438 protein-coding genes, 8 tRNA genes and 24 pseudogenes (2 of these 470 cut by a window edge) are annotated in these 451,886 nt (G+C 66.9%); 257 read left to right on the top strand and 213 right to left on the bottom strand.

Going from position 1 to position 451,886, the window contains the following annotated elements; all coding sequences use genetic code 11:
- Positions 1-288: the 3' end of a LysR family transcriptional regulator gene (locus D3874_RS12045; protein ID WP_119778303.1), read on the top strand. It extends 624 nt beyond the left edge of the window; only the last 288 of its 912 coding nucleotides appear in the window; its start codon lies off the left edge, out of view; it ends in the stop codon at positions 286-288.
- A 156-nt stretch (positions 289-444) separates the two neighbouring features.
- On the opposite strand, the gene D3874_RS28535 is transcribed toward D3874_RS12045, so the two are convergent.
- From D3874_RS28535 to erpA, 5 genes are all read right to left on the bottom strand, one after another.
- On the bottom strand, positions 445-885 hold the full coding sequence (locus D3874_RS28535) for a GFA family protein (protein WP_158595953.1): 441 nt from the start codon (positions 883-885) through the stop codon (positions 445-447).
- 61 nt (positions 886-946) lie between these two features.
- Positions 947-1,822 (bottom strand): metal-dependent hydrolase, encoded by an 876-nt coding sequence (locus tag D3874_RS12035; RefSeq protein ID WP_119778301.1) that lies wholly within the window; start codon positions 1,820-1,822, stop codon positions 947-949.
- A gap of 94 nt (positions 1,823-1,916) precedes the next feature.
- Positions 1,917-2,906 carry an AraC family transcriptional regulator gene (locus D3874_RS12030; protein WP_158595952.1) on the bottom strand — a complete coding sequence of 330 codons (990 nt, stop codon included), beginning with the start codon at positions 2,904-2,906 and terminating at the stop codon, positions 1,917-1,919.
- A gap of 55 nt (positions 2,907-2,961) precedes the next feature.
- Positions 2,962-3,729 carry an exodeoxyribonuclease III gene (gene xth / locus D3874_RS12025; protein ID WP_119778299.1) on the bottom strand — a complete coding sequence of 256 codons (768 nt, stop codon included), beginning with the start codon at positions 3,727-3,729 and terminating at the stop codon, positions 2,962-2,964.
- Positions 3,730-3,737: 8 nt separating this feature from the next.
- Complete coding sequence (erpA, locus tag D3874_RS12020) at positions 3,738-4,130, bottom strand: iron-sulfur cluster insertion protein ErpA (protein ID WP_119778298.1); 393 nt, start codon at positions 4,128-4,130, stop codon at positions 3,738-3,740.
- A gap of 322 nt (positions 4,131-4,452) precedes the next feature.
- Here erpA and D3874_RS12015 point away from each other — a divergent pair, with 322 nt between their 5' ends.
- The 8 genes from D3874_RS12015 (at position 4,453) to scpB (ending at position 12,151) form a co-directional block, all read left to right on the top strand.
- The gene (locus D3874_RS12015; RefSeq protein WP_119778297.1) at positions 4,453-4,884 is read left to right on the top strand and encodes a DUF3995 domain-containing protein; all 432 of its coding nucleotides are present in this window, start codon (positions 4,453-4,455) and stop codon (positions 4,882-4,884) included.
- A 43-nt stretch (positions 4,885-4,927) separates the two neighbouring features.
- Positions 4,928-6,109, top strand: coding sequence for a deoxyguanosinetriphosphate triphosphohydrolase (locus D3874_RS12010; protein WP_119778296.1), 1,182 nt, complete (start codon positions 4,928-4,930; stop codon positions 6,107-6,109).
- On the top strand, positions 6,109-7,866 hold the full coding sequence (argS, locus tag D3874_RS12005) for an arginine--tRNA ligase (RefSeq protein ID WP_119778295.1): 1,758 nt from the start codon (positions 6,109-6,111) through the stop codon (positions 7,864-7,866). Before D3874_RS12010 ends, argS begins: the two co-directional genes overlap by 1 nt.
- Positions 7,866-8,780: an SPOR domain-containing protein gene (locus D3874_RS31165; RefSeq protein ID WP_119778294.1), complete on the top strand. Its 915-nt coding sequence runs from the start codon at positions 7,866-7,868 to the stop codon at positions 8,778-8,780. Before argS ends, D3874_RS31165 begins: the two co-directional genes overlap by 1 nt.
- Positions 8,781-8,957: 177 nt before the next feature.
- Positions 8,958-9,971 (top strand): beta-N-acetylhexosaminidase, encoded by a 1,014-nt coding sequence (nagZ, locus tag D3874_RS11995; RefSeq protein ID WP_119778293.1) that lies wholly within the window; start codon positions 8,958-8,960, stop codon positions 9,969-9,971.
- Positions 9,968-10,654 carry a site-2 protease family protein gene (locus D3874_RS11990; protein ID WP_119778292.1) on the top strand — a complete coding sequence of 229 codons (687 nt, stop codon included), beginning with the start codon at positions 9,968-9,970 and terminating at the stop codon, positions 10,652-10,654. Before nagZ ends, D3874_RS11990 begins: the two co-directional genes overlap by 4 nt.
- A 13-nt stretch (positions 10,655-10,667) precedes the next feature.
- Positions 10,668-11,459, top strand: a complete 792-nt coding sequence (locus D3874_RS11985) for a segregation and condensation protein A (protein WP_119778291.1) — start codon at positions 10,668-10,670, stop codon at positions 11,457-11,459.
- Entirely contained in the window at positions 11,456-12,151 is a 696-nt protein-coding gene (scpB, locus tag D3874_RS11980) for an SMC-Scp complex subunit ScpB (protein WP_408899965.1), read from the top strand. Before D3874_RS11985 ends, scpB begins: the two co-directional genes overlap by 4 nt.
- Before the next feature lie 132 nt (positions 12,152-12,283).
- On the opposite strand, the gene D3874_RS11975 is transcribed toward scpB, so the two are convergent.
- Entirely contained in the window at positions 12,284-12,913 is a 630-nt protein-coding gene (locus tag D3874_RS11975; RefSeq protein WP_119778289.1) for a TetR/AcrR family transcriptional regulator, read from the bottom strand.
- 89 nt (positions 12,914-13,002) lie between these two features.
- Here D3874_RS11975 and D3874_RS11970 point away from each other — a divergent pair, with 89 nt between their 5' ends.
- Genes D3874_RS11970 through D3874_RS11960 form a run of 3 tightly spaced genes read left to right on the top strand, consistent with a single transcriptional unit; the run spans position 13,003 to position 16,088 of the window.
- Positions 13,003-14,334 (top strand): flavin-containing monooxygenase, encoded by a 1,332-nt coding sequence (locus tag D3874_RS11970; RefSeq protein WP_119778288.1) that lies wholly within the window; start codon positions 13,003-13,005, stop codon positions 14,332-14,334.
- Positions 14,334-15,149 (top strand): SDR family NAD(P)-dependent oxidoreductase, encoded by an 816-nt coding sequence (locus tag D3874_RS11965; protein WP_199699031.1) that lies wholly within the window; start codon positions 14,334-14,336, stop codon positions 15,147-15,149. Before D3874_RS11970 ends, D3874_RS11965 begins: the two co-directional genes overlap by 1 nt.
- Positions 15,150-15,188: 39 nt before the next feature.
- Entirely contained in the window at positions 15,189-16,088 is a 900-nt protein-coding gene (locus D3874_RS11960; protein WP_119778286.1) for a DUF2272 domain-containing protein, read from the top strand.
- Here the strand turns inward: D3874_RS11960 and D3874_RS11955 are convergent.
- Positions 16,079-16,396 (bottom strand): chaperone modulator CbpM, encoded by a 318-nt coding sequence (locus D3874_RS11955; protein ID WP_119778285.1) that lies wholly within the window; start codon positions 16,394-16,396, stop codon positions 16,079-16,081. The two genes, D3874_RS11960 and D3874_RS11955, sit on opposite strands and share 10 nt — an antisense overlap.
- Positions 16,397-16,398: 2 nt before the next feature.
- Positions 16,399-17,337, bottom strand: a complete 939-nt coding sequence (locus D3874_RS11950) for a DnaJ C-terminal domain-containing protein (RefSeq protein ID WP_119778284.1) — start codon at positions 17,335-17,337, stop codon at positions 16,399-16,401.
- Positions 17,338-17,527: 190 nt separating this feature from the next.
- Between D3874_RS11950 and D3874_RS11945 the strand changes: the two genes are divergently transcribed.
- Together D3874_RS11945 and D3874_RS27975 are read left to right on the top strand one after the other, a co-directional pair.
- Positions 17,528-17,932 carry a hypothetical protein gene (locus D3874_RS11945; RefSeq protein WP_119778283.1) on the top strand — a complete coding sequence of 135 codons (405 nt, stop codon included), beginning with the start codon at positions 17,528-17,530 and terminating at the stop codon, positions 17,930-17,932.
- 107 nt (positions 17,933-18,039) lie between these two features.
- Positions 18,040-18,495 (top strand): hypothetical protein, encoded by a 456-nt coding sequence (locus D3874_RS27975; protein WP_147385630.1) that lies wholly within the window; start codon positions 18,040-18,042, stop codon positions 18,493-18,495.
- A gap of 18 nt (positions 18,496-18,513) precedes the next feature.
- On the opposite strand, the gene D3874_RS11935 is transcribed toward D3874_RS27975, so the two are convergent.
- A complete protein-coding gene (locus tag D3874_RS11935; RefSeq protein ID WP_119778281.1) occupies positions 18,514-19,767 on the bottom strand; it encodes a threonine ammonia-lyase in 1,254 nt (417 codons plus the stop codon).
- A gap of 774 nt (positions 19,768-20,541) precedes the next feature.
- Between D3874_RS11935 and D3874_RS11930 the strand changes: the two genes are divergently transcribed.
- A complete protein-coding gene (locus tag D3874_RS11930) occupies positions 20,542-21,501 on the top strand; it encodes a hypothetical protein (protein ID WP_119778280.1) in 960 nt (319 codons plus the stop codon).
- 154 nt (positions 21,502-21,655) lie between these two features.
- On the opposite strand, the gene D3874_RS11925 is transcribed toward D3874_RS11930, so the two are convergent.
- On the bottom strand, positions 21,656-22,549 hold the full coding sequence (locus D3874_RS11925; RefSeq protein WP_119778279.1) for an oxidoreductase: 894 nt from the start codon (positions 22,547-22,549) through the stop codon (positions 21,656-21,658).
- Between D3874_RS11925 and D3874_RS31970 the strand changes: the two are divergent.
- Positions 22,543-22,914: pseudogene (locus D3874_RS31970) on the top strand (hypothetical protein); the annotation flags it as partial. The gene D3874_RS11925 and the pseudogene D3874_RS31970 overlap by 7 nt on opposite strands.
- Positions 22,915-22,954: 40 nt before the next feature.
- The gene (locus D3874_RS31155; protein ID WP_338016752.1) at positions 22,955-23,863 is read left to right on the top strand and encodes a type III PLP-dependent enzyme domain-containing protein; all 909 of its coding nucleotides are present in this window, start codon (positions 22,955-22,957) and stop codon (positions 23,861-23,863) included.
- A 105-nt stretch (positions 23,864-23,968) separates the two neighbouring features.
- On the opposite strand, the gene hemB is transcribed toward D3874_RS31155, so the two are convergent.
- Positions 23,969-24,979 (bottom strand): porphobilinogen synthase, encoded by a 1,011-nt coding sequence (gene hemB / locus D3874_RS11910; protein WP_119778276.1) that lies wholly within the window; start codon positions 24,977-24,979, stop codon positions 23,969-23,971.
- A gap of 146 nt (positions 24,980-25,125) precedes the next feature.
- Here hemB and D3874_RS11905 point away from each other — a divergent pair, with 146 nt between their 5' ends.
- The 4 genes and pseudogenes from D3874_RS11905 (at position 25,126) to D3874_RS32415 (ending at position 28,224) form a co-directional block, all read left to right on the top strand.
- Entirely contained in the window at positions 25,126-26,268 is a 1,143-nt protein-coding gene (locus D3874_RS11905; protein WP_119778275.1) for an isobutyryl-CoA dehydrogenase, read from the top strand.
- A 5-nt stretch (positions 26,269-26,273) separates the two neighbouring features.
- Positions 26,274-27,311 carry an enoyl-CoA hydratase/isomerase family protein gene (locus D3874_RS11900; RefSeq protein WP_119778274.1) on the top strand — a complete coding sequence of 346 codons (1,038 nt, stop codon included), beginning with the start codon at positions 26,274-26,276 and terminating at the stop codon, positions 27,309-27,311.
- A gap of 23 nt (positions 27,312-27,334) precedes the next feature.
- Positions 27,335-27,759 (top strand): annotated as a pseudogene (locus D3874_RS32420) (NAD(P)-binding domain-containing protein); the annotation flags it as partial.
- Complete coding sequence (locus tag D3874_RS32415; RefSeq protein WP_456306445.1) at positions 27,739-28,224, top strand: NAD-binding protein; 486 nt, start codon at positions 27,739-27,741, stop codon at positions 28,222-28,224. The pseudogene D3874_RS32420 and the gene D3874_RS32415, both read left to right, overlap by 21 nt.
- Positions 28,225-28,351: 127 nt before the next feature.
- On the opposite strand, the gene D3874_RS11890 is transcribed toward D3874_RS32415, so the two are convergent.
- Positions 28,352-29,527, bottom strand: a complete 1,176-nt coding sequence (locus D3874_RS11890) for a saccharopine dehydrogenase family protein (RefSeq protein WP_119782264.1) — start codon at positions 29,525-29,527, stop codon at positions 28,352-28,354.
- 145 nt (positions 29,528-29,672) lie between these two features.
- On the opposite strand from D3874_RS11890, the gene D3874_RS28525 reads away from it, so the two are divergent.
- Both D3874_RS28525 and hemA read left to right on the top strand, forming a co-directional pair.
- Positions 29,673-29,834, top strand: coding sequence for a hypothetical protein (locus D3874_RS28525; RefSeq protein WP_158595951.1), 162 nt, complete (start codon positions 29,673-29,675; stop codon positions 29,832-29,834).
- A 355-nt stretch (positions 29,835-30,189) separates the two neighbouring features.
- On the top strand, positions 30,190-31,401 hold the full coding sequence (gene hemA, locus D3874_RS11885; protein ID WP_119778273.1) for a 5-aminolevulinate synthase: 1,212 nt from the start codon (positions 30,190-30,192) through the stop codon (positions 31,399-31,401).
- Here the strand turns inward: hemA and D3874_RS11880 are convergent.
- The gene (locus D3874_RS11880; protein WP_119778272.1) at positions 31,398-31,907 is read right to left on the bottom strand and encodes a DUF2937 family protein; all 510 of its coding nucleotides are present in this window, start codon (positions 31,905-31,907) and stop codon (positions 31,398-31,400) included. The genes hemA and D3874_RS11880 overlap by 4 nt on opposite strands.
- 148 nt (positions 31,908-32,055) lie before the next feature.
- On the opposite strand from D3874_RS11880, the pseudogene D3874_RS11875 reads away from it, so the two are divergent.
- From D3874_RS11875 to D3874_RS11845, 7 genes and pseudogenes are all read left to right on the top strand, one after another.
- Positions 32,056-33,995, top strand: a pseudogene (locus D3874_RS11875) (putative bifunctional diguanylate cyclase/phosphodiesterase).
- Positions 33,996-34,121: 126 nt separating this feature from the next.
- Positions 34,122-34,742, top strand: a complete 621-nt coding sequence (locus tag D3874_RS11865; protein ID WP_119778269.1) for a TetR/AcrR family transcriptional regulator — start codon at positions 34,122-34,124, stop codon at positions 34,740-34,742.
- Positions 34,743-34,977: 235 nt separating this feature from the next.
- Positions 34,978-35,439, top strand: coding sequence for a (2Fe-2S)-binding protein (locus tag D3874_RS11860; protein ID WP_119778268.1), 462 nt, complete (start codon positions 34,978-34,980; stop codon positions 35,437-35,439).
- Between the two features lie 4 nt (positions 35,440-35,443).
- The gene (locus D3874_RS30255) at positions 35,444-36,412 is read left to right on the top strand and encodes a molybdopterin cofactor-binding domain-containing protein (RefSeq protein ID WP_233559923.1); all 969 of its coding nucleotides are present in this window, start codon (positions 35,444-35,446) and stop codon (positions 36,410-36,412) included.
- Positions 36,409-37,587 carry a xanthine dehydrogenase family protein molybdopterin-binding subunit gene (locus D3874_RS30250; protein ID WP_233559922.1) on the top strand — a complete coding sequence of 393 codons (1,179 nt, stop codon included), beginning with the start codon at positions 36,409-36,411 and terminating at the stop codon, positions 37,585-37,587. The genes D3874_RS30255 and D3874_RS30250 overlap by 4 nt, the downstream gene beginning before the upstream one ends.
- Before the next feature lie 70 nt (positions 37,588-37,657).
- On the top strand, positions 37,658-37,972 hold the full coding sequence (locus D3874_RS11850) for a hypothetical protein (protein WP_119778267.1): 315 nt from the start codon (positions 37,658-37,660) through the stop codon (positions 37,970-37,972).
- Positions 37,973-38,075: 103 nt separating this feature from the next.
- Positions 38,076-38,525, top strand: a complete 450-nt coding sequence (locus D3874_RS11845) for a type II toxin-antitoxin system VapC family toxin (RefSeq protein ID WP_158595950.1) — start codon at positions 38,076-38,078, stop codon at positions 38,523-38,525.
- 146 nt (positions 38,526-38,671) lie between these two features.
- Here D3874_RS11845 and D3874_RS11840 read toward each other — a convergent pair whose 3' ends face one another.
- From D3874_RS11840 to D3874_RS11835, 3 genes are all read right to left on the bottom strand, one after another.
- A complete protein-coding gene (locus D3874_RS11840) occupies positions 38,672-39,106 on the bottom strand; it encodes a hypothetical protein (RefSeq protein ID WP_147385629.1) in 435 nt (144 codons plus the stop codon).
- Positions 39,107-39,157: 51 nt separating this feature from the next.
- A complete protein-coding gene (locus tag D3874_RS27970; RefSeq protein ID WP_147385628.1) occupies positions 39,158-39,493 on the bottom strand; it encodes a hypothetical protein in 336 nt (111 codons plus the stop codon).
- Between the two features lie 159 nt (positions 39,494-39,652).
- Entirely contained in the window at positions 39,653-43,390 is a 3,738-nt protein-coding gene (locus D3874_RS11835) for a vitamin B12-dependent ribonucleotide reductase (protein ID WP_119778264.1), read from the bottom strand.
- A 314-nt stretch (positions 43,391-43,704) separates the two neighbouring features.
- On the opposite strand from D3874_RS11835, the gene recJ reads away from it, so the two are divergent.
- The 5 genes from recJ to D3874_RS11815 all read left to right on the top strand — a co-directional run bounded on the left by recJ (position 43,705) and on the right by D3874_RS11815 (position 46,618).
- On the top strand, positions 43,705-45,177 hold the full coding sequence (gene recJ / locus D3874_RS11830) for a single-stranded-DNA-specific exonuclease RecJ (protein ID WP_338016711.1): 1,473 nt from the start codon (positions 43,705-43,707) through the stop codon (positions 45,175-45,177).
- Positions 45,178-45,191: 14 nt separating this feature from the next.
- Positions 45,192-45,539 carry a hypothetical protein gene (locus D3874_RS31585; RefSeq protein ID WP_338016710.1) on the top strand — a complete coding sequence of 116 codons (348 nt, stop codon included), beginning with the start codon at positions 45,192-45,194 and terminating at the stop codon, positions 45,537-45,539.
- A gap of 10 nt (positions 45,540-45,549) precedes the next feature.
- Positions 45,550-45,873 (top strand): chorismate mutase, encoded by a 324-nt coding sequence (locus D3874_RS11825; protein WP_233559921.1) that lies wholly within the window; start codon positions 45,550-45,552, stop codon positions 45,871-45,873.
- Positions 45,874-45,937: 64 nt separating this feature from the next.
- A tRNA-Glu gene (locus D3874_RS11820) sits at positions 45,938-46,013 on the top strand.
- Positions 46,014-46,228: 215 nt separating this feature from the next.
- Complete coding sequence (locus D3874_RS11815; protein WP_199699028.1) at positions 46,229-46,618, top strand: group II truncated hemoglobin; 390 nt, start codon at positions 46,229-46,231, stop codon at positions 46,616-46,618.
- A gap of 114 nt (positions 46,619-46,732) precedes the next feature.
- Here D3874_RS11815 and D3874_RS11810 read toward each other — a convergent pair whose 3' ends face one another.
- Both D3874_RS11810 and D3874_RS11805 read right to left on the bottom strand, forming a co-directional pair.
- A complete protein-coding gene (locus D3874_RS11810; protein ID WP_233559920.1) occupies positions 46,733-47,095 on the bottom strand; it encodes a helix-turn-helix domain-containing protein in 363 nt (120 codons plus the stop codon).
- Positions 47,061-47,339, bottom strand: coding sequence for a BrnT family toxin (locus D3874_RS11805; RefSeq protein ID WP_119778262.1), 279 nt, complete (start codon positions 47,337-47,339; stop codon positions 47,061-47,063). Before D3874_RS11805 ends, D3874_RS11810 begins: the two co-directional genes overlap by 35 nt.
- Before the next feature lie 160 nt (positions 47,340-47,499).
- Here D3874_RS11805 and D3874_RS11800 point away from each other — a divergent pair, with 160 nt between their 5' ends.
- Positions 47,500-47,889, top strand: coding sequence for a group II truncated hemoglobin (locus tag D3874_RS11800; protein ID WP_199699027.1), 390 nt, complete (start codon positions 47,500-47,502; stop codon positions 47,887-47,889).
- A 33-nt stretch (positions 47,890-47,922) separates the two neighbouring features.
- On the opposite strand, the gene D3874_RS11795 is transcribed toward D3874_RS11800, so the two are convergent.
- On the bottom strand, positions 47,923-48,405 hold the full coding sequence (locus D3874_RS11795; RefSeq protein WP_158595949.1) for an OmpA family protein: 483 nt from the start codon (positions 48,403-48,405) through the stop codon (positions 47,923-47,925).
- A 111-nt stretch (positions 48,406-48,516) separates the two neighbouring features.
- Here D3874_RS11795 and D3874_RS27965 point away from each other — a divergent pair, with 111 nt between their 5' ends.
- Entirely contained in the window at positions 48,517-49,038 is a 522-nt protein-coding gene (locus D3874_RS27965; protein ID WP_147385626.1) for an SMI1/KNR4 family protein, read from the top strand.
- Positions 49,039-49,135: 97 nt separating this feature from the next.
- On the opposite strand, the gene D3874_RS11785 is transcribed toward D3874_RS27965, so the two are convergent.
- Positions 49,136-49,582 carry an OmpA family protein gene (locus D3874_RS11785; protein WP_119778258.1) on the bottom strand — a complete coding sequence of 149 codons (447 nt, stop codon included), beginning with the start codon at positions 49,580-49,582 and terminating at the stop codon, positions 49,136-49,138.
- Positions 49,583-49,886: 304 nt separating this feature from the next.
- Complete coding sequence (locus D3874_RS11780; protein ID WP_158595948.1) at positions 49,887-50,798, bottom strand: alpha/beta hydrolase; 912 nt, start codon at positions 50,796-50,798, stop codon at positions 49,887-49,889.
- A gap of 97 nt (positions 50,799-50,895) precedes the next feature.
- Between D3874_RS11780 and D3874_RS11775 the strand changes: the two genes are divergently transcribed.
- Positions 50,896-51,939, top strand: coding sequence for an AraC family transcriptional regulator (locus D3874_RS11775; protein WP_119778257.1), 1,044 nt, complete (start codon positions 50,896-50,898; stop codon positions 51,937-51,939).
- 116 nt (positions 51,940-52,055) lie between these two features.
- Positions 52,056-52,958: an IS3 family transposase gene (locus D3874_RS11770; protein WP_119777099.1), complete on the top strand. Its 903-nt coding sequence runs from the start codon at positions 52,056-52,058 to the stop codon at positions 52,956-52,958.
- Between the two features lie 173 nt (positions 52,959-53,131).
- On the opposite strand, the gene D3874_RS11765 is transcribed toward D3874_RS11770, so the two are convergent.
- Positions 53,132-53,671 carry a DUF1097 domain-containing protein gene (locus D3874_RS11765; protein ID WP_119778256.1) on the bottom strand — a complete coding sequence of 180 codons (540 nt, stop codon included), beginning with the start codon at positions 53,669-53,671 and terminating at the stop codon, positions 53,132-53,134.
- 343 nt (positions 53,672-54,014) lie between these two features.
- Between D3874_RS11765 and D3874_RS11760 the strand changes: the two genes are divergently transcribed.
- Positions 54,015-54,650 carry a macro domain-containing protein gene (locus D3874_RS11760; RefSeq protein WP_119778255.1) on the top strand — a complete coding sequence of 212 codons (636 nt, stop codon included), beginning with the start codon at positions 54,015-54,017 and terminating at the stop codon, positions 54,648-54,650.
- A 12-nt stretch (positions 54,651-54,662) separates the two neighbouring features.
- On the opposite strand, the gene D3874_RS11755 is transcribed toward D3874_RS11760, so the two are convergent.
- Together D3874_RS11755 and D3874_RS11750 are read right to left on the bottom strand one after the other, a co-directional pair.
- Positions 54,663-54,842 carry a hypothetical protein gene (locus D3874_RS11755; protein WP_119778254.1) on the bottom strand — a complete coding sequence of 60 codons (180 nt, stop codon included), beginning with the start codon at positions 54,840-54,842 and terminating at the stop codon, positions 54,663-54,665.
- A gap of 31 nt (positions 54,843-54,873) precedes the next feature.
- Complete coding sequence (locus D3874_RS11750) at positions 54,874-55,377, bottom strand: hypothetical protein (RefSeq protein WP_119778253.1); 504 nt, start codon at positions 55,375-55,377, stop codon at positions 54,874-54,876.
- Positions 55,378-55,559: 182 nt separating this feature from the next.
- Between D3874_RS11750 and D3874_RS11745 the strand changes: the two genes are divergently transcribed.
- Entirely contained in the window at positions 55,560-55,853 is a 294-nt protein-coding gene (locus tag D3874_RS11745; protein ID WP_199699026.1) for a HigA family addiction module antitoxin, read from the top strand.
- A 215-nt stretch (positions 55,854-56,068) separates the two neighbouring features.
- Here D3874_RS11745 and D3874_RS11740 read toward each other — a convergent pair whose 3' ends face one another.
- The 4 genes from D3874_RS11740 to D3874_RS11725 all read right to left on the bottom strand — a co-directional run bounded on the left by D3874_RS11740 (position 56,069) and on the right by D3874_RS11725 (position 59,666).
- Positions 56,069-57,949, bottom strand: coding sequence for an ABC transporter ATP-binding protein (locus tag D3874_RS11740; RefSeq protein ID WP_119778252.1), 1,881 nt, complete (start codon positions 57,947-57,949; stop codon positions 56,069-56,071).
- 80 nt (positions 57,950-58,029) lie between these two features.
- Positions 58,030-58,839, bottom strand: coding sequence for an alpha/beta hydrolase (locus D3874_RS11735; RefSeq protein ID WP_119778251.1), 810 nt, complete (start codon positions 58,837-58,839; stop codon positions 58,030-58,032).
- Positions 58,840-58,864: 25 nt separating this feature from the next.
- On the bottom strand, positions 58,865-59,329 hold the full coding sequence (locus D3874_RS11730; RefSeq protein ID WP_119778250.1) for a DUF2569 domain-containing protein: 465 nt from the start codon (positions 59,327-59,329) through the stop codon (positions 58,865-58,867).
- Between the two features lie 91 nt (positions 59,330-59,420).
- Entirely contained in the window at positions 59,421-59,666 is a 246-nt protein-coding gene (locus tag D3874_RS11725) for a hypothetical protein (protein ID WP_119778249.1), read from the bottom strand.
- 147 nt (positions 59,667-59,813) lie between these two features.
- On the opposite strand from D3874_RS11725, the gene D3874_RS28520 reads away from it, so the two are divergent.
- A complete protein-coding gene (locus D3874_RS28520) occupies positions 59,814-59,978 on the top strand; it encodes a hypothetical protein (protein WP_158595947.1) in 165 nt (54 codons plus the stop codon).
- 23 nt (positions 59,979-60,001) lie between these two features.
- Here D3874_RS28520 and D3874_RS27960 read toward each other — a convergent pair whose 3' ends face one another.
- The 3 genes and pseudogenes from D3874_RS27960 to D3874_RS30240 form a co-directional block, all read right to left on the bottom strand.
- Positions 60,002-60,196 carry a hypothetical protein gene (locus D3874_RS27960; protein WP_147385624.1) on the bottom strand — a complete coding sequence of 65 codons (195 nt, stop codon included), beginning with the start codon at positions 60,194-60,196 and terminating at the stop codon, positions 60,002-60,004.
- Between the two features lie 151 nt (positions 60,197-60,347).
- A complete protein-coding gene (locus D3874_RS30245) occupies positions 60,348-60,659 on the bottom strand; it encodes a Rossmann-fold NAD(P)-binding domain-containing protein (protein ID WP_233560317.1) in 312 nt (103 codons plus the stop codon).
- A 15-nt stretch (positions 60,660-60,674) separates the two neighbouring features.
- A pseudogene (locus D3874_RS30240) lies at positions 60,675-61,174 on the bottom strand (SDR family NAD(P)-dependent oxidoreductase); the annotation flags it as partial.
- 126 nt (positions 61,175-61,300) lie between these two features.
- Here D3874_RS30240 and D3874_RS11715 point away from each other — a divergent pair.
- The 4 genes from D3874_RS11715 to D3874_RS27955 all read left to right on the top strand — a co-directional run bounded on the left by D3874_RS11715 (position 61,301) and on the right by D3874_RS27955 (position 64,923).
- Positions 61,301-62,197, top strand: coding sequence for a LysR family transcriptional regulator (locus tag D3874_RS11715; RefSeq protein ID WP_119778248.1), 897 nt, complete (start codon positions 61,301-61,303; stop codon positions 62,195-62,197).
- A gap of 66 nt (positions 62,198-62,263) precedes the next feature.
- Positions 62,264-62,902, top strand: coding sequence for a DUF1007 family protein (locus D3874_RS11710; RefSeq protein ID WP_119778247.1), 639 nt, complete (start codon positions 62,264-62,266; stop codon positions 62,900-62,902).
- Complete coding sequence (locus D3874_RS11705) at positions 62,893-63,864, top strand: nickel/cobalt transporter (protein ID WP_158595946.1); 972 nt, start codon at positions 62,893-62,895, stop codon at positions 63,862-63,864. The genes D3874_RS11710 and D3874_RS11705 overlap by 10 nt, the downstream gene beginning before the upstream one ends.
- A 210-nt stretch (positions 63,865-64,074) precedes the next feature.
- On the top strand, positions 64,075-64,923 hold the full coding sequence (locus tag D3874_RS27955) for a hypothetical protein (protein ID WP_147385623.1): 849 nt from the start codon (positions 64,075-64,077) through the stop codon (positions 64,921-64,923).
- Here D3874_RS27955 and D3874_RS11700 read toward each other — a convergent pair.
- A complete protein-coding gene (locus D3874_RS11700; RefSeq protein WP_119778245.1) occupies positions 64,920-65,249 on the bottom strand; it encodes a (2Fe-2S) ferredoxin domain-containing protein in 330 nt (109 codons plus the stop codon). The two genes, D3874_RS27955 and D3874_RS11700, sit on opposite strands and share 4 nt — an antisense overlap.
- 88 nt (positions 65,250-65,337) lie before the next feature.
- Between D3874_RS11700 and D3874_RS11695 the strand changes: the two genes are divergently transcribed.
- From D3874_RS11695 to D3874_RS11670, 7 genes are all read left to right on the top strand, one after another.
- The gene (locus tag D3874_RS11695; RefSeq protein WP_119778244.1) at positions 65,338-65,874 is read left to right on the top strand and encodes a cytochrome b; all 537 of its coding nucleotides are present in this window, start codon (positions 65,338-65,340) and stop codon (positions 65,872-65,874) included.
- A 1-nt stretch (position 65,875) separates the two neighbouring features.
- Complete coding sequence (locus D3874_RS30235) at positions 65,876-66,397, top strand: MDR/zinc-dependent alcohol dehydrogenase-like family protein (RefSeq protein ID WP_233559919.1); 522 nt, start codon at positions 65,876-65,878, stop codon at positions 66,395-66,397.
- Positions 66,398-66,485: 88 nt separating this feature from the next.
- The gene (locus D3874_RS30230; RefSeq protein ID WP_233559918.1) at positions 66,486-66,848 is read left to right on the top strand and encodes an MDR/zinc-dependent alcohol dehydrogenase-like family protein; all 363 of its coding nucleotides are present in this window, start codon (positions 66,486-66,488) and stop codon (positions 66,846-66,848) included.
- Positions 66,845-67,576, top strand: coding sequence for a CDP-alcohol phosphatidyltransferase family protein (locus tag D3874_RS11685; protein ID WP_119778243.1), 732 nt, complete (start codon positions 66,845-66,847; stop codon positions 67,574-67,576). The genes D3874_RS30230 and D3874_RS11685 overlap by 4 nt, the downstream gene beginning before the upstream one ends.
- Positions 67,569-68,312, top strand: a complete 744-nt coding sequence (locus D3874_RS11680; RefSeq protein WP_119778242.1) for an FkbM family methyltransferase — start codon at positions 67,569-67,571, stop codon at positions 68,310-68,312. The genes D3874_RS11685 and D3874_RS11680 overlap by 8 nt, the downstream gene beginning before the upstream one ends.
- Positions 68,309-69,922 carry an alkaline phosphatase family protein gene (locus D3874_RS11675; RefSeq protein WP_119778241.1) on the top strand — a complete coding sequence of 538 codons (1,614 nt, stop codon included), beginning with the start codon at positions 68,309-68,311 and terminating at the stop codon, positions 69,920-69,922. The genes D3874_RS11680 and D3874_RS11675 overlap by 4 nt, the downstream gene beginning before the upstream one ends.
- A gap of 103 nt (positions 69,923-70,025) precedes the next feature.
- The gene (locus D3874_RS11670; protein WP_233559917.1) at positions 70,026-70,757 is read left to right on the top strand and encodes a RibD family protein; all 732 of its coding nucleotides are present in this window, start codon (positions 70,026-70,028) and stop codon (positions 70,755-70,757) included.
- Here D3874_RS11670 and D3874_RS11665 read toward each other — a convergent pair.
- The 12 genes from D3874_RS11665 to D3874_RS11610 form a co-directional block, all read right to left on the bottom strand.
- The gene (locus D3874_RS11665; RefSeq protein WP_119778239.1) at positions 70,736-71,521 is read right to left on the bottom strand and encodes a class I SAM-dependent methyltransferase; all 786 of its coding nucleotides are present in this window, start codon (positions 71,519-71,521) and stop codon (positions 70,736-70,738) included. The genes D3874_RS11670 and D3874_RS11665 overlap by 22 nt on opposite strands.
- Positions 71,518-72,564, bottom strand: coding sequence for a glycosyltransferase family 4 protein (locus D3874_RS11660; RefSeq protein ID WP_199699025.1), 1,047 nt, complete (start codon positions 72,562-72,564; stop codon positions 71,518-71,520). Before D3874_RS11660 ends, D3874_RS11665 begins: the two co-directional genes overlap by 4 nt.
- Positions 72,561-72,959 (bottom strand): 6-pyruvoyl trahydropterin synthase family protein, encoded by a 399-nt coding sequence (locus D3874_RS11655; protein ID WP_119778238.1) that lies wholly within the window; start codon positions 72,957-72,959, stop codon positions 72,561-72,563. The genes D3874_RS11660 and D3874_RS11655 overlap by 4 nt, the downstream gene beginning before the upstream one ends.
- A gap of 176 nt (positions 72,960-73,135) precedes the next feature.
- On the bottom strand, positions 73,136-74,575 hold the full coding sequence (locus D3874_RS11650) for an FGGY family carbohydrate kinase (protein ID WP_119778237.1): 1,440 nt from the start codon (positions 74,573-74,575) through the stop codon (positions 73,136-73,138).
- The gene (locus tag D3874_RS11645; RefSeq protein ID WP_119778236.1) at positions 74,572-75,798 is read right to left on the bottom strand and encodes an FAD-dependent oxidoreductase; all 1,227 of its coding nucleotides are present in this window, start codon (positions 75,796-75,798) and stop codon (positions 74,572-74,574) included. The genes D3874_RS11650 and D3874_RS11645 overlap by 4 nt, the downstream gene beginning before the upstream one ends.
- Positions 75,791-77,197 (bottom strand): NAD(P)/FAD-dependent oxidoreductase, encoded by a 1,407-nt coding sequence (locus D3874_RS11640; RefSeq protein WP_119778235.1) that lies wholly within the window; start codon positions 77,195-77,197, stop codon positions 75,791-75,793. The genes D3874_RS11645 and D3874_RS11640 overlap by 8 nt, the downstream gene beginning before the upstream one ends.
- Before the next feature lie 73 nt (positions 77,198-77,270).
- Positions 77,271-78,032, bottom strand: coding sequence for an SDR family NAD(P)-dependent oxidoreductase (locus D3874_RS11635; RefSeq protein ID WP_119778234.1), 762 nt, complete (start codon positions 78,030-78,032; stop codon positions 77,271-77,273).
- 19 nt (positions 78,033-78,051) lie between these two features.
- A complete protein-coding gene (locus D3874_RS11630; protein ID WP_119778233.1) occupies positions 78,052-78,633 on the bottom strand; it encodes a TetR/AcrR family transcriptional regulator in 582 nt (193 codons plus the stop codon).
- A gap of 10 nt (positions 78,634-78,643) precedes the next feature.
- Positions 78,644-79,660: an alcohol dehydrogenase catalytic domain-containing protein gene (locus D3874_RS11625; protein ID WP_119778232.1), complete on the bottom strand. Its 1,017-nt coding sequence runs from the start codon at positions 79,658-79,660 to the stop codon at positions 78,644-78,646.
- A gap of 2 nt (positions 79,661-79,662) precedes the next feature.
- Positions 79,663-80,097: a PaaI family thioesterase gene (locus tag D3874_RS11620; RefSeq protein WP_119778231.1), complete on the bottom strand. Its 435-nt coding sequence runs from the start codon at positions 80,095-80,097 to the stop codon at positions 79,663-79,665.
- Positions 80,098-80,177: 80 nt separating this feature from the next.
- On the bottom strand, positions 80,178-80,582 hold the full coding sequence (locus D3874_RS11615; protein WP_119778230.1) for a hypothetical protein: 405 nt from the start codon (positions 80,580-80,582) through the stop codon (positions 80,178-80,180).
- Between the two features lie 19 nt (positions 80,583-80,601).
- Positions 80,602-80,754 carry an entericidin A/B family lipoprotein gene (locus D3874_RS11610; protein WP_119778229.1) on the bottom strand — a complete coding sequence of 51 codons (153 nt, stop codon included), beginning with the start codon at positions 80,752-80,754 and terminating at the stop codon, positions 80,602-80,604.
- 189 nt (positions 80,755-80,943) lie between these two features.
- On the opposite strand from D3874_RS11610, the gene D3874_RS11605 reads away from it, so the two are divergent.
- Entirely contained in the window at positions 80,944-81,225 is a 282-nt protein-coding gene (locus D3874_RS11605) for a hypothetical protein (protein WP_119778228.1), read from the top strand.
- 162 nt (positions 81,226-81,387) lie between these two features.
- Here the strand turns inward: D3874_RS11605 and mobA are convergent, their stop codons facing one another.
- The 8 genes from mobA to D3874_RS11570 form a co-directional block, all read right to left on the bottom strand.
- Entirely contained in the window at positions 81,388-81,990 is a 603-nt protein-coding gene (gene mobA, locus D3874_RS11600) for a molybdenum cofactor guanylyltransferase MobA (protein ID WP_199699024.1), read from the bottom strand.
- Positions 81,987-83,189 carry a molybdopterin molybdotransferase MoeA gene (locus D3874_RS11595; protein ID WP_158595945.1) on the bottom strand — a complete coding sequence of 401 codons (1,203 nt, stop codon included), beginning with the start codon at positions 83,187-83,189 and terminating at the stop codon, positions 81,987-81,989. The genes mobA and D3874_RS11595 overlap by 4 nt, the downstream gene beginning before the upstream one ends.
- Positions 83,190-83,199: 10 nt before the next feature.
- Positions 83,200-83,694, bottom strand: a complete 495-nt coding sequence (gene mobB, locus D3874_RS11590; RefSeq protein ID WP_119778225.1) for a molybdopterin-guanine dinucleotide biosynthesis protein B — start codon at positions 83,692-83,694, stop codon at positions 83,200-83,202.
- A 7-nt stretch (positions 83,695-83,701) separates the two neighbouring features.
- On the bottom strand, positions 83,702-84,556 hold the full coding sequence (fdhD, locus tag D3874_RS11585; protein WP_119778224.1) for a formate dehydrogenase accessory sulfurtransferase FdhD: 855 nt from the start codon (positions 84,554-84,556) through the stop codon (positions 83,702-83,704).
- Between the two features lie 100 nt (positions 84,557-84,656).
- Positions 84,657-85,106, bottom strand: coding sequence for a molybdopterin cofactor-binding domain-containing protein (locus D3874_RS30225; protein ID WP_233559916.1), 450 nt, complete (start codon positions 85,104-85,106; stop codon positions 84,657-84,659).
- Entirely contained in the window at positions 85,073-86,824 is a 1,752-nt protein-coding gene (locus D3874_RS11580; RefSeq protein ID WP_233559915.1) for a xanthine dehydrogenase family protein molybdopterin-binding subunit, read from the bottom strand. Before D3874_RS11580 ends, D3874_RS30225 begins: the two co-directional genes overlap by 34 nt.
- Positions 86,825-86,826: 2 nt before the next feature.
- The gene (locus tag D3874_RS11575; protein WP_119778223.1) at positions 86,827-87,288 is read right to left on the bottom strand and encodes a (2Fe-2S)-binding protein; all 462 of its coding nucleotides are present in this window, start codon (positions 87,286-87,288) and stop codon (positions 86,827-86,829) included.
- Positions 87,289-87,292: 4 nt separating this feature from the next.
- Positions 87,293-88,462, bottom strand: coding sequence for an NADH-dependent flavin oxidoreductase (locus D3874_RS11570; protein ID WP_119778222.1), 1,170 nt, complete (start codon positions 88,460-88,462; stop codon positions 87,293-87,295).
- Positions 88,463-88,598: 136 nt separating this feature from the next.
- Here D3874_RS11570 and D3874_RS11565 point away from each other — a divergent pair, with 136 nt between their 5' ends.
- Positions 88,599-89,492, top strand: coding sequence for a LysR family transcriptional regulator (locus D3874_RS11565; RefSeq protein WP_119778221.1), 894 nt, complete (start codon positions 88,599-88,601; stop codon positions 89,490-89,492).
- On the opposite strand, the gene D3874_RS11560 is transcribed toward D3874_RS11565, so the two are convergent.
- From D3874_RS11560 to D3874_RS11545, 4 genes are read right to left on the bottom strand one after another with little or no spacing between them, the layout of a single operon-like run.
- On the bottom strand, positions 89,489-89,887 hold the full coding sequence (locus D3874_RS11560; protein WP_119778220.1) for a DUF1801 domain-containing protein: 399 nt from the start codon (positions 89,885-89,887) through the stop codon (positions 89,489-89,491). The genes D3874_RS11565 and D3874_RS11560 overlap by 4 nt on opposite strands.
- A gap of 38 nt (positions 89,888-89,925) precedes the next feature.
- The gene (locus tag D3874_RS11555; protein WP_119778219.1) at positions 89,926-90,348 is read right to left on the bottom strand and encodes a DUF1801 domain-containing protein; all 423 of its coding nucleotides are present in this window, start codon (positions 90,346-90,348) and stop codon (positions 89,926-89,928) included.
- Positions 90,349-90,366: 18 nt separating this feature from the next.
- Complete coding sequence (locus D3874_RS11550; protein WP_119778218.1) at positions 90,367-90,780, bottom strand: SRPBCC family protein; 414 nt, start codon at positions 90,778-90,780, stop codon at positions 90,367-90,369.
- Positions 90,777-91,100: an ArsR/SmtB family transcription factor gene (locus D3874_RS11545; RefSeq protein ID WP_119778217.1), complete on the bottom strand. Its 324-nt coding sequence runs from the start codon at positions 91,098-91,100 to the stop codon at positions 90,777-90,779. The genes D3874_RS11550 and D3874_RS11545 overlap by 4 nt, the downstream gene beginning before the upstream one ends.
- A gap of 174 nt (positions 91,101-91,274) precedes the next feature.
- On the opposite strand from D3874_RS11545, the gene D3874_RS11540 reads away from it, so the two are divergent.
- Genes D3874_RS11540 through D3874_RS11520 form a run of 5 tightly spaced genes read left to right on the top strand, consistent with a single transcriptional unit; the run spans position 91,275 to position 98,558 of the window.
- The gene (locus D3874_RS11540) at positions 91,275-92,660 is read left to right on the top strand and encodes an SWIM zinc finger family protein (protein ID WP_119778216.1); all 1,386 of its coding nucleotides are present in this window, start codon (positions 91,275-91,277) and stop codon (positions 92,658-92,660) included.
- Positions 92,653-94,074, top strand: coding sequence for a DUF5691 domain-containing protein (locus tag D3874_RS11535; RefSeq protein WP_119778215.1), 1,422 nt, complete (start codon positions 92,653-92,655; stop codon positions 94,072-94,074). The genes D3874_RS11540 and D3874_RS11535 overlap by 8 nt, the downstream gene beginning before the upstream one ends.
- Positions 94,071-95,150, top strand: coding sequence for an ATP-binding protein (locus tag D3874_RS11530; protein WP_119778214.1), 1,080 nt, complete (start codon positions 94,071-94,073; stop codon positions 95,148-95,150). The genes D3874_RS11535 and D3874_RS11530 overlap by 4 nt, the downstream gene beginning before the upstream one ends.
- A 4-nt stretch (positions 95,151-95,154) precedes the next feature.
- The gene (locus tag D3874_RS11525; protein ID WP_119778213.1) at positions 95,155-97,383 is read left to right on the top strand and encodes a DUF5682 family protein; all 2,229 of its coding nucleotides are present in this window, start codon (positions 95,155-95,157) and stop codon (positions 97,381-97,383) included.
- On the top strand, positions 97,380-98,558 hold the full coding sequence (locus D3874_RS11520; protein ID WP_119778212.1) for a VWA domain-containing protein: 1,179 nt from the start codon (positions 97,380-97,382) through the stop codon (positions 98,556-98,558). Before D3874_RS11525 ends, D3874_RS11520 begins: the two co-directional genes overlap by 4 nt.
- A 53-nt stretch (positions 98,559-98,611) precedes the next feature.
- Here the strand turns inward: D3874_RS11520 and D3874_RS11515 are convergent, their stop codons facing one another.
- Positions 98,612-99,340, bottom strand: coding sequence for a class I SAM-dependent DNA methyltransferase (locus tag D3874_RS11515; protein ID WP_119778211.1), 729 nt, complete (start codon positions 99,338-99,340; stop codon positions 98,612-98,614).
- Positions 99,341-99,541: 201 nt separating this feature from the next.
- On the opposite strand from D3874_RS11515, the gene D3874_RS11510 reads away from it, so the two are divergent.
- The 10 genes from D3874_RS11510 (at position 99,542) to D3874_RS11465 (ending at position 109,295) form a co-directional block, all read left to right on the top strand.
- Positions 99,542-101,611 (top strand): calcium-binding protein, encoded by a 2,070-nt coding sequence (locus D3874_RS11510; protein WP_119778210.1) that lies wholly within the window; start codon positions 99,542-99,544, stop codon positions 101,609-101,611.
- Positions 101,612-101,686: 75 nt separating this feature from the next.
- A complete protein-coding gene (locus D3874_RS11505; protein ID WP_119778209.1) occupies positions 101,687-102,265 on the top strand; it encodes a DUF1214 domain-containing protein in 579 nt (192 codons plus the stop codon).
- Entirely contained in the window at positions 102,262-102,792 is a 531-nt protein-coding gene (locus D3874_RS11500) for a DUF1254 domain-containing protein (RefSeq protein ID WP_119778208.1), read from the top strand. Before D3874_RS11505 ends, D3874_RS11500 begins: the two co-directional genes overlap by 4 nt.
- 147 nt (positions 102,793-102,939) lie before the next feature.
- Positions 102,940-103,980 carry a rod shape-determining protein gene (locus tag D3874_RS11495; RefSeq protein ID WP_119778207.1) on the top strand — a complete coding sequence of 347 codons (1,041 nt, stop codon included), beginning with the start codon at positions 102,940-102,942 and terminating at the stop codon, positions 103,978-103,980.
- 174 nt (positions 103,981-104,154) lie between these two features.
- Positions 104,155-104,964, top strand: coding sequence for a rod shape-determining protein MreC (gene mreC / locus D3874_RS11490; RefSeq protein ID WP_119778206.1), 810 nt, complete (start codon positions 104,155-104,157; stop codon positions 104,962-104,964).
- A 37-nt stretch (positions 104,965-105,001) separates the two neighbouring features.
- Entirely contained in the window at positions 105,002-105,526 is a 525-nt protein-coding gene (mreD, locus tag D3874_RS11485; protein ID WP_158595944.1) for a rod shape-determining protein MreD, read from the top strand.
- Positions 105,523-107,397 carry a penicillin-binding protein 2 gene (gene mrdA, locus D3874_RS11480; protein WP_119778204.1) on the top strand — a complete coding sequence of 625 codons (1,875 nt, stop codon included), beginning with the start codon at positions 105,523-105,525 and terminating at the stop codon, positions 107,395-107,397. The genes mreD and mrdA overlap by 4 nt, the downstream gene beginning before the upstream one ends.
- Positions 107,398-107,475: 78 nt before the next feature.
- Positions 107,476-107,551: transfer RNA gene (locus tag D3874_RS11475), tRNA-Lys, on the top strand.
- A 140-nt stretch (positions 107,552-107,691) separates the two neighbouring features.
- Complete coding sequence (locus D3874_RS11470; RefSeq protein ID WP_199699023.1) at positions 107,692-108,837, top strand: iron-containing alcohol dehydrogenase; 1,146 nt, start codon at positions 107,692-107,694, stop codon at positions 108,835-108,837.
- A 2-nt stretch (positions 108,838-108,839) separates the two neighbouring features.
- Positions 108,840-109,295, top strand: coding sequence for an acyl-CoA thioesterase (locus D3874_RS11465; RefSeq protein ID WP_119778203.1), 456 nt, complete (start codon positions 108,840-108,842; stop codon positions 109,293-109,295).
- On the opposite strand, the gene D3874_RS11460 is transcribed toward D3874_RS11465, so the two are convergent.
- The 4 genes from D3874_RS11460 to D3874_RS11445 all read right to left on the bottom strand — a co-directional run bounded on the left by D3874_RS11460 (position 109,279) and on the right by D3874_RS11445 (position 111,540).
- On the bottom strand, positions 109,279-109,578 hold the full coding sequence (locus D3874_RS11460) for a hypothetical protein (RefSeq protein WP_119778202.1): 300 nt from the start codon (positions 109,576-109,578) through the stop codon (positions 109,279-109,281). The two genes, D3874_RS11465 and D3874_RS11460, sit on opposite strands and share 17 nt — an antisense overlap.
- A 123-nt stretch (positions 109,579-109,701) precedes the next feature.
- Entirely contained in the window at positions 109,702-110,643 is a 942-nt protein-coding gene (locus tag D3874_RS11455; RefSeq protein WP_119778201.1) for a hypothetical protein, read from the bottom strand.
- 30 nt (positions 110,644-110,673) lie between these two features.
- Positions 110,674-111,159, bottom strand: coding sequence for a bacterioferritin (gene bfr, locus D3874_RS11450; RefSeq protein WP_119778200.1), 486 nt, complete (start codon positions 111,157-111,159; stop codon positions 110,674-110,676).
- 126 nt (positions 111,160-111,285) lie between these two features.
- Entirely contained in the window at positions 111,286-111,540 is a 255-nt protein-coding gene (locus D3874_RS11445) for a (2Fe-2S)-binding protein (RefSeq protein WP_119778199.1), read from the bottom strand.
- Positions 111,541-112,181: 641 nt separating this feature from the next.
- On the opposite strand from D3874_RS11445, the gene D3874_RS11440 reads away from it, so the two are divergent.
- The 8 genes and pseudogenes from D3874_RS11440 to D3874_RS11405 all read left to right on the top strand — a co-directional run bounded on the left by D3874_RS11440 (position 112,182) and on the right by D3874_RS11405 (position 120,522).
- Positions 112,182-112,628: an RrF2 family transcriptional regulator gene (locus D3874_RS11440; protein WP_119778198.1), complete on the top strand. Its 447-nt coding sequence runs from the start codon at positions 112,182-112,184 to the stop codon at positions 112,626-112,628.
- Between the two features lie 85 nt (positions 112,629-112,713).
- Entirely contained in the window at positions 112,714-113,763 is a 1,050-nt protein-coding gene (locus tag D3874_RS11435) for a sulfate ABC transporter substrate-binding protein (RefSeq protein ID WP_408899964.1), read from the top strand.
- An 18-nt stretch (positions 113,764-113,781) separates the two neighbouring features.
- Positions 113,782-114,653 (top strand): annotated as a pseudogene (gene cysT / locus D3874_RS11430) (sulfate ABC transporter permease subunit CysT).
- 19 nt (positions 114,654-114,672) lie between these two features.
- Positions 114,673-115,530 (top strand): sulfate ABC transporter permease subunit CysW, encoded by an 858-nt coding sequence (gene cysW / locus D3874_RS11425; RefSeq protein WP_119778196.1) that lies wholly within the window; start codon positions 114,673-114,675, stop codon positions 115,528-115,530.
- A 12-nt stretch (positions 115,531-115,542) separates the two neighbouring features.
- Positions 115,543-116,703, top strand: coding sequence for a sulfate/molybdate ABC transporter ATP-binding protein (locus tag D3874_RS31965; protein WP_119778195.1), 1,161 nt, complete (start codon positions 115,543-115,545; stop codon positions 116,701-116,703).
- Positions 116,639-117,532, top strand: a complete 894-nt coding sequence (locus D3874_RS11415) for a heme-dependent oxidative N-demethylase family protein (protein WP_233559913.1) — start codon at positions 116,639-116,641, stop codon at positions 117,530-117,532. Before D3874_RS31965 ends, D3874_RS11415 begins: the two co-directional genes overlap by 65 nt.
- A 217-nt stretch (positions 117,533-117,749) precedes the next feature.
- Positions 117,750-119,570, top strand: coding sequence for a L,D-transpeptidase family protein (locus D3874_RS11410; RefSeq protein WP_158595943.1), 1,821 nt, complete (start codon positions 117,750-117,752; stop codon positions 119,568-119,570).
- 307 nt (positions 119,571-119,877) lie between these two features.
- Positions 119,878-120,522 carry a DUF882 domain-containing protein gene (locus D3874_RS11405; RefSeq protein ID WP_119778192.1) on the top strand — a complete coding sequence of 215 codons (645 nt, stop codon included), beginning with the start codon at positions 119,878-119,880 and terminating at the stop codon, positions 120,520-120,522.
- A gap of 144 nt (positions 120,523-120,666) precedes the next feature.
- Here the strand turns inward: D3874_RS11405 and D3874_RS11400 are convergent, their stop codons facing one another.
- Positions 120,667-121,431, bottom strand: a complete 765-nt coding sequence (locus D3874_RS11400; protein ID WP_119778191.1) for a hypothetical protein — start codon at positions 121,429-121,431, stop codon at positions 120,667-120,669.
- Between the two features lie 297 nt (positions 121,432-121,728).
- Here D3874_RS11400 and D3874_RS11395 point away from each other — a divergent pair, with 297 nt between their 5' ends.
- The 3 genes from D3874_RS11395 (at position 121,729) to D3874_RS11385 (ending at position 128,624) form a co-directional block, all read left to right on the top strand.
- Entirely contained in the window at positions 121,729-123,903 is a 2,175-nt protein-coding gene (locus D3874_RS11395; protein WP_119782257.1) for a phosphocholine-specific phospholipase C, read from the top strand.
- A 133-nt stretch (positions 123,904-124,036) separates the two neighbouring features.
- Positions 124,037-126,214, top strand: a complete 2,178-nt coding sequence (locus D3874_RS11390; protein ID WP_119778190.1) for a phosphocholine-specific phospholipase C — start codon at positions 124,037-124,039, stop codon at positions 126,212-126,214.
- Between the two features lie 229 nt (positions 126,215-126,443).
- Complete coding sequence (locus D3874_RS11385; protein ID WP_119778189.1) at positions 126,444-128,624, top strand: phosphocholine-specific phospholipase C; 2,181 nt, start codon at positions 126,444-126,446, stop codon at positions 128,622-128,624.
- 53 nt (positions 128,625-128,677) lie between these two features.
- Here the strand turns inward: D3874_RS11385 and mepA are convergent, their stop codons facing one another.
- From mepA to D3874_RS11370, 3 genes are all read right to left on the bottom strand, one after another.
- Positions 128,678-129,430: a penicillin-insensitive murein endopeptidase gene (gene mepA, locus D3874_RS11380; protein ID WP_158595942.1), complete on the bottom strand. Its 753-nt coding sequence runs from the start codon at positions 129,428-129,430 to the stop codon at positions 128,678-128,680.
- A gap of 265 nt (positions 129,431-129,695) precedes the next feature.
- Entirely contained in the window at positions 129,696-131,165 is a 1,470-nt protein-coding gene (locus D3874_RS11375; RefSeq protein WP_119778187.1) for a RimK family protein, read from the bottom strand.
- Positions 131,166-131,183: 18 nt separating this feature from the next.
- Entirely contained in the window at positions 131,184-132,275 is a 1,092-nt protein-coding gene (locus tag D3874_RS11370) for a peptidase C39 family protein (RefSeq protein WP_119778186.1), read from the bottom strand.
- A gap of 306 nt (positions 132,276-132,581) precedes the next feature.
- On the opposite strand from D3874_RS11370, the gene D3874_RS11365 reads away from it, so the two are divergent.
- Both D3874_RS11365 and D3874_RS11360 read left to right on the top strand, forming a co-directional pair.
- Positions 132,582-133,838, top strand: coding sequence for an MFS transporter (locus tag D3874_RS11365; RefSeq protein ID WP_119778185.1), 1,257 nt, complete (start codon positions 132,582-132,584; stop codon positions 133,836-133,838).
- 58 nt (positions 133,839-133,896) lie between these two features.
- Entirely contained in the window at positions 133,897-135,411 is a 1,515-nt protein-coding gene (locus D3874_RS11360) for a WS/DGAT/MGAT family O-acyltransferase (protein ID WP_119778184.1), read from the top strand.
- 157 nt (positions 135,412-135,568) lie between these two features.
- On the opposite strand, the gene D3874_RS11355 is transcribed toward D3874_RS11360, so the two are convergent.
- Complete coding sequence (locus tag D3874_RS11355; RefSeq protein ID WP_119778183.1) at positions 135,569-135,937, bottom strand: DUF1304 domain-containing protein; 369 nt, start codon at positions 135,935-135,937, stop codon at positions 135,569-135,571.
- Positions 135,938-135,974: 37 nt separating this feature from the next.
- Entirely contained in the window at positions 135,975-136,508 is a 534-nt protein-coding gene (locus D3874_RS11350; RefSeq protein WP_119778182.1) for a carboxymuconolactone decarboxylase family protein, read from the bottom strand.
- Positions 136,509-136,686: 178 nt separating this feature from the next.
- Here D3874_RS11350 and D3874_RS11345 point away from each other — a divergent pair, with 178 nt between their 5' ends.
- From D3874_RS11345 to D3874_RS11330, 4 genes are all read left to right on the top strand, one after another.
- Positions 136,687-137,871, top strand: a complete 1,185-nt coding sequence (locus D3874_RS11345) for an acyl-CoA dehydrogenase family protein (protein WP_119778181.1) — start codon at positions 136,687-136,689, stop codon at positions 137,869-137,871.
- 51 nt (positions 137,872-137,922) lie between these two features.
- Positions 137,923-138,834: an SDR family NAD(P)-dependent oxidoreductase gene (locus D3874_RS11340; RefSeq protein ID WP_119778180.1), complete on the top strand. Its 912-nt coding sequence runs from the start codon at positions 137,923-137,925 to the stop codon at positions 138,832-138,834.
- Positions 138,835-138,836: 2 nt separating this feature from the next.
- Complete coding sequence (locus D3874_RS11335; protein ID WP_119778179.1) at positions 138,837-140,045, top strand: DUF3047 domain-containing protein; 1,209 nt, start codon at positions 138,837-138,839, stop codon at positions 140,043-140,045.
- 174 nt (positions 140,046-140,219) lie between these two features.
- Positions 140,220-141,092, top strand: coding sequence for a MaoC/PaaZ C-terminal domain-containing protein (locus D3874_RS11330; protein ID WP_119778178.1), 873 nt, complete (start codon positions 140,220-140,222; stop codon positions 141,090-141,092).
- 7 nt (positions 141,093-141,099) lie between these two features.
- On the opposite strand, the gene D3874_RS11325 is transcribed toward D3874_RS11330, so the two are convergent.
- The 6 genes from D3874_RS11325 to D3874_RS11300 form a co-directional block, all read right to left on the bottom strand.
- A complete protein-coding gene (locus D3874_RS11325) occupies positions 141,100-142,296 on the bottom strand; it encodes an EAL domain-containing protein (RefSeq protein WP_119778177.1) in 1,197 nt (398 codons plus the stop codon).
- Between the two features lie 196 nt (positions 142,297-142,492).
- Positions 142,493-143,899: a chromate efflux transporter gene (gene chrA / locus D3874_RS11320; protein WP_119778176.1), complete on the bottom strand. Its 1,407-nt coding sequence runs from the start codon at positions 143,897-143,899 to the stop codon at positions 142,493-142,495.
- Between the two features lie 11 nt (positions 143,900-143,910).
- Positions 143,911-144,720, bottom strand: a complete 810-nt coding sequence (locus D3874_RS11315) for a chromate resistance protein ChrB domain-containing protein (protein ID WP_119778175.1) — start codon at positions 144,718-144,720, stop codon at positions 143,911-143,913.
- A 193-nt stretch (positions 144,721-144,913) separates the two neighbouring features.
- A complete protein-coding gene (locus D3874_RS11310) occupies positions 144,914-145,549 on the bottom strand; it encodes an OmpA family protein (protein WP_119778174.1) in 636 nt (211 codons plus the stop codon).
- A gap of 97 nt (positions 145,550-145,646) precedes the next feature.
- Positions 145,647-146,609, bottom strand: coding sequence for an alpha/beta fold hydrolase (locus D3874_RS11305; RefSeq protein WP_119778173.1), 963 nt, complete (start codon positions 146,607-146,609; stop codon positions 145,647-145,649).
- A 72-nt stretch (positions 146,610-146,681) separates the two neighbouring features.
- Complete coding sequence (locus tag D3874_RS11300; RefSeq protein ID WP_119782256.1) at positions 146,682-146,996, bottom strand: SCP2 sterol-binding domain-containing protein; 315 nt, start codon at positions 146,994-146,996, stop codon at positions 146,682-146,684.
- 329 nt (positions 146,997-147,325) lie between these two features.
- On the opposite strand from D3874_RS11300, the gene D3874_RS11295 reads away from it, so the two are divergent.
- Both D3874_RS11295 and D3874_RS11290 read left to right on the top strand, forming a co-directional pair.
- A complete protein-coding gene (locus D3874_RS11295) occupies positions 147,326-147,715 on the top strand; it encodes a Zn-ribbon domain-containing OB-fold protein (protein WP_119778172.1) in 390 nt (129 codons plus the stop codon).
- Positions 147,715-148,869: a thiolase gene (locus tag D3874_RS11290; protein ID WP_199699022.1), complete on the top strand. Its 1,155-nt coding sequence runs from the start codon at positions 147,715-147,717 to the stop codon at positions 148,867-148,869. The genes D3874_RS11295 and D3874_RS11290 overlap by 1 nt, the downstream gene beginning before the upstream one ends.
- A gap of 141 nt (positions 148,870-149,010) precedes the next feature.
- Here the strand turns inward: D3874_RS11290 and D3874_RS11285 are convergent, their stop codons facing one another.
- Together D3874_RS11285 and D3874_RS11280 are read right to left on the bottom strand one after the other, a co-directional pair.
- Positions 149,011-149,832, bottom strand: coding sequence for an SDR family oxidoreductase (locus D3874_RS11285; protein WP_119778171.1), 822 nt, complete (start codon positions 149,830-149,832; stop codon positions 149,011-149,013).
- A gap of 72 nt (positions 149,833-149,904) precedes the next feature.
- On the bottom strand, positions 149,905-150,636 hold the full coding sequence (locus D3874_RS11280; RefSeq protein ID WP_158595941.1) for a YopT-type cysteine protease domain-containing protein: 732 nt from the start codon (positions 150,634-150,636) through the stop codon (positions 149,905-149,907).
- A gap of 136 nt (positions 150,637-150,772) precedes the next feature.
- Here D3874_RS11280 and D3874_RS11275 point away from each other — a divergent pair, with 136 nt between their 5' ends.
- The 5 genes from D3874_RS11275 (at position 150,773) to D3874_RS11260 (ending at position 155,244) form a co-directional block, all read left to right on the top strand.
- On the top strand, positions 150,773-152,164 hold the full coding sequence (locus D3874_RS11275) for a bifunctional enoyl-CoA hydratase/phosphate acetyltransferase (RefSeq protein WP_119778169.1): 1,392 nt from the start codon (positions 150,773-150,775) through the stop codon (positions 152,162-152,164).
- A gap of 4 nt (positions 152,165-152,168) precedes the next feature.
- A complete protein-coding gene (locus D3874_RS31575; protein ID WP_338016709.1) occupies positions 152,169-152,687 on the top strand; it encodes a hypothetical protein in 519 nt (172 codons plus the stop codon).
- A gap of 14 nt (positions 152,688-152,701) precedes the next feature.
- Positions 152,702-153,355 carry an acetate/propionate family kinase gene (locus D3874_RS31570; RefSeq protein ID WP_338016708.1) on the top strand — a complete coding sequence of 218 codons (654 nt, stop codon included), beginning with the start codon at positions 152,702-152,704 and terminating at the stop codon, positions 153,353-153,355.
- 225 nt (positions 153,356-153,580) lie between these two features.
- Positions 153,581-154,123 carry a GNAT family N-acetyltransferase gene (locus D3874_RS11265; protein ID WP_199699021.1) on the top strand — a complete coding sequence of 181 codons (543 nt, stop codon included), beginning with the start codon at positions 153,581-153,583 and terminating at the stop codon, positions 154,121-154,123.
- Entirely contained in the window at positions 154,120-155,244 is a 1,125-nt protein-coding gene (locus D3874_RS11260) for a DSD1 family PLP-dependent enzyme (protein WP_119778167.1), read from the top strand. Before D3874_RS11265 ends, D3874_RS11260 begins: the two co-directional genes overlap by 4 nt.
- Positions 155,245-155,331: 87 nt before the next feature.
- Here the strand turns inward: D3874_RS11260 and D3874_RS11255 are convergent, their stop codons facing one another.
- The 8 genes from D3874_RS11255 to nadA form a co-directional block, all read right to left on the bottom strand.
- The gene (locus tag D3874_RS11255) at positions 155,332-155,799 is read right to left on the bottom strand and encodes an SRPBCC family protein (RefSeq protein WP_119778166.1); all 468 of its coding nucleotides are present in this window, start codon (positions 155,797-155,799) and stop codon (positions 155,332-155,334) included.
- The gene (locus D3874_RS11250; RefSeq protein ID WP_119778165.1) at positions 155,796-156,128 is read right to left on the bottom strand and encodes an ArsR/SmtB family transcription factor; all 333 of its coding nucleotides are present in this window, start codon (positions 156,126-156,128) and stop codon (positions 155,796-155,798) included. The genes D3874_RS11255 and D3874_RS11250 overlap by 4 nt, the downstream gene beginning before the upstream one ends.
- Positions 156,125-156,586 carry a VOC family protein gene (locus D3874_RS11245; RefSeq protein WP_119778164.1) on the bottom strand — a complete coding sequence of 154 codons (462 nt, stop codon included), beginning with the start codon at positions 156,584-156,586 and terminating at the stop codon, positions 156,125-156,127. The genes D3874_RS11250 and D3874_RS11245 overlap by 4 nt, the downstream gene beginning before the upstream one ends.
- A gap of 103 nt (positions 156,587-156,689) precedes the next feature.
- A complete protein-coding gene (locus tag D3874_RS11240; protein ID WP_119778163.1) occupies positions 156,690-157,388 on the bottom strand; it encodes a virulence factor family protein in 699 nt (232 codons plus the stop codon).
- Entirely contained in the window at positions 157,385-159,979 is a 2,595-nt protein-coding gene (gene mprF / locus D3874_RS11235) for a bifunctional lysylphosphatidylglycerol flippase/synthetase MprF (protein ID WP_119778162.1), read from the bottom strand. The genes D3874_RS11240 and mprF overlap by 4 nt, the downstream gene beginning before the upstream one ends.
- Positions 159,980-160,250: 271 nt before the next feature.
- Positions 160,251-161,108 carry a carboxylating nicotinate-nucleotide diphosphorylase gene (nadC, locus tag D3874_RS11230; RefSeq protein ID WP_119778161.1) on the bottom strand — a complete coding sequence of 286 codons (858 nt, stop codon included), beginning with the start codon at positions 161,106-161,108 and terminating at the stop codon, positions 160,251-160,253.
- Between the two features lie 174 nt (positions 161,109-161,282).
- A complete protein-coding gene (locus D3874_RS11225) occupies positions 161,283-162,914 on the bottom strand; it encodes an L-aspartate oxidase (protein WP_119782254.1) in 1,632 nt (543 codons plus the stop codon).
- Between the two features lie 28 nt (positions 162,915-162,942).
- Positions 162,943-163,977: a quinolinate synthase NadA gene (gene nadA / locus D3874_RS11220; RefSeq protein ID WP_119778160.1), complete on the bottom strand. Its 1,035-nt coding sequence runs from the start codon at positions 163,975-163,977 to the stop codon at positions 162,943-162,945.
- A 386-nt stretch (positions 163,978-164,363) separates the two neighbouring features.
- Between nadA and D3874_RS11210 the strand changes: the two genes are divergently transcribed.
- Entirely contained in the window at positions 164,364-165,029 is a 666-nt protein-coding gene (locus tag D3874_RS11210) for an O-methyltransferase (protein WP_119778158.1), read from the top strand.
- A gap of 4 nt (positions 165,030-165,033) precedes the next feature.
- On the opposite strand, the gene D3874_RS11205 is transcribed toward D3874_RS11210, so the two are convergent.
- Both D3874_RS11205 and D3874_RS11200 read right to left on the bottom strand, forming a co-directional pair.
- The gene (locus tag D3874_RS11205) at positions 165,034-165,417 is read right to left on the bottom strand and encodes a type II toxin-antitoxin system VapC family toxin (RefSeq protein WP_119778157.1); all 384 of its coding nucleotides are present in this window, start codon (positions 165,415-165,417) and stop codon (positions 165,034-165,036) included.
- Positions 165,414-165,647 carry a type II toxin-antitoxin system Phd/YefM family antitoxin gene (locus D3874_RS11200; protein WP_119778156.1) on the bottom strand — a complete coding sequence of 78 codons (234 nt, stop codon included), beginning with the start codon at positions 165,645-165,647 and terminating at the stop codon, positions 165,414-165,416. The genes D3874_RS11205 and D3874_RS11200 overlap by 4 nt, the downstream gene beginning before the upstream one ends.
- 138 nt (positions 165,648-165,785) lie before the next feature.
- Between D3874_RS11200 and D3874_RS11195 the strand changes: the two genes are divergently transcribed.
- Positions 165,786-166,571 (top strand): alpha/beta fold hydrolase, encoded by a 786-nt coding sequence (locus D3874_RS11195; protein ID WP_119778155.1) that lies wholly within the window; start codon positions 165,786-165,788, stop codon positions 166,569-166,571.
- Positions 166,572-166,585: 14 nt separating this feature from the next.
- Here D3874_RS11195 and D3874_RS11190 read toward each other — a convergent pair whose 3' ends face one another.
- Positions 166,586-167,671: an NUDIX hydrolase gene (locus D3874_RS11190; protein ID WP_119778154.1), complete on the bottom strand. Its 1,086-nt coding sequence runs from the start codon at positions 167,669-167,671 to the stop codon at positions 166,586-166,588.
- Between the two features lie 214 nt (positions 167,672-167,885).
- Here D3874_RS11190 and D3874_RS11185 point away from each other — a divergent pair, with 214 nt between their 5' ends.
- The 3 genes from D3874_RS11185 to D3874_RS11175 are packed head-to-tail and all read left to right on the top strand — an operon-like array spanning position 167,886 to position 170,944.
- Positions 167,886-170,243, top strand: coding sequence for a cellulase family glycosylhydrolase (locus D3874_RS11185; RefSeq protein ID WP_158595940.1), 2,358 nt, complete (start codon positions 167,886-167,888; stop codon positions 170,241-170,243).
- A gap of 36 nt (positions 170,244-170,279) precedes the next feature.
- Positions 170,280-170,537, top strand: coding sequence for a type II toxin-antitoxin system Phd/YefM family antitoxin (locus D3874_RS11180; RefSeq protein WP_119778152.1), 258 nt, complete (start codon positions 170,280-170,282; stop codon positions 170,535-170,537).
- A complete protein-coding gene (locus tag D3874_RS11175) occupies positions 170,537-170,944 on the top strand; it encodes a type II toxin-antitoxin system VapC family toxin (RefSeq protein ID WP_119778151.1) in 408 nt (135 codons plus the stop codon). The genes D3874_RS11180 and D3874_RS11175 overlap by 1 nt, the downstream gene beginning before the upstream one ends.
- Positions 170,945-171,107: 163 nt before the next feature.
- On the opposite strand, the gene tyrS is transcribed toward D3874_RS11175, so the two are convergent.
- Positions 171,108-172,358: a tyrosine--tRNA ligase gene (gene tyrS / locus D3874_RS11170; protein WP_119778150.1), complete on the bottom strand. Its 1,251-nt coding sequence runs from the start codon at positions 172,356-172,358 to the stop codon at positions 171,108-171,110.
- A 209-nt stretch (positions 172,359-172,567) separates the two neighbouring features.
- Here tyrS and D3874_RS11165 point away from each other — a divergent pair, with 209 nt between their 5' ends.
- Positions 172,568-173,686 carry an anhydro-N-acetylmuramic acid kinase gene (locus D3874_RS11165; protein ID WP_119782253.1) on the top strand — a complete coding sequence of 373 codons (1,119 nt, stop codon included), beginning with the start codon at positions 172,568-172,570 and terminating at the stop codon, positions 173,684-173,686.
- On the opposite strand, the gene D3874_RS11160 is transcribed toward D3874_RS11165, so the two are convergent.
- Positions 173,653-174,297: an alpha/beta hydrolase gene (locus D3874_RS11160; protein WP_119778149.1), complete on the bottom strand. Its 645-nt coding sequence runs from the start codon at positions 174,295-174,297 to the stop codon at positions 173,653-173,655. The two genes, D3874_RS11165 and D3874_RS11160, sit on opposite strands and share 34 nt — an antisense overlap.
- A gap of 278 nt (positions 174,298-174,575) precedes the next feature.
- Here D3874_RS11160 and cysE point away from each other — a divergent pair, with 278 nt between their 5' ends.
- The 13 genes from cysE to D3874_RS11100 all read left to right on the top strand — a co-directional run bounded on the left by cysE (position 174,576) and on the right by D3874_RS11100 (position 183,233).
- The gene (cysE, locus tag D3874_RS11155; RefSeq protein ID WP_119778148.1) at positions 174,576-175,322 is read left to right on the top strand and encodes a serine O-acetyltransferase; all 747 of its coding nucleotides are present in this window, start codon (positions 174,576-174,578) and stop codon (positions 175,320-175,322) included.
- Positions 175,323-175,335: 13 nt separating this feature from the next.
- Positions 175,336-175,797, top strand: a complete 462-nt coding sequence (locus tag D3874_RS11150; RefSeq protein ID WP_119778147.1) for an Rrf2 family transcriptional regulator — start codon at positions 175,336-175,338, stop codon at positions 175,795-175,797.
- A 16-nt stretch (positions 175,798-175,813) separates the two neighbouring features.
- Positions 175,814-176,983 (top strand): cysteine desulfurase family protein, encoded by a 1,170-nt coding sequence (locus D3874_RS11145; protein WP_119778146.1) that lies wholly within the window; start codon positions 175,814-175,816, stop codon positions 176,981-176,983.
- Positions 176,976-178,238: an IscS subfamily cysteine desulfurase gene (locus tag D3874_RS11140; protein ID WP_119778145.1), complete on the top strand. Its 1,263-nt coding sequence runs from the start codon at positions 176,976-176,978 to the stop codon at positions 178,236-178,238. Before D3874_RS11145 ends, D3874_RS11140 begins: the two co-directional genes overlap by 8 nt.
- 27 nt (positions 178,239-178,265) lie before the next feature.
- Complete coding sequence (gene iscU, locus D3874_RS11135; protein WP_119778144.1) at positions 178,266-178,652, top strand: Fe-S cluster assembly scaffold IscU; 387 nt, start codon at positions 178,266-178,268, stop codon at positions 178,650-178,652.
- 11 nt (positions 178,653-178,663) lie between these two features.
- Positions 178,664-179,008 (top strand): HesB/IscA family protein, encoded by a 345-nt coding sequence (locus tag D3874_RS11130; protein ID WP_119778143.1) that lies wholly within the window; start codon positions 178,664-178,666, stop codon positions 179,006-179,008.
- 164 nt (positions 179,009-179,172) lie between these two features.
- Complete coding sequence (locus tag D3874_RS27950) at positions 179,173-179,415, top strand: J domain-containing protein (RefSeq protein WP_147385621.1); 243 nt, start codon at positions 179,173-179,175, stop codon at positions 179,413-179,415.
- Entirely contained in the window at positions 179,391-179,759 is a 369-nt protein-coding gene (gene hscB, locus D3874_RS11125) for a Fe-S protein assembly co-chaperone HscB (protein ID WP_119778142.1), read from the top strand. The genes D3874_RS27950 and hscB overlap by 25 nt, the downstream gene beginning before the upstream one ends.
- On the top strand, positions 179,756-181,642 hold the full coding sequence (gene hscA, locus D3874_RS11120) for a Fe-S protein assembly chaperone HscA (RefSeq protein WP_119778141.1): 1,887 nt from the start codon (positions 179,756-179,758) through the stop codon (positions 181,640-181,642). Before hscB ends, hscA begins: the two co-directional genes overlap by 4 nt.
- Before the next feature lie 29 nt (positions 181,643-181,671).
- The gene (locus tag D3874_RS11115; protein WP_119778140.1) at positions 181,672-182,010 is read left to right on the top strand and encodes a ferredoxin family 2Fe-2S iron-sulfur cluster binding protein; all 339 of its coding nucleotides are present in this window, start codon (positions 181,672-181,674) and stop codon (positions 182,008-182,010) included.
- A 1-nt stretch (position 182,011) separates the two neighbouring features.
- A complete protein-coding gene (gene iscX / locus D3874_RS11110; RefSeq protein ID WP_199699338.1) occupies positions 182,012-182,215 on the top strand; it encodes a Fe-S cluster assembly protein IscX in 204 nt (67 codons plus the stop codon).
- The gene (tenA, locus tag D3874_RS11105; protein WP_233559911.1) at positions 182,212-182,880 is read left to right on the top strand and encodes a thiaminase II; all 669 of its coding nucleotides are present in this window, start codon (positions 182,212-182,214) and stop codon (positions 182,878-182,880) included. The genes iscX and tenA overlap by 4 nt, the downstream gene beginning before the upstream one ends.
- Positions 182,877-183,233, top strand: a complete 357-nt coding sequence (locus D3874_RS11100; RefSeq protein WP_158595939.1) for a TfoX/Sxy family protein — start codon at positions 182,877-182,879, stop codon at positions 183,231-183,233. The genes tenA and D3874_RS11100 overlap by 4 nt, the downstream gene beginning before the upstream one ends.
- 113 nt (positions 183,234-183,346) lie before the next feature.
- On the opposite strand, the gene D3874_RS11095 is transcribed toward D3874_RS11100, so the two are convergent.
- From D3874_RS11095 to phaP, 4 genes are all read right to left on the bottom strand, one after another.
- The gene (locus D3874_RS11095) at positions 183,347-184,147 is read right to left on the bottom strand and encodes an enoyl-CoA hydratase/isomerase (protein ID WP_119778137.1); all 801 of its coding nucleotides are present in this window, start codon (positions 184,145-184,147) and stop codon (positions 183,347-183,349) included.
- 4 nt (positions 184,148-184,151) lie between these two features.
- The gene (locus D3874_RS11090; RefSeq protein ID WP_119778136.1) at positions 184,152-184,952 is read right to left on the bottom strand and encodes an enoyl-CoA hydratase-related protein; all 801 of its coding nucleotides are present in this window, start codon (positions 184,950-184,952) and stop codon (positions 184,152-184,154) included.
- Positions 184,953-185,073: 121 nt separating this feature from the next.
- Complete coding sequence (locus D3874_RS11085; protein ID WP_119778135.1) at positions 185,074-185,862, bottom strand: proteasome-type protease; 789 nt, start codon at positions 185,860-185,862, stop codon at positions 185,074-185,076.
- An 89-nt stretch (positions 185,863-185,951) separates the two neighbouring features.
- Positions 185,952-186,593 carry a TIGR01841 family phasin gene (phaP, locus tag D3874_RS11080; RefSeq protein WP_119778134.1) on the bottom strand — a complete coding sequence of 214 codons (642 nt, stop codon included), beginning with the start codon at positions 186,591-186,593 and terminating at the stop codon, positions 185,952-185,954.
- A gap of 258 nt (positions 186,594-186,851) precedes the next feature.
- Here phaP and D3874_RS11075 point away from each other — a divergent pair, with 258 nt between their 5' ends.
- Positions 186,852-188,303 (top strand): coniferyl aldehyde dehydrogenase, encoded by a 1,452-nt coding sequence (locus tag D3874_RS11075; protein WP_119778133.1) that lies wholly within the window; start codon positions 186,852-186,854, stop codon positions 188,301-188,303.
- Between the two features lie 181 nt (positions 188,304-188,484).
- Here D3874_RS11075 and D3874_RS11070 read toward each other — a convergent pair whose 3' ends face one another.
- From D3874_RS11070 to parE, 3 genes are all read right to left on the bottom strand, one after another.
- Positions 188,485-190,023 carry a DEAD/DEAH box helicase gene (locus D3874_RS11070; protein ID WP_119778132.1) on the bottom strand — a complete coding sequence of 513 codons (1,539 nt, stop codon included), beginning with the start codon at positions 190,021-190,023 and terminating at the stop codon, positions 188,485-188,487.
- Between the two features lie 163 nt (positions 190,024-190,186).
- The gene (locus tag D3874_RS11065) at positions 190,187-190,741 is read right to left on the bottom strand and encodes a hypothetical protein (protein WP_119778131.1); all 555 of its coding nucleotides are present in this window, start codon (positions 190,739-190,741) and stop codon (positions 190,187-190,189) included.
- Positions 190,742-190,794: 53 nt separating this feature from the next.
- The gene (gene parE, locus D3874_RS11060; RefSeq protein WP_456306444.1) at positions 190,795-192,777 is read right to left on the bottom strand and encodes a DNA topoisomerase IV subunit B; all 1,983 of its coding nucleotides are present in this window, start codon (positions 192,775-192,777) and stop codon (positions 190,795-190,797) included.
- Between the two features lie 73 nt (positions 192,778-192,850).
- On the opposite strand from parE, the gene D3874_RS11055 reads away from it, so the two are divergent.
- From D3874_RS11055 to D3874_RS11045, 3 genes are all read left to right on the top strand, one after another.
- Positions 192,851-193,285, top strand: a complete 435-nt coding sequence (locus D3874_RS11055; RefSeq protein ID WP_119778129.1) for an acyl-CoA thioesterase — start codon at positions 192,851-192,853, stop codon at positions 193,283-193,285.
- Positions 193,286-193,659: 374 nt separating this feature from the next.
- Positions 193,660-195,597: a hypothetical protein gene (locus D3874_RS11050; protein WP_119778128.1), complete on the top strand. Its 1,938-nt coding sequence runs from the start codon at positions 193,660-193,662 to the stop codon at positions 195,595-195,597.
- A complete protein-coding gene (locus tag D3874_RS11045) occupies positions 195,594-197,183 on the top strand; it encodes a PEP/pyruvate-binding domain-containing protein (RefSeq protein ID WP_119778127.1) in 1,590 nt (529 codons plus the stop codon). Before D3874_RS11050 ends, D3874_RS11045 begins: the two co-directional genes overlap by 4 nt.
- Positions 197,184-197,232: 49 nt before the next feature.
- On the opposite strand, the gene D3874_RS11040 is transcribed toward D3874_RS11045, so the two are convergent.
- The 7 genes from D3874_RS11040 to D3874_RS11010 all read right to left on the bottom strand — a co-directional run bounded on the left by D3874_RS11040 (position 197,233) and on the right by D3874_RS11010 (position 203,564).
- Positions 197,233-199,407 carry a copper-transporting P-type ATPase gene (locus tag D3874_RS11040; protein WP_119778126.1) on the bottom strand — a complete coding sequence of 725 codons (2,175 nt, stop codon included), beginning with the start codon at positions 199,405-199,407 and terminating at the stop codon, positions 197,233-197,235.
- Positions 199,404-200,024: a methyltransferase family protein gene (locus D3874_RS11035; RefSeq protein WP_233559910.1), complete on the bottom strand. Its 621-nt coding sequence runs from the start codon at positions 200,022-200,024 to the stop codon at positions 199,404-199,406. The genes D3874_RS11040 and D3874_RS11035 overlap by 4 nt, the downstream gene beginning before the upstream one ends.
- 45 nt (positions 200,025-200,069) lie before the next feature.
- On the bottom strand, positions 200,070-200,297 hold the full coding sequence (locus D3874_RS11030) for a DUF2933 domain-containing protein (protein WP_233559909.1): 228 nt from the start codon (positions 200,295-200,297) through the stop codon (positions 200,070-200,072).
- 159 nt (positions 200,298-200,456) lie between these two features.
- Complete coding sequence (locus D3874_RS11025; protein WP_119778123.1) at positions 200,457-200,990, bottom strand: Spy/CpxP family protein refolding chaperone; 534 nt, start codon at positions 200,988-200,990, stop codon at positions 200,457-200,459.
- 213 nt (positions 200,991-201,203) lie between these two features.
- Positions 201,204-201,554 carry a hypothetical protein gene (locus D3874_RS11020; RefSeq protein WP_119778122.1) on the bottom strand — a complete coding sequence of 117 codons (351 nt, stop codon included), beginning with the start codon at positions 201,552-201,554 and terminating at the stop codon, positions 201,204-201,206.
- A 210-nt stretch (positions 201,555-201,764) separates the two neighbouring features.
- Positions 201,765-203,174, bottom strand: coding sequence for a type I glutamate--ammonia ligase (glnA, locus tag D3874_RS11015; RefSeq protein ID WP_119778121.1), 1,410 nt, complete (start codon positions 203,172-203,174; stop codon positions 201,765-201,767).
- A 51-nt stretch (positions 203,175-203,225) separates the two neighbouring features.
- A complete protein-coding gene (locus D3874_RS11010; protein ID WP_109902171.1) occupies positions 203,226-203,564 on the bottom strand; it encodes a P-II family nitrogen regulator in 339 nt (112 codons plus the stop codon).
- A 250-nt stretch (positions 203,565-203,814) separates the two neighbouring features.
- Here D3874_RS11010 and D3874_RS11005 point away from each other — a divergent pair, with 250 nt between their 5' ends.
- Together D3874_RS11005 and D3874_RS11000 are read left to right on the top strand one after the other, a co-directional pair.
- Positions 203,815-204,984 carry an aminotransferase gene (locus D3874_RS11005; RefSeq protein WP_119778120.1) on the top strand — a complete coding sequence of 390 codons (1,170 nt, stop codon included), beginning with the start codon at positions 203,815-203,817 and terminating at the stop codon, positions 204,982-204,984.
- A 39-nt stretch (positions 204,985-205,023) separates the two neighbouring features.
- Positions 205,024-205,100: transfer RNA gene (locus D3874_RS11000), tRNA-His, on the top strand.
- A 65-nt stretch (positions 205,101-205,165) separates the two neighbouring features.
- Here D3874_RS11000 and D3874_RS10995 read toward each other — a convergent pair.
- The 7 genes from D3874_RS10995 to D3874_RS28505 form a co-directional block, all read right to left on the bottom strand.
- On the bottom strand, positions 205,166-205,495 hold the full coding sequence (locus D3874_RS10995) for a type II toxin-antitoxin system RelE/ParE family toxin (RefSeq protein WP_119778119.1): 330 nt from the start codon (positions 205,493-205,495) through the stop codon (positions 205,166-205,168).
- Between the two features lie 18 nt (positions 205,496-205,513).
- Entirely contained in the window at positions 205,514-205,741 is a 228-nt protein-coding gene (locus D3874_RS10990) for a hypothetical protein (protein WP_119778118.1), read from the bottom strand.
- A 190-nt stretch (positions 205,742-205,931) separates the two neighbouring features.
- Positions 205,932-206,234 carry a type II toxin-antitoxin system RelE/ParE family toxin gene (locus D3874_RS28515; RefSeq protein ID WP_158595938.1) on the bottom strand — a complete coding sequence of 101 codons (303 nt, stop codon included), beginning with the start codon at positions 206,232-206,234 and terminating at the stop codon, positions 205,932-205,934.
- Positions 206,235-206,254: 20 nt separating this feature from the next.
- Positions 206,255-206,527 carry a hypothetical protein gene (locus D3874_RS28510; RefSeq protein WP_158595937.1) on the bottom strand — a complete coding sequence of 91 codons (273 nt, stop codon included), beginning with the start codon at positions 206,525-206,527 and terminating at the stop codon, positions 206,255-206,257.
- 128 nt (positions 206,528-206,655) lie between these two features.
- Positions 206,656-206,964, bottom strand: coding sequence for a type II toxin-antitoxin system RelE/ParE family toxin (locus tag D3874_RS10980; RefSeq protein WP_119778116.1), 309 nt, complete (start codon positions 206,962-206,964; stop codon positions 206,656-206,658).
- Positions 206,965-206,979: 15 nt separating this feature from the next.
- The gene (locus D3874_RS10975) at positions 206,980-207,204 is read right to left on the bottom strand and encodes a hypothetical protein (protein WP_119778115.1); all 225 of its coding nucleotides are present in this window, start codon (positions 207,202-207,204) and stop codon (positions 206,980-206,982) included.
- 62 nt (positions 207,205-207,266) lie between these two features.
- Positions 207,267-207,428, bottom strand: coding sequence for a hypothetical protein (locus tag D3874_RS28505; RefSeq protein ID WP_158595936.1), 162 nt, complete (start codon positions 207,426-207,428; stop codon positions 207,267-207,269).
- Between the two features lie 120 nt (positions 207,429-207,548).
- Between D3874_RS28505 and D3874_RS10970 the strand changes: the two genes are divergently transcribed.
- From D3874_RS10970 to D3874_RS10925, 11 genes and pseudogenes are all read left to right on the top strand, one after another.
- Positions 207,549-208,562, top strand: coding sequence for a CorA family divalent cation transporter (locus D3874_RS10970; RefSeq protein ID WP_119778114.1), 1,014 nt, complete (start codon positions 207,549-207,551; stop codon positions 208,560-208,562).
- 9 nt (positions 208,563-208,571) lie between these two features.
- Positions 208,572-209,126 (top strand): histidine phosphatase family protein, encoded by a 555-nt coding sequence (locus D3874_RS10965; RefSeq protein ID WP_119778113.1) that lies wholly within the window; start codon positions 208,572-208,574, stop codon positions 209,124-209,126.
- Positions 209,123-209,362 carry a hypothetical protein gene (locus tag D3874_RS31565; protein WP_338016707.1) on the top strand — a complete coding sequence of 80 codons (240 nt, stop codon included), beginning with the start codon at positions 209,123-209,125 and terminating at the stop codon, positions 209,360-209,362. The genes D3874_RS10965 and D3874_RS31565 overlap by 4 nt, the downstream gene beginning before the upstream one ends.
- Complete coding sequence (locus D3874_RS10960; RefSeq protein WP_338016706.1) at positions 209,323-210,621, top strand: NAD(P)H-hydrate dehydratase; 1,299 nt, start codon at positions 209,323-209,325, stop codon at positions 210,619-210,621. Before D3874_RS31565 ends, D3874_RS10960 begins: the two co-directional genes overlap by 40 nt.
- 54 nt (positions 210,622-210,675) lie before the next feature.
- Positions 210,676-210,760 (top strand) — tRNA-Leu (locus D3874_RS10955).
- Between the two features lie 23 nt (positions 210,761-210,783).
- Entirely contained in the window at positions 210,784-212,103 is a 1,320-nt protein-coding gene (gene tig / locus D3874_RS10950) for a trigger factor (RefSeq protein WP_119778112.1), read from the top strand.
- A 125-nt stretch (positions 212,104-212,228) separates the two neighbouring features.
- On the top strand, positions 212,229-212,870 hold the full coding sequence (clpP, locus tag D3874_RS10945; protein ID WP_119778111.1) for an ATP-dependent Clp endopeptidase proteolytic subunit ClpP: 642 nt from the start codon (positions 212,229-212,231) through the stop codon (positions 212,868-212,870).
- Between the two features lie 287 nt (positions 212,871-213,157).
- Positions 213,158-214,422, top strand: a pseudogene (gene clpX / locus D3874_RS10940) (ATP-dependent Clp protease ATP-binding subunit ClpX).
- 188 nt (positions 214,423-214,610) lie between these two features.
- Positions 214,611-217,025 carry an endopeptidase La gene (lon, locus tag D3874_RS10935; RefSeq protein ID WP_119778110.1) on the top strand — a complete coding sequence of 805 codons (2,415 nt, stop codon included), beginning with the start codon at positions 214,611-214,613 and terminating at the stop codon, positions 217,023-217,025.
- A gap of 182 nt (positions 217,026-217,207) precedes the next feature.
- Positions 217,208-217,480, top strand: a complete 273-nt coding sequence (locus D3874_RS10930; protein ID WP_119778109.1) for an HU family DNA-binding protein — start codon at positions 217,208-217,210, stop codon at positions 217,478-217,480.
- Positions 217,481-217,592: 112 nt separating this feature from the next.
- Positions 217,593-217,667, top strand: a tRNA-Val gene (locus tag D3874_RS10925).
- A gap of 8 nt (positions 217,668-217,675) precedes the next feature.
- Here the strand turns inward: D3874_RS10925 and D3874_RS10920 are convergent.
- Positions 217,676-218,317, bottom strand: a complete 642-nt coding sequence (locus D3874_RS10920; protein WP_158595935.1) for a YopT-type cysteine protease domain-containing protein — start codon at positions 218,315-218,317, stop codon at positions 217,676-217,678.
- Between the two features lie 159 nt (positions 218,318-218,476).
- On the opposite strand from D3874_RS10920, the gene D3874_RS10915 reads away from it, so the two are divergent.
- From D3874_RS10915 to D3874_RS10830, 19 genes and pseudogenes are all read left to right on the top strand, one after another.
- Positions 218,477-218,553 (top strand) — tRNA-Asp (locus tag D3874_RS10915).
- A gap of 298 nt (positions 218,554-218,851) precedes the next feature.
- Positions 218,852-219,217 (top strand): NADH-quinone oxidoreductase subunit A, encoded by a 366-nt coding sequence (locus tag D3874_RS10910; protein ID WP_119778107.1) that lies wholly within the window; start codon positions 218,852-218,854, stop codon positions 219,215-219,217.
- A 65-nt stretch (positions 219,218-219,282) separates the two neighbouring features.
- Positions 219,283-219,750: pseudogene (locus tag D3874_RS10905) on the top strand (NuoB/complex I 20 kDa subunit family protein); the annotation flags it as partial.
- A gap of 9 nt (positions 219,751-219,759) precedes the next feature.
- Positions 219,760-220,413, top strand: coding sequence for an NADH-quinone oxidoreductase subunit C (locus D3874_RS10900; RefSeq protein ID WP_119778105.1), 654 nt, complete (start codon positions 219,760-219,762; stop codon positions 220,411-220,413).
- Positions 220,414-220,420: 7 nt separating this feature from the next.
- The gene (locus D3874_RS10895) at positions 220,421-221,599 is read left to right on the top strand and encodes an NADH-quinone oxidoreductase subunit D (RefSeq protein ID WP_119778104.1); all 1,179 of its coding nucleotides are present in this window, start codon (positions 220,421-220,423) and stop codon (positions 221,597-221,599) included.
- Positions 221,596-222,213, top strand: a complete 618-nt coding sequence (gene nuoE, locus D3874_RS10890; protein WP_119778103.1) for an NADH-quinone oxidoreductase subunit NuoE — start codon at positions 221,596-221,598, stop codon at positions 222,211-222,213. Before D3874_RS10895 ends, nuoE begins: the two co-directional genes overlap by 4 nt.
- 5 nt (positions 222,214-222,218) lie before the next feature.
- Positions 222,219-223,517, top strand: a complete 1,299-nt coding sequence (gene nuoF, locus D3874_RS10885) for an NADH-quinone oxidoreductase subunit NuoF (RefSeq protein WP_119778102.1) — start codon at positions 222,219-222,221, stop codon at positions 223,515-223,517.
- A 12-nt stretch (positions 223,518-223,529) separates the two neighbouring features.
- Positions 223,530-225,592: pseudogene (gene nuoG / locus D3874_RS10880) on the top strand (NADH-quinone oxidoreductase subunit NuoG).
- On the top strand, positions 225,585-225,740 hold the full coding sequence (locus D3874_RS28500; RefSeq protein WP_158595934.1) for a hypothetical protein: 156 nt from the start codon (positions 225,585-225,587) through the stop codon (positions 225,738-225,740). Before nuoG ends, D3874_RS28500 begins: the two are co-directional and overlap by 8 nt.
- A gap of 33 nt (positions 225,741-225,773) precedes the next feature.
- Positions 225,774-226,778: an NADH-quinone oxidoreductase subunit NuoH gene (gene nuoH, locus D3874_RS10875; protein WP_119778101.1), complete on the top strand. Its 1,005-nt coding sequence runs from the start codon at positions 225,774-225,776 to the stop codon at positions 226,776-226,778.
- Between the two features lie 11 nt (positions 226,779-226,789).
- Positions 226,790-227,278, top strand: coding sequence for an NADH-quinone oxidoreductase subunit NuoI (gene nuoI, locus D3874_RS10870; protein ID WP_119778100.1), 489 nt, complete (start codon positions 226,790-226,792; stop codon positions 227,276-227,278).
- A 12-nt stretch (positions 227,279-227,290) separates the two neighbouring features.
- On the top strand, positions 227,291-227,905 hold the full coding sequence (locus tag D3874_RS10865) for an NADH-quinone oxidoreductase subunit J (RefSeq protein WP_119778099.1): 615 nt from the start codon (positions 227,291-227,293) through the stop codon (positions 227,903-227,905).
- A gap of 2 nt (positions 227,906-227,907) precedes the next feature.
- A complete protein-coding gene (gene nuoK / locus D3874_RS10860; RefSeq protein ID WP_119778098.1) occupies positions 227,908-228,216 on the top strand; it encodes an NADH-quinone oxidoreductase subunit NuoK in 309 nt (102 codons plus the stop codon).
- Between the two features lie 4 nt (positions 228,217-228,220).
- Entirely contained in the window at positions 228,221-230,200 is a 1,980-nt protein-coding gene (nuoL, locus tag D3874_RS10855; protein ID WP_119778097.1) for an NADH-quinone oxidoreductase subunit L, read from the top strand.
- Complete coding sequence (locus tag D3874_RS10850) at positions 230,197-231,759, top strand: NADH-quinone oxidoreductase subunit M (RefSeq protein WP_119778096.1); 1,563 nt, start codon at positions 230,197-230,199, stop codon at positions 231,757-231,759. The genes nuoL and D3874_RS10850 overlap by 4 nt, the downstream gene beginning before the upstream one ends.
- On the top strand, positions 231,756-233,210 hold the full coding sequence (gene nuoN / locus D3874_RS10845) for an NADH-quinone oxidoreductase subunit NuoN (protein ID WP_119778095.1): 1,455 nt from the start codon (positions 231,756-231,758) through the stop codon (positions 233,208-233,210). Before D3874_RS10850 ends, nuoN begins: the two co-directional genes overlap by 4 nt.
- Positions 233,211-233,213: 3 nt before the next feature.
- Positions 233,214-233,993, top strand: coding sequence for a biotin--[acetyl-CoA-carboxylase] ligase (locus tag D3874_RS10840; RefSeq protein ID WP_119778094.1), 780 nt, complete (start codon positions 233,214-233,216; stop codon positions 233,991-233,993).
- The gene (locus D3874_RS10835) at positions 233,990-235,681 is read left to right on the top strand and encodes a ribonuclease J (protein ID WP_119778093.1); all 1,692 of its coding nucleotides are present in this window, start codon (positions 233,990-233,992) and stop codon (positions 235,679-235,681) included. Before D3874_RS10840 ends, D3874_RS10835 begins: the two co-directional genes overlap by 4 nt.
- Before the next feature lie 176 nt (positions 235,682-235,857).
- Positions 235,858-236,118 carry a DUF1467 family protein gene (locus D3874_RS10830; protein WP_119778092.1) on the top strand — a complete coding sequence of 87 codons (261 nt, stop codon included), beginning with the start codon at positions 235,858-235,860 and terminating at the stop codon, positions 236,116-236,118.
- Positions 236,119-236,163: 45 nt separating this feature from the next.
- On the opposite strand, the gene D3874_RS10825 is transcribed toward D3874_RS10830, so the two are convergent.
- Positions 236,164-236,460 (bottom strand): hypothetical protein, encoded by a 297-nt coding sequence (locus D3874_RS10825; protein ID WP_119782251.1) that lies wholly within the window; start codon positions 236,458-236,460, stop codon positions 236,164-236,166.
- Between the two features lie 623 nt (positions 236,461-237,083).
- Here D3874_RS10825 and proS point away from each other — a divergent pair.
- From proS to D3874_RS27945, 5 genes and pseudogenes are all read left to right on the top strand, one after another.
- Positions 237,084-238,406, top strand: coding sequence for a proline--tRNA ligase (proS, locus tag D3874_RS10820; protein ID WP_119778091.1), 1,323 nt, complete (start codon positions 237,084-237,086; stop codon positions 238,404-238,406).
- A gap of 17 nt (positions 238,407-238,423) precedes the next feature.
- Positions 238,424-239,674, top strand: a complete 1,251-nt coding sequence (locus tag D3874_RS10815) for a lipoprotein-releasing ABC transporter permease subunit (protein ID WP_119778090.1) — start codon at positions 238,424-238,426, stop codon at positions 239,672-239,674.
- Positions 239,667-240,347 carry an ABC transporter ATP-binding protein gene (locus D3874_RS10810; protein WP_119778089.1) on the top strand — a complete coding sequence of 227 codons (681 nt, stop codon included), beginning with the start codon at positions 239,667-239,669 and terminating at the stop codon, positions 240,345-240,347. The genes D3874_RS10815 and D3874_RS10810 overlap by 8 nt, the downstream gene beginning before the upstream one ends.
- Positions 240,348-240,483: 136 nt before the next feature.
- Positions 240,484-243,995: pseudogene (dnaE, locus tag D3874_RS10805) on the top strand (DNA polymerase III subunit alpha).
- 139 nt (positions 243,996-244,134) lie between these two features.
- The gene (locus D3874_RS27945) at positions 244,135-244,380 is read left to right on the top strand and encodes a hypothetical protein (protein ID WP_147385620.1); all 246 of its coding nucleotides are present in this window, start codon (positions 244,135-244,137) and stop codon (positions 244,378-244,380) included.
- 42 nt (positions 244,381-244,422) lie between these two features.
- On the opposite strand, the gene D3874_RS10800 is transcribed toward D3874_RS27945, so the two are convergent.
- Together D3874_RS10800 and D3874_RS10795 are read right to left on the bottom strand one after the other, a co-directional pair.
- The gene (locus tag D3874_RS10800) at positions 244,423-244,842 is read right to left on the bottom strand and encodes a putative toxin-antitoxin system toxin component, PIN family (RefSeq protein WP_119778088.1); all 420 of its coding nucleotides are present in this window, start codon (positions 244,840-244,842) and stop codon (positions 244,423-244,425) included.
- Between the two features lie 2 nt (positions 244,843-244,844).
- A complete protein-coding gene (locus D3874_RS10795; RefSeq protein ID WP_119778087.1) occupies positions 244,845-245,093 on the bottom strand; it encodes a ribbon-helix-helix domain-containing protein in 249 nt (82 codons plus the stop codon).
- A 212-nt stretch (positions 245,094-245,305) separates the two neighbouring features.
- Here D3874_RS10795 and D3874_RS10790 point away from each other — a divergent pair, with 212 nt between their 5' ends.
- Both D3874_RS10790 and D3874_RS10785 read left to right on the top strand, forming a co-directional pair.
- Positions 245,306-245,581 (top strand): ribbon-helix-helix domain-containing protein, encoded by a 276-nt coding sequence (locus D3874_RS10790; protein ID WP_119778086.1) that lies wholly within the window; start codon positions 245,306-245,308, stop codon positions 245,579-245,581.
- The gene (locus D3874_RS10785) at positions 245,565-245,912 is read left to right on the top strand and encodes a type II toxin-antitoxin system RelE/ParE family toxin (RefSeq protein WP_119778085.1); all 348 of its coding nucleotides are present in this window, start codon (positions 245,565-245,567) and stop codon (positions 245,910-245,912) included. Before D3874_RS10790 ends, D3874_RS10785 begins: the two co-directional genes overlap by 17 nt.
- An 8-nt stretch (positions 245,913-245,920) precedes the next feature.
- Here D3874_RS10785 and D3874_RS10780 read toward each other — a convergent pair whose 3' ends face one another.
- Both D3874_RS10780 and D3874_RS10775 read right to left on the bottom strand, forming a co-directional pair.
- Positions 245,921-246,307, bottom strand: a complete 387-nt coding sequence (locus D3874_RS10780; protein WP_119778084.1) for a hypothetical protein — start codon at positions 246,305-246,307, stop codon at positions 245,921-245,923.
- Between the two features lie 12 nt (positions 246,308-246,319).
- Positions 246,320-246,724: a GFA family protein gene (locus D3874_RS10775; RefSeq protein WP_119778083.1), complete on the bottom strand. Its 405-nt coding sequence runs from the start codon at positions 246,722-246,724 to the stop codon at positions 246,320-246,322.
- Positions 246,725-246,873: 149 nt separating this feature from the next.
- Between D3874_RS10775 and D3874_RS10770 the strand changes: the two genes are divergently transcribed.
- The 19 genes and pseudogenes from D3874_RS10770 to D3874_RS10685 all read left to right on the top strand — a co-directional run bounded on the left by D3874_RS10770 (position 246,874) and on the right by D3874_RS10685 (position 263,509).
- A complete protein-coding gene (locus tag D3874_RS10770; RefSeq protein WP_199699019.1) occupies positions 246,874-247,167 on the top strand; it encodes a type II toxin-antitoxin system TacA family antitoxin in 294 nt (97 codons plus the stop codon).
- Positions 247,164-247,661: a GNAT family N-acetyltransferase gene (locus D3874_RS10765; protein ID WP_119778082.1), complete on the top strand. Its 498-nt coding sequence runs from the start codon at positions 247,164-247,166 to the stop codon at positions 247,659-247,661. The genes D3874_RS10770 and D3874_RS10765 overlap by 4 nt, the downstream gene beginning before the upstream one ends.
- Positions 247,662-247,907: 246 nt before the next feature.
- Positions 247,908-248,711: a 30S ribosomal protein S2 gene (gene rpsB / locus D3874_RS10760; protein WP_119778081.1), complete on the top strand. Its 804-nt coding sequence runs from the start codon at positions 247,908-247,910 to the stop codon at positions 248,709-248,711.
- A 73-nt stretch (positions 248,712-248,784) separates the two neighbouring features.
- Positions 248,785-249,711, top strand: coding sequence for a translation elongation factor Ts (tsf, locus tag D3874_RS10755; RefSeq protein WP_119778080.1), 927 nt, complete (start codon positions 248,785-248,787; stop codon positions 249,709-249,711).
- 154 nt (positions 249,712-249,865) lie between these two features.
- Positions 249,866-250,588 carry a UMP kinase gene (gene pyrH / locus D3874_RS10750; RefSeq protein WP_119778079.1) on the top strand — a complete coding sequence of 241 codons (723 nt, stop codon included), beginning with the start codon at positions 249,866-249,868 and terminating at the stop codon, positions 250,586-250,588.
- A gap of 44 nt (positions 250,589-250,632) precedes the next feature.
- A complete protein-coding gene (gene frr, locus D3874_RS10745) occupies positions 250,633-251,154 on the top strand; it encodes a ribosome recycling factor (RefSeq protein ID WP_199699283.1) in 522 nt (173 codons plus the stop codon).
- 31 nt (positions 251,155-251,185) lie between these two features.
- Positions 251,186-251,917, top strand: a complete 732-nt coding sequence (locus D3874_RS10740) for an isoprenyl transferase (RefSeq protein ID WP_119778077.1) — start codon at positions 251,186-251,188, stop codon at positions 251,915-251,917.
- 94 nt (positions 251,918-252,011) lie between these two features.
- Complete coding sequence (locus D3874_RS10735; RefSeq protein ID WP_233559908.1) at positions 252,012-252,749, top strand: phosphatidate cytidylyltransferase; 738 nt, start codon at positions 252,012-252,014, stop codon at positions 252,747-252,749.
- A pseudogene (locus tag D3874_RS10730) lies at positions 252,749-253,920 on the top strand (1-deoxy-D-xylulose-5-phosphate reductoisomerase). Before D3874_RS10735 ends, D3874_RS10730 begins: the two are co-directional and overlap by 1 nt.
- Before the next feature lie 86 nt (positions 253,921-254,006).
- The gene (gene rseP, locus D3874_RS10725; protein WP_233559907.1) at positions 254,007-255,152 is read left to right on the top strand and encodes an RIP metalloprotease RseP; all 1,146 of its coding nucleotides are present in this window, start codon (positions 254,007-254,009) and stop codon (positions 255,150-255,152) included.
- A gap of 35 nt (positions 255,153-255,187) precedes the next feature.
- On the top strand, positions 255,188-255,877 hold the full coding sequence (locus D3874_RS30215) for a POTRA domain-containing protein (protein WP_233559906.1): 690 nt from the start codon (positions 255,188-255,190) through the stop codon (positions 255,875-255,877).
- Positions 255,796-257,508 (top strand): outer membrane protein assembly factor BamA, encoded by a 1,713-nt coding sequence (gene bamA, locus D3874_RS10720; RefSeq protein WP_233560192.1) that lies wholly within the window; start codon positions 255,796-255,798, stop codon positions 257,506-257,508. Before D3874_RS30215 ends, bamA begins: the two co-directional genes overlap by 82 nt.
- A complete protein-coding gene (locus tag D3874_RS10715) occupies positions 257,508-258,080 on the top strand; it encodes an OmpH family outer membrane protein (protein WP_119778075.1) in 573 nt (190 codons plus the stop codon). The genes bamA and D3874_RS10715 overlap by 1 nt, the downstream gene beginning before the upstream one ends.
- Positions 258,034-259,116 (top strand): UDP-3-O-(3-hydroxymyristoyl)glucosamine N-acyltransferase, encoded by a 1,083-nt coding sequence (lpxD, locus tag D3874_RS10710; protein ID WP_119778074.1) that lies wholly within the window; start codon positions 258,034-258,036, stop codon positions 259,114-259,116. Before D3874_RS10715 ends, lpxD begins: the two co-directional genes overlap by 47 nt.
- Complete coding sequence (fabZ, locus tag D3874_RS10705; RefSeq protein WP_119778073.1) at positions 259,109-259,588, top strand: 3-hydroxyacyl-ACP dehydratase FabZ; 480 nt, start codon at positions 259,109-259,111, stop codon at positions 259,586-259,588. The genes lpxD and fabZ overlap by 8 nt, the downstream gene beginning before the upstream one ends.
- Before the next feature lie 11 nt (positions 259,589-259,599).
- Positions 259,600-260,403 (top strand): acyl-ACP--UDP-N-acetylglucosamine O-acyltransferase, encoded by an 804-nt coding sequence (gene lpxA / locus D3874_RS10700; protein WP_119778072.1) that lies wholly within the window; start codon positions 259,600-259,602, stop codon positions 260,401-260,403.
- Positions 260,396-261,244: an LpxI family protein gene (locus tag D3874_RS10695; protein WP_199699018.1), complete on the top strand. Its 849-nt coding sequence runs from the start codon at positions 260,396-260,398 to the stop codon at positions 261,242-261,244. The genes lpxA and D3874_RS10695 overlap by 8 nt, the downstream gene beginning before the upstream one ends.
- A complete protein-coding gene (gene lpxB, locus D3874_RS10690) occupies positions 261,241-262,407 on the top strand; it encodes a lipid-A-disaccharide synthase (protein ID WP_119778071.1) in 1,167 nt (388 codons plus the stop codon). The genes D3874_RS10695 and lpxB overlap by 4 nt, the downstream gene beginning before the upstream one ends.
- A gap of 79 nt (positions 262,408-262,486) precedes the next feature.
- Entirely contained in the window at positions 262,487-263,509 is a 1,023-nt protein-coding gene (locus D3874_RS10685) for an AraC family transcriptional regulator (protein ID WP_119778070.1), read from the top strand.
- Here the strand turns inward: D3874_RS10685 and D3874_RS10680 are convergent.
- The 4 genes from D3874_RS10680 to gltX form a co-directional block, all read right to left on the bottom strand.
- Positions 263,463-264,413: a sterol desaturase family protein gene (locus tag D3874_RS10680; protein WP_119778069.1), complete on the bottom strand. Its 951-nt coding sequence runs from the start codon at positions 264,411-264,413 to the stop codon at positions 263,463-263,465. The genes D3874_RS10685 and D3874_RS10680 overlap by 47 nt on opposite strands.
- Before the next feature lie 118 nt (positions 264,414-264,531).
- The gene (locus D3874_RS10675; RefSeq protein WP_147385619.1) at positions 264,532-264,744 is read right to left on the bottom strand and encodes a hypothetical protein; all 213 of its coding nucleotides are present in this window, start codon (positions 264,742-264,744) and stop codon (positions 264,532-264,534) included.
- A 16-nt stretch (positions 264,745-264,760) separates the two neighbouring features.
- Positions 264,761-266,056, bottom strand: a complete 1,296-nt coding sequence (gene gltA / locus D3874_RS10670) for a citrate synthase (RefSeq protein WP_119778067.1) — start codon at positions 266,054-266,056, stop codon at positions 264,761-264,763.
- A gap of 161 nt (positions 266,057-266,217) precedes the next feature.
- Positions 266,218-267,636 carry a glutamate--tRNA ligase gene (gene gltX, locus D3874_RS10665; protein ID WP_119778066.1) on the bottom strand — a complete coding sequence of 473 codons (1,419 nt, stop codon included), beginning with the start codon at positions 267,634-267,636 and terminating at the stop codon, positions 266,218-266,220.
- A 118-nt stretch (positions 267,637-267,754) separates the two neighbouring features.
- On the opposite strand from gltX, the gene D3874_RS10660 reads away from it, so the two are divergent.
- Positions 267,755-269,833, top strand: a complete 2,079-nt coding sequence (locus D3874_RS10660) for a ComEC/Rec2 family competence protein (protein WP_147385618.1) — start codon at positions 267,755-267,757, stop codon at positions 269,831-269,833.
- A gap of 222 nt (positions 269,834-270,055) precedes the next feature.
- Here the strand turns inward: D3874_RS10660 and lexA are convergent, their stop codons facing one another.
- The 7 genes and pseudogenes from lexA to D3874_RS30205 all read right to left on the bottom strand — a co-directional run.
- Positions 270,056-270,760, bottom strand: a complete 705-nt coding sequence (gene lexA / locus D3874_RS10655; protein WP_119778064.1) for a transcriptional repressor LexA — start codon at positions 270,758-270,760, stop codon at positions 270,056-270,058.
- A 90-nt stretch (positions 270,761-270,850) separates the two neighbouring features.
- Positions 270,851-271,800: pseudogene (pip, locus tag D3874_RS10650) on the bottom strand (prolyl aminopeptidase).
- 10 nt (positions 271,801-271,810) lie between these two features.
- Positions 271,811-272,947 carry a molybdopterin molybdotransferase MoeA gene (locus D3874_RS10645; protein ID WP_338016705.1) on the bottom strand — a complete coding sequence of 379 codons (1,137 nt, stop codon included), beginning with the start codon at positions 272,945-272,947 and terminating at the stop codon, positions 271,811-271,813.
- A 61-nt stretch (positions 272,948-273,008) separates the two neighbouring features.
- Positions 273,009-273,485 carry a cyclic pyranopterin monophosphate synthase MoaC gene (moaC, locus tag D3874_RS10640; protein WP_119778063.1) on the bottom strand — a complete coding sequence of 159 codons (477 nt, stop codon included), beginning with the start codon at positions 273,483-273,485 and terminating at the stop codon, positions 273,009-273,011.
- A complete protein-coding gene (gene trpC, locus D3874_RS10635; protein ID WP_119778062.1) occupies positions 273,482-274,279 on the bottom strand; it encodes an indole-3-glycerol phosphate synthase TrpC in 798 nt (265 codons plus the stop codon). Before trpC ends, moaC begins: the two co-directional genes overlap by 4 nt.
- Positions 274,276-275,309: pseudogene (gene trpD, locus D3874_RS30210) on the bottom strand (anthranilate phosphoribosyltransferase). The gene trpC and the pseudogene trpD overlap by 4 nt, the downstream one beginning before the upstream one ends.
- A gap of 21 nt (positions 275,310-275,330) precedes the next feature.
- Positions 275,331-275,900: pseudogene (locus D3874_RS30205) on the bottom strand (anthranilate synthase component II); the annotation flags it as partial.
- A 177-nt stretch (positions 275,901-276,077) separates the two neighbouring features.
- On the opposite strand from D3874_RS30205, the gene D3874_RS10625 reads away from it, so the two are divergent.
- Entirely contained in the window at positions 276,078-277,238 is a 1,161-nt protein-coding gene (locus tag D3874_RS10625) for a divergent polysaccharide deacetylase family protein (RefSeq protein ID WP_158595933.1), read from the top strand.
- Here D3874_RS10625 and trpE read toward each other — a convergent pair.
- Both trpE and D3874_RS10615 read right to left on the bottom strand, forming a co-directional pair.
- Positions 277,183-278,696, bottom strand: a pseudogene (gene trpE, locus D3874_RS10620) (anthranilate synthase component I). The gene D3874_RS10625 and the pseudogene trpE overlap by 56 nt on opposite strands.
- Complete coding sequence (locus tag D3874_RS10615; RefSeq protein ID WP_119778060.1) at positions 278,693-280,609, bottom strand: SurA N-terminal domain-containing protein; 1,917 nt, start codon at positions 280,607-280,609, stop codon at positions 278,693-278,695. The pseudogene trpE and the gene D3874_RS10615 overlap by 4 nt, the downstream one beginning before the upstream one ends.
- A 210-nt stretch (positions 280,610-280,819) precedes the next feature.
- On the opposite strand from D3874_RS10615, the gene D3874_RS10610 reads away from it, so the two are divergent.
- The 6 genes from D3874_RS10610 to eno all read left to right on the top strand — a co-directional run bounded on the left by D3874_RS10610 (position 280,820) and on the right by eno (position 287,755).
- Positions 280,820-282,136, top strand: a complete 1,317-nt coding sequence (locus tag D3874_RS10610) for a nucleotide sugar dehydrogenase (protein WP_119778059.1) — start codon at positions 280,820-280,822, stop codon at positions 282,134-282,136.
- 16 nt (positions 282,137-282,152) lie between these two features.
- A complete protein-coding gene (locus D3874_RS10605; protein WP_119778058.1) occupies positions 282,153-283,157 on the top strand; it encodes an NAD-dependent epimerase/dehydratase family protein in 1,005 nt (334 codons plus the stop codon).
- Between the two features lie 97 nt (positions 283,158-283,254).
- Positions 283,255-284,007, top strand: coding sequence for a triose-phosphate isomerase (tpiA, locus tag D3874_RS10600; protein WP_119778057.1), 753 nt, complete (start codon positions 283,255-283,257; stop codon positions 284,005-284,007).
- A gap of 142 nt (positions 284,008-284,149) precedes the next feature.
- Positions 284,150-284,542 carry a preprotein translocase subunit SecG gene (secG, locus tag D3874_RS10595; RefSeq protein ID WP_119778056.1) on the top strand — a complete coding sequence of 131 codons (393 nt, stop codon included), beginning with the start codon at positions 284,150-284,152 and terminating at the stop codon, positions 284,540-284,542.
- Between the two features lie 66 nt (positions 284,543-284,608).
- Positions 284,609-286,234: a CTP synthase gene (locus D3874_RS10590; protein ID WP_119778055.1), complete on the top strand. Its 1,626-nt coding sequence runs from the start codon at positions 284,609-284,611 to the stop codon at positions 286,232-286,234.
- A gap of 246 nt (positions 286,235-286,480) precedes the next feature.
- On the top strand, positions 286,481-287,755 hold the full coding sequence (eno, locus tag D3874_RS10585) for a phosphopyruvate hydratase (protein WP_119778054.1): 1,275 nt from the start codon (positions 286,481-286,483) through the stop codon (positions 287,753-287,755).
- Between the two features lie 169 nt (positions 287,756-287,924).
- Here eno and D3874_RS10580 read toward each other — a convergent pair whose 3' ends face one another.
- The 3 genes from D3874_RS10580 to D3874_RS10570 are packed head-to-tail and all read right to left on the bottom strand — an operon-like array spanning position 287,925 to position 290,698.
- A complete protein-coding gene (locus D3874_RS10580; RefSeq protein WP_199699017.1) occupies positions 287,925-288,779 on the bottom strand; it encodes a glycine betaine ABC transporter substrate-binding protein in 855 nt (284 codons plus the stop codon).
- Positions 288,780-288,805: 26 nt separating this feature from the next.
- On the bottom strand, positions 288,806-289,666 hold the full coding sequence (locus D3874_RS10575; RefSeq protein WP_119782247.1) for an ABC transporter permease: 861 nt from the start codon (positions 289,664-289,666) through the stop codon (positions 288,806-288,808).
- A gap of 9 nt (positions 289,667-289,675) precedes the next feature.
- Complete coding sequence (locus tag D3874_RS10570; RefSeq protein WP_119778052.1) at positions 289,676-290,698, bottom strand: quaternary amine ABC transporter ATP-binding protein; 1,023 nt, start codon at positions 290,696-290,698, stop codon at positions 289,676-289,678.
- Between the two features lie 285 nt (positions 290,699-290,983).
- Here D3874_RS10570 and D3874_RS27940 point away from each other — a divergent pair, with 285 nt between their 5' ends.
- A complete protein-coding gene (locus D3874_RS27940; protein WP_147385617.1) occupies positions 290,984-291,889 on the top strand; it encodes a hypothetical protein in 906 nt (301 codons plus the stop codon).
- Positions 291,886-292,200, top strand: a complete 315-nt coding sequence (locus D3874_RS10565) for an FtsB family cell division protein (protein WP_119778051.1) — start codon at positions 291,886-291,888, stop codon at positions 292,198-292,200. Before D3874_RS27940 ends, D3874_RS10565 begins: the two co-directional genes overlap by 4 nt.
- A gap of 94 nt (positions 292,201-292,294) precedes the next feature.
- Here the strand turns inward: D3874_RS10565 and D3874_RS10560 are convergent, their stop codons facing one another.
- Positions 292,295-293,440, bottom strand: a complete 1,146-nt coding sequence (locus D3874_RS10560; RefSeq protein ID WP_119775687.1) for an IS4 family transposase — start codon at positions 293,438-293,440, stop codon at positions 292,295-292,297.
- Positions 293,441-293,855: 415 nt separating this feature from the next.
- Here D3874_RS10560 and pdhA point away from each other — a divergent pair, with 415 nt between their 5' ends.
- From pdhA to D3874_RS10525, 7 genes and pseudogenes are all read left to right on the top strand, one after another.
- Entirely contained in the window at positions 293,856-294,860 is a 1,005-nt protein-coding gene (pdhA, locus tag D3874_RS10555) for a pyruvate dehydrogenase (acetyl-transferring) E1 component subunit alpha (RefSeq protein WP_119778050.1), read from the top strand.
- Positions 294,861-294,880: 20 nt separating this feature from the next.
- On the top strand, positions 294,881-296,245 hold the full coding sequence (locus tag D3874_RS10550) for a pyruvate dehydrogenase complex E1 component subunit beta (protein WP_119778049.1): 1,365 nt from the start codon (positions 294,881-294,883) through the stop codon (positions 296,243-296,245).
- A 15-nt stretch (positions 296,246-296,260) separates the two neighbouring features.
- Positions 296,261-297,537 (top strand): annotated as a pseudogene (locus tag D3874_RS10545) (pyruvate dehydrogenase complex dihydrolipoamide acetyltransferase).
- Positions 297,538-297,650: 113 nt separating this feature from the next.
- Positions 297,651-299,048, top strand: a complete 1,398-nt coding sequence (gene lpdA / locus D3874_RS10540; protein ID WP_119778048.1) for a dihydrolipoyl dehydrogenase — start codon at positions 297,651-297,653, stop codon at positions 299,046-299,048.
- Between the two features lie 72 nt (positions 299,049-299,120).
- Positions 299,121-300,008: pseudogene (gene lipA, locus D3874_RS10535) on the top strand (lipoyl synthase); the annotation flags it as partial.
- Positions 299,992-300,447 (top strand): type II toxin-antitoxin system RatA family toxin, encoded by a 456-nt coding sequence (locus D3874_RS10530; RefSeq protein ID WP_119778047.1) that lies wholly within the window; start codon positions 299,992-299,994, stop codon positions 300,445-300,447. The pseudogene lipA and the gene D3874_RS10530, both read left to right, overlap by 17 nt.
- Positions 300,447-300,965, top strand: a complete 519-nt coding sequence (locus D3874_RS10525) for an O-acetyl-ADP-ribose deacetylase (RefSeq protein ID WP_233559904.1) — start codon at positions 300,447-300,449, stop codon at positions 300,963-300,965. Before D3874_RS10530 ends, D3874_RS10525 begins: the two co-directional genes overlap by 1 nt.
- A gap of 127 nt (positions 300,966-301,092) precedes the next feature.
- On the opposite strand, the gene D3874_RS10520 is transcribed toward D3874_RS10525, so the two are convergent.
- From D3874_RS10520 to D3874_RS10510, 3 genes are read right to left on the bottom strand one after another with little or no spacing between them, the layout of a single operon-like run.
- A complete protein-coding gene (locus D3874_RS10520) occupies positions 301,093-301,611 on the bottom strand; it encodes a CinA family protein (protein WP_119778046.1) in 519 nt (172 codons plus the stop codon).
- On the bottom strand, positions 301,605-302,066 hold the full coding sequence (locus D3874_RS10515) for a phosphatidylglycerophosphatase A family protein (RefSeq protein WP_119778045.1): 462 nt from the start codon (positions 302,064-302,066) through the stop codon (positions 301,605-301,607). Before D3874_RS10515 ends, D3874_RS10520 begins: the two co-directional genes overlap by 7 nt.
- Complete coding sequence (locus D3874_RS10510) at positions 302,066-303,241, bottom strand: bifunctional 2-C-methyl-D-erythritol 4-phosphate cytidylyltransferase/2-C-methyl-D-erythritol 2,4-cyclodiphosphate synthase (RefSeq protein ID WP_119778044.1); 1,176 nt, start codon at positions 303,239-303,241, stop codon at positions 302,066-302,068. The genes D3874_RS10515 and D3874_RS10510 overlap by 1 nt, the downstream gene beginning before the upstream one ends.
- A 210-nt stretch (positions 303,242-303,451) precedes the next feature.
- Between D3874_RS10510 and dusB the strand changes: the two genes are divergently transcribed.
- The 10 genes and pseudogenes from dusB (at position 303,452) to hflX (ending at position 314,911) form a co-directional block, all read left to right on the top strand.
- Entirely contained in the window at positions 303,452-304,402 is a 951-nt protein-coding gene (gene dusB / locus D3874_RS10505; protein WP_456306409.1) for a tRNA dihydrouridine synthase DusB, read from the top strand.
- Positions 304,402-305,519 (top strand): annotated as a pseudogene (locus tag D3874_RS10500) (two-component system sensor histidine kinase NtrB). The gene dusB and the pseudogene D3874_RS10500 overlap by 1 nt, the downstream one beginning before the upstream one ends.
- Before the next feature lie 15 nt (positions 305,520-305,534).
- Positions 305,535-307,004 (top strand): nitrogen regulation protein NR(I), encoded by a 1,470-nt coding sequence (ntrC, locus tag D3874_RS10495; RefSeq protein ID WP_119778042.1) that lies wholly within the window; start codon positions 305,535-305,537, stop codon positions 307,002-307,004.
- A 109-nt stretch (positions 307,005-307,113) separates the two neighbouring features.
- Positions 307,114-309,372 carry a sensor histidine kinase NtrY-like gene (locus D3874_RS10490; RefSeq protein WP_119778041.1) on the top strand — a complete coding sequence of 753 codons (2,259 nt, stop codon included), beginning with the start codon at positions 307,114-307,116 and terminating at the stop codon, positions 309,370-309,372.
- Positions 309,362-310,762, top strand: coding sequence for a nitrogen assimilation response regulator NtrX (gene ntrX / locus D3874_RS10485; RefSeq protein ID WP_119778040.1), 1,401 nt, complete (start codon positions 309,362-309,364; stop codon positions 310,760-310,762). Before D3874_RS10490 ends, ntrX begins: the two co-directional genes overlap by 11 nt.
- Positions 310,763-310,766: 4 nt before the next feature.
- Complete coding sequence (locus D3874_RS10480; protein WP_119778039.1) at positions 310,767-311,624, top strand: D-amino-acid transaminase; 858 nt, start codon at positions 310,767-310,769, stop codon at positions 311,622-311,624.
- A 104-nt stretch (positions 311,625-311,728) separates the two neighbouring features.
- Positions 311,729-312,889 carry a PepSY-associated TM helix domain-containing protein gene (locus tag D3874_RS10475; RefSeq protein WP_119778038.1) on the top strand — a complete coding sequence of 387 codons (1,161 nt, stop codon included), beginning with the start codon at positions 311,729-311,731 and terminating at the stop codon, positions 312,887-312,889.
- On the top strand, positions 312,886-313,044 hold the full coding sequence (locus tag D3874_RS29235) for a hypothetical protein (protein WP_199699337.1): 159 nt from the start codon (positions 312,886-312,888) through the stop codon (positions 313,042-313,044). Before D3874_RS10475 ends, D3874_RS29235 begins: the two co-directional genes overlap by 4 nt.
- A 260-nt stretch (positions 313,045-313,304) precedes the next feature.
- A complete protein-coding gene (hfq, locus tag D3874_RS10465) occupies positions 313,305-313,565 on the top strand; it encodes an RNA chaperone Hfq (protein WP_119778036.1) in 261 nt (86 codons plus the stop codon).
- Positions 313,566-313,630: 65 nt separating this feature from the next.
- The gene (gene hflX / locus D3874_RS10460; RefSeq protein WP_456306443.1) at positions 313,631-314,911 is read left to right on the top strand and encodes a GTPase HflX; all 1,281 of its coding nucleotides are present in this window, start codon (positions 313,631-313,633) and stop codon (positions 314,909-314,911) included.
- Here hflX and D3874_RS10455 read toward each other — a convergent pair whose 3' ends face one another.
- Positions 314,912-315,778: an alpha/beta fold hydrolase gene (locus tag D3874_RS10455; protein WP_233559903.1), complete on the bottom strand. Its 867-nt coding sequence runs from the start codon at positions 315,776-315,778 to the stop codon at positions 314,912-314,914.
- A gap of 34 nt (positions 315,779-315,812) precedes the next feature.
- Positions 315,813-316,415, bottom strand: coding sequence for a glutathione S-transferase family protein (locus D3874_RS10450; RefSeq protein ID WP_119778033.1), 603 nt, complete (start codon positions 316,413-316,415; stop codon positions 315,813-315,815).
- Between the two features lie 162 nt (positions 316,416-316,577).
- On the opposite strand from D3874_RS10450, the gene D3874_RS10445 reads away from it, so the two are divergent.
- On the top strand, positions 316,578-318,386 hold the full coding sequence (locus D3874_RS10445) for a calcium-binding protein (RefSeq protein ID WP_119778032.1): 1,809 nt from the start codon (positions 316,578-316,580) through the stop codon (positions 318,384-318,386).
- Between the two features lie 5 nt (positions 318,387-318,391).
- Here D3874_RS10445 and mazG read toward each other — a convergent pair whose 3' ends face one another.
- Both mazG and D3874_RS10435 read right to left on the bottom strand, forming a co-directional pair.
- Entirely contained in the window at positions 318,392-319,189 is a 798-nt protein-coding gene (gene mazG / locus D3874_RS10440; protein ID WP_119778031.1) for a nucleoside triphosphate pyrophosphohydrolase, read from the bottom strand.
- A gap of 31 nt (positions 319,190-319,220) precedes the next feature.
- Entirely contained in the window at positions 319,221-319,601 is a 381-nt protein-coding gene (locus D3874_RS10435; RefSeq protein ID WP_119778030.1) for a VOC family protein, read from the bottom strand.
- A 75-nt stretch (positions 319,602-319,676) separates the two neighbouring features.
- On the opposite strand from D3874_RS10435, the gene D3874_RS10430 reads away from it, so the two are divergent.
- Positions 319,677-320,483: a class I SAM-dependent methyltransferase gene (locus D3874_RS10430; protein ID WP_119778029.1), complete on the top strand. Its 807-nt coding sequence runs from the start codon at positions 319,677-319,679 to the stop codon at positions 320,481-320,483.
- Positions 320,484-320,490: 7 nt separating this feature from the next.
- On the opposite strand, the gene D3874_RS10425 is transcribed toward D3874_RS10430, so the two are convergent.
- The 9 genes from D3874_RS10425 to D3874_RS10385 form a co-directional block, all read right to left on the bottom strand.
- On the bottom strand, positions 320,491-321,495 hold the full coding sequence (locus D3874_RS10425; RefSeq protein WP_119778028.1) for a DUF1513 domain-containing protein: 1,005 nt from the start codon (positions 321,493-321,495) through the stop codon (positions 320,491-320,493).
- A 287-nt stretch (positions 321,496-321,782) separates the two neighbouring features.
- Positions 321,783-322,415 (bottom strand): hypothetical protein, encoded by a 633-nt coding sequence (locus D3874_RS28495; protein WP_158595932.1) that lies wholly within the window; start codon positions 322,413-322,415, stop codon positions 321,783-321,785.
- A gap of 11 nt (positions 322,416-322,426) precedes the next feature.
- Positions 322,427-322,801, bottom strand: coding sequence for a hypothetical protein (locus D3874_RS10415; protein ID WP_147385616.1), 375 nt, complete (start codon positions 322,799-322,801; stop codon positions 322,427-322,429).
- 211 nt (positions 322,802-323,012) lie between these two features.
- Positions 323,013-325,670, bottom strand: a complete 2,658-nt coding sequence (locus D3874_RS10410; RefSeq protein WP_119778025.1) for a calcium-binding protein — start codon at positions 325,668-325,670, stop codon at positions 323,013-323,015.
- 168 nt (positions 325,671-325,838) lie between these two features.
- A complete protein-coding gene (locus D3874_RS10405; RefSeq protein WP_119782244.1) occupies positions 325,839-326,450 on the bottom strand; it encodes a TetR/AcrR family transcriptional regulator in 612 nt (203 codons plus the stop codon).
- Positions 326,451-326,573: 123 nt separating this feature from the next.
- A complete protein-coding gene (locus D3874_RS10400; protein ID WP_119778024.1) occupies positions 326,574-327,170 on the bottom strand; it encodes a cation transporter in 597 nt (198 codons plus the stop codon).
- Between the two features lie 13 nt (positions 327,171-327,183).
- Positions 327,184-328,095, bottom strand: a complete 912-nt coding sequence (locus D3874_RS10395; RefSeq protein WP_119778023.1) for an agmatinase — start codon at positions 328,093-328,095, stop codon at positions 327,184-327,186.
- A 46-nt stretch (positions 328,096-328,141) separates the two neighbouring features.
- Positions 328,142-329,254, bottom strand: a complete 1,113-nt coding sequence (locus D3874_RS10390; RefSeq protein ID WP_119778022.1) for an alpha/beta fold hydrolase — start codon at positions 329,252-329,254, stop codon at positions 328,142-328,144.
- Positions 329,255-329,314: 60 nt separating this feature from the next.
- Entirely contained in the window at positions 329,315-330,334 is a 1,020-nt protein-coding gene (locus tag D3874_RS10385; protein ID WP_119778021.1) for an SMP-30/gluconolactonase/LRE family protein, read from the bottom strand.
- A gap of 137 nt (positions 330,335-330,471) precedes the next feature.
- On the opposite strand from D3874_RS10385, the gene D3874_RS10380 reads away from it, so the two are divergent.
- The 8 genes and pseudogenes from D3874_RS10380 to D3874_RS10345 all read left to right on the top strand — a co-directional run bounded on the left by D3874_RS10380 (position 330,472) and on the right by D3874_RS10345 (position 341,532).
- Complete coding sequence (locus D3874_RS10380) at positions 330,472-331,095, top strand: TetR/AcrR family transcriptional regulator (RefSeq protein ID WP_158595931.1); 624 nt, start codon at positions 330,472-330,474, stop codon at positions 331,093-331,095.
- A 378-nt stretch (positions 331,096-331,473) separates the two neighbouring features.
- The gene (locus tag D3874_RS10375) at positions 331,474-333,141 is read left to right on the top strand and encodes an AMP-binding protein (protein ID WP_158595930.1); all 1,668 of its coding nucleotides are present in this window, start codon (positions 331,474-331,476) and stop codon (positions 333,139-333,141) included.
- Positions 333,138-333,380 (top strand): acyl carrier protein, encoded by a 243-nt coding sequence (locus D3874_RS10370; RefSeq protein WP_119778018.1) that lies wholly within the window; start codon positions 333,138-333,140, stop codon positions 333,378-333,380. The genes D3874_RS10375 and D3874_RS10370 overlap by 4 nt, the downstream gene beginning before the upstream one ends.
- On the top strand, positions 333,377-334,840 hold the full coding sequence (locus tag D3874_RS10365) for a tetratricopeptide repeat protein (protein WP_119778017.1): 1,464 nt from the start codon (positions 333,377-333,379) through the stop codon (positions 334,838-334,840). Before D3874_RS10370 ends, D3874_RS10365 begins: the two co-directional genes overlap by 4 nt.
- Before the next feature lie 35 nt (positions 334,841-334,875).
- Positions 334,876-335,747, top strand: a pseudogene (locus D3874_RS31960) (SDR family NAD(P)-dependent oxidoreductase).
- A gap of 392 nt (positions 335,748-336,139) precedes the next feature.
- Positions 336,140-336,535 (top strand): hypothetical protein, encoded by a 396-nt coding sequence (locus D3874_RS10355; protein ID WP_119778016.1) that lies wholly within the window; start codon positions 336,140-336,142, stop codon positions 336,533-336,535.
- Positions 336,536-336,598: 63 nt separating this feature from the next.
- Positions 336,599-338,149, top strand: coding sequence for a Y-family DNA polymerase (locus tag D3874_RS10350; RefSeq protein WP_119778015.1), 1,551 nt, complete (start codon positions 336,599-336,601; stop codon positions 338,147-338,149).
- Complete coding sequence (locus D3874_RS10345; protein ID WP_233559902.1) at positions 338,146-341,532, top strand: error-prone DNA polymerase; 3,387 nt, start codon at positions 338,146-338,148, stop codon at positions 341,530-341,532. The genes D3874_RS10350 and D3874_RS10345 overlap by 4 nt, the downstream gene beginning before the upstream one ends.
- 14 nt (positions 341,533-341,546) lie before the next feature.
- Here the strand turns inward: D3874_RS10345 and D3874_RS10340 are convergent, their stop codons facing one another.
- Complete coding sequence (locus tag D3874_RS10340) at positions 341,547-341,798, bottom strand: hypothetical protein (protein WP_119778014.1); 252 nt, start codon at positions 341,796-341,798, stop codon at positions 341,547-341,549.
- A 106-nt stretch (positions 341,799-341,904) separates the two neighbouring features.
- Positions 341,905-343,323: a hypothetical protein gene (locus tag D3874_RS10335; RefSeq protein ID WP_119778013.1), complete on the bottom strand. Its 1,419-nt coding sequence runs from the start codon at positions 343,321-343,323 to the stop codon at positions 341,905-341,907.
- A 154-nt stretch (positions 343,324-343,477) separates the two neighbouring features.
- On the opposite strand from D3874_RS10335, the pseudogene D3874_RS10330 reads away from it, so the two are divergent.
- Both D3874_RS10330 and D3874_RS30200 read left to right on the top strand, forming a co-directional pair.
- Positions 343,478-344,623: pseudogene (locus D3874_RS10330) on the top strand (cation:proton antiporter domain-containing protein); the annotation flags it as partial.
- Positions 344,624-344,715: 92 nt separating this feature from the next.
- On the top strand, positions 344,716-345,246 hold the full coding sequence (locus tag D3874_RS30200) for an NAD(P)-binding protein (RefSeq protein ID WP_338016702.1): 531 nt from the start codon (positions 344,716-344,718) through the stop codon (positions 345,244-345,246).
- 144 nt (positions 345,247-345,390) lie between these two features.
- Here D3874_RS30200 and D3874_RS10320 read toward each other — a convergent pair whose 3' ends face one another.
- The 8 genes from D3874_RS10320 to D3874_RS10285 all read right to left on the bottom strand — a co-directional run bounded on the left by D3874_RS10320 (position 345,391) and on the right by D3874_RS10285 (position 353,607).
- The gene (locus D3874_RS10320; RefSeq protein ID WP_338016701.1) at positions 345,391-346,107 is read right to left on the bottom strand and encodes an MBL fold metallo-hydrolase; all 717 of its coding nucleotides are present in this window, start codon (positions 346,105-346,107) and stop codon (positions 345,391-345,393) included.
- An 8-nt stretch (positions 346,108-346,115) separates the two neighbouring features.
- Entirely contained in the window at positions 346,116-346,907 is a 792-nt protein-coding gene (locus D3874_RS10315; protein WP_119778011.1) for a TatD family hydrolase, read from the bottom strand.
- 12 nt (positions 346,908-346,919) lie between these two features.
- Positions 346,920-348,470: a methionine--tRNA ligase gene (gene metG, locus D3874_RS10310; protein ID WP_119778010.1), complete on the bottom strand. Its 1,551-nt coding sequence runs from the start codon at positions 348,468-348,470 to the stop codon at positions 346,920-346,922.
- Positions 348,391-349,614, bottom strand: a complete 1,224-nt coding sequence (locus tag D3874_RS10305; protein WP_233559901.1) for a DNA polymerase III subunit delta' — start codon at positions 349,612-349,614, stop codon at positions 348,391-348,393. Before D3874_RS10305 ends, metG begins: the two co-directional genes overlap by 80 nt.
- Positions 349,601-350,257, bottom strand: coding sequence for a dTMP kinase (gene tmk, locus D3874_RS10300; protein WP_233559900.1), 657 nt, complete (start codon positions 350,255-350,257; stop codon positions 349,601-349,603). The genes D3874_RS10305 and tmk overlap by 14 nt, the downstream gene beginning before the upstream one ends.
- A gap of 5 nt (positions 350,258-350,262) precedes the next feature.
- Positions 350,263-351,417 (bottom strand): D-alanyl-D-alanine carboxypeptidase family protein, encoded by a 1,155-nt coding sequence (locus D3874_RS10295; protein ID WP_119778009.1) that lies wholly within the window; start codon positions 351,415-351,417, stop codon positions 350,263-350,265.
- A 74-nt stretch (positions 351,418-351,491) separates the two neighbouring features.
- Positions 351,492-352,442, bottom strand: coding sequence for a septal ring lytic transglycosylase RlpA family protein (locus D3874_RS10290; RefSeq protein ID WP_233559899.1), 951 nt, complete (start codon positions 352,440-352,442; stop codon positions 351,492-351,494).
- 109 nt (positions 352,443-352,551) lie between these two features.
- Positions 352,552-353,607, bottom strand: coding sequence for a lytic murein transglycosylase (locus tag D3874_RS10285; RefSeq protein WP_119778007.1), 1,056 nt, complete (start codon positions 353,605-353,607; stop codon positions 352,552-352,554).
- Between the two features lie 85 nt (positions 353,608-353,692).
- Between D3874_RS10285 and D3874_RS10280 the strand changes: the two genes are divergently transcribed.
- The gene (locus tag D3874_RS10280) at positions 353,693-354,994 is read left to right on the top strand and encodes an MmgE/PrpD family protein (protein WP_119778006.1); all 1,302 of its coding nucleotides are present in this window, start codon (positions 353,693-353,695) and stop codon (positions 354,992-354,994) included.
- 61 nt (positions 354,995-355,055) lie between these two features.
- Complete coding sequence (locus tag D3874_RS10275; protein WP_119778005.1) at positions 355,056-355,880, top strand: sulfotransferase domain-containing protein; 825 nt, start codon at positions 355,056-355,058, stop codon at positions 355,878-355,880.
- Between the two features lie 126 nt (positions 355,881-356,006).
- Here D3874_RS10275 and D3874_RS10270 read toward each other — a convergent pair whose 3' ends face one another.
- The gene (locus D3874_RS10270; RefSeq protein ID WP_119778004.1) at positions 356,007-356,327 is read right to left on the bottom strand and encodes a hypothetical protein; all 321 of its coding nucleotides are present in this window, start codon (positions 356,325-356,327) and stop codon (positions 356,007-356,009) included.
- 438 nt (positions 356,328-356,765) lie between these two features.
- Between D3874_RS10270 and D3874_RS10265 the strand changes: the two genes are divergently transcribed.
- From D3874_RS10265 to D3874_RS27930, 3 genes are all read left to right on the top strand, one after another.
- The gene (locus tag D3874_RS10265) at positions 356,766-358,238 is read left to right on the top strand and encodes a calcium-binding protein (protein ID WP_119778003.1); all 1,473 of its coding nucleotides are present in this window, start codon (positions 356,766-356,768) and stop codon (positions 358,236-358,238) included.
- A gap of 93 nt (positions 358,239-358,331) precedes the next feature.
- Positions 358,332-358,419 (top strand) — tRNA-Ser (locus D3874_RS10260).
- Positions 358,420-359,015: 596 nt separating this feature from the next.
- A complete protein-coding gene (locus D3874_RS27930; protein ID WP_147385615.1) occupies positions 359,016-359,717 on the top strand; it encodes a hypothetical protein in 702 nt (233 codons plus the stop codon).
- A gap of 62 nt (positions 359,718-359,779) precedes the next feature.
- Here the strand turns inward: D3874_RS27930 and D3874_RS10255 are convergent, their stop codons facing one another.
- A complete protein-coding gene (locus D3874_RS10255) occupies positions 359,780-360,067 on the bottom strand; it encodes an addiction module antidote protein (protein ID WP_119782240.1) in 288 nt (95 codons plus the stop codon).
- 209 nt (positions 360,068-360,276) lie between these two features.
- On the opposite strand from D3874_RS10255, the gene D3874_RS10250 reads away from it, so the two are divergent.
- Positions 360,277-361,383, top strand: a complete 1,107-nt coding sequence (locus D3874_RS10250; RefSeq protein ID WP_147385614.1) for a hypothetical protein — start codon at positions 360,277-360,279, stop codon at positions 361,381-361,383.
- A 29-nt stretch (positions 361,384-361,412) separates the two neighbouring features.
- Here the strand turns inward: D3874_RS10250 and D3874_RS10245 are convergent, their stop codons facing one another.
- Positions 361,413-362,015: a hypothetical protein gene (locus D3874_RS10245; RefSeq protein ID WP_119778001.1), complete on the bottom strand. Its 603-nt coding sequence runs from the start codon at positions 362,013-362,015 to the stop codon at positions 361,413-361,415.
- 92 nt (positions 362,016-362,107) lie between these two features.
- Between D3874_RS10245 and D3874_RS10240 the strand changes: the two genes are divergently transcribed.
- The 3 genes from D3874_RS10240 to D3874_RS28490 are packed head-to-tail and all read left to right on the top strand — an operon-like array spanning position 362,108 to position 364,905.
- Positions 362,108-362,986, top strand: a complete 879-nt coding sequence (locus D3874_RS10240; RefSeq protein ID WP_119778000.1) for a ferritin-like domain-containing protein — start codon at positions 362,108-362,110, stop codon at positions 362,984-362,986.
- 33 nt (positions 362,987-363,019) lie between these two features.
- Positions 363,020-364,762 carry a multicopper oxidase family protein gene (locus tag D3874_RS10235; RefSeq protein WP_119777999.1) on the top strand — a complete coding sequence of 581 codons (1,743 nt, stop codon included), beginning with the start codon at positions 363,020-363,022 and terminating at the stop codon, positions 364,760-364,762.
- Positions 364,759-364,905, top strand: coding sequence for a multicopper oxidase domain-containing protein (locus D3874_RS28490; RefSeq protein WP_158595928.1), 147 nt, complete (start codon positions 364,759-364,761; stop codon positions 364,903-364,905). Before D3874_RS10235 ends, D3874_RS28490 begins: the two co-directional genes overlap by 4 nt.
- 60 nt (positions 364,906-364,965) lie before the next feature.
- Here the strand turns inward: D3874_RS28490 and D3874_RS10230 are convergent, their stop codons facing one another.
- The gene (locus D3874_RS10230) at positions 364,966-365,508 is read right to left on the bottom strand and encodes a GFA family protein (protein ID WP_199699013.1); all 543 of its coding nucleotides are present in this window, start codon (positions 365,506-365,508) and stop codon (positions 364,966-364,968) included.
- 76 nt (positions 365,509-365,584) lie between these two features.
- Between D3874_RS10230 and D3874_RS10225 the strand changes: the two genes are divergently transcribed.
- The gene (locus D3874_RS10225; RefSeq protein ID WP_119777998.1) at positions 365,585-366,229 is read left to right on the top strand and encodes a TetR/AcrR family transcriptional regulator; all 645 of its coding nucleotides are present in this window, start codon (positions 365,585-365,587) and stop codon (positions 366,227-366,229) included.
- 87 nt (positions 366,230-366,316) lie between these two features.
- Positions 366,317-368,044, top strand: coding sequence for a calcium-binding protein (locus D3874_RS31150; RefSeq protein ID WP_119777997.1), 1,728 nt, complete (start codon positions 366,317-366,319; stop codon positions 368,042-368,044).
- Between the two features lie 19 nt (positions 368,045-368,063).
- On the opposite strand, the gene D3874_RS10215 is transcribed toward D3874_RS31150, so the two are convergent.
- Both D3874_RS10215 and D3874_RS10210 read right to left on the bottom strand, forming a co-directional pair.
- A complete protein-coding gene (locus D3874_RS10215) occupies positions 368,064-368,585 on the bottom strand; it encodes a hypothetical protein (protein ID WP_119777996.1) in 522 nt (173 codons plus the stop codon).
- A 220-nt stretch (positions 368,586-368,805) separates the two neighbouring features.
- Positions 368,806-369,705 (bottom strand): LysR family transcriptional regulator, encoded by a 900-nt coding sequence (locus D3874_RS10210; RefSeq protein ID WP_119777995.1) that lies wholly within the window; start codon positions 369,703-369,705, stop codon positions 368,806-368,808.
- Positions 369,706-369,804: 99 nt separating this feature from the next.
- On the opposite strand from D3874_RS10210, the gene D3874_RS10205 reads away from it, so the two are divergent.
- Positions 369,805-370,788 (top strand): pyridoxamine 5'-phosphate oxidase family protein, encoded by a 984-nt coding sequence (locus D3874_RS10205; protein ID WP_199699012.1) that lies wholly within the window; start codon positions 369,805-369,807, stop codon positions 370,786-370,788.
- A 4-nt stretch (positions 370,789-370,792) separates the two neighbouring features.
- On the opposite strand, the gene D3874_RS10200 is transcribed toward D3874_RS10205, so the two are convergent.
- The gene (locus D3874_RS10200) at positions 370,793-371,614 is read right to left on the bottom strand and encodes a M48 family metallopeptidase (protein ID WP_119777994.1); all 822 of its coding nucleotides are present in this window, start codon (positions 371,612-371,614) and stop codon (positions 370,793-370,795) included.
- Between the two features lie 183 nt (positions 371,615-371,797).
- Here D3874_RS10200 and D3874_RS10195 point away from each other — a divergent pair, with 183 nt between their 5' ends.
- Complete coding sequence (locus tag D3874_RS10195; RefSeq protein WP_158595927.1) at positions 371,798-373,723, top strand: calcium-binding protein; 1,926 nt, start codon at positions 371,798-371,800, stop codon at positions 373,721-373,723.
- Positions 373,724-373,736: 13 nt separating this feature from the next.
- Here D3874_RS10195 and D3874_RS10190 read toward each other — a convergent pair whose 3' ends face one another.
- Positions 373,737-374,669 (bottom strand): DNA-binding protein, encoded by a 933-nt coding sequence (locus D3874_RS10190; protein ID WP_119777992.1) that lies wholly within the window; start codon positions 374,667-374,669, stop codon positions 373,737-373,739.
- Positions 374,670-374,833: 164 nt separating this feature from the next.
- On the opposite strand from D3874_RS10190, the gene D3874_RS29215 reads away from it, so the two are divergent.
- The gene (locus D3874_RS29215) at positions 374,834-376,069 is read left to right on the top strand and encodes a hypothetical protein (RefSeq protein ID WP_199699011.1); all 1,236 of its coding nucleotides are present in this window, start codon (positions 374,834-374,836) and stop codon (positions 376,067-376,069) included.
- Between the two features lie 25 nt (positions 376,070-376,094).
- Here the strand turns inward: D3874_RS29215 and D3874_RS10180 are convergent, their stop codons facing one another.
- Positions 376,095-376,469 (bottom strand): DNA-binding protein, encoded by a 375-nt coding sequence (locus D3874_RS10180; protein ID WP_119777990.1) that lies wholly within the window; start codon positions 376,467-376,469, stop codon positions 376,095-376,097.
- A gap of 7 nt (positions 376,470-376,476) precedes the next feature.
- Complete coding sequence (locus tag D3874_RS10175; RefSeq protein WP_119777989.1) at positions 376,477-377,610, bottom strand: CaiB/BaiF CoA transferase family protein; 1,134 nt, start codon at positions 377,608-377,610, stop codon at positions 376,477-376,479.
- 109 nt (positions 377,611-377,719) lie between these two features.
- Here D3874_RS10175 and D3874_RS10170 point away from each other — a divergent pair, with 109 nt between their 5' ends.
- The gene (locus D3874_RS10170; protein ID WP_119777988.1) at positions 377,720-378,286 is read left to right on the top strand and encodes a phosphonate degradation HD-domain oxygenase; all 567 of its coding nucleotides are present in this window, start codon (positions 377,720-377,722) and stop codon (positions 378,284-378,286) included.
- 5 nt (positions 378,287-378,291) lie between these two features.
- On the top strand, positions 378,292-379,785 hold the full coding sequence (locus tag D3874_RS10165) for an acyl-CoA synthetase (RefSeq protein WP_119777987.1): 1,494 nt from the start codon (positions 378,292-378,294) through the stop codon (positions 379,783-379,785).
- Between the two features lie 2 nt (positions 379,786-379,787).
- Here D3874_RS10165 and D3874_RS29210 read toward each other — a convergent pair whose 3' ends face one another.
- The 3 genes from D3874_RS29210 to D3874_RS10150 all read right to left on the bottom strand — a co-directional run bounded on the left by D3874_RS29210 (position 379,788) and on the right by D3874_RS10150 (position 383,115).
- A complete protein-coding gene (locus tag D3874_RS29210) occupies positions 379,788-381,674 on the bottom strand; it encodes a VIT domain-containing protein (RefSeq protein ID WP_199699280.1) in 1,887 nt (628 codons plus the stop codon).
- A gap of 57 nt (positions 381,675-381,731) precedes the next feature.
- The gene (locus D3874_RS10155) at positions 381,732-382,118 is read right to left on the bottom strand and encodes a helix-turn-helix domain-containing protein (protein ID WP_147385612.1); all 387 of its coding nucleotides are present in this window, start codon (positions 382,116-382,118) and stop codon (positions 381,732-381,734) included.
- 88 nt (positions 382,119-382,206) lie between these two features.
- Complete coding sequence (locus tag D3874_RS10150) at positions 382,207-383,115, bottom strand: DMT family transporter (protein ID WP_119782237.1); 909 nt, start codon at positions 383,113-383,115, stop codon at positions 382,207-382,209.
- 64 nt (positions 383,116-383,179) lie between these two features.
- On the opposite strand from D3874_RS10150, the gene D3874_RS10145 reads away from it, so the two are divergent.
- On the top strand, positions 383,180-383,722 hold the full coding sequence (locus D3874_RS10145; protein ID WP_119777984.1) for a helix-turn-helix domain-containing protein: 543 nt from the start codon (positions 383,180-383,182) through the stop codon (positions 383,720-383,722).
- A gap of 2 nt (positions 383,723-383,724) precedes the next feature.
- Positions 383,725-384,507, top strand: coding sequence for a uracil-DNA glycosylase family protein (locus tag D3874_RS10140; protein ID WP_119777983.1), 783 nt, complete (start codon positions 383,725-383,727; stop codon positions 384,505-384,507).
- 56 nt (positions 384,508-384,563) lie between these two features.
- Here the strand turns inward: D3874_RS10140 and D3874_RS10135 are convergent, their stop codons facing one another.
- Both D3874_RS10135 and D3874_RS29205 read right to left on the bottom strand, forming a co-directional pair.
- Positions 384,564-385,199 carry an SDR family oxidoreductase gene (locus tag D3874_RS10135; protein ID WP_199699010.1) on the bottom strand — a complete coding sequence of 212 codons (636 nt, stop codon included), beginning with the start codon at positions 385,197-385,199 and terminating at the stop codon, positions 384,564-384,566.
- Positions 385,187-385,339: a hypothetical protein gene (locus tag D3874_RS29205; protein WP_199699009.1), complete on the bottom strand. Its 153-nt coding sequence runs from the start codon at positions 385,337-385,339 to the stop codon at positions 385,187-385,189. The genes D3874_RS10135 and D3874_RS29205 overlap by 13 nt, the downstream gene beginning before the upstream one ends.
- Between D3874_RS29205 and D3874_RS31955 the strand changes: the two are divergent.
- Positions 385,284-386,332 (top strand): annotated as a pseudogene (locus D3874_RS31955) (alpha/beta hydrolase). The gene D3874_RS29205 and the pseudogene D3874_RS31955 overlap by 56 nt on opposite strands.
- On the top strand, positions 386,329-386,982 hold the full coding sequence (locus D3874_RS10125; protein WP_119777981.1) for a DsbA family oxidoreductase: 654 nt from the start codon (positions 386,329-386,331) through the stop codon (positions 386,980-386,982). Before D3874_RS31955 ends, D3874_RS10125 begins: the two are co-directional and overlap by 4 nt.
- Positions 386,983-387,002: 20 nt before the next feature.
- On the opposite strand, the gene D3874_RS10120 is transcribed toward D3874_RS10125, so the two are convergent.
- The 3 genes from D3874_RS10120 to D3874_RS10110 all read right to left on the bottom strand — a co-directional run bounded on the left by D3874_RS10120 (position 387,003) and on the right by D3874_RS10110 (position 388,298).
- Positions 387,003-387,542 carry a GNAT family N-acetyltransferase gene (locus D3874_RS10120; protein WP_119777980.1) on the bottom strand — a complete coding sequence of 180 codons (540 nt, stop codon included), beginning with the start codon at positions 387,540-387,542 and terminating at the stop codon, positions 387,003-387,005.
- A complete protein-coding gene (locus D3874_RS10115) occupies positions 387,539-387,817 on the bottom strand; it encodes a type II toxin-antitoxin system TacA family antitoxin (protein ID WP_119777979.1) in 279 nt (92 codons plus the stop codon). Before D3874_RS10115 ends, D3874_RS10120 begins: the two co-directional genes overlap by 4 nt.
- Before the next feature lie 103 nt (positions 387,818-387,920).
- Positions 387,921-388,298: a DUF6429 family protein gene (locus tag D3874_RS10110; RefSeq protein WP_199699008.1), complete on the bottom strand. Its 378-nt coding sequence runs from the start codon at positions 388,296-388,298 to the stop codon at positions 387,921-387,923.
- Between the two features lie 142 nt (positions 388,299-388,440).
- Between D3874_RS10110 and D3874_RS27925 the strand changes: the two genes are divergently transcribed.
- The gene (locus tag D3874_RS27925) at positions 388,441-388,863 is read left to right on the top strand and encodes a hypothetical protein (protein ID WP_147385611.1); all 423 of its coding nucleotides are present in this window, start codon (positions 388,441-388,443) and stop codon (positions 388,861-388,863) included.
- Positions 388,864-388,952: 89 nt separating this feature from the next.
- Here the strand turns inward: D3874_RS27925 and D3874_RS10105 are convergent, their stop codons facing one another.
- The 7 genes and pseudogenes from D3874_RS10105 to D3874_RS10075 all read right to left on the bottom strand — a co-directional run bounded on the left by D3874_RS10105 (position 388,953) and on the right by D3874_RS10075 (position 397,751).
- Entirely contained in the window at positions 388,953-389,246 is a 294-nt protein-coding gene (locus D3874_RS10105) for a helix-turn-helix domain-containing protein (RefSeq protein ID WP_119777978.1), read from the bottom strand.
- On the bottom strand, positions 389,246-389,599 hold the full coding sequence (locus D3874_RS10100; RefSeq protein ID WP_119777977.1) for a type II toxin-antitoxin system RelE/ParE family toxin: 354 nt from the start codon (positions 389,597-389,599) through the stop codon (positions 389,246-389,248). Before D3874_RS10100 ends, D3874_RS10105 begins: the two co-directional genes overlap by 1 nt.
- A 67-nt stretch (positions 389,600-389,666) precedes the next feature.
- Positions 389,667-392,782: pseudogene (gene mfd / locus D3874_RS10095) on the bottom strand (transcription-repair coupling factor).
- Positions 392,783-393,210: 428 nt separating this feature from the next.
- Complete coding sequence (locus D3874_RS10090; RefSeq protein ID WP_119777976.1) at positions 393,211-393,480, bottom strand: FAD assembly factor SdhE; 270 nt, start codon at positions 393,478-393,480, stop codon at positions 393,211-393,213.
- 51 nt (positions 393,481-393,531) lie between these two features.
- Positions 393,532-395,508, bottom strand: a complete 1,977-nt coding sequence (locus tag D3874_RS10085) for an ABC transporter permease (RefSeq protein WP_119777975.1) — start codon at positions 395,506-395,508, stop codon at positions 393,532-393,534.
- A gap of 7 nt (positions 395,509-395,515) precedes the next feature.
- Entirely contained in the window at positions 395,516-396,595 is a 1,080-nt protein-coding gene (locus D3874_RS10080; protein WP_199699007.1) for a quaternary amine ABC transporter ATP-binding protein, read from the bottom strand.
- A 208-nt stretch (positions 396,596-396,803) separates the two neighbouring features.
- Positions 396,804-397,751 carry an ABC transporter substrate-binding protein gene (locus D3874_RS10075; protein ID WP_119777974.1) on the bottom strand — a complete coding sequence of 316 codons (948 nt, stop codon included), beginning with the start codon at positions 397,749-397,751 and terminating at the stop codon, positions 396,804-396,806.
- 188 nt (positions 397,752-397,939) lie between these two features.
- Between D3874_RS10075 and recG the strand changes: the two genes are divergently transcribed.
- Both recG and D3874_RS10065 read left to right on the top strand, forming a co-directional pair.
- A complete protein-coding gene (recG, locus tag D3874_RS10070; RefSeq protein ID WP_119777973.1) occupies positions 397,940-400,033 on the top strand; it encodes an ATP-dependent DNA helicase RecG in 2,094 nt (697 codons plus the stop codon).
- A gap of 38 nt (positions 400,034-400,071) precedes the next feature.
- Positions 400,072-400,869 (top strand): enoyl-CoA hydratase/isomerase family protein, encoded by a 798-nt coding sequence (locus tag D3874_RS10065; RefSeq protein WP_119777972.1) that lies wholly within the window; start codon positions 400,072-400,074, stop codon positions 400,867-400,869.
- A gap of 14 nt (positions 400,870-400,883) precedes the next feature.
- On the opposite strand, the gene rarD is transcribed toward D3874_RS10065, so the two are convergent.
- From rarD to D3874_RS10050, 3 genes are read right to left on the bottom strand one after another with little or no spacing between them, the layout of a single operon-like run.
- Entirely contained in the window at positions 400,884-401,798 is a 915-nt protein-coding gene (gene rarD / locus D3874_RS10060; protein WP_119777971.1) for an EamA family transporter RarD, read from the bottom strand.
- Between the two features lie 22 nt (positions 401,799-401,820).
- Positions 401,821-402,126, bottom strand: a complete 306-nt coding sequence (locus tag D3874_RS10055; protein ID WP_119777970.1) for a hypothetical protein — start codon at positions 402,124-402,126, stop codon at positions 401,821-401,823.
- Positions 402,123-402,617 carry a tetratricopeptide repeat protein gene (locus D3874_RS10050; protein WP_119777969.1) on the bottom strand — a complete coding sequence of 165 codons (495 nt, stop codon included), beginning with the start codon at positions 402,615-402,617 and terminating at the stop codon, positions 402,123-402,125. The genes D3874_RS10055 and D3874_RS10050 overlap by 4 nt, the downstream gene beginning before the upstream one ends.
- 143 nt (positions 402,618-402,760) lie before the next feature.
- Between D3874_RS10050 and D3874_RS10045 the strand changes: the two genes are divergently transcribed.
- The 5 genes from D3874_RS10045 to D3874_RS10025 all read left to right on the top strand — a co-directional run bounded on the left by D3874_RS10045 (position 402,761) and on the right by D3874_RS10025 (position 408,210).
- Entirely contained in the window at positions 402,761-403,690 is a 930-nt protein-coding gene (locus tag D3874_RS10045) for a glutathione S-transferase family protein (RefSeq protein ID WP_158595925.1), read from the top strand.
- A gap of 15 nt (positions 403,691-403,705) precedes the next feature.
- Complete coding sequence (locus D3874_RS10040; RefSeq protein ID WP_147385610.1) at positions 403,706-404,122, top strand: hypothetical protein; 417 nt, start codon at positions 403,706-403,708, stop codon at positions 404,120-404,122.
- Between the two features lie 633 nt (positions 404,123-404,755).
- The gene (locus D3874_RS10035; RefSeq protein WP_119777966.1) at positions 404,756-405,748 is read left to right on the top strand and encodes an OmpA family protein; all 993 of its coding nucleotides are present in this window, start codon (positions 404,756-404,758) and stop codon (positions 405,746-405,748) included.
- A gap of 123 nt (positions 405,749-405,871) precedes the next feature.
- The gene (locus tag D3874_RS10030; protein WP_158595924.1) at positions 405,872-406,894 is read left to right on the top strand and encodes an OmpA family protein; all 1,023 of its coding nucleotides are present in this window, start codon (positions 405,872-405,874) and stop codon (positions 406,892-406,894) included.
- Between the two features lie 299 nt (positions 406,895-407,193).
- Positions 407,194-408,210 carry an OmpA family protein gene (locus D3874_RS10025; RefSeq protein ID WP_119777964.1) on the top strand — a complete coding sequence of 339 codons (1,017 nt, stop codon included), beginning with the start codon at positions 407,194-407,196 and terminating at the stop codon, positions 408,208-408,210.
- 234 nt (positions 408,211-408,444) lie between these two features.
- On the opposite strand, the gene D3874_RS10020 is transcribed toward D3874_RS10025, so the two are convergent.
- The 7 genes and pseudogenes from D3874_RS10020 to gyrA form a co-directional block, all read right to left on the bottom strand.
- Positions 408,445-408,987, bottom strand: a complete 543-nt coding sequence (locus tag D3874_RS10020) for a hypothetical protein (RefSeq protein WP_119777963.1) — start codon at positions 408,985-408,987, stop codon at positions 408,445-408,447.
- 320 nt (positions 408,988-409,307) lie between these two features.
- A tRNA-Lys gene (locus tag D3874_RS10015) sits at positions 409,308-409,383 on the bottom strand.
- 103 nt (positions 409,384-409,486) lie between these two features.
- A complete protein-coding gene (gene tgt / locus D3874_RS10010) occupies positions 409,487-410,614 on the bottom strand; it encodes a tRNA guanosine(34) transglycosylase Tgt (RefSeq protein WP_119777962.1) in 1,128 nt (375 codons plus the stop codon).
- Positions 410,611-411,651 carry a tRNA preQ1(34) S-adenosylmethionine ribosyltransferase-isomerase QueA gene (gene queA / locus D3874_RS10005; protein ID WP_119777961.1) on the bottom strand — a complete coding sequence of 347 codons (1,041 nt, stop codon included), beginning with the start codon at positions 411,649-411,651 and terminating at the stop codon, positions 410,611-410,613. Before queA ends, tgt begins: the two co-directional genes overlap by 4 nt.
- Before the next feature lie 160 nt (positions 411,652-411,811).
- The gene (locus D3874_RS10000; RefSeq protein WP_199699006.1) at positions 411,812-412,312 is read right to left on the bottom strand and encodes a peptidylprolyl isomerase; all 501 of its coding nucleotides are present in this window, start codon (positions 412,310-412,312) and stop codon (positions 411,812-411,814) included.
- An 82-nt stretch (positions 412,313-412,394) separates the two neighbouring features.
- Positions 412,395-412,811 carry a pantetheine-phosphate adenylyltransferase gene (gene coaD, locus D3874_RS09995; protein WP_338016700.1) on the bottom strand — a complete coding sequence of 139 codons (417 nt, stop codon included), beginning with the start codon at positions 412,809-412,811 and terminating at the stop codon, positions 412,395-412,397.
- A 91-nt stretch (positions 412,812-412,902) separates the two neighbouring features.
- Positions 412,903-415,598, bottom strand: a pseudogene (gene gyrA, locus D3874_RS09990) (DNA gyrase subunit A).
- A gap of 485 nt (positions 415,599-416,083) precedes the next feature.
- On the opposite strand from gyrA, the gene D3874_RS09985 reads away from it, so the two are divergent.
- Positions 416,084-416,995: a DUF2167 domain-containing protein gene (locus tag D3874_RS09985; RefSeq protein ID WP_158595923.1), complete on the top strand. Its 912-nt coding sequence runs from the start codon at positions 416,084-416,086 to the stop codon at positions 416,993-416,995.
- Positions 416,996-417,038: 43 nt separating this feature from the next.
- Here the strand turns inward: D3874_RS09985 and msrA are convergent, their stop codons facing one another.
- The 5 genes from msrA to ssb all read right to left on the bottom strand — a co-directional run bounded on the left by msrA (position 417,039) and on the right by ssb (position 421,123).
- Positions 417,039-417,758, bottom strand: a complete 720-nt coding sequence (gene msrA, locus D3874_RS09980; protein WP_119777958.1) for a peptide-methionine (S)-S-oxide reductase MsrA — start codon at positions 417,756-417,758, stop codon at positions 417,039-417,041.
- Positions 417,759-417,844: 86 nt separating this feature from the next.
- The gene (locus tag D3874_RS09975; RefSeq protein WP_119777957.1) at positions 417,845-418,912 is read right to left on the bottom strand and encodes a hypothetical protein; all 1,068 of its coding nucleotides are present in this window, start codon (positions 418,910-418,912) and stop codon (positions 417,845-417,847) included.
- Positions 418,913-418,932: 20 nt separating this feature from the next.
- Positions 418,933-419,766 carry a pilus assembly protein TadG-related protein gene (locus tag D3874_RS09970; RefSeq protein ID WP_119777956.1) on the bottom strand — a complete coding sequence of 278 codons (834 nt, stop codon included), beginning with the start codon at positions 419,764-419,766 and terminating at the stop codon, positions 418,933-418,935.
- Positions 419,767-420,099: 333 nt separating this feature from the next.
- Complete coding sequence (locus D3874_RS09965) at positions 420,100-420,522, bottom strand: hypothetical protein (protein WP_147385608.1); 423 nt, start codon at positions 420,520-420,522, stop codon at positions 420,100-420,102.
- Positions 420,523-420,598: 76 nt separating this feature from the next.
- On the bottom strand, positions 420,599-421,123 hold the full coding sequence (gene ssb / locus D3874_RS09960; RefSeq protein WP_119777954.1) for a single-stranded DNA-binding protein: 525 nt from the start codon (positions 421,121-421,123) through the stop codon (positions 420,599-420,601).
- A gap of 187 nt (positions 421,124-421,310) precedes the next feature.
- Between ssb and uvrA the strand changes: the two genes are divergently transcribed.
- Positions 421,311-424,184 (top strand): excinuclease ABC subunit UvrA, encoded by a 2,874-nt coding sequence (uvrA, locus tag D3874_RS09955; protein ID WP_119777953.1) that lies wholly within the window; start codon positions 421,311-421,313, stop codon positions 424,182-424,184.
- Between the two features lie 5 nt (positions 424,185-424,189).
- On the top strand, positions 424,190-424,639 hold the full coding sequence (locus D3874_RS09950) for a hypothetical protein (RefSeq protein ID WP_147385607.1): 450 nt from the start codon (positions 424,190-424,192) through the stop codon (positions 424,637-424,639).
- 205 nt (positions 424,640-424,844) lie between these two features.
- Here the strand turns inward: D3874_RS09950 and D3874_RS09945 are convergent, their stop codons facing one another.
- Complete coding sequence (locus D3874_RS09945; RefSeq protein WP_147385606.1) at positions 424,845-425,408, bottom strand: hypothetical protein; 564 nt, start codon at positions 425,406-425,408, stop codon at positions 424,845-424,847.
- Between the two features lie 172 nt (positions 425,409-425,580).
- Here D3874_RS09945 and D3874_RS09940 point away from each other — a divergent pair, with 172 nt between their 5' ends.
- Positions 425,581-425,970 carry an SRPBCC family protein gene (locus D3874_RS09940; protein WP_119777950.1) on the top strand — a complete coding sequence of 130 codons (390 nt, stop codon included), beginning with the start codon at positions 425,581-425,583 and terminating at the stop codon, positions 425,968-425,970.
- 147 nt (positions 425,971-426,117) lie between these two features.
- Here the strand turns inward: D3874_RS09940 and D3874_RS09935 are convergent, their stop codons facing one another.
- Positions 426,118-426,681, bottom strand: coding sequence for a TetR/AcrR family transcriptional regulator (locus D3874_RS09935; RefSeq protein WP_147385605.1), 564 nt, complete (start codon positions 426,679-426,681; stop codon positions 426,118-426,120).
- Positions 426,682-426,841: 160 nt separating this feature from the next.
- Between D3874_RS09935 and D3874_RS09930 the strand changes: the two genes are divergently transcribed.
- Together D3874_RS09930 and trmFO are read left to right on the top strand one after the other, a co-directional pair.
- Positions 426,842-428,269, top strand: coding sequence for an amidase (locus D3874_RS09930; RefSeq protein WP_119777948.1), 1,428 nt, complete (start codon positions 426,842-426,844; stop codon positions 428,267-428,269).
- Between the two features lie 32 nt (positions 428,270-428,301).
- Positions 428,302-429,651, top strand: coding sequence for a methylenetetrahydrofolate--tRNA-(uracil(54)-C(5))-methyltransferase (FADH(2)-oxidizing) TrmFO (gene trmFO, locus D3874_RS09925; protein ID WP_119777947.1), 1,350 nt, complete (start codon positions 428,302-428,304; stop codon positions 429,649-429,651).
- Here the strand turns inward: trmFO and D3874_RS09920 are convergent.
- On the bottom strand, positions 429,602-430,483 hold the full coding sequence (locus D3874_RS09920) for an alpha/beta fold hydrolase (RefSeq protein WP_158595922.1): 882 nt from the start codon (positions 430,481-430,483) through the stop codon (positions 429,602-429,604). The genes trmFO and D3874_RS09920 overlap by 50 nt on opposite strands.
- Positions 430,484-430,655: 172 nt before the next feature.
- Between D3874_RS09920 and D3874_RS09915 the strand changes: the two genes are divergently transcribed.
- Entirely contained in the window at positions 430,656-431,633 is a 978-nt protein-coding gene (locus D3874_RS09915) for an NAD(P)H-dependent flavin oxidoreductase (RefSeq protein ID WP_119777946.1), read from the top strand.
- A 76-nt stretch (positions 431,634-431,709) separates the two neighbouring features.
- Positions 431,710-432,708 (top strand): NADPH:quinone oxidoreductase family protein, encoded by a 999-nt coding sequence (locus D3874_RS09910; RefSeq protein ID WP_233559897.1) that lies wholly within the window; start codon positions 431,710-431,712, stop codon positions 432,706-432,708.
- A gap of 103 nt (positions 432,709-432,811) precedes the next feature.
- Here D3874_RS09910 and D3874_RS09905 read toward each other — a convergent pair.
- The 4 genes and pseudogenes from D3874_RS09905 to yajC all read right to left on the bottom strand — a co-directional run bounded on the left by D3874_RS09905 (position 432,812) and on the right by yajC (position 437,096).
- Positions 432,812-433,617 (bottom strand): annotated as a pseudogene (locus D3874_RS09905) (phytoene/squalene synthase family protein).
- 26 nt (positions 433,618-433,643) lie between these two features.
- Positions 433,644-434,021, bottom strand: a complete 378-nt coding sequence (locus D3874_RS09900; RefSeq protein ID WP_119777944.1) for an Mth938-like domain-containing protein — start codon at positions 434,019-434,021, stop codon at positions 433,644-433,646.
- A gap of 12 nt (positions 434,022-434,033) precedes the next feature.
- The gene (gene secD, locus D3874_RS09895; protein WP_119777943.1) at positions 434,034-436,613 is read right to left on the bottom strand and encodes a protein translocase subunit SecD; all 2,580 of its coding nucleotides are present in this window, start codon (positions 436,611-436,613) and stop codon (positions 434,034-434,036) included.
- Between the two features lie 138 nt (positions 436,614-436,751).
- Entirely contained in the window at positions 436,752-437,096 is a 345-nt protein-coding gene (yajC, locus tag D3874_RS09890; protein WP_119777942.1) for a preprotein translocase subunit YajC, read from the bottom strand.
- Positions 437,097-437,206: 110 nt separating this feature from the next.
- Here yajC and D3874_RS09885 point away from each other — a divergent pair, with 110 nt between their 5' ends.
- The 6 genes from D3874_RS09885 (at position 437,207) to D3874_RS09860 (ending at position 443,618) form a co-directional block, all read left to right on the top strand.
- Complete coding sequence (locus tag D3874_RS09885; protein ID WP_119777941.1) at positions 437,207-438,067, top strand: ATP-binding protein; 861 nt, start codon at positions 437,207-437,209, stop codon at positions 438,065-438,067.
- 127 nt (positions 438,068-438,194) lie between these two features.
- Entirely contained in the window at positions 438,195-439,388 is a 1,194-nt protein-coding gene (locus D3874_RS09880) for a BMP family ABC transporter substrate-binding protein (protein WP_233559896.1), read from the top strand.
- 8 nt (positions 439,389-439,396) lie between these two features.
- Entirely contained in the window at positions 439,397-440,443 is a 1,047-nt protein-coding gene (locus tag D3874_RS09875) for an ABC transporter permease (protein WP_233559895.1), read from the top strand.
- Entirely contained in the window at positions 440,440-441,363 is a 924-nt protein-coding gene (locus tag D3874_RS09870) for an ABC transporter permease (RefSeq protein WP_119777940.1), read from the top strand. The genes D3874_RS09875 and D3874_RS09870 overlap by 4 nt, the downstream gene beginning before the upstream one ends.
- Positions 441,364-441,378: 15 nt before the next feature.
- A complete protein-coding gene (biuH, locus tag D3874_RS09865; RefSeq protein ID WP_119777939.1) occupies positions 441,379-442,083 on the top strand; it encodes a biuret amidohydrolase in 705 nt (234 codons plus the stop codon).
- The gene (locus D3874_RS09860) at positions 442,083-443,618 is read left to right on the top strand and encodes an ABC transporter ATP-binding protein (protein WP_119777938.1); all 1,536 of its coding nucleotides are present in this window, start codon (positions 442,083-442,085) and stop codon (positions 443,616-443,618) included. Before biuH ends, D3874_RS09860 begins: the two co-directional genes overlap by 1 nt.
- On the opposite strand, the gene D3874_RS09855 is transcribed toward D3874_RS09860, so the two are convergent.
- Both D3874_RS09855 and D3874_RS09850 read right to left on the bottom strand, forming a co-directional pair.
- Positions 443,612-444,676: an NAD(P)H-dependent flavin oxidoreductase gene (locus tag D3874_RS09855; RefSeq protein ID WP_119777937.1), complete on the bottom strand. Its 1,065-nt coding sequence runs from the start codon at positions 444,674-444,676 to the stop codon at positions 443,612-443,614. The two genes, D3874_RS09860 and D3874_RS09855, sit on opposite strands and share 7 nt — an antisense overlap.
- Before the next feature lie 2 nt (positions 444,677-444,678).
- The gene (locus tag D3874_RS09850) at positions 444,679-445,902 is read right to left on the bottom strand and encodes a YbfB/YjiJ family MFS transporter (protein WP_119777936.1); all 1,224 of its coding nucleotides are present in this window, start codon (positions 445,900-445,902) and stop codon (positions 444,679-444,681) included.
- A 117-nt stretch (positions 445,903-446,019) separates the two neighbouring features.
- Here D3874_RS09850 and D3874_RS09845 point away from each other — a divergent pair, with 117 nt between their 5' ends.
- Positions 446,020-446,880, top strand: coding sequence for a LysR family transcriptional regulator (locus tag D3874_RS09845; protein WP_233559894.1), 861 nt, complete (start codon positions 446,020-446,022; stop codon positions 446,878-446,880).
- Positions 446,881-447,030: 150 nt separating this feature from the next.
- Here D3874_RS09845 and D3874_RS09840 read toward each other — a convergent pair whose 3' ends face one another.
- The 6 genes and pseudogenes from D3874_RS09840 to tatC all read right to left on the bottom strand — a co-directional run.
- Positions 447,031-447,975 (bottom strand): LysM peptidoglycan-binding domain-containing M23 family metallopeptidase, encoded by a 945-nt coding sequence (locus D3874_RS09840; protein WP_119777935.1) that lies wholly within the window; start codon positions 447,973-447,975, stop codon positions 447,031-447,033.
- On the bottom strand, positions 447,951-448,292 hold the full coding sequence (locus D3874_RS27920) for a hypothetical protein (protein WP_147385604.1): 342 nt from the start codon (positions 448,290-448,292) through the stop codon (positions 447,951-447,953). The genes D3874_RS09840 and D3874_RS27920 overlap by 25 nt, the downstream gene beginning before the upstream one ends.
- Before the next feature lie 31 nt (positions 448,293-448,323).
- Positions 448,324-448,965 carry a protein-L-isoaspartate(D-aspartate) O-methyltransferase gene (locus D3874_RS09835; protein ID WP_119777934.1) on the bottom strand — a complete coding sequence of 214 codons (642 nt, stop codon included), beginning with the start codon at positions 448,963-448,965 and terminating at the stop codon, positions 448,324-448,326.
- A gap of 3 nt (positions 448,966-448,968) precedes the next feature.
- On the bottom strand, positions 448,969-449,769 hold the full coding sequence (gene surE, locus D3874_RS30180) for a 5'/3'-nucleotidase SurE (protein ID WP_233560185.1): 801 nt from the start codon (positions 449,767-449,769) through the stop codon (positions 448,969-448,971).
- Positions 449,770-449,775: 6 nt separating this feature from the next.
- Positions 449,776-451,029: pseudogene (serS, locus tag D3874_RS30175) on the bottom strand (serine--tRNA ligase); the annotation flags it as partial.
- A 72-nt stretch (positions 451,030-451,101) separates the two neighbouring features.
- Positions 451,102-451,886, bottom strand: partial view of a twin-arginine translocase subunit TatC gene (gene tatC, locus D3874_RS09825; RefSeq protein ID WP_119777932.1) — the 3' portion only. 49 nt of this gene lie beyond the right edge of the window; the window shows 785 of its 834 coding nt (coding positions 50-834); its start codon lies beyond the right edge, outside the window — the gene reads right to left on this strand; the stop codon is at positions 451,102-451,104.

Genomic DNA, 451,886 nt, shown 5'->3' with positions numbered 1-451,886 from the left:
GTCGACCATGCGGTCAAGGTCAACTATGTGATGCTGACCAACAACGGCGACACCGCACGGGCGGCGGCGATCGCCGGGCGCGGCATCATCTGGCAGCCCACCTTCCTGATCGGGGAGGATCTGCGCCAGGGCCGCCTGGTGCCGCTGCTGCCGGGCTTCCGCATGCCCGACATCGACGTGCAGGCAATCTTCCCCAGCCGCCGCCACCTGAGCGCCAAAGTGCGCGTGATGATCGATTTCCTGGCCGAAGCCTTCGCCGGCGTGCCGCCATGGGACCGGCCTGGGTAATGCCACCGGTTTCCCTCGCCCCGCTTGCGGGGAGAGGGCAGGGTGAGGGGCTGCCAGGGGCTGGCCGTGCCCGATCCGGTCAGGACAAGGTGTGGCCCCGCGACCCCTCACCCCAGCCCTCTCCCCGCACGCGGGGCGAGGGAGTGCGCAGGAGGCTCACACCCCGTCGGGCACCGTGTCGCTGCCCCATTCGTCGTGATGGGGGATGCCGTCGTTGCCCAGCACGATCCAGGGCAGCTTGTTGGCGACCCAGGTGTGATACTCGGGCGTAACCCGATCGGGCTCGTCCAGCGTGGCGCAGGTGATGTCAATTTCGTCGGCCAGCTCGACGAAGCGGAAGGTGAGCTGGCTGCCGCAATCGGGGCAGAACTGGCGCACCGCCCGCGGCGACCAGGCGTAGTCCTTCGGGCTGTCCTGGTTGAACGAGAAGGCCGCGCGCGGCACCGTCGACCAGGTGACGAAGCCGGCGGCATTCGCCCGGCGGCACAAGGTGCAATGGCAATGGCTGGTCGAGAGCGGCGGGGCGATGACGCGGTAGCGCAAGCGCCCGCACAGGCAGCCGCCGGTCAACGGGTCGTCGGCCGTGATCGGGCGCATGGTGTCCTCCCTGGTTCTGCCGGCAGCATGCCACCGCGGGCGCCGGCAGAGTAGGGAAGGATCAGGACGCGCCTGGCAGCACGGCGTTGCCGGCGGCAATCGCATTGCCGCCGCTGTCCTTGAAGGCCGTCGTCCAGGTCTCGTGAATGCCCATGTCGCCGTGCTTCCAGGGATGGAAGCCGGGAAGGTAGTAGGCAAAGTAATGCGGCAGCAGGCGGGGATAGAGGCCGCCCCAGCCATAGAGCCACCACAACCCGCGCAGCCACATGGCGAGCGGCTTTTCGGGCCGGTCGACCTTGAACATGCGGTGCATGATGACGAAGACGTGGAGCGGGAAGCCCAGCGAGGCCATCAGCATGGCCGAGATCCGGGTGAGGTAGCTGCCGCGGGCGACCTTCTTGAAGACGTCGAAGGCGACCGCCTTGTGCTCGATCTCCTCGATGGCGTGCCAGGCGTACATGGCGCGGATGCGCGGGTCGGCCTTCTGCATCATGTCGGTCGCGAAGAAGCCGTGGGCCATCAGGGCCGTGAGGTGTTCCGAGGCCGCCGTCTGGGCCAGCGTGAAAACCTTGGGGAAGCGCTTGCGGAAGGTCTCGTTCAGCAGTTGCTTCTGTTCTTCCAGCTCCCGGTCGACATCGATGCCTTGCGCCTTCAGCCGGTCGTTGAAGCGCGTATGCACCATGCCGTGCTGGCCTTCCTGATAGACGAAGCCGCGCACCTGTTCCGCCAGGGCCGGGTCGTCGATCTTGTCGTGATAGTCGCGCACGCAGGCGATGAAGAATTTCTCGCCCTCGGGAAACAGCAGGGACATGGCATCGAAGAACCGGGTCTTGAACGGGTCGCCGCCCATCCAATAGCGGGGAATGTCGCCGTCCAGGCCGAAATCCGGGCCCTTGCGGGGGATGATGGCGGCGTCGGTCTGGTGCTGCTGGTCCATGGGGTCGCCTTCTCTAAGCCCTGCCCAATCTAGGGGCGGGTTGTCGCCGGCGATATGACCGCAGCCCCAAAAGGGAACATTTGGTGCCAATGGCTCAGCGTTCGGTGCGCCCCTTGGCCCGGAAGGCGCGGGGTGTTTGCCCGGTCCAGCGGACGAAGGCGCGGGTGAAGCTGCGCCGGTCGGAAAAGCCCAGGTAGTCGCTCAAGGCTTCGATATCGCCGCGGTCGTCGTCCAGATAGGCCATGGCCAGTTGCTGGCGGACCCGGGCCTGGAGTGCGGCAAAGTTCTCGCCTTCCTCGGCCAGGCGGCGTTGCAGGCTGCGGCTGGGCCAGGCCATGGCCTGGGCCGTCGCGGCCAGCCCGCCGCCCAGCAGCGCCGGCTTGGCTCGCAAGGTCGCCTCGACGGCGGCGGTGACCCCGCTATAGCGCGGGCGATGGGCCATCCGGCGCTCGATACGGTACTCCGCCTGGCGATGCAGCACGGGGACGCCGCCCCGCAGCGGCCGGTCCAGCAGGTCGCGGTCGAACTCGATCGCGTTCTCGCGCTGCTCGAAGGCGACCGGCAGCTTGAAGAAGGCCCGGTACTTCGCCGCATGGGCCGGGGCGGGATAGGTCAGGCAAAGGCGGTGGAACGGGTGTTGCTGGTCCAGCAGCCGGCGGGCGAACTTCAGGATCGCGGCGAACAGCGATTCGGCGAAATAGGGTGTCGCCTCGGTCGGGTGATCGCTGCGCAGGATCAGCCTCGCCACCGCGCCGTCCTCGCGCAGGTCGACCGCCAGCATGGGGTTGATGAAGGCCCGCACCAGGTCGAACACCGGCAGGGCCTGGCGCAGGGTCGGGCTGGTGGTCACGAAGACCTCGATATCGGGCATGTATTCGAAGGCGAAGGTCTCGCCCAGCGCGAAGGGGAAGTGGCCCCGCTTGGCCAGGGCCACGGCCGCGGTCATCACCTGGATGATCTGCGACGGCCGCACGGTGGCGCTTTCCAGGTGGATCAGGTCGATGTCGATGCCGGCCTGGGCGAACAGAGGCGTAACGTCAAAGCCACACAGCGCTGCCGCCTTCAGCCAGTTGGGCAAGGTCATGAACGGGATGGGGGGTCGAACGGGGGGCAGGCTCCATCGGCGCCCCCACCGGCCCTCAGATATCCAGCTTGCACCACACCGGGGTGTGGTCGGACGGGCGTTCGCGCTCACGCGGGGCCTTGTCGACCCCGGCATCCAGCAGGCGGTCGGCGGCCTGGGGCGAAAGCAGCAGGTGGTCGATGCGCAGGCCGTTGTTACGCTGCAGCGCGCCACCCTGATAGTCCCAATAGGTGTAGCGCCTGGGCCCGGGATCGATCGCCATCAGGGCATCGGTATAGCCCAGATTGACGATCCGCCGCAGCGCCGCGCGGGATTGCGGCTGGCACAGGGCATCGTCGCGGAAGGCGAAAGGATCGTAGACGTCGCCGTCGGTCGGGCAGACGTTGTAGTCGCCCGCCAGCACGGTGGGTTCCTCCAGCGCCAGCAGGCCGGCGGCGTGGTCGCGCAGGCGCGCCATCCAGCCCAGCTTATAGGAAAACTTGTCGGTATCGATCGGGTTGCCGTTGGGCAGGTAGATCGAGGCGACGCGCAGGCGCCCGCCGATCAGGGCCTGGACGTAGCGGGCCTGTTCATCGGCCTCGTCGCCGGGCAGGCGGCGCTCCTCGACCTCGATGCTCTCCTTGGCCAGGATCGCGACGCCGTTGTAGGTCTTCTGGCCCACGGCGACGATGTTGTAGCCGGCATCACCGATTTCCGGCAGGTCGACGTCGATCGTCTTCAGTTCCTGCAGGCAGACGACATCGGGCTGCGCCTCGCGCAGCCAATCGGTGAGGTTGGTCAGGCGTGCCTTGACCGAATTGACGTTGAAGCTGGCGACCCGCATCGGGCGGGTCAGACCGCGAAGGACGAGCCGCAGCCGCAGGACGAGGAGGCGTTCGGGTTCTTCACCTGGAACGACGCCCCCATCATGTCCTCGACATAATCGATGACCGAACCGGCCAGCAGGTCGAGCGAGACCGAATCGATGCGCACCGTGGCGCCGCCTTTCTCGATCAGCAGGTCGTCGTCCATCACCTGGTCGTCGAAGGCAAAGCCGTACTGGAAGCCCGAACAGCCGCCGCCCGAAACCGACACCCGCAGGAACACGTCGGCCCCGCCGTCTTCTTCCCTCAAGAGGAAGGCGACGCGCGCGGCAGCGCTGTCGGTCAGGCCGACAGTACGGCCGTCGCCGGGGGGCGGAAGCAGGGCGCCATCAGCGCCCGAGGCAGCTTGCGTCGCGGTCATGGAATACCCCTGGCCGGACAGCCGGCCGCGGACAAAGGTTAACGTCGTTGCTTAAACATAGGATTGTGGCGCCGGATGTCAATTTGTCGCCCGCGCGGTGCAGTCCTGCGGATGGCGGGGAGCAGTGTCCGGGCGTAGCGTAGATTGAAGATTGTATTGGATTCGTGGGGTGCGTCCTTCGAGACGCCACGCTTAGCATGGCTCCTCAGGATGAGGTAAGCCTTTGTGCCATAAAGATTTTCCTCATCCTGAGGAGGGTGCGAAGCACCCGTCTCGAAGGACGCAGGCTGGATTTGCAGGTAACTGCTGCGGAGGCCCTCAAATGCCGATCACCCTGCTGGCGCTGGCGGTCAGCGTCATTTTCGCCGTGCTCGGCCTGATCCACGCCTATTGGGCCATTCGTGGTGATATCGGCAGCCTGTCGGCCGGCGTGCCCTATGTCGATGGCAAGCCGGCCTTCAACCCGGGCCGCGGCTTGACCTTGCTCGTGGCGGCGGCGCTGCTGGGCTGCGCACTGCTGGTCGCTGCGGTGGGCGGCCTGGTCGATCTGCCCTTGGCCCACTGGCTGCTGGTCTGGGCCGCGTTCGCCCTTGCCCTGGTCCTGTTCGCGCGGTCGATCGGCGATTTCCGCCTGGTCGGCTTCTTCAAGAAGATCCGCAACAGCCGCTTCGCCCGCCTCGACACCCGCTATTACTCGCCCCTGTGCCTGGGCTTGGCGGCGGGTGTCTTTGCGGTTGCCTGTGCCGCGGCCTAAGAGCCGTTTGCGACCGGGCGCCGACCCTAGTAGTTTCGCGGCCATGACCGCCGCCCCCTATGCGAGCGACCCGCGCCGCAGCCGGGGCCGCCGCCATCCCGAACCCGAAAGCCCGACCCGCAGCGTCTTCCAGCGCGACCGGGACCGGATCATCCATTCGGGTGCCTTCCGGCGGCTTCAGTACAAGACCCAGGTCTTCGTCTATCACGAGGGCGATCACTACCGCACCAGGCTGACCCACAGCCTGGAAGTGGCGCAGATCGCCCGCTCGATCTGCCGCGTCCTGGGCCTGGACGAGGATCTGGCCGAGGCGCTGGCGCTCGCCCACGACCTGGGCCACACCTGCTTTGGCCATGCCGGCGAGGATGCCCTGCACGAGCGCATGGCGCCCTTCGGCGGCTTCGACCACAATGCCCAGACCTTGCGGATTCTCACCCGGCTGGAGAAGCGCTACGCCGATTTCGACGGCTTGAACCTGACCTGGGAAACCCTGGAAGGGGTGGTCAAGCACAACGGCCCGCTGGTCGACGCCCAGGGCAAGCGCCGGCGCGGCGCGGGGCCGCTGCCGGTTGCCATCCTCGACTACATGGGCGAGCAGGACCTGGAACTGGCCACCCATGCCGGGCCCGAGGCCCAGGTGGCGGCCCTGGCCGACGATATCGCCTATAACAATCACGACATCGATGACGGGTTGCGCGCCGGCCTGTTCCAGCTTGCCGACCTGCGCGACCTGCCCCTGGTGGGCGACGTGGTCGCGGCGGTGGAGCGGCAGTATCCCGAGCTGGAACGCCAGCGCATGGCCCATGAGGTGGTGCGGCGCCTGATCAACCGCATGGTCGAGGATGTCCTGGGCGAAACGGCGCGGCGGCTGGCGGCCCTGAAACCGGGCCTGGTCGAAGACATTCGCCACCACGGCGCACCCGTCGTCGCATTTTCGCCCGAGATGCAGGCGCAGGATCGGGCATTGAAGGAGTTCCTGAAGGCCCGTATGTATCGCCACGACCGGGTGAACCGCATGACCTCCAAGGCCAGGCGGACCGTCCGTGAACTGTTCGACCTCTTCCTGGCCGAACCCGATTGCCTGCCGGCCGACTGGGCCCGGCGGGCCGAAGGGTCCGGCACGCCCAGAACCGCCCGGCTTGTGGCCGATTTCATTGCCGGCATGACCGACCGCTTCGCGATCGAGGAACACGCCCGCCTTTTCGATGTCAGCGTCCATACATGATGAACTTCTTCGATAGTCTTGGCCTTGACCTCAAGGCCCGCCTCCTGTCCCTGTCTGCCGCCGGCACCATCCCTGCGTTGCCGCAGGACCTGTCGGCCGTCCGATTGGAGCCGACCAAGGATGCCGCCCACGGCGATGTCGCGACCAATGCGGCGCTCGCCCTGTCCAAGCTCCTGGGCGTGAAACCCCAGGTCCTGGGCCAGCACATCGCCGAGGCCATGCGCGATCATCCGGCGGTGACGGAAGCGAGCGTGGCCGGCCCCGGCTTCGTCAACCTGCGCCTGTCGGATGATTTCTGGCGCGCGCGCCTGGGCGAGATCCTGGCCGCCGGCCCGGCTTACGGCGCCTCGGCGCTGGGTGCCGGCATCAGGACCAATGTCGAATATGTCTCGGCCAATCCCACCGGGCCGCTGCATGTCGGCCATTGCCGCGGCGCCGTCTTCGGCGACGCGCTGGCCGCCTTGCTCGAGAAGGTCGGCTACGACGTCACCCGCGAATATTACATCAACGATGCCGGCGGCCAGGTCGACACCCTGGCCCGTTCCGCGCACCTGCGCTACCGCGAGGCCCTGGGCGAGGCGATCGGCGAGATCCCCGAGGGGCTCTATCCCGGCGACTATCTGATTCCGGTGGGGCAGGGGCTGAAGACCAAGTTTGGCGACCGCTACCTGAACCAGCCGGAGGAAATCTGGCTGGTGCCGGTGAAGGAATTCGCCATCGCCGCGATGATGGTGATGATCCGCGAGGATCTGGCTGCCCTCAACATCAAGCAGGACGTCTTCTTCTCGGAGGCCAGCCTGCACAAGTCCGGCCGCATCGACCAGGCGCTGGCGACCCTGACCGAGCGGGGCCTGATCTATGAAGGCGTGCTGGAAGCCCCCAAGGGCAAGCAGCCCGAGGATTGGGAGCCGCGGCCCCAGACCCTGTTCAAGGCCAGCGAATTCGGCGACGACACCGACCGGCCGCTGAAGAAATCGTCCGGCGCCTGGACCTATTTCGCCGCCGATATCGCCTATCACTTCGACAAGTTCACGCGCGGCTTCACCAACCAGATCGACGTCTGGGGCGCCGACCACGGCGGTTACATCAAGCGCATGCGCGCGGCGGTGACCGCGATTTCGGGCGGTGCCGCCGAGCTCGACGTGAAGATCTGCCAGCTCGTCAAGCTCACCCGCGGCGGCGAGCCGGTGAAGATGTCCAAGCGCTCGGGCAGCTTCATCACCCTGCGCGAGGTCGTCGACGAGGTCGGCCGCGACGTGGTGCGTTTCATGATGCTGATGCGCAAGAACGATGCGCCGATCGACTTCGACTTCGAGAAGGTGACGGAACAGTCCAAGGACAACCCGATCTTCTACGTCCAGTACGCCCATGCCCGGGCGCGCTCGGTGCTGCGCAACGCCAAGGCGGAACTGCCGGATCTCGACACCGATCGCGCGGTACTGGCGGCAGCGCCGCTCGACCGCATCGTGACGATCGACGAACTGGCCCTGGTGAAGCAGATGGCGGCCTTTCCGCGCCTGCTGGAATCGGCCGCGGAGGCGCACGAGCCGCACCGCGTGGCCTTTGCCCTGTATGATCTGGCCGCGAGCTTCCACGGGCTGTGGAACAAGGGCAAGGAAGACCCGTCCTTGCGCTTCATCCACGTCAATGACCCCGGCCTGACGCGCGCCCGGCTCAGCCTGCTGCAAGCCGTGTGCGATGTCATCGCGTCGGGTCTTGGTATCCTTGGGGTGACGCCGGCCGAGGAGATGCGCTGATGTCGAATCAGGACCCGAATCAAGATCCCTACACCCCTGACCCTTATGGCCAAGGGCCCTATCGGCCCGGCCCGGCGGGCGAGCGGATGGTGCCGCCGCCGACCGACGGCGGGGGCGGTGGCATGCGCATCGGGCGCCTGGTCGTCATCGGCCTGGCCGGCGGCGCCGTGCTTTATCTGCTCCTGTCGCTGATTGCCGGCGGCGATGACCGTTCCCAGGTGGCGGATGCCACCAGCGTGCCACTGATCCGGGCCAATCCCGAACCGTCCAAGGTGCCGCCTGAATCGCCGGGCGGCATGGAAGTGCCCGACCAGGACAAGCTGATCTTCGACCGCATCGGCGGCAGCAATGCCGATTCCAGCCTGCCCGAACAGCTTCTGCCCCCGCCGGACGAGCCGATGGCCAGGCCCACCCCGCCGCCACCGCCGCCGCTGACCGAGGTGCCGCCGCCCTCGCCGCCGACGGCGGAGGAGGGTGGGGCGCCCACGCCGCTGACCCCGCCCGCCATGGCGACGCCCGCACCGGCGACGCCCACGCCGGCACCCGCCAAGCCGCCCGCGACTGCCGCGGCACCAACGCCTGCACCGGCCCCGGCCACCCCGCCCAAGCCGCCGGCCACCGCCGCCGTGCCGGCCCCGGCGGCGCCTGCTACACCGGCGCCGTCGGCGAGCGGTGCGGCAGTGATCCAGCTCGCGGCCCTGAAGGACGAGGCGACCGCCAAACAGGCCTGGGCGCGCATCGCCAAGGCCAATTCCGATCTGCTGGCGGGCCTCAAGCCGATCATCGTGCCGGTCCAGGTGAACGGCGCCACGCTTTACCGCCTGCGCGCCGGCCCCTTCGCCACCAAGGACGCTGCCGCCCAGGTCTGCGCCAAGCTCAAGCAGCGCAACCAGGACTGCAATGTCGTTCACTGATCGCTGCTCCGCTGCCCCCTCTCCGCCGCAGGCGGGGGAGAGGGAAGGGGCCCGCCGCGCAGCGGTGGGAAGCAAGGGTGAGGTGGTGTGCGGGCAGGATCGCGCCCTACGCCATCAACCCACCTCTCCCAACCCTCTCCCCCTGAAGGGCGGAGAGGGCTACCTAGGGAAGCCGTCATGACTGATCCCCGCGCCATCGTCGTCGGAGTCAGCGGACCCGTGCTGACCGCGGCCGAACGGGCGCTGTTTGCGGCCGCCCCGCCGCTGGGCTTCATCCTGTTCGCGCGCAATATCGAAACGCCGGACCAGGTCAGGACATTGGTCGCCGATTGCCGGAGCGCCGTCGGCCGGCCCGATGCCACGGTCTGGATCGACCAGGAGGGCGGCCGGGTGGCGCGCCTGCGGCCGCCGCACTGGCCGCGCTACTTCCCGGCCCGCCGCATCGGCGCCCTGGCCCCGCGCGAGGCCGCGCGTGCCGCCTATCTCCAGGCCCGGCTGATCGCGGCCGACCTGCACGACCTGGGCATCGATGTCGACTGCCACCCGTGTATCGACATCTCGATTCCCGGTGCCCATGACGTGATCGGCGACCGCGCCTTCAGCGCCGACCCGCAGGTGGTCGCGGCACTGGGCCGGGTCGCCTGCGACGGCCTGCTCGACGGCGGTGTCCTGCCGGTGATCAAGCACCTGCCGGGCCACGGCCGGGCCATGGCCGACAGCCATGTTTCGCTGCCGGTGGTGGACGAGCCGCTGGATGGCCTGACGGCCACGGATTTCGTGCCCTTCAAGGCGCTGGCCGACATGCCCATCGCCATGACCGCCCACGTCGTCTATGGCGCGATCGATCCGGCGGCACCCCTGACCCAATCGGCCGCGGGCATTGCCGGGGTGGTGCGCGGGCTGCTCGGCTTCGACCATGTGCTGGTCTCGGATGACATCAACATGCAGGCGCTGTCCGGCGACCTGGCCGATCGGGCGGCGTGGGCCTTGAGCGCCGGCTGCGACATCGCCCTCCATTGCAGTGGCAGGCTGGACGAGATGGCCACCCTGCTGCCCGCGGTGCCGGTGCTGGCCGGGCCGGCGCTGGCCCGCTGGCAAGCGGCCAGCGCGCGCCGACAGCCGCCCAAGCCATTCGATCGCACCGCCGGCCGTGCCGAGCTGGAAGCCCTGCTGGCGGAGGCCGTGGCATGATGGATTTTCCTGGTTTCGTGCATGAGGTCTCGGTCTGGGCCCTGCCGATCATCTTCGCCATCACCCTGCACGAGGCCGCCCACGGCTGGATGGCCGACAAGCTGGGTGATCCCACGGCGCGCATGCTGGGGCGCATTTCGGCCAATCCGGTCCGCCATATCGACCCGTTGGGCACGATCATCCTGCCCGGCCTGTTGCTGCTGACGGCGGGCTTTGCCTTCGGCTATGCCAAGCCGGTGCCGGTCAATTTCCGCAAGCTGCGCAACCCGCGCCGCGACATGGTCCTGGTCGCCGCGGCGGGGCCGGGCGCCAACCTGCTGATGGCGCTGGTCGCGGCGCTGTTGCTGCACCTGGTGCCGCTGCTGCCGGACCAGGCCGGGCAATGGCTGGGCGAGAACTGCGTCAACGCGATCCTGGTCAATGCCGTGCTGGGGGTCTTCAACATGATCCCGCTGCCGCCCCTGGACGGCGGCCGTGTCGCCGTGGGCGTCCTGCCGCGCGCCCTGGCCTATCCCCTGTCGCGGGTCGAGCCCTACGGCATGCTGATCGTCTTCGGGGCGGTCTTCCTGCTGCCGCTGATCGCGCAGCAATTGGGCTTCGCCTTCAACCCGGTGTTCGACCTGATCGCGCCGATCATCAACGGCGTCGTGCGGCTTTTGCTCTCGCTCACCGGGCTTGCCTGAGTAATATCGCGCCATGAGCGACAAGCCGACCCTGCCCTTTGAAGACCAGGCCGCCGCCATCATCGGCGAAGACGGCGAGGTTCTGAAGGTCGACGTCGAGGGCTTCGAGGGGCCGCTCGACGTGCTGCTGGCCCTGGCCAAGACCCAGAAGGTCGACCTGCGCAAGATCTCGATCCTGAAACTGGTCGATCAGTACCTGGTCTTCATCGGCGAGGCGCGGCGCCTGCGCCTGGAACTGGCCGCCGACTACCTGGTCATGGCCGCCTGGCTCGCCTATCTCAAGTCGCGCCTGCTGGTGCCCGAGGCGCCCTCGGGCGAGGAACCGTCGGGCGAGGAGCTGGCCGCGCGCATGGCCCTGCAGCTCGAGCGGCTGGAGGCGATCCGCGCCGCGGCGGCCAAGCTCATGTCGCGCCACCAACTGGGCCGCGACGTCTTCTCCCGCGGCGATCCCGAAGGCGTCACCGTGGTGCGCAAGTCGAACTGGGACCTGAGCCTCTACGACCTCATCCGGTCCTATGCCGACTGGGCCGCCCGCAAGACCGGCGGCCACATGACCGTGAAGCTGCCGCCGGTGTTCACCATGGAGGCGGCGATCCATCGCCTCTCGCGCATGCTGGGGATCGAGCTCGACTGGGCGCGGCTGGAAAGCTTCATGCCCGACGAATTCGCCGATCCGCTGGGCCGCCGCTCGGCCCTGGCCGGGACCTTTGCGGCCAGCCTCGAGCTGGTTCGCCAGGGCAAGATCCAGCTCCGCCAGAGCGAGCCCTTCGCCCCCATTTTCATCAGGAAGGCGCGTGACGAATGAGCGAGACCCCCGCTCAAGACCCTGAGATGTTCGAGGAAGACGAGCCCAAGGGCCCGCCGCCCCCCGACGAGGCCGATCTGCTGCACTACACCCGCATGATCGAAGCCCTGCTTTTCGCCGCGGCCGAACCGCTGGACGAGGCCACCCTGGCCCTGCGCCTGCCGCCCGGTGTCGCCGTGCGGCCGCTGATCGACGGCTTGATTGACTTCTATCGCGGCCGGGGCGTGAACCTGATCGAGGTCGGCGGCCGCTGGACCTTCCGCACCGCGCCGGACCTGGCCTTCCTGCTGCGCCGGGACACGGAAGAAACCCGCCGCCTGTCGCGCGCGGCGATCGAGACCCTGGCAATCGTCGCCTATCACCAGCCGGTGACCCGGTCGGAGGTCGAGGCGATCCGCGGCGTCGCGGTCAGCCGCGGCACCCTGGACGTGCTGCTGGAAACCGGCTGGGTGAAGCCCGCCGGCCGGCGCAAGACCCCGGGCAAGCCGCTGACCTTCAAGACCACCGACGTCTTCCTCGATCACTTCAGCCTGGCCCAGATCGGCGACCTGCCGGGGATCGAGGACCTGAAGGCGGCCGGCCTGGTCGATCCGCGCCAGGCCCTGCCGGTGATCGGCCGTGACGAGGACCTGGAACCGCTGGAAGAGGGCGACCAGGGTTACGAACCGCTGGATGCGGGCGAGGGGCCATAGGGGATCGGCAGCGTGCGTCCTTCGAGACGCCACGCTTCGCATGGCTCCTCAGGATGAGGAAAGTCTTTTTGCCACAAAGATTCTCCTCATCCTGAGGAGGCCCGCAGGGCCGTCTCGAAGGACGCACCCCGCCTATGCCGGCCCCTTCAGGAACGCGCCCAGTTCCCGCACCATCAGCGCCTTGTATTCCTCGACCAGGCGCTTGCCCTCCTTGCGCTCCACGGCGATGGCCATGCGCACCGCGGCGCCGGTCAGGTGCAGCACCAGGAAGCAGGCCGTCTTGAAGCGCGGCCGGTCTGGCACGCCAACGAAACGCTTCAGGGTATCGAACACGGCCTGGCCGTTCTCGCGGCTGTCGGCGATGTCGAGGTCCTGGATCAGCTTGTCGCCCTGGGTGCCGCCCCAGATGTCGCGCAGCACCGGCTCCGACAGGAACAGGGCGTAATAGTCGTCGAACAGTGACCCGATCCGCTCGAGTGCCTCGGCGGGCGAGGCGATGTCGGCCAGGCCGGCGACCAGGCCTGCACGGATCCGGGCCATGTAGACCTCGGCCAGGGTGCGGATGATCGCCGTCTTGTCGGGGAAGAATTGATAGACCGAGCCGATGGGCACCTCGGCCCGCTCGGCAATCTCGGACATTTTCACCTGCTCGCTGCCCTTTTGGGCAATCAGGGCCGCGGCCTCGTCGAGGATGCGCTGCATCCGCGCCTGGGCACGGGCCTGCTGCGGCCGTCGCCTGATCCCCTGTCCGCTGTCCGCCATGCCCGCACCTGAAAAGAATCTGCTTGCAATAAATATGAGGAGTCATCAGATTTAGCAAATCTGAGGATTGCTCAGTTTATGAGGATGGCATGATCGAGATGGCACCGGTTTGCGTGGTGGGTGGCGGTCCGGCGGGGTTGAGCCTGGCGCGCACTTTCAAGGCCCAGGGCATTCCCTTCGTGGTCTACGAGCGTCACGGCGATGTCGGCGGCCTGTGGGACCCGGCCAACGAAGGCTCGCCGATCTACCAGTCGGCGCACTTCATCTCGTCGCGGACCCAGTCGCACTACCACGACTTCCCCATGCCGGACGATTACCCGGACTATCCCTCGAACCGGCAGATCCTGGCCTATATGCGGTCCTTCGCCCGCCGCTTCGACCTCTACCCGCACATCCGCTTCAACACGCAGGTGAGCGAGGCCAGGCTGGCCGACGGGCACTGGCAGGTCACGCTCTCGACCGGCGAGACGGTCGAGCACAGCGCGGTGGTCTGCGCCAACGGCACCAACTGGCACCCCAGCACGGCGCAGTATCCCGGCCATTTCACCGGCGAGCTGCGCCATTCGGTGACCTACAAGTCGATCGACGAGTTCAGGGGCAAGCGCGTGCTGGTCATCGGGGCCGGCAATTCCGGCTGCGACATCGCCTGCGATGCCGCCAAGATGGCTGACGCGGCCTTCATCAGCCTGCGCCGCGGCTATCACTTCGTCCCGAAACACATCTTCGGCATCCCCGCCGATGCCTTTGCCGCCGCGGGCCCGCAACTGCCCATGTGGCTGGAGCAGCGGGTGTTCGGGGGCATGCTGCGCCTGCTCAACGGCGACCTGACCCGCCTGGGCCTGCAGAAGCCCGATCACCGCATTTTCGAGACCCACCCGATCCTGAACACCCAGTTGCTGCACTACCTCGCCCACGGCGACATCGCGGCCAAGCCGGATGTCGCGCGCTTCGAGGGCAAGACCGTGCACTTCAAGGACGGCACGGCGCAGGAGATCGACCTGATCATCGCCGCCACCGGCTATCAGTGGAAAATTCCCTATCTGGACCCGGCCTTGTTCCAGTGGAAGGACGGGCGGCCCAAGCTCTACATGAACCTGTTCAGCCGCGAGGTGCCCTCGCTCTATGCCCTGGGCTTCATGGAGACCAATGGCGGCGCCTACAAGCTGTTCGACCAGATGGCCGACCTGATCGCCCGCACGATCGCGGCGCGGGCCCGGGGCGGGGCAGGGGCCGACGCGATCAATGCCCTGATCGCGACCGATGCGCCCGATCTCAGCGGCGGCATCCACTTCGCCGGTTCCAGCCGCCACGCCGCCTATGTCGAGATCGCCGCCTACCGCAAGCATATGCGCAAGATCCGCCGGCGCCTGGGCTGGCCCGACCTGGAACCGGGCCGCTACGCCGAAAGCCAAGCCGCGTGATGCCGGCGGGCAAGGTCCTGATCACCGGCGGCGGCGGTGCCATTGCCGGCGAGATGGCGCAGCGGCTGGAGGCGCGCGGGCACACCCTGGTCCTCGCCGACATCGACCGCAGCCGGATGGAGGCGAACGCCAAGGCCCTGAAGACGGTACCGATCATGATCGACGCCGACCTGTCCACCATCGAGGGCATTGCGGCGCTGGCGGCGGCGATCGAGCGCGACCATGCCGATCTGGATATCCTGGTCAACAATGCCGGTTACATCGAACCGGGCGATGCCCACGACCTGGCGCCGGCCGTCCTCGACCGCCACCTGGCGATCAACCTGGCGGCACCGATGCAGCTTGCCCGCGCCGCGGCACGGGTCATGTTACCGCGCCGGCGTGGCCACATTCTCTCGATCGTGTCGATGGGCGGCATCGTGGCGATGCGCGGCAGTGCCGCCTATGCGGCGGCAAAATTCGGCCTGCGCGGCTTCCAGACCTCGATCCGGGCCGAACTCAAGCCTCACGGCATCGGCGTCTCGGGCGTCTTCCCCAGCGGGGTCGACACGCCGATGCTGCGCTATGAGGCGACCCACGGTGGTTCGCCGCTCAATTTCGTCGGCCGGGTCCTGACCGCGGCCGAGGTGGCGCAGGCGGCGATGCGGGCCCTGGACAGCGGCCGGCTGGAAACCTACGTCCCTTACGGCGACAGCCTGACCTCGCGCCTGGTCGGGGCCTTCCCCTGGTTGATCGAGCGCCTGCTGCCGGTGTTCGAGGCCAAGGGTGAGGCGGGGCGGCGGCGTTTCCTCGCACAGCGCGGCCTCGACAGGTAAGATAACACCCGTTTTGGATACATCGACTCGGGTGGTGACATGAACAAGGCCGGCGCCATCCTCCTGATTCTGGGCTTGAGCCTGGCCGCCTGCGCCAAGCCCCCGGGGGCCAGCACCCAGGCGGTGCCGGAACCTGCCGCCTGCGCCGGGGCCCAGCCCGCGGCGCCGGCCGACGGCACCGCCGCGGCCATGGTGCGCATCGCGCGCGGCGAATGGGCCAAATGGGGCGAGCGGGTGGTGGAGCTTCAGCCCGGGCGCGCCGTGGTCATCCTGCCCAACAGCCACCCGGCGATGTGGGAGCAGGAGCGTGACGCCTTCCCCTCGCTGGCCGACTACTGGTGCGCCACCCCACCCCACCGCAACCACTGGGAACTGACCGCCCAGGCGGCCGGCTACACCAACGTCCAGAACCCCGACGGCAGCGTGGAGAAGACCGCCTTCCGCCGCACGCCGATCGGCTCGAGCCCCTTCGACGAGCCCTGGTCGGCCGCCTTCACCTCCTGGGTGATCTGGATGGCCGGCGTGCCCGAGGGCCGCTTCCTCTACAGCGATACCCATTGGGATTACATCAACGACCTCATGACGGCGCCGCCCGGCAGCCGCGCCTTCCGCGCCCGGCCGATCGCGTCCGGGCCGCCCCTGGCCGGCGACCTGGTCTGCGCCACCCGCAGCGGCGCCCCCCCGGCCGACTGGCGCGAACTGACCCTGGGCACCCGGCCCATGCACTGCGACATCGTCGTGGGCTTTAGCGCCTGCGATTTCAGCCCGTCGGGCCGCTGCATCGAGGCGATCGGCGGCAACGTCATGCAATCGGTCTCCCTGACCCGGGCGCCGGTCGATGCCGCCGGCAACCTGGTGGCCGGCGGCGCCACCGGCCGGGATTGGATCGTGGTGCTGGAGAATGCGGCGCGGTTCCCGGCGCTGGTGTCTCAGCGATGACGCAGCAGGGCCAGTTGCGCCCGCAGCCGGTCGTTTTCGTCCATCAGGTCCAGGATCAGGGCCAGGGCGCCGGGGCTGATTTCAAGGTCCCGTTGCAGGCGCAGCGCCTTGGTCGCGCGCCGCAGGCTGTCGCCGCCGAAGCGCCAGTCGTCGGCCTGCGCCCCCACGGGTTCCAGCACGCCTTCCTCGACCAGGATGACGATTTCCTCCCGCCGCACCGCGCAGAAGGTCGAGACCTCGTCGAGGCTCAGCTCGACCTGCTCGTCGATGATCGTGCCGCTCAGGATGTAACCGGGTTGCTCTGCCATGATCACACTCCCAGCCTGGTCCGGGGATTGAACGCCAGCGTCGCAGCCATCTCGCTGTACAGCCTCTGGGCTTCCTCGCTGGCGGCCGGCGGCAGGGCGATCTGCAGCACGGCATAGAGATCGCCCGGCGGGGTGCCGGGCAGGCCGCGGCCCTTCAGGCGCAGCTTGGTGCCGGCCTGCGAGCCGGCGGCGATGGTCAGGGTGACCGGTCCGGCCGGCGTGGGCGCCTTGACCTTGGCGCCCAGCGCCGCCTCCCACGGCGTCACCGGCAGGTCGAAATAGACATCCCTGTCCTCGACCCGGTAGAGCGGGTGGGCCTTGAACTCGACCTCGAGGTAAAGGTCGCCCGCCGGCCCGCCGCCAAGGCCCGGACCACCCTGGCCGTTCAGGCGGATATGCTGGCCCGGCCGCACGCCCTTGGGGATCTGGACGTTCAGGCTGCGCTCGCGCAGATGCGCCCGGCCATCCTCGCCCAGTTCCGCCGCCCGCAGCGAGATCGTCCGCGCGGCACCCTGGTAGGCGTCCTCGAGCTCGATCTGCACCTTGGCGTGATGGTCCTCGCCCCGGGCCTGGAACGTGCCGCGCCCGGCGGATTGGCGATGGCCGCGGCCGAACAGGGTCTCGAAGAATTCGCTGAAGTCGGGCGCGTCGAATGGCGATCCCGCACCCGCATGCTCGAAGCCCGTATCCCAGCCGGGTGGCGGCTGGAATTCCTGCCCGGCGTCGAAGCCCTGCCCGAGCGAGTCATAGGCCGCCCGTTTCTCGGGATCCTTCAGCGCCTCATAGGCCTCGCCGATTTCCTTGAAACGGGCCTCGGCACCAGGCTCCTTGTTCAGGTCGGGGTGATACTGCCGCGCCAGCTTGCGGTAAGCCCGCTTGATCTCGTCGAGCGGCGCCTCCCGCGCGACCCCCAGGGCCTTGTAGTAATCCTTGAATTCCATCGCGCGTTTTCCGGGGCCGAGCGAGCCGCTTGGAGCAGATTAGCGCCGCCGGGGGTCGAAGTCGCTTGATTCAGGCCGCGGACCTGTTCCTGGCCAACTTTGTCTCGCCGGCACCGCCCCGCATTGCGCGAGATCAAGTCGGCGGTCATCCTGCCATACGACCGGAGGCTTTATCGCCATGGAAGGTGCAATGACAGACGACCAGCGAATTTTGGCAGGGGAAGGGGACATTGAGGTCTGGCGGGAGCCGACCGGCGCCATCTGCCTGAAATCGTTGAATCCCTTCGACGACCCAACCGATTTGGGCGAGGAAGCGATCGTCGAACTGGCTGAAATACTGCTGCGGCTGGCTACCCGACCGGGAGAGGGCGATGTTGGTCTTGGGGCTCAGACCAAGGCGAAGGCTACTATTGGCGCAACAGGCCAATCCCTTTGGACCTATGAGGCGGCCGACGGCCGGGTCGATGTCTGGTTGGATAGTGCCATCTGCCTGAAAATCAGGAAGCCCCTGGGCGTCCACATCGAGCTTTCCAACGCAGAGGCGTTGGCGGTCGCCGGCATGTTGATGCGGGCCGCCGAAGTGTCTCGCGGGTGATCGGCAATGTCCGCAGGATGGCAATTCCCTCTTGGCGAAGCGCAGGTGGCGATCAAGAATGGCAAGATTAGACGCCTCTCGTTGGGTGACACGGGCAAACGAGTTGCGTGGTTCGACAGGCTCACCATGAGGACAAGTCTTTTTGCCACAAAGATTCCCCTCATCCTGAGCTTGTCGAAGGACGCAATGCGTCTCCGCAAGGCACAACTTTTGAAACAGTCTCCCAGATGTCTTTAAACGTCCTCACACACAGCGAACAGGAAGTCGTCCGTCGCACGATGGAAGGCGCTTTCAAATATTTCGATTTTGACTTCGACACACGCCTCGGCGTTTCTGAAGACGAAATGCGAGGGCTGCTGAGTCAATGGCCAAATGTCGACGACAGAGACGATGACGGTTGTGCGTGTGTTGCAATCAACAACACATTGAACGATCTGCTCCACGGCGTGGGCATTAGCGATGCTGAGGCGATGCAATTGACCGGGGTGAACAGGGCAGAGATGTACCGCATCTACAAGAAGTGGGCATCTGCAAGGGGATGGTCGTCGACAGGTATTCGCTGAGGGCGGTGCACACACATTTTACCCTGCCGCATCGGTCGAGCGCAGCCGGCGCACCGGATAGCCGGCGGTGGTGATGCTGGCGATGATTTCGTCCAGGTGGGCGGCGTCGCGGGTTTCCACCACCAGGTCGAGGTCGGCGTTCTTCACCGGCACGTCGAGGAACAGGCGCTGGTGCGAGACTTCCAGGATATTGCCACCGCCTTCGCCGATCAGGCTGGCGATCTTGGCGAGCGTGCCGGGGCTGTCGGAGATCATCACGCGCAGGCCGGCGATGCGGCCCTCGCGCACCAGGTTGCGGCGGATCACCTCGCCCAGCAGGCGCGGGTCGATATTGCCGCCGGTCAGCACCAGGCCGACGCGCTTGCCCGAAAAACGCTGCGGATTGGCGAGCAGGGCGGCCAGGCCGGCGGCGCCCGCACCTTCGACCACGGTCTTCTCGATCGCCAGGAGGAGGCCGATCGCCCGCTCCAGGTCGGCATCGGAGACCAGCATGATCTCGGCCACCAGTTCGCGGCAGATCGCCAGGGTGATCTGCCCGGCATCCTTGACCGCGATGCCCTCGGCAATGGTGGCGCCGCCGCATTGGGCCGGCTCGCCCCGCATCGCATGATACATCGACGGGTACAGCGCGGTTTCGACGCCGATGATCTCGATGCCCGGGTTGTGCGCCTTGGCGGCGATGGCGACGCCGGCGATCAGGCCGCCGCCGCCGATCGGCACCACCAGGCAGTCGAGATCGGGAAATTCGGCCAGCATTTCGAGGGCCACGGTACCCTGGCCGGCGATGATGCGAGTGTCGTCGAAGGGATGGATCAGCATCAGGCCTTCGGCAGCACCAATGCGCTTGGCCGCGGCGAAGGATTCCGACAGGATCTCGCCCTCCAGCACCACGCGGGCGCCGTGCTCGCGGGTCTGGCGCACTTTCACGAAGGGCGTGTTCCTGGGCATCACGATGGTGGCGGGTATTCCCAGCCGCGCGGCGTGATAGGCGACGCCCTGGGCATGGTTGCCGGCTGACACGGCGATGACGCCGGCCCGACGCTCGGCCTCGCTCAGGCTTTGCAGTTTGTAGCAGGCGCCGCGGTCCTTGAAGGAAGCGGTGAACTGCTGGTTCTCGAATTTCAGGTGTACCCGGGCGCCGGTGACCTGGCTCAGCGTCCGGGAGAAGGCGGTGGGCGTCTCGACGATCTGGCCGCGCAGGTTGGCGGCGGCCTGGCGAACGTCGTCGATGGTGACGGGCAGGGGGGCGGGGATCGGGGCAAGGCTTGTCATGCCCCGACTTGAGCATGACTTGGGGCCAGATGAAGTAGCTAACGCCGAATGGGATGGCGGCTCCCGCGCTCAGGGCCGACCGGGCGCCCACTCGGGATAGGCGTGCATAACACACAGCGCCATGCCATTGAGCGCGCGGTTCGTGCATCCCAACCACTGGCATTGATCCGCGCTCCGGCCTCCGTGAAGGCGCTCCATGAACTTCAATCTATGTGGGCGGTCGTCGAATTCCTCCCATTGGGATGGGTCTGTCACCTTTATGGCCTGCGGCCCTCTCATCATGTGGTCGACTTGCCAGTGGCAACCGCAGTCAGGACATGAGTACAGGCGGGCATCAGGCTTTTCGCTCATAAGGAAAAGCTTGCGAGGACGCACGAACTCTTCCTGTTCGTTATCGCCGCAATTAACGATGTCTTCCAACTCTGCGCAGTTACACATGGTGATCAGCCCGAGTAGCCGTTTGTTTGCTTTGCTGGAAGCTTATGTCCTGGGTAGGGACCGGCCCATTAAGCGATGCCATAGTCGCTCAATCGGGTCGCGCCGGCATCGGTGATGATGCCGTTGTCGGCATCAGGCAGGGGTAGGGGGCGGGGCAAGGCTTGTCATGTCCCGACTTGAACATGAGTTGGGGGCCAGATGAAGCCTTCTGGTTATGGTCCGCCCTACCTGAATCAGGCAAGGTCGCGCCCGCCCGCTTCAACTTCCCCGACGCGTTGCGCCTGCAAAGGCCCACGTGCATGATTCGCCCCGGCCCATGCGCCGGAGGGATGTTCGATGCAGCTTATTCATCCAGGCCCCGAGGAAGCGCTCCTGGGCCTGCGTGCGATGCGTATGGTGGCACAGGCGGATGGCGAGATCGGGCCTGCGGCAGGCGCCATGATCGCGGCCGCCCAGGATTTCCTGCTCGATCTCCACGTCCCGCTCGACGAACTCGAGCCGATAGCGCCGGCCGAACTGGCGGCGGGCCTGTCGGCCCCCGTGGCACAGCAACTGGTCCAGGGCATGATCGTGGTGAGCCTGGCCGACGGGCCGGCTTCGCCTGCCGCCTGGGGCCGGATCACCGAATTCGCCAAGGCGTTGCAGGTCGACCTGCCGGCGCTGCGCACCATGCAGAAGATGATGGAACATCACATGCTGCTGTTCCGCCTCGACTTCCTGCGCCATTCCCATATCGGCGGGCTGCTGAAGGACCAGTACCTGCACCATGGCGGCATCCGCGGCGTGGCCGAAGCGGTCCTGGGCCTGCGTGGCCTGCACGAGGATCCGGCGCTCGCGGCGCGCTTCACCGCTTTCGCCGACCTGGATGCGGAGTCGCTGGGCGGCCGTTTCTTCCGCCACTACCGCGACAACAGCTTTGGTTTTCCCGGCGAGAAATTCGGCTTTCCCCTGGCGGGCGTCTATCACGATTTCTCCCATGTGCTGGGCGGCTACGGCGTCACGCCGGCGGAGGAGACGCTGGTCGCCGCCCTCATGGCCGGCTTCCGCCGGCAGAACCCGTTCTACGTCATTCTCTTCGCGCAACTGACCTTCGGCGCGGGGCTCAACGTGACCCCGGTGAAACAGCCCACCGTGAAGAGCATCATGGCCGAGCCGGGCCTCGCCCCGCGTTTCTTTCGCGCTATCGAACGCGGTGGCGCGATGACTACCGACCTGTCGGACAATTGGGATTTCTGGCCCCTGGTCGCCCTGCCCATCGACGAGGTGCGCGCACGCATCGGCCTCGCCCCGGAATAGGCGCCGCACCTGGCAGAGACGTTGTGCGTCCTTCGAGACGGCCCTTCGGGCCTCCTCAGGATGAGGAAAATTGTTGTGGCATAAAGATTCTCCTCATCCTGAGGAGCCACTCGAAGAGTGGCGTCTCGAAGGACGCACAACGCGCCTGACAGCCTCAGACCGCAACCCCGGTCAGCCCGGATGAGACCTGCCACAGGCGCAGGGCGAGTGCTGGATCGGGTGCGATCTTCTTGTCGGCCTTGGCGGGCGCGCCGCGCATGCCGCCCATCCTGGTCGGGCCATAGAGATCGCCGCCACGGGCTTGCGCGTCGGTTGCCGCCATCAGGCTGGGCTGGGCGCCCATGGCCGGGCTCTGCGCCATCAGCAGGTTGCCCAGGATCAGCATGATCACCTCACCGAAATTGGGTTTCATCGAGCGGCCGCCGAACGGGCTGTTGGTCGCGGCATAGCCGGGGTGGGCCAGCACGCTGGTGGCCTTGAAGCCGGCGGCGTCGAAGCGGCGCTGCAATTCCTCGGCGAACAGCAGGTTGGCGAGCTTTGAATCGGCATAGGCCTGCCATTTGGAATAGGGCCGCTTTTGCCATCCGAGGTCATCGAAATCGATCTTGGCCCGGCGGTACATGGCGCTGGTGACCGTCACCACCCGCGCCGTTGCCAGCAGGGGCCACAGCTTGAGGGTCAAGGCAAAATGGCCCAGGTGGTTGGTGCCGAAGTGATATTCGAATCCCTGCTTGGTCTTGGTGAAATCGACGCCGAACAGGCCGGCATTGTTGACCACGATATCCAGGTGATCGGTCCGGCGGGCGATCTCGGCGGCGCCCGCCTCGATCGAGGCGAGGTCGTCGAGGGCGATGGTCACGACCTCGACCTTGCCGCCCATCCTGGCGGCGGCCTCCGAGCCCAGGATCAGGTCGCGGCAGACGATGATCACCCGGGCCCCCCGGCCGGCCAGCGCCTTGGCGGTCTCGAAGCCCAGGCCCCGGTTGGCGCCGGTGACGAGGGCGACCTTGCCGTTGAGGTCGGGCATGTCGGCGGGTGTCCATGGCATTTCTAAGTCCTCCCACGGCACCATGGCGCGGGCGGCGGCACGGCGGATCGTCCGTTTGTGGGGGACGACATCTTCCCGACACGGGGCAAGGCCATCATGCTGGGTCAGGCGATTCGAGCGGCACCCCGGAGGGCGGCATGAAATACAGGCGATTTTCGACGGTCGATCAGGTCGTCGACGTGCTCGACCCCAGCTACCCAGTGCTGTGCGTCCATCCTGATCGCCTGGAACGCAGTGCCGAGACCTTCCTCAAAGGCTTTCCCGGCCGGGTGCTCTATGCGGTGAAATGCAATCCCCATCCGCTGGTTTTGACCTCCCTGTGGAAGGCCGGCATCCGCCACTACGACACGGCGTCGCTGGTCGAGATCGCCCAGGTCCAGGAACTGCTGCCCGACGCCCAATGCTATTTCAACCACCCGGTCAAGGGCCGCGGCGATCGAGGCGGCCGACAAGATCTATGGCCTGGAGGCCTGGGTGGTCGATTCCGTCGACGAGTTGGACAAAATCGAGGAGGAGGTGGGCAAGCACCCCGACGTGATCCAGGTGCGCCTGCAGACGGCGTCCGGCTATGCCGCCTTCGACCTGTCGCTGAAATTCGGCGCGACCAAGGACGAGGCGGTGCGCCTGCTCCAGGATGTCGCCCGCCGCGGCTATATCCCGGCGATCAGCTTCCACGTCGGCAGCCAGTGCCGGACGCCGGAAGCCTATTCCAAGGCGATCGCCGATGCCGGCGAGGTGATGCGCCTGGCCGGCGTGCCGCTGCGCTACCTCAATGTCGGCGGCGGTTTCCCGGCGCACTATCGCGGCACCCAGATCGCGCCGCTCGACGTGTTCTTCAAGACCATCAAGGACGCGGTCGCCAAGCTGGATCTGCCGCCGGGGTGTGACGTGCTGTGCGAGCCGGGCCGCGCCCTGGTGGTGGAGGGTTGCACCCTGCTGGTGCAGGTGCACCTGCGCAAGGGCTCCAGCCTCTACATTAACGACGGTATCTACGGCTCCCTGTCGGAACTCAACATCAGCAAGCTGACCCCGCCGGTGCGCCTGATCCGCAAGGGCGGCGCGCCGATGTCGCGCGAATTCGCCCCGTTCCGCATCTTCGGGCCGACCTGCGACAGCCTGGACGTGATGCCCGAGCCCTTCGTCCTGCCCGACGACGTCACCGACGGCGACTGGATCGAAATCGCCCAGGTCGGCGCCTATTCCAACGCGCTCGCCAGCAATTTCAACGGCTTCTACACCGACACGGTGGTCGAGATCGGCGACGCGGTGGACCCCGAAGGCCCCAACCGCCTGGTAACCAGCCGGGATACTTAAACGCCTCCCGCCGTCATTCCGGCGAAGGCCGGAATCCATAGAGACGTCGCGCGCTGCCCCAGAATGGATTCCGGCCTTCGCCGGAATGACGGGTGGGGTAAGTCTTCAGCGCCCCAGCAACCGTGCGACCATCGGGGCGAAGTAGGTGAGGACGGCGTCCGCGCCGGCGCGCTTGAAGGCGAGGAGGGATTCGACCATGGCCTTGTCGCCGTCGATCCAGCCGTTGAGCGCGGCGGCCCTGATCATCGCGTATTCGCCCGAGACCTGGTAGGCGAAGGTCGGCGCGCCGAATTCCTGTTTCACCGCGGCGATGATGTCGAGGTAGGGCAGGCCCGGTTTCACCATCACCATGTCGGCGCCCTCGGCCAGGTCGAGGGCCACTTCGCGCAGGGCCTCGTCGCGGTTGCCGGGGTTCATCTGGTAGGTGCGCTTGTCGCCCTGGCCCAGGTTCGCGGCCGAACCCACCGCGTCGCGGAAGGGGCCATAGAAGGCGGAGGCATATTTGGCGGCATAGGCGCAGATCATCACGTCCTGCCGCCCGGCATTGTCCAGGGCGTGGCGGATCGCCCCCACGCGGCCGTCCATCATGTCGGAGGGCGCGACGACATCGGCCCCCGCCTCGGCCAGGACCAGGGCCTGCGAGACCAGCAGCGCCACGGACTCGTCGTTGAGGATGCAGCCGTTCTCGAGCACGCCGTCATGGCCGTGGCTGGTGTAGGGGTCGAGCGCCACGTCGCAGACCAGGCCGACCTTGGCGCCTGAATCCTTGATCGCCCGCACGGCCCGGCACACCAGGTTCTCGGGGTCGAGGGCGTAGCTGCCTTGCGGGTCTTTCAGGCCCGGGTCGGTCTGCGGGAACAGGGCCAGGGCGGGAATCCCCAGGCTCGCCGCTTCCTCGGCCGCCTCGACTGCGCCGGCCACGTCGCGGCGGATCACGCCGGGCATGGACGAGACTTCCGCCCCCGCATCGGGGCCGTCGGTGACGAAGATCGGCCAGATCAGGTCGTCGACCGACAGCCGGCTTTCGCCCACCAGGCGGCGCGACCAGTCATGGGCGCGGGGCCGCCGCAGGCGGGTGGTGGGGAAGCAGGGACCGGAGGACGGGGTAAAGGCCATGACATCTCGCTCGCGTCGTCTGCTTGTGCAGTAATCCCTTGGGCCACCGGGTGCAAGGGTCGCACCGCCGCACAATGGTTCTGCGGGGGGCGCAGTTGACAAGGGGGGAGGCGGCCATACAGTCGGCCCCGATTGAGGGAGCATCCATGAATTTCGAGCTGACCGAAGACCAGCGCGCTTTTCGCGATACCGCGCGCGCCTTCGCGCAAGAACGCATGGCGCCCTTTGCCGCGGATTGGGACGAGCGCAAGGAACTGCCGGTCGACACGCTCCGGGCCGCTGCGGCGCTTGGTTTCGGCGGCATCTATGTCCAGGACGATGTCGGCGGCTCGGGCCTGCAGCGCATCGATTCGGCGCTGATCTTCGAGGAACTGGCGGCGGCCTGCCCCTCCACCGCGGCCTTCATCTCGATCCACAACATGGCCTCCTGGATGATCGACCGCTTCGGCGCCGACGATCTGCGCCAGCGCTTCCTGCCGAAACTCACCACCATGGACTGGCTGGCGTCCTACTGCCTGACCGAGCCGGGGGCAGGATCGGATGCCGCCGCACTCAAGACCCGCGCGGTGTTGGACGGCGACACTTACGTGCTGAATGGCACCAAGGCGTTCATTTCGGGCGGCGGCGTGTCGGACGTCTATGTCTGCATGGTGCGCACCGGCGGGCCGGGGGCCTCGGGCATCACCTGCATCGTGGTCGAGAAGGGCACGCCGGGCCTCTCCTTCGGGGCACAGGAACGCAAGCTGGGCTGGAACTCCCAGCCCACCGCCCAGGTGATCTTCGAGGATTGCCGGGTGCCGGTGGCCAACCGTGTCGGCAACGAGGGCGACGGTTTCAAGATCGCCATGATGGGCCTGGATGGCGGCCGCCTGAACATCGCCGCCTGCTCCCTGGGCGGCGCCCGGCGCTCGCTGGAACTCGCCATCGACTACGCCCGCGACCGCCAGCAGTTCGGCAAGCCCCTGGCCACGCTCCAGGCGATCCAGTTCAAGCTGGCCGACATGGCGACGGAACTCGATGCGGCACGGCTGATGGTCCACCGCGGCGCCTGCCTGCTCGATGCCAAGGATGCCAACGCCACCCAGGCCTGCGCCATGGCCAAGCGCTTTGCCACCGACGCCAGCTTCAACGTCGTCAACGACGCGCTGCAGATCCACGGCGGTTACGGCTACCTGAAGGATTTCCCCATCGAGCGCTTCCTGCGTGACCTGCGGGTGCACCAGATCCTCGAAGGCACCAACGAGATCATGCGCGTGATCGTGGCGCGCAAACTCATCGAGGGGCGGTAAGGTCCATGGAAGCGGAAGTTTTGTTCGAGCAGCGTGGTGCCATCGGCCTGATCACCCTGAACCGGCCCAAGGCGCTGAACGCCCTGACCTTGGGCATGTGCCTGGCCATGCGCGATGCGCTGAAGGCCTGGGCGGTCGATCCGGCGGTCACCGCCGTGGTGGTGCGCGGGGCGGGGGAAAAGGCCTTCTGCGCCGGCGGCGACATCCGCTTCCTGCATGATTCCGGCAAGGCCGGCGATGGCGGCGCCCTGCAGTTCTGGGCCGACGAATACCGCCTGAATACGCTGATCAAACGCTATCCCAAGCCCTACATCGCGCTGGTCGACGGCATCGTCATGGGCGGCGGCGTCGGCGTCTCGGCCCACGGCAGTCATTGGGTGGCGACCGAGAAGACCCTGTTCGCCATGCCCGAGACCGGCATCGGCCTGTTCCCGGACGTGGGCGGCACCTATTTCCTGCCGCGCCTGCCCGGCAAGGTCGGCATCTATCTGGGGCTGACCGGCGCGCGCCTGAAGGCGGCCGATTGCGTCCACGCCGGCATCGCCAGCCACTTCGTGCCCTCGGCCGCCCTGGACGGCCTGGTCGAGCGGCTGGCGGCGGGCGAGGCGGTCGATGCCGCCCTGGCCGCGGTCGCCACCGACGCCGGCCCGGCGCCGATCGATGCCAACCGCGCCGCGATCGATCGCCTGTTCGCCGGCGACAGTGTCGAGGCCATCCTCGCCGCTCTCGATGCGGATGGCTCGGATTTTGGCAAGGCGCAAGCTGCGACCCTGCGCACCAAGTCGCCCACCAGCATGAAGTTCACCCTGCGCCAGTTGCAGGAAGGCGCCCGCCTCGATTTCGAGGATTGCATGCGCCTGGAATACCGCCTGACCCAGGCGATCGTCACCGGCCACGACTTCTATGAAGGCGTGCGCGCCGTGATCATCGACAAGGACCAGGCGCCCAGGTGGCAGCCCGCCGCGCTGGAAGAGGTTACCCCGGCCATCGTCAATGCCGCCTTTGCGACGCCGCCCCAGGGCGACCTCGACCTGGCCGCCTAAGTTTACGAAAGAGGAAACATCCCATGGCACGCATCGCCTTCATCGGTCTCGGCAACATGGGCGGTCCCATGGCGCGCAACCTGGTCAAGGCCGGCCACGCCCTGACCGTGTTCGACCTGTCCAAATCCGCCGTCGACGGCCTGATCGCCGCCGGCGCCACCTCGGCCGCCAGCCCGGGTGCCGCGGCCGCGGGGGCCGAGGTGGTGGTCACCATGCTGCCGGCCGGCGCCCATGTGAAATCGGTCTACACGGGCGAGGGCGGGGTGATCGCCTCGGTCGCCAAGGGCACCCTGCTGATCGATTGCTCGACCATCGACGTCGCCACCGCGCGCGAGGTGATCGCGGCGGCCGAGACGGCCGGCCATGCCATGGTCGATGCCCCGGTGTCGGGCGGCGTCGGCGGGCCGAGGCCGGCACCCTGACCTTCATGGTCGGCGGCCAGGACGCGGCTTTCGAGAAAGCCAAGCCGGTGCTGGAGGCCATGGGCAAGGCGATCATCCACGCGGGCGGCCCGGGCAACGGCCAGGCCGCCAAGATCTGCAACAACATGATCTTGGGCATTTCCATGATCGCGACCTGCGAGGCTTTTGCGCTCGCCGAGAAGCTGGGCCTCGATCACCAGAAACTGTTCGACATCTCGTCCAAGGCCTCGGGCCAGAGCTGGTCGCTGACCTCCTATTGCCCGGTCCCCGGCCCGGTGCCGACCAGCCCGGCCAACCGCGACTACAAGCCCGGTTTCGCCGTCTCGATGATGCTGAAGGACCTGAAGCTGGCCCAGGAAGCGGCAGCCAAGGCCGGCGCCTCGGTACCCCTGGGCGCCCATGCCGAGAGCCTCTACTCGCTCTATGAAGCGGCCGGCCACGGCGGCACCGACTTCTCCGGCATCATCAACCTGCTGCGCGGGAAGCTGTAAGCCAAGTCACGTAACCACTATCGTCATCCCGGCGAAGGCCGGGATCCACAGCGGTGGCAATACGGGTCTGCCCCAGTGTTCCACGACAGTGGATCCCGGCCTTCGCCGGGATGACGAATGAGTGGGGTTACTCCACGGTGAACGTCAGCCCGGCATTGGCGGCCAGCCGGTCGATGAGCTTCCCGCCCATCGCGGCACCCGGCACCCAGACGCCGCCGGGCGTGTCGGCGCAGTCCTTGACCAGGCAGATCGCCGCCTCGCTGATGATCTTGCAGGTCGAGCCGTAGCCGGGATCCCTGTCGCCCTTCACGCTGACGCGGACCTGTTGACCGTCCGGGCCAAAGCCGATGAACAGCACGTCGTAGAAGCCGGTTTCGCGCTCCTCCTTGCTGGGGCCTTCACCCGGCTTGGGCGGGTTCGCGCCCAGGCCTAAGCCGGCGCCGGCGATGGCCTTCGCGGTCGCCTCGCCCTGTGGGCCGGGGCCGGCGATCATCATCTCGTCATAGACGAAATCCAGGCCCCAGGCGTGGCCCTGCAAGGCGTTGGAACGGTGGATATTGCGCGAATTGATGGTCGCCATGATGAAGGGGGCGACCCAGCTTTCGACGTCCTGATCGAACTCGGGCGCCATGCCGTGGGGCTGCGCCGGCCCTTCGAAGCCCGGCACCAGCGAGAAGGGATTCATGAGCTGGGCCATCACATCCGGGTCCTTGGCCGCCAAGGCCATGGTCGCAGCGCCGCTGGCCGCCGTGCCGCCCGAGAATGTGCCTTTCAGGCCGCGAACCCGGCCCTTGGCGCGGGCGACCGGCGCGCCGAGCTTCGCCCGGGCGGTTTCCTGGAGGAAGAACACGCCCAGTTCGAAGGGGATCGAGTCGAAGCCGCAGGACAGGGTGATGCGGGCGCCCGTGCGCTTGGCCGTGGCGTCGTGGGCAAGGATCACCTTGCGCATCCACGGGGTCTCGCCGCACAGGTCGAGATAGTCGGTGCCGCCCTCCGCGCAGGCGGCGACCAGCGCGTCGCCGTAAAGCTGATAGGGGCCGACCGTGGTCAGCACCGCCCTGGTGCGGGCGACCATGGCGGCCAGCGAGGCGGGGTTGTCCGCGTCGGCGATCACCAGCGGGGTGTTCGCCGGGGCGCCGATCTCGTCGCGCACCTGGGCCAATTTCGCCGCGCTGCGCCCGGCCATGGCCCAGTTGACGTCACCGCCCACGCCATGGCGCTGGGCGAGATATTCGGCGACCAGGCGACCGGTGTAGCCGGTCGCGCCGTAGACGATGATGTCGAATTCCGCCGTCTTCTTCATGGGCGTTTCCTCCTCGATGGAGCGGGAGCCATAGCACATTCGCTATTGCCTCAAAGCCTCGACTTGGGGGGTGACGTCGATCACTGACAGCCGTCGAGACAGGCGTATCCTGAGGCTCGAGCGTTCGCGAGAGGAAACCCGCCCGATGCTTGCCCGCCGTCTTTTGCCGTTTCTGATCCTGCTTGCCGCCGTCGCCGGCCCGGCCCGGGCGGACGAGGCCGACCCGGGGCCGCCCCACGAGAATCCGCCGGTCACCGAGAGCCCCAGCGGTCCCGGTTGCGCGGTACAAGAACCGCTGGTGGTCTAGCCGCCTTAAAAGCGACCGGGTGTGCCGCCGGTCACAGCGCAAACCCGAGTGGTGCAGCACTATATGCCCGTGCCGCCGGTCCGCCGGCGGCGGTCGCCCGATCGGGGGATTGGCGGCGACCGGGCGGTGATGCGCCGGGGGGCGCATCACCGTCCAACCCCAGCCGCGGCGCGAAAATGACCTATGTCATGGTCGCCCCGCCAAAACCCGAGCAGCCTAGTCCCAATGATCAGTTTGCACCGGTGGGGTGCGCCGATTAGAATTTGTGAACCAAGCCCTGCGATGATGCGACAACGTGTCGGGGTGTGATCACAAACCGGTGCGCCCAAGGTTCACGGCAACTGGGATAGGGCGAATGACCTACGACGATAAATTTGCTGCCGCCATTGCCGACCTCAAGCGGGAAGGCCGCTACCGGGTCTTCGCCGACCTGAAGCGCCATTGCGGCCAGTTTCCCCGCGCCACTTGGCATGGGCCGGATGGCCAGCGCGATATCGTCGTGTGGTGCTCGAACGATTATCTGGGGCAGGGCCAGAACAGCACGGTGCTCTCGGCGATGCATCAGGCGCTGGATACCTATGGTGCCGGCGCCGGCGGCACCCGCAACATTTCCGGCACCACCCATGCCCATGTGCTGCTGGAGCAGGAACTGGCCAGTCTCCACGGCAAGGAAGCGGCGTTGCTGTTCTCCTCGGGCTATGTCTCGAACGAGGCGGCGCTCTCGGCCCTGTCCCGGGTGCTGAAGGGCGTCACCGTCTATTCCGACGAGTTGAACCATGCCTCGATGATCGAAGGCATCCGCAACGGCGGCGCGCCCAAGCGCATCTTCCGTCACAACGACGTCTCGCATCTTGTTGAATTGCTTGAGAAATCAGACCCCAAGGCACCCAAGATCATTGCCTTCGAGAGCGTCTATTCGATGGATGGGGATATCGCCCCCCTGGCCGATTTCGTCGACGTCGCCCGCCGCTTCGGCGCGCTGACCTATCTCGACGAGGTCCATGCCGTCGGCCTCTACGGGCCGGAAGGTGCCGGCGTCGCCCAGGCCCATGGCGTGATGGGTGATATCGATATCATCGAGGGCACCCTGGGCAAGGCGTTCGGCGCCATGGGCGGCTATATCACCGGTTCGTCGGTGATGGTCGACTGCGTGCGGTCCTATGCGCCCGGCTTCATCTTCACCACCTCGCTGGCGCCGGTGATCGCCGCCGGTGCCCTGGCCTCGATCCAGCACCTGCGCGCTCACCCCGAACTGCGCACCCGGCACCAGGAACGGGCGGCGACCTTGAAGCGCAAGCTGGCCGCCGCCGGGCTGCCGGTGATGCAGACGCCGTCGCACATCGTGCCGGTGATGGTGGGCGATCCGGTGCGCTGCAAGGCGATCTCGGACGAGTTGCTGGCCAAGGACGGCATCTATGTCCAGCCGATCAACTACCCGACGGTGCCGCGCGGCACCGAACGGCTGCGCTTCACACCGTCGCCGTTCCACGACGACGACATGATGGACCGGCTGGTGGTGGCGCTCGACCGGATCTGGACCGCCGCCCGTCTGCCGCGCGCGGCTTAACGCTTGATCAGGCCGCCCGGCGTCATCCGCCGGCTGCGCCGGTTGAACAGGCCGGCGACCAGCCCGTAGACCAGCCAGCCGATGCCGACGCCGGCGAGGCCGAACGCCGGGTCCAGGGTCGCGGTGATCTCGAACGTATCGATCGTATCGCGCAGCAGCTCGTTGTCGCCCTTGGTTGCGATGATCGCCAGCTTGTCCACGCTCGAGGGGGCCGCGGCCAGCGCCGTCGCCTCGGATGCCAGGGCGCTGCGCCGGGCCGCCAGCGCGGTCATGCGGTCGGCGGTGGCGCGGATGGCAACATCGGGCGAGGCGCGGTGGCGCTCCACCAGGGCATCGAAATCCAGGCCTTCCGCCTGGGCCTGGCCGGTGAAGCTGTCGACCAGTTTTTGGACCTCGCCCAAAGCCCCGCCCAGCCGCTGCTCATAGGCGCGGGCAAAGCTGGGCAACTGGCTGGCGCCGATGCCCCCGGCGATGACGAGCAGGATCAAAAACAGGTGACGAATCATCGCTTTCACCACGCCTAAGCGATCCGGTCCATGAGTGCGCGGGCGGCAAGTCGATGTCAACCATGGCGGGCAAAGCGGGCCTATTAAGCCTTTATTTCCATCTGTCGCCTAGAGTTGGGTTTTAAATGAACAACAACTGAACGGCGAAATGCGCGTCTTCACCTGCCTGACCGGACAGCACGATTTATGGCTGGTGGCGCTCGCCGCGCTGATCTGCCTCATCGGCTGCTGGACGACGGTTCGGTTGACCGCCAGGGCGGCGGCGGCCGAGGGGACGGAGCGCGTCACCTGGGCCTTCATCGATGCCGTCGCGGCCGGTTCATCGATCTGGTGCACCCACTTCGTCGCCATGCTGGCCTATGACAGCGGGGTGCACACAAACTACGAACCCCTGATGACCGCCACCTCGCTGATGATCGCGATCGGCGGCTGTTTCGTGGCGTTCCTGATCCTGCTGCAAACCCATATTCGCTATGCGCCGGTCATCGGCGGTGCCACCTTCGGGCAGGCCGTCAGCGCGATGCACTTCGCCGGGATGCGCGCCTATGAGGTCGATGCCTGGGTGCAATGGGACCTGGCCTATGCGGTGGCCGCCGTGCTCCTCGCGATGGTGCTGGGCGCCCTGGCCTTCGACCGCATGAGCAGGGACGCGTCCCACCGCAATCGCCTGTTGAGCGCGGGCCTGCTGACCCTGACGATCGTGACGCTGCATTTCACGGCGATGGCCGCACTCGTCGTCGTGCCCCTGGCGCCCTTGGTGCCCCTGGACTCGCTGGCGTCGACGGTCCCCCTGGCCTTGACCGTCGCCATCGTCGGCCTGGTGGTGGTCGGCACCGCTTTTGCCGGCTATGTCGTGGATCACCGCGGCAAGGCCGCCGCCGAGGCGCGACTCAGCTTTCACGCCCGAAACGATGCCCTGACCAGACTGCCCAACCGCTCGACCTTCACCGCCTGGCTGACGCAATCGATCGCCTCGCTGCGGTCCGAGCGGCGCCTGGCCCTGGTCTCGGTCGACCTCGATCAATTCGCCGCCCTGGCCGAGGTTGCGGACCGTGGCAATATCCTCGACTTCACCGAACGGCTGGAACGCACGATTTTTGCGCCGATCCATCTGGGCGACCACGAAATATCGCTTAGGGCCAGCATCGGCATCGCCTTCTATCCCGACGACAGCGACAGCGCCGCAGCCCTGCTGAACAGCGCCCATCTGGCGATGCTCCACGCCAAGGCCTCGCCCGATACCGTCTGCTTCTACCGCAACGATATGGAGGCCGCCGTCCGGCAGCGACGGCGCATGGTAAGGGATCTGAGATCGGCCCTCGAGAACGGGGAATTCGCCGTCCACTACCAGGTCCAGCAATCGGCCCGTTCCGGCGCCATCGTCGGTTACGAGGCGCTGATCCGCTGGACCCATCCGGAACTGGGCAAGATCCCCCGGACCGCTTCATTCCCCTGGCCGAGACGACCGGGCTGATCGTGCCGATCGGCGCCTGGGTGCTGCGTACCGCCTGCGCCGAGGCGGCACACTGGCCCTCGCGCCACAAGATCGCGGTCAATCTCTCGCCGGTGCAGTTTGCCGACGAAGATCTCCTGCCGATGCTGGAGCGGACCCTGTGCGAGACCGGCCTGCCGGCCTCGCGGCTCGAACTCGAATTGACCGAGAGCATACTGCTGCGTGATCCCGACAAGGCCCGCCGGATCATGGCCCAGATCACGGCCATGGGAATTTCGCTGGCCATGGACGATTTCGGCACCGGCTATTCGTCCCTTGCCAACTTGCGCCACCTGTCCTTCGACAAGATCAAGCTCGACAAATCGTTCGTCGCGGAAATCGAGTACAGCGTCCAGGGCCGCGCCATCGTCAGGGCCGTGCTGGCAATGGCGAAGGCGCTGGCGATCCCCGTCCTGGCCGAAGGGGTCGAGACCCAGGCGCAACTGGATTTTCTGGTGAGCGAGGGCTGTGACGAGGCCCAGGGGTATCTGCTGGGCAGGCCCGGGCCGATGCACCGGCCCGCCGCCGAACCCGCCGCCACCCAGGCCTTCGATCCCGAGCCGGCGATGCCGGTGAGGAACCAGGTTCTCGGATAGGCCCTGCTGATATAGGTTCCTCGGCGTGCGAGATTGTCGGCGGTTGCAGGTGACTCGTAGCAAGTCCGGCTAGACTGGATTAGTATTTTTAGTAAACCAGGTCCATCGATCGAACCGCCCAGCGCCATGTCCCGCCCCGACTCCAAACCCGCAGACGGGTGTGCCGTCCCCAAGTCCGACCACATCGCCGATGCGGCCCGCCGCCTGTTCGGGCGCTATGGCTTCCGGCGCACCTCGATGGACGACATCGCGCGCGAGGCCGGGGTGGCCAAGGCGACGCTGTACCTGCATTTCGCCGGCAAGGAGGATGTCTTCCGCTTCATGCTGGCGCGCACCCGCAGCCTGACGGAGCAGAAGTGCCTGGCCGCCGAGCAACTGGCGGCGCCGTTCCGCGACCGCCTTGCCGCCCTGCTGGATGCCAAGTTCGGCTGCGGCTACGAATGGTTCGGCAATGCCGAGCACTGGGCCGAGCTTTACGCGACGATCGCCGCGGTGGAACTGGAGGAAAACCAAGCCTTCGAGCAGGCCTATCTGGGCCGCCTGAAGAAGCTGCTGACCGCCGCCGCCCATGCCGGCGAGATCAGTTTCAGCGGCATCGACCTCGGGCCCGAGGCGGTGGCGCAGACCCTGTTCCAGGCGGCGATGGGCGCCAAGACGGGCGGCACCGCCACCCTGGATGAATACCGCGCCCGCCTGCGCAACATCGCCACCCTGGCCACCGCCGCGCTGGACAAGCACCCGCGATAGGGCGGGCGCGCGGACGCCAGCTCGCAGGGGCCTTGCCGTCCTTGCACGATCCTCCGCTCGCTTTGCATGATCCTCTCCTGTCAATTGGACCTATTTGATGATTCGAGTACATTTCGTGTATTGAACGCCGCTGTCGGCCGATGATAGGCTCCTCTTACTGTTCCTGACAGCCACGCCCGGCGGCCTGGTGCCGCCCCGCTCAAATTGACATTCATTCCGCCTCCGCGAGGTAGCCATGACCCTTACACTCAAGGTCAACGGGGCAAGCCGTGACGTCGATGTTGCCGACGACACGCCGCTTCTTTGGGTCCTGCGGGACTCGCTCGGCCTGACCGGCACCAAGTTCGGCTGCGGTGCAGCCCAGTGCGGCGCCTGCACCGTCCTGGTGGACGGCGAGCCCCAGCGTTCCTGTTCCTATCCGCTCGCCGCCGTGGGCGAGAGCACGGTGACCACGATCGAGGCCGTCGACGGGCCGGAAGCCAAGGCGATCCAGGCCGCCTGGATAGCCGGCGACGTGCCCCAATGCGGCTATTGCCAGTCCGGCCAGATCATGAGCGCCGTCGCCCTGCTGCGGTCGAACAAGAAGCCGACCGACGCGGACATCGACACGGCCATGAACGGCAACCTGTGCCGCTGCGCCACCTATGTCCGCATCCGCGCCGCCATCCATGCGGCCGCCAAGTCGCTGGAGGGTTGATCCCATGGGTATCGAACTCACCCGCCGCACCGCCCTCCAGGGCCTGGCCGGCCTCGTCATCGGCGTGCACCTGACGCGCGGCGCCCGTGCCCAGGCCACACCGGGCGCCGCCTTCGCCCCCAACGCCTTCGTCCGCGTGGCGCCCGACAGCACGATCACCGTGCTGATCAAGCATATCGAGTTCGGCCAGGGGCCCTTCACCGGCCTGACCACTCTGGTGGCCGAGGAGATGGATGCGGACTGGGCCCAAATGCGGGCCGAACATGCCCCCTCCAATACCGAGCTCTACAAGAACCTGTTCTTCGGCGCCCAGGGCACCGGCGGCTCCACCGCCATGGCCAATTCCTTCGAGCAGATGCGCAAGGCGGGGGCCGCCGCCCGCGCCCTGCTGGTCGCCGCCGCGGCGCAAAGCTGGGGTGTGCCGGCGGGCGAGATCACGGTGGAGGCGGGTGTGCTGCGCCATGCCGCGACCAAGCGGGAGGGGCGCTTCGGCGACTTCGCGGAGGCCGCGGCCAAGCTGCCCCTGCCGGCCGACGTGCCGCTCAAGGATCCCAAGAACTTCAAGCTGATCGGTACCGACCGCGGCCCGGTGAAGCGCCTCGACAGTGCCGCCAAGGCAACTGGCAAGGCGCTCTTCACCATCGACGTCCAGGAAGCCGGCATGCTGACGGTGCTGGTCGCCCATCCGCCGCTGTTCGGCGCCAAGGTCGCCTCCTTCGATGCGGCCAAGGCCCGTGCGGTGCCGGGCGTGGTCGACGTGAAGCAGCTTTCCTCAGGGATAGCCGTCTATGCCAAGGGCTTCTGGCCGGCGCGCCAGGCCCGCGACCTGCTCGAGATCAAGTGGGACGAGACGGGGGCCGAGAAGCGCGGCACCGCCCAATTGGTCGAGGAATACCGCGCCCTGGCCGCCACGCCGGGCGCCGTGGCCGGCACCCATGGCGATGCGGCAAAGGCCCTGGCGGGGGCAAGGTGATCGAGGCGGAATACGTCTTCCCCTATCTCGCCCACGCGCCCATGGAGCCGTTGGACGGTTTCCTGAGCTGGGACGGGCAGAAGGCGGTCGCCCGCTTCGGCTGCCAGTTCCCCACCTTCGACCACCAGGCCATCGCCAAGGTCCTGGGCCTGCCCATGGGCAAGGTCGAGATCGAGACCCTGCTGACCGGCGGCAGCTTCGGCCGCCGCGCCCAGGCCTCTGCCCACTTGGCCGTCGAATTGGCGGAAGCCGCCAAGGCGATCGGCCCGGGCAAGCCGGTGAAGCTGGTCTGGACCCGCGAGGACGACATCCAGGGCGGCTACTACCGGCCACTCTACGTCCACCGCCTGAAAGGGTCGGTGAAGGACGGCAAGGTCGCCGCCTGGGCCCATACCATCGTCGGCCAGTCCATCGTCGCCGGCACGCCCTTCGCTCAGATGGTGAAGGAGGGTGTCGATGCGACCTCGGTCGAGGGCGCGCGCGAACTGCTCTACGAGATCGCCGATTTCCGCTGCGAGCTGCACAGCCCGGCGGTGGGCGTGCCGGTGCTGTGGTGGCGCTCGGTCGGGCATACCCACACCGGCTATGCGGTCGAGGCCTTCGTGGACGAGTTGCTTGAGTCCGCGGGCCAGGATCCGGTTGCCGGTCGCCTTGCGATGATGGAGAAGTCGCCCCGTGCCGCCGCGGTCCTCAAGGCCGTGGCGGAAGCCGCCAAGTGGACCGGCCCCGGGCCGGTCGACGGCCGGGCGAGGGGGGTGGCGGTGGTGGAGAGCTTCAACTCCTACGTCGCCCAGATCGCGGAGGTCTCGGCCGGCAAGGACGGCGTGCCCAAGATCCACAAGATCTGGTGCGCCATCGACTGTGGCATCGCGGTCAACCCGGACGTAATCCGGGCCCAGATGGAAGGCGGCATCGGCTATGGCCTGGGCCATGCCCTCTATGCCGAGGTGGCGTTGGATGGTGGGCGCGTCGTGCCCACCAATTTCGACACCTATCGTTCCTTGCGCATCGACGAAATGCCGGAAGTCGAGGTGGTCATCGTCCCCTCGACCGAGGCGCCCACCGGCGTCGGCGAACCGGGCGTGCCCCCGGCCGCCCCCGCCGTCGCCAACGCCATGGCCCGTTTGGGCCTGGGCCGCCCGCGCCGCCTGCCCATGGTAGGGGCGTCGGTGTAGCACTGGACACGCGATCGCCTCGGCTGTATTACATATTTACTGAAATTTGTAATACAGCCGAGGTGCCTCGATGGCCACAAAGACAGTCCGGCAGCCCGCCGCACGCCGCCGGGTCGAAACGGCGGGTGACGAGATCACCAAGGCGAAGCTGCGCCACGCAGAAGAGCGGCTGAAACTGCCCTCGGGGCGCAAGACCAGAGCTGTCAGCACCAGGCAGGACCCGGCCCTGATCGAGATGGTGAAAGCCAAGCTGGGGGTCGAGACCGATACCGAAGCCATTGCCGGTGCCCTCAAGATCGTTGCCGGCGAGGATAATTTCTGGGCTTGGCTGCTAACCCAGAGCGGTACCCTCAGCCCCGACTTCGATCTTGACGAACTCCTTTGATCTCGAGCGTTCCTTTGCGGTCGCGGCTGGCAGGGGAACGCTGACATACAGGTCGCCCCAGTCGCTACCTTTCGATGTGCGGGCTGTGAAGAAAGAGGCGCCAGTGCTTCTCGACAGCAGCGTCTATGTCGATGGCATTCACGGCAACCTGCCTGCGGACCTGAACGATGAAATCGGGCAACGGGCCTTGGTGCACAGTTCGGTGGTCGCAGCCGAACTTGCCTGGGCCATTGGCGCTCTCGATCCGTTACATCCGCAGACACCGCAAAACAGGGAAAGTATCGAACAGGTCATCCGCCGCATGATTGCCGGGAACATCGTTGTGCCGAATGCCGTTGACTGGATTGATGCTGCGCTGCTCGCCGCAACTTTGAGCCGGCGCCAGACCTTCGACAAGGACCACCGCCGCAAGGCATTGAACGACGCCCTGATCTTCTACCAGGCGCGCCAGGCCGGGGCCGTTCTGGTCACCCGCAACACCAAGGATTTCGACCTGATGGACCAGATCGTGCCGGGGACACAAATGCTGTTCTATGAACGGGCCGCAGTCTGATCGCACATCCATCCTGCGTCCTTCGACAGGCTCAGGATGAGGTAAGTCTTTGTGGCAAAAATATTTTCCTCATGGAGAGCCTGTCGAACCACGCACCCCGCCGATCCCAAGCAAAAAAGGCCGGGCGAGTTTCCTCGCCCGGCCTATCACCAAGACCGAGGCGGCTCGATTTCAGCCACGAGACGCATTGCGTCACCGGTTCTGATTGCCTCGAACCCATCAAAATTTTGAGAGATTTTGCCGAAGCCCAACCGGCCCAAGGCCAGTCGGATCTGTTCGGTAAGTTCCGTCCCGATTACCTTAAGCGCACCATAGGGAAGGTCTGTCGACAAAGTGCCGTGGTGGAGGTCCAAAGCGTCTAACGTTGAGAGGAAAGGCGACTCTGGGGTGTTGTCGAACATTGTAATGTCAGTCAGATCGTTGGCATGGAAGGCGGCCCAGATCGATCTGACGACCGGTTCGTTGGTCGGGCTTTTGACGATCCAGATAGCTTGGCCAGGCCAATGATTTCTCAAGCTCTCACCGAATTTCGGGTCCAGGACGACCAATACACGTTGGCTCGGGCTGATTGGGTGGCTCATTGCGGGCGCCTTATGAGCTCTGCAGGTAGGCCGGGCGACCTTCGAAGGAAATCAGGCCGGAATCTTGGTGCCGTCCCAAAGGCGAAAGTCCATTATTTCGTCAGATTGGCGATAACGAAGTGCCGCTACCGGATCGTCTGTGATCCAGATGTCGCGGACTTTTCCGCCTATTGTCGAAACAGCAATGATGAGCTGATTATTAACTAGCTTTTCAATGAAACTCTCGACAGCTTCATAGGGGCTCGTAGGTACCTCTGCCTCGGCGGCCAGTAGATCACCATGGGTATGCCATGGTGTATCAGCGAAGCCGACCGTTATGTCATCGTTGCATGAACGTACCAAGAACCGGAGATGGCCATCGGGGCTTGCATGTATGATATCTGCCACAACCAGCTACTTCCCTTGCAGCTTAAGCGCTGACTAATGAGAATAGACCCCTAAAGTTAACTCTGTCTCCTCTTGCCATCAATTCCGCTGAATAATCATAGAAACGAAAAAGGCCGGGCGAGTTGCCTCGCCCGGCCTTTTTGTTGAAGCCCGTGCGGCTTAGGAGCAGCCGCTGGTCGAACCGCAGGTGTCGCACTTCAGGCAGGTGCCGTTGCGCACCAGGGTGAAGTTGCCGCAGTCGCCGCAGGCATCGCCCACATAACCCTTCACCTTGGCCTCGCGGATGCGGGCGAGGCGGGTGGCGGCGGCGGAGACCGCGACCGCCGCACCCGAACTCGCATCAGAGCCGCCGGTGGCGAGGGCCGCCACGGCCAGTTCGGGTTCGACCGCATAGGCGACCGCTTCCGCCGTGGCCGACAGGGTGTGCTTGCCGCCGTTGCTTGCCGCCTGGCGCAGGCCTTGGGCGGCCGCGTTCAGGACGTAGAGGTTCGAGCGGACATAGCCGTTGGAGACTGGCGCGTTCAGGGTTGCCTTGAAGGCGGCGGCCTTGGCGTCGACCGCCTCGCGGCGTTCGTCGGCCCCGTCGAGGGCTGCCTCGTCGGCGCCGTCGCCCATGGCGTCGAAGCGCAGGTCGGCGGGTTCGACATGGGCGAGGTCGTTGCGGCCCAGGTACGAGACCGCCAGTTCGCGGAAGACGTAGTCGAGGATCGACGTGGCCATCTTGATGACCTCGTTGCCCTCGACCATGCCTGCCGGCTCGAAGCGGGTGAAGGTGAAGGCGTCGACGAATTCCTCGAGCGGCACGCCGTACTGCAGGCCGATCGAGACCGCGATGGCGAAGTTGTTCATCAGGCTGCGGAAAGCGGCGCCTTCCTTGTGCATGTCGATGAAGACCTCGCCCAGCTTGCCGTCGTCATATTCGCCGGTGCGCAGGTAGACCTTGTGGCCGCCCACATTGGCCTTCTGGGTATAACCCTTGCGGCGCTGGGGCAGGCGCTCGCGCACGCCGATGCCGGGCACGATCTTCTCGACAATCCGCTCCACGATGCGCTCGGCGATGACCTGGCCGCGCATCATCGGGGTGGCGTCTTCGCCCGCTTCCTCGTTGGCTTCTTCCAGGAGCTGGGAGGCCAGCGGCTGGCTGAGCTTGGAGCCGTCGCGGTAGAGCGCGTTGGCCTTCAGCGCCAGGCGCCAGGACAGCATGTAGGCTTCCTTGCATTCCTCGACCGTGGCCGAGGCCGGCATGTTGATGGTCTTGGAGATCGCGCCCGAGATGAAGGGCTGGGCCGCCGCCATCATGCGGATGTGGCTGTCGACCGAGAGGAAGCGCTTGCCGATGCGCCCGCACGGATTGGCGCAGTCGAACACCGCAAGGTGCTCATCTTTCAGGTGAGGAGCACCCTCCAAGGTCATGGCGCCGCAGACATAAAGGTTCGCGAGTTCCACATCAGCCTTCGAGAAGCCGATGGCCGCGAAGAGGTCGAACGACGGGTCGTCCAGCTTGTCCGCCGAGATCTTCAGCACGTCGGTGCAGAAGGCCTCGCCCAGGGTCCACTTGTTGAAAGCGAACTTGAGGTCGAAGGCGCTGACGAGGTTCTTCTCCACGCCCTGGATCTGCGCCTCGCCGAAGCCCTTGGCCTTGAGTGCGGCGTGGTTCAGGGTCGGCGAGCCGTCCAGCGTGCCGTGGCCCACCGCGTAGTCGATGATGTCGCTGATCTGGTCGGCGGGATAGCCGAGCGTCTCGAGGCCCACGGGGACGATGCGGTTGATGATCTTGAAGTAGCCGCCGCCGGCCAGCTTCTTGAACTTGACCAGGGCGAAATCGGGCTCGATACCGGTGGTGTCGCAATCCATGACCAGGCCGATGGTGCCGGTCGGGGCGATCACCGTCGCCTGGGCATTGCGATAGCCGTGGGCCTCGCCCAGTTCCAGGGCCTTGTCCCAGGCGCGCTTGGCCGCGGCCGAGAGGGTCGCCTCGCTGACATTGGCATGGTCCAGGGCGACGGGCAGGGTGTTCAGCCCCTCATAGCCCTTGGTCAGGCCATGGGCTGCCCGGCGATGGTTGCGAATGACCTTCAGCATCGGCGCGCGATTGTCGGCAAAGCCCGGGAAGGCGCCCAGCTCCTTGGCCATCTGGGCCGAGGTGGCATAGGAGACGCCGGTCATCACCGCCGAGATGGCACCGCACAGGGCGCGGCCCTCGTCGCTGTCATAGGACAGGCCCGAGGCCATCAGGTAGCCGCCGATATTGGCAAAGCCCAGCCCCAGGGTGCGGTAGCGGTAGGAGAGTTCCGCGATCCGGGCCGAGGGGAACTGCGCCATCGTCACCGAGATTTCCAGCACCACGGTCCACAGGCGCACGCCGTGCTCGAAGGCGTCGACATTGAAGCTGCCGTCGTCGCGCCGGAAGGTGAGCAGGTTCAGCGAGGCCAGGTTGCACGCCGTGTCGTCCAGGAACATGTATTCCGAGCACGGGTTGGACGCGCGGATCGGGCCGGAGTTCGAGCAGGTGTGCCAGTCGTTGATGGTGGTGTGGTACTGGATGCCCGGGTCGGCGCACTGCCACGCCGCCATGCCGACCTTGTCCCACAGCTCGGCCGCCTTGAGGGTCTTGGCGACCTTCTTGGAGGTGCGATAGGTCAGGTTCCAGTCCTTGTCGTCCAGGACGGCGTTCAGGAATTCGTCGGTGACGCGCACCGAATTGTTGGAATTCTGGCCCGAGACGGTGAGGTAGGCCTCGGAATCCCAGTCGGTGTCATAGACGCGGAATTCCAGGTCCTTGTAGCCCTGGCGGGCGAACTGGATCGCGCGCTGGACATAATTCTCCGGGATCATCGCCTTGCGGGCGCCGATGATCGCCTTTTTCAGCGCTGCATTGTCCTTGGGGGCGAAGCGGGCCTCGCCCTCCAGGATGGCCTCGTGGCAGGCGGCCAGCACGGCATTCATGTGCTGCTCGGCCAGCTTGGAGCCGGCGACCAGGGCCGCGACCTTCTGCTCCTCGATCACCTTCCAGTCGATGAAGTGCTCGACGTCGGGGTGATCGATGTCGACCACCACCATCTTGGCGGCGCGGCGCGTGGTGCCGCCCGACTTGATGGCGCCGGCGGCACGGTCGCCGATCTTCAGGAACGACATCAGGCCCGACGACTTGCCGCCGCCGCCCAGCTTCTCGTTCTCGCCGCGCAGGCGCGAGAAATTGGTGCCAGTGCCCGAGCCGTATTTGAACAGGCGCGCCTCACGGATCCACAGATCCATGATGCCGCCCTCGTTCACCAGGTCGTCCTCGATGCCCTGGATGAAGCAGGCATGGGGCTGCGGCCGCTCGTAGGCCGAGGTGGAACGCTGGACGGTGCCGGTCTTCTCGTCGACGTAATAGTGGCCCTGGGCCGGGCCGTCGATGCCGTAGGCCCAGTGCAGGCCGGTGTTGAACCACTGCGGCGAGTTGGGCGCGCACATCTGGGTGGCGAGCATGTAGGCCAACTCGTCGCGGAAGGTCAGGGCGTCGGCCTCACTGTCGAACATGCCCGACTTCCAGCCCCAATAGGTCCAGGTGCCGGCCAGGCGGTCGAACACCTGGGTCGCCTGGCGCTCGTCGCCATAGCGCTCTTTCTCCGGCAGGGCGGCCAGCGCTTCCTCGTCGGCGACCGAGCGCCACAGCCACGAGGGGACGGTGTTTTCCTCGATCTTTTTCAGGCGGGCGGGGACGCCGGCCTTGCGGAAATACTTCTGGGCCAGGATGTCGGTGGCGACCTGGCTCCAGTTGGCAGGCACTTCCATGTCGGCCAGCTTGAACACCACCGAACCATCGGGATTGCGGATTTCGCTCGAGAGATTGGTGAACTCGATCCCTGCGTAAGGAGAGTTGCCCTCGGTCGTGAATCGCCGCTCGATCCGCATTATCGTCGTCCCCGGAATATCGTAATGTCTGCCCAGCACCGGGCCTGACAGGCCCGTACCCCCAGCCGCTTTTTTTCGTCGCTCACCCCAACTGGTGGGGTCGCGAAGCGCGGCTGGACACAAACTGTAGGACCGGTTGCGACGAGTCGGAACGACTAAATTTGGGGTGGGCACCATATTTTGTGCTTGCAGGCGCCGCAGACACATGATCCGGCAGGAAACACTTGGGGTTTCGGCCAAATCGACCGGGCGGCGAGGCCCGATGGCGTCTACACTCAGGCCATGGGATACGATTCGACAAGAGGCGCTCGGGCATGACGCCGGTCGCCGCCGTCCGCGCCGATGCGCTGGCCGAGGCCTTCGACCTGGCGCTGGGCGTCGATCGCTCGTTCAATGGGCGGCCCTGGCGCTTCCGGGTGCGCGACGAGCGTGGCGCGCTGGCCCTGGCCCAGGCGACGGGGCTGGATGCGGTCACCGCCCGGGTGCTGGTCGGCCGCGAGGTCTCGATCGAGACGGTCGACCGTTTCCTCAATCCCTCGCTCAAAGTCGACATGCCCGATCCCGCCTGCGTGCTGGACATGGAGAAGGCGGCGGCGCGCCTGGCCGATGCCGTGATCGGGCACGAGGCGGTCGCGGTCTGGGGCGACTATGACGTCGACGGGGCAACCTCGTCGGCCCTGCTGATGCGCTATTTCGCCGGGCTCGGCCGGCCGGTGCGGCTCTATGTGCCCGACCGCCAGCGCGAGGGTTACGGCCCCAATGCGCCGGCGCTGGAGATGCTGGCGCGCGAGGGCATCCGCCTGGTGGTGACGGTCGATTGCGGCACCCTGGCCTTCACCGCCTTCGAGGCAGCGGCGACCGCCGGGCTTGATGTCATCGTCGCCGACCATCACCAGGCCGAGACGGCGCTGCCCAAGGCCCTGGCCCTGGTCAACCCCAACCGGCTGGACGATACCTCCGGCCTCAGCCCGCTCGCGGCGGTGGGGGTGACCTTCCTGCTGCTGGTGGCGCTCAACCGCTGCCTGCGGGCACGGGGCTTCTTTGCCGATAAGGCGCCGCCCGACCTGATGGGCCTGCTCGACCTGGTGGCCCTGGGCACCGTGGCCGACGTGGTGCCCCTGAAAGGCCTGAACCGGACCTTTGTCGCGCAAGGCCTGAAGGTGATGGCGCGCCGGGGCAATGTCGGCATCGCCGCCCTGATGGATATCGCCAAGATCGACACCGTGCCCACCGCCTATCACCTGGGCTATCTGCTGGGCCCGCGGGTGAATGCCGGCGGGCGGGTGGGGCAGGCGGACCTGGGCGCCCAACTGCTGGCGACCGACGATCCCGACTATGCCCGCGCCCTGGCCGTGCGCCTCGACACGCTCAACCGCGAACGCCAGGCGATCGAGAAAGAGGTGGAGGCCGGCGCCATCGCCTGTGTGGAGGCGAAACTCGCCAAGTCGAACGGCACCGGCCCGCTGGTCATCGCCGCGGGGCTAGGCTGGCACACCGGGGTGGTGGGCATCGTCGCCAGCCGCCTGAAGGAGCGTTACCGCCGGCCCACCTTCATCCTCTCGATCCTGGACGACGGCCGGGCCAAGGGCTCGGGCCGTTCGATCCCCGGCGTGGATCTGGGGGCTGCGGTGGCCGCCGCCCGGGCCATGGGCCTGGTGGAGGAGGGCGGGGGCCATGCCATGGCGGCCGGCATCACCGCCCGGGTGGACAGGCTCGACGACCTCGAACGCTTCTGGGCCACCGCTTCGATGGCGCGGTCGAGGCGGCGCTGGCCCAGGACGGCCTGAAGATCGACGCCGCGGTGGGCATCGCTGGCCTGAACGCCGACCTGGTGGCGCGCTTAGGTCAAGTGGCCCCCTTCGGCCAGGGCAATCCCGAGCCGCGGTTTGTGGTGCCGGCGGTGCGCATCGCCCATGCCGCGACCATGGGACGCGGCCACTTGCGCTTGCGTCTGGCCGACGGCGGCGGACGATCAGCCGAGGCGGTGGCCTTCCGATCCGGCGATGGTGCCGTGGTCGACGGCCTCGCCCAGGCGGCACAAACCGGTGCGCTCGTCCATCTGGCCGGGCATGTCCGGGCCGAGACATGGGCCGGGCGCGAGCGCCTGCGCTTTTTTGTCGAGGATGCAGCGGCCGCCGACGGAGTCTAGGATAGGCCCCATGAGTACGCCGCGCTGCACCACCATGACGCAAGTCCGGGACGAGATCGACCGGCTGGACCGCGAGATCGTCCGCCTGCTGGCGCAGCGCGAGCAGCGCATCGTCGACGCCGGCCACATCAAGCAAAGCCGCGACACCGTGCGCGACGAGGCCCGCATCGAAGACGTGGTGGCCAAGGTCCGCGCCACAGCAACGGCCAACGGCGCCGATGCCGACATCGTCGAGGGCATCTACCGCGACATGATGGAGCGTTACATCGCCCACGAATTCACCGTGTGGGACGATGCGGCCGGGTCGGCGGAAAAAGGCAAGGCCAGGGCCTGAAGCTTCACTTGACCAACGGCCCGCGAGCCTGTATCTCCCATCGCCTCGCGGCAACGCCTCTTGCGTCCCCTTCGTCTAGAGGCCTAGGACACCGCCCTTTCACGGCGGCGACACGGGTTCGAATCCCGTAGGGGACGCCAATGGCTCGCTAAGCCGTTGATATTCCACAAGACATTGATATTGCTGGGAAAGCCGGGCTGCTCGGCCTCGGCGCCAACTTGGCCGGGATTGACCCAGCGCATTGCGGGTGTGCCGCCGGACTGCTACACAGCGCCGCGCTGGGCGCCTTCTTGTGTCAATAATATCAACCTCTTAGTGGCGCGTGCCCGCAGGGCCGCCGATGTGCCGGGGCTCGATGCAGACCTCTCCCTACGACCTCATCGGCGGCGAGCCGACCATCCGGCGCCTGACCCGGCGCTTCTATGAATTGATGGACGAGCTGCCGCAGGCCGCCGCCTGCCGCGCCATCCACAAGCCCAGCCTGGCGGCCGCCGAACAGAAACTCTACGAGTACCTCACCGGCTGGCTGGGCGGCCCGCCCCTGTTCACCGACAAATACGGCCACCCCATGCTGCGCGCCCGCCACCTGCCGTTCGCCATCGGCGAGGCCGAAATCGACGGCTGGCTCGCCTGCTTCACCCGCGCCTGGGCCGAGACGGTGCCGCCGGGGCCGGTTGCGGATGTCATCTTCGCGCGGGTGCATGATCTGGCACGGCATATGCGGAATCAGGCGCAGGCCGGGTGAGGGGCGTTGCCGGTGCTACGCTGACGAAAGCAGGAGCATGCGCTGCTGGGCCGGATTGCGCTTTTCCATCCAGATTTGCGATCTTGCCCACCTTTCTTGCGGGCATGGGGAAGGTCAGGTGAGGGCGCGGCGTGCCGCTTCCGGCTCGCGTTCGATCACCGCCAGCAGCGCCAAGGCCGGAGCATCCGGGCGGGTCCGTCCCTGCTCCCAATCCCGCACGGTGCCGAGCGGCAAGCGATAGGTACGGGCAAACTGCTCCTGGGTCATGCCGAGGCGGGCGCGCAACGCCCTGACGTTGGGCGTCCGGCGCATTCGTGCCAGCTGCTCCGCCGTCATCGGCTGGGCGTCGGGATCGGACAAGGCCGCGGCCGTCACCTCCTCGTCGGTCATGGCGCGCACCCGCTCCCAGTCGGTCCGGCCTTCTGGCGCCGGCTGCCCCGCCTCAATGCGTACCCGCGTAATATTGGTCTTGCTCATGTCGTGTCGCCCTCCGGGCCGAGATGATGTGGCAGAGGTTCTCGCCGCGCATGGTGGTGACGACGAACAAAACGTTGCCGCGCGTCATGCCGATGGTGCGCATCCGCTCCTCACCATAGGCGAAGCGATCATCGACATCCTCGAGTCGATGGGGATCGGTCAGCGCGCCGATGGCATCGAGGAAATCGATCCCATGCTTGGCCAGATTGGCGGCAGCCTTGGGATCGTCCCATGCGTAGTCCATGGGTCCAAACACTACGGAAATTCCGTATATGCCGTCAAGGCTCACAGGACGTCATGACGGCACGAGGAGGCTAGGCCGCTCGGCCTCGGCGTCAACCCGGACCGGACCGCGGTATCCTGGTCCAAGGCGGTCAAAGGCACCGCCGATGTGCCGGGGCTCGATGCAGACCTCTCCCTACGACCTCATCGGCGGCGAGCCGACCGTCCGGCGCCTGACCCGGCGCTTCTATGAATTGATGGACGAACTGCCGGAGGCCGCCGCCTGCCGCGCCATCCACAAGCCCAGCCTGGCGGCGACCGAACAGAAACTCTATGAGTATCTCACCGGCTGGCTGGGCGGCCCGCCCCTGTTCACCGACAAATACGGCCACCCCATGCTGCGCGCCCGCCACCTGCCGTTCACGATCGGCGAGGCCGAGATCGACGGCTGGCTCGCCTGCTTCACCCGCGCCTGGGCCGAGGCGGTGCCGCCGGGGCCGCTCGCCGACACGATTTTCGCGCGGGTGCATGACTTGGCGCGGCATATGCGGAATAAGGTGGACAACACGTAGGGCTGAGCCCTCAACAACGATCGACGCGGGCCGTTACTCAGTCGACGAATGCTGATGCCCTTCGTCTTCAGCCTCACCCAGCGTAACAAACCGATTTTGCGGTTCCCGAACTCCATCTGGGGTGGGAACGAGAGGCGCATGCTCTCCCTCGGCGATGACAACAATTTTCACGCTTGTGAGGCCCAGCGCGATCAGTGCTGCCTTTACTGCGTTGGCGCGTCGAAGGGAGAGTCGATGATTGTATGCTGACGGGCCGCTGCGATCGGCGTGGCCGCGCAATTCGATCGCCGAGATCTCCAGACTCTTTATCGATATTGCAAAGTCCTGGACGATTGCATGCGATTCAGGCTCCAGGGTGGCCGAATTCCAACGGAAGAAGACCGTTTTGTAGGGACCCCCGAGCATTACGCCGGCCGGTTGCCCGCCAACGATGGGCCTCTCCGATCTCTTCGCGGTCGTCTCGCAGCCCCCGAGCATGGCGGCGGCGACAGCCAGGGCGAGATACAGGCGTGTCATGGTCATGTTCCAAGGCGACGGGGGAACCGCAGCCAGGGTATGCCGCTTCTCAAGGTTGTAAAGCACGGGCGCGGCCTTACCATGGGAGCCTGTCTTGAGAGGCTTGGTGCGATGAAACTTCGCTGGCCGGAGTTCTTACGGTGGCCGTCCTTCAGGTCGGCTGTGCCGGACGATCAGGCCCCCCTTCCAGCCCGTGATGAACTGCAGTGCTGGTGGCGGCGGACGGCGGCGGGCATCGTAGCGGAAGACGTAACTGACGCGCAGATCCGCGCGCCGGAAGCGCGGTACGACGTGGTTTTGCCGGAGGATTTCCGGGACTATCTTCGTTGTTCATCGCCGGTCGAATTTAACCTGGATGAGCATTTCGGAAATTGGTGGGGGATCCGGGAAATCAAGAATATTCCCGATGAGTGGGGCCCCGAGATCGGCCCATTGGTGCCGGGCCGGGCCGACCAATACCTGTTCTTCCTGGATCACTGCTTCTGGGCCTGGGCCTGGGCGATCTCGTGCGCCGACGACGAGAGCAGGGGCAAGGTGGTGCTGATCGCCGGGATCGAACACGACAAGGTCGTGGCCGACAGTTTCACCGACTTTGTCCGCAAATATACCCGTTCGTGGGGGGACGTGCTGTGACCCAGCGCTTATCAGGCGTGTTGACCCGTTGTGCCGCCGAGCGTTCATCTCATCGGTGAGACTGATTTTTTCATCCGCCCGAATTGCAATTCATAGTCTACGGCGCGACAAGCTCGGCGCGTCGGTTTTGTGGCTCCCGGATGCCGTCGGGCGTTGGGACGAGCAGAGCACTTTCGCCCTTGGCAGCCGTCTTTATCATTGCTTGCGGAATGCCCAAGGCGACCAGCGCTGCCTTTACGGCTTCGACGCGCCTAAGCGACAGACGAAGATTATATCCCCTGGGGCCGGATGCGTCTGTATGGCCAACGAGTTCGATCTCGGTAATGTCGTTCGCTTTTATGAACTGCGCAAAATCGCCGACGATCGCGCGAGCCTCATCGCTGAGTGCTGCGGAATTCCAGTCGAAGAAAATCATATAGCTGTAACAGACGATGATCTCCGGCGGCGGATCCTGAAAGACCTGTGTCGTGGTGGTGATGGTGGTGGCACAGCCGGCAAGTGTACCCCCGAACGCGAGAGCCAGGGCCAAAAGCCAGCGCTGCATGATCTCCTCCGCCTAGCGTTTCCAGATGCCTAGGTTGTCACCTCGCAAATGCTGACACAGGTTTTTTCTTGGCGCTCTACCTTTGGCTGATTCATTGCTGGAAAGCCAGGACATGGCACCCGAGGGAAAATCGGGGTCAAACCACCGTTGCTACGAATCGTCTCGTCGGCGCGGCCGCCGGGGGACCGCCTTTCAAACACCTGCCTGCAGATCGATGGGCGCACCGCATTGGCCGCAGACCCGATAGCCCAGGCCGACGGGATGGCCGTTGGCGCACTTCGAGGGGGCGCCTGCTCTTCGATGGTCAGGTCGATGATTTTGCGGCTGCGTGGCGGTCCAACTGGCCGCGCAGAAACCCGCCCAGGGCTGTCAGCGATTCAGCCCCTTCCTTGACCAGGCCGGCCTGGATCTGGAAGTCATGCCACATCCCCGCGAATTCACGCAGCCGGACGTCGACCCCGGCGGCGCGGGCGCGCGCCTGCAAACTCAAGGAATCGCTGAGCAATATTTCCTCGCTGCCGACATGGATCAGCATGGGCGGCAGGCCCTTCAAGTCGGCATAGAGCGGCGAGCACAGCGGGTGATCAAGCGGCAGGTCCCGGGTGTAGGCCCGCGCCCATTGTGCAGCGCCGTCCGGCGAGATCTGGGGATCGCGCTGGACGTGGGTCCTGTAGGTTTCACCGCGGGCGGCAAGATCGACCCAAGGGGAGATCAAGGCGAGCGCCACCGGCATCGGCTCGCCGGCATCGCGCAGGGCGACGGCCGTGGCGAGCGTCAGTCCGCCACCGGCCGAATCGCCGGCGATCGCGATGTGACGCAGCCCCTGCTGCCGCAGCCAGCGGTAAGCGCGCAGCGCATCTTCCAGCGCCGCGGGATGAGGGTGCTCAGGGGCCAATCGGTAGTCCGGGACGTGCACCGCAACACCCGACGACTTGGCGAAGCGCCCCGTGACGGCACGGTAACCCCGCGCCGAGCAGAGGTTGTAGCCGCCGCCGTGCAGATAGAGAATGGCCAGATCGGCAGCGGGCTCGCCGACCGTCACATACTCTGCGGGTACGCCATTCATGCTCTGCTGGCGGGCGCGCGTCCCGCGCGGACCGAGCATCATGACGCCGAGAAAATGCGTCCATTTACGCTGGAAGCCAACGGAGAAGGTGGAGCGCAATACCGGCTTGAGCGTGACACGCAAGATGCCGCGATAAATTCTGTTCAGCATGTCAGGCTCGGTTTCCGTTGAATGTATGGCCAACAGTATCCAGATCGGGCACTGCCTGTTATTGACACGAGCAGACAATTTTTTTACGCGAGCAGACATGTCTATTATGGTGCGCGCCGGTGGCATACGGGCCTATGCGGCCGTCATGCAGGGGCTGGGTGCCGACCCGGGGCCGTTCCTGCGGCGGCATCACATCGCACCCCAGGCGTTGGACGACGACGACGCCCTGTTGGACCTGGGCGCGGTGGCGCATCTGCTCGAAGCCAGCAGCGCGGAAACCGGCTGTGGTGACCTCGGGCTGCGGATCGCCGAGAACCAGGATATCGGCATCCTGGGAAAGCTCGGCGTTATCATCCAAAGCGCGGCGACGGGCTTGGAGGCGTTCCAGATCGCCTCGCGATACATATTCGTTCACAGCCAGGGACTGGCGCTGACGATCAACCCGCACAGCGAGGCGATCGAGGGGGCGGTCGAAATCGTCTTCGAGATCCGGCCGCCGCAGCGGCAAAACGTCGATCTTTCCCTCGGCCTGGCCCATCGCTTCGCCAGCGCGCTGCTGGGCGTGCACTACGACCTGAAGCTGGTCACGCTCCCGCACACGCCGGTCGCGTCGCCGAGCCGTTATCGCCGCTTCTTCGGCGCGCCGGTCACCGCCAACCAGGAGCGCGCGGCCTTGCATGTGGGCGCAGCTTCCCTGCGGGCCGAACTGCGGGGCGTCAATCCCGCGCTGCGGCAGATCACCGAGGACTACCTGTCCCGGCACTTCCGCGTGCCCGGCGACGCCACCAGCACGCGGGTGCGGCTCGCCCTTCGGCGCATGCTGGGCACGCCGCAGGCGACCATGGAAGGCATCGCGGCCATGCTCGCCATCCATCCCCGCACCCTGCACCGCCGACTCCAGGCGGAGGGCACCGGATTCGAGGCCATCAAGGAATCCCTGCGCCAGGAGCTGGCGCTGCAATACCTGCGGGAGACCAAGGTTTCACTCGGTCAGGTCTCGGGACTGCTCGGGTTCCCCGAGCAATCGGCCTTCACCCGATCAAGCCGACGCTGGTTCGGCAAGACCCCGTCGGCCATCCGGAAAGAAGCCAGGTCCAGCCAGCTCGACACCGCCCAGGCGCCGTCATCGGTACGGGACTGACTGCCGAACGGAGAGTAAAACCGTGGTCTGTCCCCGATTTTGTTGCGGCATCTCGAGGCGTCACGGCAGGCGAGCGACGCGCCTGGCGCGACGGCGTCTTCGCCTATATCCAAGCGATGACGCGCCGGCAAGGCGAGGGGCCGGGGCTGACGGCCACGGTCGAGCGGATGTGTGCCCTGGCCGATGTCAGCCGTGGCGCCTACTACCGGGGCTGGGCCGAGAACTGTCCCGGCCGTGAAGAAACGGCGCTGCGCGACGTGCTTCAGCACCTGGCGCTGACCCACCGTCACTACGGCTACCGGCGGCTCACGGCCCTGCTCCGACGTGAGGGCTGGGCGGTCAACCACAAGCGCGTGGTGCGCCTGATGCGCGAGGACAATCTGCTGTGCCTGCGCAAGGCAGCGTTCAAGCCGGCGACGACGGACTCCCGACACGACTGGCGGCTCTGGCCGAACCTGGCGCGCCGGCTGGTCCCGCTGGCGGTCAACCAGCTTTGGGTGGCCGACATCACCTATGTCCGGCTGGCCGAGGCCTTCGTCTACCTGGCGGTGGTGCTCGATGCCTTCAGCCGCAAGGTCGTGGGCTGGGCGATGGCCGACCACCTGCGGGCCGAACTGGCCCTGGCAGCCTTGCAGATGGCGCTCGACGGCCGAGAGGTGCTTCCCGGCGGGCTGGTGCACCATTCCGACCGGGGCGTCCAATATGCCTGCGGTGATTACATCGAGCGCCTGCAAGCCCACGGCATCCAGCCCAGCATGAGCCGGGCCGGCTGCCCTTACGACAATGCCATGGCCGAGAGTTTCATGAAGACGCTGAAGCAGGAAGAGGTCGACGGCGGCGACTACCGTGACCTCGGGCACGCCACGGCCGCTATCGGCGAATTCATCGAAGCGGTCTACAATCGGCAACGGCTCCACTCGGCGCTGGCCTATACCTCGCCGGTGGAGTTCGAAACCCGGTCAAGCCCTCAGGCTGCTGCGCAGCAGCCTGAGGGCTTGGTCACAACCAACTGTCCCTGATTTGACTGACTCACCGAGGGGGTGCAGTCCAGGAGTGAACCCCTAGACAGAGTCATTAAATGGGGCGTGCTTTTAGAAAGCAGACGTAACCCGCCGTTTAGCGTCTGGCATCAAACTTTGCGGCAGAACCGATGATGATCCGGCGCGGATGCGCCGGATCATCTGTCGCCATCTCACGCAGCAGGGGCGCCGGCGGCGGCCGGCTTTGCGGCGAGCGCCGTCCCGATCTTTTCCGAGGCGAAGGCGAGCAGCGCACCGATCGCCATCGAAACGACGATGTTGATGAACGGGTTGTCGACGATGGAAGCCGCGGTGAGCAACTCCAGCTTGCCGGCAAGCAGCGTGAAGCCGGCGACGCAACCGAAGCCGTAGACCGACGACGGTATGCCGGCGAGCAGCGGCAGGTTCGCGGCGAGCACGATCGCGGCCGCGCCGATCCCCACGCACAGCCCGCCGGCAAGCGGCACGCCGAGCGCACCCGCCAGCTTCGTGATGGCGAACAGCGCGGCCCAGCCGACGAAGGCACCGAATATGTGCGCCGGCAGATTGCTTTTGAGGGCAGCCGCCTTGCCGCCCGAATGGTAGTAGGCCGCCCAGGCGACGAAGGCCGCCCATATCTGCAGCCCGAACCCCGCGAGCGGGCCGACAAAGGCCCACGTCGCGATACCGCCGAGCGCCCCTATGCTGATTGCAAGAGCTGTTAGTATTGGCATGTATTTCCTCCATCGGTTGTTGATGCCGTGGAGAAAAAATCTCCGTCCTGCGGCCCCATACTGGTCCTCGCAGGCAATATCCCCCCGGTGTGCGGACGGTAATTGGGCGAGTTTTGCCGGACAATTGTACTTTCGGTCATTCGGGCAATTGTACTTTCGGTCAATTGTCGACCGGCTGCTGACCGGATCCCATGGGCTCGACTGCACCCTTTGGGTGAGACACCAAGATCGTGGTCACTCCATTGAGATGACACGGAGAGATTCTAGGCAAGGTGGCGCCAATACGCGACATTCGCGGCTCACGCCGGTAGACTTCGTTGTCGGAAACAGCGGGGCGGGATCGATGAAGCTGATCCTCACGGCCATGGATCAAGCCCTGGCCAAGGCGTGGGCGAAGCATTGCGGTGACCTGACCGATGTCAGCGTTCATCACGGCTCGATCCTTGACGTTTCCTGCGATGCCGTGGTCAGCCCGGCCAACAGTTTCGGCTTTATGGATGGCGGGATCGACGCGCTCTACTTCGAGCATTTCGGCGCGGCGATTCAAGACCGGGTGCGTCACGCGATCTTGACCAGGCATCACGGCGAACTGCTGATCGGCCGTGCCGAGATCGTCGGGACGGGCGATCCGCGGCAGCCTTACCTGATCGCGGCGCCAACCATGCGCGTGCCGATGGCCCTGGGATCTGAAACGGTCAATCCCTATCTGGTGGCCAAGGCGGTGATGCTGCTTGTCCGCCATGGCGTCTTTGCCGAGGGCCCGCATGCCGGCGTTCCGATTGCCGACCATGTTCACGCCGTGGCGTTTCCCGGCCTTGGCACGGGTGTGGGGCGGGTCTCTCCGGAAACCTGTGCCCGGCAAATGCGGGCGGCGATCGACGAGCATCTGGCCGGCAGGCCGCGCCTGCCAACCTCCTGGGCAGAAGCCAGCGAGAGGCACCAATTGCTCTACACCGATCGGCCGCGGCGGCTGCAATAGGGGCGGTTGCCTTCACCACCGCGCGATCCACCACCAGATCGCAGCACCGATCCCCGCGGTGATCGCCCAGCCGAGGGCCCGGTTTATCTGGAATCCCCAGGCCATGGCCATGAAACAGGCGACGATCAAGACAAGGACAGCCACGAAATTGGCCGCGTCCGGTCCAAGCCTGCCGCCGGCGATGACGGCCATTGCGAGGTGCTGTTGAAACACCGTCAATCTTCTATTGCTGCGGCTTCACCCGCTTCGCGCAGATCTCGGTGATCCGGGTCAGCTCTGCTTTCAGTTCGGGATTGCCGGACAGGTCGCCCTGCATGTCGGGCAGCAGGTCGACCAGCGACCACTGCTTGGCGGTCAGCGTCTGGTTGAATTCGTCCAGCGAGCACTGGCAATAGCGCTGGACCTGCGCCGTCGTCTCCGCCGTCTGCTCCTGGGTCCCGCCGGCGCTTTTGATGCAGCTTTCCAGGAAGGATTTCTCGAAATTGGCCCGGACCGCCTCGTCCTGCTGGAGGGGCGTGCCCATCCTCAGGTAGACGACGAAGCCGGCCGCCATGACCGCCAGCAGGACCAGCGGGATCAGCCAGAGCAGTTTCCGCGACGTACCGCCGCTTGCCGCCGCGGCCGGCAGGGGCTTGCCGCAGGCGGGGCAGGCCGTGTTGCCGGCCTGGGACGAGGACAGGGCGAGCGGTGCATTGCAATGCGGGCAGTTGGCGAGTTGAGATCCCACTGTAGCCCCCGACTGGTTTTCGTCGAGCCAGGATACAAGCATGGCGCCAGGGTGACACGAGGAGATTGCCTGCCGTGGGCCGGGATGCTAAATGGCGAACGAGGTGTGCGTACTATTTATTTGTACGTCTTGGCTCCGCTCCCAAGGTTAAGGCCCCCAACGCCCTTGTTAGGGAGGCCATCATGGCCCGTGACATTCCGCTGCCCCATCCAGGCGAAATCCTGAAGAGTGAATTCCTCGATCCCATGGGCCTGTCGGTCTATGCGCTGGCCAAGTCCATCCATGTGCCGCGTAGCCGGATCAACGAGATCTGCCACGGCCGCCAGGGCATCACCGCCAGCATCGCCCTGCGCCTGGGCAAGTTCTTCGGCGTCGATCCGCAGTGGTTCATGAACATGCAGTCGAAGTACGACCTCGCCACGCAGGGCGAGGCGCAGGCGGCGGTGATCGACGAGATCCAGCCGCGCGCGGCGTGATCGAAGGGGCCGACGAATTGGGCCTGGCCGGCTCTCTTTCGTCATGGCCGGGCGAAGTCCCGGCCATCCACGTCGTGAAGCTGCCGTAACTGGCGACGATATGGGCTGCGGCCCGACGTGGATGACCGGGACAAGCCCGGTCATGACGATCAAGGGCAGGGACGACGCGACAATCCAGGTGTCTCAAGCGGGTATCATCCGTCAGGCCTCGCGCCCTACCGGTACCCCGCCGCCTGCAACTCGAACAGTTCCGCGTAGCGGCCGGGGCGGGCGATGAGTTCCTCGTGGGTGCCGGCGGCTTCCACCTTGCCGTCGGCCAGCACCAGGATGCGGTCGGCCATGCGCACGCTGGAGAAGCGGTGGGAGATCAGGATGGCGGTCTTGCCGGCGCTGAGTTCCTTGAAGCGCTGGAACACCTCGAATTCGGCCCGGGCGTCGAGCGCCGCCGTCGGCTCGTCCAGGATCAGCACCTGGGCGTCGCGCATATAGGCCCGGGCGATGGCGACCTTCTGCCATTCGCCGCCCGACAGTTCCACCCCGTTGCGGAAGCGCTTGCCCACCATCTGATCGAGGCCCGCCGGCAGCTTGGCGATGACGTCGTCGGCGCGGCTGCGCCTTGCCGCCTCCTCGATCCGGGGGCGCTCGTGCCGGGCCTCGATCCGGCCGACCGCGATATTCTCGCCGGCGTTGAGGTTGTAGCGGACGAAATCCTGGAAGATCACGCCCATGTTGCCGCGCAGGGCGGCGAGATCGTAATCGCGCAGGTCACGCCCGTCGAGCAGGATGCGGCCCTCGCTGGGGTCGTAGAGGCGGGTTAAGAGCTTCACCAGGGTGGTCTTGCCGGCGCCGTTCTCGCCCACCAGGGCCAGCACCTCGCCGGCCTTGAGCGTGAAGCTGAGATGCCGCACCGCCCAGCGCCGGGCGCCTGGATAGCGGAAGCCCACGTCCTCGAAGCTGAAGCCGTGGCGGATCGGCTCGGGGAAGGGCAGGGCGCCTTCGGGCGAGCGGATCTTGGGCCGAAGGGCAAAGAAGGAAAACAGGTCGTCGACATAGAGGGCCTGGGCCGCGGTGGTGGAGAGCCCGGACAGCAGGCCTTCGAGCAGGCCGCGCAGGCGCAGGAACGAGCCGGCCAGGAAGGTCAGGTCGCCCACGCTGAAGTCGCCGCTCAAGGTCCGCCAGGCGATATAGGCATAGGCGAGGTAATAGCCGATGGTGCCGATCGCGGTCAGCACCCCGCCCCAGGCGGCCCGGCGCACGGCCAGGCGCCGGCTGGCGGCATAGAGGGCATCGGCCAGGCGGCGATAGCGCTCGATCAGGAAGCCGTGCAGGCCGAAGATCTTCACCTCCTTGGCCGTCTCCACGCTGGCCGCGGTCAGGCGCAGATAGTCGAGCTCGCGGCGTTCCTGGGTGCGGACAAAGTCGAGCGAATAGCTCTGGGCGTTGAAATAGGCCTCGCCCAGGAAGGCGGGCACCAGGGCCACGACGAGGAGCACGATCAGCCAGGGGGCATAGAAGATGAGGCCGGCGCCGAAGCTGACCACGGTGACGATGTCCTGGACCTGGCCGAACAATTGGCCCATCAGGGTCATCCGGCCGCTGGCCTGGCGCCGCGCCCGCTCCAGCCGGTCCTGGAATTCGGCATCCTCGAAATCTTCGAGATCCAGGGTCGCCGCATGTTCCATCAGGCGGAGGCTGGAGGCGTTGCTGACCCGCTGCGACAGGAGATTGTCGATCAGCGCGACGATGCGGCCCAGCACGTCGGTTGCAATCGCCAGGGCGAATTCCGCGGCCAGCAGCCACACCAGCCGGTCGATCAGGCCGCTGTCGAGCCAGGCCCGCAGGGTGTCGGGATTGTCCGGCCGCTGCACCAGCACGACCACCTCGTCGATGATCAGCTTGCCGATATAAAGGCTGACGATCGGCACCAGCGCCCGCACCAGGCGCAGCGTCAGCGACGCCGTGGTCAGGAACGGGCTGGTGCGCCAGACCAGGGCGAAGAAGGCCGGCAGGTTCCTGAGCGCGCCGAACCGCTCTTTCAGGGACCGGGCGGGTGGTGGCGCTGCGGCGGCGCCGCGGCCGGTTGTCCGATCTGCCATGCCACTCCTCGTGCGCGCCGGTCGCCACCTGACTCCGGGGCAACCATCATCGCACGCCCGCCCGCCGATGTGATGCGGGCCTATCCGCTTGGCAGTTGCGCGACGAAGGCCCGGACGGCCGCGTCGAAATCGTCGAGGGGAACGGTGTGGCAGCGGTCCTCGACGATGATCATGGGGCGGGCGTTGCGAAACAAAGGCTGGAGGCTGGCGGCCAGGGCCAATGGGGTAACCGGATCGTCCCGGCAATGCAGTTGCAACACCGGTGCCTCGATATTCGGGGCGGCCAGGTCGGCCCGAAATTGATCGAGCATCAGCAGGCGGACGGGCAGCCAGGGATAGAGCGTGGCGGCGATGTCCGCTGTCGAGGTGAAACTCGAATCGAGGATCAAACCGGCGGGCCTGGTTTCCGCTGCCAGCCGCGCGGCGATGCCGGTGCCGATCGATTCACCGACGATTACCAGCCGCGCGGGGTCGACCCTGGCGGCGAGGGCGGCATAGGCGGTCTGAGCGTCGACCAGGAAGCCCGCCTCGGTCGATGCACCGGTCGAGCCGCCATAGCCGCGCCAACTGACCGCCAGCAGGCCGTTGCCGTCCGCGATCAGGCGGCGCAGGTGCGGCGCCCGGGCCATCAGGTTGGCACCGTTGCCGTGGAGGTAGAGGAAACTGGGTTTGCCCGGATCGGTCGGCGGCGACCACCAAACGACCAGCCGTTCGCCATCGGGTGTCGCCAGCGTCTCCGCCATGATCGAAGGAAGGCCCACAGCCGCCGGGTCCATGGGCGCCTGATCGGGAAAATATTGCAACGAGCGCTGGAAGGCGAACATCAGGCCGCATAGGACAAGGTAGATCGCTGCGCCGCCGCCCAGGGCGTAGAACAGCTTTCTGGTCACAGACGAGCGGATATTCGCCTCCCCGTTAGTGGACGAAGGTGTTTTTCACCCGCACCGAGACCAGGGTGTAGGGGATCCAGATGGCGCAGGCGGCCACGGTGCGCACGATGTCCTTGATCGACTGGTCATCGCTTGCGATGTCGAAGACCAGCGTGGCGACCAGAGTGTCGCCAACGACGACGACGAGCGAGAACACCAGCCAGGAAATATAGGTCGCGGGAAACCGGCGGCTCTTGGCAAACAGCCGAGCGAGGGTGCCGAGCGCCAGCACGATCAAGGCGACATTCGCCGCCAGCTCGATCAGGACGAAGGTGTAGAGGCCCTCCGGCAGGTCCGTGGCCGCCATCAGAGCCTCGATGTCGGGCAGCGACTGCAGGAGGCTGTAGCCGGTGAGAAGGCACGAGCCGATCAGGCCGATGATCGGCAGGATCAGCCAGCCGCCGATCCCGACAGGCCCCTCGGCTGCCACTTGCACTGATTGTTGCGTCATCGCTTGATCCCCCAAAAGCCACTGTAGACCAAAGCCTAGCAGGCGAGCGCCGCCGCCACAGTGAGCATGGTCACAGCGCAAGGGGATCGGATCAATCGTCGAATTCGATCGGCAGGCGCCCGGCCTTGAAGTGGATGGCCGGGCGGTCGTCGAAATCGCCGGCGTCGAGGTCGCCGGTGGCCGAGAAGGCGACGACGCCCAGCTTGGAGGCCGAAAGCTTCTCGGCCATGCGGCGGGCGCAGTCGGCCGAGGACACCTGCACCGGCGGATCGGCCCGCAGCGAGCCGCGCGCGCCGGGGTTGAAGGATTGCACGATGTGGAGGGTTTCGCGGGCCATGGCTCATTCCTTAAAGCGGATCGAAGCCATTCTTCTCACGAGAACAAAATAAGAACAAGCCCTATCGCCGGTGCCGGCCGTCAACGGAACCCTCGGTGGCATCCGTGGTTGATCTGTGGACGGCAGGACGAGGATCAGAAAATGTCCATGGACTCGACTCCAGGCGCCTTGTGCGTGCCGGGCACCAAGGCACCGCCCGACCCGCGCCCCGACGAGGATCTGCCGATCGAGATCCCGCCGCCGGCGCCGGACGAGGATAATCCCGACCAGGAAATGCCTGACGAGTACCCGCCGGAAGTACCGCCGGACTAGCGAGCGGCCAAGCCCCGGGCATCTTACGGTTCGTGATCGATGATCCGGCCACCGGGCCGCACGACGCGCACCACCGTGGGCTTGCCGAAGAGGGCGCCCAGCAGCAGCAACACGGGGATTGCGATGGCCAGGGCGATCACGATGCTGGCGGCAAAGGACAGGACGAGGAACAGGAGCAGGGCGGCGGTCACCGCACCCAGAATGCCCTGAAGTCTCATACCCGCATCTCCTCTTGCTGGCCGCCGGTATCCCGGTCGGCTCAGCCCGGTATATGGGCATGGCAAGGGGCAGACCAAGGGGCGGGCCGGATTTTGTCCGATCCGCCGCCCGCAAACCCAGGTTTTGCAAGGGCTTGCGGGCTGGCCGCTGTTACCAGGCGCCGTCGGTCGAGACGGCCAGGTCGCGCCACGCCGCCATTTCGGCCGCGACATGGTCGTTCTTGGCCGTGATGCGGGCGACCGTGTCGCTGCCCAGGGGCAGGCGGGCGGGCGGCTGCTCGGCATTGACCAGGATGATCATCGCCTTGGCCAGCCTGGCCGGGTCGCCGGGCTGGGCATGGTTGTACCGGCCGGCCAGATCTCGGGTAACGCCCACGGTTTCGGCATAGTCGGCGATCGGCTCGGCCACCGACAGCGACTGGCCGTCGAGGAAATCGGTGCGGAAGAAGCCGGGTTCGACCACCGTCGCCTTGATCCCTAAGGGTGCGAGTTCGGCGCTCAGCGCCTCGGTCAGGCCTTCGACGGCGAATTTGGTGGCCCCATAGACGCCCAGCCGGGGTAGGCGCTGTAGCCGCCGATCGACGAGATATTGATGACATGGCCGGCGCGCTGGCGCCGCATCACCGGCAGCACCGCCCGGGTCACGTTGAGCAGGCCGAAGACATTGGTGGCGAACACCCCCTCGACCTCGGCCGCGCTGGCCTCCTCGACGGCGCTGAGCAGGCCGTAGCCGGCATTGTTGACCAGGACATCGATGCGCCCGAAGCGCTTCACCGCCGCCTCGGCGGCGGCAAAGGCTTGGTCCTGCCGGGTTACATCCAGCGCCGCGGCCAGCAGGTTGGGGTGGTCGCCGAACCGGGTGGCCAGGTCGCGGGCGTTGCGGGCGGTGGCGACCACGGCGTCGCCGGCGGCCAGGGCTTCCTTCGTGATCAGGGCGCCGAAACCGCGGGAGGCCCCGGTGATGAACCAGACACGCATGGTGTGTTCCTTCTTTGAACCGCGCCGCCGGGCGGGATTGCCGGTGGCGATGGGCAGAAGGTAGCGGGGGCGGTGAATTGAATTAATCGCTTGAATTATCATCGAGCTGATGAATTTATCTCAATAATGAGGCGTATCGACCCGGCCGATCTGGCGACCTTCCTGGCGGTTGCCCGCCACCGCAGCTTCCGGGCGGCGGCGGCGGAGTTGGGCGTATCGCCCTCGGCGCTCAGCCATTCCCTGCGCGCGATCGAGGAGCGGCTGGGCGTGCGCCTGCTGAACCGCACCACGCGCAGCGTCGGCCTGACGGAGGCGGGGGAGCGGCTGTTCGCCCGGGTCAGCCCGGCCTTCCGCGACATCAACGATGCGATCGAGGACTTGAACGCTTTCCGCGGCCGGCCCATGGGCACCTTGCGGCTCAACACCGCGCGGCAGGCGGCGCAACTGGCGGTTCTGCCGGTGGTCAACCGCTTCCTGGCGGCGTTCCCGGATATACGGGTCGAGGTGGTGATCGACAGTGCCTTCAGCGATATCGTGGGCGAGGGTTTCGATGCCGGGGTGCGTTTCGGCGAGGCGATCGCCGGCGACATGATCGCGGTGCCGATCGGGCCGCGCCAACGCTCGGCCGTCGTCGCCTCGCCGGAATATTTCCAACGCCATGACCGGCCCAGGTCACCGCACGACCTGCGCAACCTGCCCTGCATCCGCTACCGCTTTGCCAGCGGTGCGCTCTATCGCTGGGAATTCGAGCGGGGCGGTGCCGAGGTCGAGGTCGAGGTCGACGGGCCGCTGACGCTCAACGAACAGGACGTGATGGTGGATTGCGCCCTGGCGGGGGCCGGCCTCGCCTATGTCTTCGAGGGCCAGGTCGAGGCGCTGCTGGCCGAAGGCCGGCTGATCCGGGTGCTGGAGGATTGGTGCCCCTATTACCCGGGCTTCTTCCTCTATTATCCCAGTCGGCGGCAACTGCCCCCCGTCCTGCGTGCCTTCGTCGACTTCACCAAGGCAGCGGCGGCTCCCTGACGTCGGCGGTTGTCGCCACGGCTGAAATGGCGGACCCTGCCTGCCGCGTACTGGCGTCGACGGCGAATGATGCGTGACCTGAAGCCATATCTCCTGGGCCTGGTGCTGTGGCTGGCCCTGCCGGCGGCGCCGGCGGCAGCGCATCCCCATGCCTGGATCGACCTCAAGTCGACCGTGCTCCTGGACGCGCAGGGCCGGGCGGTGGCGGTGGTCGAGGAATGGCTGTTCGACGAGCTCTATTCCGTGTTCGTGACCGAGGAACTGGGCAAGGCGGGCGCCAAGGATCCAGCGGCCCTGCTGGGCCTGGCCCGGCGCAACCTGGGCAATCTGCGCGAATACGATTATTTCACGCAAGTCCGGGTGGACGATGCGAAGGTGGCGGTGGCCGAGGCGCTGGACGTCGCCACGCAGATGCGCGACGGGCGCTTGTGGCTGCGCTTCACTGTGCCCCTTGCCGCGCCGGCCGTGGTCGGCGGCCGCCGGTTCGCCTACAGCATTTTCGATCCGACCTATTTCATCGCCATGGGCCATCTCGAGAACAGCCCGGTCCAGGTCTCGGGCCGGGATGATTGCAAGGCCACGGTCAGGCCGGCCGATCCCGACGAGGAAGACGTGACCCTGGCCGCCGCCCTCGACCGCAAGGCGACGGCCGACGTCTCCCTGGGCCTCGCCTTTGCCGAATGGGTGGATGTGTCATGTCCCTAGCCTTGCGCCGTCGCCCTGTCGGGCTGGTCGTGCTGATGGCCCTGGCGGCGGCAACGGTCGCCCTGGCCGTGCTGGCGCCCTGGCCGCGCCTGGGGGGCGAGATCGCCGCCCTGCAACGCCTCCTGCATGGCGAGCTGGTGGCCGCCCTGCGCGGGGTGAAGGCGCATGAGGCCGCCGCCTTGTGGACCCTGATCGGGGTCAGCTTCGGCTATGGCATCTTCCATGCCGCGGGTCCCGGCCACGGCAAGGCCGTGATCGCCACCTACCTTGCCAGCAACGAGCGGCGCCTGCGCCAGGGCCTGATCCTGTCGGCCGCGGCCTCGGCCGTGCAGGGGCTGACCGCGATCGCGATCACCGGCGTGGTCGTCTGGCTGCTGCAGCAGACGCTGCACCAGGCCCAGGAAACCGCGATGACGGTCGAGAAAGTGTCTTTCGCCCTGATCGGTCTCCTGGGCCTCGTGCTCGCCTATGGCGGCGCGACCGGGCTCTGGCGACGGTCGGCGGGGCAGGGGCATCATCATGGTCACGGCCATGATCACGATCATGATGAAGCGCCTTGCCACGAGCCGGGCTGCGGCCATGCCCATGGCCCTGGGCCTCAGGATCTGGCCGCGCCACCGTCCTGGCGCCGTTCATTGGCGGTCATCGTTTCCGTGGGCATCAGGCCGTGCAGCGGGGCGATCCTGGTGCTGCTGTTTGCTCACGCCCTGGACCTGCCCTGGGCGGGGATCGCCGCCGTGGCGGCCATGACCCTCGGCACCGCGATCACGGTGGCGGCGCTGGCCAGCCTTGCCGTCTATGCCCGCCGCTGGTCGCTCGCCGTCCTGGCCAGCCGGTCCGGGGGCGGCGTGCTGGGCCAGGCCGCCGACGGGATACGCCTGGCCGGTGGCGTCCTCGTCGCCCTGCTGGGTTTCAGCCTGCTGATCGACGCCTTCACCACCCTCCAGCAACCGCCGTTCTAGGCATCCTCTGGCAAGGCGGGGCATTGCCCCGGCAATCTCAAGTGATCTTTGGGGCCTTGGATGTTTGTGGCGGTGGGGCTTGGCCGTTAGCCGACGGCACCCGGAATGCGCGATCTGTCACAGCGGCCACACCTATCTGGCCGAGCCGGCCGTGCTATTGTTGGCCCTGATCGTTCCACCAAATGTGGTTCTCGCTCGCCCGGAGCGGAAATGGGTAGATCGACTGGCACGACCGCGTTTGCCGTTGGCGTGATGTTGGCGGCGATCGTCTATTGCCCGACGTCGAGACCGAGCCGGGCCATCAATCCGTGCAGTACAGCCGACCTGGCTGGCCTGGAAACGCGCGCCAGCCAGCCGCCGCAGGATGGGGCGTTTTCGCTCACCCCGAAAATGATAAAATGCGCGATCAAGCTTAGGCTCGCAGACGACCCCGGCAGTCCGTTGCACGATTTCGTCATTCCGATGAGCATCGGGCACAAAAAGGCAGAGATTCCTGCGCAGCACTTCAATATCCCGCTGCGTTATCTCTCTTACTTCGATTCCAAGGCCAGGTTCGAGAACGGTGCCTACCGAGCCGGCAACTCGATAAGCTTGGAAATTCCATGGGACGAAGCGATCCGAAGCGGTCGCATAGACTACGATCCTGGTAAGCAAACGCGAATTGCTTACATCAGCATGAATGCAACCACGCTCGGGTGGAACGAGCGCGCCTGGAATCCAGACTATCTTGATCTTCCGAGATCACAGAGCGGGTTGTATTCAAGAAATAATTTGTGTGACCTAACACTAAAAGAAATCGAAGATGCTAACGATAGCAGAGATTCGGATCCAAGAATCGTTTTTATAGATTGCTACGGAAGATCGCGAAATGGTGACTCGGTAAGAGCCGAGTGTACTATTTTCTTTCACAAGAAAATGCACGCGTGCTTGATCAATGGATATTCTGGAGGTTACATTACTTATTCGATCGAAACTCCGCACGATGCGCTTCCTCATTGGGAGGCTATATTGGAGGAGGTTGCATGGACAATTGGCAAACTGCGTCGTGAGACCCGCTAAGCCCTTTGCGCGAGGGCCGGCAGGCCCGGGGCGGCGGCAATCTGGTCGACCGGGGTGCCTTCGGCAATGACCAGCAACTGCTCCGGCTGATGGCCGTTGGCGATGGTGACGCCGCACTTGGGGCAAATGTCCATGCGGCGGGTCTCTACTATGCACAGCCCGGCGCGCCGCCCCTTGCCTGCCCCGAGATCACGTATCAGCGCCTTGCTCAGCCGTTCCTTACCCTTGGGGCCGAAACCGCCTTTCAGTTTCTTGCGGCATTTGCCGCAGACCAGGGCGACATTGCTCCATGCCGTTTTGATCGGGATGACGTTGGGTTTGGGCATTCCGGGGGAATTTACCATCCGCCGCGCGATCCTGTACAAAGAGGGGCCACAGGCCCATAGGTTGCGGCGATCGCTCGGGAGCCCTTCGATGACCGATACATGGCTTGCGCCGGCACAGCGTCACGCACCCATGGTGCGGATCTTTCACTGGATCGTCGCCTTGCTGGTGCTGGTGGTGTTTCCCGTCGGCGCCCTGATCAAGTTCGTCGCCAAGGATTTCCAGGGCGGCTTCTACCTGATCCACGAGTCCTTCGGCTTCCTGATCCTGTGGGTGATGCTGGCGCGCCTGGCCGTCCGGCTGCGCCACCCGGCGCCGCCCGAACCCTGGCTGTCGCCCTTCGAGCGGCGGGCGAGCGAGATCGTTCACCGTGCGCTCTATGCCTGCCTGATCCTGCAGCCGGTGCTGGGTTTCCTGATGACCAATGCCTATGGCTTTCCCCTGTCGTGGTTCGGCGTCGTGCCCGTGCCGTCGCCGCTGGGGGCCGCGCCCGGCCTGGCGCCCTACCTCAAGGGCGGGCATATCGTCGTCGGCTGGCTGATCCTGCTGCTGTTCCTGGCCCACATGGCCGGTGTCGTGCGGCATCACCTCATCAAGCGCGACGCTACCTTGTACCGCATCCTCTGACATGGTCGCGGCGAGCGCCCTGTGGATCGTCGCCCCCGGCGTCGTCGAGCGGCGCGCGGAAACCCTGCCGCCACCGGGGCCCGACCAGGTGCTGGTGCGCGCGCTCGCCTCCGGCATCAGCCGGGGGACCGAGGCGCTGGTGCTGGCCGGCCGGGTGCCGGCCAGCGAGCATCAGCGGATGCGCGCCCCGTTCCAGGCGGGTGAATTCACCCTGCCGGTCAAATACGGCTATCAGAGTGTGGGCACGGTCGAGGCCGGGCCGGCGGCCCTGCGCGGGCGGACGGTGTTCTGCCTGCACCCGCACCAGGACCGTTTCGTCGTGCCGGCGGCGATGGTGGTGCCCCTGCCGGGCGGGGTGCCGCCGGAACGCGCCGTCTTGGGCGCCAATGCCGAAACCGCGCTGAACGTCGTCTGGGATGCCGGCATCGGCCCGGGGACAGGGTCGCGGTGGTGGGCGGCGGCGTGCTGGGCCTGCTGGTCGCTTGGGCGGCGGCGCGGATGCCGGGGACCGAGGTCACCCTGATCGATCTCGAGCCGTCGCGGGGATCCTTGGCGGCGGCACTGGGCTTTGGCTTTGCCCTGCCCGGGGCGAACTGCCGGCCGACTGTGACGTGGTCGTTCACACCAGCGCCAGCGAGGCCGGGCTGGCCCTGGCGCTGGAGCTTGCCGGTTTCGAGGCCACCGTGGTCGAGGCGAGCTGGTACGGCGACCGGCCGGTCAGCATGGCCCTGGGCGGCGCCTTCCACAGCCGGCGCCTGACCTTGAAAAGTTCCCAGGTCGGCCATGTCGCGCCGGCCAAGCGGTCGCGGGTCAGCCATCGCCAGCGCCTGGCGCTGGCATTGGACCTGTTGCGCGATCCCCGGCTGGACCTGCTGATTTCGGGCGAGAGCGACTTTGCCCGGATCGCCGATGATTACGCGCGCGTGCTGGCCGACCGGGCGACCCTGTGCCACCGCATCCGTTATCCCGCATGACCGCCCGCCGGCGGCCCCCGCCCGTCGTGGCCCATGCCCTGCGCCGGCAGGTGCTGGGCGTCTTTGCCCTGGTGGGGGCGGGGTTGGTGTCGGCCCTGCTGGCGCTGGGGCTCGGCTTCGGCTTGAGCCTGTCCTATTACGCGCTGGCCTTGGCAACCTATGGCGCGATCGGCATCGCCGTCTTCGATGGCTTGCGCTTTCTCGGGGGCCAGCGTTTCGGCCTGGCCAATGCCGTCACCCTGGTGCGGGGCGCAATGGTTGCCGTCCTGGCCGGATTTGTCGTCGCCGACGCGCCGGCGCTGGCCTGGGTGGCTGTGGCGCTGGCCAGCATCGCCCTGGCCCTGGACGGGGTCGATGGCTGGATCGCGCGCCGCCAGGGCATGGCGACCGCTTTCGGCGCGCGCTTCGACATGGAGATCGACGCCCTGCTGATCGTGGTGCTCGCCGTGCTGGCCGCCTTGTCGGGCAAGGCGGGGCCGTGGATCCTGCTGGCGGGCCTGCTGCGCTATCTGTTCGTGCTGGCCGGCCTGGCGGTGCCGGCACTGAACGCACCGTTGCCGCCCTCGTTCCGGCGCAAGCTGGTCTGCGTGGTGCAGATCCTGGCCCTGATCGTGATCCTGCCGCCGCTGCTGGCGCCCCCGGTGACAAGCGCGATCGCGGCCGGCGCGCTGGCGCTGCTGGTCTATTCCTTCACGGTCGATACCGCCTGGCTGCTGCGCCATGGATAGCGCCCAGGCCCTGGGCCTGGCCCGTTCGCTCGCCATCTACTACGGCCGGCCCTGGCGGCAGCGGGCGCTGGGCCGCTTCTATCGCGGGCTGCTGGCACCGGGCGACCTGGCCTTCGATATCGGCGCCCATGTCGGCAATCGCAGCCGGGCGCTGCTGGCCGCCGGCGCCCGGGTGGTGGCCCTGGAACCCAACCCCCTGCTGTTCCGTTTCCTCAAGCGGAGCTTGAGGGGGAATGGGGTGACCTTGTTGCAGAGCGCGGTCGGGGCTGCCATGGGCAGTCTGGAGCTTGCCGTCTCCAGTCGCCATCCCACCGTCTCGTCGCTGGCGCCGGGCTGGATCGCGGCCGTTGGCTCCAGTGACGGTTTTCGCCACGTCCGCTGGGATCGCCGGATAATGGTCGAGGTTACGACGCTGGATCGCCTGGTGGCCACGTACGGCCGCCCGCAGTTCGTGAAGATCGATGTCGAAGGCATGGAGGCCGCCATTCTGGCCGGCCTGTCCCAGCCGCTGCCGCTGATCGCCTTCGAGTATCTGGTCCCGGCGATCGATCTGGCCATCGCCTGTATCGCGCGGCTGGAAGGCCTGGGGTCCTATCGCTTCAACCATGTCGACGGCGAGGGGCAGCAGTTTGCCAGGGGCGACTGGGTGGACGGCAGGGCTATGCGCCTGGCGTTGCGCAGCCTGCCGGCTTCGGCGCGCCACGGCGACCTCTACGCCCGGCTGGAGGCATCATGAAAAGGGCGATCTGGGCACCGCTCCTGGCTGGCCTCGTGGTCTTCCTGGCGCTGGTCCTGCCCGATCGCTGGGACCAGGTGCAGCCGCAGATTCTGCTGCAGGTGCCATTGGAATTGCCGGTGCTGGTCCTGCTGTTCGCCCTGTTGCCCTGGCGGTTCACCGCCTTTGCCGCGGGTCTGCTCCTGGCCTTGCTGGTGACGCTGAAATTTGCCGATATGGGCGCCCAGCAGTTCCTGGGCCGGCCGTTCAATCTTGTCCTCGACAGCCATCTGCTGGGCCCTGGCTGGGTGGTTTTTGCCGCCGCCGCCGGTTGGCCGGTTGCGCTTGCTGCCGCCGCCGGGACCGTGGCCGCCTTGGGCCTGCTGGCGTTCGTGCTGGTCAAGTCCATGGTCGTCCTGGCCCGCCTGGTCGCCGGGTACCGCCGGGTCACCGGGCTCGCCGCGGCCGCGCTGACGGTCGCCGGTGCCGGGCTGATGGCGTGGCCGTCGCAACAGCTGGTCGCCGCGGGCACCAGCCGCCTGGCACTCACCGAGGCGGAGACGACCTGGGCCAGCATCGACGATCTTGTCGCCTTCGGGGCCGAGGCCGCGGTCGATCCTTTCCGCGCGGTGCCGCCCGATCAATTGCTGTCGGGCCTGGCCGGCAAGGATGTGCTCGTCGTCTTCGTCGAATCCTACGGCCGCTCGGCGCTCGACAATCCCTGGTATGCCGACGGCGTGCGGGCGACCCTGGCCGGCTTCGACCGGACCCTTGCGGCCAAGGGCTTTGCCGCCCGCTCGGGCTTCCTGGTCTCGCCCACCTTCGGCGGGCAGAGCTGGCTGGCCCACAGCACCCTGGCAGCGGGCCTGCGCATCGACAATCAGCGCCGCTACGATACGCTGGTGGTCTCGGACCGCTCGACCCTGACCCATGATTTCCAACGGGCAGGCTGGCGCACCGTGGCGGTCATGCCCGGGATTACCAAGGCCTGGCCCGAGGCCGGCTTCTTTGGCTATGACCAGGTCTATGCGGCGCAGGACCTGGGCTATCGCGGGCTGCCGTTCGACTGGGTGACCATGCCCGACCAGTTCACCCTGGAAGCCTTCGATCGCCTGGAGCGCCGCACGCCCGGACGGCGGCCGCTGATGGTCGAGATGGCGCTGCTCTCCAGCCACCTGCCCTGGACGCCGCTGCCCGCCTTGATCCCCTGGGACCGGGTCGGCGACGGCCGTGTCTTCGACGGCTTCGCCCAGGCCGGCGATCCGCCCGACGTGGTGTGGCGCGATCCCGGCCGGGTGCGGGACCAATACCGCCGCTCGATCGAGTACAGCCTGTCGGTGCTGGCCAGCTATATCGCGACGCGCGGCGACAAGGACCTGGTGGTGATCGCGCTCGGCGACCACGAGCCGATCGCCCTGGTCTCGGGCGAGGGGGGCGGGCACCAGGTGCCGGTGCATGTCATCGCCGGCGACCCGGCCGTCCTCGCGCGGCTGGAGGGCTGGGGCTTCACCCCCGGCATGGTGCCGGCGGCCGACGCCCCGGTCTGGCCGATGGAGGCCCTGCGGGGGCGCCTGCTGGCGGCCTTCACCCCGGCAGGCGGCATGGCGGCGGTATCGCGTTCCGCCCCGTGAGCGGCTTGCCTAGGTTGCCCGGGTCGCGTGATATAGGATTCAAGGGATGGAGGCAGGTTAGATGAATCGCGGCGCAGTCCGACCGGAGGTCTGGGACAGGTTGGTGGCACGGGCCCACCTGCCGGGCGCCGCAATGGCCGCGGCCGGCCACGAGCTTTACGGCCCGATCGCCCAGCCGCCGGGCACCGCGCTGGTGATCGGCCAGGTGGGCCAGTCGCTGGACGGGCGGATCGCCACCCTGGCGGGCGATGCCCAGAACATCTCGGGCCGGGACGGGCTGGTGCACCTGCACCGCCTGCGCGCCCTGGTCGACGCGGTGATCGTCGGCGCCAAGACGGCGGTGCACGACAATCCGCAACTCAACGTCCGCCATGCCAAGGGCCCCAACCCGGCCCGGGTGCTGATCGATCCGCGCGGCCGCATCCCCGACGACCGGCGCCTGTTCCATGACGACGGCGCCCGGCGCATCGTCATCCAGGCGGTCGACCGGCCGCGGCCCGAAGGTGTCGAGGTGATCCGCCTGGGGCTCGACGGCGACATCATCGCCCCGCACCGGATCGTTGCCGCCCTGGCCGCCTTGGGCCTGACCCGCCTGCTGGTCGAAGGCGGGGCGACCACGCTCGGCCATTTCTGTTCGGCCAATCTGATCGACCGGCTGCACATCGCGGTGGCACCCCTGATCATCGGCGCCGGGCCGACGGGCCTGGCCCTGCCGCCGGTGGATGCGCTCGACGACTGTGTCCGGCCGACGGTCACCGCCTACGACCTGGGCAGCGACGTCGTCTTCGACTGCGTCTTCCGCCCGCGCGAGCGCTATACGATGGTTGCCGAATAGGCGAGCAGGTCGCGGTGGCCGACCAGGGCCGTGCCGGTGGCAGCGGCCGCGCGGCGGAAGCGCCGCCAGGCCGCCAGGTCGGCATCGGTAATTCGGCAGGTTTCCTGGACGGCGTGAGCGATGCCCTCGATCAGCGCCAGGGTCAGTGTGGCGTCGGCGATCCCCAGCCGCCAGGCGCTGTCGGCGGTGGCGACCTGGTAGCCGGCCTGGACCAGCCGCTCCTCTAGATGGCTCACCCCGTCGGGGCCTAGCGCCGGGCCGAAGCCCTTGTCGCGATGCTGGTGGCTGTCGAAGGCCGCGTGAACCGCCTCGTCGAGCGAGTGCGCGGGCGTCCAGGACAGGCGCCCGTCATAGGACAGCGACGCCCACAGGGCGGCCCCGGTCCTGGTCACGGCCGTGGCGAGGGCCTGGAGCCAGGCGGCCGAGACCAGGTCGACCAGCGCCGATGCCGTAATCAGGTGCGATCCACCGATGGGCGGCAGGCCCTGGCCCAGGTCGAAGGCCAGGGTTTCCACGCCTAGGCAGCGGCGGGCCGCTTCCGCCAGCAGCAGCGGATCCTTGTCGACCAGGCGCCAGCGGGCGGTGTGCCCGAGCAGCGGCGCCAGCGCCCGGAAGCTCGCCCCGGTGCCGCTGCCCAGGTCGATGACCAGCGGCTGCTCGACCTGGCCCAGCCGCGCCGCCGCCCGGCGCAGCAGGCCGGCATCGCGGGCCGCCCTGTCGGCCGGGGCCCGCAGGTCGAGCCAGGCGATGTCGAAACCGCTCAAGGCCCCACCCGGTCGAGCACGGCGGCGATGGTCCGGGCGCTGTCGGCCCAGCGGGGCAGGCGCTGGCCGGCGGCATAGGCGCCGTCGCTCAAACGCCGGCGCCGCGCCGGGTCGTCGAGCAGCAAGGCCAGTGCCGCGGCCAGGGCGCCGGCATCGTCGACCGGCACCAGGATCCCGGCGCTGTCCGGCACCACTTCGGGCACTGCCCCTGCCCGGCAGGCGACGACCGGCAGGCCGCTCGCCAGCGCCTCGGCGAAGGCCATGCCATAGCCCTCGTAGCGCGACGGCAGCACGAAGATGTCGGCCGCCTGCAATTCCGCCGCCGGGTCGCGGGTGATGCCGGCCAGGGTGATGCGCGCGCCAAGCCCGGCCGCGGCGATGGCCGCCCTGATCTTCTCGGTCCAGGCCGGGTCGCGGTCATGGTCGCCGACGATGCGGCAGGTCCAGGGCCGCTCGGCCAGGCGGGCGAGGGCGGCGACCAGCAGGTCGTGGCCCTTGCGCGGGATCACCGTGGCGATCGAGAGGAGAAGCGGCGGGTTACCCCGCGCCGGCGCCCGGCCGCGGGTATCGGTACCCGGCACGGCGACGCTCAGGCGCCCGGGGTCGACCGCGAAATCGGCGATCAGGCCGCGTGCCGTCTCGTGGCTGGTTGCCACGATCGCCCGGGCCTGCGCCAGGGCTGCCAGCTCGCTTTCCCGCAAGGCGGCGGCGATATCGGGGGCCAGGCCGGTTTCCAGCGACAGGGGATGATGGATCAGCGCCACCAGGTCGAGCCGGCGGGCGTGGCGGCCGATCGGGCTGCCCACGGCGCTGAAGGCCAGGCCGTCGACCAGTACCGTGGTGCCGGGGGCAAGGCCGGCGAGGGCCGCATCGGCGGCGGCAATGTCGCCGGCCGTGGCCAGGGGAAAACTGTCCCCCAGGGCCAGGTGCCTTACCGTCCGCCCCGCCGCCTGCCATTCCGCGATCATGCGGCGATCGTAACCATAGCCGCCGGTCGGCTGGTCGATCGCGCCGGGGATGGCAAAGACGATCGGCGCGGTCACAGGTCGGTCTCGTACCAGGCGCGGGCGACGTGGCTTTCATGAAGCTGCACCCGCAGCCGCGCCAGGCGCCCGCCGCCGGCGCCCAGGCTGCCGGCCGCGATCTCGGCAATCAGGCCGTCGGCGATCGCCTTGGCCAGGAATTCGGTCGTCGTGATCTTGCCCTTGAAGGCGGGCAGGGCATCGAGGTTCTGGTATTTCAGGGGGCCCAGCACCCGGCCCAGCGCCTCGGTCGCCAGGCCGATATCGACCACCAGCCCGTCACCGTCCAGCGCCGGGGCAAAGAACGCCGCATCGACCACATAGGTCGCCCCATGCATGCCCTGGGCCGGCCCGAACACCGGCGAGGGCAGGCTGTGGGCGATCATGACATGGTCGCGAACCTCGACGGCAAACATGGCAACTCCTGGCGGACTATGAGGCAGATCATTGCCATGATGCGGGTGCGGCGCGATTCCGGCACGCTCAATCGTCATTCCGGCGAAGGCCGGAATCCATTGAGACGTCGCGCGCTTCCCCAGAATGGATTCCGGCCTTCGCCGGAATGACGGTTACAACGCGTGTGTCGATCGCCCTAGCACGGTGGCGGTTCGCGGCCCCAGCGGCGGACGAAGTCGATGGCTTCGCTAAAGCGGGCGCGGGCGCCGGCGGGATCGCCTTGCGGCTCGAAGCGGCGGTCGGCGCCGTGGTCGGCGAAGGCGAGGGCGGCGTCGGCGCCGGCGAACAAGGCGGTGCCGATGGCGGTGCGCTCGCCGCCGTCGCGGGCGAGCACGGCGCGGCCCATGACATTGGCCAGGAACTGGCAGAAGTAGCCGTTCGTCGACATGCCGCCGTCGATCGAGATGGCCTGGGCGAGGGCGACATGCTCGCTCATCGCGGTGACCACCTCCGCCGTGCGCAGGGCGATGCCCTCCAGGGCGGCGCGCACCATGTCCAGCGGGCCGGTGTCCAGGGTCAGGCCGAACCAGGCGGCGGCACTGTCGCGGTGCCAGTGGGGACAGGCGAGGCCTGAGAGGGCGGGCACGAAGACCAGGCCGCGGTCGATCGCCGACGGCCCCTCGAAATGGTCGACGGCGGCGAAATCGTCGAACAGGCCCAGGCGCTTCACCCAGTCGACCGCCGCCCCGGCGGTATAGACGCCGCCGTCGAGCGCATAGGTGATGCCGTCGCTGTCGCGGCCCCAGGCAACGGTGGGCAGCAGGCCGTCGCCCGGTGCCCGGCGGATTTCCTTGCCGGTCACGGCCAGGACGAAGGCCCCGGTGCCGAAGGTGATCTTGGCATCGCCGGTCTCGCGGCAGCCGTGGCCATAGAGACCGGCCTGCTGGTCGACCATGCTGGCGACGATCGGCACGTCGCGGCCGTTGAGTTTCACGCTGCCGAAATCGCCCACCGTCGGCACGATCCGGGGCAGGGCCTCGATCGGCACGCCGAACAGGGCGCACAGGGCCGGATCCCATTCACCGGACTCGATGTTCATCAGCGAGGTGCGCGAGGCGGTGGTGACATCGGTTACGTAACGCCCGGCGAGGCGGTCGAGGAAGAAGGCGTCGGTGGTGCCCAGGCGCAACCGGCCTTCCGCCAGCAGTTCTTTCGCCTCGGGCACGTTGCGCACGATCCAGGCGAGCTTCGAGGCCGAGAAATAGGGATCCATCGGCAGGCCGGCGTGGGCCAGCGGCAATTCCCCGGCGCCGTCGGCCTTCAACTGATCCAGTTCGGCACTAGTGCGGTTGTCCTGCCAGACGATGACCGGGCTGATCGGGCGCCCGGTGCGGGCGTCCCAGGCGAGGCAGCTTTCGCCCTGGTTGTCGATGCCCACGGCCTCGATCTCGCCCGCCGCGGCCAGGCAGGCCTGGACATTGGCGAGCAACTCCTCGGGATCATGTTCGACCCAGCCCGATTGAGGGTAGTGCTGCGCGTGGGGCAGGCTCAGCGCGATCCGGGCCTGTGCCCCCTCGGCGACCAGCACGCGGGTGCTGGTGGTGCCTTGGTCGATCGCGGCGATACGTCCGGTCATGGGGAAGCACCATTGATGAGAGCGAGTTCCAGGGAGCGGGCCGCGCCGATGGCGGCGGGCGGCGGCACCGGCACCAGCAGGCGGCGTTCGGGCAGGGCGTCGATCTTGCCCGACCACAAGACACGCGCACCGTCCCGCAACACCAGCAGGCCACGCACCGGCCCCTCGACGCGAAGCTGGAGGTGCGTCATGCCCGCACCGGCGCAGAGGCGCTGGGGCATGACATATTTGAGCGGAGCGGCGGCCGTGACGGCGATCTCGTCCCCGGCGGGCGGCAGCCGGCCGGCGAGATCGGCGGCGATCCAGCCGGCCGCCGCGACCCCTTCGCGCCAGCTCCAGCCGCCGGTCTCGACCGGGCGCAGCAGGTTGCCGGCGGCATAATAGGCGGGATCGGTGCCGCGGCCGAACTGGTCGACCTGCGGCCCACCGGTGCCCGGATCCACGGAAAGATGGCCCATGCGGGCCAGGCTGGCCTCGGGTACGAAGCGGCCGGTGAACAGGATGCCGTCGCAGTCGAGGGTGAAGACCTTGTCGCCCGCGGTGATCTCGACCTGTTCCACCCGGGGCTTGCCGCTGATGCCGGTGATGCGGGCGTGGTGGTGGAGCGGCACGCCCAGCAGCCAGGGCAGCAGGCCGGAAGGCCGGCGCGCGGTGGTGCGCGGGCCGGCCTCGATCATGGCGATGGGATGGATATCGGCATTGCGGCAGGTCAGCAGGGCCGAGAAGGAGACCAGTTCGGTGCCGACGATCACCGGCCGGCGGAACGGCGCGCGATTCTTCAGATGCACCATGGCCTGCAAGGCCCCGGTGGTGACGATGCCCAGGGGCCGCTCGCCCGAGACGAGGCGGGCGGCGCGCGGGCTCTCCCGCACGCCGGTTGCCAGCAGCACCCGCTGCGCGGCCAGCGGGTAGGGGCCGCCGTCGCTGGTGACATCAAGCAGGCCGCCCGGTTCCAGCGCGGTGACTGTCGCCCCGGTGCGGATCTCGACACCCGCGGCGATGGCGCGCTGAACCAGGGTGCGGGCATAGGCGGGGCCCGACAGAAGGCGGTGGAATTCGCGCAGGCCGAAGGGTGAATGGCTGCAATGGCGCGGGATGCCGCCTGCCTCTGCCTCGCGTTCCAGCACGATGACGCGGGTGAGGCCCTGCCGCTTCAGGCTGGTGGCGGCGGCAAGGCCGGCGGGGCCGCCGCCGACGATGGCAACATCACAGGTCTCAGCCATGGGCCGGCCCCACGGCGAATGGCGGGTCGATGGCGCCGTCGACCAGTTCGCTGATCCGGGCCGCGCAGTAGAAGCCCTGGCAGCGGCCCATCATGGCCCGGGTGCGGCGCTTCACGCCGGCAAGGTCGGCGGCCGGCAGGTCGCCCAGCAGGGCCGCCTCGATCTCGCGCCGCGTCACCAGCTCGCAATGGCAGACGATCTCGCCGTGGCCGGGGGAGGACCAGTCGCGCGGCCGGTATTCGGCCAGGTTGGGCATCTGCTGCCAGGCCGGATCGGGGAGCGGGGCATGGCGGTTGCCATAGAGGCCCAGGACATGGCGGGCGATGCCCAGCGCCCCGGTCAGGCCGGTGGAGCGGATGCCGCCCACGGTGATCCAGTGACGCGCCGGCGTCGCCAGGATGCGGTAATCCTTCTCCTCGCTGGCCGGGCGCAGGCCGGCATAGACGGCGGTCACCGGCACCTGGGCCAGGGCCGGGACGAGGCGCGCGGCTTCGGCTTTCAGGGCTTCCAGCGTCGCCTGCTTCACCGAGGTATCGGTCCGGCTGTCCTGCTCCTCCGCCGTCGGGCCGACCAGGACATTGCCGAAGATGGTCGGGCAGACCACCACGCCCTTGGTGCGGGTCGTGGGCACGGGCAGCAGGATGGTGTCGACGAGGCGCGCGGCCGCCTTGTCGAAGACCACGAACTGGCCCTTGCGCGGGCGGATGGTGAAGGCGCTGGCGCCCAGCAGGGCCTGGTCGAGCTGATCGCCATGCAGGCCCGCGGCATTGATGACATGGGCGGCATGCACCGTGCCGCGCGGCGTGGTCAGGTGCCATGCGCTGCCGTCGAAGTCACCGCTCTCCACCGCCGCCCTGAACAGGGCGACGGCACCGTTGCGCACCGCCTGGCTCAGGTAGGCGAGGGGGGCGGTCCAGGGGTCGATGACATATTCGCGCGGGATGACCACGCCCGCCCGGGCCAGCGGCCCCAGGGCCGGCACCCGCGCGCGGGCCTGGGCCGCCGTGACCGGTTCCACGTCGCCCACGCCGTTGCGGTGGGCGTCGGCGATGATCTCGGGCAGGCGGGCCTCCTCCGCCTCGCTCCAGGCGACCAGCAGGGCACCGGTCTCGAGCAGCGGCAGGTTCAGCCGGTCGTGGAGCTTGCAATAGAGCGCATGGCTTTCGGCCACCAGCCGCTGCTCCAGCGAGCCGACCGGGGCGTCGAAGCCCGTGTGCAGGATCGCGCTGTTGGCCTTGGAGGCGCCGCTGAGGATGTCCGGCCCTTGTTCGAGCAGGATGGTGCGGGCGCCGGCCAGGGTGAATTCCCGGGCGATGGCGCAGCCCACGACGCCGCCGCCGACCACGGCGACATCGAACAGGCCCTCAATCCCGCCATTGTTCCGGTCTTGTGCCGCCATTCTTCGAGTCCCGACGCGCTTGCACGGCGATTATGGCACGGCAAGCCGGCCGGGCACCCGCCTTGCGTGGGGATCAATCCATGACCTCGCCACGGTCGACATGCAGGGTCTGGCCGGTGATGTTGCGGGCGGCCTCGCGCGAGGCCAGGAACAGATAGGCCTCGGCCATGTCCGCAGGCTCCATCATGCCGCCGAAGACCTGCCCGCCCAGCATGGTCTGCGCATGGGCCTCCGGCGTGATGCCCAGCGACGCCGCCTCGTCGCGGATCGAGCGCAGGGAGGCCTCGGTCTTGACCCAGCCCGGGCACACCGCGTTGACCGCGATCCGGCGTGGCGCCAGCTCATGGGCCAGCGAACGCATGAAACCGATATTGGCGTGTTTTGAGGCGCAATAGGCCGAGAAGCCGCCGACCGCGGTCTTGCCCCAGATCGAGGCGGTGAAGACGATCCGCCCGCCATCGGGCATCCGGGCCAGCGCCGCGCGGGTCATCAGGTAGGTGCCGATCACATTGATCTCGATGATGCGGCGGAAGCGAGCCTCCATCGCCGGGTCGGGATCGCCGATGGGGGTGAACAGTTCCAGGCCGGCATTGTTGATCAGCACGTCGATCACCGGGACGGCGGCCACGGCCGCTTTCACCGATTGCCCGTCGGTGATGTCGCAGACCATGCCCCGGGCGCCCATCCCGGCGGCGATCGCGGGGGTGGCGGGATCATCGGCCAGGATCACCACCTGCGCCCCGGCGGCGATGAAACCCTCGGCGATGCCGCGGCCGATGCCGCGGCTGCCGCCGGTGACGACGACGGTCTGGCCGTGAAACGAATAGGCAGGCATGACGGACTCCAAACTTGATTCAGGATCGCTCGACGGCGCGGCGAACGATCGCCACCGCCTCGCCAGGCCGGCCGGCGATGCGGGCCATGACCGTGGCGCCTTCCACCAGGGCCAGGATCTCGCGCGCCCGGGCCTGCGCCTCGGCCGGGCTGGTGCCCGCAAAGCCGGTGGCCAGCCGGGCCAGCCAGCCGTCGACTGCCGTCTGCAGGGCCGCGGTGATGGCGGCGGAGCCGGGCACCGCCTCGGCCGCCAGGATGGCGATGAGCGAGCCGCGCATACTGTCGGCATGGGCCAGGCCCCGGGCGGCATGTTCGGCCAGCCCGACGGCCATGGCCGCGGCATCGGCACCGGCGGCGACCTGGGCATCGAGGAAACCGTCGACCTCGCCGGCCAGCCAGCCCACGGCCGCCACCGCCAGCGCCTCCTTGCCGTCGGGAAAGTGGTGATAGAAGGAACCCTTGGGGGCGCGCGACCGTGCCAGGATCGCGGCGACGCCGGTGCCGTGATAGCCCTGCGCCTGGAACAGGCGGACACCGGCGCGCAGGATGCGCTCGCGTGTCGGTCGTTCGTCGGCCTTGGCCGTCGGTTGCGTCTGCGCCATGGCGGCGAGGCTAGGGACGAACCGCGGCGACGTAAAGGGCGTCGGAGGCCCAGGCCTGCGGCGCGTCATCCCAGGCGACGCGAGTGGTCGGCAGGCGGTCCGGGCAGAAGCCGCAGGTGGCCCAGGCATGCATCGTGCCGTCGTGATCGTGGCGGCAGTCGGGCCGGCCGATCATCCAGGTGACGCCGCGATGGTAGAGCACGCCCGTGTCGAGCGCCGGCTGGCCGTCGATCGCCGGTGCCACGCTGGTGATCACGCCGCCGGGGGCCGCCAGGGTGAAGGCGCGTTCCAGCGCCGCGCGCAGCGGGTTGGCGACGACGATGACATCATAGGGGCCGTCGACCTCGGCCGCAGGGTCGGCGATGACCCGCGCGCCGTAACCGGCGGCGACGATGCCGCGCCGGGGCTCGGGATCGACATAGTCGACGATCGAGGCCCCCAGGGCGGTGGCGATGCCCACGGCATAGAGGCCGATGACCGGCGGCATGCCGCCGATGACCAGCACGCGGGCGCCGGGATGGCGCCGCAGGTGCGGGCCGACCGCGCGCCAGGAATCGGCGGCCATGTCGGCCGCGCCGATCAGGCCGGCCGGGTCGACCCCCGCGGGCAGGGGCGTCAGCATGGCGGCGGCATAGGGCACGCGGACCACATCGGCCAGGCCGCCGCCAAAGCCGCCCTCCCGCCCCATGCCATAGGAGGCGGCGAAGGGCACGCTGGCGCAGCGCCCGGTCAGGCCGCGCCGGCACGGGCCGCAGGTGCCGCACGAGATCTGCGCGGGCACGAACACGCGCTGGCCGATGGCAAAGGGGCCGACGTCCTCGCCCAGGTCGACGATTTCGCCGATGATCTCGTGGCCGATCGGCGCCCCCGGCGGCATGGGCAGCAGGCCGCGCAGATAGGCGACGTCGAGATCGCAGCGCCCGACCACCAGGGGCCGCACCAGCGCCTCGCCCGGGCCGTGCAGCCTGGGATCGGGCGCGTCACGCCATTCGACCCGGCCGGGGGCGACGAAGACCGCGTGGTGCATGCTCACCGCTCCACCCGGGCGACCGCGGCCAGGGCCGTGGCCACCAGGCGGGCCTCGTTGCCGGTTTCGGCGAAGACGTCGGCGCGCACGGTCAACTGGCGCCTGCCGCTTTTCAGCACCAGTCCCTTGGCGCGCAGGCGCTCGCCCTTGGCCGGCGCCACCAGGTGCAAAGTGTAGCTGGCGGTGACGACATCGCCCGCAACACTGGCCGCGGCCCAGGCGCAGGCATTGTCGGCCGCCGCCCCGACCACCGCGCCATGGGCAAAGCCGTGATGCTGGGTCAGTTCCGGCTTGAGGTCGATCAGCAATTCGCACTCGCCCTGCCAGCAGCGCAGCGGCCGGGCCCCCAGCATGGTGGAAAAGCCCGAGGTGAGCACCGAGCGTTCGAGCAGCGCCAGCATCGCCTCAGGGCTATCGGGGGTCGAACTGGTGTCCATGCGGCAGCTCCCTGAAGGTCACGGCCACACGCTAGACCGATCGGTCTAGTCGACGCAAGGGCGATGTCGGGCCCCGCCGCCTAGAGCGGCAGCAGGCCAAGCAGATAGGCCGCCAGCAGCGCAACGCCGATCAGCATGACCGCCGGCCGGGCATAGGCCGTTACGGGCTTGCCCTTGACCGGCAGGGCGAGGCTGACGCTTGCCCGCGTGGGCAGCAGGGCGACCAGGCGGGTGGCGATGTCCGTTGCCATGGGGAGCGGCCACAAGGTTGCGGGCAGGCCGGCGATGGTGCGGGCGAGGCTGTCGATCGCCTCGCGCCGGGGCAGGGCGGCCAGCCTTCCGGCCTCCTGCCAGGGATCGGCACCTGCGCGGGCAAAGGCCGACAGCAGGGTGAGGGTCATGCCGTTCACCTCGGTCCCGATGGCGCCGGTGAGGATGTCGCCGAGCCCCGACCGCTTGAAGGCGAAGGCGTCCGGGACGGTCATGATGCTGACGCTCGGCCGATTATGGCGTGGTCTGCTTGGCCGTGCGGGTCACCGCATCGCCGGTGGCTGAGACGTCCTGGCCGGCACCGGCGATGGTGTTGCAGGCGCCCAGCACGGCAGCACCGCCCAGCAGGGCGAGCAGGGCCAGGGTGATGGAGAGGTTCTTGCGCATGGGGATGATCCTTGTTTCGGGTGTCTGACGCGGTGAGACGACCGGGCGTGTTGCCTCGGCGGCGATGCCGAAGCTGTGCCAAGGCCAATGCCGGCTGGCAGGAGGCGCCATGCCGGGCAAAATTTCGCGGGATTTCGATTATCCTGGCGCCGGCTGATCGCGGCGGGGCTGAAGTTATATGGGGTGCCCATGGACATGCTTCAAGACTGGACGGTACTGCGGCTGGTGACCCTGGGCCTGGCGGTCATCCAGATCCTGGGCGTGGTCCTGGTCATCCGCAGCTTCTTTACGACCAAGAGCGATCTGGCCGGCCGGGGCCTGGCCCAGGCCTATGGCGTGATCCTGATCATCCTCACGATCATCTTCCTGGTGCCGGCCCTGATCCTGGTGCTGGGCGGCAACCTGATCACCCTGGCGCTGATCCTCACCCTGGTGCCCTTCCTGGCACTGCTGGTGCGGCTGGTGGTGTAACCTGTCATGGTGCGGAGCGTGGCGGCGGCGGCGTGCGTCCTTCGAGACGGCCCTGCGGGCCTCCTCAGGATGAGGAAAATCTTTGTGGCATAAAGACTTGCCTCATCCTGAGGAGCCACCAAAGGTGGCGTCTCGAAGGACGCAGGATGCGACTCCCACCGGTTATTGGCGATGGATCAGGTCTTCGGCCCGGCGCAGGTCGCCGGGGTCGTTGATGTTGAAGAACGGGTCGACGGGGGCGGTGGCGTAGTCGACGGTGGCGAAGCCCGCGCGGGTGGCGAAATGCTCCACCTTGGCCAGGCCTTCCTCGACCAGGGCGCGGCGCAGGGGTTCGCGCAGGGTTATCGACCACAGGGCGGTCAGCCAGTGAGTCTGCCCGCCCGAGGCGGCGCAGACGAGGGGCATGTCCACGGCGGCGGTGCTGAGCCGCGCGGCCAGGTCCCGGGGCACGAAGGGCTGGTCGCCGGGGACCGAGAGCAGCCAGCGGCAATCGGCAAAGCGGCTGGCCCAGTCCAGGCCCGCCAGCACGCCGGCCAGCGGGCCGGGCTGGCCGGGCAGGGGGTCGGCCAGGACCGGCAGAGCGAAGCTGGCGAAGCGGGCAGGATCGCCGTTGGCATTCAAGGCCAGGCGGGCGCATTGCGGGGCCAGCCGCTCGATCATGTGGCCCAGGATCGGCCGCCCGCCCAAGGCCAGCAGGCCCTTGTCGCCGCCGCCCAGGCGCCGTGCCTGGCCGCCGGCCAGGATGACGCCGCAGGGCGCGGTCACGGCCAGGCCCCGGCGAAGGGGATGAAGGCGACCGGCGTGCCCGGTTCGATGGCCTGCGCCGCCTCGGGCAGGTCGATGAGGCCGTCGGCCTCCGCCGCCCAGACCAGGTTGCTGGCGGCGTTGTGGGCCAGGCGCCGGACCGTGCCCCCCGTCACCCTGCCGGGCAGGTAGACCCGGTCGCCCGCCGGCTTGGCCCAGGTGAAACCCGCCGCCAGGGTCACCCGCGGCAGCGAGGCCGGCATCGCCCCGCCCAGGCGCCGCAGCAGGGGACGGCCGATCAGCAGGAAGGCAACCGCCGCCGCCCCGGGATTGCCGGGCAGGCCCAGCACCGGCGCGCCGCCCAGCAGCCCCAGGCCGACCGGCCGGCCGGGGCGCAGGGCCAGGCGCTGAAAGATCACCCGGCCCTGCGCTTCCAGGATGGCGCGGACATGGTCTTCCCCGCCGACCGACATCCCCGCCGTGGTGACGATCAGGTCGTGGGCCCGGGCCGCCGTGCCCAGGGTGGCGGCGATGGTGGCGCGGTCGTCGGGCTGGATCGGGTATTCGTTGACGATGCAGCCCGCCTGCGCCAGCAGGGCGCGCAGCATGGGCCGGTTGCTGTCGATCACCTGGTGGGCCTGGGGCTTCGTGCCCACGGCGACCAACTCGTCTCCGCTCGACAGCAGGGCGACCCGCAGGGGCAGGCGAACCGCAACCTCGGCATGGCCCAGATCCGCCAGCAGCCCCAGGCGAAGCGGGGTGAGCACAGCCCCGGGGGCGAGCACGGCAGCGCCCGGCGCCAGGGTCTCGCCCTGCCGGCGGATATTGGCCCCCGGGCGCAGGGCCGCGGGCAGGGTAACGCGTCCCGCCTCGAGCGTGACCGCCACCTCCTGCATCACCACCGTGTCGGCGCCCGCGGGCACCACGGCGCCGGTGAAGATGCGCACCGCCTCGCCCGGGCCGAGCGTGCCGGCAAAGGGACGGCCCGCCGCCGCCCGGCCGATGACCGCGAACCCGGCCGGCCCGGCGGCGCTGTCGGCCGCACGCAGGGCATAGCCGTCGACCGCCGCATTGTCGGCCAGCGGCAGGGGCGCCAGCGCGGCGACCGCCTCGGCCAGGATGGCACCCGCCGCCTCGTGCAGGGCCACGCGGCGGGTGGCGGCGACGGGGGCGAAGGTCTGGTCGATCAGGGCCAGGGCTTGGTCGAGGCGCAGCAGCATGGCCCGCCCCTCAGGCCAGGTCGTTGGCGATGAGAAAGCCGACGATGGCATCGAGGTCGTCGAGCGGCAGCCAGGGCACGGTCAGGCCGGGCAGGGGCTTGGGGCTCGCCACCGCCACGATATGGCGGTCGTCGGGCTGGAGCAGGGGCTTGCCCACCTCGGGACGGTGCACCTCGAGCTTGGGGAAGGCGTCGCGCTTGAAGCCCTCGACGATCACCACGTCGACCGGGGCCAGCCGGGCCAGCAGGCTGTGCAGGTCCAGCTCGGCTTCGCCGCGATACTCGTGCATCAGGGCGAAGCGCCGGCTCGAGGCCACCAGCACCTCGGCGGCACCGGCGGCGCGATGCTCGTAGCTGTCCTTGCCGGGCTGATCGACGTCGAAATCGTGGTGCGCGTGCTTGATGGTCGAAACCGTGCGGCCGCGGGCGATCAGGGCGGGGATGACCTGGGTGACCAGGGTGGTCTTGCCGCTGCCGCTCCACCCGGCAAAGCCGATCAGGCGCATGGGACGGTCATCCGGTGATACGCTCGGGGTGGCTGTAGAGACTGTGCCGGGCCCCGCGGGCAAAGGCGATCAGGGTCATGTTGGCGCCGTCGGCCAGGCGCACGGCATAGGCCGTGGGGGCCGAGACCGCCGCAATGACGCGGATGCCGGCACTGGCCGCCTTCTGGACGATTTCGTAGGAGCAGCGGCTGGTCGCCACCAGGAAGCCGGCGGCGGGGTCGCTGCCCGCCCGGGCCAGGGCGCCGATCAGCTTGTCGACCGCGTTGTGGCGGCCGACATCCTCGCGGATCAGCGCGATCTCCCCGTCCAGTCCGGCCCAGGCGGCGGCGTGGACGGCGTGGGAATCCTGGTTCAGCACCTGGCGCGGGGCCATGGCGGCCAGGGCGCGGGCAACCACCGCCGCCGCGATCGCCGGCCCGTCGGGCAGGGCCGCCGCCGGGCGCACCGCCTCGTCCAGGCTCTCGACCCCGCACAGGCCGCAGCCGGTGCGCCCCACCAGGCTGCGCCGCCGCTCCTTCAGCAGGGCGAAGCGCCGCGCCGGAATTGTCAGGGCCAGTTCGATGCCCTTGTCGAAGTCCGTGCGCCGGCAGTCGCGCAGGTCGCCCGGCCGCTCGATGATCCGCTCGGTCAGGCTGAAGCCCAGGGCGAAGTCTTCCAGGTCCTGGGGTGTGGCCATCATCACGGCATGGGAAATGCCGTTGAAGACCAGGGCGACCGGCACCTCGTCGGCCAGGATGTCGTGGCCGGGCCGGGCGCCGTCGCCGTCGCGCCGCACGCAGGCGACATCGACCAGGGGCGCAAAGCGGCTGCCGGCCGGCTCGTCGTCCAGCGCCGGATCGTCCGCAGGGGCCGTCCCCGTCATCTCGCCTCCTGGGCTGGTCTTCGTCGCGACCATCAATAGCCCAGCGGCCCGCGCGGTCAAGGACCCCCGCCCGCGGGGGCCCGGGGCAGTGTTGATCTCCTCACCCGTCGATCGCACGCCGATCGACGGGTAGCTTGCGCAACCGCTTGCCGGTCGCCGCGGAGACGGCGTTGGCGATGGCCCCGGCGATCGCCGCCGTGCCGGGCTCGCCAGTGCCGGTGGGCGGCTGATCGCTGTCGACAAAATAGACCTCGATCGTGGGCGCCTCGTCGATCCGCATGACCCGGTAGGTGTCGAAGTTGGTCTGCACGATCTGCCCCTGCTCGATGTCGACCGCATTGTAGAGCGCCGCGCTGGCGCCAAAGATGATGCCGCCCTCGATCTGCGCCTTGGCACCGTCGGGATTGACGACCCGCCCGCAATCGACCGCGCAGACGACACGGTCGAGCCGAACCTCGCCCCGGGCGTCGACCGAGATTTCGGCCACCTGCGCCGTGTAGGTGCCAAAGAGCAGGATCAGCGAGACGCCGCGCGCCTGTCCGGCAGGCATCGGCGTGCCCCAGCCGGCCTTCTCGGCCGCAAGGTCGAGGACGGCCATCGCCCGGGCGATTCCGCCAGCAGGCGCCGGCGGAACGCCACAGGGTCCTTGCCAGCCGCCTCGGCCATCTCATCGACGAAGCTTTCGACCACGAAGGCATTGTGGGTAACGCCGACACCGCGCCACCACCCGGTCATCAATCCCGCCGGGGGTTCCGCGCGGCTGTATTCGATGAGCTGGTTGGGGAATTTGTAAGGCCCGGCGGCGCCGTCGACCGCATCGGGGTCGAGCCCATTGACGAACCAGGCCGGTGTCCAGCGGGCCATCACGCTGGAAGCGGCGACGCGGTGCGAGAAGGCCGTGGGCATGCCATTGGCATCGAGTCCGGCCGAGAGCCAGTCGACGTAGTGCGGACGAAAGGCGTCGTGCTGGAAGTCCTCCTCGCGCGTCCACATGACCTTGACGGGTACGCCGGCCTGCCTGGCGATCCTGGCTGCCTGCACGGCGTAGTCCGTCTCCAGCCGGCGACCGAAGGCGCCGCCCATCAGGAAGTTGTGCACGCGCACCTTGTCGGCCGGAAGACCAATGGCCTCGGCAACTGCCGCCTGGACCCGGGCGATCACTTGCGTGCCCACCCAGACGTCGCAGCCACCGGCCGTGATCTGCACGGCGCAGGTCATCGGCTCCATGGTGCCATGGGCGAGCAGCGGCGCCTCGTATCGGGCTTCCAGGGTCTTTGCCGCCGCGGACAGGGCGTTCTTGACATCGCCTTGGTTGCTCGCGACCACCGCACCGCCGGCAATCGCCTTGTCGAGATCGCCCACCAGATCGGCCGTCGAATAGGTTGACGCGCCGCCTGTCCATTGCGGGTTCAGCGCCGCAAGCCCCTTCCTGGCGGCCCCCGTGTGGTCGGCGATGACCGCCACGGTCTCATCGACACGAACCACCTTGGCGACGCCGGCGACGGCTAGGGCCGCCGCCTCGTCCATGCCGGCCAGCCTGCCGCCGATGATGGGCGAGGCCTGGGCCACCGCGATCTTCATGCCGGGCGCTAGAAAATCGATGCTGTACTGGGCCCGGCCGGTCGTCTTGTCGACGGAATCGCGCCGCTTGAGCGATCTGCCGATGATCCTGAAGTCCTTGGGATCCTTCAGCGCGACCTTCTCGGGCACGGGCAGCGCGGCCGCCCTGGCCGCCAGGTCGCCATAGGCGAGGCGCCGGCTGCTGCCGTCATGGATCACGGCGCCGTTTTCGGCCCGGCAGCTCGATGCGTCAACGCCCCAGGTTGCCGCGGCCGCCGCGACCAGCATGGTGCGCGCCGTGGCGCCGGCCTGGCGGAACGGCTCGTAGAACGCGGCCATGGAGGTGGAGCCGCCGGTCGCCTGGAAGCCCAGCCTGGGGTTGGCGTAGAGCTTGTCGTCCGGCGGCGCGTGTTCCACCAGGATCTGGCCGGGGTCGACTTCCAGCTCTTCCGCGATCAGCATGGGCAGCGAGGTATAGACGCCTTGCCCGATTTCGACCTGCGGCATGATCGCGGTTACACGGCCGACCGTGTCGATCCTGATGAAGGCGCCCGGCGCGAAGTTTGCCTGCGTTTCCGCGGCAGCCGCGCGATCGGCGCGGAACATCGGCGCATTGACCGCAATCAGCAGGCCGCCCCCGGCGGCGGCGCGCAGGAAGGAACGCCTCGACAGCCGGGGCGTAACTTCGCCCAAATCCTTCATGGCCATGGTCAGCCTCCCTGTTTCGCGGCGTATTTGATCGCTTCACGAATGCGGACATAGGTGCCGCAACGACAGATGTTGCCCGACATGGCTTCGTCGATGTCGGCATCCGTCGGGTCGGGCTTCTCGACCAGCAGCGCCGCCGCGGACATGATCTGTCCGGACTGGCAGTAGCCGCACTGCACCACGTCGAGATCCTGCCAGGCCTGCTGAATCTTCAGGCCGCTGGGGGTCGTGTGGATCGCCTCGATCGTCGTGATCGCCGAGGTTCCGACACTGTCGATCGGCGTCTGGCACGATCGTGCCGGCAGGCCGTCGATATGGACGGTGCAGGCGCCGCATTGCGCAATGCCGCAGCCGTACTTGGTGCCGGTCATGCCCAGGATGTCGCGAAGGGCCCAGAGCAGCGGCGTATCGCCATCGGCGTCGACGCTTCGGCGCTCACCGTTGATGGTCAGATCATAGGCCATGAACTCATCCTTGCGCTGCCTGGGCCTCGGTGTGCTGCGGTTCCGCCTGAAGCTCGAACCAGCCCGTGGTCGCCTCGATCACCGTCCACAGCTTGTCCGGGATGGCGATATAGGGGACTTTCGACGGGTTCAGTGCGGTGTCGATCCGCTCGTCGAGATCGATCTTCGCCAGTTCGACCCAGCCCGGATTCATCACCAGGCCCTGACCGATGGCGACGAGCGACAGCCCCAGTTCCATGGCCTTTGCGGCTTGGTCGGGCGTCCTGATCTGGCCGGCGGCGATGACGGGCAGGCGCCCGGCAACATGGTCGAGGATCAGCCTGGCGGTCGTCGCCGCGCCATGGTCGCCAACCGGCCTGGCCTCGAGCAGGTTCGCCAGCGAGGCGTGGAGATAGTCGATGCCGCTGTCGACCAGCCTGTCGATCAGCACAAAAGTATCGTCGATGCGCAGCCCGCCTGCGTCCGGCTCGTCCGGCGAGAGGCGGTAGCCAAGCAGGAAGGGCCGGGTGGCATGAGCCTCGATCACCCGCTTGACCGCCTCCACCACCGCCAGCGGGAAGCGCAGGCGGTTTTCGAGCGAGCCGCCCCAGTCGTCCGCCCGCTGGTTGAACTTGGGCGAGAAGAAATTCTGGATCAGGAAGCCGTGGGCGCCGTGCAGTTCGACGCCGTCGAAGCCCGCCTCGATGGCGCGCCGCGTCGCCGCGCCGAACGCATCAATGACGTCGAGGATTTCGTCATGGGTCAGCGCCCGCGGCGTGAGCGCGGGGCTGAAGGGGCCTGCCTCGGTGGCGACGGCGCTCGCGCTGACGACCTCGCCGCCCGGCACCAGGGCCGGAATGGCCTTGTTGCCGGCGTGGAAGATCTGGAGCACGGCGGGTGCCCCGCCGCTCTTTGCAGCCGCCGCCAGCCGCCGCAGGCTGGGCACGAAGCTGTCGTCCCAGGCGGCGAATTCGTTGGTAAAGCCGATGCCGTTCGCCAGGACGTGGGTGCATCCGGTGATCACGAGGCCGACGCCGCCCACCCGGCGGCGATAGTAGTCAAGCTCCGCGTCGGAAACGGTCCCGTTCGCGTTGCCGGCCCAGGTGGTCATGGGCGCCATCACGACGCGGTTGCGTAAGGTGATTCCCTCGGCAAAGGCGAAGGGTTCGAACAGTTTGTGGCGTGCCTGGTTCACTGGGGTACCTGTCTGCCTGTGGTTGATCCGGCCTGACCTTCGGCGGCCGTCCGGGATCGCTGACAATCAGATAGTCCTGGTGGCTCAATTCGATTAGCCGCTATAATGCACTTGGGTCTATGTATGTGGTGCATGAATGAAGCGGGACGACCTTTACGACCTCGCCGCCTTCGCCGTTGTCGCCGAGCAGGGCAGTTTCACCCGGGCGGCGGCTGAACTCGGCATGTCCCAGTCGGCCTTGAGCCACGCCATGAAGGCCCTGGAGGAGCGGCTCGGCGTGCGCCTCCTGGCGCGGACCACACGCTCGGTTTCGACGACGCAGGCGGGCGAGACGCTGCTGCGCTCGCTGCGCCCCGCCCTGGACGAGATTTCTTCAGGCGTCGACGCCGTCGGCGCCCTGCGCGGGAAGCCCGCCGGCACCATCCGCATCACCGCGACCAAGCATGCGGTGTCGTCCGTCGTCATGCCGGTCCTGCCGGGTTTCCTCGCGGCCCATCCCGATATCCGGGTCGACATGATCATCGACGACAACCTGACCGACATCGTCGCGGAACGCATCGATGCCGGCATCCGCTTCGGCGACATCGTCGAGAAGGACATGATCGCGGTCCGCATCGGGCCGGACATCAAGATGGCCGTCGTCGGCGCGCCGGCCTATTTCGCCGCGCATCCGGCACCCTCGACCCCCCGCGAGCTTTCGGGCCACCGCTGCATCAACTACCGGCACATCAGGTCCGGTGGGCTCTACGCCTGGGATTTCGAGGAGAAGGGGCGGCCGTTCCAGGTTCGGGTCGACGGTCCCCTCATCTTCAACAACGCCGACCTGATCCGCGAGGCCGTCCTGGTCGGGCAGGGGCTTGCCTATGTCTACGAGGATGAGGTGGTGGCTGATATCGAAGCCGGCCGCCTGATGCGGACCCTGGAGGCGTGGTGCCCGACATTTCCCGGCTATTACCTCTATCACCCCAGCCGGCGGCAGTCGCCGCCCGCCCTGGCGGCGTTCATCGCGGCCCTTCGCTACCGAGCCTAGCGCCGGGACGATGCGGCGTTCAGCGTTACGGCCGCGCGGATAAGCGCCTTCAAGGCCGCCTCGTTTATCTTCTCGCCTTCGTGGAAGTCGATGGCACGCCGGGTGTTGCCGTCGAGGCTGGAATTGAACAGGCCCGACGGGTCGTCGAGGGCGGCCCCTTTGGCAAAGGTCATCTTGACGACACTCTTGTAGGTCTCGCCGGTGCAGATCATGCCGTCGTGATACCACACGGGCACGCCGCGCCACTTCCACTCCTCGATCACCTCGGGGTCGGCCTGCCGGATCAGGGCGCGCAGCCGGGCGAGCATCTCGCCCCGCCAGTCGCCCAACTCCCTGATCCGCTCGTCGATCAGCCGGGCGGGGTCGGCTTCTTGTCGAGGTGCGCTCTTGCTCACGATGTTTCCCTCTTTCCGTTTGAAGATTCTCGGCCGCGCTACGGGACCCAGCCGGGCAGGGCCGATGCCTGGCCGATCCAACGCGCCACCAGTGCCTCGTCGAGTTCGTCGCCCTCGTGGATGTGGAAGTAGCGCGTGTCCTTGTCCTTGGATGAGACCGGGGGAACGGGACGCAGCGCCGCGCCGCGGAAGAACGCCACCTTGATATACTTCGTGAAGCAATGGATGCCGAGGAACCAGCCCTGGCCCTCGATGCCGTACAGCGGCGAGTTCCATTTGACCGCCTTGCGCACGCCGGGGACGGTGCGCACGATGAGCGCGTCGAGGCGGCGCCCGGCATCGCTTTTCCAGCCCGGCATGGCCGCGATATAGGCCTGCACGGGGGCATCGCCGTCGGCCTTCGCGATCTGAGGGTTGCCGCCAGAGAGGAGGGCCGGCGTCTTGGATGTGGTCTTTGCCATCGCGTTCACCCACACATTTCAGTCTGCCATCCCCGCCAGGACCTGCTCCAGGCCGGCAAAGAACTTCGGCCAGCCGAACCTGGCGCCCTGGTAGGCCTGCCGCTGGTCCGGCCGGAAGCCCGACTGTTCCATGCGCAGGCGGGTCCCCGTGCTCGTCGGCGTGAGAGTCCAGGTCACCACGCTCTCGAGGCCAAGGGCGCCCCAGGTGTAGGACAGCGTCCTGTTCGGCTCGACCGCCAGGACCTGGCAGCCGACGCTGCCCCAGTCTGCCTGAAGATTGAAACGGTGGTCCACGACCGGCTTGAAGTCGTTCTTCATCAGCCATTCCTCGATCAGGTGCGGCTGTGTGAGCGCGCGCCAGATCTTCTCCGCCGGGAAGGCGACCTCCCGTTCGACAACGACGCAGAGCGTTTCGGCCGCGGTATCGGTCATTGGTCCATCCTTTTCAGCAGGTTTTCGAGATCGTCGAAGCGGCTTTCCCAGAAGCCGGCCATCTGGCTTGTCCAGTCGATCAGCGGGGCCAGGGCGCCGGGCATCGCGCGGTAGTGGGTCTGGCGGCCTTCATGGCGGTCGAACACCAGCCCCGCCTGCTTGAGGACGCCCAGGTGCTTCGAGACGGCCGGTTGCGAAACCCCGGCCCGCGCCGTCAGGGCCCCCACCGTCTGCTCCCCGTCACGGCACAGCCGCTCGAAGAGGGCACGCCGGGTCGGATCCGCGAGCGTTCGAAACAGCAGGGCGTGACGCAGGGGCATCGGAATCCATAACTCGCCAGCTATTGGTTAAATCAATAACCAGCGAGTTATGCGTGAGTCAACCGGGAAGTTGGGGAGAGCTTGGGCGCAGCGTCAGATCGGCTGTCTCGCAGCGACATTGAGGTTTAATTTTTGCGGCATATACTGACAGTTGAATCGGGGCAGGGTGACGGTGTGTCGATTGATCTGAAGGCGGTCGAGCAACTCGCAACCGATCAATCCTCGCTCAAGGCGGCGGCCGGTCTGGCCAAGCCCGCCAAATGGTCCGGTGTCGGCACGAGCCGGGATGGGGCGCTTGTCTGGGGCGAGTGTTCGGGCTCCGGCGCAAATCCTTACCGGGTGATGGCCGATCTGCGCGACCTGGGCAACAAGTGCACCTGCCCGTCGCGCAAATTTCCCTGCAAGCATGTGCTGGGCCTGCTGTGGCTCAATGCCGAAGAGATTGTGCCCTTCGTCCCCGCCGATACGCCTGACTGGGTGAGCGACTGGCTGGGGCGGCGACGCCCCGGCGGCGGCAAGCCGAAACCAGCAGACGACGTGCCGGTCGCCGCCAAGGACGTGCATGCGGCGCAGGTCGCCCTGCCGGACGATGCCGAGGATCCCAAGGCGGCAGCCCGGCGCGAAGCAGCGTCGGCCAAGCGCGCCGAGGATACCGAGCGCACGATCCTCGATGCGCTCGACGCGCTCGAGCAATGGATCGGGGACCAGCTTCGGATGGGGCTGCCCCCGTTCATCGATGATGCGACTGCCCGCTGCCGGCGGATCGCGGCGCGCCTGGTCGATGGCAAGGCCGGAACCTTGGCCGGGCGGATCGACGAACTGCCGGGACGGCTGCTGGCGCTGCCGGCCGGCGACCGGCCGCGCGCCGCGGTGGTCGAACTGGGCAAGCTGGTGCTGCTCGCGCGTGCCTTCCGTGCCACGCCGCGCGACGCCGAGATCCGGCGCGCGGTGGCCACGGCGGAAGCGCGCGAGACGGTCCTGGCCCATCCCGACGCGCTGCGCGTGAGCGCGCGCTGGGAGGTCTTGGCCGAGCAGGTGCAGACGCGGCGCGACGGACTGGTGTCGCAGACAAGCTGGCTGCTCAATCTCGGCGCGACGGGGCCGCGGTTCGCGATGCTGCTCGACTTTTTCCCGGCAAGCGTGGGCCGGCGCGGATCCGTGTTCACGCCGGGCGAGCGGTTTCAGGGCGAACTGGTCTTCTATCCGGCGCAGCGGCCATTGCGCGCGCTGCTGGTCCAGCGCGCGGCGGCGGAGGCCGCGACCGCGCCGGAATGGCCTGCCCCGGACAACGCATTGACCGATGCCCTGAGCGAGCCACTGCTCGCCGAGCCCTGGACGCTCGAGGTGCCGCTGCTGCTGCCGGCGGGGCGAATCGCGCTCGACAGCGCGGGCCATGCCTGGTGGCGGTCGGCGGATGGTTCGACCATCCTGCCCGTCGCCGGCGATACCGAGGGGCTGTGGCGCGGCACGGATCTAATGCAGGCGGCGGCAATCTGGTCGGGCAGCCGGCTAACCTTCCTGGCGGCTCAGAGCCGATGGGGGCGGATCGGCGATGGCTGAGGCAATCTACGACGGGCTGGGCGCCGTACTGACGCGCTGGACCATGGGCATGGCGGCGGCACCAGCCGCTTCTATGTGGCGAGATGAACTTGGTGCCGAACCGGCGGAAGCTGAATTGCGGCTGCTCGCGCTGTCGAGCCAATTCCTGGGCGTGGTCGTGACGGCAGAGCCGCCGGTGGATCTGCGCGTACTGTCAGATATTGCAGCACTCGCACTGCCGACGGTTCCCGATGCCACCCGCGCGCTCGTGCGCCGCAATCTGACGACCATGAAGGACGCGCGACTCAGGAACGAGATGCTTCGCTTCCTGACCACGCGCGGATGGACGGTCCACCCGGGCGATTGGATGCCGGTGGCAAGCGACGAGGAAACCCCCGACGTCTACGCGCCGTGGCGGGACTGGACGGAAATGGCGGCATCAGCCGGCGCGGCAGGAACACGGATGCCAGATGTGCTCAGTGCCGAAAATTGGGCCGACTACTGGCCGGCGGTGCGCAAGGCGGCTCTGGCCAATCTCAGGATACGGGATCCGGACGCAGCTCGCGTGCTGCTGGAGGCCAAGCTCGCCGACATGGGCGCGGAGGAGCGGCTGCGGTTGCTGGGACTGCTGGCAATCAAATTGTCCAACGCCGATGCGGTATTCCTGGGATCCCTCGCTGCTGCCGATCGCGCACCCAAAGTGAGGGGGCTGGCCGCTTCGTTGCTCAGCCGCCTCGGCTACGGCGCAACAGCCGGCGAAGACGTGGCGGAATTGGCGAGGTTCTTCGAGGTCAAAAGCAAAGGCCTGTTGCGGCGGACGCAGGTGCTGGTCGCGCAGACGCTCAAGACCCCGGCACAGGCCGCCCGCCGCCGTGTGCTCTTCGCCAATGCCGAGGTCGCGGCCTTTGCTGCCGCGCTGCAGGTGCCGCTCGACGACCTGCCCGCGATCTGGAACTGGGGCGAGGACCTTCTGGCGGATGTCGAGTTCGTGTCCATGGTCGAGCGATCCGGCTCGGATCCGCTGATCGCGGCACTCCTCGACACACTGGAACGCAAGGATGTCCGCGAGATCCAGGTGCTGTTCGCGCTGCGATCGCGACTCGATCCGGCACGACGCGTGGAACTCGCATATCGAGCGTTGAGGGGCGGCGAGAGCTTCCAGACCGCGCTGCGGATCGCGGGCGGCTGCGGCCGGATCGACGGCGCGATCGACATGCGCGCAGGCGTCACGCTGACTGGTTCGCTCGGTGAAGCCGAAGGTGGCAAACCCGCCGAACTGGCAGCCGAATTGCAGGCGCTGGGCCTGATCGCCTCGCGTACCGCCGCCATTCATGCCATGGAACGGCTGGGCACTGCCGGATTGCTGCGGGCCGATCCGCGCCTTGACATGCTGCGGCTCAACGCCGCCTTGGACGACAGTGGGGTGAAAGAATGAGCGAGAAACTGCGCCTGCCTGCCGAGGAAAGCTATGCGGCCGAGCTCAAGGCGCTCGCCGCCGGCGATACCACGCAGCGCCCGCCCGGCTGGGCCCTCTCGCCGCGCGTGGTGGTGACCTATCTCATGGGCGGGACGGCTGCCGACGGCACCACCATCACGCCCAAATATGTCGGCGACCGCCGGTTGATCGAGACCGCGGTGGCGACCCTCGCCACCGATCGCGCGCTCCTGCTGCTGGGCGTGCCGGGCACTGCCAAGTCCTGGGTGTCCGAACATCTGGCCGCGGCTATCACGGGCGACTCGACGCTGGTGATCCAGTGCACCGCCGGCACCGACGAGAACCAGGTCCGTTACGGCTGGAACTATGCCCAACTGCTCGCCCACGGGCCGCGCCGCGAGGCCTTGGTCCCCACCCCGCTGATGCGCGCGATGGAGGCCGGCCAGCTCTGCCGCTTCGAGGAGCTGACGCGCATGGGCAGCGATGTGCAGGACACGCTGATCACCGTGCTTTCCGAGAAGATGATGCCGATCCCGGAACTCAACAGCACGGTCTATGCACGGCGCGGATTCAACATCATTGCCACTGCCAACAATCGCGACAAGGGGGTGAACGAGTTGTCGTCGGCGCTCAAGCGCCGCTTCAACGTCGTCGTGCTGCCGCTGCCCTCCAGCGCCGAGGAGGAAGTGGCGATCATCGTCAAGCGCGTGGGCGAGATGGCGCAGAGTCTGGACCTGCCGGCGCCCAAGAATGTCGCCGAGGAAGTGGCGCGGGTGGTGTCCATCTTCCGCGAGCTGCGCTCAGGCGCGACCGAGGACGGCAAGGTTGCGCTCAAGTCGCCCTCGGGCGGGCTTTCGACAGCCGAGGCAATCGCCGTGATGGTGGGCGGAATCAGCCAGGCCACCTTCTTCAACGACGGCAGGCTGACGCCTGAAACACTCGCCGCCAACATGATCGGTGCGGTGGTGAAGGATCCGGTGCAGGACACCGCCGTACTGGGCGAATACCTCGAAACCGTGCTGAAGAAGCGGCGCGGGTTCGAAGGCTATTATGCCTCGCTCACCGACCTGATCTGAGCCGATGGCAGGCCTGGTCTCCCTGTTCGGCATCCGCCATCACGGGCCGGGATCGGCCCGGCGGCTGGTGGAGGCGCTTGACCAACTCCGCCCGCAGGCGGTGCTGATCGAGGGGCCGGCGGATGCGTCGGACCTGTTGCCGATGCTCGCCGATCCGGACATGGCGACGCCGGTGGCATTGCTCACCTATGCCGAGGAGGACCCGGCCAGGGCCAGCTTCTATCCCTTTGCCGACTACTCGCCCGAATATCAAGCCGCCCGCTGGGCGGTGCGGCAGGGTGCCGTGTTGCGTTTCATCGACCTGCCGGCGTCCGACCGGCTGGGCATGGCCGGCGGCGGGATCGAGGACGACGCGGCGAGCCACGCCGACGAGAATCCGATCAGCCGCGATCCGATCGGCGCGCTGGCGACGGCGGCCGGCTATGACGACGGCGAATCCTGGTGGTCCGACGTGATCGAGGAAAACCCCGCGTCCGGGCCGGTGTTCGCGGCGGTCGCCGATGCGATGACGGCGCTTCGGGCAGAGGTGGGAGAACCTTCGGCCCGCGAGGCGGCGCGCGAGGCACATATGCGGATCGAGATCGCCAAGGCCGCCAGGGAATGCGAAGGGGCGGTCGCCGTGGTATGCGGCGCGTGGCATGTGCCGGCCCTGGCCGAGCGGCGCAGCCTCAGTGCCGACCGCGAACTGCTGAAAGGCCGCCCGAAAGCGAAGATCAAGGCCACCTGGGCGCCCTGGACCGCACCCCGCCTGGCGCGGGCGAGCGGCTATGGCGCCGGCGTGGTGGCGCCCGGCTGGTGCACCCATCTGTGGGAAACACGCAACCATACCGATCGCGTCGCCGTCTGGCTGACCAAGGTGTCGCGCGCGCTGCGCGACCGGGGGCATTTCGTGTCGACGGCCTCGACGATCGAGGCGCAGCGGCTGGGCTCCGCCTTGGCCGCGCTGCGCAATCGTCCCGCACCGGGCTTCGAGGAATTGCGCGAGGCGGTGATCGCCTGCCTGTGCCATGGCGAGCGGGCGGTTTGGAATGACGTCGCGGCCGACCTGCTGATCGGCGCGGGCGTCGGGTCGATCCCGGCGGCCACGCCGCTCGCCCCGCTGCTCGAAGATCTTCAGCGCCAGCAGAAGGCGACACGGCTGAAGCCCGAGGCGCTGGAGCGATCCTTGACGCTCGACCTGCGCAGCGAAAGCGGTCTTGCCCGCTCCACCCTGCTGCACCGCTTGAATGCGCTCGATGTCCCCTGGGGCCAGCTGGCGGATGCCGGCGGCAGCCGTGGTACCTTCCGGGAGAATTGGCAACTCTGCTGGCAGCCCGAATTCGCGGTGCGGCTGATCGAGAACCTGGTGTATGGCTCGACCATCGCCGAGGCGGCGGCCGGCCGGGTGATGGAGGCGATGCGCGGCGAGCCCGAATTGGGCGCCTTGGCGGCGCTGGTGCGCAACGCGATGATCGCCGGCCTGCCGCGCGCCACGGCATACGGTATCGCCGCGCTGGAAGAAAAGGCCGCCCTCACCAGCGATTGTCAGGCCCTGCTTTCTGCCCTCCCGCCCATGGCCGACATCCTGCGCTATGGCGAGGCGCGTGCCGGGACCGTCGAACATCTGGGCACGCTGATGCCACGCATCGTGGTACAGGCCGCGCTCGCACTGTCCTATGCCGCGCGCAATCTCGATACCGAAGCGGCGGGCAAGCTGCGCGCCGCGATCCTTGCCGCCGATGCCGCGATCCAGCTCGCTCAGCTCGACGCGGAGGTCACAGCGAACTGGCACCACGCCCTGCAATCGCTCCTGCGGGACGACCAGGCGACCCGCCTCATTGCCGGCACGGCGGCGCGGCTGCTCTACGAGGTCGAACTGCTCGCCGCCGGGGAAGCGGCCGACCTGTTGACGCGGATGCTGTCGCCCGGCACGCCGGTCGCCGAGGCGGCGGGCTTTTTCGAAGGTTTCTTCGAGGGCTCCGGCGAGCGGCTGATCCATGACATGCCGTTGCGCGGCGCGGTCGATGCCTGGCTGATGGCGCTGGAGGGGGATGCCTTCACCAGCAGCCTGCCGCTGTTTCGCCGGGTCTTCTCAGGCCTCGACCGGTCCGAGCGGCGGCGTCTGATGGACGCGCTGTTCGAGCGCGGCGGCGGTGGCGCCAAGGGCTACCGCCTGATCGCGGGTGCGGCGGAAATCTGGCCCCGGCATCAGGCCCGGGTGATCGAGTTGCTGAATGCCGGAGCGCCGCGATGAACGAGAGCGACGAACGCGGCCGCCGCTGGACGCTGGCACTCGGCGTCGAGCCAGAAGACGCGCAGGGCGGCGGTCTCTCTGACAGTGACCGGCGCATGTCCGCTGCGCTGACTGCGCTCTATGGCGATGGCGAGGATGTCCCGAAGAAGGGCCGCGGCGGGCTTGGCGGATCGGCGCCGCGTGTCGCGAAATGGCTGGGCGATATCCGCGAATTCTTCCCCACCCCCGTGGTGCAGGTGATCCAGAAGGACGCCTTCGAGCGCAAGGGCCTGCGCCAGATGCTGCTGGAGCCCGAATTCCTGGCGACGGTCGAGGCCGACGTCAATCTGATCGCCGACCTTGTTTCGCTGCGCGGCGTGATGCCCGAGAAGACGAAGGAAACCGCGCGGATCGTGATCGCCAAGGTGGTCGCGGCGCTGATGGAACGGCTTGAACGGCGTACCGCCGACGCGATCCGCGGCGCGCTCGACCGATCGCGCCGCACCAGCCGTCCGCGCTTCGCCGATATCGACTGGCCACGCACCATCCGGGCCAATCTCCGGCACTATCAGGCCGAGCATCGCACCGTGGTGCCCGAGCGGCTGATCGGCTTCCTGCGCCAGCAGCACCGCATCGTCGATCTCGACGAAGTAACCTTGTGCGTCGACCAGTCGGGATCGATGGCGAGCTCGGTCGTCTATGCCTCGATCTTCGCGGCGGTGATGGCGTCCCTGCCGGTCGTCGCGACCAAGCTGGTATGCTTCGACACCGCGATCGTCGACCTGACCCAGGAACTGGCCGATCCGGTCGAGGTCCTGTTCGGCGTCCAGCTTGGCGGCGGCACCGACATCAATCGCGCTGTCGCCTATTGCGAAGATCGGATCGAACGGCCGGGCAAGGCCCACCTGGTGCTGATCACCGACCTCTACGAAGGTGGCGATGCCGAGGCACTGGTCGGCCGGTTGGCACGGCTGTCGCTGATCGGCGTCAACGTGATCGTGCTGCTGGCGCTGACCGACACCGGTCGCCCTGCCTATGATCCCGCCCTGTCGGCGAAGGTGGCAGCGCTGGGCATTCCCGTGTTTGCCTGCACGCCCGATCAGTTCCCGGGCCTGATGGCGACGGCGCTGCGCCGGGGAGACATCGCCGGCTGGGCCGCGGAACAGGACATCAAGCTCATCCGATCCGATAACTAGTAAGAACGCCGACCAAGTCGGGCTAAACCTGCCCTCGGCCCCGGCAATCGCCGCTATCCCGCCCGTGCCACCGCGATGATCTCACCATGCCCGGCCGTCCAGGTCGCGCCATGCCAGTCGCCGAACCAGTCCACCGCGCCGAACCCCGCCGCCGCCAGGTGCCCCGCGATCGCCGCCTGGGGCAGGAAGCGCAGGCGGCTGGTGGTCGCCAGGGTCGCGCCGTTGTCGAAGCGATAGCGGGTTTCGAAACTCACCAGGTCACCGTCCAGCGCGAGCAGATGGTGTTCGAGCTCGACCCGGGCGTCGGCGAGGCGGCGGCGGGAGGTCTCGGGCGTCCAGCGTTCCCAGGGGCGGGTCAGCGGGTTGCGGGAGTCGAAGGCGAGGCGGCCGCCTGGGCCTAAGTGCCGGCGGGCGTTGGCGAGAACCGCGTGGATGTCGGCGTCGGTCAGGAAGACCTGGAAGACATGCCCGGTCATGATGATCAGGTCGAACCGGGCGTCGAGCGTCGTGCTTCTTGCGTCGCCGGCGATCCAGCGGACGCGGGCGCCACCGGCACGCCGCCGGCCAACCTCGAGCATGGCCGTCGCCGGGTCCAGGCCGCTGACCAGGTGGCCGCGGGCGGCCAGCGCCATGGTCAGCAGTCCGGTGCCGCAACCAAGATCAAGAATACGCCGAGGCGTATCACCCGCCAGTCGCAGGTAGAAATCGGTATCGGCCGCGGCAGGGTTCAGGCGGTCATAGAGTGCCACCAGGCGAGGGTGGTCATAGGGCTCGTCGCTCATCGGACAATGGCTGACACCGGCGGTGATATCCCTATTCGACGCTAGCGCGGGGGGCGTATAAGCTGGACCACATTCAACTGCGGCGTCGAGCGCCTGGTGGGTCGAGCGCCTGGTGGCGGCGAGGGGGAATTCGCCGCCTGATCCACAGGGAACCGGCATCGGCGTCCGTACCAGGGTCAATGGTTCCATCTGGGGGGCACAATGCGCAACTGGAACACGCCAGGCGTCGCCATTGATCGGGAGGCCTTTTCCTCCACCGTCGACGCCGCCGGTCAGATCCATTTCTATTTCGCGGCAACGGATGCCGAGAAGACCACGGTCGACGGCCTGAAGATCGATCGGCTCGGCGGGGTTGCCGGGGCGATCGAAACCGTGCTGCAGGTCGAGGTGCCGGATCCCTCGCTGCCGCCCAGGCCGCCCACGCCCGGCTATTACCAAGATTTCCCCGACCTTGTCACGCCGCCGGCCTTCGATCGGGCGTTGACGGGGGGCGATGGTTCCAGGTTCCTGTTCTCGTCGAACCTCATCGAACACTATGAGTATTTCGGCGAGCCTTATGATGATACGGGCTACTACGAAAAGACATACTATCAGGATTATTATACGGCGTATGTACTGGGTGATAGTACAACTTATGATGATTTCGAGTTTGTCGTCCGGGGTGAATTAATAGACGTTTACTACAATGAGTATGCCGAATTTTATGACGAAGAGGCTGATGAATACTATTATGAAGGTATTGAGGATAGCTATGCTCTCGAAACCTCCATTGAGGGCGTGACGGTCGGCGCTTTCGACAGCGCGGGCTTCCTCGCCGCCTATCGGTCCCAAACCTATGTGCCTCAGCTTTCGGGGCTCTATGCCCGCAAGATCGATCCGGACGTGGCAAGCCAGCCGGCGGTGCTGCTGGATGGGACGCCGGTTGGCGATGCCGCGGTGATCGAGCGCGCCGGTGATCTGCTCGGCGTGGTCTGGGTGAACAGCGTTGGGACGGAGTCGTTTGTCCTGTCCATGGGCGCGTTCCGTGCCGACGGCACGCTTCAGCGCAGCTTCAACACGACGATCCCCCTGGCCAGCCTCGACGGGCAGCCGGTCTTGAGCGGTCTCACCGTGCTGGGCGCCGCCACCGTCGAAGGCGGCGATATCTTTGCCGTGGTCGAGATCGGCGGCGTGCCCTACCTGGGACAATTCACGGCAGCGCTTCAGCCGGCGGGCGACTTCGCCAAAATTGCCGGCGGACGCTGGACCGGCAGCACGCGCGAGCACGTCGAGACCCTCTCGATCGTGGCCCTGCCGGACGGCGGCTTCGTCATGGCCCTGTCGCTCGAGCAGGATGACACCCCGGGCGGTGCCGATCACCGCATCGTCCTGCAGCAATATGATGGCGACGGGGCGATCGTCGGGTCTTCGTTCAAGATCGCGGCGGCGGATGGCGGCTGGGTACAGCTTGGCGATCTGGGCGATGGCCGTGTCGTGCTGTCATGGACTCATGACGGCCAGACCCTGACGCAGACACTCGATACGCGGACCACGGCCCTGGTCGACGCGGGCACGCCCGATGTCGACACCACCATCGGCACGGCGCTTGGCGATACGCTTTCGGGCGATGCCGGCAACGACCGGCTGGTCGGCGGTGCCGGCAACGACCGCCTGCTGGGCGAGGCGGGCAACGACCTGCTGATCGGTGGCGCCGGCGCCGACCGGATGGACGGCGGCGCGGGGCGCGACGTGGCACGCTTCGAGACCGCGGTGACCGTCGATCTGCTGGATGGCAGCCTGAACACGGGCGAGGCGAAGGGCGACCTGTTCACCTCGATCGAGTCCTTGCGCGGCTCGTATCAGGACGATCGCCTGTCCGGCACGAACGGTGCCGATATTCTGGACGGGCAGGGGGGCGACGATTGGCTCCTCGGCCGTGACGGCGACGATATTCTGATCGGCGGTAGCGGCCTCGACAAACTCTTCGGCGGGGCCGGGGCCGACCAGTTCCGGTTCGAGGGCAAGGGCGAAGGCCACGATACGATCGACGATTTCACCCGCGGGACGGATCTGATCGTTCTGCGCCAGGACGGCTTTGACATCACTGCCCTGAACCTGGTCGTCGCCAACGCACCGGTCGCCTCGACGGGTGCAGCCACCTTCCTGTTCAAAAAGAGCACGGGCCTGCTTTCCTTCGACGCCGACGGCAACGGGGCCGGCCAGGCCATCGAGGTTGCCACGCTGACCGGGATCAACAATTTGACCAGTGCCGATTTTCTCCTGATCGCCTGACCCGTTGAAGTCGTCGCTCATGGCGTGACATTTCAAACAATCTTCCCGCACTATGCAAAAAACGGCGGGGGAGCCATGCGGCGAATCTTGAAGTGGCTGGCGATCGCGATCGTCGGTGTGGCGCTGGGCCTGGGCTCGGCGGCCTTGGCCGTGACCCAGGTGGTCAAACGGTCGGGGCTTCATGTCGGTGCCTGGTCGACGCCGCTCGATGCCGGCGGTGCCGATCGCGGCTTCTACACCCGGGCGGCGGTGGCGGTCGGGGCGCTGCTGGCACTCAACCGGTCGGAGACGATCTATTTCTTCGCCGACAGCGATGACGAGGGCCGGGCACTGGATGCCAACTGCACCTACACGCTGGAGGGCAGGGACCCGGCCGCGCGCTGGTGGTCGATCACGCTCTATGCGGGCGACCATTTCCTGATCGAGAATGCCCAGAATCGCTGGTCCTACAACGGCGCCAATGTCGCCCGTGCGGCCGATGGCCGCTTCCATATCAAGGTCGCCAAGGCCGAGCAACCGGGCGACTGGCTGCCTACCGGCCAGGCCGAAAGCCTGGTCCTGGTGGTGCGCCTCTACAATCCCGCGGCCGAGATCGCGGCCGACCCGGCCAAGGCCGCCCTGCCCAGCATCAGCCGCGGGGAGTGCCGGTCATGAGCGGCTTCCTGCGCGCCCTGGGCATCGTTGTCCTGATCGCCGTGCCGGTCCACCTGGCCACGGTGTGGTATGCGCCGCGCCTGATCATGGCGGCGGTCATCGAGCGCTCGGCCGAAATTGCCGGCGGCTTCAACAAGCCCATGCACACCCCGCCGGTGGACCACACCGCCCGCCGGGTGGTCCTGCCCAGCCCGGACCTGCTCTATTCGAGCTGCACCCTGGATTTGGCGGCCGGGCCGGTGGCGGTCAGCGCCACCCCGCCCAACGGCTACTTCTCGCTCTCCCTGTTCGATGCCGCGACCGACAATGTCTTCGTGATCAACGACACCAAGGCGGGCGGGCAGCCGATTCACCTGCTGGTCGCCGGCCCCTCCACCCCCGCGGCGGCGCCCGCGCAAGGCGAAATCCTGGTCCAGATGCCCTCCGACCGCGGCTTCCTGCTGCTGCGCGCCCTGGCCGCCACCCCGGAACTGGCGGCCAGCGCCGATGTCGCCCGGCGCACCCTGGCCTGCGGCGGGGGATCGTGACGGCCTTGGGGGCACTGTCGCCCCCATTGCCGCGAACAATCGCCGCAGCATGCTTGAGCCCCGGACATATAGCCTCTAAAAGAGCGCAACCAGATGGCAGGCGGATAGGCGCCCAAGCCTGACCAATCCCACCGGAGTACCTGTTCGATGTTCTCGAAGCTGCTCGGCATTTTGTCCGCCGACATGGCAATCGATCTTGGAACCGCCAATACGCTTGTCTACGTAAAAGGCCGCGGCATCGTCCTCAACGAGCCGTCCGTCGTCGCCATGGTTTCCAACCGCGGCAAGAAACAGGTTCTCGCCGTGGGCGACGAGGCCAAGATGATGCTGGGCCGCACGCCCGGCAATATCGAGGCGATCCGCCCCTTGCGCGACGGCGTTATCGCCGATTTCGAAGTGGCGGAGGAAATGATCAAGCATTTCATCCGCAAGGTTCACAACCGCCGCTCCTTCGCCTCGCCCCAGATCGTGGTCTGCGTGCCCTCGGGCTCGACCGCGGTGGAACGCCGGGCGATTCAGGAATCGGCCGAATCGGCCGGCGCCCGCCGGGTCTTCCTGATCGAGGAGCCGATGGCCGCGGCGATCGGCGCCAACCTGCCGGTGACCGAACCCACGGGCAGCATGGTGGTCGACATCGGCGGCGGCACCACGGAAGTGGCCGTGCTGTCGCTGGGCGGAATCGTCTATTCCCGCTCGGTGCGCGTCGGCGGCGACAAGATGGACGAGGCGATCATCGCCTATATCCGCCGCAACCATAACCTGCTGGTGGGCGAGGCTTCGGCCGAGCGCATCAAGAAGGAGATCGGCTCCGCCGCCCCGCCGGAAGACGGCTATGGCGCGACCATGGAGATCAAGGGCCGCGACCTGATGAACGGGGTCCCTAAGGAACTCGTGATCAGCCAGCGCCAGATCGCCGAGAGCCTGGCCGAGCCGGTTTCCGCCATCGTCGAGGCGGTGAAGGTGGCGCTGGAGCACACGGCGCCCGAACTGGCCGCCGACATCGTCGACAAGGGCATCGTGCTGACCGGCGGCGGCGCGCTGCTGGGCAATCTCGACCTCGTGCTGCGCCATGCCACGGGCCTGCCCGTGTCGATCGCCGACGATCCGCTGACCTGCGTCGCAAAAGGCACCGGACGGGCGCTGGAGGAGATGAAGACCTTGCGCCATGTCCTGACGCAGGCTTACTAATTTCAATTGGTCCACAGACTCGGGGTGATTTGCCCCTAAGGATCATAGCGTGCGCCAGCAACCGCTCCGCGTGACCAGCCTGACAGCGCCCTTCAAGGCGCTGGCCCAGCGCTTCGCCTTTTTGGCGCTGCTCCTGCTGGCGGCGGGCTGGTCATCCTCGGTAAGGTCGATTCGATGCTGCTCGAACGCGGGCGGGCGCTGGTGATCGACATGATGGCGCCGGTGCTGGAACTGGCGGCCCAGCCGATCGCCAGCGTCAAGGACGGCATCGCCACGGTCGACGGCTGGTTCAACCTCTATGCCGAGAATCAGGCCCTGCACGAGGAAAACGAGCGGCTGCGCGCCTGGGCCGCCACGGCCAGGCGCCTGGCGATCGAAAACGCGACCTATCGCAGCCTGCTCCACGTGCGTGACGAACCCGCCGTGCGCTTCGTCACCACCCGCGTCATCGCCGAAGGCGGCGGGCCCTTCGTGCGCACGGTGGTGGTCGATGCCGGCGCCAGCGCGGGCGTTGCCGCCGGCCATATCGGCATGACCGGGACCGGCGTGGTCGGGCGGGTGATCGCCGCCGGCGACCAGTCGGCCCGCCTGCTGCTGCTGACCGACCTCAACAGCCGCGTGCCCGTGGCGCTGGAGGGCGGCCAGGCGCGCGGCGTGCTGGAGGGCGACAACTCCGCTCTGCCGCGGCTCAGCTATCTCGCCGCCGGCACCAAGGTCCACCCTGGCGACCGCATCGTCACCTCAGGCCTGGGCGGCATGTTTCCGCCCGGCCTGCCCATCGGCTCGATCGAAACGGTGACCAACGGCGTGGTCCGGGTCAGGCCCTGGGTGCGCTTCGACAAGCTCGACTTCATCAAGATCGTCGAATACTCGCTCGAGCCCGATGCCATCCCCGATCCCGCCCCGCCGGCCGGCCCGCCGCTGCCCTCGGTCAACGCACAGGCCGAACCGGCCAAGCCCGCCGCGGCCCCCCCGGCACGGTGACCTCGGCGCCACCGGCCGCAGCCGGGGAGCAGGACCGGTGATCGAGCCCTGGCCGCGCCGCCTGCTGGCCAACCTGGTGCTCCTGGTGCCGCCGCTGGTCGGCTTCGTCTGCGTACTGATCGGCGTGGCGCCTTCCGGCGTCAGCGGGATCGATGCCGCCGGGCCGGCCCTGACCCTGATGCTGATCTATTTCTGGACGATTTTTCAGCCCCACCTGCTGCCGCCGCCGGCGGTCTTCATCATCGGCCTGTTGCAGGACACCCTGTCGGGCGCGCCGATCGGGCTGGGCACCTTGATCCTGCTGGGGGTGCAGCAGTTCGTGGCGCGTGAGCGCCGGGTCTTCACCGCGCGCACCTTCGGCATCGCCTGGTTCGGCTTCGGCGTCGTCGCCTTCCTGGCGGCGGGGGCGGGCTGGCTGCTGGGCAGCCTGCACGGCGCCCGCCTGATCGAGCTGCAGCCCTTCGTCATGCAGATGCTGCTGTCGATCGCGCTCTATCCGCTGGCCAGCTGGATCTTCGGCCAGATCGTCCGGCTCCTCGATTCGCTCGAGGAATTCCGATGAACAACGAGAAGAACGACAATCTTCGCGCCAAGACCTTTACCCGGCGGGCATTGCTGCTCGCCGGCGGCCAGCTCGGCCTGCTGGCGGTGCTGGCCGGGCGCATGTACCAGCTTCAGGTGGTCGACGGCCAGCGCTTCCAGATGCTGGCGGAAGACAATCGCATCAACCTGCGCCTGCTGGCGCCGACGCGGGGCCGCATTCTCGACCGCTTCGGCAACGAGTTGGCGACCGGCCGGCAGAATTTCCGCGTCGTGCTGATCCCGGAACAGAGCGACGATGTCGATGCCACCCTGACCGGCCTCAACGCCATCGTGCCGATCCCCGAACACCAGTTGCGCCGGATCCGGCGCGAGATGGGCCGGGTGCGTGCCTTCATGCCGGTCACCGTGCTCGAGAACCTGAGCTGGAGCGAGTTCGCCGCGGTCAATGTCCACAGCCCCGAACTGCCCGGCATCCAGCCCGACGTGGGCGAGACCCGCTACTACCCGTTCGGGCCCGAACTGGCCCATGTGATCGGCTACGTCGCCTCGGTCAGCGACAAGGACATCGCCGAAAGCGCCGATCCGGTGCTGCAACTCCCCGGGTTCAAGATCGGCAAGAACGGCGTCGAGCGCAGCTTCGATTCCGCCCTGCGCGGCAAGGCCGGGGCCAGCCAGGTCGAGGTCAACGCCTACGGCCGCATGATCCGCGAACTGACGCGCGACGAGGGCCAGCCGGGCGAGGATGTCGTGCTGGCCCTGGACCTTGCGCTGCAGCGCTTCGCCCACGAGCGCCTGGGCGAGGAAAGCGGCGCCGTCGTCGTCATGGACGTGCACACGGGCGAACTGATCGTCTGCGTCTCCACCCCCGGCTTCGACCCGACGCCGTTCAACGTGGGCCTCAGCAAGACCGAATGGAACACGCTGCAGAGCCACCCGCGCAGCCCGCTGATCAACAAGCCGATCAGCGGCCAGTACCCGCCGGGCTCGACCTTCAAGATGGTGGTCGGGGTCACGGCCCTGGATGCCGGAATCATCCAGCCCTCCCATACCGTGTTCTGCCCCGGCTCGTTCCAGCTCGGCACCCATACCTTCTATTGCTGGAAGAAGGGCGGCCACGGCACGGTCGATTTCCAGACGGCGCTGGAACAGTCCTGCGACTGCTTCTTCTATGATGTCGCGCGCCGGGTCGGCGTCGACCGGCTGGCGGAAGGGGTGCGCAAGTTCGGCCTGGGCGAGAAGCTGGGGATCGAACTGCCGGGCGAGCGGCCGGGCCTGATCCCGACCACGATGTGGAAGGAAAAGGCCCTGAAGAAGCCCTGGCAGCAGGGCGAGACCGTGATCGCCGGCATCGGCCAGGGTTACGTGCTGGCAACACCCCTGCAACTGGCGACGATGACCGCGCGCCTGGTCAACGGCGGTCGCGCGGTGGTGCCGCGCCTGGCCAAGGCGCCGCCTGGCGCGGCGGAAGCGGCGCCGGCGATGGATATCGACAAGCGTTGGCTGGACCTGGCGGTCAGGGGCATGATTCGGGTCACCAACAGCCAGTCGGGCACGGCCTTCCGCTCACGCGTGACCGAACCGGGCATGCAGATCGGCGGCAAGACCGGGACCAGCCAGGTGGTGCGCATCAGCCGGGCGGAGCGCCTGTCGGGCGTGCGCCGGCGCGAGCAGGATAAGCCCTGGCACGAGCGCCACCATGCGCTGTTCGTGGGCTTCGGCCCGGTCGACAATCCGCGCTATGCCTGTGCCGTCATCGTCGAGCATGGCGGCGGCGGCTCTTCGGCCGCGGCCCCCGTCGCCGCCGACATCCTGCGCGAAGCCATGCGCCTGGATCCGGTATCGCGCACCGCGCTGGCGCCGGCCAATGGTGCGACCGGCGACCGCACCTGAATTTTTTTGCATGAAGTCCTCGACAAGCCGGCGGCGGCTTGGTATCTACCCGCCTCCCGACACGCTAGTCGCGGAATCGGGCCGTTAGCTCAGTTGGCAGAGCGGGTGACTCTTAATCACTAGGTCGTAGGTTCGACCCCTACACGGCCCACCAAATTACCCAGCCCCGCGAGGCTTGGAATACCGGGAGGTTTCCAGGACTTGCGGGGCTTTCCTTTGCCCCGGCGCAAGGGTGCGATTGCGGCGGCCGGCGGGCTATTGTACGACCCCTGTCAGTGACCCCTGGGGGACGTTGTGCCGAACGCCATTGCTCTCGATTTCTCGACCACGCCGCGGATCGTCCTGCGCCCCGGCGCCGTGGCCGACCTGCCGGCCATCCTGCGCGATGTCCACGCCCGCCATGCCCTGCTGGTGACCGATCCCGGCCTGGTGAAGGCCGGCCTGATCGAGCCGGCCGTGGCGGCCCTGCGCGCGGCCGGGATCGCCGTCACCGTCTACGACCAGGTCCAGGCCGATCCGCCGGTGCGCATCGTCGTGGCCGCGGCCGATGCGGCGCGGCAGGCCCTGGTCGACGCGGTCATCGGCTTTGGCGGCGGCAGCGCCATGGATACCGCCAAGCTGGTCGCCTACCTGGTGCGCAGCCCGTGCGACCTGGAAACCATCTATGGCGTCGAGTTGGCGCAAGGGGCAAGGCTGCCGCTGATTCTGGTGCCGACCACCGCCGGCACGGGATCGGAGGTCACGCCGATCTCGATCGTGACGACCGACAATGACGAGAAGCGCGGCGTGGTCTCGCGCCGGCTGCTGCCCGATGTCGCCCTGCTCGATCCCGATACCACGCTGGGCCTGCCCGCGGGGGTGACGGCGGCGACCGGGATCGATGCCATGGTCCATGCCATCGAGGCCTACACCAGCCGGCACAAGAAGAACCCCATATCCGACGTCCTGGCCCGCCAGGCGCTGGCCCTCCTGTCGCAGAACCTGCCCGTGGTGCTCGACCGTCCGGGCGACCGGGCGGCGCGCGGCGCGATGCTGCTGGGCTCGTGCCTCGCCGGCATGGCCTTTGCGAACGCCCCGGTGGCGGCGGTGCATGCGCTGGCCTATCCCCTGGGTGGGCGCTACCACGTCTCCCACGGGCTCTCGAATTCCCTGATGCTGGTCCCGGTGCTGAATTTCAACGCCAGTGCCGCGGCGCCGCTCTACGGCGAACTGGCGGCCATCGTCGGCGCCGTGGCGGGCAGCACCGACGGCTTCATAGCCAAGATCACCGACCTCGTCGCCGGCTCGGGCGTGCCGCGCCGGTTGCGCGAGGTGGGCGTGACGCAGGACAGCCTCGACCTGCTGGCGGAAGATGCCATGCGCCAGACCCGGCTGCTGGTGAACAACCCGGTCGAGGTCACCCTGGCCGATGCCCGCCGGCTCTACGGCAGCGTCTTCTGAAAATGGACGGGGGCAGGCTGCGGCGCGGCACGCGCGCCGACTACCGTCATTTCACCACCATCTCGACCCGGTGGATGGACAATGACGCCTATGGCCATGTGAACAATGTCGTCTACTACTCGTTCTTCGATACGGTCGTGAACGAGTATCTGGTGGGTGCCGGCGCCCTGGACATCACCCATGGCCCGGTCATCGGCCTGGTGGTCGAGAGCATGTGCCGCTATGCCGCCTCGATCGCCTTTCCCGGCGTTGTTCACGGCGGCCTGCGGGTGGTGCGGATCGGCAATTCGTCGGTGCGCTACGAGATCGGCATCTTCCGCGACGACGAGGATGTCGCCGCGGCGGAAGGCCACTTCGTGCATGTCTATGTCGATCGCCAGACCCGGCGCCCCACGCCCTTGCCCGCCAGCCTGCGGGGCGCGCTCGAGTCCCTGGTGGGGGTCAGCGGCGGGGATTGAAGCCGCCGCCCGGCCCGCTGCGGCTGGTATTCAGCGGCAGGGTCGGGGCCGCGGTCGTGCTGGCGGCTTTGGGCGACACGTCGATCTTGCGGCCGGTGACATGGCGGAAGGCCATCACCGCCGTCGCCGTACAGCCGCCGATCAGGCCGATTTCCGCCTCCGAGCCGGGCAGTGGCGCCTTGTCGCCAAGGGCTGCGATGTGCGCGGAGAGAAGCTGGATCGTGGCCTGGTAGATCTTTTCCAGATCCTGCGGGGAAGTAGGCGCTGACGTTGGGTTACTCATGTCGCTCGACTCCGGATGATGGGACGCTACGAAGCTATATATAGAGCCTCAGTTCCGAGTCGGGCACCATCCTTGCCGGCCGGCCTTTTGCCCCCATATCGTATTCGATCGCCGGGCGGCGGTTCAGCAGTCGTAGCTCTGCTCGTGGCGCACCTCGACACCCGCCATGGCGCCGAGCACGGCGAGGGCCTCGGCAATGACGCGCGAGCCGGCAACATCGCGCACCGACCAGCCGTCGACCTCGATCTCGGAAGACCCGCCGCCCTTGGCGGGAAGCACGTCGTACCAGTTGACCACCACCGGCTGGCCGATCTCGAAGACGATGCTGTCCCAGCGGGTGGAGAGGCACCAGCGCCTGCCGCCCCCGATCCGGCAGAGCGCAAAGCTGTGAGGGCCAAGGCCGGCCTTGATCGTCTTGGGCGTCGGCAGGAGGTGCGGCGTGCTCAGGGCATAGTCGGCGTCGTCGCGGTAATGCGGCTGCTGTTCCAGGATCAGCGTGAACTTGCGCATGTCCACCGGCACCGCGGCCAGGATGGCCAGATCGGCGGCGGCCGCCAGGCGCTCGTCCAGAAACGGCGCGGCCGCGGCCGCGGCCGACCAGTTCAGCCACAGGCAGCCGGCCGAGTGGCCACCGCCGACATCGCGCAGCGCGCCATAGAGGGAGATCGCCACCGAATGGCCGCGCCGGTGCCAGTTCGCATGGTAGCGGACGCAGCCGGCGGGGTCGCCATGGGGCGGGAGCGGGCAGTCCTCGGCTTGATCGGGCCGGCCCAGCCACCGCGTCAGCGGCGCGAGCCAAGCCGCCGGGCCGGGCAGGCCCGCCCCGGCCGGCGGCGCCAGTTCGTAGCACAGCCCCGTTACCGGCCTGGTCGATCCGGCGGCGGTGATTTCGACGCCCAGCGTGTCGAAGCCGAAGGCCGCCGCACAGCTGGCGCCGCCGGTGTGGTAGCCGATGGCGGGCGCATCCCCGATCGGCAGGTTCAGCTTTGCTAAGACCGCCGCCAGGGTCGTCCCCCAGGGGAACACCCGGCCGTCGATGGGAAAGCCGGATGCCAGATCTTCCAAGCTAACAGGCCCCCCGGAAGGCGACATGGCTCAGGAGGCGGAGGGGCCGTCGCCGATCTGGGTTTGCAGGAAGTTGTGCAGGCCGACCTTTTCGATCAGCTCGATCTGGGTTTCCAGGTAGTCGATATGCTCCTCGGTGTCGTCGAGGATCTCACGCAGGAGATGGCGCGAGACATAGTCCTGCGCCTTCTCGCAGGCATCGATCGCCTTGACCAGGGTCTCGCGGCCGCGGCGCTCGACGCCCAGATCGGCGGCCAGCCCTTCGGGCACGGTCTCGCCGATGGCAAGCTTGTGCAGATCCTGGAGATTGGGCAGGCCTTCGAGCAGCAGGACACGCTTGATCAGCTTGTCCGCATGCTTCATCTCCTCGATCGATTCCTTGTATTCGTGCTTGGCGAGCCGCTCGAAGCCCCAGTTTTCATAGATGCGGGCGTGCAGGAAATACTGGTTCACCGCCGTGAGTTCGTTGGTCAGCACCGTGTTCAGGTGCTTGATGACCGTCCGATCGCCCTTCATCGTTCTCTCCGTCGTCGGGGCGGGCCAAAGGGCGGCGCCCGTCGTTCATCGCGACGGAAACTATCGCATGGTAACCTCTTGCGACCAAGCCTTACCGCGGCAGCCGGTCGTGGGGCGGGCAGGGGCCTATTCGGCGGCCATCAGGAACGGCTGCGGCTCGAACGGCTGCGACTGGCAATCGCCGCAGCGGGCGGGCGCCGCCTGGTGGCTGGTCCGGTCGCGCCGGCACGATGCCACCAGGGCATGGACCTCGCCGACGCACTTGCCGCATTGGGGCGCGCACTCCAGCCTGCGAAACACTGCCGCCGTGGTGCCGGCCCCATCGGCAATGGCGCCATCGACGGCGCGGCGACTCAAACCATTGCAGTTGCAGACATACATGATGCGCTCTGATCTCGGTCGAAGGGGCCAGGAGGCGGGACGGTTTATGCTGTTGCGATGCGCTTGCACTTGCATGTAGGCGAACAATAGCTCAATGTCCAGAAATATGCGAGTGGTTCGCATTCGCGCGGGCGGAAATTGTCTGTTTCCACACCGGCACTTTCCGATCCCTGGTGGAGATCGCGGACGATGTTTCTGTGGCATTCGCCTTCCACGCAAGACTCGCTGACGGCGCTGCTGCGCCGAGTCGCCGCAGCGCTGCCCAGCCTGCGCCAGCCCCTTTCACCCAAAGCGCCGTCGGCGCCCGCCGTCGGCGCCAGCCCCCGGCCGGCGAACACCGCGACGCCGCGCTCCTGAGAACAGGGGCGGTCGATCGCGGGGTTGATTGCTGCCCTTTAATAACATTGAAATTATGTTGTTTAAAATAAAGCTGTTATTTTTGTGTCCTTGATTTTAGGGTGGCTGGGAATTCTGGGTAATGCGCTCGAAGGAGCTGCAAATGACGATGGATCGCTGGATAAAGCTGGAGGCCGCGCTGGGCACGATCGCCTTGCTGGGCGTGAGCGGATTCGTACTGGCCATCGTCGCCGGCGGGTTTTGATCGCCAGTCGGCTTGAGGCCGCCCCGGGCCGGCCAGCCCCGTGATTTCACAAAAAGCGAAATATGCCTTCAAGGCACTGATCCATCTTGCCACTTATCCAGGGCAGACGGTGCAGATCGACGACATCGCCCGGGCGACGGGCGTGCCGCGAAAATTCCTCGAACACATCCTGCTGGATCTGAAAGGTCACGGGCTGATCACCAGCCGGCGCGGCCGATCGGGCGGCTATGCCATGTTGCGGCCGCCGGCGGAGATCACCGTGGGCGCCGTGCTGCGCCTGATCGACGGGCCGATCGCACCGCTTGCCTGCATTTCGGTCAATGCCTATCGCCGTTGCGACGACTGCCTGGACGAGGCGGCCTGCGCCGTGCGGCACCTGTTTACCGATGTCTACTCGGTAATCCTCCAGGTGATGGACGCCACCACCCTGGCCGTGGTTTTGCGTGGCGATGCGACGCGAATAAAACATGTCTTTAGTGTAGTATAAAATAAACCCCACAAACTGATGTTGACAAACTCGACGGATTAGGTCGTGATTTGTACATCTCGATGCTGCGGAGGAAGCTATGAGCGTGCATAAGTCATTGGGGCGGTCCGTTCTGGGCCGTCTGCGTCCGGCGCTGGCGGCCCTGGCCGTCACGGTCCTGGTCGGCGGATCCCTGGGGGCAGGGGCGGCGCAGGCCGATACCACGCTGCTGAACGTCTCCTACGATCCAACGCGCGAACTCTACAAGGAGTTCAACGACATCTTTGCCGCGCACTACAAGAAGGAGACGGGCGAGACCGTCACCATTCAGGCGTCGCACGGCGGTTCGGGCAAGCAGGCCCGCTCGGTGATCGACGGCCTCGAGGCCGATGTGGTCACCCTGGCCCTGGCCTATGACATCGATGCGATCGCCGACAAGGGCCTGATCGCCCCCGACTGGCAGAAGCGCCTGGCCGACAACAGCGCGCCCTACACCTCGACCATCGTGTTCCTGGTGCGCAAGGGCAATCCCAAGGGCATCAAGGACTGGGGCGACCTGGTTCACGAAGGCGTCGAGGTGATCACGCCCAACCCGAAGACGTCGGGTGGCGCACGCTGGAACTATCTGGCGGCCTGGGCCTGGGCCCTGAAGCACAACAACAACGACCCCGAGAAGGCCAAGGCCTTCGTCGCCGAACTGTTCAAGCACGTCCCCGTGCTCGACACCGGCGCCCGCGGTTCGACCACCACCTTCGTCCAGCGCGAAATCGGCGACGTCCTCCTGGCCTGGGAGAACGAGGCGTTCCTGGCCTTGAAGGAACTAGGCCCCGATAAGTTCGAGATCGTCGTCCCCTCGCTGTCGATCCTGGCCGAGCCGCCGGTCGCCGTGGTCGACAAGGTGGTCGACAAGAAGGGCACCCGCAAGCAGGCCGAAGCCTACCTGAACTTCCTGTATACCAAGGAGGGCCAGGAGCTTGCGGCGAAGTGGTTCTATCGCCCGCGTGACAAGGAAGTCGCCGCCAAGTACAAGGACACCTTCCCGACCATCGAACTGGTGACGATCGACGATGCGGCTTTCGGCGGCTGGCGCAAGGCACAGCAAACGCACTTCGCGGACGGCGGCGTGTTCGACCAGATTTACAAGCCTGCCCCCTAAACCTGGGTTTTACATCATATGAGCTGGACTTCTGCCCGGCTGCGTCAACCGAGCGTTCTTCCGGGTTTCGGGATAACGCTCGGTTTTTCGTTGGGTTATCTCTTCCTGATCGTCCTGGTCCCGCTGGCCGCCCTGATCCTGCGGGCGAGCGACCTGGGCTTGAGGGCATCATCAAGCTGATTCTCGATCCACGGGTGGCGGCGGCCTTGAAGCTGTCCTTCGGCGCCTCGCTGATCGCCGCCGTGATCAACGGCGTGTTCGGCCTGATCCTGGCCTGGGTGCTGGTCCGCTACCGCTTTCCCGGCAAGCGCATCGTCGATGCCATCGTCGACCTGCCCTTTGCCCTGCCGACGGCGGTTGCCGGCATCACGCTGGCGACGCTCTATGCCAGGAACGGCTGGGTCGGCAGCCTGTTTGCCGCCGATACCTGGGTGGGCAGCGTGTTCGGGCCCAAGGGCCTGATGATCGCCTATACGCCGCTGGGCGTAATCCTGGCGCTGACCTTCATCGGCCTGCCCTTCGTCGTGCGCACCGTGCAGCCCGTCCTGGCCGATTTCGACGCCGAGACCGAGGAGGCGGCCGCCAGCCTGGGTGGCACGCGCCTGGATACCTTCACGCGGGTGATCCTGCCCGCGGTGCTGCCGGCGCTGATCACCGGTTTTGCCCTGGCCTTTGCCCGCGCGGTGGGCGAATACGGCTCGGTGATCTTCATCGCCGGCAATATTCCGATGGTCTCGGAAATCGCGCCGCTGCTGATCGTGACGAAGCTCGAGGAATACAATTACGCCGGTGCCTCGGCGATCGCCGTCATCATGCTGACGATCTCCTTCGTGATGCTTCTCGTCATCAACCTGCTGCAGCGCTGGAACCGCGCGCGCATGCAGGCTTGAGCCTCAAGGACCGGCTGCCATGGACGGCGCACCCCGCACCAATGACGCAACCACCGAAGGCCCGTTCCTGCGCCTGAGCCTGTCGGGCATTGCCCTGCTTTATCTCGGCCTGTTCCTTGTCCTGCCGCTGGCGGCCGTTTTCATCGAAGCCCTGCGCAAGGGCCTTGGCCCGTTCTTCGAGGCGATCGTCGAGCGCGATACCCTGGCCTCGATCGAGTTGACCTTGCTGGTCGCGGCGATCGCCGTGCCGCTCAACCTGGTCTTCGGCGTGGCGGCTGCCTGGTGCATCGCCAAGTTCGAATTCTGGGGCAAAAGCTTCCTGATCACCCTGATCGACCTGCCGTTCTCGGTGTCGCCGGTGATCTCGGGCCTGATCTACGTGCTGCTGTTCGGGGCGCAGGGCCTGCTCGGGCCCTGGCTGGCCGAGCATGACATCAAGATCATCTTCGCCGTGCCGGGGATCGTGCTCGCCACCATCTTCGTTACCTTCCCCTTCGTGGCGCGCGAACTGATCCCGCTGATGCAGGAGCAGGGAACCTCGGAGGAGGAGGCGGCCCTGTCGCTGGGCGCCAGCGGCTGGCAGACCTTCTGGCACGTGACCCTGCCCAACATCCGCTGGGGCCTGCTCTATGGCGTGCTGCTGTGCAACGCCCGGGCCATGGGCGAGTTCGGCGCCGTCTCGGTGGTCTCGGGCCATGTCCGCGGCCTGACCAACACCATGCCGCTGCACGTCGAAATTCTTTACAACGAGTACAACTTCACGGCCGCCTTTGCCGTCGCTTCCTTGCTCGCCCTGCTGGCCCTCGTCACGCTGATCTTCAAGAGCGTGCTGGAGTGGCGGTACGGCGACGAGATCGCGGCCTCGACGCGGCATTGATACGGGTTTTTCATGGGCATCGAGATTCAATCGGTCAGCAAGCGCTTCGGCACCTTCGATGCGCTGCGCGACGTCAGCCTGTCGGTCGCCGGCGGCGAGTTCCTGGCCCTGCTGGGGCCATCGGGCTCCGGCAAGACCACGCTTCTGCGCATCATCGCCGGCCTCGAGTTCGCCGATCGCGGTTCCGTGCTGTTCGAGGGCGAGGATGTTAGCGACCGCTCGGTGCGCCAGCGGCATGTCGGCTTCGTGTTCCAGCACTATGCGCTGTTCAAGCACATGACCGTGTCGCGCAACATCGCCTTCGGCCTGGAGGTGCGCCCGCGCTCGACGCGGCCCTCGCGCGGCGACATCGAAGGGTCGGTCGACCGCCTGCTGCGCCTGGTCCAGCTCGAGGGGTTGGGCGGGCGCTATCCCACCCAACTGTCGGGCGGCCAGCGCCAGCGCGTGGCCCTGGCCCGGGCCCTGGCGATCGAGCCCCGGGTCCTGCTGCTGGACGAGCCGTTCGGCGCGCTCGACGCCAAGGTGCGCAAGGAACTGCGCCGCTGGCTGCGCAAGCTCCATGACGAGATGGGCATCACCACCGTCTTCGTCACCCACGACCAGGAGGAGGCGCTGGAACTGGCCGACCGCGTCGTGGTCATGAGCAAGGGCAAGATCGAACAGGTGGGGCAGGCCCAGGCCGTCTACGACGCGCCCGCCACCCCCTTCGTCTATGACTTCCTCGGCAATACCAACCGCCTGCCGGCGGCGGTAAAGGGCGGCGTCGCCAATGTCGCCGGGCTGCTGGTGCCGGCGCCCGAGATTGCCGACGGACCGGGTATCGCCTTCGTCCGGCCGCACGAATTCGACCTCAAGCCGTCGGGCAGCTTCGGCGGCATCGAGGGGACCATCGCCCACGTCTTTGCCAACGGCCCGATCCTGCGCATCGAGATCAACGTGCCCTCGCTCGAGATCACGGTCGAGGTGGAAGCCATGCGCCATACGCTGAACGGCCTGACCCTGGAGCGCAACACCAGGGTTGCGCTGGCCCCCGTCATATCCGAGTGTTCCCCGACGAGTGATCGCCGGCCCCATCACGGGGCGGGTGCCGCCACCGGGATGATATGCCGTGATACCCTATGTTCCGTTTTCCGCCGGCCCCTACCGGATCCAGATGGGCCTGGGCGCCCTTGATCTGGACGACTGGATCCAGATCGACGGCAACTATCGCGCTGAAATCGACGAGCGCCTGCGCTTGCTGGCGCAGCGTCACGGCGACGTGTTCGAGGCCCTGCCGGGGTCGGAGGCGATAGGGGCCGAACTGCTGGCCCTGCTGGCCGCGCATTTGCCCCGACGCTTCCCCGACCGCTTTGCCCGCGAAGGCGATGTCCTGATCGACCGGATCGACGGCCGCCGCCACGACCTGGCGGCACCGGGCCTGCACTCGCTGGACCGGGCCGGGCGCCTGGTGCAGGAGGACCTGTGCCTGATGGCGCCGCCGGCGGCGGGGGAGCCCTATGTCCTGGTCGCGGCGTCCTTGTGCTTTCCGTCGCGCTGGCGCCTGGCCGACAAGATCGGCCGGCCCTTGCGGGCGATTCATGGGCCCACCCCGTTCTTCAACGAGAAGCTGCTGGCCCCGGTGGAACGGTTCTTCGCCAATCTGGCCGTCGAGCGTCCGATGCTGCGGACCAACTGGTCGATCCACGACGACCCGGCGCTGTTCCAGCCCCAGGGCCACGGCGACCGCCCGGTCGATCCGCCGATCACCGTCGACGATGTCGGCGTGCGGCTGTTTCTGCGTTCGGAACGGCAGACCCTGCGCCGGTTGCCGGCCACCGGTGCCGTGCTGTTCACGATCCGCACCTATCAATGTCCGATTGCCGAGGTCGCGGCCGATTCGGCGCGGGCAGGGACCCTGGCCGCCGCGGTCGCGGCTTTTCCGCCCGAGACCCTGGCCTACAAGGGCCTGACCCAGCACAAGGCCGCATTGCTCGCCTATCTGGCACGCATGGCGGCTGCGTGACGCCTTGTTGTCGGCGGGCAACACAGCCGATCGCTTATCCCGAGCGTGACGGCCGTCACTTGCAATGTTCGGCAAGTGTTCCAGAATACGGTTCGCGCCGGGGTGGCGCGGGAATGGGTGTGCCTGAATGCGAACTGTTGGAGCAATTGCCGCCGCGGCGCTGAGCCTCGGCGTCGCCGGAGCCGCTGTCATCGGGGGGAGCGCCTTCGTTGCCGGTTTGACCGTTTCGGGCCAAGCCGCGGCGCAGACCGCTGCCCAACCTGCGCCCTTGCCGCCGGCGACCCCGGCCGAGACCCCGCTGGTCGCGCCCCAGGAGGCCGCCGATACCGATAGCGCGGTGGCCGACGCGCCAGACGATGCCGCGGTACCCGATGCCGCGATACCCGATCCCGATGGCGCCGCCGAACAGGCGGTCGCCCCCGAACCGGCCGTCGTGCCGCCGGCGACCGCTGTCGAAACAGCCCCGGCCGCCATCGTGCCGCCGACGGTCGAGCGCCTGCCGCCGGGGGTGACGCTGGAGACGGCCCTGGCCTTCGATCCGACGAAGCTCGGCGCGACCGGCTGGTCGCGTCCCGATGTCGAGCGTTTCTATGGCGTGGTCGGCGCCGCGCCGCTGTGGACCGGTGCCGGCCGGCTGGCCGCGTCGGTGCCGGCGGTGACGGCGTTGATCGCCGATGCCGGGGCCGAGGGGCTGGATGCCCGGGCCTATCCGCTGGCCCAGCTCGAAGCCTTGCAGGCCGAGGGGGCGACCGGTGCCTTCGAGGTGCTGTTTACCGACACCGTGATCAAATATGCCGCCGACCGCAGCGGCGCCCGCCTGGCGAGCGTGCGCCTGCCGGTCGACATGCGCGAACTGGGCCAGCCCGTCGATTCCGTGGCCCTGCTGGTGGGCGTGGTGAGCCAGGCCGACACGGCGGCAGCGCTGGTTGCCCTGGGGCCGCAGGATGCCGAATACGCTGCCTTGAAGGCACTGCTGGCCAGCTACCGGACCCTTGCCGCCGCCGGCGGCTGGGCCGTTGTCCCTGCCGGTGGCGCCAAGATCGAGCCCGGCGCGGTCGATAGCCGGATACCGGCCATTCGCGCCCGCCTGGCGTCGACCGACGGCGCGGCCGCGACCGCCGAGAAACCCAACTATTACGACCCGGCGCTGCTCAAGGCGGTCGAACATTTCCAGGCCCGCCATGGCCTCAAGGCCGACGGCGTCATCGGCAAGCTGACCCTGGAGCACATGGCGAAGCCGGTCGAGTACCGGATCGGCCAGATCCTGGTCAACATGGAGCGCAAGCGCCAGCAGCTCGACGACCTGGGCCCGGACCGCATCGTCGTCAACATCCCCGAATTCACCCTGCGCTACTACGAGGACGGGGTGCTGGCGATCGAGACCCAGGTGGTGGTCGGCCGTGAAGTCCGCAAGACGCCGCTGCTGCAGAGCAAGGTGACCAGCGTCGTCCTCAATCCGCCCTGGAGCGTGCCAGCCAAGCTGGCCGGCGAGGACATCGTCCGCAAGCAGATCAACGATCCCAACTATCTGACCGACCACGGCTTCACCCTGTACGGCAACGATGGCGAGGTGGTCGACCCGGCCACGGTCGACTGGACCCAGGTGCCGCGCAGCCGGTCGATCCCCTATCGCATGCGTCAGCGGCCGGGGGCCGGCAATTCGCTGGGCCGGATGAAGATCAACTTCGTCAACGACTATGCCGTCTATATGCACGACACGCCGGACAAGCACCTGTTCGCGCGCGACATGCGGGCGCTCAGTTCGGGCTGCGTGCGGGTCAAGGATCCGCTCAGCCTCGGTGCCCGCCTAGTCCGCGACGTGCCCGGCTGGGACCGGACGCGCATCGATGCGACGCTGGCGCGGACGACCTCGACCATTTTTGTCAACGTCACGCACGCGATCGGCGTGCGCCTGACCTACGTCACCGCCTGGGTCGACGCCGAAGGCAATGCCCAGTTCCGCCAGGATCTGTATGGCATCGACGACCGGATCCAGAAGGGCCTGGGCCGGCCGGTTCTGATCGCCAGCGAGTCCTGAACCGGGGCACGCCAGTTACAAATCAAGGGCGGCCCCGGAGGCCGCCCTTTTTGTATGGGCAAGGTGCGCCCGCGACCGGCCAGACTCGGGTGTGGCCAAAACAGCCCAGTTGGGACAATAAATCGCGGCCATTTTGACAGCATATTGACCGTATCGGGGTTGCAACACCGACTCACTCGGGTAATGCTCTGCCGTCGCTGTCACATACCGGCGATTCGATAGGTAGAACAAGGTGCCGACGGGGCACCAGGGGCTGGCGGACCAAGACACGGCAAAAGCCGGTTGGTCAAGTAAAAGGGGTAGCGAGATGGCGTTCGAGCGACTGTTGCGTCGTAACCCGTTGGTTGCCGCTGCTGATCCCGTCCCCGCCGTTTGCAGTACCGCCGTTCCTGAAACCAGTACCACCAGTTCGCCGACCCGTCGTGGCCTGTTGTTGGGCCTGGGCGCTGCCGCCGCCGTCGTCGCTTCGGGCATGTTGACGCCCAGGGCGGTCCTGGCTGCTGGCGGTGGCCCGCGCAAGCTTTCCCTCACCAACATGAACACGGGCGAGAGTTTCAGCGGCGCCTATTGGCGTGACGGCTACTACGTCCCTGAATCCCTCCAGAAGCTGAACATCCTGCTGCGCGATCATCGGGCCAACGAGGTCCATCGGATCGACCCGGGCCTGTTCGACCTGCTGGCCTCGATGGGGCAGCGCCTGGGCGCGCCGTCGTTCCAGATCGTTTCGGCCTACCGGGCGCCGCGCACCAATGCCATGCGCGCCACGGAAAGCCGCGGCGTCGCGCAGAATTCCTATCATATCCAGGGCATGGCCCTGGACATCCGCCTGCCCGGCCGCGACCTGCGCGGCATCTACAAGACCGCGGTTTCGATGAATCAAGGCGGCGTCGGCTTCTATCGCCGCTCGGGCTTCGTCCATGTCGATACCGGGCCGATCCGCACCTGGGGCTGAGGTCGCCGCCGCAATCTTGGCGACACTGTGACCGACGGGGCCTTCCGGCCCCGTTTTCATTTCAGGCGGGCAGGGGACACCTGGTGGCGCCCGGCCGGCACTTTGCGGTCGAGGCTTATTGCCTGGACAACCGCTGCCGGGCGATCAGGCAACCGGCACCGTGCCCAGCACGAAGTCGACCGCGCCCATGAAAGTCTCCGGCGGGGCACGGACATGCTCCCCGGGCACCTCGCCGAAGATGTTGGCGATGCCCTGCTCGTCCAGGAGGCGGCGGGCCGCCGCCATCCCGGCGACGCGGGCCGAGGCCTCGTCGGCCCCGCGCAGCAGGGCAAAGCGATAGCCGCGGAAGGCCAGCAGGTCGAGGCTGTGGCGGGTGCGGAAGCCGCAGCGGCTGCCCATCACCACGGCACCGCAGAAAGCCTGCGGGCTGGACAGCGAGAGCGCCCAGGACAGGTCGCCGCCCAGGGAGAAGCCGGCAAGCGCCACCCGGCCGGTCTCGATCGCGAAGCGCGCCTCGTGCCGGGTCAAGGTCTCGACCACCCGGTCGTTCCACTGGGCGATGGTTTCGGCAAAACGCTCGCCGTCGCTGTAGTCGCTGGCGCCGCTCGATCCCGGCGGCAGGACGGCAACGAAGCCGCCGCGCTGTTCGTGTTGCGCCGCATAGTAGCGATAGAGATCGGGGGCGGTGCCGTCGGTCGCCGGCAGGAACACCACGGCCGGCCATTGCCTGTCTTTGGAGAACCCGGGCGGCAGGACGATACGCGTGCCATCGTCCTGCAGCAGGCCGTAGTCGCGCCGCCGGCCGATCCCGGCCGGCGGTGCCGTGGCACAGCCGGCGACGCCCAGCATCAAGGCGCCTGCCAGCAGGCGCCGGCTGATCTGGAAGCGGCTGTCGAAGCGATCGGGCATCTCGGCCTTTACCGATTCGTGTCCATCAATGGTGACGCAGGTGGCGCGCGGTTGCCAGATCGCTGAAAATGTTCCCGCCGCCGCGGCGCGTCGCCGCCACATTGGTTCCAAATCAGGCAAACCTGGAAACATAGCTGCAATATTTGTCAGTAAATATCCCCTGACAAAGAATCAGTGCGCGCCTTTTCTGGTCTTCTTTTGATGAGCGCCAGCAAAAGCAGCGTATTGCCTTGGTCAAATCTGACAATTTTGTTTCAGATTTCAGTGCGACGTGGCGTAACCCGGGGGATGACGGCGATGACCGACAAGAGCAGGCGAGATTTCTTGAAGCAGGCCGGCGCCGTCGCCGGTACCGCTGCCGCCCTGTCGGCGTTCCCGCCGGTCATCCGCGACGCGCTGGCCATTGCCGCCAACAACGCCACGCGCAGCATCCAGGATGTCGAGCATGTCGTCATCCTGATGCAGGAAAACCGCTCGTTCGATCATTACTTCGGCACCCTGGCCGGGGTGCGCGGCTTCGGCGACCGCTTCACCATCCCGCTGCCGGGCGGGCGCAGCGTGTTCCAGCAGAGCAACGGCACCCGCGTGGTGATGCCCTATCACCTGGATGCGAGCAAAGGCAACGCCCAGCGTATCAACAGCACGCCGCACACCTGGCCCGATGCCCACCAGGCCTGGGCCGACGGCCGCATGTTCGAATGGCCCCGGTACAAGGAAGACCGGTCGATGGGCTATTTCAAGGAAGCGGAGCTGCCCTTCCAGTTCGCCCTGGCCAATGCCTTCACCCTGTGCGACGCCTATCATTGCGCCGTACACGCGGGCACCAATCCCAACCGCCTGTTCCATTGGACCGGCACCAATGGCCCGACGGGATCGAATGTCGCCATCGTGGTGAACGAATGGGACAGCCTCGGGCCCTCGGGCGAGGGCCATGTCTGGACCACCTATCCCGAGCGGCTGGAGCAGGCGGGTGTAACCTGGAAGGTCTACCAGAACCTGCCGGACAATTTCAGCGACAATCCCCTGGCCGGCTTCCGCCAGTATCGCAAAGCCAGCGAGGCGGTCGGCAACACGCCGCTGGGCGGCTTGCCCTATATCCCCTACAACACGCGCCAGGATGCCAAGGCCCCGCTCTACAAGGGTGTGGGCAACACCATGCCGCTGGGCGGGCTGCTGCAGGAATTCAAGCAGGATGTGAGGGCGGGGCGCCTGCCGCAGGTCTCGTGGATCGTGGCGCCGACCTTCTATAGCGAGCATCCGGCAATCTCCAGCCCGGTCCAGGGCGGCTGGTACATGCAGGAGACGCTGGCGGCGCTGGTGGCCAATCCCGAGGTCTGGAGCCGCACCGCGCTGATCATCAATTTCGACGAGAACGACGGCTTCTTCGACCATGCGCCGTCGCCCTCGGTGTTCTCGATGAACGCCAACGGCACCGCGGCGGGCGCCTCCACCCTGGGCGACCTGGCGGCGGAGCGGTTCAATCATGCAGCCCCCGCCGGCACCAGGAACCAGCCCAAGCCCGACGGCGGCGTCTATGGGCCGGGGCCGCGCGTGCCCTGTTTCATCGTCTCGCCCTGGAGCCGGGGCGGCTGGGTCAATTCGCAGGTCTTCGACCATACCTCGGTCCTGCGCTTCCTCGAGCAGCGCTTCGGCGCGGTCGAGGCCAATATCAGCCCCTATCGCCGCGCGGTTTGCGGCGACCTGACCTCGGCCTTCGACTTCGTCAATCCCAACACCGCCGTGCCCAGCCTGCCCAAGCTCAGCAAGATCAACGCCGACGCGATCCGTGCCGCCCAGGCGCTGCGCCTGCAGGTGCCGATCCCGGCCGAGAACGAGCAGACGGCGCCGGTGCAGGAACCGGGCGTGCGGCTGTCCCGCGCGCTGCCCTACGAACTGCATGTCGAGGCGGCGGTGGATGGCAACGGCGTCCGCCTGCGCTTCCGCAACACCGGCGCGGCGGGGGCGGTGTTCCACGTCTACGACCGCCTGCACCTGGACCGGCTGCCGCGGCGCTACCTGGTCGAGGCCGGCAAGCAGATCGCGGGCGACTGGCCGATCGTCGCCGACGACGGCAAGTATGACCTGTGGGTGCTGGGCCCCAACAGCTTCCACCGCCACTTCACCGGCGACGCCAAGGTGGCCGCTGGCAGCGGCCTGGCAACGACCGGCGTGGCGGTCGCCTATGACGCGCCGCACCGGCAACTGGGCATCGTGCTGACCAACACCGGCGGGCGCAGCAGCATCCTGCGGGTCAAGGCCAATGCCTACGAAAGCTATACCGTGCTGCAGCGGGTGGATCCCGGCCAGCGGGTGGTGCTGCGGCGGGCACTGGAACACAGCAGCAACTGGTACGATTACACCGTCGCCGCCCACGACGGCATCGGCTTCGGCCGCCGCCTGGCCGGCCGCATGGAGACCGGTGCCGACAGCGTCTCCGATCCCGCCAACGCGCTGGTGATGGTAGGCGGGTAGGCGAACGGCGATAGGTTTTCCTGAATCGTAGGCGTTCCGAAACATTACTGACATGTCGCGCCGTCATCATCGCTGACCATCGCGTCAGCATGCTGGCGCCGCGGCCGTATCTGTCTACCTGGGGCAAGCCATCATGACCGATCAGAACAGGCGAAATTTCCTGAAAGGGGCGGGCACCCTTGCCGGCAGCGCCGCAGCACTGTCGATGTTCCCGCCGGTCATCCGCGACGCGCTGGCCATTGCGGCCAACAACGCCACGCGCAGCATCCAGGATGTCGAGCACGTCGTCATCCTGATGCAGGAAAACCGCTCGTTCGATCACTATTTCGGCACGCTGGCCGGGGTCCGTGGCTTCGGCGACCGCTTCACCATTCCGCTGCCGGATGGGCGCAACGTGTTCCAGCAGTGGAACGGCTCGCGCGTGGTGACGCCCTATCACCTGGATGCCAGCCAGGGCAATGCCCAGCGGGTGACGGGAACCCCGCATAGCTGGGGCGATGCCCAGGCCGCCTGGGCCAACGGCCGCATGTCGGAATGGCCGCGCTTCAAGCAAGACCAGTCGATGGGCCACTACAAGGAGGCGGAAATCACTTTCCCCTTCGCCCTGGCCAATGCCTTCACCCTGTGCGATGCCTACCACTGCGGCATCCAGGCCGGCACCAACCCCAACCGCCTGTTTCACTGGACCGGGACCAACGGCCCGACCGGGGCCGGGGTCGCCGCCGTCGTCAACGAATGGGACAGCCTCGGCCCGTCTTCGCAGGGCTACACCTGGCTGACCTATCCCGAGCGCCTGCAGCAGGCCGGTGTCACCTGGAAGGTCTACCAGAACCTTCCGGACAATTTCGGCGACAATCCGCTGGCCGGCTTCCGGCAGTACCGCAAGGCCAGCGAGACCGTCGGCAATACCTCGGCCGGCTTTCCTTATATCCCCTACCGCACGACGCAGGATGCCAAGGCCCCGCTCTACAAGGGCGTCGGCAACACCATGCCGCTGGGCGGGCTGCTGCAGGAATTCCGTGCCGACGTGAAGGCGGGGCGGCTGCCCCAGGTCTCCTGGATCGTGGCCCCGACCAATTACAGCGAACATCCCGGCCCCTCGAGCCCGGTGCAGGGCGCCTGGTATATCCAGGAAACCCTGGCCGCGCTGGTTGCCTATCCCGAGGTCTGGAGCCGCACCGTCCTGATCGGCAATTTCGACGAAAACGACGGCTTCTTCGACCATGTGCCGCCGCCGGCGCTGTTCTCGCTGAACGCCGACGGCACCCCGGCCGGCGCCTCGACCGTGAAGGACCTGGCGGCGGAACGCTTCACCCATCCCAACCCGCCCGGCACCGCGGGCCAGCCGCAGCCCGACGGCCGGGTCTATGGCCCCGGCCCGCGCGTGCCCTGCTATATCGTCTCGCCCTGGAGCCGGGGCGGCTGGGTCAATTCCCAGGTGTTCGACCATACCTCGGTGCTGCGCTTCCTGGAGCAGCGCTTTGGCGTGCAGGAGCCCAACATCAGCGCCTATCGCCGCGCCTTCTGCGGCGACCTGACCTCGGCCTTCAACTTCGTCGACCCCAACGCCGCCGTCCCGGCCTTGCCGACCCGGACCAAGATTTCGGCCGACGCGATTCGCGTGTCGCAGGAACTGCGGCCGCAGGTGCCAGTGCCCTCGGAGGCCGAACAATCCGTGCCGCAGCAGGCGGCCGGGCTGCGCCTGTCGCGCGCACTGCCCTACGAACTCTTTGTCGATGCGACGCTCGACGCGGCCAAGGTCCGCCTGCGCTTCCGCAACACGGGTGCCGCCGGCGCCGTCTTCCATGTCTATGACCGGCTGCACCTGGACCGGGTGCCGCGCCGATATTCGGTGGAAGCGGGCAAGCAGATCGCCGGCGACTGGTCGATCACACCTGATCTCGGCAAGTATGACCTGTGGGTGCTCGGCCCCAACGGCTTCCATCGCCACTTCACGGGCGACGTGAATGTCGCCGGTGCCCCCGGCCGGGCGATCCCCGAGGTCGCCGTGACCTATGATGCGCCCGATCAGCGCCTGAACATCGTGCTGACGAACACCGGCGTGCGCAGCAGCATCCTGCGGGTCAAGGCCAACGCCTACGAAAGCTTTGCCGTGCTGCAGCGGGTGGACCCCGGCCAGCGGGTGGCGCTGCGCCGGTCGCTGGAGAACGGCAACAACTGGTACGATTACACCGTCGCCGCGCACGACGGCATCGGCTTCGGCCGCCGCTTTGCCGGCCGCATGGAGACCGGCACCGACGGTGTCTCGGATCCCGCCAACGCGCTGGTGACCGTGGGCGACGCGAGCTGAGATTGGCGGGTGGCAGCCGAGGCATTCCGGCGTGAAATGTTGATGGTTCCATGCGCCGGCTGCCTTGGCAGCCGGTGCCGATTTATTGAAATCGTATCGCCCCTGCAATAGCGCTGACACGATCACCGAAGACTATTGCCGCCACGAGTTCCAAGGCCTTTGCCAGCCGGGCCTTTCCCGGCTGACCGGCCGATTTGTCTCCCAGTGGTGTCCAGGAGGGGATGCAGTCATGACTGATAGCAACAGGCGAGATTTTCTGAAGGGTGTCAGCGCAATCGCGGGCATGGCCGCCACCATGTCGGCGTTCCCGCCGGTCATTCGCGAGGCCCTGGCGATTCCGGCCAACAATGCGACGAAGTCGATCCAGGACGTCGAGCATGTCGTCATCCTGATGCAGGAAAACCGCTCGTTCGACAATTATTTCGGCACGATGTCGGGCGTTCGCGGCTTCGGCGATCGCTTCCCCATTCCGCTGCCCGGCGGCCGCAACGTGTTCCAGCAGTCGAACGGCACGCGCGTCGTGGAGCCGTATCACCTGGACGCCACCCAGGGCAACGCCCAGCGCGTCAGCGGCACGCCGCATAGCTGGGGCGACGCCCAGGCCGCCTGGGACAACGGCCGCATGGCCGAGTGGCCGCGCTACAAGCGCGACTGGTCGATGGGCCACTACGAGCAGGCGGAACTGGACTTCCAGTACGCCCTGGCCAACGCCTTCACCCTGTGCGATGCCTATCATTGCTCGCTCCACGGCGGCACCAACTCGAACCGCCTGTTCCTGTGGACCGGCACGAACGGCCCGACCGGCGCCGGCGTCGCCTCCGTGGTCAACGAGTGGGACGACCTGGGCCCGTCCAGCGAAGGCTTCACCTGGGGCACTTATCCGGAGCGCCTGCAGGCGGCTGGCGTGACCTGGAAGGTCTACCAGAACATGCCCGACAACTTCACCGACAACTCGCTGCACGGCTTCCGCACCTTCCGCAAGGCCAACGAGGACGTCGGCAACAACTCGGACGGCTCTCCCTATATCCCCTACCGCACCAACCATGAACTCCGCACGCCCCTCTACAAGGGCTGCGGCAACACCATGCCGCTGGGCGGCCTGCTGGTCGAGTTCAAGGCCGACATCAAGGCGGGCCGGCTGCCCCAGGTGACCTGGATCGTTGCCCCGGCCACCTACAGCGAGCACCCCGGCCCCTCGAGCCCGGTGCAGGGCGCCTGGTATATCCAGGAGACGCTGAACGCCCTGATCGCCTACCCGGAGGTCTGGAGCAAGACAGCCCTGATTATCAATTTCGACGAGAACGACGGCTTCTTCGACCACCTGCCGCCGCCCGCCCTGTTCTCGGCGAATGCCGACGGTACGCCCGCCGGCGCCTCGACGATCCCGGCGCACGACCTGGCCTTCGAACGCTTCATTCATCCCAAGCCGCCGGGCACCAGCAGCCAGCCGGCGCCGGACGGCCGCGTCTATGGCCCCGGCCCCCGGGTGCCCTGCTATGTCGTCTCGCCCTGGAGCCGTGGCGGCTGGGTGAATTCCCAGGTGTTCGACCACACCTCGGTGCTGCGCTTCCTGGAAACCCGCTTCGGCGTCGTCGAACCCAACATCAGCGCCTATCGCCGTGCCATCTGCGGCGACATGACCTCGGCCTTCAACTTCCTCACGCCGAACGGCGATATCCCGGCGCTGCCCAGCCGGAGCAAGCTCTCGGCCGACGCCATCCGCGCTGCCCAGGAACTGCGGCCCCAGGTGCCGGTGCCGTCCGAGGCGGATCAGGCGATCCCGCAGCAGGAGACCGGCCTGCGCCTGTCGCGCGCGTTGCCCTATGAATTGGGTGTCGACGCGACCACCGATGCCACCCGCGTCCGTCTGCGCTTCCGCAACACGGGCGATGTCGGCGCGGTGTTCCACGTCTACGACCAGCTTCACCTGGACCGCGTGCCGCGCCGCTACTCGGTCGAGGCGAACAAGCAGATCGCCGGCGACTGGACGGTCACCGCCGACGAGGGCAAGTACGACCTCTGGGTGCTGGGCCCCAACGGCTTCCATCGCCACTTCGAAGGCGATGTAGACCTGCTGGGCGAGGCCGGCCGCGCCATCCCGGAAGTCACGGTCAGCTACGACGCGCCGGACCAGCGCCTGAACATCGTGCTGGAGAACACCGGCAAGCGGAGCTGCGTGCTGCGCGTCAAGGCGAATGCCTATGAGACCTACTCGGTCCTCCAGCGGCTGGAGCCGGGTCAGCGCGTGGCCCTGCGCCGTTCGCTGAAGGATCACAACAACTGGTACGACTACACCGTCACCAACCAGGACGGCATCGGCTTCACCCGCCGCTTCGCCGGCCGCATGGAAACCGGTGTGGACAGCGTGTCCGATCCGGCCAACGCGACCGTGCTGGCCTCGGCCCAGTAGGCCGACGGCATCGCCTCATGCACCCCCGGCTTCGGCCGGGGGTGTTGCTTTTTCTAGGGGGCGGTCAGCACGGCGGCGCAGGCCGGCGGCAGGATCTTGGGTTTCGGCGGCGGCGGGGGCGGCGCATTGGGATCGCGCGGCGGCGGCGGGCGGAACCATTCCTCCAGGCTGTCGTCGCAGCCGTCGCCCACCGGGATCGGCTCCTGGTCCTTGCACAGGGGGCTGCCGGGCGGGCATTTCAGGCGGACGTGGAAATGCTCGTCGTGGCCCAGCCACGGCCGCAGCCGGCCGATCCAGCCGTGCTCGGCCGGGGGCAGGGTGAGGCACAGGTATTTCTTGATCCGGTAGTTGACGAAGATGCGGGCGACCAGCGGATCGGCCGCTGCGGTCTTCAGCATGGCAATCTGGGTCGCGCCGAAACGCTTGGGGTCCACGTCCTGCTTGTTCGCCGTCAGCATGCTGGGCGGGTCGCTCAGGGCCTCGCGGGCACTGGCCGCCATGGGGCCGGGCGTGAACAGGATGTCGACGTCGATGCCGATCTGGTGGCTGGCATGGCCATAGGCCATGGGGCCGCCGCGGGGCTGGCCCATGTCGCCGATCAGCATCGGCTTCAGCTTCCTGGCGACGAAGGCCGCCCCCAGGCGGTCCAGGTAGTCGATCAGTTGGGGGTGGCCCCAGTAGCGGTTGCGCCAGCGCCGCAACACCTGGAAGCCCGGGCCTTCCGCGTCCAGGGCGACGGCACCCGCGATGCAGCCGTTGGCATAGCCGCCGATCGCCTGCGCCGTGCCCCGGCTGGGTGTCGCCACCTTGCCCCAGGGCGTGTCGTATTTCGTCTGGGCGACGGCAGGGGTCGCGAGAAAGAAGAAAAGCGAGAGAAGGGTGCAGAGTGCCGTGACAACTCCCTCTCCGCCGCTTGCGGGGGAGAGGGAAGGGGCCCGTCGCGTCAGCGATGGGAAGGGTGAGGTGGTCGACGGGACAGGCTGTGTCTCACGCCGACCACCCACCTCACCCAACCCTCTCCCCCCTGAAGGGCGGAGAGGGCTACTTGGCATCGACGGGTTTGCCACGAGCCTAGCGCGACCGGCGCAGGTCGATGCGGCGCTGGAACGAGCCCAGCACGATCTTGTAGAGCTCGTCCTTCAGCACCGCATCCTCGACCCCCATGTCGATATTGGGGTTGTCGTTGATCTCGATGACGAAGATGCCCTTGTCGTTCTGCTTGAGATCCACGCCATAGAGGCCGTCGCCGATCAGGTTGGCGGCGGCCAGGGCAGTTTCGATCACCGCGCGCGGCGCCTCCTCGACGCTTAAGGTGCGCGCGGCGCCTTCCTGGAACTCGCCGCCCTTCTCGTGCTTGACGATCTGCCAGTGCTTCTTGGACATGAAATACTGGCAGACGAAGATCGGCTTGCGGTCCAGCACCCCCACGCGCCAGTCGTATTCCGTGTACATGAACTCCTGGGCCAGGACCATTTCGCTGTCCTTGAACATCGCCTTCAGGATCCCGTCCAACTCGTCCGCGTTCTCGGCCTTCTTCACGCCGCGGCTGAACGAACCGTCGGGGATCTTCAGGACCACCGGATAGGCGAACTGCCGCTCGATCTCGGCCACCCGGTTCTTGCCCAGAATCATGGTGTGCGGCCCCGGCACGCCGTTGCCGCGCAGCAGCTCGGCCAGGTAGACCTTGTTGGTGCAGCGCAGGATCGAGGTCGGATCGTCGATCACCGGCATGCCTTCCTCCTGCGCCTGCTTGGCGAAGCGGAAGGTGTGATGCGGGATCGAAGTGGTTTCGCGGATGAACAGCGCGTCGAACTGCGGCAGCTTGCGGAAATCCTTGCGCGTGATCAGCTCGACGTCGATGCCCATCTCGCTGCCGATGCGCACGAACTTCTGCAAGGTGCGGGCGTCGGTGGGCGGCAGCTTGTCGTCGGGATCGTGCAGGATGGCGAGGTCGTAGCGCGGCACCGCCTTCATGCGCGGCTTCACCCAGCGCTTCTGGGTATAGAGGTCGAGCGCTTCGAGGAACAAGGTATCCAGGGCCGCGGGCACTTCCTTGGGCGACAGGATCTCGATCTCGGGGACGTGCCAGACGCCGCCGTCGCAGGTGATCTCGATGCGCAGCAGGGGCGCCCGGAAACGGGCGAACACCGCTTCGGCCAGGTCTTCGAAGGCGGGATTGTCGGTGCGGCCGAAGAAGATGTGCAACTCGTGCGGTATCTCCTCGCCCGAACGGGTCTTGAGGCAGCGGCGCAGCACGTCGTCGAGATCGGCCAGCGCCTCCTTGTGCAGGGCGCGCTGGTCCAGCTCCAGCATGGTGGCGACGTCGGGCACGACCCGCTCGCCCCGGGCCTCGGCCAGCAGCGAACAATAATAGCCGACCGAGAGATAGCTGAAGTCGCGGCACAGGTTGACCACGCGGGCGTTGCGCAGCTTCAGATCGTCGGCATGGTCGAGATAGTCGAGAACGGTGATGACCCGCTGGCCCGGATCCGACCAGCGGAAATCGCTTTGCTTTTCGACGATGATCGCGTGGGCAGGCATCGGTCCTCCGCTTTCAGGTTATGCGCGCCGGCCCTTGATGATCACCGCCGCCTTTTGCTGGCCGCGCCCGAAGCGGGCCATGCGCTCGAATTCGGGCCGCGCAATCGGCATGCGAATCGAATCGTCCCTGTGCCGATCCTTGTAGATTGTCGGATCGTTGACGTAGACGAAATGCTCGTCGACGTCCGAGACCGCAATCCAGTGAGGTTGTTTCTGGCCGGCCATGCGCCAGACCGAAATCAGCACCACCGGCACTTCGCCCCGGCCGACCCGCTCGACCAGGGCGGACACGCCCAGGGTGCCGCGGACCACGGTGATGCCGGTCTCGATCACCTGTTCCGCCATGTCGTCGTGAACCAGGCGGACCACGCCCTTCTTTTCCTCGCTCCGTACCGAGTCGACGAACAGGGCGCCGTCGTCGTTGACGAAGACGTCGACGTCGAAGCCCCGGTGCCAGGCCGCCAGGGCCAGGCCGTAGGGGCTGCAGCCGCCGTGGCCCGAGGTCATGAAGATCGTCGTCGCCTCGCGCCACAGGCGCAATTCCTCGCGCCGGTCCAGCGCTGCGCCCACGTCGAAATTGCGCATCGCCATCATCAGGGCAGCGGGGCCGCAGGTGAAATCCAGGGTCTGGGCATAGAAGGGCAGGGTGCGGGCATCCGGCTCCGCCGCCTCGGCCAGGGATTTTTCGTAGCGCAACGCGGTGGTGCCGTCTTCGTAATAGGCGTCGTGGCGGCCGAACAGGCGGAAGCCGGCGGCCTCGTAAAGCCGCCGCGCCACGACATTGTCCTCGCGCACTTCCAGCCGCAGGGTGGCGCAGTCGCGCTCCCGCGCCGCCTCGATCGCCGCTTCCAGCAGGGGCCGGGCGATGCCCTTGCCGCGTGCCCGCGCCAGCAGGGCAATCGAATACAGCCGGGCGATCCAGGTGCCCTCGTGAAACAGCAGGCTGGCATAGCCGACGATTTCGCCCTCCGCCTCGGCCGCCAGCGTATAGGCATGGGCCTTGGTCAGCAGATGCTTGAAGCTGCGGGCGGACAGGCGATCGCCTGCGAAGGCGCGGGCTTCGATGTCGAGGAGTCGCGGCAGGTCGGCCGTGGTCGCCGGACGGATCATGCCCCTGTTGAATCACGGAACCGCCGCGCCATCAAGAGCGGGCGATGCGCTATTGGCGGCTCACACGCCACTCTCGATCGTCATGGCCGGGCTTGTCCCGGCCATCCACGTCGCCACGCCGCCTCCTCCGTCAACGGACTTGGCTCGTCCCGACGTGGATGCCCGGCACAAGGCCGGGCATGACGAGTTTGGTCGAACATCGAGGCCCGCGATTCGGGCCTGGAACGGCTGCATTACAGCCGTGCAGCATTGCTTGCTTGAAGCGGCGCGAAGGCCCGACCAATATCCCACTTCCGGGAGGGTAGAATGCTCAAGACCTTGATTGCCGTCGCGGCGCTGCTGGTGGGTATCGGCTGTGTTTCGGCGGGGAATGCCGTCCTGGCGACGACGGTCGGCATTCGCCTTGGCCTCGATCACGTCCCGTCGATCCTGGTGTCCTTCGTCCTGACCGGCTATCCGCTGGGCTTCCTGCTGGGCTGTCTCTATGCCCGCCCGGCGATCGGCAAGGTCGGCCCCGTGCATGCCTTCGCGGCCTTCGGCGGCCTGACCACGGTGGCCGCCCTGGGCCTGGCCCTGGTCGACGATCCTTATGTCTGGACCGTGCTGCGCGCCGCGTCGGGCTTTTGCAGCGCGGGCCTCTATACGGTGGCGGAAAGCTGGCTCAACAGCCGGGCGACGGTCGCCACCCGCGGCGCCGTCCTGGCGGCCTACATGATCACCGACAAGCTGGCCTATTCCGGCGGCCAGGGCATCGTCGCCTCGGGCGATCCCGCCACCCCGCTGCTGTTCGTGGTCTCGGGCCTGATCCTGGCCTTCTGCCTGGTGCCCGTCTCGCTCAGCACGGCCGAGGCACCGCAGGCGAGTGGGCGCTCGCGCTATGGTTTCCGGCAGCTCATGCGGGTCTCGCCCTTGGGGATCGCGGCAACGGCCGGGTCGGGGCTTGCCAATACCGCCGTTTCGCTGGCCGGGCCGATCTATGCCGCCGCGATCGGCCTGGACACCGGCCAGATCGCCTTGTTCATGTCCATGCTGTTCCTGGGCGGGCTGGCCTTGCAGTGGCCGATCGGCTGGCTGTCGGACCATTTCGATCGCCGCCTGATCCTGCTGGGCGCGCTCGTCGCCACCTGCCTGACGGCGGTGGGCATGGCCGTCGTCGGCCGCTCGGCCGAGATGCTCTACCTCATGGGATTTCTCTATGGCGGGGCCGCCTTCGTCATCTACCCGCTGGCCGTGGGCCATGCCAACGACATGATCGCGCCTGACCAGGTGGTGGCGGTTTCGGCCGGCCTGCTGATGTCCTGGGCCATCGGCTCGGTCGGCGGGCCGCCGATCGCGGGCTTGATGATGGGCTGGGTCGGGCCGTCGGGCCTCTTCATCTATGTCGCGGTGGTGACCGGCCTCCTGGCCCTGTTCACGATCTATCGCATGCGGGTGCGCGCCTCGGTGCCCAACGAGTTGCAGGGCAAATTCGTGCCCCTGCCCACGACCTCGGTCGCCGCGCCGCTCAATCCCCGGTCCGAGCGCCCGCCGAGCCAGCCGGCGGATGCGCGAGGCAATGCTTGATCCCCCGCCGGAACGCCGCTACCCCTAGGGAAAGCCAGAACAACGGCGGGGGGATCCTATGGAACGGCTCAGCGGGCTCGACGCCTCTTTCCTCTATCTCGAGACGCCGACCAACCACATGCATGTAGGCGGTCTGTGGATCGTCGAGATGCCCGAAGGCTACAAGGGCGGCTATTTCGACACGGTGAAGAAGCTGGTCGAAAGCCGGCTGCACCTGGCGCGGGCCTATCGCCGCCGCCTGCTGATGGTGCCGCTGGATATCGACCACCCGCTGTGGATCGAGGACCCGGATTTCGACATCGATTTCCACATGCGCCACATCGCCGTGCCGCCGCCCGGCGACATGAGCCAGTTGCTGGACCAGGTCGCCCGGCTGCATTCGCGCCCGCTCGATCGCTCGCGGCCCTTGTGGGAATTCTATGTGATCGAGGGCCTGGCCGATAACCGCGCCGCGGTCTACACCAAGATCCACCATTGCTGCATCGACGGCGTCGCCGGCACCGAACTGATGGTCTCGCTGCTCGACTTCGCGCCCGAGCCGCGCAACGTGGCGCCGCCCGACAAGCCCTGGGTGCCGGAACGCGCGCCCAACGACGTCGAGGTGCTGGCCCGTGCGGCCGTGCATGGCATCGTCAAGCCGATGTCGATGCTGCGCCGGATCCCCAAGCTGCTGGGCACGGTGCTGAACGTCGGCCGCCGCGCGCTGGAGCCGGGTGCCAGCCTGCCGCCGGCGCCGTTCCAGGCGCCGCGCACGCCGTTCAACCGGGCGCTGACCCCCCATCGCCGCTTTGCCGTGAAGACGATTCCGCTGTCGCAGGTGAAGGCGGTGAAGAATGCCCTGGGCTGCACCGTCAACGACGTGGTGCTGGCCCTGTGCTCGGGCGCCTTGCGGCGCTACCTCGCCAAGCACGGCCAATTGCCGGACAAGCCGCTGATCGCCATGTGCCCGATCTCGGTGCGCAGCGAGGAGCAGAAGGGCGAACTGAACAACCGCGTCTCGGGCATGCTGGTGTCGCTGGCGACCGATGTCGACGATGTGATCGAGCGGGTGGCGGCGATCAAGGAATCGACCAAGGACGCCAAGGAATCCTACAAGGCCCTGCCGGCCGACATGCTGCGCGACTGGTCGCTGTTCGCCGCCCCCCTGGTGGCGGCGCGGGCGGCCCGGCTCTACTCGCGTTACAAGATCGCCGACTATCACCGCCCGCCGTTCAACGTCGTGGTCTCGAACGTGCCCGGCCCCAGCTTCCCGCTCTACCTGGGCGGGGCGCAAGTGTTGCACACCTATCCGGTCTCGATCCCGGCCGACAGCATCGCGCTCAACATCACGGTGCAGTCCTATACCGACAATATCGAGTTCGGCCTGATCGTCGACCGCGAGGCGGTGCCCGACGTCGAGGACCTGGCCGATATGCTGCCGCTGGCCCTGGCCGAATTGACCGCGGCCGGGTCGGCCAAGGACAAGCCGAAGGAAAAGAAGGCCAAGCCCGCAGCCGGCGGCCGCCCGTCGAGCCTGGGCGCCGGCCGCATCACCGAAACGGTCGAGGAGATCGCCGCCAAGAAGGCGGGCTGAAGAACATTCCCTCTCCGCCGCTTGCGGGGGAGAGGGAAGGGGCCCGTCGCGAAGCGATGGGAAGGGTGAGGTGGTCGACGGGATAAATCACGCCCTATGCCGGCCACCCACCTCACCCAACCCTCTCCCCCTAAAGGGCGGAGAGGGCTATTTGCGGCTAGGCGTGCGGCACCAGAATGAACAGAAGCACCGCCACCACCGCGGGCAGGGCCTGCACGAATAGAATGCGCCGGTTCACCGTGATCGCGCCCCAGATCCCGGCGACGATCACGCAGGCGAGGCCGAACAGGGTGAAGGCCATGGCGACCGCAGGGTCGGCGTGAACGAAGCCGATCACCAGGGCCGCCACCAGGAAGCCGTTGTAGAGGCCCTGGTTCGACATGGCCGGCGCCAGGATCTCCACGGCATCGGGGCTGACCCCGAACACCTTAGGGCCGCGGGCTTTGAACAGCAGCATTTCCAAAATCACGATATAGACGTGGATCAGCGCCACCACGGCGGTGGCGATCTTCGCGGCGATCAGCATGAGGGCTCCTCTTGGGTTACGTCCGGCGCCGGGGACATTACTGCGCCTTGCGCTCGAACAGGTTCTGCTCCTCGATGTCGACTTCCAGGTTTTCCAGGAAACGGCTGACCATCATGTAGAAACCGATGGTGAGCAGCAGTTCGCACAGCTCGCGGTGCGAGAGATGGCTCGCCACGGCGGCGAACAGGGCCTCGGGCGCCTTGACTTCGCGCACCACCGCATCGGTGAAGCGCAGCACGGCCGCTTCCCTGGCGTCGAAGGCGGCGGCCTCCGGCCCCTCGTCGAGGGCGGCGATCTTGGCCTCGGCCACGCCGATGCGCCGCGCCAGTTGCTTGTGCTGATGGACCTCGTAGGTGGCGTGGCTGAGCAGGCCGACGCGGACGATGACCAGTTCGCGCAGGCCGGCATCGAGCTCGCCCTGGGTCAGCAGGGCATTGCCGAGCGCCAGGAAGCCGGGCGCGGCGGTCTTGGCATGGGGCAGCATCCTGAAGATGTTCAGCGGCCGATGGGCGACCATGGCCTGCATCTCGGGCGGCAGAGTCGCGATCTCGACATAGGGAATCCGGGCCATTTCGTCTCCTCGGGCGCCGCTTTGGCGGCTTGTTGCTTGATTTGGAGCTTAGCGGGCAAACCAGGGCAGCAGAAGGCCCAAGCGTGCCGCGACGTCATTTTGACTACCCTTGAGTAGGGCGTCATGCTCGGCCAAACTCCGGCGACGAACAAGGCCAAGAGATCAAGGGAGAGGCGTCATGGAGCTTCGCTTCAGCGAGGCGGACGAGGCATTCCGCGCGGCAGTGCGGGATTTTCTCGAGCACAATCTGACCGATGAGCTGCGCGCCGCCGGCCGCGCCTCGACCAGCGCCTTTTCCGAGAAGCAATGGAACCTGGGCTGGCTGAAGATCCTCCATGCCAAGGGCTGGGCGGCGCCCGACTGGCCGGTGGAATACGGCGGCACCGGCTGGTCGATCTCCCAGCGCTATATCTTCGATACCGAATGCGCCCTGGCGGAAACCCCGCCGCTCAGCCCCATGGGCCTGCGCATGGTGGCGCCCGTGATCATGGCTTACGGCCGGCCGGACCAGAAGGCGTTCTACCTGCCGCGCATCCTCGCGGGCGAGGATTACTGGTGCCAGGGCTATTCCGAGCCGGGCTCGGGCTCTGACCTTGCCTCGCTGCGCTGCCGCGCGGTCAGCGATGGCGACGATTACATCATCGACGGCACCAAGATCTGGACCACCCAGGCCCATTTCGCCAACCGCATGTTCGCGCTCGTGCGCACCGACGCGACCGGCCGGCCGCAGGAGGGGATCACCTTCCTGCTGCTCGACATGGACACGCCCGGCATCACGGTGCAGCCGATCATTACGCTGGCCGGCGATCACGAGGTGAACCAGGTCTTCTTCGACGGCGTGCGGGTGCCCAAGGCCAACCGCATCGGCGGCGAGGGCGAGGGCTGGGCGGTGGCCAAGTACCTGCTGATCCACGAACGCGGCAGCACCTTCACCGCCCGCATCCGGGTCTCGCTGCAGCGCCTCAAGACGATCGCGGCCGAGACCGGCGCCCTGGAAGATACCGGCTTTCGGATGCGCCTGGCGCAAGCCGGGGTAACCCTGGAGGGCCTGGCCATGACCGAGTTGCGGGTCATGGCCGAGATCAGCAAGGGCGCCTTGATGGCGGCCGAATCCTCGATGATGAAGACCCTGGGCACCGAGCTGATGCAGAAGGTGAACGAACTGGGGCTGGAGGCACTGGAGAATTTCGCCATGCCCTACAGCCACCGCTGGACCATTCCCGGCGCCAACGACGTGCCGGCGGGGCCCAGGCAGGCGCCGATCCTGATCGGCCAGTACCTGAACAATCGCGCCGCCTCGATCTATGGCGGCGCCAACGAGATCCAGCGTAACATCCTGTCCAAGCTGGCCCTGGGCCTTTAGTGCTATTGGCATACCGACCCGCCAGAGGTTGGATCCGCAAGGGAGTGGAACATGGGGCTGCTGGAAGGCAAGGTCGTCATCGTCACGGGGGCTGGGCGCGGTATCGGGCGTGACATCGCCCTGATGGCCGCGGCGCAAGGGGCGCGCGTGGTGGTCAACGACCTGGGGGCCACGGCGTGGGGCGAGGGCGCCGACAAGACCCCGGCCATGGAAACCGTCGCCGCGATCAAGGACCTCGGCGGCGACGCCGTGCTGAACGGCGAATCCGTGGGCGACTGGGGGGCCGCGCACCGCATGGTCGAACAGGCGCTGGACACCTGGGGCCGGCTGGACGGCATCGTCAACAATGCCGGCATCCTGCGCGACGTCATCTTTCACAAGATGGCCGAGGAGGACTGGGACCAGGTGATCCTGGTCCACCTCAAGGGCGGCTTCAACATGAGCCGGGCGGCGGCCGGCCATTTCCGGGAGCACGAGCGCGGCGCCTATGTCCACATGACCTCGACCTCCGGGTTGATCGGCAATTTCGGCCAGGCCAACTACGCGGCCGCCAAGCTCGGCATCGTCGGCCTGTCCAAGTCGATCGCGCTCGACATGCAGCGCTACAAGGTGCGTTCCAACTGCATTGCGCCCTTCGCCTGGTCGCGCATGATCGGCTCGATCCCCATCGCCGACGAAGCCCAGGCGAGACGGGTGGAGCGGATCAAGCAGATGACGCCGGCCAAGATCGCGCCGCTGGCCGCCTACCTGCTGTCGGACGCGGCGGCGGGCGTGACCGGGCAGATCTTCTCGGTGCGCCACAACGAGATCTTCCTGTTCAGCCAGAACCGCCCCGTCCGCTCGGTCCACCGGGGCGAGGGCTGGACGCCGGAAACCGTGGCCGAACAGGCGATCCCCGCGCTGGCCACCAGTTTCACGCCGCTGGACCGTTCCGCCGACATCTTTTCCTGGGATCCCGTGTGACCATGACCGATGCACCCAAGACCCTGCCGCGGGCCTATACCCCATCCAAGGGCACCGAACTGGGAATCGCCGCGCGCCTGGGCCTGCGTACCTTACGCAAGCGCCTGTCGGGCAAGCTGGAGAAGGCGCCCGACCTGGCCGCGTTCCGCCGCTTCTTCACCGAGGCGGTGGGGAAGCTGTCGCCCGGCACGCTGGTCGATGCCAAGCTGGTCGACCTGCCGGCCAATCGCGCGCCCTGGACCGCGACGGGTATCAGGCTCGACGCGGGCGACAAGGTGACCACCTTTGCCATGGGCCGGGTCGACATGGCCAAGCCGCTGGATGTCTGGGTGGCGCCGCCGTTCCAGTTCTGGGCCAAGGTCGGCGATGGGCCGGTGTTCCGCGGCACCCGCGCCGGCCATTCCTATGTCGCCGATCACGGCGGCGACCTGTCCCTGGCCAGTTATTTCCCCGGCGAATGGGCCAGCCCCGACGGCCGCCTGGGTACCGACCCGGCCGATTTCGCCGCCATGGGCGGCGGCATGCTGGCAGCGGTGCTGGTATGGGCGGTGCCGATCGAGGAGGGCCTGCTGCGGCTGGCCGCCCTCGGCGACCATGAGGGACTCGTCGCTGGCGAACTCGATCGCCTGCGTCATGCCAAGGCACCGCCCGCGGGCTGGAAACACCTGTGGTACCTGGGCGACAGCGAGACCTTCTTCCGATGCGAGGAAGTGGGGCGGGCGCGGGCGATCGGCTGCGTTACCCACCGCGATGTGGCGATCCTGCAATACGATGTCGAGGCGCCGTTGGAACCCGGCCTGATGCTCGAATGGCAGTGGAAGGTCGATCGCCTGCCCACCAGCCTGCGCGAGGATTCGGTGCCCAGCCACGACTACATGTCGATCGCGGTCGAGTTCGACAACGGCCAGGATCTGACCTATTACTGGAGCGCCGCGCTGCCCGTGGGCACGGTCTATCACTGCCCGCTGCCCACCTGGAAGGACAAGGAAACCCATGTGGTCCTGCGTAGCGGGCCCCAGGGCCTGGGCACCTGGATCGCCGAGGCGCGCGATGTCCATGCCGACTATGCGGCCGCCCTGGGCGGTACCATCCCGGGCAAGGTGATCCGCATCTGGCTGATCGCCAACAGCCTGTTCGGCCGCGACCGGGGCGAGTCGACCTTTGCCGGGATCGAACTGGTCCAGGGCGGGCAGCGGATTCCGGTGGGGTAACCTGTGCCGGGGCGAGCATTGTGCGTCCTTCGAGACGCCACCTTTGGTGGCTCCTCAGGATGAGGAGAATCTTTATGCCACCAAGATTCTCCTCATCCTGAGGAGGGCGCGAAGCGCCCGTCTCGAAGGACGCACGATGGTACTGCCAGCCGTTGACAGGATAGGGGACAACCCATGGCGATCGTCTACGACAAGCTGTTGAACTGGTCGTTCCCGGACCTGGAACATCGCTATACCGCCAAGGACACGATCCTCTATGCCCTGGGCCTGGGCTGCGGCATCGATCCGCTGGATCGTGGCGACCTGGCTTACGTCTACGAGGCGGGCTTGAAGGTTCTGCCGTCGATGGCGGTGGTGCTGGGCTATCCGGGCTTCTGGCTGAAGGATCCCGCCACCGGCGCCGACTGGGTCAAGGTGCTGCACGGCGAGCAGAGCATCCGCATCCACGTCCCCCTGGCGCCGTCAGGCACGGTGATCGGCCGTTCCAAGGTCGATGCGATCGTCGACAAGGGGCCGGGCAGGGGCGCGCTGCTCTATTCCTCGCGGCGGATCATCGACAAGGCCAGCGGCACCTTGCTGGCCACGGTGAGCCAGACCACGTTCCTGCGCGGCGACGGCGGTTTTGGCGGGCCCTCGGGGCCGGTCAAGGAACCCTTCGCGGTGCCCGACGATCGCGCCCCCGATCTGGTCGCGGCTCGCCGGACCGCCGCCAATACGGCGCTGATCTATCGGCTGTCGGGCGATTTCAACCCGTTGCACGCCGATCCCGACGTGGCGGCAAAGGCCGGTTTCAAGGCGCCGATCCTGCACGGCCTGGCCAGCCTGGGCGTCGCCACCCGCGCCCTGGTCGACGCGGTCGCCGGCAATGATCCCACCCGTCTCAAGGCGCTCGACCTGCGCTTTACCGCGCCGGTCTATCCGGGCGAGACCATCGCCACGGAAATCTGGCGCACCGATGAGGCGGCCGTCTTCGCTTTTCGCGGGCGGGTGGTAGAGCGTGACCTGATCTGTCTCGGCAACGGCCGGGTGGAGATCGCTCAGGCCTGAGACCCGGTCAAGGCAGGTCGATTTTGCCCTGCCGCAGCAATTCGCCGAAGGCATCGGCCTCGACCGCGCGGCCGAACAGGTAGCCCTGGCCGTGGTCGCAGCCGAACTCGATCAGGCTGGCGCAGGCCTCGGCGTTTTCGACCCCCTCGGCCACGCACAGCAGGTCGAGATTGTGGGCAAGGTCGACGGTCGCCCGGACGATCACCCTGGCGTCGCGGTCGGTGCTCATGCGCTGCACGAAGGAGCGGTCGATCTTCAATTCCGAGAAGGGCATCGAATGCAGCACCGAGAGCGAGGAAAAGCCGGTGCCGAAATCGTCCAGCGACAGGTCGAAGCCCTTGTCGCGCAGCCAGGTCAAGGCCCGCAGCGCCGTCGAAATGTCGGACATGGCGGTCTGTTCGGTGATCTCGAAGCGGATCAGGCCGTGATCGACGCCATGGGCATTGAGGATCTGGGCCGCGCTGGGGCCAAATCCCGGATCGGCCGCGACGCTGGCTTCGAGATTGACCGAAATCTTGCACGGCGACAGGCCCGCCGCCTGCCAGCGCCGGATCGCCACTGCCGAGTCGAGCAGCATGCGGTCGGTCAGGCGGCGCCACAGGCCGGCCTGTTCGATCACGGGCATGAAGTTGCCGGTGGGCGTGACCGAGCCGTCGGGACGCTTCCAGCGCGCCAGGGCTTCGGCGCCGACGATCCGCCCCGAGGCGAGATCCACCTGGAGCTGGAAGAACGGCATGATTTCACCGCTCTCGATCGCGGCCGTGACGTCTTCGAGCGCGGCGGGGCGCGTCATCGCGACCGAATTCACCAGCGCCGCCGACAAGGCGGCATAAGAAAACGGCTTGCGGAAAATGGTCGGCCGATCGAGGCCGAAGCGCTGGGCAAGGTCCCGCGCCATGGCGATGTCGTGCTCGTTCGCCTCGCTGACCAGGAACAGCGGCCCGGCGTAGGCCAGCCGCGACAGCATTTCCGTGGTGTCGTGCGGGGTCACACCGGGCAGGTTGAGGTCGGCGACGACGGCGGCCGGCGGCGCGGCGCGGCAGGCCGCCTCGAGTTCCGTGATGGTATGCACGATGGTGATGCGCAGCCCGTCCCGGCCGATGCGGGCACGCAAAACGTCGACGATGTGGACATCGTCGTCGAGAATGACGACCGAGGCCTCTTTTCCCTCATCGCCGCTTTGCGCGTTCAGCATCGTCATCATGCTCAATGTTACAGACACGAGTTAATTGCCCGCATTGAACCAGCGCAAGGGCATTGAACATAAACGGATAATGGTTTTGCAAAGGTTCGGGGAATTCGTTTCGGCTTTCCGCGAATGTGAGCACCCTTTTGCACCGCCGTCTCCATAAAAGACACGGGGCCTCCCCGTTAACCATCCTGGGCTGTGGCGTTGGCCGTCAATGGGACAGCGTAACCAGGAGGACGGCGGCAACCGCGGACAGGGCCAGGGTCGGCAACATGCCGATGCCAAAGCGCAGCATCGCCAGCAAGGCGGCGATGCTGAGCAGCGTCGCGCGCCAATCCAGGCTGTCCAGCACCGGCAGGTCGGGGCCGATGCCGGCGACGGTGAATGGCCGCACCTCGTGGAAGAGCACGTGGAGGGCGAACCACAATGTGAGGTTGAAGATCACCCCGACGATGGCGGCGGTGATCGTCGACAGCGCCGCCGACAGTGCCTTGCTGCTGCGCAGCGATTCGACGTAAGGGCCGCCCAGGAAGATCCACAGGAAGCAGGGCGCGAAGGTCACCCAGGTGGTCAGCAGCGCCCCCAGGCACCCCGCCAGCATCGGGTCGAGGCCATGGGCCTGGCGGTAGGCGGCCAGGAAGCCGACGAACTGCAAGACCATGATCAGCGGACCGGGCGTGGTCTCAGCCAGGCCCAGGCCGTCGACCATTTCACCGGGCGCCAGCCAGCCGAAGCCCTCGACCGCCGCCTGCGCGACATAGGCGAGCACGGCATAGGCGCCGCCGAAAGTAACCACCGCCATGCCGCTGAAAAAGGCGCCGATCTGCGTCCAGACGCTGTCGCCGCCGGTCAGCAGCCACAGGGCGGCGACAGGCAGCAGCCACAGCGGCAGCCAGGTCGCCAGAACCCGCAGGGTGGCAGCGCGCGAGGGCTGGGCATGGCGCAATTCGCCACGTTCGAACATGGCGTCGACGACGCTGAACGACCCACCGCCCGCGACCACGCCCTTGGCGCCGTGGCCGGCCGCGGCAAACAGGTGCGGCGCCTGCTTGCTGCCGAACCATCCCAGCAGCCCGGCGGCAAGCACGATCGCCGGAAACGGGATGTTCAGGACGTAGATGCCCACGAAGGCCGCCACGGCGACCCCGGCCATCGCCCGGTTCTTGAGCGCCCGCCGCCCGATCCGCAACAGCGCTTCGACCACCACTGCCAGCACGGCGGCCTTCACCCCGAAGAATACCGCATCGACCAGCGGGGCATCGCGGTGGAGCACGTAGAGGATGCTGAGCCCTAGCATGACCAGGGCCCCCGGCAACACGAACAGGATCCCGGCGGCGAGACCGCCGGCGGTGCGATGCAGCAGCCAGCCGACATAGGTCGCCAATTGCTGTGCCTCGGGGCCCGGCAGCAGCGTGCAGTAACCAAGGGCGTGCAGGAAGCGCTGCTCACCGATCCAGCGGCGTTCGTCGACCAGGATGCGGTGCATCAAGGCGATCTGTCCCGCCGGGCCGCCGAAGCTGAGCAGGCCGATCCGCGCCCATACCCGCAGGCCCTCGGCAAAGCTGGGCACGGGCCCGGTCGGCTCCGGCGATGCCGTTTCGGCGACGGTGCTGGTCATGATCGGTTCCCTCACGCGGCCGCCGGCCAGTTGTGGGCTTCTGTATTAGCGTCGCGGCACCAGCGATAGAAGGCGTCATAAAGCGGCAGGCTGTGGGCCAGTTGGACCAGGTCGTCCTCGAACATGGCGGAATAGCCCAGCGCCGCGGCGAGCAGGCCGGCGGCCTGGGGCGCCAGGTCGAGACGGGCGGTGTCGGCGCCCCGCACGATCGCGGCGAGCCGGTCCAGGGCCGGGGATTGCAGGCCGAAGGCCGCGATCATGGTATCGAAGCTGCAACGCTCCCCGCGGTGACTCCAGAAGACATCGTCGATGTCGAAGGGCGTGGCGTCGAAACGCTCGGCCACGGCCAGCACCTCGGGCGTCGGCACGAACAGGAACACGGCCCGGGGATCGATGAAGCGGCGGATCAGCCAGGGGCAGGCGATCCGGTCCACCTTGGGCCGCGACCGGGTAACCCAGACGGTGCGGCCCTGCGCATCGCGCGGCGGCAGGTGGCGCGGCGCGACCAGCAGGCCTGCCTGGTCGCGCCAGGCTTCGAAACCGCCCTCCAGCGTGGCGGCATCGACCCCCGCATGGCGCAGCCAGGCCACGGTGCCGTGGCTTAACTTCTTACCCTTCTGGCAGACCACGACGACGCTGCGGCCGGCATAGTCGCCGGCCCATTGCGCGACCATGCGATGGTCGCGGCGGACCGAAGCGGGCAGGAAGCGGTCGTCATTGTCGACGTCTTCCTGGAGGCGCACATCGAGGATGGCGGGCGCGTCGGGCAGGCCGACCGACAGGGCCAGTTGTGTTGTGGTGATTTGAGGATTCGACAGCATGAGCGTCCATCTCCGCACTAAGCGCGTGGACGCGATCCTTGGGCTGCCGCCTGACGGGGTGATCGCGAGGGACCCCGTGGCGGCAAAACAAGCATGAAGACACCCGCGGCGTCAATCGGTGCCCAAGAATCGCGCCACGAATCGAAAGGGCCGCGGTCATGCCGCGGCCCTTCGTTGCCATCGAGCGGATTGGTCAGCTCGTATAGGGGCGGATGATGACTTCGACCCGGCGGTTCTGCTGGCGGCCGAAATCGCTGGCATTGTCGGCCACGGGCTGGGTCTCGCCCACGCCATAGGCGTTCAGGCGCTGGGCAATGACGCCGCGGGACATCAGGTAGCTTGCGACCGACGAGGCCCGGCGTTCCGAGAGCTGCTGGTTCATCTGGTCCGAGCCGACATTGTCGGTGTGGCCGACGACGTCGATCAGCGATTGCGGGTACTGCTGCAAGACGCCGGCGACCTGATCGAGCGGGTTGTAGAACTGCGGCTGGATTTCGGACGAGCCGGTGCGGAAGGTGATGCCGCCCGGCATGATCAGCTTGATATTGTCGCCGACGCGCTGGACCTCGATGCCGGTGCCGGCCACCTTCTGGCGCATTTCGGCTTCCTGGCGATCCATGTAGTAGCCGACGGCGCCGCCGGCCAGGAGGCCGATGCCAGCGCCGATCAGGGCGCCTTCGCCCCGGTTGCCGGCCACGGCCGCACCGATGCCGGCACCCAGCAGGGTACCGATGCCAGCCCCCGCGCCGGTGTTCGAGATCCGGCCATCTTGCGTGCAACCGGCGGCGAGGCCACCGACCAACGCAAGGACTACAGCCTTCTTCAACATGCGTAGCTCCTCATCGATCCGTTCGCGCGCGAACGCGAAAACGCCTTATCCTATTCACACCCAAGCACCGGACGCCAGAGCGCCCCTGTGACCTGGATCACAGACGCCCGAGATCACCAGGCCCCAGATCCGCGACCCGCCGCCGCAGCCAGTCGAGCATCAGGCGATTGGTCTGCGCCGGCTGCTCCTGCTGGATCCAATGACCGCACGCGGGAATCACATGCCGCTCCAGATCGCCGACATATTTAGCCATGCCCGCCGCCATCGATGGCGGCAAGAACGGGTCGTCGGCAGCACTGATCATCAAGCTCGGCACATCTATCCATTGCCTCAACCCGGCCGAAGCCGTCCAGTTCCGGGTGAAGTTGCGGTACCAGTTGATGCCGCCGGTAAAGCCGGTGCGGGAAAAGCTCTCGACATAGAAGGCACGCTCCTTAAGCGACAGGAACGTTTCGCCCGGCCAATTTCCTGCGGCCAGCGCCTTCAGCAGCTCCTGGCGCTCGCCCTGGGGGTCGGGGGCGCCGCCCCGGCGCAGGAAGAAGTCGACACTGCGCCCGACATCGGCCGCCAGGGCCCGGTCGGCAACCTCGGGCTGCTGGAAGGCGACGATATACATATCGTCACCATAGGCCGCGCGCATCAGGGCGATGGGATCGGCCGACAGGCGCGGGATGAACGGCGTGCATAGGCCGATGACCCCGGCCACCCTGTCGGGATGGCGCAGCGGCATCTGCCAGGTGATCAGGCCGCCCCAATCATGGCCGCAGAACACCGCCTTCTCGATCTCCAGGGCGTCGAGCAGGCCGACCAGGTCGCCAGTCAGGTGCGCCATGTCGTAGGCCTCGACCGCCGCCGGCCGGTCGGTCAGGCCATAGCCCCGTTGATCCGGGGCGATGGCGCGGAAGCCGGCCGCCGCCAGGGCGGGGAGCTGATGGCGCCAGGAATAGGCCAGTTCGGGAAAGCCGTGGCACAGGACGACAGGCAGGCCTTTGCCCTGCTCGTAGACGGCCATGCGGATGCCGTTGGCGGCAACGAAGCGGGGCGGCGGCAGGGCGCTCATGCGGTTGCATCGCTGTCGTGACCGGGCAGGTTCCGGCCACGACGAGGGTCGAGACGCTCGCTCAATCCAGGCTCACTTGCGGCCCAGGATGGGACCCAGCTTCATGGCCACCGCCATGTTCCCTTCGACCTTCAGCTTGCCCATCATGAAGGCGGTCGTGCCGTCCAGCTTGCCGTCGACCATCGCCATGAAATCGGCCAGGCCGACCTTGATCGTGCAGTCGGCCGGCTTGTCTTCGTTCGACACGGTGTTGGGTGTCGACTTGCCGTCGACATAGACGATGCCGTCGCCGTTGAAGTTGAACTTCAACGTGGCGCCCAGGCCCGAATTGTCGCCGACGCGAGCCTTCATTTCCTGTGTGATCTGGGTAACGGCATCCGCGCTCATCATTCTCTCCAGCCCCCGGCGGGGATCGCTCCGGTCAGTCGTCGAAAACCGCCATCCCTCGGGGCAGCGGCGGTTGTGGTGAGGATAGGGGCTTCACCGGCCCTGACAATCCCGCAAGCCCGGGTTGGCGGCAATTGAGCCGGCTTTTTCTGACCAAGTTGGGCAGGTCTGCGTCACTTTATTGCGGCGCACAGCACTTGACGTCGCGTCGCCATGAACCGTGCGCGGCGGGCTTTGTGCGGTGCAGCGCAGCGCGCCCTTGGCGGCATGAATTCACCTCGGCTAGGGTGCGGGCAAGGATACGAGGAGACGGCGATGGCGGGGAGAGCATGGCAGCGAAGGGGCCGGGATCGGAACGGCAATGGCGCGATGCCCTGGCCCAGGGCCGCTTCACCGTGCCGGTGTGCGATGCCTGCGGCCGTGCCCACTTCTTTCCCCGGGTGATCTGCCCCCACTGCGGTTCGAACACGATCACGATGCAGCCGGCCAGCGGCCGCGGCACGGTCTATTCGACCACGGTGCTGGCGCGCAAGCCCGACGAGGGCGGCGACCTGAACATCGCCATGATCGACCTGGCCGAAGGGGCACGCATGATGTCACGGGTGGACGGTATCGCCCCCGCGGCGGTCGCCATCGGCCTTGAGGTCGAGGCCCGGATCGTAACCGAGGGTGGTGCGCCCGTCGTGGTTTTCGTGCCCGCCGGCGGGGAGGGGCGCTGATGGCCGATCCCCGGATGCGCGGCACCGCCGCGATCGTCGGCGTCGGCCATGGCGGCATGGGCGAGGCGCCCGGCCGCAGCCATTTCGACATCATCGCCGATGCGACCCACGCCGCCCTGGCCGACGCCGGCCTGAAGCTGTCGGACGTCGACGGCGTGTTCAGCGCGACCATGATCAATTCGATGCCGGCGGTTTCGGTCACCGAATATCTGGGCCTGCGGCCCAAGGTGACCGAAGGCACCAATACCGGCGGCTCGTCCTTCCTCGCGCACCTGCAATGGGCGGCGCTGGCGCTCGATGCCGGCCTGTGCGAGGTGGCGCTGATCACCTATGGCTCGAACCAGAAGACCGGCGCGGGCAAGTTCGTCAGCACCAGCGAGGTGGTGCCCTTCGAGGCGCCGTACAAGCCGCGCTATCCGGTCTCGGCCTATGCCCTGGCCGCGGCGCGTCACATGTACGAATTCGGCACCACGCGCGAGCAACTGGCCGAAGTCGCCGTGGCCGCCCGGACCTGGGCCAATTTGAACCCGGAAGCCTATGCCACGGGGCCGCTCACGATCGACGACGTGCTGAATTCCCGCATGCTGTCCAGCCCGCTCACCGTGCGCGACTGCTGCCTGGTGACCGACGGGGCGGGCGCCATCATCATGGTCAAGGCCGACCGGGCGAAGGATTTCCCGAAAGCGCCGGTCTATGTCCTGGGCGTCGCGGCCGAGAACTGGCACCGCTGGGTCTCGTCGATGCCCGACCTCACGGTTTCCGCCGCAAGCCGCTCGGGCCCGCGCGCCATGGAAATGGCGGGTGTAACCCATGCCGATATCGACCTCACCATGCTCTACGATGCCTTCACCATCACCCCGGTGATGTTCCTGGAAGACCTGGGCTTCTGCCCCAAGGGCGAGGGCGGGCGCTTCGTGGCCGACGGCAAGCTGCGCCATGGCGGCGGCTTCCCGCTCAACACCAACGGCGGCGGCCTGTCCTGCGTCCATCCCGGCATGTACGGCCTGTTCCTGCTGATCGAGGCGGTGCGCCAGTTGCGCGGCGAGTGCGGCGCCCGCCAGCTCGACAACCCGCAAATCGCCCTGTGCCACGGCAACGGCGGCCACTGGTCCAGCCAGGTTACGGCGATCCTGGGGACGGGGGCGACGCTGTGATGACGACACGCCTTGCCCAGGCGCATTGCGTCCTTCGACAGGCTCAGGATGAGGAGGGGCTTTGTGGCGGAAAGATTGTCCTCATGGTGAGCCTGTCGAACCACGCAACTCAGGCGTCCGTGTCGCCCGGCACCGGCAGACCTACATCGCCTTCTCGGAATAGGCCCACAGCCAGGCGGCCAGTTCGGGATCCTGGCTGGTGGGCGAGGTTTTGGCCTTCTTGCGCTTGACGAAATACTCGCCGGTCACGCCCGCCAGTTCGGGCGCGGTCGCCAGCCACACGGCGGTGTCGGCGCCCTTGGCGCTGCTGATCAGGAACAGCTTGATGACGACCGCCAGCGGCTTGGGCAGTTCGGCCCAGATACCGGTCAGCACGGCGCCGGGATGGAAGGCGTTGACGGTGACGCGCGTCCCCGCAAGCCGCCTGGCCAGTTCGCGGGTGAACAGCAGGTTGGCGAGCTTGGCCTGGGCATAGCCCAGGAACGACAGCCGGTGGCGCGCGGGATCGGTGAAGCTGGCCTCGTCGATCTTGCCTTGGGTGTGGCCGACCGAACTGGTGACCACGATGCGGCCCTGCGGTGCTGCCTTGACCGCGTCGAGCAGGCGCTGGCTCAGCCGGAAATGGCCGAAATGCATGATCCCGATCATGGCCTCGAAGCCGTTCTTGAGCGTGCGCCGCTGATGGGCATAGAGGCCCGAATTCAGCATCAGCACGTCGATCACCGGCATCTTGGCCAGGAGTTCGCCCGCGAAGCGGTCGACATCGGCGAAGTCGCCAAGGTCCAGCGCCATCGCCTCGATCTGGGCGGACGGATTCTGCGCCTTGATGTCCTGGACTGCCGCCTGCGACTTGCCCTGATCGCGCGAGGCGATGATCACATGGTCGCCCTGTGCCGCCAGCGCCCGTGCCATTTCGAGGCCAATGCCGCTGTTGCCGCCGGTGATGAGGATATTTTTGTGCATGGTTGCCCGTTTCTCCTCAAGATTGTGGTGTTGTCGCGCCCAAGAATCAACGCCTGATGTAATGGCAGGGGTTCAGTTGAAGTGTCCCTTCTTGATCCGATGACCGGCTACAGCAGACCACGTCATGGTGAAATTGGCGAGGTGGTATTGGCTGTTGTCTTGACACAGGTAGGCGATGAACTGATTTGCTTCAGCAACGCAGCTCAGCTTGATCTCCCCGCGATTGGGATCAAAGAGGTACACTTCGGCCGGCGAGACAGCCTCCACGGCAATGGCATGATGGAAGCTGCCTCGACCGACGAGATCGTTGCCTGCCGGTGCAGTGGTGAATTGGCCGTTGAGGATGATCAGGCTGTATCCTTCCTTGTCCTTCAAGGCGCCTGTCTTGGCAGCGAGACTGTCCCTGTTGGTCAAGCCGGTCTCTTGTTTGATGCGGGCCACTGCCTCGTGCAGTTTGTTTTCCGTAGTCTTGTCGCGCTGGCACAATTGCATCGCGCGGACATCTTCGACGACGCGGCCCGAGCCTGGGTTGTCGTATTGGGACGCGGGGTTGGCGCGGCGTCCGGCTTTCAGCCAGGCCAGGAAATCCTCTCCCTTGGCTTTCTTGATAATCCACCATGCGGAAAGCCCGAAACATACACCAAACGAGGTCGATGTCCGCCCCCAGATGACCCATCGATCTCCCTCCTGCGTGAGCCGGGAGTCACTTGGAGCGGCCGGGCGGCTGGCTTGGGCTGCCGTTACATCGCCGGCATACCAACGAATATCCGCCCCTTGGCTGTATTCAAATACATAGTCGGGCATGGCTTTCCCCCCATTAATTTCTTGTTGGCCACCTTGCCGATACAATCTAGCCGATATTCGCCAAGTTGGGGATGGTGACGCCGATCTCGTGTCTGGCGATTGAGGCGGTAACATTCGCCCGCTAGGCTGCCGCCCCATGACGATGATCGAGAATCGACCCTTCGACGAGATCCAGGTGGGCGATGCCGCCGTGATCGAGCGTCGCCTCGCCCGCGAAGATGTCGCGACCCTGACCTCGCTGACCGGGGACCTCAATCCCTTCCTGGTCGATCCGGTCTTCGCCTCGGCGCACAAGTTCGGCGAACCGGTGGCGCCGGCCGCCTGGGCGCTGGCCCTGGTTTCGGCCGTGGTGGGCACGCGCCTGCCGGGGCCCGGCACCATCATCCTGTCGCAGACGCTCGATTACATCCGGCCGGTGGGCCTGGACGATGTGCTGACCCTGACCGTCACGGTGGCGGAGAAGGGGGCGGATCGCCGCGTGGTGCTGGCCATCGCCGGCATCAACCAGGCGGGCAAGGCGGTGATCGAGGGCAAGGTCGAGGTGATCGCCCCGGCCGAGAAGATCACCCGTAAGGCCGTGGGCCTGCCCGAGATCCGCCTGATGCGGCGCGGCGCCCGCCTGGCCGACCTGATCGAGCGGGCGGCGAAATTTCCGCCCCTGAAGGCGGCGATCGTCCACCCGTGCGACGAGGCCTCGCTGGGCGGCGCCCTCGATGCCCGGGACTTAGGCCTGCTGGAGCCGATCCTGGTCGGGCCCGAGGCCAAGATCCGCGCCGCCGCGGCCAAGCTGGGCCGCGACCTGGGGGCCTTGACCATCGTCGCCGTCGAGCACAGTCACGCGGCGGCCGACAAGGCCGTGGAACTGGCCCAGGAAGGTGTGGTCGATGCCCTGATGAAGGGCAGCCTTCACACCGACGAGTTGATGGCCGCCGTGGTCAGCCACAATGGCGGCCTGCGCACCGACCGGCGCCTGAGCCATGTCTTCGTCATGGATGTGCCGCGCTACCCCAAGCTGCTGCTGATCACCGACGCGGCGATCAATATCGCGCCGACCCTGGAGGAGAAGCGCGACATCGCCCAGAACGCGGTCGACCTGGCCCTGGCCTTAGGCATTCCGGTCCCCAAGATCGCGGTTCTCTCGGCGGTGGAGACCGTAACCTCGAAAATTCCCTCAACGGTCGATGCCGCGGCCCTGTCCAAGATGGCCGATCGCGGCCAGATCGTGGGCGGCGTGGTCGACGGGCCGCTGGCCTTCGACAATGCGATCTCGGCCGAGGCGGCCAAGACCAAGGGCATTACCTCGGCCGTGGCCGGCCAGCCGGACATCCTGCTGTGCCCAGATCTCGAGTCCGGCAACATGGTGGCCAAGCAACTGGGCTATCTGGCCGATGCGGAATCGTCCGGCCTCGTGCTGGGGGCCCGGGTGCCGGTCATGCTGACCAGCCGGGCCGACAGTGCCGCCGCGCGCGCCGCCTCGGCCGCCCTGGCCGTGTTGCGCGTGCGCTGCGCGCCCAAGAAGGCGGGCTGAAGCGATGGGGGCCGAAGCGATGGCGGGGGAAGGGGCAGTCATCGTCCTCAATGCCGGCTCGTCCAGCGTGAAGTTCCGCATCGCCGACGAGGCCGGCGCCCGCCTGCTGGAAGGCGCCGTCACCGGCCTGGGCACCGCCCCGGTCGCCAAGGTGAAGGATGCCCAAGGCAGGGCGGTGCCCATCGACCTGCCGGTCGAGGCGATCGATGAGCATGAGGAAGCCCTCGACCTGGTGCTGTCGCTGCTGGAGCGGCACCTGCCGGGCCGCCGCCTCCTGGCGGCCGGGCACCGCGTGGTCCATGGCGGGCTCGATTTTGCCGGGCCGGTGCGGATCGAGCCCCAGGTGCTGGAACAGCTCGAGAAACTGGTGCCGCTGGCGCCGTTGCATCAGCCGCACAATCTGTCGGCGATCCGGGCCCTGGCCCGCCTGCGCCCGACGCTGCCCCAGGTCGCCTGTTTCGACACCGCCTTCCACCTCAGCCAAAGCCGCCTGGTGCGCCTGTTCGGCATTCCCGCGCCCTGACAGACGAGGGGGTGATGCGCTATGGCTTCCATGGCCTGTCCTACCAGGCGATCGCCGAGCGGTTGCCGGCCGTCCTGGGGCCGCTGGCCCAGGGGCGGGTGATCGTCGCCCACCTGGGCAACGGCAGCAGCCTGTGCGCCCTGGCCGCGGGCAAGTCGGTCGCCACCACCATGGGCTTCACCGCGCTGGACGGCCTGGTCATGGGCACGCGCTCGGGCGCCATCGATCCCGGGGTCGTGCTCTACCTGCTGGAGCAGAAGGGTTACAGCCCGCGCCAGGTGGGCGATCTGCTCTACAAGGAGTCGGGCCTGCTGGGGGTTTCGGGGGTATCGAACGACATGCGCAGCCTGCTGGCCTCCGCCGAACCGGCGGCGGCGGAAGCGGTCGATTTGTTCGTGCATCGCATCCTGCGCGAGGTGGGCTCGCTGATGATGGCCCTGGGCGGGCTCGACGCCATCGTCTTCACCGCCGGCATCGGCGAAAATGCCGCCCCGATCCGCGCCAGGGTGATGGCAGGCCTGGAGTTTCTGGGCGCGCGCCTCGATCCGGCGGCAAACGGCGGTCACGGCCCCCGCATCACCCGGGCCGACAGCGCGATCGCCGGCTTCGTGGTGCCGACCGATGAAGAAGGCGTCATCACCCGCGAGACCCTTGGGTTGCTACCCTGAGGGGCGGATCGACGGAAAGCAGCCGGGTTACGCAATCTTGGATTGAATCTGGCCTTGTCGAAATGCTGCGGTTTTATGTCGCGCCGCAATAAAGTGGGGGCGGTGAAGCGACGGTTACGCTTGCGGTTTTGCCCTCGCGGCGGGCGACCTTAGACCAAGGACGCATAGGCGGCCGTAAATCCAGCCATGGCATGTCAATTTGCCGCTGGGTATGCTTCGAGTCGCATGATCGCGATCAGAACTCTCGATGCGGCCGAATCGTGGGCCGCCATCCCGGCACTGGCAGACCTCCTCGTCGAGGCGGTCGATGCCGGGGCCTCTGTCTCGTTCATGGCGCCGCTGGATTTTGGCGAGGCCGTCGGTTTCTGGACCGAAATCGCCGGCAGCGTCGATATCGGGCGCCGTATCCTGATCGTCGCCGAACAGGACAAGCGCCTGGTCGGCATGGTCTATCTCGACCTGATCCCGGTCCCCAACCAAAGCCACCGGGCGGAAATCGCTATGCTGATCGTGGCGCTGGAAGTGCGCCGCCACGGCGTCGGCAAGCGCCTGATGGTGGCGGCCGAGGCGGCCGCGGTTGCCGCCGGGCGCAGCCTGCTGACCCTGGACACAAGGGCCGGCGACAAGGGCGAGCGGCTGTACCGGGCCATGGGCTGGACCGAGATCGGCCGGGTGCCGCGCTATGCCCGTGCCTCCAACGGCAAGCTGGAGGACACCGTGTTCTTCTACAAGGAACTGGCCGTCGCCAAGGAAATGGCCGCGGAATGACCCATCCCAATGCCCATCTGATCGGGCAGCAGGGCGGGCGCCGGGCTCTGGCCACCCCGGCCCTGGTGCTGGACAAGGCGGCCTTCGAGGCCAATATCGCGGCGATGGCGGCAGCAGCCAAGGCGTCCGGCCTCGCCCTGCGGCCCCATGCCAAGACCCATAAATGCAAGTCGGTCGCCGCGCGCCAGCTTGCCGCGGGCGCGGTCGGCCTGTGCGTGGCCAAGACCGGCGAAGCCGAGGCGCTGATCGACACGCCGGGCCTGAAGAGCCTGCTGATCACCTCGCCCGTGCTGGGTCCGTCGGCGCCCAACCGGGTGGCAGCGCTGGCCTCGCGCATCGACGAGTTGCTGGTGGTCGCGGACTCCGACCTGGGCGCGGACGCCCTGTCGCGGGCGGCGGTGGCGACCGGGGTTACCCTGGGCGTGGTGGTCGACGTCGACCCGGGCATTCACCGCACCGGCTGCGCCGGGCCGGACGCGACGGTGGCCCTGGCCCAACGGGTGGCCGGCCTGCCGGGCCTGCGCTTTGCCGGGCTGCAATGCTATGCCGGCCATGCCCAGCACATCGAGGACTATGAGACCCGGGTGGTCATCGGCCAGATGGCCCTGGCCGACCTAGCCGAGAGTGCGGCGCGGCTGACCGCGCTGGGCCTGGCGCCGCCGATCCTGACCGGCGGCGGCACGGGAACCTTCGCCATCGAGGCCGGCCTGGGCGTCCTGACCGAGCTTCAGGCCGGCTCCTATGTCTTCATGGATGTCGAATACGATGCCGTCGTCCTGACCCAGGGCGGCGCCTCGCCGTTCCAGCCGGCCCTGCTGGTCGAGGCCCGGGTGATCAGCGCCAATACCGCCGACTTCGTGACGATCGACGCCGGGTTCAAGTCCTTCGCCACCGACGGGCCAAAGCCCGTGGTGATCGGCGGCGCGCCGGCGGGAAGTGAATATGCCTTCATGGGCGACGAGCACGGGGCGATCTTCGCGCCCCTCGCCCTGGGCAGCACGGTGACCTTGCAGGTTCCCCACTGCGACCCCACCGTGAACCTCTACGATTTCATCCATGTGGTCGACGGCGACACGCTGGTCGACCTGTGGCCGATCGAGGCCCGCGGTCGTTCCTATTAGCGCGTCATCCCGGCGAAGGCCGGGATCCATTCTGGGGCAGCACGTGACGTCTCAATGGATTCCGGCCTTCGCCGGAATGACGGTTGTTTAGTCGATTTGACTGCGCAGGCTGGCCAACAATATCTGCCACCATTCGCCATGACGGCGCAGGAACAGTCCGTCGGGGAAGCCGTGACGGGCGACGTGCGCGGCCGGCACGCTGTCCCAGCCGACATGGGTGACGGTGACGCGGGTTTCCTCGCCGACGGCCTCGAACACCACTTCGACATGGGTGTTCTGGTCCGGCCGGAAGGTCGCCTGGCGCCAGTTGAAGGCGAGGCGGGTGCCGGGTTCCCAGGCGGTGACGCGGCCGATCTCGAAGACCTTGCCGTTGGCCAGGGTCTCGATCAGGCGGCCGTCGGGGCCAGGCTCGAACGATAGGATGCCGGGCGAACGCGGGGTGAACTGGAACAGGTCGTTGGGCTTCCACCACAGGCCGATCTGCCCGGTGAAGACGTCGAAGGCGCGGGCCGGCGTCGCCTTGACCCGCAGGGAGACGATCACCCGCGAGGTCACGTGCCTGCTTCCAGATGGGCCTTGAAGGCGGCCAGTTGCAGGCTCCACAGCCGTTCGGTCTCCTCCAGCCAGGCTTTCAGATGGGCCATCGGTTCCGGCCTCAGGGCATAGACGCGCACGCGGGCGTCGAAGGCAGGATGGGATTCCTCGATCAGGCCGCAACCGCGCAGCGCCTTCAGGTGCCGGCTCATGGCCGGCGGGCTTACGCCGATCGCCTCGGCCAGGTCGCCGGCGCGGCGCGGTTCGATGCGCAGCAGATCGACCACCCGGCGGCGATGGGGATCAGCCAGCGCCGCCAGGATGGTGTCGAGGTCGACGGCAGCGGTCAAACCCAGCCCTCGATCTTCAGGCCGCTGGCCTTCTCGGCGTCCTCACGGGTGACCTTGGCCACGGTCTGGCCGAAGCTCCAGACATGACCCTCCGGGTCTTTCACGCTGTAGGTGCGATCGCCGTAGAACTGGTCTTCCAGGTCGCGCACGACCACGGCGCCGGCAGCCTTGGCGCGGGCGAAATGCGCCTCGATGCCGCTCTCCAGGTGAACATGGATCGACTGGGTATTGCGGCCGCCGGTGGCAAGGGGGCTGGCGACATAGTCGATCCATTCGCCGCCCACCATCAGGTAGCTGTCGCCAAAGCGCATCTCGGAATGGCCCAGATTGCCGTCCTGGTCGGTGATCACCATGGTGCGCTCGAAGCCGAACGCCTTTTCCAGGAAATCGAGGGCGGCGAAAGCGTCCTTGTAGAACAGGGCGGAGCCGAAGCTGGGGCGGCGGAACGGATCATCCATGGCGATTTCCTTCCAAATTATGAAAATATTTAACAGAAATTAGAAATATATGTCAAGTCCTCTCAAATCGTCATCCTGGCGAAGGCCGGGCTGACGAGGGAAGTTACAACCGCTTCTCGAAGGCCGCGACGATCTTGAGGGCGAGGGCGGTGTAGTCCTCGTCGAAATGGTGGCCGCCGGTGGTCGAGAGCTTTTCGACCGCGGCCAGTTCGGGGGCCGTGCAGGCGCTGTCGTCGGCCTCGTCGGTGCCATAGACGCACAGCACCCGCTCGGCCGGCAGGGCGGCCATGGCCGGCAGGGTCTGGTAGTCGCCGGTGTCGGCGCCGACCCAGCCTTCGACACTGACATGGAAGCTGGTCTCGCGGCCGGGGGCCAGCAGGGTGATCAGGCGGACGCGCTGGGCCAGCGCCGGCGGCAGCTTGTCCCAGGCGAAGGGAAAGATATCGGCACCGAAGGAATAGCCGATGATCAGCACCGGCAGCTTGCCCGACGGATCGGCCCGGCGGGTGATCTCGACCAGGTCCTGGGCGACCAGCGCCGGCTCCCGCGGGTTCCAGAAGGTCGCCAGCGTATCGACCCCGACGACATGGTAGTTCCGGCCGGTCAGCCATTCGCCGATGGTCTTGTCCAGGTCGCGCCAGCCGCCGTCGCCGGAATAGATGACGGCGATGGCCTTGGCCGGGCCGGTGGCCGGCAGGTCGACGGTCGTGAGCCCGTCGCTGCGCCAGAAGAAGAACCAGGTCGCGGCGGCGGCGATCGCCACCAGGGGGCTGAGAATCAGCAGCCAGCGCTTTCGTGTCATTTACGAATGATCTCGAGCCGGCCGCCGGCGATCAAGGCGGCGACGTCGACCAGGATCTGGGGCAGGGCCAGGGTACCGCCGCGGCAGGCGATGTATTGCGGTTGCCACACCGGCGAGAATTTCTCCTTGAAGGCGCGCAGGCCTTCGAAGGGATAGAATTTCTCGCCGTGGCGGAAAATTAGGGCGCCCAGGCGGTTCCAGGCCGGGGCCAGGCGGTGCGTCGGCATGCCCGACAGGGGGGCGGCACCCAGGTTGAACCAGCGATAGCCTTCCGCCTTGGCGTAGAGAAGGATGCGCACCAGCAGGGCATCCATCAGGATCTTGGAGGCGCCCGGCTCGTAACGCATCAGGTCGATCGCCAGTTCGGCCTTTTGCGCCCCGCGCCACAGATTGGCGAAGGCGACGATGCGGCCGTCCTTCTTCATCACGGCGCAATCGAATTCGGCGACATAGCCGGGCGAGAAGGCGCCCAGCGAGAAGCCCTTTTCCTTGGCGTTGCGGGTGTCGAGCCAGGCATCGGAGACACGGGTCAGGTCGCCGACGGCTGCCGCCACCGCTGCCTTGGGCAGGACCTCGAAGCTCAGGCCTTCCTTGGTGGCGCGCCGGTCGACATAGCGCAGCTCCTGCCGGGACGAGCCTTCGAGGGAGAAGCCGGCCAGATCGACCCGGGCGACTTCGCCGATCTTGTGCAAGGACAGGCCCATGTCGATGTAAAGCGGCAGGTGATCGGCGCCCACGGCATAGAACACGACACGCCCGGCCCGCTGGTCCGCCAGTTCGCGGAAGCGCCAGGTCAGGTCGGCGGCCTGCGCGCCGTCGCCGATGGCATCGCCCATGGCGATCCAGCTTCGGCCGCTGACCCCGTACATGAGGAAGGCCTTGCCGCCGTCGGCGGTCAGGAAGCGCTTGTCGCCCAGCAGGGCCAGGGCGGCGTGGGGCTTGGGCGAGGCGGCGACCAGGGCGCGGATCTCGTCGGGCACCTCGGTGCCGGCCTGGTGGCGGGCGCGACGGGGGCGGTTGATGACGGCATCGACGGTGATGATCGCGGCCACCATGCCGATGAAGACCAGGGCGCGAAGGAAACGCGAGGCGTTGCCTTCCCAGGCGAAATCCCACCACAGCTCGTTGGAATATTCGACATGGCGATAGAAGAAGAAGCCCAGCCACATGGTGACGGCGATGAACGAGGCCATCAGGATCAGCCAGCGGAAGCTGGGGCGCAGGTCCTGCACGCGGCCGGCGCGGTAGAAGGCATCGCGGAAGATCACCAGGAAGGCGGTGAAGGCGCCCAGGATGATCGCCTCCTCCCAGTCCAGGCCCTTGACCAGCGAGAACACGGCACCGGCCGCCAGCAGCACCACGGCGGCGTTCCAGGCCGGGGCCAGGCGCGCGATCAGGCCCCGGGCGATCACCAGCAGCAGGACGCCGACGACGCTGGCGGCGAGGTGCGAGGCCTCGACGAAGGGCTGGGGCACGACATCGGCCAGGAAATCCAGGCGGAAGCCGCTGTGCGGCAGCGTGATCGAGATCAGTAGGACCACGCCACCCAGGAAGACCAGCCCGCCCGCCAGCGGCGGCACGAAAGCCTGGACCACGCGCGTGACCGACTGGCTGGCGGCGGCGATATGGGCGCGCCGCCGCGCGATCTCGACCCCGGCCAGCGACAGCGCGGCGAGGAGCAGCGGCAGGACGTAGTAGATCACCCGGTAGAGGATCAGCGAGCCCAGGACTTGCGGCGTGCCGGCCAGCCCGAGGCCGGTGATCAGCGTCGCCTCGAACACGCCCAGGCCGCCCGGCGTATGGGCGATGATCCCGGCCGTCAGGGCGGCGGCATAGACCACGGCGAAGGAAGCGATGTTGGGGGCCACCGCGTGGGGCAGCAGCACATAAAGGGTGGCCCCGGCGGTGACGAAATCGATGGCGCCGGCGGCCAGTTGGGCCAGGACCGTCCGCCGGTCGGGCATGGCGATCGAAAAGCTGAACAGGTTCAGGGTCCGGTCGCCGGTCGAGACCCACGCCACGAAGCCGCCGATGACGGCGAGCAGGGCCAGGGCGATGGCAAGGCAGATGCCACGGCCCAGGCCGGTCACCCGGGCGACGCCGCCGGGATCGATCGCCAGCACGATGCCGACCACCAGGCCGGTACCCAGCCAGAAGGTCGCCCAAGCGATGGTCACCACCCGGCTGATATCGGCCACGTTCAGCCCGGCCGCGGAATAGAGGCGGTAGCGGACCGAGCCGCCGGTCATGATCGGAAAGCCCAGGGCGTTGGAGACCGCGTAACCGGCGGCGCCGGCGAAAGCCGCGGTCTTGAGGTCTACCGGCCCGTCGACCGAGCTGCGCACCGCCAGCACGTCATAGGCGGCCAGTGCCATGAAGCTGACGCCGGTAAAGGCGATGGCGAGCAGGATGTGCCACAGCGGGGTATTGAGGATCGCCGCCTTGATCTCGTGGATGTGGATTTCTTGCGCCATGCGATGCAGGACGAAGAGCGCCATGGCCAGCACGCCGACGGCCAGGATCGGCCCGGCAAACTTGAGCCGGTCCGCCCAGCGACGGGCGGGAAGGAGATGCTCTGCCTGTACTTCCATCGGCGATGGTTCGCATTGCCCCCGCGGTGAAGCCCTGCCCGAGGCCGTGCGGTTGCGGAGCCGTCGATTATGCCCCGATTGTGGCTAATCGTGGGCAGGTTGGCTAAAGGCTGGCAGGTCTGACGTGCGTCCTTCGAGACGGCCCTCCGGGCCTCCTCAGGATGAGGAGAATCTTTATGGCAAAAAGACTCTCCTCATCCTGAGGAGCCACTCGAAGAGTTGCGTCTCGAAGGACGCACGATGTCCGCCCCAAGACCAGGGCGCCGGCACCTCAGTCGAATTGGAAGTCCAGCCCCAGGTCCAGCGAGGGGGCCGAATGGGTGAGCCAGCCCAGCGACAGGATGTCGACGCCGCTGGCCGCATAGTCGGCCACCATCTCGGGGCGGATCCCGCCCGAGGCTTCGGTGATCATGCGCCCGGCGACCATGGCGACCGCTTCACGCAATTTGGCCGGCCCCATGTTGTCCAGCAGCACGGCATCGACCGGGCGCTTCAGCAGGACGGCCAGTTGCTCGAGCGAGTCGACCTCGACCTGGACTTTCACCATGTGGCCGACATGGCCCTTCAGCCGGTCGAGCACGGCATCCAGCCCGCCGGCGGCGGCGATGTGGTTGTCCTTGACCAGGATGCCGTCGTCGAGCCCGAAGCGGTGGTTGACCCCGCCGCCGACCCGCACGGCATATTTCTCGATCGCGCGCAGGCCGGGCGTGGTCTTGCGCGTGCAGGCGACGCGGGCACCATGCGGGGCTGCGGCGGCGGCGGCCATGCGGGTCACCGTGGCGATGCCCGAGAGGCGCTGGAGGATGTTGAGGGCGACGCGCTCGCCGGTCAGCACGGCGCGGGCCGGCCCCTCGACCACCGCGACGACGGTGCCGGCGGCAACGTCGCTGCCGTCGCCGTGGCGGACCTCGACCTTAATTTCGGGCGAGACCAGGCGGAACGTGTCCAGTGCCATGGGCAGGCCGGCGATGCGCCCGTCCTGGCGCACGTTGATCTGCGTCCGGGCCCGTGCCGTGGCGGGCACCGTGACTTCCGAGGTGAGATCGCCGGCCAGGCCCAGGTCTTCGGCCAAGGCGGTCTTCAGCAGCCCCTCATAGATCAGGTACGGGGGCGGGGTGACGTCGATCATGATGGAGACCTTTGGACCAAGAGCGGGAGCTTTGGATTAGCGCCGTGCGTCCTTCGAGACGGGCGCTCCGCGCCCTCCTCAGGATGAGGGGAATTTTTATGCCAAGAAGATTTTCCTCATCCTGAGGAGCCATCGAAGATGGCGTCTCGAAGGACGCACAGTGCCATTGCAGGGTTACTCGGCGGCGACCCGCTGCGGCGTGACCAGGCCGATCGTCTCGAGCCGCGCGCCGGCGGCGTCGAGGGCGACGATCTGGCGGCGCAGCCACGCGTCCTGCGTGGTCGGGCAGTCGCTGCGGGCGTGGGCGCCGCGGCTCTCGGTCCGCGACAGGGCGGCCAGGGCCACCAGGCGGCCGATGGTCAGCAGGTTGCGCATCTCGCCGGCGGCCCGGATCGAGGCATGATCGGTCGGCGCCTCGTCCAGCCTCGCTTCGGCCGCGGCCGCCGCGGCGGCGATGCCGTCGAACTTCTCCAGCGCCCGGCGCAGGCCCGCTTCCGCGCGCACCAGGCCGACATCGGTCATCATGATCGCGCGCAGGGCCTGGCGCAGCGGGGCGACAGCATCCACCGCCGAACCCTTGAGCAGGGCGGCATTGGGCAGCGCCTGGGGCAGCACGCGGCGATCCTGCGCCATGATGAGGGCGGTGCGCCGGCCGGCGACGAAAGCCTCCAGCAGCGAGTTCGAGGCCAGGCGATTGGCCCCATGCACGCCCGTGCCCGCGACTTCGCCGCAGGCATAGAGGCCGGGCAGGCGGGTGCGGCCGTAACCGTCGACCAGCACGCCGCCCATGTGGTAGTGGGCGGCCGGGGTCACCGGCACCGGCTGGGCGAAGGGATCGAAGCCGGCCGCGCGGCAGATCTCGATGGCCTGGGGAAAATGCTCGGCACCCTTGGCCGCGATGGCGGGACGCAGATCCAGGAACACCTGGCAACCGGCGCCGATCTCGCCCTGGATGGCGCGGGCGACGACGTCGCGCGGGGCAAGGTCGCCCTGCGGGTGCTTGCCGGCCAGCAGCGGCTCGCCATCGGCCTTCATCAGGCGGGCACCGGCACCGCGCAGCGCCTCGGTCAGCAGGGGCAGGGGCTCCGTCCCTTCGACCAGCAGGGCGGTCGGGTGGAACTGCATGAACTCGAGGTCGACCAGGGCGGCCCCGGCGCGGGCGGCCAGGGCCAGGCCGTCGCCGGTTGCTTCGGGCGGGTTGGTGGTGCGCGCCCACAGGGCGCCCAGGCCGCCGGTGGCGAGCAGGATCTTCGGGGTGCGGATGGTAACCCAGCCGTCGGTGGCGCTGTGCACCAGCAGGCCGGCGACGACACCTTCCGAGACCAGGATCTCGGTCGCGAAGGCGTTGGCCATCACCGTGACCGACGGGGTGGCGCGCAGGCGGGCGGCCAGGGTGGTCACCACGGCGCGGCCGGTGCGGTCACCGTCGGCATGGGCGACGCGGGCGCGCGAATGGGCACCCTCGCGGCCCAGCGACAGGTCGCCGGTGGCGGGATCACGGTCGAAGGGCACGCCGAATTCGCGCAGGCTGGCGATCGCCTGGGGGCCAGCAGCGGTCAGGTTGGTCACGGCGATGGCATCGCACAGGCCGTCGCCCGCGGCCATGGTGTCGGCAGCATGATCGGCAGCGCGGTCGCCCTGGGCGATGGCGGCGGCAATGCCGCCCTGGGCCCACAGGCTGGAGCCGCCCTCGATACCGTCGGTCTTGGTCACCACCACGACCCGCTTCGGGGCCAGGGCCAGGGCGGCCGAGAGGCCGGCAAGGCCCGAACCGACGACGACGATATCTGCTTGAAACTGGCGCATGACACGCTCCTCGCGCAACGACACCTGGTTACTTGCGGCGACCCACCGCGATCATCCGTTCGACCGCCAACCGGGCACGGTCGGCGATCGCCGGGTCGACCTCGACCCGCGGCTCGAGCGTTTCGAGCGCGGTGAGGATCTTGGGCAGGGTGATCTTCTTCATATGCGGGCACATGATGCAGGGGCGGACGATTTCGGTCGCCGGCGAGGCCGCGGCGATATTGTCCGACATCGAGCATTCGGTGATCATCAGCACCCGCGCCGGCTTCTCGTTCCGGACATAGTCGATCATCTTCGCGGTCGACCCGGCGAAGTCGGCGACGGCGATAACCTCGGGCGGGCACTCCGGGTGGGCGATGACGATCAGGTTGTCATAGGCACGGCGGAAGCGGCGGATCTCGTCGGGGGTGAAGCGCTCGTGGACCTCGCAATGGCCGGCCCAGCTCAGGATCTTCACCTTGGTCTGGGTGGCGACCCACTTGGCCAGATACTCGTCGGGCAGGCACAGCACGCGCTCCGCCCCCAGGCTCTCGACCACTTCGACCGCGTTGCCCGAGGTGCAGCAGATATCCGACTCCGCCTTCACCGCGGCCGAGGTGTTGACATAGGTGACCACCGGCGCGTCCGGATAGGTCTCGCGCAGCAGGCGGATATCCTCGGGGCGGATCGACTCCGCCAGGCTGCAGCCCGCCGCCATGTCGGGCATCAGCACGATCTTGCCGGGATTGAGTAGCTTCGCCGTCTCGGCCATGAAGTGGACGCCGGCCATCACGATGACATCGGCCTCCGTCTCGGCCGCCTTCTTGGCCAGGGCCAGGCTGTCGCCCACGATATCGGCGACACCGTGGAAGATTTCCGGCGCCTGGTAGTTGTGGGCCAGGATCACCGCGTTGCGGCTCTTCTTCAGGCGATTGATGCGCTCGATATAAGGGGCGTGCTGCTGCCATTCGTCGCGCGGCAGAACCCGTTCGACCTTCGACCAGATGTCGGCGGTCGCGGCGGCGACTTCAGGGGTGAAGGGAAGAGGGCCTGCGGTACGCAGGGCGTCGGTCGTCGCAATCATGGCGTTCCTCGTCAGAGGGCGCTAAGCCTCTATATGCTCAGCTTGAGCATATTCTAGATATGCTCATATCGAGCATAATCAAGCTTGTCAATGAAATGTCTTGAACCAGGGCCCTCGCGCCACCGTCATGGCAGGCATGTCCTGTTCCGGGATACCGGTTGCCTGGTTGGGGAAAGTGGGTCGGGAAGCTATTTCCACTGGCTGGTTTTCCTTATCTTCACCCCCCAAACTCGTCATGGCCGGGCGAAGTCCCGGCCATCCACGTCGCCAAGCCGTCCCTTCCGTCAACGGATGTGGCTCATCCCGACGTGGATGACCGGGACAAGCCCGGTCATGACGATTGAGAGTGGCCTGTGCCGCTGCATCGGTTTCAAGGAGCGTCAATCATGAGCCAATCCCAGTGGACCGCCGTCGACAACTACATCGCGTCCAGGCTGGTGCCCCCGGATGCAGCGCTCGAGGCGACGCTGGAGGCCAGCGACGCGGCAGGCCTGCCGGCGATCAATGTGGCGCCCAACCAGGGCAAGTTCCTGAACCTGCTGGCACGCATGATCGGCGCCCGCAACATCCTCGAGGTTGGCACCCTGGGCGGCTACAGCACGATCTGGCTGGCCCGCGCCCTGCCGGCCGGCGGACGTCTGATCACCCTCGAATATGATCCCAAGCATGCCCAGGTGGCGCGGGAGAACATCGCCCGGGCCGGCCTTGCCGACCGTGTCGATGTTCGCCTGGGCAAGGCCATCGACACCCTGCCCGAGATCGCGCAGGAGGGCCTGCCGCCCTTCGACCTGGTCTTCATCGATGCCGACAAGCCGAGCAATCCGGACTATTTCGCCTGGGCCCTGAAACTGGCCCGCATCGGCAGCGTGATCATCGTCGACAATGTCGTGCGCGGCGGCGCCGTGGTCGATCCGCAAGGCGATGCCGCGGTCCAGGGCGTGCGCCGCCTGAACGACCTGATCGCCGCCGAGACGCGGGTGGACGCCACCGCGATCCAGACTGTGGGCCTGAAGGGCTACGACGGCTTCGTCATCGCCCTGGTTGTCGGATAGCGGCCTACCAGACCCGTTGGACCAAGCCATCGAACACGACATCCGCGGATACGATCGGCACGTCGAGATGCAGGGCGGTTGCCGCCAACAGACGGTCGAAGGGATCCCGACGATCCCATGCCAGCATGGCGGCCTGAAGGCACATCGTCGGGTCCAGGCTGGCGCTGGAGCCGCCCTGTTCTTCCAACAGGGCGGGAAGGCGGCTCACGAACGGAGCCATTTCCGGCCACTTGCCCAAACGTACCTTTTGGCCGATCTCGAAAAAGGAAATCGGACTCACCAGGACCGACTGAGCCCGCTGAAGGCTGTCGCGCGCTTTGACCGACAGCCGGGCATCACCAGTCAGGCTCCACGCCCAGGCATGGGTATCCAACAGCAGGGTTTTCACCGGCCCCCTTCCCAGAGCACCAGTTCGTCTTCGGCCAAGGGCTCGAAGAAGTCGGGTCCCGGGCCGGTCAACTGATCCTCGAGCAACCCGATCCTGAAGTTGCCCTGGGGCAGGGGGACGAGCTTCACCATGGGCTTGTTGCCCTTGGCGATGACAACCTCTTCGCCGGCAAGCGCTGCCTCGATCAGTTTCGAGAGATTGGTCTTGGCCGTATGAATCGTGACCTTCATCGGGCCTCTCCGCGGGTAGCTTAGCTAATTTAGCTAGATCTTGAGCATTTGCCAAGCACCGCTACGCTCGTGCCCCGGGGGCGAGGCAGGTGACGGCGGTCGACTCTCGCTCGCCGGCAGGCTCGGGATGGGAGTGCAATGCCCGGCAAGATCGCCGCGCCGATCGGCGCATCATGGCGCGGCAAACAATGCTGGAAGGCGCTGGCGATGGCCGATTTCTTGTTTATTCATGGCAGTTGGCATGGTGCCTGGTGCTGGCACAAGGTGGTGCCGCGGGTCGAGGCGGCAGGGCACCGGGCGGTGGCGATCGACCTGCCGGGCCGGGGCCGTTCACCCGCGGTGCCGATTTTCGTCAGCCTCGGCGCCATGGTCGACGCGGCCGAACGCGCCCTTGTTCAGGGTCGCAAGACCACCCTCGTGGTCCACAGCCGCAACGGCATCGTGGCATCGACGCTGGCCGAGCGCGCACCCGATCGCATTGCGCGCATCATCTATGTGGCCTCGTTCATGCTGCCGACAGGCAAGAGGGTTCTGGATTACCTGCCCGATGGGCATTCGATGCTGTCCGACAAAGTCGAGGTCAGCCGTGCGACGCTGAGCGACCGGCTCGACCCCGGCGCCTATCGCGAGGCGCTTTACGCCGACTGCAGCGATGACGACGTTGCCCTCGCACGGTCATTGCTCGTCCGCGAGCCGAGCCGGCCGGCACTGACGCGCCTGAAACTGACCCCTGATCGCTACGGGCGCGTGCCGCGGGCCTATGTCCGCCTGACCCAGGACAGGGCAGTGTCCTTGCCGCTTCAAGACAGGCTGCTGAACGAAACCCCGGTCGACCGGGTCGAGAGCATCGCTGCCAGCCACTCGGCCTATTTCTCGCGCCCGGACGAGCTGGCGCGAACGATCGTCGAACTGGCGAGAGCGTAACGCTGCCGTGCCCGTCATCCCCCGATCTTGGGCAAGGGCAGGGGGATGCCGACGTCGTGCTTTTCCTGCATCACGTCACGGCGGAAGCGATAGGTTTCCGCCGGGCGGCCGCGGCCGGTCGCCTCGATCTGGCCGGTCGCTTCGACCAGGTTGCCGGTCATCACCGTGCGGCGGAAATTCTGCTTGTGCAACTCGATGCCCGACAGGGCCTCCACCACCTTCTGCAGGCGCAACAGGGTGAATTCGGGCGGCAGCAGGTCGAACACCACCGGGCGGTAGTCGATCTTGCCGCGCAGGCGGCCCAGGGCCGAGGCCAGGATGCGCCGGTTGTCCAATGCCATGGGATGGCCCAGCGCCGTCACCGCCGCCAGTTGCTCCTCGCCCGGCGGCACGAATTCGCGCCCCTCGGCCTGGGCGGCGATCGCCCCGTCGCGGATCGCCTCCATGGCGAGGCCGGCGGAGTAGAGCAGTTCATAGCGGTCGAGGCAGCGCAGCAGGTCGAAATGCCCGGTGCCGGCGACCGGGCCGAAGGCGATCGCCGTGCGCTCCATGCGCGAGCGGGCGCTGCGGGCATCGGGGGCCGCATCGATCCAGCGGGTCAGCGCCGGGCGGATCACCCGGTCGATCAGCTCGGGCCGGCCGTCGCGCCAATCCTCCCACGGCAGGAACGAGTACCAGGGGCGCCATTGCGCCTCGCCGGTGCCGGTCAGCGGGGTTTCCTGGGTCAAGGTCAGGTAGGCGACCGAGACGACGCGTGGGCCGCCCTGCAACTCGCGCGGATCGCGATTCTGGTTGCCGAACGTATAGAGCTGCTCGACGTAACGCAGGTCGACGCCGGTCTGCTCGCCCACCCACTGACGCAGGCCCAGTTCCAGGGTGCGGTGGTGCTGCGGCTCGAACGGGCCAAACGGCAGGGTTTCGGGCGCGTCGAAGGTGCGGGCCGACAGGCCCTGCTGGGCCGGGGTTGCCAGATCGTGGGTCATGCGCCGGGCCACCAGCACGCGCGGATCCTCGTCGGTCACCGCGACGATCACGGCCGTCAGGCCGATGCTGGTGCCGCGGGTATTGCTCTCGGCCGGTATCGGCGTTGCCTGCGCCATCAGCGCCCGTTCCCTTCTGGTTCCATGCGGAAACATAAGCGATCGGCCCGGCGAAAGCGATGCCGGCGCAGGGGAAGCGGCGGGTCGCGATGCCGGTAATCTTTGCTTAAGGGTTGGGCTGCGACACTGCGCGCTCAAGTCAACTTGCAGCCCGCGGCCAAAGGCGGCATGGGTACTCCTGAGGGTGGCCGGCAAGGCCGGGGGAGAACGATCAATGACGTTGGTCACGCTTCGGGTGTCAGCGGATAGCTGGCAGGGTGGCGCCGCGTTCACCGTGGTCGCCGACGGTCAGCAGATCGGCGGCACCTTCACGGCAACAGCCGATCACCCGGCGGGCCTGTGGCAGGACGTCGTCATCGACATCGGCACGCAATTCGGCACGGCCGGGCCCAGCGAAATCGCGGTCAATTTCATCAACAATGCCGCCGGCGCGGACGGCGACCGCAACCTCTACATCGATTACATCACGGTCGGCGACAATCGCTTCGAGGCCGAATTCGCGGCCTACCAGACCGGGCACGAGGGGCTTTGGTGGACACAGGCGGCGCTCTATTCGAACGGCGCCCTGGTGTTCGACACCACGCCGCCGCCGGTGGACCCGACGCCGGGCCTGGACCTGGTCGGCATCTCCTTCTCGGGCGGCGAAAGCACCAACCCGCCCAGCCCCGACGACGAGCTGGGCACCCACTATTTCTACCCGACCCATGCCGAGCTCGATTACTACCTGGACAAGGGCCTGAACGTCATCCGGGTGGCCTTTCTGTGGGACCGCATCCAGCCGACGCCATCGGGCGCCTTGTCGGCCAGCGAGCTGGCCCTGCTGGACGACATCGTCAATTACGCCACCTCGCGCGGCGTGAAGGTCGTCCTCGACGCCCATAACCGGGGTTCGGCCTACGGCAGCACGATCGGCAGCCCGGAATTGCCGATCTCGGCCTTCGCGGACTTCTGGTCGCGCATGGCCCAGCACTATGCCGCCAACGAGAATGTCATGTTCGGCCTGATGGGCGAGCCGATCATGGATGCCTCGGCCTGGCTTCAGGCCGCCAATGCCGCCATCGCCGCGATCCGCGCGGCGGGCGCCACGCAGACCGTGCTGGTGCCCGGCGTCGACTGGGACAGTGCGCTGGGCTGGATCGTGACCGACAATGCCCCGGTCATCGGCACGGGCGTGGTCGATCCCGCCGACAACTATGTCTTCGAGGTTCACCAGTACATGGACGCCGACGGCGGCGGGATGCAGCCCGACACGGTTTCGGCGACCATCGGCGTCGACCGCATCCGCGCGGTCACCGAATGGGCCCGGGCCAACGGGCAGAAGCTGTTCCTGGGCGAGGTGGGCGCCAACAGCGACACGCTGGCGACCACGGCGCTGACCAACATGCTGGCCTATATGGCGCAGAATTCCGACGTCTGGGTGGGTGTAACCTATTGGGAGGCAGGCACCTCCTACCGCTACTACTTCACGATCTCGCCGGTCGACGGTGTCGACACGCCGCAGATGGATGTGCTGGAGAGTTTCATCCCCGTTCACAACGATATCCTGGTCGGCGGTACCGGCACGGAGACGCTGGCCGGCGGCCTGGGTAACGACCTCTATTACGTCAACGGTGCCGGCAACTTGGTAGTCGAGGGGGCGGGGCAGGGCTTCGACATCGTGTTGGCCAGCGTCAGCTATACGCTCGACGGCAATGCCCATGTCGAGCGGCTGGCGGCGGCGGACGCGGCGAGTACCACGGCCCTCAACCTGACGGGCAACGGCTTCGACCAGGAAATCACCGGCAATGCCGGTGCCAACAAGCTCGATGGCGGCGGCGGCGCCGACACGCTCAGCGGCCTGGGGGGCAACGACATCTACTATGTAGACAACGTGGGCGACCTCGTCATCGAGGCCGCGGGCGATACCGGCGACAAGCTCATGCTCAGCGCCAACTACGTGCTGGCGGCGGCGGCCGAGATCGAACGGATCGAGGTGCGCAGTGCCTCCGGCCTCTCGGTCGTGGCCAATAATTTCGTGAACCGGCTGACCGGCGGCGATGGCGCGGATATCCTGGCCGCCGGCGGCGGGGACGACACCGTGCTGGCGGGCAACGGCAATGACATCGCGATGGGCGACGCCGGCCAGGACACGCTGCAGGGCGAGGCCGGCGGCGACCGTCTGGAAGGCGGCCTGGACAACGACACGCTGGACGGCGGGGCGGGGAGCGACGTGCTGGTCGGCGGCGCCGGGCGCGACAAGCTGAAGGGCGGCGCCGACTGGGACCTGTTCTATTACACCGCCCTGTCGGACAGCCCCGCCGGTACCCCCAATCGCGACATCATCCAGGATTTCGAGGCGGGCCTGGACCGTATCGATCTGCGGCTGATCGATGCCGTCACCTCGACCAGCGCCGACAATGCCTTCCAGTTCATCGGCACGGCGGCCTTCGGCGGCGTGGCGGGTCAGTTGCGTGCCGTCACCAGCGGCAACAACACGATCGTGTCGGCCGACGCCAACGGCGACGGCGCGGCCGATTTCGAACTGACCCTCACGGGCACCTACACGCTGACGGCGGCTGACTTCCTGCTGTAGTTGACCGAGGCAAAGCAATTGTAGTATTGTTGCTACATGCCGACGACAACCATTTCCAGCCGTGACTTCAACCAGGATATCGGCCGCGCCAAGCGCGCAGCGGACGACGGGCCGGTCATTATTACCGATCGGGGTCAGCCGGCCTACGTGTTGCTGCGTCACGACGCCTATTCGAAGCTGACCGGCGGTGGGCCGAGCATCCGCGAACTGCTCGATCAACCGGGCATTGAGGACATCGATTTCGATCCGCCGAAGTGGGGCACCGGTATCTTCAAGCCGGCAGACCTGGGCTGATGTTCCTGCTGGACACCAATGTCCTGTCGGAACTTCGGCGTCGTGACCGCACTGACGTCAATGTCGCCGCCTGGGCCGACAGCGTGCCGGCCGCACAGATGTTCCTGTCGTCGATTACCATCCTTGAGATCGAAGCCGGCGCCTTGCTGATCGCGAGGCGCGATCAAGCCCAGGGCACCGTGCTGCGAAGCTGGATCAACCACAAGGTTCTACCTGCCTTCGACGGGCGTATCCTGGCAGTCGACACGCAAGTCGCACTGCGCTGCGCGCCGCTGCACGTTCCTGATCCACGCCCCCAACGCGACGCGCTGATCGCCGCCACCGCGCTCGTTCATCGCCTGACCATCGTGACCAGGAACGTAAAGGATTTCATGCCGATGGGCGTCGCCCTGTTGAACCCTTGGTGAGGCGCCGGGCACGCCGGCTGTGCGTCCTTCGAGACGGCCCTTCGGGCCTCCTCAGGATGAGGAAAACTATTTTGGCACAAAGACTTCCCTCATCCTGAGGAGCCATGCGAAGCATGGCGTCTCGAAGGACGCACAGCGCCTCTCCAAGGCCGCAGACGCCGGGTCAGTCGGCAACGATCAGCGCGTGGCGTTTCTTGCCGGCAGACAGCTTGACCGAGCCGTCAGTACCCAGGCCGGTTACCTTGGCGAATTCGTCGGCCACCGGCTGGTCGTCCAGGCGGACACCGTTGCCCTTGATCAGGCGGCGGGCCTCGCCGTTGGAGGCGGCCATGCCGGCCTTGACCAGCAGTTCGTAGACCGGCACGCCTGCCGCCAGGGCGGCGGTATCCACCGCGATCCTTGGCAGCGTATCGGCAACGGTGCCTTCCTCGAAGGTCTTGCGCGCCGTCTCGGCTGCCGCCGCGGCCGCCGCGGCGCCATGGGCGAGTGTCGTCGCCTCGGTCGCCAGGATCTTCTTGGCGTCGTTCAACTCGGCGCCTTGCAGCGCTTCCAGGCGGGCGACCTCCACCGCCGGCAGTTCGGTGAACAGGCGCAGGAAGCGGCCGACGTCGCCATCTTCCGTGTTGCGCCAGAATTGCCAGTAATCGTAAGGCGACAGCGCATCCTCGTTGAGCCAGACCGCGCCCTTGGCGGTCTTGCCCATCTTGGCGCCCGAGGCCGAGGTGATGAGTGGCGAGGTCAGGCCGAACAGTTCGATGTCGGCGACGCGCCGGCCCAGGTCGACGCCCTGGACGATATTGCCCCACTGGTCCGAGCCGCCCATCTGCAGGCGTACGCCATGGCGGCGCGAGAGTTCGGCGAAGTCGTAGGCCTGCAGGATCATGTAGTTGAATTCGAGGAACGACAGGTTCTGCTCGCGCTCGAGGCGCAGCTTCACGCTGTCTTGCGACAGCATCCGGTTGACCGAGAAATGCCGGCCGTAATCGCGCAGGAACTCGATGTAGTTGAGCTGCGACAGCCAGGCGTCGTTGTCGACCATCACGGCGTCGGTCGGGCCGTCGCCGAAGGTCAGGAATTTCGCGAAGACGCGCTTGATGCCGGCGATGTTCTGGGCGATGCGCGCCTCGTCCAGCAGGGGACGGGACTCGTCGCGGAACGACGGGTCGCCGATCTTGGTGGTGCCGCCGCCCATCAGCACGATCGGCTGGTGGCCGGCCTGCTGGAGCTTGCGCAGCATCATGATCTGGACGAGCGAGCCGACATGCAGCGACGCCGCCGTGGCATCGAAGCCGATATAGGCGGCAAACGGCGCCTTCTGCGCCGCGAGCGCGTCGAGGCCCTCGAGGTTCGTGCACTGATGGATGTAGCGGCGTTCGGTGAGGACCCGCAGAAAGTCTGATTTCAAGCTCGTCATGGTGCGCGGGGTGTAGCATGACCGGATACGGCGGGACAACCGGAGGCGAATCGTGACGCCACAAGCAATATCCCCCTCCGCCCTTTGGGGGGAGGGGTCGGGGGAGGTGGGTTGGGCCGGTTCGTGGTGGCGACCGTAAACCCGTTCTGTCCGACGACCTCCTCACCCAACCCCCTCCTCCCTCGGAGGAGAGGGCGATGACGGCCGTGATGCGGGCATTGGGCCTGATGAGCGGGACGTCGGCCGACGGCATTGACCTGGCGCTGATCGATACCGACGGCGAGCGCATCGCCCATTTCGGCCCGGTCATGACGGTGCCCCTGACCCCCACGACCCGCGCCGCCATCCGCGAGGCCAGCCGCGTCGCCGCCGCCTGGGATCCCGGCCAGGCGGTGCCAGGCGCGGTGCGCGAGGCCGAGGCCCGGGTCACCGAGGCGCACCGCGCCGCCATCGAGCATTTCCTGGCCCGGACGGGCACGCCGCGCGACGCGATCGGGGTCATCGGTTTCCATGGCCAGACCATCCTGCATCGCCCGGACCAGCACCTGACCTGGCAGATCGGCGACGGCCTGGCCCTGGCCTATGAATTCAGCATCGACGTGGTCGGCCAGTTTCGCCTGGCGGACGTCGCCGCCGGGGGCCAGGGCGCACCCTTCGCCCCGCTGTATCACCAGGCCCTGGCGCGGGGCATGATGGAACGCGACGGGCCGATCGCCGTCTTGAACATCGGCGGCGTCTCGAACCTCACCTGGATCGGCCTGGACCCGGAGGAGGCGCCGGTCGCCTTCGATTGCGGCCCCGGCAATGCCCTGATCGACGACTGGGCGCTGGCCCACACCGGCCGGCCGGTCGATGCCGATGGGGCCCTGGCCGGGGCGGGCGAGGTCGATATCCAGATCCTCAACCAGATGATGGATCACCCGTTCTTCGACTTAGGCGTGCCCAAATCGCTGGACCGCGACGACTTCACCCTGGGCGCCGTGCGCGGGCTTGCGGCCGAGGATGGCGCCGCGACTTTGACCGCTTTCACGGTCGAGGCGATCGCCCAGGCGCGGGTGCATTTCCCCAGGCCGGTGACCCGGTTCCTGGTCACCGGGGGCGGGCGGCACAACCCGGTCATGATGGAGATGCTGGGTACCCGCCTGGGCGTGGCGGTGCAGCCGGTGGAGAGTGCGGGCTGGCGCGGCGACAGTATCGAGGCCGAGGCCTTCGCCTATCTCGCCGTGCGCGCCTTGCGCGGCTTGGCCCTGAGCCTGCCGACGACCACCGGCGTGCCGGTGCCGATGCCGGGTGGTCAGGTGTTCCGGCCCATGCGCATGTCGAGGTAGCCGCCGCAGATCCGCACGAGGTCGTCCATCTGGTCTTCGAAGAAGTGGCCGGCGCCCTTGATGGTCTCGTACTTCACCTTGATGCCGCGCTGGTTCGACAGGCGGGTGGCGAGCTTGGCCACCTCCGGCTCGGCCACCACCTGGTCGTCGGTGCCCTGCAGGATCAGGCCGTCGGACGGGCAGGGCGCCAGGAAGGTGAAATCATAACGGCTGGCGGGCGGTGCGACCGAAATGAAGCCGTTGATTTCGGGCCGGCGCATCAGAAGCTGCATGCCGATCCAGGCGCCGAAGGAGAAGCCGGCGACCCAGCACTCCGCGGCCGACGGGTTGTAGGTCTGCATCCAGTCGAGTGCCGAGGCGGCATCGGAGAGTTCGCCGGCGCCGTTGTCGAAGCTGCCCTGGCTGCGCCCCACCCCGCGGAAATTGAAGCGCAGGACCGAAAAACCGCGGTTCACGAAGGTGTGAAACAGGTTGTAGACGACCTTGTTGTTCATGGTCCCGCCGAACTGCGGGTGCGGGTGCAGGACCAGGGCCACGGGCACGCCGGTGCCGGCATGATGGTAGCGGCCTTCGAGTCGCCCGGCCGGGCCGTTGAAGATGATCTCAGGCATTCCGGTCCCCTTGACGCGATACCCGACTGTTTTGCTCAACTGCTGGGGTAATCATGCCGCTACGCCCTTGGAACATGGCGGCCTTGCCCGTGCATATACTTGACTAAAACAGTCGGACAACCTAAATCTGACCCTGGCGGTCGGACTTGTCGGTCCCACCGCCAAAATGCGTGGCGGGGCGGAGGTATACACGGCCGGCTTTCGCTGATGCAAGAAAACTCGACTGAAGAGGCTCGGCGCCGCCGGCGCGGGTGCTTTTCGACCCAGCAGGGGCAGGCATGTTTACGCGGTTGAAGGACGAGATAGACAGCTACATCGCCCGCGATCCGGCAGCCCGGTCGCGGATCGAGGTGCTGTTGTCCTATCCCAGCTTCCATGCCGTCGCCATGCACCGGGTGGCCCATTGGCTTTGGCAGCGCGACTGGCGCCTGTCGGCACGCTGGTTTTCCTATCTGGCGCGGCTGTTCACCGGCATCGAGATCCATCCGGGCGCACAGATCGGCCGGCGCCTGTTCATCGATCACGGCCTGGGCGTGGTGATCGGCGAGACCGCGCAAATCGGCGACGACGTGACGCTCTATCACGATGTCACCCTGGGCGGCCTGTTGCCGTCGGTCAATTCGCGGGCCCAGGTCGGGGTGAAGCGTCATCCCACCTTGCGCGACCGGGTCATCGTCGGGTCGGGCGCGCAGATCCTGGGGCCGATCACGGTGGGCGAAGATGCCCGCGTCGGCGCCAATGCCGTGGTGGTCAGCGATGTCGCGGCCGCGACCACGGTGGTCGGCATTCCGGCCAAGCCGGCGAATGCGGCACCCCGGCTGGTCGACCGGGCGCTGGACTTCTGCGCCTACGGCACCATGGGCGGCAAGATGCCCGATCCGGTCGAAGACGAAATCGAGAGCCTGGTGGCGCGGGTACATGCCCTGTCCGCCCGGGTGGCCGAACTTGAATCCCGGCTGGGCGGCACGGCCGAACCGCACGGCGAGGTGGTCGAAGGACCCCATGCCGCGGCGGCCAACCATTGAGGAGGCGAGGCAGATGAAACTGTCCACGCGCGGGCGCTATGCCGTCATGGCCATGGTCGATCTGGCGGCTCATGGCGAAGGAAAGCCGGTCTCGCTGGCCGATATCGCCGAGCGGCAGGAGATCTCGCTGTCCTATCTGGAGCAATTGTTCGGCAAGCTGCGGCGCGGCGGCCTGGTGAAGAGCGTGCGCGGTCCCGGCGGCGGTTACGTCCTGGGGCGCGGCGCCAACGACACCCGCATCGCCGATATCGTGCTGGCGGTGGACGAGCCGATCAAGGCAACGCGCTGCGACCTTGCGACCTCGGCCGGTTGCCGGGGCAATCGCGGCCGCTGCGCTACTCACGACCTGTGGGAAGAGTTGAGCCACCAGATCCACCTCTATCTCTCCAGCGTCTCGCTGGCTGACGTGGTCAGTCGCCGGGTCCTGGGGTCGAGCGGCCTGGTGCTGCGCGACCCCGTCGAACGTGTCGCCTGAGGAGGTTCATGAACCGATGAGCAGCGTCGCCGCCTATCTCGACTACAACGCCGGTGCGCCGACGCGCCCCGTGGTGGTCGAGGCTGTGACGGCGGCCTTGAGCATCGGCGGCAATCCCTCGTCGGTCCATCGCAGCGGGCGCCTGGCGCGCCGCGCGATCGAGGAGGCCCGTGATGCCGTCGCCGCCCTGGCGGCCGTGGATGCGGCAGATGTCATTTTCACCAGCGGCGGCACCGAGGCCAGCAACATGGCCCTGCTGGGCGCCGTGCGCGGCGGCCTGGTGCAGCGGCTCGTCATCTCGGCGGTCGAGCATGATGCGGTGCGCGCCGCGGCCCTGGCCGCTGGCGTGCCGGTCGAGATCCTGCCCGTGGACGGCGACGGCGTGATCGATCTCGTGGCTCTCGGGCGCCTGCTGGCGGCCGGCCCGGGCCGGGCGCTGGTTTCGGTGATGCTGGTCAACAACGAGACCGGTGTGATCCAGCCGGTGGCGGAAGCGGCAGCGATCGCCCATGGCCACGGCGCGCTGGTCCACAGCGACGCGGTGCAGGCGGCGGGCAAGCTGGCCCTGGATGTCCAGGCGCTGGGCGTCGACCTGCTCAGCCTCTCCGCCCACAAGATCGGCGGGCCGGCGGGTGTCGGTGCCCTGGTCAAGCGGGCGGGGCTGGAACTGGCACCCCTGCTGTTCGGCGGCGGCCAGGAATATGGCCGCCGGGCCGGGACCGAGAACCTGGCCGGTATCGCCGGCTTCGGCGCCGCGGCCAGGGTTGCGGTCGAGGAATTGCCGCAGGTGGCGCGGATCGCCGCCCTGCGTGACCTGTTGGAGCGTGAGGTAACGGCAAGGGTGGCCGCGGCCCGGATCTTCGGGGCCGGCGCTGCGCGGGTCGCCAACACGAGCTGTATCGGGCTCGCCGGCGTGCCGGCGGAAACCCAGGTGATGGCGCTGGACCTGGCCGGCGTGCTGGTCGGCGCGGGGGCTGCCTGCTCCTCGGGCAAGGTGCGGCCCAGCCCGGTGATCACGGCCATGGGCGAGGCGGAAGCGGTTGCCCGGTCGGCCATTCGCGTCAGTCTGGGCTGGGCCTCGACCATGGCCGATGTCGAACGCTTCCTGGGTGCTTATATCGAATTTGCCGGACGCGCGTCGCTTATGCGTTCCGGGCTTGGTCAGAAGGAATTGAGTCATGGCTGACGGGACCGCCGAGAGGGTCAACGGGTCGGAGACCCGCCCCAACATCCAGTTGCCGATCTATCTCGACTATCAGGCGACCACGCCGATGGATCCCCGGGTGCTGGACGCCATGATGCCCTATTTCACAGGCAAGTTCGGCAACCCGCACAGCCGCAGCCACAAGTTCGGCTGGGAAGCGGAAGAGGCGGTGGAGAACGCCCGCGAGGAGGTGGCCAAGCTGATCGGCGCCGACCCGCGCGAGATCATCTTCACCAGCGGCGCCACCGAATCGAACAATCTGGCGATCAAGGGCGTGGGCCACTTCTACAAGGACCGCAAGGACGAGATCGTCACCGTGGTGACCGAGCACAAGTGCGTGCTCGACACCTGCCGCCACCTGGAACAGGAAGGCTTCAAGGTCACCTACCTGCCGGTCGCGCAGAACGGCCTGATCGACCTTGAGCAGTTGCGCGCGGCGGTGACGCAGCGCACGGCGATCGTCTCGATCATGGCTGTGAACAACGAGATCGGCGTGATCCAGCCCCTGGCCGAGATCGCCAAGATCGCCCATGAGAAGGGCGCCTTCTTCCACACCGACGCGGCCCAGGCCGCCGGCAAGATCCCGCTGGACGTGAACGCCCTGGGGATCGACCTGATGTCGATCTCGGGCCACAAGCTCTATGGTCCCAAGGGCATCGGCGCCCTGTTCGTGCGGCGCAAGCCGCGCGTGCGCCTGGTCGCGATGATGAGCGGCGGGGGCCAAGAGCGCGGCATGCGTTCCGGCACCCTGTCGCCGCCCCTGTGCGTCGGCCTGGGCGAGGCGGCGCGCATCGCCCGCGAGGAGATGACCCAGGACAACGACCGCATTCGCAAGCTGGCCGACAAGTTCTATGCGACAGTGAAGCAGCGCCTGCCCGACGTGTTCCTGAACGGCGACGTCGACCAGCGCATCCCGGGCAACCTGAACCTGTCCTTCGCCTATGTCGAAGGCGAGTCCCTGATCATGGGGATCAAGGACTTGGCGGTCTCGTCGGGTTCGGCCTGCACCTCGGCCTCGCTGGAGCCGTCCTACGTGTTGCGCGCGCTGGGCGTCGAGGAAGAGCTGGCCCACACCTCGATCCGTTTCGGCTTCGGCCGCTTCACGACCGAGGCCGAGATCGATTACGCCGCCGAGGCGATCGTGAACAAGGTTTCCAAGCTGCGGGAAATGAGCCCGCTGTGGGAAATGGTCCAGGATGGCATCGACATCAAGTCGATCCAATGGGCTGACCACTGAGCGGAATAAAATCAAGGAGTTACGGCAATGTCTTACAGTGAAAAATTGATCGACCACTACGAGAACCCGCGCAATGTGGGCTCGTTCGACAAGGGTGACGACAGTGTCGGCACCGGCCTGGTCGGTGCGCCGGCCTGCGGCGACGTCATGAAGCTGCAGATCAAGGTGAGCGCCGACGGCCTGATCGAGGACGCGAAGTTCAAGACCTTCGGCTGCGGTTCGGCGATCGCCTCGTCGAGCCTGGTTACCGAATGGGTCAAGGGCAAGAGCCTGGACGAAGCGGCGACGATCAAGAACACGCAGATCGCCCAGCACCTGGCCCTGCCGCCGGTGAAGATCCATTGCTCGGTCCTGGCCGAGGATGCGATCAAGGCCGCCATCGCGGACTACAAGGCAAAGCACGGCCAGTCGTAAGGAAGTCTGCCATGGCGCCAGCACTACGCCAGATCATGAGCATCACCGACCCCGCGGCCTCGCGGGTGAAGGAACTGCTCGACAAGCGCGGCAAGCCCTCGGCGGGCGTGCGCATCGGCGTGCGCACGGCCGGCTGTTCGGGCATGCAGTACACGCTCGAATACGCCGACGAGAAGGGCAAGTACGACGAGGTGGTCGAGGACAAGGGCGTCACCGTCCTGATCGACCCCAAGGCGGTGATGTTCCTGATCGGCACCAAGATGGATTTCGAGACCGACAAGCTGAAGTCGGGCTTCGTCTTCATCAACCCGAACGAAAAGGCCCGCTGCGGCTGCGGCGAGTCTTTCCACGTCTAGTCGTGCCCGTCATCCCGGCGAAGGCCGGGATCCATCGGGCGGCTGACGGAACCTTCGATTGATATGGCCGGGTGATCTGGCCCTGTATGGCGATGGATCCCGGCCTGCGCCGGGATGACGATTGAGTTGGAATGGCAATGTCTTCTGCCGCGACGGCACCGAACATGACGGCGACGTGCCAGGCCTGTGGCGCGGCGGTCGATGATGCGATCTGCGCGGCCTGTAACGCCTTGCAGCCGCCGGGCCAGCTCGATCACTTTGCGAGACTTGGCCTGCCGCGCGACTTTGCCCTGAGCGAGAAGACCCTGGAGCGGGCCTATTTCGCCGCCCAGCGCCGCTTCCATCCCGACCGCTTCGCCAGCCGGGGGCGAAGGAAAAGACCTTGTCGCTGCAGCACGCGACCCTGATCAACCAAGCCTATGAGACCCTGCGCGAGCCCTTGGCCCGGGCGCGCCACCTGCTGGAGAGCGCCGGCCGCCCCCTGCCGGGCGACGACGGCAAGACCATTGCCGATCCCGAACTGCTGATGGAAGCCATGGAATGGCGCGAGGCGCTGGACGAGGCAACCGACCTGGCCAGCCTGGCCCGGCGCATCGAGGCCGAGACCGGCGCGGTGGTCGCGCGGCTGGGCCAGGCTTTCGGGGCCGATGATCTCGACGGCGCGACGCGCGAGGCGCTGCGTCTTTCCTATCTTGCGAAACTGGGGCAGGAGCTTCGCCGCAAGCTCGCACCCAGGGTGGCCTTGTCATGATCCTGCTCGATATCCATGAACCCGGCCAGACGCCGCTGCCTCATGCCGAGGACGCGGCGACGGCGGCCGTGGGCATCGACCTGGGCACGACCAATTCGCTGGTGGCAATCGCGGTCGACGGCCGGCCGGAAATCCTGCGCGATGCCCTGGGTGACGGCCTGGTGCCTTCCGTCGTCGCCTACCTTGAAGGCGACGACGAGCCCATCGTTGGCCGCGTTGCCAAGCGCATCCTGGAGGATGAGCCCGACCGGGTGGTCGCCAGCGTCAAGCGCCTGATGGGCCGCGGGGCAGGGGAGGTCGCCACCTTAGGGGGACACCTGGCCCAGAAGACCCATGACGACGGCCAGGGCGGCATGGTGAAGCTCGACATTGGCGGGCGCATCATTTCGCCGGTCGAAGTCTCGGCTGAGATCCTGCGCAGCTTGAAGCAGCGGGCCGAAATGGTCCTGGGCAAGACGGTCGACCGGGCGGTGATCACCGTGCCTGCCTATTTCGACGATGCCGCCCGCACCGCCACGCGCGATGCCGCGCGTCTCGCCGGTCTGGAAGCCCTGCGCCTGGTCAACGAACCGACTGCCGCCGCCCTGGCCTACGGCCTCGACCGTGCGGCCGAAGGGCTTTACGCCGTCTACGACCTGGGGGGCGGGACCTTCGATGTCTCGTTGCTGAAGCTGGAGAAGGGCGTCTTCCAGGTGCTGGGCACCGGCGGCGACGCCGCCCTGGGCGGCGATGATTTCGACCATGCCCTGGCCGAGCACCTGCTGAAGCAGCGCGGCGGCGATATCGCGTCCCAGGACGTCAAGCGCGCCCTGTCCGCCGCCCGGCGGGCCAAGGAAGCCCTGACCGACGAAGATACCGTTACCGCCGATCTCGACCTGGGCGACCGGGCGACCCGCCACGAGATTACCCGTGCCGCCTTCGAGGCGCTGATCGCGCCGCTGGTCGGCCGCACCATCGAGGCGGCCCGCGCCGTGCTCCATGATGCACAAGTGAGCCCGGCCGAGCTCTCGGGTGTCGTCCTGGTCGGCGGTTCGACCCGGGTGCCGCTGGTCCGCCGCGAAGTCGCCCGCCTGTTCGGCCGCGATCCGCTGGCCGATATCGACCCCGACGAGGTGGTGGCCCTGGGCGCCGCCTTGCAGGCCGAGGCGCTGACCCGTGGCTCCGACACCTTGCTGCTGGATGTGGTGCCCCTGTCCCTGGGGCTGGAGACCATGGGCGGCCTGGTCGAGAAGGTGATCGGCCGCAACACCCCGATCCCGGTCAGCCGGGCCCAGGATTTCACCACCTATCAGGACGGCCAGACCGCCATGGCGATCCATGCGGTGCAGGGCGAGCGCGAGATGGTGGAGCAGAACCGCTCGCTGGCCCGCTTCGTCCTGGCCGGCATCCCGCCCATGGTGGCCGGGGCCGCGCGCATCCGCGTGACCTTCACCGTCGATGCCGACGGCCTGCTGACCGTCTCGGCCCGCGAGGCCTTGACCGGCACCGAGGCCCGCGTCGAGGTCAAGCCGTCCTATGGCCTGAGCGAGGACGAGATGGCCGGCATGCTCCAGGCCGCCTTCGAGAACGCCCGCAGCGACGTCACCACTCGCCTGCTGGCCGAGGCGCGGGTGGATGCCCGGCGCATGACCCTGGCCCTGGACGGGGCCTTGGCGGCTGATGGTGACCTTTTGTCACAAGACGAGCGCGGCGCCATCGATGAGGCCCGCGCCGCCCTGGAAGCGGTGATGGCGGGCGAGGATCGCGACGCCATCCTGACCGCGACCGAGGCCCTGGAAGCCGCGGCCCGGCCCTTTGCCGAGCTGCGCATGGACCGTAATATTCGCAAGGCGCTGGCCGGGGTCGAGGTCAGCCGGCTTGAATCCCGGCTGCAGGCGGGCTAAGCCTCGCCCCCGAGGATTTGGAGAGAACGATGCCCAAGATGGTCTTCATCAGCCCGGACGGTAAAACGCGCACGGAAGTGGACGCGCCCGTCGGCCTTTCGGTGCTGGAGATCGCCCACCGCAACAAGATCGACCTGGAAGGCGCCTGCGAAGGCTCGCTGGCCTGTTCGACCTGCCACGTGATCATCGACCCGGAATATTTCGGCGCGCTGTCGGAAGCGACCGAGGAGGAGGAAGACATGCTCGACCTCGCCTTCGGCCTGACCCACACCTCGCGCCTGGGCTGCCAGATCATCATGTCCGACGACCTGGACGGCCTGGTGGTGACCCTGCCGGCCGCCACCCGCAACATGATGGTGGACAAGTAAGGTGGCGGCCTTGCGCTGGACCGACGTCAACGATATCGCGATCGAGCTGGAAGAGGCTTACCCGCATGTCGACGTGGTGAACCTGCGCTTTACCGACCTGCACAAATGGGTGCTGGCCCTGCCGGGCTTCGCCGACGATCCCAACCGCTCCAACGAGAAGATCCTCGAAGCCATTCAGGCCGCCTGGATCGAGGAGCGGGCGTGAGCGCTGGCCTGTTCGGCCGCCTGCGCGATCTGGCGGCCGCCGACTGGCAAGCCTACACCGATCACCCCTTCGTCCACGGCCTGGCCCGGGGCGACCTGCCCCAAGCCTGTTTTCGCCGCTACCTGGTGCAGGACTACCTGTTCCTGATCCACTTCGCCCGGGCCTATGCCCTGGCGGTGGTGAAGGCGGACGATCTGGCCGGCATGCGCTCGGCAGCAAGCACCTTGACCGCGCTGATCGACCACGAGATGGCGCTGCATGTCGATTTCTGCCGCGGCTGGGGGATTGGTTTGCCTGAGATGGAAGCGGCCCCCGAGGCGCCAGAAACCATGGCCTATACCCGCTATGTGATCGAACGCGGGCTGGCGGGCGACGTGCTGGACCTCAAGGTCGCCCTGGCGCCTTGCGTCGTCGGCTACCGCGATATTGCCCTGGGGCTGAAGGCCCGGCCGGATTTCATGGCCGCCGGCAATCCTTACCTGCCCTGGATCGAGATGTATGCCGGGCCCGACTATGGCAGTCTGGCCGACGAGGCGGTGGCCGAACTGGACCGGCTGGGCGCCGTGCGCCTGACGCCGGCGCGGCTGCCCCTGCTGGCGCACACCTTCGCGCAGGCTTGCCGCCTGGAAGCGGCCTTTTGGGACATGGGATGGCGCGCGGCATGAGCGGGATCGTCGACCTTTTCATCGAACTGCTCGAACCGCTGGGCCCGGTGCGGCCGCGCAAGATGTTCGGCGGCACCGGCCTCTATGTCGACGACGTGATGTTCGCGCTGGAAGCGGGCGAGGTGATCTACCTCAAGGTCGCCGACCGTAACCGCCCGGATTTCGAAGCCGCCGGCTCGGCACCGTTCTCCTACGAGGGTAGGGACGGCCAGAACGTCATCATGTCCTACTGGTACCTGCCCGAGCACCTGCTGGACGAGCCCGACGAACTGCTCGTCTGGGCCCGCAAGGCGCTGGAAATCGCCCGGTCGTCGAAGACCAAGGCGCGGGCAAGGAAGAAAAAGAAGAAGTAGCCTCGCAGCACCATCGTGCGTCCTTCGACAGGCTCAGGATGAGGGCAATCTTTGTGGCAAAAAAAATTTCCTCATGGTGAGCCTGTCGAACCACGCAACTTGGTCGTCCGAGATTACTTCCCCTTGAAGGCCGCCGGCCGTTTCTGCAGGAAGGCGGCGACACCTTCCTGGAAGTCGGCGGTCTGGCCGGCCGCGCGCTGAAGCTGGCGTTCGAGGTCGAGTTGCTGGTCGAAGCTGCTCTCGAAGCTCGCGTGCATCATCTTGCGGATGTAGCCCAGGGTCACCGTGGGGCCATTCGCCAGCTTTTTGGCATAGGCCAGCGCGGTGGGCATCAGCTCGGCGTCGTCGACCACCTTGGTGATCAGGCCCCATTCGGCGGCCTTCTCGGCCGGCAGCTTTTCGGCCAGCAGGGCCAGTTCCAGGGCCCGGGCGCGGCCGACCAGGCGGGGCAGCAGCCAGGACGAACCACCGTCCGGCACCAGGCCGATCTTGGCGAAGGCCTGGAGGAAGCTCGCGGAACGGGCCGCGACCGACACATCGCCCATCAGGGCGAAGCTCATGCCGACGCCGGCGGCGGGGCCGTTGATCGCCGTGACGATGGGCATCTTCAGGTCGCGCAGGCGCTTGAACAGCGGGTTGTACCAGTCTTCCAGCACGCGGCCGACATCGGGCACGCCGTCATCGGCGAGGCCCTCGGGATCGGCCAGGTTGGCGCCGGCGCAGAAGCCGCGGCCGGCCCCGGTGATCAGCAGGCAGCGGGCGCCGGTGGCCGGATCCTCGGCCTGGGTCACCGCGGCGGTGATGTCGCGGATCATCGCCTTGGAGACGGCGTTCAGCGCCTCCGGGTGGTTCAGGGTCAGGGTGAAGATGCCGTCGGTAACCGAGACGGTAACGCGGGTGTACTCGTGGGCCATGGGGTCAAGCTCCGGTGAAATTGGCGGCACGTTTCTGCAGGAAGGCGGTGATGCCCTCGATCGTGTCCTGCGTGCCGAAAGCGATGCGCTGCGATTCCGCCTCGACGCCGAGCTGCTGGCCCAGGTCGTTGCCCTGGGAAGCGTCCAGCGCCTTCTTGATCAGGCCGAAGCCCCGGGTCGGCCCCGCCGCCAGGCGTTCGGCGATCGCGGTGGCTTCCGCCAGCAGCGCACTGTCTTCGACCGCGGCCCAGATCAGGCCCCATTCGGCGGCCTTCTCGGCCGGCAGCCTGTCGCCCAGCAGGGCGAGGCCGGTGGCGCGAGCCCGGCCGACCAGGCGCGGCAGGAACCAGGTGCAGCCCATGTCCGGCACGATGCCGAGCTTGGGCCCGAAGACCTGGATGAAGCTGGCCGACTTGGCCGCGATCACGATGTCGCAGGCCAGCGCCAGGCCGACGCCGCCGCCGGCGGTGACGCCGTTGACGGCGGCGACCACCGGCTTGCCCAGCGTGGTGATGCGCAGGATCAACGGGTTGATGACCGCGTGCATGTTCTGGGCGACGCCGTCGCCGATGGTGCCGCCTTCCGGCGCGTCGCGCGGTGCCGACAGGTCGGCACCCGAGCAGAAGGCCCGGCCGGCACCGGTCAACAGCACGGCGCGCACCTGGACGTCCGCCGCGACGGCGTCGAACACGGCATTGAGGTCGCTGAACATCGCGCCGTTGAGGCCGTTCAGCACCTCGGGCCGGTTCAAGGTGATATGGGCGACTGCTCCCCGTCGCTCGTAGACGAGCGTTTCATAGGTCATTGGGTCCTCTTTTTGCGCGGGACCGGGCGATTATGACCGTCAAAAGGGGCTTGTGAACCCTGTTGCCCCTAAGCCAGCGCGACGCGACGGCAAGGAGCGACCGATTCGGGCACCGGCCGCCCTAGCGCCGGCGCGGCCGGCTTTTGGAGACAGGGGAGGCGCCCACCGGCCAGTCGGGATCGGGCAGGGCGTCGAAGGCGGCGGAGAGGCCGCGCGACCAGGCATCCGACAGGCCGGTCATATAGGGATCGTTGCGCGGGATGCGGCGATAGAAGCCGACTTTCAGGCTGTCGCGGTCATAGACCAGGACGTCGATCGGCATGGCCACCGACACGTTCGAGCGCATGGTCGAATCGAACGAGATCAAGGTGCACTTGGCCGCCGTCGCCAGCGACGTCTCGCGTCGCACGATGCGGTCGATGATCGGCTTGCCGTACTTGGTCTCGCCGATCTGGAAATAGGTGGTGTCGGGGCCGGCCTCGATGAAGTTGCCGGCGGAATAGACGTGGAACAGGCGCGGCGGTTCCTGGCCGATCTGGCCGCCCAGGATGAAGGTGGCGTTGAAGTCGGTGCCGTGTTCGCGCAGGTGCTCGCCATCCAGGGCGTAGACCTCGCGCAGGGCGGCGCCGACGATGCGTGCCGCCTCGAACATGTTGGCGGCCTTGCTCAAGGCCCGGTTGGTGCGGCTGCGCGGCGCTTTTTCGCCGCTGTTCCAGGCCTTCAACTGGCCGACCACGGACTGGGTGATGGACAGGTTGCCCGAGCCCATGAGCACGATCACCCGGTCGCCGGGCGTCTCGAACACCGTCATCTTCTTGAACGTCGCCACATGGTCGACGCCGGCATTGGTGCGATTATCGGATGCGAAAACGAGACCGGCATCCAGCAGAAGGCCGACGGCATAAGTCATGAGGCGTTGATTTCCGAAGGCGCGCGTGGCGGCAAAACAAAGGGGGCGGCTGAAAAGCCGCCCCCTGATAACACGCCTTGGTCGAGAAATTAAGCGACGCGGCGCTTTTCGATCTCGGTCGCCAGGGCGGCAAAGCGCGCATGCAGCGGCTCGATCGCGGCGCGAACGGCCGAGGCAGCGGTCTCGGCGATCTTCTGGGAATGGGCCAGGTAGAGGTCGAGCGCGGTCTTGGTGTACTTGTCCTGCAGGTCGACGGCTTCGCCCAGCGACTTGACGGCCCACAGCTTCTTCGCCGTGCCGACGTTCTCTTCGGCGGCGACCTTGACGGCCTCGACGACGGCTTCGCCGACCGACTTGATGCCATCGGCAGCGGCCTTGCCCGAGGCGACGACGTCGGTGACGGTCGCCTTGCTGAAGGTGGCCACGTCGCCGTAGCCGGCCTTGACGGTGGCGTAGCGGTCGCGCACCAGCGAAGTCACCTTCGAGAGGTTGTCCTTCACCTCGGCAACGGCCTTCTTGGTGCTCTCTTCGACCTTCTCGGCCGAAGTGGTCACCTGCTCGCGGCCCCAGGCCACGGCCTTCTCGAGCTGGGTGGTCGCGGCGTCGAGCGCGCTTTCCACGGCTTCGCCCGCCTTGGCGGTCGCGCCTTCAACGGTCTCGACCGATTCGACAACGGTCTCGAGCACTTCACCGGCCACGTCGCTGGCAGCGGTCTTCTTCTTGGTCGCCATCTTTGCTCTCCTGAATCAGCGTTTCTTGGGGTTCGAAATAGGGGCGTAAGCAGGTACCGCGGTGCATCGCGAAGTCATGGTGCGGTGCAACATGAGACTTAGATAAGTGGGTCGGGCGCGTTCGTCAACCGATTTCTTTTGCACTGCACAAAACTGACTTATTGCATAAAGGGTGAAAATATTGCGTTGGCGGCGCTGGCGCTGCACAATCTGACTAATTGTCGGACAACGAGGCCAAGGGCCCGGGCGGAGGAAAAGATGAGTGTGGCGGAAGCACGGCTCGACATCGCGGGCACAACGGACATTGCAGGCTCCCTGCGCGGCATTCTCGACCGGCAGCGGGCGGACTTCCTGAAGGCCGGCCCCCCCAGCCTGGAGGAGCGGCGCGCCCGCCTCGACAAGCTGAGGGCCTCCCTGATGGACAACAAGGATGCCCTGATCGCGGCGGTCTCGGCCGACTTCGGTCATCGCTCCACGCACGAGACCCTGCTGACCGACTTCGTGGTCACGGTCGAGGGCATCAAGCACATGCGCAAGCATGTCGCCAAATGGATGAAGCCCGAGAGGCGGCCGGTCTCGATCAACTATTTCCCGGCTTCCAACAAGATCCTCTTCCAGCCGCTGGGCGTCATCGGCGTGATCTCGCCCTGGAACTACCCGATCCAGCTCGCCTATGCGCCGATGGCCGCGGCGATCGCCGCCGGCAACCGGGTCATGCTGAAGCCCTCGGAATACACGCCGCGCACCTCGGAGGCGATGGCCAAGGCCCTGCGCGCCGTCTTCACCGACAATGAAGTGGCGGTGATCACCGGCGGGCCCGACGTGGGCGAGGCATTCTCGCGCCTGCCCTTCGACCACATGCTGTTCACCGGGGCGACCTCGGTCGGCAAGCACGTGATGCGCGCGGCGGCGGAAAACCTGGTGCCGGTCACCCTTGAGTTGGGCGGCAAGTCGCCGGCCATCGTCGACCGTGCCGCGCGCATGGATGCGGCGGTCAGCAGCATCGTCACCGGCAAGCTGCTCAATGCCGGGCAGACCTGCGTGGCGCCCGACTATGTCTTCGTGCCCAACGACAAGCGCGAGGAGTTCGTCGACCTGGTTAAGGCCAAGGTCGCCAAGATGTATCCGACCCTGAAGGATAACGCGGATTACACCTCGGTGGTCAACCAGCGCCATTACGACCGGCTGCGCGGCCTGATCGCCGATGCCCAGTCCAAGGGCGCCCGCGTGGTCGAGGTCAACCCGGCCAATGAGAGCTTCGAGCAGCAGCCCAACCACAAGATCCCGCCGACCCTGATCCTCGATCCGACCGACGACATGAAGATCATGCAGGACGAGATCTTCGGCCCCCTGATGCCGATCAAGACCTACACCCAGATCGACGAGGCGATCGACTATGTCAACGGCCATGCCCGGCCCCTGGCGCTCTATGTCTTCTCCGACGACAAGGGCGCTCAGGACAAGGTGATGAGCCGCACCACCTCGGGCGGCGCCTGCATCAACGAGACGGTGATGCACGTCGGCCAGGAAGACCTGCCGTTCGGCGGTGTCGGCCCCTCGGGCATGGGTTCGTACCACGGCCGCGACGGCTTCATGACCTTCAGCCACAAGAAGGCGGTCATGCACCAGTCCAAGTACAACCTGCTGGGCATGATGCGCCCGCCCTACGGCAAGCGCATCGAGCGCCTGCTGGGCTTCATGCTGAAGTAACCTTGTAATCAGTATCGTCATCCCGGCGAAGGCCGGGATCCATTCCGGGGCAGCGCGCGACGTCCCAATGGATTCCGGCTTTCGCCGGAATGACGGTTGGGGGGCAGATAGAGACGCCCCCCAAAAAAGAAAAGCCGGCGTGATCGTAAAGGTCACGCCGGCTTTTCTTTGTTCCGTAGGATCAGGCGCTGCGTTCTTCGGCGGCGCGATGCTCGGGGTAGACCGGGCGCAGGATGAAGGCCGGCACATGGTCGCCGAAGCCGACCACGCTGGGGCCCAGGTCGTCGTCGCGGCGGCCGGGGCGGCGGTCGCGGCGCTGTTCGCTGCGATCGACCGCAAAGTCGGCACGATAGCGCTCAGAGCCCGAGCGGTCGGTGCTCGACGGCGGGGGCGCTGCCGGGGCCGCGGCACGTGGCGCGCGCTCTTCCTCGTCGCGGCGACGCCCGCGGACGGGCTCCTCCGCCGGTGCCTCCGGCGCCTTGCGCGGGGCCTTGTCCTTGCCGCTCTTGGGCAGCTTGACATGGCTGAGCGTCGCCACCGGCTTGTGGCGGCCGCGCTTGCGCGACTTGGCCTGCTCGTCGCTGAGCAATTCGCCCGCCTCGACACCCTCGACGACGATGCGCGGGATCGGCTGCTTGATCAGGTCCTCGATGGCGCGGACGAACTTGGCGTCATAGGGCGTGGCCAGGGTATAGGCCTTGCCCTCGCGCCCGGCACGGCCGGTGCGGCCGATGCGGTGGACGTAATCCTCGGCGTGGATCGGCACGTCGAAATTGAAGACGTGGCTGATCTCGGCGACATCCAGGCCGCGCGCGGCGACGTCGCTCGCCACCAGGATCGGCACTTCGCCCGACCGGAACCGGTCCAGCACCGCGGTACGCTCGGACTGGACCATGTCGCCGTGCAGGGCGGCGGCGTTGAAGCCGTGCTTGATCAGCGACTTGCCGACGATGTCGACGTCACGCTTGCGATTGCAGAAGATCAGCGCGTGGTTCAGCGTCTCGGTGCGCAGCAGGTTGCGCAGGGCGCCGCGCTTGTCGGCGTCCTCGACGATGATCAGCCCCTGGGTGACCGTGGTCGCGGTCGAGGAGGGGCGGCTGACCGAGATTTCCACCGGCGTGGTCAGGAAGGCGTCGGCCAGGCGCTTGATGTCCGGCATCATGGTGGCCGAGAAGAACAGGGTCTGGCGATTGGTCGGCAGCAGCTTGCAGATGCGCTCGAGGTCGGGGATGAAGCCCATGTCGAGCATGCGGTCGGCTTCGTCGACCACCAGGACCTTGATGCCGCTCATCATGATGCGGCCGCGCTCGTGATGGTCGAGCAGGCGGCCGGGGGTGGCGATCAGCACGTCGACGCCGCGGTCCAGCTTCTTGATCTGGTCTTCCATCGAGACGCCGCCGATCAGCAGCGCCATCGAAAGGCGGTGGTACTTGCCGTATTTCTCGAAGCTTTCGGCCACCTGGGCGGCCAGTTCGCGGGTCGGCTCCAGGATCAGCGAACGCGGCATCCGCGCCTTGGCCCGGCCGGCGGCCAGGACGTCGATCATCGGCATGGTGAAGGCGGCGGTCTTGCCCGTGCCGGTCTGCGCGATGCCCATGACGTCGCGACCGCGCAGCACTTGGGGGATGGCCTGGGCCTGAATCGGGGTCGGCTCGGTGTAGCCGCTCTCGGCCACCGCGCGCAGCACCTCGGCGCTGAGGCCCAGTTCTTCAAAACTCATTGAGCGTTTTTCCGCTTCCCTGCGGCACAACCGCCCGACCATCGGGCACCCGAATGCGGGCGTGTTTCCGCTGCGCTGCACAAAATTCCAGCAGGCGCGACGATAGACGAAAGCGCCCTCAAGTCAACCGCTGCCCTGGCAACGCGGTCATGCGTCGCGGGTGTCAAGGGATCGGAATATCGATTTCCGCCGGTTCCGGCTGGGGCAGCGGCATGATTTCCAGCAATGCCGCCTCGACCAGCTCGGCATAGAGCGGATCGCTCAGGCCGGCCGGTCGCGGTCCCGACGAACGGGCCGTCGACAGCGCCTTGTGATACTGGCAAAGCGTGGCGATGACCGCGAATTCGGGGCCGGCGTCGGCCGGGGCACCGGCCACCGGGGCCAGGTCCGCGAGCGGCCCGCAGGCCCGCTGATTGCCGATCGGCGACAGCGGGTGAAACAGCAGCACGACGCGGGTGGCGGCGCCGGGCGCCTCGACCAGGCCACGCGGGGCAACCGAGAAGGGCAGTTCGAGTGGCGCCAGGGCAGCGGCCGGCCCGACACCGGGAAACGGCGCGCCGACTACGGCGGCCGGCAGCTTGCCGTCGAGCGCCGCGGCATTGACGACGCTCGGGCTGTAGGCGTCGCGGTCGAGTTCCTGGTAGGTGACCGTGGCCGGCGAGAGGGCGCAGCCGCCGACCAGGGCGATCAGGCCCAGGCTCAAGATCCGATGGGGCATCCACGCGACTCCACTGTGTTCCAGCCTTGAATATGGCCTGCGCGGGCGCCCGATCAAATGTCCAGATCGGTGGCCCGGCCTGCGTTTTCCTGGATGAAGGCGAAGCGGGTTTCCGCCTTCTTGCCCATCAGGCGGTCGACCATGCCGGTGGTATCCACTTCCTCGCCTTCGAGCACGGTGACCCGGAGGAGGACGCGCTTCTTCACGTCCATGGTGGTTTCGCGCAACTGCGCCGCGGGCATTTCGCCCAGGCCCTTGAAGCGGCTGATCTCGACCTTGGCGCCGGGCTTGAAGTCGCGCTTGATCCGCCGCTCCTTGTCCTCGTCGTCCATGGCGTAGACGGACTTGGCGCCCTGGGTGATGCGGAACAGGGGCGGCAGGGCCAGGTAGAGGTGGCCCGAGCGGATGATCCCCGGCATCTCGCGCCAGAAGAAGGTCATCAGCAGCGAGGCGATATGGGCGCCGTCGACATCCGCGTCGGTCATGATGATGACCCGCTCGTAGCGCAGGTCGCCCTCGCGGAAGCGCGAGCCGGCGCCGCAACCCAGCGCCAGGACCAGGTCCGACAGTTCCTGGTTGGCCTCGAGCTTGCCCGCGGCAGCCGAGGCGACGTTCAGGATCTTGCCGCGCAGGGGCAACACGGCCTGGGTCGCCCGGTCGCGTGCCTGCTTGGCCGAACCGCCGGCCGAGTCGCCCTCGACCAGGAAGATCTCGGTCCCCTGGGCGGAATCGCGCGCGCAATCCGTCAGCTTGCCGGGCAGGCGCAGCTTGCGGGTCGCGGTCTTACGGCTGGTTTCCTTGTCGGCGCGCTTCTTCAGGCGCTCCTCGGCGCGGGCGATCGCATACTCGAGCAAAGCGGTGCCGGCCGCCGGATCGGAGGTCAGCCAATGTTCGAAGCGATCCTTGATAGCGGCTTCGACGAGCCGCGTCGCCTCGGGGCTGGTTAGCTTCTCTTTGGTCTGACCCTGGAATTGCGGATCTGGAATGAAAAGGGACAGCAGGGCGGTAGCCCCGCCAATAATATCTTCCGCTGTGATCTGGCTGGCGCGTTTGTTGTTGGTCAGTTCGCCAAAGCCCTTGAGTGCGCGGGCAAGGGCGCTGCGTAAACCAGCCTCATGCGTACCGCCTAAAGGTGTAGGCACGGTATTGCAGTATGTATGAATAAAAGGATCGCCATCGATCGGCCAAGCAACAGCCCATTCCACCTCCCCTGAGTTGCTGCCCGGCAAGCGGGCCTGGCCAACAAAGGGGGTGGGAGTCGTCGTCGGCGTGCCGTCGATTGATGCGGCCAGAAAATCGGCCAAGCCACCAGGAAAGCGCAGCGCATCGCTGGCAGGGGTGGTGTCGCCAACCGGAATCAATTCGGGTGCGCAAGACCAACGAATCTCGACGCCGCGGAAGAGGTAGGCTTTGGACCGCGCCATCCGATAAAGCCGGCCCGGGCGAAAATGGAGCGCCGTGCCGAAGATCTCCGGGTCGGGTTTGAAGGTGATCGTCGTGCCGCGCCGGTTCTGCACGGTGCCTAAGGGCAGAAGCTTTGTCGTCGGTTTACCGCGAACATAGGTCTGCTGCCAAACCTGCCGGTCGCGGGCAACCTCGATCACCATTTCCTCCGATAACGCGTTGACGACGGAGGATCCGACGCCGTGCAACCCGCCGGAGGTTGCATAGACCTTGCCACTGAATTTCCCGCCCGAATGGAGGGTGGTCAGAATCACTTCGAGGGCGGATTTGTCCTTGAACTTTGGGTGAGGGTCGACGGGAATGCCGCGCCCGTTGTCGCGGATGGTCAGGCGGCCGTCGGCGGCCAGTTCCACTTCGATGCGGTTTGCATGGCCGGCGACGGCTTCGTCCATCGCATTGTCGAGGATTTCGGCTGCCAGGTGATGGAAGGCACGCTCGTCGGTGCCGCCGACATACATGCCGGGGTGCTTGCGGACGGGTTCCAGGCCCTCCAGGACTTCGATGTCCTTGGCCGAATAATCACCGCTGGTCGGGGTGCGATCGAAAAGGTCTTCAGAATCGCTCATCGTCATGCTTTGGGAATGGGGAATCCGCAGTATAGGGTGCCCTGCACCCAAGCGCTAACCCACATCTTGTGGAGTGTCCATGAGCAATGAACCGTCCGGCCTGGTCCACCCGTCGACCCGGGGGCTGGAGCCGATCATCCGCACCGCCGCCCTGCCCAAGGATGCCAACGGCAACGGCGATATCTTCGGCGGCTGGATCCTCAGCCACATGGACATCGCCGCCGGCGTGCTCGCCGCCCGGCCCGCCGGCGGCCGAGTCGCGACCGTCGCCATCACCGCCATGACCTTCCACAAGGCGGTCTATGTCGGCGACCTGGTGTCGATCTACGGCGATGTCGTGAAGATCGGGCGGACCTCGCTGACCGTGCATCTGGAGACCTGGGTCGACCGCCACCGGGCGCGCGACGGCCACATCATCCCGCCCGAACGGGTGCGGGTGACCGAGGGCACCTTCGTCATGGTCGCGATCGACGACGAGGGCCGGCCGCGCCCGGTCGACTCGCAGGGTGCCTGACGATCGGGAGCCTAGGGTGGACCCGCCGGCGGGGGGAGCCGGCGGGTCCGGGGCACCGTCGGGGGGTGACGGTACGATCGAGAAGCAAGCCTCTCGAGCCCCTTAACGTCGGACAGAACAGTTTCCTGCGTCCCACGTTCTGACATTTCAGATGATCTGGCCGCCCGCGGCAAGACCGCGTTGACATTATCCACACCAAAGTCGAACCCGCGCCTAGGGCGGGGCACCGGCCCAGCGGCTACCCGGCCGGCCGTTTCGAAGCGCCCGCCTTCGGCCAATATGACATTTATATGAATGACTTAACGCAATGCGCGGGGCACGCCTCCGGTGCATCAATCCGGCTTGTTGAGGTGTAAGCGCGGAGAGAGACGGCTGTGACGGTCAAGATCGACATCATCGAACGCCTGGGCGAGAGGGCGATTCTGCTGCCCACGCTGATCGGCGAGGCGCTGGGCGCCAACGATCGCATCAAGCTTCGCTTGAGCCTCCTTCAGGAGGCGGCCCGGCATGCCCAGGCGCCCGATCGCGCGGCCCGCGGTTTCGATGTGGAGTGCCGCGCCGCCGGGCTGGGCCAGGCGGCCCTGGACGGGCTGGTGGCCGAGGCGCGCCTGTTGGGGCCGGGACGCCTGTTCGCACCCGGCATCGGCGCCTTGCTGGCAGGGCTGGCCAGCGATGTCGAGGCGATGCTGGCCCCGCTCGAGGCGGCCGATGCCGCCGCCGCCCAGCCCCTGGCCGAGCGGGCGCAGGGCCTTGCGCAATCGATCCCGGCCGCCGAGGGCGATCAACTAGACCTGCGGGAGATCGAGCAACTGGCCGTGGCGACCCGAGACGGGCGCGACAGCCTCCACCTGCTGGTCATGGACCTGCACAAGGCGATCAACCGGCTGGCGGCCGAGACCGCGGTCGAAACCCTCGACGGGGCGCGGGTGCATGCCCTGGGCGACGCCGATCGCCGGGCCGTCAGGGCCTTCATGGCCGGCCTCAACCGTACCGCGCCGCTGGCCTTCGGCCATCCCGGCCTGGGCACCACGGCGGTGCGCGCCGGCGGCCGCCTTACCATCCAGAACGACATCGGCACCACCGACGCCCATGTCCTGGTCATCCACGTCGATCCGGGGGTGGTGACCGTCACCTATACCGACGTGCACCGGCCGCGGGCACAGTTCTTCATCTCGCTGTTCGAGGGGCAGGGGGTGGCCTGGAGCCCGCTGGCCGAGCAGCGCGGCGACGGGCTCAGCGAAGACATTTTCTATCTCGTCACCGGCCGCTACGCCGCCGCCGACGATACGGCGCTGGATCGGCTGCTGGCGTTCCTGGGCTCGCGGATCGTCTTCCTGATCGACTGGAACAAGGCCCGCAAGGCCCTGCAGATCTTCGTCGGCCGCAATGCCGCCATCAACCTGCTGACCTGGGCGGCCAAGGCGGACTTCGGGCACCGGGCCTTCCTCGACCTGGGCGGCAACGATCTCGTCTACGAGGCGGTGCATCGCACCGCGGCCGGCCGCATTCCCTATGGCGTGCGCCTCGACGAAGCGCTGGGCCTCGCCGAATGCACCGAGTTCTTGCAGCATGTCCTGCGCGATACCAGCCAGGGCCTGGCGGCGGGCCGTACCGCGCGCCTGATCCGCGACCAGATTCAGGCCGAACTCTCCCGCCGGTTCGAGACGGCGGAAAGCTCGGTGCTGACCGTGCTGGTGCGCCACCTCGGCCTGTCGCGGACGCTGGCCGCGGCGATCGAGGAGATGGTGTCCACGCCCGGCGCGGCGGCCCCGGCAGCCCGCCAGGCCCTGGCCCGGCGGGCCAAGCTGATCGAGGAAAAGGCCGACCGCCTGACCCTGTCGGCGCGGGAAATCTCCGCCCGGCTGCGCGAGGCGGGCATGTTGCGGCCAGTCATCGACGAGGTCGAAAACGCCACCGACTCGCTCGAGGACTGTGCCTTCCTGCTCAGCCTGCTGCCCGAGGCGATGGCCGTCATGCTCGGTGTGTCGCCGATCGTGCAACTCGCCGAGATCGTGACCGACAGCGTCGGCCAGCTCGTGCGTGCGGTCGAGGCCGCGTCGCGGCTGCCGCAGGGGCAGCGGGCGGACGCCCTGGCCTCGCTGCAGGCAATCGATGCGGTTACCACCGCGGAACGGCGCGCCGACGTGGCGGAACGCGAGGCGTTCGCCGCCTTCATGGCCGTGCCGCACGACGATGCCAGGGGGCTGGTGCTGGGGCTCGAGGTTGCACGCGGGCTCGAGACGGCGACCGACCACCTGTCGCATGCAGCGCTTTCCCTGCGTGACCGCGTACTCGAGGAGTTGTCGGCATGAGCGAGTTTGCCCCCTTATTTATCGGGATCCCCGGCACGGCCGATACCCTGTCGGTCGAGACGGCCGGTGCCAAGGCGACACAATTGTGGCGCATGAGCCGGCTGGGCCTGAACGTGCCGCCCGCCTTCGTCCTGCCGACCGGGCTTTGCGCGGCGATCAATCGCAACGAGACCGATGCGCTCGAGGCGCTGGAGCAGGGTCTGCGGGACGGGATCGCGCCGCTGGAAGCCGCGACCGGCCGGCGCTTCGGCGATGCCCGGGCACCGCTCCTGGTCTCGGTGCGCTCGGGTGCTGCCCAATCCATGCCCGGCATGCTGGAAACCATCCTCGATGTCGGGCTGAACGCCGTCTCGGTTCGCGGCTTGATCGCCTCGACCGGCAATCCGCGCCTGGCCTGGGACAGTTACCGCCGCTTCATCCAGATCTATGGCGAGGTGGTCGAAGGCGTGCCAGCCGCGGCCTTCGATGCCGCGCTCGCCGGCATGATCAGCAGCGAAGGCGTCGACGGCGAGAGCAGTTTGGACTCCGAGGCCTTGGAACGGCTGACCCACGAGTTCCAGGCGATCGTCATCCGCGCCGCCGGCCACCCGATCCCGGACGATCCGATGGCGCAACTCTCCGCGGCGGCACGGGCCGTCTATCGCTCGTGGGACGGGGCGCGGGCCAGGGAATACCGGCGCCTGAACGGTCTCGACAATCTGGCGGGCACCGCCGTCACCGTGCAGGTGATGGTGTTCGGCAATGCCGGCGGCAAGTCCGGTTCCGGCGTGGCCTTCTCGCGCAATCCGGCCACCGGCGCCAACGAGCTCTACGTCGATTTCCTGTTCGATGCTCAGGGCGAGGATGTCGTCGCCGGCCGGCGCATGCCCGGCGATGCTGCCCTGCTGGCCGCGCGATTGCCCGGGCCGGCGCAGGCGCTGGCTGCCGGCGTCAAGCGCCTCGAGCGGGAATTCCACGATATCCAGGATGTCGAGTTCACCGTGGAGGAGGGGCGCCTGTTCTTCCTGCAGACCCGCTCGGCCAAGCGGACACCACGTGCCGCGCTGCGCGTGCTGGTCGACCTGGTCGACGAGGGCCTGCTCGACCGGGCCACGGCGCTGGCAAGGGCCTCGGCGGTTGACGTTGCTGCTGCCGGCACCCTGCGCTTCGCGACCAGGCCGGCGGCGATCGCCCGGGCGATATCGGCGTCGCCGGGGGTGGCGAGCGGGCGCATCGCCTTCGACAGCGCCAGTGCCAAGGCCCGTGCCTCGGGCGGGGACCCGGTCATCCTGGTCCGCCACGACACCTCGACCGAGGATGTCGGGGGCTTTGCCGTGGCCGCGGGGATATTGACCGCCGTCGGCGGGCGCACGGCGCATGCCGCGGTCGTGGCCCGGCAGCTCGGCCGGGTCTGCCTGGTCGGCTGTCATGAACTGACCATCGACGAGACCGGCCGCCGCGGCGAGATCGCCGGCTTGGCGATCGAGGACGGCGACTGGCTGTCGCTGGACGGCGAGAGCGGCGAAATCGCCCTGGGCCGGCAGGAGATCGTCACGGACTTGCCGCAAGTGGAACTCGCGGCGATCGACTCCTGGCGGCAGCCCTGAGCCGGACGGGGAGCCGGCAGTTTGTGCGCCTGGCGGCTCCCCTTGTGTTCTACAGGCGTGCCCGGCGCAGCCGCAGGGCATTGGCGATGACGCTGACCGATGAGAGCGCCATCGCCGCCGCGGCGATGACGGGCGAGAGCAGCAGACCGAAGGCTGGATAGAGCACGCCGGCGGCGACAGGCACGCCGGCGGCGTTGTAGATGAAGGCGAAGAACAGGTTCTGGCGGATATTGCTCATGGTCGCGCGACTGAGCTGGCGCGCCCGCATGATACCCTGAAGATCACCTTTCAACAGGGTAACGCCGGCGCTTTCGATCGCCACGTCGGTGCCGGTGCCCATGGCGATACCGACATCGGCCGCGGCCAGGGCGGGCGCATCGTTGACGCCGTCGCCGGCCATGGCGACGATCCGCCCCTCCTGGCGCAGCCGCTCGACCACCTTGGCCTTGTCCTCCGGCAGGATTTCGGCCTCGACCTCGTCGATGCCGAGCCGGCGGGCCACCGCCTGCGCCGTGGTCTTGTTGTCCCCGGTCAGCATGACCACGCGGACCCCGGCACCCTTGAGTGCCTGGACGGCGGCGGGGGTCGTGGCCTTGACCGGGTCGGCAATGGCGATGAGCCCGCCGAGGCTCCCGTCGATGGCCACGAAAATCACGGTGGCGCCTTCGCCGCGAAGCCCTTCCGCCGCCGCCGTCAGGGCGGTAAGCACGACGCCTGCCTCCGCCATGATGCGATGGCTGCCGATGACCAGCTTGCGGCCGTCGACGCTGCCGGTCACCCCCTTGCCCACGGGACTGTCGAAGTCCTCGGCGTGCCCCAGGGCAAGGTTGCGCGCCTCGGCCGCGTCGACGATCGCCGCGGCGAGCGGGTGTTCACTGCCGCGTTCCAGGGTCGCGGCCAGCCGCAGCAGCTCGTCCTCGGCGATGCCGACCGCTTTCAGTGCGGTAACCTTGGGCTTGCCTTCGGTCAGCGTGCCGGTTTTGTCGACCACCAGCGTGTCGATTTTCTCGAAACGCTCCAGGGCCTCGGCATTCTTGATGAGCACGCCCAGCCCGGCCCCGCGGCCGACGCCGACCATGATCGACATCGGTGTCGCCAAGCCCAGCGCGCAGGGGCAGGCGATGATCAGCACCGCCACCGCGGCAACCAGGCCATGGGCGAAGCGCGGCTCCGGCCCCCAGATGCCCCAGGCGGCGAAGGCGAGGACGGCGATCGTGATGACCACCGGGACGAACCAGCCGGAGACTTCGTCGGCGAGGCGCTGGATCGGTGCGCGCGAGCGCTGGGCGTCGGCCACCATGCGGACGATCTGCGCCAGCATCGTATCGCGGCCGACCTTACCTGCCCGCATGATGAAACCGCCGGTCTGGTTGAGGGTACCGCCGATGAGCTTGCTGCCCACTTCCTTGGCGATCGGCATCGACTCGCCGGTGATCATGGATTCGTCGACCGAACTGCGGCCATCGATCAACTCCCCATCCACCGGCACCTTCTCGCCCGGGCGGACGCGAAGACGGTCGCCGACCGCGACAGCTTCGAGCGCCACATCCTCGTCCGTACCGTCGTCGCGGACCCGGCGCGCGGCCTTGGGGGCCAGGTCGAGGAGCGCGCGGATGGCGCCGCCGGTCTGCTCGCGGGCGCGCAACTCCAGCACCTGGCCGAGCAGCACCAGCACGGTGATGACGGCGGCGGCCTCGAAGTAGATCGCCACGGCGCCGTCGGCGGCCCGGAAGGTCGCGGGGAATATCCCTGGTGCGGCGGTGGCGACGACGCTATAGGCCCAGGCGACGCCCGTGCCCATGGCGATCAACGTGAACATGTTGAGATGACGGGTGACGAGCGACTGTCCTGCCCGGACGAAAAACGGCCAGCCCGCCCAAAGCACCACCGGCGTTGCCAGCACGAGTTGGAGCCAGTTCGAGGCTTGCGCGCCGAGCAACATGTGCAGGTTGGTGAGATGGCCGCCCATCTCGAGCGCGAGCACGGGCAGGGCGAGGACGAGGCCGATCCAGAACCGCCGCGTCATGTCGACGAGCTCGGCGCTCGGCCCGGTGTCGGCGGTCACCACTGCCGGTTCGAGCGTCATGCCGCAGATGGGACAATTGCCGGGCCCGATCTGCCTGATCTGCGGGTGCATCGGGCAGGTATAGACGGCGCTTGGCGCCGCCACCTCGGCCCCGGCCGGTTTGCCGGGGGCCTTCGCATGGGTGTGGTGGTCGTTCATGGGGTCGGACCTCCTGAATGGGTGTTTGCAGCCCGGGCATGGCCCTGGCTTCGGGGAATGAAGGCGGGTGTCGCGCGGGCATAGCTTTCCCAGGCGGTGCCGAATTGGGCCTGTGCGGCCGCTTCTTCCCGCTTCGCCAGGCGGATGTAGAACCACACCAGTATCGGGAACATGAAGAGTGTCACCAGGGTCGGCCATTGGAACAGGAAGCCGGTCATGATGATGACAAAGGCGACGTATTGGGGATGGCGGACATGGGCATAGGGGCCGCTCGTGGCGAGGCGGCGGTCGTGCTGGGCCTTGAAAAGCACATGCCAGCTTTTGGCAAGCAGCCAGAAGCCGCCGAAGATCAGGATATTGCTGACGAGATGGAAGAGCCCGAAATGCGGGTTGGCGCGCCAACCGAACATGGTTTCGAGCAGATGCCCCGCATCATGGGACCAGAAATCCACGCCCGGAAACTGGCGCCCGAGCCAGCCCGACAACAGATAGATGGTCAAGGGAAAGCCATACATCTCGGTAAAGAGCGCGAGGATGAAGGCCGAGAAGGCGCCGAGCGAGCGCCAGTCACGTGTCGTTCGCAGCCTGACGAAACTCGCCGCAAACACGATGAACACCGCCGAGTTGACGATGACCAGGCCCAGAGGCCGTAGGCGGCAGGTTCAGTCATTGCGCCTGTCCTCCGCCATGGGCGAGGGCCCCTTGTTGCCGGTGTGTCGGCCATGGCCCTGGTGGCCGTGGCCGTGGTGCATGAAAAGGTGCATCAACGGGCAGGCGAGCAGAAGCAGATAGGGCAGATACCCCAGGACATGGACTCGATGCTCGGAGAAGACAAGGAAAGCGGCGATGAGCAGGAACCCGATGGCGACCAGGGCACCCGCGATCGCCAAAAAGGCAATGGTGGGGTTTCGGGAGCTGTTCCGCCGTTGCGGTGCATGGGGGAGGGGCTTGATCAGCGTAGGATTTTTGGGTCATTGCCTGTTACTCCGGATTGTCGGTGTCGATCGGGACCGGCGCGGCAATGGGCCGACAGCGGTCCCGCGCATCGCCTACATGGGGCCCATGGGGGCCGGCATGAGCAGCTTGTCGGCTGTTTGCCTCTGGCTGTCGTCGAGGGCCGCATAAAGCGGCTGCAGCGCTGCCTTCAACTGGCGCAGGGAATCGAGGCGGGCGGCGAGCATGCGCTCGTGGCTTTCGATCCGTTGCAGCAGCGTCGGCGATGCGGTGCCCGGCGCCGGCATCATCGCGCCTTGCATTTCCATCATCATGCCGGCCATGGCGCGCGTGTTGGCGCGGATCGCTTCGGCAAAGGCGTTCCAAAGCGGGCGCTGGGCATCGGTAACCTTGAGTTCGGCCTCGAGGAATGCGATCCGTCCCTCGATGCGATCCGGCGCCATCATCGGCTCCATCATCGACATCATCATGCCGGCGCCCATCATGCCGGGGCTGGCGCCGGGTGCCGGCGAGGCGGCGGGAGGGGTTGCAGGCGTTCCGCCGCCCGGATGATGGGCGTCTTCGGCAAAGGCCTGGGTGGTGGTCAGGAGCAACGCACCCACGGCAATCAGTTTACGCAGTGTGGTCATGATGTGGTTCTTTCGTTGATACCGAAGCGGACCGGGCCGCCGGCTGGTGATCGGAATGCCTCGCGCCGAGCGCTGCCGTCATCCGGCGCGGGAAATTGCAACGATTCATGATCGAGTCCCCGCGTCGCCGCCGGCGTTACATGCCGACGGTGTGACCGCGCTCATCGCTGTGAGGTGCGCATGGGCCTGGGCCGACGCCTGAAAAGGCGCCGATCAGGCCGGATCAGGCCAGGGTTCGAGGGGGGCGAGTGTGGGCGGAATCGCCAGGCCGCGGGCGACTTGGTCGTACCGGGCAAAATGCTGGCCGACACCGGCGAGCACGACGTCGATCGCGCTCGCATCACCGGTCGCCGGGGCGGAAACACCGCAGGCGTTACTGCAACAGGCCTGGTGGCCGTTGGTGTGAAAGTCGCCTTGGGCGGCATCGCGGCTGCTCGCCACTTCGGGCTGCAAGCCTTCCGCGCTGACGGCATGTTGGTCGCTGGTCCGTTCGAGGCAAGGCCTCGCGTGGACGGCGGCCACGGGCGCAACGAGCAGCGCCATTGCGACCAGAACGGCCAGCAACGCCCTTACCCGTTGAAACGCTCGCCGCGTCGAAATCATGAGCCCGCATCCGCTGGCAGGGGGAACTGTCACCAGAAGCCATCGCTTTACGGCCGCCACATTGATTCACGTCAAGCGCACGCTCAAACAGGACGGCCAGCCGATGCCGCGGGCAAAGCAAAAGGGCCGGCGTCGCCGCCGGCCCCCCATCGTCGGATCCGATACGCAGGATCAGGCGGTGTAGTACATGTCGAACTCGACCGGGTGCGGCGTGTGTTCGTAGTTGTAGACCTCTTCCCACTTCAGGGCGATGTAGGCGTCGATCAGGTCGTCGGTGAACACGCCGCCCTTGGTCAGGAACGAGCGGCCCTTGTCCAGGGCTTCCAGCGCTTCGCGCAGGGAGCCGCAGACGGTCGGGACCTGGGCCAGTTCTTCCGGCGGCAGGTGGTACAGATCCTTGTCCATCGGCTCGCCGGGATGGATCTTGTTCTGGATGCCGTCGATGCCGGCCATCAGCATGGCCGAGAACGCCAGGTAGGGGTTCGCCAGCGGATCGGGGAAGCGCACTTCGACGCGCTTGGCCTTCGGGCTGGTGCCGTAGGGGATACGGCACGAGGCCGAACGGTTGCGGGCCGAGTAGGCCAGCAGCACGGGGGCCTCGAAGCCCGGAATCAGGCGCTTGTAGCTGTTGGTGGTCGGGTTCGTGAAGGCGTTGATTGCCTTCGCGTGCTTGATGATGCCGCCGATGTAGTACAGGCAGGTGTCCGACAGGCCGGCATACTTGTCGCCGGCGAAGGTCGAGTTGCCGCCCTTCCAGATCGACTGGTGGACGTGCATGCCCGAACCGTTGTCGCCCTTGATCGGCTTGGGCATGAAGGTCGCGGTCTTGCCGTACTGATAGGCGACGTTCTGGACCACGAACTTGTAGATCTGGATGAAGTCGGCGGCGCGCACCAGGGTGGTGAACTTGATGCCCAGCTCGTGCTGCGAAGCGGCCACTTCGTGGTGGTGCTTCTCGATCGGCAGGCCCATCTCGCCCATGACCGACAGCATCTCGCCGCGCATGTCGTTCAGGGTGTCGACCGGCGGCACCGGGAAGTAACCGCCCTTGACCGCGGGACGGTAGCCGAGGTTGCCGCCCTCGAAGGACTTGTCGGTGTTGTAGGGGCCTTCGATGTCGTCGATCTCGTACGAGACCTTGTTCATCGCGACCTTCCACTTGACATCGTCGAACACGAAGAACTCGGCCTCGGGGCCGATGTAGACGGTGTCGCCCAGGCCGGTGTAGCTGACATAGGCCTCGGCGCGCTTGGCGACCGAACGCGGATCGCGGCTGTAACCTTCACCGGTCGCAGGCTCGAGAATGTCGCAGAAGATCACCAGCGTGGGCTGGGCACAGAAGGGGTCGATGACCGCGGTCGCCGGATCCGGCATCAGGATCATGTCCGACTCGTTGATCGGCTTCCAGCCGGCGATCGACGAGCCGTCGAACATGGTGCCGTCGGTGAACAGGTCCTCGTCGACCACGCTCTCGTCCATGGCCAGGTGCTGCCACTTGCCCTTGAAGTCGGTGAAGCGCAGGGAGACGTACTTGATCCCCTTGTCCTTGATAAGCTGTAGGACGGTCTTGGCGTCTGACATGGTCTCAGATCCCGGTTGGTGGTTGGTTCAAGAAACTTGGGTGGTTGGAAATCAGATTGCATCCGTGCCGGTTTCACCGGTGCGGATACGGATAGCCTGCTCGACGGGGCTGACGAAGATTTTTCCATCGCCGATTCGCCCGGTCCGGGCGGCCGTCTGGATGGCCTCGATCGCGCGGTCGACGAGATCGTCTTCCAGCACGATTTCCAGCTTCACCTTGGGCAGGAAGTCGACGACATACTCGGCACCGCGGTAGAGCTCGGTATGGCCTTTCTGGCGCCCGAAGCCCTTGGCCTCGGTCACCGTGATGCCCTTGAGCCCGACTTCGTTCAGCGCTTCCTTCACTTCGTCGAGTTTGAACGGCTTGATGATCGCCTCGATTTTTTTCATCGCACCTGAATCGCCTTGGCAGGTTTGGACGGCCTGAACTGCCGCCACGCTTCATATGCACGGGGCGTGCCAACGGGAGGTGGTCATCGATTTCGAGTACGCCTCAGAGCAGAACGGGCAGGTCCCAGACCCGCGCTGTCTAAATTGTGGGCGGACTGGCTAAATTTTGTGCAATTTGGGGGCCTTGTGCGCGAGCATTCGGGCATAAGACCCCGTGGAAGGCGATTTGCCGCGACGCTATGATCCGGCCATGAAAGCGCTCAACCCTCATTTCGCGTCCCTGGGGACGACCATCTTCACCGTGATGTCCGCCCTGGCGGTCGAGCACGATGCGATCAACCTGGGCCAGGGCTTCCCCGACGAGGACGGGCCGGCGGATCTGCGTGCGATCGCCGCCGGGGCCGTGGCCGACGGTCCCAACCAGTACCCGCCGATGATGGGGGTGCCGGCGCTGCGCCAGGCGGTGGCCGATCACGACCGGCGCTTCTACGGCCTCGACTACGACTGGCGGACCGAGACGCTGGTGACCTCGGGCGCGACCGAGGCGCTGGCCGCGGCCCTTTTCGCCCTGCTGGCGCCGGGCGACGAGGTGGTGCTGTTCGAACCGCTCTATGACAGCTATGTGCCGATCATCCGTCAGGCGGGTGCCATCCCGAAGTTCGTGCGCCTGTCGCCGCCCGACTGGTCGATCCCGCCCGGCGCGCTGGAGGCGGCCTTCGGCCCGCGCACCAAGCTGGTGCTGTTCAACACCCCGATGAATCCCACGGCCAAGGTGTTCACCGGCGCCGAACTGGAGCGGATCGCCGGCCTCGCCCGGGCGCACGACGCCTATGTCCTGTGCGACGAGGTCTACGAGCACCTGGTGTTCGACGGCCACCGCCACCTCGCCATCGCGACGCTGCCGGGCATGCGCGAGCGGACGGTGCGCATCGGCTCGGCCGGCAAGACCTTTTCCTTCACCGGCTGGAAGGTTGGCTATCTGTCCGGCCCGGCCAGCCTCATCGGGGTGATCGGCAAGGCCCACCAGTTCCTGACCTTCACCACCCCGCCCAACCTGCAATTGGCGGTGGCGGCGGGCTTGAACAAGGACGACGGTTATTTCGAGGGGCTCGGGCAGAGCCTGGCCGCCAAGCGCGACCGCCTGGCCGAGGGCCTCCAGGCGGTGGGCTATCGAACCCTGCCTGTGGAAGGCAGCTATTTCGTCACGGTCGATATCACCGGCGTGGGGCCGGCGCTCGACGATGCCGAGTATTGCAAGTGGCTGACCGCCACGATCGGTGTCGCCGCGGTGCCGGTCAGCGCCTTCTACGCCGATGCCGACCCGCCCCGCCACCTGATCCGCTTCTGCTTCTGCAAGCGCGACAGCGTGCTCGACGCGGCCATCGAGCGTCTGCGCATCGGCCTCAAGGCTGCGGCTTGACGGGGCGGGACGGGCGGCGTATACGCATCGGCCTCTGTGGCGGGCGTAGCTCAGTTGGTTAGAGCGCCAGATTGTGGCTCTGGAGGTCGCGGGTTCGATCCCCGTCGCTCGCCCCATGGATTTCAGTGATTTAGCGAAATGCCCGCAATATGCGGCGTTCATCCCTGTTCTCGGATGGGCGTTAATCCGAGTCGTCTTCGGATGGCCGAAAAATGAAACGGGGTAGATCGCGGGAGCCGTGGATCACGCGCCAGACGAAAATGCCGTCACCGTCAGGCAGGGCCTCAAAGAAAATCGCATATCGGAAGACGTTCACGCGGCGAGGTCGCCCTGTATGTTCAGGGCGTTCCCGATAGAGAAAAGGGTTATCGGCCGCCCGATACATGGTCTCGAAAATGCGTGCGAGAACAGCGTCGGCAATCTCGGGACCAGCTTGCCCGGCGAGACGGTCCCAAATCGCGTCGAGGTCATGGCGAGCGCTCGCGGAACGGATGACGCGGGGCAGCACCATGTTTGCGCGAGAGGCTGATTATCGCTTGGCGTTGAAGCGCTCGCGGGCCTCGCGCAGGAACACTTGCAGAGGCTCCAGTGGCGCAAAATCGCCCCGTGCCCGATCCTGGTGCGCCTCCTCGAGCATCGCGCCGATTTCGTCATGCCGGGAGGCAAGAAGCCGATCCATCTCCTCCTCGGAGACGGTATCTTCGAGGATGGCCTCGACGGTGCCTTTTGCGATCGGCTGTTTGGCGTGACTGGTCATATCCGCAGCATACCACATGGTTTGCCCTTTCGAAGGGGAACTCGCTTTTTCGACCTGCTGCTTGCCCCATAGATTAAATTTGACTGCTGTCTGCCGACCGGAGCCGCGACGTTACCGCAGCGGGCATTCTCTGCCTTTCGCCTCGGGGCAGCGTTTTAATTGGATGAGCCCGATCGTCGAGGTCTGGCGCCTAGAGGATGCTCTGGAGATCACGCCGCGTATCGACGATCCGGCGAATGACGATGAGATCCTCCGCTTCGCGGTACTCGTAGATGATGACCCACGGCTTCACCACCGAGGCGCGGAGTTCGATGCCGTCGATCGTGCCTTGCACGCGGCCCATGTTTGGCAGAAGCGCGATCAGGTCGATTCGCTGAAGGATACGATTGATCCACCGGGCGGCGACCAACAAGCCGGCTCGCCGAACAAGGCGATCCTCCAACGCGTCGAGATCGATCTCGGCGGTCGAGAGATAGGCGACCTGACGCTGCACCGGCTGCCTCGAATAGTGCCCTAGGTGCTCGTGGCGCGGCGGCGACGGTACTTTTCGACGAAGTATGCTCGCAATTCGGCAGCCGTGCCCTGGCGATACTCGCCGCGGGCGTAAGCTTCGCCGCCTTCCCGGAGCGAGGCGGCAAGGGCCTCGTGATTGCGGACAAACCAAGCATCAATCTCGTCGGCGCCGGGCATCGGCCCCAGGCCATCATCGAGCACGCCGCTCTCGAGCTCGTCGATCACGTCGAGCGCTTCCCGAATTTTCGCGATGTCCGGCTTGGCGGTAGTCATGAGCGTGATCATACCCCGCGCCGGCCGGCCGTCAAATCGGCCTGGCCAGAGTGCCCGCACTCGCGGGTGACTTCGGCCCGTCCCGAGTCACCGACGCCCGAAAAGAGGCCAGATACTATTCGTCGGCGCTATGGAGCGAGGTATTGGTTGTAGTAGTCGGTGCGAACGACCCGGTGAACCAGGATGAGGTTCTTGTCCTCGACGTCCTCGTAGATGATGTACCAGGCATCGACAACAGTGAAGTAAAGGGTTGCCCCGTCGATGTCTGTGCGCTGCCGGCCGACACCAGGGGCAAAGGCCACAAGGTCGATCCGGCGGGCGATTTCGTTCAGTTTGCGCTCGGCGACGCGTTCACCGTTATTGACCCGGATGCGGCATTCTATGTCGATGAGGTCGAGTTCGGCCTCAGGCAGCAAAGTAACCTGACGTTGGGCCATATACCCGAACTGTGCTCAGGTTTTGGGGCGACGACGGGACTTTCCGATGAGGTCGGTAACGAGCTCGGCCGCCGTTCCGACCCGGTAGTTGCCCTGGGCAAGAAACTTCCTGCCGGCGCGAACCGACTGCACGAGCATGTCGCGGTTGCGCTCGACGAAGGCGTCGAGCTGGGCATCTGCCGCAGCCGCGTCGATCTGTGCCCGGAGATCCGCGATCTCATGCTTGGTGGTCGTGGCCATGCGCCAATCATACCCCGCGCCGGCCGGCCGTCAAATCGGCTTGGCCGGCGGCATCGTCGCGGTCAGCGATAGTGGCCCCAGTAGCCGCCACCGTAGTAGTGCGGGCCTTCGTAGACGTAGCGATGGTAGGGGCGCTCGTCGTAGACGACGCAGCCGCTGAGCGTCGCCGTCAGCAGGGCCAGGGCGACCATGGCGCCCAGGCGTCGGCGAATGATTCGGTTCATGAGCAATGCTCCTCGAAACCACCTGCCTGCCCGTGCTAGTGAAACGGGCGGGGCGAGGCGTTCCTGCGCCTGCAATATGTCGGATCGGGCTCGCCTGGTTGGCTGAGGGTATCGCGCATCATGGTCGAGCTCGCCCGCAATCCCTTCGTTGAACTGCCGGAGCGGCGCGACGGCATCGTCTTCGCCTACCAGTTCGTCGACGGCAAGGGGCAGCGGCTGCTGGGTTGGCCGGCGGTCGAGGCCGCCCTGCGGAGCGACGACGGCTTCGTCTGGGCGCATCTGGACCTGTCGGTGCGCCGCGCGCGCGACTGGCTGGCGCAGGCCGCGGTCATCCCCGAGGATCTGCGGCCCGAAATGGGGGCGAGCGACGTGCGCACCCGCCTGGAACAGCATCGCGGCACCCTGTTCGGCGTCTTCACCGACATGCAGTACGACATCGATCCGGACCTGACCGAGATCTCGACGGTGCGCATTTTCGGGGCCGAGCGGGTGGTGGTCAGCGCCCGGCGGCACCCGTCGCGATCGATGGACCGGCTGCGCCGGGAAATTCACGGCGGCATGACCTTGCGCGGCGCCGCCGATCTGGTGTCGACCATGCTCGCCTACCTGGCCGAAACGGTGGAAATGGCGGTGGTGGAACTCATCGTCTCGCTCGACGAGATCGAGGACCGGCTGCTCGAAGGCCGCAGCAGCAGCGCCCGGGAAGACCTGGGCGCCGTGCGCCGCTTTGCCGTGCGGCTGCACCGCCACCTGGCCTTGAACCGGCGTGCGGCCTTCCAGGTCTGCGCCCGGCCGCCGGCCTTCTTCGACGAGGAGGATGGGGTCGACCTGCGGGAAGCGGTCGAGCAACTGGGCGCGGTGGTCGACGATCTCGCGTCGGCCCAGGAGCGGGCCAAGCTGCTCTATGAAGAGATGGCGGCGCAGCAGGCCGAACAGGCCAACCGCAACCTGCTGATCCTGTCGGTGCTCACCGCGGTGTTCCTGCCGATGACCCTGGTCACCGGTGTCTTCGGGATGAATGTCGCCGGCCTCCCGGGGCTCGAAGATGTCCATGCCTTCTGGTGGACCATGCTGGGCATGGGCGTCGTGGGCCTGGTCGCCTTCCTGGGCCTGCGCCGGCTCAACATCTTCTGAGGGGTTGTGATGAGTATGGTTCCCTTCGTCCTGATCCGGCACGGCGAGCAGAATGCCGGCTGGGATGTCGATCGCGATCCGGCCCTGAGTGCCGCGGGCGTCGCCCAGGCCCAGGCCATGGCGCAAGCCCTGGGCGCGGTCGACGGCCGGGCCCTGGTGACCAGCCCGCTGCGCCGGGCGCGCGAGACCGCGGCGGCGGTCGAGGCGCGCTGGGGTTTGCCGGCCCTGGTCGAGCCGCGCGTCGCCGAGCTGCCGTCGGACGGGCTGGACCTCAAGGAACGTGGGGCGTGGCTGCGGGGCGTGCTGGCAGGCAAATGGTCGGCGCAGCCGGCCAACCTGGCCGATTGGCGCGCGGGGATTCTCGATCTTCTGCGGGACCTGCGCCGGCCGACCGTGATCGTCAGCCATTTCGTGGTGATCAACGCGGTGATCGGCCACGCCATCGGCGACGACCGGATCATGCCGGCGATTCCCGACCATTGCTCGATCAACCGCTTCGTCCTCGATGCGGGGGAGATCCGCCTGGTCGAGCTGGGTGCCCAGCGCGAAAGCCTGATCGGATGAGGCCTGCCCTGCCGCTCGACCTGCTGACGGTCGCGCAAATGGCGCAGGCCGACCGGCTGACGATCGAGGGCGGCATTCCCGGCATGGTCTTGATGGAGAATGCCGGCTTCGCGGTGACCGAGGCGATCCTGACCCACGGGTCGCCGCGGCCGACGGTGGTCCTGTGCGGCCCGGGAACAACGGCGGCGACGGTTGGGTGGTGGCGCGGCGCCTGGCCCAGGCCGGCTGGGATGTGACGGTCGCCAGCCTGGTCCCGCGGGAGGCGCTGACGGGCGACGCGGCGGCGATGGCGGCGCAATGGACGGGGCCGGTCGCGGCGCTGGCACCATCGATGCTCGACGGGCGCGCCCTGGTGGTCGATGCGCTCTTCGGGGCGGGGCTGGCCCGGCCGGTCGATGGCCCGGTGGCGGCGGTGATTGCGGCCTGCGGCGCGGAACGCCGGGTGGTGGCGATCGACCTGCCCAGCGGCATCGCCGGCGATACCGGCGCCGTCCTGGGGGCCGCCTTCGAGGCCGACCTGACGGTGACCTTCTTCCGCAAGAAGCCCGGCCACCTGTTGTTTCCAGGCCGCGCCCATTGCGGCGAGGTGCTGGTCGCCCAGATCGGCATCGACCGGGCGGTGCTCGACACGATCGGCCCGCAGCAGTTCGAGAATGGCTTGGGCCTGTGGGCCGGTGCCTTTCCGACCTTGCGCGCGGACGGCCATAAATATCAGCGTGGCCATACCCTGGTGCTCGCCGGCGGGCCGCTGAACACCGGCGCCGCCCGCCTGGCGGCGCGGGCGGCGCTGCGGGTCGGCAGCGGGCTGGTGACCACGGTGGCCGGCGCGGAAGCGGCCCGGGTTATCGCCGGCCACCAGACGGCGGTGATGGTCGAGGCGGCCGAGGGCCCGGCGGAATTCGCCGCCCTGCTGGCCGACAAGCGGCGGAATGCGGTAGTGCTCGGGCCCGGCGCCGGCCTGCACCCCGGCCTTTTCGATGCCAGCAAGGCGGCCCTGGAATCGGGGGCTGCGGTCGTCCTGGACGCCGACGCCCTGACCATGGCCGCCGGCCAGGCCGACCGCCTGTGGGCCGCCCGCAGGGGGACGCTGGTCCTCACCCCGCATGACGGCGAGTTTGCCCGGGTGTTTCCCGGCCTGCTGGGCGGTTCGCGCGCCGAGCGGGCCCGGGCGGCGGCGGCGGCCAGCGGCGCCGTGGTTCTGCTGAAAGGAGCGGATAGCTGCATCGCCGCACCCGACGGCCGGGTCGCGATCAACACCAATGCGCCGCCCACCCTGGCCACGGCCGGCTCGGGCGATGTCCTGGCCGGGGCGATCGGCGGGCTGCTGGCCCAGGGCATGCCGGCTTTCGAGGCGGCCTGCGCCGGTGCCTGGCTCCACGGCGCGGCGGCGGAAGGCTTCGGGCGGGGGCTGATCGCCGAAGATTTGGTCGAGCGATTGCCCTTGGCGCTCCAAACCGCGGAAAAGCACTTGCGGGGCAGGGGGTCGGCGGGCTAAATCCCGCATCCACCATAGGTCGCGCCAGCCATTGCGGGTGCGATGGTTACCGCTGCGGGCGTGGTGGAATTGGTAGACACGCCAGATTTAGGTTCTGGTGACGCAAGTCGTGGGGGTTCAAGTCCCTCCGCCCGCACCAGATAGATCCCGGAAGAAAGAGCGATGAACGTTACCGAGACCGCCGTTGACGGCCTGAAGCGCGAATTTCTGATCAGCATCGGCGCGGCCGACATCGACGCCGAAGTGCAGAACCGCCTCAAGGACCTGTCCACCAAGATCCGCATGCCCGGCTTCCGCCCCGGCAAGGTGCCCCTCAGCCTGGTCTCCAAGACCCATGGCGACGCCGTCTTCGGCGAGGTGCTGCAGCAGAAGGTCAACGACTCGATCCAGTCGACCCTGACCGAAAAGAACCTGCGCCCCGCGGTCGAGCCCAAGGTCGAAGTGACCAAGGCCGGCAAGGGCGAAGACCTCGAATACAAGCTGGCGCTGGAAGTGCTGCCGGATTTCGAGCCTGCCGACATCAAGGACGTGACGCTGGAGAAGCTGGTCGCCCCGGTGGATGACCAGGAAGTCGAGACCATGCTCAAGGGTTTCGCCGACCAGCGGAAGGATTTCGAGGTCGTCGAGGGCAAGGTCGCCGAGACGGGCGACTCGCTCACCATCAATTTCGTCGGCCGGGTCGACGGTGAAGTGTTCGAAGGCGGCAGCGCCGAGGCCGTGCCGCTGGAAATCGGCTCGGGCCGCTTCATCCCCGGCTTCGAGGACCAGCTCCTCGGCGCCAAGGCCGGCGACGCGGTGACCGTGAACGTGACCTTCCCCGCCGACTACGGCGCCAAGGAACTGGCCGGCAAGGACGCCGTGTTCGACGTCGAGGTGAAGGAAGTCAAGGTCGCGAAGGAAGCCGCGATCGATGATGAATTCGCCAAGGGCTTTGGCCTGGAAAGTCTCGAGGACCTCAAGAAGGCCATGCGCGAGCAGATCGAGCGCCAGCACGGCCAGCTCAGCCGCCAGCGCCTGAAGCGTGACCTGCTGGATGCCCTGGCCTCGCGCCACGACTTCCCCGTGCCCCAGGGCCTGGTCGACATCGAGATCGAGCAGATCGTCCGCCAACTTGGCGAAGGCGAGGGCGAGGAAGCCCCGTCGGACGAGAAGAAGGCCGAGATGACCATCGAATACCGGCCGATCGCCGAGCGCCGCGTGCGCTTGGGCCTGTTGCTGGCCGAGGTCGGCCGCCGCAACAAGGTCGAGGTGAAGCAGCAGGAGATCGAGCGGGCGATCATGGAAGAAGCCCGCCGCTACCCCGGCCAGGAGCGGGAAGTGGTGGAGTTCTTCCGCAAGAACCAGAATGCCCAGGCCCAGCTCCGCGCGCCCATCTACGAGGACAAGGTGGTCGACTTCATGCTGGAGCTTGCCCAAGTCACCGAACGTGGCGTTTCCTTGGAGGAACTCCAGCGCGACCCCGACGAGTCGGCGGCCGCCTGAGATACGGCAATCTCGAATTAGATTGCCGACGTCTTGAAAAAGCGCAGCGCCGTCGACAGATGCTCATCATCGGTCGGCGGCGTGGCGCTGGTGATGAGCCTCGCGAGGGGCGGGAGAGCTGAGGCATGATCAAGGATCCGTACGAATTCACCATGAACACCCTGGTCCCCATGGTGGTCGAGCAGACCGCGCGTGGCGAACGGGCCTTCGATATCTATTCCCGCCTGCTGAAGGAGCGGATCATTTTCCTGGTCGGCCCGGTCAACGACATGGTGTCGTCGCTGATCACCGCCCAGTTGCTGTTCCTGGAAGCCGAGAATCCCAAAAAGGATATCGCGCTCTATATCAATTCGCCCGGCGGCGTCGTGACCTCGGGTCTCGGCATCTACGACACCATGCAGTACGTCAAGCCCAAGGTCTCGACCGTGTGCTTCGGCCAGGCCTGCTCGATGGGGTCGCTGCTGCTGGCGGCGGGGGCGCCCGGCATGCGCATCGCCCTGCCGAACTCGCGCATCATGGTGCATCAGCCTTCGGGCGGGGCCCAGGGCCAGGCAACCGATATCGAAATCCAGGCGCGTGAGATTCTCGCCCTGCGCAAGCGGCTGAACGAGATCTATGTCGAGCACACAGGGCAGGCGGTCGAAAAGATCGAGCAGGCCCTGGAGCGCGACAACTTCATGACGGCCGAGCAAGCCAAGGCTTTTGGCCTGATCGACCAGGTCTACACGGCCCGTCCGGACCCGGAAGCGGACAAGGCGGCTGCCTGACGAATGGCGGTCCGATCGCGAGGTCGGACCATTTTCGGTGTGATTGTTTACCGCTAAGCAAGAGCTTAGGGATTAAACATCACTTGATAGGCAGCCATTGACCATGCTCGTATCGATGCATGGATGGCACCGGCACGGTGCCTGACTCGGCGCCTCGTAAGGGCCGAGCTGTCGCCGCGCCACGAAACAGGCGCTTCTCGGCGCCCGATGCCTCGTCGGACAAAGGTCTTGTGCAGCGCACAAATTGCCTTTTACGATGACTCGTCGGGGATTGGGATGGAGTGAAGATGACCAAGCTCAGCGGCAGCGACTCCAAGAACACCCTTTACTGCTCTTTCTGCGGAAAGAGCCAGCATGAGGTGCGCAAGCTGATTGCCGGCCCGACCGTGTTCATTTGCGACGAATGTGTCGAGCTGTGCATGGATATTATCCGCGAGGAGCACAAGAGCTCGCTCGTGAAGACCCGTGACGGGGTGCCGACACCGCAGGACATCTGCCGCGTGCTGGACGATTATGTGATCGGCCAATCACACGCCAAGCGGGTTCTTTCGGTCGCGGTGCATAATCACTACAAGCGGCTCAGCCACGCGACGAAGAGCAACGACGTCGAATTGGCCAAGTCGAACATCCTGCTGGTCGGTCCCACGGGGTGCGGCAAAACGTTGCTGGCCCAGACGCTGGCCCGCATCCTGGACGTGCCCTTCACCATGGCTGATGCCACCACCCTGACCGAGGCCGGCTATGTCGGCGAGGACGTGGAGAACATCATCCTGAAGCTGCTGCAATCGGCCGACTACAACGTCGAGCGGGCGCAGCGCGGCATCGTCTACATCGACGAGGTCGACAAGATCAGCCGCAAGTCCGACAACCCCTCGATCACCCGCGACGTCTCGGGCGAGGGCGTGCAGCAGGCCTTGCTGAAGATCATGGAAGGCACGGTCGCCAGCGTGCCCCCCAGGGCGGCCGCAAGCATCCCCAGCAGGAATTCCTGCAGGTGGACACGACCAATATCCTGTTCATCTGCGGCGGCGCTTTCGCCGGGCTGGAACGGATCATCGCCGGCCGCCGGCAGGGCAAGTCGATCGGCTTCGGCGCCGAGGTGAAAGGCCCCGACGACCGCGGCACGGGCGAGATCCTGAAGGATGTCGAGCCCGAGGATCTGCTGAAGTTCGGCCTGATCCCCGAGTTCGTCGGCCGTCTGCCGGTGATCGCGACCCTGAACGACCTCTCCGAGGAAGCGCTGGTCGAGATCCTGTCCGCCCCGAAGAACGCGCTGCTGAAGCAGTATCAGCGCCTGTTCGAGATGGAAGACACCAAGCTGACCTTCTCGGAAGACGCCTTGAAGGCCGTCGCCCGCAAGGCGATCGCCCGCAAGACCGGCGCCCGCGGCCTGCGCTCGATCATGGAGCAGATCCTGCTCGAGACCATGTTCGAACTGCCGGAACTCGACGGCGTCGAGGAAGTCGTGGTCAATGCCGAGGTCGTGGAAGGACGCGCGCGCCCGCTCTATTCCTACGCGGAACGGCGCGAAGACAAGGCCAGTGGTGCCTGACAGGGCAGCCATACGCGCCCGCGGTGACGCCCCTCTTGAACCGGGGCGTCACCACCCTCATTTCGTTAACTATTCGAGCTGCGGTGTCGGTTTTGGCATCTCAGGGAGAAGCCTGTCCCCCTACGGGCGATCAGGTCGGTGCCTCGGCGAGGGCTGGCCTGGAATCGGCCCATCCAGAAAGACAGATCATGAGCAAAACCATCGACCCCGGTTCTGCCGCCGTCTACGCGGTGCTGCCGCTGCGCGATATCGTTGTCTTCCCCCACATGATCGTGCCGCTGTTCGTCGGTCGCGAAAAGTCGGTGAAGGCGCTCGAGGATGTGATGAAGGACGACAAGCAGATCCTGCTCGTCGCCCAGCGTAACGCCGGCCAGGACAATCCGACCGAGAAGGACATCTATGAAGTCGGCACCGTCGCCTCGGTGCTGCAACTGCTGAAATTGCCCGACGGCACCGTGAAGGTGCTGGTCGAAGGCGGCGCGCGGGCGCGCATCACCGATTTCGTCGAGAACGATGCCTTCTTCCAGGCCCGTGCCGTCACGGTCGAGGACGAGGAAGGCGACAAGCGCGAGATCGATGCGCTGGCCCGTTCGGTCGTCTCGCAGTTCGAACAATATGTGAAGTTGAACAAGAAGGTTCCGCCCGAGGTCCTGGTTTCGGTGAACCAGATCGAGGACGCGTCCAAGCTGGCCGACACCGTGGCCTCGCACCTGGCGACCAAGGTCTCGGACAAGCAGGACGTGCTGGAAATCATCAAGATTTCCGAGCGCCTGGAGAAGGTCTACGGCCTGATGGAAGGCGAGATCGGCGTGCTGCAGGTCGAAAAGAAGATCCGTAGCCGCGTGAAGCGCCAGATGGAGAAGACCCAGCGCGAGTACTATCTGAATGAGCAGATGAAGGCCATTCAGAAGGAACTGGGCGAGGGCGAGGAAGGCCGCGACGAGGTCGCCGAGATCGAGGAGCGGGTCAAGAAGACCAAGCTGTCGAAGGAAGCGCGCGAGAAGGCCGCCGCCGAGATCAAGAAGCTGCGCTCGATGAGCCCGATGTCGGCCGAGGCGACGGTGGTGCGCAACTACCTCGACTGGCTGTTGTCTATTCCGTGGGGCAAGAAGTCCAAGGTCAAGAAGGACATCCGCGAGGCCCAGAAGGTGCTCGACGCCGATCACTATGGCCTGGACAAGGTCAAGGAGCGGATTCTCGAGTATCTCGCGGTCCAGCAGCGGGCGACCAAGGTCAAGGGCCCGATCCTGTGCCTGGTCGGCCCGCCGGGCGTCGGCAAGACCTCGCTGGGCAAGTCGCTGGCCAAGTCGACCGGGCGCCAGTTCATCCGGATGAGCCTGGGCGGCGTGCGTGACGAGGCCGAGATCCGGGGCCATCGGCGCACCTACATCGGCTCGATGCCCGGCAAGGTCATCCAGGCGATGAAGAAGGCCAAGGCGTCCAACCCGCTGTTCCTGCTCGACGAGATCGACAAGATGGGCCAGGACTTCCGCGGCGACCCGTCGTCGGCCCTGCTCGAGGTCCTGGACCCCGAACAGAACTCGACCTTCGCGGATCACTACCTGGAAGTCGACTACGACCTGTCGGACGTGATGTTCGTGACCACGGCCAACAGCCTGCGCATGCCGCAGCCGCTGCTGGACCGCATGGAGATCATCCGCATCGCCGGTTACACGGAGGATGAAAAGGTCGAGATCGCCAAGCGGCACCTGGTCGAGAAGCAGATCGAGGCACACGGCCTGAAGAAGGGCGAGTGGGCGATCGAAGACGAGGCCCTGCGCGATCTGGTGCGTTACTACACCCGTGAAGCGGGCGTGCGTAACCTGGAGCGCGAGCTGGCCAACCTCTCCCGCAAGGCGATCCGCGAGATCCTGCAGGACGGCGTCAAGTCGATCACCGTGACCTCGGCCAATCTCGAGAAGTACGCCGGCGTGCGCCGGTTCCGCTTCGGCGAGATCGAGGCCGAGGATCTGGTCGGCATCGTCACCGGCCTGGCCTGGACCGAGGTCGGCGGCGAGTTGCTGCAGATCGAGGCGGTCATGCTGCCCGGCAAGGGCAAGATGACCATCACCGGCAAGCTGGGCGACGTGATGCAGGAAAGCGTGCAGGCGGCGGCCTCCTATGTCCGCAGCCGGGCCGTCTCCTTCGGCATCAAGCCGCCGCTGTTCGACAAGAGCGACATCCACGTCCACGTGCCGGAGGGGGCGACCCCGAAGGACGGGCCGTCGGCCGGTGTCGCCATGGTAACCTCGATCGTCTCGGTGCTGACGCAGAATCCGGTGCGGCGCGACATCGCCATGACGGGTGAGATTACCCTGCGTGGCCGGGTGTTCCCGATCGGCGGCTTGAAGGAGAAGCTGCTGGCGGCCCTGCGCGGCGGGATCAAGACCGTTCTCATCCCCAAGGAGAACGAGAAGGACCTGGCCGAGATCCCCGACAACGTGAAGGCCGGCCTGGAAATCGTGCCGGTCGCCACGGTCGACGAGGTCCTGGCCCGTGCCCTGTCGCGCCCGGTCGAGCCGATCGAATGGTCGCCCGAGCCGGAAACCAAGCCGGCGACGCCCGAGGCCAAGCCGGAAGTCGACACACTGGTTACGCACTGATAGGCCAGACATGACCGGCGCCACCGTCGTCGCAAAGACGACGGTGGCGCTTTCTTTTTGCCCCTGCGAACGGCGGAAATCCTTGGTTTTTTGTTTTGACGGGCCTAGGTCGCGCTTCTACACTCGCGGCGATTCCGGCGGGCGTTTCGGCCGGAGCAACAACCTCAATAAAGGGGGCGAGTGTGAACAAGAACGACCTGATCGCGGCTGTGGCCGACGCGGCTGAACTTTCAAAGGCGGATTCCGGCAAGGCCGTCGATGCCGTGTTCGAGGCGATCACCAAGGCGCTGAAGAAGGGCGATGATGTTCGTCTGGTGGGCTTCGGGACGTTCGACGTCGTGAAGCGTGCCGCCTCGGAGGGCCGTAACCCCCGCACCGGCGAGAAGATCAAGATCCCGGCGTCGACCCAGCCCAAGTTCCGTCCGGGCAAGGGTCTGAAGGACGCCTTGAACTGATGTGACCGATGCCCATGCCTGGCCAGGCATGGGCGATGTCTGCCGGCCGCGCTCGACTTTCGGCGCGGCCGGTGCCATTTCTGGGCCAAGCCGGCAGGCTGGCCACGACGGCGGGCGATTAGCTCAGCGGTAGAGCGTCTCGTTTACACCGAGAATGTCGGCGGTTCGATCCCGTCATCGCCCACCATCCCGCCGTCAGAAATCGGCGCCGGTGCGACGCACCGATTCGATGATCAGGCCGTCGCTGGTGTAGAAGGTGGCGATTTCCTCGATCATCGCCTTCGCGTCCCGGGGCGAGCCGACCAGTTCGCCGATATTGGGATCGAACAGGTGAGTCACCTGCATATGCATGTTTTCCGACTGTGACTGCAGGGTCGTGGCGCCGGCGATGGCATGGCCGCCCTGGCCGTTGGCGAAGCGCAGGCTCCACGAGATGGCCGAGCCGATGCCGGCGATGTCGCGCATCATCTGCTGGATGATCTGGTCGGGCGTCTGTTCGATCGGATTGCCGGGAATCAGGTCGTGGGGCATCCGCATGATCGTGGTCTTCTCGGGATCGTAGGCCAGGCCTAAGCGGGCGCCGGCGATGCCGCGGCTGACCACGGGGCCGAACTGGGCCCGGTCCTTGGAATACTTCCGCTGATGATCCATGGCCTCCTTGAACAGGTCCTTGGCTTTCAGCGCCGCGATTCGCTCAGGGGGCGGCTGCTGCGGATTCTTGTGCATCAGGTAGAGCCAATAATCGCTCAAGGCGACGCAGATACCCTCCAGCAGATCCTTGTCCGTGGTCGACTGCTTCAGCAGCCGGTCCTGTGAATAGGGGTATTTCTTGTACATTCCCGCCCTCTGCGTGCCGCCGTCGGGTGCGCCGATGCCCGATCTACAATGCCCCCAAACGTCGATCGCAGCCATGATCGCCGTCACGCTTTCGATGGCGCTCGAAGATGCTTGACACCCATCACCCATCGTCATAAACAAGCCGCCTTCGCTGGCTAAGCGGATGTAGCTCAGTTGGTTAGAGCGCCGGCCTGTCACGCCGGAGGTCGCGGGTTCGAGCCCCGTCATTCGCGCCATCGCGAAGCAACTCAAAGGCCGCCTTCGGGCGGCCTTTTTGTTGTGCCGGGCCGCCAGTTGCGACTCACTCGCGGCAATTTCGACTTTTATGTCAATGCCATGGGCTCATGCGTTGCGCTGCGATAAGACGCAGCGCTTTGCGCTGGACCGATCACTTTCTTTGAGCTAATCCGCTGCCTATACTCCTTCGGTCGACGGGGTTGGTGGTTGTCGCGGTGGCGGGCTGAACGGCGCGTCGCCATGGCGTCAAGTGCTTCCGATCCCGCCGTCCTTATCCTCGCGCTTGACGGGTCTCCCATGGACGAGCTGCTCAGGGAATATCTGCCGATCCTGATTTTTCTCGGGGTCGCTCTTGGTTTGTCGATCGCGATGATCGTCGCGTCGCTGGTTGCCGGTCAGCAGAAGCCGGATGCCGAGAAGCTCTCGGCCTATGAATGCGGTTTCGATGCCTTTTCCGATGCACGCGGCCGGTTCGACGTGCGCTTCTACCTGGTGTCGATCCTGTTCATCATCTTCGACCTGGAAGTCGCCTTCCTGTTTCCCTGGGCTGTGTCACTGGGCGCCATCGGCACCTTCGGCTTCTGGTCGATGATGGTGTTCCTCGGCGTGCTGACCGTCGGCTTCATGTATGAATGGAAGAAGGGGGCCCTCGAATGGGAGTGATCACCTCTCCGGCGGCGGATGGCTCGGTCGTCCCCGTCAAGGATCCGTTCTTCACCGACATTTCCGATGAATTGGCGGACAAGGGCTTCCTGGTCACCAACCTCGACAATCTGGTCAACTGGGCCCGTACCGGTTCGCTGTGGTGGATGACCTTCGGCTTGGCCTGCTGCGCGGTCGAGATGATGCACTCGTCGATGCCGCGCTATGACATGGAGCGCTTCGGCGTCGCCCCGCGGGCCAGCCCGCGCCAGTCCGACGTGATGATCGTCGCCGGCACCCTGACCAACAAGATGGCGCCCGCCATGCGCAAGGTCTACGACCAGATGTCGGAGCCGCGCTGGGTGATCTCGATGGGCAGCTGTGCCAACGGCGGCGGCTATTACCACTATTCCTATTCGGTGGTGCGCGGCTGCGACCGCATCGTGCCGGTCGACATCTACGTGCCGGGCTGTCCGCCCACGGCCGAAGCCCTGCTGTACGGCATTCTGCAATTGCAGAAGAAGATCCGCCGTACCGTAACCATCGCGCGGTGAGGGCAGGGGATGGCGCTCTATCCAAATGACACTGCTCTCGACGCGCTCAAGGCCCGTCTCGAGTCGCTGGTCGGCGGCACGCTGGGCCTGACCGGCGTGACCCTGGCGGTGGGCGAGGTCACGGCGACTGCGCAGGCATCGAAGATCATCGACCTGCTGCGCTTCCTGCGCGACGATGCCGACCTGAAGCTGGACCAGCTCGTCGACGTCTGCGGGGTCGATTACCCCGAGCGCGAGAAGCGCTTCGACGTCGTCTATCACCTGCTGTCGATGCGCAAGAACCTGCGCCTGCGGGTGAAGGTGCAGACCGACGAGGAGACGCCGGTCCCGTCCGCCACCGCGCTCTACCCGACTGCCGACTGGTTCGAGCGCGAGGCCTGGGATCTCTTCGGCATCTTCTTTGCCGATCACCCGGACCTGCGCCGCATCCTCACCGACTACGGTTTCGAAGGGCATCCGCTGCGCAAGGACTTCCCGCTGACCGGCTATGTCGAGCTGCGCTACGATGAAGAGCAGAAGCGCGTGGTCTACGAGCCGGTGAAGCTGACCCAGGAATTCCGCCGCTTCGACTTCATGAGCCCCTGGGAAGGGGCGAATTACATCCTGCCGGGTGACGAGAAGGCCGCGGCGCCGGCCCCTGCGGCCCCGGCCGCGAAGGCGTGAGAAGACCATGGCCGAAGTCGACATCAAGACCTACAGCCTGAACTTCGGGCCGCAGCACCCCGCGGCCCACGGCGTGCTGCGTCTCGTCATGGAACTCGACGGCGAGATGATCGAGCGCTGCGATCCGCATATCGGCCTGCTCCATCGCGGCACCGAGAAGCTGATCGAGCACAAGACCTATATGCAGGCCGTGCCCTATTTCGATCGCCTCGATTATGTCGCGCCGATGAACCAGGAACACGCCTTCTGCCTGGCCGCGGAAAAGCTGATCGGCTGCGCGATCCCGGAACGCGCGCAGTATCTGCGCGTGCTGTGGTGCGAGATCGGCCGCATCACCAACCATTTGATGAACACCATGTCCCACGGCATGGACGTCGGCGCGCTCACCCCTATCCTGTGGGGCTTCGAGGAGCGCGAGAAGCTGATGTGCTTCTACGAGCGGGTGTCGGGCGCGCGTCTCCATGCCGCCTATTTCCGCGTCGGCGGCGTGCACCAGGACATGCCGGCGGGCCTGGCCGAAGACATCATGGCCTGGACCGAGAGCTTCCCCAAGGTGCTCGACGACCTCGAGACCCTGATCGTCGGCAACCGCATCTTCAAGCAGCGCAACGTCGATATCGGTACCGTCTCGGCCGAGGATGCGATCGCCTGGGGCTTCACCGGCCCGATGCTGCGCGGTTCGGGCGTCGCCTGGGACCTGCGCAAGGCGCAACCCTACGACGGCTACGAGAAGTTCGACTTCGACGTGCCGGTCGGCCGTAATGGCGACAGTTACGACCGCTTCGTGCTGCGCTTCTACGAGATGCGCGAGTCGCTGAAGATCATCCGCCAGGCCATCAACACCATGCCCAAGGGCCCGGTGATGACCGAGGACGGCAAGGTGGCGCCGCCCAAGCGCGGCGACATGAAGCGCTCGATGGAAGCGCTGATTCATCACTTCAAGCTCTACACCGAAGGCTTCCACGTGCCGGCGGGCGAAGTCTATGCCGCGGTCGAGGCGCCCAAGGGCGAGTTCGCGGTCTACCTGGTCGCCGACGGCACCAACAAGCCCTATCGCTGCAAGATCCGCGCGCCGGCCTTCGCCCATTTGCAGGCCATGAATTTCATGGGTAAGGGGCACATGCTGGCGGATGCGCCGGCGATCATCGGCAGTCAGGATATCGTGTTCGGGGAGGTCGACCGTTGAGCGCAGGAGTGCAGCCCGCGGGGCCGTTCGAACAGCCGGCGAGCTTCGAGTTCACGGCGCAGAACAAGGCCCTGGCCGACATCATCATCGCGCGCTACCCGCAAGGCCGGCAGCAGAGCGCGATCGTGCCGCTGCTCGACATTGCGCAGCGGCAGGCGGGCGGCTGGCTGCCGCGCGCGGCGATCGAATATCTGGCCAAGCTGCTCGATATGGCGATCATCCGCGCCTATGAGGTGGTGACGTTCTACACGATGTTCAACCTCGCACCGGTCGGCAAGCACCTGGTGCAGGTGTGCACGACGACGCCGTGCTGGCTGCGCGGCTCCGACGACGTGCTGGCGGCCTGCAAGAAGCGGCTGGGCATCGAGGTCGGCCACACCACGGCGGACGGCCAGTTCAGCCTGATGGAAGTCGAATGCCTGGGCGCCTGCGTGAACGCGCCGATGGTCCAGGTGAACGACAGTTTCTATGAAGACCTGGACGCGGATTCGACCACGGCGCTGCTCGATGCGCTGGCCCGGGGCGAGAACCCGAAGATCGGGCCGCAGATCGATCGCCAGACGTCGTGTCCCGTGGGTGGTCCCACGACGCTGACCGACGTGGCCGGGGAGTAAGGCGGATGCTGAGCGACAAGGACCGCATCTTCACCAATCTCTACGGGTTTCACGATTCAGGCCTCAAGGGTGCCCAGGCGCGGGGCGACTGGGACGGCACGGCGGCGATCATCGCCAAGGGCCAGGACTGGATCATCAGTGAGATGAAGGCCAGCGGCCTGCGCGGCCGCGGCGGCGCCGGCTTCCCGACCGGCATGAAGTGGTCCTTCATGCCCAAGGTGTCGGACGGCCGGCCCAGCTACCTCGTGGTCAATGCCGACGAGTCCGAGCCCGGTACCTGCAAGGACCGTGACATCATGCGTCACGACCCGCACAAGCTGATCGAGGGCTGCCTGCTGGCCGGCTTCGCCATGCGCGCCGTGGCGGCCTATATCTATATCCGTGGCGAGTTCATCCAGGAGCGCTGGCGCCTGCAGGCGGCGGTCGACGAGGCCTATGCCGCGGGCCTGATCGGCAAGAACGCCGCCGGTTCCGGCTATGACTTCGACGTCTTCGTGCACCACGGTGCCGGCGCCTATATCTGCGGCGAGGAAACCGCCCTGATCCAGAGCCTGGAAGGCAAGAAGGGCCAGCCGCGCCTCAAGCCGCCGTTCCCGGCCAATGTCGGCGTCTGGGGCTGTCCCACCACCGTGAACAACGTCGAGTCGATCGCGGTGGCGCCGACCATCCTGCGCCGCGGCGGCGCTTGGTTCGCCGGCATCGGCCGGCCCAACAACACGGGCACCAAGGTCTTCTGCATTTCGGGCCACGTGAACAAGCCCTGCAATGTCGAAGAAGAGATGGGCATCCCCCTCAAGGAACTGATCGACAAGCATTGCGGCGGCGTGCGCGGCGGCTGGGACAACCTGCTGGCGGTGATCCCCGGCGGTTCCTCGGTGCCGATGCTGCCCAAGGCGATCTGCGACGACATGCTGATGGACTTCGACTCGTTGCGTGCCGCCCGTTCGGGCCTGGGCACCGCGGCGGTCATCGTCATGGACAAGTCGACCGACCTGATCAAGGCGATCGCCCGCCTGGCCAAGTTCTACAAGCACGAATCCTGCGGCCAGTGCACGCCTTGCCGCGAGGGCACGGGCTGGATGTGGCGGGTCATGGAACGCATGGCGATCGGCAAGGCCGAGCCCGAAGAGATCGATACCCTCCTCGAGGTGACGACCCAGGTGGAAGGCCACACGATCTGCGCCCTGGGCGATGCTGCGGCGTGGCCGATCCAGGGCCTGATCCGGCATTTCCGCCCGGTGATGGAACAGCGCATCGCGGACTACAAGGCGCGGAAAGTTACCCGCGCCCAGGCCGCGGAATGAGGTGACGACGCAATGCCCACCTTGACCGTTGACGGCAAGTCCGTCGAAGTGCCGGCCGGTGCCAATGTCTTGCAGGCCTGCGAAGCCGCGGGCGTCGAGATTCCGCGCTTTTGCTATCACGAACGCCTGTCGATCGCCGGCAACTGCCGCATGTGCCTGGTCGAACAGGAAAAAGCGCCCAAGCCGATCGCCTCCTGCGCCATGCCCGCCGCCGAAGGCATGGTGATCAAGACCAACACGCCCTTGGTGCGCAAGGCGCGCCGCGGGGTCATGGAATTCCTGCTGATCAACCACCCGCTGGATTGCCCGATCTGCGACCAGGGCGGCGAGTGCGACCTGCAGGACCAGGCCATGGCCTATGGCTTCGACCACAGCCGCTACCAGGAAAACAAGCGCGCGGTGGCCGAGAAGTACATGGGGCCGCTGATCAAGACGACGATGACACGGTGCATCCACTGCACCCGTTGCGTCCGCTTCGCCGAGGAAATCGCGGGTGCCGAGGAAATCGGCGCCATCGGCCGCGGCGAGAATATGGAAATCACCACCTATCTGGAACAGGCGGTGATGTCGAACCTGTCGGGCAATGTGATCGACCTGTGCCCGGTCGGCGCCCTGACCTCCAAGCCCTATGCCTTCACGGCCCGGCCGTGGGAGCTGAAGAAGACCGAGTCGGTCGACGTGCAGGATGCCCTGGGCAGCGCCATCCGCATCGACGCCCGCGGGGCCGAGGTGCTGCGCGTCCTGCCGCGCGTGAACGACGACGTCAACGAGGAGTGGATTTCCGACAAATCGCGCTTCGCCGTCGACGGCCTGCGCCGCCGCCGGCTGGACCGGCCCTACGTCCGCAAGGGCGGCAAGCTGCTGCCCGCGTCGTGGGACGAGGCCTTTGCCGCCATCGCCGAGCGCCTGGGCAAGCTGCCGGGGCCAAGATCGCGGCGATCGCCGGCGACCTGATGGATGCCGAGGCGATCAAGGCCTTGAAGGACCTGATGGGCGCCCTGGGCAGCCCGAACCTGGACTGCCGCCAGGACGGCGCCAAGCTCGACGCCGGCGCGCGCGCCTCGTACCTGTTCAATTCCGGGATCGCCGGCATCGATCAGGCCGATGCGATCCTGCTGGTCGGCACCGATCCCGGCACCGAGGCCGCCGTGCTGAACGCCCGTATCCGCAAGCGGTTCCTGCGCCGCGGCGTGAAGATCGCGGCGATCGGGCCCAAGGTCGACCTGACCTATGAACTCGAGTGGCTGGGCGAGGGGGCGGACACGCTCCAGGCCCTGGTGAATGGCGGCCATGCCTTTGCCGAGGTGATGAAGGCGGCCAAGAACCCGCTGATCATCGTCGGCCAGGGCGCGCTGACCCGTGCCGACGGCGCCGCGATCCTGGGGCTGCTGCACAGCCTCGCGGAAGCGACGGGCGTCGTGAAGGACGGCTGGAACGGCTTCAACGTGCTGCACACCGCGGCCTCGCGCGTGGCGGCCCTCGACCTGGGCTTCGTGCCGGGCGAGGGCGGCCGTGATGTCGCCGGTATCGTCGCCAGCGCCGCCGCCGGCGAGATCGAGGCGGTCTGGCTGCTGGGTGCTGACGAGATCGACACCACGGCCCTGGGCCATGCCTTCGTGATCTACCAGGGCAGCCACGGCGATGCCGGCGCTCACCGCGCCGACGTCATCCTGCCCGGTGCCGCCTACACGGAAAAGAACGGCACCTATCTCAATACCGAGGGCCGGGTGCAGCGGACCACGCGGGCGATCTTCCCGCCGGGCGATGCCCGCGAGGATTGGGCGATCATCCGCGCCCTGTCCGACCGCCTGGGCAAGAAGCTGCCCTACGACAGCCTGGTCGCCCTGCGCGCCAGGCTGGTCGAGGCGGTGCCGCATTTCGGCCGTGTCGACGCGGTGGCGTCGGCCGACTGGGCGGCGTTCGGCGCGGCCGGCCCGGTCGAGGCCTCGGCCTTCACCTATGCGGTCAGGGATTTCTACCTGACCAACCCGATCGCCCGCGCCTCGGCCACCATGGCCGAGTGTTCGGCGATCCATCACGGCCATTCTCACGAGGCGACGGGGACCCATGGTTAACCTGATTACCGAAGCGGTCCTGCCGCTGATTGCCCTGTCTGCCGAGGTGATGGGTGTGCTGCTGCCGCTGGTCATGGCCGCGATCGTGACCGTGGCGGCGCTGATCTGGCGCGAGATCGGTGCGAAATACGCGCCGGTCGGGGCGTAAGGCAGGAGCGGACCCCGTGTCGAGGCGAATGCCATGAACCAAATGCTGCTCGAGTTTCTGATCATCCTCGCGAAGATCTTCGCGATCGTCCTCCCGTTGCTGGTCGCCGTGGCCTTCACCACGCTGCTCGATCGCAAGGTCTGGGCGATGATGCAGTTGCGCCGCGGCCCCAACGTGGTCGGCCCCTTCGGCCTGCTGCAGCCCTTCGCCGACGGCCTGAAGCTGCTGTTCAAGGAAACCATCGTCCCGGCGGGCGCCAACAAGGGCGTGTTCCTGATCGCGCCGGTGCTCACCTTCACCCTGGCGCTGATCGCCTGGGCGGTGATCCCGTTCGGCGACGGCCTGGTGCTCGCCGACATCAATGTGGGTGTCTTGTACCTGTTCGCGATCTCGTCGCTGGGCGTCTACGGCATCATCATGGGCGGCTGGGCCTCCAATTCGAAATACCCGTTCCTGGGCGGCCTGCGCTCGGCGGCGCAAATGGTGTCCTACGAGGTCTCGATCGGTTTCGTCATCGTCAGCGTGCTGCTGTGCGTCGGCTCGCTGAATCTCAACGACATCGTCAAGGCGCAGGAGAACGTCTGGTTCGCCATTCCCCTGCTGCCGATGTTCGTGGTCTTCTTCATTTCGGCCCTGGCCGAGACCAACCGCCCCCCGTTCGACCTGCCGGAAGCGGAGTCGGAACTGGTGGCGGGCTACCAGATCGAATACTCGTCCATGGCCTTCGCCCTGTTCATGCTGGGCGAATACGGCAACATGATCCTGATGAGTGCCATGACCGCCGTGCTGTTCTTAGGGGGCTGGCAGCCGATCTCGCTGTTCGGCCTGCTCGACTGGATCCCGGGGCCGATCTGGTTCTTCGCCAAGACCTTCGTGGTGCTGTTCACCTTCTGCTGGGTCAAGGCGACCGTGCCGCGCTATCGCTACGACCAGTTGATGCGCCTGGGCTGGAAGGTGTTCCTGCCGTTCTCGCTGTTCTGGCTGGTGTTGACCGCCGGCGTCCTGGTCAGCTTCGGCTGGCTGCCAATCAAGGGCTAAGGAGAAGCTGCATGGCTTTCCTCGACCGTACTGCCCGGGCCTTCCTGCTGACCGAACTGGTCAGGGGAATGCTGCTGACCTTCAGCTATTCCTTCAAGAAGAAGGCGACGATCAACTACCCTTACGAAAAGGGCAGGCTCAGCCCGCGCTTCCGGGGCGAGCATGTGTTGCGCCGCTATCCCAACGGGGAAGAACGCTGCATCGCCTGCAAGCTGTGCGAGGCGATCTGCCCCGCCCAGGCCATCACCATCGAGGCCGAACCGCGGGACGACGGCAGCCGCCGCACCACCCGCTACGACATCGACATGACGAAGTGCATCTACTGCGGCTTCTGCCAGGAAGCCTGCCCGGTGGATGCCATCGTCGAGGGCCCGAACTTCGAGTTCGCGACCGAAACCCGCGAGGAGCTGATGTACAACAAGGAAAAGCTGCTCGCGAACGGCGACCGGTGGGAGCGCGAGATCGCGGCGAACCTCGCCGCCGACGCGCCTTACCGGTAAGGAGGCAGGTTCGTGACCCTTCAGACCCTCGTCTTCTACCTGTTCGCGTCGATCACCGTGGCCTCGGCCGTGATGGTGATCTCGTCGCGTAACCCGGTTCATTCCGTGCTGTTCCTGATCCTGGCCTTCTTCAACTCGGCGGGCCTGTTCCTGCTGCTGGGGGCCGAATTCCTGTCGATGATCCTGGTCATCGTCTATGTCGGCGCGGTCGCCGTGCTGTTCCTGTTCGTCGTCATGATGCTGGACGTCAACTTCGTCGAACTGCGCCAGGGCTTCCTGCAATACCTGCCGATCGGCGGGCTGGTCGGGCTGATCCTGCTGGTCGAACTGGTGATGGTGGTCGGCTCCTGGACCATCCTGCCCTCGGCGGCCGGGGTGGCGGCGGCGCGCGCACCCGAACTGGCCCAGATCACCAATACCGATGCCCTGGGCCGCATCCTCTATACCCAGTATCTGCTGCCGTTCCAGGCCTCGGGCGCGATCCTGCTGGTGGCCATGATCGGGGCGATCGTGCTGACCCTGCGCGACCGCCCGGGCGTGCGGCGCCAGGTCATCTCGACCCAGGTCAACCGCACCATGCAGACGGCCGTCGAGGTCAAGCAAGTCAAGCCGGGGCAGGGGATCTGACGATGGAGATCGGACTCGGTCACTACCTGACTGTCGCGGCGATCCTGTTCACCATCGGGGTGTTCGGCATCTTCCTGAACCGGAAGAACGTCATCATCATCCTGATGTCGATCGAACTGATGCTGCTGGCGGTGAACCTCAACCTCGTCGCCTTCTCCAGCTTCCTCCACGATCTGGCCGGTCAGGTCTTCGCCCTGATCATCCTGACCGTGGCCGCGGGCGAAGCGGCGATCGGCCTGGCCATCCTTGTCATCTACATCCGAAACCGCGGCTCGATCGCGGTCGAGGATATCAACCTCATGAAGGGCTGACGGGATGATCGCAGCCATCGTCTTCCTGCCCCTGCTGGGGGCCATCATCGTCGGCTTCTTCGGTCGCCGGCTCGGCAACCGCGGGGCGCAGGTCATCACCTCGGGCTTCCTCGTGGTCGCCGCGGTCCTGTCCTGGATCACCTTCTTCCAGGCGACCGGGCACGCCACGGACGAGCCGCTGAAGGTCCACCTCTTCACCTGGATGCTCTCGGGCTCGCTCGAGGTCGAGTGGGCGTTCCGCATCGATGCGCTGACCGCGGTGATGCTGGTCGTGGTCAATACGGTCTCGTCGCTGGTGCACATCTATTCGGCCGGCTACATGGAAGAGGATCCGCATATCCCGCGCTTCCAGGCCTATCTGTCGCTATTCACCTTCGCCATGCTGATGCTGGTGACCGCCGACAATTTCGTGCAGGTCTTCTTCGGCTGGGAAGGGGTGGGTCTCGCCTCCTACCTGCTGATCGGCTTCTGGTACAAGAAGCCCTCGGCCAATGCCGCCGCGATCAAGGCCTTCGTGGTCAACCGCGTGGGCGACTTCGGCTTTGCCCTGGGCATCTTCGCCATCTTCTTCGTCTTCAACTCGGTCTCGTTCGACACGGTGTTCGCGGCCGCGGCGGGCGAAACGGGCAAGACCTTCAACTTCCTCGGCTACGACGTCGATATTCTCACCACCATCTGCCTGCTGCTGTTCGTGGGCTGCATGGGCAAGTCGGCGCAGCTCGGCCTGCACACCTGGCTGCCGGATGCGATGGAAGGCCCGACCCCGGTCTCGGCCCTGATCCATGCCGCGACCATGGTGACTGCGGGCGTCTTCCTGGTCGCCCGCTGCTCGCCCCTGTTCGAACATGCGCCGGTGGCACTCGAGGTCGTCACCATCGTCGGGGCCTCGACCGCCTTCTTCGCGGCGACCGTCGGCCTGGTGCAGAACGACATCAAGCGCGTGATCGCCTATTCGACCTGTTCGCAGCTCGGCTACATGTTCTTCGCCGCCGGCGTCGGCGCCTACGAGGCGTCGATCTTCCACCTGTTCACCCATGCCTTCTTCAAGGCGCTGCTGTTCCTGGGCGCCGGCTCGGTCATCCATGCCATGCACCACGAGCAGGACATGCGCAACATGGGCGGGCTGTGGCGCCACATCAAGCTGACCTACGCCCTGATGTGGATCGGCAACCTGGCCCTGGCCGGCATCCCGCTGTTCGCCGGCTACTACTCCAAGGACACGATCCTCGAGGTTGCCTTCGCCGCGCATACCGGGGTGGGCACCTATGCCTATATCCTTGGGACGCTGGCGGCCATGATGACGGCCTTCTATTCCTGGCGCCTGCTGTTCATGACCTTCCACGGCGAAGCCCGCTGGGGCCATGGCCACGGCCATGGTGACCATGGCCACGGCGATCACGGCCATGCTCATACCCCGCACGAGAGCCCGCTGGTGATGACCATCCCGCTGATCGTGCTGGCGCTAGGCGCGGCGGCGGCCGGCATCATCTTCTTCGACGATTTCGTCGGCCATCACCGCGAGGCCTTCTGGGGCGGGGCGATCTTTGTCGCCGAGACCAACAAGGTCCTGGAAGAGGCGCACCACATTCCCGAATGGGCGGCGCTGCTGCCGCTGGTCCTCAGCGTCTTCGGCATCTTCCTGGCCTGGGTGTTCTACATCGCCAGGCCCAAGTGGCCGGCGGCGCTGGCCCAGACCCACAAGGAACTCTACGCGTTCCTGCTGAACAAGTGGTACTTCGACGAGCTCTACGACCTCCTCTTCGTGCGTCCGGCCAAGGCCATCGGCCGGCTGCTGTGGAAGGGTGGCGATGGCCGGATCATCGACGGGCTGGGGCCTGACGGCATCTCGGCGCGGGTGCTGGACATCGCCCGGCGGGCGGTCAAGCTGCAATCCGGCTTCGTCTATCACTATGCCTTCGCCATGCTGATCGGCGTGGCGGCTCTTGTTTCCTGGTATGTCTATCGGATAGGCGTGACGCCATGATCGCGGACCTGGCCCAGGGCTGGCCGATACTTTCGGTCATCACTTTCCTGCCGCTCGTCGGGGCGGCGCTGATCCTCCTCGTCCGGGGCGAGGGCGAGGCGGCGGAGCGCAATATCCGCACCATCGCCCTGCTGACCACGGTCGTGACCTTCCTGGTCTCGCTGGTGCTGTGGGCCGGGTTCGACAACGGCACGGCGGCGTTCCAGTTCGTCGAGAAGCACGCCTGGATCGGCGACTCGATCACCTACCACATGGGTGTCGACGGCATCTCGATCCTGTTCGTGCTGCTGACCACGTTCCTGATGCCGCTGTGCATCCTCGCCTCCGATGTCATCGACCGGCGGGTGAAGGAATACATGGTCGCGTTCCTGGTGCTCGAGACGCTGATGATCGGCGTGTTCTGCGCCCTCGACATGGTGCTGTTCTACCTGTTCTTCGAGGCCGGCCTGATCCCGATGTTCCTGATCATCGGCATCTGGGGCGGGGCGCGGCGCATCTACGCGACCTTCAAGTTCTTCCTGTTCACGCTGCTCGGCTCGGTCCTGATGCTGCTCGCGATCATCGCGATCTATCTGACCGCCGGCACCACCGACGTGCCCACCCTGATCGCTTATCCGTTTCCGGTCGGCATGCAGAATTGGCTGTGGCTGGCCTTCTTCGCCTCCTTCGCGGTGAAGGTGCCGATGTGGCCGGTGCATACCTGGTTGCCCGACGCCCACGTGGAGGCGCCGACGGCGGGTTCGGTGATCCTGGCCGGCGTGCTCTTGAAGATGGGCGGCTATGGTTTCATCCGGTTCTCGATCCCGATGTTCCCGGATGCCTCGGTCTATTTCACGCCGCTGATGTTCGGCCTGTCGATCGTCGCCATCATCTACACCTCGCTCGTGGCCCTCGTGCAGGAGGACATGAAGAAGCTGATCGCCTATTCGTCGGTCGCCCACATGGGCTTCATCACGATGGGCACGTTCACCTTCACCGAGCAGGGCCTGCAGGGGGCGATCATCCAGATGGTCAGCCATGGCATCGTCTCGGGCGCCTTGTTCTTGTGCGTGGGCGTGGTCTACGACCGCATGCACACGCGCGAGATCGCCCGTTACGGCGGCCTGGTGAACCGGATGCCGGTCTATGCCTTCGTCTTCATGCTGTTCACCATGGCGACCGTGGGCCTGCCGGGCACCTCGGGCTTCGTCGGCGAATTCATGATCCTGACCGGCACTTTCCGGGCCGACACGCTGGCCGCCTTCCTGGCGACCACGGGCCTGGTGCTGGGGGCGGCCTATTCGCTGTACCTCTATCGCCGGGTGATCTTCGGCGAACTGGTCCATGCCGACCTGCAGGATATCGTCGACCTCAATTGGCGCGAGAAGATCACCTTCCTGCCGCTGATGGTCACGGCGATCTGGATCGGCATTCACCCGACCTATTTCACCAGCGCGACCGATGTCTCGGTCCAGAACCTGATCACGAACGCCCGCGCCAAGATGGTGGCGGCTGCCCCGGCGACGCCGGCGGCGCCGGCCGCCGAACCGGCCGAGCCTCACGGGACGACGCAGCAATGACGCCGGAACTTTCGCGCGACCTTCTCCTGATCCTGCCGGAGTTGTTCCTGGCGGGCGGGGCCCTGGCGCTGCTCGTGCTGGGCGCCTATCGCCGCAACAGCGCGGGGCTGGTCGCTTTCGGCTCGGTCGTGCTGCTGCTGGCGGCGATCTACCTGGTGGCCTGCGGCACGGCCGGGGACAAGGCGTTCGGTTTCCACGACATGGTGGTGGTCGACGGTTTCGGCAGCTTCATGAAGGTGCTGGTGCTGATCGGCTCGGCCCTGGCCGTCCCGATGTCGCTCGACTTCATGCGCCGTGCCGGTGCTGAACGCTTCGAGTTTCCGGTCCTGATCGTGCTCGCCACGCTGGGCATGATGCTGATGATTTCGGCCAACGATCTCATCACCCTCTATGTCGGGCTCGAACTCCAGTCGCTGTCGCTCTATGTGCTCGCCGCCTTCATGCGCGACGATGCCCGCTCGACCGAGGCCGGCCTCAAATACTTCGTCCTGGGTGCCTTGTCGTCCGGCATGCTGCTTTACGGCGCCTCGCTGGTCTACGGCTTCTCGGGCACGACCAATTTCAACGACCTGGCCACCAGCTTCGCCCACACGGGCGAGCATGGGCCGGCCATCGGCCTGATCATCGGCATCGTGTTCATCGTCTCGGGGCTCGCCTTCAAGGTCTCGGCCGTGCCGTTCCACATGTGGACGCCCGACGTCTACGAGGGCGCGCCGACGCCGGTGACGGCCTTCTTCGCCGCCGCCGCCAAGGTCGCCGCCATGGCCCTGTTCCTGCGCGCCATGATCACGCCCTTCGGTGCCATCTCGGGCCAATGGCAGCAGATCATCGTCTTCGTCGCCATCGCCTCGATGCTGCTGGGCGCCTTTGCCGCCATCGGCCAGAGCAGCCTGAAGCGACTACTGGCCTACAGTTCGATCGGCCATGTCGGCTATGCCCTGGTGGGCCTGGCCGCCGGCACCGACCAGGGCATCCGCGGCGTCCTGGTCTATATGGCGATCTATCTGGTGATGACGCTCGGCACCTTCGGCTGCCTGCTGGTGATGCGCCGCAACGGCAAGCCGGTCGAGCGGATCGAGGAACTGTCGGGCCTTGCGCGCAGCCATCCGTGGCTTGCCTTCGTGCTGGCGGCCTTCATGTTCTCGCTGGCCGGCGTGCCGCCGCTGGCGGGCTTCTTCGCCAAATTCTATGTCTTCATCTCGGCGATCGAGTCCGGCCTGTTCGTGCTTGCCGTCATCGGCATGCTGGCCAGCGTGGTCGGCGCCTTCTACTATCTGCGGATCGTGAAGGTGATGTATTTCGATGCGCCGGCAGGGGTCCTCGAGACGCCGTTCCCGATGGCCTCGCGGTTGGTCGTTCTGGCCAGCGGCGTCTTGACCGTGCTCTATTTCGTGGCGCCGGGGCCGCTCGTCACCGCGGCGGGTGCCGCGGCGAAGACGCTGTTGCCCTGAGAGATGACAGGAACCGAGGGACCCGGTATCGCCGGCTGGCGGGTTGTCCACTTCGCCGAGATCGACTCGACGAACGAGGAAGCCCGCCGCCGTGCCGCGGCGGGCGACCCCGGTGACATCGCGCTGATTGCCGACCGGCAGACCGCCGGTCGCGGTCGCCGTGGCCGGCCCTGGGTCTCGTCGCAGGGCAATCTGTTCTTCAGCACCCTGCTGCGGCCCAGGACCGGGCCGGCCCGGGCGGCCGAACTCTCCTTCGCCACGGCCATCGCCCTGCACGAGGGCCTGGCCCAGGTAACCGGGCAGGGTGCGCGTTTCGCGCTGAAATGGCCCAACGACGTGCTGCTGGATGGGCGCAAGGTGGCGGGCATTCTGCTTGAATCCGCGACCGGCCATGATGGCGGGCTTGAATACCTGGTGATCGGCGCCGGGGTGAACCTCTACCATTTTCCGGGCGAAACGCCCTATCCGGCGACCTCGGTCGCCGCAACCCTGGGTCTTGATGTGGCTGCTGCCGATTTGTTGCGTGCAATTCTCCCGCGCCTGTCCTTCTGGATCGCCCAGTGGGAACGCGACGGTATCGCGCCGTTGCGCGAGGCGTGGCTTGCCCGCGCGGCCGGCCTGGGCGGGCGGGTTACCGTGCGCCTGTCCCACGAGACGATCGAGGGCACCTTTGCCGGGCTGGGACCCGAGGGCGCCCTGGACCTGAAACTCGACAACGGCACCAGGCGCGCGATTACGGCCGGCGATGTCTTCTTCGCCACCGCCGCCGGCACCCCCGCATGAGCAAGCGCGGCGCGACACCCCCGACACCCAAGCTGTTCACCCGTCGCCCCAAGGCCGATGAGCTTTTGTTCGTGCCGTTGGGCGGCTCGGGCGAGATCGGCATGAACCTCAATCTGTACGGCACCGCCGGCAAGTGGTTGATGCTGGACCTGGGCATGACCTTCGCCGACGAGCGCCAGCCGGGCATCGACCTGATCCTGCCCGACCCGACCTTCATCGAAGACCGGCGCGACGACCTGATCGCCATCGTGCTGACCCATGCCCACGAGGACCACATCGGCGCCGTGCCCTACCTGTGGTCGCGCCTGCAATGCCCGATCTATGCGACGCCCTTCACCGCGGCGCTGGTCCGGCGCAAGCTGGCCGAGGCGGGGCTGGAGCGCGAGGTCGAGCTGAACATCCTGCCCATGAACGGCAAGGTGGAACTGGGCCCCTTCGCCTGCGAACTGATCACCCTGACCCATTCGATCCCCGAGCCCAATGCGGTCGCCATCCACACCGGCTTCGGCACGGTGCTGCACACGGGCGACTGGAAGATCGATCCCGAACCCCTGGTCGGCGCCACCACCGACCGCAAGCGGCTGGAGGAACTGGGGACCAGCGGCGTGCTGGCCATGGTCTGCGATTCGACCAATGTCTTCTCGCCCGGCACCTCGGGCTCCGAGGCCGCCGTGCGGGAAAGCCTGATCGAACTGATCGGCCCGCTGGAGGGCAGGGTGGCCGTCACCACCTTTGCCTCCAACGTCGCCCGCATGTCGTCGATCGCCGTGGCCGCGGCCGAGGCCGACCGTCATCTGGTGCTGGTCGGCCGGTCGATGCACCGTGTCGTCGAGGCGGCCAAGGAAACCGGCTACCTGGCCGATTTCCCGCCCGTGCTGGGCGAGGACGAGGCCGGTTACCTGCCCAAGGACAAGGTGCTCTACATGTGCACGGGCAGCCAGGGCGAGCCGCGCGGCGCCATGGCCCGCATCGCCCGGGGCGAGCACCGCCACATCTCGCTGACGCGCGGTGATACCGCCATCTTCTCGTCCAAGATCATCCCGGGCAATGAATTGACGCTGGGCGACGTCCACAACCAGTTGGCCTCGGCCGGTGTCCAGGTCATTACCGAAAAAGGCAATTTCATCCACGTCTCGGGCCATCCCAATCGCGACGAACTGGCCGCCATGTATGCCTGGGTCCGGCCGCAGATCTCCGTGCCGGTGCATGGCGAGCCCCGGCATCTGGTCGAGCATGCCGCCTTCGCCAAGACGCTGCAGGTGCGCCACGCCCCGATCATCAAGAACGGCGATGTCCTGCGCCTGGCGCCCGGCGCCCCCGATATCATCGGCGAGGTCGAAGCCGGCCGCCTGGCGGTGGACGGCGACCTGATCGTGGAGGTCGACGATCCGGCGATCGTCGCGCGCCGCAAGATGGCCTTCGCCGGCCACATCGTGGTCACCCTGGTGGTCGATGCGAAGGGCAAGGCCGTGACCGAGCCCGAGGTGGTGATCGCGGGGCTTGCCGAGGAAGAGGACGGCGACCTTGCCGCCGAGATCGCCGAGGCGGTGAAGGCCGCCTTGCCGCGCGGGCGCACCGATATCGATTCCTTGACCGAAGCCGCCCGCCAGGCCGCCCGCCGCGCCGCCAACCGCATCACCGGCCGCAAGCCGGTCACCGACGTCCAGGTCATCCGCCTGCCGGGGTGACATTGCAGGACCAGGGTGCGTCCTTTGGATGGAAGCGCGTCATCCCCGCGAAGGCGGGGATCCACCGCCGGGGCGTACTGGAGCAGACCCGGTCTGTCACAGCAGTGGATCCCCGCCTTCGCGGGGATGACGTATCGATGTTTCAGCTTTTTGGAAAATTGATCTAGGTTCTGCCCATGACTCCGCTCGGCGCCATCGTCTTCTTTGCCATCGTCTGGTGGCTGGTGTTCTTCATGGTCCTGCCCTGGGGCGTGCGCAGCCATGAGGAAGCGGGTGTCGAGCGCGAGCCGGGCAGCCCGCACGGCATCCCCTATCGCCCGAACCTGAAGCGCAAGGCGCTGATCACGACGGGCATTACCCTGGTGCTGCTGGCGATCTTCTGGGTGGTCGTGGACTACGACCTGATCGGCTACCGCGCCTTCATGCAGCAGCCCTGAGCCGGCAAGCGGGCGAGGGCTTGGCCTCACCCGCCGCGATACCGGTCACTGGTGCAGCGTGTAGCTGCCCAGGGTGCATAGGTCGACGCCGCGCTCCTCGACCTTGTCGCCGTCCTTGAAGACCGAGAGCACATCGTAGGTGCATACGGTGCGGCCGTCGCCGACGGTAACCTGGATGGTGTTGCCGGCAGGAAGGAAGGCGCCGTTGAGCAGGTTTTCCTCCCAATTGCTGACGCCCACGGGTGACAGGTAGAATTCGACCAGATCGGAACTGGTCACGTTGTTCAGCGTGAATTCCAGATCTTCGGCGAAGGCGGGTGCCGCGGAAAGCAAAGCAACCATCGTCACGCTGCTGCGGAGCAACAAGCTAGCGCGCATATTTCCCTCATTTAATGCTGCTGCGGCGCATTATTGCGGCCGGCGGCCGTGCTTCTCAGGCACCTGGAATCTTTGCCATGGGCCAGCAATGAAGGCTATGAGCCTTTTCACTTAATGCTATTTTTTTACGCTGGATTTCGGCTGGGCAAGAATTGAGCCGCCCGAAACGACACAAGGCCCCGAAGGGCCTTGCGCACAACTCTGCACCATTTGACATCACCATTGACCGTTATTTTACGGCCTTGATTTCCTGGTGACGCTTCCTCCCTAAACTTGGGTGAGCCAACCGGCTCTCCTTTGCGCGATGGATGCTACTCAAGTCGCGCATGGGAGTCACGCATTTTCCACATGATTGCCATGATTTCGTGCAGCATGCCCGTTAAACAGGCTCAAGAGCGCAGAAACTCATGCTTTTGAGCATGCAAAAGGCGGCTTGATCTTAGACCAAAGTCGAACGAGGCGAAAGGTCGCGTCGCGGGCGGCAGACTTGGCATGGGGTCCAGAAAAGCCTGCCGATGGTGCGGCACGGGCGTTGCGTGCCCGCCCCGATTTCCCTACCTTCGCCGCCTGTCCAAAGAGAAGCCCCCATGCGCCTGTCCCGTTATTTCCTGCCCATTCTGCGTGAGAACCCGGCCGAAGCGCAGATCGTCTCGCACCGCCTGATGCTGCGCGCCGGCCTGGTGCGCCAGTCGGCTGCCGGCATCTATTCCTGGCTGCCGCTGGGCCTGAAGGTCCTGCGCAACATCGAGCGCATCGTGCGTGAGGAGCAGGATGGTGCGGGCGCCATCGAACTATTGATGCCGACGATCCAGTCGGCCGACCTGTGGCGCGAGTCCGGCCGCTACGAGGCTTACGGCAAGGAGATGCTGCGCATCACCGACCGCCACGAGCGCGACATGCTGTTCGGGCCCACCAACGAGGAATTGATCACCGCGATCGTGCGCGACAGCATCAAGTCCTACCGCGACCTGCCGCGGAACCTCTATCACATCCAGTGGAAATTCCGCGACGAGGTGCGCCCGCGCTTCGGCGTGATGCGTGGCCGCGAATTCCTGATGAAGGATGCCTATTCCTTCGACATCGACAAGGACGCGGCGCGCCGCGCCTATGAGAAGATGTTCGTCGCCTATCTGCGCACCTATGCGCGGTTGGGCCTGAAGGCGATCCCCATGGCGGCCGATACCGGCCCGATCGGCGGCGATCTGTCCCACGAGTTCATCATCCTGGCTGAGACCGGCGAAAGCGCCGTGTTCTGCCACGGCGACCTGATCGACCAGGATATCCTGGGCGAGACGATCGACTTCGAGGGCGATTTGAAGCCCCTGATCGAGCGCTGGACCGGGCTTTACGCCGCGACCGACGAGAAGCACGACGCCGCCCGTTTCGAGGCGGAAGTGCCGGCCGACAAGCGCCTGTCGGCGCGCGGCATCGAGGTCGGCCACATCTTCTATTTCGGTACCAAGTATTCCAAGCCCATGGGCGCCGTGGTGACAGGCCCCAACGGCGAGACCATCGAGCTGGAAATGGGTTCCTACGGCATCGGCGTGTCGCGCCTGGTGGGCGCCATCATCGAGGCCAGCCATGACGACGCCGGCATCATCTGGCCGGCCAGCGTGGCACCGTTCAAGGTCGGCATCGTCAACCTGAAGGCGGGCGATGCCGCGGTCGACGCCGCCTGCGAGAAAATCTATGCCGGCCTCGAATCCGCCGGAATCGATGTGCTCTATGACGATACTGATGAACGGGCCGGATCGAAGTTCGCCACCATGGATCTGATCGGACTGCCCTGGCAGGTGCATGTCGGGCCGCGCGGCCTCGCCAAGGGCATCGTCGAGCTGAAGAACCGCAAGACCGGCGAGCGCAGCGAACTGGCCCTCGACGCCGTCGTCGCGACCCTGACCGCCGCCTGAGCGGCTGGGAGAGAAGGATGTTTGGCCGCTTTGAACTGATGCTTGCCGGGCGTTACCTGCGCGCAAGGCGAGAGGAAGGCTCGATTTCCGTCATCGCCTGGCTGACGCTGCTGGGCATTACCATCGGCATCGCCGCGCTGATCATCGTGATGGCGGTGATGAACGGTTTCCGCGCCGACCTGATGGAGCGGATCCTGGGCGTCAACGGCCATGTGATAGTCCAGGCGCAGTTCGGACCGGTTCAGGATTACGTGGCGCTGGCCCGCAAGTTCGAGACCGTTTCCGATGTGGTCACGGCCATGCCCATGGTCGAGGCGCAGGTGATGGTCACGTTTCGGGGCCAGGCCGGCGGCGGACTGGTACGGGGCCTGTCGCGCGAGGATCTGGCGCGGATGCCCCTGGTCGCCAAGAATATCACCGGCGGTTCGCTCGACGCATTGGTTGGTGACGATGTCGTCATGATCGGCAACCGCATGGCCGAACGCCTGGGCGTCGCGGTCGGCGACAGCGTCACCATCCTGTCGCCGACCGGCACGGCCACCGTGGTCGGCACCACGCCGCGCCTGAAGGCCTACCGCGTCGCGGCCCTGTTCAGCCTAGGCATGGCGGAATATGACTCGACCTTCATTTTCATGCCGATCGATGCGGCCCGCGCCTTCTTCCGCACGGGCGAGGGGGTCAGCGCCATCGAGGTGATGCTGCGCGATCCTGATAGCGCGCCGCTCGTGGCCCGCCAGTTGACCCAGATGGCCGACGCCGGCAAGCCGCTGCGCTCAGTAACCTGGCAGGTAACAAATTCTACCTTCTTCGGGGCCCTGGCGGTCGAGCGCAACGTGATGTTCATCATCCTGACCCTGATCATGCTGGTCGCGTCCCTCAACATCATTTCGTCGCTGATCATGCTGGTGAAGGACAAGGGCAGGGGCATCGCCATTCTGCGCACCATGGGCGCCAGCCGCGGCTCGATCATGCGGGTGTTCATGATCGCGGGCGCGTCGATCGGCGTCATCGGCGTGCTGGGCGGCTTCCTCCTGGGTGTCGTCTTCTGCGACAACATCGAATCGATCCGCCAATTGCTGCAGAACCTGACAGGCGCGCGCCTGTTTCCTGACGAGATCTATTTCCTCTCCAAGATCCCGGCGAAGATGGAAGTGGGCGAAACCGCGACGGTTGTCGTGGTCGGGCTGATCATGTCGTTCCTCGCCACGCTCTATCCCTCCTGGCGGGCGGCTCGGCTCGACCCGGTGGAGGCGCTGCGCCATGAGTGAGGCCAGCCTGAAGCTCGACGGGATTACCCGGACCTTCATCCAGGGCGCGGCGAAGCTGGACGTATTGCGCGGGGTGGATTTCGAGATCCATCCCGGCGAGATCGTCGCGCTGGTCGGCCCGTCCGGCACCGGCAAATCCACACTGCTGCACATCGCCGGCCTGCTGGAGAAACCCACCAAGGGGCGCGTGCTGATCGGCGGGCAATCCGCCGGCGACCTGTCGGACAGCGTGCGCACCCGCCTGCGCCGCGAGCATCTGGGCTTCGTCTACCAGTCGCATCACCTGCTGCCGGAATTCAGCGCGGCCGAGAATGTCATGCTGCCGCAGATGGTGGCGGGCGTGCCCAAGGCGGCGGCGCACGAGCGGGCACTGACCCTGCTGGCCCAGGTCGGCTTGGGCGAACGGGCCAGCCATCGACCGCCCAAGCTGTCGGGCGGCGAGCAGCAGCGTGTCGCGATCGTCCGCGCCCTGGCCAACAGGCCCAAGGTGCTGCTGGCGGATGAGCCGACCGGCAATCTCGACGAGCGCACGGCGGCCCTGGTGTTCGACGAGTTGCTGCGCCTGGTGCGCGACTTCGGCCTGTCGGCGATGATTGCGACCCATAACCCGGCCCTCGCCGCGCGCATGGACCGGACGGTCGCCCTGCACGAGGGCCGATTGGTTCCCGCTTAACCTCGGCCGCCGACTCGCTCACTATCTCTTTGTCGTCATTCCGGCGAAGGCCGGAATCCATTTATCCGCCGCGCACTGGTCGACGATGGATTCCGGCCTTCGCCGGAATGACAGTTCCAGAGCAAGGTCTTGACCCATGCCCCATGCCGGTTTCGTGCACCTGCACGTTCACACCGCCTATTCGCTGTCGGAAGGGGCGATTCCGGTCAAGAAGCTGATCGACTATGCCGCCAAGGCCAGGATGCCGGCGATCGCGGTCACCGATACCAACAACCTGTTCGGCGCGGTCGAATTCGCCGAGGGCGCGGTGAAAGCGGGGCTGCAGCCGATCATGGGCTTGCAACTGTCGATCGCCCCGCCCGGCGCCAGCGAGCGCCAGGGCCGCCGGCCCGACCCGGACCCGATCGTGCTGCTGGCCCAGGATGCCCGGGGCTGGGCCAACATGATGGCGCTGTCGAGCGACGCCTTCATCGATGCCGAGCCCGGCCGCCCGCCGGAAGTGACCCTCGATCGCCTGGCCGAGCGTGCGCAGGGCCTGATCTGCCTGACCGGCGGGGCCAAGGGCCCATCGGCCGCATGCTCTACGAGGGCCAGGGCGAGGTTGCCCGCGACCTGCTGGCCCGCTTCGAGGCCATGTTCCCCGGCCGCCTCTATATCGAGCTGCAGCGCCACGGCCTGGACGAGGAGGAGGCGACCGAGGGGCCGCTGATCGATCTCGCCTATGCCCGCGGCATCCCCCTGGTCGCGACCAACGACTGCTATTTCGCCGACGAGGCGACCTATCCCGCCCACGACGCCCTGCTGTGCATCGCCGAGGGTTCCACCGTGGGCAACGAGGAGCGCCGGCACCTGACGCCCGAGCACCGCTTCCGCTCGGCCGACGAGATGCGCGCCCTGTTCGCCGACCTGCCCGAGGCGCTGGACAACACCCTGGTGATCGCCAGGCGCTGCGCCGTGCGCGCCCGCACCCGCGCGCCGATCCTGCCGCCGTTCCCCAGTGCCAACGGCCATGACGAGGAGACGGAACTGCGGCGCATGGCCAAGCAAGGCCTGGAGATGCGCCTGAAACGGCATGTGTTGCCCAAGGACGCTGATGAGGCGACGCGCGAGAAAATCGCGCTACCCTATTGGGAACGCCTGGAGTTCGAGCTCAACGTCATCGTGAAGATGAAGTTTCCCGGCTACTTCCTGATCGTTGCCGACTTCATCCAATGGGCCAAGCGCCACGACATCCCCGTGGGGCCGGGCCGCGGTTCGGGCGCCGGCTCGGTCGTTGCCTGGGCCTTGCAGATCACCGACCTGGATCCCCTGCGCTTCGGCCTGCTGTTCGAACGCTTCCTGAATCCTGAGCGCGTGTCGATGCCCGACTTCGACATCGACTTCTGCCAGGACAAGCGCGACCGCGTGATCCACTACGTGGTCGACAAATACGGGGCCGAGCGGGTGGCCCAGATCATCACCTTCGGCAAGCTGCAGGCCCGCGCGGTGATGCGCGACGTCGGCCGCGTGCTGGAAATGCCGCTGGGCCAGGTCGACAAGCTGGCCAAGATGGTGCCCAACAACCCGGCCAACCCGGTGACCCTGGAACAGGCCATCGAGATGGAGCCGCGCCTGCAAGAGGCGCGGCGCGAGGACGAGACGGTGAAGCGCCTGATCGACATCGCGCTGAAGCTCGAAGGCCTCTACCGTCACGCCTCGACCCATGCCGCCGGCGTGGTGATCGGCGACCGGCCGCTGGTCGAGCTGATCCCGCTCTACCGCGATCCGCGCTCCTCGATGCTGGTGACCCAGTACAACATGAAGTGGGTGGAGCCGGCGGGGCTGGTGAAGTTCGATTTCTTGGGGCTGAAGACGCTGACCGTGCTGGACCTGGCGGTGAAGCTGATCGCCAAGCGGGGCATCGAGATCGACCTTTCGGCCCTGGCGCTCGAAGATGTGCCCAGTTACGAGATGATGGCCAGGGGCGAGACGGTCGGCGTGTTCCAGCTTGAATCGTCGGGCATGCGCGATGCGCTCAAAAAGCTGAAACCCGACTGTTTCGAAGACATCGTGGCCATGGTGGCGCTGTACCGCCCCGGCCCGATGGACAACATCCCCAAGTACATCGCCTGCAAGCACGGGCAGGAGAAGCCCGACTATCTGCACCCCACCCTGGAAGGCGTGCTGAAGGAGACCTACGGCGTCATCATCTACCAGGAACAGGTGATGCAGATCGCCCAGATCCTGGCCGGTTACAGTCTGGGCGAGGCCGACCTGCTGCGCCGGGCCATGGGCAAGAAGATCAAGGAGGAGATGGACCAGCAGCGCGTCCGCTTCGTGGAAGGGGCGCAGGCGCGCGGCGTTGCGCCCAAGAAGGCCGACGAGATCTTCGACCTCGTCAACAAGTTCGCCGGCTACGGCTTCAACAAGAGCCACGCGGTCGCCTATGCCCTGGTCGCCTATCACACGGCCTATCTCAAGGCCAATTTCCCCGTGGAATTCCTGGCCGCGTCGATGACCCTCGACATGGCCAACACCGACAAGCTGAACGTCTTCCGCCAGGAACTGGGGCGGATGCAGATCCCCCTGCTTCAGCCCGACATCAACCGCTCCGACGCCGATTTCGCGGTCGAGGACAAGGACGGCAAGGGCTGTGTGCGCTATGCCCTGGCCGCGATCAAGATCATCGGCCGCGACGCGATCGAGAAGGTCCTGGCCGAGCGCGAGGCCGCGGGCCCGTTCAAGACCATGGCGGATTTCGCCGGCCGGCTGGACCCCAAGTGGCTGAACCGCCGGCAGATCGAGAACCTGGCCAAGGCCGGCGCCTTCGACCAGTTGGAGCGTAATCGGGCCAAGGTTCTCCAAGGCGCCGAATCGATCGTGCGCCATGCCGACGTCGCCACCCGCGACCGCGCCAGCCAGCAGGAAAGCCTGTTCGGCGGGGGCGGCGGGGCCGCGGCGCCGGCCGATACCCTGGCCCTGCCCGAGGTGCCGCCCTGGACGGCCATGGACCAGTCCGCCCACGAGTTCGACGCCATCGGCTTCTACCTCTCGGCCCATCCCATGGACGGCTATGGCAAGTCACTGGATCGCTTAGGCGTGACCAAGCTGATCCAGGTGGAACGGCGCATCGCCGGCGGCCAGACCAAGGTCGACCAGACGGAACGGCGCCGGCCCACGGGCACCAAGCTGCGCCTGGCCGGCATCGTCCTCTCGCGCCAGGAAAAGGTCGCCAAGAGCGGCAACCGCTTCGCCTTCCTGAAACTGACCGACCAGACCGGCGTGGTGGAACTCACTGTGTTCTCTGAGGTGCTGGTCATGACCCGGCCCCTGCTGGAGCCCGGCACCGCGGTGCTGGTCGATGTCGACGGCTATATCGACAACGACATGGTCCGCCTGACCACCTTGGCGATCCAATCCCTCGACCAGGTCGTCGCCAACAGCGCCGCCGGCCTGCGCGTCTACTTGAGCGATCCCAAGGCGATCGACGGCCTCAAGAGCGTCCTGGCCAAGACGCCGAAGGGCAAGGGCCGGGTCGCGGTGGTGCTGGACTTCGAGGAGGAGGGCAGGGAATTGGAGTTCGAACTGCCCGAGCGGTTTGCGGTCAGCCCCACCGTGTTGCAGAATTTCAAGGCGACGGTGGGCGTGGCGAGTGTGACGGAGTTGTGAGGGGCGAGGCGGGGGGCGGCTGGCGTCCTGAGTTCAGTATTGTGTCCCCCGAGTTCCGTGTCCCCCGAGTTCCACCAGCGAGGTGCCTTAGATGTTGCGTAAAAGAATTATAGCAATTCTCTTACGCGTGGTGACAACCGTGGCGGTGAGTACCTGGCTCTATCACACGCATTTGCTGAATGTCTTTTTTCACTATCCGCAACAGCCTGACCCTGGCGCAGGAAGGATAGTTGCGTTTTCTGTCAAGCAGGTTACGGTCTACATAACAGTGGAAGATGGTCACACGCTGACACTACTTCTTTACGCCGACATTGTTTTGGGGGCTGCAATTTTCGTTCTTTTAATGATGGGCGGAAAAAATTGGCCAAAAGAAGGGCAGAAATAAGGGTGGTTTTCGGCGTCGCGGAAGATCTCAAGCTGCGGTAGCTCAAGGCAGTCGCCGGTGCATGGCGAGGAAGTCGCGCACCGTGACGATGCGGGTGCCTTCGTGGTGCTGCATGCCGAGAAGGTCGCGCTTGTCGCCCGTGATGAGGAAATCGGCCTCGCCGGCGATGGCCATCGCCAACAGGTAATTGTCATGCGGGTCGGCGCAGGCCGTGACGGTGGGGAGATCCTTCAGTTCGATGGCCAGTGCGCGCACTTCGTTGACGAGCCGCCCGGCCAGCGCCGGCGCGAGGCGTGCCCGGATCTTCGGGTAGCGGGTGACACGCCTCAACTCGTCGATCTGCTCGGCTGAGGTCAGCAGATCGAACCAGCCTTCCCGCCACAGCATGACCAGGTGCGCGGGCAGCGAGGTGCCCGCCAGCAACGCGCTCACCAGGATATTGGTATCGAGAACCAGGCGCACCTTTACCGCGTCTGCGGTGCGCGCGTCGCAGCCACGGCCTCATCGAGCAGGGCTTGCAGCTCGTCGGCCGGCAGGTCGGCAAATTTGCTGCGGGCCTCGGTCAGGCTTTGATCGAGCACGCGCCATTTCACAGCCTCCTCGATGAACTTCGAGAGGTCGCCCTTCTTGCCGCCGCGCTGCGCGATGAAGCTGCGCACGGCAATGTCGGTTTCTTTGGACACGGAGACGGTCCAGCGCGCGGTGTCAGCCATGGCAGGCTCCCGGATAGTTTGTTTGAGTATATGAACATAAGATGATAAGCGCTTATGTGCAAATATCCCATTGCCGCTCGAAGTCGAACTGCCCGAGCGGTTTGCCGTGAGCCCGGCGGTCTCATGAAATTTCAAGGCGACGACAGGCGTGGAGCAGGCGATGGAACGGTGGCCATGTTGACCATGGTACTACCTGGTAGCATCATGGCGGCATGACCATCAAATCATCGGTTTCCCTGACGGATGAACAATATGCCTTCGCCAAGGCATTGGTGGAGGCTGGTCGTTACTCGAGCGTGAGCGCCGTGTTGCAACAGGGGGTCGACCTCCTGCGGCAGCGGATTGACGACGACGAACTGGACCGCAGAGCGTTGCGAAAGATCCTCGAACCCCGTCTGAACGGCCCCTTCATCAGCGGGGCACAGATGGACGAGCGGATTGCGGCGCTGATCAAGGCAAAACGCCGGGCTCATGGCATTGAGGATTGAATTCTCTGCCTGGGCCGAGAGGGACTTCGACCTTATCCTTACCCATCTGTTCGATAGCTACCGCAGCCTCGGCGAAACCGCGGCGTCCGCTCTCGATCATGCAGGTGCTCGCACCACCGAAATTCGTGCCGCTGCTGAACGCATCCTGGCCGCACCCCATCGGGGTACAATGCACGATGACATTCTTCCCGGGCTGCGACACCTGACGATCGAGCGGGCCATCTATTGGTTCCGGATCGATGAGCCGAGGCAAATCGTGCAAGTGATCGGGGTGTTCTTTGGCGGCCAGGATCACGTCCGCCGGATGTATGCACGCCTGCTGGAAGGATGAGGGGGCCGCTACGCGTCGTAGTCCCTGGTCCCTGTGCACGCCGGCGCATCGGGGCACCCCCAGTAGAACCCCGGCCCGCGTTCGTTGGCTTTGAGATCCATCGGCCGGCCGCATTTGGGGCAGGGCAGGGGTTCGCGGATGCCGGCCGGGATGCCGGGTTCCCGGTTGCCCCGGCCCTGGGCGAAGAACAGCACGGCGCCGGCCACCACGACACCGCCGGCGATGGCGGCGATGTCATTGGTGGGATCGATCCCGCCGTGATGGGAACAGGCACCGGTGCTGCCGATCGAGGGCGAGTTCCAGCCGTCCTGGCAATCGGGCGGCCCCAACAGCCACCCGACCAGGGCCCAGGTGGCGATACCAGCGGCCGGTGCGACAAGGTATCGCCGTTTCATTGGGGGCTGCGCCTAACCCGGCAGCCGTTCGAAGGAAAGCATCCCCTCCGGGATCACATGATAGGGCTGCTTGTCGACCGTATAGATCGCCATCTGCGGGCCGGCGAAGGCGCTGGGATCGTCCAGCGTGCCGACCTTGACGATCAAGGCGGGGAAGCCGGGCGGGCGGGTCACCACATGGGTGCCGCATTCGGCGCAGAACTCCCGGGTCACCGGATGCTCCAGGTCCTTGCGGGTGAACTGCTTGGGTGTCCCCTTGGTGTAGGAGAAGCCCTTGATCGGCATGGCAATGAAGAAATTCGGCCCGCCGCCCGCGATATACTGGCATTCGCGGCAATGGCACTGGGCCTGCATCATCGGCTCGCCCTCGGCCACATAGCGCAACGCGCCGCAGTAACAGCCACCTTCCAGTTTCATGAAATCCTCCTCGTTGACGGCGGATAGGATCCGCTCTCGGCCACTTGGCCATGGTAAATGGATCATCCTCCCACTGTCGAGGCGCGTCCGGCCGCGAATATCATCGCTGTAATGACGGTGACGTTACGCTATGCTAGGCTAATCGCCTGATGGAGGACGTCATGTCTGTGAAGCCTGCCAAGCGCGACACGCTGAATATCCGCATCAAACCGGAGGAACGCGGGCTGATCGACCGGGCGGCGCAGGCCGAGGGCCGGACCCGCACCGATTTCATTCTGGATGCCGCCCGGCGCGCCGCCGAGGAGGCGCTGCTGGACCGCACGGCGCTGACTGCCAGCCCGGAGGCTTACGCAGAATTCCTGAAGCGGCTCGATGCGCCGCCGCAGCCCAACGAGCGGCTGGAACGGACCATGAAAACCCCGGCGCCGTGGGACGGGATTTGACGCTTTCGGCGCCCGAAGTTCTTGGCAGCGGCCATGCGGTTACCGGGTTCAATTCGGGCGTGGCGTCGCTTGATGATTGGCTGAAGCGGCGCGCGCTGGCCAACCAGGCCAGCGGGGCGACGCGAACCTACGTCACTTGTGCAGATGGCAGGGTTGTCGGCTACTACGCCTTGGCGTCAGGTTCGGTGAACGTGACGGCGGCCCCTGGCCGATTCCGGCGCAATATGCCGGACCCGATTCCCATAGTTCTTCTGGCCAGGTTGGCGGTCGACCAATCCTGCCGGGGGCAGGGCCTTGGGCGGGCGCTGTTTCGCGACGCCGCTTTGCGAGTCATCAATGCGGCCGACGCGATCGGCATTCGCGGGATCGTCGTTCATGCGATCTCCGAGGAAGCCAAGGCTTTCTACATCGCGCTGGGTTTCGATCCGTCGCCCCTGGAACCGATGACGCTTCTGATAACGCTGGGCGACCTCATGGCGAGTGCTCAGCGATGAACGGCCGTATGCATTGTATCGATTCTTCGGCGGACAGGACCTCTTCCGCCGTATGCTCGCCCGGTTGCCCGAGGGCTGAGGCCCTTATCGCCACCTAGATCATTCTTGCTTTCGGCGCGCATCCGGGTAATAGCCCGGCCATTCCTCACGTGGGTTTGCGGCTGCGGATTGGTTCCGCCGTCGCTCCGGTGTCCGGATTTCCGGACGACACCCACGGCGGCTAAACCGGAAAAGGTTAAGACTATCATGGCACTGCCTTCGTTCACTATGCGCCAGCTCCTGGAAGCCGGCGTCCACTTCGGCCACCAGACTCACCGTTGGAACCCGCGCATGGCGCCGTTCCTGTTCGGCGTGCGCAACAACGTCCACATCATCGATCTGGGCCAGACGGTGCCGATGCTGCACCGCGCCCTGCAGGCGATCCGCGACGTGACCGCCGGCGGCGGCCGTGTCCTCTTCGTGGGCACCAAGCGCCAGGCGGCGCAGCCGATCGCCGATGCGGCGGCCCGTTGCGGCCAGTACTACGTCAACCATCGCTGGCTCGGCGGCATGCTGACCAACTGGAAGACCATTTCCAACTCGATCAAGCGGCTGAAGACCCTCGAGGAGCAGCTCGGCGGCGAAGCCCTGGGCCTGACCAAGAAGGAACAGCTGAACCTGCAGCGCGAGAAGGAAAAGCTCGAGCGCGCGCTGGGCGGCATCAAGGAAATGGGCGGCCTGCCGGACATCCTGTTCATCATCGACACGAACAAGGAAGACATCGCCGTTCAGGAAGCCAACAAGCTGGGCATCCCGGTGGTTGCGATCGTCGACTCCAATTCGAGCCCGGTCGGCATCACCTATCCGATCCCCGGCAATGACGATGCCCTGCGCGCCGTCAGCATCTATTGCGACCTGGTCGCCCGCTCGGTTCTCGACGGCATCCAGGCCGAACTGACCGCGGCCGGCGTCGATGTCGGCGAGACCGCCGAGCTCGACGAGGCGATTGCCGAAGACGCGCCCATCGTGGCCGAGGAAGCGGCTGCCGAGGAGACCCAGGCCCAGGCCTGAGCCCTCCCTCCTACCGGCCGCTGACCGCGGCCGGTAGTTCCAGCACGACTGATTATTTCGAAAGGTTGATCCGATGGCTGAGATTTCAGCGGCACTGGTGAAAGACCTGCGCACCAAGACCGGCGCCGGCATGATGGACTGCAAGAAGGCGCTGGCCGAAAACGGTGGCGACATCGAGCAGGCGATCGACTGGCTGCGCAAGAAGGGCCTGTCCCAGGCCGCCAAGAAGGCCGACCGCGTCGCGGCCGAGGGCCTGGTCGGTGTCGCTGCCGCCGGCACCAAGGCAGCGGTGATCGAGGTCAATTCCGAGACCGACTTCATCGCCCGCAACCCGGCGTTCCAGTCCTTCGTGGCGACCGCCGCCAAGGTCGCGATCGAGGCTGGCTCGGACATTGCCGCCATTGCCGCCGCCGCCTATCCCGGCTCGGCCAAGACGGTTGCCGAAGAGCTGACCCACCTGATCGCCACGATCGGCGAGAACATGCAGCTTCGCCGCGCCGAAGTGCTGGCCGTGTCGCAGGGCGTCGTCTCGTCCTACATCCACTCGGCCACCGCGCCGGGCCTGGGCCGCATCGGCGTGCTCGTGGCGCTCGAATCGGCGGCCCCGGCCGACAAGCTCGAAGGCCTGGGCAAGCAGATCGCCATGCACATCGCCGCGACCAACCCGGCCTCGCTCGATGTCGCCTCGCTCGACCAGGCGCTGGTCGCCCGCGAGCGCGACGTGCTGAGCGAGCAGGCCCGCGCCTCGGGCAAGCCCGAGAACATCATCGAGAAGATGATCGACGGCCGCATCCGCAAGTACTACGAGGAAGTCGTGCTCCTGGAGCAGGTCTTCGTCATGGACGGCGAGACCAAGGTTGCCAAGGCGGTCGAGAATGCCGCCAAGGAATTTGGCGCCCCCATCAAGGTGACCGGCTTCGTGCGCTATGCACTGGGCGAAGGCATCGAGAAGCAGCAGAGCGATTTCGCTGCCGAGGTTGCCGCCCAGGCGGGCCGCTGATCCCGCGACGATCAAGGCCCGGCGCTGCAAGGCGCCGGGCCTTTTTCATGCCTCACGCTGCCCGGTTGGCCGTCAGCCGACCAGATGCTATACCCCGTGACCAGCCCAGCCGCCCGGCCCGGGCCGGAAACGCCGTGCCCGGAAGCCCGACGCCATGCCGACGACCTTGCCGAAATTCCGCCGCATCCTGCTCAAGGTCTCGGGCGAGGCCTTGATGGGCTCGCAGGCCTATGGGCTGGACATGCCCACCGTCGACCGCATCGCGGCCGACATCAAGGGGGTCTACGACCTGGGCATCGAGGTCTGCCTGGTCATCGGCGGCGGCAACATCTTCCGCGGCCTGTCGGTGGCGGCGCGCGGCATGGAACGGGCGACGGCCGACTATATGGGCATGCTGGCCACGGTGATGAACGGCCTCGCCCTGCAGAATTCGCTGGAGCGCATGGGGCTGCAGACGCGCGTGATCTCGGCCATTCCCATGACCTCGGTGGCCGAGCCCTATATCCGCCGCCGGGCCATCCGCCACATGGAAAAGGGGCGGGTGGTGATCTTCGCTGCCGGCACCGGCAACCCGTTCTTCACCACCGACACCGCTGCGACCCTGCGCGCCGCCGAGATGGGCTGCGACGCCATGCTGAAGGGCACCCAGGTCGACGGCGTCTATTCGGCCGATCCCAAGCGCGACCCCAAGGCGGTGCGCTTCGACGAGCTGACCTATCACGATGTCTTGAGCCTGGACCTGAAGGTCATGGATGCTTCGGCGATCGCGCTGGCGCGCGAGAATCGTATTCCGATCCTGGTGTTCTCGCTCAGCGAACCCGTCGTCTCGGTCCTGCGGGGCGAGGCCAAGTCCACGATCATCAGGGAAAGGGAGTAGTACCCGTGTCCGACGAGCCGGATCTCGATACCATCGAACGCCGCATGCGCGGTGCCGTCGAAAGCCTGAAGCATGAATTCGCCGGCCTGCGCACCGGCCGCGCCTCGCCCACCTTGCTCGACCCGATCGTGGTCGAGGCCTATGGCGCGCAGATGCCGATCAACCAGTTGGGTTCGGTCTCGATCCCCGAGCCGCGGATGCTGTCGGTCTCGGTCTGGGACAAGAGCATGGTCGGCCTCGTCGACAAGGCCATCCGCAACGCTGGGCTGGGGGTGAACCCCGTGGTCGACGGCACGCTGATCCGCATTCCGATCCCCGAGCTGAACCAGGAACGCCGCCAGGAAATGGTCAAGCTGGCCTCGAAATACACCGAGCAGGCCCGGGTCGCCGTGCGCAATGTGCGCCGCGATGGCATGGACCAGCTCAAAAAGCTCGAAAAAGACGGCAAAATTTCAGAGGACGACCATAAGATCTACGCCGACGAGGTCCAGTCTATGACGGACAAGACGATCGGCGAGATCGACCAGCTCCTTGGCTCCAAGGAAAGGGAAATCCTGCACGTCTGATGTCGCAGCCTTCCAGCCCCGTGTGAGAGCCATGAAGCCGGCCGTTGAAATAGTAGGCGCCCAAGTGCCCCGCCACGTTGCCGTCATCATGGATGGCAACGGGCGCTGGGCCAAGGCGCGCCTGTTGCCGCGCATCATCGGCCATCAGCGCGGCTCGGACGCGGTCAGGCGGGTGGTCGAGGCGGCGGCGGATTTCGGCATCGAATATCTGACGCTCTATGCCTTCTCGTCGGAGAACTGGAAGCGCCCGATGGACGAGGTCGGCGACCTCATGGGGCTGTTGCGCCTGTACCTGCGCCGCGACCTGGCCGAGCTGCATGCCAATGGCGTGCGGCTGAAGGTGATCGGCGATCGCCAGCGGCTGCCCGCCGACCTCATGGGCCTGATCGAACAGGCCGAGACCCAGACGCGGGCCAACCAGCGCCTGACCGTAACCTTGGCCATCTCCTATGGCGGCCAGGACGAAATCGTCAACGCGGCCCGCCGGCTGGCGCAGGAAGCGGCGGCCGGCCAGCTCGACCCGGCGACCATCGACTGCAACCTGTTTGCCAGCCGCCTGGAGACCGCGGGCATTCCAGATCCCGACCTCGTCATCCGCACTTCGGGGGAAAAGCGGCTGTCGAACTTCCTGCTGTGGCAGGCGGCCTATGCCGAATTCGTCTTCGTGGACACGCTGTGGCCGGATTTCGGCCGCGACGAGCTGATGTCGGCGATTCGCGAATTCCAGGCCCGCGATCGCCGCTTCGGGGCGCGCAAAGAGTAGCTACGGATCACATGGGGGAGAGCCGATCATCGAGACCAAGCCGCGCAAAGGCAGCGACCTGCGCATCCGCATTCTGTCCGGCGTGGTGTTGGCGGTGGTCGGCCTTGTCTGCGTGCATTTCGGCGAGCCGTGGTTCACCGCGCTGGTGATGGTCGTCGCCCTGCTGATGATCTACGAGTGGAACCGCATCGTCGACGGTTTCGGCCTGGGGCCGACGTTTTCGATCCATGCCCCGGTCATCGTGGTGGTTCTTCTGGCCGGGGCCTATGGGGAATACCGGTTCGGCCTGGCCCTGATCGCTTCGGGTGCGCTGGCCGGCTTTGTCGCCGCCGTGCTGCGCAAGCAGGAACGGCTATGGCCGACGCTGGCCGTGCCCTACATCGGCCTGCCCTGTCTCGCCATGCTGTGGCTGCGCTACGACGCCGCGACCGGTACCGCGCTGGTCTACTGGCTGCTGGCCTCGATCTGGGCGACCGATACCGGCGCCTATGTCGCCGGCCGCTCGATCGGCGGCCCCAAGCTGGCGCCCCGGATCAGCCCCAAGAAGACCTGGGCGGGCCTGATCGGCGGGGTTGTCGCGGCGACGGTGGCGGGCGGCCTAACGGCCTGGGCGGTCGAATTGCCGCGGCCCGTGGTGTTTGGCGCCATCAGTGGCATGATCGGGGCGTGGAGTCAGGTCGGCGACCTGAGCGAAAGCGCGGTAAAGCGCCATTTCGGCGTCAAGGATTCGAGCAACCTGATCCCCGGTCACGGCGGTTTCCTGGACCGCCTGGACGGCCTGTTGTTCGCGGCGCCGGTGGCGGCCGCCGCGGTGCTGCTGGGTGCCCTGTGATGCAGAAACGACGGCTCTCGGTCTTGGGCTCGACCGGCTCGGTCGGCACCAGCACGCTCGACCTGATCGCGCGCAACCCCGACCAGTTCGAGGTGGTGGCCCTGGTCGCCCACCGCCGGCTCGACCTGTTGATTGAGCAGGCCCGCCGCTTCCTGCCCGAATTCGTGGTCAGCGCCGACGAGTCCGCCCTGGCCCCCCTGCGCGAGGCGCTGGCCGGGACCAATATCAAGGTCGGGGCCGGGGCGGGGGCCGTGATCGAGGCGGCCGATTATCCCAGCGACATGGTCATGGCGGCGATCGTCGGTGCAGCGGGCTTGGCGTCCACCCTGGCGGCGGTGCGCCGGGGCGCCATCGTGGCCCTGGCCAACAAGGAAAGCCTGGTCTGCGCCGGCCATATCGTCATGGCCGCGGTGGCCCGGCACGGCGCCACCCTGCTGCCGGTCGACTCCGAGCACAATGCGATCTTCCAGGTCTTCGACGAGGCCCGGCGCGACAAGATCAGCCGCCTGATCCTGACCGCCTCGGGCGGCCCGTTCCGCTCGGCCGACCGCGAAGCCATGGCCCAGGCAACGCCCGCGGAGGCGGTCGCCCATCCCAACTGGACCATGGGCGCCAAGATCTCGGTCGACTCGGCGACCATGATGAACAAGGGCCTGGAATTGATCGAGGCGCACCATCTGTTCGCCATGCCGGGCGAACAGATCGATATCCTGGTGCATCCCCAGTCGGTGATCCACAGCCTGGTCGAATATGTCGACGGCTCGGTGCTGGCGCAGTTGGGCAGCCCCGACATGCGCGTGCCCATCGCCTATGCCCTGGCCTGGCCCGATCGCATGGCGACGCCGGTGACCCGCCTCGACCTTGCCGCAATTTCGCGCCTGACCTTCGAACCGCCTGATCCGCAACGCTTTCCAGCACTTCGGATCGCCCGCCACGCCTTGCAATGCGGGGGGCCGCCCCTACTATCCTGAATGCTGCAAACGAGATTGCCGTCGCCGCATTTCTGGACGGGCGGATCGGCTTCCTTGATGTCGCCCGCGTCGTCGAACAGGTGCTCGACGACTGCTCGGGCGAGATCGGCGCCGATAGCCTCGACGAGATTCTGGCGGCCGATGGCCTGGCCAGGCGCCGGGCGGACACGGCGGTTGCCGGCGTATCGGCGATAGGGTGAACGGCCGGCGGCGTGCGCAAACGCATGGCGGCGGTCGATAAAAACGGGGGGCGCGCCGGCGGCGTGCGCAGGAAAGGTAATCTTCGTTGGGCGAATTCTTCTCCGGCATCGGGACATCGCTGCACACGATCTTCTTCTTCATCGTGGCGATCTCGGCCCTCGTTTCGGTCCATGAATACGGCCACTTCTGGGTTGCCCGCCGCTGCGGCGTGCGCGTCGAGGTGTTTTCCATCGGTTTCGGCCGGGAACTGATCGGCTGGAACGATCGCCACGGCACCCGCTGGCGTATTTCCGCCTTGCCGCTGGGCGGCTATGTGCGGTTCTTCGGCGATGCCGACGCCGCCTCCGCGCGGCAGGTCGATGCCAGCGAACTTTCGCCGGCCGAGCGGCGCGTGACCTACCAGGGGCAGAGCGTGGGCCGCCGCGCCATGATCGCGGCCGCCGGCCCCCTGGCCAATTTCGTGCTGGCCGTGGTCCTGTTCTTTGCGATTTTCGTCACGCTGGGGCAGCGCTTTACCGCCCCGGTGGCCGATCGCATTCAGCCGGGAAGTGCGGCCGAGGCGGCGGGCGTTCACGCCGGCGACCGCTTCCTTGCCATAGACGGCCGGTCGATCGAATCCTTCGAGGACCTGGCGCTGAAGATGCGCCTCAATCAGGGGACGCCGGTCGAGGTGACGCTCGATCGGGCCGGGCAGCGCCTGGAACTCACCATCACCCCCACCATCACCGAGGTCGACAACGGCCAGGGCGGAAAGCAGAAGATCGGCATTCTGGGGGTCGTCTCGACCCGTACCGAGTTCAAGGAACGAGGGTTTTTTGAATCGATCCGCTACGCCGTCCGCGAAGTGGGCACGGTGGTGGACGTGACCGCCACCGCCGTCGGCCAGATGGTCGCAGGCACCCGCGGGACCGAGGAATTGGGCGGTCCCCTGCGAATCGCCGACATGTCGGGGCGCGTGGCACGGCAGAGTCTTGCCGATTTTATCTGGCTCGTCGCCGCACTTTCCGTAAACCTGGGCTTGTTCAACCTGTTGCCGGTCCCCATGCTGGACGGCGGGCACTTGTTGTTCTATGCGTTTGAGGCCATTCGCGGTCGGCCGCTCGGGGAACGGATTCAGGAGTTCGGATTCCGTATCGGTCTTGCGATGGTGCTGAGTTTGATGGTGTTTGCGACCTGGAACGATCTCGTTCAGCTCCGGGTCGTTCAATTCATCAGCCAGCTTTTCACTTGATCGGCGACGACAGAGGGAGTTGCGGCGTGTCCTCAATGTTGCGCGTTGCGCGTCGGTTTGTTGGGCCGGCATCGCTGGCGGTTGGACTGGTAGCGGCGCCGTTGGCGCAGGCACAGCAGACGGAAACAGGCGCCGAGCTATCGGGGCCGGTGGTATCCGCCATCCGCGTTGAAGGCAATCAGCGCGTCGAGCCGGAAACCGTTGTCTCCTACATGACCATCCGCGCGGGCGAGCGGTTCGATCCGGTCAAGATCGACCAGTCGCTGAAGGCGCTCTATGGCACCGGCCTGTTCGGCGACGTGCAGATCAGGGCCGAGGGCAACGACCTGATCGTCTCGGTGGTGGAAAACCCGATCATCAACCGCGTCGTGCTCGAGGGGAACAGCAAGCTCTCCGAAGACCAGTTGACCAAGGAATTGCAGGTCAAGCCGCGCGCGATCTTCACCCGTTCCAAGGTCCAGTCCGACGTCCAGCGCATGCTGGAACTCTATCGCCGGGCCGGCCGTTTCGCCGCCACGATCGAGCCCAAGATCATTCAACTGCCGCAGAACCGCGTCGATCTCGTCTTCGAAATCAACGAAGGCCCCTCGACCGGGTGGAGCGGATCAGCTTCATCGGCAACAAGGCGTTCAGCGACGGCGATTTGCGCGAGGTCGTGGCGACGCGGGAATCCCGCTGGTACCGCTTCTTCACGTCCGAGGACAATTACGACCCGGACCGCATGACCTATGACCGGGAGCTGCTGCGCAAGCACTACCTGACCAACGGCTATGCCGATTTCCGCGTGCTCTCGTCCGTCGCCGACCTGACGGCCGAGCGCGATGCCTTCTTCATCACCTTCACGGTCGACGAGGGCGAGATCTACCAGTTCGGCAAGATCGACATCGAGAGCCGCATCCGCGACCTGGTGCCGGACGAGTTGCGCGACAAGCTGCTGACCACCGAGGGCGAGACCTACAACGCCGAATTGATCGAAAAGACGATCGACCGGCTGACCGACGCCGCCGGCAACCTGGGCTATGCCTTCGTCGACATCCGGCCGGTGCTGAAGCGTGACCGCGAGACGCACACGGTTTCGATCACCTTCCAGATCAACGAAGCGCCGCGCGTCTATGTCGAGCGCATCAACATCACCGGCAACGTCCGCACCCTGGACGAGGTGATCCGGCGCGAGTTCCGCCTGTCGGAGGGCGATGCCTTCAACACGGCGAAGAAGGAACGCTCGAAGCAGCGCCTGACCGCGCTCGGCTTCTTCGAGAAGGTCGACATCACCCAGGTGCCGGGCTCGTCGCCCGACCGCACCGTGATGAACGTCGACGTGCAGGAAAAGTCCACGGGCGAGCTGCAGCTCGGCGCCGGCTACTCGACCTCGGAAGGCGTGATCGGCGAAGTCAGCATTCGCGAGCGTAACCTGCTCGGTCGGGGCCAGGACATTCGCCTGGCCGGCAGCCTGTCGCAGAAGCGCACGCAGGTCGACTTCGGCTTCACCGAACCCTATTTCCTGGGCCGCAACGTCGCCGCCGGTATCGACCTGTTCAATATCGACCGCGACTACCAGGACGAAGCGGGCTATGACCTGCGGCGTATCGGCGGGTCCTTGCGGGCGGGCTTCCAGATCTCCGAATTCCTGCGCATGACCACGCGCTATACCCTGCGGCAGGACGAAATCAGCAATGTCGACGCGCTGGCGTCCAGCGTTGTCAAGGAGACGGCAGAGGAAGGCGCTCTCGTGACGTCGCTGGTCGGCTATGTCTTGGCCTACGATCGCCGTGACCGCCCGTCTCGTCCGACCGACGGCTACTATCTGTTCTTTGGGCAGGACTTCGCGGGCCTGGGCGGCGACGTTTCGTATGTTCGCTCCACCGCCGGCGCCAACTACTACTACCCGGTCACCGACGAAATCGTTTTCTCGCTCTCGGGCGAGGCTGGTTATATCGCCGGCATCGAAAACGACAACGTTCGGCTGAACGACCGCTTCGATGTCGGCGGCCAGAACTTCCGCGGCTTCAAGGATTCCGGCATTGGCCCGCGCGACGGTATTACCCGCGACGCTCTGGGCGGCAATATCTATGCCATTGGCAGCGTCGAACTGAGCTTCCCGCTGGGCCTGCCGGAGGAGTACGGTATTCGCGCCAGCGTCTTTAGCGATTTCGGTACGCTTTACGGCATTGACAAGGAGGAAGTGCCCACTGGTGTCGCTCTGTTGAACGACAAATCGTTGCGCGCCTCGGCGGGTGTCGGCATCTCCTGGGACTCGCCGTTCGGGCCGATCCGCGTCGACCTCGCGATGCCAATCGTCAAGGAAAAGTATGACGAAAGTCAGAACTTCCGCTTCAGCTTCGGGACCAAGTTCTGATGACCATGAATCGCATCAAGGCCGCGCTGTTCGGCGCCGTTCTGTCCACCGGCGTTCTCGCCGGTCCGGCCTCGCCGGCCCTGGCCGAGACCTTTCCCGAGGCGGTCCCGCTGATTGTCGACTATCAGCGGCTGCAGACGGATTCCAAGGCGTCGCGCGATGTCGGGCGGCAGCTTCAGGTCGTCCGCGACAAGTTCGAGAAAGAGATCGCCAAGGAGCAGCAGGCGCTGCAGGCCGAGCAGACCAAGCTGCGCGCCGCCTGGGAAAAGCTTTCGCCGGCTGAGCGCGAAAAGCGCCAGAAGGCGTTCGAGGACAAGGTCGCCGCCGCCCAGCGCAAGGCCCAGGCCAGCAACAAGGCCTTGACCGAGGCCCTGGACAGCGCCGGGGCGAAGGTGCGCGAGGCCCTGGTGCCGATCTTCAGCGAGTTGATGACGTCGCGCGGCGCCAATGTCCTGCTCGGCACCAGCGAGGTGCTCTATTTCGATCCGCGGCTCGAGATCACGAACGAAGTGCTGGCCCAGTTGGATGCCAAGCTGCCCTCGATCAAGGTCGACGTGCCGCCTGTGCAATGATCGTGGCCCAGCCTCGTTTTTTCGTCGCAAGGGGCCTTTCCGCTTAAGCGAGCTGTGTGCGCTGACCGGCACCGATCTGGCCGATGGCGCTGACGCCGATATCAGTGTCGTGGGCGCGGCCCCGCTCGAATGGGCGGATGCCGGCCATATCACCTATGTCGAGTCGCCGAAGTATTTCGACGCCTTGACCCAGACCAAGGCGCGGGCCTGCATCATCCCCAAGCGGTTTGCGGACAGGGCGCCGCGGGCGATCGCCCTGGTGCTGGCCGATCGCCCGGCAATCGCCTATGCCCGGGTGGCCCAGGCGTTTCACCCCCGGCGTTGCGCGACCCCGGGTATCGCCGCCACGGCGGTCGTCGACGCCACGGCAAGCCTCGGCGATGGTTGCGAGATCGGCCCCGGCGCGGTGATCGGGGCGGAGGCCCGCCTGGGCCGCGGCTGCGTGGTCGAAGCCAATGCGGTGATCGGGCACCATGTGGTGCTGGGGGACGAGGTCGTGGTCGGTCCTTCGGCCTCGATCCGCTATGCCCTGATCGGCGCCCGCTGCACTGTTCACGCGGGGGCCCGGATCGGCGAGGACGGTTTCGGCTTCGTGCCCAATCCGCCGGTCGGGCACCTGCGCATTCCCCAGATCGGCCGGGTGGTGATCGGCGACGACGTCGAGGTCGGCGCCAATAGCTGCATCGATCGCGGCGTCTATGGTGATACACGCATCGGCGACGGCACGATCATCGACAACGTCGTCCAGATCGGCCACAACGTCACCCTGGGGCGCGGTTGTATCCTGGCGGCCAAGGTCGGCCTTTCCGGCTCGTGCAAGGTTGGGGATTTCGTCGCGTTCGGTGGGGCGGTCGGGGTTGCCGATCATGTGAACATCGGCAGCGGCGCGCGTATCGCCGCCCACGCCGGCGTAATGCGTGATGTGGCAGCGGGCGAAACGGTCGGCGGGGCGCCGGCCAAGCCGATCAAGAAGTGGTTCCGCGAGGTCGCGACCTTGTCGCAGCTCGCCAGGCGCAAGGGGGAAGATAATGGCTGAGGCCGAAGAGAGCGGTAAGGCGACGCTCGAAGCCGTCGACGTAATGCGGATCATGGAGATGATCCCGCACCGCTATCCGATGTTGCTGGTCGATCGGGTGATCGAGCTCAAAGGTGGCGAGAGCGCCACCGGCATCAAGAACGTCACGATCAACGAGCCGTTCTTCCAGGGGCATTTCCCGGGCCATCCGGTCATGCCCGGCGTGCTGATCGTCGAGGCCATGGCCCAGACCTCGGGCATCGTCGTGATCCAGGGCCTCGGCCCGGCGACGTCGGGCAGGGGTCGTCTCGTCTATTTCATGTCGATCGATGAATGCCGTTTCCGCAAGCCGGTGCTGCCGGGCGATCAAATGATGATCCATGTCGCGAAGGAACGGCATCGCGGCAACGTTTGGAAGTTCAAGTGCGAAGCCAAGGTCGCCGGGGCGCTGGTGGCGGAAGCGATCGTCACCGCCATGATCGTCGACCGCTGAGGAGAACCGGATTGTCCACCATCCACGCGAGCGCCGTCGTCGATCCCAAGGCGACCCTCGGCCACGACGTCGAGATCGGGCCGTTTGCCGTTGTCGGCCCCGATGTCGAGCTGGCCGACGGCGTCAAGCTCAAGAGCCACGTGGTCCTGGCCGGCCACACCCGGATCGGGGCCGGCACGGAAGTCCACCCCTTCGCGGTGATCGGCGCCCCGCCGCAAACCCTCAAGCCCATCGGCGAGGAAACCCGGATCACGGTGGGCGAGCATTCGATGATCCGCGAGCATGTGACCATTCACCCCGGCACCGTGGGCGGCGGTGGCCTGACCTCGGTCGGCAATCACTGCCTCTTGATGGTGAACACCCACATCGGCCACGACTGCCACGTCGGCAATAATGTGGTGATCGCCAACAACGGCACCCTGGGCGGGCACGTCAGCATCGGCGATTTCGTCTATGTCGGCGGCATGTCGGCGATCCACCAGAATGTCCGCCTGGGTGCCCACGCCATGATCGGCGGCATGTCGGGCGTCGAACAGGATGTCATTCCCTACGGCTCGGTGATGGGCAATCGCGCCTTCCTGGCCGGCCTGAACATCATCGGCCTGAAGCGGCGCGGTTTCAGCCGCGACCAGATCCACAGCCTGCGCAAGGCCTATCGTTCGCTGTTCGCCGACGAGGGCACGCTGGCCGAGCGCCTGGCCGATGCCGCCGAGGAATTCGGCGACAGCGACGTGGTGATGGACGTGGTCGCCTTCATGCAGGCCGATTCCGCGCGCTCCTTCGTGCTGCCGCGCGCCGATCGCGGCGGTGCCTGACACCGCCCCCCAGGCGATCCGCGCCAAGCTCGGCATCATTGCCGGCGGCGGCGATCTGCCGGTCAAATTGCTCGATGCCTGCCGCCGGCAGGGCCGGCCGGCCTTTGTCATCGGGCTGACCGGCTCGGCCGAGCCGCGCCCGGAAGACGGCGTGGCGGATGCCTGGGCCTCGATCGGCTCGGTCGGCAAGATCCTGGGCCTGCTGCGCGATGCCGGCTGCACCGGGGTGGTGATGGCGGGCAACGTGCGGCGCCCGGACTTCGCCACGCTGCGCCTGGACTGGAAGGGCATCAAGGTCATCCCCCGCATCGTCGCCGCGGCGCGCCACGGGGATGATCATCTGTTGCGCTCGCTGGTCACCATTTTCGAAGAGGAAGGGTTCAAGGTCGTGGGCGCGGACCAGATACTCGATGATCTGCTGATGCCGGCCGGGCCCCTGGGCCGCTACGACCTGCCGCCCGCCCTGATGCCCGATCTCGAGCGCGGGATCATCATCGTCCGGGCCCTTGGCGCGGTCGACGTGGGGCAGGGGGCGGTGGTGGCGGGCGGCGATGCCGTGGCCGTCGAGGCCGCCGAAGGCACCGACCGCATGCTGGCCCGCGCCGCCGAATTGCGCGCGGGTTGGACCGTTCGGGACGGCCTGCTGGTCAAACTGCCCAAGCCGAACCAGGAAAAACGTGTCGACCTGCCCACCATCGGGGTCGCGACGGTCGAAGGGGCGGCGGCGGCGGGGCTTGCCGGCATCGCGGTCGCCGCGGGCGCCACGCTGGTGCTCGACCGCGACGCGCTGGTGGCGCGCGCGGATGCGCTGGGCTTGTTTGTGGTTGGGATCAGGCGATGAGTGCGACGCTGCCAGGGCCGCGGCCGGTTCATGTCTTCATTATCGCGGGTGAGCCTTCCGGCGATGCCCTGGGCGCCCGCCTGATGGCCTCGCTCAAGCACGAGGCGCAGGGCAACATCCGCTTCTCGGGCGTCGGCGGTCCCTTGATGACGGCGGAGGGCTTGGCCAGCGAGTTCCCCATGGGCGAGCTGACCTTGCTGGGGGTGATGGAAGTGCTGCCCAAGGCGGCCCATGTGCTGCGCCGGGTGCGCGAGGTCGCTGCGCGGATCATCGCCAGCCGGCCCGACGTGGTGGTGACGGTCGACGCGCCGGCGTTTTCCTTCCGGGTGGGCAAGAAGATCAAGGGCCAGGGCATTCCCCACGTCCACTACGTGGCGCCCACGGTGTGGGCCTGGCGGCCCCGGCGGGCCAAGATGGTGGCACGCTTTCTGTCCCACCTGCTGGTGCTCTTCCCGTTCGAGCCGCCTTATTTCGAGGTCCATGGCCTGAAGACCACCTTCGTCGGCCACTCCGTCGTCGAGGGCGCGGCCGAGGTTGCCGCCTTGAAGGCCGCCGGCGCGGCCCTGTGCCAGCGGCTGGGCATTGCCGACGGCCGGCCGGTCCTGGTGGTGCTGCCCGGCAGCCGCTCGAGCGAGGTGCGCTACCTGGGCCCCATCTTCGGCGAAGCACTGGCGAAACTGTCCAGGACGATGCCGGACCTTGCCGTGCTGGTGCCCACCGTGCCCAACGTCGCCCGCCTGGTGCGCGAAGCCACCGCGGCCTGGCCGGTCGAGACCTTCCTGCTGGAAGACGCGCGCGACAAGCTGCCGGCGATGGCGGCGGGCCGTGCCGCCTTGGCCGCCTCGGGCACGGTCGCGCTCGAACTGGCCCTCACCGAGACGCCGATGGTCATCGCCTATCGGGCCAACCCGTTGAGTGCGCTGGTGTTCCGCCTGATGGTCAAGGTGCGCTTTGCCAACCTGATCAACATCATGGAAGACCGGGCCATCGTGCCCGAGCTGCTGCAGGAAAAATGCAAGCCCGAGGCCCTGGCCGAGGCGGTGGCGCAGCTCATGCTCGACCCTGCGGCCGGGCGGGAGCAGATCGACGCGATGCGCCGGGTGACCGCGGCCCTGGGCCGGGGCGGCCCGGCCCCTCCGTCCGGGCGGCCCAGGCGATCCTGAAGGTCGCGGCGCAGCCCTAGGAAACCGGCCCGGCCTGGAAAGATTGACAGCGCCGGGCAATGTTTTGACACTTCTCGCCATGATCGGCCCATCGGACGAGAACCTGCGCGGTGTGGTGCCCTCCAGCTATGTGAGCCTGCTGTTCGACTATCTGGAACGGCAGGGTCATATCGCCCATGCCATCCTCGGCGAGGGGCGGCCCAAGGCGCTGGGCCGTCATCCCGTGACCCGGTGGCGGGCGATGCTGGAGCGGGCCGCTGCGCATCTGCGCGACCCGCTGCTGGGCCTCCACCTGGGGCGGACGATCACGCCGGCCTATTTCGGCGTCATGGGCTATGTGCTGCTGGCCTGCCCCAATGTCGCCGCGGCCTTCCTGCGCTTCCAGCAATACCAGCGCCTGCTCTACGACGTGAACCCGATGCATTACGCCATGGAGGCGGACACGGTCATGCTGGAATGGGGCGTGGAGGCCGGCCGGCCGGGGCCGCTGGTGGACGAGTGCGCGATCACGGCCCTGGTCCAACTGTTGCGGGACATCACCGACCGCCGGGCCAATCCGCTCGAGGTGCGCTTCGTCAATCCCCCGCCGGCAGACCCCAAGCCCTACCGCGAGTATTTCGGCTGCCCGGTGCACTTCGCCCAGGCGGCAACCGCGGTGCGCTATCCGGCCAAGATCATGGCGCTGCCGCTGCGCGGGCCCGACCCGGCCCTGCTCGACGTGCTGGAGCGGCAGGCCGATGCCCTGCTGGACGAGCTGCCGCGGCCTGACGATTTCGAGCAGGGGGTGCGCCGCTGCATCGCCCGGCTGGCCCGCGAGGGCGAGCCGAGCCTGGAGCGGGTCGCCAATGAACTGCACTGTTCGACCCGCACCCTGCACCGCCGGCTGGAGCAGCGCGGCGGCAGCTTCCGCGGACTGGTGGACGATACCCGCCGCCGCCTCGCGGATGACTACCTGACCGATCCCAGGCTGCAGCTTGCCGAGATCGCGCAGCTTCTGGGCTATTCCGAGCAGAGCGCCTTCACCCGGGCCTATCGCCGCTGGACCGGCCGGACGCCTAAGGCGACACGGCAGTTGGCGACGGCTCGCTCGCCGGGGGTATAACCGCCAGGGTCTCTGCCGTCGGCCGCTCCCATTCGGGTGGTGCCCACAGGTGCTTCAGCCGCGTGGCCAGCGGGCCGGGACGCAGCACATCGCGCCACATGTCCAGGAACTCGTGGAAGTTCAGCACCAGCAGGTTGTAACCCTTGGGCTGGCGGGTCGCGATGCCGTAGTCGGGCGCCTCGACTTCCGCCTCGTAGGTGCCGAACCAGCGATCGAAGACGATCAATATGCCGCCGTAGTTCTTGTCGATGTACTGTGCATTGCGGCCATGGTGGACGCGGTGGTTGGACGGCGTGTTGAGCAGGTATTCGAGCACGGGATGCAGCTTGCCCACGCTCTCCGTGTGGATGAAGAACTGGTAGCTCAGGTTGACGGCATAGAGGAAGAACACCGCGGCCGGCGAAACGCCCAGCAGCACCAGCGGCATGAAGAACAGCCACCAGCCGGTGATCGAATAGAGCAGGCTCTGGCGCATGGCCGTGGTCATGTTCATGTGTTCGCCGCTGTGATGCACCACATGGGCGCTCCAGAACCAGCGCACCCGGTGGCTCAGGCGGTGGAACCAGTAGTAGCAGAACTCGACCCCCAGCATGATCGGCAGGACGGTCCAGGCGGTTACGGGAATGTCGAAGAGGCGTTGCTGGTGGATCCAGCCAACGGCCGCCGCGGTGACCGTCAGATGGGCCGCGATCTCGAAAAGCTGGTAGGCGCCGCCCAGGTTCAGGTTGGCGAAAATATCCTGCCAGTGGAACTGCGCGCGGCGACCGCGGCCGCGCATGACCTGCCACTCGACGGCGAAGGCCATGAGGAAGACCGGCGTCATGCCGATCAGCACGACCTGCTTCCAGTCCACATGGTCCGAGGCCAGGTAGGTTCCCAGCCACTGCATCACCGTGTCCGCCATCGACGCTCCTCCCGGGGCTTGTCCGATGCGAGCAGTGTGCCGGGAAGTGCCGGGATAAGATTGACCGGCGCGGTCAAAGTTTTGACATTTGTCGCCAGGCCGGCGCGGGAGCGGCGCCCTAGAACAGCGTGACGCTGTAGACGATCAAGGCCGCCACGCCGATGGCGGTGGCGATCCGCAGCCAGCGGGCGAGGCGCCGGCCCCAGGGTGCCTGATTGTCGTTCGCCGGGCGTTCGAGGCGGATCCAGTCGTCGACGGCGCCGCGGGGCAGCAGGCCGGCACCCGGCGAACGGCCGCCGACGCCCGAGCGTCGTGACTGTCCACCGGACACCGGCTTTTCCATGGCGTTACCCGCGCTTGTCGACCGCCACGTATTCACGCCGTGGCGAGCCGGTATAGAGCTGACGGGGGCGGCCGATCTTCTGCGAGGGATCGGCGATCATCTCCGCCCACTGGGCGATCCAGCCCACCGTGCGCGCCAGGGCGAACAGCGGGGTGAACATGGTGGTGGGGAAGCCCATCGCCTTGAGGATGATGCCCGAATAGAAGTCGACGTTGGGGTAGAGCTTCTTCTCGACGAAGTAGGGATCGTTGAGAGCGATCTTCTCCAGTTCCATGGCGACCTGGAACAGCGGGTCGTTGTGCACGCCCAGTTCATCGAGGACGTTGCGGGCGGTTTCCTGCATCACCTTGGCGCGCGGGTCGTAGTTCTTGTAGACCCGGTGGCCGAAGCCCATCAGGCGGAACGGATCGTTCTTGTCCTTGGACTTGGCGATGTATTCGGGAATGCGGTCGACGGTGCCGATCTGCTGCAGCATGTTCAAGGCTGCCTCGTTGGCGCCGCCGTGGGCCGGGCCCCACAGGCAGGCGATACCTGCCGCGATACACGCGAACGGGTTGGCGCCCGACGAGCCGGCCAGGCGCACGGTCGAGGTCGAGGCGTTCTGCTCGTGGTCGGCGTGGAGGATGAAGATCTTGTCCATCGCCTTGGCCAGCGTGGACGACACCTTGAACGGCTCGCAGGGGACGCCGAAGGTCATGTAGAGGAAGTTCTCGCAGTAATCGAGGTCGTTCCGCGGATACATGAACGGCTGGCCGATCGAGTACTTGTAGGCCATGGCGATGATCGTCGGCATCTTGGCGATCAGGCGGTGGCTGGCGACCACGCGCTGGTGCGGGTCGTTGATGTCGGTCGAGTCGTGATAGAAGGCCGAGAGCGCGCCGACCACGCCGCAGATGACGGCCATCGGATGGGCGTCGCGACGGAAGCCGCGGAAGAACATCGAGAGCTGCTCGTGCACCATCGTGTGGTAGGTGATGTTCTTGTTGAACGTCGCCTTCTCCTTGGCCGAGGGCAGTTCGCCGTTCAGCAGGAGGTAGCAGACCTCCATGAAGTCGCTCTTGTCGGCCAGTTCGTCGATCGAATAGCCGCGGTACAGAAGAACGCCCTCGTCACCGTCGATATAGGTGATCTTCGACTCGCAGCTCGCGGTCGAGGTGAAGCCGGGGTCGAACGTGAAATAGCCGGTTTCGCCATAGAGCTTGCGGATGTCGACAACCTTCGGCCCGACAGACCCTTCCATCACCGGCAACGATACGCGGGAGCCACCATCCTCGAGAAACACAGAGGTCCGTTCGGCCATGTCGCTGCACTCCGTAGCAAATCGTTAGAAAGTTACAATCCGGATGCCGAACCTGCTTGGGGAGGATGGTTCGGCACCCGTCAGCTAAGTATCAGCCCCAGTATACTGTGAAGCATTTCAGCGCGAATAGGCCCCACGTGGCGTCTATGCTCGATTTCCGGTCACGGCCGGCCCCCGTCCAGGACATCTGCCAGACGACCCAGGGACTCTTCCGCCCCCAGAACCTCGGCCACCTCGAAAATCGGCGGCGATACGGTGGTGCCGGTGAGGGCGGCCCGCAGCGGTTGGGCGATGTCGCCCAGCTTGGCGCCCGTCGTCTCGCTCAAGCCGCGGGCCGCCGCCTCGATCGCCGTCGCGGTAAAGGGCGCAAGCCCGGCGATCGCCGCGCGCAGGGCGGCCAGGCGCTCGCGCCCGATGCCGGCCACCAGCCCGGCGGCCTTGGCATCCATGGCCAGGGGGCGGCTCGCCACCAGGAAACGGGCGGAATCGGCAAGTTGCACCAGGGTCTTGGCACGCGCCTTCAGCCCGGCCATCGAGCGCACCAGGCGATCGTGGTCGGGGCCCGTCAAGGGCCGGCCGGCAGCCTCGGCGAGCTTGGGGGCGATCAACTCGGCGAGGCGGGCATTGTCGGCCTCGCGCAGATAGTGGCCGTTGAGATTGTCCAGCTTGGCATAGTCGAAGCGTGCGGGCGAACGGCCGACATTCTCCAGGCCGAACCATTCGATCGCCTGCTGCGTCGAAATGATCTCCTCGTCGCCATGACCCCAGCCCAGGCGCAGCAGGTAGTTGCGCATCGCCTCGGGCAGGTAGCCCAGGTCGCGGTAGGCATCGACGCCCAGGGCGCCGTGGCGCTTGGACAGCTTGGCGCCGTCCGGGCCGTGGATCAGCGGGATATGGGCGAAGATCGGGCAATCCCAGCCCAGGGCCAGGTAGAGCTGGGTCTGGCGCGCGGTATTGGTCAGGTGATCGTCACCGCGGATGACATGGGTGATGTCCATATCATGGTCGTCGACCACGACCGACAGCATGTAGGTCGGCGTGCCGTCCGAGCGCAGCAGGATCATGTCGTCCAGTTCGGTGTTGGGGAAGCGCACTTCGCCCTGGACCAGGTCCTGGATTACCGTCTCGCCCTCGCGCGGGGCCTTCATGCGGATCACCGGTGCCACGCCTGCCGGCGCCTCGGCCGGGTCGCGGTCGCGCCAATAGCCGTTGTAGCGCGGCGGCTTGCCCTCGGCCCGGGCCTGCTCGCGCATCTGGGTCAATTCCTCGGGCGAGCAATAGCAATGATAGGCCCGGCCCTCGGCCAGCAGGCGGCGCGCCTCCGCGGCATGCAGGTGGGCACGGGAAAACTGGTGCACTACCTCGCCGTCCCAGTCCAGGCCCAGCCACTGAAGGCCTTCGAAGATCTTGCCGATGGCGTCCTGCGTGGAACGCTGGCGGTCCGTGTCTTCGATGCGCAGGCGGAAGGTGCCGCCGAAGTGCCGGGCGAACAGCCAGTTGAACAGCGCGGTCCGGGCGCCGCCGATATGCAGGTAGCCGGTCGGCGAGGGGGCGAAGCGGGTAATCGGGGGCTTTGACATCGACTTGGGGGGCTTTCTTCGTTGGCGTTTCTTTAGCACGGCGAAAAGCCTGATCACACCCCCGTTCCAGCCTGCTAGGATCGCGCAGGAGTCGTATCGCCGGGGTCGTTTCGCGCCAGTGTTCCGCCAGTCTCTTGCCGCCTTTCTGGACGCCGTGCTGGCCGAGCGCGAGCGCTGGTCGCTGTGGCTGCCCGTGGGGCTGGGCACCGGCGTCGGGAGCTACCTGGCCCTGCCGGTGGAGCCGCCCTGGTGGCTGGCCCCCGCCATCCTGGGCGCCGTCCTCGCCGGCATCGTCTTCAGCCGGCGCACACCGGGCCTGCGGCTGGCGCTGATCGCACTGGCCGCCGTCGCCGGCGGCTTTGTCGCCATCAATCTGCGCGTGCTGACGGTCGCAACGCCGGTGGTAACGGCGAGGCAAGGGCCGGTTCTCGTCGAGGGGCGGATCGTCGAACTCGAAGCGCGCCCGGGCGAGCGGCCGCGGCTGGTCCTGGCCCAGCCCGCCATTGCAGGGGGCGCCGTTGCCCCGGCGCCCCGGCGTTTGCGCCTGTCGCTGGACCCCGACATGGCGACCCAGGGGTTCGGCCCGGGCGATATGCTGAGGGTCAAGGCCATTCTGCTGCCGCCGCCCGGTCCCGCCATGCCCGGGGCGCCCGACCATGGCCGCTCGATGTGGTTCGAGGGCATCGGCGCGGTTGGTTACGCGGTGGCCGCGCCCGAGCGGCTCGAGGCGGCCGACGCCGGCTCGCTCGCCCGGTGGCGGCATCGCCTGGCGCTGCGCATCGGCCAGGGCTTGGCGGCGCCCGAGGGTGCCATTGCCGCGGCCTTGATGGTGGGCGAGCGCGGGGCGATCCCGGAAGCGACCGAGGAGAACTGGCGGGCTGCGGGGATCTCGCACATCCTCTCGATCTCGGGCCTGCATCTGGGCCTGGCGGCGGGCCTCGTCATGTTCGGGCTGCGCTTCGCCCTGGCGGCGATCGCGCCGATCTCGCTGCGCCGGCCGGTGAAGAAATGGGCGGCGGCCATCGCCATCCTCTCGGCCGGGGCCTACATGGTCGTCGCCGGCATGGATGTGCCGGCCCAACGCTCGTTCATCATGACGGCGATCGTGCTGCTGGCGGTGATGGTCGACCGGCTGGCCATCACCCTGCGCCTGGTCGCCCTGGCCGCGGCGGCGATTCTGCTGATCGAGCCTGAAGCACTGATGACACCGGGCTTTGGCATGTCCTTCGCCTCGGTAACCGGGCTGGTCGCCGGCTTCGAGGTGCTGCGGCCCCGGATCGGCGCCTGGCGTGCCACCTCGGGCGACGGCTGGATGCAGCGCATCCTGCTGGCGCTTGGCACGATCCTGGTCTCGAGCGTGATTGCGACGGTGGCGACGGCGCCCTTTGCCATCGCCCATTTCGGCCGCCTGTCGCTCTACGGCCTGGGGGCGAACCTGATCGCCGTGCCGATCACGGCCTTCGTCATCATGCCGGGTATCGTCGTGGCGGCGGTGCTGATGCCGCTGGGGCTCGAGGCGCCGGCGCTCTATGTCGTGGGGCAGGGGATCGCCGCCGTGGACTGGGTGGCGCGGGCAGTGGCCCAGTTGCCGGGGGCCGCCCTGGCGGTGCCGGCCATGGGCCAGGGTGCCCTGGTGCTGTTCGTGCTCGCCGGGCTTTGCCTTTGTCTGTGGCGGGGCCGCCTGCGCCTGACCGCCTTGCCCCTGCTGGCGGCCGCGGCGGTGGCCTGGGCCGTGGACATCGGCGATCCGCCTGTGCTGCTGGCGCATGAGGAAGGCCGGGCGGTGGCGGCACCGGCGGGGGATCGGCTGCGCCTCCTGCCGCCGGGAAGCCCGGGTTTCGTCGTGGAGCAATGGACGGAGCGCCTGGGACTGCTCGAGGCGCAGATCCTGGCGCGCGAGTCCGCTTGCCGGGACGGCTTGTGCCGAATGGATCTCGCGGACGGCCGCAGCGTCGTGGTGATCGCGCGCGCCACCGACACACTGCCCTGCGCGACCATCGTCATCGCCCCAAGGACCTCGCTGCCCCGCCGATGGGACTGCGAGGGCCTGAAACTGGTGATCGACCGCGAGCGGTTGGCGCGCACCGGCAGCTTCGTGGTCGAGGCCGGCGAGGGCGACCGCTTGCGCCTGATCAGCGTCGAGCAAACCCGCGGCCTGCGACCATGGACCCCGGCCTATTGGTTGGGCGAACATTGAGAGGCCTGTCCGGCTCGTGGGCTGGAACCTTGGATCCCCTCTCGATCGTCATGCCCGGCCTTGTGCCGGGCATCCACGTCGGGACACAGTCAAGTCCGTTGACGAAAGAGGCAGCTTGTCGACGTGGATGGCCGGGACTTCGCCCGGCCATGACGGCAAAAGGTGCACCTGGTCCCAGACACCTTGGGCCTGCGCCGGGATGACGAGGTAAATTGAGGGCTTTTAGTGATAGCGCCGGAACAGGCCTACCAGCTTGCCCTGCACCTTCACCCGGTCGGGGCCGAAGATGCGGGTCTCGTAGGCCGGGTTGGCAGCCTCCAGCGCCACGGCGTTGCCCTTGCGGCGCAGGCGCTTCAAGGTCGCCTCGGCATCGTCGATCAGGGCGACGACGATGGTTCCATTCTCGGCCGTGTCGGCGCGGCGGATGATGGCGATGTCGCCGTCATGAATGCCGGCATCGATCATGGAATCGCCCTGCACCTCGAGGGCATAGTGTTCGCCCTTGCCCAGCATGGTGGCGGGCACGGCGATCGAACGGGAATTGTCGGCCAGCGCCTCGATCGGCGTGCCGGCCGCGATCCGGCCGTGCAACGGCAGGGATACCGCCGTGAGCGACTCGTCGGTGCGGGCGGCGGGCAGGGGGGTGGTGAAGGTGCCGGTGATGACCTTGCCTTCGGAGGTCGCGATGCGCGGGCCGCGGGTGCCCTTGATCGGATCGGGCAGGCGGGTGACTTCCAGGGCGCGGGCGCGGTGCGCGAGGCGGCGGATGAAGCCACGCTCTTCCAGGGCGGTGATCAGGCGGTGAATACCAGACTTGGATTTCAGGTTCAGGGCATCCTTCATCTCGTCGAACGACGGGGACACGCCCTTCTCCCGCAGGCGGGCGTCGATGAAGACGAGCAGCTCGTATTGCTTCTTGGTCAGCACTGCCAGCCCCTTGGAATCAAGACAGGAACATTACCTGAACACTTTTCTGTTCTATTTTGGTTCTGGTTGAGCGTCAAGAGCGCACAGCCCTCAGGCGGGCAATTTCTTGAACTTCTCGCAGGCGGCGACCAATGCCGCCCGCGTCCCCGGCTCGAAGGCATTGTGCCCGGCGTCGGGAACAATCTGGTACGTCGCTTCCGGCCAGGCCTGGTGGAGGTCGTCGGCGGAGCGGATCGGGCAGACCATGTCGTAGCGGCCTTGCACGATCACGGCCGGGATCCGCCGGATCCGGTCGACATCCTCGATCAGCTGGTTCGGGCGCAGAAAACTGTCATGGATGAAATAATGCGCCTCGATCCGCGCCAACCCAAGCGCTGTTACATCGTCGGCGAAACCGCGCACGGTTTCCGGGCTGGGCAGCAGAGTCGAGCACGAGCCTTCGTAGACACTCCAGCTCCGCGCTGCCGGCATGTGGATCGCCGGGTCGGGATCGGTCAGGCGGCGGTAATAGTTGGTCAGCAGGTCGCCGCGCTCGTCCTCGGGCAGGAAGCCGGCAAAGCGGCGCCAGTTCTCCGGGAAGATCTCCCGCATGCCGTAGAGGAACCAGTCGATCTCGCTGGGCCGGCACAGGAAGATGCCGCGCAGGGCGAGCGCGATCACCCGGGCCGGGTGGCTCTGGGCGTAGGCGAGCCCCAGGGTCGAGCCCCAGCTGCCGCCGAACACCACCCAGCGGTCGATGCGCAGATGCTCGCGCAGGTGCTCCATGTCGGCGACCAGATGCGGCGTGGTGTTGCCGTCGGTTGCCCCAGCGGGCGCGAGCGGCCGGCGCCGCGCTGGTCGAAGACGACGATGCAATAGGCTTCGGGATCGAAGAAGCGGCGGTGCACCGGCTTGGCCCCGGCGCCCGGGCCGCCATGGACGAAGACCACCGGCAGACCGCGGACATTGCCCGACACTTCCCAATAGAGGCTGTGGCCGTCACCGGTATCGAGATGCCCTGACAGGACCGGCTCGATATCGGGGTAAAGCTCGGTTCGCATGGGGACCTCGTCAGAAAGTGTCGAGCGGGATGGCCGGCAGGATGTCGCCCGCGGCGGCGGCCGGCGCCAGGGGCGGCCGGACCACGAGGACATCGGCCCGCGCCAGCGCGCTGAGCTGGGACGAATCCTGCACAGGCAGGGGGGTGACAAGCAACCGGCCATCCTGCCCGTGCGTTGCCGTGGCCCGGATGTAATCCTGTCGCCGGTCGTTGGCCGCGAATGCCGCCGCCGCCACGGCCTCGACCGTCGCGGGGCCATGGCCGGGCAGGCCGGACAGTCTGGCAACCGCCGGCAACAGGAACAGAAGGGCACCGATCAGGCTGGACACCGGATTGCCCGGCAGGCCCAGCAGCGGCACGTCGCCGAAGCGCCCGAACATCAGCGGCTTGCCCGGCCGCATGGCGATCTTCCAGAAATCGAGGTCGGCGCCGTCCTGCGCCAGCACCTTGGCGATCAGGTCGTGGTCGCCGACCGAGGCCCCGCCCAGCGTCACCAGCAGGTCGGCGCCCGCGGCACCCGCCGCCTTGGCCGAGAGATCGGCCGGATCGTCGCGCGCGATGCCAAGGTCGATGGCGATGCCGCCCGCCCGCTCGATCAGCGCGGCCAGGGCGATGCTGCCGGCATCGACGATCTGGTGGGGGCCGCGCGCCTCGCCCGGGCGCACCAACTCGTCGCCGGTGGCAAGGCAGGCGATCCTGGGCCGGCGATGAACCTGGACCAGCGGCACGTCGGCGGCGGCGGCCAGGGCGATATCGCGCACCGACAGGCGCCGGCCCGCGTCGATCACGACGGCGCCGGTCTGGAAGTCGAGCCCGGCGCGCCGGATGTGGCGCCCCAGAGTCGCCGCCTGCGCCAGGGTGACGCGGTCACCGTCACGGGTAGCATCTTCCTGCAGTACGACGGCATCGGCGCCGGCCGGCACCGGCGCCCCGGTGAAGATCCTGACCGCGGTGCCCGCCGCCACCGTGCCGTCGAAACCGCGGCCGGCAGCGGACTCGCCGATGATCTCCAAGGTAACGGGGGCGGTCGCCGCATCCGCTGCCCGCACCGCCCAGCCGTCCATGGCGGAAAGATCGAGCGGGGGCTGGGTCCGGCGGGCCTCGATCGCCCGGCCGAGTACCCGGCCGGCGGCGGCCGACAGCGGCACGCTCTGCGTCCCGACGGGCCGAGCGCCGCCAGGATCCGGCTACGCGCCTCGTCGACCGGGATCATGCCGCCGACCAGTCGCCCGATTTGCCGCCGCTCTTGGCGATCAGGCGGATGTCGGCAATGACGATGCCTTTGTCGGCCGCCTTGGCCATGTCGTAGATGGTCAGGGCGGCGACGCTGACCGCGGTCAGGGCTTCCATCTCGACGCCGGTCGTGGCCGTGGTCTTGGCCGTCGCCTCGATGGTGATGGTGCCGGTGTCATGGTCGAGGCTGAAATCGACCGCGACATGGGACAGGGGCAGGCCGTGGCACAGCGGGATCAGGCTGTCGGTCCGCTTGGCCGCCATGATGCCGGCCAGGCGGGCGGTGGTCAGGACATCGCCCTTGGGCATCTGCCCCGCCGCGATGTCGCCCAGGATGTCGGGCCGCAGCACGACCTTGCCCCGGGCCGTCGCCGATCGTGCCGTCTCGCCCTTGGCCGAGACATCGACCATCGACGCCCGGCCCTGCGCGTCGAGATGGCTGAGCCTGCTCACGCTGCCAGCCCCAGCAGGCGCCGGGTGGCGAGGGCAACATCGCTCTGGCGCATCAGAGATTCACCCACAAGGAAGGTGCGAACACCCACCTTTGCCAGGCGCTGCAAATCTTCGTGACGCTCAAGACCGCTTTCGCCAACACAGATCCGATCTTTTGGAACCCGCGGCGCCAATTGCTCCGCCGTCGCAAGATCGACCGACAAGGTCTTGAGATTGCGATTGTTTATCCCGATCAGGCGCGACGGCAGCTTGAGCGCGCGGTCCAATTCCTCGCCATCGTGAACCTCGATCAGCGCATCCATGCCCCAGTCATGGGCGGCGCCGACCAGTTCCCGCGCCAGGCCGTCGTCGACCGCGGCCATGATCACCAGGATGCAATCGGCCCCCAGGGCGCGGGCCTCCGGCACCTGGTAGGTGTCGACCATGAAATCCTTGCGCAGGGCGGGCAGGGCGACGGCACCGCGCGCCGCCGTCAGGTAGGAGTCATCGCCCTGGAACGACGGGCCGTCGGTCAGCACCGACAGGCAGGCCGCGCCGCCCGCCTCATAGGCCCGGGCGAGGCTGGGCGGATCGAAATCGGCCCGGATGAGACCCTTGGAGGGGCTGGCCTTCTTGACCTCGGCGATCAGGGCGAAGGCGCCGGCCTGGTGCTTGGCCACCAGGGCACGGGCGAAGCCGCGCGGCGCCTCCGCCGCGCGGGCGGCGTCCTCGACCACACTCAAGGACCGCGTCAGCTTGCGGAAGGTGACATCCTCGCGCTTGTAGGCGCAGATCCGGGCAAGGGTATCGCTCATGGCTTGTTCGATACCTTGACCAGCATTTCGACCGCCTTCTTCGCCCGGCCGTCGTCGATGCAGGCTTGAGCCAGGGCGACGCCCTCCTTGAGGGTTTCGACCTTGCCGGCCACGATCAGGCTGGCCGCGACGTTCAGGCACACGACATCGCGGTAGGCACCCTTGGCCCCGTCGAACAGGGCGCGGATGGCCACCGTGTTGGTCTGCGGGTCGCCGCCTTTGAGGTCCGCCGGCTGGGCACGGGGCAAGCCTGCCCCTTCCGGGGTTACATCGAATTCGCGGATCGTCCCGTCGGGTTCCAGGGCGGCAACATGGGTCGGGCCGGTGGTGGTCACCTCGTCCAGGCCGTCGGAACCATGGACGACCCAGGCCTTCTCGGTCCCCACGACCTTCAGCACCTCCGCCACCGGACGGACCCAGGCCGGGGCGAAGACGCCGATCAACTGCCGCTTCACGCCCGCCGGGTTGGACAGGGGCCCAGCAGGTTGAACAGGGTGCGGGTGCCCAGTTCGGTGCGCACGGGGGCGACGAAGCGCATGGCGCTGTGATGGTTGGGCGCGAACATGAAGCCGATGCCGGCCTTGGCGATGCAGCGGCTGATCGCGTCGGGCTCCAGGTCCAGCTTCACCCCCAGGGCGGCCAGCACCTCGGCCGAGCCCGAGCGCGAGGACAGTGCGCGGTTGCCGTGCTTGGCCACCGGCACGCCCAGGCCCGCCAGGACGAAGCCGGTGGCGCTGGAGATGTTCCAGGTCCCGGCACCGTCGCCGCCGGTGCCGCAGACGTCGATCGCATCGGCCGGCGCCTTCACCCTGCGCATCTTGGCGCGCATGGTCTCGACCCCGGCGGCCAGTTCGTCGACGGTCTCGCCCCGGATGCGCAGGGCCATCAGGAAGGCGCCGATCTGGGCCTGGCTGGCATCGCCCGACATCATCAGTTCGAAGGCGTCGCGGGCGACGGCCCGGCTCAGCGGCTTGCCGGTGGCGACTTCGGTGAGGACCGACTTGAAGGCGCTGGTGGTGGGGGCGCGCATCTTGCGCTGGTTGCCGGGCAGGGCATTGGCCAGCACCAGGAAGTTTTCCAGCAGCACCATGCCGTGCTCGCTGGCGATGCTTTCCGGGTGGAACTGGACGCCGTGGACCGGATGGACCTTGTGGGCCAGGCCCATGGCTAGGCCGTCCTCGGTCTCGGCCGTCACGTCGAGGGTCTCCGGCAGGTCCTCGCGAGCGACCACCAGGCTGTGATAGCGCGTGGCCTTGAACGGGGTCGGCAGGCCCTGGAAGACCGATTTGCCGCGATGGCTGACCGCGCTGATCTTGCCGTGCATCAGGGTCTGCGCCCGCACGACGCGGCCGCCATAGGCCTGGCCGATGGCCTGATGGCCAAGACACACGCCCAGAATCGGGATCTTGGGGCCAAGGCGTTTCACGGTTTCGAGGCAGATGCCGGCGCGATCAGGGTCGCAGGGGCCGGGCGAGAGCACAATGGCGCGGGGCTTCTTGGCTTCCAGCTCGTCGACCGTGATCGCGTCGTTGCGCCAGACCTCGACAGACGCACCCAACTCGCCCAGGAAGTGGTAGAGGTTGTAGGTGAAGCTGTCGTAGTTGTCGATCAACGCGATCATCGGCTTGGGTTCCAGACACGAGAGAACGCGCCGCAACCTCCTGTCGCGGCGGAACGCCGATCCAACCCCGTGGCCGTGCAATCGTCAAGTGCGGCAAGGCATGTGAGTCATGTCGCGATGGTGGCTCCCGGGCCCAAGCAGCGCTATTTCTGGTTAAGGATCGCGAATCGGGCACCGATGGCCAGCAGTGGCGGACAGCGCAAGCGGGTGAAGACAGGCAACGGCCGCCGCAAGGCCGGCGGCCGCAAGCGTCCCTTTGTCGGCCGGCCGGGGGTGCGCCGGGCGATCGTGTTCGGCTGGGCGACCATCGTGGCGGTCGCGGTCGGTTTCCTGCTGATGCGCTCGATGGACGAGACCACGGTGGCGCGGCAAACGCCGGCAGCCCGCCCGGCGCCGTCGGCCGTCGCTGCCGCGCCGTCACCCAGCCCGGCCGAGCAATTGGCCCAGACGCCGCGCACCCCGGTCGAACCCGCCCCGCGGCCGCGCGAAACCGCCGTCGTGGCGCCGCCGCCGCCGGTAACGGCCGACGAAATTCCCTATGACGCGCGCCCGGCCTGGCAGCGCTTTGCCGCCGCCTCGCCGGTGGTGGGCAAGCGCCCGGCCATCGCCATCGTCATCGACGATGACGGCCTGAACAAGAAGGAGGCCGAGGAACTCCTGTCGCTGGAGGCGCCGATCACCCTGTCGATCATGGGCTATGCCGAGGGCATGACGGATTATGCCAGGCGGGCGCGGGCGCTGGGCGATGAACTGCTGGTCCATGTCCCCATGGAACCGCAGGGCAAGGCCGACCCCGGCACCAAGGCCTTGACCGTCGACTTGAGCCCGGCCGAGATCCGGGCACGGTTGCGCTGGCACCTCGATCGTCACGACGGCTTCGTCGGCATCAACAACCACATGGGCAGCCGGTTTTCATCGGATGCGGCGGGCATGAAGGTGGTGATCGAGGAATTGAAGGGCCGCGGCCTGGCCTTCCTCGATTCCCGCACCGCGGCGACCAGCGTCGGCGAGGAGACGGCGCGCGCCGCCGGCATTCCCACTGCCTCGCGTGACGTCTTCCTCGACAACGAGATCGGTGCCAGCGCCATCGAGGCGCAACTGGTGCTGGTGGAGCGCAAGGCGCGCGAGAAGGGCATGGCGATCGCCATCGGCCACCCGCATGCCGCGACGATCGAGGCCCTGCGCCGCTTCATCCCCCAGGCCAAGGCCCGGGGGATCGTCTTCGTGCCGGTCTCGGCCGTGATCGCCAGGCGTTCGGGCGAGGCGATCGAGGCGGTGGGCACTACTGGCGGCGCGAGCGGGAAGCGTAGCGGATCGCCTCCTCCGCCGCGCGGATGATGGCGCGCGCCTTGTTGTGGGTCTCCTGATACTCGGCTTCCGGGTCGCTGTCGGCGACCACGCCGCCGCCCGCCTGGACGATCAGGGTGCCATCCTTGACCACGGCCGTGCGCAGGGCGATGCAGGTATCCATTGAGCCGTCGGCCGCGAAATAGCCGACACCGCCGCCATAGATGTTGCGCTTCTCGGGCTCCAGCTCGTCGATGATCTGCATGGCGCGGACCTTGGGCGCGCCGGACACCGTGCCGGCGGGGAAGCCGGCCAGCAGGGCGTCGACCGCGTCATGGGCGGGATCGATCTCGCCCTCGACGTTGGAGACGATGTGCATCACGTGGCTGTAACGCTCGATGATGTTGCGCTGGGTGACCTTGACCGTGCCGATCCTGGCCACGCGCCCGACATCGTTGCGGCCCAGATCCAGCAGCATCAGGTGTTCGGCCAGTTCCTTGGGGTCCGACAGCAGATCCTTCTCCAGGGCCTGGTCGGCCTCCTCGGTGATGCCGCGGGGCGGGTACCGGCGATCGGCCGGATGGTCACCTTGTTGCCGCGCAGGCGCACCAGGATTTCCGGGCTGGAGCCGACGATCGAGAACCCGTCCAGGTCCAGATAGAACAGGAAGGGCGAGGGGTTGAGCCGGCGCAGCGCACGGTACAGGGCAAAAGGCGGCAGGTTGAACGGCAGGCGGAAGCGCTGGCTGGGCACCACCTGGAAGATGTCGCCGGCGGCGATGTATTCCTTCGCCCGGTTCACCAGCGCGTGATAGTCGGTGCGGCTGACGTTAGACTGCGGCTGGCCGATCGGTGACAGCGCTGCCTCGTCCGAGCGGGTGACCGGCAGGTCGCGCTCGAAATCGGCGACGGTATCGGCGATGCGTTCGGCCGCGCGATTGTAGGCGGCACGGGCATCGACGCCGCTCTCGACCCAGACCGGCGAGACGACGGTGACGACATCCTTCACCGAATCGAAGATCGCCATGATCGAGGGGCGCACGAACAGGCCGTCCGGCACGCCCAATTTGTCGGGGTTGTCGGTCGGCAGGCGCTCGATCAGGCGCACCATCTCATAGCCGAAATAGCCGTAGAGGCCCGAGGCCATGGGCGGCAATTCGGCCGGCAGGTCGATGCGCGATTCGGCGATCAGGGCGCGCAGCGAAGCAAGCGTGCCCTCGGCGCAGGGACGGAACTTGTGGCGATCCGACCGGGCGATGCGATTGATCTCGGCCTTGTTGCCGTAAGCGCGCCAGATGATGTCGGGCTTCAGGCCGATGATCGAATAGCGGCCGCGCGTGGCCCCGCCCTCGACCGATTCGAACAGGAAGCGATAGGGCTCGCCATCGGTCAGCTTCAGCATGGCCGAAACCGGCGTCTCCAGATCGGCGACCAGCGTGGTCCAGACGACCTGCGCCCGGCCTTCTTCGTAAGCGGCGCGGAAGGTGTCGAAGTCTGGCTGGATGGTCATTGTTCGCTCCGGCCGCGTTGGCCGATCAGGCTGTTGTAGGTCTGCTCGTGGATGCTGATGCCGAAACGGGCGCGCAGATCGGCCTCGAAGACGCCGGCCAGGTCGCCGGCGAAATCCTCGCGCAGGGTCTCGGCCAGCTTCTTGACACCTTCGGCATCGGCCGCCGGGTCTGCCGCCTCGATGCCCCTGACGGCGCCGATGATGATGCCGGTCTCGTCCGCCGCGGGGGCGCTGGCGGCCTTGCCCTTGTCGACCTCGAACAAGGCGGTGACCAGGGCCGGGGGCAGGGCGACGAAGATCGCATCGCCGCTGCGCAGGCCCGGGCCGACGGTGCCCGGCGTGGCACCGGCCGCCTTGGCCGCGGCCGCGATATCCTTGCCGTCGTTGATGCCCTTGACCGTTTCAGCGGCGAGCTTGCCCAGGCGATCCTGTGTCTCGGCCGCCTGCCAGCCGGCGATCACCTGGCCCCGGACCTGGTCGAGCGGACGCAAGGCGGCCGGGCTGATGGTGTCGACCCGGCCGATGACGAAGCCGCCGCCGTCCGTGTCGATCATGTCGCCGTTGCGCCCCGTGGCCGCCTGGAACAGGCCGGGCAGCAGCGGCGGGGCCTCGGGCAGGCCCTCGACCGGCTTGCCCGCCTCGTCCTTGCCGCCGGCATCGACGGCGGCGACCTTGCGCACCGACAGGTTCAGGCGCTGGCCCGCATCCTCGAGCGAAGCGCCGCCGGCCAGCTCGTCCTGCAGGGATTTCTGGATCTGCGTGATCTGGCTCTGCGCCGCGTCGAGGGCGAGAGCATCGCGCAGGGTGTCGTGCACCTCGGCCATAGGCTTGACCGAGGCGGCCTCGACCTTGACCACCTTGAAGACATGCCAGCCCAGCGGCGTTTCCACCGGCCCGCCGATCGCGCCTTCCGCCGCGGCAAAGGCCGCCTCGTCGAGGGCGGCGGGCAGGGTGCCCTTGGTCACCGTGCCCAGCTTGGTGTCGGCCTCGGACAGGTTGGCCAGTTCCTTGGCGACCGCGACGAAATCGCCGCCGCTGTTGAGCTTGCTCACCGCCGTATCGGCTTCGGCCTGGGTTTTCAGGACCATCTGGACGATTTCACGCTTCTCGGGCGTGCCGAATTCGCCCTTGCGCTCCTCATAGGCGGCGGCGATGGCGTCTTCGGTCGGGGCGGTGGTCTTGGCGATTTCGGCCGGATCGGCAATCAGCAGGGTGATGGCGCGGAATTCCGGTGCCGTGAAGGCCTGCGGATTGGCCTTGTAATAGGCGTCGATCGCGGCCTCGTCGGGTTGCGGGATGGGGCCCAGGGCTGCCGGGGCGAGGGTGAAATAGTCGATGACGCGGCGCTCGTTGCGATGGGCGTACAGGGTCTGCGCGACGATGGTCGGCGTGCGGGCGCCGCCGGCCGCGGGACCGTAAAGCTGGGCGCGGACCAGTTCGGCGCGAATCTGCTGGGTCAGCGTCGCCTCGGTCATCTGGGCCTGGCGCAGCACGGCCTGGAAGCGGGCGGCGTCGAACTTGCCGGTGAAATCCTGGAAGGCCGGAATGGCGGCGATTTCGCGGGCGACGAGTTCGTCGGGCACGCGCAGGCCGAAGCTGCGGGCGGCTTCGGCCACGGTCGCGTCCGACAGCAACTGGCTCAGTACACCGCCCTGGACATTGAAGGCCAGCGCCTGTTCGCGGGTGAAGCCGGCGCCCAACTGCTGCTGAAGCCGGCGCACTTCGCGGTCGAGGGCGACGGTGAAGGCCTGGGACGAGATCTCCGTATCACCGACTGTCGCGACCGTCGTATCCGCGGCCGAACTGAACAGCGTGTTGCCCTGCCAGATGCCGATGCCGAAGCTCACCATCAAGATACCGAGGAAGATGCGAACGACCCAGGTCGAGGCGCCCTTGCGAAGAGTCTGGAGCATGATACGACGAAATCCTCGGGTAGGCCCCGCCGGTCCGGCGGGCGGCGCATATTAGGGGGCAGCCTCGACGGTCGCAAGGTTTGGGGGCGGATCGCATGCCGGGTGCGACCTTGGCCCTCAACAGGCCATTGGCGCGGGGGGTGAAATTTGCGTAGAGATGCCCGGGTAACGGACGCCAGGGCGCAGTTTCATGACAGGTGCGGTTAGAAAATGACGGTTTCGACCCCTGCCGCACCGAATCCGCCGACTCACGGCCGGCATATCGCGGTCATCGGGCTGGGCTATGTCGGGCTGCCGATCGCCACGGCCTTCGCCGGCACCGGGGCTTCCGTCATCGGCTTCGACATCGACAGCCAGCGCATCGCCGAACTGCGCCGGGGCATCGATCGTACCGGCGAGGTCGATATCGCACTGCTGGCCCATCCGCGGCTCGAACTCAGCGACGATCCCGCCAGCCTGCGACAGGCCGATTTCTTCATCGTCACCGTGCCGACCCCGATCGACGAGGCCCACCGCCCGGATCTGGGGGCCATGTTTTCGGCGTCGCGGCTGGTCGGCGCCGCCTTGTCCCCGGGCGCGATCGTGGTGTTCGAATCGACGGTCTACCCCGGCGTGACCGAGGATGAATGCGTGCCGATCCTGGAACAGGCCTCGGGCCTGGTGTGCGGGCGGGATTTCACCGTCGGCTACAGCCCGGAGCGAATCAATCCCGGCGACGGCAGGCACCGTCTCGAGACCATCGTCAAAGTCGTCTCGGCCCAGGATGCCGCCACCCTGGAGGTTGTCGCCGCGGTCTATGGCTCGGTGGTGACGGCGGGGCTTCACCGGGCGCCGTCGATCAAGGTGGCGGAAGCGGCGAAGGTGATCGAAAATGCCCAGCGCGACATCAACATCGCCTTCATGAACGAGTTGTCGTCGATCTGCCGCCGCCTCGGCATCGATACTTATGATGTCATCGGCGCGGCCTCGACCAAGTGGAATTTCCTGCCCTTCACGCCGGGCCTGGTGGGGGGACACTGCATCGGCGTCGACCCCTATTACCTGACCCACTGCGCCGAAAAACTGGGCTATCACTCGGACGTGATCCTGGCCGGCCGCCGCATCAACGACGACTACCCGGTCATGGTCGCCCATGAATGCGTCCGCCTGATGCTACAGGGGCGCGCGGCGGGAAACCGCGTCGGCATTCTGGGCCTGACCTTCAAGGAAGGCGTGCCCGATGTTCGCAATTCCAAGGTCGCGGACATCGTTGCCGAGCTGCGCAAATTCGGCATGGACGTGCGGGTTTGCGATCCCGTGGCCGATGCCCAGGCCAGCCGGCACGAACATGGCATCACGCTGGCGCCGCTGTCCGACCTTGGCCCCTGCGACGCGGTGATCCTGGCCGTGCCGCACCGGGCCTTCCTAACGGACGGCTGGGGCGCGGTGCTGGCGGCGCTGGGCGGCGGGCAGGGGATCGTTCTCGATGTCAAGGCGGTCCTCGACCGCGATCTGTGTCCGCCGGGTGTCACCCTGTGGCGGCCGTGAGCAGGAAATCTGAAAAATGCGGTTCTTGATTACCGGTACGGCCGGGTTCATCGGCTTTCACCTGGCCAAACGCCTGCTGGCCGATGGCCATCAGGTGGTCGGCATCGACGGCATGACACCCTATTACGATCTGCGCCTGAAAGAGCGGCGGCACGCCATCCTGGCCGAATCGCCGAACTTCCGGGCGCAGATCCTGATGCTCGAGGAAGCCGAGCGCCTGACCGCGGTGGCCCGGGAGGCCGCCCCCGACGTGATCTTCCATTTCGCGGCCCAGGCGGGCGTGCGCTACAGCCTGGAAAACCCGCGGGCCTATGTCGATTCCAACCTGGTCGGCACCTTCAACATCCTGGAGATCGCCCGGCTACTGGCGCCGAAGCACCTGATCATGGCCTCGACCAGTTCGGTTTACGGCGCCAACGAGGTGATGCCGTTCCGTGAAACCGACATGGCCGACCATCCCATCACGCTTTATGCCGCGACCAAGAAGGCGGGCGAGCTGATGGCGCATTCCTATGCCCATCTGTGGCAGATCCCCACCACTTGCTTACGCTTCTTCACGGTCTATGGGCCCTGGGGCCGGCCGGACATGGCGCTGTTCAAGTTCGTCGACGCGATCATGAACGACCGCGCCATCGATATTTACGGCCAGGGCCGGATGTCGCGCGACTTCACCTATGTCGAGGATCTGGTCGAGGCGATGGTCCGCCTGGTCGGCTGCATCCCCGTCGCCGGCGCTCCCACCGACGCGGTCGACTCCCAAAGCCCGGCCGCGCCCTTCCGGGTGGTGAACATCGGCGGCGGCCAGCCGGTGGCCCTGCTCGATTTTGTCGAAGCGATCGAGGCTGCGCTGGGCATGAAGGCCAGGCGCAACATGCTGCCGATGCAGAAGGGCGACGTCACCGACACCTTCGCGGCCGCCGATCTGCTGCAAAAGCTGACCGGCTACAAGCCGTCGACCCCGGTGAAGGCAGGGGTCGAGGCCTTCGTGTCCTGGTACCGGCAGTATCACGGGAACAATTAGGGCGTTGGCATCGACACCGTGTGTCCCCAAGCAAAGCCTTCCCCCAACCCCCGCACTTTGCTAGACGAACCCGCGCAATTCATTGAAAGGAACCGTCATGGCTCGCCGTCCCCTCGTCGCCGGCAATTGGAAGATGAACGGGGTGGCGGCGTCGCTCGGTGAACTGGACAGCCTGGCGGCCAAGGTCGGCGCCCTTTCGGCCAAGGTCGATGTCGCCATTTGCCCGCCGGCGACCCTGGTCGGCGCGGCCGCCGCCCGTGCCAAGGGCACGCCGATCGCGATCGGTGGCCAGGATTGCCATGCCAAGGTCAGCGGCGCCCACACCGGCGACGTGGCGGCGGAAATGCTGGCGGATGCCGGGGCGACCCTCGTCATCGTCGGCCATTCCGAGCGGCGTACCGACCATGGCGAGAGCGACGATGTGGTCAAGGCCAAGGCCGAGGCCGCCTGGCGCGCCGGGCTGATCGCGATCATCTGCGTCGGCGAGACGGAAGCGGAGCGGGACGGGGGCAAGACCCTGGACGTGGTCGGCCGCCAGCTCGACGGTTCGGTGCCGGCCGCGGCCACCGCCGCCAACACCGTGGTCGCCTACGAGCCGGTCTGGGCCATCGGCACCGGCCGCACGCCCACGGAAGGTGAAATTGTCGAAGTCCACAGTTTCATGCGCCAACGACTGGCCGCCAGGCTGGGCGCGGAAGTCGCCGGCGGCATCCGCCTGCTCTACGGCGGCTCGGTCAAGCCGGGCAATGCGGCGGTTCTGCTGAAGCTCGCCGATGTCGACGGCGCCCTGGTCGGCGGCGCCAGCCTGAAGGCGGCGGACTTTGCCCCGATCGTCGAGGCCGCGGCCTGATCCTGCCCTGGCCTGACCCTGCTATGAACAACACGCACGGTAGTGCGGCGCCGGGAAACTGGCATCCGCGCCCACCATCGTGTAATAAGCGCGGCAACTCGGTGCGCGCATCGCCCCTATCCCATCCGAAATCGGAACCGACATGGACTTCCTGCTCGTCCTGCACCTCATCTTTGCCGTTGCCCTGATCGGCGTCGTGCTCGTCCAGAAGTCGGAAGGCGGGGCCCTGGGGATCGGCGGCAGCGGCGGCGGCTTCATGTCGGCGCGCGGCGCAGCCAACCTGCTGACCCGCGCGACCGCCATCCTGGCCGGCCTGTTCATGATCAGTTCGCTGGCCCTGACCATGCTGGCCCGCACGGGCGGCGAAGGCTCGATCGTCGATCGGATCGAGCAGCAGCAGGCCCCGGTTCTGGTGCCCAGCGAGCCCGCCGTGCCGGCGCCGGCCACGACGACGCCGAGCACCCCGGCACCGACCGAATCAGTACCCGCACCGGCACCCGTGCCCGGTTCGGCCCCGCCGACCCCGGCGAACTGACGGAAACCCTTGGTTCAACGCGCCGTCGTTGAGTAACGACGGCGCCCTTTGGTATGCTGTAAACCCATGGCGCGGTTCATCTTCATCACCGGCGGCGTGGTCTCCTCGCTGGGTAAAGGTCTGGCTTCGGCGGCACTGGGTGCCTTGCTGCAAGCTCGGGGCTTTTCCGTGCGCTTGAGGAAGCTCGACCCCTATCTCAACGTGGATCCTGGGACTATGAGTCCCTATCAGCACGGCGAGGTCTATGTCACCGACGACGGTGCCGAGACCGACCTCGACCTTGGCCACTACGAGCGGTTCACCGGCGTGCCCTCGCGCCGGTCCGACAATGTGACCACCGGGCGGATCTACCAGACGATCCTGACCAAGGAACGTCGCGGCGACTACCTGGGCGGCACCGTGCAGGTGATTCCCCATGTGACCGACGCGATCAAGGAATTCGTCCTGGCCGATACCGACGACACGGATTTCGTGCTGGTCGAGATCGGCGGCACGGTCGGCGACATCGAGAGCCTGCCGTTCCTCGAGGCCATCCGCCAATTGGGCAACGACCTGCCGCTGCACCACGCGGTCTATGTCCACCTGACCCTGGTGCCCTATATCCCTTCCGCCGGCGAGCTGAAGACCAAGCCGACGCAGCATTCGGTCAAGGAACTGCGCTCGATCGGCATTCAGCCCAACATCATCCTGTGCCGTTGCGACCGGGAAGTGCCCGAGGGCGAGCGGCGCAAGATCGCCCTGTTCTGCAATGTGCGGCCGGAGAACGTCATCCAGGCGCTGGACGTGGGCTCGATCTACGAAGTCCCGCTCAGCTATCACGCCGAGAAATTCGACGACCGCATCCTCGATGCCTTCGGCCTGTCGGCGCCGACACCGGTCCTCAATCGCTGGCAGGAAATCCATCGCCGCTGGGTCCAGCCCGAGGGCGAGGTGACCATCGCCGTGGTGGGCAAGTACACCGGCCTGAAGGACGCCTACAAGTCCCTGGCCGAGGCGCTGAACCACGGCGGCATCGCCAACAATGTCCGCGTCAACCTGGAATGGATCGAGTCCGAGACCTTCGAGAAGGAAGACGCGGTCGCCCACCTGGAAGAGGTCGACGGCATCCTGGTGCCGGGCGGTTTCGGCTATCGCGGGGTCGAGGGCAAGATCGCGGCGGCCAACTTCGCGCGCCAGCATCGCGTGCCCTATTTCGGCATCTGCTTTGGCATGCAGATCGCGGTGATCGAGGCGGCGCGCAACCTGGCCGGCCTGACCCATGCCAGTTCGACCGAATTCGGCCCCAGCGACGAGGCGGTCGTGGGCCTGATGACCGAATGGATGCGCGGCAACGAACTGGAACAGCGCAGCGCCGCCGGCGACCTGGGCGGCACCATGCGCCTGGGCGCCTATGGCGCGGCCCTGCGCCAGGGCAGCCGGGTGGCCGAGATCTATGGCAGCACCACGATCAGCGAGCGTCATCGCCATCGCTATGAAGTGAACATCAACTACGTGCCGCGGCTGGAACAGCGCGGCCTGATGTTCACCGGCATGTCGCCCGACGGCCTGCTGCCCGAGATCGTCGAGATCCCCGATCATCCCTGGTTCATCGGCGTGCAGTTCCACCCGGAACTGAAATCCAAGCCCTTTGACCCGCACCCGCTGTTCGCGAGCTTCATCAAGGCGGCAGTCGACCAATCCCGTCTGGTCTGATATACGGCCCCCGACCTGTGTCATGCCCGGTCGGGGTTTCTGGCGTTGGTTGGGAGAATAACCCTTTCTCCGTCATGGCCGGGCGAAGTCCCGGCCATCCACGTCGGCAAGCTGCCTCTTCCGTCAACGGACGTGCACTGTCCCGACGTGGATGACCGGGACAGGCCCGGTCATGACGATGGTTTTTCCCGATCAGCGCCCTCGCGCCGAGAGATGACACGGCACAATTGATCATCTGAGGACGCCATGACTGGTATTGCCGATATTCACGCCCGCGAGATCCTCGACAGCCGCGGCAACCCGACCGTCGAGGTCGACGTGACCCTCGAATCCGGTGCCTTCGGCCGTGCCGCGGTGCCCTCGGGCGCCTCGACCGGTGCCCATGAGGCGAACGAGAAGCGTGACGGCGATGCCCGCTATGGCGGCAAGGGTGTGCGCCTCGCCGTCGAGGCGGTGAACACCGAGATTTTCGATGCCCTGGTCGGCCAGGACGCGGAAGACCAGCTCCACCTCGACCGCCAGATGATCGACCTGGACGGCACCCCCAACAAGGCCCGCCTGGGCGCCAATGCGATCCTCGGCGTCTCGCTGGCCCTGGCCAAGGCGGCGGCGGAAGACCAGGGCGTGCCCCTGTACCGCTATCTGGGTGGCCCGACCGCCCGCGTCCTGCCGGTGCCGATGATGAACATCATCAACGGCGGCGCCCATGCCGACAACCCGATCGACATCCAGGAATTCATGATCCAGCCGGTGGCGGCCCCCACCTTCGCCGATGCCGTGCGCGTCGGCGCCGAGATCTTCCACAGGCTGAAGGCCGAGTTGAAGGCCGCCGGCCATGCCACCAACGTGGGCGACGAGGGCGGCTTCGCGCCCAACCTGAACGGCACCCGCGCGGCCCTCGACTTCATCATGAAGGCGATCGAAAAGGCCGGCTACAAGCCGGGTGTCGACGTCACCCTGGCGCTCGACGCCGCCTCGACCGAATTCTTCAAGGGCGGCAAGTACCACCTGGAAGGCGAGGGCAAGGTGCTGGAATCGGCCGCCCTGGTCGACTACTGGAAGGGTCTGGTCGAAGCCTATCCCATCGTCTCGATCGAGGACGGCATGGCGGAAGACGACTGGGCCGGCTGGAAGCTGCTGACCGATGCCATCGGTTCCAAGGTCCAACTCGTCGGCGACGACCTGTTCGTAACCAACCCCAGGCGCCTGGCCGACGGTATCGCGGCGGGCACGGGCAATTCGATCCTGGTGAAGGTCAACCAGATCGGCACCCTGTCGGAGACCCTGGAAGCCGTCGACATGGCCCACCGCGCCCGCTACACGGCAGTGATGTCCCACCGCTCGGGCGAGACCGAGGACTCGACCATCGCGGATCTGGCGGTTGCCACCAACTGCGGCCAGATCAAGACCGGCTCGCTGGCCCGTTCCGACCGCACGGCCAAGTACAACCAGCTCATCCGCATCGAGGAAGAACTGGGCGACATCGCCCGCTACGCCGGCCGTTCCATCCTGAAGGTTTGATCAATCGTCATTCCGGCGAAGGCCGGAATCCATTGAAGGGAAGCGCGGGGTCTCGCCGGCATTTCTTTCTCGTGGATCTCGATCTCCACGCCGATGGATCCCGGCCTTCGCCGGGATGACAAAGAAAAGGCCGGGCAGTTCGCCCGGCCTTTTGCGTTTCAGCGCCCGGTCACTTCCAGGCGGCGACCTTGTCCTTGTTCTCGTCCACCCACTTGCGGGCGGTGGCGGCCGGGTCGGCGCCGGCTTCGTTGTTCCAGACCATGACCTTCTGCTCGTCGTCGAGGCTAAGCGCGAAGGCGTTGAGGATGGCGTAGGCTTCCGGCTGGTCCTTGTCGAGGCCCAGGCGCACCACCGTGTTCACCGTCTCTTCGCCGCCGAACGAGGCCTTGGGATCGGCCAGGTACTTGAGCTGCCAGGTCGCGAACATCCAATGCGGCGTCCAGGTGGTGACGACGATCGGCTCCTTCTTGGCATAGGCATCCTTCAGCGCGCCGACCATGGTGGCATCCGATCCCTCGACCAGCTTCACCTTCAGGTCATAGTCCTTGATCGCCTTTTCCGAGGCGCGCATGAGGCCGGCGCCCGGATCGATGCCGATGATCTTGGCGCCCACCGCGTCCTCGTGACCCTTGAGGTCCTCGATCGAGTTGATGTCGGTCAGGTAGGTCGGCACGGCCCAGCCGATCTTGGCCCCGGTGACGTTGGGGCCCAGGTCGACGACCTTGTCCTTCAGCTTCTCGAAATAGGCCTGGTGGGTGGCGGGCAGCCAGGCGGCGACCATGGCATCGGCCTCGCCCGTGGCCACGGCCTGCCACATGGCGGCGCCCGACAGCGGCACGATCTTGACCTTGTAGCCCTTGTCTTCCAGCACCGTCTTGATGACGTTGGTGGCGACGACCGCATCCGACCATTCGACATAGGCGATGGTCAGGGACTTGTCCGCCGCCTGGGCGGCAGTGGCACCGGCGAGCAGGCCGAGGCCCAGCGCCGCGGCAGAAAGTCGTTTCAGCATTCCGTTCAGCATTGCAGGCCTCTTGGGGGTTGGGTGGGTCAGGACTCTTGGGTCTGCCTGTCGCCGCGCATGCGCTTGGCAACGTGCTGGGTAACGCGGTCGAGGATGACCGCGAGGATGACGATGGCGATGCCGGCCTCGAAGCCCTTGCCGGCCTCCAGCCGCTGGATGGCGCGCCAGACCTCGCCGCCCAGGCCGCCGGCGCCGATCATGGCCGAGATGACCACCATCGACAGGGCCAGCATGATGGTCTGGTTGACGCCGGCCAGGATGGTGGGCACGGCCAGGGGCAGTTGCACCTTCACCAGCTTCTGCATCCGGCTGGAACCGAAGGCGTCCGCCGCCTCGACCAAGGCAGTGGGCGTCTCGATGATGCCCAGCGCCGTCAGGCGGATGGTCGGCGGCATGGCGAAGACAATGGTGGCAAAGGCGGCCGAGACCGCGCCCAGGCCGAAGAAGGGAATGGCCGGGATCAGGTACACGAAGCTGGGCATGGTCTGCATCATGTCCAGCAGGGGGCTGATCGTGCGCCAGACCCGGCGGTTGAGCGCTGCGAAGATGCCGATGGGAATGCCGATCGCCAGGGCCGCGGCGGTGGAGAACAGCACCAGCACCAGCGACTGCACCGTGGCGCGCCACAATTCCAGGTTCCACAGGAACAGGAAGCCGGCGAGGGTGAGCACGGCGATGCGCAAGGTGGTGAGGCGCCAGACCACGGCCGCGATCACCAGGATGGTGGCCCAGGGCGGCAGGCCGGCGATGGCGGTGCTCGCGACATCGATCCAGTCGGCGACGATGTGGGAGATGGCGCGGGTGAGCCCTGAGAACTGCGTGGTCAACCAGTCCAGGGCCTGGTCGCTGAGCTCGTCGAGCGGGAATTTCGGCACGGTCCAGTCCATCACCCGCTCCTATGCCTGGCCGCGCGCAGCCAGCGCGGTGATCAAGTCGTGGGCACCGATCAGGCCGACCAGGTGCCCGCCGTCCTGCACGCCGATCTCGCCGCCGGCGGTGTCCAGGGCGCCCAGCACCTCGTGCAGGGTCATGGCCGCGGCCACGCGCGTCGCCGGGGCCGCGGCGACACCGTTGAGGGGCCGCATGATGGCGCCGGCGGTGATCACGCCCAGCACGTCGAGGTGGCTGGTGAAGCGGCGGACATAGTCGTCGGCCGGGCTGGTCAGCAGGTCGATGGCGGTGCCGTCCTGGACGATCTCGCCGTCGCGCATCAGCACGATCCGCCCGCCCAGGGCCACCGCCTCGTCGAGATCGTGGGAGACGAAGATGATCGTCTTCTTCAACTTCTTCTGCAACGTGACCAGTTCCTGCTGCATGTCGCGCCGGATCAACGGGTCGAGGGCCGAGAAGGCCTCGTCCATCAGCAGGATGTCGGTGTCGACCGCCAGCGCCCGGGCCAGGCCCGCGCGCTGCTGCATGCCGCCCGAAAGCTGGGAGGGGTAGCGGTCTTCCCAGCCCTTGAGGCCGACCTGTTCGAGCGCGGCCAGGGCCTTGGCCTTGCGGATCTCAGGCGCCACCCCCTGGATCTCCAAGCCGTATTCGGCATTACGCAGGATGCTGCGGTGGGGAAACAGGGCGAACTGCTGGAACACCATGCCGAATGTCTTGCGGCGGAAGGCCAGCAGGGCCTTGGGATCCAGTGCCATCACCTCTTGGGTGCCGACGGTGACGCCGCCGCTGGTCGGCTCGATCAGGCGGTTGATACAGCGCAGCGCGGTCGACTTGCCGCTGCCCGACAGGCCCATGACCACCAGGATCTCGCCCTCGGCGACATCGAAACTGACATTGCGCAGGCCGACGACGCAGCCGGTGGCGGCCAGGATATCGGCGCGCGAGGCGCCGTCATCGACCAGGCGCAGGGCGGGATCGATCTTCGTCCCGAAGATCTTGGTCAGGCCGCGTATCTTGACGCGAGGCATCTGTGTCCCGACCACCGTTCCCCCTCAAGCCATCCGGCAGGGGCAGGGATCTGCCCAAAAAATGTCGCTCATGTCCGCCCCTGGCGCCGCTTGCGCATATTCCAGGCATTATTTGAATAGTGCGGTGCAGCAGATTGAACGGATGCGACATGCGCCCTGAACGATCGGCGGCGGTGATCGGCGGGTTTCAACCCGTTGGCGCGCGAAAGAATTTTCTGCGCTCACCTGGCCTTGATCTTGCCGTAGTTGCTGGCGACCGTTGGGCAGCGGGTCACGAGGTAAAAGATGCGCAGTATCGCTAGGCACTTGTTCGACAGCGCCATCTTTGGATTACTTTTTGCGGTATTGCCTACTATCGGCTTCTTGGTGGCAGTTTATCTTTTTGCTGGCGGTCACCCGCATTGGAGCACACCTCTCAAAGCGTTTGTACCGTGCTTCCTAGCGGGTTTGTTCTGCTGGTTTGCGTTTGCGTCGCCGGTAAACCAGCCTTGGCAGCGATCGCTGATCATCGGTGCCGCCGCGGCAATTGCTACGCCAGCGATCTTCCTTTGGTTAACATGGCTGCTGACGCCTGCCGATGCACACCATGGCATTTTGTATGAGGTCCTTTTTGTGGCTAGAGATGTGTCGCGCGCGCTTCCGTTCCTTGCGTTGATCGCCTTTGGTTGCTCATTTCTGGTAAGACGAAAGCAGGCCTTAAGCGAGATAAGTAGGGAAATATTCCCATTTTCATTAACGGTACTGTTACGAAATGCGGTCATCTACGGACTGCTGCTCGGCCTTTCCCTTGGTTTGACGGCCAACATATTTGACGATTATTTTGTTATCCATAATACAAATCAAGAATCAGTGTGGATTTCGTTGCTTACTATGCCGGCGGTCGTGTGGCTCGGTGTATTCTGGAATGAGCCGGGGCCTGGGATTCAGAAAGCCTTGCTTGCAGCGTTTATGGCGGCGGTAATGATACATGTGCTTGCAATCCTATTGCATTCACTCAGGTACCCCTGGGAGCACGCATTCCCCCATACACACATCCCCGGCGAGATTCTGTTTTGGGTTGGTTTTAATTTTAAGGAGACGGCGCTGGTAATGCTTCCAGTCACTGCGATTGTCACGATCGTCTATAGTTTGTTTGTAAGATGGCGGAATCAATTGACCGCTGAATCCGCTCATGATTCAATCCGCCCATGACTCTCGCCAATGAACTTCGCCGTCGGACGCGCCAGGCCATCGTGCCGGTGGTGGCGATCTGTGTGACCGGGTATTTCGGCTATCACCTGGTGCAGGGCGACTATGGGCTGGTGTCGTGGCTGCGCCTCAGCCATGAGATCGAGGAGACCAAGGCGCAACTGGCGCAGGTTTCCGAGCAGCGGGAGGCGCTGGAACGCCGCGTGTCCCTGCTGCGCCCCGAAAGCCTCGATCGCGACATGATCGAGGAGCGGGCGCGCGTCACCCTGGGCTTCGCCCACGAGAACGACGTGGTCATCCTCAATCCGCAGTGATGGCGGCGCCTGTCGGGCCGCCGAGCCTCCTTTACGCACTGCTCTCTTCGTCATGGCCGGGCGAAGTCCCACGGCTGTCCGGTTAAGATTACGCTCATAGCCAGCTCATCTGGTTGGGGTCGATGCGTTGTCTTGGCTCGGCCCCGATTAGCCGGTCGAGCCGTCGGCGGTGCATGAGGTTTGCGCGCACCAGGCGGGCGAAGGCGAGCGGGCTTTGAACCGTTTGCTGGGCGGCCTGGGCCAGGCGCAACAGCAGGAAGGCGATCAAGGCGACGGCAACCTGAATGCGGACCGCGTTCTCGCTGGTGCCGAGAAAGCGGCGGATCTTCAAGGTCTGCTTGACCCAGCGGAAGAACAGCTCGATGGCCCAGCGCCGCTTGTAGAGGTCGGCGATTTCCTGGGCGCTGGCATCGAGATCGTTGCTCAGGAGGCGCAGCACCTTGCCGGTTTCGATCGTGATGCAGACCTCGCGGACGGGGGCGGAGAACGGGTTCTTGCGGTTCGTGGCCTGGCGCCGCGGCAGCAGGCCGACGCGGTCGGACAGGATGTTGGCAGCGCCCTCGGGCAGCGGCCGTTCGGCGGTCACCGTCAAGGGCGTGTTGGACTTGAAGCGCGTGACGATGCGGCACCCGGCGGCGTCCAGCCCGGCCCACCAGGCGTAGTCGTAGTAGCCCAGGTCGAAGACATAGGTCGCCCCCGCTTCGATGGGCATGGCCTGGGCCGCGGTGATGTCGTTGACCTTGGCCGGGGTGACCGCCGCATAGATCGGCCGGTCGGCATCGGGGTCGTAGATGACATGGGCCTTGGCGCCGCAGGCATTGGCTGAGAAGCGCGCCCACTCTGCCGCCACGCCGGTCAGGCGGATGCTGGTCGAGTCGATGAGATAGGTGGCTTCACCCACGGCCCGGCGCAGGCCGCGCCCGGCACCGGCGACCATGGCGGCGAACAACGCGCTGAACACTTCACTGGGGCGCCCGGCATTGGCGTCGGCCAGGGTCGAACGCGACACCGTACGCCCGCCGACGTGATAGAGCCGCGCGGCATGGCTCTCCAGGCCCGCGACGATCTCCCGCAGGCTGCTCGCGCCGGACAATTGCCCGTACAGCAGGGCGATGAACTGGCTCTTGGTCGGCAGCCGCCGGACCCGGCGATCGGCCTGATGCGCCGCGGTCAGTTGCTCGAACCGATCCCAAGGAACCCACTTCAGCAGATCGTGGAAAACGCTATTGTGGTGTCGCACGGTGTTGCTCCGATTTCATGTCCAGGAGACGCGCCAACGTCTGAACATGAGTAGAATCAACACCGTGCAACCAGTCCACTAAAACTAAACCGGACAGCCGTGGGCGAAGTCCCGGCCATCCACGTCGGCAAGCTGCCTCTTCCGTCAACGAGCTTGCACTGTCCCGACGTGGATGCCCGGGACAAGCCCGGGCATGACGACAGGGGGGCGGCGGGGGTGATCTGAGGGCGACTACAGGGTGATCTGACAGTTTTTTCCCGAGATCCGCATGGTGCTGCACGCTGCGCTGCAGCAAGTCATGCAAATTTGCATGGGTGGCCGTTTAATCGGTTGTCCGTCATGCGCGTTTCACTAATCTGCGCTTCCATCAGATCCCGGAGCGGCCATCAAGGGCCGACGACAGCAGGAGACGCCGATGGCAAAGAGCGCGCAGAAGAAGCCGGCAGACGAACCGGTCAACGCCACGCCAGGGCCTGAACTCCTCCACTACTATCGCGAAATGCTCCTGATCCGCCGCTTCGAGGAGAAGGCGGGCCAGATGTACGGCATGGGCCTGATCGGCGGCTTCTGCCACCTCTATATCGGCCAGGAAGCCGTGGTCATCGGCATGCAGGCGGCGCTGAAACAGGGCGACGCGGTCATCACCGGCTACCGCGACCACGGCCACATGCTGGCCTGCGGCATGGACCCCAAGGGGGTGATGGCCGAACTGACGGGCCGCATCGGCGGCTATTCCAAGGGCAAGGGCGGCTCGATGCACATGTTCAGTGCCGAGAAGCAGTTCTACGGCGGCCACGGCATCGTCGGCGCCCAGGTGCCGCTGGGCACCGGCGTGGCCTTCGCCATGAAGTATCGCAAGCAGGACAATGTCTGCATCGCCTATTTCGGCGACGGTGCCGCCAACCAGGGCCAGGTCTATGAGAGCTTCAACATGGCGGAGCTGTGGGGCCTGCCCATCGTCTATGTGATCGAGAACAACCAGTATGCCATGGGCACGGCCGTTGCCCGCGCCTCGGCCCAGACCCAGCTTCACCGCCGCGGCGACAGCTTCAACATCCCCGGCCGCCTGGTCGACGGCATGGACGTGCTGGCGGTGAAGGCCGCCAGCGAAGAGGCGGTGGCCTGGGCCCGTGGCGGCAAGGGGCCGATCCTGCTGGAGATGAAGACCTACCGCTACCGCGGCCATTCCATGTCCGATCCTGCCAAGTACCGCACCAAGGAAGAGGTGCAGAAGATGCGGACCGAACACGACCCGATCGACCGTGCCCGCGACCTGATCCTGTCCACCAAGCTGAGCGACGAGGCCGGCCTGAAGGCCATCGATGCGGACGTGAAGCAGGTCGTGGCCGAGGCCGCCGACTTTGCCCAAACCAGTCCCGAGCCGCCCGAGAGCGAGCTCATGACCGACATTCTGCGCTGAGCGGGCGAGGATAAAAGAAAATGGCCGTAGAAATTCTGATGCCCGCGCTCTCGCCCACCATGACCGAGGGCAAGCTCGCCAAATGGCTGGTGAAGGAAGGCGACACCATCAAGGCCGGCGACGTCATCGCCGAGATCGAGACCGACAAGGCGACCATGGAGGTCGAGGCGGTCGACGAGGGCAAGATCGCCAAGATCCTGATCGCCGAGGGCACCGACAATGTGGCGGTGAACACCGCCATCGCCATCGTCGCCGCGGAAGGCGAGGATGCCTCGGCCGCACCGGCCCCCAAGGCGGCGCCGGCACCGGTGGCCGCACCGGCCGCGGAGGCCCCGAAGGTCCCGGCGGCGCCGATCTCGACGGGCGGCGAGGCCAACCCGGCCGGCGACCTGCCCGCCGGCCCCACCGTCACCATGACCGTGCGCGAAGCCTTGCGCGATGCCATGGCGGAGGAAATGCGCGCCGACCCCGACGTCTTCGTGATGGGCGAGGAAGTGGCGCAGTACCAGGGTGCCTATAAGGTCACCCAAGGCCTGCTCGACGAATTCGGCGCCACCCGCGTGATCGATACCCCGATCACCGAATACGGCTTTGCCGGCTTAGGGGTAGGCGCGGCTTTCGCAGGGCTGAAGCCGATCGTCGAATTCATGACCTTCAACTTCGCCATGCAAGCGATCGATCACATCATCAATTCCGCCGCCAAGACGCTTTATATGTCGGGCGGCCAGCAGATCTCGCAGATCGTCTTCCGCGGCCCCAACGGCGCGGCGTCGCGCGTCGGCGCCCAGCACAGCCAATGCTATGCCTCCTGGTACGCCCATTGCCCGGGCATGAAGGTGGTGGTGCCCTATAGCGCCGCCGATGCCAAGGGCCTGCTGAAGGCCGCGATCCGCGACCGCAACCCGATCGTCTTCCTGGAAAACGAGATGCTCTATGGCAAGAGCTTCGAGGTGCCGACGGCCGATTACGTCCTGCCCATCGGCAAGGCGCGCATTGCCAGGCCGGGCAAGGATGTAACCCTGGTCGCCTTCTCGATCAGCGTCATGCATGCCCTGGCCGCGGCCGAGATTCTGGCGGGCGAGGGGATCGACGCCGAGGTGATCGACCTGCGCTCGGTCCGCCCGCTCGACATCGAGACGGTGGTGCGCTCGGTCCAGAAGACCAATCGCGCGGTGACGGTGGAAGAGGGCTGGGCCGCCTGCGGTATCGGTTCGGAGGTCTCGGCCCTGATCATGGAACAGGCCTTCGACTATCTCGATGCCCCGGTGCTGCGGGTAGCGGGCAAAGACGTGCCCATGCCCTATGCCGCCAATCTCGAGAAACTGGCCTTGCCCAATGCGGGCGACATCGTGGCGGCGGCCAAGGCCGTCCTCTACCGCGCCTGACGGGGGAGCAGACAAATGGCCATCGAAATCCTGATGCCGGCGCTTTCGCCCACCATGACGGAGGGCAAGCTCGCCAAATGGCTGGTCAAGGAAGGCGACACCGTCAAAGCCGGTGACATCATCGCCGAGATCGAAACCGACAAAGCCACCATGGAAGTGGAGGCGGTGGATGAAGGCACCCTCGCCAAGATCCTGGTGGCCGAAGGCACTGACAATGTCGCGGTGAATACGCCCATCGCCCTGATCGCCGCGGAAGGCGAGGACGCCAAGGCGGTTACCGCCCCGGCTGCCAAGGCGGCACCGGCACCCAAGGCGGCCGAAGCGGCACCGGCGGCCCCCGTTGCAGCACCGGCAGCACCGGTCGTGGCCGCCCGGCGCCGGCGACAGGCACGCGCGTGTTCGCCAGCCCGCTGGCCCGGCGGATCGCCAGGGATTCCGGCGTCGACTTGGCGTCCGTGAAGGGCTCCGGCCCGCACGGCCGCATCGTGAAGGCCGATGTCGAGACAGCGGCCAAGGCACCGCGCGCCCCAGCGCCCGCGGTGGCACTTGCCGCGGCACCGGCACCCGTGGCGGCCCCCAAGCCGGCCCCGGCCGCCTTGCCGTTCCCCGAAGGCTCCTACGACGTCGTCCCCAACGACGGCATGCGCAAGACCGTGGCGCGGCGCCTGTCCGAGGCCAAGCAGACCATCCCGCATTTCTATCTGACGATCGACTGCGAGCTGGACGCCTTGCTGGCCCTGCGCACCAACCTTAACGCCAAGTCGCCGGTGAAGATCTCGGTCAACGACTTCATCGTCCGCGCCTGCGCCCTGGCCCTGAAGAAGGTGCCGGCGGCCAATGCGAGCTGGACCGACGAGGCGATCCTGCGCCACCGCCACGCCGACGTGGCGGTGGCGGTTGCCATCGATGGCGGCCTGATCACGCCGATCGTCTTCAATGCCGAGGCCAAGGGCCTGGCGGCGATCGCGACCGAGACCAAGGACCTGGCCGAGCGGGCGCGCACGCGCAAGCTGAAACCCCAGGAATACCAGGGCGGCACCTTCTCGATCTCCAACCTCGGCATGTTCGGGATCAAGGAATTTGCCGCCGTGGTGAACCCGCCCCATGGCGCGATCCTGGCCGTGGGCATGGGCGAGAAGCGGCCGATCGTGAAGGACGGGGCCCTGGCCATCGCCACCCTGATGACCGTCACCCTGTCGTGCGATCACCGGGTGGTCGACGGCGCCGTGGGCTCGCAACTGCTGGCCGCCTTCAAGGGTCTGATCGAAGACCCCATCACCATGATGCTGTGATTCTTCAACCGTCATTCCGGCGAAGGCCGGAATCCATTGGGCCGTCGCGCGTTGGACGACGATGGATCCCGGCCTTCGCCGGGATGACGCCCGAGATAGAGAAGGACTGAGAGATGGCTGAGACATTCGACGTCATCGTCGTCGGCGGCGGGCCGGGCGGCTATGTCGCGGCGATCCGCGCCGCGCAACTGGGCCTCAAGACCGCGGTGGTGGAGCGCAAGCACCTGGGCGGCATCTGCCTCAATTGGGGCTGCATCCCGACCAAGGCCCTGCTGCGTTCGGCCGAGGTGTTTCATTACATGAACCATCCCGGCGACTACGGCCTGTCGGCCGAGAAGGTCTCCTTCGACATCAAGAAGGTCGTCGAACGCTCCCGCGGGGTCGCCAAGCGGCTCAACAGCGGCGTCACCTTCCTGATGAAGAAGAACAAGATCACGGTGATCGACGGCGAGGCCAAGCTGACCGCCGCGACCAGCGTTTCCGTCACCAAGGATGGCAAGCCGGTCGGCGACTACGCTGCCAAGCACCTGATCGTGGCGACCGGCGCACGCCCGCGCAACCTGCCCGGCCTGGAGGGCGACGGCAAGCTGGTCTGGATCTATTTCGAGGCCATGGTGCCCGAGGCCATGCCGAAGTCGCTGCTGGTCGTGGGGTCGGGTGCCATCGGCATCGAATTCGCCAGCTTCTACCGCACCATGGGGGCGGAAGTGACGGTGGTCGAAGTCCTGCCGCAGATCCTGCCCGTGGAGGACGAGGAAATCGCCGCCCATGCCCGCAAGCGCTTCGAGAGGCAGGGCATGAAGGTGCTGACCGGCGCCAAGGTCTTGGGCCTCAAGAAGGGTGCCGACACCGTCACCGCCACGATCGAGGATGCCAAGGGCGGCAAGAGCGAAATCACCGTCGACCGGGTGATCTCCGCCGTCGGCGTCGTCGGCAATATCGAGAACCTGGGGCTCGAGGCCTTGGGCGTCGCGACCGAGAAGGGCTGCATCAAGATCGACGGTTTCGGCCGCACCAATGTGCCCGGTCTGTATGCCATCGGCGACGTCGCCGGCCCGCCCATGCTGGCCCACAAGGCCGAGCACGAGGGCGTAATCTGCGTCGAGGCCATCGCCGGCCTCAACCCGCACCCGATGAAGAAGGAGCAGATTCCCGGCTGCACCTATTGCCACCCGCAGATCGCCTCGGTGGGCCTCACGGAGAAGAAGGCCAAAGAAGCCGGTTACGCGGTCAAGGTCGGCCGCTTCCCCTTCACCGGCAACGGCAAGGCGATTGCGCTGGGCGAGGACCAGGGGTTGGTGAAGACCATATTCGACGCCAAGACCGGGCAACTGCTGGGCGCACACATGGTCGGGGCCGAAGTTACCGAGTTGATTCAAGGCTTTGTGGTCGCCATGGGGCTGGAAACCACCGAGGAAGAATTGATGCACACGGTGTTTCCGCATCCCACCCTGTCGGAAATGATGCACGAGGCAGTGCTTGACGCTTACGGCCGGGCCATTCACATCTAGGCCATGACGATGACCGATCTCCCCGCGGGCACCGCCACCCCCACCCAGGTGGCCGCGCCGACACGCAAGCCCAAGCCCGACTGGCTGCGGGTGAAGGCGCCGACCAGCCCCGAATATGCCGAGACCCGCGCCATGATGCGCCGGCTGAAGCTGAACACGGTGTGCGAGGAGGCGGCCTGCCCAAACATCGGGGAGTGCTGGAAGAAGAAGCACGCCACGGTGATGATCCTGGGCGACACCTGCACCAGGGCCTGCGCCTTCTGCAACATCAAGACCGGCATGCCGATGCATCCCGATCCCGACGAGCCCGACCATGTCGCGGTCGCGGTCGGCGAGATGGGCCTGGAGCATGTGGTCATCACCTCCGTCGACCGGGACGACCTGGCCGACGGTGGCGCCAGCCAGTTCGTGAAGGTGATCGCGCGCCTGCGCGAGACGGCGCCGCGAACCTCGATCGAGATTCTCACTCCCGACTTCCTGCGCAAGGATGGCGCGGTGGAGGCGGTGGTGGCGGCCCGGCCCGACGTCTACAACCACAACATGGAAACCGTGCCGCGGCTCTACCCCACGATCCGGCCGGGCGCGCGCTATTTCCACTCCCTGCGCCTGCTGCAGCAGGTCAAGGAACTGGACCCGACGGTGTTCACCAAATCCGGCATCATGGTCGGCCTGGGCGAGACCAAGGCGGAAGTCTACCAGGTGATGGACGACCTGCGCTCGGCCGAGGTCGACTTCATCACCATCGGCCAGTACCTGCAGCCGACGCCCAAGCATGCCCCGGTCGATCGCTTCGTGACCCCGGCGGAATTCGCCGACTATGCGATCATGGCCCGGGCCAAGGGCTTCCTGATGGTCTCGGCCTCGCCGCTGACCCGCTCGTCGCACCACGCGGGCGAGGATTTCGCCCGCCTGAAAGCCGCCCGGGAGGCGCAGCTCGCCGCCCATGCCACGCTACGCTGAAGTCAAGACGCTGCCCTACAGTCCGGGGCAGCTCTACGACCTAGTTGCCGACATCGCCCAATATCCCGAGTTCCTGCCGTGGTGCGTGGGCTCGCGCATCCGTGCGCGCTCGCAGAGCCTGATCATCGCCGACCTGATCATCGGCTATAAGGCCTTCCGCGAACGCTTCACCTCGGCCGTCACCTTGAAGCCGCCCTACGATATCGACGTGACCTTCACCGAAGGGCCCTTCGCCTACCTGAAGAACCATTGGCGCTTCATGCCGATGCCCGACGGCAGCGCCGGCTGCGTGATCGACTTCCTGGTCGATTTCGAATTCCGCAACAAGGTCTACACCCAGATGATCGGCGGCGTCTTCGAAGACGCCGCCCGCCGCATGGTCTCCGCCTTCGAGACCCGCGCCCACGCCCTGTACGGCGAGCCGAGCGCGGCGGCGTGATGATGTCCGTCGCCGACCGTATCGAATTGCGGCGAGGGGATATCACCAAGCTTGTTGTCGATGCGATCGTGAACGCGGCCAATTCGTCGCTGCTGGGCGGCGGCGGTGTGGATGGTGCGATCCATCGGGCTGCCGGGCCGGGGCTGGCGTTGGAATGCCGGATGCTCAACGGCTGCAAGACAGGTCAGGCCAAGATCACCGGCGGGCACAAGCTGCAAGTCAAGCACGTCATCCATACCGTAGGCCCGGTGTGGAACGGCGGTAATCACGGCGAGCCGGCCCTGCTTGCCGCCTGCTACGCCAACAGTTTCCGCCTTGCGGCCGAGCACGGCCTGCGCACCATCGCCTTCCCGGCGATCAGTTGCGGCATCTATCGCTACCCCATCGAACAGGCAACCGAGATTGCAATGGCGGAGACGCTGAAATTCCTCTCGGTGAATGACCTGCCCGAGAAGGTGACTTTCGTCGCCTTCTCAGACGAGATTTTTCAAGCCTATTCAACCCGGCTGCCGGCTTGAAACGAAGTTTCACCGCCGTCATCCCGGCGGAGGCCGGGATCCATGCTGGGGTCGCGCGTAGTGCCGAGGATCTGGCACTGGACAGCGATGGATTCCGGCCTTCGCCGGAATGACGACGGTGGAGGCGTCAGGCCGTCATTGGCTGGGCGACTGCGAGTTCGAGCAGTTGCATTGCCTGGTCGATCGTCGCCATCCGCACGGGCGAGCGGCCGATGTCGCCGAAGCGGCGTTCGATGTGGACAGTGGGCGCGTCGCGGCGGGCGCAGGCGAAATGGACGAGGCCGACCGGCTTGGCGTCGCTGCCGCCGCCGGGGCCGGCGATGCCGGTGACTGAAACGGTTACATGGGCGCGGCTGCGGGCCAAGGCGCCTTCGGCCATGGCACGGGCGACCGGTTCCGAGACGGCGCCATAGGCGTCCAGCAGCGCGGCCGGCACGCCCAGCATCTCCATCTTGGCCTCGTTGGAATAGGTCACGAAGCCCCGATCCACCGCGATGCTGGAGCCGGCGATTTCGGTCAGCAGGCCGGCGATCAGGCCGCCGGTGCAGCTTTCGGCCGTGGCGATCAGCCAGCCCTTGGCGGCGGCAGCCGCGATCAGGGCGGCGGCGCGGGTCTCCAGGGCGGCGGGGAACAGGGTGGTCACCATAGTTCGATCAAGGCCCCCATGAAAACCAGCCCCATCAGGCCGGCGATGACATCGTCGATGACGATGCCGAAGCCGCCGGGCAGGGTGCGGTCGGCCCAGTTTGCCGGCCAGGGCTTGGTGATGTCGAGCAGGCGGAACAGGGCGAAGGCGACGGCGAACCATGCCAGCTCGTTGGGCACCACGATCAGGGTGAACCACTGGCCGGCGAATTCGTCGACCACCACGCTGCCGGGATCCTTCATGTCCATGGCGCCGGCATAGAGGCCCGAGGCCCAGATGCCGATCAGGGTGATCAGCACCGCCGCCGCCGCCAAGGCCCAGGGGCCGCCGGCGTCGCGGATGAACCAGGCCGGGACCAGCGCCGCGGCCGAGCCCCAGGTGCCGGCCGGGCCGGGCAGATGGCCGACGTAGACACCGGTCGAGATGATCCGGGCCGGGTGCCAGAGAGGAAGCATCAGGGCAATCTCACGGTTGCGATGGCCTGGGCGGCGATACCCTCGCCGCGGCCGGTGAAGCCGAGGCGTTCGGTGGTGGTCGCTTTCACGCTGACGCGCTCGGGCCCAATCGACAGGATCTCGGCGATGCGCTGGACCATGGCGGCGCGATGCGGGCCGACCTTGGGCCGCTCGCAGATGATCGTCAGGTCGACATGGGCGATGGCACCGCCCCTGGCGGCGACGAGGCTTGCGGCATGGGCCAGAAAGCGGGACGACGCGACACCGCGCCATTGCGCATCGGAGGGCGGGAAATGCTGGCCGATGTCGCCGGCGCCGATGGCACCCAGCAGCGCATCGGTAAGTGCGTGCAAGGCGACATCGGCATCGGAATGGCCGATCAGGCAAAGATCGGCGGGGATCTTGACGCCGCCCAGCCACACGCCGTCGCCGGCGCCCAGGGCATGGACATCGAAGCCCTGGCCGGTGCGGATGTCGGGCAGGCGGTTCAATAAAGCACGTTCGGCCCGGACCAGATCCTGCGCGCTTGTCACCTTGAAGTTCTCCTCCTCGCCGGCGACCAGGGCGACGGTCAGCCCGGCGGCTTCGGCCACCGCGGCGTCGTCGGTCAGCAGCCGGCCCGCGGCAAGGCGATGGGCCTCGAGAATGGCGGGAAAGCGAAAGCCCTGGGGGGTTTGGGCACGGAACAGCCCCTCGCGCGGCACGGTGCCGGTGATCCTGCCCCCGCCGCCCTGCTTCAGCGTGTCGACGACGGGCAGGGCAGGGATGGCGCCATCGGCACGTTCCAGGGCGGCGATGACCGCGTCCACGGTTGCCGGGCTGGTCGAGGGCCGGGCCGCATCATGAATCAGGACCAGATCGGGCGGTATTGCCAGGGCCGCCAGGCTTTCGAGCCCGGCCAGCACGCTGGCCTGGCGATCGCTGCCGCCGGCCACGAAAGGTCCGGCGGCCGTGCCGTCGAGAAGGGTGGCGGCCACCGCTGCAAGGGCGGGGTCGACGACCACGACGATATCGCCGATTTGCGGGTGGCGGCGCAGCGCCTCCACCGTCCAGCGGATCAGCGGTTTGCCCGCCAGCGCGCGGTATTGCTTGGGCAGGCCATGCCCCGCCCGGCTGCCGCTGCCGGCGGCTGCCAGGATGACCGCGACGCGGGCAATTGAGGGTGACTCGCTCATGCCCGGACACTAGCCGGGCGCCCGATTGCGGCCTAGTGGCTGCTTCGCCACACTGGGCCGAATGGCATGCCCCCTGCGACGCGATGGGCATTGCGGTGCACAAGCGTTGGGCCTAGATTGCACGTTTATAGTGCAGCCCGGTAAAGTGCCCAAAGAATGACCAGCGCGATTGCCCCTATCGCTATCGGACCCGTGCAGATTGCGGATCCCGTGATCCTGGCACCGATGTCGGGCGTCACCGACATGCCGTTCCGCCGCCTCGTGAAGCGGTTGGGCGCGGGCCTCGTCGTGTCCGAGATGATCGCATCGGAAGCGATGATCCGCCAGTCCCGCCAATCGCTGAAAATGGCCAGCAACTGCGCCGAGGAATTTCCCATGGCGGTGCAGCTTGCCGGCTGCGAGGCCGGTTCCATGTCCGAGGCGGCGAAGCTGAACGCCGATCGGGGGGCCGCCATCATCGATATCAACATGGGCTGCCCGGTGAAGAAGGTGGCGGTGAACGGCCACGCCGGTTCCGCCCTGATGCGCGACCTTGCCCACGCCCGCAGCCTGATCGAGGCGACGGTGAAGGCGGTCAGCCTGCCGGTGACCCTGAAGATGCGCACCGGCTGGGATCACGACAGCCGCAACGCGCCGGAACTCGCCCGCATCGCCGAGGATTGCGGGATCAAGATGGTCACGGTCCACGGCCGCACCCGCTGCCAGCTCTACAACGGCCGGGCCGACTGGAATTTCATTGCCGCGGTAAAGGCCGCGGTGAAGATCCCGGTGATCGCCAATGGCGACGTGACGACGCTGGAGGAAGCCCGGCAGATCCTGACCGAGTCGACCGCCGATGGCGTCATGGTCGGGCGCGGCGCCTATGGCAAGCCCTGGTTCATCAACCAGGTGATCCACTTCCTGAAGACCGGCGAGCGCCTGCCCGATCCCCCGATCGAGGTGCAACTGGCCCTGTTGCTCGAACATTACGACGCCATGCTCGAACACTATGGCGACGTGACCGGCATGCGCATGGCGCGCAAGCATGTCGCCTGGTATTCATCGGGCCTGCCCGGCTCTGCGGCGTTCCGCGCCGAAATCAACCGCATCGAGGAGCCGGCCGCCGTGAAGGCCCATATCAACGCGTTCTACGCGCCCTTCCTCGATCGAAAGGCCGCGTAATGGCAAAATCATCGGCTGCCCCGGCCGTTTCCGGCAAGGGCCGCGCCGCCGTCCCCGCCATCGATCTCGAAGTCGTGCTCAATGCCCTGGGCAAGGCGGTCCTGCTGATCGACAGCGAGGGCATGATCCGTTACGCCAATGCCGCGGCGGAGGCGTTTTTTGCCACCGGTGCCACGGTCTTGACCAGGCTTCGCCTCGACCAGGTAACGCCTTTCGCCCATCCCTTGCTGGCGGTGGTCGAGCAGGTGCGCCAGGGCGGCATTTCGGTGTTCGAATACGAGGTCGATTTCGGCTCGCCCAAGATCGGCCACCGCCCGGTCGACATGCAGGTGACGCCGCTGGCCGACCAATCGGGCCTGATGCTGGTGTCGCTGCAGGAACGCGCCATCGCCCAGCGCATCGATCGCCAGTTGACCCACCGCGGCGCCGCGCGCTCGGTCACCGGCATGGCGGCGATCCTGGCCCACGAAATCAAGAATCCATTGTCGGGCATTCGCGGTGCCGCGCAGTTGCTGGAACAGAACGCGGCCGAGTCCGACCGCGAGCTGACCCGCCTGATCTGTGACGAGACCGATCGCATCTGCGGCCTGGTCGACCGCATGGAGGCCTTCAACGAGGGCCGCCCCCTGTCCCACGAGCCGGTGAACATCCACCAGGTGCTGGAACACGTTAAGAAGATCGCGCTGGCCGGCTTCGCCAAGGGCCTGCGCTTCAACGAAAGCTACGACCCGTCGCTGCCTTCGGTGCCGGGCGACCGCGACCAGTTGATCCAGGTCTTCCTGAACCTGGTCAAGAACGCCGCCGAGGCGGCCCCGGCCAAGGGCGGCGAGATTTCGCTCAGCACCGCCTATCGCCACGGCGTGCGCATGGCCGTGCCGGGCACCAGGCGGCGCCTGCGGCTGCCCCTGGAAGTGACCGTGCGCGACAATGGCGAGGGCGTCCCCCCGACCTCAAGCCGCATCTGTTCGAGCCCTTCGTGACCACCAAATCCAGCGGCACCGGCCTAGGCCTGGCCCTGGTCGCGAAGATCATTGGCGACCATGGCGGCATGGTCGAGTGCGAATCCGAGCCGCGACGCACCGTGTTCCGTGTGCTGCTGCCCGTCGCTTCCGAGTAATTGCGAGTACCATCGATGCCTGTCCCTGGAGTGACCGACGGCAATACGCCGACCATCCTGATCGCCGACGACGACCGCGCGATCCGGGAGGTGCTGGACCGTGCCATCGGCCGGCTGGGCTACCATGTCCGCACCACCGGCAATGCTGCCACCCTGTGGCGCTGGGTCTCGGGCGGGGAAGGGGACCTGGTCATCACCGACGTGATGATGCCCGACGAGAACGGCCTCGACCTCTTGCCGCGCATCAAGCGGCTGCGGCCGGAACTGCCGATCATCGTCATGTCGGCGCACAACACGCTGATGACCGCGGTCAAGGCGGCCGAACGCGGCGCCTATGAATATCTGCCCAAGCCCTTCGACCTGAAGGAACTGACGACGGTGGTGCAGCGGGCGCTGACCCTGCCGCGCTCCGCCGTCGAGCAGGAAAACCCGCTGGGCGACGGCGACGACAAGGTGCCCCTGATCGGGCGTTCGCCGGCGATGCAGGAAATCTACCGCGTCCTGGCCCGCCTGATGAGCACGGACCTGACCGTGATGATCACCGGCGAGTCCGGCACCGGCAAGGAACTGGTCGCCCATGCCCTGCATCACTACGGCAAGCGGCGCAACGGCCCGTTCGTGGCGATCAACATGGCGGCGATCCCGCGCGAGCTGATCGAAAGCGAATTGTTCGGCCACGAGAAGGGTGCCTTCACCGGGGCGGCGGCGCGCAGCGTCGGTCGCTTCCAGCAGGCCGAAGGCGGCACCCTGTTCCTCGACGAAATCGGCGACATGCCGCTGGAGGCGCAGACCCGCCTGCTGCGCGTCCTCCAGCAAGGCGAATACACCACCGTGGGCGGGCGCAGCCCGATCAAGACCGATGTCCGCATCGTCTCGGCCACCCACCGCGACCTGCGCCAACTGGTCCACCAGGGCCTGTTCCGCGAAGACCTGTTCTATCGCCTCAACGTCGTGCCGCTGCGCCTGCCGCCGCTGCGCGAGCGTTCGGAAGACATCCCCGACCTGACCCGCCACTTCCTGAACCAGTCGATCGCGCAGGGCCTTCCGGCCAAGCTGATCGACGGCGAGGCGATGGAATTCCTCAAGCGCTACCGCTGGCCGGGCAACGTGCGCGAACTGGAAAACCTGGTGCGTCGCCTGGCGGCACTCTATGCCGAGGAAATCATCGGCCTCGACGTGGTGAAGACCGAACTGGTCGAGCCGGAAATCCAGTTCCGCACCGGCGGCGGTGACGAGCCGGTCAGCCTGTCGGTTGCGGTCGAGCGTCACCTGGCCCGTTATTTCGCCGCCCACGACGACGGCCTGCCGCCGGCCGGGCTCTATGACCGCATCCTGCGCGAGGTTGAACGGCCGCTGATCGAGATCAGCCTGTCGTCGACCCGGGGTAACCAGATCCGCGCCGCGGAACTGCTGGGTTTGAACCGCAATACCCTGCGCAAGAAGATCCGCGATCTGGACATTCAGGTCCTCCGCAGCATCAAGTGATGCAATCGCGACACGCTGTGGTATTCTGACCACAGCAGAGCGAATCCGAAGACAACCAGCGCGCAGGCCGTCGGGCGGGCGCGGTCCTCCGGATCAAGGGAGCCCGTGTTTGACCGAGTCTGTCGAGAATTCCCGCGTCGGTCGCGCCGCTCGCCTGGAAGCCTGGATCAGCCGGAGCCACATCAGCCGCGGGCTGGTGATCACCGTCGTGCTGCTGGCGGCGGCTTCGGGGACGGCAACCTACTTGGCCTTGCGCGACCCCTCCGTCCAGGACGGCCATACCGCGCTGATCATCCCGCTTTTGCTGCTGGACCTGGTCCTGGTCCTGGCCTTGACCGTCCTGGTCGCGATCCGCGTCGTCCGCCTGTGGTGGGCGCGGCGCTCGGGGCTCGCCGGGGCCAAGCTGCATGTCCGTATCGTTGCCCTGTTCGGCGCCATCGCAGCGGTGCCGACGATCTTTCTGGGCGTCGCCTCGGCCCTGTTCTTCAACCTGATCGTCGAGACCTGGTTCAGCGACCGGGTGCTGAACGCGGTGCAGGACTCGCAGACCATCGCCCAGGCCTATGTCGAGGAGCACCGCAAGAGCATCGAAGCGGTCATCCGCGCCATGGCCAACGACATCAATCGCAACGGCAGCGTCCTCGACAGCAACCCGGATCGTTTCAACCGCATGCTGGAATCCCAGTCCGCCGTGCGCGGTCTGGCCGAGGCGATCGTCATCGACGCGTCGGGCCGCGTGCAGGCGCGCACCGCGCTGAGCTTCGGCATGGAGTTCGATCGCCTGCCCACCGAGGCTTTGGAAAAGGCGAACCAGGGCGAGGTGGTGATCATCACCACCGAGGACGACCGCGTGCGCGCGCTGGTGCGGCTCGATTCCTTTCTCGATGCCTATCTCTACGTCGGCCGCTTCGTGGACCCCCGCGTGATCGCCTATGTCGAGCGCACCCAGGCGGCGGTGGCCGAATACAACGAGTTGCAGAAGCGGCGCTGGGGCATTCAGCTCAATTTCGCCATCGTCTTCGTGCTGGTCGGCCTGCTGATCCTGCTGGCGGCCGTCCTCCTGGGCCTGTGGGTGGCCACACGACTGGTCGAGCCGGTGGGCAGGCTGTTCGGCGCGACCGAGCGGCTGCGCGAGGGCGACCTTGCGGCCCGTGTCACCACCGGCACCTCGGACGACGAACTGGCCTCGCTGGGCCGCGCCTTCAACCGCATGGCAGGACAGATCGAGGCCCAGCACGGCGCCCTGCGCGATGCCAACCGCGAACTCGACGAGCGTAGCCGCTTCACCGAGGCGGTGCTGGCCGGCGTCTCCGCCGGCGTGATCGGCGTCGACACCCAGGGCCGGATCACCCTGCCCAACCGCTCGGCCCTGGAGCTTCTGGGCCTGTCGGCCGAACACCTGGTGGGCGAGATCATCGACGACGTGGTGCCCGAGATGGCCGGCCTGCTGGCCGAAGCCCGGCAGCGGCCCGATCGCGCCGTCCAGGCCCAGGTCAACCTGACCCGGGGCGGCGCCACCCGCCACTTCATGGTGCGGGTGGTGGGCGAGCAGACCGGCCGCGCCGTGCGCGGCTTCGTCGTGACCTTCGACGACGTTACCGACCTGGTCTCGGCCCAGCGCACGGCGGCCTGGGCCGATATCGCGCGGCGCATCGCCCACGAGATCAAGAACCCGCTGACGCCCATTCAACTGTCCGCCGAACGGCTGAAGCGCAAGTACGGCCGCGAGATCGCGACCGACCCGGAAGTGTTCACCCAATGCACGGACACGATCATCCGCCAGGTCGGCGATATCGGGCGCATGGTCGATGAATTCTCGGCCTTTGCCCGGATGCCGACCGCCGTGTTCCACATGGAGGATGTGGGCGAGCAGGTTCGCCAGGCCGTGTTCCTGCGCCATGTCGCGGCGCCGGGCATCCAGTTCGAGACCCAGGTGCCCGCCGAGCCGATATCGGCGCTGATCGATTCGCGCCAACTGGGCCAGGCCTTGACCAACGTGCTGAAGAACGCAGCCGAGGCGATCGACGGGCGCACGCCCGATCCCGACGGGGTGCCGCTGGAGCCGGGCAAGGTGGTCACCAGCCTGGGGCTCGAGGACGGCATGATCCGGATCGAGATCAGGGACAATGGCCGCGGCCTTCCAGTGGGCGAGCGCGACCGCCTGACCGAACCCTATGTGACGACCAGGACCAAGGGCACCGGCCTGGGCCTGGCGATCGTGCGCAAAATTCTCGAAGAACACGGCGGCACCATCGCCCTGGGGGACAATCCCGGCGGTGGCGCGGTCGTGACGTTGAGCTTCCCATGGCGGCGCGGCGTCGCGGAAGCGGTAACACAAGCGGAAGTGAGGCTCGCGCATGGCTCGTGAAGTACTGGTGATCGATGACGAGGCGGATATCCGCGATCTCGTCGCCGGCATCCTGGGCGACGAAGGCTATGCCACCCGCACCGCGGGCAACGCGGACGAAGCCTTTGCCGCGATCGATGCCCGCCTGCCGTCCCTGGTCATTCTCGACATCTGGCTGCAGGGCAGCCGGATGGACGGGCTCGAGATCCTGGACAAGATCAAGCGTGCCCACCCCGACATGCCGGTGGTCATGATCTCAGGCCACGGCACGATCGAAACCGCGGTCGGCGCCATCAAGCGCGGGGCCTATGATTTCATCGAGAAGCCGTTCAAGGCCGACCGGCTGCTCCTGCTGGTCCAGCGGGCGATCGAGGCGGCCCAGCTCAAGCGCGAGAACCGGGCGCTGAAGGCGCGCTCGCAGCTCGATGATGAAATGGTCGGCCGTTCCTCGGCGATGAACGCCGTGCGTGCCATGCTCGAGAAGTCGGCGCCGATGGGCAGCCGGGTCATGATCATGGGGCCGCCCGGGGCCGGCAAGGAAGTCGCGGCGCGCCTGCTCCACCGCATGTCGCGGCGGGCCGAGGGGCCCTTTGCCGTGATCAACGCCGCGACCATGGCGCCCGAGCGCATGGAGGCTGAACTGTTCGGCGTCGAAGCCGCGGCCAGTGCCGACGGCCAGGCCCGCGTCGGCCTGTTCGAGGAGGCTCATGGCGGGACCCTGTTCCTGGACGAGGTGGCGGAAATGCCGCTGGAGACCCAGGCCAAGATCCTGCGCGTGCTGGTCGACCAGACCTTCGAGCGGGTCGGCGGGCGCAGCCGGGTGCAGGTCGATGTGCGCGTGGTCAGCGCCTCCTCCCGCGATCTTCTGTCGGAAATCGCCGGCGGCCGCTTCCGCGAGGATCTGTTCCACCGCCTCAGCGTGGTGCCGATCCGCGTGCCGCGCCTGGCCGACCGGCGCGAGGACATTCCCGACCTCTGCGCCCATTTCATCGCCCGCATCAGCCAGTCCAACGGCATTCCGCCGCGCGCCATCTCGAACGAGGCGATGGCGGTGATGCAGGCCTATGAATGGCCGGGCAACGTCCGCCAGTTGCGCAATGTCTGCGAGCGCCTGCTGATCCTGGCCACCGACGATGCCGAGGAGGCGATCAGCGCCGACATGCTGCCGGCCGAAGTGGGCGGCTCGGGCCCGGCCACCTTGCGCGCTGACGGCGGTGAGGTGATCATGGCGCTACCCCTGCGCGAGGCGCGGGAAGCGTTCGAGCGGGACTATCTGCTGGCCCAGGTGGCGCGCTTCGGCAACAACATCAGCCGCACCGCCGCCTTCATCGGCATGGAACGCTCGGCATTGCACCGCAAGCTCAAGTCGCTGGGCATCGCGGTCAACGATCGCGGCCAGAACGGCATCTAGTCCCATGTCGCGCATCGCCTATGTCAACGGCCGCTATGTGGCGCACGACCAGGCCCGGGTCTCGATCGACGACCGTGCCTTCCATTTCGCCGACGGCGTCTACGAGGTGGCGGCGGTGCTGGACGGCCGGCTGGTCGACCTCGACGGCCATCTCGACCGGCTGGAGCGCTCGCTGCGCGAGTTGCGGATCGCAGCCCCCATGGCGCGCCGGCCGCTGACCTTCGTGATGCGCGAGATCGTTCGCCGCAACCGGCTGCGCGACGGCCTGGTCTATCTGCAGATATCGCGCGGCGTCGCCCGGCGCGACCACGCCTTTCCCGCCCAGGCAGGGCCGTCGCTGGTCATGACCGCCAGGCCGGTCAACCTGGCGGCGCTGGAGGCCAAGGCGGGGCAGGGGGTGGCGGTCATGACCATGCCCGACATCCGATGGGGCCGCTGCGACATCAAGACCGTGGCCCTGCTGCCCAATGTCCTGGCCAAGCAGGCGGCGCGGGAGGCCGGCGCCTACGAGGCCTGGCTGGTCGATGCGCAAGGCCATGTCACCGAGGGCAGCTCGACCAACGCCTGGATCGTCGACGCCGAGGGCCGGGTGATCACCCGCAGCCTCTCCAACGCGATCCTGCCGGGCATTACCCGCGCCAGCCTGATGGCCGCGGCCAGGGCGGCGGGCATCACGATTGTCGAGCGGTCCTTCACCGTCGCCGAGGCCAAGGCCGCCCGCGAAGCCTTCATCACCAGCGCCACCGCCTTCGTGACCCCCGTGGTGCGGATCGACGAGGCGGCCATCGGCAATGGCGCGGCGGGCAGCGTCGCGCTGACCCTGCGCGCCCTCTATCTGGATCACATCCGCCGGTCTGTATGATCCTGTAACACGATCAATATTAATATTGATTCGCATTAACAACATCGGTATCTGGTCGGACGATTGCCCTGGGCGATCGAGCGGATCACTGATGGGTAGCACGCATGCTTACGGCCAAAACCGTCAAGACCTGGTACCTGGTGCACAAGTGGACCAGCCTGATCTCGACCGTCTTCCTGCTGATGCTGTGCCTCACCGGCCTGCCGCTGATCTTCTATCACGAGATCGATGAGATTACGGGCAATGCGATCGAAGTGCCCGAGGCGGTCGCGGTCGCAGGACCAGCCGACCTCGACCGGGTGGTCGCGGCCGGGCTGGCAGCGCACAAGGGCGACGTTGCCTTGTACCTGGGCTTCGACGATCACGAGCCGATCATCTACCTGACCACCGCCCGCACGGTCGACGCGGCACCGGACGAAGCGCGGTTCCTGGCCTTCGATGCGCGCACCGGCGACAGGCTGGCGACGCCCAAGTTCACCGAGGGCGTCATGTATTTCCTGTTCCGCCTGCATGTCGACATGTTCACCGGCCTGCCCGGGGAGCTGTTCCTAGGGCTCATGGGCCTGCTGCTGGCGGCCTCGATCGTCTCCGGCGTGGTGGTCTATGGCCCGTTCATGCGCAAGCTCGAGTTCGGCACCGTGCGCAAGAGGCGCAGCACCCGGGTCAAATGGCTGGACCTGCACAACCTGCTGGGCATCGTCACGATCGTCTGGGTGATGGTGGTGGGCCTCACCGGCGTGATCAACACCCTGGCCACGCCGATCCGCGCCCTGTGGCAGATGGGCCAACTGGCCGAGATGACGGCGCCCTATGCCAATGCGCCGCCGCTGGCGCGCCTGGGCTCGGTCGATGCCGCCGTCGGCACCACCAGGGCCGCCGCGCCCGACATGGTGCCGTCCTTCGTCGCCTTCCCGGGGACGCCGTTCTCCAGCAGGCATCACTATGCCGTGTTCATGACCGGCAACACGCCGCTGACCAGCAAGCTGCTGAAGCCGGCCCTGATCGACGCCGGGACCGGCGCCCTGACCGACATGCGCGAGATGCCCTGGTACGTGCAGGCCCTGTTCATCTCGCAGCCCCTGCATTTCGGCGACTATGGCGGCCTGCCCTTGAAGATCGTCTGGGCCTTGCTCGACCTCGTGACCATCATCGTCCTGGGCAGTGGCCTCTATCTGTGGCTGGGCCGGCGGCGGACCTCGTCCATCGAATCGCGCCTGGCCGAGCTCAGCCGCTCGATGCCAGGGGCGGAGGGGCGCCCATCGTGACCGCCAGCCGCATTTTTCGCGTGCCCACCGCGATCGGCCTCGTCAGCGCGGCGGGGCTGCTCTCGGCCCTGATCGGGGATGGGGCGTTCGATGCCCTGTCTTGGGCGGCCCTGGGCCTGCCCGTCGCCCTGATCGGCTGGCACTGGACACGCTGATCGCCAGGCGCCATCGCCTCCCTTGGTGTTGTATTGCCACCGCTAACCCTATATGTGGGTGCGCGCCGCACAGGATTTCGGCCCTGTGCGGCGTTTGTTCCTTGGCCGCCGATTTTCCTTGCGATTGAAAACTTCCCCTGCGATATAATTGTGCAGTGCAGCAAAGTGTGTGTGTCGCTGCCGTGTTTATGGTCACCTCGCGCGGGTGGCCGAGGCGTCGAAAATAAAATCAGACGCAACAAGAAGAAGAAGGTTTTGCTATGTCCGAGCGCTCTCAAAATGTTCAGGACGTGTTTCTGAACTACGTCCGTAAGAACAAGACACCGGTCACCGTATTCCTGGTCAACGGCGTGAAGCTTCAGGGCGTTATCACCTGGTTCGACAATTTCTGCGTCCTGCTGCGCCGTGACGGTCATATCCAGCTTGTCTACAAGCATGCGATTTCGACGGTGATGCCGGCAGCGCCGATCCAGTTGTTCGACCCGCAAACGCCCAGCACCGAGGCCGCGCGCGACCATTGAGCGAACCGCAAAAGCCCCCGGTTCCGTCCCCGGCCCGTCCGGCCGAAGGCGGATCGGGGCGGGCGATCGTCGTTCATCCCTATCTTCGCGGCGCCCCGGCTTCCGACGAGCCGGGCGGTGCTTCCATGCGCCTGCCCGCCGCCCGCCTGGCCGAGGCGGTGGGCCTGACCGCGGCGATTTCGTTGCAGGTGGTCGATGCCATCGAGGCTTCGGTCGACCGTATCCGCCCGGCGACCTGGCTGGGCTCGGGCAAGGTCGACGAGATCAGGCTGCTGGTCGAACTCGACCCTATCGATGTCGTGGTGATGAACTGCGCGCTGTCGCCGGTGCAGCAGCGCAACCTGGAGCGCGAGCTCAAGACCAAGGTCATCGACCGCACCGGCCTGATCCTGGAGATCTTCGGCGAGCGGGCCGCCACCCGCGAGGGCCGGCTGCAGGTCGAACTGGCGCATTTGAGCTATCAGAAGGGCCGGCTGGTCCGCTCCTGGACCCACCTGGAGCGCCAGCGCGGCGGCGCCGGCTTCCTGGGTGGCCCCGGCGAGACCCAGATCGAGACCGACCGGCGCATCATCGGCGAGAAGATCGTGCGCCTGAAGCGCGAGCTGGAAGGCGTTACGCGGACGCGCGAGCTGCACCGCCGCAGCCGCCGCAAGGTACCCAACCCCATCGTGGCCCTGGTCGGTTACACCAATGCCGGCAAGTCGTCGCTGTTCAACCGCCTGACCAAGGCGGAGGTGCTGGCGGCCGACCTGCTGTTCGCGACCCTCGATCCCACCATGCGCGGGATCAGGCTGCCCAGCGGCCGGCAGATCATCCTGTCGGACACTGTGGGCTTCGTCTCGGACCTGCCGACCCATCTGGTCGCCGCCTTCCGCGCGACCCTGGAGGAGGTGCTGGAGGCCGACATCATCGTCCATGTGCGTGACGTGGCGCATCCCGAAAGCGAGGCCCAGAAGGCCGACGTGATGGCGGTGCTGGACGACCTGGGCGTCGATCAGCCCCAGGTCGACGAGCGCATGATCGAGGTCTTGAACAAGATCGACCTGCTCGGCGAGGAGGAGCGGCTGCGCCTGAGCAACCGGGCCCAGCGCATTCCCGAGGTCCTGCCTCTGTCGGCCCTGACGGGCGAGGGGACCGATCGCCTGCTGGCCCTGCTCGACGAGAAACTGGGCCGCCAGCGCGAGTTCATCGAACTGGCCGTCGACCTCGCCGACGGCGCTGCCATCGCCTGGCTCTACGCCAATGGCGAAGTCATCGCCCGTGACGATCGCGACGGCATCGCGCACTTGACCGTCGGCCTCGACCCCGCCGACCGCGGCCGTTTCGAGAAACGCCGGCAGGGCTGATCAGGCCGGCGCCATCAGGTCGAGCAGGGCCTTGACCACCGCCTCGGGGGCTTCCTGCGGGATGTTGTGGCCGATGCCGGGCAGCAGGCGCCGCTTGTAGCGACCGGAAAAATGCGCGGCATCCTCGTCCGCCGCGCTGGGCGGGGAGACGCCGTCATCGGCGCCGCACAGGGAAATCGTCGGTACGGTGATCATCGGCCCGCGCGCCAGGGCACGCTCGATATCTTCGAGCGCCGGGTCGCCCGGCGCGTAACCATAGCGGTGGCGATAGGAGTGGATCACGATATCGACGAAATCGGGATTGTCGAAGGCGGCCGCGGTGCGGGCATAGGTCGCCTCGTCGAAGCGCCAGGACGGCGACCAGAGTTGCCACAGCAGCCTGCCCAACGCGAAGCGGTTTGCTGCCAGGCCGGCCGCGCCCCGGGGCGTGTGGAAATAGTATTGATACCAGTTGCGATGCTCGGTCTCCGGCGCCGCCGGCACGGCAAAGCCGGCGATATCCTGGATATTGTAGCCGTCGCCGGTGACCAGGCAGCGCACCCGCTGCGGCCACAGCGCGGCGACGATGCAGGCCGCCCGGCCGCCCCAGTCGTAGCCCGCCAGCGCCGCGCGCGAGATCGACAGCGCATCCATCAGATCCAGCAGGTCCTGCGCCAGGGCCGCCTGCTGGCCCGAGCGCATCGTGTCGCCCGACAGGAAGCGGGTCGGCCCATAGCCGCGCAGGTAGGGCACGATCACCCGGTAGTCCTGCGCGGCCAGGGCCGCCGCCACCCGGTCGTAGCAGCGCGGATCATAGGGAAAACCATGGAGCAGCAGGACCGGATTGCCGTCGGCCGGGCCATGTTCTTCATAAGCGACGTCCAGCAACCGGGTGCTTATATGCCTGATCACGGCCATGGGGTCAGGCGGCCTGGGCTTCGCGCTCGTCGATCGCCAGGGCCCGTTGCAGGGCGGGACGGGCGGCCAGGCGGCCGTGATAGGCCTCGATCGCACCGCCCTTGGGGAAGCCGCCGAACATGAGGCCCCAGTGAACGCCCATGCCGATCATCACGTCGGCGGTGGTGAAGCGGTCGCCCAGCAGCCAGGGGCCGGCCGCGACGGCCTTGTCCAAGGTGGCGATGACGCTGTCGAAATCGCCCCAGGCGTGCCGCAGGCGGTCCGGCGCCCAGCCGTGGAGCTTCTCGGCGATCGCCGGCTCGATACAGCCGGCGGCAAAGAACAGCCATTGCAGATAGCGCCCGCGCGCCGGATCGCCCATGGCCGGGGCGAGGCCCGCTTGCGGAAAGCGGTCGCCCAGGTAGGTTGCGATCGCCGCCCCCTCGGCCATGCGCAAATCCCCGTCCTCCAGCGCCGGCACCTTGCCCATCGGATTGACCTGCCGGTAGGCGGCGCCCACGTCGCCGCTGCGGATGTCGACCCGGGCCAGCTCGTAGGGTTGGCCGATTTCCTCCAGCAGCCACAGGATGCTGACGGCGCGGGAGTGGGGCGCGTAATAGAGTTTCATCTCGGCTTCCTCCGTTAGGAACAAAATAAGAACTCTTTTCGCCGGTCGTCAAGCGTCGACGTGATCCAGGCTCTTCTGGTTCTTCTGTCCTCGGGCACCTCTTGTGATTATAGTATCGCGCCTTGGTTGCGCCGGGGCGCGCCGTGTTCGGGGGAACGTGTGATGGCCGTGATCAATGGAACCGGGGATGACGATCTCCTGACCGGCACGGATGGCGACGACATCCTCCGCGGCCTCTCCGGCGACGATACGCTGGACGGCGGCAAGGGGGCCGATGCGCTCTACGGCGCCAGCGGCGACGACATCTACATCGTCGACAATGCCGGCGACACCGTAAACGAGACGAGCACCGGCGTCGACACCGTCAAGACCAGCCTGCTGACCTATACGCTGGGCGCAAACGTCGAAAACCTGACGGCCACGAAGTCGGGCAACCGCTTCTTCACCGGCAACGACCTGAACAATACCATCATCGGCGGCACGCGGGACGATCAGCTTTTCGGCGGGGCGGGGGACGACGTGCTGGATGGCCGGGGCGGCCGCGACATCTACGACGGGGGCGACGGCTTCGACCGCGCCATCCTCAACTACGGGCAGGCCAGCGCCGGCCTCTATTTCGAAAGCGGCATCGGCTATATCGGCAACGAGGAGGTGACCCAGCTCGTGGGCATCGAGGCCGTTACCCTGACCGGTACCAGGTACGGCGACGATATCCGGGTCGAGGGCAGTGGCAGCATTATCAATGGCGGGGGTGGCGGCGATTTCATTTCCGACTATGGCGGCGACAACAACATCAACGGCGGCGACGGCGACGACCTGATCCACGATATCGGCGGCGTCGACGTGCTCAACGGCGGCCGCGGCGGCAATTTTCTGGAGCTCTACCGCTGGAATGTCACCATCGACCTGACCCTGGTCTACAACCCCGCGTCAGGCAAGTTGAACCAGTTGCAGGACGGAACCACGTTCAAGAACTTCGACGGCCTCTATCTCGAAACCGGCTCCGGCGACGATTACCTCGACGGTCACCTTTCTGCCAGTACGATCTGGCTGCACGGCCATGGCGGCGACGATACCCTGATCGGCAGTAATGCCGGCGATTACCTGCTGGGCTATGCCGGCAACGATGTGATCGAGGGCCGCGGCGGCGGCGATCTGCTGCGCGGCGGCAACGGCGACGATGTGCTGAACGGCGGCGACGGCGGCGATTCGCTCGACGGCGAAGGCGGGGCCGATGTGCTGAACGGCGGTGCCGGGGACGACGGCTTTTCCTTCGGTACGGACCTTGGCGATACGATCGACGGCGGTACGGGCAGGGAGGAACTGGATCTCGACGTTTCCGCGAGCGTCGAGGATGTAATCCTCTCCGTCCAGTTCGGTGCGGGGATCGTCAATCACCTGGTCGGTGGCACCAGCTTCACCAATATCGAGGTGCTGCGCCTGCGCACCGGTGCGGGAGATGACGACATCACCTTCATGCAACTGCCCACCGGCCATCATTCCTGGGACGGCGGCGGCGGCAGCGACCACGGGATCATCGATCTTTCGGCCTATACGACACCCGTCGTCTTCACGCGCGTGGGCAGCACCGTTCTCGACGTCTCGGTCAATGGCGGCGACGGCACCCTGCACCTCAGCCGGATCAAGATCTTCACCATCACCGGCGGTTCGGGCGCCGACCGCATCACCGGCGGCATCCGGGCGGACGAGTTCACCGGCGGCGGCGGCAACGATGTCTTCACCTTCGCGGCCGGCTCGGGCCGCGACAAGATCTTCGACTTCACGGATGGTCACGACAAGATCGACGTCTCCGGCTTCGGCTATCACTCCCTGGCGGAAATGACCGCGGCCGGCGGCGAATACCACGGCGACAGCGATACGCTGATCACCTTCAACACGGCCGGGGATTCCGTGCGGCTGGAGAACTTCCTGCCGGCCAACCTGACCAGCGCCGATTTCATCTTCGCTTAGGCGGCCTATTCCGCGGCCTTGCGTTCCTCGGCCTTGGCCTCGTCCCACAGGGCGTCGAGCAGGTCGAGGGCCTGGCGCCCGGCCAGGCCCTGTTCGGCCAGGCGCATCTCGATATGGCGGAAGCGCCGCTCGAACTTGGCATTGGTCGAGCGCAGGGCGGATTCCGGCTCCACGCCTAAGTGCCGCGCCACGTTGGCGATGACGAACAGCACGTCGCCCAACTCGTCCTCCAGGCGCGCGACCGGCGCCTTGGCGGCGATCTCGGCCTTCAGCTCCTGGATCTCCTCCTCGAGCTTGTCGAGGACGGGGACGAGGTCGGGCCAGTCGAAGCCGATGCGGGCGGCCCGCTTCTGCAGTTTCACCGCGCGCAGCAGGGCGGGCAGGGCCAGGGGGACATCGTCCAGCAGGCCGCCCTTGGATTTTGCCGCCCGCTCCGCCGCCTTGCGCTCCTCCCACAGGGCGGCATCGTGGGCTTGCGCGTCGCCGTAGACGTGCGGGTGGCGGGCGACCATCTTGGCGGTGATCGCCTGGGCCACGTCGGCGAACGCGAAATGCCCGGCCTCCTGCGCCATGCGGGCATGGAAGACGACCTGGAACAGCAGGTCGCCCAATTCTTCCTTGAGCTCGCCCATGTCGCCCCGGGTGATCGCGTCGGCCACCTCATAGGCCTCCTCGATCGTATAGGGCGCGATGGTTTCGAACGTCTGCACCGCATCCCACGGACAACCGTCCTTGGGATCGCGCAGGCGCGCCATCAGGGCGAGAAGGTCGGCCAGGGCCTTGGCGGGATCGGACTCGGACATGGCGCTAGATTATCGGCATGGTCCCGCCATGTCATTCGGCCTTCGGGAAGCACACGGCTTCCAGCTTGTTGCCGTCGGGGTCGAAGATGAAGGCGCCGAAATAGGTGGTCATGGCGGCTAGCCGCGGGCCGGGCTCGCCCGCATCGGCGCCGCCATTCGCCAGCGCCGCGGCGTGGAACGCGCTGACCGCCTCGTCCGAGGGCGCGCGCAGGCAGATGTGGATGCCGGTGTCGCGCGGCACCGGGGCAAGGCCCGGCCGCAGGTTCAGCCAGAATTCGGGATAGCGCTTGCCGAAGCCCGACCTGTCCTCGAAGGGAACCATCAGCGTGAGGCCCAGCGGCGCCAGCACCTGCTCGTAGAAGGCGGTGCTCCTGGCAAGGTCGCTGACCGCGATGGAAACGTGATCGATCATCCTGGGCTCCCGGGCTTGTTGGCTTTAGCTTGATGGCCTTCGGCAGCGGCCGCAACAGACCCGGGGAGAGCAAGGGTGGACAGTTCGTCGATCAGTTTCACGGCGCACTACACGGCGCAGACCTGGCAGGAACACGGGCTCTCCCTGCCGCAACTGAAGACCGGTGCCGGCGAGGCCATGTACCGCGCCATGGCGCCGGCGGAACGGGCGGGCAGGGTGCTGCTGGGCACCAACCTGCACGCCATGCTGGTCGAGCGCCACACCACCATGGACCGGCTGCTGGGCGAGATCCTCGACGGCGCGCCGGCAACCCAGGTGTTGGAGATCGCCTGCGGCCTGTCCGCCCGCGGCTATCGCTTCTCGCAAAGCCATCCGGGCATCCGCTATGTCGAGGCCGACCTGCCCCGGATGGCCGCGACCAAATCGGCCCTGCTCGCCAAGGTCGAAGGCCTGTCGCCCGAACACAAGGTGGTGCCGATCGACATCCTGGCGGCCGAGGGTCAGCACAGCCTGGAGGCGGTGCTGGCCGCCGCCTTCGACCGAGGCCGGCCGATCGCCGTCATCACCGAAGGCCTGATGAACTATTTCCAGCTGCCTGTCGCAGACGGATTCTGGCGCCGCCTGGTAGCCGCGCTGAAGCACTTCCCGGCCGGCACCTATCTGACCGAAACCTACCCCGTGCCGGACCGGGCGCTGATGCGGCTGGTGGCCAGGGCGGGGGCTGCGGGGCTGCGCGTCATCTCCCGCAGCGGGGCTGCCATTCATTTTGCCACCGATGCCGATGCCGTCGCTCACCTCCGCCGGGCCGGTTTCGGTGATGTGCAAAGCCACCGGCCCAACGGCCGCTCGCTGGTCCGCATCATCGTGGCCCGGACGGCCTGACCGGCGCTCAGGCGCCGGCCACCACCATGTGGCTGTGGCCCCACCAGGCGGGCAGGGCGGCAATCCCCGCCAGGGCATGGTTGTCGGCGCGCAGGGTCATGATGCCCTCCCAGTAACCGGTAACGTACCAACTGCCGCCGTCGGGCGACAGGGCCAGGCCGCAGGGCCAATGCAGGCCCAGCGCATCGGTGCGGATGAGCTTCCTGGTGTTGCCGGTCGCGCCGTCGAAAACCGCGATCAGATGGCGGGCAGGGAAGGTGACGAGGATTTCGTCGGCGGCCGGATTGGCGGCGATCGAGAGGCCGTGGCGGGCCAGGTCCGCCTGATCGGCCATCAGCGGGCGGGCCTGGCGGCCGACGATTTTCAGTGGCAGGGCCGGGGCATAGTCGAGGCCCGGCTCGGCGGCGGGGTCGCGCTCGCTGCCCGCGCCGGGGGCGGCCGGAACCACCCTGGCCGTCACCCCGAAGATGCGGTCGAGCGAGGGCGCCACCAGGTGACGCAACTCGACGGCCGGATCGGCGCCGGCGATGCGATCGACCAGCCGGCCGGACGACAGCTCGACGATCGTCGCGCAGGGGGCGACCACGTGGGGGATGACCGGCTGGCCTGCCACCGCATCGGCGGCGACGGTACTGCCGTAGTTGGCGATCACCAGATGGCGGTGGTCGCCCGTCACCTGCATGTCGTGCGGCCGCAGGCCATAGCTCGAAAAATCGCTAACCGGGGCCAGCGAGGCGGCATCGCGGATGACCACCCGGCCGGCAAGGCGGGCGAGGTCGGCGCCGGTGTCGCCCGTGGCCGGATCGGCTGGCGCACGCTCGGCGACGGCGACGTGGCGGCCGTCGGGCAGGGGGATCGGATGGCCGCCGAAGAGCCAGCCGGGCCGGGCCGGACGCACCATGGCGACAAGGTCGAGGGTCTCCAGGTCGAAGCTGACGACCGTGTCGCCTTCCATGCCGGCGAGGATGCCCACGCCAGCCGCCGGCATCAGGGTGACGCCATGCCCGCGCACCGGAAACGCCGCCCGTTTCGGCGGTGCCTCGGGAAGGCCAGGTCGACCACCGACAACAGCGTGCGCGGCCCGGTCCAGCCCGCGGGCACCCGGGACACGCCCGGCAGATCGACGATCAGGCGGCCGTCCTCCGCCGCTTGCGCCGTCCGGTAGCCCGGCACGTACAGGCGGGGCGGGCGGCCCCGGCAAGGCTGCGGGCCGCTCCCCCCAGGCCCAGGGCCGTGGCGCCAAGGCCAGCCGCCGCTTTCAGTGCCGCCCGGCGGGTGAAGGCAGGAGGCGGGACGGGGTCAGTCACCGCCGCCCCCACCGCCGCCGCCCCCACCGCCACCCCCGCCGCCGTCCCGCCGGGGTGGCGGGCCGCCGCCGGGCGTGGGCGGCGTCACGTCCTGGGTCATGGTATCGGTCCAGTCGCTGTAACCGCCGTCGCCCGGCTTCCGGGTCACCGAATTGGGGCCCAGGTAGTTGTCGGAGATCCAGGTCGCCACGGGCCTGCCGTTCGGCCCCTGAATCTGCGTCACCGTGTAGGTGTGGATGCTGGCGTCGGCAAAGCCGGGCACGCGGTAACCGCTGTAGGTATAGACTTTGATGGTGTGGTCGGCCGGAATGTCGCCATTGTTCTTCAGGGTCTGGAGATTGTTGGCGATCGCCTGGCCGCGCCGGGTCGAGGCCTCCACGCAGCTGCCGCCCGACAAGTTGAAGACATTGGTGTAGATCGTGGTGCCGCCGGTATCGCTGGAAGCCTTCGAGACCGCCTTGTCCACCGCGTCCAGGTTCAGCGGCTTGGCCGGCGGCGCTTCGACCGCCGGGGGCGGCGGCGGTGGGGGTGGCGCCGGTGGCGAGGCCGGCGGTTCGATGCAGCTGGCGAGGACAGTCGCCGCGAACAAGGGCGCGCTGAAGCGCCCGAATTTGCCGATGCGCATGGCGGCCTCCTTCAACGGATATCGTAGACGGCGACGGCGAAGGCGCCGCTGGCGTTCGAGCCGGCCGCCGTGAACTCGAACAGGGCAACCAAGGCGCCATTGGCCTGCTGCACCGCATAGCGGGTTGCCGAGAAGGCGGCGAAGTCGATCGGGTGACCGCGCTCGCCGGCATAGGCGGCCAGCTCGTCGAGGCTGGACGGCCAGCGGCCGTGGGTTCGCTGGAACGAGGTCAAGGCGTCGCGCACCAGTTGGACCGGCGGGTCGTTCTCGGCGACCATCCCGCTCAGGATCGGTTTACCGGCCTCCTGCGCGCCGGCGGCCGAGCCGGCCGCGGCGACGGCGAAAGAAACCAGGGCGCCGAGCCCCAGTGCCATGAATCTGGTCATGATTTCCCCCGAATTGAACACGCACGATGGTTCGGCTGGGCGCTTTCCGAGGGCATTCGGCGGAAGGTGTCAGCGCGGGTCGCGCGATAGTTGAGCTTTACGCGACGGGTTGCCCGGTGATCCGACACCGCAACGACGCACGCCGTTACGGAATCGATTAATCCTGATTGACCCCCGCCGCAAGGGGTGGTCCCCGTTTGGCGGCGGACACTTAGACGAAGACGAAGTCGCTGGCGTGGATGGCGGCGGCGTTGGCGAAAGTGATGGTGTCCTGGATGCCGCCGCCGAAGGAGACGATCAGCCATTGCGTGGCATTGAGCTGGATGAAGAGAGCGCCATCCTCGGCCGTGCCGTAGCCGGTGAAACGCAGGCTGTCCCCGGCCGAGGCGCCGTTGCCGTCGAAATCGATCACCGTATCGCCGTTCGCCTGCTCCGCCTCGAAGACGAACACGTCGTTGCCGGCCCCGCCGGTGAGGGTGTCCGCCCCGGCCCTGCCGTCGATCGTGTCCTTGCCGTCGGCGCCGTTCAAGGCGTTGGCGCCGCTGTTGCCGGTGAGGCTGTTGGCCAGGCTGTTGCCCGTGCCGGCGATGTTGCCGGCGCCGGTCTGCACCAGGTTTTCGACATTGGCGGTGAGGGTGTAGCTGATGCCGGCGCGGGTCGTGTCGGTGCCGCCGCTCGCCCCTTCGATGACGGCGTCGCCCGCATTGTCGACCACATAGGTGTCGTTGCCGGCATTGCCTGTCATCGTGTCGGCACCCGTGCCGCCGTCCAGCGTATCGCTGCCCGAATTGCCGATCAGCGCGTCGGCCCCGCCCAGGCCCGACAGGACATTGGCGCCGGCGCCGCCGGTGATGGTGTTGGCAAGGCTGTTGCCGGTGCCGTCCACCGCCTGGCTGGTGACCAGTTCCAGGGTGTCCAGGCCGCTCCCCAGGGTGAAGCTGACGGTGCTGCGCACCGTGTCGAAGCCGCCGCCGCCGGCCTCGGTGATCGTATCGCCGACCGAATCCACGATGTAGATGTCGTCGCCGGTGCCGCCGCGCATGCTGTCGTTGCCGGTGCCGCCATCGAGCGTATCGTTGCCGGCCTGCCCCAGCAGCGTGTCGTCGCCCGCGTCACCCGAAAGAACGTCGTCGTCGTCGCCGCCCTCGAGCGTGTCGTTGCCGGCCCCGCCGCCGATCGTGTCGATGCCGGCCAGGCCGAACAGGCGGTTGGCGGCGGTGTTGCCGGTCATGCCGTTATCGAGCGCGTTACCCGTGCCGGTCGTCGAGGCAGTGCCGGTCAGGCGCAGGTTCTCGACATTGGCGGAAAGCGTGTGGGTGGCCGAGCTCTGCACGAGGTCGATGCCCTCGCCGGCGCCCTCGACGACCTGGTCTCCCAGGTTGTCGACGACATAGATGTCGTTGCCGCTGCCGCCGGACATGGTGTCGGCGCCGCGCCCGCCATTGAGGATATTGGCCAGGGCATTGCCGGTGATGGCGTTGGCCAGGCTGTTGCCAATGCCCTCGAGGGCGCCGCCCTCCAGGATCAGACGCTCCAGATTGGCGCCTAGCGTGTAGTCGATGGCGCTCCTGACCGTATCGTCGCCGCCGCCCGAAACCTCGACGACCACATCGCCGGCATCGTCGACGCCATATTCGTCGTCGCCCGTGCCGCCGGTCATCGTGTCGGCGCCGGCCTGACCGTCGAGCCGGTCATTGTTGGCGCCGCCGTCCAGCGTGTCGTTGCCACCGCCGCCGAACATGCGGTCGACCGCCTCGTCGCCCGCAAGCACATTGGCATCCCCGTCGCCCGAGGTGGTGCGTTCCAGCTGGAAGACGGCTTCGGCAATGAAAGTGTCGTTCAACTTGTAGGTCGCGACGACACGCGCAAGGTTCAGGGCGGAGACGGCGGACTGGGTTTCGGCATCCCCGCTGCCCGCGATCACGAAGGGATCGACGAGATCGGTCAGGAACGGGTTTCCAGCCGCCGGATCGAAGAGGCTGGCCCTGATGTTCCCCGCCGCCGTGAAGCTGGTCAGCAGCAGGCCGTTGGACAGGGTGGTGGCACTGGGATCGGTGCTGTCGGCGAAGATCGACCCGCCGAGATAGCTGGCCACGGCATCGCCTGCGGCCGAGAATTGCAGGTGATTGATGCCGATGGGCTGGCCGAAAAACTCGTTGTCCTCATAGGCAACGACAAAGCCGCCCGAGGCCAGCGCGGTGACGCTGGGATGCTGGTTGATCGTGCCATCGGTATCGAGCAGCGTCGGCGCCTTGCGGACGGCGCCGCCGGCTTCGTAGACCGCGTACCAGACCTCGGTCTCGGCGCCGGCATGACGCTCCCAGGCGACGGCAAAGCCGCCGTCGTTCAGGGCGGCGATGCTGGGGGCCCGGTCATCGGCCGTCGAGGCGTCGACCTGGAAACTGAGGACGACGCTGATGCCGTCGACGATGGTCACCCGGATGTCGCGGTCCGAGCCGCCGAATTCGATCTGGTTTGCGACGACATAGCGGTTGCTGCCGTCCTTGAGGCCGGCGACGTCCGTGGCGCTGCCGCCCGAGAAGCTGATGGAACCGCTGGTGACGATGGCGCCGCCGTTCGCCTCGCCGATCAGGACCTGGATGTCCGTCGTGGTCGCCGCCGCCATGACGACGTCGCCATTACCGAGCCGGGACACCGCCGGATCGAGCATGTCGAGGAAGAACTGGCCGCTCGGGTTGCCGAGGCTGCTGTAAGTGACGAGGGTCGACTCGGCAGTGCCGGGGAAATCCGCCACGACGGCAAAGCCGCCATCGGCATAACCGACCACATCCGCATTGGCCGATGTGCCGAAGGAAAGAAACTCGGTGTTCCCCTGCTGGACCAGGGAGTAGGACACGTCAACGGCCATTATTCATTCCCCGATAGTCGCCGAGCACGGTGACGCGGCCGTCGTCGCGGACGCGAGCCGACATGGCCGCGAGCGCGAACCGTCATGAACCTAAATGCGAAATCCCCGGGCGGATGTTACGCGCGGCACAATGCGCCAGTCCATGAAATTCAACGCCGACGGTGGGCGTCAGATGCCTTCTGCCAGGTCGGGCAGGGGGGCGGTCGCCAGCGTCGTCGCCTCCGCCGCGTCGAGGCCCAGGGCGCGCAGGACCAGCGCGGCGACATCGGATCCCGCATCCCGCCAGGTGCGCTGCCCGTCCAGCACGAGGACGATCGCCGAAAGCGTCGAGCCGGCGATGACGGCGAGCGCGGCCGCCACCTGGCCGGGCTGGATGTCGTAGCGCTTGCTCTCGATGCCGCGCACAAGATCTTGAACCGGCGGCCCCGCCCATATCTCCCGCAGCGACTTGTTGGTCATCGCGAACTGGACGAGAAACCGCCCCCAATGCGGCTCCTCGTGCGCGCGCCTGACATAGAGCCTGATCCCGATGGCCAGGCGCATGGCCGGATCCTCGGCCCCGGTGTAACTCGACGCGACCCGAAGATCCATGTCCTCGGCCAGTTGCGCCGCGATTGTTTCAAACAGTCGCTCGGGCGAAGCCAGGTTCTTGTAGATGGTCCCCCTGACCACGCCGGCGGCGGCGGCAAGCTCGCTGACCGTGACCGCCGCGGTGCCCTTCTCGGCGAAAAGCTCCAGCGCCGCCTTGTGAATGCGCTTCTGCGCTGCACTGCCCCTCACCGAACACACCTGCCTAATTTAGACATTCTTGTTTGATCATGGCCACTTTGCCGCTGTCCGGTCAACCGGCCCATGTCCGGCTGGCACCGTCGCGGATGCGGCGCCAGGCCGGGTAACCTCCCGTCACGCCTGGGCCGCGCCGGCCTCGCGATGCTCCTGCCGGGCGGCGGCCCAGACCTCCTTGGCGGCATCGGCATTCATATAGGCGATGCCCAGCCCGACGATCACATCGGGCCATATCGAGTGGGTGTAGGCGGTCGCCAGGGCGGCGGCGATGATGGCGACATTGGCGAAGGCATCGTTGCGGGCCGAGAGGAAGGCCGCCTTGGTGAGGCTGCCGCCGTGGTGCCGGTAGCGGGCCAGCAGGAAGGCGCAGAAGACATTGACCGCCAGCGCGCCGCCGCCGGCCAGCGACAAGGGCAGGGGTGCTGGCGGCACCGGAACGTCGAACTTCTGCCACAGCGTCCACAGCAGGGCCAGGGCCGGCGCCAGCAGGATGGCCGCCAGCGCCATGCCGACCTTGGCACGCCTGGTAGCACTCCAGCCCAGGGCGGCGAAGATCAGGAAATTGACGGCCGCGTCTTCGAGAAAGTCGACACTGTCGGCAAACAGCGAGACCGAGCCGATCGAGAGGGCGACCGCGAACTCCACACCGAAATAGGCCAGGTTGAACAATGCCACCAGGCGCACCGTGCGGCGCAGCCCCTCATCGGAAACCATTGTGTAGCTCCTATCATGTCTGCCGGACGATGGTGCCGATTGCATTGACGAGAAGGCGCGCGGCGACCGAGGCCGACAGGCCGTCGATGTCGGCGGGAGGATAGAGCTCGACCAGGTCGAAGCCCGTGATCCGGGCCCGCCGGCCCAGGCCCGCGATCAGGTCGATCGCTTGCGTGTAGGTGAGGCCGCCGGGCGTGCGCGCCGCCACGCCCGGCATGATGCCGGGATCGAGGCCGTCGCAATCGAGGGTGACGACGACCCGCGCGCCTTCCGGGATATGTCGCAGAGCGGCATCGACCCCCAGGGCATGAACCTCGCGGGCGGTCACCAGGCGGCTGCCATAGTGCCGCGCCGCTTCGACTTCGGCGAGGCGGGCGCTGCCGACGCTGCGGAGGCCGACCTGGACCATGCCGGCGACATGCGCCATCTCGCTGGCCCGGCGCATCGGGTTCGAATAGCCGTAGCGTTCGCCATGCACCTCGTCGCGCCAGTCCAAATGGGCGTCGATCTGCAGGATCCAGACCGGCCCGTGATCGCCAAAGCCGGCGATGAAGGGAATGGGCACGGAATCGTCGCCGCCGAGCAGGATCGGTACCGCCGGCAAGGCCAGGACCTCGCGCGTCTTCGCCTCGATCCGGGCCCGGTTGCCAGCATTGTCGTGCATGGTGGTCGGGATGTCGCCGGCGTCGATGCAGCAGACCGGCTTGCCGTCGAACAGCGGGCCGCCGAGATCGAAATCCCAGTGCTCGATAAGCCCGGCATCGTCCTGGCTCGCCGCGCGGACGGCGTCGGCGGCCAAGGCAAAGCCGCTGCTGTCCTTGCCGGGATAGGTGCTGCCGTGACCGGCGCCGAAGATCACCGCCCGGGGCCCGCGGCCTTCGGCGAGGCGATCGGGAAAGCCGAGGAAGGAAGGCGAGGCGCTCATTTCCTGATGATCCCGATGATTGGCTGATTGAGGGTGATGGATATGGTCAGCAGGTCTCGGGCCGCAGCATCAGAGCCACGCCATGGAAGAGACGATTGCCGACCGATTCCCCGTGCAGTTCCTTTCGCAGCCAGGTGATCATCCCCGGTACGACCCGCGCGATCTTCTCGGCGGCGCAATGCCCCAGCCCACGAAGCAGCCATACCTCGGCCGATGGATAACGCCGGAAAACCTCGACGTCGGCGAGCGGAATGTAGGGATCGGCGCTGCCGTTGACCACCAACATGCGAGCACAGTCCGCCTGATCCAGAAGGCCCTGGTCCCGCAAGGAGAATCCCTGCAGCATCCGGTCGGCAACAGCCGCATCTGGATAGGCCTTGAGCCTCATGGCGTTCCCGATGATGCCCGGCATGCCGTTGGGCAGGCCCGCAATATAGGCGCCATCGATATCATTGGCCCCGATAGGCCCGCCGAAGTTGACCGCAACGTCGACATCGCGGCGAAGGGCGAGCTTGGCTGCCCAGTGCCCGCCGAAACTGACGCCGAGAATGCCGATCTTGCCTTGGCCTCGAAATGTGTCGAGGACCGTCCTGTAGACGCTGTCCACCTCATCGGTCAGCGGCAGGTTGCTCTCTCCGGTGCCGGGCATGTCCATCGCGACGACCCGGAGGCCGCCCAATTTGCTCAACATAAGCGCTATCCGATGCAGTTCCATCTTTCCTGTGTCGACGCCGCCTGACAGAAGAACCGTCGGTAACGCCGAAGTACCCTTTGGCATGTATATGTGAACGGGCACGCCGACGATCTCGCCATGCACATTGCACTGAATAAGGCGGCGCTCGAACTGCCCTGGAAAGCGGGATGACGCCTTGAGGAAACACTTAACCTGCTCGTCGAGGGCCGCCACTCGGTTCGGTTTGGCCAGGCAGGGAAACCGGGCAGCTCCGAACAAGGATGACGCCAGCAGCCAATCCGCGGCTGCCTTGGCCCGCGTCGCCTCTTGCATCCACTCGTAGGTCCAGCCGCCGGGCCCGTCGGCCCATGTATCGACGACCCGCGCTTGAACGTTTCGGATCGTCTTTTCCGGGATGCCCCAGGCAACGAACTGCTTGCTGCGTTCCTCGAAGAGGTCGGACGGGGACAGGTCGAATGTGAACATGATGGTCGCCTCTGTTTGGAAGATCGCGAAGATCTCTTGCTGCTCGATTTCAGGAGGGGGCTATTTCCAGTGCAGCATCGGCAGCCCTGCGACCGGCGACCGGAAAACCGCGAGGGAAGTGCCGAGGAGGCTGCCGAGGTAGACCGTCTTCAGGTCTTCGCCGCCAAAGGTGATGCTCGCCATCCATGGGGCCAGCGTGCCCTTTGCCTCCAGCATCTGCCCAAAGTTGGGCCTTCCCCCTGATGCCGTGCGCTCGATCTGCGCCGTTGCCGCCGGGTTGCCGTCGTCCAGAAGCTCGAGCAGGTCGCCTTCAGGCGTGATCGCGAGCAACCGGTCCGCCATGATCATGGTGACCCAGAGATTGCCGTAGGCGTCGAAGGCGATCCCGTCCGGTGCGCCAGGTCCCAGGGCAGGGGGGCCGAACACCTCGCGATTGGACAGCGTTCCGTCTTCGTGTGCTTTGAACCGGGTGATGTGGTTGCCCATGGTCTCGACGACGTAGAGAAACTCCTCTTGCCGGTCGAAGCGGATCTCGTTGGTGAACGCCAGGCCGTCGGCGACGATCCGCGCGCCTTGGTTGTCCATCAGGATGATATAGCCATCGGCCAGATCGGGCCGCAGCGCGTCCATCCAGGGGTTCACCCGGGTCGATACGGTGATCCAGAGCCGCCCGCGCGTGTCCGGCAGCACGAAGTTGACCTTGCCGATCGGTTTGCCGTCGATCAGGTCGAGCAGGACGCGTGTTGTGCCGTCCTTGCGGCTCATCACCTCCAGGCGATCGGTGCCGAAGTTGGCAATGAGAATGTCCCCGTGTGCATCGAAGGCCAGACCGTTGGGCAAGGTGCCGGATGCGAGCCGGGCCTCCAGGCCTTCTGTCGGTGAACGTTCCACCTCGGCTTGGTGAGCGATCAGCCGTTGCTCGCCGCTCGGGGCGATGTGGACGACGCCGCCACGCGCATCCGCCACCCACAGGTCGCCCGACTTCTCGGCCAGCACGCATTCGGGGCGTTGGAGGGCCGTGCCCACGAACGAGACCTGGTCGCGATCCACGCGCCATCCACGCAGTGGGTTGTCCGGCATGTTGCGTCTCCTGGCCCTGGTATGGAATTGCTCGCATTAAAACGTGTTCTAGAATATGATTTAGGTTACGTCAACCAAATCCGGTCGCAAGAATCACCATGGGCAGAGACAGTCAAAATGACGATGTGCGGAGCAGGGTGCTCGACGCGGCCCGCCGGCTGTTCATCGAGAGGGGGTATGAACAAACGACGATCCGAGAGATTTCGGTCGCGTCGGGCGTGTCGTCCGGGAGCCTCTACCACTTCTTCTCGGACAAGGAGGGCGTCTTCCTCCATCTGACGCTGGAGGTCTTCGAAGGAACGCTGCAAGCAGCGGCGAGTGCGGCGGCGCGCTACCGGGACCCACATCTCGGTCTCTCGCTGAAGTGGGCGTTCCTTGTCCGGCTGATCTCCACGGACCGGCGTTTGGCCGAACTGTTTTCCGTGGCCTATGGGTCCTGGAAGATCAGCGAGGCGCTTCTGCGTGTCGCCACGCAGCGTCATCAGTTGCTCCTGGGCGGCGTCCTCGATAGCTGGGACCAAGAGCGATTCTTCATTGCCACCCTGGTTTTGGCCGGCGTCCTGTCGGCGCTGGTGGAGGAACGGGTCAATCTCGACTGCTTGAGCGAGGAAAAGCGGGTCCGTGCATTGCTGTCGACGGCTCTTCCAGCGTTTGGCGCGCGCCCTGAGAAGATTCAAGGATTGATCGAGAAAACGCTCGAGCTGCTGTCATCAATCACCTTGTCGAGTGTCGGCTTCGGTGAGGGTGATCACCGCGCATGACCGTATTGGGTCAGGAGTGACCATTCTCATACAGACGAGACATCCATCAGTCGCATAATATATATTATGGAAATTAATGAGAGATCTTTACCGACAGAACCGGCCTCTCTCCTGAAGCGGAGTTTTCATTTTTATCAGATGTTTAACGGTAATTTCATCAGATGATGGTCTAGCATTGCGCTGTCGTCGGCAGCCGGCGCCGCGGCCATCCCGACTGGTCGCCGATGCTTCGTCGGGCCATCCCAACCAAATGGGATATGAAATCCCGTCGAAAGCCTCCGTCCTGGGACAAAACTTTTGTGGTTGCGCCGCACCGGACGGCGCTAGGCTGTGATGTGTGAGGCGTTAGACCGGGCGGAGTCGGTCGGGGTGTTGGGGATGTCGTTACTCGCAAGCTTCGAGCAGCATGTGGCTGCGCGACCGTACAAGCCGTTCCTGGTGCTCTATGAAGGCGATCGCTTCAAGATCCTGAGCTATCTCGATCTGATGGAGGGCGCCCGGCGCTGGGCGACGGCCTATCGGGCTCAGGGCGTGCCGGCGCGCAGCGTGGTGGTGATCGTCCTCAAGCAGTCGACCGACCTCTACACCTCGTTCCTGGGCGCGATGCTGGCGGGCCTCCTGCCGTCCTACCTGCCCTTCCCGACCCCTAAGCAGGATCCCAAGCTCTACTGGCAGGCCCATGCGACCCTGTTCGAGCGCATCCGTCCGGCGGTCGCCGTGACCTATGCCGAGAATGCAGCGGCGCTGGACGGGATCGCGGCGCCGGTCGGCTGTCCGGTCATCGTCGCCGATGCGCAAGGGGTGCCGCGGACCGACGACGGGGTGCCCAATGTCCTGCCCAAGCAGGACGAACTGGCCCTGCTGCAGCATTCGTCCGGCACCACGGGCCTGAAAAAAGGCGTGATGCTGACCTATGGCCAGATCGAGCGCCACCTGACCGCCTATGGCCGCTCGGTCCAGTTCGGCCTGGACGACATCGTGGCGAGCTGGCTGCCGCTCTATCACGACATGGGCCTGATCACCTCGTTCCTGATGCCCTTGCAGTTCGGCGCCAGCGTCGTCGCCATGGACCCGTTCGAATGGGTCGGCGAGCCCATGTCGATCCTGAAGCTCATCGAGCGCCACAAGGCCAACTACAGTTGGCAGCCCAATTTCGCCCTGGCCCACATGGCGCGCACCAGGCCGGCGGATTTCACCGTCGACCTGTCCAGCATGAAGGCCTTCATCTCGACCTCGGAACCCTGCAAGCCCGAGACCTTCGCCCATTTCATGGCGACCTTCGCGCCCAACGGCCTGCGCCCCGAACAGGTCATCACCAGCTATGGCATGGCCGAGAACGTCTTTGCCTCGACCCAGGGCGAATACGGCGTGCCGGCCCGGCCCCTCTATGTCGACCGCGAGATCCTGCGCACCCGCCGGCGGGCGGTGCCGGTCGCGCACACCGGCGCCGGGGCCGAGGGTTTCATGTCCTGCGGCAAGCCGATCGACGGGCTGGAGATCAAGATCGCGCCGGCCCCCGAAGATGCCGAGCGGGATGATCTGGACGGCGTCGCGGTCGGCGAGGTCTGCATTCGCGCCACCTTCCTGTTCGACGGCTACTACAAGAATGTCGACGCGACGATGGGCGCCTTCGACAAGGACGGCTGGTACCACAGCGGCGACATCGGCTTCCTGCTCGACGGCGAGATTTTCATCTGCGGCCGCAAGAAGGAAATGCTGGTCATCCACGGCCGTAATTTCTATGCCAACGACATCGAACATGCGATCAACCAGGTGCCGGGGGTCAAGCCCGGCCGCTGCGTCGCCTTCGCGCTCTACGACGGCGAGACCGGCAGCGAGGAAGCCGTGGTCATCGTCGAGTCCGAGATTGCGGATACGATCGGCGTGCGCGATCTCAAGCGGCTGGTCAAGAAGGCGGTCTATGACGTGCTGGAGTTGAGCCTGCGCAAGGTCGAGGTGATGCCGCCCGGCTGGCTGGTGAAGTCGACGGCGGGCAAGACCAGCCGGTCTGAAAACATCAAGAAGTTCGTCGGGAGCCGGTCATGAGTGGCGTGCGGGAAGGCGTGGTCAGGGCGATTACCGAGTGTTTCGGCGCTGATGCCGCGGCGATCGGCGACGACACCATCGCCGACGACGTCGAGGGCTGGGATTCGCTCGGCCATACCGTGCTGATGATGCGCATCGAAAAAATCCTGGATATCCAAATTCCGGAAATCGTCGCGGCCAACGCGGCGAATGTGGGGGAACTCGTCACGGCGCTCGAAACCATCAAGGCCAAGCCATGACCGATATTCCCGTCTCGATGCTCGAGGGCAAGATCGGCAAGGTCGCCCTCGGGCGAGGCCGCATGTTCCTGGACGAGGCGCCGGGCTTCCGGGCGCGCGACTACTATTGCCGCTACAACGACTGGACCGAGGTCTTCGAGCGCGGCTGGCGCGATACGCTGCCCCGCTTCGCCGCCCTGTGCAAACAGGTCGGCGCGCAACTGATCGTCATCGTGGCGCCCGACGCCCATGTCGTGCATTCGGGTGACCTGCCCGAAGACATGCCCTTCACCGAGCCCAGCATCGGCCAGCAGTTCGTCGACTACGTCAATGCCATGGGGATCGAGGCGCACTATCCCCGCGCCCTGCTCGAGGCGGCCCTGCACGGTCCCGTCGACGTCTACCGGCGCAACGATACCCACTGGTCGGCCTATGGCGGCTATATCGCCTATCGCCTGCTGATGGACCGCATCACCACGGCCAAGCGGCCGCACGTGGTCGGGCCCGACGATTTCACCTATGTCTCCAAGATGCTGATGGGTGACCTGGGCTGGACCACGGACCCGCCGTATCTCGCGGAAAAGCTCATCCCCACCATCACCAACCGGCGCTCCAAGCAGCCCAAGGTGCGCTTCGACGAGAGCCGCGACACGATCGCGGTGGCCGAGATCGACGATCCCTCCCTGCCTAGTTGCGTGATGATGCGCGACAGCTTCGCGACGGAAATGGGCCCCTTCATCGCGGATTCGTTCCGCCGCACGGTCTTTGCCGGGGTGAAGCGCCAGGCCCTGCCCGAGCTGATCCTCGACGAGCGTCCCGACGTGGTGATCATCGAGCGTGGCGAGCGGGCCATCGCCAACGGCTTCGTCGACTGGAACCACATGACCTATCGGGAAATCTTCCCCGAGCCCGGCAAGCCGGCGGCCATGCGGCTGGACAACGAGGCGCGCCTGCTGCTGCGCGACGGCAACTATCCGACGGCGATCGAACGGTCGGTCCAGGCGGTCACCATGGACCCGACCGCCGATCACTATTTCACCCTGGCCCGCAGCTATATGGCGGCGAAGGCCCCGGCCGAGGCCGAGCGGGCCCTGCTGCGCTGCGTCGCCATCGACAGCCAGCGCTTCTCGTTCCGCCTGCATTTAGGCATCGTGCATCTGCAATTGGCCAGGCCCAAGGAGGCACTGCAGAATTTCGCCCATGCCGTCGTCCTGGCGCCGCACCACCCCCTGGGCTACGAGCATTTCGGCTATGCCGCCATGCAAAGCGGCGATCTGGCCGGCGGCGAATACGGCCTGACCAAGGCGCTTGGCATGTGGCCGGAGAAGTCGAGCATCCACTACTGGCTTTCGGTGGTTCACGAGCAGCGCCACCGCGACCTGCCCGCCGCCATCCGTGCCATGGAAGCCGCCCTCGCCCTGGCGCCCGAACAGGCCAATTTCATCACCAGGCTCGCCTCCCTGCGTCAACGCGTGGGCTGAATAGTCCTGGAAATTGACAAAAATGTAAGTTATCGATGCGGCCGCTCCGCCCGGTAGCAGGCGGACATAAGAGACAAGGCGGAGGGGCCCCAGGAATGTTCGTGTTGAAGGACCGGGTGGCGGTCATTACCGGTGCGGCCGGCGGTATCGGGCGCGGCATCGCCCTGGCGCTGGCCAGTCGCGGCTGCCATCTGGCGCTGGCCGATATCGACGAGGCGGCCCTGACCAAGACGGCGGCCGAAATGGCGGCCAAGGGCGTGAAGGTCAGCCAGTATCGCCTGGATGTCTCCGACCCGGCGGCGATCGCCGTCTTCCCCGCCCGCGTCGCCGCCGATCATGGCGGGGTCGACCTCTTGTTCAACAACGCCGGCGTCGCGATCGGCGGCAGCTTCGAACAGGTCTCGGATGCCGATTTCGAGTGGCTGTTCTCGATCAATTTCTGGGCGTCGTGCGCATGAGCCGCGCCTTCATGCCCTTGCTGCACGCCAGCCGCGAAGCCCGCCTGGTCAATATTTCCAGCCTGTTCGGCCTGATCGCGCCACCCGGCCAGACCGCCTATGCCGCCAGCAAATATGCGGTGCGCGGCTTTTCCAATTCGCTGCGGCACGAACTCGAAGGCACCAATATCGGGGTTACCGTGGTTCACCCCGGCGGCATCGCCACCGCGATCGCCAAGAATGCCCGCATCGCCAGCGGCATCAACAATGTCGACGTCGAGGCGGAACGGCGGAAATTCCAGGCCTTCCTGAAAATGCCGCCGGAGAAGGCGGGCGAGACCATCGTGCGGGCGGTCGAGCGGCGCAAGGGCCGCATCCTGATCGGCAACGACGCCAAGGCGGCTTCCTTCATCGAGCGGCTGTTCCCGGTCAGCTACTGGAAGATCATCGGCGGCCAGATGAAGCGCTGAAGCCCTCTGCGGCGACAGGAAAAGCCCGGCCTTCGTGCCGGGCTTTTTGCTTTAAGGGACTTGCAAAGAAAATCAATGGATTAAGTGGTATTGTTTCATGCCTCGACGCTGACTTGACTCTTTCCCCACAGGGCGCGAATATAAGAACATATCAGGAACATTTATCGTCAGGCCGGCCACGGAACGATGGAACAGCAGCGCATTCTCCGCCAGGCGATCGCCCGCCTCGAAGGGCGGCGGGAGGCTTTGCCGACGCCGGAAGAGGCGCCCTGCTCCTTCGGGATCGCGGCGGTCGACGCGGCCCTGGGGGCGGGCTGGCGACCGGGGCCCTGCATGAATTCGCCAGCGCCGAGACGCGGGGGCTGGGCGCGGTCACCGGGCTTGTCCTTGGCTTGCTGGCACGAGGTGCGGGCGAGGTTCTGTGGGTCCCCACGGCGGCGGCCCTGCACCATGGCGGCTTCCCCTATGCCCCGGGGCTCGAGGCTGTCGCCCTGGATCGCCTCACGCTGGTACCGGCAAAGACCCCGGCCGAGGCCCTGTGGGCGGCCGAGGAAGCCCTGAAATGCCCTGCCGTGGCCGCGGTCATCCTGGAACTGCCCGACCAGGGCAAGGCGGCGGACCTCACCGCCACCCGGCGGCTGTCGCTGGCGGCCCGCGAGGGGGCCGGCCTCGCCTGCCTGATCCGCCATTGCCTGACCCCTCTGCCCAGCGCCGCCGCCACCCGCTGGACCATTACCCCGGCCCCGAGCCAGCCCGATGACTTCGGCGGCCTGGGCCCCCTCGCCTGACCCTTACCTTGACCAAGAACCGCCGCGGCCCGACCGGCCGCTGGACCATTGCCTGGGACCGCCATGACCAGCGCTTCGACCTCGCGACGGCATCTGTCGCTCTGGCTGCGCCGGCTTTCGACCGACCGGATCGCCCGGCGGTCGCCCGCGCCGGCTGACGCCCAGCCGCTTGCCATGATCGCCCAGGTGGGCGCCGCCCGCCGCGTGGCCGCGATGAATGACGCGGCCGCGCGCCTTGGGCTGCGCCCCTTCCTGGGCCTGGCCGATGCCCAGGCCATGTACCCGGGCCTGGCGATCCTGCCCCACGACCCGGCTGCCGATGCCGCCCTGCTGGCCGCGGTGGCCGACTGGTGCGAAGGCTTCACCCCCCTGGTGGCGCTCGATGCGCCGGATGGCCTGCTGCTGGACATCACGGGCTGCGCCCATCTTTTCGGCGGCGAGGCGGCGCTGCGCGACGGCCTGCTGCGCCGGCTGGTGGCCCAGGGCTTCCGGGCGCGGGCAGCGATCGCCTCGACCGTGGGCTGCGCCTGGGCCATGGCGCGCCATGGCCGGCAGGCCATCGTCGCGCCGGGGGAAGAAGCGGCCGTTCTGGCGCCCCTGCCCCTGGTTGCCCTGCGGTTGGCACCGGAAACCGTGGCGGCCCTGGCCACCGCCGGCCTGAAGACCGTGGGCGACCTCATGGCCCGGCCGCGGGCGCCACTGGCCGCCCGTTACGGCGAAGGCCTGATCCGCCGCCTGGACCAGGCCCTGGGCCGCCAGGACGAGCCGATCTCACCCCGCCGCCCGGTGCCCGAGCACATGGCCGAGCGGCGCTTCGCCGAGCCGATCAGCCTGGAGGCCCATGTCTTGCAGGTCATCGCCGCCCTGGGCGACCGCCTGGGCCATGGGCTGGAGGCCGAAGGCCTGGGGGCCCGGAAGCTCGAGGCCAGCCTGTTCCGCGTCGACGGCGCGGTACGCCGGATCGTGGTGGGCACCAGCCTGCCGCTGCGCCGGGGCGAGGCCATGCAGCGCCTCTTCATCGATCGCCTGGCCGGCGCGGGCGAGGATTGGGATGCCGGCTTCGGCTTCGACCTGATCCGTCTCGCCGCGCTCGAAACCGCCCCGCTCGCCCCGCGCCAGGCCGGGCTCGATGCCCGTGATCACAAGGCGGCATTCGCCGCCCTGCTCGACCATCTGGCCGCCCGCCTGGGCCCGGCGCAGGTTCAGCGCCTGGAACCGCGTGATACCCATATACCGGAACGGGCGATGGCGCTCGTCCCCGCCCTGGACCAGAACACGCCAAGGCCGGCCTTCCCGCTTGAACAGGACAGCCTGGCCCCGCCCCGGCCCCTGCGCCTGCTCGACCGGCCCGAGGCGATCGAGGCCCTGGCCGTGGTGCCGGATGGCCCGCCGTCGAGCTTCCGCTGGCGCCGTGTTTCCTACCAGGTGGCGCGGGCCGAGGGGCCGGAGCGCATCGCCATGGAATGGTGGCGGCCCGGCGGCCAGGACCTGCCCACGCGCGACTATTTCCGGGTGGAAACGGCCGAGGGCCTGCGCCTGTGGCTGTTCCGCGCCGGCCTCTACGACCGCGAACCGGGCCAGCCGGCCTGGTATCTGCACGGTTTCTTCCCGTGACCGGCGAGATCTTCGACATCAAGCCGCTGCTCGAGGAGATGCAGAAGGCGGAAAGTGCGGCCCAAGCCCCGCCGCCGCTTGCCTTCGCCGAACTGGCGGCGACCACCAGCTATTCCTTCCTGCGCGGTGCCAGCATGGCCGAGGAGATGGTCAGCCAAGCCCATGCCCTGGGCTTGGCGGCCATCGGCGTGGCCGACCGCAATTCGGTCGCCGGCGTGGTCCGCGCCCATGTCATGGCCAGGCAGGCCGGCATCCGCCTCGTGCCAGGTGCCCGCCTGGTCTTCACCGACGGCACGCCTGAGATCCTGGCCTATCCCCGCGACCGCGCCGCCTGGGGCCGCCTCACCCGCCTGCTGACGCTGGGCAAGCGCCGCGCACCCAAGGGCGAATGCCACCTGACCCTGGACGACCTGCGGGACCATGGGGAAGGCCTGAACCTGATTCTGCTCACATCCGTCATCCCGGCGAAGGCCGGGATCCATCGTTGGGCAGCACGAGATGTCGCAATGGATCCCGGCCTTCGCCGGGATGACGATATAGAGGGGATATTGGCCACCTTTCGCGGCCGGATCTGGCTGGGTGCCAGCATGCTCTATCGCGGCGACGATGCCCGCCGCCTCGCCCGCCTGCGGGAACTTGCGGCCCGGACTGGAACCCCGCTGCTCGCCCTGGGCGACGTGCTCTATCACGCGCCGGAACGCCGGCCCCTGGCCGATGTCATGACCTGCATCCGCGAGCACACCACGTTGGAGGCCGCCGGCCGCCTGCTCCACGCCAATGCCGAGCGCCACCTGAAGCCGCCCCGCGAAATGGCCCGCCTGTTCAAGGCTGCGCCGCAGGCGATTGCGGAAAGCATCCGTTTCCTGGAAGGCTGCAACTTCTCGCTGGACCAGTTGCGCTACGAATACCCGGATGAAGTCCGGGAAGGCTACGAGACGCCGCAGGAGGCATTGGTCGCCTTCGCCACGGCCGGCGCGAGATGGCGCTATCCAGGCGGTGTTCCGCCGGATGTGCAGAACGCCCTGGATCACGAGCTGCAGCTCATAGATCAGTTGAAATACGCCCCATATTTCCTGACCGTGCATGACATTGTTCGCTATGCGCGCAGTATAGATATCCTGGTCCAGGGCCGGGGTTCGGCGGCAAATTCGGTCGTCTGCTATTGCCTGGGCGTGACCGAGGTCGACCCCACGAAGGTCGACCTGCTGTTCGAGCGTTTCGTCAGCGAGGAGCGCAAGGAGCCGCCCGATATCGACGTCGATTTCGAGCATGAACGCCGGGAAGAGGTCATCCAGTACATCTACGAGCGTTTCGGCCGCGAACGCTCGGGCCTCGCCGCCACGGTCATCTCCTACCGCGGGCGCAGCGCGATCCGCGAGGTGGGCAAGGTTTTCGGCCTGTCGGAGGATATGATCGGGCGCATGTCGGGCATGCTGTGGGGCTGGAGCCCAAGGCCCGTGACGCCCGAGGAGGCGCGGCAGATCGGCCTCGACCCCGACGATCCGCGTATCGTCCAGGTTCTGAACCTGGCCCAGGAACTGATCGGCTTTCCCCGCCACCTGTCCCAGCATGTGGGGGGCTTCGTCATCACCCGCGGCCGCTTGGATGAACTCGTCCCGATCGAGAATGCGGCGATGGCGGACCGCACCGTGGTCGAATGGGACAAGGATGATCTCGATGCCCTGGGCATCCTCAAGATCGATGTCCTGGCCTTAGGGATGCTCTCCTGCATCCGCCGGGCGCTTCACCTGATGGTCGAGCATTACGGCTTCCCCGGTGTCGACATGAGCAAGATCCCCAGCGAGGAGCCGGCGATCTACGACATGCTCTCGCGGGCGGATTCGCTGGGCGTCTTCCAGGTCGAAAGCCGGGCCCAGATGACCATGCTGCCGCGCCTGCAACCCCGGAAATTCTACGACCTGGTGATCGAGGTGGCGATCGTCCGTCCCGGCCCGATCCAGGGCGACATGGTGCATCCCTATCTGCGCCGCCGGCAGGGCATCGAGAAGGTCGATTACCCTTCGCCGTCGCCGGAATTCGGCGATCCAGACGAATTGAAGAAGGTGCTCGACAAGACCTGCGGCGTGCCCCTGTTCCAGGAGCAGGCGATGCGCATCGCCATCGTTGCGGCGAAATTCACCCCTGGCGAGGCCGACAGGCTGCGCCGGGCCATGGCGACCTTCCGCCGGGTCGGCACGATCCACGAGTTCAAGGACAAGCTGGTCAACGGCATGGCGGCGCGCGGTTACGACAAGGCGTTCGCCGAGCGCTGCTTCTCGCAGATCGAAGGCTTCGGCGATTACGGCTTCCCGGAATCCCATGCCGCCAGCTTCGCCCTGCTCGTCTACATCTCGGCCTGGATCAAGTGCCGCTACCCGGATGTCTTCGCGGCGGCCATGCTGAACAGCCAGCCCATGGGCTTCTATGCCCCGGCCCAGCTTGTCCGCGATGCCCAGGAGCATGGCGTCGAATTCCTGGCCGTCGATGTCAATGACTCCTGCTGGGACAACAGGCTGGAATCCGGCATGCCCGCGGCGGCCAGCCTGCACCCGCGCCACCAGGGCATGGCGGGCGAGGTCAGGGCCACCCACGCGGTCCGCCTGGGTTTCCGCCAGGTTTCCGGCTTTCCCGAGGACGCGGCCAAGAAGATCGAAGAGGTGCGCGGTGCCGGCTTCGACAGCGTGCGTGACCTGTGGCTGCGCACCAAGCTGGCGCCAGCAGTGCTGGAGCGCCTGGCCCTGGCCGATGCCTTCCGCTCCATGGGGCTCGACCGGCGCGATGCGCTGTGGGCGGTGCGCGGCCTGCGCCGGGCGGGCGACAAGGACGACCTGCCCCTGTTCGCCGCGGCGGACAAGGCGGTGGAACCCGATGCCTTCCTGCCCGCCATGCCGCCGGGCGAACAGGTGGTCGAGGATTATCGCCACCTGCACCTGTCGCTGAAGGCCCATCCGGTCTCGTTCCTGCGCGAGATCCTGAGGCAGCGGCGGACCATTGCCAACGAGCGGCTGGGGACTACGCCCGACGGCCGCCTGGTGACGGTGGCCGGCCTGGTCCTGGTGCGCCAGCGGCCGGGCACCGCCAGCGGCGTCATCTTCATGACCCTGGAGGATGAAACCGCCATCGCCAACATCGTGGTCTGGCCCAGGACCTTCGAGAAATTCCGCCCGCTGGTGCTGGGCGCCCGGCTGGTCGCCGTGACCGGCAAGGTCCAGTCGGAATCGAACGTCATCCACGTCATCGCCGACAAGATCGAGGACCTGACCGGCCTGCTGGACCATCTGTCCGAGGCCGGCAGCGAGGTCGAGACCCTTGCCCGCGCCGACGGCGTCAAGCACGGCTATGCTTACGGCGAAGTCATGCCCAAGGGACGGAATTTCCACTGAGCACGCGAGCCCCCTCAGGCCTCCACCTCACGCAGGTCGAGCCGGCGTTCGATCCGGTCGAGCCGATCAGCTTGGCGATCGATCGTCACCTGCAATCGCGCATCAGCCTCGGCCAAAGCGACAAGATCGCGCCGGACAGCATTCAGGCCGGTTTCGACACCGGTGACACGCTGCTTGAGTTCCCTGACGTCTTCCCGCAGCGCTCCAACGTCAGTCCGAATGACTTTCAGATGTTCGAGCATGAGATTGAAGGGGTCATCCGCCATGGCCACTCTCCTGTGACCCACCGTAGGGGCATTTTGCCCTCTTTGCACCTTCCGATGGCCCGCCACGGCGGCGGCATTGACAATGAACTGCTCTCGCCTCACCCCTCTACCTGCCGACCGGCCAGTAGGAATTGGCCTGCTGGTGATCGAGGGTGATGCGGCGCGCCATGGCCAGGCGCGTTGCCGCCACGGCGCAGGTCAGGGTGGCCAGCCACATCAGCCGGCTCTGATAGCGGTCGTGGGGGTTCGACAGGATGCCGCAGATGGCGGCATTGCCGATCAGGGCGACCAGCACGAAGGCCGCCAGCCGTGCCGTCCGCCCCTCGCCCCGGTACCAGAAGAACACGGCGATCAGGGGCAACAGGGCCATCGAGGCAAAGCCCACGGGGATGTGAATCTGGTCGAATTCGGCAAACGGGATCTTGCCGCCGCGCTGGCGGGCATGGGCGAAGGCATCGAGGTCTTCGGGATGGTACTGGTCGAACATCCAGCGGGTATGCCAATGCTCGTCATTGAGGCCGTCGCCGCTGGAAATCTCGCCCAGTTGCTGGGTAAAGCTGGTCCAGGCCGCTTGCAGGTGCATCAGCGGATAGTCGCGCACGCTCTCCCAGGTGATGCGCGACAGCTCAGGCCCGGCACTTTCCCAGCCGCCGATCTTGTAGAGCGGGCTGCCCTGCCACCACAGGAAGGAATCGTTGGAGCGCAGGGTGCCGTCTTCTTCATAGAGTTCGGCCTGGTGATCGCACAGTTTGATGGTGGGATCGGGGCAGTGATCCTTCAGGTAACGGCTGGCGATGCCGTCCTGCACCAGGCGGCCGAACAGGAAGACGTCGCCGCCCGGGGTGAAGCGGAACTGGCCGTAGAGCGCATAATTGCTGACCGGCACCGACAGGGCGCCGATCACCAGGCCGGCGCCGATAAGGCCCAGCCGCCGGCCGGCGCCCAGCCGCCAGGCCGCCCCGCCCTTGAACAGCCGGGCGGCCAGCACGGCCAGGACCGAGGCCAGCAGCAGGCCCAGCAGTAGGGCCACCGTGCCGGTATGGGTCGCCGCCCCCAGGGCGACCATCGCGACAAGTCCCGCCTGGCCCCACAGGCCCCGCTCGTGCCGGCCGTCGATCAGCAGGAACGCCGCCAAGACCGCGCAAGGCGCCAGGATGTCGGGGAGGAGCTGGGCCGAATACCAGGAAATACCGGTGGCCAGCGCCAGCAGGACGGTGGTCGCCCCGGTAAAGAACGCCAGTCGCGGGCCCTCCAGGGCCAGGGTGCTCCGGCCCAGCTCGCGGATCAGGACGATCACGATCAAGCCCTGCACGACGATCGCCGGCCAGAACTGGAGGCCCAGGTGCAAGCCCTCGATGAACACGCCGTAAGGCGTCGCCCGGCCATCGCCCGGCGCATCCTCATAGAGCCTGGCGAAATAGCCGCCGGTGTCATGGAACGTGATGGGAAAGCCGTTCCAGATCGCCGGCGCCAGCAAGGCCGCAAGCGCCAGGGTCAGGGAAAGCAGGGTCGTGATCAGGCGCATGATGTTCCGGCGTGCTTTCGGCGATCGGGGCGGGACATGAGAATCGACACCGCAACCATAGACACCAAAACACGGCCGTCGTGGTCCCGTTCCCGCCACCTTGGTCACAGCCCGCGCGATTTGGCACAGTGGCCTCGAAGACATAGGGCGAATCATGGGTTCCGGCGGCCACGGCCTTGAATACATCCTGATCCTGCTGGCCGCGGCGCTGTTGGCGGCGACGGCGCTCAACCGCCTGCGCGTGCCCCCCCTGCTCGCCTACGTGGTCACCGGCCTGGTGATTGGCCCGGCCGGCTTCGCCCTGGTCCCCAAGGGGCCGGTCATCACCGCGCTCAGCGACTTAGGCATCGTCTTCCTGCTGTTTGCCATCGGCCTGGACCTTCCCCTGAGCCGGCTGACCGCCATGCGGCGCTTCATTTTCGGCCTGGGTGCTGCACAGGTTGCCGCCACCTTCACGGTGTTCGCCCTGGTCCTGCTTGCCTTGCCGCTGGCCGGGCTGGCCGGGCCCGGCAGCGGCCTGATCATCGCGGTCGCCGGCGGCCTGGCCCTGTCGTCGACGGCAACGGTGGTGCGCCTGCTGGTCGACCGGCGCGAAACGGTGACGCGCTTCGGGCGCGCCACCATCGCCGTGCTGCTGTTTCAGGATCTCGCCGTGGTGCCGCTCTTGTCGCTGATCACGGCCATGGCCAGTCCCGGCGATGCCCCGCAGGACCTGGCGGACGTCGGCGATGCCGCGCGGGGCCTGGCGATCGGTGCGGCGGCGATCGCCGCTATCCTGTTCGGCGGCCGCCTCGCTCTGCGGCCGTTGTTCCGCGTCGTCGCTGCGACCGATATCCCGGAACTGTTCACCGGCCTGTGCCTGCTCGTCGTGCTCAGCCTGGGCCTGCTGGCCCAGGTTGCCGGCATGTCGATGGCCCTGGGTGCCTTTCTGGCCGGCCTCGCCCTGGCCGACACGCCGTTCCGCCATCAGGTCGATGCGGACCTGGCACCGTTTCGCGGCCTGTTGCTGGGCCTGTTCTTCATCGCGGTCGGCATGGTCATCGACCTGGCACCGGTGCTGGACAGCCCGCTCCTGGTCCTTGGCCTGACCGCCGCGCTGATCGCCGCCAAGGCCCTGCTCGCCGGCGGCCTGGCGCGGCTGTTCGGGCTGACCCTGGCCCAGGCGGTGCGTACCGGCTTCCTGCTGGCCCAGGCGGGCGAATTCACCTTCGTGGTCGCCAATGTCTCGCGCGGGCTGGGGGTGATGGACGATTCCACCGCCTCGCTGATCTCGATCGTCGCCGCCCTCAGCCTGGCATCGACGCCGCTGGTCATCGCCTTGGGCGCGCGCCTGGCCGATCGGATCGAGGCGGTGACCCGGGACGACGCCCTGCTACCCCGGGCGAGGACCAGGTGTCCCCCTCGGTTGTCATCGCCGGCTTCGGCCGGGTCGGCCGCACCGTGGCGCAGATCCTGGCGGATCATGAGATCGCCTATGTCGCCCTCGACCTCTCGGCCCAGGCGGTGGCCGGCGCGCGCGCGCAGGGTTACGAGGTCTATTACGGCGACAGCCGCCAGCCCGCCGTGCTGCGCTCGATCGGGATCGGCAACGCCAGCCTCGTCGTCATCGCCCTGGACGATGTCGCGGCCGCCCGGGCATCGCTGCAGGCGGTCAGGAGCCTGGTGCCCGACCTGCCGGTGATTGCCCGCGCCCATGATCTGGCGGTCGCCCGGGAATTGCGCCGGGCCGGGGCAACCGATGTGGTGCCTGAAACGATCGAGGCCAGCCTGCAACTGGCGGGCCGCGCCCTGGGTGAGCAGGGCGTCGACGCCGAGACCGTGGACGCGGTCCTGGACCGGTTCCGCCGCATGGCCGAGCGCGCGGCGGATATCGTTTCATCCACAGATGACAGTGATGCGTCTAATTCTCATAAGAAGAATTAGAAAACTCATTCAAGACACTAATATTTAACATAAATTTCTAATTCTCCGCGGGCGCGGAAAGCGGCATGCGAACGACATTATCCCGGCTATCCACAACCGGCCCGCCCGCGGGCCAGGTCAGTTCCATGCCGTCGAAAGCCGGTTCTACCCCCGGGGCAGTTCGGCTGAAAGACGGGCATAATCCATGTCCCAGGTCATGTGGGTGAGCACGGCGCGGACCGGTTTCACCCGCTCGATCCAGCGCAAGGTCTGCGCCAGATGGGTGTGGGTGGGATGGGGATCGTAGCGCAGGGCGTCGACGATCCACACCTTCACCCCGGCCAGGACCGCGAAGGCCTCTTCCGAGAGGGCATTGACGTCGGTCGAATAGGCGAAATCGCCGAAGCGGAATCCTAAGGACTCGATTTCGCCGTGGACCTGGGCGAAGGGAATGACATCGATCCCGGCGACCTTGAACGGCCCGGTAATCTCGTGGCCGTCGCAGACCGCGGGATAGCCGCCGCGCCCGGCGAAGATATAGGCGAAACGGGTGGTCAGGGTGCGCAGGCTGCGCGGATCGGCAAAGAGCGGCACCCGCTGGCGCATGGCGCCGGCGATGCCGCGCAGATCGTCGATGCCGTGGCAGTGATCGGCATGGTCATGGGTGATCAGCACACCGTCCAGGCGCTTGATCCCGGCGGCGATGCACTGTTCGCGCATGTCGGGCGAAGCATCGACCAGGATGCTGGCACCAGCCTGTTCCACCAGGATCGAGACGCGACGGCGACGGTTCTTGGGGTTGGTGGGATCGCACACACCCCAATTGCCGACGATCGAGGGCACCCCGCCCGATGTGCCGCAGCCCAGGATGGTGACTTTCATGGCCCTGCTCAGGCCGCCAGGGCGGAGAAATCCGCCTTGGTGAACAGGCGGCGAAAATTCTCGGTGGTCTGCTGCGCCAGCACGGCCGGGCCGACACCGCGCACCTCCGCCACCACCCGCGCCGTGTCGGCCACGAAGGCCGGCTCGTTGCGCCGGCCGCGGTGGGGAATGGGGGCGAGATAGGGCGAGTCGGTCTCGACCAGGATGCGGTCGTCCGGCACCGTCGCCGCGATCTCGCGCAGTTGCGCGGCGGTCTTGAAGGTGATGATGCCCGAGAAGGAAATGCTGAGTCCTAGGTCGAGCACGGTCCGCGCCAGCTTGGGGCCGGAGGTGAAGCAATGGATCAGCCCGGGGAAAGCGCCCTTTCCCATCTCCTCGACCAGGATCTTCTCGGTATCCTCGTCGGCGTCGCGGGTGTGGATGATGATAGGCAGGCCGGTCACGCGCGCCGCCTGGATATGGGCGCGGAAGTTCACTTCCTGGGCCGCCCGCGGCGCGTGCTCATAGAAATAGTCGAGGCCGGTCTCGCCGATGGCGATCACCTTGGGATGGCGGCTCATCTCGATCAGGGTCTGGGCCTGGACGTCGGCCTCGGCCGCCGCCTCGTGCGGGTGGATGCCGACCGAACACCAGACATTGGGGAAGCGTTCGGCCACCCCGATCACCTGCGGCGCCTTGGCCAGCGTCGTGCCGATGGTCAGCATCGCCCCCACCCCGGCCGCGCGCGCCCGTTCCATCACCGCGTCGATGTCATCGGCGAAGTTGGGGAAATCCAGGTGGCAATGGCTGTCGATCAGCATGGGGATAAGCCTTTACGCTGCGGTCTCTTCCACATAACGCGGGAACACGCCCTGAGGTGCCGGCAGCGGCGTGCCGGGCACCAGGCGGCCGGCAGGCCCCAGGGCGGCGAAGCTTCGCGCATCGGCCGCGACGGCCAACTGGTCCAGCAGGCGGTTGCAGCTTGCCGGCATGACCGGCTGGGCCAGGATGGCGATCTGGCGGATGACCTCGGCCGTCACGTAGAGCACGGTTTCCATCCGGGCCGGATCGGTTTTCTTGAGGGCCCAGGGCGCCTCGCCCGCGAAATAGCGGTTGGCGTCGCCGACGCAGGTCCAGATCGCGCCCAGCGCGACATGGATCTCCTGCCGGTTCATGGCCGCGCGGGCAACCTCGTAGAGGCCGTCGGCCTGGGCCAGGATCGCCTCGTCCTGGGGTGCCAGCGCGCCCAGCACCGGCACCTTGGCCTCCAGGTTCTTGGCGATCATGGAGAGCGAGCGCTGGGCCAGATTCCCCAAGTCGTTGGCCAGGTCGGCATTGACGCGGGCGACGATCGCCTCGTGGCTGTAGTTGCCGTCCTGGCCGAAGGGCACCTCGCGCAGGAAGAAGTAACGCACCTGGTCAAGGCCGTAAGTTTCGACCAGCGAGAACGGATCGATCACATTGCCGACCGATTTCGACATCTTCTCGCCCCTGTTGAACAGGAAACCATGGGCGAAGACGCGCTTGGGGGTCGGGATCCCGGCCGACATCAGGAACGCCGGCCAGTAGACGGTGTGGAACCGCGTGATGTCCTTGCCGATGATGTGCAGGTCGGCCGGCCAGAAGCCCCACAGGGGCGAGGTCTCGTCGGGGAAGCCCACGCCGGTGATGTAGTTGGTCAGGGCGTCGACCCAGACATACATGACGTGCCCTGCCCCCGCCGGCACCGGGATGCCCCAGTCGAAGGTGGTCCGGGACATCGACAGGTCCTTGAGGCCGCGCTTGACGAAGCTCACCACCTCGTTGCGCCGCTCGTCGGGGCCGATGAAGTCGGGATTGGCCTCGTAATGGGCCAGCAACCGCTCCTGATAGGCCGAGAGGCGGAAGAAATAGCTCTCCTCCTCGACCCATTCGACCGGCGTGTTCTGGGGCCCGTAGCGCACGCCGTCGGGGCGCAGCTCGGTCTCGCCCTCCTGGTAATAGGCTTCGTCGCGCACCGAATACCAGCCGGCGTAGCTGTCCTTGTAGATGTCGCCGGACTCGACCATGCGACGCCACAGTTCCTTGGTCGAGGCATGGTGGCGCGGCTCGCTGGTGCGGATGAAATCGTCGTTGGAACAGCCCAGCACGCCGACCATCTCGCGGAAGCGCGCGGAATTGCGGTCGGCCAGGGCCTGGGCGGTCAGGCCCTCGCGGCGCGCCGTCTGCAGCATCTTCTGGCCGTGTTCGTCGGTGCCGGTCAGGAAATAGACCTCGCGGCCGTCCAGGCGCTGAAACCGGGCAAGCGTATCTGTGGCGATCGCCTCATAGGCGTGGCCGATGTGCGGCACGCCATTGGGGTAGGAAATCGCGGTCGTGATATAGAACTTCTGCGCGCCCGACATTCAGCACTCCAAGAGCCACCCCGTCAGGCGGCACCCTGCCGCGCCGTCCGCTCGATGAGGCCCATGGCGGCGACGAGGACTTCCTTGCGGTCGAGATTGACCGCCTCGGCCCGTCCGGCCAAGGCGTTGATCTTCTCCCATACCTCGCCCCAGCGTTCAAGCCGCGCTGCCCCGCGACCGCCTGCATGGTGCCCCCCTCGCCGCGCATCGCTTCGTCGATCTCGCCGGTGGCGGCCAGGCGCACCATCCGTGTCAGCCACAGGCCGATCAGTTCGAAGGTCAGGCGGAACAGGTCGCCGCCTTCGCGCCCGGCGAACTTGTCGGCCATGGCATGGACCGCCTTGATGTCGATCGCCTTGCGCTGGCCCAGCGGCGCGATCAGGTCGGCCACGGCCCGGTAGTGGCCAAGGCCGCCCGCCGCGGCCAGGGCCAGGGCCCGGCCCGGGCTGCCGTCGGCCAGCCTGGTCAGGCCGGCGCTGTCCTCCGGGCTGATGCCGTCCCACAGGCGGTTCAGGATGGTCTCTACCGCGGGCGGCGGCAGCGGCCGCAGGCTGAGGCGCCGGCAGCGCGAGCGGATGGTGGGCAGCAGCCGGCCCGGCGCATGGGCGACCAGGATCAGCACGCTGCGCGCCGGCGGCTCCTCCAGCAGCTTCAGCAGGGCATTGGCGGCATTGCGGTTCAACTCGTCCATGGCATCGATCACCGCGACGCGGTAGCCGCCCTCGGCCGGGGTCATGGCGAAGAAGCCGGCCAGTTCACGCACCTGGTCGATCACGATCTCGTCGCGCAGCACCTTGGTGCGCGGGTTCTCCTCGCGTTCCAGGGTAACCAGGTCGGGGTGGCTGCCGGCGGCGATGCGGCGAAACAGGGGATCGCCCGGATCGACGGCCAGGCTGGTCGGCCTGTTGCCGAACATGTCGGCGCCGCCGTCTGCCATGCCGTGGGCGAACAGGAACCGGGCGAAGCGATAGGCAAGCGTCGCCTTGCCGATGCCGCGCGGCCCGGTGATCAGCCAGGCATGATGCAACTTGCCGCCGGCGACGGCGTCCAGCAGCGTGCGTTCCGCGTCCTCGTGACCGATCAGGACGGAGGCGGCGCGCGGATGCGGGACGGTTGCGGTCTCGGCGCTGTCAGCCTTGGCCATGGCCGCGCCCGTCGATCGCCGCCAGCAGATCGGCGGCGACCGCGTCCGGCGCCTGGCCGCCGTCGATCACCACCATGCGCGCCGGCTCGGCCCGCGCCAGGTCGAGGAAGGCGGCCCGCAGGCGGGTGTGGAAGGCCTGCCCCATCCGCTCGTAGCGGGCGCCGGCATCGCCGCTGCGGGCCTGGGCCCGGCCCAGGCCCACGGCGGGATCGACATCGATCACCAGGGTCAGGTCGGGCATCAGGCTGCCGAAGGCGGCCCGGTGCAGGCTGCGCACCGCGGCGACGCCCAGGCCCTGGACGACGCCCTGGTAGGCGATCGTCGAATCGACGAACCGGTCGCAGATCACCCACGAGCCGGCCGCTAGCGCCGGCAACACGCGCCTGGTTACATGCTCGGCCCGGGCGGCCATGTGCAGCAGGGTTTCCGCCAGCGGTACCCAGCGATCGGCTGCCCCCTCGACCAGCAGGCCGCGCACCGCCTCGGCCCCCGGCGTGCCGCCCGGCTCCCTCGTCAGCAGCACCTCGATGCCGCGGGCATCGAGCGCGGCCGCGAGGCGTGCGGCCTGGGTCGACTTGCCGGCCCCCTCGCCGCCTTCCAGCGTGATGAAGCGGCCCCTGGCCACAGCGCCCGGCTCGGCCACCGTGCTCAGCTCGCGTCGCCCGAGACGAGGTAGCGCAGCGAGGAGAAGATGCGGCCGACGACACCCTGGCGCTCGACATCGCGGGCTGCGACCAGCGGCAGGTTGATCGTCACCATGTCGGGGGCCGTGATCTCCAGGCTGGCAATGACATCGCCCGCCTTGATCGGCGCCGGCACCGGCCCGTCATAGACCACCTTCACCTTCATCTCGGCGCGGGCGACCCGGCGCAGGGTGACGCGGGCATCTTCGGCCACGGTCAGCGGCACCGCCTCCTCGTCGCCCTGCCAGACCTTGGCCTCGGCCAGGGTGTCGCCCTTCTTGGCCATGGTGTAGGTCTGGAACTCGCGGAAGCCCCATTCCATGATCCGCGACGATTCCTGCGACCGCTCCTTCATGCTGGTCAGGCCGTTGACCACCAGGATCAGCCGGCGCCCGTCGCGCACGGCCGAACCGACCAGGCCATAGCCGCCGTCTTCCGTGTGGCCGGTCTTCAGGCCGTCGGCGCCCGGCACGGCGCCCAGCAACGGGTTGCGGTTGCCCTGCTCGATATTGCCGTACTTGAACTTCAACTCGGCGAACATCGGGTAGTACTGCGGGAAATCCTCGATCAGGCGCTGCGCCAGGACCGAGAGATCGCGCGCCGTCATGTAGTGATCGGGATTGGGCCAGCCGCTGGCATCCTTGAAGTTGCTGCCCTTGAGGCCCAGTTCCTTGGCCCTGGCCGTCATCTGGGCGGCGAAGGCGTCCTCGGTCGAGGCCATGCCCTCGGCGACGACGACGCAGGCATCGTTGCCCGACTGGATGATGATGCCGCGCAGCAGATCCTCGACGCTGACCTTGTCGCCGACGTGGACGAACATCTTCGAGCCTGTCATGCGCCAGGCTTTCTCGCTGACCGTGAAGGTGTCGGTCATCTTGACGCCGCCCTTGGCGAGCTTGTCGAACAGCAGGTAGACGGTCATCAGCTTGCTCATGGACGACGGCGTCATGCGCTCGTCCGCCGCCTTCTCGAACAAGACCGTATGGGTCGACAGGTCGATCAGGACCGCCTGGCGGGCAGGCGTCTCGAGCGCCTCGGCCCGGGCAAGCCCCAGGGGGGTGAGGCACAGGCCGAAGACCGTGCCCAAGGCAGCCAGCAGGCCGGTGAAATTACGCGGCATGGTTCCGGTATCCCTCTTGATACGTCGCAATCGACAGTCCCTTGCCCACCTGTGTCATAGCCGGACAAGGCCCGTCAGTCGACGATGATCCTGGCGCCGGTCTGGCCGGACGCGATGATTTGATCGAGCACGATGTCGGCCTCGTTCACGTCCTTGAGCGGGCCGACCCGAACCCGATAGAAAGTCTGGTTGTCGATCTTGGCCGTGGCCACGAACGAGCGGCCATAGCGCGCCAGCTTGTCCCGCAGCATCTGGGCATTGTTCAATTGCAGGAAGGCGCCGGCCTGGACGTAGATGTTGGTCGCCCGCACCGGCACCTGGGTGACGACGGCCGGCGGCGGGGCCGCCGGGGCGGTGCTGGGCACCAGCGTCGGCGCCGGGGCCGGCCGCGGGGCCGCGGGGGCCGGCGCCGGTGCGGCCGGACGCCCGGGTGGCGGCAGCGGGGCGGCGGTCACCGTGCCGACCGGCGCGGCGGCACCGGCGGTCCGTTCTTCCGGGGTCGTCGTGGGACGCGGCACGGTGGTGCCGGCGGGTTCGCCGCCGTCGCCCACCACCTGGACCCGCACCCGCGCCGTGCCCTGATTCTGGAAGCCCAGCAACTGGGCCCCGCGGCGCGAGACGTCGATGATGCGCTCGTTCACGAAGGGGCCGCGATCGTTGACGCGCAGGACGACCGAACGGCCGTTTTCGAGGTTGGTGACGCGGACATTGGCCGGCAGATGCAGGGTTTTGTGCGCCGCCGTCATCTCGTTCATGTCGTAGATTTCGCCGATCGCGGTCTTGCGGCCATGGAACGGCTCGCCGTACCAGGAGGCGATGCCCGTCTCGTCATAGGCGTTGTCGATCTTGGGATAGTACCAGACGCCGTTGATCTGATAGGGCCGCAAGGTCGCCTGGACCACGCCGGGGCGCGTAGTCTGGCTGGACTCGGGGCTGCCGCTGGTGCAGGCGCCCAGCAGGGCCGCCGCCAGGGCCAGGACCACGCCGGTGGAACGAAAGGGCAGCATCGGGGATCGGGAGGTCACCAGGGCGCTCCGGCTCGCGAATCGGTGGCCAGGAAGGGGCAAATACCTACCGTATTTTGCGCCTGGGGAAAGCCTAACCTCAACATCTTATCGATCAACGCTGACCCGATCACTGGCCGATTGCATCGGCGAGCTGCAGCACCGACAAGGCGAAATAGGTCGAGCGGTTCCAGTGCATGATGGTGCGGAAATTGTTGTAGACCAGCCAGTAGCGCCCCTCCTCGCCGGGATTGATCAGCGAGGCGGTCATCTCGGCGACCGGCAGGTCGCTGCCGTCGGGCTGGCGCACGCCCAGGGCCTGCCATTCGGCCAGGGTCTTCTTGACCTCCAGCCCGATCAGTTCCTTGGCCAGGCGCGGCGGCCGCACTGGGCGGCCCCAGCCGTCGCCGGCGATCCAGCCGTTCTGCTTCAGGTAGTTGGCGGCCGAGCCGAAGACATCGGCCTTGGTCGCCCAGATGTCGCGGTGGCCGTCGCGATCGAAATCCACTGCCCATTTCAGATAGCTGGACGGCATGAACTGGCACTGGCCCATGGCGCCGGCCCACGAGCCGATCATCTTCTCAGGACCGAAGCCCTCGGCCTCCATGATGCGCAGGGCATCCTTCAATTCGCCGCGGAAGAACGTGGCCCGGCGCCCTTCGTAAGCCAGGGTCGCGAGCGAGCGGACGACCGAGAACCCGCCGGTATTGGCGCCGAAACTGGTCTCGACGCCCCACAGGGCGACCACGACCTTGGCCGGCACCCCGTAGGCGACCGCGACCCGGTCCAGGATGGCCCGATGTTCGGCCAGCAGGGCCCGGCCCTTCCTGATCCGGACGTCCGAGACCGTGTTTTCGAAATAGCGGGCAAAGGTGATGCGGCCTTCGGGCTGCTTGCGATCGAGTTCGACCACCCGGTCGTTGGGGGTGACGCCCGCAAAGGCGCGGTCGACGGTGCGCCGGGAGATCCCCTCCGCCACCGCCTCGGTCTTGAAGGTCTCCAGCCAGGTGTCGAATTCGGCATCGGCCGAGGGTGCCGGCGGCACCACCATCACGCCACGAACGTCGCCGGTGCCGGTGGCGCCGCCCGGGCGCACCGGTTGCGCCGCGCAGGCCGCTAGGCCAGCCAGAAGCAGGAACAGGAAGGGGCGGCGCAACCGCCGCCGGGGCGTAGCCTCGTATCGCATCAATCGCTCGAATCGCTGTCACTTCCTGTTTGCCACAGGCTGCCTCCCGGGGCCATCGTGACGGCCACGCAATCTCCCGATGCCGATGAGCAACCGACCCCCTTCCCTGACCCAGGGGCTTGACGCCCTGATCCGCGCCAAGCCGATCGCCGCGAGCGACCGCCGTGCCGCCGCCCTGTTCGTGCTCGATGCCCTGGCCAATGCCCTGGCCGGCCGCAACAGCCCGCCCGGCCGGATCCTGCTGGACTGGGCGGGCGCGGAGGCGCGCGATGCCGCCGGCCGGGCCTTTCTGGTGGGCGCGCTGACCCATATCCTGGAAGTCGACGATCTGCACCGCGCCTCGGTCGTGCATCCCGGCTGCGTGGTGGTGCCGGCGGCCCATGCCGTGGCGGCGCGGGCGGGCCTTAGCGGGCACGATTTCCTCGATGCCGTGCTGTGGGGTTTCGAGGCGTGTTGCCGGGTGGGCAGCGCCGTGGGCACGGCCCATTACCGGATCTGGCACAACACCGCGACCTGCGGGCCCTATGGCTCGGCCATGGCGGCGGCCCGGCTCAACGCGCTGGGCCCTGCCGCCACGGTGGATGCCCTGGGCAATGCCGGCAGCCAGTCCAGCGGCCTGTGGCAATTCATGGAAACCGGCGCCATGACCAAGCACCTGCACGCGGGCCACGCCGCCAGCGCCGGGGTTCTGGCCGCCGATCTCGCGGCCCGCGGCTTCTCGGGCCCGCCGCAGATCCTGGAAGGCGACAAGGGCTTCTTCCGTGCCGCCTGCCCCGATGCCCGGCCCGACGAGGTCCTGGCACAGCCGGATGCGCCCTGGGCCCTGACCTTGACCTCGATCAAGCCCTGGCCCAGTTGCCGGCACACCCATCCGGCGATCGACGCCGCCCTCGAACTCAGCCCACGCCTCGACGGCACTGTGATCGAGCGGGTGGAGGTCGCGACCTATGGCGCCGCCATCGATGTCTGCGACCGGCCGGTGCCGACCTCGCCCTACGAGGCCAAGTTCTCGCTGCAGCACTGCGTGGCGGCGGCGCTGGGCGACGGCCGGGTCGATTTCGCCAGTTTCGAGGCCCCGGCGCGGGCGCGCCACGGCGCCCTGCGCGCGCGGGTGGCGATCGCTGCCGCCGACCCTTATGCCAGCGCCTATCCGCAAGCCTGGGGCAGCGCGGTCAAGGTGCGGCTGGGCGACGGCACGATCATCGAGGCCGACCGGCGCGACGCCTATGGCGATCCGGAAGCGCCGCTGGACGAGGCGGCCATGGTCGCCAAGGCGCGCATGCTGCTGGCCCACGGCGCCGTCGCCGACGCCGACCGGTTCATCGAGCAGGTCATGACCCTGGCCGACGATGGGCCGCTCCCGGACCTGCCGTTGCGGCAGCGTTGAAATCGGTGCGCCCCGGCCCTAGCTTGCGGCCTGGCAAGGGCGGAATGCGAGGACCGGCAACTTGGGCGCACTGATCTGGCTGGCCTCCTACCCCAAGTCGGGCAACACCTGGCTGCGCAGTTTCCTTCACCACCTGCTGGCCAATCCGCCGGCGCCGTTGCCGCCCGACGAATTGCGCAAATTCTGTTTCGCCGACGATGCCCGCATCTTCTTCGATCGCGCGGCCGGGCGCGCCACCCAGGGCATGCCGACAGCGCAGATCGCGGCCCTGCGGCCCAAGGCCCAGGCCCTGATGGCCGCCACGGCCAAGCAGTCGGTCTTCGTGAAGACCCATTCGCTGCTGGGCGAGCATCACGGCAAGCCGCTGATCAACGAGGCTGTAACCGCCGGCGCCCTCTACGTCCTGCGCGACCCGCGCGACGTCGCCATCTCGGGCGCGCATCACTATGGCCTCACCCTCGACGGCATGATCGAACGCCTGGCCAACAAGGCCGCGGCGACGGGCAATACGCCCCAGGCCGCCTATACCCTGCAATCGTCCTGGTCCGACCATGTGACGAGCTGGACCCGCCATCGCCATCCGCAGCTTCTCGTCCTGCGCTACGAGGACATGGAACAGCAGCCGACCGCCACCTTCGCGACCGTCGCGCGGTTTCTGGGCCTGTCGCCGCCGGCCGAGCGCCTGCAGCGGGCGATCGACTTCTCTTCCTTCAAGGTCGCGCGCGACCTCGAGCAAAAGCACGGCTTCAACGAGCGCAGCCAGCATGCCGACAGCTTCTTCCGCGCCGGCCGCTCGGGCCAGTGGCGTGAGGCGCTGACCCCCGCCCAGGTCGCGCGCATCGAAGCCGACCACGGCGAGGTGATGAAACGCTTCGGCTATCTGTGAGTTGCAGGCAGCGATTTCACCCCGGCCGTCATCCCGGCGAAGGCCGGGATCCATTCTGGGGCAGCGCGCGACGTCTCAATGGATTCCGGCCTTCGCCGGAATGACGAGGTTACCCGGGTGCTTCAACTAGGTGGCGGGGGCCTGGTCGATCCGGCGGCGCGAGACGAAGCCGGTGATGCCGACACCCGCCCACAGCAGGCCGATCACCACCTTGACCACCAGGTTGGTGCCATCGCCCGGGTCCATGAAACCCAGCAGGAGCTGCAGGACGAAGAAGACCGCACCCAGCCAGATGAAGACCGTCAACTGCTTGCGGAAGCTGGCGCGGAAGGTCGACGGGTCGCCCTTGAAACGCGGCCGCACCCACCCCTTCACCACCTTGCCGGTCTCGATCGGCGTGATGATGATCAGCGCGATCGAACAGATGATCTGGATAATCTCGAGCATGCGGCACCTCCCCCAATGACATGGAGGGTACCACAAGCCGCTCGCTAGCTCGATCTTCCGTAGGTCGCCGGAAACAAACCGATTTGGTGAGAGTCCCGACCGATCTAGACCAGATCGGCACCAATCCGGGTGGGCTATCGGGCGCCTCTTGCTATCCTCAGCCGCGGACAAAACGTCCGACCGGCGATGCACAAGCGCCTCACCGGCACAAATGTAACATCCTGCAAAGTACGATGCCGTAGCCCACCACCCCTCGCGGGGGCGTTCGCAATGGGCACTCGAAGAAGGCGAATGGTTTCAAATCCGGGGCTTCTGCACGGCCCGAAAAGCAACTTATGAACGATCTGTGACAGGATCAGCAACCTATCATGGCACCAAGGGCGACCGGCCTGGCGCTGCCACCTCCCCACCCCGACACCTAAAACAGTGAGGCTTAACATGGCTACCTTCAACGGCACCGGCAGCGGCGACATCCTGCCGAACCTGCTGCTCGGCGCGGTCCTCGGCCTGGGCAACGACACGATCAACGGCCTGGAGGGCGACGACCTCCTGATCGGCTGGACCGGCAACGACATCCTGAACGGCGGTGCCGGTGCCGACGCGCTGATCGGCGGCATCCTCAACGTCGTCCTCAATGTGGGCACGCTCGGCATCTCGGGCGTCGACGCCGCGACCTATGCCGGTTCCTCGGCGGCGGTCCACGTCGACCTGAGCGATACCGCTACCCTGAACCTCAGCCTGCTGGGCATCACGCTGGCCCTGACCGGTGCCACGACCGGCCACGGCGGCGATGCCGAGGGCGACACGCTGGCCGGCATCACCAACCTCGCCGGCAGCGCCTTCGACGATTACCTGGGCGGCAACTCCCTGAACAACGCCCTGATCGGCGGCCAGGGCGACGATACGCTGCGCGGTGCGGCCGGTGCCGACACGCTGAACGGCGGCAGCGGCATCGACACCGCGACCTATGCCGGCTCCAATGCCGGGGTCGCCGTCGACCTCTCCACCGGTGCCGCGGCGCTCGGCCATGCGCAGGGCGACGTGCTGATCAGCATCGAGAACCTGATCGGTTCCAGCTTCGGCGACAGCTTCCGCGGTTCGGTGGGGGCCAACCGCCTCGAAGGCCGTGACGGCGACGACGTGATCGATGGGGGCGACGGCAAGGATGCCTTGCTGGGCGGCGCCGGGGTCGACCTGCTGACCGGCGGCACGGGCGATGACTCGTTGAAGGGTGACGATGGCAACGACGTCCTGGCGGGCGGCGACGGCCGTGACCTGCTGGTCGGCGGGGCCGGCGACGACACCATGGCCGGCGGCGCCGGCACCGACATCTATTATGTCGAAGACGTCGGCGACAAGGTCATCGAATTCACCGACGGCGGCAACGAGGACCGGGTCTATGCCTTCGTCTCGACCACGCTGGCGGCCGAGGTCGAGACCCTGGTGCTGCTCGGCAGCGCCACCGACGGCCACGGCAACTACTCGGACAATGCGATCCTGGGCAATGTGCTGGACAACGTCCTGACCGGCGGCGCCGGCTCGGACCAGATCAGCGGCCTGGAAGGCAACGACTTCATCGAAGGCGGCGCCGGCAACGACCGGATCTATGGCGGCGACGGTGCCGATATCTTCAGCTTCGCCTCGCTGGGCGACGGTTCCGACAGCTTGGCCGACTGGAGCGAGGAGGACAGCATCCTCATCGATCTCGAGGCCTTTGGGCTGGCCTCGGCGGCCGGCGTGACCGTGGTCAACGGCACCTCCGCCGTCGGCCTGACCGGCGACGTGCTGTTCTACCAGACCAACACCGCGCGGCTCTATTTCCACGACGGCGACACGGGCGAGATGACCCGCTTCGCGACCCTGGGCACCAAGCCGGCGGACCTCGCCCTCTCGGACTTCCTGTTCGCCTGATGGCAGCCGGCCCGGGGCGGACCCACCGCCCCGGGCCGGCTACATCACCCTCGACGCGCCCGCACCCATACGCTATGAGAACCGCCTGCCGCTGGACAGGTGGCCGAGTGGTTTAAGGCAGCGGTCTTGAAAACCGCCGTGGGGCAACTCACCGTGGGTTCGAATCCCACCCTGTCCGCCACATCGCCGCTTGAGCTTTTGGCAAGCTGGCGAAACAAGTGGCACTATCGCGGCATGAAGCACGATCAACTTTGCGCAATTGGTCACAACCTCGCTGATTCGATGGCGAGCGGATTGGGCTTTGTCATTGGCTATCATCCAATGGACGTGTTCGGTGAAGCGGCCTCCTCGCCAGGAGGTGTAATCGAAATTGACTTGCTGAATGGACGGGTAGTTCGGGGAATGCCTCGCAAAGCCTCACAGCGGCTGCCGCGCGCTTCGCTGAGGTTCTTCCCACATTCTGCAAAAGCAACGGAGCGCAAACGAAGGACTTTGAGGCGCTTTCAGCTACGTTCGACGCGACGGGACTTGAGCGAAGGGTGTTGGTCACGGTTTCCGATCGTAACGGTCACCAATCAGTTACCGAGTATGCAGGAGTGCCGCTGAAGCGTTTGAGGGTGCTGGACAGCCTCGGCCGCGTGCGGCGCACGCCAAGGCGAACTATAGCATCGGGTTGAATTGGGATGAGGTCCTTATTGCCCTATCTTTTTACTGTTGAAAACACAAAATTGATAATAACCTTATTTCTTGAGACCTTCGGCACATTGATAGGGCGTCATGAATAATTTCATTTCCGGCCTATTGGCGTGCTTGATGTGTGTGGTCTTTTCCGCGCAAGAAAGTTATGCCGCTTGGATAACCGATTATAAAGGAACCTTGGGAGGAAAAAATATCGGCCTTTCCATTACTACAGAAAACCAGAACTACGCGGTTGATTATAGCAATATAGTAGAGATTCATTATTTCTACACCCAATATCTACAAGATATTCCGCTGCAATTAAAAAGCAAGCAAGGAAGATACATCTCACTTGAAGAATATGATCGGCAAGGAAAACTCGTTGGAACGTTTAATCTGACATTTGCAATACAAGACCCACAAAAGCATTTCAGCAGCAAAGAGGATCTGAATGCAGAGGTGTTAGTTGGAACGTGGGATCGCGCAGATGGAAAAGAAAATTACCCAGTTTACCTGATAATTGACGATATGGTTTCTGGTGATGGAAAAGGTGGTCGTTGTAATTTGGATGGACAGGGTTATAGCCGGCTTCAAGAGAAGGTAAAGAGATTTCACACGGCAGCAGTGAACGGTGATGTCAAGATTCTCGAAGAGGAATTTAGCTTTTCTCTCCCAGAATCTCCAGAATGGAGAGCAGAAATCGCCAAAGCCGTGCCCCATGACTTGTTTTGCAATTATCAGGGATACATGCTTGGCAGCGGAATCATGTGGTTTGATGGTGATGGAAACATTATCAATTAGCGAAGAACCATCAAACTGGGGCGGCCCCTATCGCCCCGATGCCATCCGCCGCGGCAGCTAAATCACTCAGCCGCGGCGACATGCAGCGACACGTTCAGCGCTTTCATGACGCCCAGCAGTGTCGACAGCTTCGGGTCGCCCTCCGCGCTCAACGCGCGGTACAGGGCCTCCCTGGTGATGCCGGCATCCTTGGCGACCTGGGTCATGCCACGGGCGCGGGCGATGACGCCCAGAGCGGCCGCGATATAGGAGGCGTTGCCGGTCTGGAAGGCATCGTCGAGGAGTTCGGCCTGCGCTTGCGGACGGTCCAGATAGAGGGACGCGTCGAAGGGCAGGACTTTGGTGGACATGGTCAAACCTCCAGCTCTCCGGCCATCTTCTTGGCTCGCTTGATGTCTTTCAATCCCCCCGTCTGGCGAACTGAACCGCGCCGGGTTGCGGGGGGGGGCCGGTTGCGCCGCACGAAGTCGGACGCTGACGTCGGGCGGCCGAAATAGTACCGTTGCGGCTGTTTCAATCTTGGGGAAGGTTGAGACTGCGTCAAACCCGGGGGAAGATCGTGAAGCAGCTTGTTGCTTGGGCTTGGTTGGGCGCTTTTTTGCTGCTTTGCCAGGGCGCCCTGCCATGGCTTGCCGCCCCGGCCCACGCGCAAGACGATCCGTTGGGTGTCGTCTGGCAGGAAAGCGAGGGCGGCGGATCCTGGCAGGCGGTCTGGACACGCCGGGGTTCCACCAGCACCTTCGACGCCTCCTGGAACGGCGGCCGGGTGACGGCGGTCCTGATGATTTCTCGCGTCGGCAACCAGGTTACGATCGCCCGGCGCGAAAGCAGCGACGGCAACAACTGCGACTATACGGGCACCGTGTCGGGCGCATCGGTTTCGGGCACTTACTTCTGTGGCAACGGCGGTCCCTACGAGTGGTCGGCAACGATCGGGCAAGGCTTTGCGGCCGACACCAGGACGGTTTCGCCGGGCGACGTCGCCCAATGTGCGTCCCGACAGGATGCCCAGGACGAACTGGTGCTGCGCGCCCGCGCCGCGCAGACGACGGTCGCCATGCTGCTGGAGCTTCGGACAGCGCTGGACGCGGCCTACGAAGCAAATCGCGAGCAGTTCGTGGTCAGCGGCACGCTCGATGCCGCGATGCTCGCCGCAGGCTGGCCGATGGGCAAGGGCATCCAGGAATGGCTGCTCGGCAAGGCAGAGAACACCTTCGCCGAGAAGCTGCTGAAAGCCGGGCTCAAAGCGGTCGAGAAAAACCTGATCAGGGACGCACTGCTGGAAGGCGCGTTCCGGGAGGCGACGCTGGCACCTGCCGCCGGCCTCGACGTCGATCTCGCCTTGGCGAAGGAAGCGGTAAAAATCCGCCTCAAGGATCTGCTCGGGGAAGAGGCCGCCATGTCGGTCTTCGTCTTCTACGACCTGATGAAGTTCAGCAGTGCACAGCTCAAAGGCATGAACGTACTCGACGCCTATCGTCACAAGATCAACGAGGTCGAACTGAACATCCGCATGCAGGAACAGCTCAACCGCGACCGGGTCGGTATCGCGGAGGCGGCGGCGCGGGCGGTCGACCAGTGCCTCTATTCGGTGTCGCTGGGCAGCGCCCCCGACCCTGCCGAGTACAACTGGCAAAGCGTCCAGGCCTATCTGGGCCGCAAGTGACGTAGCGCGCCCGTCCTCGCGGCGCGGCGTCAGGCCTTCGGCCTAGTCGGATTGTATCTGGTGGCCGTCAGCCGGTCGGACACAGCACAGGACTTTGTGTCACGGAATCCAGCGTCGCGCAGGGCGGCTCTGATGGGGCCGTCACCATAGGTGACGCCTTTGCCCTTGGGATAGACGGCCCAGACGGGAAGGTCGGGGCATCGAGCCTGTGCCGCCCGAGCCACCGCGAGATCCTCGGGCCCGTCGATGCGGGCGACGATCATCGCGGCCTTGGCGAGGTCGCCGGTCAACGCGCCCTCCAGTGCCTCGATCAGCGCCGCATCGTCACACGTTCCGATCAGGACCGCCATTGCGCCCTTGCCGAGTCCCAGCTTGGCGCGCAGGCTCGGCGGCGGCGTGGCGATCGCCTTGGCCCATGCTTCAGCAACTTTACTGCCGAGATGAAGGCAAACCACTTCTCCGGCACAGGTGAAGCGAAGGCGGTCGCCGTCCACTCTCACGTCCTCGATTTCCGCCCTCGGCAAGCGCCGCCGGATCTCGCCGCGCAGGATCAGTTCATGGCTTTCGAGCAAGACTTTCACCTCGGCGACTTTCGTGCCGACTTCCGCACGCGCCAGTACTTCACGCCCCATCTGCCATCTCCGAGCCTTCCGACCACCTTGGACTGCACCCCTTCGGTCAGACAGTCAAATCAGGGATCGTTGGTTGAAATTGCAGGAACGCCATACCCCCTCGCCCACCAACCCCGTCTGGCGAACCGCCCCGCCTTGCGCTAGCTTCCCGGCATGATCCCGATTGCCTTGCCGCCTGTGCCGTTGATGTCCTGACCACGGCGGATGCGCTGGAGAAGGCCGCCAGGTCGCGGGCCCATGCCCGGGCGTGGTTCGAGGGCCGGGCGGCGGGGCGGCCGATGCCGGTTGGGGTGGCGGTGCCGCCGGCGCACCCTGCCCGGCCGCTGAAGCCCGATCTTCTGGCGCCGCGCGAGGTGGCGCGGCGCCGGCCCGGGTCGGCCCAGGGGCGGACGGCGCTGCTCCATGCGGTTGCCCATATCGAGCTGAATGCCATCGACCTGCATTGGGACATCATCGCCCGGTTCACGGCAACGCCCTTGCCGCTGGCCTTTTACGACGACTGGGTGCGGACGGCGGATGAGGAAGCCAAGCACTTCGGCCTGCTCAACGATTGCCTGCTCGCCCGGGGAAGCTTCTATGGCGCGTTGCCTGCCCATGCGCAGATGTGGTGCGCCGCGCAGGATACGGCGGGCGACCTGATGGCGCGCCTCGCGGTGGTGCCCATCATCCTCGAGGCGCGGGGCCTCGACGTTACGCCGCCCATGATCGAGATGTTCCGCAAGGCCGGGCAGCCCGACGCCGTCGCCGCGCTGGAGACGATCTATGCCGAAGAGGTCGGCCATGTCGCCCATGGCGCCAGATGGTTCCGCTTCCTGTGCGAGGGCGCCGGCCTGCCCGCGCGCGAGACCTTCCACGCCCTCGCGCGGCGCCATTTCCACGGCGCCCTGAAGCCGCCCTTCAACGAGCCCAAACGCGCGCAGGCGGGCGTGCCGCCCGATTTCTACTGGCCGCTGGTGGCAGAGACCGCTTGAATATTCTGTCCATGGGCGTGGCCGGGGGGGGCGATGATGCGCGTGCGAAGCTGGTGGCAGGCGAGCGTGATGCTTGCCGGGTTCATCGGGTGCCTGAGCCGGCCCGGCGGTGCGGCGGAGCTGCAAAACCCACCGGACATGCGGCGGGACGCCGACGGCCGTTTCGAACTTACGGCCCGGCAGGGGACCTACACGATCACGGGCGGCGGCGCGCCGATCCGGGTCGACACCCGCAGCTTCGCGCAAACGGCAGACGGCCCGCTGGTCGGCCCCACACTCAGGATCCGCGGCGGCGATACGCTGAAACTGCATCTTCGCAACGAGCTGACCTACGACCCGGCACAGGGCGACGCGTTCATGAGCGACACCCTGCCCCACGGCTTCGACGTGCTGAACGTCCATTACCACGGCTTGCACGTCACCCCGGTCAGCCCGGGCGACAATGTCCTCCTGAACGTCTATCCGAAAGACACGACCGACGAGGAACTGGCCGCCTGCAAACACGAGGTGCACGACGACGCAGAGCACCGCCACGTCTGCTTCGCCGGCGACTACGACTATTCGTTCGAGCTTCCGGGCGATCACACCGCCGGCACCTACTGGTATCATCCCCACAAGCACGGCGCCGTCGCCATGCACCTGGCGAGCGGCCTGGCCGGCGCCCTGATCATCGAGGATCCGGCGCACGGGCTGGATAGCCTTGCGGCGGTAAAGGCGGCGGCTGAAAAGGTCGTCGTCATCAACGAAATCATGTACCGCGATCCCGGCACGACGGGCGGCGTCAACGTCGTCGACTGCCTGGGTGTCTACGGCTTCATGTCGGCGTGCAGATACGATCCCCCGCTGCCGCCACCCCCGCCCGACCCGCCGGCCGCCAACGTGAAACTGTCCGTCAACGGTCAGTTCAATCCCACCATCACCCTGCGCACCGGCGAAGCGCAGGTCTGGCGCGTGCTGAATGCTGCGGTCGGCAACGTCGTGCCCTTCTGCCTGGTCCCGATGCCGGGCACGGCTGCGCCGGCGCCGTCCCTGTTCGTGCTCGGCGTGGACGGCATCCCCGTGCAACGCCCGGCCAGCGTCGACGGCGCAGCCGATCTGCCGATCGCCCTCAAGGCGCCGGTCTACGACCTGTCGGGTGCGGCGGCGGCGAGCGACGCGGTGACCAATGAGATCGGCCTGCTGGCGCCCGGCCAGCGCCTGGACCTGATGGTCCAGGGCGCGGCCCAGCCCGGCTACTATGTGCTGCTGCAGCCCGATCCCAGCGCCCAGCAGCAGCCCACCATGGACCAGCTTTGCGCGACGCCGACGCAAGCGCTGATCGATGGTGCCGCATGGGACCGGCAAGTGGTGATGTACGTCGACGTCGTGGCGCCCGGCACCGGCGATGCCTACAACAAGGACGTGCCGACGCAGGCCCAGCTCAACGCGCTGCGCCGGCCGACGCCGCTGGCCGATGCCGAGGACCGGCCACCTGCCCCCACCCAGGGCGTGGTGTTCGGCTTCTCGTCACAGACCTTCTCGCCGGCGACCAACGGGGCCTCCACCGTCAACGGGCGGCCGTTCAACCTGCAACGCACGCAGCGTTTCCTGAAACTCGACCAGATGGACCTGTGGTCGGTGCAGAGCGCGTCCGACGCCCACATGTTCCACATCCACATCAACCCGTTCCAGGTCTTCCAGCGGGGCAACGTGGCCTTCGCCTTCCCCGTCTGGCGCGACACCGCGCTGGTCAACTGCAACTCGGCGACCTCAGGATGCAGTTTCCCGGCGGCTTGAGCAAGCAGTCGACCGTGCAGACGCCGGAGATCGTGCAATTCCTCAGCCGCGCAGTGGACTTCACCGGCGCCATGGTCCTGCATTGTCACAACGTGGACCATGAGGACAACGGCATGATGGAACTGGTGGAGATCGTGAAATAGCGTCCGGCCGGTCCGGGCTGTTGGGATTTTCCATCGCCACCTTGGGCGCAGCCTTCGCGGTCATGCGGCGCGCATCCCCTCGACGGTCCTGGGCACGCGCAGGCCCATCGCCAGCCACGCGCCGAGCAGCTTCCACATGAAGCGGCCCGAATGGGTCTTGTAGTTGGGAATATCGCCGGGCAACTCGACGCCTGCGCGGCGATCGCCGGTCATGACCCGCATCTCCAGCGGCGGGGCGCCTTCGGTCAGGCGGTCGCGGTAAAGCGACAGCCAGTGGCCCTTGGTGAATTCCAGGAACATCGGCGAGTTGCAGCAGGCGGCGACCATGCGGCGCGTCGTGGAGTCGGGCTTCAGCCGATGCTCCTCCAGCCGATCGGCCCCTTTCACGCAGCGGACGCGGTCCTTGCGGTGAAGAACGAAATTGGTTCCGCCGTCGGCGGTCAGCACGGGCGGCGCATGGTCAAGCTGCTCGAACCGCCGGCCCGCCTCCTGGCAGCTCGTGCAGTAGCAGGCCGCCGTCACGATGGGCGCCCCTGCCGCCTCGAACACAACCGCGCCGCACCGGCAGGCGGCGGTCAGGGACTTGTGCTGCTTCGCGCTCATCGCGCTCTCCCCGTTTTCATCTTGAATCAAACTGGACGGTCCAGTACTAAGAGTCAATCGGGATTGGGGGAGCGCGATGGTAAATACGGCGGAGAAAGACGGCCCCACCCGCTCCCAGCGCAAGCGCCAGGCGATCCTCGGTGCCGCCACCGACCTGTTCCTGCAGCACGGTTATCTGGGAACCCAGATGGACGAGGTCGCCGCGCGGGCGGCGGTGTCGAAGCAGACCGTCTACAAGCAGTTCGTGGGCAAGGAGGCGCTCTTCGTCGAGATCGTCAGCAGCATGACACGGGTCGCCGGCGACAAGGTTCAGCGCGAGATCAGCGAACTGGGCGAGCGGGACGATCCGGGGAAGGAATTGCTGGCCTATGCCGAGCGCCAGCTCACCGTGGTGCTGACGCCGCGGCTGATGCAGTTGCGCCGTCTGGTCATCGGCGAGGCAAGCCGGTTTCCGGCCTTGGGCAAAGCACTTCACGAGGGTGGGCCGGCCCGTGCCATCGCGGGCCTCGCCTCGGCCTTCGCACGCTGGTCGGCGCGCGGCCTGCTGAGGGTCGACGATGCGCCGAGGGCCGCCGCGCAATTCAACTGGCTGGTCATGGGCGAGCCGGTGAACCGGGCGATGCTGCTGGGCGATGCGGCCATTCCCGGCCCCGCGGCCCTGCGGCGCCAGGCGGCCGACGGCGTCCGCGTGTTTCTTGCCGCCTATGGCACGCGACCATAGGGCGTATGCCGGCGGATCGAACACGATCTGCAAGAAATACGTGCTATAACCCGCACTCGATTGCATGGCTGTCGGGGGGATAGGCCAATGAGCGTGGTTGCGGAACTGAGCCTGCCTGACGGCACGGTCATCGCCTTCAACGAGCACTTTTTCGACGACGATCCGGGCAGCGGCTGGGTCGACTATTTTCTCTACCAGATAGCCGAAGTCATCGCGGGCCCGCCCCGGCCGAGCGTCTACATCTACGATTTCGAGTATCTGCATGCCGAGCCCACGCAGACAGACGACGACGGCTTCGATTACGACTACCGGAAAAACATCGACGTCGTTAATCAGGATTTCGCCGCGTTCGATAACCTGACCTATCTGACCACCTACGAAGTCGAGACGACGACGACCTATTACTATTACGACAAGGACGATGTTTTCTATTTTTCGAGCCGTATCGAGCTGGTCTATGTCGGCTCCGGTGACCCCGTCACCACCGTGCTCGACACCAGCAACATCACCCCCGCCTACCTGCTGGACCAGCCGGGCGACAAGGTCGGCGCCTTGTGGGTCGACGCGGCCGGGGCCGATGACTTCACCCTCGCCTGGGCGACGATCGGCAATGATGGCCGGGTAACCCGTCGGGTCGAAACGATCGACCAGGCGCAGGTCGAAACCAGCCCGACCCTGCAGGGCTTCCAAATCGCCGGCGCCGCCCTGGGCGCCGATGGCACGCTGGCGGTCGCGCTCAGGATCGACGGCGCGATCTTCCTGGCCGGGCTCTCGCCGCGGTTCGACCTCGTCAGCCCGGTTGAGGCGGTCGACGGGGGCAGCGATGGCGAGCTCATCAGTCTCCTTGCCCTGCCGGGGGGCGGCTTTGCCATCGCAACCGTCGTCCATGATGGCGGCGGCAACGGGGCGACCGTCTATCTTCGCGCCTACGACGAGCATTTCGACCGCTTCGGTGCGCAGCTTGTCGTCGCCATCGCCGATTGGGGCGGCGCCTTCCTGACCGTTCTGGAGGGCGGCGATGTCCAGCTCTCGTGGTCGGAAGGCGGCAGTTCCCACAGCCAGGTCTTCGACCTCGCCGGCATCGTCGACGTCGGCGGCGAGGCCGCCGATACGCTGATCGGCACATCGTGGAGCGATAGCCTCTCGGGCGCCGGCGGCAATGACGAGATCATCGGCAACGGCGGCGCCGACACGCTCTACGGCAACGAAGGCAACGATATCCTCGTCGGCGGCCTGGGGGCCGACCTGCTGGACGGCGGCACCGGCAACGATATTGCCCGCTATGACACCAAGGTCACGGTCAACCTGTCGGACAGCAGCAAGAGCACGGGCGCCGCCGCCGGCGACACCTATGTTTCGGTCGAGCAGATCCGGGGCTCGGCAGAAAACGACCGCCTGGAAGGCAATGGCGCCAACAATTCGTTCCAGGGCCGGGCGGGAGATGACGTGCTCTCGGGCGGGGCGGGCGACGATCTGCTGGTCGGCAATGCCGGCGCCGACCGGTTGCGCGGCGGGGCCGGCGCCGATCAGTTCCGCTTCGACCGGCCGAGCGATGGCGGCGACATCATCGCCGACTTCACCGTGGGCAGCGATATCATCGCGGTTCGCGCCGGCGGCTTCGGGATCAGCACCATTGCCCTGGTATCGGCAGCGGTTCCGGCCCCTGCGGGGTCGGCCCCCGTGTTCCTGTTCTCGACCGGCGACGGCATCCTGTCGTTCGACAGCGATGGCACAGGGGGCGGCGCTGCGGTCGTGATTGCCCAATTGACCGGCGTTCACGCCCTGTCGACCAGCGACCTCGTGCTGATCGCCTGATCTTCCGGCGGGGCGCGCGCTAGGACTCGCCTGCCCCGCCCCACAGCTCGGGCATGTCGACGGATACGGTCAGCCAGTGGGTGTGCGACACCGGATCGGTGACGGTGACGGCGAAGCGCAGGACGAGTTCCTTGCGGTTCCATCCCGCGGGCGGCCGGGCCCAGATCGCCTGGCGCAGCGTGCCGTCGAAGCCCGGCTCCGCGGCCGGGACAATCGCCATTGATGATATCTTGTCAGTTACGAACCGGGGGCGGTGGCTGCGCCCCTCGGGGCCGGTCACCCATTCCAGGACATCGGTGATCAGGGTCGCCTTGGGCCTGTCGACCCGAACCTGCTCGAGCCGGATCGGGCGGCTGAAGATGTTCTGGATGGTGATGTCGATCTCGAATTCGTCGGGCGGGGTTTCGCCGTCGATCGCCGCGGTGATGCGCGGCAGATGTTCGCGCAGGCGACGCGCACGCCAGCGCAGGCCGCCCACGGCGGCGGCAAAGGCCAGCACGGCGCCCAGCGCCCATGGCCACAAGTCCAGGCTGCTCTGCATCGGCGGCCTTAGGCTTGACTGAATTCGCGGTCGTTGCCGCGGCGCACCTCGATCGTTGTTCCTGTCCCGGCAAGCATCATCCACCTCACCCCGACAATCGCCCCATTGCGCCATGGGTGTGGCCCGCGCGCAAGCGCCCGCAACCGAAAAGGACATTCGGACGCAGTGCAAACCCGCGAACCGGCCCAAACCCGCGGCTCCGCTCGATGGTCGAGGCCGGCTACTGCAGCGACGGTTCGGCGCGCAGCCGCTCGACCGCGTAATCGACAAAGGCGCGCACCCGCGCGCTGGCGCGCCGGCCCTCGGGATGCACGATGTGGATCGGGATCGGCGGCGGCTCGAAATCTTCCAGCACGATCACCAGCCGGCCGGCCGCAACCTCGGCGGCCGACTGGTAGGACAACACCCGGGTGAAGCCCCGGCCGGCCACCGCCGCGGCGACGGCGACATCGGCGGTGTTCACCGTCAGCCGGTGCGCCACGCCGATGGTCTCGGTCCGGCCGGCGACGGGAAAGCTCCAGCCCGGCGGCGAGACACCGCCGCCGAAAGCGATGCTGTCCCGGCCTTCGAGGTTGCCGGGCCGGACCGGCACGCCGTGGGCCGCGAGGAAGCCGGGCGAGGCACAGACGACGCGCCGCAGCCACCCGACGCGTGCGGCACTCAGCGAGGAATCGGCCAGGTTGGCGATGCGCACGGCGACGTGCAGCCCCTCCTCGACCAGGTCCACGACCCGGTCGACCAGCAGCAGCCGCGCCGTGACCCGCGGGTGGCGGGCCTGGAAATCGAACACCAGCGGGGCCACGAACAGGCGCCCGAACATGACCGGGGCGGTTACGGCCAGTTGCCCGGCCGGCTCGCCGTGGCTGCCCGCGGCCGAGGCTTCCGCCTCGGCGATTTCCGCCAGGATGCGCTTGCAGTCCACGAGGTAATGGGTGCCGGCCTCGGTCAGGCGGACGACACGGGTCGTGCGCTGCAGCAGGCGGGTGCCGATCCGCTCCTCGATGGCGGCGATGGCACGGGTCACCGCCGGCGGCGACAGGCCCAGGAGACGTGCCGCGGCGGCAAAGCCGCCGGCATCGGCAACGGCGACAAAGGCGCGCATGGTGTCGAGACTGTCCAACAGATTATTCCGCCAAATGGAATGGTCATATGCCAATTGTGGCCGTTCACCATGCCCTGGGCAATGAATAAGCTCCTGCCGTGCTTCAGGGAGAGCAAGATGACCATGCCTGCCGCGCCGGACCAACCTTTCCACATTGGCGAACGTGCCCTTCAGCTCAAGGCCGGGGTGCGCGACCGCCTCGAACAGATCGGTCCGCTCGCCCTGCGCGACCACATGCCCGATCAGCACCGGGAATTGTTCGGCAGGCTGCCGTTCCTGATCCTGGGCGCACTCGACGATGCCGACCGGCCGTGGGCGACCATGCTGGTGGGCGCGCCGGGCTTCGTCACCACGCCCGATGCCTGGACCATGCGCATCGATGCCCTGCCCGGCCGGGGCGATCCGCTGGCGGGCGTGCTCGCGGCCGGCAGCCCGGTCGGCCTGCTGGGCATCCAGTTGGAGACGCGGCGGCGCAACCGCATGAACGGCATGATCGAGGCGGCGGACGAGGTCGGCTTTACCGTCCATGTCGGCCAGAGCTTCGGTAACTGCCCGCAATACATCCAGGCCCGTGAGCCGCGTCGCGTGGCCGGCGGCGAACCGCTGGCGCGGCGCGAGACAGCGCTGCTCTCGCCCACGGCGACGGCCATGATCGAGGCGGCCGACACCTTCTTCATCGCCAGTGCCGCGCCCGCTGCCCGTCTGGGCCGGCCGGCCGAGGGGGTCGACGTCTCCCACCGCGGCGGCAAGCCGGGCTTTGTCCGGGTCACGGCGGCGGCCGGCGGCACGGTGCTGACCGCACCGGACTTCAACGGCAATTCCTTCTTCAACACCTTCGGCAATCTGGTGCTGAATCCCCGGGCCGGCCTGCTGTTCGTCGACTTTTCCACGGGCGACGTGCTCGCCCTGACCGGCGAGGCGGAGGTGATCTGGGACGGGCCCGAGCTTGACGCCTTCACCGGCGCCGAGCGGCTGCTGCGCCTGCGCGTAACCGAAGGCATGTCGATCGCCGGCGCCCTGCCCCTGCGCTGGTCGCCGCCCGAGGCGGCCCGCCAACTGGCGGCGACCGGCTCGTGGGACGAGGTTGCCCGGGCCCTTTGAGCCCTTAGGCCGGCTTGGCCGCCTCGTAGACCGGCATCACCGAGGGGATCTGCTGCTGCAGCCGCCCGATGCGGTTGGCTTCCGACGGGTGGGTCGACATGAATTCCAGCGGCTGGCCCGGCTGCTTGGCATTCTCGACCGCCATGCGCTGCCACAGGGTGACCGCGGCATTGGGGTCGTAGCCGGCCTTGGCCATGGTGACCAGGCCGCCCGAATCCGCCTCGTATTCCTGATCGCGCGAGAACGGCAGCACGATGCCGTAGGAGACGCCGGCGCCCAGGATGCCCGCAACCTCGGGCGTCACGGTCACGCCGCTGGCCCCCAGGCCGACCTGGGCGATCTGCGCGCCCAGACTGCCGGCACGCTCGGCCCCGATGCGCTGGGCGGCGTGATGGTTGGCGACGTGAGTGACCTCGTGGCCCAGAACCGCGGCGAGCTGGGCATCGTCCTGGGCGATCTGCAACAGGCCGCGATAGACGCCGATCCTGCCGCCCGGCAGGGCAAAGGCGTTCACCTCGGGGCTGTCGAACAGCGCGAATTCCCAATTATAGGCACTGCCCAGGCCCGAAGCGTCGACGACCTTGCGCGCCACCCGGTCGACCTGCTGGGTGCCCGCGGTGTCGGTCGAGAGCTTTTCCTTCTGGCGCAGATCCGTCCAGGTCTGCTGGCCCAGCATGTTCAATTCCTGATCGGTGGGCGCCAGGGCCCGTGTCAGGCCATTGTCGCCGGCACAGGCGGAAACCGCGCCGGCCGTGGCGCCCACGGCGACGAAACCGAGGAAGCGCCGGCGGGAGAAACAGCAACCGAATCCGAGGCAGACATGCATTGGAAACCCATCCACAGAAATTGCCGCCAACCCATAGTGAGAACCTGGATGGGCCGGCGTGGTTCCCTCAGCGTCGCCCGGACTTCCCCACGCGCGATATTGCCCGGCCGCCTTCAATTTTTAATGGTGACGTGCTACACATCAATGGGCATCCATTGTGCTGTCCCCGGGGAGGATACGTCAATGAGCCTGATCGCCGAGACACCCATCAACCTTCTGGCCAGTCAGCGGGCATCCGCGCTGATCGACCATGCCGACGGCGGCCTGACCTATTACCTCCGTGCGCCGGGGGGCGTGACGAACGCGGTCGCCGTCGGCGAGGACGGCCAGGCGCTGGGTACCCCGGCACCGGTTTTCTCCGGCTCCTACGATTATCTGCTCGGCCTGGCCGACGGGTCGGTGGTCGCCTTCAACGAATATTACGATGAAGAACATATTCACGCGGATCTTGAATATTATTACCTGATCGAAGAGGCGTACCGATTTGGCAGCGGCGATCCGTTCGCGGAAATCTACTATACTATGTATGAATACAGTTACGAAGAAGATGGCGAAGGGAATTGGGTAGAGCTCCGTGAATATTTTGACCTCTTGGACCAGGATTTTGCCGGTTTCGAGAGCACCGCTTACGTAACCACCTTCAATGAAGAATACACAGCACACCGCTACACCAACACGGGCGACGAGCTAATCAGCGACAACAACCTTGTGATGATCTATGGCGGCGCCGAGGGAAGCCAGCACGAACTCGTCCTGGACTCCTCGACGGTAAGCGCTGCGTCACTGCTATGGCGGCCGGACGACAGGGTGGGGGCGCTGTGGGTCGATGCGGCGAGCGCCGCTGATTTCAAAGTCGCCTTCGCCCTGATCGACGACACCGGCACGGTGATCCGCACCCGGTCCCAGATCATCGACCAGGCGCAGGTCGAGGGTACGCCCGCCCTCACAGACTTCGGAACGGTCGACGCTGCCCTCCTCCCGGACGGCGGCATAGCCGCCGCCTTCGAGATAAATGGTGCTGTCTACCTGGGGCAATTCACTGCCGCGCTCGATCTTGCCGGAACGGTCATCGCGGTCGACGCTGGCAGCCCGCGCGAACTCGTGGAATTTGCGGCACTGCCGGGCGGCGGCCTGGCGGTGGCGACTGCCGTGCGCGCGGCAAGCGGCCTCGGCGCGACCCTGTATCTCCACGCCTATGACGAAGCCCTGAACCTGTCGGGCCCGGCAGTGTCCGTCACCGTCGGCAGTTGGGGACAAGTGCGCACCGCCCCCGGCTGGGCGGATCTGGCCATCCTCGACAACGGCAGCCTCCTGCTGTCCTGGACCGATACGGCGAGCAACACCACCTATAACCAGGTTTTCAGCCTGGAAGGCACGACCGAAAGCGGTGGCACGGGCGCGGACACGCTGACAGGCGCCACGTGGAACGACAGCCTGTCGGGCAATGGCGGCAATGACGTGCTCGCCGGTGCCGGCGGCAGTGACACGCTCCAGGGTGGCGATGGCAACGACCAGCTCATCGGTGGCCTGGGCCCCGACACGCTGGACGGTGGGGCCGGCAACGACATCGCCCGCTACGACACGCGCGTCACGCTCAACCTGGGCGATGCCAGCAAGAACACCGGCGAGGCCATCGGCGATGTCTTCATCTCCATCGAGCAGATTCGTGGTTCTGCCGGGAACGATCGCCTGGACGGCGATGCCGCGGCCAATGTGTTCCAGGGCCGCGAGGGCGACGACGTGCTTTCGGGTGGCGGCGGCGACGACCTGCTGGTCGGCAATGCCGGCGCCGACCGCCTGCGCGGCGGGACCGGGGCCGATCAGTTCCGCTTCGATCGGCCGACGGATGGGGCCGACGTGATCGCGGATTTCACCGCCGGCCTCGACAAGATCGCGGTTCGCGCCGGCACCTTCGGGATCGATGCCATCACCCTGGTCACCGGGGATGCGCCCGCTCCCACGGGCGCGGCAGCCGTGTTCCTGTTCTCGACCAGCACCAGTATCCTGTCGTTCGACGCGGACGGGAACGGCGCCGGGGCGGCAGTCGTCCTGGCCGACCTGGCGGGCGTGCACGCGCTTTCAACCGGCGATTTTCTCCTGATCGCCTGATCCGGGACCGGCTTCAAGGCTGGTTGGCCGGATCGCCCTGGGGCCGGTTGGCGGTTCCTGTCTGGAGCAGGCTGGCGACCAGGGGTTCGAGTGTCTTCAGGCGCGCCTCGGCAGCGACCGCCCGGTCGCGCACCTGGGCGAGGTCCCCTTTGACGATATCGCGGCCGACTTCCGCCGCTTCCAGCTCGGCCTGAAGCTGGCTTAGCTGATCGGCCAGTTTCTCGGCCCGGCGTTCGGCCTTCATCGCGCCGGTGCGCGCCTTGTCGACTTCGCCGAGCGCCGCTTCCTCGCGGGCAAGGCTGCGCATCCGGTCGGATTCAGCCAGGACCAGGGCGGTTTCCGCCTGGGCGCTGCCCTGTCTCGCCACATCAAGTTCACGCTCCAATGCCTTGATCCGGCCGGCATCCCGGTCCGCCTGGTCGGTCAGCGCCGCGACCTGGCCCCGCAGTTCGGCCTCCCGGCGCTCCAGCGCCATGAAGGCATCGTCGCGCGCCGCCAGCGTCGCCTCCAGCCGCTCGACCCGGGCGGCCTCGGCCACCGCCTTGGCCCGCTCCTCGATCAACTCCCCCTCCAGCCGCTCGAACTCAGCCGACAGTTCGGCGAGTTCGGATTCGAAGGTGGCGGCCTTGGCCTCCGCGCCGGCGATTTCCGCCCGCCGGCCGGCGGCTTCCCGCGCCGACAGGACGGCGAACCATTCCTCGGCAAAGCGCAGGACCCGGTCCCGGTCCTCGGGGTTCAGGGCCACATTGGCCGGGGCGGGCCCGCCGCCCTCGCCCTTCCAGCGCCGTACATGGCGCAGCAGCGTATCCATGCTGCCGCGGCCCAGACGCTGGCGCACGGCGCGGACCGTAACCGCCCCATCGCCGCCATGATCGCGCAGCAGGGTACAAGCCTCTGCCACATCCTCGAAGGTGACCGGGTGCAAGGGGATGGGTGTCGATGTCATGACCGCCGCCGTTATGTTATTTGTTATATATCATAACATAACAAATGCCGGGTCACCATGGAAGATCGATCGGAACTGCCGGTGATTGCGGGGATTTCATGCTAGACGACCGGGCGGGTTATCCTCGCCGACGACTCACAGGCCTTATTTTTCAAGGTGCCGCGATGCCTCGACTGCTCCATTTCGCCCGCGGATTGACCCTGGCCGGCGTGCTTGCCGCCGCTGTCGTGCCGGGGGCCCTGGCCCAGGACGACGAGGCAACGACACCGCCGTCCCAGCCACCGTCCCCACCGCTATCCCTGCCGCCACCGCTGGCGATGCCGCCCGCCCTGGCGGAAAGCGAGACGGTGGGGGACTGGGCGCTGGAAGTCTACAAGCTGCCGGGCCGGGAGGATGCGCTGTGCGTCATCAGCCGGACCTATGAAGACGGCCATCGCCTGGGCTTCATCCTGGGATCGCGCGGCCGCAGCCTGCTCTACGGCGCACCGACCCTGACGCTCAAGGAAGGGACAAGCCTGGACTTCGGCTTCTCGGTCGACGGCCGCCCGGCCCTGGGCGTCGCCGGACAACCCTACGATCCCAACACCATCATGACGGCCTTCCTGCCGGGGGTTGAGGGCCAGCAGTTGTTTATCGTGTTCAGCAAGGGCGAAGCCGCCATCATCGGCTCCAAGGCGTTGAAATTCCATACCGAACCGCTGTCGCTGGCTGGCGCCGCCGAGGCGATCGTGGCCCTCGAGGCCTGCGCCAAGGATAACAATATCCAGGTCCAGGAGGTTGCGGCCGCGCCGCCGCCCGCGGCTCCGGCCAAGCCGGCCGCGCCGTCGCCCGGCGCCGCGGTTCCCGGTTCAAGCTTTGCCGGCGCCGGCAACGATGGCAATGCCGACCAGGGCCTGGCCGATCTTTCGGTCCCCGGCCAGACGCCCGCCCCCGCGCCCGCGCCGGCAGAGCCGCCGCCGCCGGTACCTGGCGCGCAAGCCGCGGTGACCCCGCCGCCGGCCCCCGCCGCCCCGGAGGCCGCCGCACCGGCCGCGCCGGCAAGCCCCGCCGACAAGGCGATCCAGAATGCGATTTCGGCCGAAGCGAAAAAGCGCAAGGCCGGCGTCGGCTATGCCATCGCCATGCCCAAGGATGTGACGGGCGACAAGCTCGACGACATCGTGCTCCTGTTCGTCCTGCTCGAAGGCAAGGAACGCAGGGGTTACGTCACCGTCCTGAAGACGACCGGCCCCAACAAATTCACCCAGTTGAATACGCTGGCGCTGGGCGGCGTGCCGACCAACGACCCGCCGGTGTTCACCAACACCGGCATGGTCATCTCGCTGGTTTCCGGCGATCCGACCAAGACCAAGGAGGTCGAGGTCCTGATCACGGCCAAGGCGCTGAAACTGAAGAAGTAACGCCCCGGGGGAGCACGGGGGGGCGTCACGACGGCTCGTCGAGCCGCTCCCCGCGGGCCTTCTCGACCGCCTTGGCCAGCAGTTCCTCGATCCGGGCCATGCGTTCTTCCAGGCGGGCCATGGCCGCCTCGACCGCTTCCAGGCGCAGCAGGAACGGCTCGTCGGGGATCGGCTTCGCCACGCTGGTCCCCGCCCCGGCCCGGAGGGCGATTTCATCGGCCGATACCGCCAGCAGGGCGGCGAGAGTCGCCACCTCCACCGGCTTCAACTCCCGCTGGTCCTTGAACAGTGCCTCGACCGCCGCATCGTCCAGGCGCAGCGCCGCGCCGACCGACGCGCGGCCCAGCCCCAGCAGGGCCAGGCGCTTGTCGAACCACGCGGCGTCGAAGAACAGGGCCATGGGCTGCCTAGACCGCTGCGCCGGCCGCCTTCAGCCGGGCGATTTCATCGGCGGCAAAGCCCCAGTCGGCCAGGGCCTGGTCGGTGTTGGCGCCGGGCGTCGGCGGGATCGCCGGCAGGTCGGGCCGGGTGCGGCTGAAGCGCGGGGCCGGGGCCGGCTGGACATGGCCGTTCTGTTCGAAATAGGTGCCGCGCGCCACATTGTGCGGGTGCCGGGGCGCTTCCAGCAGGGAGAGGACGGGCGCGAAGCACACATCGGTGTTCTCCATGATCGCGCACCATTCGTCGCGGGTCTTCTGCTTGAAGACCGCGGCGAGCTTGTCCTTCATTTCGGGCCAGCGGCCGATATCCATCTGCATGCCGAACACCGCCGGGTCCAGTGCCGCGAGGCGCAACAGCTCGGCATAGAACTGCGGCTCGATCGAGCCGATCGAGACATGCTTGCCGTCGCTGGTCTCGTAGGTGTCGTAGAAATGGGCACCGGTGTCGAGCATGTTGACGCCGCGCTCGTCGCGCCACACGCCCTGGGCCGAAAGGCTGTACATCATGGTGCCCAGCACCGCGGCGCCGTCGATCATGGTGGCATCCACCACCTGGCCCTTGCCGCTGGTCTTGGACTCGAGCAGGGCCGAAACCAGGCCAAAGGCGAGGAACATGCCGCCGCCGCCGAAATCGCCGACCAGGTTGAGCGGCGGCACCGGCTTGCCGCCCGCATGGCCGATGGCATGGAGCATCCCCGACATGGCGATGTAGTTGATGTCATGGCCCGCCGCCTTGGCCATCGGCCCATCCTGGCCGAAACCGGTCATGCGGCCGTAGACGATCTTTGGATTGCGCGCCAGGCAGACGTCGGGACCCAGGCCCAGCCGCTCCATCACGCCGGGGCGGAAGCCCTCGGTGATGATGTCGGCCTGTTCGACCAGCTTCAGGATCGCCTCGATGCCCTCGGGCTTCTTCAGGTCGAGGGCCACCGAGCGCTTGCCGCGGTTGAGGAAATCGAACTTGGGGTCGAACAGGCCGCCGCCGCCGGCCCGGTCGATGCGCACCACGTCGGCGCCCATGTCCGCCAGCAGCATGGCGCAGAACGGACCCGGCCCCAGGCCGGCGATCTCGATGACCTTGACACCCTTCAACGGCCCCATGATTTTCCTCCGGTGTTTTAGTGTTCCGTTTAAACCGTGGGGAGCTTTTTAGCCCGTGACCGGCGTTGCCGTCACGAGCATTATCACGCCCGCATGACCGGAGAGTGAGATGACGTCGCGCCAGCCTCTCGAAATAATTTTGCAGGTCGAGACGCTTTATGCCCAGCGGGGCGCCGCGCCCTATGAGGGCGGCGAATCGGTGAGCCAGCTTGCCCACGGCCTGCAAGCCGCCGCCTGCGCCGCGCGCGCCGGTGCGGCCCCCGGCCTGGTTGCCGCCGCCTTGCTCCACGACATCGGCCACCTGATCGACCCCAAGGGCGAACGGGCGGCCCTGGAAGGCTATGACGCCCGCCACGAAGACGGCGGGGCCGATCACCTCGCCCCCTGGTTCGGCGACGCCGTGACCGTGCCGATCCGCCTTCACGTGGCGGCCAAGCGCTATCTCTGCGCGACCAAGGCCGGCTATTTCGAGCGCCTGTCGCCGGCGTCCGTCCGCAGCTTAGGCCTGCAGGGCGGCCCGATGTCGAACGACGAGGTGGCGGCGTTCGAGGCCGGCCCGTTCTGGAAGGACGCCGTGCGCCTGCGCGTCTGGGACGAGGAGGCCAAGGTCGTGGGCCTGGAGGTGCCGGCCTTCGCCCACTACCGCGACCTGCTGACCGCCCTGGTCCGGGTGTGATCGCCATGGTGCCGGCCCGCTTCAACATGGCGCGCTACTGCCTGGATCAGCACCCGGCCGCGAAGATCGGCCTGATCGTGGCCGGCGCCCATGACGACGAGCGCTGGACCTACGGCGCCCTGAAGGATGCGACCTTGCGGGTGGCACAGGGGCTGTTGTCGCTGGGCCTGGTGCCGGGCGACCGGCTGATGATCCGCATGGATAACGACACGGCCTATGCCCTGGCCTATTTCGGCGCGATCGCCGCCGGCATCGTCGCCCTGCCCTCCTCCGCGCAACTGACCGCCGCCGAGGCCGGCTTCCTGCTGGCGGATTCGGGCGCCCGGGCGATCGCCGTGGGCGACAGCCTGGCCGATGTCGCGGTACCGGATGGTGTCATGAGCATTTCCGCCCAGGCCATCCGCGCGATGGCCAAGGACGGCCCCTTGGGCGACTTCGCCGACACCGCGGCCGACGATCCGGCCTTCCTGGTCTATACTTCCGGCACCACGGGCAAGCCCAAGGGCGTGCTGCACGGCCAGCGCCACGCCTGGGGCCGCCGGCCCATGTACAAGGGCTGGTACGGCATCGGGGCCAGCGACGTGGTGCTCCATGCCGGGGCCTTCAACTGGACCTATACGCTGGGGGTCGGCCTGACCGATCCCTGGGCCAATGGCGCCACCGCCTGCCTCTATAACGGCCCGCGCGATGCCCACGTCTGGCCGCGCCTGATCGAGCGGTTTCGCGCCACGATCTTCGCGACCGTGCCCGGCCTCTACCGCCAGATCCTGAAATACGGCACGCCGGAAGCCTTCGACCTGTCCAGCCTGCGCCACGGCCTGACCGCCGGCGAGGCGCTGGCCCCCAGCGTGCTGGAGGCCTGGCGCCAGACCGTGGGCACGGAACTCTACGAGGCGCTCGGCATGTCCGAGATCTCGACCTATATCAGCCAGTCGCCGCCCGGCCCCGCCCGGGCCGGCTCCCCCGGCCGGCCGCAGCCTGGCCGCAAGGTGGCAATCCTCGACCAGGTGACCGGCGCGCCGCTGGGGCCCGACGAGATCGGCCTGCTGGCCGTCCACCGCAGCGACCCCGGCCTGATGCTGGGCTATTGGAACCGGCCCGACGAGCAGGCCCAGGTCCTGCGCGGCGACTGGTTCGCCGGCGGCGACCTCGCCCATCTGGACGGCCACGGTTACATCTGGTTCCACGGCCGCAACGACGACCTGATGAATGCCGGCGGCTACCGGGTCTCGCCCCTGGAGGTGGAGGCGGCCCTGGCCGGCCACCCGGCGGTGGCCGAGGTGGCGGTGGCGGAACGCCGCGTCTCGGACGCGCTTTCGGTGATCTGCGCCTATGTCGTGGCGCGCGACAGCGCCACCATCGACAAGGCGGCGCTGATCGACTTCGCCGGCGAGCGGCTGGCGGCCTACAAGCGGCCCAAGGATGTCGTGGTGGTCGACAGCCTGCCGCGCACCGCCAACGGCAAGGTCATGCGCCGGGCCCTCGCCGCCCGGCCCTGACCTCACCGCCCCAGCCACCCGCCAAGGCGCCCGCGCAGGCCTCGCGGCCCCGCCGGTTCAAGCCCCAGGGCCGCGGCCAGGCGGCGCAATTCTTCCGTGATGCCGCTGCCCAGGACAGCCTTGGCGATCCGCGCGGCCGAGCGGTTTCCTTCGCCCAGCGACCGGGCAATGAGAGCGACAACCAGCATTACCGGATCGAGCTTCAACTGTGTCGCCAGGTGGGTCACGTCGGGCCGCACCGCCGCCACCCCGATCAGCAGGGCGATTTCACGACCCAGCCCCGAAACGTCACCGGCGACGAGTTGCCCGGGCGAGCGATCCCAGTCGATCATCCCGGCGGCCGAAGACAGGTCGAGCGGCGCTGACAAAGACCGCACTTCCTCCCGCAGCATATCCGGGGGGGCGGAAGAGTAGCTGGCGGCGCTGGGCGACTTGGCGCGCACCATTCGCGCCATGGGGGCGGGAGCGGCAGGTGCGGCCAGCGCGATCTTGCGGGTTGCAGGAAGGGTTTCCTGCACCGCCCCCGCCTCGTCGACCAGCACCAGGCTGGTCAGGTGCGTGACCAGCCCCTCGGCCTGCGCCAGCGCGGCCGCTCTTTCCTCGTCGAGTGCAGGCAGGGCCAGGCCCGCGGCGACCGCGGCCACGGCCCGCCCCTGCGGGCCGGCACCCGTTGCCGCCAGCCAGTCCGCCTCGAGCAGGGCATTGCCCCGGACGGCGCGGATGTGTTCGGCATCGCCGACCTGAACCGGTTCGGCTGCTAAGCGGAGGGAACCAATGGCAGCGGCAAGCACAGCCGCAATGTCATCGGGCGAGGCGACGAAGATGTCGCCGCCCGTCAGGGCCGCGAGGTGCCCGACATTGGCTTCCAGGCTGTCGTGCCCGATCAAGAGCACCGTGATGCGGCGTCCCCGCCGTGCCAGTGCCTGCACGTCGAGCGCGTGGCTCAGGCCGTCGGTGAGGAGCAGGATGTCGCGCATCCGGCTACCGGCCATGGCGCCCGAAAGCGCGCCGCCGATCTCGGTGCCGCCCCTGGGCTCGCCCAGCCGGGCGACAAGGTCCCGAAGCGGCTGTCCCGCACCGACGTGCTCCAATTCATTGTCGAACTGCCACAGGTCGATCAGGTCAGCCTCGCCCAGCATGTCGGCCACGGCGGTCAGGCCACGGACCACCGCGTGATGCTTGCCCCCGCCCATCGAGCCTGAACGATCGACCAGCACGGCCACGTTCAGCAGCGCCTCTCCCGGTCCGCACGGCGTGATGCGCAAGGCAACCTCCCGTCCGTCGGCCGCCCTGCCCCGCAGCATCCCGAGCATCATGCCGGTCACGGCGAGGTCGATGGGGGCATTCAGGGGCACCCGTGCCTGGCCCTCCGCCAGGCTGCCGCCGGCCAGGCTGACCGTGCCGCTGCTGCTGCGGACGGAAATATCCGCGTGCTGCAACGGGCCGCCGGCCAGCAGGTCGTCGGAGTCGGGCAGGCGCGAACGGCCGTAGATGTCGCCCACGGTGAGCGGGATGCGCAGCCGGGCACTGTCGCCCACGAAGCGCAGCGTGATCGCCCAGGTGGCCTTGACCGTGATCTCAGCACCCGGTGCCACATGGGCAACCGAGAGCATGTGGACGCCGCGCAGCACTTCCTCGTGCAGCACCGCCGCCTTGCCCCGCTCGATCGCATCCTCGTAGGCCTCGCGCGCCGCGCTGCGCCGCTGGGCGCGAGCCTTCAACAGGCGGCCGTCGATCAGGGCCTCGAGGTCGAAGAGCACCGCATGGACGGGAACCGGAAAGGTGATGGTCGCCTCGATGCTCTGGGCCTCGTCGTTGCGGAAGACGCGAGAGGTCACCACCGTCGCCAGGCCGCCGTCGATGTCAACGTCGAACCGTGTCGAGACCAGCGGGACCGGGCGCCGGTCCCGGTGGTGAAAGCACCGGCAGCGAAGGCGCCAAGAGGATCAATCGTGCCGGGCATCGTGGGCATGGGCCTGTTCCTTGAAAAGGTCGGTGAGGAGCGAGCGGAGTGTGTCGATGACCGGCTGAACCGGCGCGCCGGTCGCCAGAAGCGACGGGTCGACGACAAGGGTGATGCCCGGCGAGACCGGAAACGGCACGCCTTCGCGAGACTGCAGCAGAAGCTTGATGGCGGCCGGCGGAAAGCCGAGATCCCGCAGGCGAACGTATCTGTCGATCGCCGCGACATGATCGTCGCCGTATTCGGCATTCGAGCGTCCGCCCCTGGGCGGCGGGATGAACCCTTCGGCAATGAGATAGCGGACCTGTCGCTCCGCTACCCCTGCGCGTGATGTCAGCTCTCGAATATGCATGGTCAGCCCTTTCGACACGAATTATGTCGAAATGCCCGGCCAGCGCAAGTTCTTTTTACAAAGACTATGTCGAAAGGCTTCGGTCAGCGACCGGCCAACCACCAGCTCATGCGCCGGGCGCTCGCCGCCGCCAATTGCTGAGCACCACGCTCACCACGATCAGCAGGGCGCCGATCAGGCCCAGCAGCGGGATCCGCTCGCCTGCCATGCGGCCGATCATGCCGGCCCAGATCGGCTCGGTCGCATAGATCAGGGTGGCCCGGGTCGGCGAGAGCTTGCGCTGCGCCCAGTACATCGCCAGGTGGATCACGACGCTGCCCAGGCCCAGGCCCCCGGCACAATAGAGCAGCACGGGCGAGATCGCCGGCAGCGCCTCGCCCATCGGCACCATGCCGGCCAGGGTGAATACCGCGATCGAGGCAAGCTGCACCACCGAGACCCGTGTCGCGTCGAGCTGGCGGGTATAGGCGCCGATCAGGATGATCTCGGCCGCGATGATGGCGGCACTGACCACCGTCATGATCTCGCCCGCAGTGAACTCGAGGGCTGCCGCCTTGGGGCCGGCCAGCAGGGTCAGCCCGACGAAGGCCAGGCCGATGCCGGCCCAGGCCAGCGGGCGTGGCGGCTCGCGCAGGAAGATCAACTGCATCAGCGGCACCATGGGCACGTAGAGCGCCGTGATGAAGGCCGACTTGCTGCTGGGAATGGTCTCCAGCCCGATCGCCTGCAGGGCATTGGCGATGGCCACGGCAGCGCCGGTCAGCAGGCCGATCTTCCATTCCAGCGCGGTGATGCCGCGCAGCCGCGGCAGCGAGACGGCGATCAGCACCAGGGCGGCGATCGTGTAGCGCAGCCCCTGGAAGAACAGCGGGCCCGAGACGGTCAGCGCCGTCTGGATGATCCAGAACGAGGCGCCCCAGATGAAAGTGACGCCCAGCAGGACGACTTCCGGCAAGCGGCCGCCGGCATTGGCATCCCAGCGGCTGGGGACGAGGGGACGATCGGTGCTGGACATGGTCTTGAAGCCACTCAATCTGCGCAGTATACTGCTCAATGGTTAGTGCAATATACTGCGCATAATGGATCGTCAACCCCCTGTTCTCCTCCACCTCGCCAGCAACCTGAAACGCCTGCGCCAAGCCGCCGGCATCAGCCAGGAGGTGCTTGCCACCCGCTCCGGGGTCAGCCGGCGCATGCTGGTGGCGATCGAGGCCGGCGACAGCAATGTGAGCCTGCAGACCCTCGACAAGATCGCGGCGGTGCTGGGCGTCCTGCTGCCCGACCTGATCGTGGCGCCCGCCACGGTCGGCCAGCCGACCCTGGCCTGGCGCGGCGAGAAGCCGGGCAGCGAGGCCCACCTGCTGGAAACCGCCCCGGCCACGCGGCTGGCCGAGATGTGGGCCTGGAGCCTGGCGCCGGGCGAGCACTACCAGTCGGGCCCGGACCCGGCCGGCTGGCATGAAATGGTCGCGGTGATCGCCGGCACCCTGACCATCGAGTTCGATCACGGCCCCGTCACCCTGGCCGCCGGCAAGTCGACCGCCTACCGCTCGGACCGGGCCTTTGCCTTCGTCAACAAGGGCACGGAACCGGTGCGGTTCATTCGTAACGTGGTGATGTAACCATGGGCAACAGTCCCCTGTCGCACTATCCCTTCGCCCAGGCCTGTGCGGATCTGGATCCGGCGTGGCTGCGGGTCCTGGAAGCACCCGCGGCAGCGATGGATCCCACCTATCTGCGCGGCCTGGAGGCCGCGGACTGGCTGCCCGGCGCCCCGCTGATGCTCTCGCCCCTGCGCAAGGTGGCGCCCCCGGCCGTTACCGCCGTGCTGATGGGCGAATCCCCCTACCCCCGCCGGCAATCGGCGATCGGCGAATCCTTCAACGACGGCGCGGTGGGCTCGATTTGGGGCAGTGAGGGCCTGGCCAAGCCGGTCAACAAGGCAACCAGCCTGCGCAACATCATGAAGATGCTGCTGGTGGCCGAAGGCCTGATCTCCCCCCTGGCGACCGCAATGGAGATCGCCGCGGTGGATCGCCGCGACCTGGTGGTGACGCTGGAGGACCTGTTCGTGCGCATCCGCGCGGCCGGCATCCTGTGCGTCAATGCGATCCCGGTGCTGACCGCCAACAAGGCCCGCGATGCCAAGCAATGGCGTGGCTTCATGGACCTGTTCCTGGCCAACCTGCACCGCCTGGCCCCTGACGCCACCCTGCTGCTGTTCGGCAATTTCGCCAAGGACCTGGGCACCGTCGCCGGCGCCGCCGGCTGGAACACGATCGCCGCCGAGCATCCCTACAACGTGTCGTTCATCAACGATGTCGCGGTGCTCGGGTTCTTCCGCCCCTGCACCTGCTGCGGCGATAACCCCAAGCGTCATCCCGGCGAAGGCCGGGATCCATTGTGACATCTCGTGCTGCCCCAGAATGGATCCCGGCCTTCGCCGGGATGACAGCGGTGGTTTCACATCAGCAACTGCCCGTCATCGACATTGACGATCGAGCCGGTCATGAAGCCGGAGCGCGGGTCGAGCATGAGCGAGATGATACCGTCCAGGTCCTGGACCTCGCCGATGCGCCGGCGCGGGAATTTTTCCATGAATTTCTGGCCGGGTTCCGACTGGAAGAATTCGGCGTTGATCTCGGTCTCGATATAGCCGGGGCAGATCGCGTTCACGTTGATGTTATGGCGCGCCCATTCGATCGCCATGGTCCGGGTCATCTGCACCACCGCGGCCTTGGAGATGCAATAGATGCTGAGCATAGGCAGCACGCGCAGCCCGGCGATCGAGGCGATGTTGATGATGCGCCCGCCCTCCTTGCGCTCGATCAGGCGCCGGCCGACCTCCTGGGCCATGAAGTACACCGCCTTCACATTGGTATTCATGATCCAGTCGTAGTTCTGCTCGGTCTCGCGCTCCACCCTGGTGCCGCCGCCGACACCTGAATTGTTGACCAGTCCCCACAGCGCGCCCAGCGCCGCCTCGGCCTTGTCGACCGCCGGCGCGATCGCCGCCAGGTCGGTGACGTCCAGCGGCACCGCCACGGCCTCGATGCCCGAGGCGGCCAGTTCGTCGACCAGCGCGGTCAGCCGTTCCACCCGGCGGCCGGAGACGGCCAGCTTGGCGCCCTGGGCCCCAGCACCTGGGCAAAGCGGCGGCCGAAGCCGGAGGTGGCGCCGGTGATGAAGATGGCCTTGCCGGCCAGCGGCTTTGCCGGATCGAACGTCGACATGGTCATAAATTTCCTCGTTTCCTGCTGCGCAACGCACTTGCCCCATCCCAAAAGGCAAAGCAAGGATGCTCGTGGCCAAAAAAACCGACGAAAGGGAGAGAAAAACATGAGCATGCAGGAGCTTGCGGCAATCAGGGCGGCGCTGGCCGCCATCCCCGACCGTGCGGAACTGGCGGTCGAGGAAACCCGCCAGCTTTACGAGCAACTGGCCGCACCCCAGATCGAGGGGGATCAGACGCAAGCCGAGGCGGTCGATCTGGGCGGCATCGCCGCCGAATTCTCGACCCCGCCGGGTGCGGCCACCGATGCGGCGATTCTCTATCTCCATGGCGGCGGCTATTGCCTGGGCTCGCTCAACACCCATCGCCGGCTGGTGCGCGACCTCGCCCGCGCCGCCCAGGTCTGCGCCCTGGCGGTCGACTATCGCCTGGCCCCGAACACCCCTTCCCGGCCGCGGTCGAGGATGCGGTCGCCGCCTATCGCCACCTGATCGGGCGGGGGATCGAGCCGCGCCGGATCTGCATCGCGGGCGATTCCGCCGGCGGCGGCCTGACCATCGCCACCATGCTTGCCCTGCGCGACCAGAACCTGCCCCTGCCCGGCGCCGGCTTCTGCATCTCGCCCTGGGTGGAACTGGCCAACAACCTGCCCTCGATGGCGGCCAAGAACGATGTCGACCCGATGGTGACCAAGCCGCGGCTGGACCAGATGGCGGCGATCTATGCCCTCGACCGGCCGCTGTCGACGCCGCTGCTCTCGCCGCTCCATGCCGGCATGACCGGCCTGCCGCCGGTGCTGATCCATGTCGGCTCGGCCGAGACGCTGCTCGACGATTCCGTCCGGCTGGCCGGCGTGCTGGGCGCCGCCGCCGTCGAAACCAGGCTGGAAATCTGGCCTGAAATGATCCATGTCTGGCACTTCTTCGCCGGCATGCTGTCCGAGGGACGCGACGCGATCACCTCGGCCGGGGCCTGGATCGGGAGCAAGATCGCCGCATGACCGATATCCGGATCGAGATCGTCTCCGACATGGTCTGCCCCTGGTGCTGGGTCGGCAAACGCCGCCTCGACCGGGCGATGGCGGAGCGGCCCGATCTGGAGGTCGAGCGGGTCTGGCGCGCCTACATGCTGAACCCGGACATGCCGCCCCAGGGCGTGCCGCGCGACGCCTATCTTGGCGCCAAATTCGGCGCCGAGAAACTGGGCCGCCTGCACGAGCCGCTGGTGGCGATCGGCGGGGACGAAGGCATCCCCTTCGACTTCCAGGCCATCGCCAAGATGCCGTCGAGCCTCAACGCCCACCGCCTGGTGCGCTGGGCCCGCACCGCGGGCGTGCAGGCGCCCCTGGTCGAGGACCTGTTCGACCGCTACTTCGCCAGGGGTGAGGATATCGGCGATCCGGCGGTACTGGTCGAGGCCGCCGGCGCGGCCGGCATGGACACCACCATCGTCGCAGAGTTGCTGGCCGGCGACGGCGATGTCGAGCTGGTGCGCAAGGAAGACACCCTGGCCCGCCAGATCGGCATCCAGGGCGTCCCCACCTTCATCATCAACGGTAAATGGGCGGTGGTGGGGGCGGAGCCGACCGAGCACTGGCGGCAGCTACTGGCGCGGGTCGCGGCGGGCGAGGATCTGGCGGCCGGTGAGTGAGGTCGCGGACAACGTGGGCCTCACAGCCTGTCCGCTGCCGCCAGTGCCGCTGCGATGGTCTTGAGGGCAATCGCCATGGGGATCGGCACCGCGCCTTCTGCGACACCGGTCAGCCGCATGGCGCCCAAGGCCTCGTACCAAGCCGCCACCCGCTCATTCTTCGCATCGATATAGAGGGCAACGCCGCCAACCTCGCCCGACACCCGCAGACATCGCCGGCCCGCCGCCAGCAAGAGCTGACCACCCAGGCCACGGCCTTGAACGCTCAGGTCGGTTGCCAGGCGCGCGAGGCGGTAACCCGGCACATCATGCCGCGGCAGGCCCTTGCGGAGATTTTCAGGCATTTGATCGTAACGCGCCACCGCGGGGGCAAGGCTGTAGAATCCCAGAATCCGCGCATCGGCATCACTCACCGCGACGAAGGTCTTGGCACCGCCGCTTTCGTGATTCTGGCGCGCGAACTTCAGCAGGTAGCGGTTCAGATCGGCATCGCCGCAATCGAAACCATCACGCGGGTGCTCCTTGGCGATGGGCTCCTCGCGCCAAGCGGGAAGCGTCATCGACGCTCCGGCAACGCCTTGGCCGCAGCGAGCAGCCTGTCGTTGGGCGGCGGCGGATTGTCCAAGAGGTCGAGCAGGCGCTTGTAGTCGCGTTCCGAAACCTTGAGCACCTCGGCCGCCTGGATCACCGCTTCCGCTTCCCGCAGCGCCGACTGCATGACGAAATTCGTCAGGTCGGTATTGCGCAGCGCCGCCGCTCGGACGAGCTTCTCCTTGACCGCAGGCGAAACCCGCAGGTTCATCCTTTTGTTGTCGTCAACGGCCGCGCGAGGCATGGGCCCTCCGGATATTGCCTGGTCCATCGTACTTCTTGAAAGAGTACGAATTCCAGCCGCCAACTTCAAGGCCCGCGCACTTCCGGGGAGCCGCAACCGCCGTTCACGACCGTTTCTGCGTAAACAACGATTCGAAGGCGCGTTCTGCTTCCCGCCTTCCCTCTTCTGTCAGGATGACGGATTTCGTGCGGCTCGCAGGGGCCGAAATGAACCCTTTCTGATGGAGGCGATCCATCGCATCCCAGTCGAATGTCTTCCACACCCGGTCCCCGTCATGGAGGCCGAGAAGAAGCAGGCCCAAGACAGCCTCATCGATACGGTCGGCCGAAACCGGTGGGGCCTCGCCCTTCTTCGCGTCTGATTTTTTCATCGACGGTCTCTTCTTCACCATCATTGCCTCATCGGGATCATTCTCGATCCGCAGACCCCAATCAATCGAGGGATCGCGCAGGCTCAGGGGAATTCGTTGGATGATCGGCAAGATTGACGGGGTCGAGTTGGTCGGCGCCCATCTGCCGGAATTCGGCAAATATGTTCTGGTATCCACGGCAACGATTTAACACGATTGAGTATAGTTTCCTTGGATTTGCGGTATTTCCGTTTGTCGAATAAAGGCTTAGACCATGAATCTGCTTTCAATAAATGAACGCCTGAAAGGAAGAGATTTTAAGCTTTGGGAGTATCAACCCAGCTTGGGGTCAATGTTGATTCGAAGCTCTACGGAATTGAATGGGCAGCCTTCTGATGTTGGAATGGATATATTAATCAGAGGATTGTTGTACGCGGAATGCCCTTTGAGCTACGGGAAAATTGCGCTTGATAGAGCCAATGAACCTGAAATAGAGCGAGTTGAAAGCTTAATTGGTAGAAGAGTAGAGCATGGGGCTGCGTTGGTTATTGTTAATACACGGGCTCGATTTATGTTGTTTGCGGCCTTGATAAGGATTCAAGAACACACTGGCTACTTGAGTAAATCTCCCCTGTTTTCTGATATCGAAGCAGAATGGGAGGAGTACAAAGGGAAATTTCCGGAATTAGATCATTAATTTATTAATTTTTGAGTTTCTGCGGAGTTCTGGGGGACACGATATCTAATCTCCAACACTCCAGGATAAATTGCCCGCCCCATCCCACCTCACGCCAACTCCAGCTTGATCGTCCGGCCCACCGCCTTTGCGGCTCTCGTGAGCATGCCGAGCGTGACGGAATCATTGTCGGGATCGAGAAGCCGGTCGAGCTGCGCGCGGCTTGTGGAAAGGCGGCGTGCCATCTCCGCCTTGGTGATCTTCCGCTCTTCCATGATTTTGGCGAGTTGCCACGCGATCACGCGTTTGACGGCGATTTCCCGCGTTTCTTCGGCAATTCCCTGCTCTTCCAGGAAGCTGTCGAAGGTTGCGCCAAGGCGGCCCTTTTCGACTTTCTCGGTCATCAGTCCAACCCCTTCATCCGTTTGACGGCGATATCCAATTCGCGGTCCGGCGTTTTTTGGGTCTTCTTCTCAAATCCATGCAACAAGGCCATATGGCCTTCATGGATACAGAACAAAACCCGCGCAATCCGGCCGCCGGGCACGCTGCTGCGCACTTCCCATAGCCCTTTTCGACCCGATATCGGACGGCATATCGGCATGCCCATCGGCCAGCCGAATTCCACGGTCTGAATATCCGTGCCGATGATTTTTCGATCCTCGGCCGACAGCGACAGCAACCACTCCCGCACCGGAGCGCCGCCGTTTTCACTCTCGAAAAACCTAGCCGGCAGGCGCTTGGACGATTTTGGCATTCAGGCTATGTACCAAAAATGGTACGCAACGTCAATTTGAAACAAACTCGGATGGTCGAATGCCTGATCAGCGCCGGCCGGTATTCGCGGGCATGGCCTTCGGGGTGGGCTTGGCGGTAGCCGCCGGCGCCTGCTGATCCGCCCCCGCATCCGCGATTTCCGCCAGGCGCAGGACCATGTGGAAGGCGCCTTTCAGGCGCTTGCCCAGGTCGGTCCAGTCCTGCAACCAGACCAGTTTCTGATCCGGCCGCAGCTTCACCGTGCCGGCGGATTTGGACAGCCAGGCGACCAGGCCGGCCGGGTTGGCGAAGGCCTGGTTGCGGAAGGTGACCGTGCCACCCTTGGGGCCGGCGTCCAGCTTCTCGATGCCGGCGCGCTTGGCCAGCGCCTTCATCTCGACGATGGTGAGCAGGTTCTTCACCTCGTCGGGCAAGTCGCCGAAGCGGTCGATCAGTTCGGCGGCGAAGCCATCGATCTCCGCGCGCACTTCCAGGCGCGAGACCCGCCGGTACAGGGTCATGCGCAGGTCGAGGTCGGCGACGTAACCTTCCGGGATCAGGACCGAGGCGCCGACATTGATCTGCGGCGACCATTCGCCGTCGCTTGCCAGATCCTCGGCCCCGCCGGCCAGGCGGGCGTTGGCGATCGCCTCCTCCAGCATCTCCTGGTAGAGCTCGAAACCCACCTCGCGGATGTGACCGGACTGTTCCTCGCCCAGCAGGTTGCCGGCGCCGCGAATGTCGAGGTCGTGGCTGGCGAGGGTGAAGCCCGCGCCCAGCTCGTCGAGGGTTTGCAGCACGTCGAGGCGCCGCTCCGCCGTCACCGACAGCTTCATGCGCGGCGCTGTCGTGAGATAGGCGAAGGCGCGGTTCTTGGAACGGCCGATGCGGCCGCGGATCTGGTAGAGCTGGGCCAGGCCGAACATGTCGGCCCGGTGCACCACCAGGGTGTTGGCGGTCGGGATATCCAGGCCGGACTCGACGATGGTGGTGGACAGCAGCACGTCGTATTTGCCGTCGTAGAAGGCGTTCATCACGTCTTCCAGTTCGCCCGCCGGCATCTGGCCGTGGGCCTTGATGAACTTCACCTCCGGCACCTCGGCGCGCAGGAATGCCGCCGCATCGTCGAGGTCGACGATGCGCGGCACGACATAGAAGGTCTGCCCGCCGCGGAAGTGCTCGCGCAGGATCGCCTCGCGCAGCACCACGGGGTCGAAGGGCATGACGAAGGTGCGCACCGCCAGGCGGTCGACCGGCGGGGTGGCGATGATCGAGAGTTCGCGCACGCCCGACATGGCCAGTTGCAGGGTGCGCGGGATCGGCGTCGCGGTCAGGGTCAGGACGTGGACATCGGCGCGCAGTTGCTTCAGGCGTTCCTTGTGGTTGACGCCGAAATGCTGCTCCTCGTCGACGATCAGGAGCCCTAAGTCCCTGAAGGCGATGGTCTTGCCGAGCAGGGCATGGGTGCCGATGACGATATCGACATCGCCGGCGGTCAGCGCCTTCCTGGTCTCGCTCGCGTCCTTGGCCGAGACCAGGCGCGAGAGCTGTTCCACCCGCACCGGCAGGCCGGCGAAGCGCTTGGTGAACGTATTGTAGTGTTGGCGGCACAGCAGCGTGGTGGGGGTGACGACCGCCACCTGCTTGCCCGACAGGGCAGCGACGAAGGCGGCGCGCAGGGCCACCTCGGTCTTGCCGAAGCCGACGTCGCCGCACACCAGGCGGTCCATCGGCTTGCCGCTGGTCATGTCTGACATGACCTCGGCGATGGCTTTCAACTGGTCCTCCGTCTCCTCGTAGGGGAAACGGGTGCAGAATTCCTCGTAGAGGCCGTCGCTGACATCGAGGCGCGCCGCGGTCTTCAGGGCACGGGCCGCGGCCACGTCGATCAGGTAGGTCGCGATCTCGCGGATGCGGCGCTTCAGCTTGGCCTTGCGCGCCTGCCAGGCGCCGCCGCCCAGCTTGTCGAGCTGAACCTCGCCCTCCCCCGAACCATAGCGCGACAGAAGCTCGATGTTCTCGACCGGCAGGAACAGCTTGTCGCCGCCGTCATAGGTCAGGTGCAGGCAGTCGTGCGGTGCACCCGTAACCTCGATGGTCTTCAGCCCCTCGAAGCGGCCGATGCCGTGGTCGACGTGGACGACCAGGTCGCCCACACCCAGGCTCGTCGCATCGGTCAGGAAATTGTCGGCGGTCTTGGACCGGCGCGACGAGCGGATCAGCCGGTCGCCCAGCAGGTCCTGCTCGGTGACGACCGCCATGTTGTCGGTCTCGAAACCGCGGTCGAGGGCGACGATGGCCAGCGCGACGCAATTGGCCGGCAGGTTGCCGATCCCCTTGGCGCTGTCGACCGCGGCCAGCGGCTCGATCCCGTGTTCGCGCAGCACCAGGGTCAGACGATCGCGCGAGCCGGTGGTGGTCGCGGCGATGACCGGCCGCTTGCCCTGTTTGACCAGGGCCGCCAGATGATCGCCCAGGGCATCGTAAGGATTGCTGCCCTGGGTGCGTTCGGGCGCGAAATCGCGGCCATGTTTGCCGCCCAAGTCGAGGGCGGCCTTGGGCGCGGCGAAGGGCTCGAAGACGCGGACGCGGCGCCGGTTCAAGGCCGCGTCGAGGCTGCCACCGGTCAAGTACAGCAAGCCCGGCGGCGACGGCTTGTAGATGGTGCCGGACATCGAGGCACCCTTGGCCTCGCGGGCAGTGACACGGGCGGCGTGGTAATCGGTGATCAAGCCCAGGCGGGCCTCGACGGCGGAGTCGAACTGGGCGTCCTGGGTGACGATCGCCTCGGGGCAATAGTCGAGGATCGAATCCAGCCGGTCATAGAACAGGGCCAGCCAGTGCTCGACACCGGCATGGCGCCGCCCGGCCGAGACCGCCTCGTAGAGCGGGTCGTCATCGGTTACGGCGCCGAACAGCTCGACATAGGCCTGGCGGAAGCGGCGGATCGCCTCGGCCTCGAACGGCACCTCGGCAGCGGGGATCAGGGCGATCTCGCTCGCCGTGCCGGTGGTACGCTGGGTCGCAGGGTCGAAGCGGCGGATCGCCTCCAGGCTGTCGCCGAAGAAATCGAGGCGATAGCCCTCCTCCTCGCCCGGGGCAGGATATCGACGATACCGCCGCGCACGGCGTATTCGCCCGCCTCGGTCGCCGTGCCCGATTTGGCATAGCCGACCCTGCCCATGTATCTGGTCAGGTGGTCGATGGGCAACTCGTCGCCCACCTTGGCGCGCAGGGTCTCGGCAGCGATGGCCTGGCGCGGCGGCAGGCGCTGCAGCGCCGACTCGACCGAGGCGATGACCACCCGGCCGCCCTTGGTTGCCTTGGGATAGGCCAACCGGCTGAGCACTTCCATGCGCCGGGCCACCACTTCCGCCCCGGGCGAGACCCGGTCATAGGGCAGGCAATCCCAGGCCGGCAGGACCAGCACCTCGAGTTGGGGCGCGAAAAAGCGCAGGGCCGCGACCAGGGCCGGCACCCGCGCCTCGTCCCGCGCCAGGTGCAGGACATCGACGCCGGCCGCCATCTGGGCGATCGCCAGGGCGTCGACCCCTTCAGGGGCGCCGGCGATGGTCAGCCGCGGCCGATCATCGAGAATTTTGCCGAGCGAAATCACGGCCGGGGCTGGTATCTGAACTTCAAGAGAAGCTCGAGCACGTCGGAGCGGACCCGCTCGGGCGCCGCCACCCCGCCCGTCAGCCAGGCGTAGATGTCCGGATCCTCCTCTTCCAGGAGTGCCTCGTAGCGGTCGAGCTGGGCTGCGTCGAACCCGCCGACATGGGCATCGGCAAAGCTGCCCAGGATCAGGTCGGTTTCCTTGGTGCCGCGATGCCACGAGCGGAAGCGCAGGCGCCGGCGCGCAATGTCCAGGTCTTCAAGCATCGCGGAGATATAGTGCGCCCCGCGCCGCCTGTCACGCCCGACCGGCCGGTTTCAGGGAATGCCCAGCTTGCGTTTGCGGGCGGTGGCCCAGGCGGCGATCAAGCGGTCGGCGGTGATGCCGAGGAAGGCGATGGCGAGGCCCGCCACCAGGCCGTCGCCCGGTTCGGCCTTGGTGATCGCCATCTGTACCGCCTTGCCCAGGTCGTTGGTGCCGATCAGCGAGGTCACCACCAGCATCGACAGGGCCATCATGATCACCTGGTTCACCCCCAGCATGATTTCCGGCAGGGCATAGGGGATCTCGACCTTGAACAGGATCTGGCGGCGGGTGCAGCCGTCCATGGCGGCCGCCTCGATCAAATTGGGCGGCACGCGGCGCAGGCCGTGGTCGGTATAGCGGATCGCCGGCACGATCGAATAGGCCACGACCGCGAACAGGGCCGAGACGTCGCCCACCCGGAACAGCATCACCACCGGCAGCAGATAGACGAAGCTGGGCAGGGTCTGGAGCGTGTCGTTCATGTTTTCCAGGAAGCGGTGCCAGCGGTCGGAATGGGCGCCCAGGATGCCGAGCAGAACCCCCAGGACGACCGCGAAGGCGGCCGAGATGCCGCACAGATAGACCGTGGTCATGCCCCGCTCCCACATTCCGGTCAGCGGGATGAAGGCGAGCAAGGCGACCACCAGCAGGGCCAGCCGGCGCCCGCCCAGGCGCCAGCCGATGGCGCCGACCAGCAGCAGCATGGCCGGCCAGGGAAAACCGATGAGAAATTCCTTGAAGGGTTTCAGCAGGTTCAAGACCAGGAAGGTGCGGATCGCGTCCAGTTGCTCGAACATGTTGAGGTTGATCCAGCGCACCAGATCGGACCAGATCGCGCCGGTCGACAGCCGCGCGCCCTTGGGCAGCTCCTCCAAAACCGGCACGAACACCGACAGCAGGGTGAAGCCGACCAGCAGGCCCAGCCCGAGGCGCAGGCTCAGGCGCCGGCGGGCCGGGTCGAGGCCGCGGCGCGGTGCTGCCGCCGCCTGGCTGTAGCGATCGAGCACGATCGCCAGCGCCACCACCGCCAGGCCGGTCTCCAGGCCCGGCCCCAGGCCGTTGGCGATGCGCAGGGCATTGAGCACGTCGAAGCCCAGGCCGCCCGCCCCCACCATGGCGGCGATGATCACCATGTTCAGCGACAGCATGATCACCTGGTTGACGCCGACCAGCAGCCCCTTGCCGGCCGAGGGCACCATGATCTTCCACAGGATCTGGCGCGACGATGCCCCGGCCATCAGCCCGGCTTCCGCCAGTTCGGGCGCCACGCCGTCGAGCGCGATCATGGTCACCCGGGTCATCGGCGGCATGGCATAGAGCACGGTGGCGAAGATACCCGAGACCGGGCCGACGCCGATCAGGAACATGATCGGCACCAGGTAGGCGAAGGTCGGCACCGTCTGCATCAGGTCCAGCAGCGGGACCAGGGCCTGGCGCAGGCGGGGCGAGCGCCAGGCGGCAATGCCCAGCAGCAGGCCCAGGCCGATGCCCAGCGGCACCGCGATCACGATCATCGACAGGGTCAGCATCGCCCCGTTCCACTGGCCGAACAGCGCGATGTAGCTGAGCGAGACGAAGCCGACGGCGGCCAGCCCCCGGCCCCCCAGGGCCCAGCCCCAGACCGTCATGGCCAGGATGACCCCTGCCCAGGACAGGCGCGGGAGATGCACGTCGCCCAACGTGACGCCGTCGAAGAAGATCGCCTTGGCGAGATCGAGCGGCCAGGCCATGACCGCCGCCATGGCGCGGGTCATTTCCTTGAAGGTGAACAGGCCGAAGCTCAGGTCCTTCACCAGCCAGTTCAGGCCGTCGCGGATCCAGACCGACAGCGGCACTTTCCAGGCATCGGGGAAGACTTTGGCCCAGGGCAGCGCCTCGGGCGCCAGGTAGGGAATGACGGCGAGGACGAAGATCAGGCCGTAGATACCCGACCAGTCCTTGGCCCGCGGCGGCGCCACATAGGATCCGCTGAAGGTAACGTCGGTCATGGCACGCTCACCCGACCAGGACGGCGATGACCGCGTCGCGTTCGATCTTGCCGATCAGCCGATAGTCGTCGTCGACCACGCCCAGCGGCAGGCTGCTGGCCACCGCCTGGCCGGCAATTTCAGCGATCCGCGACCGGGCGCCGACCATGGCCCCCAGCGCCTCGCCCGGGATCGTCGGCTGGGCCAGCGAGCCGGCGGTCAGCACCTTGGCGCGCGAGACTTCCTTGGTGAATTCGGCGACATAGTCGGTCGCCGGATTCATCACCAGTTCCTCGGGCGTGCCGATCTGGATCACCTCGCCGTCCTTCATGATGGCGATGCGGTCGGCCAGGCGGATGGCCTCGTCGAAATCATGGGTGATGAAGACGATGGTCTTGGACAGCAGGCGTTGCAGGCGCAGGAACTCGTTCTGCATCTCGCGCCGGATCAGCGGGTCGAGCGCCGAGAACGGCTCGTCCAGGAACCAGATCTCGGGCTCCACCGCTAGGCTGCGGGCAATGCCGACACGCTGCTGCTGGCCGCCCGACAATTCGCGCGGATAGTAGTGCTCGCGGCCTTTGAGGCCGACGAGCTCGATCATGTGATGGGCCCGCTCGTCCCGCGCCGCCTTGGCGATGCCCTGGATCTCCAGGGGGAACGAGACATTGCCCAGCACGGTGCGATGGGGCAGCAGGGCAAAGCTCTGGAACACCATGCCCATCTTGTGGCGGCGGATGTCGATCAGTTCCTGCGGCGTCGCCCGCAACAGGCTGCGCCCTTCGAAGAAGACATCGCCCGCGGTCGGCTCGACCAGGCGGGACATGCAGCGTACCAGGGTGGACTTGCCCGACCCCGACAGGCCCATGATGACGAAGATCTCGCCCCGGGGCACGACCAGGGTTGCCGCGCGCACCGCGCCGATCAGGCCCGCGGCCTTCAGCTCATCGGCGCTCGGGCAGGGATTGGCGGCCAGGAAGGCTTGCGCGCCCGTACCGTAGACTTTCCAGACATCGCGGCAGACCAGCCCCATCTCGTCGAGAAACAGGGCCCGCTCGCGACCCTCGGCCGCCAGCTCGGGCGAAGACGCCGCCCCAGCCTCACCTTGCAACTGATGTATCAACGGCATTCTTCCTTGGACCTGGCGGATAGAATCTGAGCTTCAGCACCTGATTTGCGAGCCGTTAGAGGTACCGATTTCACCCCCGCCGTCATCCCGGCGAAGGCCGGGATCCATTCTGGGGCAACGCGCGACGTCGCAATGGAGTCCGGCCTGCGCCGGAATGACGGGTTAACCCAAGGGCACAGGGGAAGGCGTGCTACTTGCCCCAGGCCTGCCACTCGGCTTCATGCTTGGTCATCCAGGCGGCAACCACCTCCTCGATGGGCTTCTGCTCGAGGTCGACGGCACCGACCATCAGGTTGAGTTCGGCCCCGTCGATCGTATAGGCCTTCAACACCGCATAGGCGGTGGGCCACTTGGTTTTCATGTCGCCGACGCCGTATTTCCAGATCTTGCCGGTCGGCTTGCCGCAATCGTAGGGCTTGTCGGGATTGACGCCCCATTTGGGGTCCGTGTAGCAGCCCTCGGCGTAGGGGGGGAATTGGACCCACTCGCCTTCGAACTTGGAACTCACCCAGTGCGGCGAGTAGACCCACAGCATGATCGGCGCCTTGCGCTCATAGGCCGATTGCAACTCGGCATACATCGCCGCCTCGGTCCCGGAGTCGACCACGACGAAGGGCAGCTTCAGGGCCTCGGCCCGCTCCTCGTCATAGCCGCCCCAGGTACCAGTCATGCCCATGTAGCGGCCCTTGGGCGCGGTCTCGGGCGTGGAGAAAGCTTCGCCGCATTTCAGCAAGGCCTGCCAGTCGGGCAGGCCCGGACACTTCTCCTTCATGTAGAGCGGGTACCACCAGTCCTCGCGGGCGTCGGGGCCCAGGGCGCCCAACCGCTCGGTCTTGCCGGAGGCATCGGCCTTGGCCATCGCCTCGCCGGCCGTGGTATCCCACAGCTCGGGCATGAAGCTGATATCGCCGCTCTCCATGGCGACCAGGCCGCTCAGATAGTCGATCGTCACATATTCGACCTTGAAGCCCTTCTTCTCCAGGATCGTGCCGGCGATGCGCGCGGTCAGGTGCTCGCCCGTCCAGTCGTGCAGGCCGATCTTGATCGGATCGGCGGACTCGGCCCGGGCCGGCCCCATGGAAAATGTCGCCAAGGTCGCTGCGGCGAGCAGCGCACCAGTACGCAGGCCTCTGATCATCCCCGATCCCCCTTACAGCCGGTCACTGCCTCGATGATTGTGCAAGGCACAAAACTGTTGCGCGGTGCGACGAGACCGTCAATGAAAATTGTTTCGTGAGAAGAAAAGGATTTGCCGGAGGCCTTGGTCCGGCCGACGACCACGGCGCTGTGGCGTTCCTGGCGGGCGGCGGTTAGCTTGCGCGGGCGATGCGCCCGGACCGACTCTTTCCCCTCTTCGCCCCCCTGACCTCGCTGGCCGGGGTAGGCCCCAAGCTGGCCAAGCCGATCGCCAAGGCGGTGGGCGGCGACCGGGTGGTCGATGTCCTGTTCCACCTGCCCTTCGCCCTGGTCGATCGCCGTGCCCGGCCGACCATCGCGGCGGCACCGGTCAACCAGGTCGCGACCATCGCTGTAACCGTCGACGCCCACCGGCCCGGGCGCTCGCCCAAGCAGCCCTACAGGGTCGTGGTCAGCGATGAAACCGGCGAGATGCACCTGATCTACTTCAAGGCCGAGGGCGACTGGCTGCAGAAACTTCTGCCGCTGGGCAGCACGCGCCTGATCAGCGGCCGGGTCGAAAGCTATGACGGCCAGGCCCAGATGCCGCATCCCGACTATGTCGTGGCCCTGAACGAGGAAGAGCGCATTCCGGCGGTCGAGCCGATCTACCCGCTGTCGGCCGGCATCACCACCCGCCCGATGGCCAAGGCGGTACAGGCTGCCCTGGCCAAGGCCCCCACCGATCTGCCTGACTGGCTGGACGGCCCGCTGAAGGCCCGCGAGGGCTGGCCCGAATGGCATGGCGCCTGGACCAGCATTCACCGGCCCCAATCCGCCGACGATGTCGCGGTCGACGGCGCCGCCCGGCAGCGCCTGGCCTATGACGAATTGCTGGCCAACCAGCTTGCCCTGGCCCTGGTACGCCGGCAGTTGCGGCGGGTGCGGGGGCGCCCGATCGTCGGCACCGGCACCTTGCAGGACAAGCTGCGCGCGGCCCTGCCCTACCGGCTGACCCAGGCCCAGGAACTGGCGATCGCCGAAATCGCCGGGGACCTGGCGGCCCCCACCCGCATGTTGCGTCTGCTGCAGGGCGATGTCGGCTCGGGCAAGACCGTGGTCGCGCTGATCGCCATGGCGATCGCCATCGAAGCCGGCGCCCAGGCCTGCCTGATGGCACCGACCGAGTTGCTGGCGCGCCAGCATGCCGCCAGCTTAGGCCCCCTGTGCGAGGTCGCCGGCATCCGCCTGGGCATCCTGACCGGCCGCGATACCGGCACCGCCCGGCGGCGCATCCTGGAACAGCTCGCCCGGGGCGAAATCGATATCGTGGTCGGCACCCATGCCCTGCTCGAGGACGGGGTGGCCTACCGGAACTTAGGCCTGGCGGTGATCGACGAGCAGCATCGCTTTGGCGTCGACCAGCGCCTGACCATGGCCGCCAAGGGCAAGGAGGACGGCCTCGACGTCCTGGTGATGAGCGCCACGCCGATCCCCCGCACCCTGACCCTGACGGCTTTCGGCGACATGGATGTCTCGCGCCTGCTGGACAAGCCGCCGGGGCGCCAGAAGATCGATACCCGGGTGGTCTCCCTGGCCCGCCTGGGCGAAATGGTCGAGGCGGTCGCCCGCGCCCTCGACCGCGGGGCCCAGGTCTATTGGGTCTGCCCGCTGGTGGCCGAATCCGAAACCAGCGACGCCGCCGCGGCCGAAGAGCGCTTCGGCCATTTGCAGGCGCGTTTCGGGGAACTCGTCGGTCTGGTCCACGGCCGCCTGAAGCCCGCCGAAAAGGACCGGGTGATGCAGGAATTCGCCCAGGGCCACCTGAAGCTCCTGGTCGCCACCACGGTGATCGAGGTCGGCGTCGACGTGCCCCAGGCGACGGTCATGGTGATCGAGCAGGCGGAGCGTTTCGGCCTCGCCCAGTTGCACCAGTTGCGCGGCCGGGTCGGGCGCGGGGCCCAGGCCTCGTTCTGCATCCTGCTCTATGCCGCCAATACCGGGGAGACCGCCCGCAAGCGCCTGGAGGTCCTGCGCGATACCGACGACGGCTTCGTCATCGCCGAAGCCGACCTGAAGATCCGCGGCGCCGGCGAAATTCTGGGCACCAGACAGTCGGGCGTGCCTGAATTTCGCCTGGTGGATCTCGACCGTCATGGTGCTTTGATGGAGATCGCGCATGATGATGCACGCATGATCCTCGAGCGCGACCCACAGCTTCGCACGGCGCGGGGCGAAGCCTTGCGTACCCTGCTGTACCTGTTCGAACGTGATTCCGCGGTTCGCTATCTCGGTTCGGGCTAGCGGAACGCCACCACTCAAGACCCTAGGAACCCCGCATCATGGCCCAGATCGCCGTCCGTCTCGACAGCGGCATCGCCCTCGTCACCCTGGCCAGCCCGCCCGAGGGCCAGATCGGCAGCGACACCGTCGCCGAACTCGCCGCGACCGTCGCCTCGATTGAGGCGGATGCGACGGTCCGCGCGGTTGTCATCACCGGCGGGCTGGAGGACATCTTCGCTTCGCATTATTCGGTCCAGGAGCTGGAAGACCTCAGCCGCCGCCTGCGCGATGGCGACACCGGCGCGCCCGCCACGGCCATCGCCCTGCTGGTCGCCTTCGAACAGGTGCTCGGCCGGATCGAGGCAAGCCCCAAGCCCTGGATCGCGGCCATCAACGGCACCTGCCTGGGGACGGGTTTCGAACTGGCCCTGGCCTGCGACATCCGCATCGTCGAGGACGGCGACCATGCGATCGGCCTGCCGGAAATCAATGTGGGGCTTTTGCCGGGCGGCGGCGGCACCCAGCGCCTGCCGCGCCTGATCGGCGAGGCGCGCGCGCTCGAGCTGATCTTGATGGGCCGGACGGTGTCGCCCATCCAGGCGGTGCAATTGGGCCTGGCCCAGGAACTGGCCCCGGACCTGGCGATCGATGCGGCCATGATCATGGCCCGGCGCCTGGCCGACCAGCATCCCCCGGCCATCGCCCGCATCAAGCACCTGGTGCGCGGTGCGCGTGCCACGCCGATCGAGGTGGGCGCGTCGCTCGAGCGCGAGCGCCTGATCGAACTGCTGGGCCAGCGCGAGGTTGCCGAACTCCTGTCCGACCTCAACCACGGCTATCGCGACATCACGGATTAACAATAGCCTTCAAGCTATTGATTTTGCCTGCGCATCGTCCTGATTGATTCGATTGCCACCAGCACCAGCGCGGCCCAGATCAGGCCAAAGGTGACGAGGTGATAGGTGGTGAAGGTCTCGCCATAGGCGAAGACCGCGATCACGAACATGCCGGTCGGCGCGATATACTGAAACAGCCCGAGGCTGGACAGGGTCAGGCGCTTGGCAGCGGCGTTGAACCAGATCAGGGGCAAGGCGGTGACTACCCCGGCCAGCAGCAGCAATGCATCGGTCTGCCAGCCCAGGCGGAACAGGCTCCCCTGGCCTTGCAGCTCCAGCGCTGCCAACCAGGGCAAGGCGACAACCGCCATCGCCAGGCTTTCGATGGCAAAGCCGACCAGGGGATCGGCCGGCGCCATTTTCCGCAACAGGCCGTAAAGCCCGAAGGAGCCCGCCAGCAACAAGGCGATCCAGGGCGGCACACCCAGGTGGACGGTCAGGATCGTGACCCCGAGGGCAGCCAGGGCCACCGCGGCCTGCCGGGGTCGCGACAGCTTCTCGTTGAGGACGATGACCCCCAGCAGGACGTTCACCAGGGGATTGATGTAGTAGCCCAGGCTGGCCTCGAGCGCGCGTCCGGCCTGCACAGACCAGATGAAGAGATACCAGTTGCCGGCCAGCAGGGCCGCCGTGACCGCGAAGACAGCCAGGCGCCGCGGCTCGCGCAACTCACGCGCCAGGCCATCCAGGCGACCGGTCAGCGCCAGCAGGCCTAAGATGAACACGACCGACCAGACCGCGCGGTTGAGCATCACCTCCAACGCCGGAACCTGGCCCAGCATCTTCCAGTAATGCACCAGGGTGGCCCAGGCCGTGAAGGCGACGACGGCATAGATGCCGCCGGTCAGGCTGCGCTGCCGGGCGTCGGCTGTAACCTGGCTGTCGCTCATTTACTTGATGACTGTCGGACGCTCAATGCAGGCCCCGGCCAACCCCGGCGCGTGCCGCCAGCAGAAATTCGACGGCGACCACGATCGCCTCCCAGGCGGCGAGGCCGTCGGGATCGCCCATGGCGGCGAATTCGGCCGCGCGCATCTGGGCCATGTTGGTCGCCTCGGGGCCGTACTGATCGACGAGCTGGCGGGCGGTGGAGAGCACCTCCCGCTCGGTCTGCGACCAGGCCATGGACTCGCCGTCACGCCCGCGCAGCGGCGGCGTCAGGTGCGGCGGCCGGCGGCCGGCGCGGCGCGGGCGCGAGGGATTGAAGGGGCGTCTCACGGCTGCTTCTCGGGCACCGGCGCGAACGCCCGCACCAGTTCGTCGGCCCGGGCGAGTTGATCCGCCGTCAGGCCGGACTTCACCTTGTCGCGATTGCGCGCGGCATAGGGCGGGCCCTGCTCGACCGCCAGGGCATAGTAGACATAGGCCTGGACCGGATCCTTGCCGACGCCTTCGCCGTCTTCGTACATCACGCCCAGGTTGAACATGGCCGTCTGGTCGCCCTGGCGCGCGGCGCGCAGATACCAGCGTGCCGCTTCGGCCCGGTCCTGCGGCACCCCCAGGCCATTGTCGTACATCGCCCCGATATCGAACTGGGACGCGGCGTCGCCGGCTTCCGCCAGGGGTTTGAGCTCGGTCAGCGCGGTCGCGAAGTCGCCGTTGTGCAGCGCCGTCACCCCGGCGGCGCGATCGGCCAGGGCGCCCGGCGCCGTCGCCATCATCAGCCCCAGGCCGAAAAAGGCGGCCGCCAATCTTGCACTCGCACGCATTCTCTTCTCCATGACGGGCCCAACATCTCGGCCTTCGCCGCCCTTGGCAAGCCCAAGCCGGCGCAGGGCTGCCTTTCGCTTCGGCAATCAATCGCCCCATGCTCTACTGTATCCAGCCAGAAAAGACCCGAGGAAACGCGCTGATGGACCTGATTCTGCATCATTATCCGGCCTCGCCGTTTTCCGAGAAAACCCGGGTCGCCTTGGGCTACAAGGGGCTGACCTGGTCGTCGGTGACGATCCCGATGATGATGCCCAAGCCTAGCCTGCTGCCCTTGACGGGTGGTTACCGGCGCACCCCGGTGCTGCAGATCGGCGCCGACATCTATTGCGACACCAAGCTGATCCTCGACGAGGTGGAGCGGCGCCATCCCTTGCCGACCTATCATCCCGGCGGCGCGGCCGGGCGCGGCAGCGATCACATCCTGTCCTGGTGGGCGGATCACACGGTCTTTGCCTGTGGCGCGGCGGTCGTCTTCGGCGCCATCGCCCGCTTCGTTCCCGAGCCGTTCCTGGAAGATCGCCGCCAGCTCAGCGGCAGCCCCCTCGACATCGAGCAGATGGAAGCAGCCGGGCCGGCCATGCTGGGCCAGTTGCAAGCCCATCTTGCCGCGGCCCAGGCGCTGCTGGGGGCCAATCCCTATCTGCGCGGCTCGGCCCCCGGCGAGGCGGATTTCGCCCTATATCATGTCGTCTGGTTCGTGCGGAATTCCTATCCGGGCCAGGCGGCACTGTTCGGCCCCCTGCCCGCCCTGGCCGCCTGGATGGACCGCATCGCCGCCTTCGGCCATGGCATCGAGGTGCCCCTCGACGAGGCGGCGGCGCTGGACATCGCCCGCGCCGCCGCCCCCGAAGCCGACCTCCCCTTCGAGCCGGGCGATATCACCGGCCTGGCGCCGGGCGATGGCGTGACCGTCATGGCCGACGATTATGGCCGCGACCCGGTGGCCGGGCGTCTGGCGGGCCTGACGGGCGAGCGGATTTCACTCCTGCGCGAAGATTCCGCGGTCGGCAGCGTGGTCGTGCATTTCCCCCGCACCGGCTATCTGCTACGCCGGTTGCCCAATTCCTGATGTGTGAGGAGGCCCATGGACCGGGATCGACGCGATCAATTGATCGAGGCACTGCAAGGGCTCGCCGCCGATGACGATGCGATCGTCGTCGAAAATGCCCGGCGTGTCGCAACACTGGCCGATGAACTGGGCCTCGACTGGGCGGAAGCCCTGCCACGCCTGGGCGGCGGTGGCGGCCTGGAAGCCGATTTCGATCACGGCTCGATCGATTTCGACACCGAAGACGACGTCGCCGAGGGGCCTGCCGCCGCCGCGGTCGACGACGGCAACCTGGGGGCCTTGTTGCAGCGCCTGACGGCGCAGGCGGGCGTGTCGGTCGAAACGCGCACCGAACTGGAAGAATTCGCCCGTGACCTGGCGGCCGGCACCCTGGATCCGGGCGACCGCCGTTACATCGTGGCCCTCGCCGGCCGGCTGGGTCTGAGCACCTGAACGCGCTCTCTGTCACCTAGCGCCGGGAGCGCCGGCCGGTGACAGAACCGCCGGCTGGCCCGGCGCTGCCGGCGCCGTGGCGGCGGGCACGATCCGGCAATCCGGTTGGGCCAGTGTCTCCCGGCAATGGCTTTCCGCCGTCATCTTGTCGTAGGCGGCGCGATCGGCGCCGGGCCAAGTGTCGCCACTGGGGTTGGCTAGGCGGGAATCGGTCAGGCCGAGGGCCGAAAGAGATTCGCAACCAGTCAATACACCAACCGAACCGATCAGGCCGGCCGACAAGACTATTCGCCCCAAGCAACACTTCATTCCGGTTACATTCATGGCCATGGCGTCACCTATTTTTGGTGCGATCCAGCCCGACTGTGGCTGCACCGCAACACTTGCCCCAGAGTTGCCCCAAGCTTGGAGGGTCTCCAAATCGGCAGTTGTCGCTATCAGGGGGCGAGAATACATTGCCACTGCGAAAGTGGTTGGTGCATTAGGTACTTGGCGCCTGAATTGCGGTCTGTTTTTCCGGTCAGGATCGCCCTTGGTTCCTCGCACCGCACCATGTCGAGTTTTCGTTACGTTGGGCCAGGCTGGAACCCGTAACGGATGCATTGAACGATAATGAATTGAACGGAGACGGTCATGAGACTTGCCCTGGGTCTGGTTAGCGCAGCCGCTATTCTCGTTGCTGGCGCAGCCGCGCAGGCCGACATGGTGTCTGGTCCCTATATCACCGGCTTCGGTGGCTACACGATCAACCCGGATGTCGGGGTCGATGTGGGTCCCTTCCACGGCGATCTGTCCTTCGAAGACGGTTGGATCGGCGGCGCCGCGGTCGGTTATGACTGGGGCCGTGGCCGCCTGGAATTCGAAGGCGCCTACCACTTCAACAAGCTCGACTCCCTGGATCTCGACGGCTTCGCCCCCATCCAGGCCGGCGACGAGGATGACCTGTCGGCCATCTCCGGCATGATCAATGCCCTCTATGACTTCGAGAACACCTCGATCGTCACCCCCTATATCGGCTTCGGCATGGGCGCCGCCTATCTCGACGACGACAATGACACCGATACGGTCCTGGCCTACCAGGGCATCGTCGGGACCAAGGTCTCGATCACCGAGAACCTCTCGGGCCTGGTCGACTATCGTTACTTCCGCACGCTCGAGACCGATCTGGGCGGCGTCAAGTTCGAATACGAGCAGCACATCATCACCGCGGGCCTGACCTACAACTTCGGCACCCCGCCCGCCCCGCCGCCGGCCGAACCCGCCCCGATGGTCGAGCCGGCCCCGGCGCCGGTGCTCGCCCGCTCCTACATGGTGTTCTTCGATTGGGACTCGGTCGCGATCTCGTCCGAAGCCTCGCAGATCATCCGTGATGCGGCCGCTGCCGCGCAGCAACTGGGCGTGACCCGTATCGAGCTGACCGGCCATGCCGACCGGTCGGGCTCGGCCCGTTACAATCAGCGCCTGTCGCTGAAGCGCGCCGATGCCGTGAAGGCGGAACTGGTGGCGCTCGGCGTGTCGGCCGACTCGATCAGCACCGTCGGCAAGGGCGAGACGGCACCGTTGGTGCCGACTCCCGATGGCGTTCGTGAACCGCAGAACCGTCGCGTCGAGATCGTTCTGCCGTAAGACATTGACGGGTAAAGGTGGACCACTCGCCCGCCGTCAAGTGAACCAGTACCGTCGGCGCAGTTGAACAGGCTGCGCCGACGTCATGTGATGAAGTCCAAACGAATCGAAACGGAGATACCTATGCGCATTACCTTGGGACTCGTTAGCGCCGCCGCGATCATGGTCGCCGGTGCCGCCGCTCATGCCGAGCGGGTCGGCCCTTACGGCAGCGTCTTCGGCGGCTATGTCATTCTGCAGGACGCCGACCTCGAGGTCGGGACCGCCAGCGCCGAGGCGGAATTCGATGACGGTTGGGCCGGCGGCGTCGCCTTCGGTTACGACTGGGGCGGCCCCCGCCTCGAAGCAGAAGTCAGCTATCGTCGCAACGAAAACGACCGGATCAGCGCCGGCGGTGCCTCCGCCCCGCTGGCGGGTCATGTCTCGGCGCTGGCGGTCATGCTGAACGCGTTCTACGACTTTACCAACTCGTCGCGCTTCACGCCCTACCTCGGCGCCGGTATCGGTGTCGGGGTGATCGACGCGGCTGACGGCCGTGTGGACCCCGGCCCCGTTTTCCTGAACGACACCGACGTCGTCTTCGCCTACCAGGGCATCGCCGGTGTGAAGGTCGCCGTCACCGAGGGGCTGTCGCTGTTCGTCGACTATCGCTATTTCGCGACTCTCGACCCCAGCTTCAACCTGCCTGGCGCCGGTCCTGACCTGGATGCCGAATACGCCACCCACAACCTCATGGTGGGCCTGACCTACAACCTCGGCACCGGCATCGTCACCGCCGAGCCGACCCCGCCGGCCGTGGCGCCCCCGCCGGCCGAAGTCGCCCGCAACTACATCGTGTTCTTCGACTGGAACTCGACCGCGATCACCCCGGAAGCCCAGGCAATCATCCAGGATGCGGCCAATGCGGCCTCGTCGCTGGGCGTCTCGCGCATCGAACTGACCGGTCACGCCGACCGTTCGGGCTCGGCCGCCTACAACCAGGGCCTCTCGGTGCGTCGCGCCAATGCCGTGAAGAAGGTGCTGATCGGCCTGGGTGTCCCGGCCGCCGGCATCACCACCATCGGCAAGGGCGAGAGCGCCCCGCTCGTCCCGACCCCCGATGGTGTCCGCGAGCCGCAGAACCGCCGCGTCGAAATCGTGATGTAATTCATCACGATCCAGCTACGGGATCGAGGGCGCCGGGGAAACCCGGCGCCCTTTTCCGTTTCTGGCTACCCCGCGTTGTAATTTGATGGACCATGAGAATAAATCACTTTTAAGTTGTGTTATTCGCGCCAACAGGTGCATTGAAGCAACACTTGGCGGCGACCGGCTCGGGCCAGGCAAAGTTTGCCGGAGAGTTGTTGACCTCGCGCCCGACCTGCCGGAAATCTAGGCACGGTTCCGCCTTGGAAAGCTCCCAAGACGGCGGTAGGTTCAAAAACGTAGTCGAATCGGAGAAGACAATGCGCATTACCCTGGGTCTCGTCAGCGCTGCTGCGCTCATGGTTGCCGCGTCGGCCGCTCATGCGGATCGCGTCGGCCCCTACCTCAGTGCTTTCGGCGGCTATGTCATTCAGCCTGATCTCGAGATCAGCTCGGGCGGCGCCGACGGCGAACTGTCGACCGACAACGGCTGGGCCGCCGGCGGTGCCATGGGCTACGACTTCGGCCGTCCCCGCGTCGAAGCCGAGGTCACCTATCGCCGCAACGAAGCCGACGAAATCTCGTCGGGCGGCGCCACGGTCGATGTGGACGGCAACCTGTCCTCGCTCGCCGTGATGATCAACGCCCTCTACGACTTCGAGAATTCATCGCGCTTCACCCCGTACATCGGTGCCGGCATCGGTGCTGCCTGGGTATACGCCAATGACATCGGCGTGCCTGGTGCCCGTGTGGACGATGACGACGTGGTCTTCGCTTACCAGGGCATCGCCGGCGTAAAGGTTGCCGTCACCGGCGGCCTGTCGCTGTTCGTCGACTACCGCTATTTCGCCACGCTCGATCCCGAGTTCGACGCGCCGGGCGGCGGCACGATCGAGAGCGAATATGCTACGCACAACATCATGGCCGGCCTGACCTACAACTTCGGCACCGGCGCTGCGCCGATGGCCGAACCGGCCCCGGCGGCGGCTCCGGCTCCCGCCCCGGCGGATGCCCGGTCGTACATCGTGTTCTTCGACTGGAACTCGACCGCGATCACCCCGGAAGCCCAGGCGATCATCCAGGACGCGGCCAATGCAGCCTCGTCGCTGGGCGTCGCCCGCATCGAACTGACCGGTCACGCCGACCGTTCGGGTTCGGCCGCCTACAACCAGGGTCTGTCGCTGAAGCGCGCCAAGGCGGTTGCCACGGTGCTGGTCGGTCTGGGCATTCCGGCCGCCAACATCACCACCGTCGGCAAGGGCGAGAGCGCCCCGCTCGTCCCGACCCCCGATGGCGTCCGTGAGCCGCAGAACCGCCGCGTCGAAATCGTGATGTAATTCATCACGATCCAGGCACAGGATCGAGGGCGCCGGGGCAACCCGGCGCCCTTTTCTTTGCGCGCAAAGGCCGAGACCTTGGCATTGCTGGGATTTTAGGTTCAGCCCACTGCCGTCATTCCGGCGAAGGCCGGAATCCATTGTGACATCTCGTGCTGCCCTACGATGGAACCCGGCCTACGCCGGGATGACGATACTGGCTCCGAGAATACCGGCCGGGCAGGGTACCGAAGTTCAGCAGGTCTTGCCGTTCAAGGAACTGCGCACGACCATCGGCGCGGTCGCCGAGAAGGTGCCGAGTTCTTCGGCCTTCACGGCATTGACCTTGTCGAGCAGGCCGTCAGCCACCTTGCAATAGTCGTACGTCTTGCCGCCGCGCTGGGAAATTTCGTTCGCCAGGGCGGTCACGTAGATGTCGAACTGCTTCATGTAGGCCGTGCCGAACTGGCGCTTGAACAGGGCCTGCAACGCCTTGGTCTGCTTGACCATCTCGGGCGAGAACTTGCGCACGAAGGCATTGTACTTGTCGGCGATCTTCAAGTCGGGATTCTTGTGGCAGCGCAAGGCCGCCACCATCAGCTCGGTCTGCAGTCGGCGGACATCGTCGGCGGAAACCTCGGCCGGTTTGCGGCAGATGGTGGGGGCGACGACATCGGCCTGGATCTGGTTGCCGGGGCCGATCTTGGGCGCGCCAGGGGCGACCGGCAGGGCCGGGAGCGCTGGCCGCGGCATTGCCACGGTGGTGCCGGCGGCGGCCGTCGGCTTGCGGCTGGGCATCGGCGGCCCGCCGGCAACCAACGGGCCGGTGATTTCAGGTATGACAGGTGCCACCGCGACAGGCGCGGGCGGCGGCGCGGTCACTGCTGCTTCTTCGGGCTTGCCCCCAAACATCGAACAGGCCTGCAACCCCAGAGCGACAGTCAACGCCGCGAATGCAATACGGGTCGACGACATCCCCATGCCCCTTGAACAAGTCGAATCATCTATTGACCACAAATACACCAGCAGGGAGTCCGCTGGCGAGAAAAAGAAACCAAGATTGCGGGATCTGGGCGACTTGGGTCAATTCGGCGGCGATAGGCCGGCCGCCGGGCATTTGGTGAGCCGGAAGGGAATCGAACCCTTGACCCCAAGATTAAAAGTCTCGTGCTCTACCGACTGAGCTACCGGCTCTCACCAAATTGGGACATACGGCTTCGAACGATAGTCGACTCGGCCGCGGCGCGCACCTTAGAGGGGTGGCTACCCCGGGGTCAATAGCCCCTCGCCTGCTTTACTAATAGTCGGCGGCGCCGGTCTCGAAATCCGCGACGAAGGCGGCGAGTTGCCCGCGCCGGATCGCCGTGCGCAGCCCGGCCATCAAATCCTGGTAATAGGTCAGGTTGTGCGCGGTCATCAAGGTGGCGCCCAGGATCTCGCTCGACCGTACCAGGTGGTGGATATAGGCGGCGGAGTAGTCCCGGCAGGCCGGGCAGCGGCACTTGTCGTCCAGCGGCCGCGGCTCATCGGCGTATTTCGCGTTACGGATGTTGACGGCGCCCTGCCGGGTGAAGGCTTGGCCGTTGCGGCCGGACCTGGTGGGGATGACGCAGTCGAACATGTCGATGCCGCGGGCGACGGCGCCGACAATATCGGCGGGCTTGCCCACCCCCATCAGGTAGCGCGGCCGCTCCTGCGGCAGGTGCGGGGTGGTGGCGGCGATGACCTCGAACATCACCGCCTGCGGCTCGCCCACTGCCAGGCCGCCCAGGGCGTAGCCGGGAAAACCGATCTCGATCAGGCCCTGCGCCGATTCCTGCCGCAGGTCCTGCTCGGTGCCCCCCTGCACGATGCCGAACAGCGCCCGGCCCGGCGGCGGCGCGCTGGCCTCGAAGGCTGCCTTCGATCGCCGGGCCCAGCGCAGGGAGAGCTGCATCGCCCGGGCGGTTTCCTCGCGACTGGCCGGCAGGGCGACGCATTCGTCGAGCTGCATGGCGATGTCGGAATCGAGCAGGCGCTGGATCTCGATGGATCGCTCCGGCGACATGGCGTGAGCGCTGCCGTCGTGATGCGAGCGGAAGGCGACACCCTCCTCGGTGATCTTGCGCAGGGAAGCCAGCGACATGACCTGGAAGCCGCCGGAATCGGTCAGGATCGGGTGGGGCCAGTTCATGAACTTGTGCAGCCCGCCCAGGCCGGCCACCCGCTCTGCCCCCGGCCGCAGCATCAGGTGATAGGTATTGCCCAGCAGGATGTCGGCGCCGGCCTTGCGCACCGCCTCGGGCGGCACCGCCTTGACCGTCGCGGCCGTGCCCACCGGCATGAAGGCCGGCGTGCGGATCACACCGCGCCCCGTGCGGATATTGCCGACCCGGGCGGCCCCGTCGCGCGCCTCGACATGGAAACGGAAATCGGTCGCGGTCATGAGCCAGGATCCACTCGGTCGATCAGGCAGGCATCGCCATAGGAATAGAAACGATACCCTTGGGCAACGGCATGGGCATAGGCCGCCTTCATGCGCGCCGTCCCGGCAAAGGCCGAGACCAGCATGAACAGGGTCGATTGCGGCAGATGGAAATTGGTCAGCAGCAGGTCGGCGGTGCGGAAGCGGTAGCCTGGCGTGATAAAGATATCCGTCCAGGCCCCGAAAGGCGCCACGGTACCGGCCGGCGTCGCCGCACTTTCGATCAGGCGCAGGGCCGTGGTGCCCAGGGCCACGATCCGCTTGCCGGCGGCACGGGCGGCATTGATGCGCGCGGCGGCATGGGCACTCACCTCGCCCCATTCGGCGTGCATCCTGTGATCGTCGGTATCGTCGACCTTGACCGGCAGGAAGGTCCCTGCCCCCACGTGCAAGGTCACCGCCACCCGCTCGACCCCCATCGCGTCGAGCCGGCCCAGCATGGTCGGGGTCAGGTGCAGGCCGGCCGTGGGCGCCGCGACAGCGCCGGTGCGCTCGGCAAAGGCTGTTTGATAGTCGGTGCGATCCTGGTCGTCGGGTTCGCGCTTGCGCGCGATATAGGGCGGCAGGGGCATGGTGCCGACCCGGTCCAGCGCCGCCATCAAGGCCGCCCCCGCCACATCGAAAGACAGGGTGATGGTGCCGTCCTCGGCCTTGGCGATGATGTGGGCGACAAGCGCGCCGAACACGACCGTGCTGCCGGGGCGAAAGCGTTTGCCCGGCCGCGCCAAGCATTCCCAGGTATGGTCGTCGACGGCGTGGATCAGGTTGACCTCGACCCGCCCCTCGCCGATCCGACCGACCAGCCGCGCCGGGATCACCTTGGTGTCGTTGACCACCAGCAGGTCGCCGGCACGCAACAGGTCGGGCAGGTCCCCGATGGTGCGGTCGCTCAGGCCGTCGGCGGTGATCCGCAGCAGGCGCGCGCTCTCCCGCGGCTCGGCCGGGCGAACGGCGATCCGATCCGGCGGCAGGTCGAAATCGAAATCGGCGACTTTCATGAGGGTGCTGCACCTTTGCCCTCTCCGCCGCTTGCGGGGGAGAGGGAGGGGCCCGTCGCGTCAAGCAACGGGAGGGTGAGGTGGTCGGTGGAATAGAACTCTATGCCGGCGCCCACCTCACCCAACCCTCTCCCCCCTGAGGGCGGAGAGGGCTCGCCATTTACTTCACGTCGGCCTGGACCTTCATCGAGACGATCTTGTCCGGCGGCGGGGCGACGGTGCCCGACTGGCCCTGGCCACGCTTGATCTTGTCGACGAATTCCATGCCCGAGACGACCCGGCCGAACACCGTGTACTGGCCGTCGAGGAAGCGCGAGGGCTGGAAGCAGATGAAGAACTGGCTGTCGCCGCTGTCGGGGCTCTGCGAGCGGGCCATGCCCACCGTGCCGCGCAGGAACGGCTCCTGGGTGAATTCGGCGCGCAGCTTCTTGCCCGAGCCGCCGGTGCCGGTGCCGGTGGGATCGCCGGTCTGGGCCATGAAGCCCTCGATCACGCGGTGGAACACGATGCCGTCATAGAAGCCCTGGCGGGTCAGCTCCTTGATGCGGGCAACGTGCTGGGGCGCCAGGTCCGGGCGCAGCTCGATGACGACCGTGCCGTCCTTGAGCTGCAGGAGCAGCGTGTTTTCGGGATCGGTCGCGGCGGAGGCAGTCGTTGTCATGGCAAACATCGCTAAAAGGAATGCAAACAGGCGCTTCATACCCCAACTCCTGTGGTAGGTCTCGGGTAAAGAGGATCGGCCGTCAGGCCGACTTCAGGCTTTCGAGCTTGGCGGTCAGCCGCCGGGCCACAGAAGGCGGCACGAATGCGGCGAAATTGCCGCCCAGGCGGGCGACATCCTTCACCAGGCTGGAGGCGATCGCCTGGTGCACCAGATCGGCCATCAGGAACACGGTCTCGACCTCCGGCGCCATGGTGGCGTTCATGCCCGTCATCTGGAACTCGTAGTCGAAATCGGTGCCCGAGCGCAGGCCGCGCAGCAGCACCGTCGCCTGGTTGGCGCGGGCGAAATCGACCACCAGGCCCTTGAACGGCACCACGTCGATCGCGCCGATGCCGGGCTCGTCGGCCAGATCGGTGACGATCTCGTTCATCATGTCCATGCGTTCCTCGAAACTGAAGAACGGTGACTTGCCGGAATTGACCCCGATGCCCACCACCAGCCGGTCGACCAGCTTGGCCCCCGGCGGATGATGTCGTGATGGCCAAGCGTCGGCGGGTCGAAGGTGCCGGGATAGACGCCGATGCGGGTCATGCTTCGGTTGCCCCCTCGCCCGTTTCGCCCTCGATCTCGTCGTCGTCCATCCCGTCTTCGATCCGGGTGACCGAGACGACATGCTCGTCCTTGGCGGTGCGGAACAGGGTGACACCCTGGGTATTGCGGCTGGCCACGCGCACGTCGTGCACGGGGCAGCGGATGACCTGGCCGCCGTCGGTGACCAGCATGACCTGGTCACGGTCGGTGACCGGGAAAGCCGCGGTCAGATTGCCGTTCCGGGCCGAGGTCTGGATCGCGATGATGCCCTTGCCGCCGCGCCGCGTCAGCCGGTATTCATAGGCCGAACTGCGCTTGCCGTAACCGTTCTCGGTCACGGTCAGCAGGAACTCCTCGCGTGCCTGAAGCTCGGCGAAACGCTCGTCCGACAGGGCCACTTCCGCGCCGTCCTCGCCGCCCTCCTCCTCGTCGTCGACAGCAACGTCGGCGATCTCTTCATCGCCACCAGCGGCAGCCTTGCGGGCAGCCTTGAGATAGGCCCGCAACTCGGCCGGCTCCGCCTCGACATGGCCCAGCAGGCACATGTCGACGACCTTTGCCCCCTCGTCTAGGCGGATGCCGCGCACGCCGGTCGAATGGCGGCTGGCGAACTCGCGCACCTCGCCCACGGGGAAGCGGATGGCGCGGCCGCTATCGACGGCCAGCAGGATGTCCTGGCCTTCGTCGCAGGGCGCCACGGCGATCAGCTCGTCGTCGGCATCCTCGCCCTCGAACTTCATGGCGATCTTGCCGTTGGCGCGGACATCGACGAAGTCGGACAGGGCGTTGCGGCGGATATTGCCCTTCCTGGTCACGAAGACGACGTGCAGGCGGGCCCAGCTTTCCTCGTCCTCGGGCATCGGCATGACGGTGGCGATGCGCTCGCCCGCTTCCAGGGGCAGCAGGTTCACCAGGGCCTTGCCCCGGGCCTGGGGGCCCCTTCGGGCAGGCGCCAGACCTTCATCTGATAGGCGATGCCGCGCGACGAGAAGAACAGCACGGGCGTATGGGTATTGGCGACGAAGACGCGGCTGACGAAATCCTCGTCGCGCGTCGACATGCCGACCTTGCCCTTGCCGCCGCGGCGCTGCGCCCGATAGGCCGACAACGGCACGCGCTTGATGTAACCGCCATGGCTGACGGTGACGATCATGTCCTCGCGCTGGATCAGGTCCTCGTCTTCGAGGTCGCCGGTATAGGCCACCACCTCGGTCCGGCGGGCGTTGCCGAACTCGGCCTTAACCGCGACCAGCTCGTCCTTCATGATGCCGTAGAGCACGTCGCGGCTGCGCAGGATGCTGAGCAGGTAGATGATGCGGGTGCCCAGTTCCTTGAGCTCGGCCTCGACCTCGTCGCGGCCGAGCGCCGTGAGGCGCTGCAGGCGCAGGTCGAGGATGGCACGGGCCTGGATCTCGGTCAGGCGGTAGGTGCCGTCGACGGCGCCTTGCTGGCCGGTCTCCTCGACCAGTTTCAGCAGGGCATCGACCGAGGCCACCGGCCAGTCGCGGCCCATCAGGGCCTCGCGCGCGCTCGCCGGATCGGGCGAGGTGCGGATGACCCGGATCACCTCGTCGATATTGGCGACGGCGACGGCCAGGCCGGCCAGGATATGGGCGCGGTCGCGGGCCTTGTTCAGTTCGAACTTGGTGCGCCTCGTGATGACCTGCTCGCGGAATTCCACGAAGGCGTGGATCAGCTGCTTGAGGTTCATCAACTCGGGCTTGCCGTGGTTGAGCGCCAGCATCTGCACGCCGAAGCTTTGCTGCAGCGGCGTGTGCTTGAAGAGCTGGTTCAGCACGACATCGGCCACCGCGTCGCGCTTGAGCTCGACCACCACGCGCACGCCGTCGCGGTCGGATTCGTCGCGCACCTCGGCGATGCCTTCGATGCGCTTGGAGCGCATCTCCTCGCCGATCTTCTCGAGCAGGGTGGCCTTGTTGACCTGGTAGGGGATCTCGGTCGCGATGATCGCCTCGCGATCCTTGCGGATCTCCTCGAAATGCGTGCGTGCCCGCATCAGGACCGAACCGCGCCCTGTTTGCAGCGCGAGGCGCGCGCCGCCGCCGCCGATGATCAGGCCGCCCGTCGGGAAGTCGGGCGCTTGCACGATGTCGATCAGGGCATCGAGCGAGATGTTCGGGTCTTCCATGTAGGCCAGGCAGGCATCGATAACGTCGCGCAGATTGTGCGGCGGGATGTTGGTTGCCATGCCGACGGCGATGCCGCCCGCGCCGTTGACCAGCAGGTTGGGAAAGCGCGCCGGCAGGACCACCGGCTCGAATTCCGAATTGTCGTAGGTGCCCTGGAAATCGACCGTATCCTTGTCGATATCCTCGAGCAGCGCATGAGCGGGCTTGCCCATGCGAATTTCGGTGTATCGCATGGCGGCCGGCATATCGCCGTCCATCGAGCCGAAATTGCCCTGCCCGTCCAGCAGCGGCAGGCGCATCGAAAACGGCTGGACCAGCCGGACCATGGCCATGTAGATCGCCGAGTCGCCGTGCGGGTGATATTTACCCATCACCTCGCCGACGATGCGCGCCGACTTGCGGTAAGGCTTGTTCCACTCATAGCCGCCCTCTTTCATCGCGTAGAGGACGCGGCGATGCACGGGCTTCAGGCCGTCGCGCGCATCAGGCAGCGCCCGGCTCACGATCACGCTCATCGCATAGGAGAGGTAGGAGGTGCGCATCTCCTCTTCGATGGAGATCGGCACGATGTCGTGACGCGGAGGGACACCGCCAGGGGGGACGGCGCCGCCTTCGTCCTGCGGCTCCGGCTGGTCTGCAGTATTGGGTTCGGTCAACGGGAAATGCTTGCTGTGGGCGCCGGTGATCGACGTCTAGGAAGGCCGGGCGCTGGCCGATTCCGTAACGCGACTGTAGCAAGTCGCAGGCCCGCGAAGCAAGCCGCACCGGTGCCCTCTGCCGGTGTGAAAAAGGCCGCATAAGCCATTGTGGCTAAAAGGTTTTTTTGGCAATGCGGAAATCCAGGAAGAGGCCGCCGCGGAGGCCATCGCGAAAACCCGCCGACAAACCCCGGAATCACCCTCAAAGCCGTCCTTCACCGCCCGTCCGCCGAGCGCCGACTACCTGGGTGATAGCCATCTTGACGGGCAATGGACTTTGCAAAACAACCGGATTAGCCTTTCAGCCTGTTCGACCGATGGAGGGACCCATGCGGCAAGGCTTATTCGCGCTGATCGTGGGGTTGGCGGCACTGTTTGCGGTCGCTCCGCCCGCGCTGGCCCAGCAGGACCAGGCCGAATTCGAGCGGATCGTGAACTCGCTCGATTTCCGCCGCGGTGCCATCAAGCTCGACAACGGCTTGGCTACGATCGACCTGCCCGATGCCTTCCGCTACCTAGGCCCGGCCGATGCCCAGACCATGCTCACCAAGCTGTGGGGCAATCCGCCGGGGGCCGGCCAGGGCACCCTGGGCATGATCCTGCCCACCGACCCCTCCCCCTTCTCGCCCGAAGGCTGGGCCGTCATCGTCTATTATAATCCAGCCGGTTACGTCAGCGACGAAGATGCCGCCGACCTCGATGCCGAGCAATTGATGAAGGACATGCAGGCGGCGACGGCCGAAGGCAACAAGGAGCGGGCCGCCCAGGGTTACGAGGAGGTCCACCTCCTGGGCTGGGCGCGCGAGCCGCGCTATGACGCGGTGGCCAAGAAGATCCATTGGGGCAAGCGCCTGACCTTCGGCACGGCGACGGATGAAACGCTGAACTACGAGATCCGCGTGCTCGGCCGCCGCGGCTATCTCGAGCTGAACGTGGTGGCCCCGATGTCGGCCCTGCCGAATATCGACCAGACCTCGGACAAGATCCTGGCCATGGTCCATTTCGACCAGGGCAATACCTATGCCGAATTCAATCCCGACGTCGACGAAACCGCCGCCTACGGCATCGCCGGCCTGATCGCCGGCGGCCTCCTGACCAAGGCCGGTTTCTTCAAGGGCCTGATCGCCTTGCTGATAGCCTCGAAGAAACTGGTCGCCATCGGCGTGGTGGCTTTCGGCGCCGGCATCTATGCGGCGATCAGGCGGTTCTTCGGCCGGCGTGGCACACCGCCCAACGCCTGAAGGATTGTTTCGAAAGTCAGCCCTGCGGGAGACGCCGTGGCGATCAATTCGTTGCCGCGCCGACCAGGACCGGCTTCTCGCGGTAGAGCGCCGGGAACAGGCGCTCGAGGTTCTCGATCTTGGGCAGGTCGTTGTAGACGATATAGGGATAGGTCGGGTTCAGGGTGAGGAAATCCTGATGATACCGCTCGGCCGGATAGAACGCCTTGCCAGGCTCCAGCGTGGTGGCGATCGGGCCGGCAAAGACCTTGGCCTCGTTCAATTGTGCGATATAGGCCGCGGTGATCTTCTGCTGTTCGGCATTCTGCGGAAAAACCGTGGAGCGGTATTGGGTGCCGGTGTCGGGGCCCTGGCGATTGAGCTGGGTCGGATCGTGGGCGACCGAGAAATAGACCTGCAACAGCGTGCCGTAGGAAACCAGCCTGGGGTCGTAGCTGATCTCGACCGCCTCGGCATGACCGGTGCGGCCGCTGCCGACGATCTGGTAGATCGCCGTGTCCTGCGCCCCGCCGGCATAGCCCGAGACGGCACCGGTGACGCCCGTCACATGCTGGAACACCCCCTGGACACCCCAGAAGCAGCCACCGGCGAAGACCGCCGTGGCCGTTTCGGCACTGCCCGCCGCTACGTCGATCGCCGGCGGCGGGATGACGACGGCCGCCTCGGCCGATTGGGCCGGCAGGCGCCACAGCAAGGCGCCCACGGGCAGCAGGGCAAACAGCCCCAGGAAGGCGGCGCGGGTCATTCTGGCACTGGCAACCATGGTGGCGATCCTTTGGAAAACCTGTAGAGCAGGTTCGCCCGGGCCAGCCCTGAAGTTACGGTGAGCTGCCCGGTCCGCCGGCCGCGCTACTGATGGACCAGCCTGGCACTGCCGCATTGAAGATCGATCACCGCCACCTCGGCCGTGCCGATCCGAACGCCCAGGGTATCGAGCAGCAGGTCGACGATACCATCGAGAAGCGGCCCGAGAACGTCGCCGATCAAGGTGCCGGCGACGAACGTGACGAGATCGACGATCGGCTGCAAAAGGCCCCCGACGGCGCCCGAGACTTGCAGCCTCAGAGCATCTTTCAGTTTTTTGCCGAGATTGGAGAGGATATCGGTCGTGCCGACCGAGGTGCCGCTGGGAAAATCGGCCGTGTCGGACTTATGCCCCGGCTGCGCGAAGGCCGCATAGATGTCGGGAAAGACCGCCTGGTCCAGCGTGTCGGCTCCTTTGACGTCCGGCGAGGCGGTCGGGGCACCGATGGGCAGGTTCACCCCAAGATCGACCGACAGAATCTTGAGCGGCGGCTGGATGAGACCCCAAAGATTATAGCCGATGCCAAGGACGTTGAACGGATCGGCATGGGCCGGCGCGCTGTTGGACAGGAAGTCGGTGGGATCGATCTGGCCGACATGGGCCGAGGCCAGGCCGGTATCGATGTCCATGCCGACGTAGCGATCGGCCGTCGATGCCGGTTCGCAGCCGAGCTTGGTGACGCGCACCTGCGACGGCGCGACGGCGATGCCGACGCTGAGATTGTCGTTGGCATTCGGGCCGTAGGTCGGCAGCAGATCGACGTCCAGCCCCAGAAGCTGCACGATGTCGAGCAGGCCGTTGACGAGGCCGAGCACCCCGCTCAGCGCACCCTGCCAGTCGACGCGCAGCAGCAGGCGGATCTGCGCGGTGCGCAGGATGTTGTCGCCGTTGCGGATGTCTTCCTCGGTGATCTTGCGGAACCCCAGGGGCGGTTGCGGCTGCTCGGTGATCGAAAGATCCAGGCTGGCGCCGAGAAACGTCCCCAGGGAGACCGACACGGGATGCTGCCCGGTGGCGTTGGCGGCGGTCGACGCGGCCAGGATCGATGCCGTCACCAGATCGAAGACGTTGACCGGGATGGCAAGCCCGGCATCGTTGTTGCCAAGGCCCACGCCCAGAAGCTCTCCCAGCTTCAGGTTGACGTCCTGGAGTTGGAGCAGCGGCAGCTTGTTGATCCCCGGGAAGGCGTCGCCCAGGCCGACACCGAGGTCGACGGCCGACGGATCGCCGTCATAGGCATTGTGGGCCAGTTCGGTGACGACCCCAGGACCCCCAGGACCGAGGCATCCGCGCTCAACAGGCCGTCGTAGTCGCCGACGGTGGCGCCGACCTTGACGGCATAGGCGTCCAGAAACGACAGCAGTTCGACGTTCGCCCCGACCAGACCGTTGTAGTCGAGGGCACTGAGGCTGACATTCCCGCCCAGCAAGGCGCCCAGCAGCGCATTGAGCAGCCCCTCGTCCAGGTTGGCCAGGCCGCTCGCGATCTTCACCGTCGTGTAGCGGCCGGTGGTAACCGCGGTCGAGGTGACATCCAGATCAAACGCATCCGTGGCGATGATCCGGGAAAAAAACCGCGGGGAGTCGGTCGTCCCGGTCAGCTTGACGGCGTTGGGCGAGTTCATGTTGCTGCCCGAAGCCTGGAAGCGGCTGCCCAGGGCGCGCGTGCGGCTGTAGTTGCCAAAGTCGATCCCGGTCAGGGATTGCGCCGGAAAATCGTTGGCGATCATGGTGTTCAGCGCGGCGTTGCGTGCGTTCGCCCGTTCGGCGCCCGAACCGTCCAGGGCGCCAGCGGCGGCGATGGCGGCCAGATCGAGGGAATCCTGCAATCGCTGCTTCGAGTAGTAGGCATAGCCCAGGTCGACGACGAAGGCGGACATGACCAGCAGCAGCGGCAGCGCGACCGCGAAGAGCATGGCCGCCGCACCCCGCTCGCCATGCGACTGCCTCGATGTCAATTCGCGCATTTTTAGGCCCCTGGAAGCCGACACAACCAAACTCGAATCCCATTTGCAGCCTATTGCGGGGATTGGCCAAATCACCCCGTTTCCGATCCACTTTGATATCAAAATAGGGGGAATATTCGCGCGTTCGCCGCCCACCAGGGATTGCGGCCGATCGGCTCTGCCAGCCGATCACCCCTGGAATTCCAGCTTTTCCTCTAGGAAAACCGGCGTTTTTCTATGGAGCAAGCCTGTCCGCATGCCCTGGCGATCGTGCCGCTCCATCGCGCTCGCGCGCACGGCTCGCCGGCCATATATTCCCATTACGGATGCTTTTACCGCAAAAATGGGCGCCCTCTAGTCCGGGCGGTAGGTGAGCGGCCCCGGGGCGTTGCCCTGGATGGTCAGGCTGTTGGCGGCCGCCTCGAAACGAACCGCCCCGCTGACGCTGAAGGGGCTGCCGTCGGGCTGCCGGCAGCGCTCGAATTTCAGGTCGGCGGCGTCGAGCCGCCAATCGCACTGGCCGCTCGTCTTGTTGCCCAGAAGCGGCCCGGTCACGAACGAGGCGCTTTCGCCCTGGAAGACGATGACCATCAGGCCCTTCTGCTGCTCCAGGGTCTTGCGCGTCTGCGGCGTGGCGGCGCCGGCGGCCTCGAACGCCTGATAGGTCGCGTCGACATCCAGCACATAGCGGCCCTGGGGACCGGACCCTGCCGCCCAGGATGCGGCCCCGCCGGCCATGCTCAGGGCGAGGGCGAGCGAGCACGAAAAAATACGCATATTCGTCTCCTGCGGTAAGCGGCAGGTGCCGTGACTTGCCTTCACCCTGACGGCCGGACGTTCCGGCCAATCAGGCTCAGAACGGGATTTCGTCGTCCAGGCCCGGGCCGCCGCCGGGGCCGCCACGGCCACCGCCGCCGCCCGAACGACCGCTACCGCCGCCGAAGCCGCCGCTGGAACGGCCACCGCCGCCGCCGCCGTAACCGGGATCGCTGTCGTCATCGCCGCTGCCAAAGCCGCCGCCCTCACCCTTGCCGTCCAGCAGGGTCAGCTCGCCGCGGAAGCGCTGCAGCACCACCTCGGTCGAAAATTTCTCGGCCCCGGACTGGTCGGTCCATTTGCGGGTCTGGAGCGAGCCTTCGATATAGACCTTGGAGCCCTTGCGCAGATAGTTCTGGGCGATCTTGGCCAGGTTCTCGTTGAAAATGACCACCCGGTGCCATTCGGTGCGCTCCTTGCGCTCGCCCGACATCTTGTCCTTCCAGGTGTCGGATGTTGCCACCGACAGGTTCACCACCGGGTTACCATCCTGCAAGGTGCGGGATTCAGGGTCGCGCCCCAGATTGCCGACCAGGATGACCTTGTTGACGCTGCCTGCCATGGCTCTCCCTTGGTGCTTGCAGCACCGCAAAACTGGAACATAATAGGAACAAATATGCCGACTCGTTCAAGTGGCATGTTGAGGTGGTTCTAGCTCATAATCATGGCCGAGGGCACCTGGACTTTCCATGATGCCCGACCCCATATCACACTTCCCGTCCGGCGCCGGTTCGCGTGCGTGAGGCCCCATGTCGTCCAAGTTCATTTCCGTCCGCGGCGCCCGTGAGCACAATCTCAAGAACGTCGACGTCGACATTCCGCGCGACCGCCTGGTGGTGATCACCGGCCTGTCGGGCTCGGGCAAGTCGTCGCTGGCCTTCGACACCATCTATGCCGAAGGCCAGCGGCGCTATGTCGAAAGCCTGTCGGCCTATGCCCGGCAGTTCCTGGAACTGATGCAGAAGCCCGATGTCGATCACATCGAGGGCCTGTCGCCGGCGATCTCGATCGAACAGAAGACGACCTCGCGCAACCCGCGCTCGACCGTGGGTACGGTGACCGAGATCTACGATTATCTGCGCCTGCTCTATGCCCGCATCGGCGTGCCCTACTCGCCCGCCACCGGCCTGCCGATCGAAAGCCAGACCGTGAGCCAGATGGTCGACCGGGTGATGAGCCTGGCCGAGGGCACCCGCCTCTACCTGCTGGCGCCCTTCGTGCGCGGCCGCAAGGGGGAATACCGCAAGGAACTGGCCGACCTGCAGAAGCGCGGGTTCCAGCGGGTGAAGATCGACGGCACCCTGTACGAGATCGCCGACGCCCCGACCTTGAACAAGAAGGTGAAGCACGACATCGACGTGGTGGTCGACCGCGTGGTGGTAAGAGGCAATATTTCCCAGCGCTTGGCCGATAGTTTTGAGACGGCGCTTGAACTGGCGGACGGCATTGCCGTGGCCGAGAATGCCGACAATGGCGAGCGCACGATCTTCAGCCAGAAGTTCGCCTGCCCCGTCTCGGGCTTCACCATCGACGAGATCGAGCCCCGGCTGTTCTCCTTCAACAACCCCTTCGGCGCCTGCCCGGTGTGCGACGGACTGGGCACCAAGCTCTATTTCGATCCGGCCCTGGTGGTGCCTGACGAGAACCTGAGCCTGGCGCGCGGCGCCATCGTGCCCTGGGCCAAGACCACCTCGGCGTTTTTCCACCAGACCCTGGACAGCTTGGCCAAGGCCTTCAAGTTCAGCCTGAACAAGCCGTGGCGCGAATTGCCGGAGAAGGTGCGCGACCTGCTCCTCAACGGCTCGGGCCGCGAAGCCATCACCATGACCTACGAGGACGGCAGCCGGCGGTTCCAGACGACCAAACCGTTCGAGGGCGTGCTGCCCAATCTGCAGCGGCGCTGGAAGGAAACCGAGAGCGACTGGATGCGCGAGGAACTCGCCGCCTATCAGTCGGCGTCGGAATGCGAGGCCTGCCATGGCCACCGCCTGAAGCCCGAAGCGCTGGCGGTGAAGATCGGCGGCCTGCATGTGGGCGAAGTGACCGAGAAATCGATCGCCGACGCCGCCAAGTGGTTCCTGGCCCTGGGCGACAAGCTGACGCCCAAGCAGGCGGAGATCGCCGCGCGGATTCTGAAGGAAATCAACGAGCGGCTGGGCTTCCTGGTCAATGTCGGCCTCGACTACCTGACCATGGCGCGGGCCTCGGGCACCCTGTCGGGCGGCGAGAGCCAGCGTATTCGCCTCGCCTCGCAAATCGGCTCAGGGTTGACTGGCGTGCTCTATGTCCTGGACGAGCCGTCGATCGGCCTGCACCAGCGCGACAACGACCGCCTGATCGAGACCCTGAAGCGCCTGCGCGACTTAGGGAATACGGTCATCGTGGTCGAGCATGACGAGGATGCCATCCGCACCGCCGACCATGTCATCGACATGGGGCCGGCGGCCGGCGTGCATGGCGGCGAGATCGTCGCCGAGGGGACGCCGGCCCAGATCATGGCCGATCCCAAGAGCCTGACCGGCCAATACCTGTCGGGCGTGCGCTCGGTCCCCATCCCGCCCCTGCGCCGGCCCTTCAACAAGAAGCGGGTGCTGACCGTCACCGGTGCCCGCGGCAACAATTTGCAGAACGTAACGACCAGCATTCCGCTGGGCACCTTCACCTGCGTCACCGGCGTCTCGGGCGGCGGCAAGTCGACCCTGGTGGTGGAAACCCTGTACAAGGGCTTGCACCGCCGCCTGAACGGTGCCCGCGAACTGGCGGCACCCCATGAGTCGATCGACGGCGTCGACCATATCGACAAGGTGATCGACATCGACCAGTCGCCGATCGGGCGCACGCCGCGCTCGAACCCGGCGACCTATACCGGCGCCTTCACGCCGATCCGCGACTGGTTCGCCGGCCTGCCTGAGGCGGAATCCCGCGGCTACAAGCCGGGGCGCTTCTCGTTCAACGTCAAGGGCGGGCGCTGCGAGGCCTGCCAGGGCGACGGCGTGATCAAGATCGAGATGCACTTCCTGCCCGACGTCTATGTCCAGTGCGACGTCTGCAAGGGCCGGCGCTACAACCGTGAAACCCTCGAGGTCATGTTCAAGGACAAGTCGATCGCCGACGTGCTGGACATGACGATCGAGGAAGGCTGCGACTTCTTCAAGGCGGTGCCCGCGGTGCGCGACAAGCTGGAAACGCTGAAACGCGTGGGCCTGGGCTACATCAAGGTGGGCCAGCAGGCCACCACGCTGTCGGGCGGCGAAGCCCAGCGGGTGAAGCTGGCCAAGGAACTGGCCAAGCGGGCCACCGGCCGCACCCTCTACATCCTCGACGAGCCGACCACCGGCCTGCATTTCGAGGATGTGCGCAAGCTGCTGGAAGTCCTACAGGCGCTGGTCGACACCGGCAACACCGTCCTGGTCATCGAGCACAATCTGGAGGTGATCAAGACCGCCGACTGGATCATCGATCTGGGCCCCGAAGGCGGCAACGGCGGCGGCGAGATCGTCGCCGAAGGCCCGCCCGAGGATGTGGTGCTGGAGCCGCGCAGCCACACCGGCCGTTACCTGGCCGAGATCCTGGCGCGCGAACGCAAGCCCAAGGCACGCAAGCGCGCCGCCGTCGCGGAGTGACGGCCATGGCGCCGTCGCAGTCCCTCGAAGCGGTAACACAGTTCTTTCAGCACCAAGGTTTGGATATCCGCCAAGCGCCACTCAAGGATTTCGTCAGTTGCTTGCTGGGTTTTTACGAGCGCGTCGAGTTCTCCAACCTGGCACCGGATGGCGGCGACATGCTGCTGCTCCAGTTCGGCACCTATGACTGGGGCGCTGGAACGCACTTCGAGTTCGATATCACGCGCCAATTCATCACGGCCGACGAGCAGGACGACGATGCAATCAGCCAACTGAATTGTAGCCTTCTCTATCGACCGACCCCGGCTTTGATGGCGGTTGGGGAAGGCGACAAATGGTGCAGTACACGCGCGGAACTAGGAACGTTCCAGGCGTTCATCGAGGCAAGCAGCGCCTATGCGGCGATCATTGGTGAACCTGTCTTTGACCGGCGCCTGGCTTGGTCACTCGTCTAGAGCCTGTTTCAAAATCGCCGGCCTGCGGGTATGCCGTGCGTCCTTCGACAGGCTCAGGATGAGGAGAATCTTTATGGCAAAAAGACTTTCCTCATGGTGAGCCTGTCGAACCACGCAAGATCATTGTCCGATACACCCCGTGCCACGAACCTAGACTTTTGGGAACAGGCCCCGGACACGCAAGCGCGCCGCCGTCGCCGAATAGTCAGGTATCGGTGCCCAGCAAGGGCGTGCGCCGGCTCCGCGCCTGCAGGTCGGCGCCGTAGAGGGCGATGAGATGCTTGAATTCATCGAGCATGGCGCGGGCGGCCTGGGGCTCGCGCATGGCGGCCCAGCGGGCGATGGTGTCGCTCATGTGGATCATCATCTCGACCGCGGTCGCCAGCCGGGCGCGCGAAATTTCCGGCACGATCGGCTGCAGCACGTCGCAGACCTGGGCCGCGTTCTTGACCACCTCGGCCAGGTTGGAGGGCCGCAGGTCGCGGTCCATCAGCAGGTCGGTCCAGACATCGCGGGTCGTGCCGTCGGCGACGAAGACCTCGAAATAGCTCTCGAACGCCTTTTGCAGCATATGCACGGCATCGTCGAAGCTGGCGATCTCGCGCAGGGCGAACAGGAAGATGTCGTTGTTGGCGCCGCGATAGCGTTGGGCCAGTGCCAGTTTCAGCGCCACAGGGTCGGGAAAGGCCGCCTGGGCCTGGTCCAGCGGCACGTCGGCCTGCGCCGCCACCGCCTCGATGGTCGTCTGCGGCAAGCCTTTGGCACGCACCAAATCCTCGGCAGCCTGAAGCAGCCGATCTCGTACATCGGTCCTGTAAGTCACGCCAGCCCGGTCCGGTTTTGCCCTATTGTGCGCCGACACTAGCACGAGCGGCCTGCCGACGCCGAAAAAATCCCGGAAACCACGGCCGGCATCAGACAATGGAAACGGGGAGACCTCCATGCTCGCATCGCGCGCAATCACCGTACAGATCGGCCGGCCCTGGCGCGACGTCTACGCCTTCCTGGCCGCGCCGGAGAATTTCCCGCGCTGGGCGGCCGGCCTCGGCGCCCTGGAACGCGACGGCGCGCAGTGGCTGACCCGGACGGCAGACGGCGTGATGGCGGTGCGCTTCACGCCGCCCAACGCCTTCGGCGTGGTCGACCACTGGGTGACGCCGCCGGCCGGCGACGAGATCTACATTCCCCTGCGCGTCATCGCCAATGGCGAGGGTGCGGAAGTCGTCTTCATCCTCTACCGCCTGCCCGCGATGACCGATGACGACCATGCCCGCGATGCCGCGCTGGTCACCCGGGACCTGGCCGCCCTCAAAGCCCTGCTGGAGGGTTAGGCCCGCACGCCGCCGGGCGCCTGCGGTCCCGGATTTCGGGCAGTACAGCGGCACATTGTGGTTACACGCGATCCACCCACGAGCGTCATCCCGGACTTGATCCGGGATCCATGCTGATGACAGGCCGGGTCGTGAGGTTGGAAGCGGTCAATCCGCCGCTGTCGACAGGTCCCGCAGGTAGAGCGCGATCAGGTGCTTGAACTCGCCCAACATGGCCTGGCCGATGCTCTCGTCCTCCAGGCTGATGGAGCGCACCAGGCCCTCGCTCATGTGCACCATGGTCTCGGTCGCCAGCATCAGGCGCTGCGCGCTCAGATGCGGGAACAGGTGCTTGATGGCGTTGACGATGATCGCGGCCGAGCGCCTGGTCGCGGCGTGGTTGACCTGCTGCAGTTCCCGGTCGGCCAGCAGGCCGAACCAGACGTCGCGAAAGGCCGGATCACGCCAGTTGGTCTCATAGGACTGGTCGAGGCCGGCCCACAGCTTGCGCCGCGCGTCCTCGACCGTCTTGATGTTGCGCATGGTGCCTTCCATCAGGCGTCGGTTCTGCTCCATATAGCGCTCGGCCAGCGCCCGCAGGATCGCGCCGCGATCGGCGAAGAACTGATAGATCGAGCCGATGGGCACGCCGGCGGCCACCGCGATCTCGCTCATCTTCAGGGCATCGGCACCCTTCTCGCGGATCAGCAGTTGCGCGGCGTCGATGATCATCTCGACCCGCTTGCGGCCGCGCGCCTGCACCGGGCGGCGGCGCGGCGCCCCGGCGGGGGCAATGGTGGTGGCGCGGTCGCCACTGTCTTGACCTTGGAGCGCGGCATCTATATCACCAAATATGACATAAACTCATATAACAACGCACAGGGGAAACACCATGCAGGTCTCGGACTATCTCAAGCACGACGGCCTGGGGCTGGCTGGCCTGGTCAAGACCAAGCAGGTTACCCCGCTCGAACTGCTCGAGACCGCCATCGCCCTGGTGGAAAAGCACAACCCGAGCCTGAACGGCGTCGTCCAGAAAGCCTACGACATGGCCCGCCAGGCAGCCCGGGACGGTTTGCCCGATGGCCCCTTTGCCGGCGTGCCCTTCCTGCTGAAAGACATCAACGCCCAGTGCGTCGGCCTTTCCACCCGCCAGGCGTCGCGCCTGTTCGAGGGAATCGAAGACGATCACGACAGTGAATTGACCCTGCGCTACAAACGCGCCGGGCTCAACATCTTCGGCAAGACCAATGCGCCCGAATTCGGCATCCTGCCGACCACCGAGTCGCTGTTCTACGGCCCGGCCCGCAACCCCTGGAATACCGGGCATTCGACCGGCGGCTCGTCCGGCGGTTCCGCCGCCATGGTGGCGGCCGGCTGCTTGCCCCTGGCCCATGCCAACGACGGCGGCGGCTCGATCCGCATTCCCGCCGCCGCCTGCGGCCTGGTGGGCCTGAAGCCGACCCGCGCCCGCAACCCGCTGGGCCCGGACCTGGGCGATGCCCTGGGCGGCCTGGTCTGCGATCATGTGGTGAGCCGTAGCGTGCGCGATACCGCCGCGGCGCTCGACGCCACCGCCGGCCCCGACATCGGCGACCCCTATTGGGCGCCGCCGCCCAAGCGGCCCTACATGGACGAGTTGAAGGGTGTCGGACGGCCCCTGAAGGTCGCCGTCGCCACCAGCGATTTCATGGGCCGGCCCCTGCACGACGACTGCGTGGCCGCGGTGAACAAGACCGCCAAGGCCCTGGAAGCCGCCGGCCATCACATCGCGGGCGACATGCCCGCCGCCCCGGCCGACCTGGTGACCGGCGCCTTCATGACCCTGTGGACCGCCGGCATGGCCGCGATCACCAAGGGTGCAGCCATGCTGGGCGGCCGCGCGGCCGGCCCCGACACGCTGGAGCCGATGACCCTGGCCCTGGTCGAGCACGCCAGCAAGACCACGGCGGCTGACTATGTGGTCGCCCAGGTCATGCTGCAGCGGATCTCGCGCTTCATCGCCCAGTTCTTCGAGACGGTCGACGTCCTGGTCACCACCACCCTGACCCGCCCGCCGGTGGCATTGGGCTATTTCGACGTGACCTCGCCCGACTGGGCCGGGACCCTGGGCAAGGCCGGCGACTATGTGAACACGCCGGTGTTCAACTTCACCGGCCAGCCCGCCATCAGCCTGCCCCTGCACCAGAGCGCCGACGGCCTGCCGGTGGGCGTGCAGATCGTCGGCCGCTTCGGCGACGAGGGCACCCTGATCGCCCTGGCCGCCGATCTGGAACGCGCCCTCCCCTGGGCCGACCGCAAGCCCGCGGTCTGGGGCTGACGCAGCCGTCACAAATCGGTATAGGGAGGGGCATGACCAATGCCCCTCTCTCTCCCGTTCACGTCATCGGCGGCGGCCTTGCCGGCTCGGAAGCCGCCTGGCAGATCAGCCGCCAGGGCGTGCCCGTCGTCCTGCACGAGATGCGCCCGGTGCGCGGCACCGATGCCCATTCGACCGACGGCCTGGCCGAGCTCGTCTGCTCCAACTCCTTCCGCTCGGACGATGCGGTCTCCAATGCCGTCGGCCTGCTGCACGAGGAAATGCGCCGCGCCGGCAGCCTGATCATGCGCGCCGCCGATGCCCACAAGGTGCCGGCGGGCGGCGCCCTGGCGGTCGACCGCGACGGTTTCTCCCAGGCCGTCGAGGCGGCGTTGAAAGCGCAGCCGCTGGTCGAGATCCGGCGCGAGGAAGTCGCCGGCCTGCCGCCCGCAGACTGGGCCAATGTGGTGGTCGCCACCGGCCCCCTGACCTCGCCCGCCCTGGCCGAGGCGATCCGGGCCTTCACCGGCGAGGACAGCTTGTCCTTCTTCGACGCGATCGCCCCGATCGTGCACAGGGACAGCATCGACATGGCGCGCGCCTGGTATCAGTCGCGTTACGACAAGGGCGATGGCGCCGACTACATCAACTGCGCCATGGACCGCGACCAGTACTATGCCTTCATTGATGCCCTGCTGACCGGCGAGAAGACCGATTTCAAGCAGTGGGAAAAGGACACGCCCTATTTCGAGGGTTGCCTGCCGATCGAGGTGATGGCCGAACGCGGGCCCGACACCCTGTCCTTCGGCCCGATGAAGCCGGTCGGCCTGACCGACCCGCACACCGGCCGGCGTCCCTTCGCCGTGGTGCAACTGCGCCAGGACAATGCCCTGGGCACGCTCTACAATCTGGTCGGCTTCCAGACCAAGCTGAAACACGCCGAACAGACCCGCGTCTTCCGCACCATTCCGGGGCTGGAGAATGCCGTCTTCGCCCGCCTGGGCGGCCTGCACCGCAACACCTTCATCAACAGCCCGCGCCTGCTGGACGGGACCCTGCGCTTGAAGGCCCGGCCCGCCTTGCGCTTTGCCGGCCAGGTCACCGGCGTCGAGGGTTACGTCGAAAGCTCGGCCATGGGCCTGATCGCCGGGCGCTTTGCCGCCGCGGATGCCCTGGGCCTGCCGCTGTCGCCGCCGCCCGCCACCACCGCCCTGGGCGCCCTGCTGAACCACGTCACCGGCGGCGCGGATGCCAAGACCTTCCAGCCGATGAACGTCAACTTCGGCCTGTTTCCGCCGCTCGTGGGCAAGGTCCGCAAGGGCGATCGCAAGTCGGGCATGTCGGCCCGCGCCCTCAGCGACCTTGGTGCCTGGCTGGGCGAGCCTGCGGCAGCGGCTGAGTAGCGGCCTCGAGGAAGTCGGCGATGTGTCTCGCCACTTCCGCCGGGCGCTCTTCATGGGCCAGAAAACCCGCCTGTTCGACTGCGATGAAGGCATGACAGCACGGGGCCTCCCGGGCGACCCGCTCGGCCATCCTGCGGGGGAAGATCGTGTCCCGGGCACCCCAGACGAACAGGACCGGTGCCTCGATGCGCCGGTGAAGGTCGGCCAGTTCGTCGACCAGGGCGAAGTCGATACCACACAGATAGCCGGCAAGACCGCCGAAGCGCCGATCGTCGGCCAGCCAGAAGCCGACGAACAGCCGGCGGAACTCGGCATCCAGCAAGGTCTTGTCGACAAAGCAGCCGCCCAGGGCAAGCCGCGCAAAGCCTGGCATCGCCATCACCCGCTTCATGACCCGCCGGCCGGGCCTGCTGCGCATGAGCTTCTGCAGCGGCGGGATCATCCAAGGCCGATGGCCCGGGCATTCGCTGTCCAGCACCACGACACGGTCGACACGGGCGCCATCCTCGGCGGCCAGGAACCGCGCCACCGTCCCGCCGGTGTCGTGGCCGACAACGCTGTAGCGCTCGAACCCCAGGTGGTCGGCCAAGGCCCTGACCCGGCCGGCGTGGGCGCGGAAACCGAAATCCGTATCGGGCAGCCAGCCGGATTCTCCCATGCCGGCAGCATCCAGCGCATAGCAGGTGAAGCGATCGGCCAGCAGCGGGATCAACTTGCGGAAGCTGGCCTTGTGAAAGGGCCAGCCGTGCAGCAGCATTACTGGGGGTCCCTGCCCGGCCACCATATAGGCGAGGTCCACACCCCGATGGGTAAAGCTCTTGGTTGGGAACATGGGCAGCCTCGCGATCGGGAACCAGCCGCCATGGTGGCGCGGCCCCGGGCCGACGCAATTACCGCCCAGGTAAGCCCAAGCCCGGTTTTTGTTGTAGTGTTTAATTCTTTGATTTAAATACGTCGTCAAAATATGCCGACAACGGGACGAACCAGGAAAAGGGATACGCTTCATGAGTCTTCCGCCGCTGCTCGCAAAGGGCCTGCGCCTGCCGGTCATCGCCTCGCCGATGTTCATCGTCTCGGGCCCCGACCTGGTCATCGCCCAGTGCAAGGCCGGCATCGTCGGCTCGTTCCCAGCGCTCAATGCGCGGCCGGCCGCCCTGCTCGACGAATGGCTGCACCGCATCACCGAGGAACTGGCGGCCTGGACCCGCGACAACCCCGACCGACCGGCAGCCCCCTTCGCCGTCAACCAGATCGTGCACAAGAGCAACGACCGCCTGGAGCACGACCTGGAAGCCTGCGTGAAATGGAAGGTGCCCCTGGTCATCACCTCGCTGGGCGCGCGTGAGGACGTGAACCAGGTGGTGCAGTCCTATGGCGGCATCACCCTGCACGACATCATCGACAACCGCTATGCCCGCAAGGCGGTGGAAAAGGGCGCCGACGGCCTGATCGCGGTCGCGGCCGGGGCCGGCGGCCATGCCGGTCGCCTGTCGCCCTTCGCCCTGGTGCAGGAAATCCGCGAATGGTTCGACGGGCCGCTGATCCTGTCGGGCGCGATCGCCCATGGCGCCGCCGTGCTGGCGACCCGGGCCATGGGGGCCGACCTCGCCTATATCGGCTCGGCCTTCATCGCGACGCAGGAAGCCAATGCAGATGCGGCCTACAAGCAGTCGATCGTCGACTGCAGCGCGGCCGACATCGTCTATTCGAGCCTGTTCACCGGCGTACACGGCAATTACCTGCGCCCCTCGATCGTGAACGCCGGCCTCGACCCCGACAACCTGCCCGACGGCAATGCCGCGGGCATGAGCTTTGGTTCCGGCGGCTCGTCCGCCTCCAAGGCCTGGCGCGACATCTGGGGCAGCGGCCAGGGCATCGGCGCGGTCAAGGCGGTGACCTCGGTCGCGGCCTTTGTCGACCGGCTCGAAGCGGAATACCGGACGGCGTCGAAAGCGCTTTCCTCCTCATCGGCGGCCGCCTGATTCTGCGCGGTACCAGGTGGCAGCCGGGGCGACGCAGCAATGCGTCGCCCAAGCCGTTTTTCAGTGGAGGGTGGCGTTGAGCGAGCAAACGATGCGCGCCGTTTGGTGCGAGGACTTCGGCCCGATCGAGGCGATGACGATCCAGACCGTCCCGCGGCCGGCACCTGGTGCCGGCGAGGTGCTGATCAAGGTACGGGCGGCCGGCATCGGCTTCGTCGACCTGCTGATCGCCTCGGGCCGCTATCAGGTGAAGCCGCCCCTGCCCTTTGCCCCCGGCTCGGAATACGCGGGCGAGATCGTCGGCCTGGGCGAGGGTGTCACCGCTGTCTCGGTCGGCCAGCGAGTGATCGGCTGGGGCTTCACCGGCGCTTTCGCGGAGTACGCCGTGGCACCGGCGGCCGGTTTGACCGTCATCCCCGACAGCCTGTCGGACGCCGATGCCGCCGGCTTCCGGGTGAACTACGGCACCGCCTATCACGGCCTGGTCGACCGCGGCCGGGCGCAGGCGGGCGAGACCTTGCTGGTGCTGGGCGCCGGTGGGGCGCTGGGCTCCGCCGCCGTGCAGGTCGGCAAGGCGCTGGGCCTCACGGTCATCGCCGCCGCCTCCTCGGCCGACAAGCGCGACTATGCCCTGTCGCTGGGCGCCGATGCCGCCGTCGACTACACCGCCCCCAACTGGCGTGAGGCCTTGAAGGGCCTGACCGACAAGCTGGATCTGGTGTTCGATTCCGTCGGCGGCGCTTACGCCGAGCCGGCCTTCCGCAGCCTGGCCTGGGGCGGCCGCCACCTGGTGGTGGGCTTTGCCGCCGGCACCATCCCGGCCCTGCCCTTCAACCTGGCCCTGCTGAAGGGGGCCGACCTGGTGGGGGTCGACTATGCCCGCTTCGGCATCTTCCATCAGCCGGCCAAGAACCTGGCCAATACCAAGGTCCTGCTGGACTGGGTCGAGTCGGGCAAGTTGCAGCCGCTCCCAGGCAAGACCATCCCCTTCGCCGATTTCGCCTCGGCACTGGGCGCCGTCGCCGGCCGCTCGGCGGTGGGCCGGCTGGTGCTGGATCTGAGGCACGAGGCGTAACCTCACAGCCGTCATTCCGGCGAAGGCCGGAATCCATTCTGGGGCAGCGCGAGATGTCGCAATGGATTCCGGCCTTCGCCGGAATGACGGTTGAGTGTTGCGGCTAGATACGGCCGCGCTGGGCGGCCCAGGTGACCCGTGCCAGGCGGCGCAGGGGGCGCTCGGGCGGGGCGATGAAGGGATCGTGGCCGTTACGCGCCAGGTCTTTCAGCCAGCCCCGCGCAATGGTCACCGGCAACAGGGCCGGGATCGCCGTCCGGGGCAAATCGCGTGCCGCCTTTGCCGCAGCCTCCAGGTGATCGCGCGCCACCCCGGCCAGTTCGTCGACCAGGATCTTCAGCCCGGCGGCGGCCGGCCGGCGACCAACTCGTCGCTATCGACACCGTGGCGGGCCATGAGATCGGCCGGCAGGTACAGGCGCCGGCTGCCGGCATGGAACGGCAGGGCGCGCAGCAGGCCGGCCAGGGCGTAACCGATGCCGGCCGCGTGGGCCGCCTCGTGCGCCCCGTCGCGCACCCCCAGCACGGCCAGGGCCAGTTCGACCAGGCTGGCCGATGACCCGTCCAGATAGACATTGAGGCTGGCCAAGGTCGGCGGCGGCTGGTCGTCGAGGTCGAGCTCGCGGGCATCGATCAGGCGTTCGAACGTTACAAGCGGCAGGTCATGGGCGCGGATGGCCGCGGCCAGGGGGACCACGACCTCGTGCGCGCGGGGCATCTTGCCCAGGGCGATCTCGTCCAGGGCATCGCGCCACCATTGCAGGCGGATCTGGCCGATCATGGCGTCGGAGACGATTTCCCGCACCCGGGCCACTTCGAAATTGAAGGCATAGAGCGCGAAGAGCGCCTCGCGCCGGTCGGGCGGGGCGAACAGCGCGGTCAGGAAACGGTCGGGATCGCTGGTCCGCATGAACTCGCCAAGTGACACCGGCTCCGTCACGGCACGGGGATCAGGGCGGCGGCAACCCGGCGGCCTTCGGCGACCAGCACATTGAACGTCCGGCAGGCCGCCCCCGTATCCATGACATCGAAGCGGATGCCGGCCGCCTTCAGCGCCTCGCGCGCGGCCTTGGCCATCAGGGTCATCTTCGCACCGCTGCCGATCAGCACGAACTCGAAATCGTCGCGGGCGGCGATGATCGCGGCGACATCATCCGCCGTGGCCCGGGCGAGATCGACCGTGTTCCAGCCCGTGACCCCGCGCTGGGTGAGGAGCACCGCGCCCTGGTGCACGGTGCCCTCGATCCGGAAGGTGCCGGCGCCATAGCGTTCGATGCGGCGCGACGCCTGTTCGATTTCGCGCAGCGGCGCCATGGTGCTGGCCCGTCAGCTCTTGGCCGGGGTCGCCGCCCCGCGCTTGGTCGCCTCGCTGCCCTGGGCGGTGCCGCGGCGCAGGCGGCCCTCGCCTAGGAACAGCAGGATGGGTGCGGCGATGAAGATCGACGACGAAGTGCCGACCACGATGCCGAACAGGATCACCTGGGCAAAGCCCGACACGGCGGAACCACCGAAGATCGCCATGGGGGCCATGGCCAGGAAGGTGGTGACCGAGGTGAAGATGGTCCGGGTCAGGGTCGAGTTGATCGAGAGGTCGATCAGCTCGCGCAGCGGCATGGACTTGTACTTGCGCAGGTTCTCGCGCATGCGGTCATAGACCACGACCTTGTCGTTCATCGAGTAACCGATCAGGGTCAGGATGGCGGCGACGGCGGTCAGGTTGAACTCGATGCCGGTCAGGGCGAAGAAACCCACGGTCTTGGTGATATCCAGGATCAAGGTCACCACGGCGCCGACGCCGAATTGCCATTCGAAGCGCCACCAGATGTAGATCAGCATGATCGCGAAGGAGAGCACGACGGCCAGGATGCCGCTCTCGACCAATTGCCCCGAGACGCGCGGCCCGACCACCTCGACCCGGCGCAGGTTGGCACCCGGCGCGATCTCGCCCAGCTTGGCACGGACCTGCTCGACCGCCTTGTTCTGGGCATCTTCGCCACCCGCCTGGCGCGGCAGGCGTACCAGGACGTCAGACGGGCCACCGAATTCCTGCAGCGAGACTTCGCCCAGGTTCAGGGCATCGAGACCGCTGCGCATGGTGCCCAGGTCGGCCGGCCCCTGCGTGCGCACCTCGACGATGATGCCGCCCGAGAAATCGATGCCGTAGTGCAGGCCCGGCACGAAGAACATGATGATCGAGGCGGTCGACAGGAAGGCCGACACGGCAAGCCCGGCAAAGCGGCCGCGCATGAAGCGGATCGAGGTGTGTTCCGGGATCAGGCGGCGCAGGCCGAACAGGGCCTTGATCTCCAGGACCTTGCGCTTGGTCCACTTCAGCCAGTAGACCATGCCCACCCGCACCAGGGCGACGGCGGTGAACAGCGACAGGATGATGCCGATGCCCATGGCGATGGCAAAGCCGCGCACCGGCCCTTCGCCGAAGAAGAACAGCGTGGCGACGGCGAGCAGCGCGGTGACGTGGCTGTCGATGATGGTGGCGTAAGCGCGGTCGAAGCCCTGGTGCAGGGCGGCCATGGCGCTGCGCCCGAGCATGGTTTCCTCGCGGATGCGCTCGTTGATCAGGACGTTGGCATCGACCGCGATGCCGATCGACAGCACCAGGCCGGCGATGCCGGGCAGGGTCAGGGTCGCGCCCATCAGGGTCAGGATGGCGATGGTCAGCACGATATTGGCGATCAGCGCCACCACCGCGATGAAACCGGTCACCGAATAGAGCAGCAGCATGAAGGCGACGACCAGCACCGTCCCGATGAGGCCCGAGAGCTGGCCCGCCGCGATCGCGTCCGAACCCAGGTCAGGGCCGACGGTGCGTTCCTCGATCGGGGTCAGCGGTGCCGGCAGGGCGCCGGCACGTAGCAGGATGGCCAGGTCGTTGGCGGTCTGCGCCGTGAAGTTGCCGCTGATCTGGCCGGAGCCGCCCAGGATCGGCTCGTTGATCACAGGGGCCGAAATCACCTCGTCGTCCAGCACGATGGCGAAGCGCTGACCGACATTGTCCCGCGTCGCATCGGCGAAGCGCTTGGCGCCTTCGCTGTTGAAACGGAAGGTAACCACCCACCCGCCTCCCTGCGGATCGGACATGGCGCGGGCGTCGACCAGCATCTCGCCGGAGAGCAGCACCTTCTTGCGCACCGCGATCGGCAGGGGCTGGGCGGTGCCCCGCGGCTCGTCCATCAGGATCTCGGTCCCGGCGGGCGCCCGGCCGGTGGCAAGCTGCATCGGGTCCACGTTCTCGACCATGCGGAAGGTCATCTTCGCGGTCTTGCCCAGCAATTCCTTGATCCGCTGGGTATCCTGCACGCCGGGCAACTGGACCACGATCTGGTCGGCACCCTGGCGGGCGACGGTCGCCTCCGCGGTGCCGGTTTCGTCGATGCGCCGGCGGACGATCTCGAGGCTCTGGTTGATGGCGCCGGTAACCCGTTCCTGGATGCCGGCCTGGCTGAGCGTCAGGATCAGGCGATTGCCGTCGCTGGTCACGTCGATGTCGGGCACGCCGCCGCCCAGGACGCCGCCACCGACCGAGGTCGCCAGGTCGCGCAGGTGCTGACGGGCCTGTTCGAACTGCGCCGGGTCGGTGACCGTCACCGTGACGCTGTCGCCTGAAACGCCCAGCCCGGTATAGCGAATGCCGCCGCCGACCAGCGCCGTGCGGACCGAATCGACCAGCCCTTCGAGCCGGTCCTTGATCACCGTCCGGGTGTCGACTTCCAGCGCCATGTGCGCGCCGCCGCGGATGTCCAGGCCTAGGCTGATCTGCTTCTGCGGCACCCAGCTCGGCAGGCCGGCCAGGGTCTCCTTGGTGAACAGGTTCGGCGCGGCGAAAATCACCCCCAGGACAACGATGCCCATGTAGAGGAGGATCTTCCAACGGGGATACTGGATCATCTTGCGCGCCTGATTCTGTTCTATTTCGTCATCCCGGAAGCCGCGACGCGGCTATCCGGGACCTTGTGACCAGTGGTCTTTGAGCCTGGGCCACGCCAGGATCCCGGCCCTTCGGCCGGGACGGCGAGGCACCGAGGATTACTTGCCGGCGTCGTCGCCGACCGGCTGGCCCTTGGTGCGCACCTCGGTGACCGTGCTTTTCAGCATGCGGATGCGCACGCCCTCGGCCACTTCGAGGACGATTTCACCGTCCTGCACCTTGGCGACCTTGCCGATGATGCCGCTGCCGGCCACCACCACGTCACCGCGCCGCACCGCCTCGAGCAGGGCACGATGTTCCTTCATCCGCTTCTGCTGGGGCCGGATCATCAGGAAATAGAAGACGATGAAAATGAGAACCAGCGGAGCAAGCTGGATAAGGAGGTCTGCGCCACCGCCGGTGGCCCCACCGGCTGCTTGGGCATAGGCCGTCGAAATCAACATGGGATCGCCATTCTCTGCGTAAGATAGAAACGCGCGGACTATAGCGACACAGGGGGGAATGCAAATCGCAGGCTCCGCCCATTTTGCCCTCCATGCTAGCGTGCGCCGCCATGACCGACGACCGACTCATCACCCTGCTCGCCCGCATCGCCGACAGCCTGGACCGCCTGGCGCCCCAGGCCGCCGCCGGCGCCGACCCGACGGCCTTCGAGGCCTATGTCTGGCATGCCGATCCGCCCCGTCTCGAGGGGGTGCCGCAGGTTGCGCGGATCCCCATCGAGCTGTTGCGCGGGGTCGACCGGGTGCGCGACCTGCTGCTTGAAAATACACGGCAATTCGCCGCCGGCCTGCCGGCCAACAATGTCCTGCTGTGGGGCGCCCGCGGCATGGGCAAGAGCTCGCTGGTGAAGGCCGCCCATGCCGCCGTCGCCAAGGCCCACCCGGGCCGCATCGCCCTGGTCGAAATCCACCGCGAGGACCTCACCACCCTGCCGGAGCTGCTGCGCCGCTTGCGCGGGATCGAGCGGCGCTTCCTGCTGTTCTGCGACGACCTCTCCTTCGACAACAACGACACCAGCTACAAGTCGCTGAAAGCCGTGCTTGAAGGCGGGGTCGAGGGCCGGCCGGCCAATGTCCTGTTCTATGCCACCTCGAACCGGCGCCACCTCTTGTCGCGCGACATGATCGAGAACGAGCGTTCGACCGCGATCAACCCGGGCGAAGCGGTCGAGGAAAAGGTCTCCCTGTCCGACCGATTCGGCCTGTGGCTGGGCTTCCACGCCTGCCCGCAGGACGATTATCTGGCCATGGTCACCGGCTATGCCGGCCATTTCGACCTGAAGATCGAGCCCGAGCGCCTGCGCGCCGAGGCCATCGAATGGGCCATGACCCGCGGCAGCCGGTCGGGCCGCGTCGCCTGGCAATTCATCCAGGACCTGGCGGGGCGCCTGGGCCAGCCGCTGAAGGACTGAAGGGCATTTTTAAGGCAATCGAAGATGCCGCCTAATTTCTAATCAATTGCCCATCGGGCGCGCCGATTTTTGGGGCGCCCGTCCTTCTTCTGGCTTTGTTTTCCGCCATATTCTCTTGGCATATCGGTTGCATACAATTCCCTGGACGGGACCCCGGGCCCAGCGCGGCCGGGTCCCATGGGTCGAACAGGGGCTATGCAATGTTCAATGCCAAATCGATTTCGCGGCGCAGCGTCCTGATGGCGGGGCCGGCGCCACCGCGCTGGGTGTCCTCGGCCTGCCCGCCCGCCAGGCCCGCGCCGCCGGCCTGACCGTCGGCTTCATCTATGTCGGGCCCAAGGACGATTTCGGCTACAACCAGGCCCATGCCGAAGGGGCCGCGGCGATCAAGGGCATCAGCGGCGTCACCGTGGTCGAGGAGGAGAATGTCGCCGAGACCGTGGCGGTGCAGAAGACCATGGAGAGCATGATCAACCTCGACGGCGCGTCGCTGGTCTTCCCCACCTCGTTTGGCTATTTCGACCCGCATATGCTGGCCATGTGCGCCAAGTTCCCCGAGGTTCAGTTCCGCCACTGCGGCGGCCTTTGGGACAAGGCCAAGCACCAGGCCAACGCCGGCTCCTACTTCGGCTATATCGGCATGGGCCAGTACCTCAACGGCATCGTCGCCGCCCATGCGAGCAAGTCGAAGAAGCTCGGCTTCGTCGCCGCCAAGCCCATCCCGCAGGTCCTCCTGAATATCAACTCCTTCGCCCTCGGCGCCCGCTCGGTCGATCCCTCGATCACCACCCAGGTCATCTTCACCGGCGAATGGTCGATGGCGGTCAAGGAAGCCGAGGCGACCAATGCCCTGGCCGACCAGGGGGTCGACGTCGTCACCTGCCATGTCGACGGGCCCAAGGTGGTGGTCGAGACCGCGGCCGGGCGTGGCGCCTATGTTTGCGGCTATCACGCCAGCCAGGCCCCGCTGGCACCGGAGAAGTATCTGACCGGCGCCGAATGGAACTGGGCCGTGGTCTACAAGATGTTCGTCGAGAAGGCGCTCGCCGGCGAACCCCTGCCCAACTTCGTGCGCGGCGGCCTTGCCGACGGTTTCATCAAGACCAGCGCCTATGGCCCCGCCGTCTCGGCCGCGGCGCGTGCCAACGCGGACGCGGTGAAGGCCGAGATCCTCAAAGGCGGCTATGCCGTCATCAAGGGGCCGCTCAAGGACAACAAGGGCAACGAGGTGGTCGCGGCCGGCAAGGCCTATGTCGAGACCGCGGTCGAACTGGAAAGCTTGAACTATCTGGTCGAAGGGGTGATCGGCTCGACGTCCTGAGGCGGCCCGTGAAAGCGCTGCTGCCGCGCCTCGAGGGGGTGGCGATTCCGGTCGCCGCCCTGCTCGCCGGCCTTGCCCTGTTCGGCGTGTTCATCGCGCTGGTGGGCAAGTCGCCGGTCGAGTTCTACAGCCTGATGTACAAGGGCGGCTTCGGCACCTGGTTTTCCCTGCAGAACACCTTGCTGCGGGCAGCGCCCCTGTTGCTGGCCGGGCTGTGCGTCGCCCTGCCCGCCCGCCTGGGCCTGGTGGTCATCGGCGGCGAAGGGGCTATCGTCCTGGGCGGGCTGGCGGCGGCGGCGATGGCCAATGTCATGGTCGGCGCCCCGTCCCTGGTCGGGCTGCTGGCGATGGCGCTGGCCGCTATGCTGGCGGGCGGTGTGTGGATCGGCGCGGTGGGGGCCCTGCGGCACTACCGGGGCGTCAACGAGACCATCTCCAGCCTGCTGATGGCCTATATCGCCATCGCCCTCATGAATCACCTGGTCGAAGGGCCGCTGCGCGATCCCGCCAGCCTCAACAAGCCCTCCACCGCGCCGATCGACGAGGCCTTCAGGATCGGCCTGATCCCAGGCATGGATGTGCATTGGGGCCTCGTCGTCGGCATCATCGCCTGCATCATCGCCTGGTTCCTGATCGAGCGGACGACCTTCGGCTTTGGCGCCCGCATGACCGGCGCCAATGTCCGCGCGGCCCAGCTCCAGGGCCTGGCCGTGGGCCGCCTGATCCTGGCCATGACCGGCCTGGGCGGGGCCTGCGCCGGGCTGGCCGGCATGTTCGAGGTGGCGGCGGTCCAGGGCAGCGCCAATGCCTCGCTGATCGCCGGCTATGGCTATGCCGGGATCCTGGTCGCCTTCCTCGCCCGCCATAACCCCCTGGGTGTCATCCCGGTGGCGATCCTGCTGGGCGGCATCGCCGCCGCGGGCGGCCTGATCCAGCGGCGCATGGGCCTGCCGGATGCGACCGTGCTGGTGCTCCAGGGCATTCTCTTCGTCACCATCCTGCTGAGCGAAACCGCCTATGGCCGGTTCAAGCTGTTCAAGAGGGCCGCGGCATGAGCGAGGACCTGGGTCTCTGGGGGGTTCCGATCGCGGTGCTGGGCGGCGCCATCCGCGTCTCCACCCCGTTCCTGTTCGTCAGCCTGGGCGAGTGCGTGACCGAGAAATCGGGCCGCATCAACCTGGGCCTGGAAGGCACGCTCGTCTTCGGGGCCATGGCCGGTTACGCCATGGCCTACTCGACCGATTCCGCCTGGGCCGGGCTGCTGGCCGGCGGCCTGGCCGGCGTCCTGTTCGGGGTGTTCCACGGCCTGGCCTGTTCCCTGCCGCGGGTCAACGACATCGCCCTGGGCATCGCCTTGATGCTGCTGGGCACCGGCCTCGCCTTCTTCTTCGGCAAGCCCTACATCCAGCCGGTCGCCCCGGATCTGCCGGCGATCGATTTCGGCGGCTGGTCGGATATTCCACAGCTTCAGGCGGCGCTGCGGATCAATGTCCTGTTCCTGATCGGGATCGCGCTGGCGCTGGTGCTGTGGTGGGGCTTCCGCAATACCAGGCTTGGGCTCGTCATCCGCATGGTCGGGGACAGCGCGGATGCGGCGCGCGCCATGGGCTATGGCGTGAACCGCATCCGCATCCTTTGCACCGCATTCGGTTCCATGCTGGCCGGCTTCGGCGGGGCTTATCTCTCGCTCTACTATCCAGGAAGCTGGAACGAGGGCATCTCGTCGGGCCAGGGCTTGATGGCGGTGGCGCTGGTCATCTTCGCGCGCTGGAACCCGCTGTCCTGCTTCTGGGCGGCGCTGCTGTTCGGCGGTGCGGGCGCCCTGGGCCCGGCCCTGCAATCGGTCGGCGTCACCCAAGGCTACTACCTGTTCTATGCCGCCCCCTATGTGCTCACCCTTGCCATCATGATCGCCACCGCCTCGCCCACCCGCTCGCTGGCCGGCGCACCGGGCGAGTTGTCGATTACCAAATAGGAACAGGAGGTCGCCATGGCCCAAGCCCAACCCGCCCCCGAGCAAGGCCCAGTCGCCGCCGAGCCCTATGCCTGGCCGTGGAACGGCGACCTGCGCCCCGGCAATACGGCGCTGATCATCATCGACATGCAGATCGATTTCTGCGGCAAGGGCGGCTATGTCGACCACATGGGCTACGACCTGTCGCTGACCCAGGCGCCGATCGAACCGATCAAGGCCGTGCTCGCCGCCATGCGCGCCAAGGGCTACCACATCATCCACACCCGCGAGGGCCACCGCCCCGACCTGGCCGACCTGCCACCCAACAAGCGCTGGCGCTCGCAGCGCATCGGGGCGGGCATCGGCGATCCCGGCCCCTGCGGCCGCATCCTGATCCGCGGCGAACCGGGCTGGGAAATCATTCCCGACCTCGCCCCCATCGCCGGCGAGGTGATCATCGACAAGCCGGGCAAGGGTTCGTTCTGCGCCACCGACCTGGCCCTGATCCTCAAGCAGCGGCGGATCGACAATATCGTGCTGACCGGCATCACCACCGATGTCTGCGTCCACACCACGATGCGCGAGGCCAACGACCTGGGCTTTGAATGCCTGCTGGTCGAGGATTGCTGCGGCGCCACCAAGCACGAGAACCACCTGGCCGCGCTCAGCATGGTGAAGATGCAGGGCGGCGTGTTCGGTGCCGTCGCCAGTTCCAAGGCCCTGCTGGCGGGATTGCCGTGATGACCGAGCCGGACGCCCCCCGCCCCGAGGCCGCGGTCGAAGCGTTCGAGATCACCAAGCGCTTCGGCGCCTTCACCGCGCTCGAAAAGGTCTCCATACGGATCGAACGGGGCGAGGTTCACGCCCTCTTGGGCGAGAACGGCGCCGGCAAATCGACCCTGGTCAAATGCATCATCGGCTACCAGGGCGTCGACGAGGGCGCCATCCTGGTCGACGGCATCGAGCGCGAAATGGCCAACCCGCGCGATGCCCACAAGCTCGGCATCGGCATGGTCTATCAGCACTTCACCCTGGTGCCGTCGATGACGGTCGCGGAAAACCTGGTCATGTCGCGGGTCGACGTGCCCACCGTCATCGACTGGCGGCGCGAACGCGCGGCCATCGCCGCCTTCCTGGAACGCATGCCTTTCCAGGTTCCCCTGGACCAGCCGGTCGAGCGGCTCTCGGCCGGCGAGCGGCAGAAGACCGAAATCCTCAAGCAGCTCTATCTCGATCGCCGGGTGCTGATCCTCGACGAGCCGACCTCGGTCCTCACCCCCGACGAGGCCGACGAGGTGCTGACCCTGCTGGGCGGCATGGCCCGCGACAAGGGCCTCTCGATCCTGATGATCACCCACAAGTTCCGCGAGGTGACGCGCTACGCCGACCGGGTGACCATCCTGCGCCGGGGCAGGCTCGCCGGGTCGGGCCTGGTCGCCGAACTCTCGACCGGCGAGATGGCCGCCATGATGGTCGGCGCGACTTCCCTGCCCAGCGTCGGCGGCAAGGAAGGCGTGCCGGACGACGGCGCGCCCGTGCTCTCCATCCGCAACCTCAAGGTGACCGGCCGCACCGGCCTCACCCAGGTCGATCTGGCCGCCCTCGACGTCTATCGGCGTGAGATCGTGGGCATTGCCGGCATTTCGGGCAACGGCCAGAAAGAGCTGGTCGAGGTGCTGGCCGGCCAGCGCCTGCCGGCCGCCGGCGCGGTGCTGGTGCACGATACGCCCTATGGCGCCAGCCGGGCGGAGACGCGGGCGCACAAGGTCCGCCTGCTGCCGGAGGAGCCGCTGAAGAATGCCTGCGCGCCCAGGATGTCGGTGGCCGAAAACCTGGCCTTCCGCATCTTCGACGAAACCCCGGCGGGCAAGCCGGCCGCGCTGCTCGACCGCGGCCGGATTACCGCGAATGCAACCGACATGATTGCAGCCTACAAGGTGAAGACCAGTTCGCCCCAGGCCGCCATCGCCACCCTGTCGGGCGGCAATGTCCAGCGCGCGGTATTGGCGCGGGAATTCACCGGCGAGGTCGACTTGCTGATCGTCGCCAATCCCTGCTTCGGCCTCGATTTCGCTGCCGTGGCCGAAATCCGCTCGCGCATCGTCAAGGCGCGCAATGGCGGCGCAGCGGTTCTATTGGTCAGTGAAGACCTGGATGAGCTGATCGAGCTTGCCGACCGCATCCTGGTGATGTCGGAAGGCAAGATCGCCTACGAAACGCAGAACCGCGACGTCGACATCAGGACGATCGGCGCCCACATGGCCGGCCATCACTGAGGCGCCAGCCGGGCCAGGGCTTCGGCCGCCAGTGTCCGGGTCAATTCACCGGCGGGCATCTCGCGGCCCAGGCGGAAGGCCTGGCCTGCCCACAGCGACATGAAATCGCCCGATGGTTCCGATTTGGCCCGCAGCGGCATCAAGGCGCCGCCGGCCAGCGGAAAGGCCGGGGCGAGGTCGCTGATCGGCCCCACTTCGCGCATCACGCGGTTCAGGATGCCCCGCGCCGGTCGGCCGGTGAAGACATTGGTCAGCGCCGTTTCGCTCTCCTTGGCCTGGGCCAGTGCACGGGCGTGGGCCGGGGTCAGCCTGGCTTCCGGCGTGAACAGATAGGCGGTGCCGAGCTGCACGGCCGCAGCACCCAGGGCGAAGGCCGCGACGATGCCGCGGGCATCGGTGATGCCGCCAGCGGCGATCACCGGCACGCGCACCGCGTCCACCACCTGGGGCACCAGGGCCATGGTGCCGACCTGGGTCGAGATGTCGTTGCCCAGGAAGATGCCGCGGTGACCGCCCGCCTCGAAGCCCTGGGCGATGATCGCGTCACAGCCGTGATCTTCCAGCCAGCGGGCCTCGTCGACCGTGGTGGCCGAGGAGATGATCCTGGCGCCGGTCGCCCGCACCCGGTCGAACAGCCCCTGTTCGGGCAGGCCGAAATGGAAACTGACCACCTTGGGCCTGAATGCCTCCACCAGGTCGCACAGGGTGGCGTCGAACGGCGCGCGGTTGGAACTGGGGATGGGGGCCTGGGGATCGATGCCGAATTCGCTGTAGTAACCTGCCAGGCGCTGGCGCCAGGCAGCTTCCCGCGCCGGATCGGCGGCAGGCGCCTGGTGGCAGAAGAAGTTCACGTTGAACGGCTTGTCCGTGCGCTGGCGGATGATGCCCAGTTCGGCCCGGACCTGCTCGGGGCCGAGCACGGCGCAGGGCAGCGAGCCCAGGCCGCCCGCCTGCGACACCGCGATCGCCATGTCGGACAGGTTGGCGCCGGCCATGGGGGCCTGGATGATCGGCAGCTCGATCCCGAAGAGATCCTGGATGCGTCGGTCGGGCCACATGGTCAGTGTCCTTCTTGTTTTGCCGGATAGGCCCGGATCAGCCACAGGTAGATCAGCACGCCGATCACCAAGCTGAGCGCTGCGCATTCCAGCGACAAGGCAAATCCCTGGGCATGGCTGTCGGCACGGGCCAGCAGCGCCGCGGCCAGGGGCGGGCCGGCGATCTGCCCCAGGCCGTAGAGCACCGTGAGCAGCCCCATGAAAGCAGCCACCCCATCGGGCCGCAGCCGGCGCACGATCTGCATGGCAAAGAAGGTGATGGCCGTCATCGGCACGCCGACCATCAGGCTGCCCAGAGCAAAGCCCATAGCGCTGGGCAGCCACAGCGCCATCATGACGCCGGCGGCCTGCAGCAGGTAGAGGCCGATCAGCATCAGCCGGGGATCGACGCGCACCGGAATACGGGTGGAGATCACCGCCCCCAGCATGATGCCCAGGCCGAACACGGGCCAGAACAGGTCCAGCCAGATCGATCCCGGCAAGGCTTCTCGCGCGATCACCGGCAGGAAGGTCGCGGTGATGATGTAACCAAGGCCGGCCAGGCCGTAGGCCAGGGTGAACAGCCCCTGCTCGACCCGGCTGCCGCGGGCAGGCACGCCGGCGCCTTGGCCGGGCGCCGGGATGCCTACGTGCTCCCCTCCCCTGAACACCGGCCAGACCACGACGGTCAGCACCAGGGCCAGAAGCCCCAGCACGGCCCAGCCGGTCGACGCCGTCCAGTGCAGGGCGACCATGCCGCTGGTCATCAGGCCCGAAAGGATGATGCCCAAGCCCGGGCCGATGAAGATCAGCGCGCCCATGGCCTGGGCATCCAGCCTGGCCAGCCGGGCGACACACCAGCCCGAGGTGAAGATGAAGACAAAGGCGCTCATGACGCCGGCCAGGAAGCGCAGCACCGGCCACAGGTCGGGCCAAGGCAGCGCCATGCCCAAGGTCACCACGATGGTGCCGGCCAGCCCCAGGCGCACCATGGCCGCCGCATCGGCGAAGCGCGGCAGGATCATGCACAGCAAGGCGCCCAGCAGGTAGCCCAGGTAGTTGGCGGTGGCGAGCCAACCGCCGCCGGGCAGGTCGACGAGTTTGTCGGCCAGCATCATCGGCAGCAGCGGGGTGAAGGCGAAGCGCCCGATGCCCATGGCGACGGCCAGCGCCAAGGCGCCCGTGAGACCCACCGTCAACGGCTTGATCGGACGTTCCGCACGCGAGCCGGACTGGATGGAAACCATCGAAGCAACCCCTCAGGCTGAAACCGACACAGCGATTCATCACGCGTGAAGAATAATTTTCTGCTATCCATATTATTAGAAGATCATTTTTTGCATGGAGGCCTTGTCGGGGAGCCGATGTTGGATCTGGCGGTGCTGGAAATCTTCAAAACGGTGGCAGAGCTGCGCAGCGTGACGCGAGCGGCCGACCTGTTGCAGCGGGCGCAATCGAACGTCACCACCCGGGTGCGCCAGCTCGAGGATGAGCTGGGGGCGCCCCTGTTCCTGCGCGACGGCAAGCGCATGACCTTGACACCGGAAGGCCAGACCCTGCTGGCCTATGCCAACCGCCTGCTATCCCTGGCCGAAGAGGCCCGCCAGGCGATCAGCCCGGGCAAGCCCGGCGGGCGCCTGCGCATCGGCACCATGGAAAGCACGGCCGCCAGCCGCCTGCCCGTCCCCCTCGCCCGCTTTCACAGCCGATGGCCGGCGGTCGACGTGACCCTGGCCACCGGATCGACCCAGATCCTGATCGAGCGGGTACTGGGCCATGAGCTGGACTGCGCCTTCATCACCCAGCCGCCCTGGATGGACGGCCTGCCGGCCGAATTCGAGGCGGTGCGGGTCTTTACCGAGGAATTGCTGCTGGTTCTGCCCGGCCATCACCCGGCCATCGCCAGCCCCGCCGACTTGCGTGTCGACACCCTGGCGGCCTTCGAGCAGGGCTGCGCCTATCGCCGGCTGGCCGAGGATTGGCTGGCAATCGGGCGGGAGAAGCCGTTGAAGCTGCTGGAACTGGGCTCCTACCACGCCATTCTGGCCTGCGTGGCGGCGGGCAGCAGCATCGGCGTCGTGCCCCGGTCGGTGCTGGACCTCCACCGCCCCGTGCTGGACCTGTGCACCCATCCGCTGGCCACGGTCGACACCATGCTGATCCGCCGCCGCGGCTACCACTCCGCCGCCTTCGAGGCGTTTCTGGAAACCGTGCAGGCCGCCTAGAATGCTTTTCCGTCGAATGGAAACGCGTCATCCCCGCGAAGGCGGGGATCCACCGCCGGGGCATACTGGAGCGGACCCGGCCTGTCACAGCTGTGGATCCCCGCCTTCGCGGGGATGACGTACAGTGTTTCAGCTTTTCGGAAAACTGATCTAGCCGCTGGCCGAGGCGCTGCCTTCCATGTATTTCGTCGGATCGATCGGCGTGCCGTTGCGGCGGATCTCGAAGTGGAGTTGCGGCACGGTGACATTGCCGGTGTGCCCCACCCGGGCGATCGCCTGGCCCCGGGCGACCTTGTCGCCTTGTTTCACCAGCATCTGCTCGTTGTGGGCATAGGCCGTCATCCAGCCGTTGGCATGGCGGATCAGCACCAGGTTGCCATAACCGCGGATCTCGTTGCCGGCATAGGCGACGGTGCCGGCATCGGCCGCGCGCACCGTGGTGCCGGCCGCGACCTGGATATTGATGCCGTCGTTGTGCTGTCCGCCGGCCTTGGGCCCGAAGCCTGAAATCACGTCGCCGACCACCGGCCAGGCAAAGCGGGCGGTACTCGCCGGCGCCGGTGCCGGCGGCGGCGTCACCGCGGCCGTGGTGGCGCCCGGGGTGACGATGCCACCGGCCGGTGCCGAGGGCTTGCGCCCGGGCTGCGGCACCGGGATCGGGGCAGCGGCCATGGTGCGGGGCGGCGGCAGGCTGTCGGGATCGGGTTCGATGATTTCGATCGGCGGGGCGACATCGGCCACGGGGGTCGCGGTAACCGGCTCGGCCGCCGGCGGCACTTCGGCGACGGCCGGGGCCGCGGCGGGCACCGGCTCGACCCGGCCGGGGATGCGCAGGGTCTGGCCCAGCTTGATCGTATAGGGCGGCGCGATGCCGTTTTCCGTCATCAGGCTGGCCTGATCGACGCCGTAGCGCTTGGAAATATTGTAGACGGTGTCGCCGGGCGCCACGGTGTGGAACTGGGCCTGCGGCAGGCGCAGCTTCTGTCCCGGCTGCAAGGTGAAGGGCGCGGTCAGGCCGTTGAGCTGGATCAGGTCGCGCAGTGGCACGCCTGTCCGCCTCGACACGGCGCTCAAGGTCTCGCCGGGGGCGACCACGGTTTCCCCGGCCGCTGCCGGCGCGCCCGGTGCCGGGGTGATGGCCGTGGGGCCGCCAGCGCAGGGGCCGGCGCCGCGCCCGGTTCCGACAAAGGCGTGGCCGTGATGCCGCCGCGATCGACCGGGGCCAGGGGGGCGGCCTCGACCGCGGGCCCCTCCCCGTCACTGGTGACCCCGCCACCGCTGGAGACCGCACCGCCGCCGCCGCCGAGATACTCGACCGGCGCCAATTCCTCACGCCCGCCGCAGCCGGCCAATAGGGCAAGCGCCAGCGCGGCTGTCGTGCGAATCAAGGCGGGGGCAGTCGAGAGTGCCATGGCGTCAGTTTCCGAGCCCCGCCCCGGTCCGTCAATCGTCGCGCAAGATGCCGGCCACAAGAGGCACGAAACGCACCGGCATCAATTTTTCATAGACCGCGTCCGCGCCTTCCCGGCGCACCCGCCAGATTTCCTGGTTGCCGTGCACCGGCCCGACCGGCAGCACCATGATGCCGCCGTCGGCCAGTTGCTCGACCAGCGACAACGGTACTTCCGCGGCGGCGGCCGTGACCATGATGCGCTCGAACGGCGCCTGTTCGGGCCAGCCCTTGGCCCCGTCGCCCAGCCTGGTGACGACATTGTGCAGCCGCAGGTCGTGGAGGCGCTGCTCGGCCTCGCGCATCAAGGCACGGCGGCGTTCCACCGTGTAGACCCGGCGGCACAGCTTGCACAGCACGGCGGCCTGGTAACCGGAACCGGTGCCGATCTCCAGCACCTTGTGACGCGGGCCGACATCCAGCGCCTGGGTCATGTAGGCGACGATGAAGGGCTGGCTGATGGTCTGCCCGCCGGCGATCGGCAGCGCCGTATCCTCATAGGCCTTGTGGGCCAGGGCGGGCGGCACGAAGCGCTCGCGCGGGATCGCCTCGATGGCGTTGAGAATGCGCATGTCCGTGATCCCCTGCTGCCGCAGGGACAGGATCAGTTGCGCCTTCTCGGTGTCGCTGCCCATGGGTCAGGTGACCGGCTTCTGCGCAAAGGCATGACGCAGGCTGGCCTGGGTGTCGTAATGGGTGAGGTTCATGTGCAGGGCGGTCACGGAAATCGCGCCGGCGTAGACCGCCTCGATGTCGGAATCGGGCTCGACCGGGCCCGGGTTGCGACGATAGCCCAGCCAGTAATAGGCATTGCCGCGGGCATCGACGCGCTCGTCGATCGACAGGCTGGCCGCCCCGCGCCGCCCCTGGTGGGTGACGCGAATGCCGCTCACCGCTTCGGGCGCGCAGTTGGGAAAATTCACGTTGATCAGCACGTCGTCGGGCCAGCCGGTTTCGAGCAGGCGGCGCACCACCGCCGGCCCATGGGTGGCAGCGCAGGGCCATTGCACCGGCTGCGACCGGTCGAAGCCCATGGACTGGCTCAGCGCGATCGACGGCACGCCCAGGAAGGTGCCCTCCATCGCGGCAGCGATCGTGCCGGAATAGGTTACATCCTCGCCCATGTTGGCGCCGCGGTTGACGCCCGACAGCACCAGGTCGGGCTTGCGGCCCTTGATGATCGTCTCGAGCGCCAGCATGACGCAGTCGGTCGGCGTGCCCTCGACCGCGAAGCGCCTGGGGCCGACCTTGCGGATGCGCAGGGGCTTGGTCAGGGTCAGCGAATGCGACGCACCCGATTGCTCGGTCTCCGGCGCCACGACCCAGACATCGCCGCTCAAGGCCTTGGCGATCTGGGTCAGGATCTTCAGGCCGGGGGCATGGATGCCGTCGTCGTTGGTGACCAGGATGCGCAGCGGCTTGTCGTCGGTCTCAGCCATGGGGGCAATCACTTCCAGGCCGCCCATATAGGGCCGCAGCACCAAAGGCACCTCGATCGTGCCATCGTCGCGGGCATAGTTCTCGAGCACGGCGACCAGGGTCCGGCCGACGGCGAGGCCCGAGCCGTTCAGGGTGTGGACGGGGCGGGTTCCCTTGGCATTGCCGAGGCGGGCGCGGGTCTGCATGCGGCGGGCCTGGAAATCGCCGCAGTTCGAGCACGACGAAATTTCCCGGTAGGTCTTCTGCCCCGGCAGCCAGACCTCGATGTCGTAGGTCTTGGTGGCGCCGAAGCCCATGTCGCCGGCCGCCAGCAGCAGCACGCGGTAGGGCAGGTTCAGGCGCTTCAGCACTTCCTCGGCGCAATTGGTCATGCGCTCGTGCTCGGCCGCCGACTGCTCGGGCGTGGCGATCGAGACCAGTTCCACCTTCGAGAACTGGTGCTGGCGGATCATGCCGCGGGTATCGCGCCCGGCCGAGCCCGCTTCCGAGCGGAAGCACGGGGTCAGCGCGGTGAAGCGCAGCGGCAGTTGGGCCTCGTCCAGGATCTGCTCGCGTACCAGGTTGGTCAGCGGCACCTCGGCGGTGGGTACCAGCCAGAAGCCGTTGGTGGTGCGGAACAGGTCCTCGGCGAATTTGGGCAATTGCCCGGTGCCATAGACCGCGTCGTCGCGCACCAGGACCGGTGGCGCCACCTCGGTGTAACCGAATTCGCTCGTATGGAGGTCCAGCATGAAGGCGCCCAGCGCCCGCTCGAGCCGGGCCAGGGCGCCTTTCAGCACGACGAAGCGGGCACCCGACATGCGGGCCGCCGCCTCGAAATCCATCAGGCCCAGGCCTTCGCCCAACTCGTAGTGAGCGGCCCCCTCGGTCTTCGTCGGCGTGCCCCAGCGGCGGATCTCGGTATTGGCTTCCTCGCCGCCCGGCGGCACCGCCGGGTCGGGCAGGTTGGGCAGGGTCGCCAGCAGGGCCTCGATCTCGCCGGCCAGCTTGCGGTCTTCTTCCTCGCCGGCCTGGATCGCGCCTTTGAGGCCGGCGACCTCCTCCATCAGGGTGGCGGCATCGCCACCCTTGGACTTGACCTGGCCGATCTCGCGCGAGGCGTCGTTACGGCGCGCCTGCATCTCCTGCAACCTGGTTTGCAGGGCGCGGCGCTGCTGGTCGAGGGCGATGACGCCGTCGGCCGACGGGGCAAATCCGCGCCGTTCAAGTCTCGCATCGAAGGCGGCGGGATCGTCGCGGATCAATTTCAGGTCGTGCATGGAAATCGTGACTCGGGAGACGGTGCGGGCCCCGTTCTTATAGGGAACCCGGTCACCGTCCGTCCAGCGAAGTCACGCCGCCGGCGTGCTCTCGCCCTCTTCCTCGTCGTCTTCCTCGGTCGCCTTGGCGCGCTGGCGCTCCATCATCTTGATCGCCAGGATCGAGATTTCGTACAGCAGCAGCATCGGCAGGGCTAGGCTGACCTGGCTGATGATGTCGGGCGGGGTGACGATCGCGGCAAAGGCGAAGACGCCGACGATGGCATAGCGCCGCTTGGCTGACAGGGTCTTGGCACTGAGCACGCCGATCCGCCCCAGCAGGGTGAGCACCACCGGCATCTGGAAGCTCAAGCCGAAGGCGAAGATCAGGGCCATGACCAGGCTCAGATACTCGCTGACCTTGGCCTCCAGTTGGATCGGCAGGGTGCCGCCGCCGCCCGGCGCCTCGAACCCCAGGAAGAAATGCCAGGCCAGCGGGAAGATGAGGTAGTAGAGCAGCGCCGCGCCCAGCAGGAACAGGATCGGCGTGGCGACCAGGAACGGCAGGAAGGCATGCCGCTCGTTCTTATAGAGCCCCGGCGCCACGAACATGTAGATCTGCGAGGCAATGATCGGGAACGAGATGAAGGCCCCGCCGAAGAACGCCAGCTTCATGTAGGTGAAGAAGGCTTCGGTCAGGTCGGTATAGATCATCCGCCGGCTGGCCGCTTCCGGCCCCATGGCATCGAACAGCGGCTTGGTCAGGAAGGCATAGATCTCGTCCGAGATCAGGTAGCAGCCGACCATCGCCACGATCAGCGCGCCGATGCAGTAGAACAGCCGCCGCCGCAACTCGGTCAGGTGCTCGATCAGGGGGG

It is taken from the genome of Oleomonas cavernae, assembly GCF_003590945.1.
In the GTDB taxonomy this organism is placed as follows: Bacteria; Pseudomonadota; Alphaproteobacteria; order Zavarziniales; family Zavarziniaceae; genus Zavarzinia; species Zavarzinia cavernae.
This window is presented reverse-complemented; position numbering and strand designations above follow the sequence as displayed.

Coding starts and splice junctions, on each gene's coding strand:
- D3874_RS10415 (WP_147385616.1), bottom strand. CDS start 322,801: ATGACCAGATTCATGGCACTGGGGCTCGGCGCCCTGGTTTCTTTCGCC.
- D3874_RS10090 (WP_119777976.1), bottom strand. CDS start 393,480: ATGCTTGAAGACCTGGACATTGCGCGCCGGCGCCTGCGCTTCCGCTCG.
- D3874_RS11385 (WP_119778189.1), top strand. CDS start 126,444: ATGACTGATAGCAACAGGCGAGATTTTCTGAAGGGTGTCAGCGCAATC.
- D3874_RS11095 (WP_119778137.1), bottom strand. CDS start 184,147: ATGGCCCACGAGTACACCCGCGTTACCGTCTCGGTTACCGACGGCATC.
- D3874_RS10910 (WP_119778107.1), top strand. CDS start 218,852: ATGGACGAGCTGCTCAGGGAATATCTGCCGATCCTGATTTTTCTCGGG.
- D3874_RS10965 (WP_119778113.1), top strand. CDS start 208,572: ATGAGTATGGTTCCCTTCGTCCTGATCCGGCACGGCGAGCAGAATGCC.
- nuoF (WP_119778102.1), top strand. CDS start 222,219: ATGCTGAGCGACAAGGACCGCATCTTCACCAATCTCTACGGGTTTCAC.
- D3874_RS11770 (WP_119777099.1), top strand. CDS start 52,056: ATGACGCGCCGGCAAGGCGAGGGGCCGGGGCTGACGGCCACGGTCGAG.
- D3874_RS10435 (WP_119778030.1), bottom strand. CDS start 319,601: ATGATCGATCACGTTTCCATCGCGGTCAGCGACCTTGCCAGGAGCACC.
- D3874_RS11305 (WP_119778173.1), bottom strand. CDS start 146,609: ATGAGCGCCCTGCCGCCGCCCCGCTTCGTTGCCGCCAACGGCATCCGC.
- mobB (WP_119778225.1), bottom strand. CDS start 83,694: ATGCGCCTGATCGGCTTTGCCGGGTGGAGCGGCAGCGGCAAGACCACC.
- D3874_RS09965 (WP_147385608.1), bottom strand. CDS start 420,522: ATGCGTATTTTTTCGTGCTCGCTCGCCCTCGCCCTGAGCATGGCCGGC.
- D3874_RS11635 (WP_119778234.1), bottom strand. CDS start 78,032: ATGCCTGCCTATTCGTTTCACGGCCAGACCGTCGTCGTCACCGGCGGC.
- D3874_RS11265 (WP_199699021.1), top strand. CDS start 153,581: ATGATCGCGATCAGAACTCTCGATGCGGCCGAATCGTGGGCCGCCATC.
- D3874_RS11545 (WP_119778217.1), bottom strand. CDS start 91,100: ATGCCCCTGCGTCACGCCCTGCTGTTTCGAACGCTCGCGGATCCGACC.
- D3874_RS10255 (WP_119782240.1), bottom strand. CDS start 360,067: ATGTCCACCAAAGTCCTGCCCTTCGACGCGTCCCTCTATCTGGACCGT.
- ntrC (WP_119778042.1), top strand. CDS start 305,535: ATGCCTGTCCCTGGAGTGACCGACGGCAATACGCCGACCATCCTGATC.
- D3874_RS27930 (WP_147385615.1), top strand. CDS start 359,016: ATGAATAATTTCATTTCCGGCCTATTGGCGTGCTTGATGTGTGTGGTC.
- mrdA (WP_119778204.1), top strand. CDS start 105,523: ATGAACAACGAGAAGAACGACAATCTTCGCGCCAAGACCTTTACCCGG.
- D3874_RS10170 (WP_119777988.1), top strand. CDS start 377,720: ATGACGTCGCGCCAGCCTCTCGAAATAATTTTGCAGGTCGAGACGCTT.
- D3874_RS11890 (WP_119782264.1), bottom strand. CDS start 29,527: ATGAAGAAGACGGCGGAATTCGACATCATCGTCTACGGCGCGACCGGC.
- fabZ (WP_119778073.1), top strand. CDS start 259,109: ATGGCTGAGGCCGAAGAGAGCGGTAAGGCGACGCTCGAAGCCGTCGAC.
- D3874_RS10075 (WP_119777974.1), bottom strand. CDS start 397,751: ATGATCAGAGGCCTGCGTACTGGTGCGCTGCTCGCCGCAGCGACCTTG.
- D3874_RS27960 (WP_147385624.1), bottom strand. CDS start 60,196: ATGAGACTTCAGGGCATTCTGGGTGCGGTGACCGCCGCCCTGCTCCTG.
- D3874_RS11390 (WP_119778190.1), top strand. CDS start 124,037: ATGACCGATCAGAACAGGCGAAATTTCCTGAAAGGGGCGGGCACCCTT.
- tyrS (WP_119778150.1), bottom strand. CDS start 172,358: ATGACGAGCTTGAAATCAGACTTTCTGCGGGTCCTCACCGAACGCCGC.
- D3874_RS10920 (WP_158595935.1), bottom strand. CDS start 218,317: ATGTACAAGAAATACCCCTATTCACAGGACCGGCTGCTGAAGCAGTCG.
- D3874_RS10195 (WP_158595927.1), top strand. CDS start 371,798: ATGAGCCTGATCGCCGAGACACCCATCAACCTTCTGGCCAGTCAGCGG.
- D3874_RS11240 (WP_119778163.1), bottom strand. CDS start 157,388: ATGACACGAAAGCGCTGGCTGCTGATTCTCAGCCCCCTGGTGGCGATC.
- D3874_RS10350 (WP_119778015.1), top strand. CDS start 336,599: ATGACCAGCGCTTCGACCTCGCGACGGCATCTGTCGCTCTGGCTGCGC.
- D3874_RS11345 (WP_119778181.1), top strand. CDS start 136,687: ATGGAGCTTCGCTTCAGCGAGGCGGACGAGGCATTCCGCGCGGCAGTG.
- D3874_RS10795 (WP_119778087.1), bottom strand. CDS start 245,093: ATGGCTGACACCGCGCGCTGGACCGTCTCCGTGTCCAAAGAAACCGAC.
- yajC (WP_119777942.1), bottom strand. CDS start 437,096: ATGTTGATTTCGACGGCCTATGCCCAAGCAGCCGGTGGGGCCACCGGC.
- D3874_RS10165 (WP_119777987.1), top strand. CDS start 378,292: ATGGTGCCGGCCCGCTTCAACATGGCGCGCTACTGCCTGGATCAGCAC.
- bfr (WP_119778200.1), bottom strand. CDS start 111,159: ATGAAGGGCGATCGGACGGTCATCAAGCACCTGAACACGGTGCTGACC.
- D3874_RS10390 (WP_119778022.1), bottom strand. CDS start 329,254: ATGTTCACATTCGACCTGTCCCCGTCCGACCTCTTCGAGGAACGCAGC.
- D3874_RS10445 (WP_119778032.1), top strand. CDS start 316,578: ATGGCCGTGATCAATGGAACCGGGGATGACGATCTCCTGACCGGCACG.
- D3874_RS11805 (WP_119778262.1), bottom strand. CDS start 47,339: ATGGACTACGCATGGGACGATCCCAAGGCTGCCGCCAATCTGGCCAAG.
- D3874_RS11185 (WP_158595940.1), top strand. CDS start 167,886: ATGACGTTGGTCACGCTTCGGGTGTCAGCGGATAGCTGGCAGGGTGGC.
- D3874_RS28525 (WP_158595951.1), top strand. CDS start 29,673: ATGCTTGCCCGCCGTCTTTTGCCGTTTCTGATCCTGCTTGCCGCCGTC.
- D3874_RS11330 (WP_119778178.1), top strand. CDS start 140,220: ATGGCGATCGTCTACGACAAGCTGTTGAACTGGTCGTTCCCGGACCTG.
- D3874_RS11715 (WP_119778248.1), top strand. CDS start 61,301: ATGAGGCGTATCGACCCGGCCGATCTGGCGACCTTCCTGGCGGTTGCC.
- D3874_RS10850 (WP_119778096.1), top strand. CDS start 230,197: ATGATCGCGGACCTGGCCCAGGGCTGGCCGATACTTTCGGTCATCACT.
- D3874_RS11860 (WP_119778268.1), top strand. CDS start 34,978: ATGACCCTTACACTCAAGGTCAACGGGGCAAGCCGTGACGTCGATGTT.
- D3874_RS11090 (WP_119778136.1), bottom strand. CDS start 184,952: ATGACCTATGAAACGCTCGTCTACGAGCGACGGGGAGCAGTCGCCCAT.
- D3874_RS11760 (WP_119778255.1), top strand. CDS start 54,015: ATGAAGCTGATCCTCACGGCCATGGATCAAGCCCTGGCCAAGGCGTGG.
- nagZ (WP_119778293.1), top strand. CDS start 8,958: ATGACTGATCCCCGCGCCATCGTCGTCGGAGTCAGCGGACCCGTGCTG.
- D3874_RS11730 (WP_119778250.1), bottom strand. CDS start 59,329: ATGACGCAACAATCAGTGCAAGTGGCAGCCGAGGGGCCTGTCGGGATC.
- D3874_RS27950 (WP_147385621.1), top strand. CDS start 179,173: ATGACGGCGACGTGCCAGGCCTGTGGCGCGGCGGTCGATGATGCGATC.
- D3874_RS11530 (WP_119778214.1), top strand. CDS start 94,071: ATGAGCGAGAAACTGCGCCTGCCTGCCGAGGAAAGCTATGCGGCCGAG.
- D3874_RS10550 (WP_119778049.1), top strand. CDS start 294,881: ATGGCCGTAGAAATTCTGATGCCCGCGCTCTCGCCCACCATGACCGAG.
- D3874_RS30235 (WP_233559919.1), top strand. CDS start 65,876: ATGGTCGCGGCGAGCGCCCTGTGGATCGTCGCCCCCGGCGTCGTCGAG.
- hfq (WP_119778036.1), top strand. CDS start 313,305: ATGTCCGAGCGCTCTCAAAATGTTCAGGACGTGTTTCTGAACTACGTC.
- gltX (WP_119778066.1), bottom strand. CDS start 267,636: ATGTCAAAGCCCCCGATTACCCGCTTCGCCCCCTCGCCGACCGGCTAC.
- D3874_RS10610 (WP_119778059.1), top strand. CDS start 280,820: ATGACGGTTTCGACCCCTGCCGCACCGAATCCGCCGACTCACGGCCGG.
- D3874_RS10235 (WP_119777999.1), top strand. CDS start 363,020: ATGATGCGCGTGCGAAGCTGGTGGCAGGCGAGCGTGATGCTTGCCGGG.
- D3874_RS11005 (WP_119778120.1), top strand. CDS start 203,815: ATGAAAGCGCTCAACCCTCATTTCGCGTCCCTGGGGACGACCATCTTC.
- D3874_RS11525 (WP_119778213.1), top strand. CDS start 95,155: ATGGCAGGCCTGGTCTCCCTGTTCGGCATCCGCCATCACGGGCCGGGA.
- D3874_RS11515 (WP_119778211.1), bottom strand. CDS start 99,340: ATGAGCGACGAGCCCTATGACCACCCTCGCCTGGTGGCACTCTATGAC.
- D3874_RS11405 (WP_119778192.1), top strand. CDS start 119,878: ATGGCGTTCGAGCGACTGTTGCGTCGTAACCCGTTGGTTGCCGCTGCT.
- scpB (WP_408899965.1), top strand. CDS start 11,456: ATGAGCGAGACCCCCGCTCAAGACCCTGAGATGTTCGAGGAAGACGAG.
- D3874_RS28520 (WP_158595947.1), top strand. CDS start 59,814: ATGGACTCGACTCCAGGCGCCTTGTGCGTGCCGGGCACCAAGGCACCG.
- D3874_RS10150 (WP_119782237.1), bottom strand. CDS start 383,115: ATGTCCAGCACCGATCGTCCCCTCGTCCCCAGCCGCTGGGATGCCAAT.
- D3874_RS09835 (WP_119777934.1), bottom strand. CDS start 448,965: ATGGGCAGCGACACCGAGAAGGCGCAACTGATCCTGTCCCTGCGGCAG.
- D3874_RS31570 (WP_338016708.1), top strand. CDS start 152,702: ATGCGCTATGGCTTCCATGGCCTGTCCTACCAGGCGATCGCCGAGCGG.
- D3874_RS10030 (WP_158595924.1), top strand. CDS start 405,872: ATGCGCATTACCTTGGGACTCGTTAGCGCCGCCGCGATCATGGTCGCC.
- D3874_RS11165 (WP_119782253.1), top strand. CDS start 172,568: ATGCGGGCATTGGGCCTGATGAGCGGGACGTCGGCCGACGGCATTGAC.
- D3874_RS10605 (WP_119778058.1), top strand. CDS start 282,153: ATGCGGTTCTTGATTACCGGTACGGCCGGGTTCATCGGCTTTCACCTG.
- parE (WP_456306444.1), bottom strand. CDS start 192,777: ATGACGATGAGCGATTCTGAAGACCTTTTCGATCGCACCCCGACCAGC.
- D3874_RS09915 (WP_119777946.1), top strand. CDS start 430,656: ATGAGTCTTCCGCCGCTGCTCGCAAAGGGCCTGCGCCTGCCGGTCATC.
- D3874_RS28495 (WP_158595932.1), bottom strand. CDS start 322,415: ATGCGCATCGGCAAATTCGGGCGCTTCAGCGCGCCCTTGTTCGCGGCG.
- D3874_RS11200 (WP_119778156.1), bottom strand. CDS start 165,647: ATGAAGGTCACGATTCATACGGCCAAGACCAATCTCTCGAAACTGATC.
- surE (WP_233560185.1), bottom strand. CDS start 449,769: ATGGCTGAGACCGACGACAAGCCGCTGCGCATCCTGGTCACCAACGAC.
- D3874_RS11675 (WP_119778241.1), top strand. CDS start 68,309: ATGAAAAGGGCGATCTGGGCACCGCTCCTGGCTGGCCTCGTGGTCTTC.
- D3874_RS10785 (WP_119778085.1), top strand. CDS start 245,565: ATGGCATTGAGGATTGAATTCTCTGCCTGGGCCGAGAGGGACTTCGAC.
- D3874_RS11340 (WP_119778180.1), top strand. CDS start 137,923: ATGGGGCTGCTGGAAGGCAAGGTCGTCATCGTCACGGGGGCTGGGCGC.
- D3874_RS11740 (WP_119778252.1), bottom strand. CDS start 57,949: ATGGCAGATCGGACAACCGGCCGCGGCGCCGCCGCAGCGCCACCACCC.
- D3874_RS11495 (WP_119778207.1), top strand. CDS start 102,940: ATGTTCTCGAAGCTGCTCGGCATTTTGTCCGCCGACATGGCAATCGAT.
- phaP (WP_119778134.1), bottom strand. CDS start 186,593: ATGGCGACCAAGAAGAAGACCGCTGCCAGCGACGTGGCCGGTGAAGTG.
- D3874_RS10990 (WP_119778118.1), bottom strand. CDS start 205,741: ATGACCAGTCACGCCAAACAGCCGATCGCAAAAGGCACCGTCGAGGCC.
- D3874_RS10715 (WP_119778075.1), top strand. CDS start 257,508: ATGACCATGAATCGCATCAAGGCCGCGCTGTTCGGCGCCGTTCTGTCC.
- D3874_RS27965 (WP_147385626.1), top strand. CDS start 48,517: ATGAAACTTCGCTGGCCGGAGTTCTTACGGTGGCCGTCCTTCAGGTCG.
- D3874_RS27940 (WP_147385617.1), top strand. CDS start 290,984: ATGCGCAGTATCGCTAGGCACTTGTTCGACAGCGCCATCTTTGGATTA.
- uvrA (WP_119777953.1), top strand. CDS start 421,311: ATGTCGTCCAAGTTCATTTCCGTCCGCGGCGCCCGTGAGCACAATCTC.
- fdhD (WP_119778224.1), bottom strand. CDS start 84,556: ATGACGGGGACGGCCCCTGCGGACGATCCGGCGCTGGACGACGAGCCG.
- D3874_RS11315 (WP_119778175.1), bottom strand. CDS start 144,720: ATGCTGTCGAATCCTCAAATCACCACAACACAACTGGCCCTGTCGGTC.
- hscA (WP_119778141.1), top strand. CDS start 179,756: ATGATCCTGCTCGATATCCATGAACCCGGCCAGACGCCGCTGCCTCAT.
- D3874_RS11190 (WP_119778154.1), bottom strand. CDS start 167,671: ATGGCGCAGGCAACGCCGATACCGGCCGAGAGCAATACCCGCGGCACC.
- D3874_RS12015 (WP_119778297.1), top strand. CDS start 4,453: ATGCCGATCACCCTGCTGGCGCTGGCGGTCAGCGTCATTTTCGCCGTG.
- D3874_RS11225 (WP_119782254.1), bottom strand. CDS start 162,914: ATGCGCCAGTTTCAAGCAGATATCGTCGTCGTCGGTTCGGGCCTTGCC.
- nuoH (WP_119778101.1), top strand. CDS start 225,774: ATGAACCAAATGCTGCTCGAGTTTCTGATCATCCTCGCGAAGATCTTC.
- D3874_RS10205 (WP_199699012.1), top strand. CDS start 369,805: ATGACCATGCCTGCCGCGCCGGACCAACCTTTCCACATTGGCGAACGT.
- D3874_RS11370 (WP_119778186.1), bottom strand. CDS start 132,275: ATGATCCGTCCGGCGACCACGGCCGACCTGCCGCGACTCCTCGACATC.
- D3874_RS10400 (WP_119778024.1), bottom strand. CDS start 327,170: ATGGTTTCCGATGAGGGGCTGCGCCGCACGGTGCGCCTGGTGGCATTG.
- D3874_RS11290 (WP_199699022.1), top strand. CDS start 147,715: ATGGCCGATCCCCGGATGCGCGGCACCGCCGCGATCGTCGGCGTCGGC.
- D3874_RS12010 (WP_119778296.1), top strand. CDS start 4,928: ATGACCGCCGCCCCCTATGCGAGCGACCCGCGCCGCAGCCGGGGCCGC.
- lon (WP_119778110.1), top strand. CDS start 214,611: ATGAGCAAAACCATCGACCCCGGTTCTGCCGCCGTCTACGCGGTGCTG.
- D3874_RS30225 (WP_233559916.1), bottom strand. CDS start 85,106: ATGCCTGCCGGACAGGCGCGCGGCGTCTCGCTGATCCTGCTCTTTGGC.
- D3874_RS11800 (WP_199699027.1), top strand. CDS start 47,500: ATGCAGACCTCTCCCTACGACCTCATCGGCGGCGAGCCGACCGTCCGG.
- D3874_RS11045 (WP_119778127.1), top strand. CDS start 195,594: ATGAGCGAGTTTGCCCCCTTATTTATCGGGATCCCCGGCACGGCCGAT.
- D3874_RS30215 (WP_233559906.1), top strand. CDS start 255,188: ATGTTGCGCGTTGCGCGTCGGTTTGTTGGGCCGGCATCGCTGGCGGTT.
- D3874_RS10020 (WP_119777963.1), bottom strand. CDS start 408,987: ATGCCCAGCCGCAAGCCGACGGCCGCCGCCGGCACCACCGTGGCAATG.
- D3874_RS10510 (WP_119778044.1), bottom strand. CDS start 303,241: ATGAGCGAGTCACCCTCAATTGCCCGCGTCGCGGTCATCCTGGCAGCC.
- D3874_RS11555 (WP_119778219.1), bottom strand. CDS start 90,348: ATGGCAAAGACCACATCCAAGACGCCGGCCCTCCTCTCTGGCGGCAAC.
- D3874_RS11500 (WP_119778208.1), top strand. CDS start 102,262: ATGAGCGGCTTCCTGCGCGCCCTGGGCATCGTTGTCCTGATCGCCGTG.
- trmFO (WP_119777947.1), top strand. CDS start 428,302: ATGACCAATGCCCCTCTCTCTCCCGTTCACGTCATCGGCGGCGGCCTT.
- D3874_RS10280 (WP_119778006.1), top strand. CDS start 353,693: ATGAGCAACCGACCCCCTTCCCTGACCCAGGGGCTTGACGCCCTGATC.
- nadA (WP_119778160.1), bottom strand. CDS start 163,977: ATGATTGCGACGACCGACGCCCTGCGTACCGCAGGCCCTCTTCCCTTC.
- D3874_RS09950 (WP_147385607.1), top strand. CDS start 424,190: ATGGCGCCGTCGCAGTCCCTCGAAGCGGTAACACAGTTCTTTCAGCAC.
- hemB (WP_119778276.1), bottom strand. CDS start 24,979: ATGGCCTTTACCCCGTCCTCCGGTCCCTGCTTCCCCACCACCCGCCTG.
- D3874_RS11705 (WP_158595946.1), top strand. CDS start 62,893: ATGTCCCTAGCCTTGCGCCGTCGCCCTGTCGGGCTGGTCGTGCTGATG.
- D3874_RS11700 (WP_119778245.1), bottom strand. CDS start 65,249: ATGCCCAAACCCAACGTCATCCCGATCAAAACGGCATGGAGCAATGTC.
- D3874_RS09885 (WP_119777941.1), top strand. CDS start 437,207: ATGACCGACGACCGACTCATCACCCTGCTCGCCCGCATCGCCGACAGC.
- D3874_RS11755 (WP_119778254.1), bottom strand. CDS start 54,842: ATGGCCGTCATCGCCGGCGGCAGGCTTGGACCGGACGCGGCCAATTTC.
- D3874_RS11595 (WP_158595945.1), bottom strand. CDS start 83,189: ATGCTGCTGCGCCTCGACCAAGCCCTGGCCCTGATCGACCAGACCTTC.
- D3874_RS11355 (WP_119778183.1), bottom strand. CDS start 135,937: ATGCTGATCGCCGCGAAGATCGCCACCGCCGTGGTGGCGCTGATCCAC.
- D3874_RS11025 (WP_119778123.1), bottom strand. CDS start 200,990: ATGACCACACTGCGTAAACTGATTGCCGTGGGTGCGTTGCTCCTGACC.
- D3874_RS27920 (WP_147385604.1), bottom strand. CDS start 448,292: ATGGCACTCTCGACTGCCCCCGCCTTGATTCGCACGACAGCCGCGCTG.
- hemA (WP_119778273.1), top strand. CDS start 30,190: ATGACCTACGACGATAAATTTGCTGCCGCCATTGCCGACCTCAAGCGG.
- D3874_RS11510 (WP_119778210.1), top strand. CDS start 99,542: ATGCGCAACTGGAACACGCCAGGCGTCGCCATTGATCGGGAGGCCTTT.
- D3874_RS11655 (WP_119778238.1), bottom strand. CDS start 72,959: ATGTTTGCCGTCGAGGTTCGCGACCATGTCATGATCGCCCACAGCCTG.
- D3874_RS30255 (WP_233559923.1), top strand. CDS start 35,444: ATGGGTATCGAACTCACCCGCCGCACCGCCCTCCAGGGCCTGGCCGGC.
- D3874_RS11840 (WP_147385629.1), bottom strand. CDS start 39,106: ATGAGCCACCCAATCAGCCCGAGCCAACGTGTATTGGTCGTCCTGGAC.
- D3874_RS11100 (WP_158595939.1), top strand. CDS start 182,877: ATGAGCGGGATCGTCGACCTTTTCATCGAACTGCTCGAACCGCTGGGC.
- D3874_RS11780 (WP_158595948.1), bottom strand. CDS start 50,798: ATGCTGAACAGAATTTATCGCGGCATCTTGCGTGTCACGCTCAAGCCG.
- D3874_RS11850 (WP_119778267.1), top strand. CDS start 37,658: ATGGCCACAAAGACAGTCCGGCAGCCCGCCGCACGCCGCCGGGTCGAA.
- D3874_RS10830 (WP_119778092.1), top strand. CDS start 235,858: ATGACTCCGCTCGGCGCCATCGTCTTCTTTGCCATCGTCTGGTGGCTG.
- mprF (WP_119778162.1), bottom strand. CDS start 159,979: ATGGAAGTACAGGCAGAGCATCTCCTTCCCGCCCGTCGCTGGGCGGAC.
- pdhA (WP_119778050.1), top strand. CDS start 293,856: ATGGCAAAGAGCGCGCAGAAGAAGCCGGCAGACGAACCGGTCAACGCC.
- D3874_RS09985 (WP_158595923.1), top strand. CDS start 416,084: ATGCGGCAAGGCTTATTCGCGCTGATCGTGGGGTTGGCGGCACTGTTT.
- erpA (WP_119778298.1), bottom strand. CDS start 4,130: ATGACCGCGACGCAAGCTGCCTCGGGCGCTGATGGCGCCCTGCTTCCG.
- D3874_RS10230 (WP_199699013.1), bottom strand. CDS start 365,508: ATGAGCGCGAAGCAGCACAAGTCCCTGACCGCCGCCTGCCGGTGCGGC.
- D3874_RS10340 (WP_119778014.1), bottom strand. CDS start 341,798: ATGGCGGATGACCCCTTCAATCTCATGCTCGAACATCTGAAAGTCATT.
- D3874_RS10120 (WP_119777980.1), bottom strand. CDS start 387,542: ATGACGCTTCCCGCTTGGCGCGAGGAGCCCATCGCCAAGGAGCACCCG.
- D3874_RS10895 (WP_119778104.1), top strand. CDS start 220,421: ATGGCCGAAGTCGACATCAAGACCTACAGCCTGAACTTCGGGCCGCAG.
- queA (WP_119777961.1), bottom strand. CDS start 411,651: ATGAAAGTCGCCGATTTCGATTTCGACCTGCCGCCGGATCGGATCGCC.
- D3874_RS11900 (WP_119778274.1), top strand. CDS start 26,274: ATGGAAGCGGAAGTTTTGTTCGAGCAGCGTGGTGCCATCGGCCTGATC.
- ssb (WP_119777954.1), bottom strand. CDS start 421,123: ATGGCAGGCAGCGTCAACAAGGTCATCCTGGTCGGCAATCTGGGGCGC.
- D3874_RS11970 (WP_119778288.1), top strand. CDS start 13,003: ATGATCGAGATGGCACCGGTTTGCGTGGTGGGTGGCGGTCCGGCGGGG.
- D3874_RS11985 (WP_119778291.1), top strand. CDS start 10,668: ATGAGCGACAAGCCGACCCTGCCCTTTGAAGACCAGGCCGCCGCCATC.
- argS (WP_119778295.1), top strand. CDS start 6,109: ATGAACTTCTTCGATAGTCTTGGCCTTGACCTCAAGGCCCGCCTCCTG.
- D3874_RS27955 (WP_147385623.1), top strand. CDS start 64,075: ATGGGTAGATCGACTGGCACGACCGCGTTTGCCGTTGGCGTGATGTTG.
- D3874_RS09935 (WP_147385605.1), bottom strand. CDS start 426,681: ATGATCATCGACGCCGCGCAACTGCTGATCCGCGAGAAGGGTGCCGAT.
- msrA (WP_119777958.1), bottom strand. CDS start 417,758: ATGGTTGCCAGTGCCAGAATGACCCGCGCCGCCTTCCTGGGGCTGTTT.
- D3874_RS10385 (WP_119778021.1), bottom strand. CDS start 330,334: ATGCCGGACAACCCACTGCGTGGATGGCGCGTGGATCGCGACCAGGTC.
- D3874_RS10975 (WP_119778115.1), bottom strand. CDS start 207,204: ATGGCCACGACCACCAAGCATGAGATCGCGGATCTCCGGGCACAGATC.
- D3874_RS11975 (WP_119778289.1), bottom strand. CDS start 12,913: ATGGCGGACAGCGGACAGGGGATCAGGCGACGGCCGCAGCAGGCCCGT.
- D3874_RS11775 (WP_119778257.1), top strand. CDS start 50,896: ATGTCTATTATGGTGCGCGCCGGTGGCATACGGGCCTATGCGGCCGTC.
- D3874_RS11965 (WP_199699031.1), top strand. CDS start 14,334: ATGCCGGCGGGCAAGGTCCTGATCACCGGCGGCGGCGGTGCCATTGCC.
- clpP (WP_119778111.1), top strand. CDS start 212,229: ATGATCAAGGATCCGTACGAATTCACCATGAACACCCTGGTCCCCATG.
- D3874_RS09900 (WP_119777944.1), bottom strand. CDS start 434,021: ATGGCGCCGCTGCGCGAAATCGAACAGGCGTCGCGCCGCATCGAACGC.
- D3874_RS11815 (WP_199699028.1), top strand. CDS start 46,229: ATGCAGACCTCTCCCTACGACCTCATCGGCGGCGAGCCGACCATCCGG.
- D3874_RS10365 (WP_119778017.1), top strand. CDS start 333,377: ATGACCGATATTCCCGTCTCGATGCTCGAGGGCAAGATCGGCAAGGTC.
- D3874_RS10790 (WP_119778086.1), top strand. CDS start 245,306: ATGACCATCAAATCATCGGTTTCCCTGACGGATGAACAATATGCCTTC.
- D3874_RS10025 (WP_119777964.1), top strand. CDS start 407,194: ATGCGCATTACCCTGGGTCTCGTCAGCGCTGCTGCGCTCATGGTTGCC.
- trpC (WP_119778062.1), bottom strand. CDS start 274,279: ATGAGCGATACCCTTGCCCGGATCTGCGCCTACAAGCGCGAGGATGTC.
- D3874_RS10115 (WP_119777979.1), bottom strand. CDS start 387,817: ATGCCTCGCGCGGCCGTTGACGACAACAAAAGGATGAACCTGCGGGTT.
- cysW (WP_119778196.1), top strand. CDS start 114,673: ATGGACGGCGCACCCCGCACCAATGACGCAACCACCGAAGGCCCGTTC.
- D3874_RS11360 (WP_119778184.1), top strand. CDS start 133,897: ATGGAACGGCTCAGCGGGCTCGACGCCTCTTTCCTCTATCTCGAGACG.
- D3874_RS11520 (WP_119778212.1), top strand. CDS start 97,380: ATGAACGAGAGCGACGAACGCGGCCGCCGCTGGACGCTGGCACTCGGC.
- iscU (WP_119778144.1), top strand. CDS start 178,266: ATGTCTTACAGTGAAAAATTGATCGACCACTACGAGAACCCGCGCAAT.
- D3874_RS27925 (WP_147385611.1), top strand. CDS start 388,441: ATGAATCTGCTTTCAATAAATGAACGCCTGAAAGGAAGAGATTTTAAG.
- D3874_RS11210 (WP_119778158.1), top strand. CDS start 164,364: ATGAGCCAATCCCAGTGGACCGCCGTCGACAACTACATCGCGTCCAGG.
- D3874_RS11285 (WP_119778171.1), bottom strand. CDS start 149,832: ATGCACAAAAATATCCTCATCACCGGCGGCAACAGCGGCATTGGCCTC.
- cysE (WP_119778148.1), top strand. CDS start 174,576: ATGTTTACGCGGTTGAAGGACGAGATAGACAGCTACATCGCCCGCGAT.
- D3874_RS10810 (WP_119778089.1), top strand. CDS start 239,667: ATGAGTGAGGCCAGCCTGAAGCTCGACGGGATTACCCGGACCTTCATC.
- recG (WP_119777973.1), top strand. CDS start 397,940: ATGCGCCCGGACCGACTCTTTCCCCTCTTCGCCCCCCTGACCTCGCTG.
- D3874_RS11990 (WP_119778292.1), top strand. CDS start 9,968: ATGATGGATTTTCCTGGTTTCGTGCATGAGGTCTCGGTCTGGGCCCTG.
- D3874_RS11325 (WP_119778177.1), bottom strand. CDS start 142,296: ATGATGACGATGCTGAACGCGCAAAGCGGCGATGAGGGAAAAGAGGCC.
- D3874_RS10225 (WP_119777998.1), top strand. CDS start 365,585: ATGGTAAATACGGCGGAGAAAGACGGCCCCACCCGCTCCCAGCGCAAG.
- D3874_RS31150 (WP_119777997.1), top strand. CDS start 366,317: ATGAGCGTGGTTGCGGAACTGAGCCTGCCTGACGGCACGGTCATCGCC.
- D3874_RS11810 (WP_233559920.1), bottom strand. CDS start 47,095: ATGAGCAAGACCAATATTACGCGGGTACGCATTGAGGCGGGGCAGCCG.
- D3874_RS10270 (WP_119778004.1), bottom strand. CDS start 356,327: ATGCTCGAGATTATCCAGATCATCTGTTCGATCGCGCTGATCATCATC.
- D3874_RS10685 (WP_119778070.1), top strand. CDS start 262,487: ATGATCGGCCCATCGGACGAGAACCTGCGCGGTGTGGTGCCCTCCAGC.
- D3874_RS10515 (WP_119778045.1), bottom strand. CDS start 302,066: ATGCTTCCTCTCTGGCACCCGGCCCGGATCATCTCGACCGGTGTCTAC.
- D3874_RS11550 (WP_119778218.1), bottom strand. CDS start 90,780: ATGACCGATACCGCGGCCGAAACGCTCTGCGTCGTTGTCGAACGGGAG.
- D3874_RS11725 (WP_119778249.1), bottom strand. CDS start 59,666: ATGGCCCGCGAAACCCTCCACATCGTGCAATCCTTCAACCCCGGCGCG.
- D3874_RS09870 (WP_119777940.1), top strand. CDS start 440,440: ATGAGCGAGGACCTGGGTCTCTGGGGGGTTCCGATCGCGGTGCTGGGC.
- D3874_RS11745 (WP_199699026.1), top strand. CDS start 55,560: ATGGCCCGTGACATTCCGCTGCCCCATCCAGGCGAAATCCTGAAGAGT.
- D3874_RS12030 (WP_158595952.1), bottom strand. CDS start 2,906: ATGACCTTGCCCAACTGGCTGAAGGCGGCAGCGCTGTGTGGCTTTGAC.
- D3874_RS10215 (WP_119777996.1), bottom strand. CDS start 368,585: ATGCAGAGCAGCCTGGACTTGTGGCCATGGGCGCTGGGCGCCGTGCTG.
- D3874_RS11950 (WP_119778284.1), bottom strand. CDS start 17,337: ATGGAATTCAAGGATTACTACAAGGCCCTGGGGGTCGCGCGGGAGGCG.
- D3874_RS11650 (WP_119778237.1), bottom strand. CDS start 74,575: ATGACCGGACGTATCGCCGCGATCGACCAAGGCACCACCAGCACCCGC.
- D3874_RS11055 (WP_119778129.1), top strand. CDS start 192,851: ATGAGCAATGAACCGTCCGGCCTGGTCCACCCGTCGACCCGGGGGCTG.
- D3874_RS31965 (WP_119778195.1), top strand. CDS start 115,543: ATGGGCATCGAGATTCAATCGGTCAGCAAGCGCTTCGGCACCTTCGAT.
- D3874_RS11575 (WP_119778223.1), bottom strand. CDS start 87,288: ATGGCCTATGATCTGACCATCAACGGTGAGCGCCGAAGCGTCGACGCC.
- D3874_RS11335 (WP_119778179.1), top strand. CDS start 138,837: ATGACCGATGCACCCAAGACCCTGCCGCGGGCCTATACCCCATCCAAG.
- D3874_RS11375 (WP_119778187.1), bottom strand. CDS start 131,165: ATGCCTGCCCACGCGATCATCGTCGAAAAGCAAAGCGATTTCCGCTGG.
- nuoN (WP_119778095.1), top strand. CDS start 231,756: ATGACGCCGGAACTTTCGCGCGACCTTCTCCTGATCCTGCCGGAGTTG.
- D3874_RS11645 (WP_119778236.1), bottom strand. CDS start 75,798: ATGGCTGAGACCTGTGATGTTGCCATCGTCGGCGGCGGCCCCGCCGGC.
- D3874_RS10085 (WP_119777975.1), bottom strand. CDS start 395,508: ATGACCGACGTTACCTTCAGCGGATCCTATGTGGCGCCGCCGCGGGCC.
- D3874_RS11945 (WP_119778283.1), top strand. CDS start 17,528: ATGACAGACGACCAGCGAATTTTGGCAGGGGAAGGGGACATTGAGGTC.
- D3874_RS11825 (WP_233559921.1), top strand. CDS start 45,550: ATGAGTACGCCGCGCTGCACCACCATGACGCAAGTCCGGGACGAGATC.
- D3874_RS11260 (WP_119778167.1), top strand. CDS start 154,120: ATGACCCATCCCAATGCCCATCTGATCGGGCAGCAGGGCGGGCGCCGG.
- D3874_RS11070 (WP_119778132.1), bottom strand. CDS start 190,023: ATGAGTTTTGAAGAACTGGGCCTCAGCGCCGAGGTGCTGCGCGCGGTG.
- proS (WP_119778091.1), top strand. CDS start 237,084: ATGCGCCTGTCCCGTTATTTCCTGCCCATTCTGCGTGAGAACCCGGCC.
- D3874_RS11300 (WP_119782256.1), bottom strand. CDS start 146,996: ATGAGCGCGGATGCCGTTACCCAGATCACACAGGAAATGAAGGCTCGC.
- D3874_RS28500 (WP_158595934.1), top strand. CDS start 225,585: ATGGTTAACCTGATTACCGAAGCGGTCCTGCCGCTGATTGCCCTGTCT.
- D3874_RS11615 (WP_119778230.1), bottom strand. CDS start 80,582: ATGACCGTCCCGGACGCCTTCGCCTTCAAGCGGTCGGGGCTCGGCGAC.
- D3874_RS10000 (WP_199699006.1), bottom strand. CDS start 412,312: ATGACAACGACTGCCTCCGCCGCGACCGATCCCGAAAACACGCTGCTC.
- D3874_RS11930 (WP_119778280.1), top strand. CDS start 20,542: ATGCAGCTTATTCATCCAGGCCCCGAGGAAGCGCTCCTGGGCCTGCGT.
- secD (WP_119777943.1), bottom strand. CDS start 436,613: ATGATCCAGTATCCCCGTTGGAAGATCCTCCTCTACATGGGCATCGTT.
- D3874_RS11795 (WP_158595949.1), bottom strand. CDS start 48,405: ATGACACGCCTGTATCTCGCCCTGGCTGTCGCCGCCGCCATGCTCGGG.
- D3874_RS10570 (WP_119778052.1), bottom strand. CDS start 290,698: ATGCCTCGCGTCAAGATACGCGGCCTGACCAAGATCTTCGGGACGAAG.
- D3874_RS11905 (WP_119778275.1), top strand. CDS start 25,126: ATGAATTTCGAGCTGACCGAAGACCAGCGCGCTTTTCGCGATACCGCG.
- D3874_RS10200 (WP_119777994.1), bottom strand. CDS start 371,614: ATGCATGTCTGCCTCGGATTCGGTTGCTGTTTCTCCCGCCGGCGCTTC.
- D3874_RS10575 (WP_119782247.1), bottom strand. CDS start 289,666: ATGGACTGGACCGTGCCGAAATTCCCGCTCGACGAGCTCAGCGACCAG.
- D3874_RS10410 (WP_119778025.1), bottom strand. CDS start 325,670: ATGGCCGTTGACGTGTCCTACTCCCTGGTCCAGCAGGGGAACACCGAG.
- D3874_RS10265 (WP_119778003.1), top strand. CDS start 356,766: ATGGCTACCTTCAACGGCACCGGCAGCGGCGACATCCTGCCGAACCTG.
- D3874_RS10970 (WP_119778114.1), top strand. CDS start 207,549: ATGGTCGAGCTCGCCCGCAATCCCTTCGTTGAACTGCCGGAGCGGCGC.
- D3874_RS10035 (WP_119777966.1), top strand. CDS start 404,756: ATGAGACTTGCCCTGGGTCTGGTTAGCGCAGCCGCTATTCTCGTTGCT.
- D3874_RS28535 (WP_158595953.1), bottom strand. CDS start 885: ATGCGCCCGATCACGGCCGACGACCCGTTGACCGGCGGCTGCCTGTGC.
- D3874_RS09845 (WP_233559894.1), top strand. CDS start 446,020: ATGTTGGATCTGGCGGTGCTGGAAATCTTCAAAACGGTGGCAGAGCTG.
- tgt (WP_119777962.1), bottom strand. CDS start 410,614: ATGACCGCGACCGATTTCCGTTTCCATGTCGAGGCGCGCGACGGGGCC.
- D3874_RS11765 (WP_119778256.1), bottom strand. CDS start 53,671: ATGCCAATACTAACAGCTCTTGCAATCAGCATAGGGGCGCTCGGCGGT.
- D3874_RS11535 (WP_119778215.1), top strand. CDS start 92,653: ATGGCTGAGGCAATCTACGACGGGCTGGGCGCCGTACTGACGCGCTGG.
- D3874_RS11695 (WP_119778244.1), top strand. CDS start 65,338: ATGACCGATACATGGCTTGCGCCGGCACAGCGTCACGCACCCATGGTG.
- lpxB (WP_119778071.1), top strand. CDS start 261,241: ATGAGTGCGACGCTGCCAGGGCCGCGGCCGGTTCATGTCTTCATTATC.
- glnA (WP_119778121.1), bottom strand. CDS start 203,174: ATGTCAGACGCCAAGACCGTCCTACAGCTTATCAAGGACAAGGGGATC.
- D3874_RS10295 (WP_119778009.1), bottom strand. CDS start 351,417: ATGCCGCGTAATTTCACCGGCCTGCTGGCTGCCTTGGGCACGGTCTTC.
- D3874_RS10980 (WP_119778116.1), bottom strand. CDS start 206,964: ATGGCCCAACGTCAGGTTACTTTGCTGCCTGAGGCCGAACTCGACCTC.
- D3874_RS11115 (WP_119778140.1), top strand. CDS start 181,672: ATGCCCAAGATGGTCTTCATCAGCCCGGACGGTAAAACGCGCACGGAA.
- D3874_RS10175 (WP_119777989.1), bottom strand. CDS start 377,610: ATGGGGCCGTTGAAGGGTGTCAAGGTCATCGAGATCGCCGGCCTGGGG.
- D3874_RS11685 (WP_119778243.1), top strand. CDS start 66,845: ATGACCGCCCGCCGGCGGCCCCCGCCCGTCGTGGCCCATGCCCTGCGC.
- tsf (WP_119778080.1), top strand. CDS start 248,785: ATGGCTGAGATTTCAGCGGCACTGGTGAAAGACCTGCGCACCAAGACC.
- D3874_RS10480 (WP_119778039.1), top strand. CDS start 310,767: ATGTCGCGCATCGCCTATGTCAACGGCCGCTATGTGGCGCACGACCAG.
- D3874_RS11935 (WP_119778281.1), bottom strand. CDS start 19,767: ATGACAAGCCTTGCCCCGATCCCCGCCCCCCTGCCCGTCACCATCGAC.
- metG (WP_119778010.1), bottom strand. CDS start 348,470: ATGTCGGGCGCGCAGAAGTTCTATATCACGACCGCGATTTCCTACCCC.
- D3874_RS32415 (WP_456306445.1), top strand. CDS start 27,739: ATGGTCGGCGGCCAGGACGCGGCTTTCGAGAAAGCCAAGCCGGTGCTG.
- D3874_RS31165 (WP_119778294.1), top strand. CDS start 7,866: ATGTCGAATCAGGACCCGAATCAAGATCCCTACACCCCTGACCCTTAT.
- tig (WP_119778112.1), top strand. CDS start 210,784: ATGAACGTTACCGAGACCGCCGTTGACGGCCTGAAGCGCGAATTTCTG.
- D3874_RS10315 (WP_119778011.1), bottom strand. CDS start 346,907: ATGCTGATCGACAGCCATTGCCACCTGGATTTCCCCAACTTCGCCGAT.
- D3874_RS11610 (WP_119778229.1), bottom strand. CDS start 80,754: ATGCGCAAGAACCTCTCCATCACCCTGGCCCTGCTCGCCCTGCTGGGC.
- D3874_RS10565 (WP_119778051.1), top strand. CDS start 291,886: ATGACTCTCGCCAATGAACTTCGCCGTCGGACGCGCCAGGCCATCGTG.
- D3874_RS11175 (WP_119778151.1), top strand. CDS start 170,537: ATGTTCCTGCTGGACACCAATGTCCTGTCGGAACTTCGGCGTCGTGAC.
- biuH (WP_119777939.1), top strand. CDS start 441,379: ATGGCCCAAGCCCAACCCGCCCCCGAGCAAGGCCCAGTCGCCGCCGAG.
- D3874_RS12035 (WP_119778301.1), bottom strand. CDS start 1,822: ATGGACCAGCAGCACCAGACCGACGCCGCCATCATCCCCCGCAAGGGC.
- D3874_RS11505 (WP_119778209.1), top strand. CDS start 101,687: ATGCGGCGAATCTTGAAGTGGCTGGCGATCGCGATCGTCGGTGTGGCG.
- D3874_RS11835 (WP_119778264.1), bottom strand. CDS start 43,390: ATGCGGATCGAGCGGCGATTCACGACCGAGGGCAACTCTCCTTACGCA.
- D3874_RS11010 (WP_109902171.1), bottom strand. CDS start 203,564: ATGAAAAAAATCGAGGCGATCATCAAGCCGTTCAAACTCGACGAAGTG.
- D3874_RS10395 (WP_119778023.1), bottom strand. CDS start 328,095: ATGAGCGCCTCGCCTTCCTTCCTCGGCTTTCCCGATCGCCTCGCCGAA.
- D3874_RS10335 (WP_119778013.1), bottom strand. CDS start 343,323: ATGCGCCTGATCACGACCCTGCTTTCCCTGACCCTGGCGCTTGCGGCC.
- D3874_RS09860 (WP_119777938.1), top strand. CDS start 442,083: ATGACCGAGCCGGACGCCCCCCGCCCCGAGGCCGCGGTCGAAGCGTTC.
- D3874_RS28510 (WP_158595937.1), bottom strand. CDS start 206,527: ATGACTACCGCCAAGCCGGACATCGCGAAAATTCGGGAAGCGCTCGAC.
- D3874_RS10180 (WP_119777990.1), bottom strand. CDS start 376,469: ATGGCCCTGTTCTTCGACGCCGCGTGGTTCGACAAGCGCCTGGCCCTG.
- D3874_RS11395 (WP_119782257.1), top strand. CDS start 121,729: ATGACCGACAAGAGCAGGCGAGATTTCTTGAAGCAGGCCGGCGCCGTC.
- D3874_RS10680 (WP_119778069.1), bottom strand. CDS start 264,413: ATGGCGGACACGGTGATGCAGTGGCTGGGAACCTACCTGGCCTCGGAC.
- D3874_RS11710 (WP_119778247.1), top strand. CDS start 62,264: ATGATGCGTGACCTGAAGCCATATCTCCTGGGCCTGGTGCTGTGGCTG.
- D3874_RS11960 (WP_119778286.1), top strand. CDS start 15,189: ATGAACAAGGCCGGCGCCATCCTCCTGATTCTGGGCTTGAGCCTGGCC.
- D3874_RS10320 (WP_338016701.1), bottom strand. CDS start 346,107: ATGAAAGTCACCATCCTGGGCTGCGGCACATCGGGCGGGGTGCCCTCG.
- nuoL (WP_119778097.1), top strand. CDS start 228,221: ATGATCGCAGCCATCGTCTTCCTGCCCCTGCTGGGGGCCATCATCGTC.
- chrA (WP_119778176.1), bottom strand. CDS start 143,899: ATGACCAGCACCGTCGCCGAAACGGCATCGCCGGAGCCGACCGGGCCC.
- D3874_RS11605 (WP_119778228.1), top strand. CDS start 80,944: ATGGACATGCTTCAAGACTGGACGGTACTGCGGCTGGTGACCCTGGGC.
- D3874_RS10040 (WP_147385610.1), top strand. CDS start 403,706: ATGGACCGGGATCGACGCGATCAATTGATCGAGGCACTGCAAGGGCTC.
- D3874_RS10770 (WP_199699019.1), top strand. CDS start 246,874: ATGGAGGACGTCATGTCTGTGAAGCCTGCCAAGCGCGACACGCTGAAT.
- D3874_RS10615 (WP_119778060.1), bottom strand. CDS start 280,609: ATGCTCCAGACTCTTCGCAAGGGCGCCTCGACCTGGGTCGTTCGCATC.
- D3874_RS11785 (WP_119778258.1), bottom strand. CDS start 49,582: ATGCAGCGCTGGCTTTTGGCCCTGGCTCTCGCGTTCGGGGGTACACTT.
- D3874_RS10475 (WP_119778038.1), top strand. CDS start 311,729: ATGCTTACGGCCAAAACCGTCAAGACCTGGTACCTGGTGCACAAGTGG.
- D3874_RS11280 (WP_158595941.1), bottom strand. CDS start 150,636: ATGCCCGACTATGTATTTGAATACAGCCAAGGGGCGGATATTCGTTGG.
- D3874_RS11065 (WP_119778131.1), bottom strand. CDS start 190,741: ATGCCCCATCGGATCTTGAGCCTGGGCCTGATCGCCCTGGTCGGCGGC.
- D3874_RS11295 (WP_119778172.1), top strand. CDS start 147,326: ATGGCAGCGAAGGGGCCGGGATCGGAACGGCAATGGCGCGATGCCCTG.
- D3874_RS11580 (WP_233559915.1), bottom strand. CDS start 86,824: ATGGCCATGAAGGATTTGGGCGAAGTTACGCCCCGGCTGTCGAGGCGT.
- D3874_RS11245 (WP_119778164.1), bottom strand. CDS start 156,586: ATGGATGATCCGTTCCGCCGCCCCAGCTTCGGCTCCGCCCTGTTCTAC.
- D3874_RS10190 (WP_119777992.1), bottom strand. CDS start 374,669: ATGACATCGACACCCATCCCCTTGCACCCGGTCACCTTCGAGGATGTG.
- nuoI (WP_119778100.1), top strand. CDS start 226,790: ATGGCTTTCCTCGACCGTACTGCCCGGGCCTTCCTGCTGACCGAACTG.
- D3874_RS10065 (WP_119777972.1), top strand. CDS start 400,072: ATGGCCCAGATCGCCGTCCGTCTCGACAGCGGCATCGCCCTCGTCACC.
- D3874_RS11040 (WP_119778126.1), bottom strand. CDS start 199,407: ATGAACGACCACCACACCCATGCGAAGGCCCCCGGCAAACCGGCCGGG.
- D3874_RS10825 (WP_119782251.1), bottom strand. CDS start 236,460: ATGGTTGCTTTGCTTTCCGCGGCACCCGCCTTCGCCGAAGATCTGGAA.
- D3874_RS11275 (WP_119778169.1), top strand. CDS start 150,773: ATGACGATGATCGAGAATCGACCCTTCGACGAGATCCAGGTGGGCGAT.
- D3874_RS11160 (WP_119778149.1), bottom strand. CDS start 174,297: ATGCCTGAGATCATCTTCAACGGCCCGGCCGGGCGACTCGAAGGCCGC.
- lpxD (WP_119778074.1), top strand. CDS start 258,034: ATGCCAAGCTGCCCTCGATCAAGGTCGACGTGCCGCCTGTGCAATGAT.
- D3874_RS11140 (WP_119778145.1), top strand. CDS start 176,976: ATGGCTGACGGGACCGCCGAGAGGGTCAACGGGTCGGAGACCCGCCCC.
- D3874_RS09940 (WP_119777950.1), top strand. CDS start 425,581: ATGCTCGCATCGCGCGCAATCACCGTACAGATCGGCCGGCCCTGGCGC.
- lpdA (WP_119778048.1), top strand. CDS start 297,651: ATGGCTGAGACATTCGACGTCATCGTCGTCGGCGGCGGGCCGGGCGGC.
- D3874_RS11955 (WP_119778285.1), bottom strand. CDS start 16,396: ATGGCAGAGCAACCCGGTTACATCCTGAGCGGCACGATCATCGACGAG.
- D3874_RS10625 (WP_158595933.1), top strand. CDS start 276,078: ATGGCCAGCAGTGGCGGACAGCGCAAGCGGGTGAAGACAGGCAACGGC.
- recJ (WP_338016711.1), top strand. CDS start 43,705: ATGACGCCGGTCGCCGCCGTCCGCGCCGATGCGCTGGCCGAGGCCTTC.
- pyrH (WP_119778079.1), top strand. CDS start 249,866: ATGCCGACGACCTTGCCGAAATTCCGCCGCATCCTGCTCAAGGTCTCG.
- D3874_RS11925 (WP_119778279.1), bottom strand. CDS start 22,549: ATGCCATGGACACCCGCCGACATGCCCGACCTCAACGGCAAGGTCGCC.
- D3874_RS09930 (WP_119777948.1), top strand. CDS start 426,842: ATGCAGGTCTCGGACTATCTCAAGCACGACGGCCTGGGGCTGGCTGGC.
- D3874_RS11640 (WP_119778235.1), bottom strand. CDS start 77,197: ATGGCGGCACAAGACCGGAACAATGGCGGGATTGAGGGCCTGTTCGAT.
- D3874_RS28505 (WP_158595936.1), bottom strand. CDS start 207,428: ATGAACCGAATCATTCGCCGACGCCTGGGCGCCATGGTCGCCCTGGCC.
- D3874_RS31575 (WP_338016709.1), top strand. CDS start 152,169: ATGGGGGCCGAAGCGATGGCGGGGGAAGGGGCAGTCATCGTCCTCAAT.
- D3874_RS11400 (WP_119778191.1), bottom strand. CDS start 121,431: ATGCCCGATCGCTTCGACAGCCGCTTCCAGATCAGCCGGCGCCTGCTG.
- D3874_RS11150 (WP_119778147.1), top strand. CDS start 175,336: ATGAAACTGTCCACGCGCGGGCGCTATGCCGTCATGGCCATGGTCGAT.
- D3874_RS10900 (WP_119778105.1), top strand. CDS start 219,760: ATGGCGCTCTATCCAAATGACACTGCTCTCGACGCGCTCAAGGCCCGT.
- D3874_RS11130 (WP_119778143.1), top strand. CDS start 178,664: ATGGCGCCAGCACTACGCCAGATCATGAGCATCACCGACCCCGCGGCC.
- eno (WP_119778054.1), top strand. CDS start 286,481: ATGACTGGTATTGCCGATATTCACGCCCGCGAGATCCTCGACAGCCGC.
- xth (WP_119778299.1), bottom strand. CDS start 3,729: ATGCGGGTCGCCAGCTTCAACGTCAATTCGGTCAAGGCACGCCTGACC.
- D3874_RS11630 (WP_119778233.1), bottom strand. CDS start 78,633: ATGGCGCAGACGCAACCGACGGCCAAGGCCGACGAACGACCGACACGC.
- D3874_RS10100 (WP_119777977.1), bottom strand. CDS start 389,599: ATGCCAAAATCGTCCAAGCGCCTGCCGGCTAGGTTTTTCGAGAGTGAA.
- D3874_RS10775 (WP_119778083.1), bottom strand. CDS start 246,724: ATGAAACTGGAAGGTGGCTGTTACTGCGGCGCGTTGCGCTATGTGGCC.
- D3874_RS10305 (WP_233559901.1), bottom strand. CDS start 349,614: ATGGCCAAGGCTGACAGCGCCGAGACCGCAACCGTCCCGCATCCGCGC.
- D3874_RS10835 (WP_119778093.1), top strand. CDS start 233,990: ATGAGCAAGCGCGGCGCGACACCCCCGACACCCAAGCTGTTCACCCGT.
- frr (WP_199699283.1), top strand. CDS start 250,633: ATGCGCGGTGCCGTCGAAAGCCTGAAGCATGAATTCGCCGGCCTGCGC.
- D3874_RS09970 (WP_119777956.1), bottom strand. CDS start 419,766: ATGCGCGAATTGACATCGAGGCAGTCGCATGGCGAGCGGGGTGCGGCG.
- D3874_RS10105 (WP_119777978.1), bottom strand. CDS start 389,246: ATGACCGAGAAAGTCGAAAAGGGCCGCCTTGGCGCAACCTTCGACAGC.
- D3874_RS11865 (WP_119778269.1), top strand. CDS start 34,122: ATGTCCCGCCCCGACTCCAAACCCGCAGACGGGTGTGCCGTCCCCAAG.
- D3874_RS10145 (WP_119777984.1), top strand. CDS start 383,180: ATGGATCGTCAACCCCCTGTTCTCCTCCACCTCGCCAGCAACCTGAAA.
- D3874_RS11680 (WP_119778242.1), top strand. CDS start 67,569: ATGGATAGCGCCCAGGCCCTGGGCCTGGCCCGTTCGCTCGCCATCTAC.
- secG (WP_119778056.1), top strand. CDS start 284,150: ATGGACTTCCTGCTCGTCCTGCACCTCATCTTTGCCGTTGCCCTGATC.
- D3874_RS11445 (WP_119778199.1), bottom strand. CDS start 111,540: ATGTATGTCTGCAACTGCAATGGTTTGAGTCGCCGCGCCGTCGATGGC.
- D3874_RS11075 (WP_119778133.1), top strand. CDS start 186,852: ATGAGTGTGGCGGAAGCACGGCTCGACATCGCGGGCACAACGGACATT.
- D3874_RS10590 (WP_119778055.1), top strand. CDS start 284,609: ATGGCGCGGTTCATCTTCATCACCGGCGGCGTGGTCTCCTCGCTGGGT.
- D3874_RS09850 (WP_119777936.1), bottom strand. CDS start 445,902: ATGGTTTCCATCCAGTCCGGCTCGCGTGCGGAACGTCCGATCAAGCCG.
- D3874_RS10125 (WP_119777981.1), top strand. CDS start 386,329: ATGACCGATATCCGGATCGAGATCGTCTCCGACATGGTCTGCCCCTGG.
- rarD (WP_119777971.1), bottom strand. CDS start 401,798: ATGAGCGACAGCCAGGTTACAGCCGACGCCCGGCAGCGCAGCCTGACC.
- D3874_RS11625 (WP_119778232.1), bottom strand. CDS start 79,660: ATGCACCACGCGGTCTTCGTCGCCCCCGGCCGGGTCGAATGGCGTGAC.
- D3874_RS10050 (WP_119777969.1), bottom strand. CDS start 402,617: ATGCGTGCGAGTGCAAGATTGGCGGCCGCCTTTTTCGGCCTGGGGCTG.
- D3874_RS10525 (WP_233559904.1), top strand. CDS start 300,447: ATGATGTCCGTCGCCGACCGTATCGAATTGCGGCGAGGGGATATCACC.
- D3874_RS31565 (WP_338016707.1), top strand. CDS start 209,123: ATGAGGCCTGCCCTGCCGCTCGACCTGCTGACGGTCGCGCAAATGGCG.
- rpsB (WP_119778081.1), top strand. CDS start 247,908: ATGGCACTGCCTTCGTTCACTATGCGCCAGCTCCTGGAAGCCGGCGTC.
- D3874_RS10815 (WP_119778090.1), top strand. CDS start 238,424: ATGTTTGGCCGCTTTGAACTGATGCTTGCCGGGCGTTACCTGCGCGCA.
- D3874_RS11460 (WP_119778202.1), bottom strand. CDS start 109,578: ATGAGTAACCCAACGTCAGCGCCTACTTCCCCGCAGGATCTGGAAAAG.
- D3874_RS29215 (WP_199699011.1), top strand. CDS start 374,834: ATGCCTCGACTGCTCCATTTCGCCCGCGGATTGACCCTGGCCGGCGTG.
- D3874_RS10840 (WP_119778094.1), top strand. CDS start 233,214: ATGACAGGAACCGAGGGACCCGGTATCGCCGGCTGGCGGGTTGTCCAC.
- D3874_RS09920 (WP_158595922.1), bottom strand. CDS start 430,483: ATGTTCCCAACCAAGAGCTTTACCCATCGGGGTGTGGACCTCGCCTAT.
- mreC (WP_119778206.1), top strand. CDS start 104,155: ATGCTGCTCGAACGCGGGCGGGCGCTGGTGATCGACATGATGGCGCCG.
- nadC (WP_119778161.1), bottom strand. CDS start 161,108: ATGATCGACGTCACCCCGCCCCCGTACCTGATCTATGAGGGGCTGCTG.
- D3874_RS11565 (WP_119778221.1), top strand. CDS start 88,599: ATGAAGCGGGACGACCTTTACGACCTCGCCGCCTTCGCCGTTGTCGCC.
- mazG (WP_119778031.1), bottom strand. CDS start 319,189: ATGTCCGAGTCCGATCCCGCCAAGGCCCTGGCCGACCTTCTCGCCCTG.
- D3874_RS11085 (WP_119778135.1), bottom strand. CDS start 185,862: ATGACTTATGCCGTCGGCCTTCTGCTGGATGCCGGTCTCGTTTTCGCA.
- D3874_RS10780 (WP_119778084.1), bottom strand. CDS start 246,307: ATGAAACGGCGATACCTTGTCGCACCGGCCGCTGGTATCGCCACCTGG.
- tpiA (WP_119778057.1), top strand. CDS start 283,255: ATGGCTCGCCGTCCCCTCGTCGCCGGCAATTGGAAGATGAACGGGGTG.
- nuoK (WP_119778098.1), top strand. CDS start 227,908: ATGGAGATCGGACTCGGTCACTACCTGACTGTCGCGGCGATCCTGTTC.
- D3874_RS10285 (WP_119778007.1), bottom strand. CDS start 353,607: ATGCGATACGAGGCTACGCCCCGGCGGCGGTTGCGCCGCCCCTTCCTG.
- D3874_RS11145 (WP_119778146.1), top strand. CDS start 175,814: ATGAGCAGCGTCGCCGCCTATCTCGACTACAACGCCGGTGCGCCGACG.
- D3874_RS10450 (WP_119778033.1), bottom strand. CDS start 316,415: ATGAAACTCTATTACGCGCCCCACTCCCGCGCCGTCAGCATCCTGTGG.
- ntrX (WP_119778040.1), top strand. CDS start 309,362: ATGGCTCGTGAAGTACTGGTGATCGATGACGAGGCGGATATCCGCGAT.
- D3874_RS09855 (WP_119777937.1), bottom strand. CDS start 444,676: ATGTGGCCCGACCGACGCATCCAGGATCTCTTCGGGATCGAGCTGCCG.
- D3874_RS10995 (WP_119778119.1), bottom strand. CDS start 205,495: ATGGTGCTGCCCCGCGTCATCCGTTCCGCGAGCGCTCGCCATGACCTC.
- D3874_RS10045 (WP_158595925.1), top strand. CDS start 402,761: ATGGACCTGATTCTGCATCATTATCCGGCCTCGCCGTTTTCCGAGAAA.
- D3874_RS11365 (WP_119778185.1), top strand. CDS start 132,582: ATGCTCAAGACCTTGATTGCCGTCGCGGCGCTGCTGGTGGGTATCGGC.
- D3874_RS11310 (WP_119778174.1), bottom strand. CDS start 145,549: ATGTTGAAGAAGGCTGTAGTCCTTGCGTTGGTCGGTGGCCTCGCCGCC.
- D3874_RS11620 (WP_119778231.1), bottom strand. CDS start 80,097: ATGGACACCAGTTCGACCCCCGATAGCCCTGAGGCGATGCTGGCGCTG.
- D3874_RS10520 (WP_119778046.1), bottom strand. CDS start 301,611: ATGGTGACCACCCTGTTCCCCGCCGCCCTGGAGACCCGCGCCGCCGCC.
- D3874_RS11195 (WP_119778155.1), top strand. CDS start 165,786: ATGCCCGGCAAGATCGCCGCGCCGATCGGCGCATCATGGCGCGGCAAA.
- D3874_RS10245 (WP_119778001.1), bottom strand. CDS start 362,015: ATGGGGCGTGAAGTACTGGCGCGTGCGGAAGTCGGCACGAAAGTCGCC.
- D3874_RS10580 (WP_199699017.1), bottom strand. CDS start 288,779: ATGCTGAACGGAATGCTGAAACGACTTTCTGCCGCGGCGCTGGGCCTC.
- D3874_RS10530 (WP_119778047.1), top strand. CDS start 299,992: ATGCCACGCTACGCTGAAGTCAAGACGCTGCCCTACAGTCCGGGGCAG.
- D3874_RS10370 (WP_119778018.1), top strand. CDS start 333,138: ATGAGTGGCGTGCGGGAAGGCGTGGTCAGGGCGATTACCGAGTGTTTC.
- D3874_RS11350 (WP_119778182.1), bottom strand. CDS start 136,508: ATGGCCCGGATTCCCTATGTCGAGATCGCGACTCTGCCGCCCGAGATG.
- D3874_RS10375 (WP_158595930.1), top strand. CDS start 331,474: ATGTCGTTACTCGCAAGCTTCGAGCAGCATGTGGCTGCGCGACCGTAC.
- D3874_RS10740 (WP_119778077.1), top strand. CDS start 251,186: ATGAAGCCGGCCGTTGAAATAGTAGGCGCCCAAGTGCCCCGCCACGTT.
- D3874_RS11180 (WP_119778152.1), top strand. CDS start 170,280: ATGCCGACGACAACCATTTCCAGCCGTGACTTCAACCAGGATATCGGC.
- D3874_RS10140 (WP_119777983.1), top strand. CDS start 383,725: ATGGGCAACAGTCCCCTGTCGCACTATCCCTTCGCCCAGGCCTGTGCG.
- D3874_RS29205 (WP_199699009.1), bottom strand. CDS start 385,339: ATGACCATGTCGACGTTCGATCCGGCAAAGCCGCTGGCCGGCAAGGCC.
- D3874_RS11880 (WP_119778272.1), bottom strand. CDS start 31,907: ATGATTCGTCACCTGTTTTTGATCCTGCTCGTCATCGCCGGGGGCATC.
- D3874_RS11465 (WP_119778203.1), top strand. CDS start 108,840: ATGGACGGGGGCAGGCTGCGGCGCGGCACGCGCGCCGACTACCGTCAT.
- gltA (WP_119778067.1), bottom strand. CDS start 266,056: ATGGCCGAACGGACCTCTGTGTTTCTCGAGGATGGTGGCTCCCGCGTA.